This window comes from Pseudomonas sp. MLB6B, assembly GCF_054508135.1.
Genome location: NZ_CP199313.1, coordinates 515339 through 973898 on the forward strand (window position 1 = coordinate 515339; position 458560 = coordinate 973898).

At 64.6% G+C, this 458560-nt stretch carries 403 protein-coding genes, 1 other RNA gene and 5 pseudogenes (2 of these 409 cut by a window edge); 177 read left to right on the forward strand and 232 right to left on the reverse strand.

The annotated features are described in order from the left end of the window. Positions 1–1178: the 3' portion of a class I SAM-dependent rRNA methyltransferase gene (locus ACSMEV_RS02180; RefSeq protein ID WP_296266540.1), read on the forward strand. It extends 19 nt beyond the left edge of the window; 1178 of the gene's 1197 nt are visible here — the last part of the coding sequence; the start codon falls outside the window, past its left edge; it ends in the stop codon at positions 1176–1178. Positions 1179–1229: 51 nt separating this feature from the next. Here the strand turns inward: ACSMEV_RS02180 and mgtE are convergent, their stop codons facing one another. Next, entirely contained in the window at positions 1230–2285 is a 1056-nt protein-coding gene (gene mgtE, locus ACSMEV_RS02185; RefSeq protein ID WP_459207066.1) for a magnesium transporter, read from the reverse strand. 510 nt (positions 2286–2795) lie between these two features. Between mgtE and ilvD the strand changes: the two genes are divergently transcribed. Next, positions 2796–4637 (forward strand): dihydroxy-acid dehydratase, encoded by a 1842-nt coding sequence (gene ilvD, locus ACSMEV_RS02190; RefSeq protein WP_459207067.1) that lies wholly within the window; start codon positions 2796–2798, stop codon positions 4635–4637. Positions 4638–4692: 55 nt separating this feature from the next. On the opposite strand, the gene darG is transcribed toward ilvD, so the two are convergent. Genes darG through ACSMEV_RS02205 form a run of 3 tightly spaced genes read right to left on the reverse strand, consistent with a single transcriptional unit; the run spans position 4693 to position 6997 of the window. Next, positions 4693–5781: a type II toxin-antitoxin system antitoxin DNA ADP-ribosyl glycohydrolase DarG gene (darG, locus tag ACSMEV_RS02195; protein WP_459207068.1), complete on the reverse strand. Its 1089-nt coding sequence runs from the start codon at positions 5779–5781 to the stop codon at positions 4693–4695. Next, positions 5781–6422, reverse strand: a complete 642-nt coding sequence (gene darT, locus ACSMEV_RS02200) for a type II toxin-antitoxin system toxin DNA ADP-ribosyl transferase DarT (RefSeq protein WP_459207069.1) — start codon at positions 6420–6422, stop codon at positions 5781–5783. Before darT ends, darG begins: the two co-directional genes overlap by 1 nt. Then, positions 6419–6997: a DarT ssDNA thymidine ADP-ribosyltransferase family protein gene (locus ACSMEV_RS02205; protein ID WP_459207070.1), complete on the reverse strand. Its 579-nt coding sequence runs from the start codon at positions 6995–6997 to the stop codon at positions 6419–6421. The genes darT and ACSMEV_RS02205 overlap by 4 nt, the downstream gene beginning before the upstream one ends. Positions 6998–7382: 385 nt before the next feature. Between ACSMEV_RS02205 and ACSMEV_RS02210 the strand changes: the two genes are divergently transcribed. Continuing rightward, positions 7383–8774, forward strand: coding sequence for an L-cystine transporter (locus tag ACSMEV_RS02210; protein WP_296266548.1), 1392 nt, complete (start codon positions 7383–7385; stop codon positions 8772–8774). 18 nt (positions 8775–8792) lie between these two features. Here ACSMEV_RS02210 and ACSMEV_RS02215 read toward each other — a convergent pair whose 3' ends face one another. Continuing rightward, positions 8793–9689: a LysR family transcriptional regulator gene (locus tag ACSMEV_RS02215; RefSeq protein ID WP_459207071.1), complete on the reverse strand. Its 897-nt coding sequence runs from the start codon at positions 9687–9689 to the stop codon at positions 8793–8795. Between the two features lie 127 nt (positions 9690–9816). Here ACSMEV_RS02215 and ACSMEV_RS02220 point away from each other — a divergent pair, with 127 nt between their 5' ends. Beyond that, positions 9817–11067 carry an MFS transporter gene (locus ACSMEV_RS02220; RefSeq protein ID WP_459207072.1) on the forward strand — a complete coding sequence of 417 codons (1251 nt, stop codon included), beginning with the start codon at positions 9817–9819 and terminating at the stop codon, positions 11065–11067. A gap of 3 nt (positions 11068–11070) precedes the next feature. Here the strand turns inward: ACSMEV_RS02220 and ACSMEV_RS02225 are convergent, their stop codons facing one another. The 11 genes from ACSMEV_RS02225 to pilM form a co-directional block, all read right to left on the reverse strand. Then, a complete protein-coding gene (locus ACSMEV_RS02225; protein ID WP_459207073.1) occupies positions 11071–11577 on the reverse strand; it encodes a cytochrome b in 507 nt (168 codons plus the stop codon). 226 nt (positions 11578–11803) lie between these two features. Continuing rightward, a complete protein-coding gene (hemE, locus tag ACSMEV_RS02230; protein ID WP_459207074.1) occupies positions 11804–12868 on the reverse strand; it encodes a uroporphyrinogen decarboxylase in 1065 nt (354 codons plus the stop codon). 149 nt (positions 12869–13017) lie between these two features. Continuing rightward, positions 13018–14436: an FAD-dependent oxidoreductase gene (locus tag ACSMEV_RS02235; RefSeq protein ID WP_459207075.1), complete on the reverse strand. Its 1419-nt coding sequence runs from the start codon at positions 14434–14436 to the stop codon at positions 13018–13020. A 124-nt stretch (positions 14437–14560) separates the two neighbouring features. Next, positions 14561–19006 (reverse strand): glutamate synthase large subunit, encoded by a 4446-nt coding sequence (gene gltB / locus ACSMEV_RS02240; RefSeq protein ID WP_459207076.1) that lies wholly within the window; start codon positions 19004–19006, stop codon positions 14561–14563. Between the two features lie 367 nt (positions 19007–19373). Then, complete coding sequence (locus ACSMEV_RS02245; protein ID WP_459207077.1) at positions 19374–20963, reverse strand: AAA family ATPase; 1590 nt, start codon at positions 20961–20963, stop codon at positions 19374–19376. Between the two features lie 15 nt (positions 20964–20978). Continuing rightward, entirely contained in the window at positions 20979–22076 is a 1098-nt protein-coding gene (aroB, locus tag ACSMEV_RS02250; protein WP_459207078.1) for a 3-dehydroquinate synthase, read from the reverse strand. 95 nt (positions 22077–22171) lie between these two features. After that, complete coding sequence (gene aroK, locus ACSMEV_RS02255) at positions 22172–22690, reverse strand: shikimate kinase AroK (RefSeq protein WP_459207079.1); 519 nt, start codon at positions 22688–22690, stop codon at positions 22172–22174. 4 nt (positions 22691–22694) lie between these two features. Then, positions 22695–23966 (reverse strand): type IV pilus secretin PilQ, encoded by a 1272-nt coding sequence (locus ACSMEV_RS02260; protein ID WP_459207080.1) that lies wholly within the window; start codon positions 23964–23966, stop codon positions 22695–22697. Continuing rightward, positions 23914–24897 carry a pilus assembly protein PilP gene (locus tag ACSMEV_RS02265; RefSeq protein WP_459207081.1) on the reverse strand — a complete coding sequence of 328 codons (984 nt, stop codon included), beginning with the start codon at positions 24895–24897 and terminating at the stop codon, positions 23914–23916. Before ACSMEV_RS02265 ends, ACSMEV_RS02260 begins: the two co-directional genes overlap by 53 nt. Before the next feature lie 2 nt (positions 24898–24899). Continuing rightward, positions 24900–25439 (reverse strand): PilN domain-containing protein, encoded by a 540-nt coding sequence (locus ACSMEV_RS02270; RefSeq protein WP_459207082.1) that lies wholly within the window; start codon positions 25437–25439, stop codon positions 24900–24902. After that, complete coding sequence (gene pilM / locus ACSMEV_RS02275) at positions 25436–26320, reverse strand: type IV pilus biogenesis protein PilM (RefSeq protein WP_459207083.1); 885 nt, start codon at positions 26318–26320, stop codon at positions 25436–25438. Before pilM ends, ACSMEV_RS02270 begins: the two co-directional genes overlap by 4 nt. Before the next feature lie 181 nt (positions 26321–26501). Between pilM and ACSMEV_RS02280 the strand changes: the two genes are divergently transcribed. After that, on the forward strand, positions 26502–28964 hold the full coding sequence (locus tag ACSMEV_RS02280) for a penicillin-binding protein 1A (protein WP_459207084.1): 2463 nt from the start codon (positions 26502–26504) through the stop codon (positions 28962–28964). A gap of 89 nt (positions 28965–29053) precedes the next feature. Here the strand turns inward: ACSMEV_RS02280 and ACSMEV_RS02285 are convergent, their stop codons facing one another. From ACSMEV_RS02285 to rpmE, 3 genes are all read right to left on the reverse strand, one after another. After that, entirely contained in the window at positions 29054–30322 is a 1269-nt protein-coding gene (locus tag ACSMEV_RS02285) for a malic enzyme-like NAD(P)-binding protein (RefSeq protein ID WP_459207085.1), read from the reverse strand. Positions 30323–30500: 178 nt separating this feature from the next. After that, positions 30501–31322, reverse strand: a complete 822-nt coding sequence (locus tag ACSMEV_RS02290) for a thermonuclease family protein (RefSeq protein ID WP_459208279.1) — start codon at positions 31320–31322, stop codon at positions 30501–30503. Positions 31323–31324: 2 nt separating this feature from the next. Further along, entirely contained in the window at positions 31325–31540 is a 216-nt protein-coding gene (rpmE, locus tag ACSMEV_RS02295) for a 50S ribosomal protein L31 (protein WP_313741413.1), read from the reverse strand. Positions 31541–31710: 170 nt separating this feature from the next. Between rpmE and ACSMEV_RS02300 the strand changes: the two genes are divergently transcribed. The 3 genes from ACSMEV_RS02300 (at position 31711) to ACSMEV_RS02310 (ending at position 36484) form a co-directional block, all read left to right on the forward strand. Beyond that, entirely contained in the window at positions 31711–33930 is a 2220-nt protein-coding gene (locus ACSMEV_RS02300) for a primosomal protein N' (RefSeq protein WP_459207086.1), read from the forward strand. A gap of 120 nt (positions 33931–34050) precedes the next feature. Further along, a complete protein-coding gene (gene argS, locus ACSMEV_RS02305) occupies positions 34051–35787 on the forward strand; it encodes an arginine--tRNA ligase (RefSeq protein ID WP_459207087.1) in 1737 nt (578 codons plus the stop codon). A gap of 1 nt (position 35788) precedes the next feature. Further along, the gene (locus tag ACSMEV_RS02310) at positions 35789–36484 is read left to right on the forward strand and encodes an SPOR domain-containing protein (RefSeq protein WP_296266580.1); all 696 of its coding nucleotides are present in this window, start codon (positions 35789–35791) and stop codon (positions 36482–36484) included. A 54-nt stretch (positions 36485–36538) separates the two neighbouring features. Here the strand turns inward: ACSMEV_RS02310 and ACSMEV_RS02315 are convergent, their stop codons facing one another. After that, positions 36539–36958, reverse strand: a complete 420-nt coding sequence (locus ACSMEV_RS02315) for an NINE protein (protein ID WP_459207088.1) — start codon at positions 36956–36958, stop codon at positions 36539–36541. A 169-nt stretch (positions 36959–37127) separates the two neighbouring features. Here ACSMEV_RS02315 and ACSMEV_RS02320 point away from each other — a divergent pair, with 169 nt between their 5' ends. After that, positions 37128–37772, forward strand: a complete 645-nt coding sequence (locus tag ACSMEV_RS02320; RefSeq protein WP_459207089.1) for a C40 family peptidase — start codon at positions 37128–37130, stop codon at positions 37770–37772. A 51-nt stretch (positions 37773–37823) separates the two neighbouring features. Here the strand turns inward: ACSMEV_RS02320 and ACSMEV_RS02325 are convergent, their stop codons facing one another. Continuing rightward, complete coding sequence (locus ACSMEV_RS02325; RefSeq protein WP_459207090.1) at positions 37824–40139, reverse strand: TonB-dependent siderophore receptor; 2316 nt, start codon at positions 40137–40139, stop codon at positions 37824–37826. Between the two features lie 142 nt (positions 40140–40281). On the opposite strand from ACSMEV_RS02325, the gene ACSMEV_RS02330 reads away from it, so the two are divergent. From ACSMEV_RS02330 to ACSMEV_RS02345, 4 genes and pseudogenes are all read left to right on the forward strand, one after another. Next, positions 40282–41001, forward strand: a complete 720-nt coding sequence (locus ACSMEV_RS02330; protein ID WP_459207091.1) for a response regulator — start codon at positions 40282–40284, stop codon at positions 40999–41001. 1 nt (position 41002) lies between these two features. Beyond that, the gene (locus tag ACSMEV_RS02335; RefSeq protein ID WP_459207092.1) at positions 41003–42373 is read left to right on the forward strand and encodes an ATP-binding protein; all 1371 of its coding nucleotides are present in this window, start codon (positions 41003–41005) and stop codon (positions 42371–42373) included. A 322-nt stretch (positions 42374–42695) separates the two neighbouring features. Continuing rightward, a pseudogene (locus ACSMEV_RS02340) lies at positions 42696–43364 on the forward strand (PDC sensor domain-containing protein); the annotation flags it as partial. A gap of 525 nt (positions 43365–43889) precedes the next feature. Further along, positions 43890–44480 (forward strand): annotated as a pseudogene (locus ACSMEV_RS02345) (methyl-accepting chemotaxis protein); the annotation flags it as partial. A 6-nt stretch (positions 44481–44486) separates the two neighbouring features. Here the strand turns inward: ACSMEV_RS02345 and ACSMEV_RS02350 are convergent. The 14 genes from ACSMEV_RS02350 to tagH form a co-directional block, all read right to left on the reverse strand. Then, on the reverse strand, positions 44487–44906 hold the full coding sequence (locus tag ACSMEV_RS02350; protein WP_459207093.1) for a hypothetical protein: 420 nt from the start codon (positions 44904–44906) through the stop codon (positions 44487–44489). After that, positions 44903–45805, reverse strand: a complete 903-nt coding sequence (locus tag ACSMEV_RS02355; protein WP_459207094.1) for an NAD synthetase — start codon at positions 45803–45805, stop codon at positions 44903–44905. The genes ACSMEV_RS02350 and ACSMEV_RS02355 overlap by 4 nt, the downstream gene beginning before the upstream one ends. Before the next feature lie 122 nt (positions 45806–45927). Next, complete coding sequence (gene tagQ, locus ACSMEV_RS02360; protein WP_459207095.1) at positions 45928–46818, reverse strand: type VI secretion system-associated lipoprotein TagQ; 891 nt, start codon at positions 46816–46818, stop codon at positions 45928–45930. An 81-nt stretch (positions 46819–46899) separates the two neighbouring features. After that, positions 46900–48702, reverse strand: coding sequence for a formylglycine-generating enzyme family protein (locus tag ACSMEV_RS02365; RefSeq protein ID WP_459207096.1), 1803 nt, complete (start codon positions 48700–48702; stop codon positions 46900–46902). Continuing rightward, the gene (locus ACSMEV_RS02370) at positions 48695–49900 is read right to left on the reverse strand and encodes an FtsX-like permease family protein (protein ID WP_459207097.1); all 1206 of its coding nucleotides are present in this window, start codon (positions 49898–49900) and stop codon (positions 48695–48697) included. The genes ACSMEV_RS02365 and ACSMEV_RS02370 overlap by 8 nt, the downstream gene beginning before the upstream one ends. After that, positions 49897–50613, reverse strand: coding sequence for an ABC transporter ATP-binding protein (locus tag ACSMEV_RS02375; protein ID WP_459207098.1), 717 nt, complete (start codon positions 50611–50613; stop codon positions 49897–49899). The genes ACSMEV_RS02370 and ACSMEV_RS02375 overlap by 4 nt, the downstream gene beginning before the upstream one ends. After that, a complete protein-coding gene (locus tag ACSMEV_RS02380; protein ID WP_459207099.1) occupies positions 50610–53768 on the reverse strand; it encodes a serine/threonine-protein kinase in 3159 nt (1052 codons plus the stop codon). The genes ACSMEV_RS02375 and ACSMEV_RS02380 overlap by 4 nt, the downstream gene beginning before the upstream one ends. Further along, the gene (locus ACSMEV_RS02385) at positions 53765–54493 is read right to left on the reverse strand and encodes a PP2C family protein-serine/threonine phosphatase (protein ID WP_459207100.1); all 729 of its coding nucleotides are present in this window, start codon (positions 54491–54493) and stop codon (positions 53765–53767) included. Before ACSMEV_RS02385 ends, ACSMEV_RS02380 begins: the two co-directional genes overlap by 4 nt. Continuing rightward, positions 54490–55149 (reverse strand): type VI secretion system-associated protein TagF, encoded by a 660-nt coding sequence (gene tagF, locus ACSMEV_RS02390; RefSeq protein ID WP_459207101.1) that lies wholly within the window; start codon positions 55147–55149, stop codon positions 54490–54492. The genes ACSMEV_RS02385 and tagF overlap by 4 nt, the downstream gene beginning before the upstream one ends. After that, on the reverse strand, positions 55146–58652 hold the full coding sequence (gene tssM / locus ACSMEV_RS02395) for a type VI secretion system membrane subunit TssM (RefSeq protein ID WP_459207102.1): 3507 nt from the start codon (positions 58650–58652) through the stop codon (positions 55146–55148). Before tssM ends, tagF begins: the two co-directional genes overlap by 4 nt. Next, the gene (locus tag ACSMEV_RS02400; RefSeq protein ID WP_459207103.1) at positions 58649–59950 is read right to left on the reverse strand and encodes a DotU family type VI secretion system protein; all 1302 of its coding nucleotides are present in this window, start codon (positions 59948–59950) and stop codon (positions 58649–58651) included. Before ACSMEV_RS02400 ends, tssM begins: the two co-directional genes overlap by 4 nt. A gap of 6 nt (positions 59951–59956) precedes the next feature. Continuing rightward, positions 59957–61291, reverse strand: a complete 1335-nt coding sequence (tssK, locus tag ACSMEV_RS02405) for a type VI secretion system baseplate subunit TssK (RefSeq protein ID WP_459207104.1) — start codon at positions 61289–61291, stop codon at positions 59957–59959. Positions 61292–61306: 15 nt separating this feature from the next. Then, positions 61307–61798, reverse strand: a complete 492-nt coding sequence (gene tssJ / locus ACSMEV_RS02410) for a type VI secretion system lipoprotein TssJ (RefSeq protein ID WP_459208280.1) — start codon at positions 61796–61798, stop codon at positions 61307–61309. Positions 61799–61846: 48 nt separating this feature from the next. Continuing rightward, positions 61847–63373, reverse strand: a complete 1527-nt coding sequence (tagH, locus tag ACSMEV_RS02415; protein WP_459207105.1) for a type VI secretion system-associated FHA domain protein TagH — start codon at positions 63371–63373, stop codon at positions 61847–61849. A 382-nt stretch (positions 63374–63755) separates the two neighbouring features. On the opposite strand from tagH, the gene tssA reads away from it, so the two are divergent. The 12 genes from tssA (at position 63756) to ACSMEV_RS02475 (ending at position 80659) form a co-directional block, all read left to right on the forward strand. Further along, positions 63756–64790: a type VI secretion system protein TssA gene (tssA, locus tag ACSMEV_RS02420; RefSeq protein ID WP_459207106.1), complete on the forward strand. Its 1035-nt coding sequence runs from the start codon at positions 63756–63758 to the stop codon at positions 64788–64790. Between the two features lie 71 nt (positions 64791–64861). Next, the gene (tssB, locus tag ACSMEV_RS02425; protein WP_296266614.1) at positions 64862–65377 is read left to right on the forward strand and encodes a type VI secretion system contractile sheath small subunit; all 516 of its coding nucleotides are present in this window, start codon (positions 64862–64864) and stop codon (positions 65375–65377) included. 11 nt (positions 65378–65388) lie between these two features. Beyond that, entirely contained in the window at positions 65389–66882 is a 1494-nt protein-coding gene (gene tssC, locus ACSMEV_RS02430) for a type VI secretion system contractile sheath large subunit (protein ID WP_296266616.1), read from the forward strand. A 72-nt stretch (positions 66883–66954) separates the two neighbouring features. Next, a complete protein-coding gene (locus tag ACSMEV_RS02435; protein ID WP_296266619.1) occupies positions 66955–67443 on the forward strand; it encodes an Hcp family type VI secretion system effector in 489 nt (162 codons plus the stop codon). A gap of 108 nt (positions 67444–67551) precedes the next feature. Next, on the forward strand, positions 67552–68067 hold the full coding sequence (gene tssE, locus ACSMEV_RS02440) for a type VI secretion system baseplate subunit TssE (protein WP_459207107.1): 516 nt from the start codon (positions 67552–67554) through the stop codon (positions 68065–68067). Continuing rightward, positions 68064–69926: a type VI secretion system baseplate subunit TssF gene (gene tssF / locus ACSMEV_RS02445; RefSeq protein WP_459207108.1), complete on the forward strand. Its 1863-nt coding sequence runs from the start codon at positions 68064–68066 to the stop codon at positions 69924–69926. Before tssE ends, tssF begins: the two co-directional genes overlap by 4 nt. Continuing rightward, entirely contained in the window at positions 69890–70966 is a 1077-nt protein-coding gene (gene tssG / locus ACSMEV_RS02450; protein WP_459208281.1) for a type VI secretion system baseplate subunit TssG, read from the forward strand. The genes tssF and tssG overlap by 37 nt, the downstream gene beginning before the upstream one ends. After that, positions 70959–73616 carry a type VI secretion system ATPase TssH gene (gene tssH, locus ACSMEV_RS02455; protein WP_459207109.1) on the forward strand — a complete coding sequence of 886 codons (2658 nt, stop codon included), beginning with the start codon at positions 70959–70961 and terminating at the stop codon, positions 73614–73616. The genes tssG and tssH overlap by 8 nt, the downstream gene beginning before the upstream one ends. Before the next feature lie 43 nt (positions 73617–73659). Then, entirely contained in the window at positions 73660–75597 is a 1938-nt protein-coding gene (locus tag ACSMEV_RS02460) for a type VI secretion system Vgr family protein (protein WP_459207110.1), read from the forward strand. Between the two features lie 11 nt (positions 75598–75608). Further along, on the forward strand, positions 75609–76043 hold the full coding sequence (locus ACSMEV_RS02465; RefSeq protein ID WP_459207111.1) for a DcrB-related protein: 435 nt from the start codon (positions 75609–75611) through the stop codon (positions 76041–76043). A 12-nt stretch (positions 76044–76055) separates the two neighbouring features. Continuing rightward, the gene (locus ACSMEV_RS02470; RefSeq protein WP_459207112.1) at positions 76056–80330 is read left to right on the forward strand and encodes an RHS repeat-associated core domain-containing protein; all 4275 of its coding nucleotides are present in this window, start codon (positions 76056–76058) and stop codon (positions 80328–80330) included. A gap of 2 nt (positions 80331–80332) precedes the next feature. Next, the gene (locus ACSMEV_RS02475) at positions 80333–80659 is read left to right on the forward strand and encodes a hypothetical protein (RefSeq protein ID WP_459207113.1); all 327 of its coding nucleotides are present in this window, start codon (positions 80333–80335) and stop codon (positions 80657–80659) included. A 139-nt stretch (positions 80660–80798) separates the two neighbouring features. Here the strand turns inward: ACSMEV_RS02475 and ACSMEV_RS02480 are convergent, their stop codons facing one another. Together ACSMEV_RS02480 and aguA are read right to left on the reverse strand one after the other, a co-directional pair. Next, complete coding sequence (locus tag ACSMEV_RS02480) at positions 80799–82088, reverse strand: OprD family porin (RefSeq protein ID WP_459207114.1); 1290 nt, start codon at positions 82086–82088, stop codon at positions 80799–80801. A gap of 487 nt (positions 82089–82575) precedes the next feature. After that, positions 82576–83682 (reverse strand): agmatine deiminase, encoded by a 1107-nt coding sequence (aguA, locus tag ACSMEV_RS02485; protein WP_459207115.1) that lies wholly within the window; start codon positions 83680–83682, stop codon positions 82576–82578. 331 nt (positions 83683–84013) lie between these two features. Here aguA and ACSMEV_RS02490 point away from each other — a divergent pair, with 331 nt between their 5' ends. The 3 genes from ACSMEV_RS02490 to ACSMEV_RS02500 are packed head-to-tail and all read left to right on the forward strand — an operon-like array spanning position 84014 to position 87677. Further along, on the forward strand, positions 84014–85828 hold the full coding sequence (locus ACSMEV_RS02490; protein WP_459207116.1) for a sensor histidine kinase: 1815 nt from the start codon (positions 84014–84016) through the stop codon (positions 85826–85828). Beyond that, positions 85825–87225, forward strand: coding sequence for a sigma-54-dependent transcriptional regulator (locus ACSMEV_RS02495; RefSeq protein WP_459207117.1), 1401 nt, complete (start codon positions 85825–85827; stop codon positions 87223–87225). Before ACSMEV_RS02490 ends, ACSMEV_RS02495 begins: the two co-directional genes overlap by 4 nt. Further along, complete coding sequence (locus tag ACSMEV_RS02500; RefSeq protein WP_459207118.1) at positions 87222–87677, forward strand: YiiD C-terminal domain-containing protein; 456 nt, start codon at positions 87222–87224, stop codon at positions 87675–87677. Before ACSMEV_RS02495 ends, ACSMEV_RS02500 begins: the two co-directional genes overlap by 4 nt. A 422-nt stretch (positions 87678–88099) precedes the next feature. Here the strand turns inward: ACSMEV_RS02500 and cysQ are convergent, their stop codons facing one another. Next, positions 88100–88927, reverse strand: coding sequence for a 3'(2'),5'-bisphosphate nucleotidase CysQ (gene cysQ / locus ACSMEV_RS02505; protein ID WP_459207119.1), 828 nt, complete (start codon positions 88925–88927; stop codon positions 88100–88102). After that, positions 88924–89490, reverse strand: a complete 567-nt coding sequence (gene nudE, locus ACSMEV_RS02510) for an ADP compounds hydrolase NudE (RefSeq protein ID WP_459207120.1) — start codon at positions 89488–89490, stop codon at positions 88924–88926. Before nudE ends, cysQ begins: the two co-directional genes overlap by 4 nt. A 63-nt stretch (positions 89491–89553) precedes the next feature. Between nudE and yrfG the strand changes: the two genes are divergently transcribed. Beyond that, the gene (gene yrfG, locus ACSMEV_RS02515; RefSeq protein WP_459207121.1) at positions 89554–90216 is read left to right on the forward strand and encodes a GMP/IMP nucleotidase; all 663 of its coding nucleotides are present in this window, start codon (positions 89554–89556) and stop codon (positions 90214–90216) included. An 18-nt stretch (positions 90217–90234) separates the two neighbouring features. Here the strand turns inward: yrfG and ACSMEV_RS02520 are convergent, their stop codons facing one another. Then, positions 90235–92520, reverse strand: a complete 2286-nt coding sequence (locus tag ACSMEV_RS02520; RefSeq protein WP_459207122.1) for a heavy metal translocating P-type ATPase — start codon at positions 92518–92520, stop codon at positions 90235–90237. 79 nt (positions 92521–92599) lie between these two features. On the opposite strand from ACSMEV_RS02520, the gene cadR reads away from it, so the two are divergent. Beyond that, a complete protein-coding gene (gene cadR / locus ACSMEV_RS02525; protein ID WP_459207123.1) occupies positions 92600–93043 on the forward strand; it encodes a Cd(II)/Pb(II)-responsive transcriptional regulator in 444 nt (147 codons plus the stop codon). A gap of 538 nt (positions 93044–93581) precedes the next feature. On the opposite strand, the gene ACSMEV_RS02530 is transcribed toward cadR, so the two are convergent. The 3 genes from ACSMEV_RS02530 to lgt form a co-directional block, all read right to left on the reverse strand. Then, a complete protein-coding gene (locus tag ACSMEV_RS02530; RefSeq protein WP_459207124.1) occupies positions 93582–94112 on the reverse strand; it encodes a hypothetical protein in 531 nt (176 codons plus the stop codon). A 77-nt stretch (positions 94113–94189) separates the two neighbouring features. Then, the gene (locus tag ACSMEV_RS02535) at positions 94190–95161 is read right to left on the reverse strand and encodes a thymidylate synthase (protein ID WP_459207125.1); all 972 of its coding nucleotides are present in this window, start codon (positions 95159–95161) and stop codon (positions 94190–94192) included. 47 nt (positions 95162–95208) lie between these two features. Then, positions 95209–96018, reverse strand: a complete 810-nt coding sequence (gene lgt / locus ACSMEV_RS02540) for a prolipoprotein diacylglyceryl transferase (protein ID WP_459207126.1) — start codon at positions 96016–96018, stop codon at positions 95209–95211. Between the two features lie 247 nt (positions 96019–96265). Here lgt and ACSMEV_RS02545 point away from each other — a divergent pair, with 247 nt between their 5' ends. Continuing rightward, a complete protein-coding gene (locus ACSMEV_RS02545) occupies positions 96266–97045 on the forward strand; it encodes an NRDE family protein (RefSeq protein WP_459207127.1) in 780 nt (259 codons plus the stop codon). Positions 97046–97226: 181 nt separating this feature from the next. Here ACSMEV_RS02545 and ptsP read toward each other — a convergent pair whose 3' ends face one another. The 4 genes from ptsP to ilvA form a co-directional block, all read right to left on the reverse strand. After that, complete coding sequence (gene ptsP, locus ACSMEV_RS02550) at positions 97227–99506, reverse strand: phosphoenolpyruvate--protein phosphotransferase (RefSeq protein WP_296266653.1); 2280 nt, start codon at positions 99504–99506, stop codon at positions 97227–97229. 22 nt (positions 99507–99528) lie between these two features. Then, entirely contained in the window at positions 99529–100008 is a 480-nt protein-coding gene (locus ACSMEV_RS02555; protein WP_296267315.1) for an RNA pyrophosphohydrolase, read from the reverse strand. A 205-nt stretch (positions 100009–100213) separates the two neighbouring features. Then, entirely contained in the window at positions 100214–100618 is a 405-nt protein-coding gene (locus ACSMEV_RS02560) for a DUF2269 family protein (protein ID WP_459207128.1), read from the reverse strand. Between the two features lie 14 nt (positions 100619–100632). Then, on the reverse strand, positions 100633–102147 hold the full coding sequence (gene ilvA / locus ACSMEV_RS02565; protein WP_459207129.1) for a threonine ammonia-lyase, biosynthetic: 1515 nt from the start codon (positions 102145–102147) through the stop codon (positions 100633–100635). Positions 102148–102280: 133 nt separating this feature from the next. Here ilvA and rpiA point away from each other — a divergent pair, with 133 nt between their 5' ends. Next, positions 102281–102955 (forward strand): ribose-5-phosphate isomerase RpiA, encoded by a 675-nt coding sequence (rpiA, locus tag ACSMEV_RS02570; RefSeq protein ID WP_459207130.1) that lies wholly within the window; start codon positions 102281–102283, stop codon positions 102953–102955. Between the two features lie 21 nt (positions 102956–102976). On the opposite strand, the gene ACSMEV_RS02575 is transcribed toward rpiA, so the two are convergent. The 4 genes from ACSMEV_RS02575 to ACSMEV_RS02590 form a co-directional block, all read right to left on the reverse strand. Further along, the gene (locus ACSMEV_RS02575; RefSeq protein ID WP_459207131.1) at positions 102977–103888 is read right to left on the reverse strand and encodes an SdiA-regulated domain-containing protein; all 912 of its coding nucleotides are present in this window, start codon (positions 103886–103888) and stop codon (positions 102977–102979) included. A 90-nt stretch (positions 103889–103978) separates the two neighbouring features. Continuing rightward, a complete protein-coding gene (locus ACSMEV_RS02580; RefSeq protein WP_459207132.1) occupies positions 103979–104908 on the reverse strand; it encodes an SdiA-regulated domain-containing protein in 930 nt (309 codons plus the stop codon). 149 nt (positions 104909–105057) lie between these two features. Continuing rightward, entirely contained in the window at positions 105058–105723 is a 666-nt protein-coding gene (locus tag ACSMEV_RS02585; protein WP_459207133.1) for a fumarylacetoacetate hydrolase family protein, read from the reverse strand. Between the two features lie 23 nt (positions 105724–105746). Continuing rightward, the gene (locus ACSMEV_RS02590; RefSeq protein WP_459207134.1) at positions 105747–107144 is read right to left on the reverse strand and encodes an FAD-binding oxidoreductase; all 1398 of its coding nucleotides are present in this window, start codon (positions 107142–107144) and stop codon (positions 105747–105749) included. 183 nt (positions 107145–107327) lie between these two features. Between ACSMEV_RS02590 and serA the strand changes: the two genes are divergently transcribed. Together serA and ACSMEV_RS02600 are read left to right on the forward strand one after the other, a co-directional pair. Next, positions 107328–108557, forward strand: a complete 1230-nt coding sequence (serA, locus tag ACSMEV_RS02595; protein WP_296266668.1) for a phosphoglycerate dehydrogenase — start codon at positions 107328–107330, stop codon at positions 108555–108557. Positions 108558–108826: 269 nt separating this feature from the next. Continuing rightward, a pseudogene (locus ACSMEV_RS02600) lies at positions 108827–109279 on the forward strand (transporter substrate-binding domain-containing protein); the annotation flags it as partial. 133 nt (positions 109280–109412) lie between these two features. Here the strand turns inward: ACSMEV_RS02600 and ACSMEV_RS02605 are convergent. Together ACSMEV_RS02605 and ACSMEV_RS02610 are read right to left on the reverse strand one after the other, a co-directional pair. Continuing rightward, positions 109413–109940 carry a 2-thiouracil desulfurase family protein gene (locus ACSMEV_RS02605; protein ID WP_459207135.1) on the reverse strand — a complete coding sequence of 176 codons (528 nt, stop codon included), beginning with the start codon at positions 109938–109940 and terminating at the stop codon, positions 109413–109415. Between the two features lies 1 nt (position 109941). Next, a complete protein-coding gene (locus ACSMEV_RS02610) occupies positions 109942–110574 on the reverse strand; it encodes a 2OG-Fe(II) oxygenase (protein WP_459208282.1) in 633 nt (210 codons plus the stop codon). A 137-nt stretch (positions 110575–110711) separates the two neighbouring features. On the opposite strand from ACSMEV_RS02610, the gene ACSMEV_RS02615 reads away from it, so the two are divergent. Continuing rightward, complete coding sequence (locus tag ACSMEV_RS02615; RefSeq protein ID WP_459207136.1) at positions 110712–111464, forward strand: hypothetical protein; 753 nt, start codon at positions 110712–110714, stop codon at positions 111462–111464. Between the two features lie 20 nt (positions 111465–111484). On the opposite strand, the gene bipL is transcribed toward ACSMEV_RS02615, so the two are convergent. Then, positions 111485–112411 carry a phospholipase BipL gene (gene bipL, locus ACSMEV_RS02620; RefSeq protein ID WP_459207137.1) on the reverse strand — a complete coding sequence of 309 codons (927 nt, stop codon included), beginning with the start codon at positions 112409–112411 and terminating at the stop codon, positions 111485–111487. Between the two features lie 115 nt (positions 112412–112526). On the opposite strand from bipL, the gene ACSMEV_RS02625 reads away from it, so the two are divergent. Both ACSMEV_RS02625 and ACSMEV_RS02630 read left to right on the forward strand, forming a co-directional pair. Continuing rightward, positions 112527–113111: a DUF6436 domain-containing protein gene (locus tag ACSMEV_RS02625; RefSeq protein WP_459207138.1), complete on the forward strand. Its 585-nt coding sequence runs from the start codon at positions 112527–112529 to the stop codon at positions 113109–113111. Next, positions 113108–115477, forward strand: a complete 2370-nt coding sequence (locus ACSMEV_RS02630; protein ID WP_459207139.1) for a penicillin acylase family protein — start codon at positions 113108–113110, stop codon at positions 115475–115477. Before ACSMEV_RS02625 ends, ACSMEV_RS02630 begins: the two co-directional genes overlap by 4 nt. Positions 115478–115738: 261 nt before the next feature. Here ACSMEV_RS02630 and ACSMEV_RS02635 read toward each other — a convergent pair whose 3' ends face one another. The 9 genes from ACSMEV_RS02635 to hslO form a co-directional block, all read right to left on the reverse strand. Further along, on the reverse strand, positions 115739–116617 hold the full coding sequence (locus tag ACSMEV_RS02635; RefSeq protein ID WP_459207140.1) for a transporter substrate-binding domain-containing protein: 879 nt from the start codon (positions 116615–116617) through the stop codon (positions 115739–115741). Next, positions 116614–117387 (reverse strand): amino acid ABC transporter ATP-binding protein, encoded by a 774-nt coding sequence (locus ACSMEV_RS02640; RefSeq protein WP_459207141.1) that lies wholly within the window; start codon positions 117385–117387, stop codon positions 116614–116616. The genes ACSMEV_RS02635 and ACSMEV_RS02640 overlap by 4 nt, the downstream gene beginning before the upstream one ends. Continuing rightward, entirely contained in the window at positions 117384–118043 is a 660-nt protein-coding gene (locus ACSMEV_RS02645; RefSeq protein WP_459207142.1) for an amino acid ABC transporter permease, read from the reverse strand. Before ACSMEV_RS02645 ends, ACSMEV_RS02640 begins: the two co-directional genes overlap by 4 nt. After that, positions 118024–118689, reverse strand: coding sequence for an amino acid ABC transporter permease (locus ACSMEV_RS02650; RefSeq protein WP_459207143.1), 666 nt, complete (start codon positions 118687–118689; stop codon positions 118024–118026). Before ACSMEV_RS02650 ends, ACSMEV_RS02645 begins: the two co-directional genes overlap by 20 nt. A 337-nt stretch (positions 118690–119026) precedes the next feature. Then, positions 119027–119812 carry a MetQ/NlpA family ABC transporter substrate-binding protein gene (locus tag ACSMEV_RS02655; RefSeq protein ID WP_296266687.1) on the reverse strand — a complete coding sequence of 262 codons (786 nt, stop codon included), beginning with the start codon at positions 119810–119812 and terminating at the stop codon, positions 119027–119029. Between the two features lie 196 nt (positions 119813–120008). Beyond that, positions 120009–120944: a sigma 54-interacting transcriptional regulator gene (locus ACSMEV_RS02660; RefSeq protein WP_459207144.1), complete on the reverse strand. Its 936-nt coding sequence runs from the start codon at positions 120942–120944 to the stop codon at positions 120009–120011. Between the two features lie 65 nt (positions 120945–121009). After that, positions 121010–121591: an alpha/beta hydrolase gene (locus ACSMEV_RS02665; protein ID WP_459207145.1), complete on the reverse strand. Its 582-nt coding sequence runs from the start codon at positions 121589–121591 to the stop codon at positions 121010–121012. A 188-nt stretch (positions 121592–121779) separates the two neighbouring features. After that, complete coding sequence (locus ACSMEV_RS02670) at positions 121780–123321, reverse strand: phosphoenolpyruvate carboxykinase (RefSeq protein ID WP_459207146.1); 1542 nt, start codon at positions 123319–123321, stop codon at positions 121780–121782. 182 nt (positions 123322–123503) lie between these two features. Continuing rightward, a complete protein-coding gene (gene hslO, locus ACSMEV_RS02675; protein WP_296266695.1) occupies positions 123504–124403 on the reverse strand; it encodes an Hsp33 family molecular chaperone HslO in 900 nt (299 codons plus the stop codon). 118 nt (positions 124404–124521) lie between these two features. Here hslO and ACSMEV_RS02680 point away from each other — a divergent pair, with 118 nt between their 5' ends. Next, positions 124522–125322 carry a phosphatase PAP2 family protein gene (locus ACSMEV_RS02680; protein ID WP_459207147.1) on the forward strand — a complete coding sequence of 267 codons (801 nt, stop codon included), beginning with the start codon at positions 124522–124524 and terminating at the stop codon, positions 125320–125322. A gap of 42 nt (positions 125323–125364) precedes the next feature. On the opposite strand, the gene ACSMEV_RS02685 is transcribed toward ACSMEV_RS02680, so the two are convergent. Further along, a complete protein-coding gene (locus tag ACSMEV_RS02685) occupies positions 125365–125766 on the reverse strand; it encodes an RNA-binding S4 domain-containing protein (RefSeq protein WP_459207148.1) in 402 nt (133 codons plus the stop codon). Between the two features lie 109 nt (positions 125767–125875). Between ACSMEV_RS02685 and rimB the strand changes: the two genes are divergently transcribed. Continuing rightward, positions 125876–126358, forward strand: a complete 483-nt coding sequence (rimB, locus tag ACSMEV_RS02690) for a retropepsin-like aspartic endopeptidase RimB (RefSeq protein ID WP_459207149.1) — start codon at positions 125876–125878, stop codon at positions 126356–126358. Continuing rightward, positions 126355–127260 (forward strand): 30S ribosomal protein S6--L-glutamate ligase, encoded by a 906-nt coding sequence (rimK, locus tag ACSMEV_RS02695; RefSeq protein ID WP_296266703.1) that lies wholly within the window; start codon positions 126355–126357, stop codon positions 127258–127260. Before rimB ends, rimK begins: the two co-directional genes overlap by 4 nt. A gap of 48 nt (positions 127261–127308) precedes the next feature. On the opposite strand, the gene ACSMEV_RS02700 is transcribed toward rimK, so the two are convergent. Beyond that, complete coding sequence (locus ACSMEV_RS02700) at positions 127309–128622, reverse strand: ATP-binding protein (RefSeq protein WP_413045857.1); 1314 nt, start codon at positions 128620–128622, stop codon at positions 127309–127311. Positions 128623–128746: 124 nt separating this feature from the next. Further along, positions 128747–129487 (reverse strand): osmolarity response regulator transcription factor OmpR, encoded by a 741-nt coding sequence (ompR, locus tag ACSMEV_RS02705; RefSeq protein ID WP_296266708.1) that lies wholly within the window; start codon positions 129485–129487, stop codon positions 128747–128749. Positions 129488–129716: 229 nt separating this feature from the next. Here ompR and ACSMEV_RS02710 point away from each other — a divergent pair, with 229 nt between their 5' ends. From ACSMEV_RS02710 to ACSMEV_RS02720, 3 genes are all read left to right on the forward strand, one after another. Further along, a complete protein-coding gene (locus ACSMEV_RS02710; RefSeq protein ID WP_459207150.1) occupies positions 129717–132041 on the forward strand; it encodes a Tex family protein in 2325 nt (774 codons plus the stop codon). Between the two features lie 221 nt (positions 132042–132262). Further along, complete coding sequence (gene gshA, locus ACSMEV_RS02715; RefSeq protein ID WP_459207151.1) at positions 132263–133855, forward strand: glutamate--cysteine ligase; 1593 nt, start codon at positions 132263–132265, stop codon at positions 133853–133855. Then, the gene (locus ACSMEV_RS02720) at positions 133855–134481 is read left to right on the forward strand and encodes a TetR/AcrR family transcriptional regulator (protein ID WP_459207152.1); all 627 of its coding nucleotides are present in this window, start codon (positions 133855–133857) and stop codon (positions 134479–134481) included. The genes gshA and ACSMEV_RS02720 overlap by 1 nt, the downstream gene beginning before the upstream one ends. Positions 134482–134524: 43 nt before the next feature. Here the strand turns inward: ACSMEV_RS02720 and ACSMEV_RS02725 are convergent, their stop codons facing one another. From ACSMEV_RS02725 to ACSMEV_RS02755, 7 genes are all read right to left on the reverse strand, one after another. Further along, a complete protein-coding gene (locus ACSMEV_RS02725) occupies positions 134525–134740 on the reverse strand; it encodes a TOBE domain-containing protein (RefSeq protein WP_027595183.1) in 216 nt (71 codons plus the stop codon). 37 nt (positions 134741–134777) lie between these two features. Then, on the reverse strand, positions 134778–135590 hold the full coding sequence (gene ssuB / locus ACSMEV_RS02730; protein WP_314491289.1) for an aliphatic sulfonates ABC transporter ATP-binding protein: 813 nt from the start codon (positions 135588–135590) through the stop codon (positions 134778–134780). Next, positions 135587–136384 (reverse strand): aliphatic sulfonate ABC transporter permease SsuC, encoded by a 798-nt coding sequence (gene ssuC / locus ACSMEV_RS02735; protein ID WP_314491286.1) that lies wholly within the window; start codon positions 136382–136384, stop codon positions 135587–135589. The genes ssuB and ssuC overlap by 4 nt, the downstream gene beginning before the upstream one ends. A 10-nt stretch (positions 136385–136394) precedes the next feature. Next, complete coding sequence (gene ssuD / locus ACSMEV_RS02740; RefSeq protein ID WP_296266727.1) at positions 136395–137543, reverse strand: FMNH2-dependent alkanesulfonate monooxygenase; 1149 nt, start codon at positions 137541–137543, stop codon at positions 136395–136397. A gap of 57 nt (positions 137544–137600) precedes the next feature. Then, positions 137601–138566, reverse strand: a complete 966-nt coding sequence (locus tag ACSMEV_RS02745; protein ID WP_459207153.1) for a sulfonate ABC transporter substrate-binding protein — start codon at positions 138564–138566, stop codon at positions 137601–137603. A 92-nt stretch (positions 138567–138658) separates the two neighbouring features. Next, the gene (gene ssuE, locus ACSMEV_RS02750; protein WP_296266730.1) at positions 138659–139252 is read right to left on the reverse strand and encodes an NADPH-dependent FMN reductase; all 594 of its coding nucleotides are present in this window, start codon (positions 139250–139252) and stop codon (positions 138659–138661) included. Between the two features lie 187 nt (positions 139253–139439). Next, positions 139440–140078, reverse strand: coding sequence for a peroxiredoxin (locus ACSMEV_RS02755; protein ID WP_459207154.1), 639 nt, complete (start codon positions 140076–140078; stop codon positions 139440–139442). Between the two features lie 217 nt (positions 140079–140295). Between ACSMEV_RS02755 and ACSMEV_RS02760 the strand changes: the two genes are divergently transcribed. Further along, positions 140296–141515, forward strand: a protein-coding gene (locus ACSMEV_RS02760) for an IS3 family transposase (protein ID WP_459207155.1) whose coding sequence is annotated in 2 segments (ribosomal slippage) — positions 140296–140644 and positions 140644–141515 — 1221 coding nt in all. Because the reading frame shifts where the segments join, the coding sequence is not laid out codon by codon here. A gap of 59 nt (positions 141516–141574) precedes the next feature. Here the strand turns inward: ACSMEV_RS02760 and ACSMEV_RS02765 are convergent. Next, positions 141575–142888: an OprD family porin gene (locus tag ACSMEV_RS02765; protein ID WP_459207156.1), complete on the reverse strand. Its 1314-nt coding sequence runs from the start codon at positions 142886–142888 to the stop codon at positions 141575–141577. Positions 142889–143342: 454 nt separating this feature from the next. Between ACSMEV_RS02765 and tauA the strand changes: the two genes are divergently transcribed. The 4 genes from tauA to tauD all read left to right on the forward strand — a co-directional run bounded on the left by tauA (position 143343) and on the right by tauD (position 146915). Next, entirely contained in the window at positions 143343–144314 is a 972-nt protein-coding gene (gene tauA / locus ACSMEV_RS02770; RefSeq protein ID WP_459207157.1) for a taurine ABC transporter substrate-binding protein, read from the forward strand. Between the two features lie 16 nt (positions 144315–144330). Beyond that, positions 144331–145125, forward strand: a complete 795-nt coding sequence (gene tauB / locus ACSMEV_RS02775) for a taurine ABC transporter ATP-binding subunit (protein ID WP_459207158.1) — start codon at positions 144331–144333, stop codon at positions 145123–145125. Then, a complete protein-coding gene (tauC, locus tag ACSMEV_RS02780; RefSeq protein ID WP_459207159.1) occupies positions 145122–145961 on the forward strand; it encodes a taurine ABC transporter permease TauC in 840 nt (279 codons plus the stop codon). The genes tauB and tauC overlap by 4 nt, the downstream gene beginning before the upstream one ends. Positions 145962–146081: 120 nt before the next feature. Next, positions 146082–146915: a taurine dioxygenase gene (gene tauD, locus ACSMEV_RS02785; RefSeq protein ID WP_459207160.1), complete on the forward strand. Its 834-nt coding sequence runs from the start codon at positions 146082–146084 to the stop codon at positions 146913–146915. A gap of 119 nt (positions 146916–147034) precedes the next feature. On the opposite strand, the gene betT is transcribed toward tauD, so the two are convergent. Together betT and epsC are read right to left on the reverse strand one after the other, a co-directional pair. Further along, positions 147035–149044 (reverse strand): choline transporter BetT, encoded by a 2010-nt coding sequence (gene betT, locus ACSMEV_RS02790; protein WP_296266744.1) that lies wholly within the window; start codon positions 149042–149044, stop codon positions 147035–147037. A gap of 276 nt (positions 149045–149320) precedes the next feature. Further along, on the reverse strand, positions 149321–150253 hold the full coding sequence (epsC, locus tag ACSMEV_RS02795) for a serine O-acetyltransferase EpsC (RefSeq protein WP_459207161.1): 933 nt from the start codon (positions 150251–150253) through the stop codon (positions 149321–149323). 260 nt (positions 150254–150513) lie between these two features. On the opposite strand from epsC, the gene tcyJ reads away from it, so the two are divergent. From tcyJ to ACSMEV_RS02840, 9 genes are all read left to right on the forward strand, one after another. Next, positions 150514–151308 carry a cystine ABC transporter substrate-binding protein gene (tcyJ, locus tag ACSMEV_RS02800; RefSeq protein ID WP_459207162.1) on the forward strand — a complete coding sequence of 265 codons (795 nt, stop codon included), beginning with the start codon at positions 150514–150516 and terminating at the stop codon, positions 151306–151308. Next, entirely contained in the window at positions 151308–151973 is a 666-nt protein-coding gene (gene tcyL, locus ACSMEV_RS02805) for a cystine ABC transporter permease (protein WP_314491523.1), read from the forward strand. The genes tcyJ and tcyL overlap by 1 nt, the downstream gene beginning before the upstream one ends. Positions 151974–151976: 3 nt before the next feature. Further along, positions 151977–152735 carry an L-cystine ABC transporter ATP-binding protein TcyN gene (gene tcyN, locus ACSMEV_RS02810; protein WP_459207163.1) on the forward strand — a complete coding sequence of 253 codons (759 nt, stop codon included), beginning with the start codon at positions 151977–151979 and terminating at the stop codon, positions 152733–152735. 253 nt (positions 152736–152988) lie between these two features. Then, positions 152989–154230 carry an SfnB family sulfur acquisition oxidoreductase gene (locus ACSMEV_RS02815; protein ID WP_459207164.1) on the forward strand — a complete coding sequence of 414 codons (1242 nt, stop codon included), beginning with the start codon at positions 152989–152991 and terminating at the stop codon, positions 154228–154230. A 108-nt stretch (positions 154231–154338) separates the two neighbouring features. Beyond that, on the forward strand, positions 154339–155520 hold the full coding sequence (locus ACSMEV_RS02820; RefSeq protein WP_459207165.1) for an SfnB family sulfur acquisition oxidoreductase: 1182 nt from the start codon (positions 154339–154341) through the stop codon (positions 155518–155520). Continuing rightward, the gene (locus ACSMEV_RS02825) at positions 155520–156905 is read left to right on the forward strand and encodes an LLM class flavin-dependent oxidoreductase (RefSeq protein ID WP_459207166.1); all 1386 of its coding nucleotides are present in this window, start codon (positions 155520–155522) and stop codon (positions 156903–156905) included. The genes ACSMEV_RS02820 and ACSMEV_RS02825 overlap by 1 nt, the downstream gene beginning before the upstream one ends. Beyond that, positions 156898–157698 (forward strand): MetQ/NlpA family ABC transporter substrate-binding protein, encoded by an 801-nt coding sequence (locus tag ACSMEV_RS02830; RefSeq protein ID WP_459207167.1) that lies wholly within the window; start codon positions 156898–156900, stop codon positions 157696–157698. The genes ACSMEV_RS02825 and ACSMEV_RS02830 overlap by 8 nt, the downstream gene beginning before the upstream one ends. Position 157699: 1 nt before the next feature. Then, positions 157700–158839, forward strand: coding sequence for a methionine ABC transporter ATP-binding protein (locus ACSMEV_RS02835; RefSeq protein WP_459207168.1), 1140 nt, complete (start codon positions 157700–157702; stop codon positions 158837–158839). Beyond that, the gene (locus ACSMEV_RS02840; RefSeq protein ID WP_413045832.1) at positions 158829–159473 is read left to right on the forward strand and encodes a methionine ABC transporter permease; all 645 of its coding nucleotides are present in this window, start codon (positions 158829–158831) and stop codon (positions 159471–159473) included. The genes ACSMEV_RS02835 and ACSMEV_RS02840 overlap by 11 nt, the downstream gene beginning before the upstream one ends. A 130-nt stretch (positions 159474–159603) precedes the next feature. On the opposite strand, the gene dibA is transcribed toward ACSMEV_RS02840, so the two are convergent. Continuing rightward, positions 159604–161499, reverse strand: a complete 1896-nt coding sequence (dibA, locus tag ACSMEV_RS02845) for a phosphodiesterase DibA (protein ID WP_459207169.1) — start codon at positions 161497–161499, stop codon at positions 159604–159606. Positions 161500–161712: 213 nt separating this feature from the next. Here dibA and ACSMEV_RS02850 point away from each other — a divergent pair, with 213 nt between their 5' ends. Next, positions 161713–162702: a GGDEF domain-containing protein gene (locus ACSMEV_RS02850; RefSeq protein ID WP_459207170.1), complete on the forward strand. Its 990-nt coding sequence runs from the start codon at positions 161713–161715 to the stop codon at positions 162700–162702. A gap of 13 nt (positions 162703–162715) precedes the next feature. Here ACSMEV_RS02850 and ACSMEV_RS02855 read toward each other — a convergent pair whose 3' ends face one another. From ACSMEV_RS02855 to ACSMEV_RS02910, 12 genes are all read right to left on the reverse strand, one after another. Beyond that, a complete protein-coding gene (locus tag ACSMEV_RS02855; RefSeq protein WP_459207171.1) occupies positions 162716–163987 on the reverse strand; it encodes an HDOD domain-containing protein in 1272 nt (423 codons plus the stop codon). A 132-nt stretch (positions 163988–164119) separates the two neighbouring features. Further along, the gene (gene gabT / locus ACSMEV_RS02860; protein WP_296266768.1) at positions 164120–165397 is read right to left on the reverse strand and encodes a 4-aminobutyrate--2-oxoglutarate transaminase; all 1278 of its coding nucleotides are present in this window, start codon (positions 165395–165397) and stop codon (positions 164120–164122) included. A gap of 180 nt (positions 165398–165577) precedes the next feature. After that, positions 165578–167020 (reverse strand): NADP-dependent succinate-semialdehyde dehydrogenase, encoded by a 1443-nt coding sequence (gene gabD / locus ACSMEV_RS02865; RefSeq protein WP_296266769.1) that lies wholly within the window; start codon positions 167018–167020, stop codon positions 165578–165580. Between the two features lie 202 nt (positions 167021–167222). Then, the gene (gcvH, locus tag ACSMEV_RS02870; protein ID WP_459207172.1) at positions 167223–167606 is read right to left on the reverse strand and encodes a glycine cleavage system protein GcvH; all 384 of its coding nucleotides are present in this window, start codon (positions 167604–167606) and stop codon (positions 167223–167225) included. Positions 167607–167655: 49 nt separating this feature from the next. After that, positions 167656–168738, reverse strand: coding sequence for a glycine cleavage system aminomethyltransferase GcvT (gene gcvT, locus ACSMEV_RS02875; RefSeq protein ID WP_459207173.1), 1083 nt, complete (start codon positions 168736–168738; stop codon positions 167656–167658). Positions 168739–168861: 123 nt separating this feature from the next. Continuing rightward, on the reverse strand, positions 168862–170484 hold the full coding sequence (locus ACSMEV_RS02880) for an ABC transporter permease (protein WP_459207174.1): 1623 nt from the start codon (positions 170482–170484) through the stop codon (positions 168862–168864). A 92-nt stretch (positions 170485–170576) separates the two neighbouring features. Continuing rightward, entirely contained in the window at positions 170577–171578 is a 1002-nt protein-coding gene (locus ACSMEV_RS02885) for an extracellular solute-binding protein (RefSeq protein ID WP_459207175.1), read from the reverse strand. Positions 171579–171695: 117 nt separating this feature from the next. After that, positions 171696–172913, reverse strand: a complete 1218-nt coding sequence (locus tag ACSMEV_RS02890) for a 2-octaprenyl-3-methyl-6-methoxy-1,4-benzoquinol hydroxylase (RefSeq protein ID WP_459208283.1) — start codon at positions 172911–172913, stop codon at positions 171696–171698. Positions 172914–172922: 9 nt separating this feature from the next. Then, complete coding sequence (locus tag ACSMEV_RS02895; protein WP_459207176.1) at positions 172923–173405, reverse strand: DUF4442 domain-containing protein; 483 nt, start codon at positions 173403–173405, stop codon at positions 172923–172925. Beyond that, positions 173402–174601: a 2-octaprenyl-6-methoxyphenyl hydroxylase gene (gene ubiH / locus ACSMEV_RS02900; RefSeq protein WP_459207177.1), complete on the reverse strand. Its 1200-nt coding sequence runs from the start codon at positions 174599–174601 to the stop codon at positions 173402–173404. Before ubiH ends, ACSMEV_RS02895 begins: the two co-directional genes overlap by 4 nt. Then, positions 174598–175932: a Xaa-Pro aminopeptidase gene (gene pepP, locus ACSMEV_RS02905; protein WP_459207178.1), complete on the reverse strand. Its 1335-nt coding sequence runs from the start codon at positions 175930–175932 to the stop codon at positions 174598–174600. Before pepP ends, ubiH begins: the two co-directional genes overlap by 4 nt. A 23-nt stretch (positions 175933–175955) precedes the next feature. Next, positions 175956–176510, reverse strand: coding sequence for a YecA/YgfB family protein (locus ACSMEV_RS02910; protein ID WP_459207179.1), 555 nt, complete (start codon positions 176508–176510; stop codon positions 175956–175958). 109 nt (positions 176511–176619) lie between these two features. Here ACSMEV_RS02910 and ACSMEV_RS02915 point away from each other — a divergent pair, with 109 nt between their 5' ends. From ACSMEV_RS02915 to ACSMEV_RS02930, 4 genes are all read left to right on the forward strand, one after another. Next, positions 176620–176874, forward strand: coding sequence for a TIGR02449 family protein (locus tag ACSMEV_RS02915; protein WP_296266785.1), 255 nt, complete (start codon positions 176620–176622; stop codon positions 176872–176874). After that, positions 176871–177188 carry a cell division protein ZapA gene (locus ACSMEV_RS02920; protein WP_296266787.1) on the forward strand — a complete coding sequence of 106 codons (318 nt, stop codon included), beginning with the start codon at positions 176871–176873 and terminating at the stop codon, positions 177186–177188. Before ACSMEV_RS02915 ends, ACSMEV_RS02920 begins: the two co-directional genes overlap by 4 nt. A gap of 17 nt (positions 177189–177205) precedes the next feature. Continuing rightward, a non-coding RNA gene (gene ssrS / locus ACSMEV_RS02925) (6S RNA) lies at positions 177206–177385 on the forward strand. A gap of 78 nt (positions 177386–177463) precedes the next feature. Continuing rightward, the gene (locus ACSMEV_RS02930) at positions 177464–178093 is read left to right on the forward strand and encodes a 5-formyltetrahydrofolate cyclo-ligase (protein WP_459207180.1); all 630 of its coding nucleotides are present in this window, start codon (positions 177464–177466) and stop codon (positions 178091–178093) included. Here ACSMEV_RS02930 and ACSMEV_RS02935 read toward each other — a convergent pair. Next, positions 178090–178374 (reverse strand): hypothetical protein, encoded by a 285-nt coding sequence (locus ACSMEV_RS02935; RefSeq protein WP_459208394.1) that lies wholly within the window; start codon positions 178372–178374, stop codon positions 178090–178092. The genes ACSMEV_RS02930 and ACSMEV_RS02935 overlap by 4 nt on opposite strands. 38 nt (positions 178375–178412) lie before the next feature. Here ACSMEV_RS02935 and ACSMEV_RS02940 point away from each other — a divergent pair, with 38 nt between their 5' ends. After that, complete coding sequence (locus tag ACSMEV_RS02940; protein WP_459207181.1) at positions 178413–178865, forward strand: EVE domain-containing protein; 453 nt, start codon at positions 178413–178415, stop codon at positions 178863–178865. 18 nt (positions 178866–178883) lie between these two features. Here the strand turns inward: ACSMEV_RS02940 and ACSMEV_RS02945 are convergent, their stop codons facing one another. Beyond that, a complete protein-coding gene (locus ACSMEV_RS02945) occupies positions 178884–179291 on the reverse strand; it encodes a flagellar basal body-associated protein FliL (protein WP_314491204.1) in 408 nt (135 codons plus the stop codon). 168 nt (positions 179292–179459) lie between these two features. Here ACSMEV_RS02945 and ACSMEV_RS02950 point away from each other — a divergent pair, with 168 nt between their 5' ends. Continuing rightward, a complete protein-coding gene (locus ACSMEV_RS02950; protein WP_459207182.1) occupies positions 179460–180452 on the forward strand; it encodes an NADPH:quinone oxidoreductase family protein in 993 nt (330 codons plus the stop codon). On the opposite strand, the gene ACSMEV_RS02955 is transcribed toward ACSMEV_RS02950, so the two are convergent. The 6 genes from ACSMEV_RS02955 to trxA all read right to left on the reverse strand — a co-directional run bounded on the left by ACSMEV_RS02955 (position 180443) and on the right by trxA (position 187664). After that, positions 180443–181093, reverse strand: a complete 651-nt coding sequence (locus tag ACSMEV_RS02955) for a gamma-glutamylcyclotransferase (RefSeq protein ID WP_296266797.1) — start codon at positions 181091–181093, stop codon at positions 180443–180445. The two genes, ACSMEV_RS02950 and ACSMEV_RS02955, sit on opposite strands and share 10 nt — an antisense overlap. 145 nt (positions 181094–181238) lie before the next feature. Beyond that, entirely contained in the window at positions 181239–182207 is a 969-nt protein-coding gene (locus tag ACSMEV_RS02960; RefSeq protein WP_459207183.1) for a CDP-6-deoxy-delta-3,4-glucoseen reductase, read from the reverse strand. Then, positions 182207–183673: a 4-hydroxy-3-polyprenylbenzoate decarboxylase gene (gene ubiD / locus ACSMEV_RS02965; RefSeq protein ID WP_459207184.1), complete on the reverse strand. Its 1467-nt coding sequence runs from the start codon at positions 183671–183673 to the stop codon at positions 182207–182209. The genes ACSMEV_RS02960 and ubiD overlap by 1 nt, the downstream gene beginning before the upstream one ends. 80 nt (positions 183674–183753) lie before the next feature. After that, entirely contained in the window at positions 183754–185709 is a 1956-nt protein-coding gene (locus ACSMEV_RS02970) for an acyltransferase family protein (protein ID WP_459208284.1), read from the reverse strand. Positions 185710–185844: 135 nt separating this feature from the next. Continuing rightward, on the reverse strand, positions 185845–187104 hold the full coding sequence (rho, locus tag ACSMEV_RS02975) for a transcription termination factor Rho (RefSeq protein WP_459207185.1): 1260 nt from the start codon (positions 187102–187104) through the stop codon (positions 185845–185847). Between the two features lie 230 nt (positions 187105–187334). Further along, positions 187335–187664: a thioredoxin TrxA gene (gene trxA / locus ACSMEV_RS02980; RefSeq protein WP_459207186.1), complete on the reverse strand. Its 330-nt coding sequence runs from the start codon at positions 187662–187664 to the stop codon at positions 187335–187337. Between the two features lie 316 nt (positions 187665–187980). Between trxA and ppx the strand changes: the two genes are divergently transcribed. Further along, positions 187981–189483 (forward strand): exopolyphosphatase, encoded by a 1503-nt coding sequence (gene ppx / locus ACSMEV_RS02985; RefSeq protein WP_459207187.1) that lies wholly within the window; start codon positions 187981–187983, stop codon positions 189481–189483. Here ppx and ppk1 read toward each other — a convergent pair. Both ppk1 and hemB read right to left on the reverse strand, forming a co-directional pair. Next, positions 189470–191695 carry a polyphosphate kinase 1 gene (ppk1, locus tag ACSMEV_RS02990; protein WP_459207188.1) on the reverse strand — a complete coding sequence of 742 codons (2226 nt, stop codon included), beginning with the start codon at positions 191693–191695 and terminating at the stop codon, positions 189470–189472. The genes ppx and ppk1 overlap by 14 nt on opposite strands. Positions 191696–191740: 45 nt before the next feature. After that, positions 191741–192751, reverse strand: coding sequence for a porphobilinogen synthase (gene hemB / locus ACSMEV_RS02995; RefSeq protein ID WP_459207189.1), 1011 nt, complete (start codon positions 192749–192751; stop codon positions 191741–191743). Positions 192752–192959: 208 nt separating this feature from the next. Here hemB and ACSMEV_RS03000 point away from each other — a divergent pair, with 208 nt between their 5' ends. Then, positions 192960–193607 (forward strand): DedA family protein, encoded by a 648-nt coding sequence (locus tag ACSMEV_RS03000; RefSeq protein ID WP_459207190.1) that lies wholly within the window; start codon positions 192960–192962, stop codon positions 193605–193607. A gap of 74 nt (positions 193608–193681) precedes the next feature. After that, positions 193682–194350, forward strand: a complete 669-nt coding sequence (gene elbB / locus ACSMEV_RS03005) for an isoprenoid biosynthesis glyoxalase ElbB (protein ID WP_459207191.1) — start codon at positions 193682–193684, stop codon at positions 194348–194350. A 48-nt stretch (positions 194351–194398) separates the two neighbouring features. On the opposite strand, the gene ACSMEV_RS03010 is transcribed toward elbB, so the two are convergent. Next, positions 194399–194851, reverse strand: a complete 453-nt coding sequence (locus ACSMEV_RS03010; protein ID WP_459207192.1) for a YaiI/YqxD family protein — start codon at positions 194849–194851, stop codon at positions 194399–194401. Positions 194852–195274: 423 nt separating this feature from the next. Here ACSMEV_RS03010 and ACSMEV_RS03015 point away from each other — a divergent pair, with 423 nt between their 5' ends. Then, entirely contained in the window at positions 195275–196252 is a 978-nt protein-coding gene (locus ACSMEV_RS03015) for an RHS repeat-associated core domain-containing protein (protein ID WP_459207193.1), read from the forward strand. A gap of 402 nt (positions 196253–196654) precedes the next feature. Here ACSMEV_RS03015 and ACSMEV_RS03020 read toward each other — a convergent pair whose 3' ends face one another. From ACSMEV_RS03020 to ACSMEV_RS03045, 6 genes are all read right to left on the reverse strand, one after another. Further along, a complete protein-coding gene (locus ACSMEV_RS03020) occupies positions 196655–198094 on the reverse strand; it encodes an efflux transporter outer membrane subunit (protein ID WP_459207194.1) in 1440 nt (479 codons plus the stop codon). Next, positions 198091–198966 carry an efflux RND transporter periplasmic adaptor subunit gene (locus ACSMEV_RS03025; protein ID WP_459207195.1) on the reverse strand — a complete coding sequence of 292 codons (876 nt, stop codon included), beginning with the start codon at positions 198964–198966 and terminating at the stop codon, positions 198091–198093. Before ACSMEV_RS03025 ends, ACSMEV_RS03020 begins: the two co-directional genes overlap by 4 nt. Further along, entirely contained in the window at positions 198963–199175 is a 213-nt protein-coding gene (locus ACSMEV_RS03030) for a DUF1656 domain-containing protein (RefSeq protein WP_296266823.1), read from the reverse strand. Before ACSMEV_RS03030 ends, ACSMEV_RS03025 begins: the two co-directional genes overlap by 4 nt. After that, positions 199172–201259 carry an FUSC family protein gene (locus ACSMEV_RS03035; RefSeq protein WP_459207196.1) on the reverse strand — a complete coding sequence of 696 codons (2088 nt, stop codon included), beginning with the start codon at positions 201257–201259 and terminating at the stop codon, positions 199172–199174. Before ACSMEV_RS03035 ends, ACSMEV_RS03030 begins: the two co-directional genes overlap by 4 nt. Next, a complete protein-coding gene (locus tag ACSMEV_RS03040; RefSeq protein WP_459207197.1) occupies positions 201256–201693 on the reverse strand; it encodes a MarR family winged helix-turn-helix transcriptional regulator in 438 nt (145 codons plus the stop codon). Before ACSMEV_RS03040 ends, ACSMEV_RS03035 begins: the two co-directional genes overlap by 4 nt. A 277-nt stretch (positions 201694–201970) precedes the next feature. After that, entirely contained in the window at positions 201971–202771 is an 801-nt protein-coding gene (locus ACSMEV_RS03045; RefSeq protein ID WP_459207198.1) for a tetratricopeptide repeat protein, read from the reverse strand. 212 nt (positions 202772–202983) lie between these two features. Between ACSMEV_RS03045 and ACSMEV_RS03050 the strand changes: the two genes are divergently transcribed. Further along, positions 202984–203541 carry a WCX domain-containing protein gene (locus ACSMEV_RS03050; protein ID WP_459207199.1) on the forward strand — a complete coding sequence of 186 codons (558 nt, stop codon included), beginning with the start codon at positions 202984–202986 and terminating at the stop codon, positions 203539–203541. A gap of 25 nt (positions 203542–203566) precedes the next feature. Here ACSMEV_RS03050 and ACSMEV_RS03055 read toward each other — a convergent pair whose 3' ends face one another. From ACSMEV_RS03055 to amaB, 7 genes are all read right to left on the reverse strand, one after another. After that, a complete protein-coding gene (locus ACSMEV_RS03055; RefSeq protein ID WP_459207200.1) occupies positions 203567–204430 on the reverse strand; it encodes an ABC transporter permease in 864 nt (287 codons plus the stop codon). An 84-nt stretch (positions 204431–204514) separates the two neighbouring features. Continuing rightward, positions 204515–205378, reverse strand: coding sequence for an ABC transporter ATP-binding protein (locus tag ACSMEV_RS03060; RefSeq protein WP_314491149.1), 864 nt, complete (start codon positions 205376–205378; stop codon positions 204515–204517). A 6-nt stretch (positions 205379–205384) separates the two neighbouring features. Beyond that, positions 205385–206404 carry an ABC transporter substrate-binding protein gene (locus ACSMEV_RS03065; RefSeq protein ID WP_459207201.1) on the reverse strand — a complete coding sequence of 340 codons (1020 nt, stop codon included), beginning with the start codon at positions 206402–206404 and terminating at the stop codon, positions 205385–205387. 17 nt (positions 206405–206421) lie between these two features. Continuing rightward, a complete protein-coding gene (locus tag ACSMEV_RS03070; RefSeq protein WP_459207202.1) occupies positions 206422–207321 on the reverse strand; it encodes a TauD/TfdA dioxygenase family protein in 900 nt (299 codons plus the stop codon). A 272-nt stretch (positions 207322–207593) separates the two neighbouring features. After that, entirely contained in the window at positions 207594–208451 is an 858-nt protein-coding gene (locus tag ACSMEV_RS03075; protein ID WP_459207203.1) for an alpha/beta fold hydrolase, read from the reverse strand. Positions 208452–208637: 186 nt separating this feature from the next. Continuing rightward, positions 208638–209924: an L-pipecolate oxidase gene (amaA, locus tag ACSMEV_RS03080; protein ID WP_459207204.1), complete on the reverse strand. Its 1287-nt coding sequence runs from the start codon at positions 209922–209924 to the stop codon at positions 208638–208640. A gap of 296 nt (positions 209925–210220) precedes the next feature. After that, on the reverse strand, positions 210221–211711 hold the full coding sequence (gene amaB / locus ACSMEV_RS03085) for an L-piperidine-6-carboxylate dehydrogenase (RefSeq protein WP_459207205.1): 1491 nt from the start codon (positions 211709–211711) through the stop codon (positions 210221–210223). A 126-nt stretch (positions 211712–211837) separates the two neighbouring features. Here amaB and ACSMEV_RS03090 point away from each other — a divergent pair, with 126 nt between their 5' ends. The 3 genes from ACSMEV_RS03090 to ACSMEV_RS03100 all read left to right on the forward strand — a co-directional run bounded on the left by ACSMEV_RS03090 (position 211838) and on the right by ACSMEV_RS03100 (position 216126). Then, positions 211838–212728: a LysR family transcriptional regulator gene (locus tag ACSMEV_RS03090; RefSeq protein WP_459207206.1), complete on the forward strand. Its 891-nt coding sequence runs from the start codon at positions 211838–211840 to the stop codon at positions 212726–212728. Between the two features lie 319 nt (positions 212729–213047). Continuing rightward, positions 213048–214439, forward strand: coding sequence for a 2-oxoadipate dioxygenase/decarboxylase HglS (hglS, locus tag ACSMEV_RS03095; protein ID WP_459207207.1), 1392 nt, complete (start codon positions 213048–213050; stop codon positions 214437–214439). A gap of 325 nt (positions 214440–214764) precedes the next feature. Continuing rightward, on the forward strand, positions 214765–216126 hold the full coding sequence (locus ACSMEV_RS03100) for a NorM family multidrug efflux MATE transporter (RefSeq protein ID WP_459207208.1): 1362 nt from the start codon (positions 214765–214767) through the stop codon (positions 216124–216126). Here the strand turns inward: ACSMEV_RS03100 and ACSMEV_RS03105 are convergent. After that, positions 216123–217784, reverse strand: coding sequence for a putative bifunctional diguanylate cyclase/phosphodiesterase (locus ACSMEV_RS03105; protein WP_459207209.1), 1662 nt, complete (start codon positions 217782–217784; stop codon positions 216123–216125). The two genes, ACSMEV_RS03100 and ACSMEV_RS03105, sit on opposite strands and share 4 nt — an antisense overlap. A 237-nt stretch (positions 217785–218021) precedes the next feature. Here ACSMEV_RS03105 and rep point away from each other — a divergent pair, with 237 nt between their 5' ends. Beyond that, positions 218022–220031 carry a DNA helicase Rep gene (gene rep, locus ACSMEV_RS03110; protein ID WP_459207210.1) on the forward strand — a complete coding sequence of 670 codons (2010 nt, stop codon included), beginning with the start codon at positions 218022–218024 and terminating at the stop codon, positions 220029–220031. A 126-nt stretch (positions 220032–220157) separates the two neighbouring features. After that, positions 220158–220727 (forward strand): xanthine phosphoribosyltransferase, encoded by a 570-nt coding sequence (locus tag ACSMEV_RS03115; protein WP_459207211.1) that lies wholly within the window; start codon positions 220158–220160, stop codon positions 220725–220727. A gap of 41 nt (positions 220728–220768) precedes the next feature. Here the strand turns inward: ACSMEV_RS03115 and ACSMEV_RS03120 are convergent, their stop codons facing one another. The 5 genes from ACSMEV_RS03120 to dadA all read right to left on the reverse strand — a co-directional run bounded on the left by ACSMEV_RS03120 (position 220769) and on the right by dadA (position 226545). Then, positions 220769–222637, reverse strand: a complete 1869-nt coding sequence (locus ACSMEV_RS03120; protein ID WP_459207212.1) for an acetyl-CoA hydrolase/transferase C-terminal domain-containing protein — start codon at positions 222635–222637, stop codon at positions 220769–220771. A gap of 201 nt (positions 222638–222838) precedes the next feature. Next, positions 222839–223225 (reverse strand): c-type cytochrome, encoded by a 387-nt coding sequence (locus ACSMEV_RS03125; protein WP_459208285.1) that lies wholly within the window; start codon positions 223223–223225, stop codon positions 222839–222841. A 175-nt stretch (positions 223226–223400) separates the two neighbouring features. Further along, positions 223401–223949, reverse strand: coding sequence for a cupin domain-containing protein (locus tag ACSMEV_RS03130; RefSeq protein ID WP_413045784.1), 549 nt, complete (start codon positions 223947–223949; stop codon positions 223401–223403). A gap of 99 nt (positions 223950–224048) precedes the next feature. Further along, positions 224049–225122 (reverse strand): alanine racemase, encoded by a 1074-nt coding sequence (gene alr, locus ACSMEV_RS03135; protein WP_459207213.1) that lies wholly within the window; start codon positions 225120–225122, stop codon positions 224049–224051. 121 nt (positions 225123–225243) lie between these two features. Next, a complete protein-coding gene (gene dadA, locus ACSMEV_RS03140) occupies positions 225244–226545 on the reverse strand; it encodes a D-amino acid dehydrogenase (RefSeq protein ID WP_459207214.1) in 1302 nt (433 codons plus the stop codon). A gap of 155 nt (positions 226546–226700) precedes the next feature. On the opposite strand from dadA, the gene ACSMEV_RS03145 reads away from it, so the two are divergent. Continuing rightward, positions 226701–227189 (forward strand): Lrp/AsnC ligand binding domain-containing protein, encoded by a 489-nt coding sequence (locus tag ACSMEV_RS03145; protein ID WP_028693190.1) that lies wholly within the window; start codon positions 226701–226703, stop codon positions 227187–227189. 3 nt (positions 227190–227192) lie between these two features. Here the strand turns inward: ACSMEV_RS03145 and ACSMEV_RS03150 are convergent, their stop codons facing one another. Next, the gene (locus tag ACSMEV_RS03150) at positions 227193–227546 is read right to left on the reverse strand and encodes a YkgJ family cysteine cluster protein (RefSeq protein WP_459207215.1); all 354 of its coding nucleotides are present in this window, start codon (positions 227544–227546) and stop codon (positions 227193–227195) included. A gap of 317 nt (positions 227547–227863) precedes the next feature. Here ACSMEV_RS03150 and ACSMEV_RS03155 point away from each other — a divergent pair, with 317 nt between their 5' ends. Both ACSMEV_RS03155 and ACSMEV_RS03160 read left to right on the forward strand, forming a co-directional pair. Further along, entirely contained in the window at positions 227864–228802 is a 939-nt protein-coding gene (locus tag ACSMEV_RS03155; protein WP_459207216.1) for an RHS repeat-associated core domain-containing protein, read from the forward strand. Positions 228803–229059: 257 nt separating this feature from the next. Beyond that, complete coding sequence (locus ACSMEV_RS03160) at positions 229060–230346, forward strand: NAD(P)/FAD-dependent oxidoreductase (protein ID WP_459207217.1); 1287 nt, start codon at positions 229060–229062, stop codon at positions 230344–230346. Here ACSMEV_RS03160 and ACSMEV_RS03165 read toward each other — a convergent pair whose 3' ends face one another. Next, a complete protein-coding gene (locus ACSMEV_RS03165) occupies positions 230347–230565 on the reverse strand; it encodes a DUF1127 domain-containing protein (RefSeq protein ID WP_459207218.1) in 219 nt (72 codons plus the stop codon). A gap of 173 nt (positions 230566–230738) precedes the next feature. Between ACSMEV_RS03165 and ACSMEV_RS03170 the strand changes: the two genes are divergently transcribed. Together ACSMEV_RS03170 and ACSMEV_RS03175 are read left to right on the forward strand one after the other, a co-directional pair. Continuing rightward, on the forward strand, positions 230739–232169 hold the full coding sequence (locus ACSMEV_RS03170; RefSeq protein ID WP_459207219.1) for an aminotransferase-like domain-containing protein: 1431 nt from the start codon (positions 230739–230741) through the stop codon (positions 232167–232169). Positions 232170–232229: 60 nt separating this feature from the next. Continuing rightward, positions 232230–233786, forward strand: coding sequence for a phospholipase D family protein (locus ACSMEV_RS03175; protein ID WP_459207220.1), 1557 nt, complete (start codon positions 232230–232232; stop codon positions 233784–233786). Positions 233787–233796: 10 nt separating this feature from the next. On the opposite strand, the gene ACSMEV_RS03180 is transcribed toward ACSMEV_RS03175, so the two are convergent. Beyond that, positions 233797–234939: an MFS transporter gene (locus tag ACSMEV_RS03180; RefSeq protein WP_459207221.1), complete on the reverse strand. Its 1143-nt coding sequence runs from the start codon at positions 234937–234939 to the stop codon at positions 233797–233799. Positions 234940–235041: 102 nt separating this feature from the next. Further along, the gene (locus ACSMEV_RS03185; RefSeq protein WP_459207222.1) at positions 235042–236535 is read right to left on the reverse strand and encodes an aldehyde dehydrogenase; all 1494 of its coding nucleotides are present in this window, start codon (positions 236533–236535) and stop codon (positions 235042–235044) included. Between the two features lie 195 nt (positions 236536–236730). Between ACSMEV_RS03185 and ACSMEV_RS03190 the strand changes: the two genes are divergently transcribed. From ACSMEV_RS03190 to ACSMEV_RS03200, 3 genes are all read left to right on the forward strand, one after another. Next, the gene (locus ACSMEV_RS03190; protein ID WP_459207223.1) at positions 236731–237090 is read left to right on the forward strand and encodes a cupin domain-containing protein; all 360 of its coding nucleotides are present in this window, start codon (positions 236731–236733) and stop codon (positions 237088–237090) included. Between the two features lie 217 nt (positions 237091–237307). Further along, positions 237308–237508, forward strand: coding sequence for a hypothetical protein (locus tag ACSMEV_RS03195; RefSeq protein WP_459207224.1), 201 nt, complete (start codon positions 237308–237310; stop codon positions 237506–237508). Between the two features lie 238 nt (positions 237509–237746). Then, positions 237747–238001, forward strand: a complete 255-nt coding sequence (locus ACSMEV_RS03200; RefSeq protein ID WP_459207225.1) for a hypothetical protein — start codon at positions 237747–237749, stop codon at positions 237999–238001. Between the two features lie 73 nt (positions 238002–238074). On the opposite strand, the gene rpmG is transcribed toward ACSMEV_RS03200, so the two are convergent. Together rpmG and rpmB are read right to left on the reverse strand one after the other, a co-directional pair. Further along, on the reverse strand, positions 238075–238230 hold the full coding sequence (gene rpmG, locus ACSMEV_RS03205; protein ID WP_296266881.1) for a 50S ribosomal protein L33: 156 nt from the start codon (positions 238228–238230) through the stop codon (positions 238075–238077). 11 nt (positions 238231–238241) lie between these two features. Next, positions 238242–238478, reverse strand: a complete 237-nt coding sequence (gene rpmB, locus ACSMEV_RS03210) for a 50S ribosomal protein L28 (RefSeq protein ID WP_028693180.1) — start codon at positions 238476–238478, stop codon at positions 238242–238244. Between the two features lie 360 nt (positions 238479–238838). On the opposite strand from rpmB, the gene ACSMEV_RS03215 reads away from it, so the two are divergent. After that, entirely contained in the window at positions 238839–240425 is a 1587-nt protein-coding gene (locus ACSMEV_RS03215) for an ABC transporter substrate-binding protein (RefSeq protein ID WP_459207226.1), read from the forward strand. Between the two features lie 4 nt (positions 240426–240429). Here the strand turns inward: ACSMEV_RS03215 and radC are convergent, their stop codons facing one another. Beyond that, complete coding sequence (radC, locus tag ACSMEV_RS03220) at positions 240430–241113, reverse strand: RadC family protein (RefSeq protein WP_459207227.1); 684 nt, start codon at positions 241111–241113, stop codon at positions 240430–240432. Between the two features lie 125 nt (positions 241114–241238). Here radC and coaBC point away from each other — a divergent pair, with 125 nt between their 5' ends. The 7 genes from coaBC to ACSMEV_RS03255 all read left to right on the forward strand — a co-directional run bounded on the left by coaBC (position 241239) and on the right by ACSMEV_RS03255 (position 247133). Further along, entirely contained in the window at positions 241239–242450 is a 1212-nt protein-coding gene (coaBC, locus tag ACSMEV_RS03225; RefSeq protein WP_459207228.1) for a bifunctional phosphopantothenoylcysteine decarboxylase/phosphopantothenate--cysteine ligase CoaBC, read from the forward strand. Positions 242451–242455: 5 nt separating this feature from the next. Beyond that, positions 242456–242911 carry a dUTP diphosphatase gene (gene dut / locus ACSMEV_RS03230; protein ID WP_459207229.1) on the forward strand — a complete coding sequence of 152 codons (456 nt, stop codon included), beginning with the start codon at positions 242456–242458 and terminating at the stop codon, positions 242909–242911. A 100-nt stretch (positions 242912–243011) separates the two neighbouring features. Further along, positions 243012–244400, forward strand: coding sequence for a phosphomannomutase/phosphoglucomutase (locus tag ACSMEV_RS03235; RefSeq protein WP_459207230.1), 1389 nt, complete (start codon positions 243012–243014; stop codon positions 244398–244400). Positions 244401–244429: 29 nt separating this feature from the next. Then, positions 244430–245344, forward strand: coding sequence for an acetylglutamate kinase (gene argB / locus ACSMEV_RS03240; RefSeq protein WP_459207231.1), 915 nt, complete (start codon positions 244430–244432; stop codon positions 245342–245344). 86 nt (positions 245345–245430) lie between these two features. Then, positions 245431–246084 (forward strand): CsgG/HfaB family protein, encoded by a 654-nt coding sequence (locus ACSMEV_RS03245; protein WP_459207232.1) that lies wholly within the window; start codon positions 245431–245433, stop codon positions 246082–246084. Positions 246085–246111: 27 nt separating this feature from the next. Beyond that, positions 246112–246480 carry a DUF4810 domain-containing protein gene (locus tag ACSMEV_RS03250; protein ID WP_459207233.1) on the forward strand — a complete coding sequence of 123 codons (369 nt, stop codon included), beginning with the start codon at positions 246112–246114 and terminating at the stop codon, positions 246478–246480. Continuing rightward, positions 246477–247133 carry a DUF799 domain-containing protein gene (locus tag ACSMEV_RS03255; protein WP_459207234.1) on the forward strand — a complete coding sequence of 219 codons (657 nt, stop codon included), beginning with the start codon at positions 246477–246479 and terminating at the stop codon, positions 247131–247133. Before ACSMEV_RS03250 ends, ACSMEV_RS03255 begins: the two co-directional genes overlap by 4 nt. A 218-nt stretch (positions 247134–247351) precedes the next feature. Here the strand turns inward: ACSMEV_RS03255 and pyrE are convergent, their stop codons facing one another. Next, positions 247352–247993, reverse strand: coding sequence for an orotate phosphoribosyltransferase (gene pyrE, locus ACSMEV_RS03260; protein ID WP_459207235.1), 642 nt, complete (start codon positions 247991–247993; stop codon positions 247352–247354). A 79-nt stretch (positions 247994–248072) separates the two neighbouring features. Here pyrE and ACSMEV_RS03265 point away from each other — a divergent pair, with 79 nt between their 5' ends. Further along, positions 248073–248852, forward strand: a complete 780-nt coding sequence (locus ACSMEV_RS03265) for an exodeoxyribonuclease III (protein ID WP_296266903.1) — start codon at positions 248073–248075, stop codon at positions 248850–248852. Between the two features lie 72 nt (positions 248853–248924). On the opposite strand, the gene rph is transcribed toward ACSMEV_RS03265, so the two are convergent. Continuing rightward, positions 248925–249647: a ribonuclease PH gene (gene rph / locus ACSMEV_RS03270; protein ID WP_459207236.1), complete on the reverse strand. Its 723-nt coding sequence runs from the start codon at positions 249645–249647 to the stop codon at positions 248925–248927. A gap of 232 nt (positions 249648–249879) precedes the next feature. On the opposite strand from rph, the gene ACSMEV_RS03275 reads away from it, so the two are divergent. Continuing rightward, positions 249880–250743, forward strand: a complete 864-nt coding sequence (locus tag ACSMEV_RS03275) for a YicC/YloC family endoribonuclease (RefSeq protein WP_459207237.1) — start codon at positions 249880–249882, stop codon at positions 250741–250743. 12 nt (positions 250744–250755) lie between these two features. Further along, on the forward strand, positions 250756–251385 hold the full coding sequence (gene gmk, locus ACSMEV_RS03280; RefSeq protein WP_459207238.1) for a guanylate kinase: 630 nt from the start codon (positions 250756–250758) through the stop codon (positions 251383–251385). Between the two features lie 30 nt (positions 251386–251415). Here the strand turns inward: gmk and ACSMEV_RS03285 are convergent, their stop codons facing one another. Then, a complete protein-coding gene (locus ACSMEV_RS03285; protein WP_459207239.1) occupies positions 251416–252963 on the reverse strand; it encodes an APC family permease in 1548 nt (515 codons plus the stop codon). Positions 252964–253493: 530 nt separating this feature from the next. Here ACSMEV_RS03285 and ACSMEV_RS03290 point away from each other — a divergent pair. The 5 genes from ACSMEV_RS03290 (at position 253494) to ACSMEV_RS03310 (ending at position 258115) form a co-directional block, all read left to right on the forward strand. Further along, a complete protein-coding gene (locus ACSMEV_RS03290; RefSeq protein WP_459207240.1) occupies positions 253494–254369 on the forward strand; it encodes a LysR family transcriptional regulator in 876 nt (291 codons plus the stop codon). Positions 254370–254510: 141 nt separating this feature from the next. Further along, positions 254511–254774, forward strand: a complete 264-nt coding sequence (gene rpoZ, locus ACSMEV_RS03295) for a DNA-directed RNA polymerase subunit omega (RefSeq protein WP_459207241.1) — start codon at positions 254511–254513, stop codon at positions 254772–254774. A 43-nt stretch (positions 254775–254817) separates the two neighbouring features. Beyond that, entirely contained in the window at positions 254818–256926 is a 2109-nt protein-coding gene (spoT, locus tag ACSMEV_RS03300; RefSeq protein ID WP_296266916.1) for a bifunctional GTP diphosphokinase/guanosine-3',5'-bis pyrophosphate 3'-pyrophosphohydrolase, read from the forward strand. A gap of 23 nt (positions 256927–256949) precedes the next feature. After that, positions 256950–257330 (forward strand): RidA family protein, encoded by a 381-nt coding sequence (locus ACSMEV_RS03305; RefSeq protein WP_296266918.1) that lies wholly within the window; start codon positions 256950–256952, stop codon positions 257328–257330. 56 nt (positions 257331–257386) lie between these two features. Continuing rightward, the gene (locus ACSMEV_RS03310) at positions 257387–258115 is read left to right on the forward strand and encodes a putative periplasmic lipoprotein (RefSeq protein ID WP_459207242.1); all 729 of its coding nucleotides are present in this window, start codon (positions 257387–257389) and stop codon (positions 258113–258115) included. 273 nt (positions 258116–258388) lie between these two features. On the opposite strand, the gene ACSMEV_RS03315 is transcribed toward ACSMEV_RS03310, so the two are convergent. Then, entirely contained in the window at positions 258389–259249 is an 861-nt protein-coding gene (locus ACSMEV_RS03315) for an SDR family oxidoreductase (protein ID WP_459207243.1), read from the reverse strand. A gap of 186 nt (positions 259250–259435) precedes the next feature. Here ACSMEV_RS03315 and exbB point away from each other — a divergent pair, with 186 nt between their 5' ends. The 6 genes from exbB to ACSMEV_RS03345 all read left to right on the forward strand — a co-directional run bounded on the left by exbB (position 259436) and on the right by ACSMEV_RS03345 (position 266145). Then, a complete protein-coding gene (exbB, locus tag ACSMEV_RS03320; protein ID WP_459207244.1) occupies positions 259436–260398 on the forward strand; it encodes a tonB-system energizer ExbB in 963 nt (320 codons plus the stop codon). Positions 260399–260401: 3 nt separating this feature from the next. Further along, positions 260402–260830: a TonB system transport protein ExbD gene (gene exbD / locus ACSMEV_RS03325; protein WP_459207245.1), complete on the forward strand. Its 429-nt coding sequence runs from the start codon at positions 260402–260404 to the stop codon at positions 260828–260830. Next, positions 260827–261564, forward strand: coding sequence for an energy transducer TonB (locus ACSMEV_RS03330; RefSeq protein WP_314494645.1), 738 nt, complete (start codon positions 260827–260829; stop codon positions 261562–261564). The genes exbD and ACSMEV_RS03330 overlap by 4 nt, the downstream gene beginning before the upstream one ends. A gap of 93 nt (positions 261565–261657) precedes the next feature. After that, complete coding sequence (locus tag ACSMEV_RS03335; protein ID WP_459207246.1) at positions 261658–262581, forward strand: hydrogen peroxide-inducible genes activator; 924 nt, start codon at positions 261658–261660, stop codon at positions 262579–262581. A gap of 2 nt (positions 262582–262583) precedes the next feature. After that, positions 262584–264662 carry an ATP-dependent DNA helicase RecG gene (gene recG, locus ACSMEV_RS03340; RefSeq protein ID WP_459207247.1) on the forward strand — a complete coding sequence of 693 codons (2079 nt, stop codon included), beginning with the start codon at positions 262584–262586 and terminating at the stop codon, positions 264660–264662. A 79-nt stretch (positions 264663–264741) separates the two neighbouring features. Further along, positions 264742–266145 carry an HDOD domain-containing protein gene (locus ACSMEV_RS03345; protein ID WP_459207248.1) on the forward strand — a complete coding sequence of 468 codons (1404 nt, stop codon included), beginning with the start codon at positions 264742–264744 and terminating at the stop codon, positions 266143–266145. Positions 266146–266162: 17 nt separating this feature from the next. Here ACSMEV_RS03345 and ACSMEV_RS03350 read toward each other — a convergent pair whose 3' ends face one another. Both ACSMEV_RS03350 and ACSMEV_RS03355 read right to left on the reverse strand, forming a co-directional pair. Next, on the reverse strand, positions 266163–266537 hold the full coding sequence (locus tag ACSMEV_RS03350) for a helicase (RefSeq protein WP_459207249.1): 375 nt from the start codon (positions 266535–266537) through the stop codon (positions 266163–266165). 273 nt (positions 266538–266810) lie between these two features. Beyond that, positions 266811–267077, reverse strand: a pseudogene (locus tag ACSMEV_RS03355) (HU family DNA-binding protein); the annotation flags it as partial. 320 nt (positions 267078–267397) lie between these two features. On the opposite strand from ACSMEV_RS03355, the gene ACSMEV_RS03360 reads away from it, so the two are divergent. From ACSMEV_RS03360 to ACSMEV_RS03380, 5 genes are all read left to right on the forward strand, one after another. Beyond that, positions 267398–267949: a chorismate--pyruvate lyase family protein gene (locus ACSMEV_RS03360; RefSeq protein WP_459207250.1), complete on the forward strand. Its 552-nt coding sequence runs from the start codon at positions 267398–267400 to the stop codon at positions 267947–267949. Further along, positions 267949–268839: a 4-hydroxybenzoate octaprenyltransferase gene (gene ubiA / locus ACSMEV_RS03365; RefSeq protein ID WP_459207251.1), complete on the forward strand. Its 891-nt coding sequence runs from the start codon at positions 267949–267951 to the stop codon at positions 268837–268839. The genes ACSMEV_RS03360 and ubiA overlap by 1 nt, the downstream gene beginning before the upstream one ends. Positions 268840–268938: 99 nt before the next feature. Continuing rightward, the gene (gene phoB / locus ACSMEV_RS03370) at positions 268939–269628 is read left to right on the forward strand and encodes a phosphate regulon transcriptional regulator PhoB (RefSeq protein ID WP_459207252.1); all 690 of its coding nucleotides are present in this window, start codon (positions 268939–268941) and stop codon (positions 269626–269628) included. A 42-nt stretch (positions 269629–269670) separates the two neighbouring features. After that, entirely contained in the window at positions 269671–270972 is a 1302-nt protein-coding gene (gene phoR / locus ACSMEV_RS03375) for a phosphate regulon sensor histidine kinase PhoR (RefSeq protein WP_459207253.1), read from the forward strand. 279 nt (positions 270973–271251) lie between these two features. Beyond that, complete coding sequence (locus ACSMEV_RS03380) at positions 271252–272592, forward strand: hemolysin family protein (RefSeq protein ID WP_296266944.1); 1341 nt, start codon at positions 271252–271254, stop codon at positions 272590–272592. Positions 272593–272652: 60 nt separating this feature from the next. On the opposite strand, the gene ACSMEV_RS03385 is transcribed toward ACSMEV_RS03380, so the two are convergent. The 7 genes from ACSMEV_RS03385 to ACSMEV_RS03415 form a co-directional block, all read right to left on the reverse strand. Continuing rightward, on the reverse strand, positions 272653–273549 hold the full coding sequence (locus tag ACSMEV_RS03385; RefSeq protein ID WP_459207254.1) for a response regulator: 897 nt from the start codon (positions 273547–273549) through the stop codon (positions 272653–272655). A 163-nt stretch (positions 273550–273712) separates the two neighbouring features. After that, entirely contained in the window at positions 273713–274483 is a 771-nt protein-coding gene (gene phoU / locus ACSMEV_RS03390; protein ID WP_459207255.1) for a phosphate signaling complex protein PhoU, read from the reverse strand. 88 nt (positions 274484–274571) lie between these two features. Further along, a complete protein-coding gene (gene pstB / locus ACSMEV_RS03395; protein WP_296266950.1) occupies positions 274572–275405 on the reverse strand; it encodes a phosphate ABC transporter ATP-binding protein PstB in 834 nt (277 codons plus the stop codon). 104 nt (positions 275406–275509) lie between these two features. Continuing rightward, positions 275510–277180 (reverse strand): phosphate ABC transporter permease PstA, encoded by a 1671-nt coding sequence (gene pstA / locus ACSMEV_RS03400; protein ID WP_459207256.1) that lies wholly within the window; start codon positions 277178–277180, stop codon positions 275510–275512. A 17-nt stretch (positions 277181–277197) separates the two neighbouring features. Beyond that, entirely contained in the window at positions 277198–279486 is a 2289-nt protein-coding gene (locus ACSMEV_RS03405) for an ABC transporter permease subunit (protein WP_459207257.1), read from the reverse strand. A gap of 136 nt (positions 279487–279622) precedes the next feature. Next, a complete protein-coding gene (locus tag ACSMEV_RS03410; protein WP_322461554.1) occupies positions 279623–280606 on the reverse strand; it encodes a phosphate ABC transporter substrate-binding protein PstS in 984 nt (327 codons plus the stop codon). A 165-nt stretch (positions 280607–280771) separates the two neighbouring features. Further along, a complete protein-coding gene (locus ACSMEV_RS03415) occupies positions 280772–282061 on the reverse strand; it encodes an MFS transporter (RefSeq protein ID WP_459207258.1) in 1290 nt (429 codons plus the stop codon). Between the two features lie 414 nt (positions 282062–282475). On the opposite strand from ACSMEV_RS03415, the gene ACSMEV_RS03420 reads away from it, so the two are divergent. Both ACSMEV_RS03420 and ACSMEV_RS03425 read left to right on the forward strand, forming a co-directional pair. Beyond that, entirely contained in the window at positions 282476–282874 is a 399-nt protein-coding gene (locus tag ACSMEV_RS03420; protein WP_296266960.1) for an acyl-CoA thioesterase, read from the forward strand. Between the two features lie 36 nt (positions 282875–282910). Then, positions 282911–283804 carry a D-hexose-6-phosphate mutarotase gene (locus ACSMEV_RS03425; protein ID WP_459207259.1) on the forward strand — a complete coding sequence of 298 codons (894 nt, stop codon included), beginning with the start codon at positions 282911–282913 and terminating at the stop codon, positions 283802–283804. Positions 283805–283834: 30 nt separating this feature from the next. On the opposite strand, the gene ACSMEV_RS03430 is transcribed toward ACSMEV_RS03425, so the two are convergent. The 5 genes from ACSMEV_RS03430 to ACSMEV_RS03450 all read right to left on the reverse strand — a co-directional run bounded on the left by ACSMEV_RS03430 (position 283835) and on the right by ACSMEV_RS03450 (position 287467). Next, positions 283835–284368 carry a DUF3299 domain-containing protein gene (locus ACSMEV_RS03430; protein ID WP_296266964.1) on the reverse strand — a complete coding sequence of 178 codons (534 nt, stop codon included), beginning with the start codon at positions 284366–284368 and terminating at the stop codon, positions 283835–283837. Positions 284369–284418: 50 nt separating this feature from the next. Then, the gene (locus ACSMEV_RS03435; protein WP_459207260.1) at positions 284419–284664 is read right to left on the reverse strand and encodes a GlsB/YeaQ/YmgE family stress response membrane protein; all 246 of its coding nucleotides are present in this window, start codon (positions 284662–284664) and stop codon (positions 284419–284421) included. Between the two features lie 90 nt (positions 284665–284754). Beyond that, a complete protein-coding gene (locus tag ACSMEV_RS03440) occupies positions 284755–285840 on the reverse strand; it encodes a 5-(carboxyamino)imidazole ribonucleotide synthase (RefSeq protein WP_459207261.1) in 1086 nt (361 codons plus the stop codon). An 11-nt stretch (positions 285841–285851) separates the two neighbouring features. After that, a complete protein-coding gene (gene purE / locus ACSMEV_RS03445) occupies positions 285852–286343 on the reverse strand; it encodes a 5-(carboxyamino)imidazole ribonucleotide mutase (protein WP_296266970.1) in 492 nt (163 codons plus the stop codon). 218 nt (positions 286344–286561) lie between these two features. After that, entirely contained in the window at positions 286562–287467 is a 906-nt protein-coding gene (locus ACSMEV_RS03450) for a LysR substrate-binding domain-containing protein (protein WP_459207262.1), read from the reverse strand. Positions 287468–287647: 180 nt separating this feature from the next. Between ACSMEV_RS03450 and aspA the strand changes: the two genes are divergently transcribed. From aspA to ACSMEV_RS03470, 4 genes are all read left to right on the forward strand, one after another. Beyond that, a complete protein-coding gene (gene aspA, locus ACSMEV_RS03455; protein WP_296266973.1) occupies positions 287648–289072 on the forward strand; it encodes an aspartate ammonia-lyase in 1425 nt (474 codons plus the stop codon). A gap of 168 nt (positions 289073–289240) precedes the next feature. Beyond that, positions 289241–290233 carry an AraC family transcriptional regulator gene (locus ACSMEV_RS03460; protein ID WP_459207263.1) on the forward strand — a complete coding sequence of 331 codons (993 nt, stop codon included), beginning with the start codon at positions 289241–289243 and terminating at the stop codon, positions 290231–290233. A gap of 112 nt (positions 290234–290345) precedes the next feature. Continuing rightward, on the forward strand, positions 290346–291389 hold the full coding sequence (locus ACSMEV_RS03465; protein WP_459207264.1) for a histone deacetylase family protein: 1044 nt from the start codon (positions 290346–290348) through the stop codon (positions 291387–291389). A 2-nt stretch (positions 291390–291391) separates the two neighbouring features. Next, positions 291392–292498 carry a polyamine ABC transporter substrate-binding protein gene (locus tag ACSMEV_RS03470; protein ID WP_459207265.1) on the forward strand — a complete coding sequence of 369 codons (1107 nt, stop codon included), beginning with the start codon at positions 291392–291394 and terminating at the stop codon, positions 292496–292498. A gap of 139 nt (positions 292499–292637) precedes the next feature. Here the strand turns inward: ACSMEV_RS03470 and pdxR are convergent, their stop codons facing one another. Beyond that, positions 292638–294167: a MocR-like pyridoxine biosynthesis transcription factor PdxR gene (gene pdxR / locus ACSMEV_RS03475; protein ID WP_459207266.1), complete on the reverse strand. Its 1530-nt coding sequence runs from the start codon at positions 294165–294167 to the stop codon at positions 292638–292640. A gap of 91 nt (positions 294168–294258) precedes the next feature. On the opposite strand from pdxR, the gene ACSMEV_RS03480 reads away from it, so the two are divergent. Both ACSMEV_RS03480 and ACSMEV_RS03485 read left to right on the forward strand, forming a co-directional pair. After that, positions 294259–294888 (forward strand): FMN-binding negative transcriptional regulator, encoded by a 630-nt coding sequence (locus ACSMEV_RS03480; protein WP_459207267.1) that lies wholly within the window; start codon positions 294259–294261, stop codon positions 294886–294888. Positions 294889–294899: 11 nt separating this feature from the next. Then, entirely contained in the window at positions 294900–295346 is a 447-nt protein-coding gene (locus ACSMEV_RS03485; RefSeq protein ID WP_459207268.1) for a GNAT family N-acetyltransferase, read from the forward strand. 3 nt (positions 295347–295349) lie between these two features. Here ACSMEV_RS03485 and ACSMEV_RS03490 read toward each other — a convergent pair whose 3' ends face one another. Then, positions 295350–296249, reverse strand: coding sequence for a homocysteine S-methyltransferase family protein (locus ACSMEV_RS03490; protein WP_459207269.1), 900 nt, complete (start codon positions 296247–296249; stop codon positions 295350–295352). 105 nt (positions 296250–296354) lie between these two features. Here ACSMEV_RS03490 and ACSMEV_RS03495 point away from each other — a divergent pair, with 105 nt between their 5' ends. Continuing rightward, a complete protein-coding gene (locus tag ACSMEV_RS03495) occupies positions 296355–297176 on the forward strand; it encodes an ABC transporter substrate-binding protein (RefSeq protein WP_459207270.1) in 822 nt (273 codons plus the stop codon). Next, complete coding sequence (locus tag ACSMEV_RS03500) at positions 297173–297994, forward strand: amino acid ABC transporter permease (RefSeq protein ID WP_459207271.1); 822 nt, start codon at positions 297173–297175, stop codon at positions 297992–297994. Before ACSMEV_RS03495 ends, ACSMEV_RS03500 begins: the two co-directional genes overlap by 4 nt. A gap of 12 nt (positions 297995–298006) precedes the next feature. Here the strand turns inward: ACSMEV_RS03500 and ACSMEV_RS03505 are convergent, their stop codons facing one another. The 4 genes from ACSMEV_RS03505 to ACSMEV_RS03520 form a co-directional block, all read right to left on the reverse strand. Beyond that, on the reverse strand, positions 298007–298285 hold the full coding sequence (locus ACSMEV_RS03505; protein WP_459207272.1) for a helix-turn-helix domain-containing protein: 279 nt from the start codon (positions 298283–298285) through the stop codon (positions 298007–298009). Then, complete coding sequence (locus ACSMEV_RS03510) at positions 298282–299607, reverse strand: type II toxin-antitoxin system HipA family toxin (RefSeq protein ID WP_459207273.1); 1326 nt, start codon at positions 299605–299607, stop codon at positions 298282–298284. Before ACSMEV_RS03510 ends, ACSMEV_RS03505 begins: the two co-directional genes overlap by 4 nt. 210 nt (positions 299608–299817) lie before the next feature. After that, positions 299818–301626, reverse strand: a complete 1809-nt coding sequence (gene oadA, locus ACSMEV_RS03515) for a sodium-extruding oxaloacetate decarboxylase subunit alpha (RefSeq protein WP_459207274.1) — start codon at positions 301624–301626, stop codon at positions 299818–299820. A gap of 94 nt (positions 301627–301720) precedes the next feature. Then, the gene (locus ACSMEV_RS03520; protein ID WP_296266995.1) at positions 301721–303136 is read right to left on the reverse strand and encodes an acetyl-CoA carboxylase biotin carboxylase subunit; all 1416 of its coding nucleotides are present in this window, start codon (positions 303134–303136) and stop codon (positions 301721–301723) included. A 188-nt stretch (positions 303137–303324) separates the two neighbouring features. Between ACSMEV_RS03520 and ACSMEV_RS03525 the strand changes: the two genes are divergently transcribed. Then, positions 303325–304284, forward strand: coding sequence for a LysR family transcriptional regulator (locus ACSMEV_RS03525; RefSeq protein WP_459207275.1), 960 nt, complete (start codon positions 303325–303327; stop codon positions 304282–304284). Here ACSMEV_RS03525 and ACSMEV_RS03530 read toward each other — a convergent pair. Together ACSMEV_RS03530 and hexR are read right to left on the reverse strand one after the other, a co-directional pair. Next, the gene (locus ACSMEV_RS03530; RefSeq protein WP_459207276.1) at positions 304229–304444 is read right to left on the reverse strand and encodes a PA3496 family putative envelope integrity protein; all 216 of its coding nucleotides are present in this window, start codon (positions 304442–304444) and stop codon (positions 304229–304231) included. The genes ACSMEV_RS03525 and ACSMEV_RS03530 overlap by 56 nt on opposite strands. Before the next feature lie 126 nt (positions 304445–304570). After that, complete coding sequence (gene hexR, locus ACSMEV_RS03535; RefSeq protein WP_313738493.1) at positions 304571–305437, reverse strand: transcriptional regulator HexR; 867 nt, start codon at positions 305435–305437, stop codon at positions 304571–304573. A 214-nt stretch (positions 305438–305651) separates the two neighbouring features. On the opposite strand from hexR, the gene uvrD reads away from it, so the two are divergent. The 3 genes from uvrD (at position 305652) to ACSMEV_RS03550 (ending at position 309362) form a co-directional block, all read left to right on the forward strand. Next, positions 305652–307835: a DNA helicase II gene (gene uvrD / locus ACSMEV_RS03540; protein WP_459207277.1), complete on the forward strand. Its 2184-nt coding sequence runs from the start codon at positions 305652–305654 to the stop codon at positions 307833–307835. A 154-nt stretch (positions 307836–307989) separates the two neighbouring features. Next, the gene (locus ACSMEV_RS03545) at positions 307990–308838 is read left to right on the forward strand and encodes a Tim44 domain-containing protein (RefSeq protein ID WP_459207278.1); all 849 of its coding nucleotides are present in this window, start codon (positions 307990–307992) and stop codon (positions 308836–308838) included. 116 nt (positions 308839–308954) lie between these two features. Further along, positions 308955–309362, forward strand: a complete 408-nt coding sequence (locus ACSMEV_RS03550; protein WP_413045715.1) for an SMI1/KNR4 family protein — start codon at positions 308955–308957, stop codon at positions 309360–309362. Positions 309363–309412: 50 nt separating this feature from the next. On the opposite strand, the gene ACSMEV_RS03555 is transcribed toward ACSMEV_RS03550, so the two are convergent. Next, positions 309413–311176: a cation:proton antiporter gene (locus ACSMEV_RS03555; RefSeq protein WP_459207279.1), complete on the reverse strand. Its 1764-nt coding sequence runs from the start codon at positions 311174–311176 to the stop codon at positions 309413–309415. A gap of 310 nt (positions 311177–311486) precedes the next feature. Between ACSMEV_RS03555 and ACSMEV_RS03560 the strand changes: the two genes are divergently transcribed. Next, on the forward strand, positions 311487–311972 hold the full coding sequence (locus ACSMEV_RS03560) for an acyl-CoA thioesterase (RefSeq protein ID WP_296267010.1): 486 nt from the start codon (positions 311487–311489) through the stop codon (positions 311970–311972). On the opposite strand, the gene pdxY is transcribed toward ACSMEV_RS03560, so the two are convergent. Further along, the gene (pdxY, locus tag ACSMEV_RS03565) at positions 311969–312841 is read right to left on the reverse strand and encodes a pyridoxal kinase PdxY (RefSeq protein WP_459207280.1); all 873 of its coding nucleotides are present in this window, start codon (positions 312839–312841) and stop codon (positions 311969–311971) included. The two genes, ACSMEV_RS03560 and pdxY, sit on opposite strands and share 4 nt — an antisense overlap. A gap of 114 nt (positions 312842–312955) precedes the next feature. On the opposite strand from pdxY, the gene ACSMEV_RS03570 reads away from it, so the two are divergent. Beyond that, positions 312956–313360 (forward strand): DUF3301 domain-containing protein, encoded by a 405-nt coding sequence (locus tag ACSMEV_RS03570; protein ID WP_459207281.1) that lies wholly within the window; start codon positions 312956–312958, stop codon positions 313358–313360. A 3-nt stretch (positions 313361–313363) separates the two neighbouring features. On the opposite strand, the gene ACSMEV_RS03575 is transcribed toward ACSMEV_RS03570, so the two are convergent. From ACSMEV_RS03575 to zigA, 3 genes are read right to left on the reverse strand one after another with little or no spacing between them, the layout of a single operon-like run. Further along, positions 313364–314332 carry a CobW family GTP-binding protein gene (locus ACSMEV_RS03575; protein WP_459207282.1) on the reverse strand — a complete coding sequence of 323 codons (969 nt, stop codon included), beginning with the start codon at positions 314330–314332 and terminating at the stop codon, positions 313364–313366. A gap of 40 nt (positions 314333–314372) precedes the next feature. Beyond that, positions 314373–315005: a DUF1826 domain-containing protein gene (locus tag ACSMEV_RS03580; protein WP_459207283.1), complete on the reverse strand. Its 633-nt coding sequence runs from the start codon at positions 315003–315005 to the stop codon at positions 314373–314375. Continuing rightward, on the reverse strand, positions 315002–316210 hold the full coding sequence (gene zigA / locus ACSMEV_RS03585) for a zinc metallochaperone GTPase ZigA (protein WP_459207284.1): 1209 nt from the start codon (positions 316208–316210) through the stop codon (positions 315002–315004). Before zigA ends, ACSMEV_RS03580 begins: the two co-directional genes overlap by 4 nt. Before the next feature lie 110 nt (positions 316211–316320). On the opposite strand from zigA, the gene ACSMEV_RS03590 reads away from it, so the two are divergent. Beyond that, entirely contained in the window at positions 316321–316701 is a 381-nt protein-coding gene (locus tag ACSMEV_RS03590; protein ID WP_459207285.1) for a glutamine synthetase, read from the forward strand. 25 nt (positions 316702–316726) lie between these two features. Then, positions 316727–317617 carry a GTP cyclohydrolase FolE2 gene (gene folE2, locus ACSMEV_RS03595; RefSeq protein WP_459207286.1) on the forward strand — a complete coding sequence of 297 codons (891 nt, stop codon included), beginning with the start codon at positions 316727–316729 and terminating at the stop codon, positions 317615–317617. Position 317618: 1 nt separating this feature from the next. Here folE2 and ACSMEV_RS03600 read toward each other — a convergent pair whose 3' ends face one another. Beyond that, a complete protein-coding gene (locus ACSMEV_RS03600; RefSeq protein ID WP_459207287.1) occupies positions 317619–318146 on the reverse strand; it encodes a DUF3617 domain-containing protein in 528 nt (175 codons plus the stop codon). 127 nt (positions 318147–318273) lie between these two features. On the opposite strand from ACSMEV_RS03600, the gene cls reads away from it, so the two are divergent. Beyond that, on the forward strand, positions 318274–319713 hold the full coding sequence (gene cls, locus ACSMEV_RS03605; RefSeq protein WP_459207288.1) for a cardiolipin synthase: 1440 nt from the start codon (positions 318274–318276) through the stop codon (positions 319711–319713). Positions 319714–319715: 2 nt separating this feature from the next. On the opposite strand, the gene cfaB is transcribed toward cls, so the two are convergent. From cfaB to ACSMEV_RS03685, 16 genes and pseudogenes are all read right to left on the reverse strand, one after another. Then, the gene (gene cfaB, locus ACSMEV_RS03610; protein WP_459207289.1) at positions 319716–320900 is read right to left on the reverse strand and encodes a C17 cyclopropane fatty acid synthase CfaB; all 1185 of its coding nucleotides are present in this window, start codon (positions 320898–320900) and stop codon (positions 319716–319718) included. A gap of 97 nt (positions 320901–320997) precedes the next feature. Next, complete coding sequence (gene hcnC, locus ACSMEV_RS03615) at positions 320998–322236, reverse strand: cyanide-forming glycine dehydrogenase subunit HcnC (RefSeq protein WP_459207290.1); 1239 nt, start codon at positions 322234–322236, stop codon at positions 320998–321000. A 1-nt stretch (position 322237) separates the two neighbouring features. Next, positions 322238–323632 carry a cyanide-forming glycine dehydrogenase subunit HcnB gene (hcnB, locus tag ACSMEV_RS03620; RefSeq protein ID WP_459207291.1) on the reverse strand — a complete coding sequence of 465 codons (1395 nt, stop codon included), beginning with the start codon at positions 323630–323632 and terminating at the stop codon, positions 322238–322240. Further along, positions 323629–323934, reverse strand: a complete 306-nt coding sequence (gene hcnA / locus ACSMEV_RS03625) for a cyanide-forming glycine dehydrogenase subunit HcnA (RefSeq protein ID WP_296267034.1) — start codon at positions 323932–323934, stop codon at positions 323629–323631. The genes hcnB and hcnA overlap by 4 nt, the downstream gene beginning before the upstream one ends. 329 nt (positions 323935–324263) lie before the next feature. After that, positions 324264–324527 (reverse strand): annotated as a pseudogene (locus ACSMEV_RS03630) (BrnA antitoxin family protein). 181 nt (positions 324528–324708) lie between these two features. Then, positions 324709–325296: a hypothetical protein gene (locus ACSMEV_RS03635; protein ID WP_459207292.1), complete on the reverse strand. Its 588-nt coding sequence runs from the start codon at positions 325294–325296 to the stop codon at positions 324709–324711. 434 nt (positions 325297–325730) lie between these two features. Next, positions 325731–326156 carry a polymorphic toxin type 50 domain-containing protein gene (locus ACSMEV_RS03640; RefSeq protein ID WP_459207293.1) on the reverse strand — a complete coding sequence of 142 codons (426 nt, stop codon included), beginning with the start codon at positions 326154–326156 and terminating at the stop codon, positions 325731–325733. Positions 326157–326187: 31 nt separating this feature from the next. Further along, positions 326188–326370: a helix-turn-helix domain-containing protein gene (locus ACSMEV_RS03645; protein WP_459208286.1), complete on the reverse strand. Its 183-nt coding sequence runs from the start codon at positions 326368–326370 to the stop codon at positions 326188–326190. A 38-nt stretch (positions 326371–326408) separates the two neighbouring features. After that, positions 326409–326999, reverse strand: coding sequence for a hypothetical protein (locus ACSMEV_RS03650; protein WP_459207294.1), 591 nt, complete (start codon positions 326997–326999; stop codon positions 326409–326411). A 217-nt stretch (positions 327000–327216) separates the two neighbouring features. Next, positions 327217–327489: a colicin immunity domain-containing protein gene (locus ACSMEV_RS03655; RefSeq protein ID WP_459207295.1), complete on the reverse strand. Its 273-nt coding sequence runs from the start codon at positions 327487–327489 to the stop codon at positions 327217–327219. Between the two features lie 260 nt (positions 327490–327749). Continuing rightward, positions 327750–328235, reverse strand: coding sequence for a hypothetical protein (locus ACSMEV_RS03660; RefSeq protein WP_459207296.1), 486 nt, complete (start codon positions 328233–328235; stop codon positions 327750–327752). Between the two features lie 548 nt (positions 328236–328783). Continuing rightward, a complete protein-coding gene (locus tag ACSMEV_RS03665) occupies positions 328784–329086 on the reverse strand; it encodes a hypothetical protein (protein ID WP_459207297.1) in 303 nt (100 codons plus the stop codon). A 1-nt stretch (position 329087) separates the two neighbouring features. Continuing rightward, complete coding sequence (locus ACSMEV_RS03670; protein ID WP_459207298.1) at positions 329088–338321, reverse strand: hemagglutinin repeat-containing protein; 9234 nt, start codon at positions 338319–338321, stop codon at positions 329088–329090. A gap of 38 nt (positions 338322–338359) precedes the next feature. Continuing rightward, positions 338360–340063 (reverse strand): ShlB/FhaC/HecB family hemolysin secretion/activation protein, encoded by a 1704-nt coding sequence (locus ACSMEV_RS03675; RefSeq protein WP_459207299.1) that lies wholly within the window; start codon positions 340061–340063, stop codon positions 338360–338362. Between the two features lie 220 nt (positions 340064–340283). Next, entirely contained in the window at positions 340284–340862 is a 579-nt protein-coding gene (locus ACSMEV_RS03680) for a hypothetical protein (protein WP_296267048.1), read from the reverse strand. Positions 340863–340875: 13 nt separating this feature from the next. Continuing rightward, the gene (locus ACSMEV_RS03685) at positions 340876–341310 is read right to left on the reverse strand and encodes a DUF3592 domain-containing protein (RefSeq protein ID WP_459207300.1); all 435 of its coding nucleotides are present in this window, start codon (positions 341308–341310) and stop codon (positions 340876–340878) included. 289 nt (positions 341311–341599) lie between these two features. Between ACSMEV_RS03685 and zapE the strand changes: the two genes are divergently transcribed. Together zapE and ACSMEV_RS03695 are read left to right on the forward strand one after the other, a co-directional pair. Beyond that, on the forward strand, positions 341600–342673 hold the full coding sequence (zapE, locus tag ACSMEV_RS03690; RefSeq protein WP_459207301.1) for a cell division protein ZapE: 1074 nt from the start codon (positions 341600–341602) through the stop codon (positions 342671–342673). Positions 342674–342769: 96 nt separating this feature from the next. Beyond that, the gene (locus ACSMEV_RS03695; RefSeq protein WP_459207302.1) at positions 342770–343522 is read left to right on the forward strand and encodes a sulfite exporter TauE/SafE family protein; all 753 of its coding nucleotides are present in this window, start codon (positions 342770–342772) and stop codon (positions 343520–343522) included. Positions 343523–343634: 112 nt separating this feature from the next. Here the strand turns inward: ACSMEV_RS03695 and ACSMEV_RS03700 are convergent, their stop codons facing one another. Further along, positions 343635–345695: a TonB-dependent siderophore receptor gene (locus ACSMEV_RS03700; protein WP_459208287.1), complete on the reverse strand. Its 2061-nt coding sequence runs from the start codon at positions 345693–345695 to the stop codon at positions 343635–343637. Positions 345696–345921: 226 nt separating this feature from the next. Continuing rightward, the gene (locus ACSMEV_RS03705) at positions 345922–346935 is read right to left on the reverse strand and encodes an alpha/beta hydrolase family protein (RefSeq protein ID WP_459207303.1); all 1014 of its coding nucleotides are present in this window, start codon (positions 346933–346935) and stop codon (positions 345922–345924) included. Between the two features lie 749 nt (positions 346936–347684). Between ACSMEV_RS03705 and atzF the strand changes: the two genes are divergently transcribed. The 8 genes from atzF (at position 347685) to urtE (ending at position 359519) form a co-directional block, all read left to right on the forward strand. Next, positions 347685–349505 (forward strand): allophanate hydrolase, encoded by a 1821-nt coding sequence (gene atzF, locus ACSMEV_RS03710; protein ID WP_459207304.1) that lies wholly within the window; start codon positions 347685–347687, stop codon positions 349503–349505. A 63-nt stretch (positions 349506–349568) separates the two neighbouring features. Then, positions 349569–353207: an urea carboxylase gene (gene uca / locus ACSMEV_RS03715; RefSeq protein WP_459207305.1), complete on the forward strand. Its 3639-nt coding sequence runs from the start codon at positions 349569–349571 to the stop codon at positions 353205–353207. A gap of 49 nt (positions 353208–353256) precedes the next feature. Beyond that, a complete protein-coding gene (locus tag ACSMEV_RS03720; protein WP_459207306.1) occupies positions 353257–353979 on the forward strand; it encodes a GntR family transcriptional regulator in 723 nt (240 codons plus the stop codon). Positions 353980–354043: 64 nt separating this feature from the next. Continuing rightward, complete coding sequence (gene urtA / locus ACSMEV_RS03725; RefSeq protein WP_459207307.1) at positions 354044–355309, forward strand: urea ABC transporter substrate-binding protein; 1266 nt, start codon at positions 354044–354046, stop codon at positions 355307–355309. Positions 355310–355383: 74 nt separating this feature from the next. Next, on the forward strand, positions 355384–356883 hold the full coding sequence (urtB, locus tag ACSMEV_RS03730) for an urea ABC transporter permease subunit UrtB (RefSeq protein ID WP_459207308.1): 1500 nt from the start codon (positions 355384–355386) through the stop codon (positions 356881–356883). Continuing rightward, complete coding sequence (gene urtC, locus ACSMEV_RS03735) at positions 356883–357962, forward strand: urea ABC transporter permease subunit UrtC (protein ID WP_459207309.1); 1080 nt, start codon at positions 356883–356885, stop codon at positions 357960–357962. Before urtB ends, urtC begins: the two co-directional genes overlap by 1 nt. Further along, entirely contained in the window at positions 357959–358810 is an 852-nt protein-coding gene (urtD, locus tag ACSMEV_RS03740; RefSeq protein WP_459207310.1) for an urea ABC transporter ATP-binding protein UrtD, read from the forward strand. The genes urtC and urtD overlap by 4 nt, the downstream gene beginning before the upstream one ends. Before the next feature lie 10 nt (positions 358811–358820). Next, positions 358821–359519 (forward strand): urea ABC transporter ATP-binding subunit UrtE, encoded by a 699-nt coding sequence (urtE, locus tag ACSMEV_RS03745; protein ID WP_459207311.1) that lies wholly within the window; start codon positions 358821–358823, stop codon positions 359517–359519. A 326-nt stretch (positions 359520–359845) separates the two neighbouring features. Here urtE and ACSMEV_RS03750 read toward each other — a convergent pair whose 3' ends face one another. The 22 genes from ACSMEV_RS03750 to rpmH form a co-directional block, all read right to left on the reverse strand. Then, positions 359846–360295: a LysR family transcriptional regulator gene (locus ACSMEV_RS03750; RefSeq protein WP_459207312.1), complete on the reverse strand. Its 450-nt coding sequence runs from the start codon at positions 360293–360295 to the stop codon at positions 359846–359848. Positions 360296–360623: 328 nt separating this feature from the next. After that, positions 360624–362459, reverse strand: a complete 1836-nt coding sequence (glmS, locus tag ACSMEV_RS03755; RefSeq protein ID WP_459207313.1) for a glutamine--fructose-6-phosphate transaminase (isomerizing) — start codon at positions 362457–362459, stop codon at positions 360624–360626. A 2-nt stretch (positions 362460–362461) separates the two neighbouring features. Further along, positions 362462–363238 carry a DeoR/GlpR family DNA-binding transcription regulator gene (locus tag ACSMEV_RS03760; RefSeq protein ID WP_296267073.1) on the reverse strand — a complete coding sequence of 259 codons (777 nt, stop codon included), beginning with the start codon at positions 363236–363238 and terminating at the stop codon, positions 362462–362464. A 171-nt stretch (positions 363239–363409) separates the two neighbouring features. Continuing rightward, complete coding sequence (gene glmU / locus ACSMEV_RS03765; RefSeq protein ID WP_459207314.1) at positions 363410–364777, reverse strand: bifunctional UDP-N-acetylglucosamine diphosphorylase/glucosamine-1-phosphate N-acetyltransferase GlmU; 1368 nt, start codon at positions 364775–364777, stop codon at positions 363410–363412. 116 nt (positions 364778–364893) lie between these two features. Next, positions 364894–365319: a F0F1 ATP synthase subunit epsilon gene (locus ACSMEV_RS03770; protein ID WP_296267075.1), complete on the reverse strand. Its 426-nt coding sequence runs from the start codon at positions 365317–365319 to the stop codon at positions 364894–364896. Between the two features lie 44 nt (positions 365320–365363). Continuing rightward, entirely contained in the window at positions 365364–366740 is a 1377-nt protein-coding gene (gene atpD / locus ACSMEV_RS03775) for a F0F1 ATP synthase subunit beta (protein ID WP_296267076.1), read from the reverse strand. A 27-nt stretch (positions 366741–366767) separates the two neighbouring features. Further along, the gene (gene atpG, locus ACSMEV_RS03780) at positions 366768–367628 is read right to left on the reverse strand and encodes a F0F1 ATP synthase subunit gamma (RefSeq protein ID WP_413045670.1); all 861 of its coding nucleotides are present in this window, start codon (positions 367626–367628) and stop codon (positions 366768–366770) included. 49 nt (positions 367629–367677) lie between these two features. Next, positions 367678–369222, reverse strand: coding sequence for a F0F1 ATP synthase subunit alpha (atpA, locus tag ACSMEV_RS03785; RefSeq protein WP_313738947.1), 1545 nt, complete (start codon positions 369220–369222; stop codon positions 367678–367680). Between the two features lie 21 nt (positions 369223–369243). Further along, positions 369244–369780 carry a F0F1 ATP synthase subunit delta gene (locus tag ACSMEV_RS03790; RefSeq protein WP_296267079.1) on the reverse strand — a complete coding sequence of 179 codons (537 nt, stop codon included), beginning with the start codon at positions 369778–369780 and terminating at the stop codon, positions 369244–369246. Between the two features lie 12 nt (positions 369781–369792). Next, positions 369793–370263 (reverse strand): F0F1 ATP synthase subunit B, encoded by a 471-nt coding sequence (locus tag ACSMEV_RS03795; RefSeq protein ID WP_459207315.1) that lies wholly within the window; start codon positions 370261–370263, stop codon positions 369793–369795. A 58-nt stretch (positions 370264–370321) separates the two neighbouring features. Beyond that, on the reverse strand, positions 370322–370579 hold the full coding sequence (atpE, locus tag ACSMEV_RS03800) for a F0F1 ATP synthase subunit C (RefSeq protein WP_003097235.1): 258 nt from the start codon (positions 370577–370579) through the stop codon (positions 370322–370324). 145 nt (positions 370580–370724) lie between these two features. Beyond that, positions 370725–371594, reverse strand: coding sequence for a F0F1 ATP synthase subunit A (gene atpB / locus ACSMEV_RS03805; RefSeq protein WP_459207316.1), 870 nt, complete (start codon positions 371592–371594; stop codon positions 370725–370727). Between the two features lie 16 nt (positions 371595–371610). Further along, a complete protein-coding gene (locus ACSMEV_RS03810; RefSeq protein ID WP_313731909.1) occupies positions 371611–372018 on the reverse strand; it encodes a F0F1 ATP synthase subunit I in 408 nt (135 codons plus the stop codon). A 148-nt stretch (positions 372019–372166) separates the two neighbouring features. Beyond that, positions 372167–373039, reverse strand: a complete 873-nt coding sequence (locus tag ACSMEV_RS03815; RefSeq protein ID WP_459207317.1) for a ParB/RepB/Spo0J family partition protein — start codon at positions 373037–373039, stop codon at positions 372167–372169. A 9-nt stretch (positions 373040–373048) separates the two neighbouring features. Then, complete coding sequence (locus tag ACSMEV_RS03820; RefSeq protein WP_459207318.1) at positions 373049–373837, reverse strand: ParA family protein; 789 nt, start codon at positions 373835–373837, stop codon at positions 373049–373051. Positions 373838–373855: 18 nt separating this feature from the next. Beyond that, a complete protein-coding gene (rsmG, locus tag ACSMEV_RS03825; RefSeq protein ID WP_459207319.1) occupies positions 373856–374506 on the reverse strand; it encodes a 16S rRNA (guanine(527)-N(7))-methyltransferase RsmG in 651 nt (216 codons plus the stop codon). Next, positions 374503–376395: a tRNA uridine-5-carboxymethylaminomethyl(34) synthesis enzyme MnmG gene (mnmG, locus tag ACSMEV_RS03830; RefSeq protein WP_459207320.1), complete on the reverse strand. Its 1893-nt coding sequence runs from the start codon at positions 376393–376395 to the stop codon at positions 374503–374505. The genes rsmG and mnmG overlap by 4 nt, the downstream gene beginning before the upstream one ends. A gap of 513 nt (positions 376396–376908) precedes the next feature. Then, positions 376909–378279 carry a tRNA uridine-5-carboxymethylaminomethyl(34) synthesis GTPase MnmE gene (mnmE, locus tag ACSMEV_RS03835; RefSeq protein WP_459207321.1) on the reverse strand — a complete coding sequence of 457 codons (1371 nt, stop codon included), beginning with the start codon at positions 378277–378279 and terminating at the stop codon, positions 376909–376911. Between the two features lie 86 nt (positions 378280–378365). Further along, the gene (gene yidC, locus ACSMEV_RS03840) at positions 378366–380048 is read right to left on the reverse strand and encodes a membrane protein insertase YidC (protein ID WP_459207322.1); all 1683 of its coding nucleotides are present in this window, start codon (positions 380046–380048) and stop codon (positions 378366–378368) included. Between the two features lie 2 nt (positions 380049–380050). Continuing rightward, a complete protein-coding gene (yidD, locus tag ACSMEV_RS03845) occupies positions 380051–380296 on the reverse strand; it encodes a membrane protein insertion efficiency factor YidD (RefSeq protein WP_081673786.1) in 246 nt (81 codons plus the stop codon). Beyond that, on the reverse strand, positions 380289–380693 hold the full coding sequence (gene rnpA, locus ACSMEV_RS03850; RefSeq protein WP_296267331.1) for a ribonuclease P protein component: 405 nt from the start codon (positions 380691–380693) through the stop codon (positions 380289–380291). The genes yidD and rnpA overlap by 8 nt, the downstream gene beginning before the upstream one ends. Positions 380694–380706: 13 nt before the next feature. Continuing rightward, positions 380707–380841 (reverse strand): 50S ribosomal protein L34, encoded by a 135-nt coding sequence (gene rpmH, locus ACSMEV_RS03855; RefSeq protein WP_002551315.1) that lies wholly within the window; start codon positions 380839–380841, stop codon positions 380707–380709. Between the two features lie 585 nt (positions 380842–381426). Between rpmH and dnaA the strand changes: the two genes are divergently transcribed. Genes dnaA through gyrB form a run of 4 tightly spaced genes read left to right on the forward strand, consistent with a single transcriptional unit; the run spans position 381427 to position 387645 of the window. Beyond that, positions 381427–382956, forward strand: a complete 1530-nt coding sequence (gene dnaA / locus ACSMEV_RS03860) for a chromosomal replication initiator protein DnaA (protein WP_459207323.1) — start codon at positions 381427–381429, stop codon at positions 382954–382956. Positions 382957–382996: 40 nt separating this feature from the next. After that, positions 382997–384100, forward strand: a complete 1104-nt coding sequence (gene dnaN / locus ACSMEV_RS03865; RefSeq protein WP_459207324.1) for a DNA polymerase III subunit beta — start codon at positions 382997–382999, stop codon at positions 384098–384100. A gap of 16 nt (positions 384101–384116) precedes the next feature. Beyond that, positions 384117–385220 (forward strand): DNA replication/repair protein RecF, encoded by a 1104-nt coding sequence (gene recF, locus ACSMEV_RS03870; protein WP_296267104.1) that lies wholly within the window; start codon positions 384117–384119, stop codon positions 385218–385220. 4 nt (positions 385221–385224) lie between these two features. Further along, positions 385225–387645 (forward strand): DNA topoisomerase (ATP-hydrolyzing) subunit B, encoded by a 2421-nt coding sequence (gene gyrB / locus ACSMEV_RS03875; protein ID WP_459207325.1) that lies wholly within the window; start codon positions 385225–385227, stop codon positions 387643–387645. Between the two features lie 327 nt (positions 387646–387972). On the opposite strand, the gene ACSMEV_RS03880 is transcribed toward gyrB, so the two are convergent. The 4 genes from ACSMEV_RS03880 to glyQ form a co-directional block, all read right to left on the reverse strand. Then, a complete protein-coding gene (locus tag ACSMEV_RS03880; protein ID WP_459207326.1) occupies positions 387973–388743 on the reverse strand; it encodes a lysophospholipid acyltransferase family protein in 771 nt (256 codons plus the stop codon). A gap of 62 nt (positions 388744–388805) precedes the next feature. After that, positions 388806–389333, reverse strand: coding sequence for a D-glycero-beta-D-manno-heptose 1,7-bisphosphate 7-phosphatase (gene gmhB / locus ACSMEV_RS03885; protein ID WP_459207327.1), 528 nt, complete (start codon positions 389331–389333; stop codon positions 388806–388808). Between the two features lie 3 nt (positions 389334–389336). Continuing rightward, complete coding sequence (gene glyS / locus ACSMEV_RS03890; RefSeq protein ID WP_459207328.1) at positions 389337–391391, reverse strand: glycine--tRNA ligase subunit beta; 2055 nt, start codon at positions 391389–391391, stop codon at positions 389337–389339. Next, the gene (gene glyQ / locus ACSMEV_RS03895) at positions 391388–392335 is read right to left on the reverse strand and encodes a glycine--tRNA ligase subunit alpha (RefSeq protein ID WP_296267115.1); all 948 of its coding nucleotides are present in this window, start codon (positions 392333–392335) and stop codon (positions 391388–391390) included. Before glyQ ends, glyS begins: the two co-directional genes overlap by 4 nt. Before the next feature lie 83 nt (positions 392336–392418). Here glyQ and ACSMEV_RS03900 point away from each other — a divergent pair, with 83 nt between their 5' ends. Continuing rightward, positions 392419–392970, forward strand: coding sequence for a DNA-3-methyladenine glycosylase I (locus ACSMEV_RS03900; RefSeq protein ID WP_459207329.1), 552 nt, complete (start codon positions 392419–392421; stop codon positions 392968–392970). A 39-nt stretch (positions 392971–393009) separates the two neighbouring features. Further along, positions 393010–393897 carry a lysophospholipid acyltransferase gene (locus ACSMEV_RS03905; protein ID WP_459207330.1) on the forward strand — a complete coding sequence of 296 codons (888 nt, stop codon included), beginning with the start codon at positions 393010–393012 and terminating at the stop codon, positions 393895–393897. A gap of 210 nt (positions 393898–394107) precedes the next feature. On the opposite strand, the gene ACSMEV_RS03910 is transcribed toward ACSMEV_RS03905, so the two are convergent. From ACSMEV_RS03910 to def, 5 genes are all read right to left on the reverse strand, one after another. Next, a complete protein-coding gene (locus ACSMEV_RS03910) occupies positions 394108–394419 on the reverse strand; it encodes a tetratricopeptide repeat protein (protein WP_459207331.1) in 312 nt (103 codons plus the stop codon). A 14-nt stretch (positions 394420–394433) separates the two neighbouring features. Further along, the gene (trkA, locus tag ACSMEV_RS03915) at positions 394434–395807 is read right to left on the reverse strand and encodes a Trk system potassium transporter TrkA (RefSeq protein ID WP_413045651.1); all 1374 of its coding nucleotides are present in this window, start codon (positions 395805–395807) and stop codon (positions 394434–394436) included. Positions 395808–395828: 21 nt separating this feature from the next. Next, a complete protein-coding gene (gene rsmB, locus ACSMEV_RS03920; protein WP_459207332.1) occupies positions 395829–397139 on the reverse strand; it encodes a 16S rRNA (cytosine(967)-C(5))-methyltransferase RsmB in 1311 nt (436 codons plus the stop codon). Beyond that, positions 397136–398068 carry a methionyl-tRNA formyltransferase gene (fmt, locus tag ACSMEV_RS03925; RefSeq protein ID WP_459207333.1) on the reverse strand — a complete coding sequence of 311 codons (933 nt, stop codon included), beginning with the start codon at positions 398066–398068 and terminating at the stop codon, positions 397136–397138. The genes rsmB and fmt overlap by 4 nt, the downstream gene beginning before the upstream one ends. 61 nt (positions 398069–398129) lie before the next feature. Further along, positions 398130–398636 (reverse strand): peptide deformylase, encoded by a 507-nt coding sequence (def, locus tag ACSMEV_RS03930; protein ID WP_296267128.1) that lies wholly within the window; start codon positions 398634–398636, stop codon positions 398130–398132. A gap of 208 nt (positions 398637–398844) precedes the next feature. Here def and dprA point away from each other — a divergent pair, with 208 nt between their 5' ends. Beyond that, positions 398845–399960: a DNA-processing protein DprA gene (gene dprA / locus ACSMEV_RS03935; protein ID WP_459207334.1), complete on the forward strand. Its 1116-nt coding sequence runs from the start codon at positions 398845–398847 to the stop codon at positions 399958–399960. 38 nt (positions 399961–399998) lie between these two features. Further along, complete coding sequence (locus ACSMEV_RS03940) at positions 399999–400556, forward strand: L-threonylcarbamoyladenylate synthase (protein WP_296267132.1); 558 nt, start codon at positions 399999–400001, stop codon at positions 400554–400556. A 334-nt stretch (positions 400557–400890) separates the two neighbouring features. Here ACSMEV_RS03940 and ACSMEV_RS03945 read toward each other — a convergent pair whose 3' ends face one another. Then, entirely contained in the window at positions 400891–401868 is a 978-nt protein-coding gene (locus ACSMEV_RS03945) for an NADPH:quinone reductase (RefSeq protein ID WP_459207335.1), read from the reverse strand. Positions 401869–401999: 131 nt separating this feature from the next. Here ACSMEV_RS03945 and hemF point away from each other — a divergent pair, with 131 nt between their 5' ends. Both hemF and aroE read left to right on the forward strand, forming a co-directional pair. Continuing rightward, positions 402000–402923 carry an oxygen-dependent coproporphyrinogen oxidase gene (gene hemF, locus ACSMEV_RS03950; protein ID WP_459207336.1) on the forward strand — a complete coding sequence of 308 codons (924 nt, stop codon included), beginning with the start codon at positions 402000–402002 and terminating at the stop codon, positions 402921–402923. 16 nt (positions 402924–402939) lie between these two features. After that, positions 402940–403764, forward strand: a complete 825-nt coding sequence (gene aroE / locus ACSMEV_RS03955; RefSeq protein WP_459207337.1) for a shikimate dehydrogenase — start codon at positions 402940–402942, stop codon at positions 403762–403764. 104 nt (positions 403765–403868) lie between these two features. Here the strand turns inward: aroE and ACSMEV_RS03960 are convergent, their stop codons facing one another. The 3 genes from ACSMEV_RS03960 to betC form a co-directional block, all read right to left on the reverse strand. After that, complete coding sequence (locus tag ACSMEV_RS03960; protein WP_459207338.1) at positions 403869–405434, reverse strand: SulP family inorganic anion transporter; 1566 nt, start codon at positions 405432–405434, stop codon at positions 403869–403871. Positions 405435–405661: 227 nt separating this feature from the next. Then, positions 405662–406588: a choline ABC transporter substrate-binding protein gene (gene choX / locus ACSMEV_RS03965; protein WP_459207339.1), complete on the reverse strand. Its 927-nt coding sequence runs from the start codon at positions 406586–406588 to the stop codon at positions 405662–405664. Positions 406589–406602: 14 nt separating this feature from the next. Further along, positions 406603–408120 carry a choline-sulfatase gene (betC, locus tag ACSMEV_RS03970; RefSeq protein WP_459207340.1) on the reverse strand — a complete coding sequence of 506 codons (1518 nt, stop codon included), beginning with the start codon at positions 408118–408120 and terminating at the stop codon, positions 406603–406605. Positions 408121–408229: 109 nt separating this feature from the next. Here betC and ACSMEV_RS03975 point away from each other — a divergent pair, with 109 nt between their 5' ends. Together ACSMEV_RS03975 and ACSMEV_RS03980 are read left to right on the forward strand one after the other, a co-directional pair. Further along, positions 408230–409132, forward strand: coding sequence for a choline sulfate utilization transcriptional regulator (locus ACSMEV_RS03975; RefSeq protein WP_459208288.1), 903 nt, complete (start codon positions 408230–408232; stop codon positions 409130–409132). 34 nt (positions 409133–409166) lie between these two features. Then, positions 409167–409499: a DOPA 4,5-dioxygenase family protein gene (locus tag ACSMEV_RS03980; protein WP_459207341.1), complete on the forward strand. Its 333-nt coding sequence runs from the start codon at positions 409167–409169 to the stop codon at positions 409497–409499. Between the two features lie 58 nt (positions 409500–409557). Here the strand turns inward: ACSMEV_RS03980 and trpA are convergent, their stop codons facing one another. Both trpA and trpB read right to left on the reverse strand, forming a co-directional pair. After that, the gene (trpA, locus tag ACSMEV_RS03985; RefSeq protein ID WP_459207342.1) at positions 409558–410364 is read right to left on the reverse strand and encodes a tryptophan synthase subunit alpha; all 807 of its coding nucleotides are present in this window, start codon (positions 410362–410364) and stop codon (positions 409558–409560) included. Further along, complete coding sequence (trpB, locus tag ACSMEV_RS03990) at positions 410361–411578, reverse strand: tryptophan synthase subunit beta (RefSeq protein WP_459207343.1); 1218 nt, start codon at positions 411576–411578, stop codon at positions 410361–410363. Before trpB ends, trpA begins: the two co-directional genes overlap by 4 nt. A gap of 109 nt (positions 411579–411687) precedes the next feature. Between trpB and ACSMEV_RS03995 the strand changes: the two genes are divergently transcribed. Then, positions 411688–412584, forward strand: a complete 897-nt coding sequence (locus ACSMEV_RS03995) for a LysR family transcriptional regulator (RefSeq protein WP_459207344.1) — start codon at positions 411688–411690, stop codon at positions 412582–412584. On the opposite strand, the gene ACSMEV_RS04000 is transcribed toward ACSMEV_RS03995, so the two are convergent. Continuing rightward, entirely contained in the window at positions 412581–412904 is a 324-nt protein-coding gene (locus ACSMEV_RS04000) for a DUF883 family protein (RefSeq protein WP_459207345.1), read from the reverse strand. The two genes, ACSMEV_RS03995 and ACSMEV_RS04000, sit on opposite strands and share 4 nt — an antisense overlap. 151 nt (positions 412905–413055) lie before the next feature. Between ACSMEV_RS04000 and ACSMEV_RS04005 the strand changes: the two genes are divergently transcribed. Together ACSMEV_RS04005 and ACSMEV_RS04010 are read left to right on the forward strand one after the other, a co-directional pair. Beyond that, entirely contained in the window at positions 413056–413271 is a 216-nt protein-coding gene (locus ACSMEV_RS04005; protein WP_296267156.1) for a dodecin, read from the forward strand. Between the two features lie 89 nt (positions 413272–413360). Next, positions 413361–413582: a DUF1161 domain-containing protein gene (locus tag ACSMEV_RS04010; RefSeq protein WP_459207346.1), complete on the forward strand. Its 222-nt coding sequence runs from the start codon at positions 413361–413363 to the stop codon at positions 413580–413582. Positions 413583–413635: 53 nt separating this feature from the next. Here ACSMEV_RS04010 and ACSMEV_RS04015 read toward each other — a convergent pair whose 3' ends face one another. Then, positions 413636–414640, reverse strand: coding sequence for an LLM class flavin-dependent oxidoreductase (locus ACSMEV_RS04015; protein WP_459207347.1), 1005 nt, complete (start codon positions 414638–414640; stop codon positions 413636–413638). Between the two features lie 149 nt (positions 414641–414789). On the opposite strand from ACSMEV_RS04015, the gene ACSMEV_RS04020 reads away from it, so the two are divergent. Together ACSMEV_RS04020 and ACSMEV_RS04025 are read left to right on the forward strand one after the other, a co-directional pair. Further along, positions 414790–415215: an OsmC family protein gene (locus ACSMEV_RS04020; RefSeq protein ID WP_296267161.1), complete on the forward strand. Its 426-nt coding sequence runs from the start codon at positions 414790–414792 to the stop codon at positions 415213–415215. Positions 415216–415308: 93 nt separating this feature from the next. Then, positions 415309–415542 carry a DUF1161 domain-containing protein gene (locus ACSMEV_RS04025; RefSeq protein ID WP_296267163.1) on the forward strand — a complete coding sequence of 78 codons (234 nt, stop codon included), beginning with the start codon at positions 415309–415311 and terminating at the stop codon, positions 415540–415542. 36 nt (positions 415543–415578) lie between these two features. Here ACSMEV_RS04025 and ACSMEV_RS04030 read toward each other — a convergent pair whose 3' ends face one another. Both ACSMEV_RS04030 and ACSMEV_RS04035 read right to left on the reverse strand, forming a co-directional pair. Then, positions 415579–415992 carry a PA0061/PA0062 family lipoprotein gene (locus ACSMEV_RS04030; protein WP_459207348.1) on the reverse strand — a complete coding sequence of 138 codons (414 nt, stop codon included), beginning with the start codon at positions 415990–415992 and terminating at the stop codon, positions 415579–415581. Positions 415993–416042: 50 nt separating this feature from the next. Beyond that, a complete protein-coding gene (locus ACSMEV_RS04035) occupies positions 416043–416456 on the reverse strand; it encodes a PA0061/PA0062 family lipoprotein (RefSeq protein ID WP_459207349.1) in 414 nt (137 codons plus the stop codon). A gap of 63 nt (positions 416457–416519) precedes the next feature. Here ACSMEV_RS04035 and ACSMEV_RS04040 point away from each other — a divergent pair, with 63 nt between their 5' ends. After that, complete coding sequence (locus ACSMEV_RS04040) at positions 416520–417629, forward strand: aminopeptidase (protein WP_459207350.1); 1110 nt, start codon at positions 416520–416522, stop codon at positions 417627–417629. Here the strand turns inward: ACSMEV_RS04040 and ACSMEV_RS04045 are convergent. Beyond that, complete coding sequence (locus ACSMEV_RS04045; protein ID WP_459207351.1) at positions 417619–418269, reverse strand: HAD family hydrolase; 651 nt, start codon at positions 418267–418269, stop codon at positions 417619–417621. The genes ACSMEV_RS04040 and ACSMEV_RS04045 overlap by 11 nt on opposite strands. Before the next feature lie 40 nt (positions 418270–418309). Continuing rightward, the gene (locus ACSMEV_RS04050) at positions 418310–418858 is read right to left on the reverse strand and encodes a gamma carbonic anhydrase family protein (RefSeq protein WP_459207352.1); all 549 of its coding nucleotides are present in this window, start codon (positions 418856–418858) and stop codon (positions 418310–418312) included. A 104-nt stretch (positions 418859–418962) separates the two neighbouring features. On the opposite strand from ACSMEV_RS04050, the gene prlC reads away from it, so the two are divergent. From prlC to ACSMEV_RS04080, 6 genes are all read left to right on the forward strand, one after another. Beyond that, the gene (prlC, locus tag ACSMEV_RS04055) at positions 418963–421014 is read left to right on the forward strand and encodes an oligopeptidase A (protein WP_459207353.1); all 2052 of its coding nucleotides are present in this window, start codon (positions 418963–418965) and stop codon (positions 421012–421014) included. Beyond that, positions 421011–421292, forward strand: coding sequence for a YheV family putative zinc ribbon protein (locus ACSMEV_RS04060; RefSeq protein ID WP_459207354.1), 282 nt, complete (start codon positions 421011–421013; stop codon positions 421290–421292). The genes prlC and ACSMEV_RS04060 overlap by 4 nt, the downstream gene beginning before the upstream one ends. Before the next feature lie 147 nt (positions 421293–421439). After that, complete coding sequence (locus ACSMEV_RS04065) at positions 421440–423464, forward strand: M3 family metallopeptidase (protein WP_459207355.1); 2025 nt, start codon at positions 421440–421442, stop codon at positions 423462–423464. Positions 423465–423557: 93 nt separating this feature from the next. Beyond that, positions 423558–424619 carry a PA0069 family radical SAM protein gene (locus ACSMEV_RS04070; RefSeq protein WP_459207356.1) on the forward strand — a complete coding sequence of 354 codons (1062 nt, stop codon included), beginning with the start codon at positions 423558–423560 and terminating at the stop codon, positions 424617–424619. Positions 424620–424964: 345 nt separating this feature from the next. Next, positions 424965–425684 carry a carbonic anhydrase gene (locus ACSMEV_RS04075; RefSeq protein ID WP_313738895.1) on the forward strand — a complete coding sequence of 240 codons (720 nt, stop codon included), beginning with the start codon at positions 424965–424967 and terminating at the stop codon, positions 425682–425684. A gap of 192 nt (positions 425685–425876) precedes the next feature. Beyond that, the gene (locus ACSMEV_RS04080; RefSeq protein ID WP_459207357.1) at positions 425877–427406 is read left to right on the forward strand and encodes a SulP family inorganic anion transporter; all 1530 of its coding nucleotides are present in this window, start codon (positions 425877–425879) and stop codon (positions 427404–427406) included. 193 nt (positions 427407–427599) lie between these two features. Here the strand turns inward: ACSMEV_RS04080 and ACSMEV_RS04085 are convergent, their stop codons facing one another. Continuing rightward, positions 427600–428241: a hypothetical protein gene (locus ACSMEV_RS04085; protein WP_459207358.1), complete on the reverse strand. Its 642-nt coding sequence runs from the start codon at positions 428239–428241 to the stop codon at positions 427600–427602. Positions 428242–428664: 423 nt separating this feature from the next. On the opposite strand from ACSMEV_RS04085, the gene ACSMEV_RS04090 reads away from it, so the two are divergent. Beyond that, on the forward strand, positions 428665–429297 hold the full coding sequence (locus tag ACSMEV_RS04090; RefSeq protein WP_459207359.1) for an SCO family protein: 633 nt from the start codon (positions 428665–428667) through the stop codon (positions 429295–429297). A gap of 89 nt (positions 429298–429386) precedes the next feature. Further along, positions 429387–431567 carry a M48 family metalloprotease gene (locus ACSMEV_RS04095; protein ID WP_459207360.1) on the forward strand — a complete coding sequence of 727 codons (2181 nt, stop codon included), beginning with the start codon at positions 429387–429389 and terminating at the stop codon, positions 431565–431567. 42 nt (positions 431568–431609) lie between these two features. Here the strand turns inward: ACSMEV_RS04095 and ACSMEV_RS04100 are convergent, their stop codons facing one another. From ACSMEV_RS04100 to ACSMEV_RS04110, 3 genes are read right to left on the reverse strand one after another with little or no spacing between them, the layout of a single operon-like run. Beyond that, a complete protein-coding gene (locus tag ACSMEV_RS04100) occupies positions 431610–432380 on the reverse strand; it encodes a MetQ/NlpA family ABC transporter substrate-binding protein (RefSeq protein WP_459207361.1) in 771 nt (256 codons plus the stop codon). Between the two features lie 58 nt (positions 432381–432438). Beyond that, positions 432439–433110 (reverse strand): methionine ABC transporter permease, encoded by a 672-nt coding sequence (locus ACSMEV_RS04105; RefSeq protein ID WP_313738889.1) that lies wholly within the window; start codon positions 433108–433110, stop codon positions 432439–432441. Then, entirely contained in the window at positions 433110–434117 is a 1008-nt protein-coding gene (locus ACSMEV_RS04110; protein WP_296267202.1) for a methionine ABC transporter ATP-binding protein, read from the reverse strand. The genes ACSMEV_RS04105 and ACSMEV_RS04110 overlap by 1 nt, the downstream gene beginning before the upstream one ends. A gap of 223 nt (positions 434118–434340) precedes the next feature. Between ACSMEV_RS04110 and katE the strand changes: the two genes are divergently transcribed. After that, positions 434341–436485: a catalase HPII gene (katE, locus tag ACSMEV_RS04115; protein WP_459207362.1), complete on the forward strand. Its 2145-nt coding sequence runs from the start codon at positions 434341–434343 to the stop codon at positions 436483–436485. Between the two features lie 124 nt (positions 436486–436609). On the opposite strand, the gene ACSMEV_RS04120 is transcribed toward katE, so the two are convergent. The 4 genes from ACSMEV_RS04120 to zur form a co-directional block, all read right to left on the reverse strand. Then, entirely contained in the window at positions 436610–437317 is a 708-nt protein-coding gene (locus ACSMEV_RS04120) for a PA5502 family lipoprotein (RefSeq protein ID WP_459207363.1), read from the reverse strand. Between the two features lie 129 nt (positions 437318–437446). After that, a complete protein-coding gene (gene znuB / locus ACSMEV_RS04125) occupies positions 437447–438229 on the reverse strand; it encodes a zinc ABC transporter permease subunit ZnuB (RefSeq protein WP_296267208.1) in 783 nt (260 codons plus the stop codon). After that, on the reverse strand, positions 438222–438995 hold the full coding sequence (gene znuC, locus ACSMEV_RS04130; RefSeq protein ID WP_459207364.1) for a zinc ABC transporter ATP-binding protein ZnuC: 774 nt from the start codon (positions 438993–438995) through the stop codon (positions 438222–438224). Before znuC ends, znuB begins: the two co-directional genes overlap by 8 nt. Beyond that, complete coding sequence (gene zur, locus ACSMEV_RS04135; RefSeq protein WP_459207365.1) at positions 438992–439477, reverse strand: zinc uptake transcriptional repressor Zur; 486 nt, start codon at positions 439475–439477, stop codon at positions 438992–438994. The genes znuC and zur overlap by 4 nt, the downstream gene beginning before the upstream one ends. 65 nt (positions 439478–439542) lie before the next feature. Between zur and ACSMEV_RS04140 the strand changes: the two genes are divergently transcribed. Further along, positions 439543–440481 (forward strand): zinc ABC transporter substrate-binding protein, encoded by a 939-nt coding sequence (locus ACSMEV_RS04140; RefSeq protein ID WP_459207366.1) that lies wholly within the window; start codon positions 439543–439545, stop codon positions 440479–440481. 44 nt (positions 440482–440525) lie between these two features. On the opposite strand, the gene ACSMEV_RS04145 is transcribed toward ACSMEV_RS04140, so the two are convergent. Next, entirely contained in the window at positions 440526–441476 is a 951-nt protein-coding gene (locus tag ACSMEV_RS04145; RefSeq protein ID WP_459207367.1) for a homoserine kinase, read from the reverse strand. 68 nt (positions 441477–441544) lie between these two features. Then, the gene (locus ACSMEV_RS04150) at positions 441545–441832 is read right to left on the reverse strand and encodes a DUF2782 domain-containing protein (RefSeq protein ID WP_413045602.1); all 288 of its coding nucleotides are present in this window, start codon (positions 441830–441832) and stop codon (positions 441545–441547) included. 75 nt (positions 441833–441907) lie between these two features. On the opposite strand from ACSMEV_RS04150, the gene polA reads away from it, so the two are divergent. Beyond that, a complete protein-coding gene (polA, locus tag ACSMEV_RS04155; protein WP_459207368.1) occupies positions 441908–444673 on the forward strand; it encodes a DNA polymerase I in 2766 nt (921 codons plus the stop codon). A gap of 298 nt (positions 444674–444971) precedes the next feature. Here the strand turns inward: polA and yihA are convergent, their stop codons facing one another. After that, the gene (gene yihA, locus ACSMEV_RS04160) at positions 444972–445604 is read right to left on the reverse strand and encodes a ribosome biogenesis GTP-binding protein YihA/YsxC (RefSeq protein ID WP_313738880.1); all 633 of its coding nucleotides are present in this window, start codon (positions 445602–445604) and stop codon (positions 444972–444974) included. A 672-nt stretch (positions 445605–446276) separates the two neighbouring features. Here yihA and ACSMEV_RS04165 point away from each other — a divergent pair. The 5 genes from ACSMEV_RS04165 to ACSMEV_RS04185 all read left to right on the forward strand — a co-directional run bounded on the left by ACSMEV_RS04165 (position 446277) and on the right by ACSMEV_RS04185 (position 451648). Continuing rightward, complete coding sequence (locus ACSMEV_RS04165; protein ID WP_459207369.1) at positions 446277–446894, forward strand: c-type cytochrome; 618 nt, start codon at positions 446277–446279, stop codon at positions 446892–446894. A gap of 169 nt (positions 446895–447063) precedes the next feature. Then, positions 447064–447699 (forward strand): thiol:disulfide interchange protein DsbA, encoded by a 636-nt coding sequence (gene dsbA, locus ACSMEV_RS04170; protein ID WP_459207370.1) that lies wholly within the window; start codon positions 447064–447066, stop codon positions 447697–447699. 11 nt (positions 447700–447710) lie between these two features. Further along, a complete protein-coding gene (locus tag ACSMEV_RS04175; RefSeq protein ID WP_459207371.1) occupies positions 447711–448565 on the forward strand; it encodes an endonuclease/exonuclease/phosphatase family protein in 855 nt (284 codons plus the stop codon). A 44-nt stretch (positions 448566–448609) separates the two neighbouring features. After that, positions 448610–450811, forward strand: a complete 2202-nt coding sequence (locus ACSMEV_RS04180; RefSeq protein WP_459207372.1) for a GGDEF domain-containing protein — start codon at positions 448610–448612, stop codon at positions 450809–450811. A gap of 60 nt (positions 450812–450871) precedes the next feature. Beyond that, positions 450872–451648, forward strand: coding sequence for an N-acetylmuramoyl-L-alanine amidase (locus tag ACSMEV_RS04185; RefSeq protein WP_459207373.1), 777 nt, complete (start codon positions 450872–450874; stop codon positions 451646–451648). 146 nt (positions 451649–451794) lie between these two features. On the opposite strand, the gene ACSMEV_RS04190 is transcribed toward ACSMEV_RS04185, so the two are convergent. Both ACSMEV_RS04190 and algB read right to left on the reverse strand, forming a co-directional pair. Then, positions 451795–453573 (reverse strand): KinB sensor domain-containing domain, encoded by a 1779-nt coding sequence (locus ACSMEV_RS04190; RefSeq protein WP_459207374.1) that lies wholly within the window; start codon positions 453571–453573, stop codon positions 451795–451797. Then, positions 453570–454916 (reverse strand): sigma-54-dependent response regulator transcription factor AlgB, encoded by a 1347-nt coding sequence (gene algB, locus ACSMEV_RS04195; protein ID WP_296267233.1) that lies wholly within the window; start codon positions 454914–454916, stop codon positions 453570–453572. Before algB ends, ACSMEV_RS04190 begins: the two co-directional genes overlap by 4 nt. A gap of 220 nt (positions 454917–455136) precedes the next feature. Here algB and ACSMEV_RS04200 point away from each other — a divergent pair, with 220 nt between their 5' ends. From ACSMEV_RS04200 to gltP, 5 genes are all read left to right on the forward strand, one after another. After that, complete coding sequence (locus tag ACSMEV_RS04200; protein ID WP_459207375.1) at positions 455137–455952, forward strand: BON domain-containing protein; 816 nt, start codon at positions 455137–455139, stop codon at positions 455950–455952. Positions 455953–456142: 190 nt separating this feature from the next. Next, complete coding sequence (locus ACSMEV_RS04205; RefSeq protein WP_459207376.1) at positions 456143–456439, forward strand: hypothetical protein; 297 nt, start codon at positions 456143–456145, stop codon at positions 456437–456439. Positions 456440–456482: 43 nt separating this feature from the next. After that, complete coding sequence (locus ACSMEV_RS04210) at positions 456483–456650, forward strand: DUF1328 domain-containing protein (RefSeq protein WP_296267240.1); 168 nt, start codon at positions 456483–456485, stop codon at positions 456648–456650. Continuing rightward, entirely contained in the window at positions 456647–457084 is a 438-nt protein-coding gene (locus tag ACSMEV_RS04215; RefSeq protein ID WP_459207377.1) for an inhibitor of vertebrate lysozyme family protein, read from the forward strand. The genes ACSMEV_RS04210 and ACSMEV_RS04215 overlap by 4 nt, the downstream gene beginning before the upstream one ends. A 754-nt stretch (positions 457085–457838) precedes the next feature. Beyond that, on the forward strand, positions 457839–458560 hold the 5' portion of the coding sequence (gltP, locus tag ACSMEV_RS04220) for a glutamate/aspartate:proton symporter GltP (protein ID WP_459207378.1). It continues 625 nt past the right edge of the window; only the first 722 of its 1347 coding nucleotides appear in the window; its start codon is at positions 457839–457841; its stop codon lies beyond the right edge, outside the window.

Here is a 458560-nt window from a genome sequence, read left to right on the forward strand (position 1 = left end):
GCCTCAAAGCCAACGCCGACCGCCGCCTGCGCGCCGGCCACCTGTGGGTCTACAGCAACGAGATCGACGTTGCCGCCACCCCGCTGCAAGGCCTGAGCGCCGGCCAGCAGGCCATTCTCGAAACGGCCAGCGGCAAGCCTCTGGGCGTGGTAGCGGTGAGCCCCAACAACCTCATCTGCGCCCGCCTGTTGTCGCGCGACGCCAAACTGGCGCTGGACAAGTCGCTGCTGGTGCACCGCCTCAACGTGGCGCTGTCGTTGCGCGAGCGTCTGTTCGACAAGCCCTGCTATCGCCTGGTGTACGGCGACTCCGACCTGCTGCCAGGGCTGGTGGTGGACCGCTTCTTCGACATCCTCGTGGTGCAATTGGCCTCGGCGACCATGGAAGCGCACAAGGACGAGGTGATCGCCGCGCTGGTGCAGGTGCTCAAGCCCAGCGGCATCCTGTTCAAGAACGATTCGGCCGCGCGTGACGCCGAAGGCCTGCAGCGCTACGTCGAGACCGTCTATGGGGAAGTGCCGGACTGGGTCGCCCTGGAAGAGAACGGCGTCAAGTTCGAAGCCCCGGTGCGCGAAGGACAGAAGACCGGCTGGTTCTACGACCACCGCATGAACCGCGCGCGCCTGGCGCCCTATGTCGCCGGCAAGCGCGTGCTCGACCTGTTCAGCTACATCGGCGGCTGGGGTGTGCAGGCCGGCGTGTTCGGCGCCAGCGAAGTCTTCTGCGTCGATGCCTCGGGCTTCGCCCTGGATGGCGTGGAGCGCAATGCCGCGCTCAATGGCATTGGGGAAAAACTGACCTGCATCGAAGGCGACGTGTTCGAAGCACTCAAGGAACTCAAGGCCGCCGAAGAGCGCTTCGACGTGATAGTCGCCGACCCGCCCGCCTTCATCAAACGCAAGAAAGACCTGAAGAACGGCGAAGGCGCCTACCGCCGCCTGAACGAGCAGGCCATGCGCCTGCTGAACAAGGACGGCATCCTGGTCAGCGCCTCGTGCTCGATGCACCTGCCCGAAGACGACCTGAACGGCATTCTGCTGACCAGCGCCCGCCACCTGGACCGCAACCTGCAACTGCTCGAGCGCGGCGGCCAGGGGCCGGACCATCCGGTGCATCCGGCCATTCCGGAAACGCGTTACATCAAGAGCATTACTTGCCGGTTGTTGCCCAACAGCTGAGGAGCGTCGCTTGCGACCACCCCCGACGGTGGTCGCTGCGGCCTCTCCCTCCTAAATCTCCAGGACCTGCGACGCAATCCCGAAATACACCAGCACCCCCACTGCATCGGCGATCGAGGTGACCAAAGGGCCGCTCGCAGTGGCAGGGTCGAGCTTGAGTCGGCTGAGCATGAACGGCAGGCTCATGCCGATCAGGCTGCCCATCAGCACGATCACCACCATGCTGCTGGCGACGATCAATGCGATATCCGCACCGCCGCGCAGGATGCCGAGCCCGGCCACCGCCACGGCCATCGTAGCGCCCAGTGCCAAGGCGACCCCGCATTCGCGACCGAGCAACTGCAGCCAGTCGCGCAATACCACTTCACCCGTCGCCAGGCCGCGAACCATCAAGGTGGCGGACTGCGCACCTGCGTTGCCGCCGCTGTCGACCAGCAGCGGCAGGAAGAACACCAGCGCGATGTGCGCCGCGATGGTGTCTTCGAACGCCGCGATCCCAGCGCCGGAGAACAGGTTGCCGAAGACCAGCAGCACCAGCCACAGCACCCGCTTGCGGTACAGCAGGCCAAGGGTGGCGTCCTTGAGGTTGCCGATGTGGTTGGTGATGGATGCGCCCTTGTGAAAATCTTCGGTGGCGGCGTCGACCACCACGTCCATCGCTTCGTCGCAGGTGATGATCCCTACCAGACGCCCGGCTTCGTCGAGCACCGGTAGCGCCAGCAAGTCGTGCGCGCGGATCAACCGCGCCACTTCTTCCTGCGATGTGGAGACGCTGACGCAGAGCACCTTACGCGTCATGATCCGTTCCACAGGGCAGTCCGGCGCGGCCAGGATCAACTCGCGCAGGGATACGGTACCGAGCAGGTTGCGGGCGCTGTCCAGCACGTAGGATTGATAGATGGTTTCGGCGTCGGCAGCCTCGCGGCGCAACATGTCGATGGCTTGGCTGGCGTGCAGTCCATGGTCGAGACTCGAGTACTGGCTCGTCATGAGCGCGCCGGCAGTACCTTCGCGGTAGTGGACCAGTTGCAGGAACTGGTCGCGACGGGCTTGGGCGGCTTGGCGCAGATCGTTGGGGGAAGGGGTGGCGGACATACCGTAGTGCATGAAAGTCTCCAGGCGCCGTCCAGGCACCTGCGGACCTCACCCTGCCGGGCTCAAGCCTGCGGTAGCCCTGGCGACGGCGCGCTCAGTGCCAGATGACAGATTCCGGGGGAACTGAAACTGGGAAGGTCCATTGAGGTGTTTCTCGTCGAGCCGCACATGCGGCGCGGCAATGATAGGAAGGGACATGGCCGAAGTCAGCCCTAGGCTCGCCAATCCGTGCGTTTTCGGAAGCGTCCTACAGAGCGCCCGATCAATGCCCGGCGCAAGGCGCCACAAAGCCACAGCGGCCAACTGTCCAACTCGCCGTTCCCTCCCTACGCCAGCGGTGTAGAATCGGGCCTATTCATCGCCAGTCATCCCCCGGCGGGTTTATGAGCTCTGGTCGAGCACGCGGCGATCCCGTGCTGTCGTCGACCTCATCCGTGCCAATGGCAACCGACTTTCGGCGCAATGGACAAGAGAAGCTCACTTCCCCTTCATGTGACCTGATCAAGCCGCCAGGAGTGCTTCATGCCTGATTACCGTTCCAAGACTTCCACCCACGGCCGCAACATGGCCGGCGCCCGTGCCCTGTGGCGCGCCACCGGCATGAAAGACGACGATTTCAAGAAACCGATCATCGCCATCGCCAACTCCTTCACCCAGTTCGTTCCGGGACATGTGCACCTCAAGGACATGGGCCAGCTGGTCGCCCGCGAGATCGAGCGTGCCGGTGGCGTGGCCAAGGAATTCAATACCATCGCGGTCGACGACGGCATCGCCATGGGCCACGACGGCATGCTCTATTCGCTGCCCAGCCGCGAGATCATCGCCGACGCCGTGGAGTACATGGTCAATGCGCACTGCGCCGACGCCATCGTCTGCATCTCCAACTGCGACAAGATCACCCCCGGCATGCTGATGGCCGCGCTGCGCCTGAACATCCCGGTGATCTTCGTCTCTGGGGGGCCGATGGAAGCCGGCAAGACCAAACTGGCCAGCCACGGCCTGGACCTGGTCGACGCCATGGTCATCGCCGCCGACTCGACCGCGTCCGATGAAAAGGTCGCCGAATACGAGCGCAGCGCCTGCCCGACGTGCGGTTCCTGCTCAGGCATGTTCACCGCCAACTCGATGAACTGCCTGACCGAAGCCCTGGGCCTGGCCCTGCCAGGCAACGGCTCGACCCTGGCCACCCACTCCGACCGCGAGCAACTGTTCCTCACCGCCGGGCGCACCATCGTGCAGCTGTGCAAGCGTTACTACGGCGAGAACGACGAGTCGGTGCTGCCGCGCAGCATCGCCAACTTCAAGGCGTTCGAGAACGCCATGATGCTCGACATCGCCATGGGCGGTTCGACCAACACCATCCTGCACTTGCTGGCCGCGGCCCAGGAAGGCGAAGTCGAGTTCGACCTGCGCGACATCGATCGCTTGTCGCGCAAGGTGCCGCAGCTGTGCAAGGTGGCGCCGAACATCCAGAAGTACCACATGGAAGACGTGCACCGCGCAGGCGGCATCTTCAGCATCCTCGGTTCGCTGGCCCGTGGCGGCCTGCTGCACACCGACCTGCCGACCGTGCACAGCCTGAGCATGGCCGACGCCATCGCCCAGTGGGACATCACCCAGACCGACGACGAAGCCGTGCGCACCTTCTTCAGAGCAGGCCCGGCCGGCATCCCGACGCAAACCGCGTTCAGCCAGTCGACCCGTTGGGACACCCTGGACGACGACCGCGAGAACGGTTGCATCCGCAGCTTCGAGCACGCCTATTCCCAGGAGGGCGGCCTGGCCGTGCTGTACGGCAACATCGCCCAGGACGGCTGCGTGGTGAAGACCGCCGGTGTCGACGAGTCGATCCACGTGTTCGAAGGCAACGCCAAGATCTTCGAGAGCCAGGACAGCGCGGTACGCGGCATCCTCAACGACGAAGTGCAGGCCGGTGACATCGTCATCATCCGTTATGAAGGTCCGAAGGGCGGCCCGGGCATGCAGGAAATGCTCTACCCAACCTCGTACCTGAAGTCCAAAGGCCTGGGCAAAGCCTGCGCCCTGCTCACCGACGGCCGCTTCTCGGGTGGCACCTCGGGCCTGTCCATCGGCCACGCTTCGCCGGAAGCCGCTGCCGGTGGCGCGATCGGTCTGGTCCGCGATGGCGACAAGGTGCTGATCGACATTCCCAACCGTTCGATCAACCTGTTGGTCAGCGACGAAGAGCTGTCGCACCGCCGTATCGAGCAGGACAAGAAGGGCTGGAAGCCGGTCGAAGTGCGTCCGCGCAAGGTGACCACCGCGCTGAAAGCCTATGCCCTGCTGGCGACCAGCGCCGACAAGGGCGCGGTGCGCAACAAGGCGATGCTCGACGGGCTGTGAGGTTCGGCTGGCATACGCAATAACCGGCGCCTGGCGCGCCGGTTTTCTACCTTGGCTATTGGAGCGAGATAGCGGGGTTCGACTTAAGCGTCACAAGCTTATGCAAGGCAATCCCGATGGATTCGTCATCGAAGAGCCGACTCTTGCGAGATGCCGTAGCGGCAGATCCTGACCAGTTCTCAAGCCGCTTTCGTATTGCTGCGATCGTAGGCTCGATCGCTTCTTGAGAAAGCAGCCAGTCGACCGTTGCCAATAACTCCATACCGAAAGGTGATTCGAAGCCGTCGATCAGTTCAGCAGTAAACTCCAAAGCGGGAAGATAGGCTTTCGCCTCCCCATTCAAATAAGCTTGCACAAAGCTTTTCCGACTTTCGTCAAACCAGATCACATCGTAGGGTCCTGCATCGCTAATGCGCTTGCCGCAGTGTAGGTAACTGCCGTCAAGGTTATCCAGCAAGTGCTCGAGCCGGTTAGCGTAGGGGCCGTATTTATGCGCGACGAACTTGAGCTGCAATGGATTATCGCCCGGAGTGAATCGCTCGATAGATCGCTCAAGAAACCACGCCAGCTTCTGGATTTCGAGAAGACTGCACTCCATCCCCAATACCCAGTAACGACGCACTAGCTCCGCAATCAGCGCACGTGCGGGTGTCAATTGTTCCACGCCACTGCGTTTGGACACGTTTTGGTAGTTCGCGGTTGGCTCGAAGACAAGAATATCCGCCTGTAGATCACTAAGTGCCTGTTGTATCTGATCGCGCACTGCTGGCCAGGGCAACCCACCATTGCCTGCCCCAAGTGGGGGTATGGCGATCGAGCTCAACTGATGCTCGATGATGAAGGTACGAAGATCCCGCAGGCCCTCGATAATCCAGTCAATATGCGATGGCGAACGCCAATGCCGCTTAGTGGGGAAGTTCACGACCCACTTTGGTCCGCCCAGCTCGTTCACTGGCGTTACGAACATTTTGCCAGTAACCACTTCTTGAGCCTGACAAGCTGCGCGGTACAAGCGATAATTTTCGGCAAAGCGCTCTTTGAACATGAGTGCAATGCCTTTGCCCATCACGCCAACGGTATTGACCGTGTTAACCAACGCTTCAGCGTCAGCCTCAAGAAGATTGCCCTGCACAAAACGGATCATCAGAAATACCACTTGGGTCGAGCATGGACAGGAATATTCAAGTGACGCTGTCGAATTTCACTATCGATACGGCTGCTGAGCAGTTCGTCATAGCAGACAATGCCTAGCAAGGCCTCCACCGGAACATGCTTGTAGAGAAGCGCCTCAGCCTGGTAACGCTCCATTTTTCTAGGATCATCCGCATCCCGCTTAAAGTCCCTACGCTGCAGGATGTTCCAGTCGATTCTATCCAACTGCTGAAGATCGTTGTAATAGCCAGTCCAATGCGGATAGGCGTGAGCATCAGTAAAGATAAAGCGCAGGCCAAGCGACTGCACACGGTACAGACTGGAAACGAGAATCACGATCTCTTCGTTGCGCCTTTGCTGCACACTCCATCCCGAGTGGATGTTCTTCATCATTACCGAAAACGGCGTGAAGTAGAAAGGCACATAGTCAGCAAGCGTGCCTCCCGGTTCGACAGGCACGCATCGCTGAGCTCGTTTGCTGATCAGATCCGGATTGCCGATTTCTACGTAACGATCAAATACCTTTCCCGACGAAACCGCAGGCAAACCATGATCGAGAATCCATGGAAGATTGTCACGATGCACGATTCGCCAGATGAGCGCTTTTGAAGGGTTGAGATTGGTGTAGATCATCTGGTAGGAAACATGTTGGGATTCGAGTCGACCCACAGATTCGTCAAACCTTTTGCCTTAGCTTCGTTCAACACAAGCTGTCGAATGCCTTCAGTGGGCGTGAAAATTTTTGCAAAACTTGCGACTGGCACCGCGCCTGGGGCCAAGCACTCAGCCATGCAAACATGCCTGCACGCCGAATCAAGATACTCCCGTCGGCCCATGGTATCCCAATCTATCTGGTTAAATCCTGTGTCGTAGTCAAGTAATTCGCCAACCCCGCCTGCCAGCGGGTGCTTGGCTATCACTTTCCAGTTGTGCGCTTTGGCGTGAGTCCTAGCTACCGCTATCAATATGAAATGAGCGCCCGGGCGATCCCGGTGCACCCTGCCATCGAAGGGATTTTTCGCGAACCAGTGAAACGGTACGAAGCACTCCAGCGCTCCGGCCCTTCTGCCTTCGACGATTTGCGCGTCGGCGATGTCGGTAAAGCCGGCGCCGAGCACTGCCCTGGGAAGCAGCCCGCGACACAAGATTGATGGCACATTGTCGACGCTGGTGAGATGGTAAATGAATTTTTGATCGCGAATAGTCAAAGCAAGCTCCTTGCAGCACAGGTGTCCATTTGCCATCAACTATAGACTCAGGATGCCGACCTGCATGGCGCTCAACTCCTAATTATTTGGTCAGGTTTCCGCCTACATGCTTGTGCAAAACCGCAATGCAAAAGCTACCTAAAGTGACTCGACGCAAGCACCGCTAGGCGCTCCCTGTGCATGCCCCCTGAGATCTAGGCGGTAATCATGTGGCACAAGGCCGCAGCAAAACTATGGTCACGAACGCAACAAACCCGTCGTTATTTCCAAAACGACTATCGAAATAACATTTGGGTATAAATTCCTGTGTTTTCAGCCTGTTAGCATTCGCGATTGCCTTCGCTCATGCCAGCGTCGGCCACGTCTCGCTCGAACTGGAGCTTCAATGAATCTTCCGCTGTCTCTTAACCTGCTGGCGTTCCTCGCGCTGCTGCTGGGCCTCGCGCAGACCCGCCGCACCGACTGGAGCCTGGCGAAAAAAGTCTTGCTGGGCCTGGTGCTCGGCGTGCTGTTCGGGCTGGTGCTGCATACCCTGTATGGCGCCGGCCATCCCGTGCTAAAGGCCACCATCGGCTGGCTCGACCTGGTCGGCAACGGCTATGTGGGGCTGTTGCAGATGATCGTCATGCCGCTGATTTTCGCCTCGATCCTCAGCGCCGTGGCACGCCTGCACAACGCCTCGTCCCTGGGCCGCATCAGTGTGCTGAGCATCGGCACGCTGCTGATCACCACGGCCATCGCCGCCCTGATCGGCATCGTGCTGACCAACCTGTTCGGCCTCACCGCCGACGGCCTGATCGCCGGTGTACAGGAAAGCGCGCGGCTGCAAGCCATCCACAGCGACTATGCCGGCAAGGTCGCCGACCTCAACATCCCGCAACTGCTGCTCTCCTTCATCCCCAGCAACCCGGTGGGCGACCTGGCGCGGGCCAAGCCGACCTCGATCATCAGCGTGGTGATCTTCGCCGTGTTCGTCGGCATGGCCGCCTTGCAGCTGATTCGCGACGACGCCGAGAAAGGCGGCCGCGCGCTGTCGGCCATCGATACCCTGCAAGCCTGGGTGATGCGCCTGGTACGCCTGGTCATGAAGCTCACGCCCTATGGCGTGCTGGCGTTGATGGCCAAAGTAGTGGCCAGCTCCAACCTGGAAGACATCCTCAAACTGGGCAGCTTCGTGCTGGTGTCGTACCTGGGCCTGGGGCTGATGTTCGTGGTGCACGGGGTGATCCTCGCCGCCACCGGCGTCAGCCCGCTGCGCTTCCTGCGCAAGGTCTGGCCGGTACTGACCTTCGCCTTCACCAGCCGCTCCAGCGCCGCCAGCATTCCGCTGAACATCGAGGCGCAAACCCTGCGCCTGGGCGTGCCGCAGTCGATCGCCAGCTTCAGCGCCTCGTTCGGTGCCACGCTGGGCCAGAACGGTTGCGCCGGGCTGTACCCGGCCATGCTGGCGGTGATGGTCGCACCCACCGTGGGCATCGACCCATTCGACCCGCTGTGGATCGCGACCCTGGTGGCCATCGTCACCCTGAGTTCGGTCGGCGTGGCCGGAGTGGGCGGCGGCGCGACCTTCGCGGCGCTGATCGTGCTGCCGGCCATGGGGCTGCCGGTGGAACTGGTGGCGCTGCTGATCTCGGTGGAACCGCTGATCGACATGGGCCGCACCGCGCTCAACGTCAACGGTTCGATGACCGCAGGCATGGTCACCAGCCAATTGCTCAAGCAGACCGACACCCAGGTGCTGGCCAGCGAAGAACGGGCCCAGCTCAGCCACGTCTGACCCTGCCCGGGCGTGCCGTCACGGCGCGCCCACCCCCTCCTGCAGCAGCTCGGCGAACGCCTTGGCCATCGCCGAGCCGCCTCGCTCACGCTGCACCAGCCACACCGCAGTGACCGCCGCTTCGTCCAGCAAAGTGCGGTAAACCACGCCTTCGATGCGCATGCGCTGGAACGACGCCGGCAGCACCGACACCCCCAAGCCTGCCGAGACCAGACCGATGATGGTCATGGCCTCCCCTGCTTCCTGGGCGAAATGCGGGCTGAAGCCGGCACTGCGCGCCAGGCTCAGCAACTGCGCATGCAGGCCGCTGCCGTAGCTGCGGGGGAAGAACACGAAGGGCTCGTCGGCCAGTTGCGCCATGTACAGCCCTGGCTCGCTGCCGGCCGCCAGGGGATGGGAGGCGTTGATCACCGCCACCAGGGGTTCGCGCAGCAGCTCGGTGGCGACCAGCCCCTCGGGCAGCGGCATCGGCCGCATCAGGCCCACCTCGATGGACTCGTCGAACACCCCCGCCGCCACGTCGCGACTGCTCAGTTCCTTGAGGTTCAAGTGCACGGCAGGGAAACGCTGGCGAAAGGCATGCAGCGCTTTGGGAATCTTCGAGGTGAAGGGTGCAGAAGACGTGAAGCCGATCTTCATTTCGCCCAGCTCACCCAATTGCGCACGCCGGGCGACGTCGGCCGCCTTCTCCACCTGGGCCAGTACTTGCCGCGCCTCTTCGAGAAACAAGCGCCCGGCTTCGCTCAGCTCGACGCGGCGGTTGGTGCGCTCGAACAGGCGTGCGCCCAACTCCTGTTCCAGCGCCTGGATCTGCTGGCTCAGCGGCGGTTGGGAAATGCCCAGTTGCTGGGCGGCGCGGCCGAAGTGCAGCTCTTCGGCCACGGCGATGAAGTAACGCAGGTGACGCAATTCCATGCTCGGCCTCTAAATAGGTCGTGAAAGCTCTTAAATAGGTCGAACAATATATTGGAAGTAATCATTAGGCAGCTATATGCTTTTTCCTACTGCATTGGCAGCCGTCGCTACTCGAGGTCCCCGTTCCGTGAAATCCGCTGTCGCGCCCCTACCCGCCCGCTCTGCAACTGCCCAGGCCGAGCCGCCACCTCAGTTGTGGATCGAAAAAGGTACCCCCGCTTTCATGCGTACCGTACTGGCGCTGTTCAGCGGTGGTTTCGCGACGTTTGCGTTGCTGTATTGCGTGCAGCCGATGATGCCGTTGCTGTCGCACGAGTTCGCCATCAACGCGGCGCAGAGCAGCCTGGTGCTGTCGATCTCCACGGCGATGCTGGCCATCGGCCTGCTGATCACCGGCCCCATTTCCGACCGCATCGGGCGCAAGCCGGTGATGGTCTTCGCCCTGCTGTGCGCGGCGCTGGCGACCTTGGCCAGCGCCGTCATGCCGACCTGGGAAACGGTGCTCGCCACCCGCGCGTTGGTGGGCCTGTCGCTCAGCGGCCTGGCGGCCGTGGCGATGACCTACCTCAGCGAAGAAATCGCGCCACAGCACATCGGCCTGGCCATGGGGCTGTACATCGGTGGCAACGCCATCGGCGGCATGAGCGGCCGGCTGATCACCGGCGTGCTGATCGACTTCGTCAGCTGGCACACCGCCTTGCTGGTGATGGGCGGCCTGGCTCTGGTGGCGGCGCTGGTGTTCTGGCGGGTGCTGCCTGAATCGCGCAACTTCCGCGCCCAGTCGCTCAAGCCACGCAACCTGCTCGACGGCTTCGTGCTGCACTTCAAGGACGCCGGCCTGCCCTGGCTGTTCCTCGAAGCCTTCCTGCTGATGGGCGCCTTCGTCACGTTGTTCAACTACATCGGCTACCGCCTGCTGGCAGAGCCATACCACATGAACCAGGCGCTGGTGGGCTTGCTGTCGGTGGTGTACCTGTCGGGCATCTACAGCTCCGCGCAGGTCGGTGCGCTGGCCGACAAACTGGGCCGGCGCAAGGTGTTCTGGGCCAGCATCCTGGTGATGGCGGCGGGCATGGCGTTGACCATGGCGGCGCCGTTGACGCTGATCGTGGTCGGCATGCTGATTTTCACCTTTGGCTTCTTCGGCGCGCATTCGGTCGCCAGCAGCTGGATCGGCCGACGGGCGCTGCGGGCCAAGGGGCAGGCGTCGTCGCTGTATTTGTTCAGCTATTACGCCGGCTCCAGCGTGGCGGGTACGGTGGGCGGGATGTTCTGGCACCACTACGGCTGGAACGGCATCGGCCTGTTCATCGGCAGCCTGTTGGCGATCGCGCTGGGCATTGCCGTCCACCTGAGCCGCCTGCCGCCCAAAAGCTGAGCGTCACAGCCACATGCGGCGCACGATGGCGTGCCCACGCCATTGGTGCAGGCACACGGCGGCGATGTGCAACAGCACGACGGCCGCCAGGGCGAAACAACTGGCGATATGCAGCGTGAACCAGCGTGCGTGCCAAACGGCGTCGAACGCTGGCCCTGGAATCTGCCACCAGCCAAACACATCGATGGCGTGGTCCATCATCAATACGCCCGATAGCAGAACCACCGCTGTCATCCAATAGAGCGCTTGGTGCGCGACATGGGCCGCCAGACGGCCCAAGGGGTTCCGATCGATGCTGGCGGGGACTGGCTTGAACGCGCGTACCACGCAGCGCAGTACGAAGATCGGGATATACAGGGTGGTAGTCGACACGTTCACCCAGCCTACCCACGCACGCGTGGCCTCATCGACTTCGGCGTAGGCCACGTAGAAGCCGCTGACCAATACCCAAAGGATGACGGCCGCCGATATCCAATGCAGCAGCACTTGCTCCCAGCTATAACGTTCCATCCCGCCTGCGCTCATTGCCAGTTCCTCGTAAAAGGTGCGCACGCTGGGAGCTGCGCCGCCAGACGGCGCCAGCCCAGCACAGGGCGCGTGGGTCAATGGCGCGGCAGCTTATGAAGAGTGGTCGATGAGGACCGTAGGGGAAAATGACTTTGCGGGAAGGATTATTCGTCAGCCGATGAAGTCCCTTGCCAGCCCGTTGCAGGCTGGCAAGGCGCAATGGCAAGTTTCAGCCGTGGTACTGGGCCGACAGCTCGTGCACCGCTTCGATGAACACGCCAGCATGGGCCGGATCGACTTCCGGCGTGATGCCATGGCCGAGGTTGAACACATGGCCGCTGCCCTGGCCGTAGCTGGCCAGGATGCGCGCCACTTCCTTGCGGATGGCGGCAGGGTTGGCGTACAGCACGGTCGGGTCCATGTTGCCTTGCAGCGCCACTTGGCCACCGACCCGGCGCCGGGCCTCGCCGATGTCGCAGGTCCAGTCCAGGCCCAGGGCATCGGCCCCGGCTTCGGCGATGCTTTCCAGCCACAGGCCGCCGTTCTTGGTGAACAGGATCACCGGCACCTTGCGCCCGTCGTGCTCGCGGATCAGACCGCTGACGATCTTGCGCATGTAGGCCAGGGAAAATTCCTGGTACGCCGCCGACGACAGGTTGCCGCCCCAGGTATCGAAGATCTGCACGGCTTGCGCGCCGGCCACGATCTGCCCGTTGAGGTACGCGGTGACCGACTGCGCAAGCTTGTCGAGCAGCAGGTGCAGAGCTTCTGGCGTGTCGTAGGCCATGGCTTTGATCTTGCGGAAATCTTTCGACGAGCCGCCTTCGACCATGTAGGTGGCCAGGGTCCAGGGGCTGCCGGAGAAGCCGATCAGCGGCACGCGGCCGTTGAGCTCGCGGCGAATGGTGCTGACCGCGTCCATCACGTAGCCCAGATCGTTCTGCGCGTCGGGCACCGGCAGCGCTTCGATGTCGGCCAGGGTGCGCACGACCTTCTTGAAACGCGGGCCTTCGCCGGTTTCGAAGTACAGGCCCAGGCCCATGGCGTCGGGGATGGTGAGGATGTCGGAAAAGAGGATCGCGGCGTCGAGCGGATAGCGCTCCAGCGGCTGCAGGGTGACTTCGCAGGCGAACTGCGGGTTCATGCACAGGCTCATGAAATCGCCGGCCTTGGCGCGGCTGGCGCGGTATTCGGGCAGGTAGCGACCGGCTTGGCGCATCATCCAGACAGGGGTGACGTCCACGGGTTGCTTGAGCAGGGCGCGCAGGAAACGATCGTTCTTCAGGGGAGTCATGTCGGCATCCGAAAACAGAATGCAGGCATCTTGTCAGACGCCAACGCAAAAGGCACGGATGGGACAGGGGGTTTCGTCTGTTGGGTGCGCTGGATCAAGGGGGTGGCAGGGGCAGGAGCGCCGAACCGGGCGCTCCTGCATGAGCCGCATCAGACCTCCAGGTAATCCAGAATCCCTTCGGCGGCGGTGCGGCCTTCGAAGATGGCCGTGACCACCAGGTCCGAACCGCGCACCATGTCGCCGCCGGCGAAGATCTTCGGGTTGCTGGTCTGGTGCTTGAAGCGGCCCTGCTCGGGCGCCACTACACGGCCTTGGCTGTCGGTGCGGATGTCGAACTGTTCGAACCAGGGCGCGGGGCTCGGGCGGAAACCGAAGGCGATGACCACGGCATCGGCCGGTAGGATCTGCTCGGAACCGGGAATCGGCTCGGGGCTGCGACGACCACGGGCATCGGGCTCGCCCAGGCGGGTTTCGACCACCTTGACGCCTTCGACCTTGTCTTCGCCGACGATGGCGATCGGCTGGCGGTTGTAGAGGAACTTGACTCCCTCTTCCTTGGCGTTCTTCACCTCTTTGCGCGAGCCGGGCATGTTCGCCTCGTCGCGGCGATAGGCGCAGGTGACGCTGCTCGCGCCCTGGCGAATCGAGGTGCGGTTGCAGTCCATCGCCGTGTCGCCGCCGCCGAGCACGACCACGGTCTTGCCTTGCATGTCGACGAAATCTTCCGGCGACTTCTCGAAACCGAGGTTGCGGTTGACGTTGGCGATGAGGAAGTCCAGCGCGTCGTGCACGCCCGGCAGGTCTTCACCGGGGAAACCGCCTTTCATGTAGGTGTAGGTCCCCATGCCCATGAATACCGCGTCGTAGTCGGCCAGCAACTGCTCGAGGGTGACGTCGCGGCCCACCTCGGTGTTGAGGCGGAATTCGATGCCCATGCCGGTGAACACTTCGCGACGGTTGCTCAGCACACTCTTTTCCAGCTTGAACTCCGGGATGCCGAAGGTCAGCAGGCCACCGATTTCCGGGTTCTTGTCGAACACCACAGGCGTTACGCCCGCGCGCACCAGCACGTCGGCGCAGCCCAGGCCCGCCGGGCCGGCACCGATGATGGCCACGCGTTTGCCGGTCGGCTTGACCTGCGACATGTCCGGGCGCCAGCCCATGGCGAAGGCGGTGTCGGTGATGTACTTCTCGACCGAGCCGATGGTCACCGCGCCGAAGCCGTCGTTCAGGGTGCAGGCTCCTTCGCACAGGCGGTCTTGCGGGCACACGCGGCCGCAGACTTCGGGCAGGGTGTTGGTCTGGTGCGACAGCTCGGCGGCCGCGAGGATGTTGCCCTCCGACACCAGCTTCAGCCAGTTGGGGATGAAGTTGTGCACCGGGCACTTCCACTCGCAGTACGGGTTGCCGCAGCCCAGGCAGCGGTGGGCCTGCTCGACCGACTGCTGGGGTTTGAACGGTTCGTAGATCTCCACGAATTCTTTCTTGCGCTGGCGCAGCAGTTTCTTCTTCGGATCCTTGCGCCCTACTTCGATGAACTGGAAGTCGTTACTCAGACGTTCAGCCATTTTTCAAAACCTCTTCACGGCAGTTGCGCGCTACACGCTGCAAGCTGCAAGACGATCACGTAAGCCGGGCGCACCCCGTGGCGCTTCTGATTGCGGCTTTGGGGTACGCCACGTGCAGCTGCTCTTACTGCGGGTTGGCGCGGGTGCTGGACAGCAGTTGCTTGAGGTTGGCCGCCTTGGGCTTGACCAACCAAAAGCGCCGCACGTAGTCGTCCAGGTTCTCGGAGAGCTCGCGCCCCCACTCGCTGCCGGTTTCTTCCACGTATTCGGCAAGGACATGCGCCAGATGGGTGCGGTAGGCCTCCATCGCTTCCCCGCTGATGCGCTGGATCTCCACCAGTTCGTGGTTCAGCTTGTCGACGAAGGAATTGTCCATGTCGAGCACGTAGGCGAAACCGCCCGTCATGCCGGATCCGAAGTTGTAACCGGTCTTGCCCAGCACGCAGACGAAACCGCCGGTCATGTATTCGCAGCAATGATCGCCCGTGCCCTCGACCACGGTGTGGGCACCGGAGTTGCGCACCGCGAAACGCTCGCCCGCGGTGCCGGCGGCGAACAGCTTGCCGCCGGTGGCGCCGTACAGGCAGGTGTTGCCGACGATGGCGCTGTGTTGCGTTTCGAACGGGCTGCCCGCAGGCGGCACGATGGTCAGCTTGCCGCCGGTCATGCCTTTGCCCACGTAGTCGTTGGCATCACCTTCCAGACGCATGTGCAGGCCGCCGGCGTTCCAGACGCCGAAGCTCTGCCCGGCCGTGCCTTTGAAGCGGAAGGTCACGGGCTTGGCCGCCATGCCCTGGTTGCCGTAGAGCTTGGCGATCTCGCCCGAGACACGGGCGCCGATGGAGCGGTCGCAGTTGCAGATGTCGAGGGCGAATTCGCCGCCGGCCTGGTCGCGGATGGCCGGCAGGGCCATGTCGACCATGCGCTCGGCCAGCTCGCCCTTGTCGAACGGCGGGTTGCGGTCGACTTCGCAGAACTGCGGCTTGTCGGCCGGAATGTGCGGGCTGCCCAGCAATGGCGCGAGGTCCAGGTACTGTTGACGTTCGGTGTCGCCCGGCAGCACGTCGAGCAGGTCGGTACGACCGATCAGCTCGCCTAGGCTGCGCACGCCCAGCTTGGCCAGCCATTCGCGGGTTTCTTCGGCGACGAAGGTGAAGAAGTTGATCACCATGTCGACGGTGCCGATGTAGTGGTCCTTGCGCAGCTTCTCGTTCTGCGTGGCCACGCCCGTGGCGCAGTTGTTCAGGTGGCAGATGCGCAGGTATTTGCAGCCCAGGGCGATCATCGGCGCGGTGCCGAAGCCGAAGCTCTCGGCGCCGAGGATGGCGGCCTTGATCACGTCGAGGCCGGTTTTCAGGCCGCCGTCGGTCTGCACCCGCACCTTGCCGCGCAAATCGTTGCCGCGCAGGGTCTGGTGGGTTTCGGCCAGGCCCAGCTCCCACGGCGCGCCAGCGTACTTGATCGAGGTCAAAGGCGATGCGCCGGTGCCGCCGTCGTAGCCGGAGATGGTGATCAGGTCGGCATAGGCCTTGGCCACGCCGGCGGCGATGGTGCCCACGCCGGCTTCGGCGACCAGCTTGACCGACACCAGTGCCTGCGGATTGACCTGCTTGAGGTCGTAGATCAGCTGCGACAGGTCTTCGATCGAATAGATGTCGTGGTGCGGCGGCGGCGAGATCAGCGTCACGCCTGGCACGGCGTAGCGCAGCTTGGCGATCAGGCCGTTGACCTTGCCGCCCGGCAGTTGTCCGCCCTCGCCTGGCTTGGCGCCCTGCGCTACCTTGATCTGCAGCACTTCGGCGTTGACCAGGTACTCGGGGGTGACGCCGAAGCGGCCGGTGGCGACCTGCTTGATCTTCGAGCTGCGCACGGTGCCGTAGCGCGACGGGTCTTCGCCGCCCTCACCGGAGTTGGAACGCGCGCCCAGGCGGTTCATGGCTTCGGCCAGGGCTTCGTGGGCTTCGGGCGACAATGCACCGAGCGAGATGCCCGCCGAGTCGAAGCGCTTGAGGATGGCCTCCAGCGGCTCGACCTCGGCCAGGTCCAGCGTCTGCTCGGCGACCTTGACCTTGAGCAGGTCGCGGATCATCGAAACCGGGCGTTTGTCGACCAGCGCAGTGTATTCCTTGAAGCGGGCGAAGTCGCCCTGCTGTACGGCCGCTTGCAGCGTGTTGACCACGTCGGGGTTGTAGGCGTGGTATTCGCCGCCGTGCACGAACTTGAGCAGACCGCCCTGCTGGATCGGCTTGCGCGCGCTCCAGGCTTCGGCGGCCAGCAGTTTCTGGTCGTTTTCCAGATCGATGAAACGTGCGCCCTGGATGCGGCTCGGCACGCCCTTGAAGCTCAAGTCGACCACTTCGCTCGACAGGCCGATGGCCTCGAACAGCTGCGCACCGCGGTAGGAACCGACGGTGGAGATGCCCATCTTCGACAGGATCTTCAGCAGGCCCTTGGAAATGCCCTTGCGGTAATACTTGAACACCTCGTCCAGATCGCCCAGCACTTCGCCGGTGCGGATCAGGTCGGCGAGCACCTCATAGGCCAGGTACGGGTACACGGCCGAGGCACCGAAGCCCAGCAGCACGGCGAAATGGTGCGGGTCGCGGGCGGTGGCGGTTTCCACGAGGATGTTGCTGTCGCAGCGCAGGCCCTTTTCGGTCAGGCGGTGGTGCACCGCGCCGACGGCCAGGGCGGCGTGCACCGGCAGACGGCCCTGGGCGATCAGACGGTCGCTCAGCACCAGCTGGGTCTTGCCGCCGCGCACCGCTTCCTCGGCCTGGTCGGCGATGTTGCGCACGGCCGCCTCCAGACCGAGGCTGGCGTCGTAGTTGAGGTCGATGTGCTGGCGCTCGAAGCCTTCGCGCTCGAGCGTCATCAGCGTGCGCCACTTGGCGGGCGAGATGACCGGCGAGCTGAGGATCACCCGCGAGGCGTGCTCGGGGGATTCCTGGAAGATGTTGCGCTCGGCGCCCAGGCAGATTTCCAGGGACATGACGATCGCTTCGCGCAGCGGGTCGATCGGCGGGTTGGTGACCTGGGCGAACTGCTGACGGAAGAAGTCGTAGGGCGAGCGCACGCGCTGCGACAGCACGGCCATGGGCGTGTCGTCGCCCATCGAGCCGACCGCTTCCTGGCCCTGCTCGCCGAGCGGGCGCAGCACTTGGTCGCGCTCCTCGAAGGTGACCTGGAACATCTTCATGTACTGCTTGAGCTGGTCGGCGTCGTAGCTGGCCACGCCCTCATCGCCTTCCAGAGTTCCCTGGATGCGCGTGGCGTGCTGGCGCAGCCAGCGCTTGTAGGGGTGGCGCGACTTCAAGCGGTTGTCGATGGCGTCGGTGTCGAGGATCTGCCCGGTTTCGGTATCGACGGCGAAGATCTGCCCTGGGCCTACGCGGCCCTTGGCGAGGACGTCCTCGGGCTGGTAACCCCACACGCCGATTTCCGAAGCCAGGGTTATGTAGCCGTTCTTGGTGGTGACCCAACGCGCCGGGCGCAGGCCGTTACGGTCGAGCAGGCACACCGCATGGCGGCCTTCGGTCATGACGATGCCGGCCGGGCCGTCCCACGGCTCCATGTGCATGGAGTTGTATTCGTAGAAAGCGCGCAGGTCGGCGTCCATGGTTTCGACGTTCTGCCAGGCCGGCGGCACCAGCATGCGCACGCCGCGGAACAGGTCGATGCCGCCGGTGACCATCAGTTCGAGCATGTTGTCCATGCTCGAGGAGTCCGAGCCCACGCGGTTGACCAGCGGGCCGAGCTCTTCGAGGTCAGGGATCAGGTCGTTGGCGAATTTGGTGCGCCGGGCCATGGCCCAGTTGCGGTTGCCGGTGATGGTGTTGATCTCGCCGTTGTGGGCGAGGAAGCGGAACGGCTGGGCCAGCGGCCATTTCGGCAGGGTGTTGGTGGAGAAGCGCTGGTGGAACACGCAGATGGCGGTTTGCAGGCGCTCGTCACTCAGGTCTGGATAGAAGGCCGCGAGGTCGCGCGGCATCATCAGGCCTTTGTAGATGATGGTCTTGTGCGAAAAGCTGCAGATGTAGTGGTCGGCGTCGTGGGCATTGGCCACCGACGAGCGACGGCGGGCGCTGAACAGCTTGATGGCCAGCTCCTGGTCGCTGAGGCCTTCGCCGCCGATGAACACCTGCTCGATCTGCGGCAGGCGTTCGAGCGCCAGACGGCCGAGCACGCTGGTATCGATGGGCACTTTACGCCAGCCGACCAGCTTCAGGCCGGCCGCCAGGATTTCGCGGTCCATGTTGGCGCGCGCGGCTTCGGCTTTGATCGGATCCTGGTTGAAGAACACCATGCCCACGGCATATTGCTTGGGCAGCTCGACGGCGAAATGTTGCTGGGCCATGGCCCGCAGGAAGCGGTCGGGCTTCTGCATCAGCAGGCCGCAACCGTCGCCGGTCTTGCCGTCGGCGTTGATGCCGCCGCGGTGGGTCATGCAGGTCAGCGCCTGCATGGCGGTTTGCAGGAGGTGGTGACTGGGCTCGCCCGTCATATGGGCGATCAGGCCAAAACCACAGTTGTCCTTGAATTCTTCGGGGCGGTACAGACCTGTTTTCATAGACACTTTCTCACCAGGTTCGCCTCTCGACGAAGGCTAAACTCTTTTTAGAACAATCACTTGGCCACCACTCTGGTCGATTGCCAGCTTTTTTCGTGGGGTCATTGAAATCCATTGTTGCACAGCGACAGTAACGCCCACAAATTTTCATGACTCTTCATTGAAAATTTATGTCGCTAATTTGAATGTTTTTGCGCGAAAAGCCCAGGTCGGGCACGGCAAGGCCTGAAACGCTTCAGTCGTTGCTGCGTGGAGGCTTGTGGCCGGCAGTCTGGGACGGAGGAGCCCGCCGCACGTGCGTGCAGCAGGCTTGAAGATTCAGGAGTCGCTCAGCAACTGGGCGGCAGGGTGGAGCCGCCCGGAAGGATCAGCGGGCCGAGGCCAGCTCTTGTTGGACGCTGGCGACGGAACGAGGCCAAGGTTTACCAGCCTGGACCTTGTCTGGCAAGTTCTTGATGGCGGCGACGGCGGCGTCGCGGTTAGCGAAGTTGCCGTAGGTGACCACGTACAACGGCTTGCCCTGCAAGGTTTTCTTGAAGTAGCGGTACTCGCCGCCCTGGGCCTTGACGAAGGCTTGGGCCGAGGCTTCTGAGCTGGTGCCCAGAATCTGCACGACGTAGTTGCCGGCCTTCTGACCGCTGTACCAGCTGCTGTTGCCGTTGCCGCCGCTGGCCGCAGCGGGCTTCTCGGCGGGTTTGGCGGCAGGCGCGGCCTTGGCCACCTGTACCGGGGCCGACGGCTGCACCGGCTTGGCGGCGGGCTTGGTGGCCTGGGCGGTCTGGGCCGGCTGAGTGACGACCGGCTTGGGCGCAGGGGCGGCGGTCACAGGTTGGGCTGGCGTTGGCGCTGGCCCGGCGGCCATGCCTTGAGGTGGCGCCGTGGTGGTGACCGTCGGCGGGTTGGACGGCTGCAATGTGGTGTCGCTGGCAGGCCCGCCCTCTTCGCCGTCGCCCATGCCGGCGGCTTCGGCCAAAGGTTCGCGCATGACCGGCTGTTGGCCGCCCAGCGGCAGCGGCTTGGTGGTGCCGGAAAATTCGATGGACGGGTTGCCCGCGGCATCTTGCTGCTGGCTCTGAGCGACCGGTTCTTCGGTCGGCTTGTCGCCCTTCTTCGGCATCAGGACTGCGGCGGCGACCGCAACCACGACGACGGCGGACAGCGCCAGGACATGTTTCTTCGGCATAGTGAACCCCATGGTTGGTCGCTTCACCGCAGTGCGGCTGGCGATCATGGCTTCGATCAAGGTATCGCGGGCGACCTGGTTGATAGCGCCAGGCCAGCCGTCCGAGTTTTCATGGATGTCGGCCAACTGTTCACGGGTGAACACGTCGATGCCTCGGCCCGCGCCTTCCAGACGCTGCTCCAGGTATTCGCGGGTCTCGTCTTCGGTGTAAGGCTCCAGCTCGATGACATGGAAGCGCTCTTCCTCGGCACTGAATTCGTCGAGGCGCGCGATCAGCGACGGCTCGGCGAACAGGAACACGTGCGGACGACCTTGCGAGACACCGGCGGCCAACTCCAGCAACGCTTGGAGTGCCGACTCGTCGAGTTGTTCCGCATCGTCCACCAGCAGATAGACTTCCTGGCCGGTCTGCGCCAATTGCACGACCTTGGACAGAATGGCCTGGACTTCGGCCTTGGCCACATTCAGCGACTGCGCCACCTGGCCCAGTACGCTGGCGGCATCCGCCGCACCGCGGGCGGAAACCACCACGCTCTGCACCGACTGTTTGTTGGTGCTCGCGACCAGCGCCTGGCGCAGCAGGGTCTTGCCGCTGCCCAGGGGGCCGGTGACCACCAGCAGCAGGTGGCTGTAACGGGCCAGGTGGTGCAGTTGGCCCAGCACCGGCTTGCGTTGGGCAGGGAAGAACTTGAAGCCTGGAACCCGCGGTGCGAAGGGATCGTGGCTCAACTGGTAATGGTCGAGGAAGGCCTCGTCGGCATGCAAACTGGTCATTGCGCTGTCACAACCTCAAAGCTGGGACACGATGGCGCGGTAATCCGCCGCCAGGGTGGCCTGGAGAGTCTCTGTCGGATAGTCGTCGGTCACTACGGCTTCGCCCATGCGGCGCAGCAGTACCAAGCGCAGACGTCCATCCAGCACCTTTTTGTCGACTGCCATGTGTTGCATGAAATCGGCAGGGGTCATTTCCGAAGGGGGCACCACCGGCAACCCGGCGGCCTGCATCAGGCGGATGCCGCGGTCGCGCTCGGCGCGCTCGATCCAGCCCAGGCGCATGGACATCTCCAGCGCCATGACCGTCCCGGCCGCCACGGCTTCGCCGTGCAACCACACACCGTAGCCCATGTGGGTTTCGATGGCGTGGCCGAAGGTATGGCCGAGGTTGAGGGTGGCGCGCACGCCCGATTCGCGTTCGTCGGCGCCCACCACCGCAGCCTTGGCTGCGCAGGAACGGCCGATGGCTTCGGTGAGCGCGTGCGAGTCGAGCTCGCGCAGGGCCGACATATGCTGTTCGAGCCAGGTCAGGAAGGGCTCGTCGCAGATCAGGCCGTATTTGATGACCTCGGCCATGCCGGCGGACAACTCGCGCGCAGGCAGGGTCTTGAGGCTGGTGGTGTCGATCAGCACGGCATTGGGCTGATAGAACGCACCCACCATGTTCTTGCCCAATGGATGGTTGATGCCGGTCTTGCCGCCGACCGACGAGTCGACCTGGGACAGCAAGGTCGTGGGCACCTGGATGAAGTCGACGCCGCGTTGATAGCATGCCGCTGCGAAACCGGCCATGTCGCCGATCACGCCACCGCCCAGGGCCACGACCGTGGTCCGACGGTCGTGCCGCGCGGTGAGCAGGGCATCGAAGATCAGTTGCAGGGTTTCCCAGTTCTTGTGCGCTTCGCCATCGGGAAGCACCACCGGCAAGACCTTGTAGGCGCCCAGGGTCTGGGTGAGGCGTTGCAGATACAGTGGCGCGACGGTGTCGTTGGAGACGATCGCCACTTGCCGCCCGGCGATGTGCGGCGCGAGCAGTTCGGGCTGGTCCAGCAGACCCTCGCCAATATAGATCGGGTAGCTACGCTCGCCCAGGTCGACCTTCAATGTCTGCATGTATCCCCACAAGTTGTAGTGCGCGACATCGCTCGGGCGACTCGCACTATAGCGTTTGACCTGTCCTGGCAGTGGCCGCCGAGCATAGACCCGGCTTACCGGGGCGGCAACTTTTCAAGGCGCTCGAGGATGTCGAGCACGACCATGCGCGGTGGCCGCTCATCGGTTTCCACGATGACGTCCGCGATTTCACGATAAAGCGGGTCGCGCAGCTCGAGCAGACTGCGCAGCGTGGCTTCGGGATTGCTGGTGCGCAGCAGCGGCCGGTTGCGGTCACGGGCGGTGCGCCCGACCTGCTGTTCGACCGAGGCATGCAGATAGATGACCCGGCCGCCCTGGCGCAACGCGGCGCGGTTGGCATCGCGCATCACCACGCCGCCGCCGGTGGCCAGTACCACGCCTTCGAGTTCGCACAACTCGCAGATCATGGCCTGCTCGCGATCGCGAAAACCCGGTTCGCCTTCCTTGTCGAAGATCCACGGAATATTGGCACCCGTGCGCAATTCGATTTCCTTATCGGAATCCTTGAACACCAGGCGCAATTCTTTGGCCAACAAGCGCCCGATGGTGCTCTTTCCAGCGCCCATGGGCCCCACAAGTATCATATTTCGCACAGAATCAACGACTCACAGCAATCGCCTGGTCTCCCATGATACGCGGAGTCAGAAAGACCAGCAGCTCGGATTTTTTCTCTTGTAATGCATCGCGTCGAAACAGCCGCCCAACATACGGCAGATCGCCGAGAAATGGCACCTTGTCGACCGTTTTGTTTTGCGAGGTCGAATATACACCGCCAATCACAGCCGTATCGCCATCGGCCACACGAACTTTGGCATTGACTTCGTTCTTGCGGATCGGCGGTACGTTATTCAAGGCGTTGACGAAATCCGGCTCGTCCTTGGTCACCCGCACGGTCATGATGACGCTGCCGTCGGGCGTGATCTGCGGCGTGACTTCCAACGACAGCGAGGCCTCGCGAAACGCGGTCGAAGTCGCGCCGCTCTTGCTGGTCTCCTGGTAAGGCACCTCGGTGCCCTTGAGGATGCGCGCCGTCTCTTTGTCGGCGGTGAACACCTTGGGCTGGGAAATGATCTCGGCGGTGCCGTTCCTTTCCATGGCGCTCAATTCCAGATCGAGCAGGATGTCACTGCGCAGCAAACCCACGCCCAACACGGCTGCCGGCCGCTGCACACCCAGGTCGACGAACAGCTCCTTGCCAGGCCGCACATCGGCTTTGTACAAGCCGCCGCCCCAGCGCACGCCGAGCCCCTGCTCGTGGTCCACGCTGACCTCGACGATGCGCGCTTCGATCATGACCTGCCGCACCGGCACGTCGAGCCGCGCGATCAGCGAACGCAGCGCCTCCATGCGCTCGGCAGGTTGATGGAGGATCAGCGTGTTGGTGCGCACATCGACGTTCAGGCTGCCAGCGGCGGCCTCCTCAGGCTCGCTTGCCAACGTCGTCAGCAGCAGGTCGGCGAGGTCTGCGGCATTGGCATGGCGAATCGGCAGCAGTTCGCGCTGCATGGGCTGCACCTGCGCCTCCAGCACCTGACCCAGACGCGCCTCCTTGGCCTGCTCGATCAGTTCCGCTGTGGGCGCCACCAACAGCACATTGCCCTCCTGGCGTCGGCCCAATCCCTTGCTGCGCAGCACCAGATCCAGCGCCTGATCCCAGTGCACCTGCTCCAGACGCAGGGTGATGCGCCCCTGCACGCTGTCGCTGGCCACCAGGTTGACGCCGGCGTGCTCGGCCAGGACTTGCAGCACCGAGCGTACCTCGATGTCCTGGAAGTTCAGCGTCAGCCGCTCGTCGTCGGCCCTGGCCACTTGCACACTAGCGATCGCCAGCAACCAGGCCAGCGCCCATCCCATCCTTGTCTTCGACATCGTCCTTTCCTTGCGCTGCAACGTTACGAAGCGACAGCGTCCTGCTGCGCTCCTGCCAGGCGTCGCCGACATGCAGCCGCTTGCGCACCCGCACATGCCGCTCTTCCAGCGCCACCACCTTGCCCCCGTGCCGGCCCAGACGGTCGCCAAGAGCCACTCGGTACAAGCGTCCCGCCGAGGCCAGCAGCGCATGACGTCGCCCGCCCTGTAGCAGGCTGCCGACCATTTCGATCTGCTCCAGCGGCACTTGGGCGAGGTCAAGGCCCGACTGCTGCTGGGCAGACCACGGCGCGAACAGGTCGCGCGCGGCCGTCTGCGTGCCGACGCGCGCCGGCTCATGGGCCACCGAACGCGGCACGGGGAGGTCTTCACCTGGATCGAACAGCTCCACCTCGAGCTTCGCCTCGATTTGCCGACCGGCCGGTGCCGTCTGAGCCAACTCCAGCGTGCGCATGCGCAGCACGCGCCTCTGCGCCAGCCAGTCATCCAACCAAGTGCGTAGCGCGGGATAGGCGCCGCGCATGCGTATTTGCAGCAAAGCGCGGCGGTACTCGTCGGCAGGCGGCTGGGGCGTGACGCCAATCTGCTCGAACAGCAATCCATGCTCGTGCGCGGCCAGGGTCAGGCGCTCGACCAGATCGCCAACCTCCTCACCTGCCGCCAGCCGCCAGCGTATGTCCTGCAAGTGCGCCTGGGCCTGTTCCAGGTGTTGCCGCTCCTGGGCCAAGTGCTGCAGGCGGATGCCGATCTGGGCCTGGCGCTGATCCAGTTCGTCGGCTTCGACGCGTGCCTGGTCGATGGCCACCTGCAAGCCGTACAGGTGTGCCCAATAGCCGCCCAGCGCGATCAGCAGCACCAGCCCAACCACCAGCCCGGCCCGCAGCGCCCCGTGCAGGGTCGCCAGCGCCGGCCAGTCCAACGGCAGTGCCATTTTCATGAGCCTTGCAGCGGCAGCCTGGCCACCAGCTCGAAACGATCGCCCTCGACGCTGCTACGGATGTGCCTGACCTCGACATCGCGCAACACCGCCAGCCGCTGCATGTCGCGCACCAGTCGCGCGACCAGTGCCGCATTGGCCGCTAGCCCGGTCAAGGTCAGTTGGTCTTCCTGCACACGCAGCCCACTCACTTGCAGGCCGACTGGCGCCGTCTGCTCCAGCGCGGCCAACACACTAGGCACCGCCTGCTGGCCCACCCTGAGCCGAACCAGCGCGGCCTGCCGCCGCTCGACCTGTGCACGCGACTCCAACACCTCGTCGAGCTGGCGCAACGGCTGTTCGGCGGCCTCCACCTGCGAACGCAGGGCCAGATTGGCCGAGAGCTGTTCGCGCAGGCGTGCCTGGGCCAGTTGATCGACCACCAGTACCACTGCCAGCGCTGCCACAGCGCTGCCCAGCAACGACGCCTGGAAACGCCGTACCGCCGCCGCGCGTCGGCGCTCGCGCCACGGCATGAGATTCAAACGCACGCTCATCGCAAACCTCCCAGTGCCAAGCCGTAGGGCAACGCCATGCACCCCACCTGGGCCTCGTCCATGTCCGCACCGAGGTCGATGCCCTGCAGGGGCGCGAGCGGTTCGCACGGCATTCCCAGTTCAACCGCCAGTCGCCTGGCAAGATCGCCCGAGGCCAGGGCGCCGGTCAGGTACAGGCGGCGTGCATCGCTACCCAGCACGTGTCCCAGGTGTGCGCGCCAGGCCATGTCGTCCAGGTCGAACGGCGACTGGATCAGACACCGATGCACGGGGGCCGCGGCCTCCGGCCAGCTGTACAGGACGACGCTGCCCCTTTCCAGCGCCAGGAGCGCCCCGTCACGCGCGGGCATCAGGCGGCGCAACGCCAGGCTGTCGATCTCCATGGCCACCATCTGCAAGCCGGCCGATGCGCACAGTTGCTCGAACGGGTCCAGCACGCTTTGCCGACAGGCGGCGACGAGAACGTCCAGCTCGCCGGGCGTAACGGCCGGCCCGAGCACCTGGAAGTCCAGCGCCAAGTCGTCCAGCGGTACGGGAAACAATTGCTCGGCCTGGGCCAGCAGTTGCCGCTCGAGGGCGTCCTCGTGCAGATCGGCGGGCAGAACGCACCGTTTGCACATCACCTGCCCCGCCGACAGCGCCATGGCCACCCGGCGCTGCCGGCTGGCGCAGCGTTGCACCGCCCGCCGCAGCGGTGCTTCAAGGGCCGCGAGGCACGGTTCGGCGCCAACGGCCGGGGCCGGTCGATCCAAGGGTTCGAACGCCCAGGCACTGACCCTGGGGCGGCCGCGACGGCGGCTCAATTGCAGGATTCGTATGGAATCGGGGGCGATTTGTACCGCCAAGGGTGAACTGGCATCCCTGCCTATGCGTCCAAGCATTGCTATTTCCTTTTATAGTCGGTGCGGCGCCCATCCACCGGGGCCGATGATGCGGCTCGGCTTGACCCGCAGACCGCCCGGGCGGTCACCCGGTCAAGCGAAAAATGCTTATAATGCGCGGCGTTTTTTCCCTGTCCGCCGGTGCGCGCAACCCATCCCTCAACCTGGACACCCCAAAGCCTTGATACGCCTGTTGAAGTTCTGCTGGTGGTCTTTCGTTGCAGTGACCTGTTCGCTCGTGCTCGGTCTGAGCGGCGCGTTTCTGTATCTTAGTCCCAACCTCCCGTCGGTCGAATCGCTGAGAAGCATCCAGTTGCAGATCCCCCTGAGGGTGTACAGCAGCGACGACAAGCTGATTGCCGAATTCGGCGAAATGCGGCGCTCTCCGATCCGTTTTGCGGAAATTCCCCCACAGTTCATCCAGGCGCTTCTGTCAGCCGAGGACGACAATTTCCTCAACCACTATGGTGTAGACCCGGCCAGCCTGATGCGCGCCGCCACCCAGCTGCTCAAATCCGGGCACATCCAGACCGGCGGCAGCACCATCACCATGCAGGTGGCGAAGAACTTCTTCCTCACCAGCGAGCGCAGCTTCTCGCGCAAGACCAACGAAATCCTCCTGGCCCTGCAGATCGAACGCGAGCTGACCAAGGACGAGATCCTCGAGCTGTACGTCAACAAGATCTACCTGGGCAACCGCGCCTACGGCATCGACGCCGCCGCGCAGGTCTATTACGGCAAATCGATTCGCGACGTCAGCCTGGCGCAGATGGCCATGATCGCCGGCCTGCCCAAGGCCCCGTCGCGCTTCAACCCGCTGGCCAACCCGGTGCGTGCCAAAGAGCGCCGCGACTGGATCCTTGGGCGCATGTACCGCCTGGGCAAAATCGACCAGACCAGCTACCAGAACGCCCTGGCCGAGCCGCTCAACGCCAGCTACCACGTGCCGACGCCTGAGGTGTACGCGCCGTACATCGCCGAGATGGCCCGTGCCGAAATGGTCGGCCGCTATGGCAGCGACGCCTATACCGAAGGTTTCCGCGTCACCACCAGCGTCTCCAGCGACATGCAGGACATGGCCAGCCGCGCCGTGCTCGACGGCCTCTCCGAATACGACGAGCGCCACGGCTACCGCGGCCCGGCCGCCCGTTTCCCGGGCAAGAGCCGCAGCGAATGGCTGACCGAACTGGGCAAGCAGCGCACCTTGGGCGGCCTGGAAGCGGCCATCGTCACCCAGGTCGAGAAGACCGGCCTGACCGTCATGACCCGCACCGGCCGCGACGAGCACATCGCGTGGGACAGGCTGAAATGGGCGCGCCCCTACATCAACACCAACGCCCAGGGCCGCGCACCGCAAGCGCCGGCCGACGTCGCCCAGGTCGGCGACCTGGTGCGCGTGCAGCGCCTGACCGATGGCAGCTTGAAATTCAGTCAGGTGCCCGTGGCGCAGAGCGCGCTGGTATCGCTCGACCCGACCAACGGCGCCATCCGTGCGCTGGTCGGCGGCTTCTCCTTCGAGCAGAGCAACTACAACCGCGCCACCCAGGCCAAGCGCCAGCCGGGCTCGAGCTTCAAGCCCTTCGTCTATAGCGCGGCGCTGGACAGCGGCTATACCGCCGCCAGCCTGGTCAACGACGCGCCGATCGTGTTCGTCGACGAATCGGTCGACAAGGTCTGGCGGCCGAAGAACGACACCAACACCTTCCTCGGCCCGATCCGCATGCGCGAGGCCCTGTACAAGTCGCGCAACCTGGTGTCGATCCGCCTGCTGCAAGCCATGGGCGTGGACCGCACCATCGACTACATCGCCCGCTTCGGCTTCAACAAGCAGGACCTGCCACGCAATTTGTCGCTGGCCCTGGGCACCGCCACGCTGACGCCGCTGGAAATCGCCACCGGCTGGAGCACCTTCGCCAACGGCGGCTACAAGATCAGCCCGTACCTGATCGAGCGCATCGACAGCCGCAGCGGCGAAACGCTGTTCACCGCCAACCCGCCGCGGGTACCGCAAGGCGCCGAAGACCAGGCCGGCATCGCCGCGCCCGAGCAGCCGATCGACACCACGGGCCTGCCGGGCGAAGCGCCCACCGCCACGGGTGAAGGCGCAGCCGCCATCGCCGCGCCCGGCGCGCCGGCCGTGGCCGAGCGCATCGTCGATGGCCGCACCACCTACATCCTTACCAGCATGCTGCAGGACGTCATCAAGCGCGGCACTGGCCGCCGCGCACTGGCGCTGGGCCGTACGGACCTGGCGGGCAAGACCGGCACCACCAACGAGTCCAAGGACGCCTGGTTCTCCGGCTACAACGCCGACTACATGACCACCGTCTGGGTCGGCTTCGACCAGCCCGAAAGCCTGGGCCGCCGCGAATACGGCGGTACGGCGGCGCTGCCGATCTGGATGAAGTTCATGGGCGCCGCGCTCAAGGACAAGCCCAGCCATGCCCCGGCCGAGCCGCCTGGCATCATGAGCCTGCGCGTCGATCCGGTCAGCGGCCGCGCTGCTTCGGCCAGCACGCCAAACGCCTATTACGAGCTGTTCAAGGCCGAAGACTCGCCGCCCAACGGCGACGAACTGGGCAACGGCGCCGCGCCCGGCAGCCCGCTGCCGGCGGATGAAGCGACGCCGATGGACCTGTTCTAAAGGCAGGCACCGACTAGCGCCCGCTCGAGGGCGCTAGTCCAGGCACAAAAAAACCGGCTCATGGGAGCCGGTTTTTTTGTGCCGCAGGATCAGCCGTTGAACACGTCGTCCACGCTCTTGAGCGGGTAGTGCTTCGGATACGGCAGGGTCGCGACGCCCGATTCGATGGCAGCCTTGGCCACGGCATCGGATACCAGGGTGATCAGGCGTGGGTCCATCGGCTTGGGAATGATGTACTCACGGCCGAACTCCAGAGCGTCGACGCCATAGGCATCGCAGACTTCCTTGGGCACGGGCTGTTTGGCCAAGTCTTTCAGGGCGATGGCGGCGGCGATCTTCATGTCTTCGTTGATGCGCTTGGCGCGAACGTCCAGGGCACCACGGAAGATGAAGGGGAAGCCCAGGACGTTGTTGACCTGGTTCGGGTAGTCGGAACGCCCGGTGGCCATGATCACGTCGCTGCGGGTTTCGTGGGCCAGCTCCGGCTTGATTTCCGGATCGGGGTTCGAACAGGCGAACACGATCGGGTTGGCCGCCATCGACTTCAGGCCTTCGGGGCTCAGCAGGTTCGGGCCGGACAGGCCGACGAAGACATCGGCGCCTTGCAGGGCATCGGCCAGGGTGCGCTTGTCGGTCGCGTGGGCGAACTGCGCCTTGTACTGGTTCAGGTCGCTACGGCCGGCATGGATCACGCCGCTACGGTCGATCATGAAGATGTTTTCGACCTTGGCGCCCATGCTGATCAGCAGCTTCATGCAGGAGATGGCGGCGGCGCCGGCACCCAGGCAGACGATCTGCGCTTCTTCGAGGGTTTTGCCCGCGATTTCCAGAGCGTTGATCATGCCGGCTGCGGTGACGATGGCAGTGCCGTGCTGGTCGTCGTGGAAAACCGGAATATCGCACTGCTCGATCAGGGTCTTCTCGATCTCGAAGCACTCGGGGGCTTTGATGTCTTCGAGGTTGATGCCGCCGAAGGTGATGGAGATGCGACGGACGGTGTCGATGAAGGCCTGCGGGCTTTCCGACTCGACTTCGATGTCGAACACATCGATCCCGGCAAAACGCTTGAACAGAACACCCTTGCCTTCCATGACCGGCTTGGACGCCAGCGGGCCGAGGTCGCCCAGGCCGAGAATGGCGGTGCCATCGGAGATCACGGCGACCAGATTGCCTTTGCCGGTGTACTTGTAGGCAAGCTCCGGGTCACGGCCGATTTCGCGTACCGGTTCAGCCACACCTGGGCTGTAGGCCAGCGCCAGGTCGCGGGCGGTGGCGGTGGGCTTGGTGAGCTCGACGCTCAGTTTTCCCGGACGGGGCTGGGCATGGTATTCGAGAGCGGCGGTTTTAAGATCTGACATTGTAGGCATTCCGCTATTAACTGTTCTGACGGGCCGCCGAGGATACGCAATGTGCCTGGGAGCGACAAGACTGCCCGGTCACGACTGTCAAGGCCCTCGATCTACGACTTTGCGCTAGGCCCCACGGTGGACGAGCTGGGGAGTGTGTACAATTTAGCGAATCAGTGTCTACAAATTTCTAGCCAGGCGCATGTTCGAGCATGCTCCAATCGCTGACCAGCACCTGCCAGCGGAGCTTGCCCGATGCCGTGCCCAGTGTCTGCCGCGTGCGGGTGATCCAGCCACGCACTTCCAGCGTACGCCCCTCGAAGTTATTCACAATGCCGCGCGGTGCAGTGCGCAGCAGACGGGCGGGAAGGCGCACGCGCAGGGTGTCGTCGAGCAGCAGCGAAACCGCACCGTTGCTGCGCCGCACCTGTGTCACCCGGCCTTTGACCAAGGCGAAGCCCGAACGCCGCAGCGACCGCGCCGGCAGCACTGGGCTGCCCTGCCACAGGCCGAGACGAGCACGGCGCGCGGCTCGTTCGGCGTGCGCCAGGCAGGTGGCGAAACGGCCATTGGGCGCGATGGCCGTGTGGTAACCCAAGCCCTCGCGCAGCAGCCGCGCTTGCAGATTGTCGTCATCGCGCCCGTAGGCGTAGGCCAACAGTCGACCATAGCGGTCACGGGCTTCGGCCCCGCGCACCAGCCTCACCGCTCCACCGTTGGCCTCGACCAGCGCCGCCAGGCGACGCCTGGCGGCTTCGGCATAGGGTTGGCTGGCGCGCCCGGCACGGCCCAGCTCCGGCGCGTTGATGCCGATCAGACGCACGCTGCGGCCGTTGCCCAGGCGCAACGTGTCGCCATCGACGACCTGCGCGACCTTGTACGTGGTAGCCGCAACGGGGCTCGGACAGAGTGCCAGCGCCGCGCACTGCCAAAACGCGCCCACAAAAAAGGCGCCCACCAGGGACGCCTTTTTCTGCCACGACGCGAATCCCGAGGGCTTCGCCATACGCAGTCTTACTTCTTGGCACCGAACATGCCGAAGCGATCTGCGAACTTCTGTACGCGACCACCGGTGTCCAGCACTTTCTGCTTACCGGTGTAGAACGGGTGGCACAACGAGCAAACGTCGATCGCCAGAGGCTTGGCCAGGGTCGAACGGGTTTCGAACTTCGCGCCGCAGCTGCAAGTGACTGCAACTGCTTCGTAATTCGGATGGATATTTTCTTTCATCGTCATTTCCTCGAGCTGCGTGCCGCCACCCAACACCATTGTTGAATACCGCACGTAATTAGGCGGCGAATAATACCAGAGCGACGGATGAGCGCAAGTTGTCGCTTGCACCGGCGGTCGTCTGCTAGGCTCGCTGCATTCTGTTACACCCCCTCCCAGAGACCTCCCGCGTGTCCGACGTCATCCTGCGCATCGCCCTGCCCTCGCCGCTGCGCCGTCTGTTCGACTACCAAGCGCCGCCGCGCATGGCCAAGCAGTCCCTCGCCCCCGGCATGCGCGTGCGCGTGCCGTTCGGGCGGCGCGAGATGATCGGCGTGCTGGTCGAGGTCACCGACCGCACCGAGGTGCCGACCGACAAGCTCAAGCCGGCCAGCGCCCTGCTCGACGAGGTCTCGCCGCTACCACCGGCGTTCTTCCGGCTGTGCCTGTGGACCGCCCAGTATTACCAGCACAGTCTGGGCGACACCTTCAACTGGGCCTTGCCCAACCTGCTGCGCCAGGGCGAAGCGGCGCAGGCGCGCCAAGAGCGCTTCTGGCATGCCGCGCCCGGCGCCAGCCTCGACGACCCGCGCATCGCCCGCGCCCCACGCCAGCGCGAGGCCCTGCAAACCCTCGCCCAACACCCCCATGGCGTGGCCCACGGCCTGCTGAGCAAGCTCAAGCTGAACAAGGACAGCCTCGACCTGCTGCTGGCCAAGGCCCTGGTCGAGGTGGAAGTACGGCGCCAAGGTCCGGCCCCGCGCCACGAACACTGGCTGGCGCAACCGGAACTGGCGCTCAACCCCGAGCAACAGGCCGCGTTCGATGCCGTGCGTTCGAGCTTCGGCGCTTTCCATGCGTTTCTCCTGGCCGGGGTGACCGGCAGCGGCAAGACCGAGGTCTACCTGCAACTGATCCGCGAGACCCTGGAAGCCGGCAAGCAGGCGCTGGTGTTGATCCCGGAGATCAACCTGGGGCCGCAGACCCTGGCGCGCTTCGAACAGCGCTTCAATGCACGCATCGCCCTGCTGCACTCGGCAGTCAACGACCGCGAACGGCTGGACGCCTGGCTAGCAGCGCGCGACGGCGAGGCCGACATCATCATCGGTACGCGTTCGGCGCTGTTCACGCCGATGAAGAATCCGGGCCTGATCATCATCGACGAAGAGCACGACGGCTCCTATAAACAGCAGGAAGGCTTGCGCTACCACGCCCGCGACCTGGCGGTGGTGCGCGCGCACCAGGAACAGGTGCCGATCCTGCTCGGCTCGGCCACCCCGTCGCTGGAAAGCCTGCACAACGCCCACACCGGCCGCTACGGCCTGCTGCGCATGCAGCAACGCGCCGGTGGCGCCAAGCAGCCACGCCTGTTGCGCCTGGACGTGCGCAGCCTGCCGCTGGACAGCGGCATCAGCGGGCCGCTGCAACAGGCCATCCGGCAAACCCTGGAAGCCGGCCAGCAGGTGCTGGTGTTCCTCAACCGCCGCGGCTTCGCCCCGACCCTGCTGTGCCATGACTGCGGCTGGCTGTCGGGCTGCCCGCGCTGCGACGCGCGCATGACCGTGCACCAGCGCTCGGCCATGCTGCGTTGCCATCACTGCGGCCACGAAGAGCGCCTGCCGCACCAGTGCCCGCAGTGCGACCACGTCGACCTGCGCCCCATCGGCGCCGGCACCGAGCGCGCCGAAGAGCGCCTGAAAGTGCTGTTCCCCGATTTCCCGGTGCTGCGCGTCGACCGCGACAGCACCGCGCGCAAGGACGCCATGCAGGCGCTGTTCACCACCATCGGCCGTGGCCAGCCGAGCATCCTGGTCGGCACCCAGATGCTGGCCAAGGGGCACCACTTTCCGCGCGTCACCCTGGTGACCGTGCTCAACGCCGACGGCGGGCTGTTCTCCGGCGATTTCCGGGCCAGCGAGCACATGGCGCAACTGATCCTGCAAGTGGCCGGCCGCGCCGGGCGCGCCGAAGAGCCGGGCAAGGTGATCATCCAGACCCATCTGGCCGAACACCCGCTGCTGGTGCAGCTCACCGAACAGGGTTATTTCGCCTTTGCCGAACAGGCCATGAGCGAGCGTCGCGCCGCGGGCCTGCCGCCGTTCTCGCACTTGGCCCTGCTGCGCGCCGAAGCGCACAAGCCGGGCCAGGCCGAGGGCTTCCTCGACCAAGCTTGCAGCGCCGCCGAGGCTTGGCTGGCGCAGTATCCGCAGGCGGGCCTGGAACTGCTCGGCCCGGTGCCGGCGCCCATGGAACGCCGAGCCGGGCGTTTCCGCGCGCAGCTGCTGGTGCAGGCCGCCAGCCGCTCGGCCTTGCACCGCCTGCTCAGCGCCTGGCTGGCACAGATCGAACAACTGCCGAGCGGGCGCCAGGTGCGCTGGTCGCTGGACGTCGACCCGGTCGACCTGTACTGAACGCCGCCGAGCGGTTGCCCGCCAGAGGTTGGCAACCCGCGCCGAGCCACGGATAATGCGCAGTTTTTCCACCCGCGCCTCCAAGCGCCCCGCCGCGCTTGCGGTCGAAAAGAGATCCCGATGAAAGACACCATCCGCCAGCTGCTCCAGCAAGCCCTCACCCAACTCGTCACCGACGGTGTGCTGCCTGAAGGGTTGTCGCCGGCGATCCAGGTGGAAAACGCCCGCGACAAGACCCACGGCGACTTCGCCAGCAACATCGCCATGATGCTGGCCAAGCCTGCGGGCCTGAAGCCGCGCGACCTGGCGGAAAAGCTGATCCAGGCGCTGCCGGCCAGCGACGACGTCAGCAAGGTCGAAATCGCAGGCCCCGGCTTTCTCAACTTCTTCCAGAACACCGCCGCCCTGGCCAACCGCCTGGACGCCGCGCTGGCCGACGCGCACCTGGGCGTGCGCAAGAGCGGCCCTGCGGAAAAAGTGGTGGTCGATCTCTCGGCGCCGAACCTGGCCAAGGAAATGCACGTCGGCCATCTGCGCTCGACCATCATCGGCGACAGCGTGGCGCGCATCCTCGAATTTCTCGGCGACCGGGTGATCCGCCAGAACCACGTCGGCGACTGGGGCACGCAGTTCGGCATGCTGCTGGCCTACCTGGAAGAAAACCCGATCACCAGCGACGAGCTGTCGGACCTGGAAAACTTCTACCGCGCGGCGAAGAAACGCTTCGACGAATCGGAAGAATTCGCCACCCGCGCGCGCAGCCTGGTGGTCAAGCTACAAGCCGGCGACGCCGATTGCCTGGCGCTGTGGACGCGCTTCAAGGACATCTCGCTGTCGCACTGCCAGAAGACCTACGAGCTGCTCAACGTCAAGCTGAGCATGGCCGACGTCATGGGCGAAAGCGCCTACAACGACGACCTCGCCAATGTGGTCGCCGACCTCAAGCACAGCGGCCTGCTGGTGGAGAACCAGGGCGCGCAGTGCGTGTTCCTCGACGAATTCAAGAACGCCGAAGGCGACCCCCTGCCGGTGATCGTGCAGAAGGCCGACGGCGGCTACCTGTACGCCACCACCGACCTTGCCGCCGTGCGCTACCGCAGCAACGTGCTCAAGGCCGACCGCGCGCTGTACTTCGTCGACCAGCGCCAGGCGCTGCACTTCAACCAAGTGTTCGAAGTGGCGCGCCGCGCAGGCTTCGTCGGTCACCCGATGCGCATGGAGCACATGGGCTTCGGCACCATGAACGGCGCCGACGGCCGTCCGTTCAAGACCCGCGACGGCGGCACGGTCAAGCTCATCGACCTGCTCAACGAAGCCAAGGAGCGCGCCTACGCCCTGGTCAAGGACAAGAACCCGACGCTGCCCGAAGACGAACTGCGTCGCATCGGCGAAGTGGTGGGCATCGGCGCGGTGAAGTACGCCGACCTGTCCAAGCACCGCACCAGCGACTACAGCTTCAACTTCGAACTGATGCTCAACTTCGACGGCAACACTGCGCCGTACCTGCTGTACGCCTACACCCGCGTGGCCAGCGTATTCCGCAAGCTGGGCAAGGGCTTCGAAGAAATCACCGGCACCATCGTCCTGCAAGCGCCGCACGAGCAGGAGCTGGCCGCACGTCTGGCGCAGTTCGGCGAAGTGCTCAACAGCGTGGCCGACAAAGGCACACCGCACGTGTTGTGCAGCTACCTGTACGACATCGCCGGGCTGTTCTCCAGCTTCTACGAAAACTGCCCGATCCTCTCGGCCGACACCGCCGAGCAACAGCAAAGCCGCCTGCGCCTGGCCGCCCTCACCGGTCGCATCCTCAAACAGGGCCTCGAACTGCTTGGCCTGGAAACCCTGGAGCGCATGTAACTTGGCTGCCAAGAAGAAACCCGCCCCCAAGCGCGGCGCCAGCCGTCAGCAAGCGCCGAGCAAGAAGCCGATCCCAGGTTGGATCTGGCTGGCGGTCGGCCTGTCGATCGGTGCCTTCGTGGTGTTCCTGATGAAGCTCGAGCCGGGCTCGGGTGACATCCAGCGCGCCAAGCCCGAGCAGCAGAAGCCGAGCAAGACCGCCGAGGCCAACCAGACCGCACCGTCGCCGCAGCAACCGGTCAAGCCCAAGTACGACTTCTATACCCTGCTGCCTGAATCGGAAGTGATCGTGCCGCCCGAAGCGGTGCCGGAGAAGACCCCGCCGGTGCCGGCGCAACCGGTCACCCCGGTGACGCCGACCGAAGCGGCGAAAATCGACACCGCCCGCGCCCAGGCCGCGCTGTCGGGGCAGACGCCACCGCCCGCCCCGCCCGTGCTCAAGCCGGCCGCGACCACCCAGTACTTCCTGCAGGCCGGCTCGTTCCGCAAGCAGGCCGATGCCGACAAGGTGCGCGCGCAGATCATCCTGCTCGGCCAGGCGGTGAAGGTGGAGTCGGGCACGGTCAAGGAAGAGACCTGGTACCGCGTGCTGGTCGGACCGTTCAGCAACCGCGAACAACTGACCGTGGCGCAGAAGCAGTTGGGCGGCGCCGGCTTCAGCAATTTGCTGTTGCAGCAAAGGCAGATCCGCCAGTAACGAAAAAGGCCTTGTCCGCACATGCAGACAAGGCCTTTTTTCTACGTGACCGCTTTAGCCGCGGCGGGCGTTGAGCTCGGAAATCTGTCGGTTCAGCGTCAGGAAATCGTACAGCACGCCCAGCAAGAACAGACCGCCGGTGCACAGGTAGATCAGCGCCGTGATCCATTTGCCCTGATACAAACGGTGCACGCCGAAGAAGCCCAGGAAGGTCAGCAGCAACCAGGCCACGCTGTAATCCACCCGCCCCGGCACGAAGCGCAGGTCGGCCTCGCGGTCCATCGACGGAATCAGGAACAGGTCGATCAGCCAGCCGATGCCCAGCAGCCCGAAGGTGAAGAACCAGATCACGCCCGTGACCGGTTTGCCGTAATAGAAGCGGTGCGACCCCAGAAAACCGAAGATCCACAGCAGGTAGCCCAGCACTTTGCTGTGGGTGTCATGGGCTGGCTGCCCGTTTCCATAACCATTCATTCGTTGAACCTCGCCGCTTATGCAAAAAATTTTCTAAAAAAAGTTGTGACTTTTTTCGGGATGACCGACAGACGGTAGTGTCCGATTCGACCAACGGGGTCAGGTTGGAGGAAAAAGCTGTTATAAAGTTGCGCGCCAATCAATACAACTTTTCATATGAGCTTCATCTATGCCAACTTTTTTCAAGACATGGCTGACCCTCTGTCTGTTATTACCCCTGGCCGCCCACGCCACCAACCGTGAGCAACGTCTTCCCAACGGCTTTACCGGCCAAACCGTGCACAGCGCAAGCACTGCGGTCAAACGTCCTCAGGTCAAGCATGTCACCGCCTTTCGTGCCCGCCCGGTCAGCGGCAAGGCACAGGGCCTGACCACCGCCGCCGTCGCCCCCAAGCAAAGCAGCGCCGTGCTCAGCCGCGCCGTCAACGTCATCGGCACGCCCTATCGCTGGGGCGGCAGCAGCCCGAAGAAGGGCTTCGATTGCAGCGGCCTGGTGCAGTACGCCTTCAACGACGTGGCCAACGTCGATCTACCGCGCACCTCCAGCGCCATGGCCCAAGGGCATGGCGTGAAAGTGGCGAAAAGCGACCTCAAGCCCGGCGACCTGATCTTCTTCAACATCAAGAGCCGTCGCGTCAACCATGTGGCCATCTACCTGGGCAACGACCGCTTCATCCACGCACCACGCCGTGGCAAGAAGGTGAGCATCGATACCTTGAAGAAGCCCTACTGGCAGCAGCATTACGTCGTCGCCAAGCGCGTTCTGCCCAAAGAGCCGCTCAACAGCCAGGACCTGCGGGTCGCCAAGCGCTGAGTCTGTGGAAACAAGAAAATGGCCCGCTTCTGCGGGCCATTTTCGTTTGCGTCAGAACGAAGTGTTCACCGTCAGCGACAGGCTGCGCGGGTCGCCATAGATGGCGCCGGCGTAGAAGCCGTAACGGCTGTAGTAGTGCTTGTCGAACAGGTTGTTGGCATTGAGGCTGACGCTGGTGTCGTCGGTGACCTGGTACTTGGCCAGCGCATTCCAGATCGCATAGCCCGACCAGTTCACGTCCGTGCTGCCGCGGCTGACGCCATCGACCGGCCGCCCTGCCGGCGAAGACAGCGCGCGGATGTTGCTTTGCGCGGTGACGCCGGCGCCCAGGGTCAGACGCTGCAGCGGGCCAGGCAAGCGGTAGGTGGTCGAGGCCTTGAACAGGTGCGACGGGTCTTGCCGGCCGTCGCTGTCGACGCGGCGGAAATGCAGGTAGGTGTAGCCGGCGTAGACGTTCCAGTCCGGCGTCAGCGAGCCCGCCAGTTCCAGGTCGATGCCATCGGTTTCCTGGCCGGTGCCGGCTTTGTAGGCCTGCGCGTTGGTCGGCGTGGTCAGGTCGCCGTCCATCACGGCCTTGTTCTCCTGTTTGGTCAGGAAGTAGGCAGCGGACGCATTCAGACGCCCGTCGAACCACGCCCCTTTGACACCGGTTTCGTAGCTCTGCCCACGGATCGGCTCGACCCTGCCACCACTGGCGGTTTCCTGGGTCTGCGGGGTGAAGATATCGGTGTAGCTGACGTACAGCGAATAGGTGTCGTCCATGTCGTAGACCGCGCCCAGGTAAGGCGTGACCACGCCACCGTTGCGCTGGCTGCTGCGCCCGCCGTTGACGTCGCGGGTGGTCGCCGAATAGTCGCTGGTGCGCGCGCCGACGATCACCGACAGCGGCTCGGTGATGCTCAGGCGCGTGGCGGCGTAGAGCCCTTGCAGGCGCGTGGTGGTCTTGCTGTGCAGGCCAGTTCTGGATACCAGCAGGGCGAAGTCGTCGTCCACGCCGTCGTGCCAGTTGCTGATCGGCAAGGCGCGGCTTGGCTTGTTCGAGACCACATCGGCGCGGTACATGCATCCGACGTTGTCCTTCCCCAAGCCTGCACTGCTGAGCCAGTTGCATTTGTACTGCGGGGACCAGGCCACGGTACGGCTGTCGCTGTAGCCGAACATGGCCTGGTGGCTGCGGCCCAGCAACTGGAACGGCCCTGACAGATCGACCTGCGCGCTCTGCTGGGTGGTGTCGGTCGAGCTGTACAAGCCGTTGAGCACCGCACCGCTGCCGTCCTGGTTCCAGTAGCCGCCGTATTCGCCAGATTTAACCGAGTTGACCTTGGCCAGGCCACGCTGCCCCACCGCATCGATGGTGCTCTGCGAGCCTTTGAGGTCGAGGGTCCAGTCGTTGTCGAAGCGATGCTGCAAGGAAGCGAAGGCGGTCCGCGTATCGACTTCGCCATAGCTCCAGCTGGGCACCAGGTTGGTGCTGCGCGGCAGGTCGGTCTTGCTGCCGTCGCCGTACCAGATCGGGATGTTCGCCCCCCAACCGCTGCCCACCGTCTTGCTGTACTCGTACTGGAAGCCCGCGCCCAGGGTGGTGGCATCGTCGAGGTCGAAGGCGAAGTTGGCCAGCGCCGCACGGGAGCGCTCGGACTGGTTGTCGCGGAACGAATTGGCCTCTTGCTGGGTGACCACGAAGCGCGAACGCAAACGGCCGTCTTCGGACAGCGGCAGGTTGAGGTCGGCGCCCAGGCGGCGGCGGTCCCAGCTGCCATAGGTGGCGTAGGCGCTGCCGCCGAAGGTGCGGGTCGGTGCCTTGCGGATCAGGTCGACCGTGGCCGAGGGGTCGCCGGTGCCGCCGAGCAGGCCGTTGGCGCCGCGCACGATGTCGATGCGCTCGTACAGGTCGGTGTTCAGCGCCGCGCCGCCACCGCTGAAGTCGGTGCCGCCGGGAAACTGCAGGCCGTCGACCTTCCAGTTGGTGACGCCATAACCCCGCGCGCGGAACTCGGTGCGCCCACCCACTTCCATCTTGCTGACGCTGACGCCCGGTGTGGTTTCCAGAGCCTGCTCGATGCTGTGGATGTCGCGGTCCTGCATCTGCTGGCGGGTGATGGTGGTGACCGATTGCGGCGTCTGCCGGGGGGTCAAGCTGAGGCCGGTGGCACTACGGGTGCTCTCGACGGTGTACCCTAGCTGCCCGCTGGGGTCGGCGCGCAGGGCGCTGTCGTCGATGGTGGTGGCGTCGAGTTCGAGCACGGCGGGTTCGGCGGCCAAGGCACTGGCGGAGATGCCAAGGGCGACGGCCAGGGCGAGCGGCGTCAGACGCTTGCCCTCCAAGCGGGAACAGGTCGTTGGCGTGATGATGCTCTTGAGTGTCATTTGGGAAAGCGTCTTATTCGCAGATAATTTTGGCTGCGATTCTAGGCACCTGCCCTCTCCACTCCATATTCGCTTTGTACGCGTATGTAATCGAACGTAACGGGCAGCGCCAGGCGCTCCTCCAAACACAGGGACTGACTTGATGGCTACGACATTGCTGGTCGTCGACGACGACGACGAGATCCGCGAACTGTTGTGCGACTACCTCAGCGACGCCGGCTACCAGGTGCTCGCCGCCGCCAACGGCGACGAGATGCGCCAGCACCTGGCCGCGCACCCCGTGCGCCTGGTGGTGCTCGACCTGATGCTGCCCGGCGAGGATGGCCTGAGCCTGTGTCGGCAGTTGCAGGCCCAGCCGGGGCTGGCGGTGATCATGCTGTCGGCCAAGGGCAGCGCGTTCGATCGCATCATCGGCCTGGAAGTGGGCGCCGACGACTATCTCGGCAAGCCCTTCGAGCCGCGCGAGCTGATCGCCCGCATCAAGGCCGTGCTGCGCCGCCCGCAGCGCCTGGAGGCGCAGGCGCCGGAAACGGTGACCCAGGTGCAGGCCTTCGCCGGCTTCAGCCTCGACCCGGTCAAGCGCGTGCTGACCTGCCCCGACGGCAAGGCCCTGAGCCTGCCGCGCTCCGACTACCGGGTGCTGTGCGAACTGCTCGAGGCGAACAACCGCGTGGTCTCGCGCGACCACCTGACGCGCAGCGCCTTCGGCCGCGACCACTTGCCCGACGACCGCTCGGTGGACATGTGCGTCAGCCGCCTGCGCCAGTACCTGCGCAAGGCGCCAGGCGCGGCGGCGCAGATCCTCACCATCCGCAACGAAGGCTACCTGCTCAGCCTCGAGCGCAGCGGCGCAGGCGCCTGAGGTGCGCCGACTGCGCCGGCTGTGGCCGGGCACGCTGTTCGGCCAACTGCTGCTGATCATGGTCAGCGGCACGCTGCTGGTGCAGTTGATGTCCAGCAGCATCTGGTTCGACGTGCGTTTCGCCCAGGTGCTGGAGGCGCCGGTCCGGCTGATGGCCGCGCGCAGCGCGCCGCTGATCGCCCAGGCGCAGTGCCATGCCGACCCGATCCAGGTGCCGCGCGGCTACCGGCTGCGCTGCACCGAAGCGCCGCCCGAAGTGCCGGTGGACGAGCGCCGTGGGCGACGGCGCATCGAACTACTGCTGCACCAGGCCTTGCGCGTCGAGCTGGGGCACAGCCAGCACGCACGGCTGCTCAAGGTGCGACTGACCGACGAATTGGGCCAGCCACTGGTGTGGCGCAGCCTGTTCGGCCTGCGCACCGCGCAGGCGCATATCCAGTTCGCCGTCCCCCTGGCCGATGGCCATTGGCTGACCATCGACGGTCAGGAGATGCAGGGCTGGAGCGGTGAGTCGGCCTGGGTGCTGATCAGCGACTACGTGCTGCGGGTGTATGCCCTGCGCATCGTCGCGGTGCTGCTGGTGTGCCTGGTGGCGGTGCGCCTGTGCCTGCGCCCGCTGCGGCGCCTGGCCGAGGCCGCACGCGGGCTGGGCGACGACCTGGAGCAGGCGCCGCTGCCGCTGGAGGGGCCGCAGGAAGTGCGCCAGGCCGCGTACGCGTTCAACGTCATGCAGCAGCGGCTGATCGCCATGGTCAACGACAAAGCCTATTTCCTCGCCGCCGTCTCCCACGACCTGCGCACCCCGTTGACGCGCATGCGCCTGCGCCTGGAGCGGCTGCCCGAGGGCACCGACAAGGCGCGCTTGCGGCACAACATCGCGCAGATGGACGACATGATCCAGCAAGTGCTCGATTACCTGCACGCAGGTGAGCGATTGCAGTGGCAGGACGTGGACCTGGACCGTTTGGTCGCACGGCAGTGCGCGGAGCTGGCCAGCGACGCGGAACCCCTCCCCGTCCACGGCCAAGCCGGCCTGGTGCGGGCCGACGTGCTGATGCTGCAACGCTGCCTGCAGAACCTGCTGGGCAATGCCTTGCGCTACGCCAGCCACGTGTCGGTGCGGCTCGAACGCGATGCCGAGGCGGTGTACGTCCATGTCGAGGATCGAGGGCCAGGCATCGCGCCTGAGTTGCTGGCGACCATCGCCGATCCGTTCGTGCGCGGCGAAGCCTCGCGCAGCCAGGCCTTGGGCGGTTACGGACTGGGCCTGAGCATCGTGCAGCGGATTGCGGGCAGCCATGGCGGCGGCTTGCAGGTGGAAAACCGCGCGGGCGGTGGGTTGCGGGTCAGTGTGTGGTTGCCGGTGGCGTAGCGGGCAACGACACACGCCACTGCACTTATCCAAACGCGACACCCTTGTTCAAGTCTCTCCAGGCACCGCCGATAGCCCATTAGCCAACCGCCACTTTCGGGGCCTCACGATGACCTTGATTCCTGTCCGTATCTCGCAGCGCATGACGTTGGCCATCCTGGCCCTGCTGGCCCTCACCGCGGTCGCGATCTTCACGGTGATTACCCTGGGCGGCAAACCCCGATTGCTGGCGGCCGGAACCGAGGCGGCCGAGCAGTCGGCCAAGGCCCTGACCAACGAGTTGGCGCTGCCGCTGAGCCGCATCGAAGGCACCGCCTCGGCCATGGCGCTGCTGGCCCAGACCCTGCCCCACGACGTCGCCCTTTTCCAAAGCAACCTGCCGGGCATCATCGACAGCCAAGGCAATGCGGCCATCGCAGGCGGCGGCATCTGGCCGGAGCCCAACGCCTTCGAGGCGGGTACCGAACGGCGCAGCTTCTTCTGGGCGCGCAACGCCGGCAACGAGCTGATCTTTTCCGACGAGTACAACAATGCCGGTACGCCGCCCTATCAGGCGGAGTCCTGGTACACCGGGGTCAAGGCCACGGCGCCCGGTCGCTGCGTCTGGTCGGATGCCTACCAGGACGCGGTGAGCGGCGTGGCGATGACCACCTGCAGCGTGCCCTACCGCAACGGCGCCGCCTTCGCAGGCGTCGCGACCATCGACCTGAAGCTCGATGGCCTGGCGACCTTCCTCAAGGAAAAAGGCGGCATCACCGACGGCTATGCGTTCGCGGTCGACGCTTCGGGCAACGTGCTGTTCTTTCCCGATGCCAAAGCCGGCAAGGGGCTGCTGACCGTCGCCGCCTTGAGCCAGGAGCAAGACTGGCTCAAACCCGTGGCCGAGCGCCTGGCAGGCCAGTTGCCAACCATCTCGACCTTCAAGCTCGACTACGACGCGCGTTTGGAAACGGCGGCCTACGTCACGCTGGCGACGATGGAAGGCACGGGCTGGCGGATCGGCCTGGTGACACCCGAATCCCGAGTCGTGGGCTTGGCGAACCACCTGACCGCGCAGATCCTGCTGTTCCTGTTGCCGCTGATGGGCATCCTGCTCGGCCTCGCCTGGCTGGCCGGCAAACGGCTGTTGGTGCAGCTCGAAGAAACCACTCGGCAGATCGATACCTTGGGCCAGGGCGGCCAAGCCGGAGCAGGCCTGGAGATCCTGCGCGCCGACGAAATCGGGGCACTGCGCGGCTCGGTCAACCGCTACGCCGGCTCGCTGCGCGACATGCTGCACCGCATCGCCGAAGAAGCCGTCTCCCTGGAGCGCCAGGCCGACGATCTGGCGCAGCTGTCGCACGGCCTGGCCGAGCGCGCGGAAGCGCAACGGCAGGACAACACCCTGCTGGCAGCAGCCATCACGCAAATGTCGGCCAGCGCCAACGAGGTCGCGCACAATACCTCCGATTGCTCCGACACGGCCCAGCGCTCGTTGGGCGAGGCGCAGCACAGCCAGAACCAGGTCAACGCCAACAGCGAGTTCATCGGCGGCCTGGCCACCGACATCTCCGGCGCGGCCGATGCCATCACGCAACTGGGCGCGGACATCGAACGGGTCGGCAGCGTGCTGGAGGTCATCAAGTCCATCTCGCAGCAAACCAACCTGCTGGCCCTGAACGCAGCCATCGAGGCGGCGCGTGCCGGCGAGCAGGGGCGTGGCTTCGCCGTCGTGGCCGACGAAGTCAGAACCTTGGCCGGCCGCACGCAAACCTCTGCCAACGAGATCCAGGAGATGATCGCGCAACTGCGTCAGGCGTCCAGCTCGGCGGTGGCCACGATGCAGAACGGTGCCGAACGCACGCGCTCGTCGGTGCAGCAGGCGGTCGGCGTCGCATCCACTTTGGGGACGACGGTCAAAAGCTTCGACGACATCGTCCAGCGCGCGCAGCAGATCGCCGTGGCGGCCCAGGAGCAGAGCCATGTGACCCATGAGATCAACGAGCTTGCCGTGCGCATCCACGCGTCCAGCGAGCAGGGCGCGCGGGATGCCAACGCATTGCGCGAGCTGGGCAAGGGCATGCAGTCGATTTCGGGTCGGTTGGGTGAGTTGAGTCGTGGGGGCTGACAACTGCTAGGAGCGGCGGCGCTCGATGCCTATTTCGATCAGGCGGGCACGCATCTCGCGGTGGCGGCGGCTGTTAAAGATCAGTAGTGAAACCAGCTGTAGCACCAGGCCGATGCCCAACAATACGAGGAACTGGCCTGAGCCCAGTACGCTCAGGCCCAATAGCAGACCTAAGCCCACGGCGGCGCAATTCACCCACATGCCCCAGCTGTAGCCGCGCACCACTACAAAGTGGCCTAGACACCAGACCAGTGCCCATACCGCACCTAGAATCACGTCGTATTGATCAGCATTAGGTACGCTGCGCCGATAAATGCTGCCCCACAACGCCGTGACGATGGCCATTCCGAATAGTGCGGAGAAATAACCCGCCAGAAATGTAGGGAAGTACCGCCTCATGAATGTAGAAAGCTCAGTAACCTTCATTCCATTTCCTCATAGAGACCTACTGCCACACTCTGTATTTGACTATTGCCGACAAACCCGAACAACGCGCTTACCGAGTCTTTAATCATCGTTTGAGTAGCATGGCTGACTTGCGTGGGGGTATAGCGCTTGGTCAAAGTGCCAGCGGCTTGCGCCAGCTTCAATTGCTTAGCAGTAAGTTCAGGGTACTTGAGGGATAAAAGCTCGTTGGTGAGCGCTTTACGTTGCTGCCGGCTCAAGGTCTTGCCCAGTTCATACCAACTACGACCCGTTTGGGCCTTCAACACCCTCAAGTACTTGATGGTCGTTAACGTCGAAGCGCCGACGCCAAGCAATGACACGCCATCGAGCACCAGCGACGCTGACTGGTACCATGCCTCGCTGTCCAATCTGTCGTTGGCGGCAGGATCGGTGACCTCACGCACGGTGCGTACACCACCGACAATACATTGCACAGTACTGGCGGCGGCTGCAGCGGTACCGATATAGGTAAGTACCAGGCTGGCACCCGCGGAAAAGGGCGCGGCGATGCTACCGCTAACCACGACGATCCAGCCCAATACCGCGCCAGCACAGGCCAATGAGGTGTTCACCGCCTCTTTGATGACCTTTGACTCCCGAGCATTGTTCTGCAATTGCTCGGTGTACTGATCGGGTGTGTGGTACTTATTGATCTCACGCAAAACCACCCGCTTGGGACGAATGCTGCAGATCGGTCGGAATTCGCGCAGGGTGACGATGTTGAACTCGGCATCGATATATACGACGCCTGCACCGACGATGGCTGGGTCGGCATCGATGGCGGCAAACAGCTTTGGCAGATTTATCAGCGACTCGACACGCTGGCGCGCACCAAATCGCGTAAAGGTATTCAGTGAATCAGGTAGCAAGCCGTTCACAGAAGATGTCCTTGCAAGGTTCCAGCCAGCGCCATGCGCCGACCATAGGCCCGGTGAGAGCAGACCGATCCGCCCTCACCGCAGGATGTGCGCCGCCCGAAAGCGGCGCGGCGCATCCGCCCTTACACGTTCGGGCAAGGCACCGGAGCCCAGTCGCCGACATCGGCGCTGCGGCACATGCCTTCGACCTTGCTCTGGCCGGCCTTGGCCACGGCAGTGGCCTGGGCTTTCTTGGCGCTGGCCTGCTGCAGGGTCTTCTCGGTGTTCACCGCCTCTTTCGGCACAGCCTTGGCCTTGGCCGTGGTGGCCTTGTTGGTCTTGGCAACCTGGGCCACGTCGGTGCGTTGCACGCCGACCTGCTTGAGGTCCTGCTCGTAGGCCTGAGTGTAGTTGTTCAGGTCTTCGCCGACCCGACCATTGACGGCTGCCAGCAGGTTGTTCGACTCCTGCAGGCCCGAGACGATCTCGGCCAGGCGCTTGCGGCCTTCGGCGGCGTCGATGCGATTGGCCTTGCGGCCCTGGATCAGGTTGGTGAACTCGCGCTGGTAGCAGGTTTGCGAAGCCTGAGCGTAGGCACTGGTGCGGTCCAGGTCGGCGCTGCTCTTATCGATGTCCGTGGCGTACGAAGCGATACGCTGCTTGTCGTCGCTAATCTGCTTCTGACGCTCGGTGTAGTAACCCGCCGCACCACCGGCCAACGCGCCACCGGCGGCGCCGATGGCGGCATTGCGGCCACGGTTGTCCTTGTCGGTCAACGCGCCGGCCAGCGCACCGCCGACGGCACCGAGCATGGCGCCGGTGGCGACCGACTTGGTCAGGTCGCCATCGGTGGAGCGCAGGTGCTGCACCGGCTCGTAGCAGCTGGGGTAGTACTCGACCTTGGTGGTGGCGCCGACCTTGTCGGCGGCCGACGTGGCGCAGCCCGACAGCAACACGGTGCTGAAGCCAGCAGCCAGCAGCAGTGCGCTGCGGGCGTGAGTGACGTTGAACAGCGGGTTACGGGTGAAAAGCATGGTCAGTTCTCTCTTGGGTTTTAGATGCCCGGCCAGCCTCATGCCGACCGGTGTTCCTTTCAATGACACGGTCCCTGCACGTCAGCGCGTGGCCGACGCCAACAGCTCCTTGAGCACCGTCGCTGGGTCCGCGCGACGGTTCTGCCGGTACTCGCCCACGTGCTTGACGAACAGCGTCGCGCGCGCGGTCAGGCTCTTGCCCAGTACCGGGTTGCGGGCCAATTCCGCCTTGACCCGCTGGAACTGCGCCTGGATCACGGCATCGGTGTAGCGTGTGCCGCTGGCCAGGTTGTCGATGTAGATCGCGACGGCGCCGTTGAGTGCCGTCTGCCCATTGCTCATGGCCAGGCCGAACATGCGTGCGGTGGGCTGGTCGCCGGCGGCACGGGCGTCGGCCTGGCTCTTGCGCATGTTGCTCAGGCGGATGTTGTAGTTGTTGATGGTTTCGGCCACCAGGGCGGCCGACTGGATCAGGTTGCCGGCGGCGTCCTCGCGCTGGCGGGCGATCAGCGACACGGTGCGTTTGAGCTCTTCGTTGACTACGCCCAGCTCGGCCTGCAAGCGCGGGTCGGTGGTGGCGGCGATGATGCTGTCCAGGCGCTGGGTGGGGTCGTCGGCGGCCTGGATGTCGTCGGTCAGGTTGGCCAGCCGGCCTTCCTTCTGCCACTGCGCGAACAGCTCCGGGTAACGCGAGCGCGGCGCCGACAGCGCGCCGATGGCGACGCGGAAACCGGTGGTGGCGTTGTGCTGCTCGCTGCCGTCGGCGGCGAACAACGGGTACTCGCGGCGCATGCCGGTGAACAGCGTGCCCTCGCCTTCGAGGTAGTTGCCGCCCTTGACCACGAAACCGCCGTAGGCGCCCTGGCGACGCCCGGCATGCACCAGCTGGAACGACTCCTGGACCATTTCGGCGGCGTTGCCGATGACGTCGAACAGCCCCAGCGGGTTGGGCTGACGCGTGCCGATCGGCATCAGCCGCGCAGCCTGGCCGCTACCGCCGGCCACTTGGTTGAACACTGCCCAGTCGGCCAGCGGCCCGTCGCTGTCGCTGCCCTCGAGCCTGCGCGGGAACAGCCGCCCTTCCAGGTCCTGGCGGCTGACCGCCGAACCGCCGCGGGCGGCGAACTCCCACTCCACTTCGGTGGGCAGGCGGACGAAGCCGATGCCGCCCTCCTCGGCGTTCTGCCCGCGCCCGCTGACCGGCAGCAGGTCGCGGTGGTGCCTGAGCAGCCAAGCGCTGTACACCGCCGAGAAACGCTCGGCCTCGAAGCGCGACAGGTCGACCTTGGGCAAGCGCCCGGCCATGCCGCCGTCGGCCTCGCAGACCGGGGCCGGCGCGCCGCTGGCCAGCGACTGCGCCTGGCTCATGACCTGGGCGTACTGGCGGGCAGTCACTTCGTACTTGCCGATGAAGTACATCATCGGCTTGAGCGGGCTGCCGGCCTCCAGGCTCGGCAAGCTGGCGCCGATGCGCTTGCGCCACTGCGGCGCCAGGTCGTCGAGGCTGAACTGGCCGTTGATGAAGTCGCGCCGGTAGCCGGAAATGAACGACTGCTTGTAGCCAGGCTCGCCTTCGCTGAACGGGTAGCCCAAGTTGACTTCACGGTCGTCCAGGCTGCCTTCGGCCAAGACGTAGACGTGACGGAACACCATCTGCCCGCCACACGGCAGCGGCAGGCTGATGTCGTCGGCCAGGGGCTTGGGGTTGTCGAGCTTTTCACCATCCACGGCCGGCGCCGCGGCGCCGGGCGCTGCCGTCGAAGCCGACGGCGTGACGGCCGCAGCCTTGACCTTCGGCGCCTGGGCCTCGTCGCCCGGCGAGCAGGCGCTCAAACCCAAGGCGGTGAACAGCAGGGCCATGGCCCGCAAACGGCATTCAGACATCTCGGATTCCTTGCGAAGGGTCTATACGCGCCACGCGCCAGCCGCCCAGGACCGCAGCGCAGGCGCTGGCGCCGAGCACGGCGGCCAGGGCGATGGCGTAATGCACAGGCAACAGGCGGCTGGCGTATTCGCCCGGTGCCTGCACGAACAGGTGGTTCAAGCCGCGCTCGGCCAGGGCGTAGAGCAGCGACGCCACGCCCGCCGCCAACAGGCCGCTGTACAGCGCCTGCGCCACCACGAACAGCAGCAGCGCTGCGGTGCCCAGCCCCAGCAGGCGCAGCACCGCCAACTCACGGCGCTTGCGCTGCACCGCCGCCACCGCGCCGGCCGCCACTGCCGCCACGGCACCGGCCACGGCCAGGGCGGCCACCAGCCAGAACACCAGGTCGAGGTTGCGGCTGAGCGACTGCACCTGGGCGATCTGCGCGGCCTGGGTCGAAACCAGCAACTGGCGAGCGGCGAACCACTGGCGCAGCGGCTCGACGTCGTCGAGCTGGCGCGCATACAGACGAAACGCCGGGTACACCCGCGGCGCATCGGCGGCCTGGTCCTGCCCCGGCCAGCCGAGAGCCGGCACGGCGCGCCCGTCGCGGTAGTCTTCGACCGCTTCGAGCAGCGCCAGGGGCGCGAACAGCGCGTCGCGCTCGAAGGCGCTCAGGGGCAGCACCGCCTGCACCTGCAAGGTCAGCGCCTGCCACTGCACCTCGCCATTGCGCTGGCGGCCGAAGCTGGCGCGCAGGGCGGTCCCGGCCTGGGCACCCAGGGTTTGCGCGGCGGTGAAGCTGAGCACCACTTGGTGCAGCTCAGTGGGCGCGGTCAGGCCCTGCAACAGCGGATCGCCCTTGGCGGTGGGCAGCATTTCGGCGGTTACTCCGCGCTTGGCCCCCGGCACCAGCAAATCGGCGGTGGCGGCGATCTGCCGGGTACGCGCGATGGCGAAAGCCACCTCACGGCGCTCGGCGAGCCGGGCGACGAACTCGGCGTCGAAGCGGCCACCGCCCAAGGGAATGATTTCGCGCACCGAGGGCTCGCGCTGCAAACGTTCGGTGAGGCTGCCGACCAGCCCGAACTTGAGCCCGAACAGCACCAGCAGCGGCGCGACCACCGCCACCAAGGCCAGCACCTGACAAGCCGACAGACGTGCTTCGCGGCGGTAGTCCTGCCAGGCCAGGCCGGCGATCAGCCCCAAGCGCCTCACGGCACCGGCTCCAGGCGCGCGGTGACGCCACCGTCGGCATCGCGCTCGCAGCCGATGCGCACCACCGTCAGCCCCGCTTCGCGCATCAAAGCTTCGTCGTGGCTGGCGACCACGCAGGCGATGCCCTGCGCACGCACTTGGCGCAGCAGCAGGTGCATGACCCGCTGGGCGTTGACCGGGTCCAGCGCCGCGGTCGGTTCGTCGGCCAGCAGCAGCTGTGGCCCGTGGGCCAAGGCGCGGGCGCAGCCGACGCGCTGGCGCTGCCCGACCGATAACGTGTCGGGGTAGCGCCCCAGCAGCCCGTGGATGTCCAGGTCCTGGGCCAGCCGTTCGACGCCGCCGTCGGCAGGCAATCCCGACAGGCGCCGCGGCAGTGCGATGTTGCCGCGCACATCGAGAAACCCGAGCAGCCCGCCCGCTTGCAGCACGTAGCCGATGTGGCGGCTGCGCAGTTGCGTCAGCCGGTCGCGCCGGCCCTGCCGCCAGTGCGCCGCCACGTCGTACGCGGCGCCTGCCGGGGCGAAATCGAAGGTCGCCGCCGTGTCGGGCGCAAGGGTCAGGGCCAGCAGGTCGAGCAAGGTGCTCTTGCCGCAGCCACTGGGGCCGACAATGGCCAACGCCTGGCCTGCGCCCAGGTGCAACCGCTCGACCTGCAAGGTGAAGCGCTGCTCGCCGTCGCCGCGACGCTTGCCCAACTGGCGCACGGCGATCATGGCAAGGTCGACAGCGGTACACGGTACAGGGCATCGCCCGGTGCCGCGTTACCGAAACGGACCCAGTTGCCGAGGTCGTTGTGGAAGGTTTCGTACAGACGGATCTTCGAGTCGAGCTCGTCGATGAAGTCTTCCTGTTCGGCCACCGACAGCGACAGCCACAGCTCCTGGGTCATGCTCAACGACTTGCTACGGTACGGCAGGCCCTCCAGGTACTCGCCCAACACGCCGCTGGCGGCCAGGTTGGCGCCTTTTTTCAGGGCGCCGGGGTCGCGGCTCATATAGGCGCTGGCGCTGGCGATTTCGTTGAAGAAGTCGCCGGGCGAGCTGCGCGTCTTGCGCGCCGCGTCGACGATCAGCTTGAGCGACTGCTGCAGGTCGTTGAGTTGCAGCTTGGTCAGCATCACGCACACTTGCAGGGCCGGCAGCGCCGGGTTGCTCAGGTCGCGGTCGGCGGTCCAGGCGCTGACCAGTTGCGGCGCCTGGCTGGCATGCTGGCGACCGAGAAAATCCATGTGCATGGCATAGCCAATGGCCTGGGTCTTGGCCGCCAGGCTTGGCGCGGCACCCAGTCGCGGCGCGGCTTGCGCCTGGCGCTCGCGCACTTGGTGGGCCAGTTCGGCGAAGGTCGAGCCGATCTCGCGCACGCGCTCGCCGAACTGCGTCACGTCGCCCCCAGGCACCGACACGTAGAGGTCGCCGATCTGCGGGTTGGCGTCGGCGGTCAGCACCCGGTACTGGGTTTCCGCGCTGGCATGGTTGTTGGCGCCGGCCGGGGTGCGCAGGTGCAGGGCATAGACCTTGATCTGCTTGCTCAGTGCCGCTTGGCGCACTTCGGCTTCATTCATGTGCGTGCTGCTGAACGGGTCGCTCTTGCGCAGCGCCCCGGCATCGCTGACTAGCAGCACGATGCGCCCGCCATAGCCGGACCAGTCCATGCCCTCGACGGCCTGCATGACGCCGGCGAAGGCGTCTTCGTTGAAGGACTGGCTGGACACCGTGGTGGCCTTGACCGCACTTGCCGCGCGCAGAAAGCGCGCCGGGTCGCGGCCCTGCTCAAGGCTTACCAGGGTCTTGCTCAGGTATTCCAGGCCCGGTGTGCGCTCGACGCTGTTGCGAAAGCCCACCAGGCCGAAGCTGACGTTGTCCAGCTCGCCACGGGCGGCCAGTTGCCCTTGCAGCTCGCTGACCACCTGGCGGACCCGGTCGATGTAGGGCTGCATCGACACCGAAGTGTCGACCACCAGGACGATGCCGGTGCGGAAGGCGTTGTCGCCGGCCGGTGTGGCGCCGGCAGCGTTCGCCGTGGCAGCCGGCGCGGTTTGGCGCGGGCCGCTGGTGGCGCTGCCGGGGTCGATCGAGGCGATGTTGAGCAACTGCACCGGCTGGCCGTTGGCGTCGAAGCTCTCGCGGAAGTCGAAAATCGGCATCAGGTAGAACTGGCTGGCCGCCACCGCGCTGGCCACAGGCTCCAAGGCCATGACCTCGGGCACTTGCTCGGGCGTGCTTTGCGCCTTGGCCAGCACCGCCTCGGCCTGCTGCGGCGCGTCGAGCAGGCGCTGCACGTCGTCGGCCTGGCGCAGGAACATCGATGGCGCGCGCCCGGAGCGCTCGGTGAAAGTCAGCACCAGGCTCTGCTTCCAGTCGCTCAGCCGGTCGGCGGCGATCCAGCCTTCGCGCTGCCCGTCGCTGGCCGCGCCCACCTGCACCCAGGGCTGGCCGTCGACGGTCTTGCGCTGGTAGACGTACAGCACGGAAAACGCCGGCACGCGGCTGCCGTCGCTGGCACCGGGCTCCTTGACCAGACGCGCGTCGGGCTTGCTCAGCACGCGCTGGAACAGGGTTTTCTTGCCGGGCATCAGCAAGGGGCGGTCGCCTTCGGCATTGGCGTCGGCCAAGGGCGCGACGGTGCTCTGGGCGGGCTGGGCGTCGGCTCGTGGCGCGGGTTCGGACGTGTCGCGCAGCAGCCAGTAGCCGCCGGCGGCCAGGCCCAGCGCGGCGGCGATGGCCAGCCCCAGCAGCGCCTTGCGCGCAGGCTTGGGCGCGGGGCTGGCAGGTGCGGCGCCGGGCGGCGGAGGGGTGTGCCAGCCGGACGGACTGGGCTTGCCCACCTCGGACGCGAGGGATGCGGACTTGTGCGTGGCCGGCGCATTGGCGGCCGGCCCAGACGGCGTGGCCGCGGCCGGCTTGTCCAGGCTGTATGCGGGCGTCACCGGCGCAGCCGCATCGGCCCGGGCCGGGTTCACGGCCATACCCGCCGAAGCTGCCGCCACCTGCGGCGCCAGGCCTTCCGGCGTCAATGGCGTTAGCGCTTCGTGGGCGGTCAACGGGCGGAACACCGTGGCGCCATCATCCTGCACCGGCAGACGGTCGAGCGCCGCCAGCAAGGCGGCGGCATCGCTGAAGCGTTCGTCGGGCGACTTGGCCAGCAGGCGGCTGAGGATAGGTTGGTAACGGCCATGACGCACGGGCAGCTCGGGCAGCGGCTCGGTCAGGTGCGCCAGCGCGGTGGACAAGGCGTCCACGCCGGCATAGGGCAGCTCTCCGGCCAGCAGTTCGTAGAGCACCACCCCCAACGCATAGAGGTCGGCGCGGCCGTCGATGTCCAGGCCCCGGGCCTGCTCGGGGCTCATGTAGCTCGGCGTGCCGACGGCGAAGCCGGCCTGGGTGAATTGGGTGCGGTCGTCCAGCGACTTGGCGATGCCGAAGTCCGACAGCACTGCCGTGCCGTCGGCGCGGAACAGGATGTTGGCCGGCTTGACGTCGCGGTGCACCAGCCCTTCGCTGTGGGCATAGCCCAGCGCCTGGGCGATCTGGCGCACGTACAGCAGCCCTTCTTCGGGGGCCAGGCCGGCGTCCAGACGCTCCTTGAGCGTGCCGTTGGGCAGGAACTCCATGGCCATGTAATACAAATCGCCGACGTTGCCGATGTCGTGGATGGTGGCGATGTGCGGGTGGGACAGGCGCGCCAGGGTGCGGCCCTCGCGCAGGAAACGCTCGCAGAAGGTCGGGTCCTGGGCAAGGCTCGCCGCCATGACCTTGAGCGCTACCTTGCGCTGCAAGGAACGCTGGGTCGCCAGGTACACGCTGGCCATGGCGCCTTGGCCGATCTCGCCCTCGATGTCGAAGCCGGGGATGTGCATGGCGGGGGTCATCGGCCGGTGCCTGCCTTGATCACGATGGCGGTGATGTTGTCGGGCGCGCCGCGCGTCAGGCCCAGGTGCACCAGGCTGCGCACCACCTGGTAAGGGTCGGGGTGGCCGAGCACGCCGGCGATCTCGTCGTCTGCGGCGGTGCGGGTCAGGCCGTCGCTGCACAGCAGATAGGTGTCGTCGCGCTCGATGTGCAGTTCCACGCTCTGCAACTCCAACCGCTCCTGCACGCCGATGGCGCGGGTGATGATGTTGCCGCGCGGGTGCTCGCGGGCCTCGGCCTCGCTCAGCAGGCCGCTGTCCTGCAATTCCTGCACGTAGCTGTGGTCGTGGGTCAGGCGCTGCAAACGGCCATCGCGCAGGCGGTACAGGCGGCTGTCGCCGGCCCACAGGGCCACACCCTGATCGCCCTGGACGCTCAGCACCACCACGGTGCTGCCCATCATGCGCACGCCGCGGCGCAGGGTTTCGGCGCGTACCGCACGGTTGACCTGGGCCAGGCTGTCGCGCAGCGCCTGCGCGCGCGCGGGCAGGTCGTGCCCGGCGGGCAGGTGGCGCAGGCTGTCGACGGTCAGGCTGCTGACGTAGTCGCCCGCCGCGTGTCCGCCCATGCCGTCGGCCACCGCCCACAGGCCCTCGGCGGTCAGCTCCAGGCAGGCGTCTTCGTTGATCTGGCGGACCATGCCGGTGTGGCTGTAGCTGGCCGCGGTGTACTGCAAAGCGGTCATGTGCACGCTGCCTCTTTACCCAGGATGAACCCGGCGAAATCTTCGCTGCGCGGCAACCCCGCGCAACGCATCAACCCCGGCGCGATGCGCGCCGAGCCTTGCCCCCACCACAGGCTCATGCCGACGCAGGCGGCGTCGGCCAGGGCCAGGGTGCGCGCCTGCGGCCGCTCGGCCGGCAGCCGTTCGAGGCCGCCCGGTACCGTCTGCGCGGCGATGCGCGCCGGCACGTCGAACCCGCCCAGGGCATCCACCGCCGCGAGGAAGGCTTCGAAGCCCGCGTCGGCTTCGAGGCTGGCGAGCAACAGGGCCTCGGCCCGCTCGAACCAGTCGTCGTGGCCTCCGACCACGGCGGCCAACGAGGCCTGCGGCGCCAGCGACTGCGCCACGGTCAGGGGAAAGTAGCGCCCTACTCGGTCGATGCTCGGCATCACCACGCCCACCATCGCCTGCGGCCCACACACGCCAGGCGCCAGGGCGAAACGCCACAAGGGGCTGACCAAGTAGGCCTCCAGCCAGGCTTCGCCCAACTGGCGGCGGCAGGTCTGTAGCCCAGCGGCCAACCACTGGTCCCAGGGTTCGATGAAGCTCGCACCCAGGCCGCGGCTGACGAAATCGCCGCGGCAGGCCAGCTTGCCGTAGAAACCGACTTCGCTCACAAACGCTCCGGCAGGCTGAAGCCGTTCAGCACGCGAGCGCGGAACGGGTTGAAGGCGCTGCTCGCACGCAGCTCGTAGGACACGCTCAGGCCGTCGACCCGCAAGCGCAGGTTGAAGCGCTCAGGGGAGCCGGCGCCGACCAGGTCGGACTGCTCCAGCAAGCGGAACCAGGCCCATGGCCCTTCCAAGGTCTTGCCCGAGCGGCCGCTGGCCGCCGGCGGCGTGATCGACAGGCGCACCACGCCGATACCGTTGTTGTTCGGCCACTGCACCGCGACCGGCCGGCTGGGGCCATGGTCGTAGCTGACCTGCTGGCCGTCGAGGTCGAGCAGGAATTGGGTGATGGACGCATCCATGGCCACCGGCTTGAGTTCGAAGCGCACCAGCGGCTGGGTGCTGCCGGTGTTGCGGAAGAACGCGTCGCGGATGTTCGCCGCACGCTGGAAGGTGCCCAGCACGTTGGCGTTGATGCCCAGCTTCTGCGCCGCACCCGGCTGCCAGCTCCACGGCGAGGTGCTGGTGTTGACATAGGGTTGCAGGTACTTGCGGAAGTAGTTGTCCATCACCCCGCCAACCCCGAAGAACAGGCCGAAGTCCTCCAGGGTGGCGTCCTGGCTGCTGCCGGGCGCCAGCGGATAACGGCCGCCCAGCGACTGCCGGTAGACGTTGACCACCTCGCTCTTCCAGGCCGCGTTGAGCTGGTTGCGCACGCCGCCCATGACCACCGCGTTGGTCGAGCCGACCACCGAGCCGACCATGTCCTGGACCACTTGCGGCTGCCGCGCCGCGCCCAGCGAGACGCGCTGCGCCGCGGCCTGGGCCTGGTTCTTGGCCTCGCCCAGCAGCGCGTCGCCGCTGGCGCCGACCATGGCGCTGACCTGCACGTACAAGGCGTTGAGGTCGGTGAGCAGGCCGTCGATGGGCACCGCCCCGCCTTCGCCGCCCTCGACCAGTGCCGCCAGCGGCGCGAAGTGTTCGGTGACCGGGTCGCGTGGCGCCACCCGAGCCGGCGCATCGGCAGCCGGTGCATCGCCGAGCAGACCGCCCAGGCGCTGGCGCAACTGATCGACCCCAGCTTCCTCGACCTTGGCCTTGGCTTTGTCGAGGGTGTCAGGCTGTTGCAGGTTGGTTTCCACGGCCACCGTCTGCAACAGCTTCTTCAGCGGCGAGGCCGGGCCGGAGAGCACGCGCAGCACGTCGGCGGCCTGCCCGACGCTGGTCACCGGCACCACGTCGAGGTCGGCCAGCAGGGCGTCCCACTGGCGGATGTAGTCCTGGAAGTACAGTTGGCGCACGTCGTCGGCCAGGCGCTTGGCATCGCCGGCGTCGTTGATCTCGCGGCCCAGCACCCAGCGCTCTTCGGCCAGGGTGGCGCTCTGCGCCAGGCTGGCGGCGAGAAACGCCTGGCGGTAGCCCTTGACCGTGAACAGCCCCGGCAGCGGCTCGCCCAGAGGCTTGCCGCTCTTGTGCCGCAGCACCAGAGCAGCATCGCGCCCGGCCGCTTCGCTCAGGCGCACATCGCTCACCCCAGGCGGCAACGGCTGGCGCTTGACCCGGTCGTATACGCGCTGGGCCACCGGCAGTTGCTGCAACTGCCGGCGCACGTCGTCGATCAGGTGCTGGTCGAGCCGGGCATTGGGCGGACGCCGCTCGAACAGCGCGTCGAGGTGCCGTTGCAGGTCCTGGCGTTGCTCGGGGGCCAGATCGCGCGGCAAGGCGCGCTCCCAGTCCAGCAGCACCCAGGCCTTGATGAAGTCGGCGTCGTAGTGGTCGCCGTCGGCGAGCATCAGGTAGGCCTTGAGGCCTTCGTAGAGGTAGTCGGACGACTGCGCGCCGTACAGCTGCTCTTCGATACGCGTCACCAGACGCGGCGCGAACACCGCGATCAGCAGCTTGCGGTAGACACTGGCCGACTCGCTTTCGAGCATGTCGCCCTGGTACAGGCCCAGCCCCTCGGCCCAGGCCGGCGGATCGTCGGCCAGGTGGCGCACGGCGTTGAGCAGCGGCAACACGTCGAGCACGCTGCGCTGCGCCGGGCTCAAGGCTTGCACGCTCTGCCCCACGGGTTGCAGGCGCTGTTCGACCTGGGCGATGTAGGCCTGGTTGGCGCGGTAGCTCAAGGCCCACAAAGTGCCGACCACCAACACCAGCAGCACGCTCAGGGCCAGCGCGCCACGGGTCAGCCAACGCCGTCTGCGCTCGACTTTGGGGTTGCTGCCGGCAAGGCCGCGCTCGGCGAAGGCGACGTCGCTGAACAGGCGCTGGATGAAATAGCTGCGTCCGCTGCCGCTCTGGCGCGCCAGTTGCGCGCGGTCCAGGCCCATGCTCTGCGCCATGCTGCCGATCAGCCGGTCGATGGGGCTGCCTTCCTGGGTGCCGCTGGTGAAGTACACACCGCGCAGCAGCGCGCGGGTTTCGAAGGCGTTGGGTTTGAACACGCCGTCGAGGAAGCTTTCCAGGCTGCCGCGCAAAGCCGCGAACTGCTGGGCGAAGCCGTACACCAGATCACGTCGGCTGGGGTCGCGCTCGTGCTGCAAGCGCTCGACCAGGCGCTGGTTGAGGCGTTGTTCGAGCAATGCGAACTCGCCGGCGAACCGCCCCAACGGGCCTTCGCCCTGCCCGTCGTCGTCGAGGGCAAAGGTCATGCCCCAGACCTGGGCGCGCTCTTCCTTGCCCAAGTTGTCGAAGAACTCCATGAAGCCGGGCACCAGATCGAGCTTGGTCAGCATCAGGTAGATGGGGAAGCGCACGCCCAGCCGTTCGTAAAGCTCTTGGATGCGGGCGCGGATCGCCGCGGCATGGGCGGCGCGTTCGGCTTCGCTGGCCAACAGCAAGTCGGAGAGGCTGATGGCGATGAACGCGCCGTCGATGGGCCGGCGCGAGCGCTGTTGGCGCAGCAGGTCGAGAAAGCCCAGCCAGGCCGCCTTGTCGACTTGGGCATGGCTGTCCTGGGTGGTGTAGCGCCCGGCGGTGTCGAGCAGTACGGCCTGGTCGGTGAACCACCAGTCGCAGTTGCGGGTGCCGCCCACGCCGCGAATGGCGCCTTCGCCCAGTTGCGCAGCTAGGGGAAAATGCAGCCCGGAATTGACCAACGCGGTGGTCTTGCCCGAGCCAGGTGGGCCGATGATCACGTACCACGGCAGCTCGTACAGGTTGCGCCGCTCGTCGCCGCCCAGGCGTGCTTTCTTCAGCAGCGCCAGGGCCTCGTCCATGCGCTGGCGCAGGCTGCTCAGCTCTTGGGCGGTGGCCACGCTGGCAGGGTCCGGCGGGGTCTCGGCGGCCAGGCTCTGCAATACCTTGGCCGCCTGTCGCCGGGCCTTGACGATGGTGTAGGCGCGCCAGGCCAGCCAGACGGCGAACAGCAGGCCGATCAGCGTCCAGCGCGCTGCAGGGCTGGCCAGCACATCGAACAGCGGGCCGACGAACCAGATGATCAGGCTCAGCGCCACCAAGCCCAGCAGAGGCACGATCCAACGCACCACGAATCCAAGCAACGCCTTCACTCCACACCCTCCGCCAGAACAGTGATTTCGACCCGGCGGTTCTTCGCCCGCCCTTGCGCGGTAGCGTTGGAGGCCAAAGGTTCGGTGTCGCTCAAACCCTTCGCGGTGAAGCGTTCGGGCTGCCCGGTACGCGCGGCGAGCATGGCCCGCACCTCTTCGGCGCGGGCCTGGGACAGTGCCCAGTTGGATGGGAAGCGCAGTGTGGCGATCGGCTGGTTGTCGCTGTGCCCGGTGATGCGCACGTCGCCTTTGACCTTATCCACCGCAGCGGCGATGCGTGTCAGCAAGGCCTGGTAGTCGCTTTTGATGCTGGCGCTGGCGCTGGCGAAGAGTTCGTCGCCACGGATGGTCACCACCGAGCGGTCGACCGCGTCTTCCACGGCCACCCGTCCGGCCTTGATGTCCTCGGCCAGGAAGCCCGCCAGGCGCGGCCGTTCGATCGGCTTGGGCTGGGTCACCGGGCGGTCCATGGCCTGAACCGGGATCTCGCCCAAGGCGTGGATGCCGCGGAACACCGGCTCCGCGTCGGAGGCCAGCATCAGGCGTAGACCGAGCAGTGCCAGCAGCAGCACGGCCAGGGCGATGGCCAGTGCGACCCAGGCCGGCACGAACTGCGCCAGCCGGTCGCGTTTGGCCACCACGCCGCGCCAATGCGGCGACAGCTCGCGCTCGGCCTCGCCGCGGGCACCGCGGATCGCCGCTGCGGTGCGCTCGCGCAGGGCGTCGAGCTGGGCGCGGCCACCGGGCATGACCCGGTAACGGCCTTCGAAGCCGAGGCTGGTGCACAGGTAGAGCAATTCGAGCAGGTTGAGCCGTTCGCGCGGGCTTTGCAGGCAGTGTTCGAGCAACTGGAACACCTTTTCGCCGCCCCAGGCTTCGTTGTGCACAGTGATCAGCAGGCTCTGCTTGCCCCAGTCGCTGCTGCTGCCCCAAGGCGTGCTCAGCACTGCCTCGTCGAGCGCGGTGCACAGTGCATAGCGCGCCAGCAGCACTTCGTTGCGCGGCACCCCGGCCGCTTCGGCGCGGGCTTCGAACTCCCGCAGGTAGGCCAGCAACTGCGCGCGCAGGCTGGCCGGGGCCGGATGGGCCAGGGTGTTGCGCAACCGCGTGAGCAGGCTCAGCAGCGGGCCGGCTGCCTGCTCCAGCGGGTTGAGGCCCTGGCCCTGGCCGGGCGCCAGGGGCTCGCCGGGCATGCTCAAGGGCGCGGCCGGCGCGGCACTGGCCGGTTGCGGCGCACGGCCACCGGGGCGCGGCATGAACTGGGTGCGGTCGTTGCCGCTCGGCTCGTCGGGCTGCATCGGTGCTTATCCTCGGATGGCCCAGAAGGCCAGGCTCAAACCAGGGAAATCGCCTGCCACGTAGAAGGCGAAGCCGCCGCTGTTCTGCAGCATCTGCCAATGCTCGCTGCCACGGTCGAGTTCGAAGTAGGTGGAGCCGGCGTGGAACGGAATCTGCCGCGGCGCCACCGGCAGCGGCAGCAGGCCGATGCCAGGCAGCTGCAGGTTGACCAGGTCGCGGATGCTTTCCACCGCACCGATCTTGCTCTGCTGGCCGAAGCGACTGCGCAGGGTCTCGCTGGGCACGTCGGCGCGCACCACGAGGATGAAGCTGGCGCTGTCGAGCAGGCTGCGGTCGGCCAGCATCGCTACGTGGATACCGTAGGCCTTCTCGACGATGGGGATGGCCACGGCCTTGCTGTCGATCAGCATCGACAGGGCTTCGCGTAGCGCAGCCATGACCGGTGTGAAGGTGGCCAGCAGGTCGTCGTGCTGATACATCGGGAAGCTGTCCGGGCGCCGCGCATCGCGGGTGAAGGTGGCGAACTCGCCGGCCAGCGCCAGCAGTTCGCTGTACAGCCGCTCCGGGTGCACCGGGCTCAACTGGTTGAGGTGCTCGAGCAGTGGCTGGGCGCGGTTGACCAGCTGCAGCAGCATGAAGTCGGCGATTTCCGAGGCGCCGCCGTTGGCCGAGGCCACCACGCGGCCGGCCAGGGCCTCGCCGCGCTGGTGCAGCAAGCCCAGCAGCTCGCTGCGAAAGCCTGACAACTGGGCGTTAGCGGCCACGTCGAGCAACGGCGGGATGTAGCGCTCGTCGAGCACCAGGGCACGGTCGGCGCGGCGTTCGCGGATGCGCACCACGCCGAGCGCGGCGTGGTCGCTCAGGCCGTCTTCCTCGCGCAGCAGCCGCAGGGCGCGGCTGCCCAGGGCTAGGGCGGCGCGGTTTTCGAACGGTGCGTTGTCGTCGCGCACTTCGCTGACGCGGCTGACATAACGCGCACCTTCCATCGGCTCGCCGGCTTCGACGGTGTCGCGCGCGCCGGCGCGCTTGAGCGCCAGGCCCAGGTACACCACGCCGTCGCGCAGGTCTTCGGGAATCTCCAGGGGCGGCGGCGGCAGGTCGTCGCGGGGGATGTCGAAAGGCGTGCCGTCGGGCAGCAGGCCGCGGGCGCTGAGGATGGCCAGCTTGCCCTGGCTCAGCAGCCCCTGGTCGACGAGCAGCTCGGAAAAGCCCCAGGCCGCTGCCTGCAAAGGCCGGCTGCGGGCATCGACGAGGTTCTCCAGGTAGCGGTCCTGCTGCTGGAAATGCTGGGTGGTGACGAACATGCCTTCCGACCAGACGACACGATTGTTCCAGGACATGAGAGCTCCGATGGCCTAACGGGCAGGCGCAGGTTGGGGGGCGGCTTCGGCACTGCGCACGGCGCGCACATCGAGGCTGATCTGATAGTCGCGAGGCGGCACGGGCAAGACGCTGCGCCATTGGGCGCGGTCGATCTCCCGGTAGCCCACCACCAGCCCGACCTGGCGCGTGGCCGGGTCCAGCGGGCGGTGCAGGTGCAGTTGCTGGCCGGGACGCAGCAGCACTTCGTCCTGGTCGATGAGGTCGGCGCCCAGGGTGGCCTGAGCGCGTTCGGCCAGGGCGAAATAGTCGGCGCGCTCGAAGGCGGCGGCGTTCTTCAGCTCGAACAGGCGCACGCGCACCGGGGCCGCTTCGCCGCCAGCGCCGGGATTGAGCCCGGCGGCGGCGCTGAAGTACAGGCTCATCTCAGGCGCGGCGGGCGCCGCCACCTCGGCGGGCGGGGCGTCCTTGCTGCACGCGGCGAGCAGCGACAGGGCCGCAATGGCGGCCCAGCGGGTGAGGTGCATCTTGGTGGCGGTCACGGGGTGGGGGATCATCCTGATCGGTGGGCTCGTTCAATCGCGCGCCGGGCGAGTGGCATGGGCTTCGTAGGCGCGACTGAATTCGCGGCCGAACAAATCGTGGAAATCGTCTTCGGCTTCACGGGACATCTGCCCGTACAGCGCGGTGAACTGCTGCCAGCAGTGGGCCTGGCGCGAGCCACCGAACACCTTGGCCAGGCCCGAGGCCGGGGCCAGGCGTGCTTCCAGCTGGCCTGGCTCGAAGCGCGCCAGCAGGTGCTCGATGGCTGCCTGCATGCCGGCCATGACCGCGAGTTGGTGGGCGCGCAGGTCGTCGAAACTGTCGCGCACCGCCTGGTCCGGGGCCATGAACGCAGCATTGCCGTGCCGCAACAGCAACAGCAGCGCCTCGTCGGCGTTGGGGGCGAACTTCAGCGGGTTGTTCTGCACCGGGGCGATGCTGGTCTGTTGCAGGCGGAACTCGCCTTTCAGGCTGCTGCGCGCGCGCAGCACGTCGATCAGGCCTTCGACCATCAGCCGGTAGCTGCGGCCCAGCGCCTCCATCTGCGCCTGGGCCTGGGCGGCGTCGATGCGCAGGTGCTCGATGCCTGCGCCGCGCAGGAAGGCGGTGAGCAGGTCGTCAGGATGGGCGGTGGCCGGCGCGGCCGGTGCGGAAGCCGGCTGCGGATGCGGATGCGGATGCGACACGGCGACTGGCGCTGGCTCGGGCTGTGGAATCGATACATCGACCGGCGCTGGCTCGGGCGGCGCTTCAGAGAAGGACGGCGGCTGTGGCATAGGTGCCGTCCACGGCTCGGGGGCAGCGACGGCCGATGCGAGCGGCGTGGCGACGTCAGGCGGCGCGATGTCGGGTTCGGGCGCTGGTGCAACATCGAGCGCGGTTGCGGGTATGACGGGCGCAGCGGCAGGTGCCAGCGCATCCCAGTCTGCCGGAATCAAACCAAGCGGGCCGGGCGCAGCGGCGACAGGGGCCGGCGGCTCGGCGATAGGTGCAGGTGCAGGTGCAGGAATCGGCGTGGGTGGCCGGAAATCGTGCTGCTGGGCCGGCACGTGATCGGGCTGGCTGGGCGCAGGCACGCTGGAGGGACCGAGGAAATCGAACAGGTCAGGCAAGGTCTGGTGGCTGCGGGCGCCTGCCGCGAACGCGGCGGTGGGCGTCGCAGCCGCACTGACCTGGTTGGCCATGAGTGCCTCGAAACTCGCCGGCTCGGCCTGCCCGGGCAGCGCCCTGGCCGGGGCTGAATCGATTCTGGCCTGTATCTCGTAATCACCGATACGAATAACTTCACCGTGCTGCAACGGCTCGCTGTTTCCGCGTCGCAATTTGACGCCGGCGTTTACCAGCTCGCTGCCGTTGGTGCTGTCGTCGGTCAAGTAGTAACGCCCGTCGCGGTATTGAATGGTGCAATGCCGCGAGGACACTAAACGCTCCGGGTCGGGCAAAACCCAATCGTTCTCTGCATTTCTGCCGATGGTGATCGCACCCTCACCCACCGTAAACTCCGAGGCTTGCCCCGGGGTTATCTTGTGGTAACTGGTGATGGTAAGGCAAAGTGCCATCGCGCCTCCTGCGTATGGTTCGATCGTCGCCCGCGCCCGCTTGCGCCTTGGCCTCGGAGCCGCACGAATACTCGATCAAGACATTGAACATTTTACAAAACGACAACTTATGCCGTTTCGTACGGGTCTCGAAAGTGATTCTCCAGCGTGTTCTTTGATGCCTGTTACAAGTATTTCCGAGCTTTTAACGCGGCGTCGGGCCGCGCTAGCTTACCTTGACAGCATTTACGAAATAAACCATAAATGCGCAACTTCGTAATCGCTCAGTGATATCACGGTGATATCAACCAGTTTTTAATTAACAGGCTTGTGCGTTCGCTCACAAAACAGCCTGGCGTTTCAATAAACCTTCATCACGAACTGACAAGGACGGCGTTCTTCGGTGAATAACTCGCAGCTCTTGGCGCCTGTTTCCGATGACTTCCCGTGCGGAACAGACCTCGAATACGACGCACAATTCCTTCAGCTCGAACGGGATGCGCAAGGCCGCCCTGAACGCGTCATGGGCGATGCCGTGCAACCTGCCGAACCGCCCGACTGGCGTCAGATCGAGCAGGCCTGCCAGGCGCTGCTCGAACGCAGCAAAGACCTGCGCATCACCCACTTCCTGACCCAAGCGCGTCTGGCCCTGCATGGCGTACCGGGCCTGGCCGCCAGCCTGGAACTGATCCGCGCGCTGCTCGCCGACTATTGGCTGCACCTGCACCCGCAGCTCGACGCCGACGACGGCAACGACCCCACCGTGCGCATCAACGCGTTGGCCGGCCTGACCAGCGACAACACCCTGAGCCTGCTGCGCGACGCCGTGCTGGCCCGTTCGCGCACCTTCGGCCAGGTCAGCTTGCGTGGTGCCGTGCAGGCCGCCGGTTTCCAGGCCGGGGCGCAAGCGCCCCTGAGCGTCGAAGAGCTGAGCGCTGCCCTGCGCGACACCGACCCGGCCCTGCTGGCGCAGACCCACGATGCACTGGACACGGCCCTGAACGCCTGCGAAGCCATCGCGCGAGGGGTCAACGAGCAGGTCGGTTCGGCCAGCGGCGTCGACCTCACCCCGCTCAGCCAGTTGCTGCGCCAAGGCCGCCAGGTGCTGCTCGACTACGCCAACCTCGACGCGACCGGCCCCGACAACTCTCCGGCCGACGCCCAAGCGGCCGACGCGCCTGGCGCCGATGCCCCAGCCGGCGCGGTAGCTGCCCGCACCGCAGCCCGTGCCGGCGAGATCAACAGCCGCCAGGACGTGCGCGCCAGCCTCGACAAGTTGCTGCAGTACTACGCCCGCCACGAACCCTCGAGCCCGCTGCCGGTGCTGTTGCGCCGCGCGCAGAACCTGGTGGATGCCGATTTCGCCACCATCGTGCGCGACCTGATCCCCGATGGCCTGTCGCAGTTCGAGAACCTTCGCGGCCCCGAGCCCGACTAATCCCAGCCCATCCCATTGCGTAACGCCCGCACCCACACCACACCGCCTCGAAGGCGACCAGGAGGAACAACGTGGCGAAAGACAGCTCCCAGAAGTTCATCGCGCGCAACCGTGCGCCGCGGGTGCAGATCGAATACGACGTCGAACTTTATGGCGCCGAGAAGAAGGTTCAACTGCCGTTCGTCATGGGCGTGCTGGCTGACCTCGCCGGCAAGCCGGCCGAGCCGCTGCCGGCGATCGAGGAACGCAAGTTCCTGGAGATCGATGTCGACAACTTCGACGCACGCCTCAAGGCCATGCAGCCGCGGGTGGCCTTCAACGTGCCCAACGCGCTGACCGGCGAAGGCAACCTGAGCCTGGACCTGACCTTCGAGAGCATGGACGACTTCAGCCCCGCTGCCGTGGCGCGCAAGGTCGACGCGCTGAACCAGCTGCTCGAAGCACGCACCCAACTGGCCAACCTGCTGACCTACATGGACGGCAAGACCGGCGCCGAAGACATCATTCTCAAAGCCATCAAGGACCCTGCCCTGCTGCAGGCCCTGGCCAGCGCGCCCAAGCCCGCTGACACCGAGCCCAAGGCCTGAGGAGCCCCGCCATGAACGACGCCCAGCGCGACAACCAGGCCCAGCCGGCCAGCACCGAACAGACCAGCGACTTCGCCGCCTTGCTGCTGCAGGAGTTCAAGCCCAAGACCGAACGCGCCAAGGAAGCCGTCGAGAGCGCCGTGCGCACGCTCGCCGAGCAGGCCCTGGCGCAGACCAACCTGGTTTCGGACGATGCCATCGGTTCGATCGAGCAGATCATCGCCGCCATCGACGCCAAGCTCACCGCCCAAGTCAACCAGGTCATCCACCACCCCGACTTCCAGCAGTTGGAAAGCGCCTGGCGCGGCCTGCACTACCTGGTCAACAACACCGAGAGCGACGAGCAGCTGAAGATCCGCGTGCTCAACGTGTCGAAGAAAGACCTGCACCGCACCCTGAAGAAATTCAAGGGCACCGCCTGGGACCAGAGCCCGGTGTTCAAGAAGCTCTACGAGGAAGAGTACGGCCAGTTCGGCGGCGAGCCCTATGGCTGCCTGGTGGGCGACTACTACTTCGACCAGTCGCCGCCTGACGTCGAACTGCTCGGCGAGATGGCCAAGGTCTGCGCCTCGATGCATGCGCCGTTCATCTCGGCCGCCGCACCAACCGTGCTGGGCATGGGGTCGTGGCAGGAGCTGTCCAACCCGCGCGACCTCAGCAAGATCTTCACCACGCCCGAATACGCTGGCTGGCGTTCGCTGCGCGAATCGGAAGACGCCCGCTACATCGGCCTGACCATGCCGCGTTTCCTCGCGCGTCTGCCCTACGGCGCCAAGACCGATCCGGTGGAGGCCTTCGACTTCGAGGAAGACACCGACGGCGCCGACAGCAGCAAGTACACCTGGGCCAACGCCGCCTACGCCATGGCCGTGAACATCAACCGTTCGTTCAAGCACTACGGCTGGTGCTCGCGCATCCGCGGCGTGGAATCGGGTGGCGAAGTGCAGGGTCTGCCGGCGCACACCTTCCCCACCGACGACGGTGGCGTGGACATGAAGTGCCCGACCGAGATCGCCATTTCCGACCGCCGCGAGGCGGAGCTGGCGAAGAACGGCTTCATGCCGCTGCTGCACAAGAAAAACACCGACTTCGCCGCGTTCATCGGTGCGCAGTCGCTGCAAAAGCCCGCCGAATACGACGATGCCGACGCCACCGCCAACGCCAACCTGGCGGCGCGCCTGCCGTACCTGTTCGCCACCTGCCGCTTCGCCCACTACCTCAAGTGCATCGTTCGCGACAAGGTCGGCTCGTTCAAGGAAAAGGACGAAATGCAGCGCTGGTTGCAGGACTGGATCCTCAACTACGTCGATGGCGATCCGGCGCACTCCACCGAAACCACCAAGGCCCAGCACCCGTTGGCCGCCGCCGAGGTCGTGGTCGAGGAAGTCGAGAACAACCCCGGTTACTACAACTCGCGCTTCTACCTGCGCCCGCACTACCAGCTCGAAGGGCTGACCGTGTCGCTGCGCCTGGTATCGAAGCTGCCTTCGGCCAAGGGCGCCTGAGGCATCCCCCCGGCCGGCGCGGACGACCCCGTGCCGGCCTAATGCACCCCGAGACGAAACGCTGGAGACATCATGGCAGTAGACATTTTCATCAAGATCGGTGACATCAAGGGCGAGTCCATGGACAAGACCCACAAGGACGAGATCGACGTGCTGAACTGGCACTGGGGCATGGCCCAGTCCGGCAACATGCACCTGGGCGGCGGCGGCGGTGCCGGCAAGGTGAACATCCAAGACCTGTCGCTGACCAAGTACGTCGACAAGTCCAGCCCCAACCTGATGGCGCACTGCTCCAGCGGCAAGCACATCGACAAGGTCAAGCTGACCGTGCGCAAGGCGGGCGGCGAAAGCCAGGTCGAGTACCTGATCATCAACCTGGAAGAAGTGTTGATCAGCTCGCTGAGCACCGGTGGCTCGGGCGGCGACGATCGCCTGACCGAGAACATCAGCCTGAACTTCGCCAAGGTCACGGTCGACTACCAGCCGCAAAAAGCCGATGGCAGCAAAGACGGTGGCGCAATCAAGTACGGCTGGAACGTGCGCCAGAACGTGAAGATCTGACCTTGCGGTTCGCCGCTCGCCCTGCCTGCGTAGGCGCGGGCGGCCGGCGAACCGATCCACCCGCGAAGGGCCCCACGCATACCGTCGCCCCGCCAAAGGATCTCCTCCGTGCTCACCGACCTCGCCGCGCGCGACCGCCTGCAACCCTCGCTGCTCGACCGTCTGACCGACGACGACCCCGGCAACTCGCAGGAAGCCCCCGACAAGCGCGTGCTGTCGCTGCAGCAGCTCAAGGCTTCGGTGCTGCGCGACCTGACCTGGCTGCTCAACACCACCGCTCTGCTCGGCACCGACGCCACCCTCGGCACACCCGCAGGCGCCTCGGTGCTCAACTATGGCCTGCCGGCACTGGCCGGCAACAGTGCCTCGAACATCGACATCGGCCTGCTGGAGCAGATCATCCACCAGGCCATCGTCACCTACGAACCGCGCATCCTCGCCCATACCCTGCGCGTGCGCGCCCAGGCCGCGCCCGGCGAGATGAACGCCAACGCCCTGAGCTTCGAAATCGAAGGCGACTTGTGGGCGCAACCCGCTGCCTTGCCTTTGCTGCTGCAAACCGACCTCGACCTGGAGTCGGGGCAGGTTCGGGTGGCGCCGCTGCTGCGCAGGAGGCGCGCATGAATCCACGTCTGCTGGAGCTGTACAACCAGGAGTTGCAGCACATCCGCGAGGGCGCGGCGGAGTTCGCCAAGGAATACCCCAAGATCGCCGGGCGCCTGACCCTGTCGGGCATCGACTGCGCCGACCCTTATGTGGAGCGGTTGCTCGAAGGCTTCGCCTACCTCACCGCGCGGGTGCAGCTCAAGCTCGACGCCGAGTACCCGACCTTCACCCACAACCTGCTGGAAATCGCCTACCCGCACTACCTGGCCCCGACCCCGTCGATGACCGTGGTGCAGTTGCAGACCGACCCCAACGAAGGCTCGCTCGGCGAAGGCTTCGCGTTGCCGCGCGGCAGCACCCTGCGCGCCAACCTCGGCCGCGACTCACAGACCCCGTGCGAATTCCGCAGCACCCAGGACGTCACCCTGTGGCCGCTGGAAGTGGCCCGCGCGCAGTACTTCGGCAACCCGGGCGCGGTGCTCGGCCGCCTGGCCAGCAGCGCGCCCACGGCCCGCGCCGGCCTGCGCCTGACCCTGCGCAGCGGCGCCGAAATGCCGTTCGCCAGCCTGCCGCTCACGCATCTGCCGCTGTACCTGCACGGCAACGACGAGACCCCCTACCGCCTCTACGAGCAACTGCTGGGCAACGCCTGTGCGGTGTTCGTACGCCAGCCGGGCGCCGAGTGGGTGGAGCGCCTCGACCCACGGCAGGCCCTGCGCCCGTGCGGCTTCGACGACCGCGAAGCGGCGCTGCCGGTGGTGCCGCAGGCGTTCCAGGGTTATCGGTTGTTGCAGGAATACTTCGCCCTACCGCAGCGCTTCCTGTTCGTCGATTTCGCCGGCCTGGGCGCCGCCGTGCAGCGCTGCGACGGCCATGAGCTGGAAGTGCTGGTGCTGTTCGAGCGCTTCGACGCCAGCCTGGAAAGCGGCGTCGGCAGCCAGCAGTTCGTACCCTTCTGCACCCCGGCGATCAACCTGTTCCCGCGGCGCCTGGACCGCATCCATTTGAGCGACAAGGTCAACGAGCACCACGTGGTCGCCGACCGTACCCGCCCGGTGGACTTCGAGATCCATTCCCTGCAGGAGGTCACTGGCCACGGCACCGGCCCGCAGCAACCGTTCCTGCCCTTCTACGCCGTGCGCGACCCGTCGCGCTACGGCCGTGACCAAGCCTATTACGTGGTGCGCCGCGAGCCGCGGGTGCTGTCGAGCGAGCAGCGGCGCAACGGCACGCGCTCCAGCTACGTGGGCAGCGAAACCTTCATCAGCCTGGTCGATGGCCAGCAGGCGCCCTACCGGCACGACCTGCGGCAACTGGGCCTGAGCGCGCTGTGCAGCAACCGCGACCTGCCGCTGTTCATGGCCGTGGGCGATGCGCGCAGCGACTTCAGCCTGGCCGACAGTGCGCCGGTCAGCGCCGTCCGCTGCCTGGCCGGGCCCAGCCGGCCGCGTGCCAGCCATGCCCACGACAACCGCGCCTGGCGCCTGATCAGCCAGCTGTCGCTCAACTACCTGTCGCTGACCGAGCAGGGCCAGGGTGCGGCGGCGCTGCGCGAACTGCTGCGCCTGTACGGCGACAGCCAGGACAGCGCGCTGCAATTGCAGATCGAAGGCCTGCGCGAGGTGAGCTGCACGCCCTGCACGCGGCGCCTGCCGATGCCCGGGCCGATCGTCTTCGGCCGGGGCCTGGAAATCACCCTGACCTTCGACGAGAACGCCTTCCGCGGCACCGGCGTGTTCCTGCTCGGTGCGGTGTTCGAGCGTTTCCTGACCCGCTACGTGTCGATCAACAGCTTCACCGAAACCGTACTGCGCACCACCGAGCGCGGCGAGATCATGCGCTGGGCGGCCAAGCCCGGCCGCAGGCCCACCCTGTGAGCGGCCAAACCGAACGTGCCGACGCGGCGGCCACGCTGGAGGCCATGCAGGCCGAGCCCTGGCAGTACGATTTCTTCCAGGCCCTGCGACGCCTGGAGAACGAGCACCGCCACCTGCCGCGCTTCGGTCATTCGCGGCGCCTGGCCGACGAGCCGGTGCGCCTCGGGCAGCGCCTGGACTGCGCCTTCGCCCCGGCTACCCTGGCGGCAGTGACGCCGGCCGGCGAACACGTGCCGGCGCGCCTGGAACAGTTCTTCTTCGGCCTCGGCGGCCCCAACGGCCCGCTGCCGCTGCACCTCACCGAATACGCCCGCGAACGCCAGCGCAACCATGCAGACTCCACCAGCAAGGCCTTCATGGATGTGTTCCATCACCGCCTGCTGAGCCTGTTCTACCGCGCCTGGGCCGAAGCCCGGCCGACCGTCAGCCACGACCGCCCCGAAGACGACTATTGGGCCACACGCCTGGCCGCCCTGAGCGGTCGCGGCCAACCTGCGCTGCAAGGCCAGGGCCCACTGCCGGACACCGCCAAGCTGCACTATTCCGGGCACCTGGCCGCGCAGACGCGCTACCCCGACGGCCTGTGCGGCATCCTGTCGAACTACTTCGGCGTGCCGGTGAGCCTGGAAGAATACGTCGGTCAGTGGCTGGCGCTGCCCGAACGCAGCCAGCTCGGCGTGCGCGCCAGCCGCCTGGGTACCGATCTGTGCCTGGGCCGCCACGTGTGGGACCGTCAGCACAAGTTCCGCCTGTGCCTGGGGCCGCTGACCCTGGCCCAGTATCACGCGCTGCTGCCCGGCGGCCAGGCCTTCGTCGAGCTGGTGGCCTGGGTCGCCGAGTACGTCGGCCAGGAACTGGACTGGGACGTCGAACTGACCCTGCAACGCGAACAGGTGCCGGCGCTGCGATTAGGCAGCGGTCGGCGCCTGGGTTTCGACACCTGGCTCGGCGAGGTCCGCCGCGACGCCAGCGACCTCAAGCTCGCCCACCACTACGCCACGCTGCCCGCCCCCGACACAAGGAGTCCACACCATGGGTGAAATCAGTCGCGCCGCGCTGTTCGGCAAACTCAACCCGCTCGCCTACAAGGCCATCGAGGCCGCCACGGTGTTCTGCAAGCTGCGTGGCAACCCCTATGTGGAGCTGGTGCATTGGCTGCACCAGCTACTGCAATTGCAAGACAGCGACCTGCACCGGCTGATCCGCCAGTTCGACCTGGAGCCTGCGCGCCTGGCCGCCGACCTCACCGCCGCCCTGGACCGCCTGCCGCGCGGTTCTACCTCGATCACCGACCTGTCTTCGCAGGTCGAAGAAGCGGTCGAGCGCGGCTGGGTGTACGGCAGCCTGATGTTCGGCGAAAGCCAGGTGCGCAGCGGCTACCTGCTGCTCGGCGTGCTGAAGACGCCCAGCCTGCGCAATGCCCTGCTGGGCCTTTCCGGCGAGTTCGCCAAGCTCAAGGTCGAGGCCCTGAGCGAGCGTTTCGCCGAATACGTGGGCGACTCGCCGGAAAACCACCTGACCGCCAGCGACGGCTTCAGCGCCGGTGCGCCGGGCGAAGCCAGCGGCGCCGTGGCGCCGGCCGCGCTGGGCAAGCAGGAAGCCTTGCAGCGCTACACGGTCGATCTGACCGAGCAGGCGCGCAGCGGCAAGCTCGACCCCATCGTCGGGCGCGACGAGGAGATCCGCCAGCTGGTCGACATCCTCATGCGCCGCCGGCAGAACAATCCGATCCTCACCGGCGAGGCCGGTGTGGGCAAGACCGCCGTGGTGGAAGGCTTCGCCCTGCGCATCGTCGCCGGCGACGTGCCACCGGCGCTCAAGGACGTCGAGCTGCGCAGCCTGGACGTCGGCCTGTTGCAGGCCGGGGCCAGCATGAAGGGCGAGTTCGAACAGCGCCTGCGCCAGGTGATCGAGGATGTGCAGGCTTCGCCCAAGCCGATCATCCTGTTCATCGACGAAGCCCACACCCTGGTCGGCGCCGGCGGCGCAGCCGGCACGGGCGACGCCGCCAACCTGCTCAAGCCGGCCCTGGCGCGCGGCAGCCTGCGCACGGTGGCCGCCACCACCTGGGCCGAGTACAAGCAGCACATCGAGAAGGACCCGGCCCTGACCCGCCGTTTCCAGGTGGTGCAAGTGGCCGAGCCGAGCGAAGCCAAGGCCTTGCTGATGATGCGCGGCGTGGCCTCGACCATGGAACGGCATCACCAGGTGCAGATCCTCGACGAGGCGCTGGAGGCGGCGGTCAAGCTTTCGCATCGCTACATTCCGGCGCGCCAGTTGCCCGACAAGTCGGTGAGCCTGCTAGACACCGCCTGCGCCCGCGTGGCCATCAGCCTGCATGCCGTGCCGGCCGAGGTCGACGACAGCCGCCGGCGCATCGAAGCCTTGCAGGTGGAGTTGCAGATCATCGCCCGCGAACACAGCATCGGCGTCGCCATCGGCCAGCGCCAGGCGCACACCGAGCAGGCCTTGGCCGATGAGCGAACGCGTCTGCAGCAGCTGGAACAGCGCTGGGCCGACGAGAAAGCCCTGGTCGAGCAACTGCTCGCCACCCGCGCCCAATTGCGCGAACGCTGCGGCGAGGTCGAGCAGGCCGACGACGCCTTGCGCGACACCCTGACCGACCTGCAACGGCGCCTGAGCGCGCTACAAGGCGAAACGCCGTTGATCCTGCCCATCGTCGACTACCAGGCCGTGGCCTCGGTGGTGGCCGACTGGACCGGCATTCCGGTGGGGCGCATGGCGCGCAACGAGATCGAGACCGTGCTCAACCTCGATCGCCACCTGGCCCAGCGCATCATCGGCCAGGACCATGCCCTGCAGATGATCGCCAAACGCATCCAGACTTCGCGCGCCGGGCTCGACAACCCCAACAAGCCCATCGGCGTGTTCATGCTCGCCGGCACCTCCGGCGTGGGCAAGACCGAAACCGCCCTGGCCCTGGCCGAAGCGCTGTACGGCGGCGAGCAGAACCTGATCACCATCAACATGAGCGAATTCCAGGAACCGCACACCGTCTCCACCCTCAAGGGCGCGCCACCCGGCTACGTGGGTTACGGCCAGGGTGGGGTGCTGACCGAAGCGGTACGTCGGCGCCCCTACAGCGTGGTGTTGCTCGACGAGGTGGAGAAGGCCCATCCCGATGTGCACGAGCTGTTCTTCCAGGTGTTCGACAAAGGTGTGATGGAAGACGGCGAGGGCCGCCAGATCGATTTCCGCAACACGCTGATTCTGCTCACCACCAATGCCGGCACCGACCTGCTCGCCCGGCTGTGCAAGGACCCGGCCGCCCTGCCCGACCCCGACAGCGTGGCAAGTCAGCTGCGTGGCCCCTTGCTGGAGATCTTCCCGCCCGCCTTGCTCGGCCGCCTGGTGACCATCCCCTACTACCCGCTCAGCGACGCCATGCTCAAGGCCATCACCCGCCTGCAGCTCGAACGCATCCGCGCACGGGTCGAGCACACGCACAAGGTGGCGCTCGGCTACGACGAGGCCGTGGTCGATCTGATCGTCTCGCGCTGCACCGAAACCGAGAGCGGCGGCCGGATGATCGACGCCATCCTCACCAACGGCCTGCTGCCGGACATGAGCCGCGAATTCCTCACGCGCCTGCTCGATGGCCAGCCGCTGGGCAGCGTGCACATCGGCTGCCGCGACAACGCGCTGCATTACGATTTCGGTGCGCCATGATTTCCACGCACCATGACTTTCGTGCCGCCTGACAGGACCTGACATGCTGTTCACGCAAATCACCCGCCTGGCGCAGGTCACCAGCCCCCTGGGGCCCGATGCGCTGATCCTCGCCGAGATGACCGGCAGCGAAGAGCTGGGCCGGCTGTTCGAGTTCGAGCTGCAACTGACCAGCGACGACCCGGCCATCGACCTCAACCAACTGCTCGGCAAGCCCATGTGCCTGAGCGTGCAGCTGGGCGTGGGCGCACAGCGCTACTTCCATGGCCTGGTGGCGCGTTGCAGCCAGTCGGTCGACCGCGGGCAGTTCGCCAGCTACCGCGTTACCCTGCGCCCTTGGCTGTGGCTGCTCACGCGCACCAGCGACTGCCGCATCTTCCAGAAGCAGAGCGCTCCGGCCATCGTCAAGCAGGTGTTCCGCGACCTCGGCTTCTCGGACTTCGAAGAGCAACTGAGCCGCAGCTACCGCGAGCGCGAGTACTGCGTGCAGTACCGCGAGACCAGCTTCGACTTCGTCAGCCGCCTGCTCGAAGAAGAAGGCATCTACTACTTCTTCCGCCACGAACAGGACCGCCACGTGCTGGTGCTGGCCGACGCCTATGGCGCCCATCAACGCGTGCCGGGCTACGAAACGGTGCCGTTCTTCCCGCCCGACGGCCAGCACCGCGAGCGCGACCACATCAACGATTGGTACCTGGCTCAGGAAGTCCAGTCGGGTTCGCTGGAACTGAACGACTACGACTTCCAGCGCCCCAGCGCGCGCATCAACGTGCGCTCGGCCATGCCGCGGCCCCATGAAGCTGGCGACTACCCGCTGTTCGACTACCCCGGCGAATACGAACAGGCCGAGCACGGCGAGCACTACGCACGCACGCGCCTGGAGGCCTTGCAGACCCAGCACGAACGCGTCGAGCTCAGCGGCAACGCCCGCGGCCTGGGCAGCGGCCACCTGTTCAACCTCAGCGGTTTCACCCGTGCCGACCAGAACCGCGAATACCTGGTCCTGGCCGCGCGCTACCACGTGTTCCAGGAACGCCTGGAGACCGGAGGCGGCAATGGCAGCGCGCAGTTCCACAGCAACCTCAGCTGCATCGACGCGCAGCAGAGCTTCCGCCCACTGGCCAGCACCCACCGGCCGCAGGTGCGCGGGCCGCAGACGGCCATCGTGGTGGGGCCGGCCGGCGAAGAGATCTGGACCGACCAGTACGGGCGGATCAAAGTGCATTTCTATTGGGACCGCCACGACCAGTCGAACGAGAACAGCTCGTGCTGGATTCGCGTCTCGCAGGCCTGGGCCGGCAAGAACTGGGGTTCGATGCAGATTCCGCGCATCGGCCAGGAGGTGATCGTCAGCTTCCTCGAAGGCGATCCCGACCGGCCGATCGTCACCGGTCGGGTGTACAACGCCGAGCAGACCGTGCCCTACGACCTGCCCGGCAGCGCCACCCAGAGCGGCATGAAGAGCCGTTCGAGCAAAGGCGGCTCACCGGCCAACTTCAACGAAATCCGCATGGAAGACAAAAAGGGCGAAGAGCAGCTGTACGTGCACGCCGAACGCAACATGGACAGCGTGGTGGAGCAGAACGAAACCCTGTCGGTGGGCGCCAACCGCACCCAGTCGGTGGGCCAGATGGAGCAGATCACCATCGGCGCCAGCCGCCTGCGCGCGGTACGTTTCGACGACGTGACGCTGGTCGGTGCGAGCAAGTCCGACAGCGTCGGCGTCAGTTACCTGCTGGAAGTCGGCAACGTGCTGCGCCTGGTGTGCGGCAAGAGCGTCATCGAGCTCAACGCCAGCGGGCAGATCAACATCAGTTGCGAGCAGTTCAGCTTCCACGCCAAGCAGGACGCCGAGATCAATACCGGCGGCACCCTGGACCTCAACCTCGGCGGCGAGGCGCAGACCAGCGCCGAAGGCCAGGGCGTCCAGAAAGACATCGAAACCGCAGTCAAAAGCTTGTTCCCCGACAGCGGCCAGTGACGAGACCACCCATGACCTACCGCCTCAACGAATTCCGCTTCGCCTTGCCCGATGCCGCGTGCCATGACACCAGCATCAACATCCTGCGTTTCGACACCCTGGGCACGTCGATGATCGTCAGCCGCAGCCTGTTGGGCGAAGGCGAAACCCTGCAAAGCAATTTCGAAGGCCAGCTGCAGCGTCTGCAGCAACAGGTCAAGGACCTGCGTTTGCAGCCCGTCAGCGCAATCAAAGTCGGCCAGGCCCAGGACATCGACGCCCTGGAACTGAGCAGCCAGTTCAGCAAAGGCGCGGACAAGGTTTACCAATACCAGCTGGCCCTGCTGCTGCCCGGCACGCGCAAGCTATTCGCCTTGAGCTACGTCAAGGCCCAGCCGTTGGGCGACGCCGAGGCCGCGCATTGGGCGCAGGTCAAGGGTTCGCTCGACTTCGACAACCTGGGCTGACGGGCCGCGCCGATGTCCGACGCATTCTGGGCCGCCCGTGAAGGCGATGCGCTGCTGCACACCTCGATGCTGGCCGACATCGTCGGCGGCGTCCTGGAGATCGCCGCCACCGCCGCCATCGGCGCTCTGGCCACCGCCGCCGTGGCCTCCGCCTTCGGCCTGACCGTGGCCACCGGCGGGCTGGGCTGTTTCGTGCTCGGCGCGGTGGTGGGCGTGGTGGTCGGTGTGGCGATGGCCAAGACCGGCGCCGACACCGGGCTCAGTCGATTGTGCGAGGGCATCGGCAATGCCCTGTCCCCGCCGACTGTCCAGGCCACCATCGCCACCGGCTCGCGCGACACCCACATCAACGGCAAGCCCGCCGCGCGCGCCGCCGGCATCGTGCTGGCGCCGCTCGCGCCGCTGGAGAACGAGCAGGCCGCCGCACAGGCCCAGGCCAACGCGGAAGAAGAAACCTTCCTCGACATGGCCAAAGGCTTCTTCTCGCAGCTGTGGCGCCCCACCGTCGCCAGCCCCGCGCCCAACACCCAGGAAGCCAACGACGACAAGGTCCTGTGCAGCAAGCACCCACCTATGCCGCCGCAATACCTGGCCGAAGGTTCGAGCAAGGTCATGATCAACGGCCACCCCGCCGTGCGCAGCGGCGACCGCAGCACCTGCGAGGCGGTGGTGGCGGACGGCGGGCTGGTCTCGGACAACGTGCGCATCGGCGGTGAGCCGATCGTGGTGCGCGAGATCCGCAGCGGCAAGACGCCGGGGGTAGGGCTGGCGGTGTCGGCGTTGATGCTGCTGCGCGGGCGCGGGAGCAAGTTCTTCAGCCAATTCGGCTGCATGTTGATAGGGGGAGTCGCGACTTATCTGACCGAGCAAGTTGGCACCGCACTGGTGAACGCAACGGCAGGCTCCCCCAATCCTGTACACAGCCCAACCGGAGCGAAGGTTCTTGAGGGCCCGCTTGAGCTGGACTTCACCCTGCCTACCTTGCTGCCGATCGCTTGGCAGCGGTTCTACAACAGCCGCGACGAACGCCATGGAGGGCTTCTGGGCCCTGGCTGGAGCGTTGAGTACGAGGTGTTCGTCGAGATCATCGTCGATGCTCACGGCGAGTCGTTGCGCTTTATCGACGATCAGGGGCGGATCGTAGAACTGGGCGCCATCGCACTGGGCGAAGCAGTCTTCAGCGCAGGCGAGGGCCTAAGCGTGCGCCGTGCAGTGAATGGCGAAGTGCTGATCGAGCGAACCGACGGCCTTTACCGCCTGTTCGAGCCCTCCGACTCAGATAGTCACCACCTGCGCCTGGCGCAATTGGGTGATCGCAACGACAACCGACTGCACCTCATCTATGACGGGCAGAACCGTTTGAGCGCCCTACGCGATACCCATGGCCACGTACAACTCGCACTGGACTATGTGACAGCACCTTGCTCGCGATTGAGTACCGTCAGGCGTTTGTTCGCCGACGGCAGCGAACAGATCTTGGTTCGCTATGCCTACGACGCAGCGGCAAACCTCACCCACGTATTCAATCAGATAGACGCACTCTGCCGGACCTTCGCGTATGACGATGGCTGCCGTCTCGTCGAGCACTGGCACTCGAACGGCCTGCGCTGCCATTACACGTGGATGAAAACTCAGGATGGCTGGCGTGTGAGTCGCCATTGGACTGATGAAGGCGACGAGTACCATTTCGACTATGACATCGATAACGGTATAACGCGCATCGTCGATGGCCTGAACCGCCAATCCACGTGCCGCTGGAACGAGCAGTACCAAATCACGCGTTACGAAGACCCGCTTGGACGTTGTTGGTCTTTCGAGTGGAACGATGAACGCCTGCTGCTCAGTGCCACGAACCCTGCAGGTGATCGCTGGACTTATCTGTATGACGCCTCCGGCAATCTGGTACAGACCAGCGACCCTATGGGCCGTAGCGATGCGACCGAGTGGCTGGAGCACTGGTCTCTGCCCCGCTCGGAAACGGATGCCGCCGGAAATCGTTGGACCTACGCATACGATCAGCGAGGAAACTGCATTCGCAAGGTCGACCCGTTGGGCAACGTGACGCACTTGCGCTATGACCCTCAAGGCCAGCTCATCGAGCAAGTGGACGCCAGGGGAAATCGACTGGGTTGGCAGAGAAATGAGCAGGGGCAAATCATTAGACACACTGACTGCTCAGGCGCGACTTGGCGCTACACGTACGACAAACAGGGTTTTCTCAGCAAAGTCACCGACGCTACGGGCGAGTCCACGTGCATCGAAACACGGGCTGACGGTTTGCAATTCACTGTCACCCGCCCTTTGCAACAGATCGAAGTCTTGCAATACGACGTGCGTGGCGAACTGATAAGTCATCGAGACGCTAGCGGACGGCTCCGTGAATATCACTACAACCCGCACGGGTTGCTCGCCAGACTCGTTTTGAACGGCGTTGTTCTGCATCGGTATGGGTACGACAGCTACGAACGTCTGCAATGGATGGAAAACGAGCGCTCGGAGCGTTATCAGTTCGTCTGGGACGATGCAGATCGCTTGATGAGCCAGCAGTACATCGACGGCACCCGCCATGCTTATCGCTACGACGATCTGGACAACCTACTCGAAATCACCATGCTGCCAGCGTCTGGCCATGCTGACGGGCCCATTGTGCATCGCTTCGAGCACGATGCGGGCGAACGACTGGTGGCCAGGCATACGGCTGACGGCACCACGCGTTACGAGTATGACGCGTTGGATCAGCTGACCCATGTTCGGTTCTTCGACAATGAGGGCAATTGCGAACACCTGCGCTTTGCGTTCGATGCCCTTGGCCGTGTAGTCGAGGAAGTGGCAGGCGCCGTCAGCATCGAACACGCGTTCGATGAGCTCGGAAACCTGCTGCGTACGCGGCTTCCCGATAATCGTTGGATCAATCGCCTGCGCTACGGCACTGGCCATCTTCACCAGATCAACATTGATGGCCGAGTCATTGTCGACTTCAAACGCGACCGCTTGCACCGCGAGACGACACGGACGCAAGGTGCTCTGACAGGGGTGACCGAATACGACCGATTGGGAAGACCAGTGGTCTTCAAGCAGTTTGATGTGGGTAAGGCTCACCCGTTGCCATCCGTACAGCGCATCGCATTCACTTACGACGTCAGTAACCGTCTTACGGAGCGGGCCTTCCATACAACGACCCAACATCGCACACAGCGGTATCGTTATGACCTGAGAGACTTCATCGTCAACGATCAGGCCGATCAGCGGGCAGATGAATCACTGCGCTACGACAAGGTTGGCAATCTGGTAGACAATTCGCGTGAACGTCCTGATCGACACTTGCTGACGTACCGAGGCACCACATACCGCTATGACGGTTTCGGTCGGCTGAGCGAAAAACGTAGCGCCCAATCCGGCGTACAGACGTTCAGCTACGATGCAGAACATCGGCTGGTCAAGGTCACGTCGTTGCGTGATGGGCGAACCCGGATAGTCGCCTTCCGTTATGACCCTCTCGGACGCCGCACTGAAAAGAGCGACGACGTCCTGGGAGTGGGGTCAATCGAACGCGTGCAGTTTGTCTGGGACGGATTCACGTTGTTGCAGGAAGTCCGCAATGGCCACCCCACGGTATACATCAACGAGGACTACTCGCATACGCCCATTGCCCGACTAGACGGCCAGAGCGATTTCCAAGCCATCAGGCACTACACCACGGACGTCAACGGCGCGCCCCTGCAGCTGCATGACGAAGACGGCACGCTACTCTGGTGGGGCCGCTACAGGGTGTGGGGGGAACTGCAGGAAGAAGGGTGCGCGCCCTGCTTCATAGAACAGCAGAACCTGCGTTTTCAAGGGCAATATGCCGATCGTAATACCGGGATCCACTACAACACGTTTCGTTATTACGATCCGTTGCTTGGCAGGTTTGTTACACCCGATCCAATTGGCGTATCAGGTGGCCTCAACCTTTATCACTACGCGCCCAACCCCTTGGGATGGATCGATCCCTTAGGGTGGAAAAAGAAGTGCAGCTTCCGCAAGCCCAAGCGTGTCCAAAGCAAATCGACAGGCCGCACACGACCTAGAAACCGCAACGAAGCGTTTGCCCTCGATCATGTCAAAAAACACCCAGAAAATGGTCTTGAAGTCATTGCGGCGAAAGACATCAAAGACCGCCACTTCAAAGGTAAGGGCTGGGCGAAGTGGGAACGCAAGGTGAATGGTGTCAATATTCACTACATGGCAAAAGTCGATCGCACTGGAACAATGAAAGAAGTGACAGACTTCAAGATCAAGGACTGAATATGGATTTCACGTACGACATCAGCCCTGCCGCCGAGGCGCATTGGGCGCTGTGTGAAAAAAACCATGCCCCTTACATCCAGCTCCGTCAGGCGGGAAGTACCTATTGCAATATTTTCTACGACATCACCAACCTTCGAGGTGATCTGGAGGAAATTTCCGAGCAGGTCAAACGGATCTACCTGAGCTACGTTGACTTCTGCCTCATACCCTACAGCGAGATAGAACACTTGCTGGACCAATATTACTTCTTCAACCTGTGGGTCAAGATCGAGCATGCCGAAGCCATCGCGCAACAGCTATTCCTTTACCTCAGCGCTAGAACCTGAATTTGTTCGACAGGATCACCAAAGCGATGAAGCCGGTCACCTTTTCACCCCGCTCACCTGAGCGTTCATTAGGTTAGGCGCTTGAAACGAAACAGCCCCGGCATCTACCGGGGCTGTTTACGTATCGCCTAGACGCCTATCAGAAAATGCTGATCGGGTACTCGACGAACACGCGCACTTCGTTGCCGTCGTCGTTGTAGCCGTTCTGGCGCACGCTCTCGGACGTACGCAGGATCGAGCTGCGCAGTTTCACCGAGAGGTCCTTGGCCGGGCCTTCCTGGACCACGTAGCGCACCTGGTTGAAGATCTCGCGCTCCTTGCCTTCGCCGAAGCCGTGGGTGTTGATGTTGTCGCCACGCACGTAAGCCACTTTGTAGGTCAGGCCGGGAACGCCCAGCTCGGCGAAGTTCAGGTCGTAGGACACCTGCCAGGAACGCTCGTCTTCGGCGTTGAAGTCCGACCAGTAGGAGTTGGCCAGGTAGATGCTCGAGCCGCCGTCGCCGACGCCGCCGCGGTTCTGGTACCAGCCGTAGTTGTAGCCGGTGCTGCCGGTGCTGCGCTGGTGCGCCAGGGTCAGGGCGTGCGGGCCGAAGGCCCAGGTGGCGGCCAGGCTCCAGATGGTGTTGCGGTCGCCGGTCAGGCCGGCGGCGTTGACGTAGCGGTTGTTGATGTCGCTCTTGTAGCCGTTGAAGTCCAGGGTCAGGGACTGGTCGTCGGCCAGGGGGTGTACGTAGTTCAGGCCCAGGTAGTGCTTGCGCAGCACGTCTTCGACTTGCGAGGTGTACAGCGAGCCGGTCAGGCGATCGTTGAAGTGGTAGGTGCCGCCGAGCACGTCGATCGACTTCAGGCCACCGCTGTCACGGCCTTCCATGCTCTTGCGCGCTTCCTGGGTGAAGTGGCCGGCGTTGACTTCCAGGCCTTCGATTTCCTTGGAAGTGATCAGCGTGCCGGTGAAGCTTTCCGGCAGCAGGCGGGCGTCGTCGTGTTGCAGCACCGGCAGCGACGGCATCTGGTCGCCGTATTTGAGCACGGTGTTGGAAACGCGGAACTTCACGGCGGCGCCGCCGCGCGCCAGGTTATGCGGCGAGCGGCCCGAGCCGTCCTCGCTAGGCTTGAAGAAATCGATGCCGGCGCCGCCGTTGCGGCCGCGGCCGCCGTCCAGGCGCAGCGCGTACAGGCCGAACGCATCGACGCCGACGCCGACGGTGCCTTGGGTGAACCCGGAGGAGAAGGTACCGATGAACGCTTGGCCCCACTCGGCCTGGTCGTCGCTGCCGTGTTTCTTGTCGCGGTTGATGTAGGCGTTGCGCAGCAGCACCTTGGCGTGGCTGTCTTCGACGAAGCCGGCGCTGTTGGCCTGGTCGTTGGCCTGGGCCTGGGTGGCGCCGAGCAGGGCCAGGGCGAGAAGGCTGATCCGGGTGTTGAACATGGTGTTTTCCTTAATCACGAACTCAAGACAGGCTGCGCCAGACAGGCCGGCATCGAGACCTGCGCGAAAGCGTGACAGCGCAACGAACGACAGGCTGGACCGACTCGGCCATCCATGAGGGGTGGCATCCTAGGCCAGGGTTGTCGGGAATGTCAAAAAATCGTGAAAAGCATAACTTTATAACCAGATAGCGTTATGCGGGCAGTGGATTTGAATGGGAAAACGCTTGGAAAGGGGGATTTTTCTCAAGCCGAAGATTCTGAGGGCGAGGTAGGAAGATTCGGAACAAGATGCAGGATTTAGGGAGCAACGCTTGCCTTCACCCGCCGATGATCCGCACAGCGGCGTCCTCTGGCAGCGACAGGAGTGCAGGTAAAACCTACCTTATCTGCGGTAGGCGTTTTCGCGGCGCATGCGTGAAAAGCATAACGCCGGTTACCCGTCGCTACGGGCAGCCGGCGTTGCAGGTGGCGAAACGGCTAGCGGCTCAGCGCTTCACCGGTGCCGGCTGCTGCTGCGTCAGGCAGTGGATGTTGCCGCCGCCCAGCAGCAACTCACGCCCCGGAATCACCACCACTTCGTGGTCCGGGAACAGCGCGGTGAGGATCTCCAGCGCCTTGTCGTCCGCCGGGTCGTCGAAGCGCGGGGCGATGATGCCGCCGTTGACGATCAGGAAGTTCACGTAGGAGCCGGCCAGGCGCACCGACGGATCGCGCTCCTGGCTACCGACCACGTGATCGACGCCTGCGCACTCTTCTTCGGTGGCGAACAGCGGCCCCGGAATCGGCATCTTGTGCACGATGAACGGCCGGCCCTTGGCGTCGCGGCTGTTCTCCAGCACTTGCAGGGCGGCCTGACAGCGGGGGTAGTTGGGGTTCTCGGGGTCGTCGGTCCAGGCCAGCAAAACCTCGCCGGGGCGCACGTAGCAGCAGAAGTTGTCCACATGGCCGTCGGTTTCGTCGTTGTACAGGCCGTCGGGCAGCCAGATCACCCGTTCCACCGCCAACTGTTCGGCGAGCACCGCTTCGATCTGCTCGCGGGTCAGGTGCGGGTTGCGGTTGCGGTTGAGCAGGCACTCTTCGGTGGTGATCAGCGTACCTTCGCCGTCGACGTGGATCGAGCCGCCTTCGAGCACGAAGCCTTCGGTGTGGTAGCGCTGGCAGCGCTCCATTTCCAGCACCTTGGTGGCCAGCTCCGAATCGCGGTTCCACGGCGCGTACAGGCCGCCGTCGAAGCCGCCCCAGGCGTTGAAGTCCCAGTCCACACCGCGCACTTCACCGTGGTCGTCGATGACGAAGGTCGGGCCGGTGTCGCGCACCCAGGCGTCGTCGCTGCTCATTTCCACCACACGGATGTTGGGCAGGTCGAGCTGGCGCTGGGCATTGCGGTACTGCGCGGCCGACACGGCCACGGTCACCGGCTCGAAGCGGGCGATGGCCTTGGCCAGGGCGACGTGGGCGGCCTGCGCCGGTTTGCCGCCCAGGCGCCAGTTGTCGGGGCGCTCCGGCCAGACCATCCAGACCTGGGTTTGCGGCGCCCATTCGGCAGGCATGTGGAAACCATCGGCGCGCGGCGTTGTGGTGCGGGTTTTCATGGAGTGACCTCTGCAATGCCGGCGCTTTTGGCACCGGAACGATGAGTAAAGTGAGTGACTTTATAGTCGATAAATATCCGCATTTAAAGCGTACATGTAGGTTTTTGACGAGCGGGACAAAATTAAAAATGGATTTTTATCGACCTTAACTCAAGTTGCTTCTTCTGGACTGGAGCCGGTTTCTCAAGCGTTCGATCCATTCGGTCGACGAAAACCCTCTTCCCTGTCCCGCGTCCCACACAGCAGCGATACCGCCGCCGCACCAGGCGAGGTTCGAGGTGCACAACGAAGTGGCGCATAATGGCCGCCTCTTTGACTGGCAAACCTGGCGATGATCTCCACCTCTACCCCTCCCCGTCGCCCGCGCTGGCGCAGCCTGGCCCTGCTGGCCCTGTGCCTGGCGCCGCTGCTGTGGCCCCTGCACCACTTGGCCGAGCGCTACTACCAGGACCAGCTCGCTTCGCAGAACCGCCAGACCCTCGACCTCTACGTCGCCAACCTGCTCGGTACCCTGCACCGCTACGAGACCCTGCCGCAGATCCTCAGCGAACTGCCGGCGCTGCGCGGCGTGCTCGACGACCCCTTCCGTCTGGAGTCGGTGACCAACGCCAACCGCTTGCTCAAGGAGATCGCCCAGCAGACCGGCGCCGAAGTGATGTACCTGATGGACGTCAGCGGCAATACCCTGGCCGCCTCCAACTGGGACAAGCGCGACACCTTCGTAGGCCGCAACTTCGCCTTCCGCCCGTACTTCATCGAAGCCATGCAGGGCAAACTCGGGCGCTTCTTCGGCCAGGGCACCACCTCGGCCAAGCGCGGCTACTTCTTCGCCGCCGCGGTGCGCGAACGCGGCCGGGTGGCTGGCGTGCTGGTGGTCAAGGTCGACCTGGACCACACCGAAACCTTGTGGGGCCGCACGCCTGAGCAACTGCTGCTGACCGACCAGAACGGCGTGGTGGTGCTGACCTCGCGCCCGGACTGGCGCTTCCGCGCCACGCGTCCCTTGAGCGAAGCCGAGCGCCAGGCCATCGTCGCCATCCAGCCCTACCCGACCCAGGCACCGCAGCCGCTGGTACTCAGCCCCGGCACCTGGATCAGCCAGACCCGCGACATCCGCGAGACTGGCTGGCAGGTCAGCATCCTGGCGCCGCAGCAACTGGTCGACCGCTCGGTGCAGACGGTGATGGCCATCGGTGCCGCAGCCTTGCTGGTGTTGATGCTGCTGGCCGGGCTGGTGATGCAGCGGCGGCGCCACTACATCGACCGCATCGGTTTCGAGGCGCACGCCCGGCAGGAGTTGGAAAAGCGCGTGGTCGAACGTACCGCCGCCTTGGAAGGGCTCAACACCCGGCTGAAAAGCGCGGTGCTGGAGCGCGAGAACGCCCAGCAGGAGCTGGTGCAGGCCCAGGACGAACTGGTCCAGGCCGGCAAGCTGTCGGTGCTGGGCACCATGTCGGCGAGCATCAGCCACGAACTCAACCAGCCGCTGGCGGCGATCCGCAGCTACGCCGAAAACGCCGAAGTGCTGCTCGACCACCAACGCACCGAGGATGCGCGCGGCAACCTCAAGCTGATCGGCGAGCTGACCGGGCGCATGGCCTCGATCATCGCCCACCTGCGCGCCTTCGCCCGGCGCGACCGCCACGCGCCGGAAAGCGTGGCCCTGCAACCGGCCCTGGACGATGCCCTGGCGCTACTGGCCAAACGCCGGCGGGCGATGGCGGTGGAGCTGGTGCGCGACTTGCCCGACGCCACGCTGTGGGTGCAGGCCGGGGAAACGCGACTGCGCCAGGTGCTGGGCAACCTGCTGGCCAACGCGCTCGACGCGCTCACCGAAAAGGCCAACCCGCGCACGCTGTGGTTGAGTGCCGAAACCCATGACGAGCACGTCCATCTGCTGATCCGCGACAACGGCCCGGGCTTCAGCAGCCAGGCCCTGGCCCACGCGCGCGAACCCTTCTTCACCACCAAGACGCGTACCCAGGGCCTGGGCCTGGGCCTGGCGATCTGCGACAGCCTGATGCGCACCCTGGGCGGCGAGCTGCTGCTGGCCAACCATCCCGAGGGCGGTGCGTTGCTGACCCTGCGTCTGCGCGTCGCCCCGGCGGGCGTGAACCTGCAATCTTCGGAGGACCCTTCGGCATGACCGACACGATCGACAGCCAGACCCAAGTGATCCTGGTCGACGACGACCCGCACCTGCGTCAGGCCCTGAGCCAGACCCTGGACCTGGCCGGGCTCAAGGTCACCGCGCTGAGCGACGCCCAGGGCCTGGCCGAGCGCATCGCCGCCGACTGGCCGGGGGTAGTGGTCAGCGACATCCGCATGCCGGGCATCGATGGCCTGCAACTGCTGGAGCAGTTGCATGGCCGCGACCCGGAGCTGCCGGTGCTGCTGATCACCGGCCATGGCGACGTGCCGCTGGCGGTGCAGGCCATGCGCGCCGGCGCCTACGACTTTCTGGAAAAGCCCTTCGCCAGCGACGCGTTGCTCGACAGTGTGCGGCGCGCCTTGGCCCTGCGCCGGCTGGTGCTCGACAACCGCAGCCTGCGCCTGGCCTTGAGCGACCGCCAACAGTTGTCGACGCGCCTGCTCGGCCAGTCGCCGACCATGCTGCGCCTGCACGAGCAGATCGGCGCCCTGGCCGGCACCCGCGCCGACGTGCTGATCCTTGGCGAGACCGGCGCGGGCAAGGAAGTGGTGGCGCGCGCGCTGCACGACCTGTCGAGCCGCCGCGACGGGCCGTTCGTGGCGATCAACGCCGGCGCCCTGGCCGAGTCGGTAGTCGAGAGCGAGCTGTTCGGCCATGAGCCGGGCGCCTTCACCGGCGCGCAGAAGCGGCGCATCGGCAAGTTCGAGTTCGCCAACGGCGGCACGCTGTTCCTCGACGAGATCGAGAGCATGAGCCTGGACGTACAGGTCAAGCTGCTGCGCCTGTTACAGGAACGGGCGGTCGAGCGCCTGGGCGGCAACCAGCTGATCCCGCTGGACATCCGCATCGTCGCCGCGACCAAGGAAGACCTGCGCCAGGCCGCCGACCAGGGCCGCTTCCGCGCCGACCTGTACTACCGGCTGAACGTGGCGTCGCTGCGCATCGCGCCCTTGCGCGAACGCGGCGACGACATCCTGCTGCTGTTCCAGCACTTCGCCGACGCCGCCAGCCAGCGCCACGGCCTGCCCGCCCACAGCCTGCAACCGGCACAACGGGCGATGCTGCTGCGCCACGACTGGCCGGGCAACGTGCGCGAGCTGCAGAACGCCGCCGAGCGCTTCGCCCTGGGCCTGGAACTAGCCCTGGACAACCCGCCCGCCGCGCCCGCCAGCGCCGCCCCGGTGCTGCGCAGCGGCCCGCTCAGCGAGCAGGTCGAGCAGTTCGAGCGCTCGCTGATCGCCGCCGAACTGAGCCAGCCGCACAGCTCCATGCGTAGCCTGGCAGAAGCCTTGGGCATGCCGCGCAAGACCCTGCACGACAAGCTGCGCAAACACGGCTTGAGCTTCGAAGGCAGCAGCGGCCACGACGACCACGAGGAGCCGCGCCCATGAGCCAGCCCGCGCACGACTTGCAGCAGGTGCTGCACCACGACATTCCGCTGACCCGCGACATGGGCCTGGAAGTGCTCGATTGGCAGGCCGGCGCCCTGCGCTTGCAGTTGCCGCTGGCGGCCAACCTCAACCACAAGCACACCATGTTCGGTGGCAGCCTGTACTGCGCGGCGGTGCTGGTGGGCTGGGGGTGGTTGCACCTGAAGCTGCGCGAAGCAGGCATCGGCGACGGACACATCGTCATCCAGCAAGGGCAGATCGACTACCCCCTGCCGGTGACCACGGCAGCGGTGGCCCGCTGCGAGGCGCCGGACGAGGCCTCGTGGCAGCGCTTTCTGGCGATGTACCAACGCCGCGGCCGGGCGCGGCTGACGCTGCACACCACCGTGGCCAATGCCGGCAGCGAAGCGGCGGCGGTGAACTTCACCGGGCAGTATGTGCTGCACCGTTGAGGCCGATCCGAGTCACAGTCTGTGCAGGTGGGGTGAGGGGCGGCCTTTGGGCCGGCGTTGCCGCCCATCGCGACTGATCGGAGCGCCGAACCGGCCGCTCCCGTAAAAGCTCCAACCATGTAGGAGCGGCTTTAGCCGCGATGGGCCGCAGCGCGGCCCAACAGGGGCACCGCATCAATCGCGGGTAGTTCGGGTTGCGGCCGTTGGGCCGGCGTTGCCGGCCATCGCGACTGAAGTCGCTCCTACAAAATGGATTGCCTTCAAAAATTTGTAGGAGCGGCCGGTTCGGCGCTCCGATTAGCCGCGATGGGCCGCAGCGCGGCCCTAACCGTGGCAGCGCAACTGTCCTAGTCAGTTCGGATCAGGACAACGGGCCGGCGCTCGCAGCAGCGCGCCTGGCCACAACGGCAGGCCGGCGACCCTCATACCGTCGATGCCAACCTGACCAGTGCCTCACGCCAACCTGCCGCGGCCGGCAAGGCCAGGAAGAACGGGTTGAGCAGCGATTCGCGCGCAGGGTAGGTCAAAGGCAGGCCCTCCAGCCCCAGCACCACGCCGCCGGCGCCTTCCACCACGCCCTGCGCTGCCGCTGTGTCCCACTGCGAAGTGGGCGCCAGACGCGGGTAGCAGTCGGCGCTGCCTTCGGCCAGCAGACAGAATTTCAGCGAGCTGCCGATATTGGCCAGGGTCAGCGTGCCGACCGCCTCGGACAGGCCATCGAGCAGAATCTGCTGCTGTGGGCTGCTGTGGCGGCGGCTGGCGACCACGGTGAAGCGCTCGCCCACGTCCGGCATGCTACGCACGGCGATGGGCTGCGCTTGCTCACCGGCCTCGGCGCGCCAGGCGCCGAAGGCCTGGCCGCCGAAGTAGCAGCGGCCGCTGGTGGGCATCGCGACCACGCCGAACACCACTTCGCCGCGCTCGATCAGGGCGATGTTGACGGTGAACTCTTCGCTGCCGGCGATGAATTCCTTGGTGCCGTCCAACGGATCGACCAGCCACCAGCGCTGCCAGCGCGCGCGCTCTTCCAGGGCGATGCCGCAGTCTTCCTCGGACAGCACCGGAATGTCCGGCGCCAGGGCCTTGAGGCCGTCGAGGATGACGTGGTGGGCGGCGAGGTCCGCCGCCGTGACCGGCGAATCGTCGGCCTTGGCGCTGACCGCCACATCGGCGCGCCAGAACGGCAGGATCGCCTCGCCCGCCACGCGGGCCAGCACCACGACCTTGTGCATCAGTTGGGTATCGTTCATGCGCTGAACAGTCCTCGTTGGGTGAGCAGGTCACGCACCAGGTACAGCGCCGCCAGGGCGCGGCCTTCGGAGAACTGCGGGTGGACGGCGAGCGCGGACAGCTCGCGCAGGTTGACGGTGTCGACGCGCATCGGCTCGGGCTCGTCGCCCTCCAACCGCTCCTCGAAGAGGTCGGTGGCCAGCACCACCTGGATCTTCTGGCTCATATAGCCCGGCGACAGCGACAGCTCGGTGAGGTGTTCCAGCTCGCGGGCGCCGTAACCGGCCTCTTCCTTGAGCTCGCGGTTGGCGGCGGCCAGCACGTCCTCGCCCGGCTCGATCAGGCCTTTGGGCAGTGACAGCTCGTAGGCCTCGGTGCCGCCGCAGTACTCCTCCACCAGCAACGCCCGCTCGGCGTCGAGCATCGCCACGATCATCACCGCACCACGGCCGGTGCCGCTGCCGGCCAAACGCTCATAAGTGCGCTCGACGCCGTTGCTGAAACGAAGCGCCACGGACTCGACGCGGAACAGGCGGCTGCTGGCGACGATCTCGCGGCTCAGCACGGTGGGTTTCTGGCGCATGGGAGGCTCCTTGACATGAACGGGTTACTATACCGTGGCTGGCCTACCCTACGAGAGTTTCCCATGGCACTTCTTCCCTGGTCCGACATCGACACCGTGCTGCTCGACATGGACGGCACCCTGCTCGACCTGCACTACGACAACCACTTCTGGTTGCAGCACCTGCCGCAACGCTATGCCGAGCTGCACGGGGTGAGCCGGGCGATGGCCGAACTGGAGCTGCAACCGTTGTTCGAGCGCAATGCCGGCACCTTGAACTGGTACTGCCTGGACTTCTGGAGCCGCGAACTGAAGCTGCCGATCCGCGAACTGAAGCAGGAACTGGCCGAGCTGATCGCGATACGCCCCGACGCTCCGGCGTTCCTGACGGCGATCCGCGACGCCGGCAAGCGCGTGGTGCTGATCACCAACGCGCACCGCGATTCGCTGTCGTTGAAACTGGAGCGGGTCGAGCTGGCGCCGTATTTCGAACAGCTGATCAGCTCCCATGACTATGGCTTCCCCAAGGAAAGCCCGCAGTTCTGGGACGCGCTGCGCGCCGACTTGAATTTCGACCCGGCGCGCAGCCTGTTCATCGACGACACCCTGGCGATCCTGCGCAGTGCGCGGCGCTTCGGCGTGGCGCACCTGCTGGCGGTGCTCAGGCCCGACAGCAAAGCGGCGGTGCGCGACACTCAGGAATTCGCTGCGGTGGACGATTACCACACCCTGTTGCAGGGCCTGTGATCGCGCAGGCCCGCGCGCCTACTTGCGCAACAAGCGCAAGCCGTTGAACACCACCAGCAAACTCACGCCCATGTCGGCGAACACCGCCATCCACAAGGTCGCCAGCCCGGCGAAGGTGATCGCCAGGAAGATCGCCTTGATGCCCAGGGCCAGGACGATGTTCTGCACCAGGATCGCGCGGGCCTGGCGCGACAGCCGCACGAAGGCCGGAATCTTGCGCAAGTCGTCGTCCATCAGCGCCACGTCGGCGGTTTCGATGGCGCTGTCGCTGCCCGCCGCGGCCATGGCGAAGCCGATGTCGGCGCGGGCCAGGGCCGGGGCGTCGTTGATACCGTCGCCGACCATGCCGACGTGACGCCCTTGGGCGTATAGCCCTTCGATGGCGCTCAATTTGTCTTCCGGCAGCAGGTTGCCCTCGGCACGGTCGATGCCCACCTGGGTGGCGATGGCCTCGGCAGTGTGCGGGTTGTCGCCGGTCAGCATGAGGGTCTTGATGCCCAGCGCGTGCAGCTCGGCGATCGCCTCACGGCTGCTGGGCTTGAGCGTGTCGGCCACAGCGAACAGCGCCAGCGGGCCGCGCTCGTCGAGCAGCAGCACCACGGTCTTGCCCTGGCGCTCCAGGCCGTCGAGGGTGGCCTCCAGCGCCGGCGAGCACAGGCCCAGCTCTTCCACTAGGCGGTGGTTGCCCAAATGGTAGCGCCGGCCACCGATCTGGCCGCGCACGCCGCGCCCGCCCAAGGCTTCGAACTGCGCCACGTCCTGCACGGCCAGGCCCTGCTGCGCGCCGAACTGGGCGATGGCGCGCGACACCGGGTGGTCGGAACGTGCGCCGAGGCTGGCCGCGAGTGCCTGGGCCTGGTGTTCGAAGGCCGGGTCGAGCGCTTGGAAGTCGGTCTGCACCGGCTTGCCATGGGTCAGCGTGCCGGTTTTGTCCAGCGCCAGCACATCGAGCTTGCGCCCGCCTTCGAGGTACACACCGCCCTTGATCAGGATGCCCTTGCGCGCCGCCGCGGCCAGGCCGCTGACGATGGTCACTGGGGTGGAGATCACCAGAGCGCACGGGCAGGCCACCACCAGCAGCACCAGCGCGCGGTAGACCCAGTCGAACCAGGCCGCGCCGGTGAACAGCGGCGGCAGCATGGCGATGGCCAGCGCCAAGGCGAACACCACCGGGGTGTATACCCGCGAGAAGCGGTCGACGAAGCGCTGGGTCGGCGCACGGCTGCCCTGGGCCTGCTCGACCGCCTTGATGATGCGCGCCAGGGTCGACTGCCCAGCCAGTGCCGTCACGCGGTACTCCAGCGCGCCGGCCTGGTTGATGGTGCCGGCGAACAGCGCATCGCCCACGCCCTTCTCCACCGGCAGGCTTTCGCCGGTGATCGGCGCCTGGTCGACGCTCGACTGGCCGCTGAGCACCTGGCCGTCCAGGCCGATGCGCTCACCGGGCTTGACCCGCACCCGCGCCTCGAGCGCCACCTCGCGCACGTCCACCTCGCGCCACTGACCGTCGGCCTGTTGCACCGTGGCGCGGTCGGGGCTCAGTTGCATCAGGCCGCCGATGGCGTTGCGCGCGCGGTCCAGCGAGCGAGCCTCGATCAGTTCGGCGACGCTGAACAGCACCATGACCATGGCCGCTTCCGGCCATTGCCCGATCAGCACCGCGCCGGTGACGGCGATGCTCATCAGCGCATTGATGTTCAGGTTGCGGTTCTTCAGGGCGATCCAGCCCTTTTTATACGTGCCCAGGCCACAGCCGAGGATCGCCGCCAACGCCAGCAGCGCCACCAGCCATTCGGGAGCGGCGCCGCTGAAGTGCACCAGCTCGGCTGCCAGGGCCGCCACGCCCGACAGCGCCAACGGCCACCAGCGAGTACGCGGAGCGGCGCTCATGGCAGCGCCTTCGTCGCTACCAACCAGAGGTTCGGCATGCATGCCCAGGCTGGCGATGGCGCGCTCGATGGCGGCCGTATCGGCGAGGGTGTGGCGCACACCGAGGATGCGGTTGATCAGGTTGAATTCCAGTTGCTCGACGCCGGGCAATTTGGCGAGTTTGTCCTGGATCAAGGTCTGTTCAGTGGGGCAGTCCATGGCTTCGATGCGGAAGCGGCTGAGCTGGGCGTCGCCGCTGGTGCGCTCGGTCAGGCGCACCTGGGCGGGGGCTGGCTGGGCGCCGCAGCAGGTGCCTGACTGGTGGGCGTGGCCGTGGTTGGATTCGGCATGGTCGTGATCGTGATCGTGATCGTGATCGTGATCGTGATCGTGATCGTGATCGTGGCGATGCTGGGGCTGGGTGGGCAGGTTCATTCAATTGTCCTCGAGGGCGCTTGTTGCCAAGTGGACACCCTGTAGCCACTATAGGGTCAAGCCTTCCTGGAGAATGTCGATGAAGATCGGTGAACTGGCCAAGCTGACCGACTGTGCGGTCGAAACCATCCGCTATTACGAACGCGAGCGCCTGCTCCCCGAGCCCGCCCGCAGCGAAGGCAACTACCGGCAATACACCCAGGCCCACGCCGAACGCCTGACCTTCATCCGCAACTGCCGCACCCTGGACATGACCCTCGACGAAATCCGCAGCCTGCTGAACCTGCGCGACAGCCCTGAAGACCAGTGCGGCAGCGTCAATGCGCTGATCGACGAGCATATCGCGCATGTGCAGGCGCGCATCGACGGGTTGCAGGCGCTACAACGGCAGCTGGTGGAACTGCGCCAGCGTTGCAGTGAGCAAGGGGCAGAGTGCGCGATCCTGCAGCGGTTGGAGGTCAATGGCGCGGTGACGGCGCTGGAGGGGGAGCCTTCGCATGTGGGGCGTAGCCACGGCCACTAAGGCAGATCAAGGGACTGGCTTGAACAAGGGACTCATCTGCGGTGCGGCGATGGCAGTAGACGGCGTCGCCGGCCATTGTGGCGGATCGAGAACTGCTCGCTCAGTATCCTAGAGGGTTCTCGTAAGCGTGGGAGTCGCTGATGAAAACAGGTGAACCAGTGCGGCGTGCAGCAGGTCAGGCGGCTGAACAGAGAACGCCTTCAAGGGACTCAAGCGTGGCCTCACTTAGGCGATTTGCGTCTTGACTGGAATTACCCTTGCCCTGCTTTCGTTGCACATACGCTTCATCTGAAATAATCGATCCTCAGTTCCCATCATGGGATCTCACCTTGTGAGACGCAGGTCGCGGAGCTATGATGGCCGTGCGGGAAATAAGAGCAGGGCTCCGAGATCATCAGGCGCAATTGGATCTGGAGTGTGGATTGCACGGAGACGCCATCCGTGTGGTAGCGGCATCAGACTTCGGTCTGTTGGCATGTGACCCAGCCCTTCGGGGTTAGCTAAGCAAGCGCTGCGACTACCCTCCCGCACATCTTCTTCAGCCAAGGGCGCCCTCCGGCGCCTTTGGCATTCCTGGGCTGTGAAAACCCTCGATTACCCCTACGGCTTTTCCGTTCGGCGCACGGTTGCGATAAGCCGTCACCACGCTGTAATAGAGCTGGTGATTGGCGATAGGCCAAGCCGCCAATACTGCGCAGCCCTTGCGACCCCGAAGTACGATCAAGCGCTCATTTCCCTTCATCGAGTTGAATTCACAAACGATGCTCGTGCCATGCACGATGATGTCGGACACAAAGCGCGGTACGTCATAAACCGTTGGATAGCCCCATTTTGCTAGGTCATGGCCCCGTTCTTGCCAGATGTGGCGCACACCAAAGCCTTTATGAGGTCCGATGTGCTTACCCGCCCTGAGGTAGATGTTCCCGCCAGGCTGTTGTAGCAACTGGCTGGTGACCTTGACCAGGCCCCAGGACTCCAAGCCCGTGGAGGGGTGAGCAATGTTGAAGTCTTCATGGTGGTCGAACTCGACCGGTATCGCCCGAGGCGGCGGCGCCTTGAAACGTGACATGCCAGCAATCCTTGACTACCTGATGGCTCCAAACTCCGCTCAAAAAAGGAGCGCCAACACGGCGCTCCTGCATGAAATCAGACCGCCATCGGCGCCGTCAGCGGCGGATGGTGCTCGTAGCCTTCGAGGGTGAAATCGCTCGGCTCGATCTTCTCCAGCCACTCAGGCTCGTACTTGCCCGTCTCGGCGAACGCCGGCACGCGGTCGCTGATGCGCAGCGTCGGGGCCGGCAGTGGTTCGCGGGTGAACTGCTCGTTGAGCATGTCCAGGTGGTTTTCATAGACGTGCGCATCGCCGATGAAGTAGGTGAACCAGCGCGGCGTGTAGCCGGTCAGGCGACCGAACAGCGACAGCAGCGCCGCGCCTTCGGTGAGGTTGAAGGGTGTGCCCAAGCCCAGATCGTTGGAGCGGATGTACAAGGTCAGCGAGATTTCCCGCTTCGCCACGTCCGGGTGGAACTGGTACAGCAGGTGGCACGGCGGCAGGGCCATCTCGTCGAGCTGGGCGCAGTTCCAGCCGTGGAACAGGATGCGCCGGCTGCCGGGATCGTTGACGATGGTGTCCAGACACTGGCGCACCTGGTCGATGGCCTTGTAGAGGATGACGAACGCCTGGCCGCCTTCTTCGTCCTGGGCGATCCGGCGATAGCCTTGCTGCTCGGCCATGGCGATGGCTTCGGGGTTGTCCAGCGCGATGCGCTTGTAACCCGGCCATTGCCGCCATTGCACGCCGTAGATCTCCCCAAGGTCGTCTTCGCCCTGGCGGAACGGATTGGCCAACCACTGCGCGTTCTCGTTGGCGTTCTGGTCCCAGACCTTGCAGCCCAGGTCGCGGAACTGACCGGCGTTCTTCACGCCGCGCAGAAAGCCGACCATTTCGCCGATGGCCGATTTGAAGGCCAGGCGGCGGGTGGTGATGGCGGGGAAGCCTTGCTGCAGATCGAACCGCAGCATGGCGCCGGGGCGGCTGATGGTGCGCGTGCCGGTGCGGTTTTCCTGCAGCGTGCCGTTGTCGATGACGTCACGCACCAGGTCTAGATACTGTTTCATGGCTTACCTGTAGCAAGGCGGCCGAGGCAAGGCCCCGGCCGCGGGAATCATTTGACGGCCGTTGCCGTGGGCTGGCGATTATACGCCCACCAGATCAGCCCCAGGCCGCCGATGATCATCGGCACGCACAGCACCTGACCCATGGTCAGCCAACCGAACGCCAGGTAGCCGAGCTGGGCGTCGGGCACGCGCACGAATTCGACGATGAAGCGGAAGATGCCGTAGAACAACGCGAACATGCCGGAGACGGCCATGGTCGGGCGCGGCTTGCGCGAGTACAGCCAGAGGATGGCGAACAGCGCCACGCCTTCGAGGGCGAATTGGTACAGCTGCGAAGGGTGGCGCGGCAATTGCGCCGGATCGCTGTAGGGCGGGAAGACCATGGCCCACGGCACGTCGGTGGGCTTGCCCCACAATTCGGCGTTGATGAAGTTGCCGATGCGCCCGGCGCCCAGACCGATCGGCACCATGGGCGCGACGAAGTCCATCAGCTCGAAGAACGACTTGTTGTGCCGTTTGCCGAACCACAGCGCAGCGAGCATCACGCCAATGAAACCACCGTGGAACGACATGCCGCCTTTCCATACTTCGAAGATCAGCAACGGATTGGCGATGTAGGCTTCCAGGTCGTAGAACAGCACATAGCCGAGCCGCCCACCGACGATCACGCCCATCGACAGCCAGAACACCAGGTCGGAGAGCTTTTCGCGGCTCCAGGTGGGGTCGAAGCGGTTCAGTCGGCTCGCGGCCAGTAGCCAAGCGCCGCCGATGCCCACCAGGTACATCAAGCCGTACCAGTGGATTTTCAGCGGCCCGATGGCCAGGGCCACGGGGTCGATCTGCGGGTAAGGCAGCATGGTGATTCCTCTTGATTCAAATCGGAAAGCCGAAGCCGACAGGGGCACGGCAGGCGGCAAGGCCGCCACTGGACAGCACAGCACAGCACGTAGAGTACGAACGCCAAACGGCGTTCCCTGGGTTGAGCAGTGCGGCATGGTAGCGGAAGGCGGGCCTGCCGCTCCAGCCTGGGGGAAATGAGTCGGCGTGCGAGATGGTCGGCAGCCGGCAGGCTGAGTAGAGTGGCGCAAACCCTGGAGGCGACCCATGTGCCTGATCGTATTCGCCTGGCGGCCGGGCCATGCCCTACCGTTGATCGTGGCGGCCAACCGCGACGAATTCTACGCCCGCCCTACTCAACCGCTGGCCGCCTGGCGCGACGCGCCGGGGGTGTATGCCGGGCGCGACCTGCAAGCCGGTGGCAGTTGGCTAGGCGTGGGGCCCGATGGCCGCTTCGCCGCGCTGACCAACATCCGCGACCCTCACCAGCTCTCCGGGCTGCGCTCGCGGGGCGAACTGGTGGCGGGCTTTCTGCGCGGCCGTGACTCGGTGCCTAACGCCCTGGCACGGTTGGCCGAACAACACCGTGAATATGCGGGGTTCAACCTGCTGCTGGGCGATGGGCAGCACTTGGGCTACCTCAACGCCCAGCAGGCGCAGCCGCAGCTATTGGAACCGGGCGTGTATGGCCTGTCCAACGCGCGCCTGGACACACCCTGGCCCAAGCTGACCAAAGCACGCGAACGTTTACGCGCGCAACTGCACGCTCCCGACCCGGCACAACTGCTGGCCTTGCTGGCGGACGCGCGAGTGGCGAGCGACGGGGAATTGCCGGAAACGGGCGTGGGGTTGGACACCGAGCGCCTGCTGTCGAGCGTCTTCATCGCCAGCCCGCATTACGGCACCCGTGCCAGCACCGTGCTGATGGTCGACGCGCAGGGTAATCGGCGCATGGTCGAGCGGAGTTTTGGGCCTTGTGGCGGGCATTTGGGGGATGTCGTATTGGAGCTGGGCGGGGGCTTGAGTTTGGCTGGGCGCAGCGACTAAGACGCTCTGCGTCACGGTGCCTATCAGTTAAACCGAGGCAGCGTTGATTGGGGCTGCTTTGCAGCCCATCGCGGCTGAAGCCGCTCCCACAATCTGTTGGGGCGGCCCAGCGGCCCCGACTGCTTGTTTGACCGGCATTAGCCTGCGCACAACCTTCTGATCGGCGCTCGATAGGAGGCGTTTACAGCGGCGTCTTCGCCCCCGGCCCGATCATGCGCGACAGGCCCAGGTTCTTCAGCGCCAGCTGCAAGGCACTGTGGGTCAGTTGCGGGTTGTCGTGGCTCATGGCATCGGCCAGCAACTCGCGGGCTTTCTCCAGGCTGACCTGGCGCAGCATCCACTTCACCTTGGGCAAGTTGGTGGCGTTCATCGACAAGCTGTCGAAACCCATGGCCATGAGCAGGATGGCCGCCGCCGGGTCGCCCGCCATCTCGCCACAGATGCTCACCGGGCGGCCTTCGCCGTGGGCGTCGCGGACCACCGTCTGCAAGGCCTGCAACACCGCCGGGTGCAGGTAGTCGTAGAGGTCGGCGACGCGCGGGTTGTTGCGGTCCACCGCCAGCAGGTACTGGGTCAGGTCGTTGGAACCGACCGAGAGGAAATCGACTTGCCGCGCCAGCTCGCGGGTCTGGTAAACGGCGGCCGGAATCTCGACCATCACGCCCACCGGCGGCATCGGCACGTCGGTGCCTTCGTCACGCACCTCGCCCCAGGCTCTGTGGATAAGGTGCAGCGCCTCTTCCAGCTCATGGATGCCGGAGATCATCGGCAGCAGGATGCGCAGGTTGTTCAGGCCCTCGCTGGCCTTGAGCATGGCGCGGGTCTGCACCAGGAAGATTTCCGGGTGGTCGAGGGTGACGCGGATGCCGCGCCAGCCGAGGAAGGGGTTCTCTTCCTTGATCGGGAAATACGACAGCGCCTTGTCGCCACCGATGTCGAGGGTGCGCATGGTCACCGGCAGCGGATGGAAGGCCTGCAACTGCTCGCGGTAGATCGCCAGCTGCTCTTTCTCGCTGGGGAAGCGCTGGTTGATCATGAACGGCACTTCGGTGCGGTACAGCCCCACCCCTTCGGCACCGCGCTGCTGGGCGCGGGCGACGTCGGCCAGCAGGCCGGTGTTGACCCACAGCGGCATGCGGTGACCATCGGGGGTCACGCAGGGCAGTTCGCGCAGGGCGTCGAGCCCCTGGGCCAATTGCCGCTCCTCCTCCACCACCTCGCTGTACTGCTTGCGTAGTACTTCGCTGGGGTTGGTGAAGACTTCGCCCTTGTAGCCGTCGACGATCAGCTCGATGCCGTCGACCTTCGAGTACGGCAGGTCGACCAGGCCCATGACCGTGGGAATGCCCATGGCCCGCGCCAGGATCGCCACATGGGAGTTGCCCGAACCCAGCACCGACACCAGCCCGACCAGCTTGCCCTCGGGCACCTCGCCGAGCATGGCCGGGGTCAGCTCCTCGCTGACCAGAATGGTGTTGTCGGCGTACACCAGCGACAGCGAGCGGGCTTCTTGCAGATAGGCCAGCAGGCGTCGACCGAGGTCCTTGACGTCGGAGGCGCGCTCGCGCAGGTAGTCGTCGTCCATCAGTTCGAAGCGGTTGACGTGCTCGGTGACCACCTGGCGCAGCGCGCCCTGGGCCCACTGCCCGGACTTGATGACGGCCACCACTTCGCCGCCGAGGGCGGCGTCTTCGAGCATCATCAGGTACACGTCGAACAGCGCCCGCTCTTCGGGGCGCAACTGGGTGGCGAGCTTGGCCGAAAGCTTGCGCATGTCGGCGCGCACGCCTTCCAGCGCATTGCTGAACAGGGCCAGCTCGGCATCGATGTCTTCGACGGTCTTGTCCGGCACGACGTCCAGGTCCGCCGGCGGCAGCATCACCACGGCGCGGCCGACCGCGGCACCGGGCGAGCCCGGCACGCCGACGAAGCGCGCCTCCTGGATGCCCTTGCCCTGGCGCCCCAGGCCACGGATCGAGCCGGTGGCCTCGGCATGGGCGATGACCCCGGCCAGTTGCGCGCTCATGGTGACCAGGAAGGCCTCTTCGCCCTCGTCGAACTGGCGGCGCTCCTTCTGCTGGATGACCAGCACGCCGACCACCCGGCGGTGGTGGATGATCGGCGTACCGAGGAAAGAGGCGAAACGCTCTTCGCCGGTTTCGGCGAAATAGCGATAGCGCGGATGTGCAGCGGCATCTTCGAGGTTGAGCGGCTCCTCGCGGGTGCCGACCAGACCGACCAGGCCCTCGTTGGGCGCCATGCTGACCTTGCCGATGGAGCGCTTGTTCAGGCCCTCGGTGGCCATCAGCACGAAGCGGTTGCTGTCCGGGTCGAGCAGGTACACCGAGCAGACCTGGCTGGCCATGGCTTCCTTGACGCGCAAGACGATGATACCCAGCGCCGTCTTGAGATCTTTGGCGGAGTTCACTTCCTGGACGATCTTGCGCAGCGTATTGAGCATGGCTCGGGGTCGGACTCCGTGGTCAGTCGCGCATCAGCAAGCGCGGGGCAAGCTCTTTTAACGCGCGGCGATAGACCTCGCGCTTGAATGTCACCACCTGGCCCAGCGGATACCAGTAGCTGACCCAGCGCCAGCCGTCGAATTCCGGTTTTCCGGTCAGGTCCATGCGCACCCGCTGCTCGTTGGTGACCAAGCGCAGCAGGAACCATTTCTGCTTCTGGCCGATGCACAGCGGTTGGCTGTGGGTCCGCACCAGACGTTGCGGTAGACGATAACGCAGCCAGCCGCGCGTGCAGGCAAGGATTTCCACGTCATCACGGTCCAGGCCGACTTCTTCATTCAGCTCGCGGTACAGGGCATCCTCCGGCGTTTCGTCAGGGTTGATGCCGCCCTGAGGAAATTGCCAGGCATCCTGGTTGATCCGCCGAGCCCATAGCACCTGTCCGACATCATTCGTGAGAATGATCCCGACATTGGGACGAAAACCATCCGGGTCGATCACGGCCGCAACCTCGAAAACGCATGTCGCCGCATTGTTCCACAAAGCTTGCGAGCGCAGCAACGCGCCCGCTGCGCTTATCTGCGGCAAGCTCGATGGCTAGCGATTGGAGGCCTGTGCGCCGGCTTGCGCGCGTCGGGCGGCAACCCGTCGAGCGGGGCTGCGGTACATCTATAGCCCCTGACGATGAACGCCCGATGACAACGCCTCAGAGCGGCTTGATGCCCATCAGTGCGGCGATGCCCAACAGGCAGGCACCGCCGAAGACGGCCAGGGCCAGGGTCAGGCGTGATCGGCGGACCTGTACGCGGCGCAGACGCAGCGCCAGCCAGGCCAAGGCGAACAGGGCCAGACCGTACAGCACGCTGGAAGCCAGCAGCCAGGTCTGCCCCAGTGGCCAGCCGGTCAAATGCACCAGCCACCAGCCGCTGACCGGCAGGCTGAGCAGGCACAGCCCCATTCCCAGGCCTGCCCACCACTGAGGCCTGCGCAGTGCCGGAGCGGGTGCCGGCACAGGAACGCGCCAGGCCCACACCGCCAGGCCCAAGGCGATGCCCAGGGTCAGCAGCGCGGCCAGCAGGTGCAGGGCCTTGATCGTGCTCAGATGCTCCATGGCAAGCCCGTCCTCTAGCCCAGGAACAGCCGGTAGGCCGGGTTGTCGGTCTCGTCCCAGTACGGGTAGCCGATCTTGGCCAGCGCCGCAGGCACCAGGTGGCGCTCGTCTTCGGGCACCTGCAGGCCGGCGACCACCCGACCGTCGGCCGCGCCATGGTTGCGGTAGTGGAACATGGAAATGTTCCAGCGCCCGCCCAGCTTGGTGAGGAAGTTGAACAGCGCACCCGGCCGCTCGGGGAATTCGAAGCGCAGCACGATTTCGTCGTGAGCCTTGGCCGAATGGCCGCCGACCATATGGCGGATGTGCAGCTTGGCCAGTTCGTTGTCGGTCAGGTCGGTGACCGGGAAACCCTGCTCTTGCAGATGCTGCACCAGCGCTGCGCGCGGGTCGGTGTCGGGGTGGGTCTGCACGCCGACGAAGATGTGCGCCTCGCTCGAGGTGTGCTTGCGGTAGTTGAACTCGGTGATCTGGCGTTTGCCGACCGCCTCGCAGAACGCCCTGAAGCTGCCCGGCCGCTCGGGGATGGTGACGGCGATGATCGCCTCGCGCTTCTCGCCCAGCTCGGCGCGTTCGGCCACATGGCGCAAGCGATCGAAGTTGACGTTGGCGCCCGAATCGATGGCCACGAAGGTGTGGCCGGTGAGGCCCATGGTCTCGACGTACTTCTTGATCCCCGCCACGCCCAGGGCGCCGGCGGGTTCGGTGATCGAACGGGTGTCGTCGTAGATGTCCTTGATCGCCGCACAGATCTCGTCGGTGCTCACCGTCAGCACTTCGTCGACGTGCAGGCGGCAGATGTCGAAAGTATGTTGGCCGATCTGCGCCACCGCCACGCCGTCGGCGAACAGCCCCACCTGCGGCAGCACCACGCGCTCGCCGGCGGCCATGGCCGCTTGCAGGCAGTTGGAGTCGTCCGGTTCGACACCGATGATCTTGATCTCCGGGCGCAGGTACTTCACGTACGCGGCGATGCCGGCGATCAGCCCGCCGCCGCCGACCGGCACGAAGATCGCATCGAGCCGGCCCGGATGTTGGCGCAGGATTTCCATGGCCACGGTGCCCTGCCCGGCGATGGTGTGCGGGTCGTCGTAGGGGTGGATGTAGACGAAGCCCTTTTCTTCGACCAGCTTCAGCGAGAAGGCCAGCGCCTCGGGAAACGAGTCGCCGTGCAGCACGACCTTGCCGCCGCGCGAGCGCACGCCTTCGATCTTGATCTCCGGGGTGGTCTTGGGCATGACGATGGTGGCCTTGATGCCCAGCTCCCGCGCCGCCAGGGCCAAGCCCTGGGCATGGTTGCCGGCCGAAGCCGTGACCACGCCACGCGCCAGTTCCTCGGGAGTCAGCTGCGCCAGCTTGTTGTATGCACCGCGAATCTTGAAGGAGAACACCGGCTGCAGGTCTTCGCGCTTGAGCAGAATCTGGTTGCCCAGCCGGCGGCTGAGCTGCCCGGCACTGTGCAGCGGGGTTTCGACCGCAACGTCGTAGACGCGCGAGGTGAGGATCTTCTTGACGTACTGTTCGAGCATCGGGGAAGCACACTGGTCGGCGGGGCGGGGCCTAGGAGTCTACCGCAGCGTCCCGTCGGGCGACCACAGCAACGGTCGGCAAGTCGTTATACTGCCGGCCTTCGAATCCACCCCCGCCCCTCACGGAGCCCGCATGACCCAGGACCAACTCAAACAGGCCGTCGCCCAGGCCGCCGTCGACCTCATCCTGCCCAAACTGGACAAGCGCAGCGTAGTCGGCGTCGGCACCGGCTCCACGGCCAACTTCTTCATCGACGCCCTGGCTCAACACAAGACCGCCTTCGACGGCGCCGTGGCCAGCTCCGAAGCCACTGCCGCGCGCCTGAAGAACCATGGCATCCCGGTCTACGAGCTCAACAGCGTCGATGCCCTGGAGTTCTACGTCGACGGCGCCGACGAGAGCGACCGGCACCTGAACCTGATCAAGGGCGGCGGCGCGGCCCTGACCCGCGAAAAGATCGTCGCCGCCGTGGCGCGCACCTTCGTCTGCATCGCCGACGCCAGCAAGCTGGTGCCGGTACTGGGCGCCTTTCCGCTGCCGGTCGAGGTCATTCCCATGGCTCGCAGCCACGTGGCGCGCGAGCTGGTCAAGCTGGGCGGCGACCCGGTCTACCGCGAAGGCGTGGTGACCGACAACGGCAACCTGATCCTCGATGTGCACAACTTCGAAATCACCGACCCGCGCCTGCTGGAAACCCAAATCAACGCCATCGTCGGTGTCGTCACCAACGGCCTGTTCGCCGCCCGCCCGGCCGATGTGCTGCTGCTCGGCACCGAGCATGGCGTGCAGACCCTCAAGGCCGAGTAAGGCCGAAGGTTCGAGCCGCGCTCAGTCCGCCTGCGGCTCGAACACATAGAACAGGTTGGGCTCGCTGACCAGGTAGATCGTCCCCGCCGCGTCCATCGCCAGGCCCTCGGCCTGCGGCACGGTGCGCTTCAAGCCGTGATAGCCCTTGCGCAGCGACAGCGTGCTGAGCGGCTTCCCTTCGACGCTCAGCTCCAATACCAGGCGCGATTCGTCCGACAGCGCCAGCAGGTGCCCGCTGCGCTCGTCGAACTGCAAGCTCGACAGGTCGCGCACGAACAGCCGCGAATCGCGCTCGTGGTCCTGCACCACGTGCACCGCGTAAGGCTGTTCGGGGTTCTGGTTGGGGAAGCCGCGCACCTCGTAGATCACCATCGGGTCGCGCTCCTTGGCCACGAACAGACGTTTGCCCAGCGAATCGTAGGCCAGGCCTTCGAAGCCTTTGTTGCCGTTGAGCCCGATGCCCAAGGTCAGCTGCTCGGCGTTGGCGGCGTCGAGCGTGGTGGTGTGCGCGTCCAGATGCACCAGGATCAGCCGCTGCTGGCGCTCGTCGGTGATGACGAAACGGTCGAGGCCGACGTACTCGACCGCTTCCGGGTCGCCGAAGCCGACCAGCGCCACGCGCCGCAGAATGCGACCGTCGAGCGACAGTTCGATGAGCTCGGAACGGGCATTGGTGACGGTGAAGAGGGTCTTGCGCTCGGGGTCGTAGGTCAACGCCGAGACGTCGTCCTGCAAACCTTCGATGGGCTGCGCCTGGACCGTGGCGCGGTAGCGTTGCAGGGCGATGCCTTCCGGGGCCGGCTGCCACCAAGTCTTGACGTTGAACCAGCCACGCTCGAACAGGCGGAACTCCTGGGCGGCCACGCCCAACCCCAGCAGCAGGCACAGCCCGACGACCGACAACAGCACAGGCAAACGGAAAAAACGACGCATGAACGACGACTCGACGGAAAAGGTGACGAATCTAATCACGAACAGCTGAAGCAGGGCTTAAGTACTGCGTAGGAAAAATCTTAAAAGCGATCAGCCCTTCTTGAAGCGGTAGAACAGATCCGGTTCGCTGACCATGTACAGCGTGCCCTCGTCGTCCATCGCCACACCCTCGGCACGCGGGATGTGCGACGCCAAGCCGTTGAAGCCGCCCAGCAAGGTCATGAAACTGACCTGCTCGCCCTCTTCGTCCAGCTCCAGCAGCATGTGCGAGTCGGCCGACAAGGCCAGCAGATGCTGCGTGCGCGGGTCCACCCCAACCGCCGACAGGTTGCGCAAATCCAACTGGTCGCTGGGCAACGGGTATTTGGCCCCGCGCAATGGGCCGTGTCCGTCGGTGTCCCAGGCGTACAGCTGTGGCGGGCGCTCCTCACCGATCACCAGGCGCTTGCGCTGGGCGTCCCAGGCGACGGCCTCGAAACCTTTGTTGCCCTCGGGCGAGACGCCGAGGTCATAGGCAGGAAAGTTGGCCCGGTCGAGTTCGCGGGTCTGGGCATCGACCTTGACCAGCACCAGCTCGTGCTGGCGCTCGTCGACGATGGCGAGCTGGCCGTTTTCCATCACCGCCACGCCTTCGGGGTTGCTCCAGCCACGCAGGGGGATCTTGCGCAGCACGTCGCCGTCGAGGCTGAGCTCGACCAGGAACGGGTGCTTGCCCATCACAGAGAACAGCGTGCGCGTGGTTGGATTGAAGGCCAGGTCCGAAGCTTCGTCGTCGCCGATGCCTTCGAGCACCTTGGCGTCGATGTCGGCCACGTAGTCGGGCAACCACACGCTCTCCTGACGCTCGGCCTGGCTTTGCAAGCTTTCTTGCAGCCATAGCAAAGCCCGGTCGTCCCAGTGCATGGCTACGGACAGACCGGCGCCGATGACGGCCGTCACCGCCAGCCAGAACGGCCAACGGCGCCAAGCGGCGCGGCTGGGCTGGGACGGGACGTGCGGAAGGGAGGAAGCGCTGGGCATGGTTGCAATCACCTGAAACGTGCGCGCTCCTGCGCATGCGAGGGCCGCACGACGGCTCCCGCACTGCCATGGAGCGCCTGGAAAGGACCCGGCGATTATCCACAACGATTGTGAAAAAAGGGTAAAGCGGCGCGTTGCGCGCCGCAGGCTTACAGCACGCGGGTTTCGAAGCGGCTGACGCCGGGCAGCTCCAGCACCAGTTCGTCGCCCGATTCGAAGGGCCCGACACCGGCTGGCGTACCGGTCAGGATCACGTCGCCCGCTTGCAGGGAAAACTGCGCGGCCATGTGCTGGATGATCGCCACGATGGGGTTGAGCATCATGGCGCTGTTGCCGTCCTGGCGCACTTCGCCGTTGATGGTCAGGCGGATCGGAATGTCGTTGACGTCGGCGAAGGTGCCTGGCGAGACGAAAGGCGGCAGCACGCAGGCGCCGTCGAAGCACTTGGCCAGTTCCCAGGGCAGGCCCTTGTCCTTGAGCGTGCTTTGCAGGTCGCGCAAGGTCAGGTCGAGGGCCGGCGCGAAGCCGGAAATGGCATCGAGTACCTCCTCGGGGCTGGCCCCGGCCGACAGAGGCTTACCCAGCAACACGGCGATTTCCGCCTCGTAATGCACCGAACCGCGGCCTTCGGGAATCTTGAAGCCGCCCTCGGCCGGCACTACGCAACTGCCCGGCTTGATGAACAGCAGGGGCTCGCTGGGAATCGGGTTGTTCAGTTCCTTGGCGTGCTCGGCGTAGTTGCGCCCCACACACACCACCTTGCCCAGTGGGAAGTGGCTGCGCGTGCCGTCTACGTACTGATGCTGGTAACTCATGGCCGACTCCGTTTTGCTGATTGTCATTCGGGAGCGAAGATCTTACCCGGATTCAAGATGCCGTTCGGATCGAATACCGCCTTGATGGCCCTCATGCAGGCGATCTCCTCAGGGGAACGGCTGTAGTGCAGGTAATCGCGTTTGGTCATGCCCACGCCATGCTCGGCGGAAATCGAGCCCTGGAAGCGTTCGACGATCTCGAACACCCACTGGTTGACCTTGGCGCAGCGGGCGAAGAAGGCGTCCTTGTCCATGGCCGCAGGCTTGAGGATGTTCAGGTGCAGGTTGCCGTCGCCGATGTGCCCGTACCAGACCACTTCCAGATCGGGGTAGTGCTGCGCGACCACGGCGTCGATCTCGCGCAGGAAGGCCGGCACCTTGGCCACCGTCACCGAGATGTCGTTCTTGTAGGGCGTGAAGTGCGAGATGGTTTCCGACAGGTACTCGCGCAGCTTCCACAGGTTGCGCAGTTGGGTTTCGCTCTGGCTCATCACACCGTCGAGCACCCAGCCCTGCTCCACGCAATGCTCGAAGGTGGCCAGCGCCTGTTCGGAAACCGCCTCGGTGCTGGCTTCGAACTCCAGCAGGGCATAGAAGGGGCAGGCGCTGGCGAACGGCGCCGGTACGTCGCCACGGGCAAGAATATGCGCCAGGCCCTTGTCGGAAAAGAACTCGAACGCGGTCAGATCGAGCTGGCCTTGGAAGGCGTGCAGCACCGGCATGATGGAGTCGAAGTCCGGCGTGCCCAGGACCATGGCCGTGAGGTTGCGCGGCGCGCGCTCCAAGCGCATGGTCGCCTCGACCACCAAGCCCAGCGTGCCCTCTGCACCGATGAACAGGTGGCGCAGGTCGTAGCCGGTGGCGTTCTTCACCAGGCCTTTGTTCAGGTCCAGCAGTTCGCCCGTGCCAGTGACCACCTTCAGGCCGGCGACCCAATTGCGCGTCATGCCGTAGCGGATCACCTTGATGCCGCCGGCATTGGTGCCGATGTTGCCGCCCAGCTGGCTGGAGCCGGACGAGGCGAAATCCACCGGGTAATACAGCCCTTGCTCTTCGGCGAAGCGCTGCAGTTGCTGGGTGACGACACCGGGCTGGCATACCACGCTGCGGTCCACGCCATCGAAGGCGAGGATCCGGTTCATTTGATCGAAGGCCACCACCACTTCGCCCTGGGCCGCCACGGCGGCCGCCGACAGACCGGTGCGCCCACCCGACGGCACCAGTGCCACCTGGTGACGATTGGCCCAGCGCACGATGGCCTGCACCTGCTCGACGGTTCTGGGCAAGACCACGGCGCTGGGCGCGGGGGCGTAATGGTGGGTCCAGTCCTTGCCATAGGCTTGTAGCGAGGCAGGGTCGGTGAGCACGTGGGCGGGAGCGACCAGGGCGGTCAGTTCCGTGAGGGCTGCGGCATCGGTCATGGCGGATCACTCGAACTATTCATGGTCACCCTGAGCACGCTTCATGTGGCGCGTTCAGTTCCTAGCGTGTCGCGTATGGTAGCATCTGGCCCCCGTTGTCCGTGCTAGGCACCGCCTGAAGGGCCCCGTCGCCGCGCCGCCGCAACGCTCGCCATTTTTTCTCCGGGATACAGGTTTACGCACATGAGCAAGACCTCTTTGGAAAAGAGCAAGATCAGGTTCCTTCTGCTGGAAGGTGTGCACCAGAACGCCGTCGACGTACTGAAGGCCGCTGGTTATTCCAACATCGAGTACCTCACCGGTTCGCTGCCTGAAGCCGAACTCAAGGAAAAGATCGCGGACGCCCACTTCATCGGTATTCGTTCGCGCACGCAACTGACCGAAGAGATCTTCGACTGTGCGAAGAAACTGGTGGCGGTAGGCTGCTTCTGCATCGGTACCAACCAGGTCGACCTCAATGCCGCCCGCGAGCGCGGCATCGCGGTGTTCAACGCGCCTTACTCCAACACCCGTTCGGTGGCCGAGCTGGTGCTGGCCGAAGCCATCCTGCTGCTGCGCGGCATCCCTGAGAAAAACGCCTCCTGCCACCGTGGCGGCTGGATCAAGAGCGCGGCCAACTCGTTCGAGATCCGCGGCAAGAAGCTGGGCATCGTCGGCTATGGCTCGATCGGCACCCAGTTGTCGGTGCTGGCCGAAAGCTTGGGGATGCAGGTCTACTTCTACGACCCGTTGACCAAGCTGCCATTGGGCAACGCCACCCAGGTGGGTTCGCTGAACGAACTGCTGGGCCTGGCCGACATCGTCTCCCTGCACGTGCCTGAGCTGCCGTCCACCCAGTGGATGATCGGCGAGAAGGAAATCCGGGCCATGAAGAAGGGCGCGATCCTGATCAACGCCGCCCGCGGCACCGTGGTCGAGCTTGACCACCTGGCCGCCGCGATCAAGGACAAGCACCTGATCGGCGCCGCCATCGACGTGTTCCCGGTCGAGCCGCGCTCCAACGACGAAGAGTTCGAAAGCCCGCTGCGCGGCCTGGACAACGTCATTCTCACCCCGCACATCGGTGGCTCGACCGCCGAAGCCCAGGCCAACATCGGTCTGGAGGTGGCGGAGAAGCTGGTCAAGTACAGCGACAACGGCACCTCCGTGTCGTCGGTCAACTTCCCCGAAGTGGCTCTGCCGGCTCACCCGGGCAAGCACCGTCTGCTGCACATCCACCGCAACATCCCGGGCGTGCTCAGCGAGATCAACAGCCTGTTCGCGGAAAACGGCATCAACATCTCCGGCCAGTTCCTGCAGACCGACGACAAGGTCGGCTACGTGGTCATCGACGTCGATGCCGAATACTCGGACCTGGCGCAAGAGAAACTGCAGCACGTCAAAGGCACGATCCGCTCGCGCGTATTGTTCTAACGCCTTGCCAGAGCGGCTGGACCGGAACGCTGGTCCAGCCGTTGCGGGTCGCGAAGCGGCCCCATGCCGCCATCGGACGTCGGGTAAAGCGCGACGTCCGAAGCGGCGCGGCTACTGCCAGGAAGACCGACTGCACCCATGCAGCGGCAAAAACTCCGCCGCCAGGCAAACCTAACCCCACCTCCACTGTCATAGGCTGCGCTCGACCGGGCCGGCCACGCTATGCACAATGCCCGGCGCTACCCTCACACGACAGTAAGGAACTCCCCATGCGTTCATCCCTAGGCGTACTGCTCGCAGTACTGATCAGTCCGTTGGCCCAGGCCGAGCTGCTGGACGAAGTCAACGACCGGGGCGAACTGCGTATCGCGGTGCAAGCCGAGCACGCACCCTACGTCTTCAAGGACGGCGAGCACCTGAACGGCTTCGATGTCGAGTTCGGCCAGGCCCTGGCCGCTGAACTGGACCTGCGCGCCACCTTCCTCGAGGCGCCGGCCGATGGGCTCTTGGAAGGGGTCGAGAGCGGTCTGTACGACATCGCCCTGGACGAACAACCGCTGCCCGCCACGGCCGCGGTCGGCAGCAGCCAATCCTACGGCGCGGCCGCGCGTGTGATCCCCTTCCAGAAGGACAACCCCGCCTTCGAAAGCGCGGTGAACAATGCCTTGCAACGGCTGGACAAGAGCGGCCGGCTGGGCGAGCTGGAAACCAGGTGGCTCAAGCCTGGGGCCATGGCCGCCGAAGCGGCGAACGCCTCCAAGCCCCCGGCTGCGCCCTCGGAAGCGGCGCAGACACCTGAGACCCCGACCTCCGAAGCGGCGAAAGCACCCGAAACGCCAGCTGCGGCAGCGCCGTCTACGGACGCTGAGCCTCGCTGACCTCGGCGGCCGGCGCCAACAGCGCTTCAGCCGCTTCTTCCAGCTGCAATTCGCTGAACACCCGCACCCCCTCGCGGCGCAGCAGCGCTGCCGTGACGCCCTCCCCCGACACCTTCACACCGCTGAAGCTGCCGTCGTAGGTCAGGCGATTGCCGCACGACGGGCTGCCGGCCTTGAGCACGGCCAGAGTGATGCCGTGCTCGCGCACCAGAGCCAGCGCCCGCTGGGCACCGTTCAGGAACGCGGCGGTCAGGTCGTCGCCCGCTTGGGTCGCCACCAATGCCTGGCCATCGAGCACCTGCCCACCCTGACCGCCCGCAATTTCCGCCGCCGGCCGTGGCGTCGGCAACCCCCCGGCCATTTCCGGGCACAACGGCACCACACGGCCTTCGGCCTCCCAGCGCTGCAACAGGTCGGGATGGCCGCTGGCTCGGCCGTCGTAGCGTACCGGCCGGCCCAGCAGGCAAGCGCTGACCAGGACTTTTCCGAGCGGCGGACGGCCCATGTCAGAACGGCTCGTTGCCACGGCGGCGGAACCAGCCGGTGAGCGACAGCCGCTCGCGCTGGGTCGCCAACACTTCGTGGGGGACTTCGCCCGACAGAAATACAACCAGGGAACCTGCCACCGGCGCGACGTCGAGCACATCCCGCTCCCCGAGGAACAGCCGCAGCTCGCCACCATCGCCGGGCTGCCAGGCTTCGTTGAGGTAGAGCACCGTCGAGACCGTGCGCCGGTCGTCGTCGCGGAAGCGGTCCAGGTGACGGCGGTAGAAGGCACCGGGCGGATACAGAGCGAAGTGGCACTCGAAATCTTCCAAGCCCATGAACAGGCCGCGATTGAGATCCAGACGCAGGCTGTCCATGACCGCCAGGTAACGGTCGCAGGCCTGGGTCTCGCCCGGTTCGAGCCATTGCGTCTGGTCGCCGCGCACCGCCTCGCGCACGGTCTGGGCATCGCCCCGGCCGATGGCCGCCGGGCTCAGTTCGCCTTGGGCCGATCGGCGTAGGCAATCGGCGGCCAAGGCGCGGGTCAGCTCGGCGGGCAGGAACAGGGGCTGCCGCGACCAGCCACGCTGGGCCAGGTCGTCGACGATGGTCGATGACATCGGGTGTTCGAGAGGTAGGGTCATGGCCTGCATCATAGCCCCAAGCCCGGCCGCCGCACAGCACCGTCGCAGACGACATCGGCATGCCGCCGAGCCGACGGGCGCGTCGGGCATCTCGACAAACCGCGCCCCTGCCACGGACAATGGCGCACTGCCGACAGGAGTCTTGAATGCGCCGTCCGTTTTCCCTGCTTGTGCTGATGATCTGCGCGCTGCCTGTCTGGGCCGACAACCTCGATCAGCTGTACAAGGTCGCCGGCTGGTCCGACCAGCGCGCGCATTTCACCGATGCCCTGAGCGCCGCCCAGCAACGCTACCGCAGCAGCCTGCCACCGGCGGTGTTCCAGGCTCTGGTCGACAACAGCAACCAGCGCTTCCAGGCCGAGGCCATCGATCGTCGCGCCCTGGCGCAGTTGCGCACCGCCCTGCCCGACCCCTCCCCGGCCCTGACGTTCTTCCAGTCGCCCCTGGGCCGCAAGATCGTCGCCGCCGAGCTGTTGGCCACGCGCAAGGACCAACTGGCGAAGAACGCCCAGGGCCTGCCGAAGATCCAGGCCAGCGACGACCGCCTGCTGCTGATCGGCCATCTGGCCCAGGCCCTGCCGGCCCGCGAAGCCGGGGCGGAAGTCAGCCTGGCGATCGCCGGTGTGGCCGCCGACAGCCTGAGCTCGATGCTCCCCGGTCTGCTCGGCGGCGGTCAGGCCCAGGGCATGCTCGACGGCCAGCGCCAGCGCCTGATGCAGCAGATCGGCGCGGACCTCAACAACACCTTGCTTTACGTTTACCGCGAACTGTCCGACACCGAACTGGAAGAATTCGCTACCTTCGCCGAGTCGCCCGAAGGCCAGGCCTATTACCAGGCCGCAGTGGCGGCGGTGCGTGCAGGGCTGGCGGTCGGCCAGAACGGCGCCGATCTGCGCTAGGCCTGTACGGAAGCGCCCGGTCAGTCCAGGTGCTGGCCGAGAAACTCGAAGTAGCGCTGGCGAACCGTCGGCAGCTCGTTCACCAAGTGGTGCCGCGCCTCGGGCAGCATGAGGATCTGCGGCCCGCTGAACTTGCGTTGCAGCACCCGCAGATTGTGCGTCCAGTCCACCGTCCCGTCCTGCTGGCCCTGCACGATCAGCACCCTGCGATCGCTCGCCGGGGCCGCCTCGATGCGCGTGATCCACGAGGCCAGCGCCCCTACCCAGGCCGTGGGCAGACGCCGCGGCTGCAACGAGTCGGTGCGCAGGAAGGGCAGAAATTCCGGGTCGGAACTGTTGTCGGTGAAGCGCCGCTCGATGCCGTCGACGAAATGCCGCATCACCTGGTAACTGAGCTTCGACCAGCCCCACGCCCGTGGGCGCACCAGCGGCGCGAGCAGCATCGCCTGGCCGTCGACCGGGCTTAGCCCCGCACAATGCAACAGGTGGTCGACCACGATAGCGCCCCCGGTACTCTGCCCGCACAGGTGCCAGGGCCGTGGCAGGTCCAGGGCTTGGGCCTGCACGAACAGCGCGTCGAGCACCTGCTGGTACACCGCGAAGTCGTCGATGCTGGCTCGCGCGCCGCTGGACAGGCCATGGCCGGGCAGGTCGCAGCTGATCACCGCGTAGCCGCGGCCCAGTGCCCACTCGATCAGGTGGCGGTACAGGCCCATGTGGTCGTAGAAGCCGTGCAGCATGAACAGCGTGGCCACCGGCGCCACGGGCAGCCACACCTGGCCGACCACTTGGAAACCGGCTACCTCGAAGGTGCCCAAATGCTGCGCGCCCGGCAGCGTCAGGCCGTAGAAGCGCTGATAGCTGAGGGCCGGCTCGTCCAGCGCGGCGCGCTCGGCCAGCGGCACCAGGCGCGCGCGCAGTTGGTCGGGATGGAAAGTGGCAGGCATTGGGCGAATCCACGGCAAACGAGTATTGACCTGCGATATTCAGCTCATGCTCGCGCCGTGGCAAGCTGGGCGCCCCTTCATCGCCCGCAACGTGCGTGGCGTCCATGGATCGATCATGCCCAGTCGCCCTCGCTCTACCTTGTGGATCGCCTTGCCGATCCTGGCCTGCGCCGTCGTCGCCTGGCTCGCCTATGCCCAGTTCCAGGCCCGCTACCTGCGCAGCTTCGACGACCGCGCCACGCTGTTTGCGGGCGAGGCACTGCGCCTGCCCGCCGGCCTGGCCGGCCCTGGCCCCATCCGCGTGGTGCACTTCTGGGACCCGGCCTGCCCCTGCAACGTCGGCAACCAGCAACACCTGGCCGAGCTGCTGGAGCGGTTCGCGGGCGACGACATCGCCTTCTATGCGCTACGCAAGCCCGGCAGCCATGGCCAGTTGCCGGCGGCGCTCAAGGCCCTGCGCGAGTTGCCGGGCCTGCCCGGCAGCGAGACCCTGCCGGCCAGTCCGGCCGTGGCCATCTGGGACCGTCAAGGCACATTGGTGTACGTTGGGCCGTACAGCGAAGGCGCCGTCTGCACCTCGGGCAACAGCTTCATCGAACCCATCCTCACCGCCCTGCGCGCCGGGCGCTCGGTGAGTGCCACCAACACCTTGGCCGTGGGCTGCTACTGCCCCTGGTCGGACCGCGAGGCCGCATTGTGAAACGTCGTTTGCTCATCGGCGCCTTGGGCGCGACTTCGATCCTGATCGCCGCCAGTGCCTGGTACCTGCACAGCAAACAGCCGCAGCGCAGCGGCGAACGGGCGCTGGCCGGCCTGCAGGCGCCGGTCAGCGTGCGCTACGACGAGCGCGGCGTGCCGCACATCCAGGCCGACAACGAAGCCGACCTGTACCGCGCCCTGGGCTACGTACACGCCCAGGACCGCCTGTTCCAGATGGAAATGGTGCGGCGCCTGGCCCGTGGCGAGCTGGCCGAGGTACTGGGCCGCGCGCTGGTGCCCACCGACCGCCTGTTCCGCAGCCTGCGCATTCGCGAGCAGGCCGCGCGCATGGTCGAGCGTGCCGACCACCAGTCGCCATCCTGGCAAGCGCTGGAGCGCTACCTGGACGGTGTCAACGCCTGGCAGGCCAGCCACCCTCGGCCCGTGGAGTTCGACCTGCTGGGCATCGCCGAGCGTCCCTTCACCGCCGAAGATACCCTGAGCGTGGCCGGCTACCTGGCCTACAGCTTCGCCGCCGCCTTCCGCACCGAGCCGGCGCTGACCTACGTGCGCGATCGGCTCGGCGCCGACTACCTGGCGATCTTCGACCTCGACTGGCAACCCGGTGGTGCCTTGCCGCCCACGCTGGCAGCCCAGGACTGGCGCAGCCTCGAAGGCCTGGCCCGGCTCAGCCGGCAGGCGCTGGGTGAGGCGGGCATCGCCCAGTTCGAAGGCAGCAACGCCTGGGCCGTGGCCGGCAGCCGCACCCGCAGCGGCTACCCGTTGCTGGCGGGCGATCCGCACATCGGTTTCGCCGTGCCGTCGGTGTGGTACGAGGCCGAGCTGTCGGCACCGGGCTTCAACCTGTACGGCCACTTCCAGGCGCTCAACCCCTTCGCCCTGCTCGGGCACAACCGCGACTTCGGCTGGAGCCTGACCATGTTCCAGAACGACGATGTCGACCTGGTCGCTGAAAAGCCCAACCCCAGCGACCCTGACCAGGTATGGGTCGACGGCCGCTGGCAGGCGCTGCGACACACCCGGCAGCAGGTCGCGGTCAAGGGCGAGGCTGCGGTCACCCTCGACCTGCGCCGCTCGCCCCACGGCCCCATCGTCAACGACGTGCTGGGCGATGCCGCAGGCGCTGCGCCCATCGCCTTGTGGTGGACCTTTCTGGAAACCGAGAACCCAATTCTCGAAGCCTTCTATCGCGTCAACCGCGCCGACAGTCTGGACAAGATGCGCGCGGCCGCCGTGCAGATCCACGCGCCGGGGCTCAACCTGGTGTGGGCCAACGCCCGTGGCGACATCGGCTGGTGGGCAGCGGCGCGGTTGCCGGTGCGCCCGCCGGGCGTGAACCCGACGTTCATCCTCGACGGCAGCAGCGCCCAGGCCGACAAGTTCGGCTTCCAGCCATTCAGCGCCAACCCGCAGCAGGAGAACCCCGAGGCGGGCTACATCGTTTCGGCCAACGCGCAACCCGCCGCCGCCCAGCCGATCCCTGGCTACTACAACCTGCCCGACCGCGGCCGGCAATTGCAGCGCCAGCTCGCCGACCCGCACATGGCCTGGGACGTGCACAACAGCCAGGCACTGCAGTTGCAGACCGCCACCGACTACGGCCCACGCACCCTGGCGCCGCTGCTCGGCACCCTGCGCCAAGTGGCCGAAGGCGTCGAGCAACGCGAACTGGTCGAGCAGTTGGCGGCCTGGACGGGCGACTACCCGCTCGACTCGACCAGCGCCACGCTGTTCACCCAGTTCCTCTACGAGCTGGCCTATGCAGCCCTGCACGACGAGCTGGGCGACACCTGGTTCGACATGCTGATCAGCACCCGCGCCATCGACGCCGCGCTGCCGCGCCTGGCCGCCGACGCCGACTCGCCCTGGTGGGCCTCACGTGGCAGCGCCCAGGCCACCGACCGCACCGCCATCGTGCGCCTGGCCTGGCAGCGCAGCCTGGCGCACCTGGGTGAGCTGTACGGCAACGACCCCAACGGCTGGCAATGGGGCAAGGCGCACACCCTCACCCACCGCCATCCGCTGGGGCAGCAGAAGCCGTTGAACCTGCTGTTCGATGTGGGGCCCTTCGCCGCGCCCGGCAGCCATGAGGTGCCGAACAACCTCTCGGCCAAACTCGGCCCTGCGCCCTGGCCGGTGAACTACGGCCCGTCGACGCGGCGCCTGATCGACTTCGCCGATGCCGGCCAGGCCTTGAGCATCAACCCGGTGGGCCAGAGCGGCGTGCCGTTCGACAGCCACTATGCCGACCAGGCCGAGGATTATGTGCAGGGGCGCTATCGCACAGTGCGCATGGGGGTGATACCGGCGAAGAGCACCTTGCGCTTTCTGCCGGAAAGACGCTGAATCGGTGTAGGCCTGGCTAGGGCCGGCTATGCCGACCATCGCGGCTGATCGGAGCGCCGAACCGGCCGCTCCCACAGTCCGGTGAGCTGCACCTCAAATGCTGGACACCCGTTCACCTTTGGGGTGCAGCTCACGCCCTTGTAGGAGCGGCTTCAGCCGCGATGGCCGGCGCAGCCGGCCTAACCACCTGTAGGAGCGGCTTCAGCCGCGATGGCCGGCGCAGCCGGCCCAACCGCCGCAACGCGCTATCCCTCAGCCCCATCACCCCTGCCACTTACCCCCTTCGACGATCACGCTTTCCGGCTTGGTGTCGTCGCTCAGCTCCTTGCGCACGTACTGGTCGTACAGCTTGAGCAGGAATTTCTCCTCGCCCAGTTTGGCCAACTCGGCATTGACCCAGTCGCGCAGCTCGGTGTTGCCCTTCTTCACCGCCGGGGCGATCGGCGCTTCTTCGCCCAGCAATTGCGGCAGCACGCGATAGCCTGGGTTCTGCTTGGCCCAGCTGAACAGGATCAGGTTGTCCTGGGCATAGGCATCGCCACGACCGTTAGCCAGTGCCTGCAGCGACTCGCTGTTCTTCTCGAACTTGAGCAGTTTCCAGTCGGGATGGTTCTTGGTCAGCCATATATCGGCCGTGGTGCCGGTGGTGACGATGGTGGTCTTGTCGGCCAGGTCGTCCAGGGATTTCACCGGGCTGCCGTCGGCGACCAGGGCCTGCACCGCCACGCGCAGGTTGGGGTTGGTGAAGTCCACCGCTTCCTTGCGCTCCGGGGTGACGGTCATGTTGGCCAGGATCAGATCGACCTTGTCGCTTTGCAGGAACGGGATGCGGCTGGCCGGTTCCACGGCCACGAACTCGACCTTGTTCTCGTCGCCGAGCAGGTCCTTGGCCAGACGCCGGCCGATGTCGGTGTCGAAGCCCACGTAGCGGCCCTTCTCATCGACGAAGCCGAACGGCGGCTTGTCGGTGAAGACGCCGACGACCAGCTTGTCGCGGGCCTTGATGGTCTCCAGGTAGCTGGTCGAGGCAGCCGGTTTGGCCGCCGCCGCGGTGTCGCTTGACGCAGGTTTGTCGCAGCCGGCCAGAAGGGCCAGGCCGAGCAGCGAGAGCAGCAGTTTGCTGAAGGGGGCAGTTTTCATGACAGTTCCTTGTGTGGTGTCTTCGGCAGGCTTTCGACAAAGGAGAATTTGTCCAGGAACTGCTGCGCGCGTGCGGTTCGCGGTTGGCTGAAGAAGCTCTCGGGGTCGCTGTGTTCAAGGATCCTGCCGGCCTCCATGAACAGAATGCGGTCGGCCACCGCGCGGGCGAAGGCCATTTCGTGGGTGACGATGAGCAGGGTCATGCCGTCGCGGGCCAGACCCTGGATCACCTGCAGCACTTCCTTGACCATCTCCGGGTCCAGGGCGGCGGTGACCTCGTCGAACAACATCACCTGCGGGTTCATGCACAGCGAGCGGACGATGGCGATGCGCTGCTGCTGGCCACCCGACAGCTGCCGGGGAAAGGCGTCGCGCTTGTCCAGCAGGCCGACCCGCGCCAGCAGCGCTTCGGCCTGCGCCAGGGCCTCGGCGCGCGGGCGCTGCTGCACCTTGAGCGGGCCGAGCAGCAGGTTGTCGATCACGCTCATGTGGCCGAACAGGTGGTAGCTCTGGAACACCATTCCTACCCGCTGGCGCACCTGGCGCCAGTCGGTGCCGGCGCGCAGCAGCTCCTGGCCGTCGAGGCGCAGGCTGCCGCTGTGGGCCTCCTCCAGGCCATTGAGGCAGCGCAGCAAGGTGCTCTTGCCACAGCCGCTGGGGCCGAGAATGACCACCACTTCGCCGGCCTGCACCTGCAGGTCGACGTCCTTGAGCACCTGGTGCTCGCCGAAGAACTTGTTGAAACCCTGGAATTCGATCAATGCGCTCATGAGTGGGCCCAGCGCCGTTCCAACGCGCGCGAGGCGGCGGAAAGCGGATAGCAGACGAAAAAGAAGAACAGAAACAGCACGCCGTAGATCAGCACCGATTCATAGGTGCGCTCGATGATCTGCTGGCCGGCCTTGATGACCTCGACCACGCCGATCAGCACGGCCAGGGAACTGGTCTTGACGATGCGCGTGTAGATGTTGATGGTCGGCGGGGTCATGCGCTTGAGCGCCTGGGGCAGCAGCACGAAACCGTACAGCTGCGGCCCCGACAGCCCGATGGACAAACCCGCCTCGCGCTGGCCGCGCGGCAGCGAGGTCAACGCGCCGCGCACCACCTCGCCGATTTCGCTGGCGCCCCACAGCCCCAGCACCAGCACCGCGCACCAGAAGCTCGGAATGCTCAAAGCGAAGAAGATCGGCAAGCCGAAGAACACCAGGTACAGCCAGACCAGCACCGGAATGGCGCGAAACAGCTCCAGGTACACCTGCAAGGCGATGTTCAGCCAACGCTTGCCCAGTGTCGACAGCACGCCGTACAGCACGCCGCCCAAGGTCGCGAAGACGATGCCCAAGGCCGAGATGGCCAAGGTCTGCGACGCGCCCCTGGCCAGTTGCGGCAGGGACACCAGCAGCAACTCAACTGCCGAACTGGCCATGTTGCAACCTCCTTTCGACATGGCGCAGCAATAGCGACAGGGGCAGGAACAGCAGCAGACACAACAACGTCAGCACCGTGAGCATTTCGTAGGTCTTGTAATACAGAGCGATGTAGTTCTTGGTCGTGTAGAGGATTTCCGCCACCGCCACCGCCGACACCACGGTGGTTTCCTTGAGCAGGAAGACGAAGTTGGCGAACAGCGCCGGCAGGCTCAGGATGCCCGCCTGGGGCAGGATCACGTGGCGTAGCAACTGCCCTTCGGACAAGCCGATCGAACGGCCCGATTCGAGCTGAGCGCGCGGCACCGCCTCGACCCCGGCGCGCAGCACCTCGGTGAGGTAGGCGCCGCCCATGAAGGTCATGGTGATGATTGCCGCGGTGAAGCCAGACACCTTGACGCCCAGGCTGGGCAAGGCGAAATAGACGAAGAACAGTTGGATGAGCAGCGGCGTGTTACGCGCCAGCTCCACGTAGCCTTTGACCAGACGCCCCAGGTACGGTGTACGCAGTACCAGGATCGCCGCATTGAGCACGGCCACCAGCAACGAGGTGCAAATGGCGATGAGACCCACCTGCAGGGTGACGCCCACGGCGCTGAAGAAGGCTGGCAAAGTGCTGAGCATGAAGGCGGTATCGAACGTCATGGCTGGCGTCTCGACACAGGTTGGACGGGGTACGGCATGGTAGATATTCCAGGGGCGGCGCGAGGGTGGCTCGGCGTCGCAGATAGTCTTGGGAGCGGGCCGGTGGACGCCGCAGGTAGACTCTAAAGGCATAAGAATTTTTTTCTAAATACTTTTATTGCATATCTATATCTCCTCGCTTGATCGCTTGAATCGCTCCTCGGCGCTCCCTCGTTGCCATTGCGTTCAAGCCCCTTGGTGCCTGGTCCACCACAGCTTCGAACCATTCGAACTACCAGAAACGACAACGCCGACGCAAAAGCGTCGGCGTTGTCCAAAGCAGGTTCGAAGCGGCGAATCAGAACGCCGGCAGTACCGCACCTTGGTATTTCTTTTCGATGAAGGCTTTCACTTCCGGGCTGGTCAGTGCTTTGGCCAGCTTCTGGATGGCGTCGCTGTCCTTGTTGTCGGGCCGCGCTACCAGGAAGTTGACGTACGGCGAGTCGCTGCCTTCGATGACCAAGGCGTCCTTGGCCGGGTTCAGACCCGCTTCCAGCGCGTAGTTGGTGTTGATCATGTCCAGGTCGACTTGGTCCAGCACGCGCGGCAGCATGGCCGATTCCAGTTCGCGGAACTTGAGACCCTTCTTGTTCTCGGCGATGTCCTTGGGCGTCGCCAGGGCATTGGTCGGGTCTTTCAAGGTGATCAGACCGGCCTTCTGCAACAGCAACAGGGCGCGACCGCTGTTGCTGCCCTCGTTGGGGATGGCGACGGTAGCGCCCTGCTTCAGCTCGTCCAGGCTCTTGACCTTCTTCGAGTAGCCGCCGAAGGGCTCGACATGTACACCGACCACGGTTTCCAGGTGCGTGCCTTTGCCTTCGTTGAAGCTATTGAGGTACGGCAGGGTCTGGAAGTAGTTGGCATCCAGACGCTTCTGGTCGACCTGCACGTTGGGCTGCACGTAGTCGGTGAAGACCTTGATCTCCAGGTCCACACCCTCTTTGGCCAAGGTCGGCTTGATCAGCTCGAGGATCTCGGCATGTGGGATCGGCGTGGCGGCGACCACCAGTTTCTCGGCGGCACTGGCCAGGCCCGCGAACGACAGAGCAGCGGCCAGGGCCGTGGTCAACAGGGTCTTCTTCATAGTGTTCCTTAGGAGTTCGATGACCATCGGCGATGGCGGAGTCAGAGACCGACCCCAAGCTGTGGCCGGCGTGAAGCGGAAGATACCGGGATTTCTTATGCCTTCACAATCTATTTCAACGAGTTTCTTATGCCAAAAAAGCACAGCGTTATAACCGCTGGCACAAGGCCAGGTTCTAGTACGCTCCGCCGCTGCCTCAGCCCAGTGCCGCCAGGGCCTGCGCCAGGGTTTCGCGTAGGCGTGCCAGGGTCTGCGGCTCGCGACTGCGCGCGATCTGCGCGGCATCCGCGGCCAACGCCGTGATCGGATCGTGCTGGATCAAGCCAAGGTCCTGAGCCTGGATTTCATCGTCGCTGCTGGTCAGCAACGCGAAATGGATGACGTTCTCCAGCTCGCGGGTGTTGCCGGGCCAGTCGTGGGCTTCGAGTGCCAGTTGCGCCGCTTCGCTGAGCAGCGGCAAAGGCCGGTCCAGCCGTGCGCTGTAGATGCCGACGAAATACTCGGCCAACGGCAGAATGTCGCCCACCCGTTCGCGCAGGGCCGGCAACACCAGTTCGCCTTCTTGCAGATAACGGTACAGGCCTTCGTTGAAACGGCCGGCGCGAACGGCACCGGCCAGTTCGATGCTCGAGGCCGCCACCAGGCGCACGTCCACCGCCTGCGGCTGCTGCGCACCGACCCGGGTCACTTCGCGGTTTTCCAGAGCGGCCAGCAGCTTGCCCTGGATAGCCAGGGGCAGGTCGGCAATTTCATCCAGGTACAGGGTGCCGCCGTTGGCCGAGCCGAACCAGCCGGCGCGTCCACTGGCGGTGCCGCCCTGGCTGCCGGCGCGGTAGCCGAACAACTCGGCATCGGCATAGGTGGGGCTGATCGCAGCGCAGTTGACCGACACGAACAGGCCGCTGCGGTCGCTGGCTCGGTGTACGTGCCTTGCCAGCAGCTCCTTGCCCGTGCCGGTCTCGCCACGAACCAGCACCGGCACGGGCAGCGGCGCCAGACGCTCGAGCTGCTCACGCAACTGCTGGGAGCGGGCATCGACGAACACCAGCGCCTTGGCGCGGATGCTCAGCGGGCTCTTGTCGAGTTCGGGGAAGGTCAACAGTGGCTGGCCGAATGTATGTTGCAGACTCATGGGGGTGCTCCAGGCAGACGCTCCGTACACGGCGCCTGCGGTGATGCGAAAGGTGGCGGCGTCGCTCAGGCGCGGCGCAACAGGTGTTGCTCGGCGCGGCCCTGAAGACGGTAAAGAAAGGCGAAGCCTTGCTCCCAGCGCTCATGGCCGGACTTGACGTTGATGTGCCCGGCGCCGGGCAACAGCCCCATCTCCGCGCCCCAGGCCTGAGCCAGGAACACCGCGCGCGGCACGCTGACCGCCGCGTCGTTGTCGGCGCTCACCACTTGGGTAGCGAACGGCAGGCGCTGCAACGGAATGGGCGCGAAATTGCGCAATGCCGGCGCGCAACCAGCGCGCTCGACGTCGGCCGGCGCCACCAGCAAGGCGCCGCGCACCTGTTGCAGCAGCCGCGCATTGGCCTGGGCGGCCCAATGGGCCACGGTGACGCAGCCCAGGCTGTGGGCCACCAGAATCACCGGCGAAGCGTCGGCAAGAATGGCCTGCTCCAGCGCGGCGACCCAATCTTCGCGCTGCGGCGTGACCCAATCGGCCTGCTCGACTCGGCTGCTGTTGGGCAACGTGCGCTGCCAGTGGCTTTGCCAATGGTCGTCTGGCGATCCTTGCCAGCCCGGCACGATCAAGTAGCGGATCGTTTCGTTGCGCATGGGGAGACTCCCTGAAATGTGTCGATTTCGGGGGAGTATAAAGCTGCTTTTATATACTTAAAGGAATAATGGGCTATTTATTAATAACCAGAATATCTATAGGAGCACGCTTACCTCTAACCGGGAGGTTTTGATCGGGCACGAAAAAGCCGCCCCGAGGGGCGGCTCTTTTCCATCGCTGGCGCGCCTTACAGCTGAGGGCCTGCCGCAACGATGGCGTCCGAGACGTCGAACTTCTTGAAGTTCTCGACGAACAGCTTGGCCAGACCTTTGGCGGCTTCGTCGTAGGCCGCTTGGTCAGCCCAGGTGTTGCGCGGGTTGAGCAGCTCGGTGTCGACGCCCGGAACGGCCTTGGGCACATCGAGGTTGATGGTGGCGACGTGCTCGGTTTCGGCACCGATCAACGCCCCGCTCTGAATCGCAGCGATCACCGCGCGGGTAGTGGGGATGTTGAAACGCTTGCCCACACCGTAGCCGCCGCCGGTCCAGCCGGTGTTGACCAGATAGACTTTCGAGCCGAAACCGTTGATGCGTTTGATCAACAGTTCGGCGTACTCGCCAGCCGGACGCGGGAAGAACGGCGCGCCGAAGCAGGTGGAGAAGGTCGACTTGATGCCGCTGCCCGAACCCATTTCGGTGGAACCGACCAGTGCGGTGTAACCGGACAGGAAGTGGTAGGCCGCCTGCTCGTTGTTGAGGATCGACACGGGCGGCAATACGCCGGTCAGGTCGCAGGTCAGGAAGATCACGGCATTGGGCTCGCCGCCCAGGTTCTGTTCCGAACGCTTGGCTACGTGCTCCAGCGGGTAGGCCGCGCGGCTGTTCTGGGTCAGGCTGACGTTGGTGTAGTCGGCATGCTTGGCCTCGTCGATGACGACGTTTTCCAGCACCGCGCCGTGCTTGATGGCTTTCCAGATGACCGGCTCGTTCTTCTCGGACAGGTCGATGCACTTGGCATAGCAGCCGCCTTCCATGTTGAAGACCACGCCCTCGCCCCAGCCGTGCTCGTCGTCACCGATCAGGTAACGGCTTTCGTCGGCCGACAGAGTGGTCTTGCCGGTGCCGGACAGGCCGAAGAACAGCGTCACGTCGCCGTCTTCGCCGATGTTGGCGGCGCAGTGCATGGGCAGCACGTCGGCGGCTGGCAGCAGGAAGTTCTGCACCGAGAACATGGCTTTTTTCATTTCGCCGGCGTAGCGCATACCGGCGATGAGAACTTTTTTCTGCGCGAAGTTGATGATCACGCAACCGTCGGAGTTGGTGCCGTCACGCTCGGGTACGCACTCGAAGTTGGCGACGTTGAGCACTTGCCATTCATCGCGGCCCGCCGGGTTGTACTGCTGCGGGTTGATGAACAGGCAGCGGCCGAACAGGTTCTGCCAAGCGGTTTGCGTGGTCATCTTGACCGGCAGGTAGTGCTCGGCGGAGGCCCCTACGTGGACGTAGGAAACGAAGTGGTCCTGGGCATCGTTGAAGGCCTGCACGCGGTCCCACAAGGCGTCGAACTTGTCGGCCGGGAACTTGCGGTTGATCGGGCCCCAGGCAATGGCTTCTTGCGTGGAGGGCTCTTCGACGATGAAACGATCAGCCGGCGAGCGGCCAGTACGGTGGCCGGTTTCCACAACCAGCGCGCCTGTATCGGCCAGCACGCCTTCACCGCGGGACAGCGCTTCTTTTACCAGTTCATCGACGCTGAGGTCGGTGTGCACGGTGTTGTTGGCTTGCGTCATGAGGCTTCCTCATCCGGCCCGAGGCCGAGTGCTCCGAACGTTTTTGTAGTCGTCTGTAAATAACTACTACAGTGGAAAAAAGTGGCCGGATTATGCCAGAAACGCCCAAAAAAAGTAGACCCCTCCTGTCAGAACGGGGGTTTAGCGCAATTCGACAGGAGAATGTCTCGGGCTTAAACGTTTCAGTGGCGAGTTTCTGAGGGGGTCTCGGTGCCACCGCCGTGGAACAGCTGCTCCACGTCGCTGATGTCGAAGACATAACGCTCGTTGCAGAACTGGCAATCGACCTCTACTTGGCCGCCGCATTCTTCGACCAAAGCCAGTGCATCGGCTTCGCCCAGGCTCGCCAGCGCGTTGCCGGAACGTTCGCGCGAGCAGCTGCAATGGAAGCGCAACGACTGCCCGTCGAACAGGCGCACGGCGTCTTCGTGGAACAGGCGGTGCAGCAAGGTTTCGTTGCTCTCGGCCCACTCCTCGGCCTTGAGCGTGCTGGCCAGGGCCAGAACGTGCTGCCAGCTTTCCTCGCGCTCTTCGTCATCGGGCTGACGATCCACCGGCAGTTGTTGCAGCAACAGGCCACGGGCCTTGCCCTGGCTGGCGTCGAGCCAGAAACGGGTGTTGAGCTGCTGCGATTGCAGGAAGTAGTTGGTGAAGCATTCGGCGATGTCGGCACCGTCGAGGTCGACCGTGCCTTGATAGCGCTGGCCCTTGATCGGGTCGATGGTCAGCGTGAGGTGGCCGTCGGGCATCAGCTCGGCCAGGGACGCCTGCGCCGGGATCTGCTCGGCTTCGTAGCGAGCGACCCCGCGGATCTCGTGCGCGCTCGAGCACTCGACCATCAGCAGGGGAATCGGCCCCGAAGAGCGCGCCTGCAGGATAAGCAGGCCGTCGAACTTCAAGGCGCCGATGAGCAGGGCCGTGGCCGCCATCAGCTCGCCGAGCAAAGCCGCGACCGGCGCAGGATAGGCATGACGGGCCAGCACCTGGGCGTAGCTGTCGTCGAGCGATACCCATTCGCCGCGAATGTCGCGGTCGTCGAAAAGGAAACGCTGGGTGAAATCGGTGTCAGGCATATCGCTCATAAATTCCGCAGTTCGGGTATCTGAAAATAATGTCAAAATATTGTGAAGCGGAGGAAATCCCGCCACCGAGCGCTGTCACAAGCGCTCTTATTTTTTGCTGCTGATTAGAAGGTATCTTATGGACAATCAACCACTGTTCCAAGCCAGGTGGCGTTGGGGCCCATTGGCAGCCTGCACCGCGCTGCCCATCGCCTTACTGTGTTTCTGGTTGTGGCCATTTGGCCAGATCCTTTGCCTGACTTTCGACGAGTGGCTGTTTCACACGCTCAATGCGCCGTTGGCGGACAACACCACCTGGCGCCTGATCTGGACCGTGGGCAGCCTGCGTCCCTTCGACATCATCGTGGGCCTGATCATGCTGGCGCTGCTGATCCGCGGTGATTGGGTGTTCAGGGCCTTCCAGGTACGCGAGGCCTTCTTCGGCTTTCTGGTCACCCTGCTGCTGTTAGTGGTGATTCGCGCAGTGTTTTCCAAGTGGGTCGACGCCATGGGTTGGCAACACGCCAGCCCGTCGATGCAGTTCGACAGCGCCGTGCACCTGAGCGACTACTACCCGAACCTGGAAAAATCCTGGGAGCTCAAGGACCGTTCGAGCAAGAGCTTCCCCGGCGACCATGCCTCGGTGCTGCTGATCTGGGCACTGTTCATGAGCCTGTTCGCCCGCCGTTCGTTGCAGCATGTGGCGATCTGGGCCTTGGCGCTGCTGTTCATGCTGCCGCGCCTGGTCGCCGGCGCCCATTGGGGCCAGGACGACTACATCGGCGGCCTGTTGATGGCCGTGCTGGCCCTGGGCTGGAGCTGCTTCACCCCGTTCGCCGCCAAGTCGAGCGCGGCCCTGGTGCGCTGGACGGCGCCGCTGTTCCGCGGCTTGCAGAAACTGCCGCTGGTCAGGGGCATGAGCATCGTCAACCGCGTCTGAGACGCGCAGGCGGGACGCTGCTGCATGCTCGTCCCGCTTGCGTCAGTCGAAATGGCCGTGCAACTGGTGGATCTGCCGCCGCTGCTTCTTGTTCGGCCGTCCATCGGTGGTCATGCCCACGGCGCCGGCCTTGCGCAATTCGGCGGCCTTCTCGCGCTGGCGGATGCTCTCTTCGGTTTCCTCGTACAGCGTCTGCGCCTCGGGCGCGCCGCGGCGCACCGTCGACAGCGCCTTGACCACCACGGTCTTTTCGTCGAAGCCCGTACGCAACACGAACTGGTCGCCAACACGGGGCTCCTTGCCCGGCTTGCAGCGCTCGCCACGGCAGTGCACCTTGCCGCTCTCGATGGCGGCCTTGGCCAGGGCACGGGTTTTGTAGAAGCGTGCGGCCCAGAGCCATTTGTCGAGGCGAACTTTGTCGTCGTCTTCGGCTTTGTTCGTCATCTTTTTCCCTCGAATTCTTTCGTTCGAAGAACTGTACTACCTTCACTTGCGGATGCAAAAAGTCCGTGCGGTGCTTACAGTGCACCACCTTATCCGCAGGGCCTGTTTCGTGAAGACATTTGACCATCTGAGTGTGATCGGCCTGCGCGAGTGGGTCGCCCTGCCGGGCCTGGGCGTCGCTGGCCTGCGGGCCAAGATCGACACCGGCGCCAGCACCTCCAGCCTACATGCCACCGAGATCGAGCCGTTCGAGCGCGATGGCCAGCCGTGGGTACGCTTCATCGCCCACCTGGGCACCCTGGAGCGCCAGCGGCACCACCCGTGCGAGGCTCCGCTGGTGTCGATCAAACGGGTCAGAAGCTCCAACGGCCACACGCAAACTCGCTACGTCATTCGTACCACCCTGGCCCTGGGCGATCGGCTGTGGGAGGTGGAGTTCACCCTGACGTGCCGCAAAAGTATGCGATATCGACTTTTGATTGGCTCGAAAGCCCTCGTCCACGGTCAATTGGTAGTGAACCCAGGATTGAAATACGTTCAGGACAAACCGGCCTATCCGGCCGCTACTTTCCCCGCCACAGGTGTCGCATGAAGATCGCCGTGCTTTCGCGCAATCCGCGTCTGTATTCCACCCGCCGTCTGGTCGAGGCTGGCACCCAGCGTGGCCATGAGATGGTGGTCATCGATACGCTCCGTGCGTACATGAACATCGCCAGCCATAAACCGCAGATCCACTACCGAGGCAAGCCCCTGGAAGGCTTCGATGCGGTCATTCCGCGTATCGGCGCGTCGGTGACGTTCTACGGCTGCGCGGTGTTGCGCCAGTTCGAGATGATGGGTGTCTACCCGCTGAACGAATCGGTGGCCATCGCCCGCTCGCGCGACAAGCTGCGCTCGCTGCAATTGCTGTCGCGCCGCGGCATTGGTCTGCCGGTCACAGGCTTCGCCCATTCGCCCGACGACATTCCCGACCTGATCCAGATGGTCAATGGCGCGCCGTTGGTGATCAAGGTGCTCGAGGGCACCCAAGGCATCGGTGTGGTGCTGTGCGAAACCACCAAGGCCGCCGAATCGGTGATCGAAGCCTTCATGGGCTTGAAGCAGAACATCATGGTCCAGGAATACATCAAGGAAGCCGGTGGCGCCGACATCCGCTGCTTCGTGGTGGGCGACAAGGTCATCGCCTCGATGAAGCGTCAGGCCAAGCCCGGAGAGTTTCGCTCGAACCTGCACCGTGGCGGTGTGGCCAGCCTGATCAAGATCACCCCCGAAGAGCGCATGACGGCCATTCGCGCGGCCAAGGTCATGGGTTTGAGCGTAGCCGGGGTCGACATTCTGCGCTCCAACCACGGCCCGCTGGTGATGGAGGTCAATTCCTCGCCTGGCCTGGAAGGCATCGAGGTCACCACCAGCAAGGACGTGGCCGGCATGATCATCGAGCATCTGGAAAAGAACGGCGGGCCCAACCAGACCCGTACCAAGGGCAAAGGCTGAAAACGACGAGGCCCGATACGTATCGGGCCTCGTCGTTTCAACAGCGGGTCAGACGGCGTTGCGCGGCAGCATCAACCCCAGGGGCAAGCGCACCCGCGCTTCGATACCGCCACCCGAGCGATTACGCAGCTCGACGTTGCCGCCATGCTGCGCGGCGATCCGCTTGACGATCGCCAGCCCCAGGCCGGTGCCCTTGCCGCCGCGCGCCCGGTCGCCACGGATGAACGGGTTGAAGATGCTTTGCAACTCCGATTCGTCGATGCCGGTGCCGCGGTCGAGCACGCTCAGCACCACATAGGGCGCGCTGTGGTCGCCGGAGACGTAGGCCGCGACTTCCACGCCCTGCCCGGCATGGTGCAGGGCATTGCCGATCAGGTTGTCGAGCATGCGCTTGAGCGATATTCGCCGAAGCGGGAACGGCGGGATCGGCTCCAGGCACAGACGCACCCGCTCTTCGGGCTGGTTGTAAGGGTCGACCACGTCGTGGATCAGGTCGTTGAGGTCGAGCTCTTCGACCGGCTCGTCGCGGCCATCGCGGATGAAGGCCAGGAACTGGTCGAGGATCGCGTCCATGTCTTCGATGTCGCGCACCATGTCGTCGGCCAGATCGCCCTCCGAGCCCATCAGCGACAGCGACAGCCGCAACCGCGTCAAGGGTGTGCGCAGGTCGTGGGAGACCCCGGCCAGCATCAGCTCGCGCTCGCGTCCGGCCTGTTCGACGTCTTCGGCCATCTGGTTGAACGAGCGATAGACCTCGGCCATTTCGCTTGGCGTGTCGCTGATAGGCAGGCGCACGCTGCGCCCCTGGCCCAGTTGCCGGGCGGCGAACACCAGGCGCTTGAGCGGTTGGTTGAGCTGACGCACGAAGATCCACGCCGACGCCGTGGACAGCAGCCCGATGGCCAGGAACCAGCCGAGCACGTTCCAGATCTTCTGCCCGCGCAGCGGGTGCGGGTACAGCGGCACCTTGAGCCAGCCCGGCCCCAGGCTCGGCGCGTTGACCCACAGCGCGGGCGGCGCGTGGATGCGCAGCCGCACCTCGGTGTCGTCGCCCAGTTCGGCCTGCATCTGGCGCTGGTAGATCTCGCTGTACGGCCAGTGCTGCTCGCCTTCGGGCACCCCAGCGCCGGTCACGCGGATCAGCCCTGCCGCTTCGGCGATGCGGTCGCGGTTCTCTTCGTCCGCCGCCCAATACGCACGCAGGGTCAGGGCCACGCCATGGCTGTACTGGCGATCGACCAGCACGTCTTCGTTCATCAGCAGGTAGACCAGCGTCAGCGCCTTGGAAAACAGCACGACGATCAGCACCAGCCAGAGGGTGCGGGAGAAGAAGCTTTGCGGGAACCAGAGGGGCGTTTTCATCGGCACGACTACTGTGGGGCAAGGCCGAGACACGCTCGACGAGATGGCAGGATGGATACAGACGCAAGCAGGGCGACCCCTACGGATCGCCCTGCTGCTGGACCGTCGCCCTGCCGACGGCGCTTCATTTACCGGCGTTGCCGTCCGGCACGAAGACATAACCCACGCCCCAGACGGTCTGGATATAGCGCGGCTTGGACGGGTCGGGTTCGATCATGCGGCGCAGGCGTGAGATCTGCACGTCGATGGAGCGCTCCAGCGCATCCCATTCGCGGCCACGGGCCAGGTTCATCAGCTTGTCGCGGGTCAGCGGCTCGCGGGCGTGCATGACCAGCGCCTTGAGCACGGCGAATTCGCCCGTGGTGAGCATGTGGGTTTCGTCGCCGCGCTTGAGCTCGCGGGTGGCCAGCGACAGCTCGTAGTCGCCGAAGGTGACGGTTTCGTCTTCGCTGCCCGGCGCGCCCGGTACGCTGGGAGACTGCCGGCGCAGCACGGCTTTGACCCGAGCGACCAGCTCGTCGGGGTTGAACGGTTTGGCCAGGTAGTCGTCGGCGCCCAGCTCCAGGCCCTTGATGCGGCTCAGTTCGTCGCCTTTGGCGGTGAGCATGATGATCGGGATCTGGTTGTTCGAGGCACGCAGACGGCGGCAGGCTGACAGGCCGTCTTCGCCGGGAAGCATGAGGTCGAGCACCACCAGGTTGAAGACTTCGCGCGCCAGCAAGCGGTCCATGTGCTCGACATTGGGCACCGCACGCACGCGATAGCCCTTGCTGGTGAAGAAACGCTCGAGCAGGCTGCTCAGCCCGGGATCGTCATCGACGATGAGAATCTTCTCGCCTTCAACGTTGTTTGCAGTGCCACTCATGAATAGCTCCTCTGATGTCGGTGCGCATTATGGCGTAGCCGCTAAAGCCGCGTGTTCGGTGCATTGTTAACAGATTTTTCCCCAGGTGCCACTTCCCTGCCTCCGGGGCTGGCCTGAGGCTATCACCGCACGCCGGACACGATGGGTATAATGCGCCGCTTTCATCGCGGTGGCCGGCGCCGGGCGCCTGCCGCAGCCTTCAGTATTCACACATTGTCAGGTGGTTTTCATGGACAGCATCAACAGCCGTATCGCCGAGGAACTGGGCGTCCGCCCACAACAGGTCGAGGCGGCCGTGGCCCTGTTGGACGAAGGCTCGACGGTGCCCTTCATCGCCCGTTACCGCAAGGAGGTGACCGGCAGCCTCGACGACACCCAGTTGCGCCACCTCGACGAACGCCTGCGCTACCTGCGCGAACTCGACGAGCGCCGTGCGAGCATCCTGTCCAGCATTCAGGAGCAAGGCAAGCTGACCCCGGAGCTGGCCCGCGACATCAACCTGGCCGACACCAAGACGCGCCTCGAAGACCTCTACCTGCCCTACAAGCAAAAGCGTCGCACCAAGGGCCAGATCGCCTTGGAAGCCGGCCTCGGCGAGCTGGCCGACACCCTCTTCGACGACCCGCAGCGCGCGCCGGAAAGCGAAGCGGCGCGCTTCGTCGACGTCGACAAAGGCGTGGCCGACGTCAAGGCCGCGCTGGAGGGCGCCAAGTACATCCTCATGGAGCGTTTCGCCGAAGACGCCGCGCTGCTCGAGAAGCTGCGCACCTTCCTCAAGCAGGAAGCGGTGCTCAGCGCCCGCCTGGTGCCCGGCAAGGAGGAGGAAGGCGCCAAGTTCCGCGACTACTTCGCCCACGACGAAGTGCTGCGCAACGTCCCCTCGCACCGCGCCCTGGCGATCTTCCGCGGACGCAACGAAGGGGTGCTGGGCGCGGCCCTGAAAGTCGGCGAGGAACTACCCGGCACGCTGCACCCGTGCGAGCTGATGATCGGCCAGCACGTGGGCATCGAGCAGCAGGGCCGCCCGGCCGACAAATGGCTGGCCGAAGTGGTGCGCTGGACCTGGAAGGTCAAGCTCTACACCAGCCTGGAAACCGACCTGCTCGGCGAGCTGCGCGAGAAAGCCGAAAGCGAGGCGATCAACGTCTTCGCCCACAACCTGCACGACCTGCTGCTGGCCGCCCCCGCCGGCCCGCGCACCACCCTGGGCCTGGACCCGGGCCTGCGCACCGGCTGCAAGGTGGCCGTGGTCGATGCCACCGGCAAGCTGCTCGACACCGCCACCGTCTACCCGCACGCGCCGCGCAACGACTGGGACCGCACCCTCGCCGTGCTGGCCGCGCTGTGCGCCAAGCACTCGGTGGAACTGCTGGCCATTGGCAACGGCACCGCCAGCCGCGAGACCGACAAGCTGGCGGCCGACCTGATCAAGCTCTACCCGGCCCTGAAAATGACCAAGGTCATGGTCTCCGAGGCCGGCGCCTCGGTGTATTCCGCTTCGGAACTGGCCGCCCGCGAATTTCCCGACCTGGACGTGTCGATCCGTGGCGCGGTGTCCATCGCCCGCCGCTTGCAAGATCCGCTGGCCGAGCTGGTGAAGATCGACCCCAAATCCATCGGCGTCGGCCAGTACCAGCACGATGTGTCGCAACTGAAGCTGGCGCGCGGCCTGGACGCGGTGGTCGAGGACTGCGTGAACGCCGTGGGCGTGGACGTCAACACCGCTTCGGTGGCGCTGCTCACGCGCATCTCCGGGCTCAACGCCACCCTGGCGCAGAACATCGTCGCCCACCGCGACGCCAACGGCCCGTTCGCCACCCGTGCGGCGCTGAAGAAGGTCAGCCGCCTGGGCGAGAAGACCTTCGAGCAGGCCGCAGGCTTCCTGCGCGTGATGAACGGCGACAACCCGCTCGACGCCTCGGCGGTGCACCCGGAGGCCTACCCGCTGGTGCAGCGCATCGCCGCCAACACCGATCGCGACATCCGTTCGTTGATCGGCGACAGTGGCTTCCTCAAGCGTCTGGACCCCAAGCGTTTCACCGACGAAACCTTCGGCCTGCCGACCGTCACCGACATCCTTCAGGAGCTGGACAAGCCCGGCCGCGACCCGCGTCCTGAATTCAAGACCGCGACCTTCCAGGACGGCGTCGAAGACCTCAAGGACCTGCAACCGGGCATGATCCTCGAAGGCGTGGTGACCAACGTCACCAACTTCGGCGCCTTCGTCGACATCGGCGTGCACCAGGACGGCCTGGTGCACATCTCGGCGCTGTCGGAAAAGTTCGTCAAGGACCCGCGCGAAGCGGTCAAGGCCGGCGACGTGGTCAAGGTCAAGGTCATGGAAGTGGACATCCCGCGCAAGCGCGTGGGCCTGTCGATGCGCATGGGCGACACCCCCGGCGAGAAGGTCGACGGCCCGCGCGGCGGCAACCGCGGCAGCGCCGGCAACCGCCCGCAGCAAGCGCCGCGCCCGCGTGAAACCGCCGCACTGGCACCGGCCAACAACGCCATGGCGTCGCTGTTCGCCAATGCCCGGCAACTGAAGAAGAAGTGACTCTCGACGCCGACGTGCCAGCACGCGACAGGCACGTCGGCGACACAGGCGGGAACCTTCTTCTGCCGCTAGCTCACCAACGGGTATCTACGGTATTTTTCGAGGGTATTTTCGATAGTGCCGGGGCACTGCCGGAACGCGTAATCAGGCGACCACGCCAGTTCCTTTTTACCTACCCTTGTAGACCGTCAACTCTACCCCCATATTGGGGCGACTGACGCGTGAAGGAATCCATCTTGAGCGACCTCCTCAACCGCCGCCTGAGCCTGCTCGGCGCCAATCTTCCTCTGCTCGCGCAGTGCCTTCACGGCATCGAACGTGAATGCCTACGGGTGACCGCCGACGGTCGCCTGGCCCAGACGCCGCACCCGCACACCCTGGGTTCGGCACTGACCAACGAGCAGATCACCACCGATTATTCCGAATCGCTGCTCGAATTCATCACCCCGGCCCTGGCCGACCCGGCCCAGGTGCTGGACCAGCTCGAAGAGATCCATCGTTTCGTCTACACAAGGCTCGGCGACGAGTACCTGTGGAGCCCTTCGATGCCCTGCCCGCTGCCGACCGAGGAAAACATCCCGATCGCCGAGTACGGCACCTCGAACATCGGCCAGCTCAAGCACGTGTACCGCAAGGGCCTGGCCCTGCGCTACGGCCGCACCATGCAGTGCATCGCCGGCATCCACTACAACTTCTCCTTGCCCGAAGCACTGTGGCCGCTGCTGCGCGACGACGAGAGCAGCGAGGAAAGCGACCGCGATTTCCAGTCGCGCATGTACATCGGCCTGATCCGCAACTTCCGCCGCTACAGCTGGCTGCTGATGTACCTGTTCGGCGCCTCGCCGGCGTTGGACGCAGGCTTTCTGCGCGGCCGTGCGCACCAGCTCGACACCTTCGACGCCAATACCCTGTACCTGCCCTACGCCACCAGCCTGCGCATGAGCGACCTGGGCTACCAGAGCGAAGCCCAGGCGTCCCTCACGCCGTGCTACCAGGACCTGGAAAGCTACACCGACAGCCTGCGCCAGGCCGTGGCCACGCCCTATCCGCCCTACGTCGAGGTGGGCACGCACAAGGACGGCGAATGGGTGCAGCTCAACACCAACGTGCTGCAGATCGAAAACGAGTACTACTCCAACATCCGCCCCAAGCGCGTCGCCTACACCGGCGAGCGCCCGATCCAGGCGCTGGTCGCCCGTGGCGTGCAGTACGTCGAAGTGCGCTGCCTGGACATCAACCCCTTCCTGGCGACGGGCATCGACCTGCCGCAGTCGCGCTTCCTCGACGCCTTCCTGCTGCTCTGTGCGCTGGACGACAGCCCACAGCTCACCAATGGCGAATGCGCGCAGTGCTCCAGCAATTTCCTCGCCGTGGTCAAGGAGGGCCGCCGTCCGGGCCTTGAACTGCACCGCGACGGCCAGGCGATCGGCATGAAGGAATGGGCCAACGAGCTGCTCGCACGCATCGCGCCGTTCGCCAAGCTGCTGGATCAGAGCCACGGCAGCGACGAGCACGCCAGCGCCTTGGCCCTGCAACAGGCCAAGGTCGAAGACGCTTCCCTGACCCCATCGGCGCGCGTACTGGCCGCGATGCAGCAGCACGGCGAAGGCTTCACCGCGTTCTCCATGCGCCAGACCCTGACCCACGCCGAGGCCCTGCGCAGCAAGCCGCTGGATGCCGAGCGCCAGCAGCATTTCGAAGCCCTGGCGCGCAATTCCCTGGTCGAACAGACACGCCTGGAGCAGGAGGAAGTCGGTGATTTCGACCTGTTCGTCGGCTCCTACCAGGCCAGCATCCTGGCAATCAGTACCTGATGAACCGCGTTGCGGGCCCGCGCCGGCCGCGGGCCAGTAGCCAGGCAAGGATCGAATCGATCCTCGCCGCGGCGCGCGAACTGTTGTCCGAGCAGGGCGTCGGCGGTTTGTCGATCTACGGGGTGGCCGAACGCGCGCAGATCCCGCCTTCGTCGGTGTACCACTTCTTCTCCAGCGTACCGGCGCTGCTCCAGGCCCTGACCGCCGACATCCACCGCGCCTTCCGTGCCGCCCTGCAAGCCCCGATCGAGCCCGACGCCCTGCATACCTGGCACGACCTGGCACGCCTGATCGAGCGCCGTACCCAGGCCATCTATGGCGAGGACGCCGCCGCACGCCAGTTGATCCTGGCACAGCATGGGTTGAGTGAGGTGAGCAATGCCGATCGGCAGCATGACGTGGAGCTGGACGGCTTGATGCGAGCCGTGTTCGACCGGCATTTCCAGCTGCCGGCCCTGCCCACGGATGTGGACGTGTTCGCTTTGGCGATGGCGCTCAGCGACCGGGTCTATGCACGTTCGATCCAGTTGCACGAACGCATCACGCCGCGCATGGCCGAGGAAGGGATGCGGGTATTCGAGGCGTACCTGGGCCTGTATCTGGCGCCCCACTTACCCAAACGCTAACCGCGCAGGCGCGGCCGGACCGGCCACGCCCACAGGTCCGCGATCACAGCTTGGCGATGGACACCTCGGTCGATTTGACGAAGGCGATCACCTCGCTGCCTACCTGCAATTCCAGCTCGCGCACCGAGCGGGTGGTGATGACCGAGGTCACTACGCCGGAAGCGGTCTGCACGTCGATTTCCGACAAGACCGGGCCTTCGAGGATTTCCTTCACGGTGCCTTTGAATTGGTTACGGACGTTGATCGCTTTGATGGTCATGACGGTATTCCTTGAGTAGGGAAACAACGGGAGTGATTCAGAGCGCCCAACGCAACTGCGTGGGCAAAGGCGCGACAGGCTCGGCGACGGGCTCGGCGCCCGGCAGCGACATGACGCGGTTCAACACTTCGCTTTCCAGCGCCGCCAGGCGCGGCGAGCCGTGCTGCCTGGGGCGTGGCAGGTCGATTTCCAGGTCCAGACCGATGGCGCCGTCCTCGATGAGGATCACCCGGTCCGCCACGGCCACGGCTTCGTGGACGTCATGGGTGACCAGCAACACGGTGAAACCGTGCTCGCCCCAGAGCCGTTCGATCAGTTGCTGCATTTCGATGCGGGTCAACGCATCCAGCGCGCCGAGCGGTTCGTCGAGCAACAGCAGGCGCGGTTTGTGGATCAGTGCGCGGGCCAGGGCCACGCGCTGCTTCTGGCCACCGGACAGCGCCGCCGGCCACTCGTTGGCGCGCTCTTCCAGGCCCACGGCCTGCAAGGCTTGCAAGGCCTGGGCGCGCCAGTCGCCGCTCAGGCCCAGGCCGACGTTGTCGATGACTTTCTTCCAGGGCAGCAAGCGCGCTTCCTGGAACATCAGTCGGGTTTCCTCGCGGGCTTCGGCCAGGGGCGCGGCGCCCGCCAGCAACTGACCGGCCGAGGGTTGGTCGAGGCCGGCCAGCAAGCGCAGCAGGGTGCTCTTGCCGCAGCCGCTGCGCCCGACGATGGCGACGAACTGCCCTGCCGGAATCTGCAGGTCGATGCCTTGCAGCACGTCGCGTTGGCCGAAGGTCTTGCGCAGTTGCCGGACCGCCAGGGGAATGCCGCGCAGCAGCTGCGCCGGTTGTGATGCGAGCACGGTCATGCGCCCTCCTTCTTCTGCACTTGGTAGGCCGGGTGCCAGCGCAGCCAGGCCCGTTCCAGGCCGCGAGCGGCGAGGTCAGCGAGTTTGCCGAGCACGGCGTAGAGCACGATGGCCAGCACCACCACGTCGGTTTGCAGGAATTCGCGGGCGTTCATCGCCAGATAACCGATGCCGGCATTGGCCGAAATGGTTTCGGCGACGATCAGGGTCAGCCACATGAAGCCCAGGGCGAAGCGCACGCCGACCAGGATCGACGGCAAGGCACCGGGCAGGATCACCTGACGGAACAGGCCGAAGCCCGACAGGCCATAGCTGCGCGCCATCTCCACCAGGGCCGGATCGACGCTGCGGATGCCGTGGTAGGTGTTGAGGTAGATCGGGAACAGCGTGCCCAAGGCGACCAGGAAGATCTTCGCCGACTCGTCGATGCCGAACCACAGGATCACCAGGGGAATCAACGCCAGGTGCGGCACGTTGCGGATCATCTGCACGGAGCTGTCGAGCAGGCGTTCGCCCCAGTTCGACAGGCCGGTGATGAAGCCCAGCACCAGGCCAATGCTGCCACCGATGAAGAAGCCCAGCCCGGCGCGCCAGCCGCTGATGGCCAGGTGCGTCCAGATCTCGCCGCTGCGCACCAGTTCCACGCCGGCGCTGACCACCGCGCTCGGCGCGGGCAGGATGCGCGTCGACAGCCAGCCGGCGGTCACCGCCAGTTGCCACAGCGCCAGCAGCAGCACCGGCAGGGCCCAGGGCGCCAGGCGCTGGGCGAGCGTGTTCGAAGTCGTTCGGCTCATGCTCGGCCCCTCAGCTCTGCGACGCGGCTTTGGGCAGGATGTCGTTGGCCACCATCTCGCCGAACGGGCTCACGTAGCCGCCCGTCTTGGGTTGCTCGGGGCGCTGCACGTCCAGGTGCGGGAACAGCAGTTCGGCCACCCGGTAGGATTCTTCCAGGTGTGGATAACCCGAGAAGATGAAGGTGTCGATGCCCAGCTCGGCGTATTCCTTGACCCGCGCTGCCACCGTCGGCCCATCGCCGACCAGCGCGGTGCCGGCACCGCCACGCACCAGGCCTACGCCGGCCCACAGGTTGGGGCTGACTTCCAGGTTGTCGCGTTTGCCGCCATGCAGCGCGGCCATGCGTTGCTGGCCCACCGAGTCGAAGCGCGCCAGGGACGCCTGGGCGCGGGCGATGGTGTCGTCGTCCAGGTGCGCGATCAGGCGGTCGGCGGCAGCCCAGGCCTCGGCGTTGGTTTCACGCACGATCACGTGCAGGCGGATGCCGAAGCGTACCTCACGGCCTTGGGCGGCCGCCTTGGCGCGCACCTGGGCGATCTTTTCCGCTACCGCCGCCGGCGGCTCGCCCCAGGTCAGGTACAGCTCGACCTGCTCGGCGGCCAGGTCCTGCGCGGCGGCCGAGGAGCCGCCGAAATACAGTGGTGGACGTGGTTGCTGCACCGGTGGGTAGAGCAGCTTGGCGCCTTTGACCTGGATGTGCTTGCCATCGTAGTCGACCGACTCGCCTTCGAGCACCTTGCGCCAGATACGGGTGAATTCGACCGATGCCTCATAGCGCTCTTCGTGGTTCAGGTGCAGGCCATCGCCGGCCAGCTCGTCCGGGTCGCCGCCGGTGACCAGGTTGAACAGCGCACGGCCGTTGGACAGGCGGTCGAGGGTCGCTGCCTGGCGAGCGGCCACGGTCGGCGAGATGATGCCGGGGCGCAGCGCGACCAGGAATTTCAGGCGCTGGGTCACCGGAATCAACGACGCGGCCACCAGCCAGGAGTCTTCGCACGAGCGCCCGGTAGGGATCAGCACGCCGCCGAAGCCCAGACGGTCGGCGGCCTGGGCCACCTGTTGCAGATAACCGTGGTCGACGGCGCGGGCGCCTTCGGCGGTGCCCAGGTAATGGCCGTCACCGTGGGTGGGCAGGAACCAGAAAATGTTCAGGCTCATTGGAGCGGTCTCCTCAAGAGTGGCCCTGCCGGCAGCGCGCCGCAGGGCAGGATCGATTCAAGGCGCGGTGGCGACCTTGGCAGGTGGGGTCCAGATCACGTCCTTGATGGTCAAGGGCTTGGGAATCAGCTTCAGGGCCTGGAAGGTGTCGGCGATCTTCTGCTGCGCGGTGACCACTTCAGGGGTGATCAACTGGGCGCCGAAGCCTTGGCGTTCCATCGAGGTCAGGGTGATGTCGGCGGGCAGGCCCAGCAGCGGTGCGACCTGCGCGGTGACTTCCTGGGGATGGGCCTGGGCCCATTGGCCGACGCTGTTCACTTCTTCGACCAAGGCACTGATCACGGCCGGGTGCTGGTTCGCGTAGCTGCGCGAGGCCAGATAGAACTGGTGGTTGTCGACCAGCTTGTCGCCGTCGCGCAGGGTGCGTGCCTGCAATTGCTGCTCGGCGGCAGCCTGGTACGGGTCCCAGATCACCCAGGCATCGACGCTGCCACGCTCGAAGGCGGCGCGGGCATCGGCGGGGGGCAGGTACACCGGCTGGATGTCGCTGTACTTCAGGCCTGCGTCCTGCAGGGCGCGCACCAGCAAGTAGTGCACGTTGGAGCCTTTGTTCAGGGCGACTTTCTTGCCTTTGAGCTCGGCCACCGACTGGATCTTCGAATCCTTCGGCACCAGGATCGCCTCGCTGTGCGGCGCAGGCGGCTCGTAGGCCACGTAGAGCAGGTCGGCACCGGCGGCCTGGGCGAACACGGGCGGAGTTTCGCCGGTCACGCCGAAGTCGATGGAGCCGACGTTGAGCCCTTCGAGCAACTGCGGGCCGCCGGGAAATTCGTTCCACTGCACCTGCATGCCTTGCTCGGCCAGACGCTTTTCCAGCGTGCCCTTGGCCTTGAGCAGCACCAGGGTGCCGTATTTCTGATAGCCGATACGCAGGGTGTCGGCCTGGGCTTGAGTAATGACGCCGAAGGACACGGCCGCCGCAAACAGGGCGACCAGACCACGACGCAAGAAGACAGTGCGCATTGGCGCTCTCCTATACGAATGAGGTTCGGGTTGCACCTGCTTGCCCGTTGGCGGGCGAGTAAGGTGGGAAAAGCAATTACGGGTATGGCGGGTCAGATGCTCCAGCGAGCGCTGATCAGCCGTTCGTTCAGTACCCCCGGCGCAACCGGTCGCGGACGACGGGCCAGGGCCTGGTGGAAGGTTTCCAGCGAGTCGAGCAGGCGTGCTTGCAAAGCACCGTCCAGGCGCACCGGAGTGTCGCCTTGTGCATAGCCGATCTGGCTGTCGTCGGCGAAGATCCCGTGCAGGGTCTCTTGCGCCTTGAGGGCAGACAGCACCGGCTTGAGGGCGTAGTCCACCGCCAGCATGTGGGCGATGCTGCCGCCGGTGGCGATGGGCAGCACGATGCGGTGTTCCAGGGCGCGTTCGGGCAGCAGGTCGAGCAGGGTCTTCAGGGCGCCGGAAAACGAGGCCTTGTACACCGGGGTGGCTACGATCACGCCGTCGGCCTCGGCCACGGTGTCCTGGAAGTGCTTGACCTGCGGGCTGTCGAAGCGGGCATGCAGCAGATCCTCGGCCGCGAAATCGCGCACCTGGAAGGTCACCACTTCGACGCCGCGCTCCTGTAGCCATTCCTGCGTCTGCGCGAGCAGTACGCCTGAGCGTGAACGGGTGCTGGGGCTTCCCCCGATGGCGACGACTAGCATGGCAACGCTTCCTCAAGTAGATGGTGCTGACGTTACCAGCACGCATATATATCTAGAAATCATATTTATTCATTTGGTTATTCTTTTCGGAGCTATGCGCTGCTGCGTTCCGCCCATGCAAAAAAAAGGGCCGTCGAAACGGCCCGAAAATCCCTGTTTGGCTTGAAGCGGTACCACGGTGCAGCGATTAACGATCCGGTTGCGGGGTCAGGCGCAGGTAGGGTTTGACGGCGCGATAGCCTTTGGGGAAGCGCCGTTTGATTTCGTCTTCGTCCTTCAGAGAAGGCACGATCACCACATCGTCGCCTTGCTGCCAGTTGCCCGGCGTCGCAACCTTGTGGCTGTCGGTCAATTGCAGCGAATCGATCACCCGCAGGATTTCATGGAAGTTGCGTCCGGTACTGGCCGGATAGGTGATGGTCAGGCGCACTTTCTTCTGCGGGTCGATGACGAACAGCGAGCGTACGGTGAGGGTGTCGCTGGCATTGGGGTGGATCAGGTCGTACAGGTCGGACACCTTGCGGTCGGCGTCGGCGATGATCGGGAAGTTGACCTGGGTCTGCTGGGTTTCGTTGATGTCGTCGATCCAGCGGTGGTGGGACTCGGCCGGGTCGACCGACAAGGCGATGGCCTTGACGCCGCGCTTGGCGAATTCGTCCTTCAGCTTGGCGGTCAGGCCCAGTTCGGTGGTGCACACCGGGGTGAAATCGGCCGGATGCGAGAACAGCACGCCCCAACCGTCGCCGAGCCACTCGTGGAAACGTAGGTTGCCGAGGGTGGAGTCCTGCTCGAAATCGGGGGCGATGTCACCAAGTTTGAGGCTCATGGATGCGGTTCCTGTGCTGTTCTTTACCAGATGGAAACCACTGTGCCTGAGTCCGGAGCAAATAAAAAAGAATCAATAACGATTTATTTATAGCGTTTGGCGATATGAAATTCGACCCGTAAAAAAGCCCTGCGCCAGGCTGGCAGGGCTTTTTGCTTTCCAGTGTCCCGTCCTGAATAAGGTTTACACCTCTAATCCCGAGTTTCTGGAGAGTCAGATGGAGCAAGGTGTAAAGCGCACACAGCGTGATTACTCGCTGTCTTTTAAATTGGCGGTGGTTGATCAGATTGAAAAAGGCGAACTGACTTACAAGCAAGCCCAGGTGCGGTTTGGCATCCAGGGTCGGTCGACGGTTCTGGTATGGTTGCGTAAGCATGGTCGGCAGGATTGGAGCCAGGGGGCCTCGATCCGCGACGAGAGGAGCTGCGCGATGTCTGACCTCAAACCGCTCACTCCAGAGCAGCGGATCAAAGAGCTTGAGCAACAGCTTGAGCTGATGAGCCATAAGGCCCAGTTCTTTGAAACGGTCGTTGATGTTCTGAAAAATGACTATGGCGTCTCGGTCGTAAAAAAGCGATCCGGCAAGTCCTCTCGCAAGGTCAAGTCGCAGGACTGAGCATTGCCAGGGCTTGTCAGTTTCTAGGCATCAGTCGTCAGGCTTACTACAAGCGCAACCGAGCTGCTGATAGAAAGGAACGCCAGGCAGATCGGGTGGTTGAGTTTGTGCAGCAAGTCCGGATGCGCCAGCCTCGTCTGGGTACACGCAAGCTGCACTATCTGCTGCATTGCCAGCCTGACAAACGATTCCAGGTCGGTCGAGATAGGCTGTTTCAAGTCTTGGGAGAGCGCCGTTTGCTGGTGCTGCCCAAGCGGGCCTATCACAAGACAACACAGAGTTTTCATCGATTCTACCGCCATCCCAACTTACTCAAGGCCGGCCCAAGCCAAGTCGTTCCGACAAGGCCGGAGCACGTCTGGGTTGCCGACATTACTTACCTGCCCGCGCGTAACGGCCCGCTGTACCTGAGTCTGTTAACGGATGCGTACTCCAGGAAAATTGTGGGTCACCACGTCCATGAAAGCCTACATGCCGAGTCAGTGGCACAAGCCTTCAAGCAGGCATTACGAAAGCGGCGTCGTCGCCAGCCATTAGTTCACCATTCGGATCGAGGCATCCAATATTGCTCGGCGCTATACCAGTCACTGCACCAACGGCACGATGTTCAGTGCTCCATGACTGATGGGTATGACTGCTACCAGAACGCGCTGGCCGAGCGAATCAACGGAATCCTCAAGATGGAGCTGCTGTTGAGCAGCCCTGAAGATCTTGAGCAAGCGAGGCAGATGGTTGACGAGGCGGTACAGATCTACAACACAGAACGGCCCCATACGGCCCTGAAAAACAAAACGCCCGATGCGGTGCATCGGGCGTTTTGAGGCCTGTCGGCCTACCTGAACAGGTGTAAACCTATTTCAGGACTAGACACAGCTACGCCTTACAGGAAGTTGTAGGTGTAGTTGAAGATCAGACGAGTCTGGTCCTGGTCAGCCAGGGAGCTGGTGCCGGCACCGCGGTACACACCGTGACGCAGGCTGGTGCCCAGGCCTTTGAGCGGGCCTTGCTGGATCACGTAGTCGATCCGCGCGTCGCGCTCCCACTCGCTGAAGGTACCATTGCCGTTGGCGTTCTTGCCGTCTTCGCCCTTGAGGTAGGACACCGACGCCTTCAGACCCGGAACGCCCAAGCCTGCGAAGTCGTAGGCGTACTGGCCGAAGGTGGTGTTCTCACCGGCTTTGGCGAACTGGTTGATCATGCTGTCGGTGAACAGGTAGAAGCTCGAGCCGCCCGCGCCTTCATTGGCCAGGCTGCCTTGGTTGAGCCAGACGAAGCCGCCGTCGTCGTTCACGCGCTGGTGGCCCAACAGGAACGAGTTGCCGCCCAGGGTGTAGGTGAAGATCGCCGACCAGGTCTTGTTGTCGACCTCGCCCGGAGTCTTGGCATAGCCGCCGTTGTTGTTGAAGCGGTAGCCGGCTTCACCGTTCTTGCCGTCGCTGCTGCTGTTGAACCAGCGCAGGTCGGTCTTGAACGACTGGTCCTTGTCGATTTGATACAGGTACGTAGCGCCCAGGAAGTGCTGTTTGTAGAAGTCTTCCAGGTTCGAGTAGTAGTACTGCAGGGTCAGGTCTTTGGTGAGCTTGTAGTCCAGGCCACCGTAGCGGAACTTGTTGCTGTCTTCGGTAGCGCCAGCAACCGACAGACCAGTGTGGTTGCTCGACGCACGACCCATGGCGTGGGTCAGCTGGCCGGCGTTGACGGTCAGGTTGTCGATTTCCTTGGACTGGATGGTCGCACCTTCGAAGGTCTGCGGCAGCAGACGGCCATCGTTCGACACCAGGATCGGCAGGGCCGGGGCCAGTGCGCTACCGAAGTGCGCTTCGGTCTTGGAGAAACGCGCCTTGGCGTTGCCGCCGACGCGCGACCACTGATCGACCGCCGAGCCGTTGCTCTCGCTAGGGAAGAACGAGCTGTTGTTCGGGTGATGGCCACGGCCGCCGTCCAGGTGGATACCCCACAGGGCCTGGACATCGACACCGAAACCGACGGTGCCCTGGGTGAAGCCGGACAGATAGTCGAGCTTGAAGCCCTGGCCCGACTCACGGTTGTCGGCGCCGCCGTCGCGGTTGTCGTTGTTGAAATACATGGTGCGCGAGCTGAGCGACAGTTTGCTGTCTTCGACGAAGCCCGCTGCGGCAGCTTGTTGCGCGAAAATCCCCAAGGTCACGGCCAGGGCCAGACTCGACTTGTACATGAAGTGCTCCTCTACGTTCTAATTTTTGTGCTTCGCGAAGGCCAGGTCTGTTGCCAGGCTCGTCGTGGTTGGCGATTAGCGCCAAAGCATCCGGGCGAAGTCAATCGTTACAGATCGTTTCGCGACTTTGGTCTAATACGCCAATCGCGCTACAGAATAATGACAATCCCATAAAACCAGAATGCTTGTTTCGATAATCGGTAAGATTTTTCTGGAATAAGGTCGGAACGCTTATAGAGAAGTGATTTAAGCAAGTGGCAATTTATTCCAAAGCATTGCCGCTATACGGGGGAAAGGTTTCTGACTTAATCGTTTCACCTCTCCTCCCTCCAACCCGCTTCATCGGGTCCTCGTACCCACACCTAAGCTAATTCCCAAAAGTTATTTATTAACAATTTCTTAGATCATTTAGTCTCATCGCCATTCCACCCCCGTCCGTGATGAGGAACGCTCGATGATCGCCTTCGCCCCCCTGCGCCTGTTCGCTACCCTCAGCCTGCTCGGCGCCAGCTGGATGGCCCAGGCCGCCGACCTCACCGTGGCGTACCAGACCACCGTCGACCCGGCCAAAGTGGCCCAGGCCGACGGCGCCTACGAGAAATCCAGCAAAGCCAGCATCGATTGGCGCAAGTTCGACAACGGTGCCGACGTCATCACCGCCGTGGCCTCGGGCGACGTGCAGATCGGCTACCTGGGTTCCAGTCCTCTGGCCGCCGCCGCCACGCGCAAGCTGCCGATCGAAACCTTCCTCATCGCCACCCAGATCGGCGCCGGCGAGGCGCTGGTGGCGCGCAAGGGCATCGACAGTTCACAGGCGTTGATCGGCAAGAAGATCGCCGTGCCTTTCGTTTCCACCGGCCACTACAGCCTGCTGGCCGCGCTCAAGCAGTGGAACATCGACCCGGCCCAGGTACAGATCCTCAACCTGGCCCCGCCCGCCATCATCGCCGCCTGGAAGCGCGGCGACATCGACGCCACCTACGTCTGGGACCCGGCCCTGGGCGTGGCCAAGGAAACCGGCAAGGTACTGGTGACCTCCGGCGAATTGGCCAGCAAGGGGGCGCCGACCTTCGATGCGTGGATCGTGCGCAAGGACTTCGCCACCCAACACCCGGACGTGGTCAAGGCCTTCGCCAAGGTCACCCTCGATGCCTACGCCGACTACCGCCAAGACCCCAAGGCCTGGCTGGCCAACCCTGACAACGTGAGCAAAGTGGCGCGCCTGTCCGGTGCCAAACCGAGCGACATTCCGCTGCTGCTGCAAGGCAACGTCTACCCGCTGGCCGCCGACCAGACCACGGCGCTGGGCGCACCGACCGTGCAGGCGCTGACCGACACCGCCACCTTCCTCAAGGAGCAAGGCAAGGTCGATGCGGTGCTGCCCGACTACGCGCCGTACGTCAGCGCGCAGTTCATCCCTCACTGATCCACCGGAGCCCGCCATGGCCTTGCTCGAACTGGCGCACGTCAGCGCCCGGTACCCCGGCGCCAGCACCCCGGTGCTGGACGACATCAACCTGAGCCTGGGGCCGCGCCAGTTGCTGGTGGCCCTCGGCCCGTCGGGCAGCGGCAAGACTTCGCTGCTGAATCTGATCGCCGGCTTCGTCGCGCCCAGCGCCGGGCGCATCAGCCTGGACGGCGTGCCGATCACCGGACCCAGCGCCGAACGCGGCGTGGTGTTCCAGGCCCATGGCCTGCTGCCCTGGCAGGATGTGCTGGGCAATGTCGCCTTCGGCTTGGCGTTGGCCGGCGTACCGCGCGCCGAGCGTGACGCCAAGGCGCGCGCGATGCTCGACCTGGTCGACCTGAACGGTTTTGCCGAACGGCGCATCTGGCAGCTGTCGGGCGGCCAGCAACAGCGCGTGGGCCTGGCCCGCGCATTGGCCGCCGACCCTCGGGTGCTGCTGATGGACGAGCCGTTCGGCGCCCTGGACGCTTTCACCCGCGAGCAGGTGCAGGAACTGCTGCTGCACCTCTGGCAACGCACCGCCAAACCGATCTTCCTGATCACCCACGACATCGAGGAAGCGGTGTTCCTGGCCACCGACCTGGTGCTGCTGGCGCCTGAGCCCGGGCGCATCGTCGAGCGCCTGCGACTGGACTTCGGCCAGCGCTACGCTGCCGGCGAATCGGCCCGTGCGATCAAGTCCGACCCGGCCTTCATCGCCACCCGCGAGCACGTGCTGGCCAAGGTCTTCGATCAACGCCTCAGTGCCCGCCGGCAGGCGCGCGCATGAGCGGCCTGGAGCTACCGGTGGCCGATGCTGCCGACACCTTGCCGGCCACCGCGCCGCGCGAGCGCCGCGGCCTGCCGACACGCTGGATCAGCGTGTTGACCGTGGCCGCCCTGTTGGCCGGCTGGTGGCTGGTCACTGCCGCCGGTTGGGTGGAACCGCTGTTTCTGCCCTCGCCCGGCGACGTCGTCACCAAGGCCGGGCAGTTGCTCAGCCAGGGCTACATGGAAGCCAGCCTCTGGCAGCATCTGAGCGCGAGTCTGGGGCGCATCGGCCTGGCCCTGCTGCTGGCCACGCTGAGCGCGATCCCGATCGGCATCGCCATCGGCTACAACCGCGTGGCGCGCGGCATCTTCGACCCGCTGATCGAGTTCTACCGGCCCATTCCGCCCTTGGCCTACCTGCCGCTGATCGTGATCTGGTGCGGCATCGGCGAGCTGTCCAAGGTGCTGCTGATCTATCTGGCGATCTTCGCGCCGATCGCCATCGCCACGGCCACCGGTGTGCGCACGGTCGATCCGGTCAGGCTGCGCGCGGCGCAGTCGCTGGGCGCCACCCGGCTGCAACTGGTGAAACACGTGATCCTGCCCAGCGCCCTGCCCGACATCCTCACCGGCATCCGCATCGGCCTGGGCGTCGGCTGGTCGACCCTGGTGGCCGCCGAGCTGATCGCCGCCACCCGCGGCCTGGGCTTCATGGTGCAGTCGGCGGCGCAGTTCCTGGTCACCGACGTGGTGGTGCTGGGCATCGTGCTGATCGCGGTCATCGCCTTCGCCTTGGAGATGGGCCTGCGCGCCCTGCAACGCAAACTGGTGCCCTGGCACGGCGCCACGCACTGACGCAGCAGGCGCTGGCACCGCGCTCGACGAACGGCCCGAGGCTGCGCACAGCGCAGCAGGCCCGCACCGCCAACGCTTTTGACACCTCGACCCTAACCCCTGACGACGCTGGAGACTTCCATGACCCTGAGCATCACTCCCCTGGGCACTGCCCTGGGCGCGCAGATCAGCGGTGTCGACCTGGCCGCGGACCTCTCCCCGGCGCAGCGCGATGCCATCGAGCAGGCCTTGCTCGACTACCAGGTGCTGTTCTTCCGCGACCAGCCGCTGACGCCCGACCGGCAAGCGCGCTTCGCCGCACAGTTCGGTGACCTGCACATACACCCGATCTACCCGAAGGTGGCCGATACGCCGCAGGTGCTGATCCTCGACACCGCCGTGACCGACGTGCGCGACAACGCCATCTGGCACACCGACGTGACCTTCCTGCCGACTCCGGCCCTGGGCGCGGTGCTGGCGGCCAAGCAAGTGCCGGCCTATGGTGGCGATACTTTGTGGGCCAGCGGCATCGCCGCGTTCGAGGCGCTGTCGGCGCCGCTGCGCGGGTTGCTGGAAGGGCTGACCGCTACCCACGACTTCACCCACTCCTTCCCGCTGGAACGCTTCGGCAGCACCGCCCAGGACCTGGCACGCTGGGAGGCCGCCCGTCGCGACCATCCGCCGCTGTCGCATCCGGTGGTGCGCACGCATCCGGTCAGCGGGCGCAAGGCGCTGTTCGTCAACGAAGGCTTCACCACGCGCATCAACGAGCTGGCGCCCAGCGAAAGCGAGGCCCTGCTCAAGCTGCTCTTCGCCCACGCGACGCGCCCGGAGTTCACCGTGCGCTGGCGTTGGCAGGCCGATGACGTAGCGTTCTGGGACAACCGCGTGACCCAGCATTACGCGGTCGACGACTACCGCCCGCAACGGCGCGTGATGCACCGCGCGACGATTCTGGGCGATGCGCCGTTTTGAGTGGGCGCCGGCCTCGGTACAAGGCCGGCGCGCAAATAAAGCGCGGGTGACCGGTCTCCCGAATCACCCGCGCGGGCCTGCATGGCAGGCCGGAGGGAAACGCCAGGCTGCCGCTGGCCTCAACGCACCAGGTGCAAGAACTGCATGTGCCGCTCGTACTGGTCGAGGATGTCGTTGATGATCTGTTCCTTGCTGTAGCCGACCAGGTCGTAGTCCTGGCTGCCTTCGGACAGATGCACCTCGGCGCGGTAGTAACGGCGGTTCTTCAGCTCCTGCGAACCCAGCCCGCCCAAGGCGAACGACGGCGTGAAGTAGCCGCGCATCTGCACCTGGTAGGTGAAAGGCTGTTCCTCGCCATGGCCGACCTTGAGGCTGACGTTGTCGTGCGCCGGGTCGTCCTGGGTGATGATGGTCAGGCCTTTCTGCTCGAACACCTCGGTGACCTCGCCGATGGCCGGGCGCACCACATCGTCCATGAAGCGGTACACCTCGTCGCGCGACGGGAAGTGCACCACCTGGCTCAGACGCTGACGCCAACCGCCACGGCCTTTGCCGCGCCGCGCCTGGGCCACCGGCGCCAGGGAATGCATCTGCGCGATGCGCCGCTGCGATTCGAGGTAGAAGGCCTTGTGCAGCCCCCACATCATGCACAGCAGAATCAACGAGAACGGCAGCGAAGTCAGCACCACCGCCGACTTCAGCGAGTCGATGCTGCCGGCGAACAGCAGGCTGATGGTCACCAGCGCGGTCATGCCGCCCCAGAAGATGCGCAACCAGTTCGGCCCGTCTTCGTCGGCGCTGCCGCCTTTGGCCGACAGCGTCGAGAGCACCACGGTGCCCGAGTCGGCGGAAGTGACGAAGAACACGAAGCTGATGAACACCGTGACGGCGATCACCGCCTTGCTCCAGGGGTAGGTCTCCAGCAGCAGGTAGAGCGTCATCGACGGGTTGTCCAGGGCCGACTGACCGAGCGCCGCCATGCCGTGGTTGATCACCTGGTCGAGGGCGCTGTTGCCGAAGATCGACATCCACGCAAGGGTGAAGCCCAGCGGAATCAACAGCACGCCGAAGACGAACTCGCGGATGGTGCGGCCACGGGAGATGCGCGCGATGAACAGCCCCACGAAGGGCGCCCAAGCGATCCACCAGGCCCAGTAGAACACCGTCCAGCCGCCCAGCCAGTCGCGGTTCTCACCGTAGGCGTAGACGTCGAAGCTCTTGCTCGGCAACGCGCCGAGATAGTCGCCCAGGTTCTGGATCAGGGTGTTGAGCAAGTGCTGGGTGGGGCCGGCGAACAGCACGAACAGCAACAGCGCGCAGGCCAGGAACAGGTTGATGTCGGACATCAGCCGCACGCCCTTCTCCACCCCGGCCACGGCCACCGCCACGGCGGCGCCGACCATCAGCACGATCAGGCCCACCTGCACCCATTGGCTGTGGCTGATGCCGAACAGGTAGTCGAGCCCCGAGTTCAGGTGCAGCACGCCGAAGCCCAGGTCCGCGCCCAGGCCGAAGACCGTGGCGATGATGCCGAAACCGTCGACCGCATAGCCGATCGGGCCGTTGATGCGCTTGCCGATCAGCGGGTACAGCGCCGAACGCAAGGCCAGCGGCAGGTTGTGGCGGTAGGCGAAGTACGCCAGGGCCATGCCGACGAAGGCGAACACGCCCCAGCCGTGCAGGCCCCAGTGCAGGAACAGGATCTGCATCGCCTGGCGCCCGGCCTCGGCCGTGCCGCCCTCGCCTTGCGGCGGTTGCAGCATGTGGGTCAGCGGTTCGGAGACGCAGAAGAAGAACAGCGTGATGCTGATCCCGGCGGCGAACAGCATGCCGGCCCAGGACAGGTAGCTGAACTCGGGTTCGTCGTGGTCGGCACCGAGCTTGATCTTGCCGTAGCCGGAAATGGCGGTGACCACCACGAAGACCAGGTACAGCGTCATGGCCAGCATGTAATACCAGCCGACCGTGTTGGCCGCCCAGTTCTGCGCCGCCAGCAGCCAGTCGCCGGCCGCTTGCGGGAAGCTGATGACCACCAGGCCGAACAGCAGGATGACGCTCGCCGCGAAATAGAACACCGGCGGGTTCATGCGGACTTTTTCAGGAACGGTTTCAGGGACCGATGCACTCATGGGCAGTGCACCTCGAAGAGGGATGGAACGTTCGGAGTGAACGGGTTCAGCAAAGGGAATCCTCCTGTTGAACACCGGCAACAGACCAGCGCGTTTATATTGAACAAGCGTTCAAGTTAAACATGGATCGCCCGCCATTGCGACCCGAGCGGGCCGAACGGCAAGCTGGGGTCACGTGTCGATGTGAGGTTCAGAGAGGTGCCGTGACGGGCAAGTTCCGTACGTGCTCGAACGCCCTCAGGCCCCCTGCGGCGGGGGTTGAGGGCGCACTGCGGCTCAGCGCGTGCTGTCGCAGTCCAGTTGCAGGTTGGCCTGGGTGATGTTGCTCTGCGCGGGCACGCTACGGGTCAGCCAGACATTGCCGCCGATGGTCGAGCCTTGGCCGATGGTGATGCGCCCCAGGATGGTGGCGCCGGCGTAGATCACCACGTCGTCCTCGACGATCGGATGGCGCGGCTGGCCCTTGTGCAGCATGCCGGTTTCGTCGGTCGGGAAGCGTTTGGCGCCCAAGGTCACGGCCTGGTAGATGCGCACCCGCTCGCCGATGATGGCGGTCTCGCCGATCACCACGCCCGTGCCATGGTCGATGAAGAAGCCCGGGCCGATCTGCGCCCCAGGATGGATGTCGATGCCGGTGGCCGAGTGCGCCAGCTCCGAGCCGATGCGCGCCAGCAGCGGCAGGCCGGCGCGGTACAGGTGGTGCGCCAGGCGGTGGTGGATGATGGCCAGGATGCCGGGATAGCACAGCAGCACCTCGTCGACGCTGCGCGCCGCCGGATCGCCGTGGAAGGCCGCCAGCACGTCGGTGTCGAGCAGCACGCGCAGGTGCGGCAGCTCGGCGGCGAACGCCTGGATCAGGCTCAGGGCGCGGGCATCGGTGCTGGCCACGTCGCTCTTCTCCTGACGTGCGGCGTAGCGCAGCTCCAGGCGGGCCTGGGTCAGCAGCAGGGTCAGGGCCGTGTCGAGGGTGTGGCCGACGTAGAAGTCCTCGCTTTCCTCGCGCAGGTCGACCGGCCCCAGGCGCATGGGAAACAGCGCGCCGCGCAACAGCTCGAACACTTCGCCGATGGCTTCGCGCGAAGGCAGTTCCCGGCCGCCCTTTTCGCCGCTGCTGCGGCCGTTCTGGGTACGCCACTGATCGCGGGCATTACGCAGCCCGCTGACGATGCTTGGAAGCTGCCACTGGCTGGTCGAAGGGTGTTGGCTCACGGTGTGCTCCTGCCGCAGGTCGGGGGCGATTGTTAGAAAGTGGCCATTACTCTACGACAAACTCGCCAGGGTTGTAGGCGCGGATGAACCGAAGCCTCGCCCGCCCACTCCTACCAATGCCAGCATTTCCTTGGTCTATGCTGGGGCCAGCGGCGAACGCAGCGATTTGCGCATAAGCACAGATCGATAACGTCTTTCCCGCCGCCGAACACGGCGCTGTATCGTCGCCAGCCATTTCAACCTCCTACGCAGGGCACTCCATGATCAGACTCGGCAAACCGTTCCTCACCACCGCCTTGGCCCTGCTGTTGGGCGTCGGCCTGGCAGGCCAGGCTTCGGCTGGCGAACAGCTCAAGACCATCCAGAAAGAAGGTGTGCTCAAGGTCGGCCTGGAGGGTACCTATCCGCCGTTCAGTTTCGCCGACGAGAACGGCAAGCTCAGTGGCTTCGAAGTGGAACTGTCCGAGGCATTGGCCAAGCAGATGGGCGTCAAGGTCAAGCTGCAGCCCACACCCTGGGACGGCATTCTCGCCGCTCTGGACTCCAAGCGCTTGGACGCGGTGGTCAACCAAGTGACCATCTCCGATGAACGCAAACAGAAGTACGATTTCTCCACCCCCTACACCATTTCCGGCATCCAGGCCCTGGTGTTGAAGAAAAACCTCGACACGCTGGCAATCAAAGGCGCGGCGGATCTGGGTGGCAAGAAAGTCGGCGTGGGCCTCGGCACCAACTATGAGCAATGGCTGCGCAAGGAAGTGCCGACGGCCGACGTGCGCACCTACAACGACGACCCGGTCAAATTCCAGGACCTCAAGGTCGGCCGCATCAACGCCATCCTCATCGACCGCCTGGCCGCGCTGGAATACACCAAGAAGGTCCCGGACACCGCTTTGGCAGGCGAAGCCTTCTCGCGCCTGGAATCGGGCATCGCCGTGCGCAAGAATGAGCCGGAACTGCTGGACGCACTGAACAAGGCCCTGGCCGCACTCAAGGCCGACGGCACCCTGACGGCGCTGTCGCAGAAATACTTCGGGGCTGACGTCACGCAATGATCGAGCAAAGCCTGCAGCTGGCCCTCGACTCGCTGCCGTTCCTGCTCAAGGGCGCGTACTTCACCGTCATCCTCAGCGTCGGCGGCATGTTCTTCGGGTTGCTGCTGGGCTTCGCCCTGGCGCTGATGCGCCTGTCGCGGCTGTGGCCGGTGAGCTGGCTGGCGCGGATCTACGTGTCGTTCTTTCGCGGCACGCCGCTGCTGGTGCAGCTGTTCCTGATCTATTACGGCCTGCCCCAGGTCGGTATCGAACTCGACCCGTTGCCTGCCGCGCTGATCGGCTTTTCCCTGAACATGGCCGCCTATGCCTGCGAAATCCTGCGGGCGGCCATCGCCTCGATCGACCGGGGCCAGTGGGAGGCCTGCGCCAGCCTCGGCATGACCCGCGCCCAGGCGTTGCGCCGCACGATTCTGCCGCAGGCCATGCGCACCGCCTTGCCGCCGCTGGGCAACAGCTTCATCTCGCTGGTCAAGGACACCGCGCTGGCGGCCACCATCCAAGTGCCCGAGCTGTTCCGCCAAGCCCAGCTGATCACCGCACGCACGTTCGAAGTGTTCACGATGTACCTGGCCGCCGCGCTGATCTATTGGGTGCTGGCCAGCCTTCTGGCGCACCTGCAACACCGCCTCGAAGCGCGCGCCAACCGCCATGACCGGGAGCACTGAGCGATGATCGTCGTCGAAGGCCTGACCAAGCGCTTCAACGGGCAAACGGTGCTCGACCGCATCGACCTGCGCGTGGAAGCCGGCGAAGTGGTGGCCATCATCGGCCCCAGTGGCTCGGGCAAGACCACCTTCCTGCGCTGCCTGAACCTGCTGGAAACGCCCGATGCCGGTCAGGTGCGCATCGGCGACATCGGCATCGATGCCGATCGCTCCCTAGGCAACCAGCAACGGGCGATCCGTCAGCTGCGCCAGCAAGCCGGGTTCGTCTTCCAGAACTTCAACCTGTTCCCCCACCGCACGGCCTTGGAAAACGTCATCGAAGGCCCCGTGGTGGTGAAGAAGATGCCACGCGACCAAGCCGTGGCCTTGGGCCGTGCGCTATTGGCCAAGGTGGGCTTGGCCGGCAAGGAAGATGCCTACCCGCGCAGATTGTCGGGCGGCCAGCAGCAACGGGTGGCGATCGCTCGGGCGCTGGCCATGGAACCTGAAGTGATGCTGTTCGACGAGCCTACCTCGGCGCTCGACCCGGAGCTGGTCGGCGAGGTGCTGGCGACCATTCGCGGCCTGGCGCAGGAGCGGCGCACGCTGATAATCGTCACCCATGAGATGAGTTTCGCCCGCGACGTGGCGAACCGGGTGGTCTTCTTCGATCAAGGCGTAATCGTCGAACAAGGCGAGGCCAAGGCCCTGTTCGCCAATCCGCAGCAGCCGCGTACGCAGCAATTCCTGAGCAAGTTTCTGGGCACTGCCGCAGCCGGTTGAACAGGCTTTTTCCCGCTTGGCGTTCACACCCGGGAAAGCTCGGGCAGGTGAACGCTGCCCTTCTATAGATATTCGAAAAAGCTATTTCATAAAGGTTTGATAAGCCACTAGGGTATATCCACCGGACCACCGGACCAACGAACGTCTGTCGCTCGAAGCGACCTATTCATTTTGTGAGGTCAGGAATGGTCAGGGTCTCGATTACCCCAGTGCATATCGCCAGGGCATTGCGTGCAGCCAAGGAGCGGCACTAATGTCCAGCCAATTCAATCCAGTGTTCCACGTGGAACATGACGTTGCCCCCGCTCTACTACCTGCCAAAATACTGCGCAATGACGACGAAGCCCTGCAAGCTGCCCATGAGCTGGCGCAGGTGGCTCGGCGACAAGCTGCGCAGCGTGACCGTGAACGCGCCCTGCCTTGGGATGAAATCGAGCTGTTCACCCGCAGTGGCCTGGGCAGCATCAGTGTGCCCAAGCAATACGGCGGTCCGGAAGTTTCCTTCGTCACCATCGCTGAAGTATTCCGCATCATCAGCGCGGCAGACCCCGCCCTGGGACAGATTCCGCAAAACCAGTTCGGCATCCTGCAACTGCTGCGCCTGACCGCCACCGAGGACCAGCAGGCCGTCATCTTCCGCAGCGTGCTGGAAGGCGCGCGCATTGGCAACGCCGGTCCTGAGCGCGGCAGCAAAGACACCCTGACCTTGAAGGCGCGCATCACGCGCAGCGGCGACGGCTATCGCCTGAGCGGTGAAAAGTTCTACTCCACCGGCGCCTTGTTCGCGCACTGGGTCGCCGTCAAGGCGCTGGACGACCAAGGCCTGCAACGCCTGGCTTTCGTGCGCCGTGGCAGCCCAGGCTTGCGCATCGTCGACGATTGGTCGGGATTCGGTCAGCGCACCACCGCCAGCGGTACCGTACTGCTGGACGACGTGCCGGTCGAAGCGGCGTTGGTCGTCGACAACTGGCGCCAACGCGACCTGCCCAACACCCAGGGTGCCGCCTCGCAACTGATCCAGGCCGCCATCGACGCCGGCATCGCCGAAGCGGCCATCGACGATGCCATCGCCTTCGTACGGGAAAAGTCCCGTCCCTTCATCGAGGCCAAGGTGGAGCGCGCCAGCGACGACCTTTACGTGATCGCCGACATCGGCCGCCTGAAGCTGGAACTGCATGCGGCCCAGGCGCTGCTCGGCAAGGCCGCACGAGTGCTCGACGAGGTCCATGCGGCGCCCATCGATGCCGCCTCGGCAGCACGGGCGTCGATCGCCGTGGCCGAGGCCAAGGTGCTGACCACCGAGGTGGCCCTGCAAGCCAGCGAGAAACTGTTCGAACTGGCCGGCAGCCGCGCGACCCTGGCCGAGTTCAACCTCGACCGGCACTGGCGCAATGCCCGGGTCCACACCCTGCACGACCCGGTGCGCTGGAAGTACCACGCGGTCGGCGCCTACCACCTCAATGGGACGTTGCCGGCTCGGCACTCCTGGATCTGATTGCAGGGCCGCCACTGCCTGGCGGCCCTCCCATGCCCTTGTAGGTGGCGCGGCCGACGCTTCGGTCCATCGACGAAGCGCGAACGCCGCCCCGACCCCGGAGCCCCCATGACTACACCCCTCATCACCAGCGACGCCCAGGCCCTGGCCGTCGCCGAAGACGTCGCCCAGCAACTGCAAGCAGGCAGCAGCGAACGCGACCGCGAGCGTCGCCTGCCTCACGCCGAACTGGCGCTGTTCAGCCGCTCGGGCCTGTGGGCCATCAGCGTGCCCAAGGCCTTTGGCGGCGCTGGCGTGTCCAATGTCACCCTGGCCCAGGTCATCGCACGCATCGCCCAGGCCGACGCTTCGCTCGGACAGATTCCGCAGAACCATTTCTATGCCCTGGAAGTGCTGCGCGTGAACGGCAGCCCCGAACAGCAAAAACGCTTGTACGCCGAAGCCTTGGCCGGACAGCGTTTCGGCAATGCGCTGGCCGAACTGGGCACCAAGACCGCCCATGACCGCACCACCCGCCTGAGCCGCGACGGCGCCGGCTATCGCATCGACGGTCGCAAGTTCTACGCCACCGGCGCGCTCTATGCGCAGCGCATCCCCACCTCGGTGGTCGACGACGAGGGCCGCCAGCATTTGGCGTTCGTCCCTGCCGACAGTCAGGGCGTGCAGGTGATCGACGACTGGAGCGGTTTCGGCCAGCGCACCACCGGCAGTGGCTCGGTGCAGTTCGACCATGTGTACGTCGACGCCGACGAAGTGGTGCCGTTCGACACGGCTTTCGAGCGCCCGACCCCGGTCGGCCCACTGGCGCAGATCCTCCATGCCGCCATCGACACCGGCATTGCCCGCGCCGCTTACGAAGACACCTTGCAGTTCGTGCGCACCCGCAGCCGGCCCTGGATCGATTCCGGCTTGAGCAAGGCAAGCGAAGACCCACTGACCTTGAAGAGCGTCGGCCATTTGGCGATACGTCTGCATGCGGCCGAAGCCCTGTTGGAACGGGCTGGCGAATACCTCGACCGCGCCCAGGCCGACACCACCGCCGAGACTGTGGCAGCCGCCTCGATCGCCGTGGCCGAAGCCCGTGCGATCAGCACCGAGATCGCCCTGGCCGCCGGCACCACGCTGTTCGAACTGGCCGGCAGCCAGGCCACCCTGGCCGAGCACAACCTCGACCGCCACTGGCGCAACGCGCGCGTGCACACCCTGCACGACCCGGTGCGCTGGAAGTACCACGCCATCGGCAACTACTACCTCAACGACGAACACCCAACACGCCGGGGGACGATCTGATGGCCAAGCAGCTGCTGCTCAACGCCTTCAACATGAACTGCATCGGGCACATCAACCATGGCCTGTGGACGCACCCGCGCGACACCTCGACCCAGTACAAGACCCTCGCCTACTGGACCGACCTGGCCAAGCTGCTGGAGCGCGGGCTGTTCGACGGGCTGTTCATCGCCGACATCGTCGGCACCTACGACGTCTACGGCAACTCCGTGGACGTGCCGCTCAAGGAGTCGATCCAGCTGCCGGTCAACGACCCGCTGCTGCTGGTGTCGGCCATGGCCGCCGTCACCCGGCACTTAGGCTTCGGCCTTACCGCCAACCTCACCTACGAAGCGCCCTATCTATTCGCCCGGCGGCTCTCCACCCTCGATCACCTGAGCGGCGGCCGGGTCGGCTGGAACATCGTCACCGGCTACCTCGACAGCGCCGCCCAGGCCATGGGCCTGGAAAGCCAACCCGAGCACGACCGCCGCTACGACCAGGCCGACGAATACCTGCAAGTGCTGTACAAGCTGCTCGAAGGCAGTTGGGCCGACGACGCGGTGGTCAACGACCGTGCGCGGCGGGTGTACGCCGAGCCGTCCAGGGTGCGCAAGGTGCGCCACCAGGGCGAGTTCTACAAGGTCGAGGGCTACCACCTGTGCGAGCCTTCGCCGCAACGCACGCCGGTGCTGTTCCAGGCTGGAACTTCCGCGCGTGGCCTGGCCTTTGCCGGCAACCACGCCGAATGCGTGTTCATCGGCGGCCGCGACAAGGCCGCCACCCGCGCCCAGGTCGACAAGGTGCGCGCTGCCGCCCAGGCCGCCGGCCGCGACCCGCACGCCGTAAAGCTATTTCTCGGCATCACGGTGATCGTCGCGCCCACCCAAGCCCAGGCCGAGGCCAAGCACGCCGAATACTTGCGCTATGCCAGCCCCGAGGCAGGCGTCGCACACTTCGCCGCCTCCACCGGCATCGACTTCGCCACCTACGCCCTGGACGACCCCATCACCGCCGGCAACGGCAACGCCATCCAGTCGGCCACCCGCCAGTTGCAGGAAGACGCCTGGACGCGCCGGCGCCTGCTGGAGCAGCACGCCCTGGGCGGGCGCTACCTGACGCTGGTCGGCGATCCCGATCAGGTCGCCGAACAACTGATCGGTTGGATCGACGACACCGGCCTGGATGGCTTCAACCTGACCCGTACCGTGACCCCGGAAAGCTTCGAAGACTTCATCGACCTGGTGGTGCCGCAACTGCAACGGCGCGGCCGCTACAAGACCGCCTACGCCGAAGGCACCCTGCGCGAAAAACTGTTCCACAGCGACCACCCGCACCTGCCTGCCGGCCATCCCGGCGCCGCCTATCGCCATACCTCTGCCCCGACTGGAGCCCCGCACCATGCTTGAGAAACTGTTCCGGCCCGTCGCGGCCATCGCCCTGACCCTGAGCCTTGGCGCCAACGCCCTGGCCGCCGAACCTCTGAAGGTCGGTACCACGTCGGCTTTCGCCATCCCGCTGGAGGCGGCCGTCGAGGAAGCGCACAAGCAGGGCCTGGAAGTGAAGCTGATCGAGTTCAGCGACTGGATCGCGCCCAACGTCAGCCTCAACGCCGGCGACATCGACGTGAACTACTTCCAGCACATCCCCTTCCTGGAAAACGCCAAGACCGCGGCCGGCTTCGACCTGGTGCCCTACGCCTCGGGGATCATCAACAACGTCGGCCTGTATTCGAAGAAATACAAATCCTTCGCCGAACTGCCCGAAGGCGCCAGCGTGGCCATCGCCAACGACCCGATCAACAGCGGCCGCGGCTTGCAACTGCTGGCCAAGGCCGGCCTGATCACGCTCAAGCCGGGCGTGGGTTACAAGGCCACCGAAGAAGACATCACCGCCAACCCGAAGAAGCTGAAGATCCTCCAGGTCGAGGCCGTGCAACTGGTACGCGCCTATGACGATGCCGATCTGGTGCAGGGCTACCCGGCCTACATTCGTCTGGCCAACAGCTTCGACGCCACGTCGGCGCTGCTGTTCGACGGCCTGGAAAACAAGGAATACGTGATCCAGTTCGTGATCCGTCCGCAGACCAAGGACGACCCGCGCCTGGCCAAGTTCGTCGACATCTATCAGCATTCGCCTGCCGTACGCGCGGCCCTGGACAAGGCCCATGGCAGCCTGTACCAGGCCGGCTGGGAAGGCTGACATGGGCCAGGCCAGCGCGCTCAAGGCGCCCTTCCCTTTGCCGGCAGCGTCCACCGACCACGCCCATGCCCAGGTTCGCCCTGAGACTCGCGCCGAGGCTGCGCACCCGGAGGCCGACGAAGCGCACGTGCGCTTCATCGGCCTGGGCAAGACCTACCCCGGTCAGGCGCAGTCGGCATTGCAGGGCATCGACTTGAACATCCGCCGCGGCGAGGTCTTCGGCATCATCGGCCGCAGCGGTGCCGGCAAGTCTTCGCTGCTGCGCACCATCAACCGTCTGGAGCTGCCCAGCCAGGGGCAGGTGCTGATCGATCAGGTGGACATCGCGCCCTTCGACGAAGACCAGCTCGTGGCGCTGCGCCGGCGCATCGGCATGATCTTCCAGCACTTCAACCTGATGTCGGCCAAGACCGTATGGCAAAACGTCGAGCTGCCCTTGAAGGTGGCCGGCGTGGCCAAGGCCGAGCGCCAGCGCAAGGTGCGCGGGCTGCTGGAACTGGTCGGCCTGCAAGACAAGCACCACGTCTATCCCGCACAGCTGTCGGGCGGACAAAAGCAGCGCGTGGGCATCGCCCGGGCACTGGTGCACGACCCGCAAATCCTGCTGTGCGACGAAGCCACCTCGGCGTTGGACCCGGAAACCACCGCCTCGATCCTGGCACTGCTGCGCGACATCAACCGCCGCCTGGGCCTGACCGTGGTGCTGATCACCCATGAGATGGCGGTGATCCGCGACATCTGCCATCGGGTGGTGGTGCTCGAACGCGGCGAAGTGGTGGAACAGGGCGAGGTGTGGCGAGTGTTCGGCAACCCACGGCATGAGGTGACGCGCACCTTGCTGGCCCCGTTGCAGACGTGCCTGCCCGAAGCGCTACTGGCCAAGCTGCGCGCCGGCCCTGGCGACGGTCAGGGCGCTGTGGTGCTCAAGCTCAGCGTGCTGGGCGAACCGGCGCTGAGCGAGTTGTTCGCCGACCTGGGTGGGCACGTGCGCCTGTTACAAGGCGGCGTGGAGACCATCGGCGAGCACGTGCTGGGGCAACTGATCCTGGCGGTGCAGGACGCACCCTACGGCACCGAACAACTGCGCGAACGCGCCGGCCGCTGGGCCGAGCGCGTGGAGGTACTCGGCCATGGGCTTTGATCGTTTGCTCGAAGGCTTGCTCGACACCTTGCTGATGGTCGGCGTGTCGTCGCTGGTCGCGCTGTTGGTGGGGGTGCCGATGGCGGTGCTGCTGGTCACCAGCGACAAGGGCGGCATCTACGAGGCGCCGCTGTTGAATCGCGTGCTGGGCGCCTTCGTCAACCTGTTCCGCTCGATCCCGTTCCTGATCCTGATGGTGGCGCTGATCCCCTTCACCCGTCTGTTGGTGGGCACCACCTATGGTGTGTGGGCCGCCGTGGTGCCGCTGACCATCGCCGCCACGCCGTTCTTCGCCCGCATCGCCGAAGTGAGCCTGCGCGAGGTCGACCACGGCCTGGTGGAAGCGGCCCAGGCCATGGGCTGCCGACGCTGGCACATCACCTGGCATGTGCTGTTGCCTGAGGCGCTGCCCGGCATCGTCGGCGGCTTCACCATCACCCTGGTGACGTTGATCAACTCGTCGGCCATGGCCGGGGCGATCGGCGCAGGCGGCCTGGGCGACATCGCCTATCGCTACGGTTACCAGCGCTTCGACAGCCAGGTGATGCTGACCGTGATCGCCATGCTGGTGGCGCTGGTGGCAGTGATTCAACTGGGTGGCAATCGCCTGGCGAAGCGCTTGAACAAGCGCTGAGAGCTTGGACAAGCGCTGAGGGCTCAGCGGCGCGAGCCTGTCGAGCGCGGCGGCGTCGCTCGGGCGCCGCCATACGTCCGGTTTCGACTGTCGCGCCTTGTGCGGCATGCCGTTACGGCACGTGGCGCCTTCACTGGCCGTCCAGGTCCGCCACAGGCACCGGCCGCCCGAACCAGTACCCCTGCCCCAACTCGCAGCCCTGTTCCAGCAGGAATTCGGCCTGCTGCGCCTGTTCGATGCCCTCGGCGTGCACCTGCATGTTCATGCTGCGCGCCAGGGCGATGATCACGCGCACGATGGCGATGTCATCGTCGTCTTCCGGCAGCCCGGCGACGAAGCCCTGGTCGATCTTGAGCTTCTGCACCGGCAGGCGTTTGAGGCGCAACAACGAGGAATAGCCGGTGCCGAAATCGTCGATGGCCAGGCGCAGGCCCAGCTCGCGCAGGCGGTGCAGTTGTTCGAGCGAAACTTCCGGATCGTCCATCACCGCGCTTTCGGTGACTTCTACTTCCAACAATGCCGGGCTCATGCCGGTTTCGGCCAGCACCTGGGCGACGTCCAGGTACAGACCGCGTTGGCTGAACAGCCGGCTGGAGATGTTCACCGCCACGAACTGCAAGGCCTGGCCTTCGGCCTGCCAGCGCACCATCTGCCGGCAGGCCTGACGCAGCACCCACAGGTCGATTTCGCCGATCAGTCCAGTGCGCTCGGCGATCGGGATGAACTCGCCCGGTGGCACCAACCCGCGTTCAGGGTGCTGCCAACGTACCAGCGCCTCTACGCCGACGCGTGCGCCGCCGGCCAGGTCGTGCACCGGCTGGAAGTACACGCGCAGCTCCTCCTGCTCCAGGGCGCGGCGCAGCTCGCTTGCGGTTTCCACGCGCTGTTGGGCATGGGCGGTCAGTTCCTCGGTGTACAGCGCGTAACCCGCACGGCCATTGCCTTTGGCCTTGTACAGCGCGGCGTCGGCGTTGCGCAGCAGTTGCTCGGCACTGCGCGCGTCGTTGGGGAATAGACCGATGCCGATGCTGACGCTGATCGACAAGCGGTGCCCGTCGCAATCGAACGGGGCCTTCATGTGCTCCAGGATGGTCCGCGCCAGGTCCGCCGCCTGGCCTACCTGCTGGCAACGTTCCAGCAGCACACCGAACTCGTCGCCACCCAGGCGCGCCAGTGTCACGCCCGTGCCGAGCAGTGCGCTCAACCGTTCGCCCACGCGTTTGAGCAACTGGTCGCCCAGGGTGTGGCCCAGGCCGTCGTTGATGCTCTGGAAGTGGTCGAGGTCCATCAGCAACAGGGCGCAGCCCTGCTTGTGCGTTTGCGCGGCGCTCAAGGCCTGCTCGACGCGGTCGTTGAACAGCAGGCGGTTGGGCAGGCCGGTAAGCGGATCGTGGTGGGCCAGGTAGGCCAGCTCCTGCTCGGAGTGCTTGATGGCGCTGATGTCGCTGAACACCGCCACGTAATGGCTGATCTGGCCCTGCTCGTCGCGGATGGCACGGATGGTCTGCCACTGCGGGTAGATTTCGCCCCGTTTGCGGCGGTTCCAGATCTCCCCGCTCCACTCGCCGGTAGTCGCAAGCGCCGCGTAGATGTCTTGATAGAACGCCGGCCCATGATGACCGGACTTGAACTTGCTCGGCCGCTGGCCCAGCACTTCGTCTTCCCGATAACCGGTGATGCGCATGAACGCCCGGTTGACGTGCACGATCAGGCCATCGCGGTCGGTCACCAGCACGCCTTCCAAGGTGCTGTCGAAGACGGCCTCGGCCATGCGCAGGCGCTGCCGGTCCTCGCGGCGCAGACGCGCGCCTCGCCCGAGGGAACCGAGCAGGCGCGCGCGATTGACGAACAGCAGCGCAGTGCTCGCCAGCAGCCACAGCGACACGCTGACGTTGTGGCCCCACACTCGGGCCTGAGGATCGTCGAACAGGTGATCCAGCACCTGCCCGGCCAGTACCAGCCAGAGTATCGAGAGCACCAGGTAGAGCGCAGCCATGCGCAAGGCGTCGCGAGTGGAAACGGACATGATGGGTGGGTCGGCCCAAGGTGAGTGAAATGCCAGTATAAGGCACAATGCCCACAGGGCTGCCCGCCCGTGCCACACGGGCGTATTTTTTACCCGACGGAACGCTCCGGCACTCTGGAACTAAATCCGACCAACCCACTCATAAATGGCACATCGCCTCTGTAGCGGGCCGGGTCGTGCCGCATGCTCTTCGCAATCCGACGACCCGTACCGATGCCCAAGAACTTCGACCCGCCTTTGCCAAACACCTCCCCGCCAGATACTGCCGAAACCCTTCTTGCCCTGCTCCATGCCCAAGCCGAAGTCGCGCGCCTGAGCGAACGCGAGCGGCTGTTCAGCTCGTTGCTGGAAAGCGTCAACGCCGCGCTATGGGCCTTCGACTGGGAAACACGCCAGGTGTTGTACGTCAGCCCTGCCTACGAGCGCATTTTCGGCCGAGCGGCCGCCCTGGTCATGGCCGACTACAGCGAATGGCGCGACGCGGTGTACCCCGACGACCTGGCCTATGCCGAACAGAGCCTGGCAGACGTCTTGGTCAGCGGTGCCGTCGAAGACCGCGAATACCGCATCATCAACGCTGCCGGCGAAGTGCGCTGGTTGAGCGACAAGTGTTTTCTCAAGCAGACGCGCGAGGGAGACCAGCGGGTCATCATCGTCGGCATCGCCGAAGACATCACGGAAAAGAAACAGCTCGAAAGCGAGTTGCAGCGCCTGGCCACCATCGATGTGCTGACCCAGAGCAGCAACCGTCGGCACTTTTTCGAGTGCGCCCACCAGGCGTTCGAAGATGCCTGTACCGACGACACACCGCTGTCTTTCCTGCTGCTGGACATCGACGACTTCAAGCAGATCAACGACAGCTACGGCCACCAGGAGGGCGACCAGGTGTTGCAGCGTATCGCCGACAGCGGCAAGAACGCTTTGCGCCGCGGCGATCTGTTCGGACGCATCGGCGGCGAGGAATTCGCAGCGGTGTTTCCGGGCTGTACGGCCGAGGCGGCGCAGCAGATCGCCCAGCGCTTGCAACGGGAAATCCAGCGCTTGAGTTTCAGCCATGGCCAGCAGGTGTATCGAGTCACCGTCAGCCAGGGGCTGACCGACCGGACGCAGAACGACGAATTGCTCGACAGCCTGTTCGCCCGCGCCGACGAGGCGATGTACCAAGCCAAGCGCCAGGGCAAGAACCAGATCGTGCAGGGTTGAAAGGTCTGCGCCTTTATCCCTGAGCCTCAGGTGTCTGGGGCGGTGCGGACGGTGACGACACTTCAGGCAGCGGCGGTGCTGCGCCGGCCCCAGGCAGCCCCTGCAACTGCTGGAGGCTCACCCGCAACAGACGCGCCGTCTTGCCCTCGACCAGTGCGTGCAGGCTGTCGCCGGCCGGCGAGCGCGCCAATTGCCCGGCCAGGTGCATGACCAGCATGTCGCGCGAATACACGCCCCCACCCAATCGATAGACCGCAGCGATCAGCTCGCGCAACGGCAACGGCAGGCGCCAGCGCGTGCGCAACGCCGAACCGAACGGTGCGGCGAACTGCGCCAGGGCCTGGCCGACCTGTACGCTGCTCAGCTCGCCCCCGGCCAGACGCCACTCCTGCAGGCAGCGCAGTACCGCGAGTTCTCCAAGGCAATGCAATAGGCCCGCGCAATAGCAGCGGCTTTCGTCCAGGCGCAACAGGGCGGCCAGCCCACGGCCCTGCTCGGCGGTGTGCAACGCCAGGTACCAATAGTGGTTGGCGAACTGTGCCAGCAGCGGGTCGCTCAGGTAGGCACTGCGCTTGAGCGTAAGGCCGAGCATGAGGTTCATGCTCTGCACGCTGCCGAGCCGGTGCAGGGCCTGGCGCAACTGCTGCACGGGCGCACCACCGTGCAAGGCGGCGCTGTTGGCGGCGGCGATCAGCACACCGGTGGCTTGCGGATCGCCTTGCAGCTCTGCCTCCAGCACGCTCAAGTCCAGGCCCGCAGGCTGCAAGGCGCGTTTGACCGCTGTGTGTACGTCGACCAGTAAGGGGCCGCCGTCGGCGTTGGCCCGGCGCTGTTCGAGAAAGCCATGCAAGCTGGCATCCGGCGCCAGCGCCGGCACTGGGCACGCCACCGACTCGCCGGCCGCCAGCAGCAAAGCCTCGAGGCGTCGGCGCAGCGAATCGAGGTCGAGGGGTTTGCTCAGGTAAGCGGTAGGCTGCAAGGGCAAGGCCTCACGCACGCTGGCGCTGTCGACCCGGGTGCTGAGCAGGATGAACGGCAGGCGCGCAGCGCTGCGGCGGCGCACCTTGCGCAGCAAGTCCAAGCCGTCCACCCCGGCCAACTCGCGTGCGGCGATGATCAGGTCGGGTTCGCTGGCCAGCGCGGCCAGGGCCTGCACGCCGTCCTTGCACACGTGCAGGCTGGCGTCGCAGCGCACGCTGAGCAGTGTGTCGGTGAGCAGGTCACGCACCCACGGATCGCTTTCCACGATCAGCACCGAGGGCGGCAGAGGTTCAGCAGCGGGCATTGCATGGCTCCTTGATCGATCCGACGCGGCGTTACCAACCGCGCCCTTCCTGGGCACAACCTTAGCGCGCCACTGGCCGCGAGGCATGAAAAAACCCGCCGAAGCGGGTTTTTTCATAGCGCTAGATGCAGATCAGGCGAGTTCAGCGAAGCACTCTTCGATGATTGCCAGGCCTTTGTCCAGCAGCGCGTCTTCGGCGGTCAGCGGAACCAGAATACGCAGGACGTTGCCGTAGGTGCCGCACGACAGCAGGATCAAGCCCTTGTCGCGCGCCTTGGCCACCACTTGCGCCACGGCAGCGGCGTTCGGCGTGTGGGTGCCCTTCTCGAACACTTCCACGGCGATCATCGAGCCCAGACCACGGACGTCGCCGATGATCGGGTGCTTGGCTTGAATGGCGCGCAGGCCGGCGGTCAGGTGCTCGCCAACGGTACGGCTGCGCTCGAGCAGCTTCTCTTCTTCGAACACTTCGATCACGGCCAGGGCCGCGGCGCAGGCGATCGGCGAACCGGCATAGGTGCCGCCCAGGCCACCCGGGGCGATGGCGTCCATGTACTCGGCCTTGCCGCAGACACCGGCCAGCGGGAAGCCACCGGCGATGGACTTGGCGAAGGTGGTCAGGTCAGGCGCGACGCCCATCTGCTCCATGGCGAAGAAGGTGCCGGTACGGCCAGCGCCGGTCTGCACTTCGTCGGCGATCAGCAGGATGCCGTGCTGGTCGCACAGGGCGCGCAGACGCTTCATCAGCTCGACGGGCGCAGGCAGGAAGCCGCCTTCGCCTTGTACCGGCTCGAGGATGATCGCGGCGATGTCCTTGGGCTCGGCATCGTTCTTGAAGATGCGCTCGACCGAAGCGATGGCCTCGTCGACGCTCACGCCGTGCAGTTCGTTGGGGAACAGCGCGCGGAACACGCCGCCTGGCATCAGGCCCATGCCGGCCGAGTACGGCACGACCTTACCGGTCAGGCCCAGGGTCATCATGGTGCGGCCGTGGTAGGCGCCGGTGAAGGCGATCACGCCGGCACGGCCGGTGGCGGCACGGGCGATCTTGATGGCGTTCTCGACCGCTTCGGAGCCGGTGGACACCAGCAGGGTCTTCTTCTCGAAGTCACCGGGCACCAGGGCGTTGATCTTCTCGCACACTTCCACGTACGGCTCGTAGGCCAGGACCTGGAAGCAGGTGTGGCTGACCTTGGTCAGCTGTTCCTGGACGGCGGCGACCACTTTAGGGTGCAGGTGGCCGGTGTTGAGGACCGCGATGCCGCCCGCGAAGTCGATCAGTTCGCGGCCTTCGACGTCGATGACCGTGGCGTTCTTCGCCTTGTCGACGAAGATCGGGTGGATCTGGCCGACGCCACGTGGGACGGCGGCGACGCGACGTTGCATCAAGGATTCGTTGGTCTTGCTCATAAAGCCCTCTTTGGCGCCCATACGCATGGCGCGCTTATCGAGGGTGGCAGGAACGGCGGCGCACAGTATTCGTTGATCGACTGCCGCACGCGTCCCTGGCCACCAGGTACTGCGCTGTAAAAAAGGCCAGCGAGGCGTCGCTCTCGCGCCCCGCTGGCAGAGGTGAAACGTGTCAGTGCATCAGACGCTGAGGCACAGGTACTTGATTTCGAGGTAGTCCTCGATGCCGTACTTGGAACCTTCGCGGCCAAGGCCAGAGGCCTTGATGCCGCCGAACGGCGCGACTTCGTTGGAGATCAGGCCGGTGTTGATACCCACCATGCCGTATTCCAGGGCCTCGGCGACACGGAACACGCGGCTCATGTCGCGGGCATAGAAGTACGACGCCAGGCCGAACTCGGTGTCGTTGGACATGGCGATGACTTCGGCTTCGTCCTGGAAGCGGAACAGCGGCGCCAGTGGGCCGAAGGTCTCTTCCTTGGCCACGGCGGCGGACTTGGGCACATCGACCAGGATGGTCGGCTCGAAGAAGTTGCCTTCGATCAGTTTGCCGCCCGACAGCACCTTGGCGCCCTTGGACACGGCGTCTTCGATGTGTTCCTGGACCTTGGCCACGGCCTTGTGGTCGATCAGCGGGCCGGTGGTGGTGCCCTCTTCCAGACCGTTGCCGATCTTCAGCTTGGCCACGGCGGCCTTGAGCTTCTCGGCGAAGGCGTCGTAGACGCCGTCCTGCACGTAGATACGGTTGGCGCAGACACAGGTCTGGCCGTTGTTGCGGTACTTGGAGATGATCGCGCCTTCGACGGCCTTATCCAGGTCGGCGTCGTCGAACACGATGAACGGCGCGTTGCCGCCCAGCTCCAGGGAGACCTTCTTGATGTCCTTGGCGCATTCCTGCATCAGCTGACGGCCGATTTCGGTGGAGCCGGTGAAGGACAGCTTGCGCACCAGGCTGTTGCTGGTCAGCTCGCCGCCGACTTCGCCGGCACTGCCGGTGACCACGCTCAGCACGCCTTCCGGGATGCCGGCACGGGTGGCCAGCTCGACCAGGGCCAGGGCGGAGAACGGGGTCTGCGACGCGGGCTTGAGCACCATGGTGCAACCGGCGGCCAGGGCCGGACCGGCTTTGCGGGTGATCATCGCGGCCGGGAAGTTCCACGGGGTGATGGCCGCGGTGACGCCGATCGGCTGCTTGATGACGATCAGACGCTTGTCGGGCTGGTGGCCCGGAATGGTGTCGCCATAAACGCGCTTGGCTTCTTCGGCGAACCACTCGATGAACGAGGCGGCGTAGGCGATTTCGCCCTTGGCTTCGGCCAGCGGCTTGCCTTGCTCGGTGGTCATCAAGCGGGCCAGGTCGTCCTGGTTCTCGATCATCAGCTCGAACCAGCGGCGCAGCTTGTTGGAACGCTCCTTGGCCGTCAGCGCGCGCCAGGCCGGCAGCGCCTTGTCGGCGGCCTCGATGGCGCGGCGGGTTTCGGCGGTGCCCATTTTCGGCACGGTGCCGATGACTTCGCCGGTCGCCGGGTTGGTCACGTTGAGGGTCTGGCCATTGTCCGCATCCAGCCACTGGCCATTGATGTAGGCCTGCTGACGGAACAACTGAGCGTCTTTGAGCTGCATGTCGACTTCCCGGATTATTGATTGTGGAAAAACGCCCGGTATCGAGTACCAGGCGTTTGAAATCTCAAACGAATGCTAAGCGGCTGCTGGGGTATAGGACAATAGGCCGTTCAGAAAAAAGAACGAACGGCGATTGGCGACGTGTGCGGGTGAGCCAAAGGCTGCGGCTCGCCTGCTACCCGCACCCGCTGCACCGAGCGGGTTATTCGCCGATCGCCGCCTGGTAGCCAGCTGCGTTCAGCAGTTTGTCCAGCTCGGCGCTGTCGCTCGGCTTGAGCTTGAAGATCCACGCCTCGTAGGGCGTTTCGTTCAAGGCTTCGGGGCTGTCGGCCAGCGTCTCGTTGACCGCGATCACTTCGCCTGCCACCGGCGAATAGATGTCCGATGCCGCCTTCACCGACTCGACCACGCCCGCTGCGTCGCCTGCGGCGAACACCTTGCCGACTTCCGCCAGCTCGACGAAGACCACATCGCCCAGCGCATCCTGGGCATGGTCGCTGATCCCGACGGTGACCGTGCCATCGGCTTCCAGGCGGGCCCACTCGTGACTTTCGGCAAAACGCAGTTCGGCAGGGATGTTGCTCATGGAGTGTTTTCCTCAAATAGGCTCAGCGGTCGGCCCGCCGTGGGGGTGTTCAGATCAGGATCTTGCCGTGGCGCACGAAGGTCGGCTTGACCACGCGCACCGGGTACCACTTGCCACGGATTTCCACCTCGGCGCGCTCGCCGGTGGCGATGGGCAACCGCGCCAAGGCGATGGACTTGCTCAAGGTAGGAGAGAAACTACCACTGGTGATCTCCCCTTCGCCAACTCCAGCGACGCGTACCACCTGATGAGCCCGCAAGACGCCGCGTTCTTCGAGTACCAACCCGACCAGCTTTTCCTGCACGCCACGGTCGATTTCCGCGAGCAGGCCGCTGCGGCCGATGAAGTCGCGGTCGGCCGGTTCCCAGGCAATGCTGGCGTCGAGGTTGGAGGTCAGCGGCGTGTGCGCCTCGTCGATGTCCTGGCCGTACAGGTTGAAGCCGGCTTCCAGGCGCAACGTGTCGCGCGCGCCCAGGCCGCTGGGGGCGATGCCGGCACCGACCAGGTCGTAGAACAGGCTCGGCGCGTGCGCGGCGGGCAACGTGATTTCCAGGCCGTCCTCGCCGGTGTAGCCGGTGCGGGCGATGAACCATTCGCCGTCCGCCACGCCCTCGAACGGGCGCAGCTGGCGAACCAGCGTGGCGCGTGCGGTGCTCAGCAGTTGGGCGATTCGGTCGCGTGCGCGGGGGCCTTGAATGGCCAGGATGGCCAGTTCCGGACGCGGCTGGATCGACACGTCGAAGCCATGGCTGCGTTTGTGCAGCCAGGCGATGGCCTTCTCGCGCGTGGCGGCGTTGGCCACCAGGCGATAGCCGGCTTGGGTGCGGTAGATGATGAGGTCGTCGACCACTGCCCCTTGCTCGTTGAGCATGGGGCTGTACAAAGCGTTACCTGGCGCTTCCAAGCGCGCAACGTCGTTGGCCATCAGGTATTGCAGACACAGAGTGGCATCGCTGCCATCGATGTCGATCACGGTCATGTGCGAAACGTCGAACACACCGCAATCGCTGCGGACCTGATGATGCTCCTCTACTTGCGAACCGTAGTGCAGGGGCATGTCCCAGCCACCGAAGTCGACCATCTTGGCACCCAGGGCCAAGTGCAGGTCATACAGGGGCGTACGCTGTCCCATGGGTTTCTCCTTCCGGGCGTGGCGGGCAACGGCGCGTGGTGACGTTGAATCGTTACCCGATTTTGTAAGGCGCGCCGCTGCGAGTGCGGCGCATTGTAGCCACATGCACACGGCCTGGCACCCTCAGCGAGCGAGCCCCGGCCCGCGCGCGGAACGCCGGATCAATCCGACTACCGGCAGCAATCCGACCAGCACCAGGCTCAGCGCTGGCAACGAGGCGCGCGCCCACTCGCCTTCGCTGGTCATCTCGAAGACCCGTACCGCCAGGGTGTCCCAGCCGAAAGGGCGCATGAGCAGGGTCGCAGGCATTTCCTTGATCACGTCGACGAACACCAACAGGGCGGCGCTCAAGGTGCCGGGCACCAGCAGCGGCAGGTAGACCTTGCCGAACAGCCGCAGACCGCCGACGCCCAGGCTGCGCGAGGCTTCGGGCAGCGACGGCCGGATGCGCGCCAAGGTGCTTTCCAGCGGGCCGAACGCCACTGCCATGAAACGCACCAGATAGGCCAGCAACAAGGCCCACAGGCTGCCCAGCAGCAGCGGTTCGCCGGCACCGCCCAACCACTGCGACAGTGGAATCACCAGCTGGTTGTCCAGGTAGCTGAAGGCGAGCATCAACGCGACCGCCAGCACCGAGCCGGGCAAGGCATAGCCCAGGTTGGCAAGGCCCACGCCGCTCCGGATCAGCGGGGTCGGCGCTTGGCGCCGGGCGAACGCCAGGCACAGCGCCACACCGACCGTGAGCAGCGCCGCCACCCCGCCCAGCGACAAGGTATGCCAGACCAGCCCCAAGTAGCGCTCGTCGAGGTCGTGCCGACCCCGTTGGTAGCACCAGACCAGCAGTTGCAGCAACGGAACCACGAAGGCGCAGGCGAACACCAACAGGCACCAGGCGCTCGCTGCCAGCGCCTTGACGCCGCGCAGCCGATACAGCGGCTGCACCCGCGCCCGCTCGCCACCCGTGCGCCCTGCGCCACGGGCGCGTCGCTCGGCGTATAGCACCAGCATGACGAACAGCAGCAACAGGCTGGCCAACTGTGCCGCGCTGGGGAGGCTGAAGAAGCCGTACCAGGTCTTGTAGATGGCCGTAGTGAAGGTGTCGAAATTGAACACCGCCACCGCGCCGAAATCCGCCAGGGTTTCCATCAGAGCCAAGGCCAGCCCGGCGCCGATGGCCGGCCGCGCCATGGGCAGGGCCACGCGCCAGAAGGCTTGCAGCGGCGACAGCCCGAGCACCCGCGCCGCTTCCATCAGGCCGCGCCCCTGGGCCAGGAACGCGCTGCGCGCCAGCAGGTAGACATAGGGATAGAACACCAACACCAGCACCACGATCACCCCGCCGGTGGAGCGCACTCGCGGCAGGCGCAGCGGGCCGAACGCCTCGCGCAGCGCGCTTTGCACGGGCCCTGCGAAGTCCAGCAGGCCGACGAAGACGAAGGCCAGCACATAGGCCGGAATGGCGAAGGGCAGCATCAGCGCCCAATCGAGCCAACGCCTGCCGGGGAACTCGCACAGGCTGGTCAGCCAGGCCAGGCTCACGCCCAGCAGGAGCACGCCGATGCCCACGCCCAGCACCAGCGTCAGGGTATTGCCCAACAGACGCCGCATCTGGGTGTCGAGCAGGTGCGACCAGATCTGCAGGTCGATGTTCTGCCACGACAGCGCCAGGACGCTCAGCGGCAGCAGCACAAGCGCGGCGCACAGGGCGACCGGTACGTACCAGCGGCGTTGTGGGGTGTGGGTCACGGCGGCTTCTCGGTGGGCGGGACGCTGCCGTGGCAGGTCGAAAGAGGGTCGAAGGTGCCTGAAGCGCGGCGTTTCAGGCACGGGGGGGCAACTCAGTGCCAGCCAGCGCGGTCCATCAGGCGGATCGCCTCGGCCTGGCGCTTGCCGGCCACTTCCACCGGAATGCTGTCGGCCTTGAAGCGGCCCCAGGCCGCGACTTCGGCGGATGGCTCGACCTTGGGATTGGCCGGGAACTCCTGGTTGAGGTCGGCGAACAGCTTCTGCGCCTCCTCACCGGTCATCCATTCCACCAGGCGTATGGCCGCTTCGGGATGGGGCGCGTGACGGGTCATGCCGATGCCCGACAGGTTGACGTGCACGCCACGGTCGTTCTGATTGGGCCAGAACAGCTTGAGCGGCAATTGCGGGTTGGCCTTGTGCATGCGCCCGAAGTAGTAGGAGTTGACCACACCGACGTCGCACTGGCCGGCCTCGATGGCCTGCAGCACGGCGTTGTCGTCCGAGAACACGTCGGTGGACAGGTTGTCGACCCAGCCTTTGACGATTTCTTCGGTCTTGGCCTCGCCATGGGTTTCGATCAGCGTGGCGGTCAGCGACTGGTTGTAGACCTTCTTGGCCGTGCGCAGGCACAGGCGCCCTTCCCACTGCGCGTCGGCCAGTGCCTCGTAGGTGCTCAGTTCCTCGGGCTTGACCCGTTCGGTCGAGTAGACGATGGTCCGCGCGCGCAGGCTCAGGCCCGTCCAGTCGCCAGACGAGGCGCGGTATTGGGAGGGAATGTTCTGCTCGATGGCGCTCGATTCGATCGGTTGCAGGATGCCCATGCGTTCGGCCTGCCACAGGTTGCCGGCGTCCACCGTGAGCAGCAGGTCGGCCACGCCGTTCTTGCCCTCGGCCTTGATGCGCTGCATCAGCGGCGCTTCCTTGTCGGTGATGAACTTGACCTTGACCCCGGTCTTGGCCGTGTAGGCGTCGAACACCGGTTTGATCAGCTCGTCGATACGCGAGGAGTACACCACCACCTCGTCCGCCGCCTGGGCCGCGCCACCGAACAGGGAAAGGGCCAGGACGGCCCATACGGGCTTGCGTGACAACATGGGAAAGCGCTCCTCTGGACTTGAGAGGCGCAAAGGGTAGTGGTTCTTATTTGCCCACTCACCCCCAGAGCAGTTACCGGATGTTGCCAGGACGCGGCAACCTACCGCGTCCAGCGTTCAAGGCCGCGCCAGTGCCGGCAGGTCGCCGCTGAGGCCGAGCGCCTGGCGCACGAACAACGCCTTGGCGTCGGGTAACCCTTCCACCGCCTTGAGCCCGGTGTTGCGCAACCAGCGCAGCGCCAGGCGATCGGACTGGAACAGGCGCTCGAAGCCCTCCATGGCCGCCATCAAGGCCAGATTGTGCGGCATGCGTCGCCGCTCGTAGCGGCTCAACACCTTGAGGTCGGCCAGCCGTTCGCCACGGGCGCTGGCGTGCAGCAGCTCTTCGGCCAGCACCGCCGCGTCGAGCAGGCCCAGGTTGACGCCCTGCCCGGCCAGCGGGTGGATGGTGTGGGCCGCGTCGCCGATCAAGGCCAGGCCCGGTTCGACGTAGCGCTTGGCATGCCGTTGACGCAGCGGCACGCAGACCCGGGGATCGGCTTCCAGCACCTGGCCCAGACGCCCTTCGAACGCCGTTTGCAGAGCCTTGCAGAAAGCCTCGTCGTCCAGCGCCATGGCCTTTTCCGCCTCTTCCGGGGTGGTCGACCAGACGATCGAGCACCAGTCCTGCGCGCCGTCGCGCTCCAGCGGCAGGAAGGCCAACGGGCCGTGGTCGGTGAAGCGCTGCCAGGCGGTGCGCTGGTGGCCTTGGCTGCAACGTACGCTGGTGACGATGGCGTGGTGCAGGTAATCCCATTCGCGGGTTTCGCTGCCCGCCAGGCGCCGCACCGCTGAGTGTGCGCCGTCGGCGGCGATCACCAGAGGCGTGCGCAGGCGCCGGCCATCGGCCAGGGTCAGCAGCCAGTCGTCGCCCGAATGGCGCAGTTGTTCCAGGCGTGCATTGCCCAGCAGGCTGATGTCGCTGTCGTGCAGCTGCTCGAGCAGCGCGTCCTGCACGATGCGGTTCTCGACGATGTGGCCGAGCACCGGCGCATGCACGCTAGCGGCGGAAAAGTGGATCTGCCCGGTGCCGGTGCCGTCCCAGACGTGCATGTCGGTGTAGGGCGAGGCGCGCCGCGCGGTGATGCCCGGCCAGGCGCCCAGGCGTTCGAGCATGCGCTGGCTAGCGGCCGACAGGGCACTGACCCGCGGTTCGAAACGGGCTGCGGCCGAGAACGGCGCGACGCTCAGCGTGCCGCCATCGAGCAGGTGGACCTGCAAGCCGCTGTGGCGCAAGGCCAGGGCCAGGGCGCTGCCCACCATGCCGGCACCGACAATCAACAGATCTGCGCGCATTTCCATGCTCTACGCCTGCCTCGTTTGCGGCTTGAGCCGCACGTATAGGGTTTTGTCGACCCGCGCGACCAGCTCGCCGGTTTCGTCACGGATGTCGACCTGAAGCCGGGGCAGGTACTTCTTGCCCGTGGCGGTCTGCTGGCGGATCTCGTCGAGCAAGGCGTCGTCGATTTCGAATTCGGCATACACCGGGCCTTTGCCGGGGGCGATGAAGTCGATGCTGGCGGCCTTGTCCCAAACGATGTAGTCGCGACCCAGCTGTTCGATCAGCAGCAGCATGTAGAACGGGTCGACCATCGAATACAGGCTGCCGCCGAACTGCGTGCCCACGTAGTTGCGGTTCCAGAAGGTGAGCTTCATGCGCACCGCGATGCGCCGCAGGTCGGGGCTGATCGACAGCACGCGGATACCGGCGCCCAGGTACGGCGGGTAGCAGTTGAGCAGCCAGCGCAGCGTCCGCGCGCGCCGTGCGCGCTTGCGCGGGTCGCTCATCGAGCGCCTCGCGGATCGGGACGTGTGCCCAGGCCCATGGCCTGACGGGCGAACCAGCGCTTGGCCGGCGGCAGCAGGTCGAGGCCGAGCAAGCCCAGGTTGCGCCCGGCGGTCAGGAGCGTGCCGGTACTGCCGAACAGGCGCGTGACCTGGTCGGAGAAGCCGACGGTCAAGGCCTGGTCCAGGCGTTGGCGGCGCAAGTAACCTTCGAGGGTGGTCAGGTCGCCCGGTACCGCAGGGCCGGCGAGCAAGGCGTCGGTCAACGACTGCACGTCGCGCAGCGACAGGTTGAAACCCTGCCCGGCGATGGGGTGCAGGCTGTGCGCGGCGTTGCCCAGCACCACCAGATGTGGGCGCACCTGCTCCTGGGCCTCGATCAACGACAGCGGGTACAGGTGCCGCGCGCCGACCTGGCGGAAGCCGCCCAGGCGATAGCCGAAGGCGGCTTGCAGTTCGTTCAGGAACGGGCGCTCGTCGAGTTCCGCCAGGCGCTTGGCGTCCATGCCCTGACGGGTCCAGACCAACGCGCAACGGTTGTCGGGCAACGGCAGCAGGGCCATCGGGCCCTGCTCGGTGAAGCGCTCGAAGGCCTGGCCGCCGTGGCGTTGGCCGGGCGTGACGTTGGCGATCAGCGCGCTCTGGTCATAGGGGCGGTGGCGCACATGGATGCCCAGCTGTTCGCGCAGCGCCGAGCGGCCACCGTCGGCCAGCACCGCGAGGTCGCATTCGAGTTGGGTGTCGTCGTCCAGGCGCAGGCGATAGCCCTGTTCGATGGGCTCCAGCGAGGTCACTTCGGCCGGGCAGCGCCAGGTCACCACATCGGGGTCCAGCGCCTGCCACAGGCATTGGCCGAGCCAGGCGTTCTCCACCACGAAACCCAAGGCCGGCACGCCTTCCTCGCTGGCATCGAGACGGGTAGAGCCGAAGCGGCCACGGTCGGACACCTGAATCTGCAGGATCGGCTCGGCGCGCACGGCGATTTTTGGCCATAGCCCCAAATGCTGATAGATCTGCTGGGTGCCGAACGACAACGCCGAAGAACGCGCATCGTAGCTGGGCTGGAAGCTGTCCCCAGGGGCGAAGGGCTCGATCAGCACGATGCGCCAGCCGCGCGCCTTGGCCCCGGCTTGCAGCGCCAGGGCCAGGCTGGCGCCGACCAGGCCGCCGCCGATGATCGCCAGGTTGACCCGGCTCATGCCGCCTCACCGCGGGCAGCGGCCATCAGCGCTTCGATCTCGGCCACGGTCTTGGGCACGCCACCGGTGAGGATGTCGCAGCCGGTGCGGGTCACCACCACGTCGTCTTCGATGCGCACGCCGATGCCGCGCCATTTCTTGGCCACGTCCTGGTTGTCGGCGGCGATGTAGATGCCGGGCTCGACGGTCAGGGCCATGCCCGGTTCGAGCACGCGCCACTGCCCGCCGACCTTGTAGTCGCCGACATCGTGCACGTCCATGCCCAGCCAGTGCCCGGCGCGGTGCATGTAGAAGGCGCGGTAGGCCTCGCTGTCGATCAGCGCCTGCACCTCGCCCTTGAGCAGGCCCAGCTCCACCAGGCCTTCGGTGATGACGCGCACGGTCGCCTCGTGGGCGTGGTTCCAGTGCTTGCCCGGTGCGATCTGGGCGAAGGCCGCTTCCTGGGCGGCGAGCACCACCTCGTAGATGGCTTTCTGCTCCGGCGAGAAGCGCCCGCTGACCGGGAAGGTGCGGGTGATGTCGCTGGCGTAGCAGTCGATTTCGCAGCCGGCGTCGATCAGCACCAGGTCGCCGTCCTTGAGCAAGGCGTCGTTCTCCTGGTAGTGCAGAATGCAGCCGTTGCGCCCGGCCGCGACGATCGAGCCATAGGCCGGCATCTTCGCCCCGCCACGGCGGAAGGCGTAGTCGAGTTCGGCTTCCAGGCTGTATTCGCGCAGCCCCGCCCGGCACGCCTGCATGGCGCGGATGTGGGCGCCAGCGGAAATCTCGGCGGCCAGGCGCATGACCTTCACTTCGGCGGCCGACTTGTACAGGCGCATGTCGTGCAGCAGATGGTCCAGGGCCACGAACTCGTTGGGCGGTTGTGCCCCCAACCGCGCCTTGGAACGGATGACGTTGATCCAGTCCATCAGACGCCGGTCGAATTCGGGGTTGCTGCCCATGGCGCTGTAGACCCGCTCGCGGCCTTCGATCAGGCCCGGCAGGATTTCGTCGATGTCGGTGATGGGGAAGGCATCGTCGGCGCCGTGCAGGCTGATGGCGCCTTCCTGCCCGGCACGCAGGCCGTCCCACTGTTCGCGCTCGGCGTTGCGCTCGCGGCAGAACAGCACGTACTCGCCGTGCTCACGGCCCGGGATCAGGGCGATGACCGCCTCGGGCTCGGGAAAACCGCTGAGGTACTGGAAATCGCTGTCCTGACGGTAGACATGCTCGACGTCGCGGTTGCGGATCGCCAAGGCCGCTGCAGGCAGGATGGCGATGCTGTTGGGGACCATCTGCGCCATCAGCGCCTTGCGCCGACGGGCGTATTCGGCCTTGGGTATGTGGCTCATGGGCAAAACGACCCCCGGTTCGATCAGTGCAGGGCGGGCTTGGGCGTGGGCGCGGCAGGCTTGGCCAGCTCGGTGAACAGCAGCAGCGGCGCCACGCGCAGGTACTCCATGACCTCCATGTAGTCGTTCTCGCCGTCTTCGGATTCTTCCAGGGCTTCCTGCACCTGGGAAATGGCGACCAGGTCCTGCAGCACTTCCTTGGCGTCGGTGCTCAGTTCCAGACCGCCGGAATTCTGCCCAAACCCGGCAAGGAAGCCCTGGCACCATTGGCCGAGGGCGATGGCGCGGGTTTCCAGCGCGGCTTCGTCGCCGGGCAGCAACAGCACGATGGCGATGTCTTCGCCGGTCAACTCGCCCTTGACCATCTCTTGCAGGCCAAGCAAGGCGTTGCGCACGCTCTCGACGGGCTCGTTCTCGAGCAGTTGCGCGGCATCGGCCAGCCAGGCCTCGGCCTCGAACCCGGTGCCGGCGCAGCAACGCCCTAGCAGCAGGCCATGCAGCTCGGCGGGGGAAACGGGATGGCCGTTGCTCGAAAGCAGATTGGCGAAGGCGGTGTACGGCGAATTGGTATTGGGCATGGGCAACTAGGCGCCAGACGGCGCGATGTCTAGAATGGAAGGCTTGTATCCTAGCACCGGCAGGCGCGCCAAGACCATCGGCAGTGGCCGGCACGGCAGGCCCAGAGGCATGATCGTCGGGCGACTCAACAACGGAGTGAAGCGAGTGGAACCCACTCAAGAGAACGACCTGCAACGGCTGATGAGCCGCTTCGAAGTCCTGATCGACCGGGTCGAGCAACTAAAACGGCGAAATGCACTCCTAATGGCTCAGGAAAAATCCTGGCGCGAGGAACGCGCGCACCTCATCGAAAAGAACGAGATCGCCAAGCGCAAGGTCGAATCGATGATCGTGCGCCTCAAGGCCCTGGAGCAAGACTCATGAGTTCACCTAACAGCGTCACCGTGCGGATCCTCGACAAGGATTACTCCATCATCTGTCCGCCCGAGGAGCGCAACAACCTGGTCGGTGCCGCCCGCTATCTGGACGGCAAGATGCGCGAGATCCGTAGCAGCGGCAAGGTGATCGGCGCCGACCGCATCGCGGTCATGGCCGCACTGAACATCACCCACGAACTGCTGCACCGTCAGGAGTCGCCCGCGTCTGCGCCGGCCGGCACCACGCGCGAGCAGGTACGCGATCTGCTCGACCGTGTCGATCAGGCATTGTCCGACGACACGGGTACCAAAATCGACTGAGGTAGGTATACTGGCGCCACTCCCTGGTGGATGCGCCAGTCGGTTATGTCCCTGAGCCGATACGCTTAACCACGGGGGTTGCACGCTGAGGTGGGTGTGCATGTCCGCTCGACGGAAAGCCTTAACACCTCCTGCAATCTCCACCTTGAACTTTCGGGTTCAAGGGCTACACCGATAGCGGTCCTATCGGGGAGCCTGAATTCCTCCGCCCGCCTACCCCGGCGGGCGTCTCGTCTGTGCCGCCAACGCCGGCCGCTTCCGGGACCGCCAGTGCCATGACCGACACCGCGCCGCTTACCCGCCCCCAACTTCGACGTCAACTGCGCAAGGCGCGCCGCGCCCTCACTGCGGTGCAACAGCGCGACGCCGCACGCGGCCTGTACCGGCAACTGGCCCAGCACCCGCTGTTTCGCCATGCCCGACACATCGCCCTGTACCTGCCCAACGACGGCGAGATCGACCCCAGATGGCTGTTGCGCGAAGCGCACAAGCGCGGCAAACGCGTGTACCTGCCGATCCTGCACGCCTGGCCGCGCACGCACATGGTGTTCCAGCGCTTCGAAGCGGGCGAACGGTTGCGCCCCAACCGCTTCGGCATTGCGGAACCGGTGGTCAACCGCAAACGCCAACGGCCGATCTGGGCGCTGGACCTGATCTTGTTGCCCTTGGTGGGCTTCGATGAAGACGGTGGTCGACTGGGCATGGGCGGCGGCTTCTACGACCGCAGCCTGGCGTACCGGTCGCGGCGCACGACGTGGAACAAGCCGCGGCTGTTGGGCCTGGCCCATGAGTGTCAGAAGGTCGAGCGGCTACAGCAGGCCAGCTGGGACGTGCCGCTGGCAGGCACGGTGACGGACAGCGCCTGGTATCTGGCCGCTGCCAATACTTCGCAAGACCCTGCTTAGCGCGCCGTTTGCACCTGCGCTACGGGGGTTTGATAGGCTGCGTCGAGCTTGCGCTCCCACAGGCTTTGCGCATAACCGGTGGTCACGACGCCGAGGCCGAAAATGAAGACCAGGACCCACAGCAGATCCGGTTTGCGTTTGTTCATCGATTGCCCCCCAGGCAAACAGAAATGCCCTATTGCGCAACGCGTCGTCAGGGCAGCTAGCTTGAAAATCGGGCGCATTCTGCGCCAACCCGCGCCGCCAGGCAAATGCAGAAAACGACCGATGGTCGGTTTCATGAAACAGATTATTACCAGGATTGTCCGGAGCACTTCCCATGGCCCATTGGTTGATGAAATCCGAGCCCGATGAGCTCTCCATCGAAACGCTGGGCCAGTTGGGCGATGCCCGCTGGGATGGCGTGCGCAACTATCAAGCGCGCAATTTCCTAAGGGCCATGAGCCTAGGCGACACGTTCTTCTTCTACCACGCCAGTTGCCCACAACCGGGCATCGCGGGTATCGCGCAGGTCGTGTCCACGGCGTATCCCGACCCCACCGCACTGGATGCGAGCAGCCCATACCATGACCCTAAGGCCCGCGCCGAGAACAACTCCTGGAGCGCCGTGGACGTGAAGCATGTGCGCACCTTCGCCCGCGTGGTGGGCCTGGGGCTGCTCAAGCAGCAGGGCGCGCTGGCGGAACTGCCCCTGGTGCAAAAAGGCAGTCGCCTGTCGGTGATGCCGGTGAGCGAAGCCCAATGGGCGGCGGTGCTGGCCCTGGCGACCTGAGCGGGGCGGCCCAGCCGATCACTGCACGATGAGGTTGTTGAACAGCAGGTCCTCGACGATCGGCTTGCCCTCCTCGGCCTCCAGCACTTGCTGCACCTGCTTCAGGGCTTCTTGGCGCAGGTGCTCCTTGGCCTCGACGTTGCTCATGCCGTCGACCGTCTGCTGGGTGAACAGCGCTACCAACTGGTTGCGGATCAAGGGCTCGTGCAGCTTGACCGCCGCTGCGGCCTCGGCACCGGTCACGCGCAGGGCCACGTCGGCCTTGTAGACATGCAGCTTGGCGCTGCCATCTAGCGCGTAGTTACCCACGAAAGGCGGTGTCAGGCTGTAGTAGGCCACTTTCGCCTCGCCTTCCTTGGCCTCTTCCTCGGCCAGGGCCGCTACGGGCAGCATCAGGGCCAATACCATCAAGATCCACGCTTTCACCAGTTCCGCTCCTTCCTAAAGATGACCGCCAGCTTAACCAGCGGGCCAAGCAAACCCAAGCACACCCGAGACCGGGCTTATGCGGTGCCATCAGCTGCGGCCATGCTCGTTGACCGGGCTTGAAGCATTCCTACACTTATCGGCCACGACCCGCAAAGGAAGAGTCCGATGAAAGCGCTGAGATGCAAAGCCCTGGGGCCGGCCAGCCAACTGGTGCTCGAAGACGTCGCCAAGCCAGACCTCGGGCCGGGCCAGGTGTTGCTGCGGGTACATGCGGCCGGGGCCAACTTTCCCGATACGCTCATCATCAGAGGCCGCTACCAATTCCAACCCCCGCTGCCCTTCTCGCCCGGTGGCGAAGCGGCAGGCGTAGTGGCCGCGGTCGGCGAGCAGGTCGAAGGCTTCAAGGTCGGCGACCGGGTCATGGCACTAACCGGCTGGGGCAGTTTTGCCGAGTACGTGGCGGTCGACCAGCATCAGGTGCTGCCGATGCCAGCCACCATGGATTTCACCACCGCCGCCGGTTTCGCCATGACCTACGGCACCGCCCTGCACGCGCTGACCCAGCGCGGCCGCCTGCAACCCGAAGAAACCCTGCTGGTACTGGGCGCTTCAGGCGGCGTGGGCCTGGCGGCGGTGGAAATCGGCAAGGCCTTGGGCGCGCGCGTCATCGCTGCCGCCAGCCATCCGGACAAATTGGCCGTGGCCCGGCAGGCTGGGGCCGACGAAGCGATCGACTACAGCCAGGCCAGCTTGAAGGACGAGATCAAGCGCCTGACCGCCGGCCGAGGCGTGGACGTGGTGTTCGACCCGGTCGGCGGCGCGCTGACCGAGCAGGCCCTGCGCGGCCTCGCCTGGGACGGTCGCTTGCTGGTGGTCGGTTTTGCCAGCGGCGAGATCGCCCAGCTCGCCGCCAACCTGACCTTGCTCAAGGGCGCTGCGGTCGTCGGCGTATTCTGGGGCGCCTTCGCCCAACGCCAACCGCAAGCCAACGCCGCCAACTTCCAGCGCCTGTTCGCCTGGCACGCCACCGGCCAGCTCAAGCCCCTGGTATCGCAGACCTACACCTTGGCCAACGCAGGGCAGGCCATCGAGCGGCTGGCCCAGCGTCAGGCCATGGGCAAACTGGTGGTGCAGGTAGTCGCAGACGCTCAGGCCTGACGCAGCGTATGACAGCGCTTGAAACGCGCCTCCAGGTTGCGGTCGGGCATCTGATGCGTGCGCAGCGCTTGCAGCGTCTGCTCGACGTAATCGCGGGTCGTGCCGAAATGCCCTTTGGCACAGGCGAGGATTTCCCCGAGCAAAGTATCGGGCAAGTTACCGGCGTAGCACGGCAGATGCCGCTCCAGCACGAAGCCCAGCGCTTGTACCCGGCTGCCGTCGGCCAGCCGGCAGTTGAGCCAATGCGGCCGGTAGGCCGGGAATGGCATCTCGCGCCGCCAGAGCGCCAACAAGGAGTCGTGCAGGTCGACGTCGTCCAGCCGATAGGCGAAACCGCTGCACGAACCGCCGCGGTCCAGGCCGAACACCAACCCTGGCGTCTGCGGCGTACCGCGGTGCGCGTGGGACCACAGATACAAGCCGCGGTGATAACCATGCACCCGCGCCCGCTGGCGCTCCAGCGCATGGCATTCGGGCCGCCAGATCAACGAGCCGTAGGCGAACAACCAGACCGGCCCGCCGGCATGGCGCGCCATGGTGGTCGTCATCGAGTGGAGCAACTGCTCTTCGGTCAGTTGTTGACCGAAATCGAGCCGCGGAGGGTAAGAAACTTGCCAAGGACCGGATTCGATTGCCGACATGGTACGCCGCCACTGTTTCCCAGAAACCACAGAAGGTTCCAACTCTAACGCAGTGATGCCTTGGCAGATTCGCCGTTAGGCAGAAAGTCGGAACTTTCATCGAAAACGAGGATATGCCTCGCTTTCGATCGGGCGAAAAGTGGCCTCAGCCGCGCGGCGCGTAGGCGAATACATCGGCGCGCATCTGGTGCGCGTCCATTCCCGCTTCGACCAAGGCATCGAGGGTGGCGTAGACCATGTTGGGCGACCCGCTGGCGTAGACGTGCACGCCGCCGAGGTCGGCGATGTCTTCGCACACTGCCGTGTGCAGCAGCCCGCAGCGCCCCTCCCAACCACACACGTCGCTGACCACCTTGTGCAGGAACAGGTTGGGCCGCTGTGCCCACTCGTGCCAATGCTCGATGTGGTAGAAATCTTCGGGCTGGCGTACGCCCCAATACAGATGCACCGGGTGCTTGAAGTCCTGCGCCCGGCAATGCTCGAGCAGGCTGTGCATCTGCGCCATGCCGGTGCCGGCGGCGATCAGCACCAGCGGCCCGTCGGGCAGTTCGGCCAGGTGCGCATCGCCGAACGGCATCTCGATGCGCGCCAGACGCTCGCGCCTGAGCTGTTCGATCAGTGCTTTGGCGCCTGCTTCACGGGCCAGGATGTGCAGTTCGAGGTCGCGCCCGCCATGGGGCGCGGACGCCAGGGAAAATGCGGCCTTGCTCGCTCCCTCGCGCTCGATCATCAGGTACTGCCCGGCGTGGTAACGCACGGCTTTGCCGGCAGGGCCACGCAGGCGCACACGCCACACGTCGCCGCCGACCTCCAGGCATTCGCTGAGGGTGCAGGTCAGTGTGCGCACCGGCAGCTCGCCCAAGGCCAGCACCCCATCCCACAGCAACACGCAATCTTCGAGCGGCTGCGCGATGCAGGTGAACAGCTCGCCGTGGTCGCGAACTTCGCCGTCCTGGCGCACCCGCCCCTCCACCAGCAAGGCCGCGCAGACGTGGCAGTTGCCGTTGCGGCAGCTGCTCGGGCAGTCGTAGCCCAAGCGCCGCGCCGCCTCCAGAATCCGTTCTCCGGGCTCGAGCCGAAGCACGGCCCCGGATGGCTGCAAGGTCACCTGCATCAATCTATTCCCAACTGGTCCCACAGCTCATCGATACGCCGGGTGACGGCCTCATCCTTGACGATGGCGCGCCCCCACTCGCGCGTGGTTTCGCCCGGCCACTTGTGTGTGGCGTCCAGGCCCATCTTCGACCCCAGCCCCGACACCGGCGACGCGAAGTCGAGGTAGTCGATGGGAGTGTTGTCGATCAGCACCGTATCACGCTTGGGGTCCATGCGTGTGGTGACGGCCCAGATCACATCGTTCCAGTCGCGGGCGTTGATGTCGTCGTCGGTGACGATGACGAACTTGGTGTACATGAACTGCCGCAGGAACGACCACACCCCCAGCATCACGCGCTTGGCGTGCCCCGGATACTGCTTCTTGATGGTCACCACCGCCATGCGGTACGAGCACCCTTCCGGCGGCAGGTAGAAGTCGACGATTTCCGGGAACTGCTTTTGCAAGATCGGTACGAACACTTCGTTGAGCGCCACGCCGAGGATCGCCGGCTCGTCAGGGGGCCGGCCGGTGTAGGTGCTGTGGTAGATCGGGTTGCGGCGATGGGTGATGCGCTCGACGGTGAACACCGGGAAGCTGTCCACTTCGTTGTAGTAGCCGGTGTGGTCGCCATATGGCCCTTCGGGCGCCATCTCGCCGGGGTGGATCACGCCTTCGAGAATGATTTCCGCCGTAGCCGGCACTTGCAGGCCGTTGCCTCGGCACTTGACCAGCTCGGTGCGGTTGCCGCGCAGCAGGCCGGCGAAGGCGTATTCGGACAGGCTGTCGGGGACCGGCGTGACCGCGCCCAGGATAGTCGCAGGGTCGGCGCCCAGTGCCACGGCCACGGGGAAGGGTTCGCCCGGGTGCTTCTCGCACCAGTCGCGGTAGTCCAGGGCGCCGCCGCGGTGGCTCAGCCAGCGCATGATGACCTTGTTGCGACCGATCACCTGCTGGCGGTAGATGCCCAGGTTCTGGCGCTCCTTGTTCGGCCCCTTGGTGACCGTCAGGCCCCAGGTGATCAAGGGCGCGACGTCGCCCGGCCAGCAGTGCTGGATCGGCAACTGGCTGAGGTCGACGTCGTCGCCTTCGACAACGATCTCCTGGCACACCGCATCCTTGGTCACCTTGGGCGCCATGGAAATGATCTTCTTGAAGATCGGCAGCTTGGACCACGCGTCACGTAGCCCCTTGGGCGGCTCGGGCTCCTTGAGGAACGCCAGCAGCTTGCCGATCTCGCGCAACTCGCTCACCGATTCGGCGCCCATGCCCATGGCGACCCGCTCGGGCGTGCCGAACAGGTTACCCAGCACCGGGATGTCGAAACCGGTGGGCTTCTCGAAGAGCAACGCCGGCCCTTTCGCGCGCAAGGTGCGGTCGCAGACCTCGGTCATTTCGAGCACCGGCGAGATGGGCACCTGAATGCGTTTCAACTCTCCGCGCTGCTCAAGCTGCTGCACGAAATCCCGAAGATCCTTGAATTTCATCGACCATGCCAGTTAGAAAATAGGCGTACATCCTACCCGCTCTGACGGGCAAACAGCAGCCCGTCAGCGCCTGGCATCGCTCAGTTGTGGTTTGTGCCCAGCAACATGGGTGCAAACAGTGGCCCGAGCCTTGCGCTCCCCGCATCGGACAAGTGATCTTCGTCTTTGTACTGCGAAGCCCCGTCGACCTCGATGTTGCACACACCATCGATGCACATCATCGGCGTCGGATCGATGACGTGGACGCCCGGATCGGCTTCGCTCATGGACGCGAACAAGCCGCCGAGGAAGCGCTGCCGCGCCAGATGCTCCTGAAGCGGGCGCCCCAAGCCGTCGGCCGAACGCCCCACCCGCGCCAGACTGGTCAGACGGTTGATGCTGCCCTTGCGCTGCAGCGGCACCTCCTTGAACAGCCAGACCTGCACCCCAGCTGCTCGCAATGCGGCCACGCGCGCCTTGATGGCGGCGGCCATGCGCTGCTCCGCCTGGGCGGTATCGTCTTGGGCATTGAGCAAGACCTTCTTGTCGCCGTCTTCACGCCCGTAGACGTACAAACTCCAGTTGGACGCCAACACCACGTCCTTGATGCCGAGGCCAAGCACCTTGTCCATGGTTTGCTGGTTGAAGTCCTTGCAACGCTGACGGGGCTCATCGCCCAGAATCGGTGGGCAGGCGCTCATGCTGAACAGCCATACCGACTGCCCTCTATCGCGGACATTGCGCTCGATGGCCGGCATCAACGCCGCGGTATGGCTGTCACCCCAAAACGCCTGGGTCGGCGGCTTGGCCTGTTCTCCGCCAACCAGGCACGCTTTGTCTATCGACTTGTCCTGCGTCACCACCATGCATTTCATCTGCCCGGCTCGCCATTCTCGGGCCTGCGCGTACTCCAGCGCCTTGCCGCTCAGACGGCTCGGCACGCCGTCGGCAGAGCGAATCGCCGAGCCGATCGCCACCAATGCGACGATGACCGCCAAGCCGCCGGCCAATATGGACCTACGCCCTGCCAGCAGTCGTTTTTCTCGAAACGGTAACTCGACATAGCGCAGGCTCAGCCAGGCCAGGCCGAGTGCCAGGCCCATCCAGCCCAAGGCCTCGAGCGGCTGGATTCCGTCGGTGGAAACGGCATTGGCATACACATAGACCGGCCAGTGCCACAGGTACAGCGAATAGGAGAGCAACCCCACCCAGACCAGCGGCCGCAAGCTCAGCAGCCGCGCCGCAGGACCTGGGCCCTGCGCGCCGGACCAGATCAGTGCGGCGGTGCCCAAAACCGGCAGCAGGGCTGCCCAACCGGGAAACACCGTAGACCGATCGAACGTGAACACAGCCACGAGGACCGCCAGCATGCCGACAAGCCCGACCACTTGATGGACCCAAGAGCGCACGGCCTGCCTGGGCGCAGGCAACACTGCGAGCATGGCTCCGCAAAGCAGTTCCCAGGCACGGGTGGGCAATGAGAAGAAGGTGAAGGCCGGCTTGTGCTCGATACACGCGATGTTCAGACCGAACGACACCAGCAACAAGCCCAGCAACATCCAGCGCCAGTGCCTGAAAAAGCGCACCATCACCACCATGATCAGCGGAAAGAAGATGTAGTACTGCTCCTCGACCGCCAGCGACCAGGTATGCAGCAATGGTTTGAGATCCGAGGCGGGCTCGAAGTAGCCGTGTTCGCGCATGAACAGGATGTTGGCGATGAACAGCGACTGATACCGCACGGTGCGACCCAGCTCGGAGAAATCCTTCGCGGTCAGCAACAGCCAACCCATCGCCAGGGTCGCCAGAACGACCACGCTCAGGGCTGGAATGATGCGGCGCGCGCGACGTGCCCAGAAGTCGACGAAACTGAAGCGCCCTGCGCTGATCTCGCGCAGCAGGATCGAGGTGATCAGAAACCCCGAGATGACGAAGAACACATCCACGCCGACGAAACCGCCGCTGAATGCATCGAATCCAAAATGAAACAATACGACGGGGATCACCGCCAGCGCCCGTAATCCATCGATATCGCGGCGATTGCCAAACGTGTGCATGAAGAACCTTACCAGTCTGCGAAACAGCGTTCCTTGGAGGCGCGACGTTATCAGCCGCACCCACATCCATCCAGATGCAAACAATACGGGACAAAAAAAAGCGCCCTGGCGGGCGCTTTCTTCAAACGGCAAGTGTCACTTGCGTTTCATCGACAGGAAGAACTCGTCGTTGGTCTTGGTCTGCTTGAGCTTGTCGGTCAAGAACTCGATGGCGGCGATTTCATCCATCGGGTGCAGCAGCTTGCGCAGGATCCACATGCGCTGCAGCTCGTCGTCGGCGGTCAGCAGCTCTTCGCGGCGGGTACCGGAGCGATTGATGTTGATGGCCGGGAACACGCGCTTCTCAGCGATGCGACGGTCCAGGGGCAGCTCCATGTTGCCGGTACCCTTGAACTCTTCGTAGATCACTTCATCCATCTTCGAGCCGGTCTCGACCAGCGCGGTGGCGATGATGGTCAGCGAACCGCCTTCCTCGATGTTGCGCGCGGCGCCGAAGAAACGCTTGGGCTTCTCCAGGGCATGGGCGTCGACACCACCGGTGAGGACTTTGCCGGAGCTCGGGATCACGGTGTTGTAGGCACGCGCCAGACGGGTGATGGAGTCGAGCAGGATGACCACGTCCTTCTTGTGCTCGACCAGGCGCTTGGCCTTCTCGATGACCATTTCGGCGACCTGCACGTGACGGGTCGGCGGCTCGTCGAAGGTGGAAGCGACCACTTCGCCGCGCACGGTACGCTGCATTTCAGTCACTTCTTCCGGGCGCTCGTCGATCAGCAGGACGATCAGGTGGCACTCGGGGTTGTTGCGGGTGATGTTGGCCGCAATGTTCTGCAGCATGATGGTCTTACCGGCCTTGGGCGGTGCGACAATCAGGCCGCGCTGGCCTTTGCCGATCGGTGCGCAGAGGTCGATCACGCGGCCGGTCAGGTCCTCGGTGGAACCGTTGCCGGCTTCCATCTTCAGGCGTTTGTTCGGGAACAGAGGAGTCAGGTTCTCGAACAGAATCTTGTTCTTGGCGTTTTCCGGGCGGTCGAAGTTGATGGTATCGACCTTCAGCAACGCGAAGTAACGCTCACCTTCCTTCGGCGGGCGAATCTTGCCCACGATGGTGTCACCGGTGCGCAAGTTGAAGCGACGGATCTGGCTCGGCGAGACATAGATGTCGTCGGGGCCGGCCAGGTACGAAGCGTCTGCCGAACGCAGGAAACCGAATCCATCCTGGAGAATCTCCAGCACGCCGTCACCCGAGATCTCTTCGCCGCTTTTCGCGTGTTTTTTCAGCAGGGAGAAGATCACGTCCTGCTTGCGCGAACGGGCCATGTTTTCGATGCCCATCTGCTCGGCCATTTCCAGCAGATCGGTAATCGGCTTTTGCTTGAGTTCTGTCAGATTCATAGAGGGAGTGACGTAATCATGTAAGAAGGGGGGAATTAAGCTTCTGGCTTAATGAAGCCGCGCCGCAAGATTGGCGACAGGATCGCGTACTGATTCGAATTGGGAGTGCGTCGGCGACGGCGTGCAGGGGGCACTGGAGAAGCAGTGCGAGGCCGAATGTAACACTTGCTTTTTTCGGCGTCTAGGGGACGGAAAAAGAAAAGCCCCGGGATTCCGGGGCTCTCATTGCATCACAGATTGGCGTCGAGGAAGGCTGTCAGCTGCGATTTGGACAGGGCACCGACCTTTGTCGCTTCGACGCTGCCGTTCTTGAACAGCATCAGGGTCGGGATGCCGCGCACGCCGTGTTTGGCCGGGGTGTCGGAGTTTTCGTCGATGTTCAGCTTGGCGACGACCAGCTTGCCTTCATAGGTGCCGGCGATGTCGTCCAGTACCGGCGCGATCATCTTGCAGGGACCGCACCATTCGGCCCAGTAGTCGACCAGCACCGGCGTTTCGGACTTCAGGACTTCGGCCTCGAACGTGGCGTCGGTGACGTGTTTGATAAGATCGCTGCTCATGGATATCTCCAGGTCATAAGGCAAAATCGTGGTCCATCATAGCTGGCCCCACGTTTTACCGGAAGTAACGTCCGATTGACTGTGGCTATCGCAGCGCAAGACCGGACGAATCAAGCGCCCGTGCAGTTGTCATAGCCTAGACTCCGTGTTCTTTCGCCCGGACGAATGAGCTTATGCGCTCGCCGGCGGACACGGCACCGAACAGCGTGCAGGCCCGCGTGCGCTTGTCCTGCATCAAGACCGCGTGCACGGCGCGTTGGCGAAGGCCGACGATCGTGGCACGATTGCCGAGTTATCGACCGAGAATTCCCAGATCATGCCGCATAAAAACGCGAAGAGCTTGTCGTTGATCGCCGCCATCGACCTCGGCTCCAACAGTTTCCACATGGTAGTGGCCAAAGCGCACCATACCGAGATCCGCATTCTCGAACGCCTGGGTGAAAAGGTGCAGCTCGCCGCCGGCATCAGCGAAGAGCGTCTGCTCAGCGAAGAGGCCATGGAACGCGGCCTGGAGTGCCTTAAGCGTTTCGCCCAGCTGATCCACGGCATGCCGCCGGGATCGGTGCGCATCGTCGGCACCAACGCCTTGCGCGAAGCGCGCAACCGGGCGGTGTTCATCCAGCGCGCCGAAGCCATCCTCGGTCATCCGGTGGAAGTGATCTCCGGTCGCGAAGAGGCGCGCCTCATCTATCTGGGTGTGTCCCACACCCTGGCCGACACCCCCGGCAAGCGCCTGGTCGCCGACATTGGCGGCGGCAGCACCGAATTCATCATCGGCCAGCGTTTCGAGCCGCTACTGCGCGAAAGCCTGCAGATGGGCTGCGTGAGCTTCACCCAGCGCTATTTCCGCGACGGCAAGATCACCCCGGCGCGCTATGCACAGGCCTACACCGCCGCGCGTCTGGAGCTGATGAGCATCGAGAACGCCTTGCACCGCCTGACCTGGGACGAAGCCATCGGCTCGTCGGGCACCATCCGCGCCATCGCTACGGCCATCAAGGCCGCCGGGCAAGGCAGCGGCGAAGTCAACGCCGACGGCCTGGCCTGGCTCAAGCGCAAACTGTTCAAGCTCGGCGAAACCGACAAGATCGACTTCGACGGCGTTAAACCCGACCGCCGCACGATCTTCCCGGCGGGCCTGGCGATTCTCGAAGCGATCTTCGACGCCCTGGAACTGGCGCGCATGGAGCACTGCGACGGCGCCCTGCGCGAAGGCGTGCTGTTCGACCTGCTAGGGCGTCACCACCACGAGGACGTACGCGAACGCACCCTCAATTCGTTGATGGAGCGCTACCACGTCGACCAGGACCAGGCGGCGCGCGTCGAGCGCAAAGCGCTGCACGCCTTCGACCAGGTCGCCGGCGCGTGGGGGCTGGAAGACGGCAACTGGCGCGACCTGCTCGGCTGGGCGGCGAAAGTGCACGAGGTGGGCTTGGACATCGCCCACTACCACTACCACAAGCACGGCGCCTATCTGATCGAGCACTCGGACCTGGCCGGTTTCTCCCGCGAAGACCAGCAGATGCTGGCCCTGCTGGTGCGCGGCCATCGGCGCAACATCCCCAAGGACCGCTTTGCCGATTTCGGCGATGACAGCCTGCAATTGATTCGCCTGTGCGTGCTGCTGCGCTTCGCCATCCTGTTCCACCACATCCGTGGTACGCAGCAGATGCCGACCGTCACGCTCCAGGCCGGCGAGCGCAGCCTGGAAGTGATCTTCCCGGAAGGCTGGCTGGAACAGCACCCGCTGACCCAGGCCGACTTCGCCAACGAGGCGCAGTGGCTGACCCGGGTCGGCTTCGACCTCAGCGTACGTTGAGCACCGGGTTGCTCAGGCGCTCCAGCAGGGTCGCCTGGGCATTGCGCGAGTTCTGGTTGCCGGTCGGCGTGCTGCGCACGTAGCGCCCGTCGGGCTGCAAGGTCCAGGCGTGAGTGTTGTCGGTCAGGTAGCTTTCCAGCTCCTTCTTCACCCGCAGCAGCAGCTTCTTGCCCTCCACCGGGAAGCAGGTCTCGACGCGCTTGTCGAGGTTGCGCTCCATCCAGTCGGCGCTGGACAGGTAGATCTGCTCTTCCCCGCCATTGAGGAAGTAGAACACCCGCGTGTGCTCCAGGAAGCGGCCGATGATCGAGCGTACGTGGATGTTGTGCGACACCCCCGGAATGCCTGGCCGCAGACAGCACATGCCGCGCACCACCAGGTCGATGCGCACACCGGACTGGCTGGCCTTGTACAACGCCTTGATGACTTTGGCGTCGGTCAGGGAGTTGAACTTGGCGATGATGTGCGCCGGTTTGCCGTCCAGGGCGAACTGGGTTTCCCGGGCGATCATGTCGAGCATGCCCTTCTTCAGGGTGAAGGGCGCGTGCAGGAGCTTCTTCATGCGCAGCGTCTTGCCCATGCCGATCAACTGGCTGAACAGCTTGCCGACGTCTTCGGTCAGCGCCGCATCGGAGGTGAGCATGCTGTAGTCGGTGTACAGGCGGGCGTTGCCGGCATGGTAATTGCCGGTGCCCAGGTGCGCGTAACGGACGATGTCGCCCTGCTCGCGACGCAAGATCAGCATCATCTTGGCGTGGGTCTTGAAACCGACCACGCCATAGATCACCACCGCACCGGCCGCTTGCAGACGGCTGGCCATCTGCAGGTTGGACTCTTCGTCGAAGCGCGCGCGCAGCTCGATCACCGCCGTGACTTCCTTACCGTTGCGCGCGGCATCGACCAAGGCGTCGACGATTTCCGAGTTGGCGCCGCTGCGGTACAGGGTCTGGCGCACCGCCAGCACGTGCGGGTCTTTAGCGGCCTGGCGCAGCAGGTCGACCACCGGGGTGAAGGATTCGAACGGGTGCATCAGCAGCACGTCCTGCTTGCTGATGACGCTGAAGATGTTGTCGGCGTTCTGCAGGATCTTCGGAATCGCCGGGGTGAACGGTGTGTATTGCAGCTCCGGGTGGCTGTCCAGCCCGGTAATGCTGAACAGGCGGGTCAGGTTGACCGGGCCGTTGACCTGGTACAGCTCGCTTTCGCTGAGGTTGAATTGCTTGAGCAGGTAATCGGACAGGTGTTTGGGGCAGGTGTCGGCCACTTCCAGACGCACCGCATCGCCGTAGCGACGCGAGAACAGCTCGCCGCGCAGGGCACGGGCCAGGTCGTCGACGTCTTCGGAGTCCAGCGCCAGGTCGGCGTTGCGGGTCAGGCGGAACTGGTAGCAGCCCTTGACCTTCATGCCCTGGAACAGGTCGTCGGCGTGGGCGTGGATCATCGACGACAGGAACACATGGTTGGCGCCTGGACCGCCAACGTCCTCCGGCACGCGGATCACCCGCGGCAGCAGGCGCGGCGCCGGAATGATCGCCAGGCCCGAGTCGCGCCCGAAGGCATCTACCCCCTCCAGCTCGACGATGAAGTTCAGGCTTTTATTCACCAGCAGCGGGAAGGGGTGGGTCGGGTCCAGGCCGATGGGGGTGATGATCGGCGCGATCTCGTCGCGGAAGTAGCGGCGCACCCAGCTTTTCAGCTTGGGCGTCCAGTAGCGCCGGCGGATGAAGCGGATCTGATGCTTCTCCAACTCCGGCAGCAGCACGTCGTTGAGGATGGCGTACTGCCGATCCACTTCGAAGTGCACCAGCTCGCTGATGCGCGCCAGGGCCTGATGCGGTTGCAGGCCGTCGGCGCCGGCCAGCTCACGGGCGAAGGTGATCTGCTTCTTAAGGCCCGCCACGCGAATCTCGAAGAATTCGTCGAGGTTGCTGGAGAAGATCAACAGGAACTTGAGGCGTTCGAGCAGCGGGTAGCTTTCGTCCAGCGCCTGCTCCAGCACGCGGATGTTGAACTGCAGCTGCGAGAGCTCGCGATGAATGTACAGGCTGCTGTCGTCCAGGCTCGGCACGCTGATCACCGGCGCAGGCGCCGTTGCGGCGGCCTCCACGACCGGCTCGGGGGCCGGCGTCAGGTCCGGTGGGGTCTGCGTGAGCTCTTCGGGAACGGCTCGCGCGCCTTTGGATTCGACCATGCTTGGCACTTCATTATTCATCGGTAGTTCCTGTGAGACGGCCCGTGGGGTCGCGCCGGTGCGGGCTTACTGCCCTCTGAGCAATTGCGCCGCACGCACGGCAAAGTAGGTCAGGATGCCATCGGCCCCTGCGCGTTTGAAAGCGGTCAGCGACTCGAGAATCACCGCCTCGCTGAGCCAGCCGTTGTCGATGGCGCCCTTGTGCATGGCGTACTCGCCGCTGACCTGGTAGACGAAGGTCGGCACCTTGAACTCGGTCTTGACCCGATGGACGATGTCCAGGTACGGCATACCCGGTTTGACCATGACCATGTCGGCGCCTTCGGCCAGGTCCGTGGCCACTTCGTGCAGGGCCTCGTCGCTGTTGGCCGGGTCCATCTGGTACGAAGCCTTGTTGGCCTTGCCCAGGTTCAGCGCCGAGCCGACCGCGTCGCGGAACGGGCCGTAATAGGCGCTGGCGTACTTGGCCGAGTAGGCCATGATGCGCACGTTGACGTGGCCGGCCACTTCCAGGGCTTCGCGGATCGCGCCCAGGCGGCCGTCCATCATGTCCGAGGGCGCCACCACCTGCGCGCCGGCTTCGGCATGGGACAGCGCCTGGCGCACCAGGGCGTCGACGGTGATGTCGTTCTGCACGTAGCCGTCTTCGTCGAGAATGCCGTCCTGGCCATGGGTGGTGAACGGGTCCAGCGCCACGTCGGTGATCACACCCAGTTCGGGGAAGCGCTCACGCAGTGCGCGGGTGGCACGTTGGGCGATGCCGTCCGGGTTCCAGGCTTCGGCGCCGTCGAGCGATTTCTTTTCCGTCGGCGTGACGGGGAACAGCGCCAGGGCCGGGATGCCCAGTTCCACCCACTCCTGCGCGGCTTCGAGCAGCAGGTCGATGGACAGACGCTCGACGCCCGGCATGGAGGCGATGCTTTCGCGGCGGTTTTCGCCGTCGAGCACGAACACCGGCAGAATCAGGTCATCGACGGTCAGGACGTTTTCGCGCATCAAGCGGCGGGAGAATTCATCCCGACGGTTACGGCGCAAACGGGTGGCAGGAAACATACGGTTGGCGGGGGTAAAGCTCACGGCAGACTCCTGAGCCCGCACAAGCGGGCGGCGCGACAGTTATAGGCGGCCATTATGACCCCTGCATGACAGGGAAGGACAACCCTGCGACTTGTGGACGCATGCCGCAAGCGTGTAGGAAATGTTCACGTCAGGACACATTTGGACACTTTCCCCCACGCCCACTAAGGGGTAGGCTGCGCGTTCATTTCGCCAGCACCCCCACGCCATGCTTCAACAATTCCTGCACGATTTTGGCTACTTTGCCCTATTTCTCGGCACGTTTTTTGAAGGCGAGACCATTCTGGTGCTTGCGGGATTCCTTGCGTTCCGCGGTTACATGGACATCAGCTGGGTAGTGGTGGTTGCGTTCTTCGGCAGCTACGCCGGCGACCAATTGTGGTACTTCATGGGCCGTCGCCACGGCCGTGCCATCCTGGCGCGCAGGCCACGCTGGCAGGCCATGGGCGACAAGGCGCTGGACCACATCCGCCGCCACCCCGACATCTGGGTGCTGAGTTTCCGCTTCGTCTACGGCCTGCGCACGGTCATGCCGGTGGCTATCGGCCTGTCGGGCTATCCGCCGCGCCGCTACCTGCTGCTCAACGGCATCGGCGCCGCAGTGTGGGCGCTGGCGCTGGGCGCGGCGGCCTACCATTTCGGCGCCATTCTCGAAGGCCTGCTGGGCAACGTGAAGAAGTACGAGCTGTGGGTGCTCGGCACCCTGCTGGTGCTGGGCCTGGGGCTGTGGATACGTCGTTACGTACGTAACCAGCGGGCCGAGCGCGCCGAACGCGCCGCTGCGGCCCTCGCGGCCCAGGCCGAAGACACCCGCCCCAAGCGCCCCGACGCGGATGCCGAGCACGAGCAGCGCTGAGCGCGTGACTGAACACCTTTAGGCGTTTGCGTTCCAACGGGATACAGTCAGCGGCCCGTCCCGGAGATAAAAACATGAGCAAAAAAGTTGCGGTGATCCTGTCCGGCTGTGGCGTCTACGACGGCGCCGAAATCCAGGAGAGCGTCATCACCCTGCTGCGCCTCGACCAACGCGGCGCCCAAGTGCAGTGCTTCGCGCCGAACGTGGCGCAGATGCACGTGATCGACCACCTCACCGGTGAAGAAATGGCCGAAACCCGCAACGTATTGGTGGAGTCGGCGCGCATCGCCCGTGGCGAGGTCAAGGACCTGCGCGATGCCAAGGTGGAAGACTTCGACGCATTGATCGTGCCCGGCGGTTTCGGCGCGGCGAAGAACCTGTCGGACTTCGCCGTGAAGGGCACCGAGTGCACCGTCCACCCCGACGTGCTGCACGTCGCCGAGGCGTTCGCTGCGGCGAACAAACCGGTAGGGCTGATCTGCATCTCACCTGCCCTGGCCGCCAAGATCTACGGGCCTGGTGTGGTGTGCACCATCGGCAACGACCCTGGCACCAGCGAAGCCGTGGTGAAGATGGGCGGCACTCATGAAGAGTGCGACGTGCACGATATCGTCGAAGACGTGCAGCGTAAGTTGGTGACTACGCCGGCTTACATGGTCGCCACCAACATCAGCGATGCGGCCAGCGGCATCTATAAGTTGGTAGACCGGGTGCTGGAAATCACCCATGAAGGCGATCAGTAACGCCTTCTCTCCGGCAGATCTATTGCCTCTTTGCGGGCCTAGGCCCGCTCAGCCTTTGGTGAGACGCGTGAGCAACCGGTCCAGGGCATTGGCAAAGGCCTGTTTGTCGCGCTCGCCATAAGGCGCCTGCCCTCCCCCCACCTGACCCAGCTCGCGCAGCTCAGTGAACAGGTTACGTGCCGCCAGGCGGTCGCCCATGTTGCGCTCGTCGAACTCGCGGCCCCGTGGGTCGAGTGCCGCTACGCCCTTTTTGACCAAACGGTCGGCCAACGGCACGTCGCTGCAGATCACCAATTCGCCGGGTTCGGCATGTTCCACCAGGTAATCGTCGGCCGCATCCGGGCCGCTGGGCACCACGATCAGTTGCACGATGGCGAATGCGGGCTTGGCAACCGCCTGGCCGGCCACCATGACCACCTGCAGCTGACGCTTGAGGGCGAACTTGACCACCAGGTCGCGGGCGGGACGAGGGCAGGCGTCGGCGTCGATCCAGATGCGCATGGGGCGTTTCTTCTTTTTTGAGTGAATGGGATGGGCATTATGGCGCTTTACCGTTTGATCGCATCGCACTGCTCACCTGCATCTACACGAGGGTCATGGATGTTCGCAGTGCAACATTCAGGAAGCTCGTCAGGTGCCAGCGCTCACAAATCGCCCGGGCCAGCGGTCTGTCAGTAGCAACGATCAGGCGCTACTCGAACGCTTGGTCCGGCGACAAGGAGGATCAGGGCTTTCAAACCATAATCGTCTAAGCTTGGAGCGGCGGCGGGTTTGCTCGGTAAGGAAAAGCGCTTATTCGATGCTCGCTCAGCGCAATGACCCGTCTTAGCACGCAATCTTCCTTGACTAGTAATTTTGCCAGTTGATCACTCGAGTGTTGGAACTCACACTCGAATCGGATACCCATGGCGTCAGGAAAATTCGATGACACAGTCAAAAAAAACGTATTTATTTTACGAAGGTGGTCTGCTGAAGACAGGCCTGAGCGGCCTATCCTACCGGGGCATATTTCGCCACCAGACCCAGTTGTTGGCAGAGCTTTCCATTACCGACAAAGCCCAGATTCTGCTGCCATTAGTTGATCAAAAGAATTCGGTCGAGGGCGCGCATATTGACTCAACCACGCGCGCGTTCGCCTACACGCCCTTTGGCCACAATCCAGAAACCCCAAAAGATACTTTGCTTGCCTTTAATGGAGAACCGTGCGAGCGCTTTTCTCAATTGTATCTGCTAGGCCAGGGGTATCGGGCTTTCAACACGCGCGTCATGCGCTTCCACTCCCCGGACAGTTTGAGTCCGTTCGCACCGTATTGCATGAACAGCTATGCGTATTGCCTGGGTGACCCTATAAACTTTTCAGATCCATCCGGGCATATGCCGAAGGCAATAAAAAGCCGGGCTTCAAAATATGGAAAAAATTCAACAAACCTCACACATCCATCCGGACCTAAAAGTCCAACAAGCCCCGCAAGTCCATCAAGCCCTCTAAACTTAACGATGCCCAAACCTCCATCAAGCCCTCAAAACTTAACGACGCCCAAACCTCCATCAGGCCCTCTAGACTTAACGGTGCCCCGACGTCCCGCGACCACCATAGATGAGACAAATCTTAGAGAAGTTCTCTACAAGCTTGCAGACAAAGAATTTGTGCACCCCCGGGACCCAAATAAATTTGCTACTCTAAAGGGTGCCCGTCTTTTTTCCGACAGAGATGAATATTCAGATCCAACACTCCGAGTCAAGCAAAAACGACCTGTGGTCTCCTCAGACCCGCTAAAATACGGCCTCATTGAAGGGAGGTCTGACAGAACACCTGAACCGTTGTCAGAGGTTCAAGGCTCCGCTTTTTTCAATGTTCTCATTGCAATGTCCGAAAGTGTCTTGCGCACCCGCAAGTCATGACAGGCACGTAAGTTCCTCTCGATGATGTTCACTCCCAGGGCAGGCTATTTGTCCGAACCGCGTAAGCGTCTGATAGACCGGGTGAGCCGTGTGATGTGAGTATTTCTGTGGCTCTATCGATTGCATATATGGACCAAAATTCCCCTGTCCAGCACGATTTGACGGTCTTGGCCACACGGCTGGCACTCTTCCGATGGTCTGGCCCATTGGAAGAATGCGCTAGTGACTGGCATCTTCACGGTGGGATCGTAGTGCCTGTTTCACCACCGCTCGTACGGGTGCGTCGGTTATGCTGCAACGCCCACTTGAACGACTTCCGCAAGATACGACGCTGTTTTTACGGAAAAGAAAACGATTGGCGTCAGCGCTTCACGTGGAGCCGCCCACTACCCACGTTGAATTCTATTCTTTCTCTGGTGCTTCCGTTCCATCCTGCGCGTGCTCCCACCCCCCACCCAACGCCAAAAACACCCCTACCTGCCCCATCGCCACCTGCGCATCCGCCGCCGCCAACTGCGCGCGCATGTCGGTGTAGGTGCGCGTCGCCTGCAAATCCGCCAGGAACGACGCCCGCCCCGCTTCGTAGAACCGGTGCGTCTGGTCCGCCGCATCCTTGGCTGAGCGTTCGGCATCCCTCAACGCCTCGCGCCGTTCCAGCAAGGCGCTGTACTGCGCCAGGCGGGTCTGGGTTTCGCGGATGGCGTTGAGCACCACGCCGTCGAAGTGGGCCAGCGCGCCCTGGGTCGAGGCTTCGGCTTCGCGGATGCGGGCGCGGGTGGTGTTGGTGGGAATCGTCCAGCTCATTTGCGGGCCGAAGCCCCAGCGGTTGGTCGAAGGTTTGCCGAGGTTCTCGACCAGGCCGATGGTGCCGATCTGCGCACCGAAGCTGATGTCCGGGTACAGCGCCCCCGTGGCGACGCCGATGTTGGCCGTCGCCGCCGCCAGTTGGCGTTCGGCCTGGCGCACGTCGGGGCGGCGCTTGAGCAGCGCGGCGCCGTCGCCGACCGGAATCAGCTGCGCCAGATGCGGCAGCTCGGCGCACTCGGCGACGCCGGCCGGCAATTGCTCGACCGGCTTGGCCAGCAGCGCCGCCAGGGTGTACAACCCGGCCTCGCGCTCGGCCTTGAAGCGCGGCAGCTCGGCGCGCAGCGACTTGAACTGGGTCTGCGAACGGGTGACCTGGGTTTCGTCTCCGCGCCCGGCGTCGCGCAGGCGCTGGTTGAGCTGCACGCTCTGCTCCTGCAAGTCCAGCGACTCGCGGGCGATGTGGTACTCCTCGTTGGCCGAGCACACTTGCGTGTAGGCCTTGACCACGTCGGCCACCAGGGTGATGCGCGCCGTGTCGGCAGCGGCCTGCACCGCATCGGCGTTGGCTTTGGCCGCTTCGGTGCCGCGTTTGAAGGTGCCCCACAGGTCGAACTGGTAAGACGCGCTGATCACGGCGTCGGCGACGTTGCCGACCGGTACCTTTTCCGGCTGCAGGAAGGCCTCGCCCGACTCCTGCAAACGCTGCGCGCCCAGCTTCACTCCGCCTTCGAAACCGCCGCGGCCTTGCGCCACCTCCACCTGGGCACGCGCCTTGGCGATGTTCGCCGCGGCCACGCGCAGGTCGGTGTTGGCGGCCAGAGCCTGCTGCACCAGCGCATTCAGTTGGCGGTCCTGATACAGCCGCCACCAGTCTTGCGGCACCGGCGCCGAAACCACGCTGTCGGCGTCCTGGCGCAGCGGCCCGTTGAGGTCGCCGCGCTGCACGGCAGCCTCCTTGGGCAATTCGTAATCCGGGCCGACCGTGGCACAGGCCGCCAGCGAGGCGGTCAGGCCCAACACGATCCATTGCTTCATGGCCGCTGCCCCTCGACGATCGATACGGTAGCGGTGCGCCCGGCGATCATGCGGAAGTCCGCCGGCACTTCGTCGAAGGCGATGCGCACCGGAATGCGCTGGGCCAGGCGTACCCAGCTGAACGCCGGGTTGACGTTGGGCAAGAGGTTGGCGCCACTGCTGCGGTCGCGGTCTTCGATTCCGGCGGCCAGGCTCTGCACATGGCCGCGCAGGGGCGTGGCGTCGCCCATCACGCGGATGTCCACGGCATCGCCGACGCGGATGCCGCTCAATTTGGTTTCCTCGAAGTAGCCATCGACGTGGTAGGAGGCGCTGTCGACCACCGCCAGCACCGCGCGGCCGGCGGTGACGAACTCGTGGGCACGCGGTGCGCGGTCGTTCAGGTAGCCGTCGACCGGGCTGCGGATCACTGAACGGTCGAGGTTGAGCTGCGCCGCATCGACCGCCACCTGCGCTTCGTTGACCGCCGAGCGGGCGCGGGCCTCGCGCGACTGGCTCTCTTCGAGCTGTTCGGCGGCGACCAGGTTGCCCAGCTTGCGGTTGCGGCGGGTTTCGCGCGCGGCCTGGGCCAGGGTCTCCTGGCGCTCGCCGAGGGTCGCCTGGGCCTGGCGCAGGGCCAGGCGGAAGCGATCCTGGTCGATGGTGAACAGCACGTCGCCGCGTTTGATCACCTGGTTGTCGCGCACCTCGACCTTCTGGATCAGGCCGGACACGTCCGGGGCGATCTGGATCACGTCGGCGCGGATGTGCCCGTCGCGGGTCCAGGGGGCGAACAGGTAGTAGTTCACCATCTGCCACACGAGCACGGCGGCGAAGCTCACGACCAGCAAGGTCAGGACCACACGGCCCAGGGTCAGCATTGGTTTTTTCATGGCAGCATCAGGCTTCGGCAAAAGTGGTCGACCGCGCTCAACAGCACGGCGTACAGGGCAACGTTGAACAGCGCCCGGTGCCAGACCAGGCGGTAGAAATGCACACGTACCAGCAGCGCGTGCAACCCGAGAAACAGCACGTAGGTGAACACCATCATCACCAGCAGCGTGGGCAGGAACACCCCGCTGACATCGACATCACCGATCACAGTGGCGCTCCATCCAGGCCAGAGGGCAGTTCCAGCGGTTCACTGGGCTCGAGGGTCACTTCCACGCCAGGCAGCAAGGCCAAGCGCAACCCGCTCAGGGCATACAGCAAGTGCGCACGGGCTTCGCCACGCTCGTCGCCCGGTTCCAGCACCAGGCGCTGGCGCGCGCGCTCCATGTTGCGCAGCAGAGCGGGTGAAGCATGCAGACGCTCGCCGGCACGTAGGCAGGCGGCGTAATGGCCGCCCACTTCTTCGATGACCGTCAGCAGGCGCTCGCGCGAGTCCGGGCCGACCCGTGGCAGGTAGGCTTGCAGGTCGAGCAGGTTCAGCCCCACGCGCAGGTCGCGTAGCGCCACGCCCGTGTCCTGGCCGGTCTGCGACAGGCGCGGCAAGTGCTGCATCAAGCGGTCGAGCATCTGCACGCCGACCTTGCGTTGCTCGGCCAGGGTGGCGGGCACGGTCATTTCGACGATGTCGCGCCAGGCGAAGCGGGTCATGCGCTTGGCCGCCAGCTCCACGCCGAAGGGGCGTAGCACCAACGTCCAGATGAAGGCGAACAGCAGCCCCACGGGGCCGGCCAGGTTGGCGTTGACGAAGGCCAGGAAATCCGCGTCGTAGGCGCCCTGGATGCTGATGAAGGTGGAGGTGTTGACGATGGTCAGCAGCGTGCCCAGGTAAAAGCGCGGTTGCACGGTCAGGGTGCCGACGCAGATGAACGGCACGGCGAAGGCCAGCACCAGCATGGGGAAGTCGTGCAGGTTCGGCAGCACCAGGAACAGGTACAGGCTGGAGAAGATCACCGACATCATCGTCCAGAAGAAGAACCGGTAGATCTGCGGTGCCGGGTCGTCCATGGCGGCGAAGAAACTGCACGCCACAGCGGCGAGGATCACCGCGCTGGCGCCGTCGTGCCAGCTCAGGCCGATCCACAGGCCGCAGGCCACCAGGATCGCGCTGAAGGTAGAGAACACCGAATAGAACATCAGCCCGCGGTCGAAGAAGGGCGTCAGACGGGCCAGGCGCCAATGGCGGTAGACCGCGCGCCAGGGTGTGGCGTCGTCCTGGCGCAAGGCGTGTTGTAGGGTGCAGCAGTCTTGCCAGAGGTCGACCCACTCGCCCAGGCGGTACAGGGCGTTGGACAGCAGCAGTTGGTCGCGCTGGGCCAAGGCCTGGGGTTCCGGCTGCAGTTGTGCAAGGGTGGCGTGCAAGTCCTTCCAGCGCGCCAGCGAGGGCCGCTCGGCGCTGGCCTGCAACCACTCGCGGGCCTGCGCCAGCGCCGGCAGCAGTTCGACGAAACGTGCCGGCGCGCGGCTTTCCAGGGCGAGCAAGGCGTCGTCCAGGGCGTCGATCACCGGCAGCAGGTGGATCATGCGCCCGCGCAGTTCGCGCACGTTCTTCAGCAGATGCGGGCCGGCGCCTTCGTGGCCAAGCTGGCCGATCATCACTTCCAGGCTATTGAACGTGGCGACCATGGTCGCGCGCCTGCCGGCCGCCTGTTCGCCGTCGGTATCGCGGGCCAGGTAGTGGTCGCTGTAGCGCTTGGCCTCGGTGAACCAGTTGCCGGTCGAACCGACCACCACCGGCGCCAGGCGCCGCGGCCAGAAGATCGCCCCGACCACGGCGGCGCAGACGATCCCCAGGCAGATCTCCTGGGCCCGCGACGAGGCCACGTCGAACACCGCAGTGGGGTTGTCGACCACCACCAGGGCGATCATCGGCAGGGTGTAGCCGGCCAGCATGAACACATAGCTGTTGGCGGTGCGCAGGTTGAGCGAGAGATACAGCAAGGTGCCGGTCCATAGCGCCACGGCCGCGCTCAGCAGCAACGGCGACTGCACCAGCGGCGGCACCAGGAAGATCGCCCCGCCCGCGCCGAGCAACGTGCCCAGGGCGCGGTACAGCGCCTTGGAACTGGTCGGCCCGACGAAGGGGCTGGAGACGATGTACACCGTGGCCATCGCCCAATAGGGCCGTGGCAACTGCATGAGCAAGGCGATGTACAGGGCGATCATGGATGCGGCGAAGGTGCGTACGCCGTAGAACCAGTCGCGGGCCGGTGGGACCGAGCTGAAGAAATCCTTCACAGCGCGCCTCCCGCGGTCTCGAAGGCATGCAGCACACGCAGGGTGGCTTCCAGGTCGGCCTGGTCGACGTCCTTGAGCGCGGCGCGGCGCAGGCGCACCAGTTCCTGCTCGATGGATTCGGCCAAGGTGCGACCGCTGGCGGTCAGGCTCAGGGCTTTGGCACGGCGGTCGTGGGGGTCGGCGCTGCGGCGGACCAAGCCGGCATTGCACAGCTGGTCGAGCAGGCGCACCAGGGAGGGGCCTTCGAGGCCGGCGGCCTGGGCCACGGCCACTTGGTGCACACCGTCGCCCAGGCGCACGATCATCAGCAATGGCATGGCGCAGGCTTCGGAAATGCCGTAGCCAGTCAACGCGCTGTGGCACAGCCGTCGCCACTGGCGGGCGGCGACGACCATGCGGCTGCTGACATTGAGACGCAGGGAATCAAGATTCATTGGAATAGGGTTTAATTCATAGTTTGCTAACTATTAATATACGCCTGCCCGTCCCCCTGCCGTCAACCGTTGACGGCTGGATAGCGAGGCGCAGGCGTTGCGTCGTCGAAGGATGAGAGGTCGGAACGAGGGTGTGGGTTCAGGCGAAATGAGGGGCTTTGCGGGGTGCCCGTAGGCACTGGGTCAGCATCGTGTTGCTGTCGAGTTGGCGCGCTGGCCGTCTGCCTCGCTTTGTCGGCGCCAAGACTCAAGAGGCTTTGTCTAGACGGTCGCGCCCTTACCCTTCCACCTGATCCTCGACCGCCCAGCCTCTGGCCTGGCGCCTGCCCAACTCGATCGCGCGCGCCCGCCAATGCTCGGACCGCGCCGGATTGTCGCGGCTGAAATACAGCGCCAGTTCCTCGGCCGCCTGCACCACCCCCGCCGTGCTGGCCAGCTCCAGCCAGTGCAGCGCAGCCGGCGTATCGACCTCGACCTGCACGCCGTGCAGCAACCGGTAGCCCACCTCGAAACGGCAACGCGCATCGCCCTGCTCGGCCCCGCGCAGGAACCACCGGTAGGCGGCCGGCAGGTCGACGCTCCACGCCTGGTCGCCGTCGCACACCTCTTCTTCGTAGAGATCGCCCAAGGCTGCGGCGGCGTGGGTCATGCCGCATGCGAAGGCATGCTGGTAACAGCCGACGGCATTGGCATAGGAAATGTCCAAGCCTTTGCCGAAGTAATGCTGCTGGCCCAGGTTGAACCAGGCGGTGGCACAGCCTTGCAGCGCCGCCATGCGCAGCAGGTGGTTGGCCAGCAAGGGGTCGGCGCGCCAGTACTTGCCGTTGAGCCAAGCCCAGCCCAGGTCGTTGAGCGCCGCCACGTCCCCTTGCAGGGCGGCATGGCGCAGGTCGCGGTACAGCGCCTGGGGCTCGGCGCCCTCGTCGAGCCGCCGTACCCGCGCGCAGCGCACACCCTCGACCGGCAGCCCGACGCCGGCGAACAAGGGCGAGCGACGGCCCAAGCGCGGCGTCATCGGGCTGATGGACAACGGCAGCAAGCGTTCGAGCAGCGAATGGATATTGCTGGCAGGTGACATGTTCATCCCCGTTGAACAGACCGCGACGCAACCCCGACCTCGACTGCGATGGTCACTGATTCTTGCGCGACGCCGCGACGAAACCTGTCGCGGACGAACCCTGTGCAGGCAACCAAATGGCGGTTACTTGATCTGAGCGAGACGTGGCTAATTGCCATGCCTTCCCGCTGCCGCCATGCTAATGCGGCAAGCCTAGACAAGGACGTTCCAATTTGCCGTTCGCCACGACCCGCGCCACCCTCAGCCGCCAATGGGCGCTGCTGCGACAGTTGCCGAGCCGCTCGCCGGGCATCACCAGCGCCGAACTGGTCGAGAGCCTGCGCGACGTGGGGTTCAACGTCAGCAAGCGCACCGTCGAGCGCGACCTCAACGAGCTGTCGCTGATTTTCCCGCTCGAGCGCAACGACAAGAGCATCCCGTTCGGCTGGCACTGGTCGGCCACGGCGGGCAGCGAGTTGCGCGGCAGCTTCGACCTGCAAGGCCATCTGCGTACCGATGCCCTGCAGGCCAGCGCCGAACCAGGCCTGGCGCTGCAAGCCTGGATCAGCGACGCCCTGGCCCGGCAACTGCGCCAGGCGCCGTTGAGCGCCGACATGCGGCTCACCGCCCTGGACAACGGCCATCGCCTGCGCGCCACGGTCAGCGACGGCCTGCCCCTGCGCTGGTGGTTGTTGAGCCAGGGCGAAGGGCTGCTGGTGGAGCAGCCGCTCAGCCTGCGCCAGGAAATCGCCCGCACCTTGAGCAGCGCGGCGGCGCGTTACCTGGTGTGAAGGCCCGTACGGCCGGGACGCCCGCTTAGCGCTGCATGCCCCAGCGTCGCACGGTCCAGCGTTCGAGGGTATTGAACACCAGCCCTTCGACCAGCAAGCCAATGAGGATCACCACCGCCAGGCCCGCGAACACCTTGTCGGTGTACAGCTCGTTGCGGTTCTGGAACACGTACCAGCCCAGCCCGCCCTTGCCGCTGCTGGCGCCGAACACCAGTTCGGCAGCGATCAGCGTGCGCCAGGCGAAGGCCCAGCCGATCTTGAGCCCCGACAGGATCGACGGCAGCGCCGCCGGCACCAGCACGTACAGCACTAGACGCAGACCGCGCAGGCCGTAATTGCGCCCAGCCATGCGCAAGGTCTCCGACACGCCGAGAAAGCCTGCGTAGGTATTGAGCGCCAGCGCCCACAGCACCGAATGCACAAGCACGAAGATCAGGCTGCCGTCGCCCAGGCCGAACCACAGCAGCGCCAGGGGCAGCAGGGCGATGGCCGGCAAGGGGTTGAACATCGAGGTCAGGGTGCCGAGCAGGTCGCGGCCCACCTGGGTGGACACCGCCAGGCTGGTCAGGCCGAAGGCCAGCACGATGCCGATCAGGTAGCCCTTGAGCAGCACCACCAGCGACACCGCCACCTTGGCCGGCAGCTCGCCGCTGAGCATGCCGTCCCAGAACGCCGCCAGGGTTTGCAGGAAGCTGGGCAGCAGCAGGTCGTTGTCGGTATAGCGGGCGGCGATCTCCCACAGCAGCGCCAACAGCGCCAGGATCACCGCCTTGCGCAGCCAGCCGTGTTGCCACAGGCGCTGGGCGAAAGGCAGCGGCCGCTCCAAGGGCACGCTGTGCAGCGGCTCCAGAACGTTCTCGAATTCAGGGCGCACGGGTGTGGTGGTCATGTCCGCTGCCCCTTGAGCGATGCGCTGGTCAGACGGCGCAACGGGTCGACTGCATGCAGTGTGGTGGTCATCTTCAGGCTCTCGTCAGTAAGCGATGCGCACGTCGTTGAAACCCAGGCCCGCAGCCGCCTCGGGCGCCTCGCCCTCGTCGAACAGCAATCGGTGGATCTTGCGCGCGCTGGCCTGGAAATCCGCCGCGCCCAGGCTGCCCTGGTGATATTGGTGGCTGTGCACTTCGGCGCGCACCCGTCCAGGGTGGGGCGAAAGCAGCAGGATGCGGTTGCCCACCACCAGCGCCTCCTCGATGGAGTGGGTGACGAACAGCAAGGTGAAACGCACCTCCTCCCACAACAGCAGCAACTCTTCCTGCATCTTGCGTCGGGTAAGGGCGTCGAGCGCGGCGAACGGCTCGTCCATCAACAGCACCTTGGGTTGAGTGGCCAAGGCCCGGGCGATCGCCACCCGCGCCTTCATGCCGCCCGACAGCGTGTGCGGGTAGGCGTCGGCGAAGGCCGCCAAGCCCACCTTGTCGAGGTAATGCAAGGCACGTTCTTCGGCCTCGGCGCGCGACAGCCGCCCGGCGATGCGCAGCGGGAACATCACGTTCTGCTTGACCGTCTGCCAGGGCGGCAACTGGTCGAACTCCTGAAACACCACGATGCGGTCCGGCCCCGGGCCGCGCACCGGTTCGCCCTGCAAGAGGATCTGCCCTTGCTGCGGCGCGATGAAACCGGCCACCGCCTTGAGCAGGGTCGACTTGCCGCAGCCGGACGGCCCGAGCAACACGAAGCGGTCGGCCTGGTCGACTTCGAAGCTGACCTGGTGCGTGGCGCGTACCACGCGCTGCCCGGTGCGGTATTCGAGGCTGAGGTTGTCCACCGCCAGCAACGGCGGTGTCGAGCGATGCTCCTGCGTGCTGGCCACGTGGCCTGGCAACGGCGCGTTCATGTGCGGTCAGCTCCCTTGCAGGGGTTGGGGGTCTTGGAAGAAGTAGTCCTTCCACGACTCGGGTTTGTGCTTGAGAGCGCCGATGCGGTACATGAACTCGGCCAGCGGGTAGGTGTTCTTCGGCGTGATGGTGAATTCGTACTTGGGGTTGTCGATCAGGCGGATCAGCGTGTCGCGGTCGATCTTGGCCTTGGTCACGCGGATGTAGGTGTCGGCCGCAGCGGCCTTGTCGTTCTGCGCGAAGCTCGCGGCTTCGGCCAGGGCCTGGACGAAGGCGTGGTAGGTCTTGGGGTTGTCCTTGCGGAATTTTTCGGTGGCGAACAGCAGGGTCGGCGAGTTGGGGCCGAGCAGGTCGTAGCTGTCGAGGACCACGTGCACGTTGGGGTTGGCCAGGGCCTGGTCCTGGAACGGCGGGTTGGAGAAGTGCCCGTTCAGCTCGGTGCCGCCGGCCAGCAGCGCGGCGGTGGCGTCGGGGTGCGGCACGGCCAGGGTGTAGGCGTCGAGCCGGGCGTAGTCCTTGTCGCCCCACTGCTTGGCGGCGGCGTATTGCAGGAAGCGCGACTGTACCGACACGCCCACCGCCGGCACTGCGATGCGGTCCTTGGCGGTGAAGTCGGCGATGGTCTTGACCGCAGGGTTGCTGCTCAGCAGGTAGTACGGGAAATTGCCGAGCGAGGCCACGGCCTTGACGTTCTGCCGGCCCTTGGTGCGGTCCCACACGGTCAGCAGCGGCCCGACGCCGGCGCCGGCGATGTCCACCGAGCCGGACAGCAAGGCGTCGTTGACCGCCGAGCCACCGGAGAGCTGCGTCCAGTCGACCTCGATGTCCAGGCCCTCGGCCTTGCCGTACTTCTCGATCAGGTGCTGGTCGCGGACCACGTTGAGCAGCAGGTAGACGATGCCGAACTGCTCGGCGATGCGGATCTTGCCTTCGGCCTGGGCCACGGCAGGCGCGGCGAAGCTGCCGACGAGCAGGCTGGCGCCCAGGCCCAGGCTGGCCGCCAGGCGGGTGATGGAATGGCGCATGGTGAGAATCCTTGTCGTCAGAACGGGGCATCGCCCTGGATGGTGGTGCGGTAGAGCTTGCGCCGCAGGTGCGCGGGGCAGCCGGTGGCCAGGTGGATCAGCGAGCGGTTGTCCCAGAACACTAGATCGTGGGGCTGCCAGCGGTGGCGGTAGACGTTCTGCTCCAGCACGCTCAAGGCGTACAGCTGCTGCAGCACGTCGCGGCTCTCGTCGTCGGGCAGGCCAACGATGCGCGTGGTGAAGCCCTCGCTGACGAACAGCGCCTGGCGGCCGGTTTCCGGGTGGGTACGTACCACTGGGTGGATGACTTCCTGCACCTGCGCCAGCTGCTCGGCCGAAAGGGTCGGGCGCCAGTTGCCGGCGAAACGGTCTTCGGCATAGCGCGCGGTGTAGGAGTGCGCCGCCTCGCGGCCCTTGACCACCCGGCGCAGTGCGTCGGGCACCGCGTCCCAGGCTTTGTGCATGTCGGCGAACAAGGTGTCGCCGCCCTCGCTGGGCAGCTCCTGGGCGTGCAGCATCGAGCCCAGGCTCGGCAACGGCTTGTACGACAGGTCCGAGTGCCAGAACTTGCCGGCATCGCCCAGGCCGAGGTTGCGGCCGTCTTCGACGATGTTGGAGACGATGAGGATTTCCGGATGGTGGTCGAGCAGGAACTGCTTGAGCACGTGGATCTGCAGGGGGCCGAAGCGCCGGCTGAAGGCGATGTGCTGCTCGGGCGTGATGCGCTGGTCGCGCATGACCAGCACGGCGTGGTCCAAATGGGCACGGTGCAAGCGCTGGAAATCGGCGGCGTTGAGCGGCTGGCTCAGGTCCAGGCCGAGGACCTCGGCACCGACCGCACCGTCGAAGGGCACGATCTGGAAAGGTTGTGGTGGCGCACTGTCGACCGACAGCAGGGCACTCGAAGCGACGGACATGTTTTCACTCCCACGCAGCGCGCGACTTCAGGCGCGCATCGATCAAAAACGCACGGGGGCTTCCCGTGTGGGTTCTGGGTCGTGCGGCGCGCCGATTGGTCGACAGGTACGCAGTGGAGAGAATTTAGAGTAATAAGCGAGTTTATTTAAATATCTTTATGGAATATACATAGAGACGGGTTTCGTGTTCTTTGCAGGCCCATCCCCATCGCCTGGGGCCTGGCGTGGCGGCCGATGAGGCACTGCCACGCCGCACCTGCTTCACGCAGATATCAGTCCGACTCCCCTGCACCGCCCGCTGTGAACCGCACTTCGTTGGACAGGAACGCCAGCAGATCCTCGTTCAACTGCTGGGCATGGGTGACGGCAAAGCCATGGGGTGCGCCGGCATAGACCTTGAGCTGCGCGCCGCGAATCTGCTCGGCCGCCTGCTTGCCGGTGGTCTCGAACGGCACCACCTGGTCGGCGTCGCCGTGGATCACCAGCGTCGGCACCTCGATCTGCGTCAGGTCCTGGCGGAAGTCGGTCTGCGAGAAGGCCGTGACGCAGGCCAGGGTGGCGTGGATCGAACCCCGCAGCGCCATGTTGAGGGTCTGCGCCTTCACGCCATCGGACACGTGCTGGCCTTCGTTCAAGCCATAGAACTGGGTGGCGAAGTCGCTGATGAACTGGGCGCGGTCGGCGCGCACGCCGGCCTTGATGTCTTCGAACACCGCGTTCGCGACGCCTTCGGGATGATCGTCGGCCTGCCCCAGCATCGGCGTCACCGAGCCCAGCAGCACTAGCCCGGCGACGCGCTCGCCGCCCAGGCGGGCCACATAGCGGGCGACGTCGCCGCCACCCATGGAGAAGCCGACCAGGGTCACCTGGTGCAGGTCCAGGTGGTCGATCAGCTGGGCGATGTCGTCGGCCAGGGTGTCGTAGTCGTAGCCGTCCCACGGCTGGCTGGAACGGCCGAAACCGCGGCGGTCGAAGGCGATGGCGCGGTAGCCGCGGCTGGCCAGGAACTCCATCTGCGAATCCCACATGTCGGCGTCCAGCGGCCAGCCATGGCTGAACAACACGGGCTGGCCGCGGCCCCAGTCTTTGTAGTAGAGGGCGGCGCCGTCACGGGTCACGAGGGTGCTCATTGCGATGTCTCCAGGAACGTTGGCAGGTCTTGGTCTTGAGTTCGGGGGGTGACGAACGTTCAGATTGGCGACTGCCTGGCGCTCTATGCGTAGCGTGCAGGCGATGCTCGTTGGGCGTGGCAAAGGTCTTCACTCGGTTGACGCAACGCTTTTGTAGCGCGATGGTCAGGCTGTCTGGCCGGGTACCTAGAGCACCACCCGCAAACACTGCCCCGCGTGATATAGCGAAAACCCCGACTCGTAGAACGCCGTGCGCAGACCTGGCGTGCTGACCGGTTTGGCCGTGGAAAAGCCGACGGGCAGGCGCTCGGTTTCGCCGCTGAGCAGGAAATCGGCCAGGGCCTTGCCCACCACCGTGCCGGTGGTATTGCCGCGGCCGTTGTAACCGGTCACCGCCACCAGGCCGGGGGCCGGCTCGAACAGGCGCATGAGGTGGTCGGGGGTGAAGTCGATGCAGCCGGTCCAGTGCAGTTGCCAGTCGACCTTGCCCAGCGCCGGGAAGTAGTGGCGCTGGATGCGGTCGGCCCAGCGGCGGACGAACCAGGCCGGTTTGTTGTCGACCCGCCCGAGGCTGCCCAGCAACAGGCGGCCTTGGTCGTCGCGGCGGATGCTGCTGAGCACGGTGCGGGTGTCCCATGAGCCTTGCCCATGGGGCAGTACAGTGTCGGCGGCAGCGCCGTGCAGCGGCGCGGACGCCACCTGGTAGTAGTAGCCACGGAAGAACTGCTGGCGCAGCGCGTTCCAGTCGCCTTCGGTGTAGGCGCCGGTGGAGATCACCACCTGTTCGGCCTGCACCGAACCCGAGCCCGTCTGCACCTGCCAGTAGCCGTCAGAGCGGGTCAGGCGTTGTACGGGCGACTGCTGGAAAACCAGGCCGCCCAGGCGCGCCACTGCAGCGGCCAGGCCCTGGGTGTAGGCCATGGGGTTGATCGTGCCGGCGCGATGGTCGAGCAGCGCGGCGGCGATCTTGCCGGTACCGCAATATTCCTGGCAGCGCGCGCCGTCGAGCAGTTCGACCGGCGCACCGCGGCGCGTCCACTGGGCGTGGCGGGCCTGCAGGTCGGCGATGCCGGCGGGGTTGTGCGCCATGTGCAGCGTGCCTTTGTGCTGCGCCTGGCAGTCGATGCCCAAACGCTCGATGAGCGCGAAGACCTGCGCGGGCGCGTCGCCTAGTGCGGCGTTGAGGCGGCTGCCGGCCTGTTGGCCGAGGGTGGCTTCCACGTCGTCGGGGCGGATCCAGGTGCCGGCGTTGACCAGGCCGACATTGCGCCCTGAACCGCCATGGCCGATGGCGTGGCCTTCGAGCAGTACCACCGAGCGGCCCTGCTCGAGCAGGTGCAGCGCCGCCGACAGCCCGGTGATGCCGCCGCCGATCACGCAGATGTCGGCTTTGCGCTCGCCGGTTAGGTGCTGCACTGGCACGCGGGTGGGCGTGATGGATTCCCACAGACAGCCTTGACGCAATTGGGACATGGTCGGGCTCCAGCGATGTTGTTTTTATGGTGCGGTGGGGCGAGGCGTTGGGGCTTGGTGTATGGCACAGATTGCGTGGCGTCTGGATTAGGGCGTTGCCGCCCATCGCGGCTAATCGGGACGCCGAACCGGCCGCTCCCACAGTAAGAGCCCACCGCAGCTAAGGCCTACGTTTACTGAGGGAGCGGCCGGTTCGGCGCTCCGATCAGCCGCGATGGGCCGCGCAGCGGCCCCAAATGCTCACTTGCCTGACGCCAGGCATCACGCCGCTAACCCCTCGATACATGGCCCGCCACCTAGTCGAACACGATCCCCTGCGCCAACGGCAGATCGCGCGAATAATTCACGGTATTGGTCTGCCGACGCATGTAACCCTTCCACGCATCCGAGCCCGACTCACGCCCCCCACCGGTTTCCTTCTCGCCACCGAACGCCCCGCCGATCTCCGCGCCGCTGGTGCCGATGTTGACGTTGGCGATGCCGCAATCGCTGCCCGACGCGCTCTGGAAGCGCTCGGCCTCGCGCAGGTCGGTGGTGAAGATGCACGACGACAGCCCCTGCGGCACCTCGTTGTTCAGGCGCAGCGCCTCTTCGAAATCGTCGTAGGCCAGCACGTAGAGGATCGGCGCGAAGGTCTCGTGGCGCACCACCGCACTCTGCGCCGGCATCTCGACGATGGCCGGCGCCACGTAGTAGGCGTTCGGGTATCGCTCGGCCAATTGCCGGGCGCCACCGAAGACTTCGCCGCCCTCGTCGCGCGCCTGGGCCAACGCGCCCTGCATGGCCTCGAAAGACTGCCGGTCGATCAGCGGGCCGACCAGGTTGTCCTGGCGCGGGTCGCCGATGCGCACCTTGGCGTAGGCGGCCTTGAGGCGGGTCAGCACCTCGGCCTTGACCGAGCGATGCACGATCAGCCGGCGCAAGGTGGTGCAGCGCTGCCCGGCCGTGCCGACCGCCGAGAACAGGATGCCGCGCACGGCCAGGTCCAGGTCGGCGCTGGGCGCCAGGATCATCGCGTTGTTGCCGCCCAGCTCGAGGATGCTGCGGCCGAAACGCGCCGCCACCCGCGGCCCGACTTCACGCCCCATGCGCGTGCTGCCGGTGGCGCTGACCAGCGCCACCCGCGCATCGTCGACCAACGCTTCGCCGGCTTCGCGGCCGCCGATCACCACCTGCGCCAGGCCCTGGGGCGCGTCGCCGAAGGCGTTCAGCGCCTGTTCGAACAGCGCCTGGCAGGCCAGGGCGGTCAACGGGGTCTTCTCTGATGGCTTCCACACCACGGCATTGCCGGCCACCAGCGCCAGGGTGGTGTTCCACGCCCATACCGCCACCGGGAAGTTGAAGGCGCTGATCACCCCGACCACGCCCAGCGGATGCCAGGTTTCGCGCATGTGATGGCCCGGACGCTCTGAAGCGATGGTCAGGCCGTACAGTTGGCGCGACAGGCCGACGGCGAAGTCGCAGATGTCGATCATCTCCTGCACTTCGCCCAAGCCTTCCTGGGTGATCTTGCCAGCCTCGACCGACACCAGTTCGCCGAGGTCGGCCTTGTGCTTGCGCAGCACCTCGCCGAACAGCCGCACCAGCTCGCCGCGACGCGGCGCCGGCACGTCGCGCCAGGCTTCGAAGGCGCGCTGGGCATGGTCGATGGCCGCCGTGGTCTGCGCCTCGCCGGCCAGCTCGACCGAGGCGATGCGGCTGCCGTCGATGGGCGTGTGGACCGGGTGGCCACCGCGGCCATGGGCCTGTTCGGCGACGCCCAGACGCTTGAGCAGTGCTGCGACCATCGTGTTTCTCCTACATCGGTGGAATGTGATGGATTTCAGTATTCATCCGATCACATCGGTGCAACAAACGACCTTTACTCCGCTTATCATTCCGCCAACGACTGTTCTGCCTGCCAGAGACGCGCGATGTCCAAACGTTTGATGCCCACCATGGCCGCCCTGCAATGCTTCGAAGCCACGGCCCGCCACCTGAGCTTCACCCGCGCCGCCGACGAGCTGCACCTGACCCAGAGCGCGGTTAGCAAGCAGGTCGCGCACCTGGAAGAGATGCTCCACCATCGCCTGTTCCTGCGCATTCGCCGGCGCCTGCAACTGACCCCGGCCGGCAGCCTGTACCTGGCCGAGGTCAGCAAGATCCTGATCCAGGTGGACATGTCGAGCCGCTACGTCCTGACCTACGGCCAGCAGACCGAAGTGCTCAAGGTCGCGACCCAACCCAGCTTCGGCGTGCGCTGGCTGATCCCGCACCTCAAAGGCTTTGGCCGGCGACATCCGAACATCCACCTGGACATCCGCAACGAGATGGAGCCGTTCGCTCTGCTGCAAGGCGCAGCGGACGTGGTGTTCTTCTTCGGTCAAGGCAGTTGGCCGGGCGCCACCTGCCTGGAACTGTTCGGCGAAGAAGTGCTGCCGGTGTGCGCGCCGGAGCTGCTGGCAGGCGGCGCGATAGACAGCGTCGAGGCGCTGGCGCACTGCGTGCTGCTACAGAATGCCTCGCGGCCCGAGGCCTGGCACGAATGGTTTCAACAGCAGGGGGTGCAGGCGGTCAACAGTTATCAAGGGCCGCGCTTCGACACCTTCTACATGGCTCTGAGCGCCGCGCAATCGGGCTGCGGGGTGGCGCTGGTGCCGCGTTACCTGGCGGCCAAGGAGCTGGCCGAAGGCAGCCTGGTGGTCGCCTGGAATCACGCCATGCCCAGCAAAGGCGCGCATTACCTGGCCTACGCCGAGCATTCGGCGGAGGTGCCGAAGGTGTGGGCGTTGGTGGAGTGGGTGCAGGCGCAATTGGCCATATAGCCGCTCAAGACCGACTCGCGGCTGGGCTGGAACGCAGAACGTCGCTTCAACGCAAGAGTGGGCACCTCGTGGGAGCGGCTTCAGCCGCGATGGCCTGCGCAGCAGGCCCGCCCCAGCCAACGCGATCTACCAGGGAAACCATCTCGCCCGGATAGGGCCAATCCAAAGCGAAAGTCATCAGGTGAAAGCTGGACTGGGCACAGAGTAGCCACAGGATTCATAGAAGAGGGAATGAAAGGCACACTTTTTTTCGCTTGTAGGCACAGTGCATTCCCGGCTCTCATACACCTGCCCTTTCCGCCGACCCAGGACCCTTGCGATGGCCACCCAGGATTTCGTCAGCCCCGACCGGATCCGCGCGCAGTTCTCTGCCGCGATGTCGCTCATGTACAAACAAGAGGTGCCACTGTACGGCACGCTGCTGACGCTGGTGGGCGAGATCAACCGGCAGGTGCTGGCCGAACGGCCGGAGGTGGCGCACACCCTGCGCCAGACGGGTGAACTCGAGCGCCTCGACCAGGAACGCCATGGCGCCATCCGCGTCGGCACCGCCGAGGAACTGGCCACCCTCGCCCGGCTGTTCGCGGTGATGGGCATGCACCCGGTGGGCTACTACGACCTCAGTTCGGCCGGCGTGCCGGTGCATTCCACCGCGTTCCGGGCAGTGCACGAAGCGTCGCTGCGCATCAGCCCGTTCCGCGTGTTCACTTCGCTGCTGCGCCTGGAGCTGATCGACGACACCGCGCTGCGCAAACTGGCGCAAGGCCTGCTGGCCCAGCGCCAGATCTTCACCCCGGCCGCCCTTGCCCTGATCGAACGGTGCGAGCGCGACGGCGGGCTCAGTGCTGACGATGCCGAGCGTTTCGTTCAAGAAGCGCTGCATACGTTCCGCTGGCACCCCGAGGCCACCGTCACCGCCGCGCAGTACCGGCAGTTGCACGACCAGCACCGCCTGATCGCCGACGTGGTGGCCTTCAAAGGCCCGCACATCAACCACCTCACCCCACGCACGCTGGACATCGACGCCATCCAGGCCGGCATGCCGGCCAAGGGCATCGCGCCCAAGGCCGTGGTCGAAGGCCCGCCCGCCCGGCGCCACCCGATCCTGCTGCGCCAGACCAGCTTCAAGGCTTTGCAGGAGCAAGTCGCCTTCGTCGGCGACAGCGACATGGGCAGCCACACCGCGCGCTTCGGCGAGATCGAGCAGCGCGGCGCGGCGCTCACGGCCCATGGCCGCCGGCTCTACGACCGCCTGCTCGACGCCACCCGCGCAGCCCTCGGCGGCGTGCCGGCCGACGCCAATGCCGAACGCTACCGCACGCTGTTGGCCGAGACCTTCGCCGCCTTTCCGGACGACCTGAAGCAGATGCGCGAAGAGCACCTGGCCTACTTCCGCTATTTCCCCACCGAGCGCGGCCTGGCTGCGCGCAACGATCCCGGCCGGCCGCTGACCTGGGGGGCGCTGATCGCAGCGGGGCATGTGCAGGTCGAACCGCTGGTCTACGAAGACTTCCTGCCGGTCAGCGCGGCCGGCATCTTCCAGTCCAACCTGGGCGACGGCGCCCAGGCCGAATACGGCAGCAACGCCAACCGCGAGGCGTTCGAAGCCGCCTTGCAGATGCCCGTGCAGGACGAACTGGCGCTGTACGCGCAGAGCCAATACCGCTCCATGCAAGCCTGCGCAGCGGCGTTGGATCTGCCCAACCTGTAAATGATCCGGCCTGTGCCGGACGGGTTGGCGTTGTACGCGCGATGCAGTGCGGCCCACGCGAGCCTGTGCGGCAGCGCTGGAGTTGCCTGATCTCTGAGCGTTGAATGTGTACGCGCGGTGGATCACGGGCAGCCTTGCATAGGACGGCTCAGGCTCGCCCACCTATGGACCCGGCGCCGCGCACGGGACGATACTGACCAGCGCCCGCGCGGTCTCGCCGTACGCCGGACGGCCCCTGGGCCAGGACGCGGCGCAGAATTGCTTTTGTACAACCCCGCCCCAGGCCTCAGAATCGGCGGTCCGCCCCGCTCACTCGAAGGCCGCCATGCACGTCGCTCCGCTCACCGAACTCAAAGCCCTATTGCGCCTGGCGGGACCGCTGATCGCCTCGCAGTTGGCGCACATGCTGATGGTGCTGACCGACACCCTGATGATGGCCCGCATCAGCCCCCAGGCCCTGGCCGGCGGTGGCCTGGGCGCGGCCAGCTATTCGTTCGTGTCGATCTTCTGCCTGGGCGTGATCGCGGCGGTGGGCACCCTGGTGGCGATCCGCAAGGGCGCCGGGGACGTCGCCGGCGCCACGCGCCTGGCACAGAACGGTCTGTGGCTGGCCTGGGGCCTGGCCCTGCTGGCCGCCATGGCCTTGTGGAACCTCAAACCGCTGTTGCTGCTGTTCGGCCAGGACCCGCAAAACGTCGACAGCGCCATGCAGTTCATGACCGTGCTGCCGCTGGCCCTGCCCGGCTACCTGACCTTCATGGCCTTGCGCGGCTTCACCAGCGCCTTGGGCCATTCCACCCCGGTAATGGTCATCAGCCTGGTCGGCACCGTACTCAACTACCTGTTCAACCACGCCCTGATCGAAGGCCTGTATGGCCTGCCGCACCTGGGCCTGATGGGCATCGGCCTGGTCACGGCGGTGGTCTCGCTGGGCATGGCCATCGCCCTGGCGCTGTACATCCGCTGGCACCCGATCTACGCCCCCTACCCGCTGCGCCAGGGCCTGGCGCGGCCGTCGCTCAAGGCCCTGCGCGAACTGCTGCGCCTGGGCCTGCCCATCGGCGGCACCTACATGGTGGAGATCGGCCTGTTCGCTTTCGCCGCGCTGTGCATGGGTGTGCTGGGCAGCACCGAACTGGCGGCGCATCAGGTGGCGTTGCAGATCGTCTCCACGGCCTTCATGGTGCCGACCGGCCTTTCCTATGCGGTGACCATGCGCGTGGGCCTGTATTTCGGGGCGGGTCGACTGCTCGCCGCGCGCAGTGCCGGGCGTGTGGGTATCGGCTTCGGCGCGGTGCTGATGTTCGGCTTCGCCGCGCTGTTCTGGCTATTGCCCGAGGCGCTGGTGGGGGTCTTCATCGACCGCGACGACCCGGCCTTCGCGGCCATCTTCCAGCTGGCCGTGGCGCTGGTGATGGTGGCCGCCTGGTTCGAGCTGTTCGACGGTGTACAGACCATCGCCATGGGCTCGATCCGTGGTCTGAAGGATGCCAAGACCACCTTCCTCATCGGCCTGGGCTGCTACTGGCTGGTCGGCGCGCCCTGTGCCTGGCTGTTCGCCTTCACCCTAGGCCACGGCGCGGTCGGCATCTGGTGGGGCCTGGCGCTGGGCCTGGGCTGCGCTTCGGTGGCGCTGACCTTTGGCTTCGAGTGGCGCATGCGCCGCTTGCTGGCCCGCCAGGCTTAATGGGCCAGCGCGCGGCTGGCGCCACTGAGCAGGTAGGCCTTGAGCGCGTCGATCGGCAGTGGCCGGCTGACCAGAAAGCCTTGCACCTGGTCACAGCCGAAACCGCGCAGCCATTCCAGTTGTTCGTCGCTTTCCACGCCCTCGGCCACCACTTCCAGGCTGAGGTTGTGCGCCAGGTTGATCATGGCCGGCACCAGCTTGCAGTTGTCCTTGCGTGCGCCCATACCGGCGACGAAGCTGCGGTCGATCTTGAGCAGGGTGATCGGCAGGCTGTTGAGGTGCACGAACGATGAGAAACCGGTGCCGAAGTCGTCCAGGGAGAAACGCACGCCCAGGCGCCCAAGGGCGTCCATGGTCTGGCTCACCTGCTCGTTGCGGCGCATCACGGCGGTCTCGGTCAGCTCGAATTCCAGCCAGCGCGCATCGACGCCATGCTCGGCGATCAACCGGCTCAAGGTCGCCAGCAACTGGCTGTCCTGGAACTGCCGGAAACTCAGGTTCACCGCCATGTGCAGCGGCGCCAGGCCGCTGTTTTTGAGGTGCTGCATGTCGCGCAGGGCACGCGAGATGACCCAGTAGCCCAACGGCACGATCAGCCCGCTCTGCTCGGCCAGAGGCACGAACTCGCTCGGTGGCAGCAGCCCGCGATCGCCGTGGCGCCAGCGCACCAGCGCTTCCAGGCCGACGATGCGCCCGTCGGCCAGGCTCAGCCGTGGTTGATAGTGCAGCTCCAGCTCGTCGCGGCGCAGCGCCCGGCGCAGCTCGCCTTCCAGGTCGGCCAGGCTGCGCGCGTTACTGTTGATGCGTTCGTTGAACAGATGGAACGTGCAGCCCTGCACGGCCTTGGCCTGGCGCATGGCGATGTGCGCGTGCCACATCAGGGGGTCGGCGCCGCCTTGCGCGCGGGCGTGGGCCAAGCCCAGGCTGCTGCCCAGCAGCAGGCTCTCGCCGTCGATCCAGTACGGCTCGGCCAAGGCCTCGGTGATGCGTTCGGCGATGCGCTGGGCGCGGTCGCCGTCGTGCTGGGTGTCGATCAACAGGGCGAATTCGTCGCTGCCCAGGCGCGCCAGATGGTCGCCGGCCTCCAGATGCCGCTGCACGCGCGCCACCACTTGCAGGATCAGGCGATCGCCACCCTGGTGGCCAAGGGCGTCGTTGACGTGGCGGAAGTTGTCCAGATCGAGGTGGCCCAGGGCCAGGCCGAAGCCTTCGTTCTGCGCCAGGCGTGCGCTGAGCAGGGCCTGGAAGCCCTGACGGTTGGCGATGCCGGTCAAGGGGTCCTGCTTGGCCAAATGCTGCAAGGTGGTGAGCAGCAGGCCACGTTCGCGTACATGACGCAGCGAGCGGCGCATCACATCGCCGTCGAACTGGTGGCGCACCAGCCAGTCGCTGGCCCCGACCGGTGCGCTCGAGGGCTCGGCGTCGAGCAGCAGGATCGTCGGCAACGCACAGCGCCCCGGTGCCGGTTGCAAGCTGGGAGTGGCCAGCAGGATGGCCTGGCGATCGTCGGCGAACAGACGGTCGACCGCGTCCCAATTCGGTGCGTCCAGCAACACCATTCGGCCTTCGAGCCCTTGCAGGCAAAGGCGCAATTGCGCGGCCCACTCCGGGTCATCGGCCAACAACAGCAAACGCAAGGGTTCGGCAGGCGCAGACACGCAGGCTCCTTAGACGCAAAAGGCATGGCGACGGACGACCGTATGCTACTCCACAACTGGAAATGGTTCTCAACAAAATGGAGGCACATTGCCGTATATCGCGTCACATTCTGTCGTGCATGCTGCGCCAAAAGTACGGGTGGCGGCAAATGTCATTTGCACGGCGGACGGTCGCGCCATGGCCGTGCATGCCTGCTAGAATGCGCGGCTATTTTCTGGCTACCCCCGGTTTACCGCATGTCCCGACTCAACCCCCGGCAGCAGGAAGCGTGCGACTACGTCGGCGGCCCCCTCCTGGTCCTAGCCGGCGCAGGTTCGGGCAAGACCAGCGTGATCACCCGCAAGATCGCCCACCTCGTGCAGAAGTGCGGCATCCGCGCCCAGTACATCGTCGCCATGACCTTCACCAACAAGGCCGCGCGCGAAATGAAGGAGCGGGTCGCCACCCTGCTGCGCCCCGGCGAAGGCCGCGGCCTGACGGTGTGCACCTTCCACAACCTGGGCCTGAACATCATCCGCAAGGAACACGCGCGCCTGGGCTACAAGCCCGGCTTCTCGATCTTCGACGAGACCGACATCAAGGCCTTGCTCTCGGACATCATGCAGAAGGAGTACTCGGGCGACGACGGCATCGATGAAGTGAAGAACATGATCGGTGCCTGGAAGAACGACCTGATCCTGCCCGCCCAGGCCCTGGAACAAGCCCGCAACCCCCGCGAGCAGACCGCCGCCATCGTCTACACCCACTACCAGCGCACGCTCAAGGCGTACAACGCGGTGGACTTCGACGACCTGATCCTGCTGCCGGTCAAGTTGTTCGAGGAGCACCACGACGTGCTCGAACGCTGGCAGAACCGTGTGCGCTACCTGCTGGTGGACGAATACCAGGACACCAACGCCAGCCAGTACCTGCTGGTGAAGATGCTCATCGGCCAGCGCAACCAGTTCACTGTGGTCGGCGACGACGACCAGTCGATCTATGCCTGGCGCGGCGCGCGCCCGGAAAACCTGATGCTGCTCAAGGAAGACTATCCCTCCTTGAAAGTGGTGATGCTCGAGCAGAACTACCGCTCCACCAGCCGCATCCTGCGCTGCGCCAACGTGCTCATCGCGCACAATCCCCATGCCTTCGAAAAGCAGCTGTGGAGCGAGATGGGCGTGGGCGACGAGATCCGCGTGATCCGCTGCAAGAACGAGGACACCGAGGCCGAACGCGTGGCCATGGAAATCCTCACCCTGCACCTGCGCACCGACCGCCCCTACAGCGACTTCGCCATCCTCTACCGGGGCAACTACCAGGCCAAGCTGATCGAGCTCAAGCTGCAGCACCACCAGGTGCCGTATCGCCTGTCGGGCGGCAACAGCTTCTTCGGCCGCCAGGAGGTCAAGGACCTGATGGCCTACCTGCGCCTGCTGGTCAACCCGGACGACGACAACGCCTACCTGCGGGTGATCAACGTGCCGCGTCGGGAAATCGGCTCGACCACCCTGGAGAAGCTCGGCAACTACGCCACCGAGCGCGGCGTGTCGATGTACGCCGCCAGCGAGGAGCTGGGCCTGGGCGAACACCTGGATGCGCGCTACACCGAGCGTTTGCAGCGCTTCAAGCACTGGCTCGACGGCGTGCGCCACAAAGTGGCGCTGGACGACCCGATCGCGGCGCTGCACGCCATGGTGCGCGACATCGACTACGAGAACTGGATTCGCCAGAACACCGCCAGCGACAAGGCCGCAGAGTTCCGCATCAGCAACGTCTGGTTCCTCATCGACGCCCTGAAGAACACCCTCGAGAAAGACGAAGAGGGTGACATGACCATCGAAGACGCCATCGGCAAGCTGGTGCTGCGCGACATGCTCGAACGCCAGCAGGAAGAGGAAGACAACGCCGAAGGCGTGCAGCTGATGACCCTGCATGCCTCCAAGGGCCTGGAATTTCCGTACGTGTTCATCATGGGCATGGAGGAGGAGATCCTCCCCCACCGCTCCAGCATCGAAGCCGACACCATCGAGGAAGAGCGTCGCCTGGCCTACGTGGGCATCACCCGCGCCCGGCAGACGCTGGCGTTCACCTTCGCCGCCAAGCGCAAGCAATACGGCGAGATCATCGACTGCACCCCCAGCCGCTTCCTCGACGAACTGCCGCCCGAGGACCTGGCCTGGGAAGGCCTGGACGACGCCCCGGTGGAGGTCAAGGCCGCGCGCGGCAACACCGCCCTGGCCGACATCCGGGCCATGCTCAAACGCTGACCGGGCACCGAATTCGTAGCTGAACCCACACGGCGTCGCGACCCCCGTCGAGACGCCCATGAAGCATTCAACCTGTGCTCCGGCATCATGGGCCGGGGCCATTTTCGTGACATCGAGGACACCACCGTGGAAGCACTGCAGCAGAAGATTCGCGACGAAGGCATCGTGCTTTCCGACCAGGTTCTGAAAGTCGATGCGTTTCTCAACCATCAGATCGATCCTGCCCTGATGCAGTTGATCGGCGACGAGTTCGCGCGCCTGTTCGCCGAGGCGGGCATCACCAAGATCGTCACCATCGAAGCCTCGGGCATCGCCCCGGCGGTGATGACCGGCCTGCGCCTGGGCGTGCCGGTGATCTTCGCGCGCAAGCACCAGTCGCTGACCTTGACCGAAAACCTGCTGACCGCGTCGGTGTACTCGTTCACCAAGCAGACCGAGAACACCGTCGCCGTCTCGCCGCGCCACCTCAACAGCAGCGACCGCGTGCTGGTGATCGACGACTTCCTGGCCAATGGCAAGGCGTCCCAGGCGCTGATCTCGATCATCAAGCAGGCCGGCGCCACCGTCGCGGGTATCGGCATCGTGATCGAGAAGTCGTTCCAGGGCGGCCGCGCCGAGCTGGACAGCCAGGGCTACCGCGTGGAATCGCTGGCACGGGTGAAGTCGCTGGAAGGTGGCGTGGTGAGCTTCCTGTAATCAGGAGCGTGCGCCTTTGAAGAGCGGCCAGTTCGGCACTTCTACCTGTGACGGGTCGCTTGCAATGCGGCCAACAGCAAACGCCGTTGCAGCTTTTGCTTGAAACCCTGTGGCGTCTCCAGCTGCATGCGCCGCAACTGCGCGGCGTAGGCGTCCGGCGACGGCGCGCCCAGCGCGGCCTTTGCCAGCTCCAGCGCCTTGCCGGGTTTGGCCCGGCGCTTGAGCCAGTCCAGCGCCCGCAGCAGGTCGGCCTCTTCATCGGTGAAATCGCTGCCCAACGGGAAGTCCGAAAAGAACTGCCCGTGGCGCGCACGAATCCGCTCCAGGCGTTCGGGATAGTTGTCGGTGAACCGCGCAGGCAGCTGGAAATCCTTGGCCAGCTTGCCGGCTTTCTTGGCCTGGACCATCAGGCCCGCCTGGAAACGCGAATCGCACACCGCCAGCAACCGCGCGATCACCTCGCTGTCGGTCTGCCCGCGCAGGTCGGCGATGCCGTACTCGGTCACCACGATGTCGCGCAGGTGGCGCGGGATGGTGCAATGGCCGTACTGCCAATACAGGTTCGAGCTGACCTTGCCCTGCGCCTCGCGCCAACTGCGTAGCAGCAATACCGAGCGCGCGCCCTCCAGCGCGTGGGCCTGGGCGACGAAGTTGTACTGCCCGCCCACGCCGCTGAGCACCCGACCGTTTTCCAACTGGTCGGCCACACCGGCGCCCATCAGGGTCGCGGCGAACACCGTGTTGACGAAACGTGCGTCGCGACGCTGACGCCGCTTGCGCGCCTCGTCGCCGTGCAACTCGTTGATAAAGCTGATGGCAGTCATGGCGAAGCGTTCGCGCTCGGCCAGAGGCATGTCGCGCAGGTGCTGGTAGAAACGTCGCGGGCCGAGGAAGAAGCCACCATGCACCAACGCACCGTGTTCGTCGGCCGGGCGCCGCACGATGCCAGCCTCAGCCAGCACCAACAAGCCGTTGACGAACATTTCGCTGCAACCGTACAGCCCTTGCGCAAAGGGTTCGAGGCCGCCCTCTTCGTCGATCAGCGCTTGCCAGGGGCTCAGGTCCAGCGCTTCGAGCAAGCTCCGGTACCCGCCGTTGTGCTGCTCGCGGGCCAGCAGCGCCGCAGCCACCGCATCGCCCATGGCGCCGATGCCGATCTGCAAGGTGCCGCCATCGCGCACCAGGGCGCTGACGTGCAGGCCGATGCAGTGGTCCTGAGTGGTCACGGGCATGTTGGGCGTAGAGAACAGCCGACGCTGCTCGGGCTCTGCGATCAGCAGATCGAACTGGCTTTCGCTCAGTTCGGCATCGCCCGGCATGTACGGCAGCTCGGCGTGCACCTGGCCGAGCACGAGAATGGTTTCGCCCGCCGTACGGCGCTTGACGACCAGCGGCAGCAGGTCGAGGGTGATGTCCGGGTTGCAGGCCAGGCTCAGCTGGCCCGACCGCTCGGGCGTGGCCGCCACCAGTTGGGCGACCAGGTTCAGGCCCTTGGCGTTGATGTCGCGGGCGGCGTGGCTGTAGTTGCTGCTGACGTAGTCCTGCTGCGCGGCGTCGCTGTGCAGCAGGCTGCCGGGCTGCATGAAGAACTGTTCGATGCGGATGTTGGGCGGTAGGCAGTCGCGGCGCAGGTCGGCCAGGTACTCGAGCTCTTCGTAGTCGGCGAACACCCGCTCGACGAAGGGTTCCAGGAAACGGCGCTGCAAGCCTTCGCCCAAAGGCGGGCGCCCCAAGCTCAGGGCCGTGTAGATCGTGAGGCGCCGTTCAGGGCAGTCACGGATGCGCGCATACAGGGCGTTGACGAAGGCATTGGGCTTGCCCAGGCCCAGGGGCAGGCCCATGTGGATGTGGGCCGGAAGCTGCGCCAGCACCTGGTCTACCGCCTGTTCGATCGAGCACCGCTGCGCCATCGTGGCCTCCATGAGCGTCCGGGGATGCGCACGTTGGACCCGTACTCAGGCGCTTTTGCTGCATGTCTGCTCGATGCATGCGACCCATGCGAATGGCATCTGTCGCAGCGAACAACTGGTGCCTCGGTTTACCTACGATGGCCGATGCACCCTCAGGCAGACACGCTGCGGCGGCCGTACAGGTCGTGTCAGACGTTGCGGTTACAGGCCCGACATCTTCTGGATCGCCTGCTTGAGTTCGTCGTCCGAACAATCAGCGCAAGTGCCGCGTGGCGGCATGGCGTTAAGACCAGTGATGGCCTTGGCGAGGATGCCATCCAGGCCGCCCTGGTGGTCGGCGCGTTCCTTCCAGGCGGCGGTGTCGCCGATCTTCGGCGCGCCCAGCAGGCCAGGGCCGTGGCAGGCGTTGCAGTGCTTGGCGATCACCTCATCGATGTTCTTCGCACCGCCCGCACTGCTGGCCGTCGCCGCTACTTCCAGGCCCTTGCATTCCTGCCCCTGGACGCACACCTGCCCCACGGGCGCGAGGCGCTTGGCGAGGTCGTCGTTGCTCGTCGCCTGGGCCCCGAGCGCCCACAGGGCGAGCATAACGGCTGGGAGGGCCAGCCTCGTCTTGATCTGGTTCACGCTTACACCCTCATGGTGGCTGATCTCGCCCACGGCCACGGTCTACGCGGGCGCCGGGAGTATAACGACAAGCCTTGACCCCCGAAACGACCCCACATTGCAAAGGGCTATCGAACAGCCGATAGTCTGCGCCAGATCAAAAGTTCGAGGGGGTGGCCGCGCTGATCAGCCGCGCAGGTTCGGCGAAGGGGTTGCGAAAGCGGTGCGGGCGGGTGCTTTCGAAGTAGTAGCTGTCGCCAGCTTCGAGGATGAAGGTCTCGTGGCCGACCACCAGTTCCAGGCGCCCTTCGAGGAGGATGCCGGTCTCTTCGCCATCGTGAGTGAGCATCTCGATGCCGGTGTCGGCACCTGGCGGGTAGATCTCGTTGAGCAAGGCGATGGCGCGGTTGGGATGGGACTTGCCGACCAGCTTCATGGTCACGGCGCCGTCGGAGATGTCGATCAGCTCATCGGCCTTGTAGACGATCTGTGCGGTGCTTTCGGGTTCCAGCTCGACGGAAAAGAACTCCACCATCGACATGGGAATGCCACTGAGCACCTTGCGCAGCGAACTGATCGAAGGGCTGACGCTGTTCTTCTCGATCATCGAGATGGTGCTGTTGGTCACCCCGGCGCGCTTGGCCAACTCTCGTTGGGAGAGGCCCTTGAGCTTGCGAATGGCTTGCAGTCGTTCGCCAACGTCCAAAGCGGAGCCTCCTGAAACGGTCGAATAGCGGCAAATGTGGCCGATATGATGGCAACCGCGTTCAGGATTTACAACACTGCGGCCTGCGCGTCGGCTGCGTCACTCGCCCGCGTAATCGCGTGGCACGCGCTTGAGGTTGCAGAAGATCTGATAGGGAATAGTGCCGGCCTGGGTCGCCACGTCGCTGGCGAGCACCTGCTTGCCCCACAGCTCGACCGGGCTGCCGACCACTGCCTCGGGCACGTCGGTCAGGTCGACGCAGAGCATGTCCATCGACACCCGCCCGATCAACCGCGTGCGCGTGCCGGCCACCACCACCGGCGTACCCGTGGGCGCCTGCCGGGGGTAGCCGTCGGCATAACCCATGGCCACCACGCCGACGCGCGACGCCTGCGTGGTGATGAAGTGGCCGCCGTAACCCACCGGTTCGCCGGCCGGCAGTTCGCGCACGCTGATCAGGCGCGATTGCAGGGTCATCACCGGTTGCAGGCGCGTGGCTTCGGCCTGGGGCACCTCGAAGGGGGTGGCGCCGTAGAGCATGATGCCGGGGCGCGCCCAGTCGCTGCGCACCTGGGGCCAACCCAGCACGGCCGGCGAGTTGCTCAGGCTGCACTCGGCCGCCAGGCCCTCACGGGCGGCCTGGAACACCGCCAGTTGCTGCGCGGTGGTGTCGGCATCGAGCTCGTCGGCGCGGGCGAAGTGGCTCATCAGCACGATGCGCGCCACCTTGCCGCTGGCCAGCAGCCGCTGATAGCCGTCGCGGTATTCGAGCGGCGACAGGCCGGCGCGGTGCATGCCGCTGTCGAGCTTGAGCCAGATCTTGAGGGGCTTGTGCACGGGCGTCCGTTCGATGGCCTCCACTTGCCACAGCGAATGCACCACGCACCACAGGTCATGTTCGGCGATCAGTGCCAGCTCGCTGGCCTCGAAGAAGCCTTCTAGCAGCAATACCGGGGCTTTGATCCCTGCCGCACGCAACTCCAGCGCCTCTTCGATGCAGGCCACGGCGAAGCCGTCGGCCTCGGTTTCCAGCGCCAACGCGCAGCGCACCGCGCCATGGCCATAGGCATCGGCCTTGATCACGGCCAGCGCCTTGGCGCCGGACAGCTCGCGGGCGAGACGGTAGTTGTGGCGCAAGGCCTGGAGGTCGATCAGGGCACGGGCGGGACGCATGTCTGCAGCCTTCTGGCAGGTCGGGTGATAAGACGAACCCAGGCACGCGGCGGCCTGGGTTTGCAAGGGCCGGCGTACCGGCCCTGGTTTCGAAGTGCCGGCTGGCCGGCTTTCTGTCGGGTTACGAGTGGGCGGGCGTTGGCTGGCCCTGGCGAGCGGCGTTCTGGCCTTGGCCATAGCGCGAGATGTCCAGCCCTGCCGCACTGATCTGCGGCGTCTTGCGCGCGATCAGGTCTGCCAGCAGGCGCCCGGACCCGCATGCCATGGTCCAACCCAGGGTGCCATGGCCGGTGTTGAGGAACAGGTTGCGCAACCGCGTCGCGCCGACGATGGGCGTGCCATCGGGGGTAGCCGGGCGCAGGCCAGTCCAGAATTCGGCTTGGCGCAGATCACCGCCGCGAGGATAGAGATCGTTGACGATCATCTCCAGCGTTTCTCGCCGACGCGGGTTCAAGCTGAGGTCGTAGCCAGCGATTTCCGCCATGCCGCCCACGCGGATGCGCTCGTCGAAACGGGTGATGGCCACCTTGTAGGTTTCGTCGAGGATGGTCGAAGTCGGCGCCATGGCCGCGTTGGTGATCGGCACGGTCAGCGAATAGCCCTTGAGCGGGTACACCGGCGCCTTGATGCCCAGCGGCTTGAGCAACTGCGGCGAGTAGCTGCCCAGAGCCAGCACGTAGCGGTCGGCGGTTTCCAGCTTGTCGTCGATCAGCACGCCGTCGATGCGGTCGCCACTGGCCTGCAACTGCTGGATGTTCTGCCCGAAACGGAACTCCACACCCAACTGCCGGGCCATCTCGGCCAGGCGCGTGGTGAACAGCTGGCAGTCGCCGGTCTGGTCGTTGGGCAGGCGCAACGCGCCGGCGAGGATGTCCTTGACCCCGGCCAGGGCCGGCTCGGCCCGGGCGATGCCATCGCGGTCGAGCAGCTCGAAGGGCACACCGGAGCGCTCCAGCACGGCGATGTCCTTGGCCGCGGCATCGACCTGGGCCTGGGTGCGGAACACCTGGGTGGTGCCCAGGGTGCGGCTCTCGTAGGCGATGCCAGTTTCGGCGCGCAGCTCGTCGAGGCAATCGCGGCTGTACTCGGACAGACGCACCATGCGCTCCTTGTTCAGGGCATAACGGCTGGCAGTGCAGTTGCGCAGCATCTGCGCCATCCACAGGTACTGGTCGACGTCGCCGGTCAGCTTGATGGCCAAAGGCGCGTGGCGTTCGAGCAGCCACTTGATGGCCTTGAGCGGCACCCCGGGCGCCGCCCAGGGCGAGGCATAGCCGGGCGAGATCTGGCCGGCGTTGGCAAAGCTGGTCTCCATGGCCACCGCCGGTTGGCGGTCGACCACGGTCACCTGAAAACCTTGTCGGGCCAGGTAGTAAGCGCTGACGGTGCCGATCACACCGCCACCCAGTACCAGAACTCGCATTGTCGCTTCCTTTGCGCGGCGTGCCGCGGGCATTCGCTGAGGTGGGTAGGAATGGGCGCAGTATAAAAACTACCCGCCAGTGCATTTCACTGTATAAACGCCTATATTTGGCGACAATTCTCGGCACTTTGGCCTTTCACGGAGGGGCATCCCCTATGAGAACCCAGCATCAGAGCAAGCGCGAACTGGACAAGATCGACCGCAACATCCTGCGCATCCTGCAGAACGACGGGCGCATCTCGTTCACCGAGCTGGGCGAAAAGGTCGGCCTCTCCACCACGCCCTGCACCGAGCGCGTGCGGCGCCTGGAGCGCGAGGGCATCATCATGGGCTACAACGCCCGCCTCAACCCGCAGCACCTCAAAGGTAGCCTGCTAGTGTTCGTCGAGATCGGCCTGGACTACAAGTCGGGCGACACCTTCGAAGAGTTCCGCCGCGCCGTGCTCAAGTTGCCCCATGTGCTGGAATGCCATCTGGTGTCGGGCGACTTCGACTATCTGGTCAAGGCGCGGATTTCCGAGATGGCTTCCTACCGCAAGCTGCTCGGCGACATCCTGCTCAAGCTGCCCCACGTACGCGAGTCGAAGAGCTACATCGTCATGGAAGAAGTCAAAGAGAGCCTGTGCCTGCCGATTCCGGACTGAGCCTCAAACCAGCACCTGCCGGGTGCTGGCGATGAAGCGGTGCACCAGCCGCTCGGCCTCGGGCTCGATCGGCGTCGCCGGCCCGCGGCCACGGGGGCAGGCCATGCGCGGCGTGGTGCCGAACAGCCGACAGATCATCGGCCGATCTTCGTACACGGTGCAGCCGTCGGGGCCTAGATGCACGCAATCCAGACGCTCCAGCGCCGCCGCTTGCTCGGCTACCGACTTGCGCGGCAGGCAGGCCATCTCCTCGCTGGAAGTGGTCACCGGCCCGCAGCAGTCGTGGCAGCCGGGTTCACAGGCGAAAGTGGGGATCAGCTCGCGCAGAAAATGGATCTTGTGGCGGTTTTCGGACATAGCGTTCAAAGCGTTGGGTGGGGGCAAAGATGATACATCGCCCGATTAGCGTTTTTGTCCAGCCATACTCCACCACGCCCGTTCCACACGCTCGAAACATTGTGAGGCTTCATGATGACGTGCCCAATGCCAGCAACCTGATTTACCGCTTTGGTCGTACAGGTGACGGTACGGCTACCGCATGCTTGAGCGAGAAACTATAGTCGTTTCCACGCCGTGGGCCGCGCATTTCAAACACCCCTGATAATTTTGTCAGTTGCCCTGACCTCGCCGTTACTCAACAATCCCATCTCAGCTAAATTCACGAGTGCGGCCTTATGATCACTCTCTCCGATAGCAGAATTTTTTATAACGGCGAATCAGTAAGCGTCGTTGAGAACAGCGGCTACGGCAGGTATGTACTTCACGTAAAAAATATACCGTTGGCCCAAGGACAGGCCGCTGACAAGGCCACCTCTTCACTGCATGCCACGCTGTTGGCGACTGAGCAAAATGGCTCTGTCCTAAGCCAAGTCGAGCCTGGCACAAGGGCGGCGCATACCTACTCCGTCTATGGTTACGACAACCCACCCGCCGAAGAAAACGCCTTGCTCGGTTTTACAGGGCAGCTTCGCCTTCTGCGATCGATCTACTCATTGGGCAAGGGGTATAGGATTTATAACACGGGCATCAGACGCTTTTGTTCGCCCGACAGCTACAGCCCCTTCGGGCGGGGTGGCCTAAATGCGTATGCCTACTGCGAGAATGATCCGATCAACCAAGTCGATCCAACCGGGCATTCTCGCCGCTCAATGGCAGGGAGAATGTCTCTAAATGATTTCAAGAAAATCTCACCGGCAGAAAGGCTCACCCTGCGACAGGGTCAGCTCGAAAAAAACATGACCGAAAGAGGCGAAATAACCAAGTCCATAAACGCCCTACCCCGGCCGAGAACGGCCAACTCCGGACTGACTTCAACTGAGCGCTCGAGTAACGCTGAAACCCGTATAAAGAGATCAGAACTCTTGGCCAAGCGGGAGCAACTGGATACACAAATAAGCACGAATAAACAGCTCATTGACCTGCATCAATCGTCGAGCAGGCCTGTGCTTGAAAATTCCATTACGTCGCCCCAGGCGTCAAGTTTCGAGCGTTTATCCAAGATGATGAACGACCCAGAAAATAAGGGTTGGGATGACTTTATTCGTGCAAACCCGACCGCCACTCTGTCTGCCTACGAAATTTCCAAATACAACGGGAATATCCGCGAGAGTTGAAACCACTGTGGATGGTGATCTTTGGCTTGAGGCCAATGCTTTGAGTCCTCAAGGAAGGCCTGTTCACTCAAATCGGTGGCGAAACTCAAGCAAAACGGCGGTCTGCCCTGTCGGCAGAAACCACCCTGCTCTTGCTCGACAGGCCTCGAGCCTCGGCCATGTTCCCAGGCGTAGCGGCTGCAATTTTTGTGGGGACGGTTGTCGAGGCTCCGAATGGCCACTTATGCTCTTGCGCAGGCCCCAACCGAGCAACTCGAATGATCGCCACAGCGTCTTCTTCCTACTACGCCGCCAGCAGTGTGCCCACACCTGAATACCCCCTTCTGACTGGGGCATGCGAGGCCGACGTCTGCATCGTCGGCGGCGGCTTTTCCGGGCTCAACACCGCCATCGAACTCGCCGAGCGCGGCCTCTCGGTGATCGTGCTGGAAGCGCAGCGCATGGGCTGGGGCGCCAGCGGGCGCAATGGCGGGCAGTTGATTCGCGGCGTCGGCCATGGTCTGGAGCAGTTCCGCAAGACGCTCGGCGACGACGGTGTGCGCAGCTTGAAGCTGATGGGCCTGGAGGCGGTGGAGATCGTGCGCCAGCGCGTCGAGCGCCATGCCATCGCCTGCGACCTGACCTGGGGCTACTGCGACCTGGCGAACAAACCCGGCGAGCTGGACGGTTTCGCCGAAGACGCCGAGGAGCTGCGCGGCCTGGGCTATGCCCACGAGCTGCGCCTGGTCAGCCAGGCCGACATGCACCAGGTGGTGGGCAGCCAGCGCTATGCCGGCGGCCTGATCGACATGGGTTCGGGGCACCTGCACCCGTTGAATCTGGCGCTGGGCGAGGCGGCCATGGCGGCGCGCCTGGGCGTCGGTCTGTACGAGCAGTCCGCCGTCACGCGCATCGACTACGGCCCGCAGGTGGTGGTGCACACCGCCCAGGGCCAGGTCCGCGCCGACACCCTGGTGCTGTGCTGCAACGCCTACCTCAACGGCCTCAACCGCGAGCTGGGCGGCAAGGTACTGCCGGCCGGCAGCTACATCATCGCCACCGAGCCATTGGGCGAGGAACGCGCCCGTCAGCTGTTGCCGCAGAACATGGCGGTGTGCGACCAGCGGGTGACCGTGGACTACTACCGACTGTCGGCCGACAAGCGCCTGCTGTTCGGCGGCGCCTGCCACTACTCCGGGCGTGATCCGCAGGACATCGCCGCCTACATGCGCCCGAAGATGCTCAAGGTGTTCCCGCAACTGGCCGACGTGCGCATCGACTACCAATGGGGCGGGATGATCGGCATTGGCGCCAACCGCCTGCCGCAGATCGGCCGCCTGGCCAGCCAGCCCAACGTGTTCTACGCCCAGGCCTACTCCGGTCACGGCCTGAACGCCACGCACCTGGCCGGGCGCCTGCTCGGCGAGGCCATCAGTGGCCAGGCCGGCGGGCGCTTCGAGCTGTTCGACAAGGTGCCGCACATGACCTTCCCCGGTGGCCGGCACCTGCGCTCGCCGCTGCTGGCGCTGGGCATGCTCTGGCATCGGCTCAAGGAACTGGTGTAGTCAGCCCTTCCAGAAGGGTTTGGCGGCTTCCGCCTGGGCTTGCTGCAGGCTCAGGCCAACATCGCGCAGTTCCGCTTCGGTCAGCGTCAGCAGGGCCTGGCGGGTGCGCCAGCGGCGCAGCAGACGCTGAGCGCGCGTCAATCTCGGTTGGGCGCCGTATTCGTCGAACGCGGCTGGCTGGAGGGCGGACGTGGGTGAAACCTCGCTGAAGCCTTTCATGGTGGTCGCTTCCTGATCGTGGCTGGGCAGGAGCACAGGATGCCGGGTGCAGCGTATGGGGATACAGACTCAACCAAGATCGATTAAATCCATACAGAACACGCCGAAACAGCCGTGAATGGGGTATTTTCCTGGCATCTGTAACGGTTTTACTGCTGCCCCAGGAGTGCGCCATGACGCTGTATGCCAACCTTGCCGAACTGCTCGGAGACCGTATCGAGCAAGGCCTGTACCGCCCGGGCCAGCGCCTGCCCTCGGTGCGCGCGCTGAGCCTGGAGCATGGCGTGAGCCTGAGCACCGTGCAGCAGGCCTATCGCCTGCTCGAAGACAACGGCCTGGTCTCGCCGCGGCCAAAGTCCGGCTACTTTGTCAACGAGGGCCGCAGCCAGGCGGCGCTGCCTGCGGTCAGCCGACCGGCGCAGCGGCCGGTGGAAATCTCCCAGTGGGAGCAGGTGCTGGACCTGATGAGCAGCACCCCAAGCCGCGAGGTGATCCAGCTGGGGCGCGGCATGCCCGACGTCGACACCACCACCCTCAAGCCCCTGCTGCGCAGCCTGGCGCAGCTCAGCCGGCGCCTGGACATGCCGGGGCTGCATTACGACACCATCCACGGCAACCTGCGCCTGCGCGAACAGATCGCCCGCCTGACCCTCGATTCGGGCTGTCGCCTGGCGGCCACCGACGTGGTGGTGACCACCGGTTGCCACGAGGCGCTGTCGTGCGCTATCCGCGCGGTGTGCGAACCGGGCGACATCGTCGCGGTGGAGTCGCCAAGCTTCCACGGTGCCATGCAGACCCTCAAAGGTCTGGGCATGAAGGCCATGGAAATCCCTACCGATCCGCTGACCGGGATCAGCCTCGAAGCCCTGGAGCTGGCCTTGGAGCAATGGCCGATCAGGCTCATCCAGGTCACCCCCAGCTGCAACAACCCGCTGGGCTACGTCATGCCCGAAGCGCGCAAGAAAGCCCTGCTGAACCTGGCCCAGCGCTTCGACGTGGCGATCCTCGAAGACGACGTGTACGGCGATCTGGCCTACACCTACCCCCGCCCGCGCACGATCAAGTCGTTCGACGACGACGGCCGCGTGCTGCTCTGCAGCTCGTTCTCCAAGACCCTGGCGCCCGGCCTGCGGGTGGGCTGGGTGGCGCCTGGGCGCTACCTGGAGCGGGTGCTGCACATGAAATACATCAGCACCGGCTGCACCGCCGCCCAGCCGCAGCTGGCGATCGCCGACTTCATCGCCGAAGGCCACTACCAGCCGCACCTGCGCCGCCTACGCAGCCAGTACCAACGCAGCCGCGACGTGATGAGCGATTGGGTGGCGCGGTATTTCCCGGCCGGCACCCGGGTCAGCCGTCCGCAGGGCGGGTTCATGCTGTGGGTGGAACTGCCCGAGCACTTCGATACCTTACGGCTCAACCGTGCCTTGCTCGAACAAGGGGTACAGATTGCCGTGGGCAGCATCTTTTCCGCCGCCGGCAAATACCGTCACTGCCTGCGCATGAACTACGCCGTGCGCCCCTCGGCCGAACTCGAAGCGGCGGTGCGCCGCGTGGGTGAGACCGTACGACGCCTGCTGGCAGAAGACGACAGCGCTGAGTAACTTTGCCTTACTTCGCAGGGTCCATACCTGCGGACCTACTGCGTACAGGACGCCCCCACCTTGAAACTCCAGCGAGCATTGCCCTTCGTACTGGCGCTGCTGCTCGGCCTGGCCGGCTGCGCCAGCGTCAGCCCGCCGCGCCAGACCAGCCAGGCCCTGCCCGCCGAGCAATCGGCCTTCGGGCGCTCGGTGCTGAGCCAGGCAGCGACCCACGACGGCCGCTCCGGTTTCCGTCTGCTGCCCAACAGCACCGAGGCCTTCCATGCCCGCGCCGAGCTGCTGCGCAACGCGCAAACCAGCATCGATCTGCAGTACTACATCGTCCATGACGGCCTCAGCACCCGCGCCCTGGTGCACGAACTGCTCGCCGCCGCCGACCGCGGCGTGCGCGTGCGCGTGCTGCTCGATGACACCACCAGCGACGGCCTGGACAGCCTGATCGGCACCCTCGCCGCCCATCCCAACATCCAGATCCGCGTGTTCAACCCGCTGCACCTGGGCCGCAGCACGGGCCTGACGCGCACTGCCGGGCGCCTGTTCAACCTATCGTTGCAACACCGGCGCATGCACAACAAGTTGTTCCTGGTGGACAACAGCATGGCCATCGTCGGCGGTCGCAACCTGGGCGACGAATACTTCGACGCCGAGCCCAACCTCAACTTCACCGACATCGACATGCTCGGCATCGGCCCGATCGCCGAGCAGTTGGGCCATAGCTTCGACCAGTATTGGAACAGTGCCCTGAGCCGGCCGATCGACGATTTTCTCTGGCGCGAGCCCGATGCCGACGCCCTAAAGACCAGTCGCCAGCGCCTCGACGCTTCGCTGGCCCAGGCACGGGTCGAGCGCAAGGCGCTGTACGACCGGCTGATGGCTTGGCAACGGGCACCGCGCCTGGCGCAGTGGCGCAAGGAGCTGATCTGGGCCCATGGCCAGGCGCTGTGGGATGCGCCGAGCAAGGTGTTGGCCAAGGACGAACCCGACCCGCAACTGCTGATGACCCAACAACTGCTGCCCGAACTCCAGCAGGTGCGACACGAGCTGATTCTGATCTCGGCTTATTTCGTACCGGGCAAGACGGGCCTGGTCTACCTCACCGGCCGTGCCGACCAGGGCGTGAGCGTCAAGCTGCTGACCAACGCCCTGGAAGCTACCGACGTGCCGGCAGTGCACGGTGGCTACGCACCCTACCGCCGCGCCCTGCTCGAACATGGCGTGCAACTGTTCGAGCTGCGCCGCCAACCCGGCGATCCCAGTTCCACGCGCGGCCTGAATTTCCGCGGCAGTTCCGATTCCAGTCTGCACAGCAAGGCGATGGTCTTCGACCGGCACAAGACCTTCGTCGGCTCGTTCAACTTCGATCCGCGTTCGGTGCTGTGGAACACCGAGGTGGGCGTGCTGGTGGACAGCCCGAAACTGGCCGAATACACCCGCGCGCTGGCCTTGCAGGGCATGGCTCCGGACGTCAGCTATCGGCCCGTGTTGCAGGACGGCAAGCTGGTATGGATCACCGAGGACAACGGCCAGATGCATACCCTGACCCGCGAGCCGGGCGGCCTGTGGCGGCGCTTCAATGCCTGGGTCGCCAAAGCGGTAGGGCTGGAGCGGATGCTCTAGAACAGCCGACTCAAGCCTTGGCGGCGGGCGCGAACGCGCCGGGGCGTCGTGTCAGCCAGACCAACCCCGCAGCGCCGGCCGCCATGATCCACAGCAGGGCATGGCCGCTGATCCACTGGCTGCCCGCCCCGGCCAGCAACGGCCCGAGCAGGCAGCCGATGCCCCATAGCTGGGCCACATGGGCGTTGGCCCTGACCAGCGCATCGTCCCGGTAGCGTTCGCCAATCAGCACCAGCGACAGGGTGAACAGGCCACCGGCGCTGGCGCCGAACAGCACCCACAGCGGCCAGATCGCAGGCGTATGCAGCAGTAGCGGGATCGTCAGGCTGGTCATCAGCAAGGTCACCGCGCATCCCGTGAACAACAGGCGCCGCGACAGGCGATCGGCCAGCGCGCCGATGGGCAGTTGCAGCAGCGCATCGCCCACCACCACGGTACTGACCATGAACAGCGCCAGCTCGGCGGTGAAACCCTGTTGCAGGCAATACACCGGCAATAGCGTCAGAATCATCGCCTCGAAGGCGGCGAACAGGGCGATGGCCCAGGCGATCACCGGCAGGCCGCGGCAGAAGCCGACCAGGTCGCGCAGGCCGACGCTGCACGCTTCGGTGACGGGTGCGCCGTCACGGCCCAGCAGTATCAGCGGCGACAGCAGCAACAGCCCGGTGGCGGCCCAGAAGCCGAAATCGTGGTCCGAACCCAGCACGCCCAGCAGCAACGGCCCCGCCAACTGGCTCAAGGCATAGCTGCTGCCATACAGCGCCACCAGACGCCCACGCCACTGCTCGACCACCAGCTGGTTGATCCAGCTCTCGCCCAGCACGAACACCACGGTCAACGACATGCCGATCAACAGGCGCAGCCCCAGCCACAGCGGGTAGCTGGGCAGCACGGCCACCAGCCCGATCGACAGCGCCCCGCCCCACAGGCACAGGCGCATCGCTGCCGGCACCCCGACCCACCCCGCCAGTCGGCTGGCGAAGCTCGCCCCCAGCAGCACACCCAGCGCCGGCATGGCGGCCATCACGCCGATGGCGAAGCCGCCGTAGCCCTGCTGCTCCAGGCGCAGCGACACCAGCGGCATGCTCACGCCCAGCGCCAGGCCCACGCTCAACACGGCCGACAGCACGGCGAAATAGGTTGCCCAGCGCATGGCGGCTCCTTGGCGAAAAGTGTGCGAACGACGGAAACGACGCAGCCGGAGCGACGTATCGGCCCGGCTGCGGGTGCGGCCTGAGAGGCTTGTGCTGGGCCGTTACAGCTTGATCCAGGTGGCCTTCAGCTCGGTGTATTTCTCCAGCGCGTGCAGCGACTTGTCACGGCCGTTGCCCGACTGCTTGAAGCCGCCGAAGGGCGCGGTCATGTCGCCGCCATCGTACTGGTTGACCCACACGCTGCCGGCGCGCACGGCACGGGCGGTCTTGTGCGCCTTGGAGATGTCCGCCGTCCAGATGCCTGCGGCCAGGCCATACGGCGTGTCGTTGGCGATGGCGATGGCTTCTTCGGCGGTGTCGAAGGTGATCACCGACAGCACGGGGCCGAAGATTTCTTCCTGGGCGATCTTCATGGCGTTGGTCACGCCGTCGAAGATGGTCGGCTCGACGTAGGTGCCGCCGGTCTCTTCGAAGATGCGCTTGCCACCGGTGAGCAGCGTGGCGCCGTCCTGGTGGCCGGCGTCGATGTACGACAGCACGGTGTTCATCTGCTGGGTATCGACCAGGGCGCCGACGGTGGTCGCCGGGTCCAGCGGGTTGCCTGGCTTCCAGGCCTTGAGGGCCTCGACCACCTTGGGCAGGAACTGGTCGCGGATGGAGCGTTCGACCAGCAGTCGCGAGCCGGCGGTGCACACTTCGCCCTGGTTGAAGGCGATGGCGCTGGCGGCGGCCTGGGCGGCGGCGTCCAGGTCGGGCGCATCGGCGAAGACGATGTTCGGGCTCTTGCCACCGGCTTCCAGCCACACGCGCTTCATGTTCGACTCGCCAGCGTAGATCATCAGTTGCTTGGCGATGCGGCTGGAGCCGGTGAACACCAGGGTGTCGACGTCCATGTGCAGGGCCAGGGCCTTGCCGACCGTGTGGCCATAGCCAGGCAGCACGTTGAGCACGCCGGCGGGAATACCCGCTTCGATCGCCAACTGGGCGATGCGGATGGCGGTCAACGGGGATTTTTCGGACGGCTTGAGCACTACCGAGTTGCCGGTCGCCAGGGCCGGGCCGAGCTTCCAGCAAGCCATCATCAGGGGGAAGTTCCAGGGTACGATGGCCGCGACCACACCCACCGGCTCACGGGTGACCAGACCGAGCTGGTCGTGGGGCGTGGGCGCCACTTCGTCGTAGACCTTGTCGATGGCCTCGGCGGTCCAATGGACGGCATTGGCCGCGCCAGGGATGTCGATGCTGGAGGAGTCGCCGATCGGTTTACCCATGTCGAGGGTTTCCAGCAGCGCCAGCTCTTCGACGTTGGCACGCATCAGCTCGGCGAAGCGGATCAGACGCGCTTTGCGCTTGGCCGGGGCCAGGCCCGACCAGACGCCGGAATCGAAGGTGGCACGGGCGTTCGCCACGGCCCGATTGGCGTCGGCCACGTCGCAACTGGCAATCTTGGCGAGGAAACGACCGTCGACCGGGCTGAGGCAGTCGAAGGTTTCCCCGGCGCTGGCGTCGGTGTACTGGCCATCGATGAAGGCGCGGCCCTCGATCTTCAATTGCTGTGCGCGTTGTTCCCAATCCGCATGCGTCAGGGTGGTCATACCGAACTCCTCCTCTTGTAGGGGTGCAACGCCGCACTGAGGGCGCGCAGGCGTTGTCTGAAATACTGGCCGGGCAACGAGTGCGCACAGGCGCTAGCACCCTAAACCAGGCCGATCAAACTATCAATATATTTGACATGATCGGCATTTAAGACCTCATATGTTCATTTTATTAAACATGCACGGGGACCCATCATGAGCATCTCCACCATCATAGATTTCGCCCAAGCCCTGACCGAAGCCGAGCGCTACCGACCGGCGGCGGAAAAAATCCTCTCGGGCGATCCCGACCAATTGATCTACAACCATTACGCCAGCCCTTGCGGTCAGTTCGCCGCAGGCGTGTGGGAAGGTGCGGTGGGGCATTGGACGGTCAATTACACCGAACACGAATATTGCGAGATCGTTCAAGGCGTTTCGGTATTGCGCGATGAAGCTGGGGACGCCAAAACACTGCGCGCAGGCGACCGATTTGTAATCCCGGCTGGCTTCAAAGGCACTTGGGAGGTGCTGGAGCCGTGCCGCAAGATCTACGTAATGTTCGAAGGCGCCTAGATTGCGCATGAGCATTCGAGAGGCCGGCTTGGCGAGGAAAACGGGCGGCGCGCAGAGCCGAAGCGCCCCATCGACCTCGACGCAGCTCAGGCTAGGGTCGAGGTTTCGTAGACGCCGTAGCTTGGTGCTTTGCGAGATTTATGCGACACCGTCCGCAATCGATTGGATCGGATCATGGCAAAGCTCAATTGGAGCTAACCATTGAAGGAGAAACATCATGACCGCAGAGATCCTCGACTCGGCCAAGCACGTGATCGGTTCGCGCTATGTGGAAAGTGTCAAACCCTACATCCTTGAGCTGACCGGCCTGCAAAGGGCCGTGCGCGACGACGAGATGGCAACCAAGGAAATGGCAACGGACCGCGTGTTCATCGCTGTCGATGACGCAGGCAATATCGCCGACCTGTACATCTCCTGATCCAACGCTGCTGGCGTCGCACCAGCAAGACCCGCGCTCGAGAGATCGCGGGTTTTTTCATGCCTCCGATTCTCTGGGAAGTACGCAGACCTGCCATCCCACCCTCGTCAAGCAAGGCCCGAAGCCCCGCCATGAGAGCCGCAGCTGTACTGTCCTAAATACCTAACGCAAGCCAGCGCAACGAGGCGAGACCATGGGTGCGCTCAATTCCGAGCACCCACTGCGACGGAGCAACACCATGACCAACGACTTGCCCCCCTTCTCCGACCTGCCGCCTTTCACCGATGTGTCTGCCGGCAAGGACGTGCTCGCACCCGCGCGCCATGTGATCGGCTCGCGTTATGTCCAGAGCGTCAAGGCCTACGTTCTCGAGCTGACCGGCCTGAGAAAGGCCATCGGACCGAAAGACCCGTCCACCAAGGACATCCGCACCGACCGTGTGTTCATCAAGGTGGACGAGGACGGCCTGATCAACAGGCTGGTGATCAAGTAGACCGGACCCAGGGTTGAAGGCATAAAAAAACCCGCTTCCTTTCGGAGGCGGGTTTTTTCAAGTCGCCGATCAATTACTTGATCTTGGCTTCCTTGTAGATCACGTGCTTGCGAACGACCGGATCGTATTTCTTGATCTCGATCTTGTCCGGGGTAGTACGCTTGTTCTTGTCGGTGGTATAGAAGTGGCCGGTGTTAGCGGTCGATACCAGACGGATCAATTCACGCATGATGCTCTCCCTTAAACCTTGTTGCCAGCGCGACGGATGTCGACCAGAACGGCATCGATGCCGCGCTTGTCGATGATACGCATACCTTTGGCGGAAACGCGCAGGCGCACGAAACGCTTCTCGGATTCAACCCAGAAACGGTGATGCTGCAGGTTCGGCAGGAAACGACGACGGGTTTTGTTGTTTGCGTGGGAAATGTTATTCCCGGTTACCGGACCCTTACCGGTAACTTGACAGACTCTCGACATGCCTCAGCCCTCTAAAACCACATGCCCAACCCGGCATGGGTTGGCCGCTTAATCTCTCAGTCTTGGCGCCAGGCGCCGTATTTCAGGGGTCTTATTCGACCGGACCCGCTTGCGCGGCAGACCGAGCCCCTAGAAAAGAGCGCTGCTTTATACCAGAAAGACTTGTGTACAACAACTCTCCGAGTACATCGGCGCACGCCAGTACGGCTGCGGTCGGCCGGTGCACAAGGCTAGCGCAGCGTGCGCCGTTCGTCGCCGAATTAATCGCCAAGGCTGTGGTCATTTGCAGGCATCGCCCCTACTGTAGGACGTTTCCAGCCAGAACCGGCCCACAGCGACCGACTCATCGAGGACTCCCCCATGCGTGCCGCCGCGCTTTGCTTCGCGTTTTCTTCTCTGTTTGCCGCAGGCATCGCTCAGGCCGCCCCGTTGGTGGTGTGCACCGAGGCCAGCCCCGAAGGGTTCGATGTAGTGCAGTACAACTCGCTGACCACCACCAATGCCTCGGCCGACGTGCTGATGAACCGTCTGGTCGAGTTCGACTCCGCGCAGGGCAAGGTCGTGCCGAGCCTGGCCCAGAGCTGGAGCATCTCGCCCGATGGGCTGACCTATGACTTCACCTTGCGCAAAGGTGTGAAGTTCCACAGCACGGCCTACTTCAAGCCCAGCCGCGAGCTGCAGAGCGACGACGTGCTGTTCAGCTTCCAGCGCATGCTCTACCCGGCCCATGCCTGGTACAAGACCGCGCCGGGCGGCTACCCGCATGCCCAGTCGCTGCAATTGGGCAGCCTGATCAAGTCGGTCGAAGCGCCTACGGCCAATACCGTGCGCTTCACCCTGGACCACCCCGATGCCACCTTCCTCGCCACCCTGAGCATGGGCTTCGCCTCGATCTACTCGGCCGAATACGCCGATAAGCTGATGAAGGCCGGCACGCCCGACAAGCTCAACAGCCAACCCATCGGCACCGGCCCTTTCGTGTTCCAGCGCTTCCAGAAGGACGCTCTGGTGCGCTACCGCGCCAACCCCGACTACTTCGCCGGCAAACCGGCCGTCGACCCGCTGATCTACTCGATCGCGCCGGACGCCACCGTGCGCCTGCAAAAGCTCAAACGCAACGAATGCCAAGTGGCCCTGTCGCCCAAGCCGCTGGACATCGCCGAAGCGCAGAAAGACGACACTTTGCAGGTGGCCAGCACGCCTGCCTTCATGACCGCCTTCGTGGCCTTCAATAGCCAGCACCCGCCGCTGGACAAGCCCGAGGTGCGCCAGGCCATCAACCTGGCGTTCGACAAGAAGGCCTATCTGCAAGCCGTGTTCGAGAACACCGGCACCGTGGCCGACGGCCCCTACCCGCCGACCACCTGGGGCTACGCCAAGGGCCTTCCCGGCTACCCCACCGATCTGACCAAGGCCAAGGCGCTGATGGCCAAGGCCGGCCTTGCCGACGGCTTCAGCACCACGATCTGGACGCGGCCGTCCGGCAGCCTGCTCAACCCCAATCCGAACCTGGGCGCGCAGATGCTGCAAGCCGACCTTGCCAAGCTCGGCATCAAGGCGGAAATCCGCGTGATCGAATGGGGCGAGCTGATTCGCCGCGCCAAGAAAGGCGAGCACGACCTGTTGTTCATGGGCTGGGCCGGTGACAACGGCGACCCGGACAACTTCCTCACCCCGCAGTTTTCCTGCGCTGCCGTGCAGTCGGGCACCAACTTCGCGCGCTTCTGTGACCCACGCCTCGACCAGCTGATCAGCGCCGGCCGCACAACCGCCGACCAGAGCGTGCGCAGCCGTCTGTACCAGCAGGCGCAAACGCTGATCCAGCAGCAGGCGCTGTGGTTGCCGCTGGCGCACCCGTCCGCCTCCACCTTGCTGCGCAAAGGTGTCGAGCACTATCAGGTGAGCCCGTTCGGACGCCTGGACTTCTCGAAGATCAGCGTCAACTAGGGGCTCAGTCGGTCGAGAACCAGCCATGCTCGACCATCGAGTATGGCTCTTCGTCGCCGACGATGATGTGGTCGAGCACACGCACGTCGATGACCCGCAGTGCCGACTTCAGCGCCAAGGTCAGGCGCAGGTCGTCCTGGCTGGGTTCGGGCAGGCCCGAAGGGTGGTTGTGGCAGAGGATGACGGCCGCCGCGTTGCGCGCCAGCGTGCGGCGGATCACATCGCGCGGGAACACGCTGGCACGGTCGATGGTGCCCTGGAACATCACCTCGAAACCCAATGGACGCAAGCGTATGTCGAGGAATAGACAGGCGAACACCTCGCTGGCCTCGTGCCGCATCATCGACTTCAAATAGCGCCGGACCTGGGCCGGCGACTCCAATGCCGGCCCGCGTTCGATGGACTCGGCCAAGTGGCGTCGACCGATTTCCAGCAAGGCCTGCAACTGGGCGTAACGTGCCGGCCCCAGCCCCATTTCGCCGAGAAACGCCGCCCGGTCGGCTTCAAGCAACTGGCGCAGGCCACCGAAGCGGGCGAGCAAGCCGCGCGCCAGGTCGACCACGTTGCGGCCGGGCAACCCGGAACCGAGCAGCACCGCCAGCAATTCGGCGTCCGATAGCGTATTGGCGCCCTTCTTCAGCAGTTTCTCCCTCGGCCGCTCCGCCAATGGCCACTCCCTGATGTTCATCGTCGCTCCTTGTGTGCTGATGCGGCGTATTTGGGCGCTGTGTTAACCTATTTCGTCCCGTAAATGCGACGATCCGCCGCAGGCAGATTCGTCGCCGCATGCTTTCTCTGGAAAAAGGCCTTTCTATGCAGCGGCTGTATCGCAAGCGCATCGTGCTCGGCGTGGGAGGTGGCATTGCCGCCTACAAAAGCGCCGAGCTGATTCGCCGGCTCCTGGAACACGGCGCGCAAGTGCGCGTGGTCATGACCCGCGGCGGCGCCGAGTTCATCACCCCGCTCACGCTGCAGGCGCTGTCGGGCCACCCGGTGCATCTGGACCTGCTCGACCCTGCTGCCGAAGCTGCGATGGGCCACATCGAACTGGCCAAATGGGCGGACCTGGTACTCATCGCGCCCGCCACCGCCGACCTGATGGCGCGTTTGGCCCAAGGCATGGCCGACGATCTGCTGACCACTCTGGTGCTGGCCACCGACGCCACCGTGGCAGTCGCGCCAGCGATGAACCAGGCCATGTGGCGCGATCCGGCCACCCAGGCCAACCTGGCGCTGCTGCAACAGCGCGGCCTCAAGGTGTTCGGCCCGGCGTCGGGCAGCCAGGCCTGCGGCGACGTGGGACTGGGGCGCATGCTCGAGGCCACCGACCTGGCCTGGTGCGCGGCGGAAAGCTTCAAACGCCAGTCGTTGACCGGCAAGCATGTGTTGATCACGGCGGGCCCTACCCAGGAAAACATCGATCCGGTGCGCTACATCACCAATCATAGTTCCGGGAAGATGGGCTTCGCCCTGGCCGAAGCCGCTGCCGAAGCCGGGGCTAGGGTGACCCTCGTCACCGGCCCCGTGCACCTGCCGACGCCCGACCGCGTCACGCGCATCGACGTGGTGAGCGCGCGCGATATGCTCGCAGCCTGCGAAACGGCCATGCCCTGCGACCTGTTGATCGCCTCCGCTGCGGTCGCGGACTACCGCCCTGAAGTCATCGCCCCGCAGAAGCTCAAGAAAGATCCCACGACCGGCGACGGCATGCTGCTGCAGATGGTGCGCAATCCGGATATCCTCGCCACGCTGGCCGGTCGCAGCGACCGCCCCTTCAGCGTAGGCTTCGCGGCCGAGACCGAGCATTTGCTCGACTACGCCACACGCAAGCTCAAGGACAAGAACCTCGATCTCATCGTCGCCAATGACGTGGCCAACCCCAGCATTGGCTTCAACAGCGAGGAAAACGCCTTGACCGTGATCGACCGCCAACAGCAGCAAACCCTCTTCGCGCAGACCAGCAAGGGCAAGATCGCCCGGCAACTGGTCGGCTTCATCGCCGAACGACTCAATCAGGTTCAATAAGCTCCATGCACGCTCTTCAAGCCAAGATTCTCGACCCCCGCCTGGGCACCGACTTCCCGCTGCCGCAATACGCCACGCCCGGCTCCGCCGGCCTCGACCTGCGCGCCTTGCTGCAGCAAGACACCGTCCTCGAACCCGGCCAGACCCTGCTCATTCCCACCGGCCTGTCGATCTTCATCAGCGACCCGTCCCTGGCCGCGCTGGTCCTGCCGCGTTCGGGCCTGGGCCACAAGCACGGCATCGTGCTCGGCAACCTGGTGGGCCTGATCGACTCGGACTACCAAGGCGAGTTGATGGTCTCGTGCTGGAACCGCGGCCATGCGCCCTTCACCCTCACCGTTGGCGAGCGCATCGCCCAACTGGTGCTGGTGCCGGTGGTGCAGGCGCAGTTCGAGATCGTCGAGGAATTCGCCGCTACCGAGCGCGGCGAAGGGGGCTTCGGCCACTCGGGCACCCGATAGCGCTACCGTCGGCCGACAAGGGCGCCCGTGTTCGAACCGATCGAAGACAAGGGCGTCAAACGGCGCTCCGCGCCACGAGCGATTTGCCAGAGCACAACCCATGCCCCCCACGCCCCCGACCCTGCCAGCCAGTATCTTCCGCGCCTACGACATCCGTGGCGTGGTCGGCCGCGACCTGCACCCCGACACCGCCTATTGGATCGGCCGCGCCATCGGCGCGCAGAGCCTGGCCCAGGGTGAGCCGCAGGTGGCGGTGGGCCGTGATGGACGGCTGTCCGGGCCGCTGCTGGTGGAGCCGTTGATTCGCGGCCTGGCCGAAGCCGGTTGCCAGGTCAGCGACGTCGGCATGCTGCCCACGCCCGCCCTGTACTACGCAGGCCATGTGCTGCCCGGCCGCTCGGCGGTGATGCTCACCGGCAGCCACAACCCGCCCGACTACAACGGCTTCAAGATCGTCATCGCTGGCGACACTCTGGCCAACGAGCAGATCCAGGCGCTGCTGACGCGCTTGCAGACCAACGATCTGAGCCAAGGCGAAGGCCAGGTGCGGCGCGTCGACATCCTCGCGCGCTACCAGCAGCGCATCGTCGACGACGTGCGCCTGGCCCGGCCGCTCAAGGCCGTGATCGACTGCGGCAACGGTGTGGGCGGCGTCATCGCCCCGCACCTGCTGAGCGCCCTCGGCTGCACAGTCACGCCGCTGTATTGCGAGGTCGACGGCACCTTCCCCAACCACCACCCCGACCCCGGTAAGCCCGAGAACCTCCAGGCGCTGATCGCCAAGGTCAGGGAAACCGGCGCCGACATCGGCCTGGCCTTCGACGGCGATGCTGACCGCGTGGGCGTGGTGACCAACCGCGGCACCATCATCTACCCCGACCGCCTGCTGATGCTCTTCGCCCAGGACGTCCTGGCACGCCATCCGGGCGCCGAGGTGATCTTCGACGTCAAATGCACGCGGCGCCTGCCCGCCCTGATCGAAGCCTGCGGCGGCCACCCGGTAATGTGGAAGACCGGGCATTCGTTGATGAAGAAGAAGATGAAGCAAACCGGCGCGCTGCTGGCCGGCGAGATGAGCGGCCACCTGTTCATCCAGGAGCGCTGGTACGGTTTCGACGACGGCCTGTACGTCGCCGCACGCCTGCTGGAGGTTCTCAGCCACAGCGATCTCGACGCCGAAACGCTGTTCGCGGCGTTTCCCGACGATGTTTCCACACCGGAAATCCACATCGATGTGACCGACGCGAGTAAATTCAGCATCATGGCGGCGCTGCAACGCGACGCCGACTGGGGCGACGCGCGCCTGACCACCCTCGATGGCGTGCGCGTCGATTATCCCCACGGTTGGGGCCTGGTACGCGCCTCCAACACCACACCGGTGCTGGTGCTGCGTTTCGAGACCGACGACCAAGCGCAACTGCAACGCATCAAGCACATTTTCCGCACACAGTTGCTGCGGGTCGCGCCCGACCTGCAACTGCCATTCTGACCGACTCTCTGTTCTGCCTGGAGCCCCGCATGACCCTCGAACGCGATGCCGCTTCCCAAGTCGCCAAGGTATTGTCCGAAGCGCTGCCCTACATCCGCCGTTTCGTCGGCAAGACCCTAGTGATCAAGTACGGCGGCAACGCGATGGAGAGCGAGGAGCTCAAAACCGGCTTCGCCCGCGACATCGTGCTGATGAAGGCCGTAGGCATCAATCCGGTGGTGGTGCACGGCGGCGGCCCGCAGATCGGCGACCTGCTCAAACGTCTGTCCATCGAGAGCCACTTCATCGACGGCATGCGCGTGACCGACGCAGCGACCATGGACGTGGTGGAAATGGTCCTCGGCGGGCAGGTCAACAAGAGCATCGTCAACCTAATCAACCGCCATGGCGGCAGCGCCATCGGCCTGACCGGCAAGGACGCCGAGCTGATCCGCGCCAAGAAACTCAAGGTCAGCCGCCAGACCCCGGACATGACCTCGCCGGAAATCATCGACATCGGCCACGTCGGCGAAGTGGTCGGGGTCAACACCGAGCTGCTGAACATGCTGGTGCGCGGCGACTTCATCCCGGTGATCGCCCCCATCGGCGTGGGCGCCGACGGCGAGTCGTACAACATCAACGCCGACCTGGTCGCCGGCAAGGTGGCCGAAGCGCTGCAAGCCGAGAAGCTGATGCTGCTGACCAACATCGCAGGCCTCATGGACAAGCAAGGCAAGGTGCTCACGGGCCTTACCACCGAGCAGGTCAACGAGCTGATCGCCGACGGCACCATCTACGGCGGCATGCTGCCAAAAATCAAATGCGCCCTGGAAGCCGTGCAGGGCGGCGTGACCACCTCGCACATCGTCGATGGCCGCGTGCCCAACGCCGTGCTGCTGGAAATCTTCACCGACAGCGGGGTCGGCACGTTGATCACCAACAAGCAGCAGGCGCTGGACGCTTGAATCGCTCTACGCCCCAGGTCTGCCTGGGGCTCACACTTCGTAAACCCTGGAGAAACAGCGTGAAATACGCATCACATGGACTCGTGATGGCAGCCGCCATCGCTATCGGGTCGTTGGCTGGCTGCGCCACCGAAACCTCTACCGCCGTCGCCGTACAGCAGGTCGAAAGCGTCAACCGTCCTTACAGCGGCGTTCGCGCACCCATCGCCGTGGGCAAGTTCGACAACCGCTCCAGCTACATGCGGGGCATCTTCTCCGACGGTGTCGACCGCCTCGGCGGCCAGGCCAAGACCATCCTCATCACCCATTTGCAGCAGACCAACCGCTTCAGCGTGCTGGACCGCGACAACATGAGCGAAATGCAGCAGGAGGCGTCGATCAAGGGCCAGGCCCAGCGCCTGCGCGGTGCCGACTACGTGGTGACCGGCGATGTCACCGAGTTCGGCCGCAAGGAAGTCGGCGACCATCAGCTGTTCGGCATCCTGGGCCGCGGCAAGACCCAGATCGCCTACGCCAAGGTGGCCCTGAACATCGTCAACATCAGCACCTCGGAAGTGGTCTATTCCACCCAGGGCGCAGGCGAGTACGCCCTGTCGAACCGCGAGATCGTCGGCTTCGGCGGCACTGCAAGCTACGACTCAACGCTCAACGGCAAGGTGCTCGACCTGGCCATGCGCGAAGCGGTCAACAAATTGGTCACGGCCGTGGACAACGGCCAATGGAACCCTCGCGCCCAGTAAGCGGCGCTGCGACAAGGAAGCCTTTCGATGAACATCACCCCCGTGGCCTGGCGCAATGGCGCCGGCCTCGTGCTGGCCGGCCTGCTGCTGGCCGGCTGCAATGCACCCAAACCGCTGTACCAGTGGGAAAGCTACCAACCGCAGGTCTACCAGTACTTCAACGGCCAGTCCAAGGAAGAGCAGGCACTGGCGCTGGAGCGCGACCTGGAGAAGATCAAGGCCAAGAACGGCGCCGTGCCGCCGGGCTATCATGCACAACTGGGCCTGCTGTATTCGGGGCTGGGCAAGGACGATCAGATGGTTCAGCAGTTCGTGACGGAAAAGGCGCTGTTCCCCGAGTCGGCGGCCTACATGGACTTTCTGCTGAGCAACGCCCGCAAAGGAGCCAAACCATGATCAAGCGAATCGCCGGTTGGCTCGTGGGGGCCTGCGTGCTGGCCCTGTTCGCCGGTTGCGCCGAGCGCCAGAGCGTCGACTATTCGGCCTACAAACAGAGCCGCCCCAAGTCGATTCTGGTGCTGCCACCGCTGAACCAGTCGCCTGACGTCAAGGCCACCTACAGCATGCTGTCGCAGGTCACTTATCCACTGGCGGAGGCCGGTTATTACGTCATGCCGGTGGCCCTGGTAGCCGAGACCTTCAACCAGAACGGCATGACCCAACCCGAAGACATCCACCAGTTGCAGCCCCGCAAGCTGCATGAGATCTTCGGCGCGGACGCCGGCCTGTACGTGACGGTGAGCGACTACGGTACGAGCTACATGGTGATCAGCAGCGCCACCACCGTGACGGCGAGCGCCAAACTGGTCGACCTGAAGACCGGTTCGACCTTGTGGACCGGCAGCGCGACGGCTTCGAGCGCGGAAAACCAGCAGAGCCAGGGTCTGATCGGCATGCTGATCATGGCGGCGGTCAACCAGATCGTCAGCAGCGCCCAGGACGACGCCGGTTACCCGATCGCCGGCATCACCAGCGCGCGCCTGCTCTCGCCCCATCCCAACGGCGGCATCCTCTACGGACCACGCTCGCCGAAGTACGGCACGGACTGACGCTGTATGCGCATGAAAAAGGCGACCCGAAGGTAAATGCCAGCCAGTTAATCAGGGCCGCTTTGCGGCCCATCGCGGCTAATCGGAGCGCCGAACCGGCCGCTCCCACAGGATTACGCTTATTTGTGGGAGCGGCTTTAGCCGCGATGGGCTGCGAAGCAGCCCCAGTTGCTTAACTGACTGGCATTAGCCCGAGGGTCGCCTTTTTATTGCCAGGCTCAGATGCCGTAACGCGCGCGGTAGGCTTCCACCGCCGGCAGATGCTGCTTGAGCTGCGGGTCGTCGGCCAGGAACTCCAGCACCTGGGTCAGCGACACGATGCTGACCACGGGAATGGCGAAATCCCGTTCCACTTCCTGGATCGCCGACAGCTCGCCGTTGCCGCGCTCTTCGCGGTTCAGGGCGATGAGTACGCCAGCAGGCTTGGCGTTCTGCGCCGAAATGATCTGCATCACTTCGCGAATGGCGGTGCCGGCAGTGATCACGTCGTCGATGATCAGCACGTCACCGGCCAGCGGCGCGCCGACCAGGCTGCCGCCTTCGCCGTGGTCCTTGGCTTCCTTGCGGTTGAAGCACCAGGGCACGTCGAGCTGGTGCTGCTCGGCCAGCGCCACCGCCGTGGCGGCTGCCAGCGGAATGCCTTTGTAGGCGGGGCCGAACAGCACGTCGAAGGAAATCTTGCTGTCGACGATGGCGGCAGCGTAGCAACGACCCAGTTGCGCCAGGGCGGAGCCGCTGTTGAACAGACCGGCATTGAAGAAATAAGGGCTGGTACGCCCCGATTTCAACGTGAACTCACCGAAGCGCAGAACACCGCGATCGATGGCAAAACGAATGAAGTCACGCTGATACGGTTGCATGTAAGTCCCGAATATTACGGATTTAGCTAAATGGGTTGAGCTCGGGTATCATACACGCACGAGATTTATGGGGCCATTTATGCGGATCATCAGTGTGAACGTCAATGGCATTCAGGCGGCTGCCGAGCGTGGTTTGCTCAGCTGGCTTCAAGCCCAGAATGCCGACGTCATCTGCCTGCAGGACACCCGCGCCTCGGCCTGTGAACTCGACGACCCAGCTTTCCAGCTCGATGGCTATTTCCTTTATGCCTGCGACGCGGAGGTGCCTGCCCAAGGGGGTGTGGCGCTCTACTCGCGGATGCAGCCCAAGGCAGTCATCACCGGCCTGGGTTTCGAGGCAGCCGACCGCTACGGACGTTACCTGCAAGCGGATTTCGACAAAGTCAGTATTGCCAGCCTGCTCTTGCCTTCGGGCATGAACGGCGACGCGGACTTGAACCAGAAGTTCAAGTTGATGGACGACTTCGGCAAGTACCTGGATAAGCAACGGCGCAAGCGCCGCGAATATATCTATTGCGGCTCGTTGTATGTGGCGCAGCAGAAGTTGGACATCAAGAACTGGCGCGACAGCCAACAGTCGCCCGGTTTCCTGCCCCCCGAGCGCGCCTGGATCGATTCCATCGTGGGCGACATGGGCTATGTGGATGCGCTGCGCGAAGTCAGCCGCGAAGGCGACCAGTACAGCTGGTGGCCGGACAACGAGCAGGCCGAGATGCTCAACCTGGGCTACCGGTTCGACTATCAGCTGCTCACGCCGGGCCTGCGCCGTTTCGTGCGCAGCGCACGTCTGCCGCGCCAGCCACGCTTCTCGCAGCACGCGCCACTGATTGTGGACTACGACTGGACGCTGACCATCTAGGTCGGCGCCTGAGGTTGCCCCAGACACGAAAAAGCCGACAGCGATGTCGGCTTTTTCGTGTCCGTGAAGGACTCAGTCGGCCAATGCGGCCTTCTGCAGTTCGAAGATTTCGTTCATGCCCTTCTGCGCCAAAGCCAGCATGGCGTTGAAGTCTTCCGGCTGGAAAGGCGCGCCTTCGGCGGTGCCCTGGACTTCGATGAAGCCGCCGGCACTGGTCATGACCACGTTCAGGTCGGTTTCGGCGGCGGAGTCTTCGAGGTAGTCGAGGTCCAGTACCGCTTCGCCCTTGTACATGCCCACGGAAACGGCCGCGATCATGTGCTTGAGCGGGTCGCCGCCCTTGAGCCCGCCACGCTTCTTGATCACCCGCAGCGCATCGACCAGGGCCACCATGGCGCCGGTGATCGACGCGGTGCGGGTGCCGCCATCGGCCTGGATCACGTCGCAGTCGACGTACAGGGTGATGTCGCCGAGCTTGCTCATGTCCAGCGCCGCGCGCAGCGAACGGCCGATCAGGCGCTGGATTTCCAGAGTGCGGCCGCCCTGCTTGCCACGGCTGGCTTCGCGCTGGTTACGCTCGCCGGTGGAACGCGGCAGCATGCCGTATTCGGCGGTCAGCCAGCCTTGGCCCTGGCCCTTGAGGAAACGCGGAACGCCGTTTTCGACGCTGACGGTGCAGATCACCTTGGTGTCGCCGAACTCGACCAGCACCGATCCTTCGGCGTGCTTGGTGTAGTGGCGGGTGACGCGGATCGAGCGGAGTTGGTCGGCGGCGCGACCACTTGGACGTTTCATCTGGAGTTCCTGTACCGGGGTTCGAATCTGCCGAGCATTATAGGGATGCGCGCCCGATGGGGACATGCCTATCGTCGCGGCGCGCCACCCTGCCCCCCGCCAACGCCGGATTCGACTGGCCGTCGCGGCGCCCCAAGGGCCGCTTGGGCGCCACTGCTGCACTGCGCTACAATCCCGCGCCTTGCAGCCCGAACGCTTTCCCCTTCACCTACCCTTCGCGAGGTCGTTTCCCATGGTGCACAGCATGACCGCTTTTGCTCGCGTCGAGCGCGCCGGCAGCCAAGGCACCCTGACCTGGGAGCTGCGCTCGGTCAACCACCGCTACCTCGAACCCCACCTGCGCCTGCCCGAAGCCCTGCGCGACCTCGAAGGCGCGGTGCGCGAGGGCCTGCGCCAAGGACTGTCGCGCGGCAAGGTCGAATGCACCCTGCGCCTGGCCGAAGAAACCGCCGGCAAGCCGCTACAGGTCGATCGCGAGCGCGCCGCGCAACTGGTCGCTGCCGCCGAAACGGTGGCCGGCCTGATCCAGCAGCCGGCTCCGCTCAACCCCTTGGAAGTGTTGGCCTGGCCAGGCGTGCTGGTGGCCGACGCCAGCGATCCGCAAGCGCTCAATGCCGAGGCTTTGGGCCTGTTCGACGAAGCGCTCAAGGAACTGCTCGCAGGCCGCGTGCGCGAAGGCCAGGAGCTGGCCCGCCTGATCGGCGAGCGGCTCGACGCCATGGGCCAAGAGGTCGCCACCCTGCGCACCCTGGTGCCACAGATGCTGGCCGCCCAACGGCAAAAGGTGCTCGACCGCTTCCACGACATGCAGGCCGAGCTCGACCCGCAGCGCCTTGAGCAGGAGATGGTCCTGCTGGCGCAGAAAAGCGATGTCGCCGAAGAGCTCGACCGCCTCGAAACCCACATCACCGAAGTGCGCCGCGTGCTCAAGTCCGGCGGCGCGGCCGGTCGGCGCCTGGATTTCCTGATGCAGGAACTCAACCGCGAAGCCAACACCCTCGGCTCCAAGGCCTTCGACCCGCGCAGCACGCAAGCGGCCGTCAACCTCAAGGTGCTGATCGAACAGATGCGTGAACAAGTACAGAACATCGAGTAAGGCCATCCCACGATGAACCACAGCAGCGGCACCCTCTATATCGTTTCCGCCCCCTCCGGGGCCGGCAAGACCAGCCTGGTATCGGCACTCACCGCGCCTGGCAGCGGCGACGCGAACATTCGTGTCTCGGTCTCGCACACCACCCGCGCCATGCGCCCGGGCGAGCAGCACGGGGTGAACTACCACTTCGTCGACCAACCACGTTTCCGCTCGATGATCGAGCAAGGCGATTTCCTTGAGCATGCCGAAGTGTTCGGCAACTTCTACGGCACCTCGCTCAGTGCCTTGCAGCAGACCCTGGACGAAGGCTTCGACCTGATCCTGGAAATCGACTGGCAGGGTGCGCAGCAGGTGCGCAAGCTGATGCCCGAGGCGCTGTCGATCTTCATTCTGCCGCCGAGCAAGGAGGCGTTGCGCCAGCGTCTGGACGGCCGCGGCCAGGACAGCGAAGCGATCATCGCCGGGCGCATGAGCGAAGCGGTCAGCGAGATGCGTCATTACGACGAATTCGACTACCTGATCATCAACGACGATTTCCAGACCGCCCTTGACCAGCTCAAGGCCGTGTTCCTGGCCAATCGCGTATGCCTGCGCAAACAGCAGCAGCGCCACCGGGCGCTGCTCGAACAACTGGTCAGCTGATAGACACGAAGGGCTCGCCAGAGCCCTCGTTCAGTCCGGCAGGTGCAGCGTCGCCTGCTGGCGCAAGGTGGCGCCGAGGAAGTAGGCCGGTGCCCGCAACCGCGACAGCACCATCAGCACGATCCCCAGCAGCGAGATGATCGCCGCGATCACGAATACCAGCCCCAAGCCGCCCACATGCGAGCCGCTGCCGAAGTCCGGCGAAGCGCTGTCGATGGCCGTGCGCACGAAAATCACCGAGAGGATGGCGCCGCCCAGCAACGGGCAGAGGCCGCGCATCACGAAGTGCCGCACGCTGCTGAACAGGCTGCGGCGGAAATACCAGACGCAGGCGAAGGCCGTCAGCGAATAGTAGAAGCAGATCATCATGCCCAGCGCGGTGATGGTGTCGGCCAGCACGTTCTCGCTCAGGCTGCGCATGGTGACGTAGAACACCGCCGCCGCGACGCCGGCGCAGATGGTCGCATAGCGTGGCGTCTGCGAGCGCGGGCAGACCTTGGCGAAACGCCGCGGCACGGCGCCGTAGTAACCCATGGCCAGCAAGGTGCGCGCAGGCGATACGAAAGTCGACTGCAGCGAGGCGGCGGTACTGGCCAGCACCGCTACCGACATCATGATCGCCAGCGGCCCCATGACCGGGCCGGCCAAGTGGGCGAAGACGTTCTCCTGAATGCGCGGATTGCCCAGGCCCAGACCGACCTCGCTGATGCCGGCGAACTGCAGGGTGGCGATGCCGGTCAGCAGGTACAGGCAGAGGATCAGCAGCACCGTCCAGGTGGCGGCCTTGCCGGGCACTTCCTCACTACCGACGGACTCCTCGCTGACCGTCAAGCACACGTCCCAACCCCAGAAGATGAAGATCGACAGCGACAACCCGGCGGCGAAGGACGAGAAGCTCTCGACGCCGAACGGGTTGAACCACGACAGCTCGAACGCCAGCGGTGGCGGCGCCGTGGTTTCGCCGAAGGCGGCGAAGGCGAAACCGATCAGCACCAGCAGCTGCAAGGCCACCAGCCCGTATTGCACGGTCATGGTGGTGCCCATGCCGCGGCAACAGATCCACACCGCCAGGGCGATGAAGGCGCAACAGGTGCCGATGTTGATCAGCAGGTTGTCCGCCAGCGCGGCCAGGCTCTGCTCGCCGGTGATCTGGGCGAGGAACAGGTAGAAGAAGTCCACCGCCACACCGGCGAGGTTCGACAACACGATGGTGGTCGCCACCACCAGGCCCCAACCGCCGATCCAGCCGATCATCGGCCCGAAGGCGCGTGCCGACCAGGTGAAGGAGGTGCCGCTGTCGGGCTCGGCGGCGTTGAGTTCGCGGTAGCCCAAGGCGACCAGCAGCATCGGCAGAAAGCCGACGATGAACACAGCGGGCAAATGCGCGCCGACCTCGCGCACGGTCGGCCCGAGCGCGCCGGTCAGGGTGTAGACGGGCGCGATGGTGGAAATGCCCAGCACCACACTGGCCAGCAGGCCCAGGCTGCCCTTGGCCAGCCCTTTGCCCGACGAAGCGGTGGCGCCAACGGTTTGCCCGGACGCAGCCGGAGGACGATTGGCGTGTGTGTAGTCGCTCATGAGTCCCTGCCATTGCTATGGGTAGTGTTTTCACAGGCCCTGCGTGCAGGCATGCGCTCGGGTATCGGGAGTTGCTGGCTCGACGCTGGCACGGTCATCGACCAGCCTCAGCGTGCGGCGCGGCGTGGGGCTTGCGCGGCGTCGCAGTGCGGCGCGCAGGCATGGCCCACACCGGGGGCGTCATTGTAATGATGCAGATCGGCCTGTGAAGGCGAGTCGACAAAAAGAGCGTGCGGACGAGGGGTGCGGCCAGGGCAGCGAGCCAGGGCGAGGCGCGCAGCGGTTGACGCGAACAGAATCGTAGACAAGGGATACCACCGTCATGGCCGTACGGCCTCCGATTCGCAGGCTGTCGCGAAATACGCCGAGCGGCACATGCGACAAGGGGAGGACGCGGGGTGTTGTTATTGTTCAGTGCCCGTCGAGGGGCGTGGGCCTGTGGCCCGCCGATTGATTCCCGGATGCGCTTTCACTATAAAATGGCCTCCGCGCAACAGACACTGGCATTTAGGCAAGCAGAGCGTGCATCCATGCAATATCAGATTACCCATGCCGACCTTTCCCTGGTCCTGGCCCTGGAGCGCGGACGCTCGCTGGCCAAGGCGGCGGAACTGCTCAAAGTCGACGTCTCGACGGTGTTCCGCTCCATAAGGCGACTGGAGTCGTCGCTGGGCACCGCGCTGTTCGTCAAGAGCCGCAAGGGCTATCTGCCCACCGACACGGCGCAGGCTCTGGCCGAGCAGGCCGAGCGCGCGGAGGTGGCGTTACAGGCGGCGCGCATCGCTATGACCAGTGGCGAACAGGTGGTCAGCGGCACGGTACGCCTGACCTGCACCGAAGCGGTGCTGCACGGGTTGCTGCTGCCGGCACTGGCCAGTTTCATGCCCAACTACCCGGCGCTGTCGCTGGAACTGGGCACCTCCAATACCTTCGCCAACCTCAGCCGGCGCGACGCCGACATCGCCCTGCGCCTGACCAACGCGCCGCCGGAGCATCTGGTGGGGCGCTGCCTGGGCTCGACCTCGTATGTGCTGTGCGGTCGCCCGGAGCTGCGCGAACCCTTGGCGCAAGGCGTGCATCAGGTGCCGTGGATCACGCCGGACGACTCGATGCCCGACCACCCCACGGTGGCCTGGCGCAACCAGCACCACCCCAGCCTGATACCGCGCTACCAGTGCAGCGGCATGTCCACCGTGGCGCAACTGGTCAGCAGCGGCATGGGCGTCGCGGCGCTGGCCGATTTCACCGTGCCGACCCTGCCGGGCATCGAAGCCCTGAGCGGGCCGTTGCCAGGTTGCGACACCCAGCTATGGCTGCTGACCCGCCCCGATTGCCGGGCCTTGCGTTCGGTGCAGACGCTGTTCGAAGAGCTGACCCCACGGCTGCGCGAGGCCTTGCAACGTTAGGCGAGCGCCCCGATGTTCATCGCATACCAACGCAGACCGCCCTGCAAAACAGCGCTTCCCTATTGGCTGGTGATTTTTTAAACTACCCAGTCCGCCCGCCCAACCTGGGCACGCCCACCGTATTTGCTACCGAGGAACACCATGGCCCGCGTAACCGTAGAAGATTGCCTTGAACACGTGGATAACCGCTTCGAGCTGGTCATGCTGTCGACCAAACGCGCTCGCCAGCTGGCCACCGGTGGCAAAGAGCCACGCGTGGCGTGGGAAAACGACAAGCCTACCGTCGTCGCCCTGCGCGAAATCGCCGAAGGCATCATCACCAACGAATTCCTGGCCGCTGAAGAAATCGTCACCGAAGACCCGGTATTCGCCGCCTTCGAAGACGAGTCCAACGAGGCTATCTGATTGAAGCCAGGTCGACGCCGAATGCTGTGCCAGAGGTGAACCCATGCCGAGCATAGACGCCCTCGCCGATCGGCTGTCGAACTACCTTGGGCCCGAACAGGTCAACCTGGTCCGGCGCGCCTATTTCTATGCCGAGCAGGCCCACGACGGCCAACGCCGTCGCAGCGGCGAGCCCTATGTGACCCACCCCCTCGCGGTGGCGAACATCCTCGCCGAAATGCACATGGACCATCAGAGCCTGATGGCCGCCATGCTGCACGATGTCATCGAAGACACCGGCATCGCCAAGGAAGCCCTCAGCCAGCAGTTCGGCGAGACCGTCGCCGAGCTGGTCGATGGGGTCAGCAAGCTGACCCAGATGAACTTCGAGACCAAGGCCGAAGCCCAGGCCGAGAACTTCCAGAAGATGGCCATGGCCATGGCGCGCGACATCCGCGTGATCCTGGTCAAGCTGGCCGACCGCCTGCACAACATGCGCACCCTGGAAGTGCTGTCGGGCGAGAAACGTCGGCGCATCGCCAAGGAAACCCTGGAAATCTACGCACCCATCGCCAACCGGCTGGGCATGCATACCGTGCGCGTGGAATTCGAAGACCTGGGTTTCAAGGCCATGCACCCCATGCGCTCCTCGCTGATCAACCGCGCGGTGAAGAGCGCGCGGGGCAATCGCAAGGAGATCGTCGCCAAGATCGAGCACTCCTTGGCCAACTGCCTGGCCGAAGACGGCATCGAAGGCGAGGTCAGCGGCCGGCAGAAGCACCTCTACGGCATCTACAAGAAGATGCGCGGCAAGCGCCGCGCCTTCACCGAGATCATGGACGTCTATGCCTTCCGCATCGTCGTCGACAAGGTAGACACCTGCTACCGCGTGCTGGGCGCCGTGCACAACCTGTACAAACCGTTGCCAGGGCGCTTCAAGGATTACATCGCGATCCCCAAGGCCAACGGCTACCAGTCGCTGCACACCACGCTGTTCGGCATGCATGGCGTACCCATCGAAATCCAGATCCGCACCCGCGAGATGGAAGAGATGGCCAACAACGGCATCGCCGCCCATTGGCTGTACAAGTCCAACGGCGACGAACCGGCCAAGGGCAACCATGCCCGTGCCCGGCAGTGGGTCAAGGGCATCCTCGAACTGCAGCAACGCGCCGGCAACTCCCTGGAGTTCATCGAGAGCGTCAAGATCGACCTGTTCCCGGACGAGGTCTACGTCTTCACGCCCAAAGGCCGGATCATGGAGCTGCCCAAAGGCTCCACGGCGGTGGATTTCGCCTACGCGGTGCACACCGACGTGGGCAACAGCTGCATCGCCTGCCGCATCAACCGCCGTCTGGCGCCCTTGTCCGAACCGCTGCAAAGCGGCTCCACGGTCGAGATCGTCAGCGCGCCGGGCGCGCGGCCCAATCCGGCCTGGCTCAACTTCGTGGTCACCGGCAAGGCGCGCACGCACATCCGCCATGCTCTCAAACAGCAGCGCCGTTCCGAGTCGATCAACCTCGGCGAGCGCTTGCTGAACAAGGTCTTGACCGGCTTCGACAGCAGCCTGGACCAGATCGCCCCCGAGCGCGTCCAGCCGATCCTCGACGAGTACCGTCTGGAGCTGCTCGAAGACCTGCTCGAAGACATCGGCCTGGGCAACCGCATGGCCTACGTGGTCGCGCGTCGCCTGGTCTCCAGCGAAGGCGAGCCGCTGCCGGCGACCGAAGGGCCACTGGCCATCCGCGGCACCGAGGGCCTGGTGCTCAGCTACGCCAGATGCTGCACGCCGATTCCGGGCGATCCGATCGTCGGCCACCTGTCGGCGGGCAAGGGCATGGTCGTGCACCTGGAAGACTGCGGCAACATCAGCGAAATCCGCCACAACCCGGAGAAATGCCTGCAGCTTTCCTGGGCCAAGGACGTCACTGGCGAATTCAATGTCGAGCTGCGCGTGGAGCTCGAGCACCAGCGCGGCCTGATCGCCCTGCTGGCCAGCAGCGTCAACGCCGCCGACGGCAACATCGAGAAAATCAGCATGGACGAGCGCGACGGTCGCATCAGCGTGGTCCAACTGGTGGTCAGCGTGCACGACCGTGTGCACCTGGCCCGCGTGATCAAGAAGCTGCGTACCTTGACCGGTGTGGTGCGTATCACCCGGATGCGTGCGTAGTCCGTCAACCGCAAGGAGTCATCATGACCAAGACTGTCATCACCAGCGACAAGGCCCCAGCCGCCATCGGCACCTACTCCCAGGCGATCAAGGCCGGCAACACCGTCTACATGTCAGGCCAGATTCCGCTCGACCCCAAGACCATGGAGCTGGTCGAAGGCTTCGAAGCCCAGACCGTGCAAGTGTTCGAGAACCTCAAGTCGGTGGCTGAAGCTGCCGGCGGCTCGTTCAAGGACATCGTCAAGCTGAACATCTTCCTCACCGACCTCAGCCACTTCGCCACCGTCAACGAAGTGATGGGCCGCTACTTCCAGCAGCCCTACCCTGCCCGCGCCGCGATCGGCGTGGCCGCCTTGCCCAAAGGCGCACAGGTCGAGATGGACGCCATCCTCGTCATCGAGTGATGCCCCCGCTGACGGGCCGCGGCGTCCGTCACACCCTCTGCAATAAGGTCCCTACCATGAAACATGCCCTGTCCCTCGCACTGACAGCCCTGGTTCTGAGCGGCTGCGCCAGCCACAAGCCCGAAGACTTCAAGGGCACCTGGATCAACCAGCACGCCATCAACGTGGCCAGCAAAGGCACCAGCCTGCGCAAGGCCCTGTCCGAAAACGGCCCGGTGCTGGAATGGCGAATCGATGTCGACCAACAGAAGGCGTCGCTGAGCAACGGTTTCGAAGCCGCCGACGGCCACTTGGTGGCAGACAAGAACGATTGGCAGGTCACCTTCGACGCCGGCCAGCGCGAATCGCTGAGCATGGACGGCCAGGAGCTGGTCCAGGCGCCCGGCAAACTGGGTGGCAAGCAGGTGTTCGAACGTAGCAGCGCACCGTCCAACACGCCGCTGGGCGGCGCGTTCGAGAAGGCCCTGTACCAGGGCTACCTGGGCGGCAACTGGAAGATCGTCGAAGGTCCTGGGCAAGGCAACTACGCCCAGTTCCGCGACGACGGCATGGTCACCGGCCTGCCGGGCCCGGACCGCTACGCGCTGTGCCTGGCCGGCGACTGCGCGACCATGAGCGGCGAGAACGACAGCCTGTGGCTGGAGCGCGAACAGCGCGGCTCGCCGTGGATCTTCAAACGCGACGGCAAGACCCTGGAAATCTTCCAGGCCGTGAACCGCGCGCAACCCAACGAAATGCCGCAATTGGCGGCAGGCGAACGTCGCTGGGTGCTGGAAAAGCAATAACGGCAAGGCACGCGTCGAGCTCGACCAGGTGAAAGCCTGGTCGAGCCCTAATGCCAATCAGTCAAGCGGGGGTCGTGTCACGTGGAGCTGCTTTGCAGCTCATCGCGGCTAATCGGGGCGCCGAACCGGCCGCTCCCACAGGAGTATGGGCTCCACTTGTTGGAGCGCCCATCGCGGCTGAAGCCGCTCCCACAAATCCTGTGGGAGCGGCTTCAGCCGCGATGGGTCGCGAAGCGGCCCCGATTGCTTGACTGAGAAGTGTCAGGCCAAGCCCTACCCTTCATCGCCTCGCAGAATCGCTGCATAGCCTTCCTTGTAGCTGGGGTACTGCGGCACCCAGCCCAAGGCACGGGCCCGGGCGTTGTTGCAGCGCTTGCTGCCCGAACGCCTGACCCGTTGTTCGTCGGACCAATGCGTCACGCCCATGTATTCGCGCAACCAGGCGACCACCTCGGCCAGCGGCGCCGGCGCGTCGTCGACGCCCAGGTAGTGCTCGTCCAACGCCACGCCCAGGGCGTCCTGCTCCAGCAAAAAGGCCAGCAGACCTGCGGCATCGTCGGCATGGATGCGGTTGCCGTACAGCGGCGGCTCCTGCGCTACTTGGTAGCCTTGGCGAACTTGGTTGAGCAACCATTGCCGGCCGGGGCCGTAGATGCCGGTCAGGCGCACCACGCTGGCCGGGATGCCGCTGTCCAGCGCCAGCCGCTCGGCTTCGAGCATCAGGCGCCCCGAATAGCCGTCGGGTTCGGTGGCGGACGCCTCGTCGACCCATTCGCCCTGCTGCTGGGCATAGACGCTGCTGCTGGAAACGAACAGCAGGCGACGCGGGCGCTGGCCTTGGTCTGCCAACCAACCCAACACCCGGCGCATGCCTTCGACGTAAGCCGTTTGGTAACCGGCTTCGTCATGCTGATTGGCCGAGACGCAGTAGATCAGGTAGTCAGGGCAGCGCGCCGGCCAAGCTGCCGGCAGTTCGGGCTGTTCGAGGTCGGCGCGAATCGGCGTGACGCCTGCGGGAAGCCGCTCGACGGAGCGCCGCAGCCCGCTCACTGCCCAGCCCTTGGCCAGCAGGCGACGCGCCAGGCGCCCGCCTACATCGCCGCATCCTACAAGCATCGCGTACAGCTCTGACATGGTGCCGCTCCAAAATCCAAAGGTTGAGCCTAGCCATACCTGAGGTTCCAGGTCCAACGATCCGACAAAAAAGAAACCTTATTACTTTTGTTAACAAGAATTAATTGCAATAATGGCGCCCTCTTTGTTCTCGGCCTTCCGCGAGGCCGTGGTGACGTCAATTCTTCTTCATCAGGTCCGGCCAGCATGAAACCTACTTCCCCTTCCGCTTCGCCAACCCCGTCGCGTGCCTGGCGCGCCATCGCCGCGCTGATGTTCAGCCTGGTCCTGGCACCCGCGGCACTGGCCGATGAACCCGCCACGAACACCGCTCCCGCCGCCGCCAGCGCCCCGGCTACCACCGCGCAAGCGCCCGCCGCCGAGGCGCCGGTCGCTCCGGCAGCAGGTGCCAGCGCCGCCTCCGCGGGCGACGCCGACACCCAGGCCCTGGTCGAAGACACCAGCCTGGGCATGGCCCACGACCTGTCTCCATGGGGCATGTACAAGAACGCCGACATCGTAGTGAAGATCGTCATGATCGGCCTGGCCATCGCTTCGCTGATCACCTGGACCATCTGGATCGCCAAAGGCTTCGAGCTGATGGGCGCCAAGCGCCGCCTGCGCCATGAGATCGCCGCGCTGAAAAAATCCGCCACTCTTCGGGAAGCCAGCGACGTCTCCAGCAAGGAAGGCACGCTGGCCCATACCCTGGTGCACGACGCCCTGGAAGAAATGCGCCTGTCGGCCAACGCCCGCGAGAAGGAAGGCATCAAGGAACGCGTGAGCTTCCGCCTCGAGCGTCTGGTCGCTGCCAGCGGCCGCAGCATGAGCAACGGCACCGGCGTATTGGCCACCATCGGCTCCACCGCGCCGTTCGTGGGCCTGTTCGGCACTGTGTGGGGCATCATGAACAGCTTCATCGGCATCGCCAAAACCCAGACCACCAACCTCGCCGTGGTCGCACCGGGTATCGCCGAAGCGCTGCTGGCCACCGCTCTGGGCCTGGTCGCCGCGATTCCGGCCGTGGTCATCTACAACGTCTTCGCCCGCTCCATCGCCGGCTACAAGGCGCAGGTGTCCGATGCTTCCGCGCAGGTGCTGCTGCTGGTCAGCCGCGACCTCGACCACCAGGGCGAGCGCACCGTCCCCCACATGGTGAAAATGGGGTAAGCCATGGGCCTGCATCTTAACGAGGGCGGGGACGACCTCGCCGAAAACCACGAGATCAACGTCACGCCGTTCATCGACGTCATGTTGGTGCTGCTGATCATCTTCATGGTCGCCGCCCCCCTGGCCACGGTCGACATCAAGGTCGACCTGCCGGCCTCGACCGCCAAGCCCGCGCCGCGACCGGAAAAACCGGTGTTCGTCAGCGTCAAGGCCGACCAGAAGCTGTACGTCGGCGACGACCCTGTGCCGACCAACGCCCAGCTTGGCCCGATGCTCGACGCCAAGACCAAGGGCGACAAGGAAACCACCATCTTCTTCCAGGCCGACAAGGGCGTGGACTACGGTGACCTGATGGAAGTCATGAACACCATGCGTGCGGCCGGCTACCTGAAAGTCGGTCTGGTCGGTCTAGAGACGGCAGCGAAGAAATGACGAAGACGCGGCGAACACTGGCGCGTTATGGCGGCAGCCTGGCCCTCGTGCTCGGCCTGCATGCCGCTGCCGTGCTGCTCCTGCTCGACTGGTCGGTGCCCCAGCCCATCGAATTGCCACCGGCAGCGATGATGGTCGAGCTGGCGCCGCTACCCGAACCTGCGCCACCACCCCCTCCCAAGGTGGTGCCACCGCCTCCGACACCGGTCGAAGAACCGCCGCTGCCGAAGGTCGCCGAGGCGCCCAAGCCCAAGATCGCGATTCCCAAGCCGCCCAAGCCACAGGTCAAGCCCAAGCCACAGCCGCCCAAGCCTGTGAAAAAGCCTGAGCCGCCCAAGGAAGAGCCGCCGAGCGAACACGTGGCCGAGACGCCGCCCAGCACCGAGCCGCCGAAGAAATCGGCTGCCCCGGCGCCGAGCATCGCCTCCAACAGCAAGGCGCTGCCGACCTGGCAGAGCGACCTGCTGCGCCACCTGGCCCGCTACAAGCGCTACCCCGAAGATGCACGCCGTCGTGGCCTGCAGGGCATCAACCGCTTGCGCTTCGTGGTCGATGCCGAGGGTAAGGTGCTGTCCTTCTCGCTGGCCGGGGGTTCGGGTAGCGCAGCGCTGGACCGTGCCACGCTGGAGATGATCCGTCGGGCGCAACCGCTGCCCAAACCGCCTGCCGAATTGCTGAACAACGGCAGCATCGAGGTGGTGGCGCCGTTCGTCTACTCCCTGGACCGGCGCTGAAACACAGGATCTGTCATGCATTGGCAGGTCTGATAACGTGCGTCTATCGATTGCAGCCGCTATGCTGGCCTCGCAACTTCATGGACGCACGTTATGACCCTCACTGAACTCCGCTACATCGTCACCCTCGCCCAGGAACAGCACTTCGGCCACGCCGCCGAGCGCTGCCACGTCAGCCAGCCGACCCTGTCGGTGGGCGTGAAGAAACTCGAGGACGAACTCGGCGTACTGATCTTCGAGCGCAGCAAGAGCGCCGTACGCCTGACCCCCGTCGGTGAGGGCATCGTCGCCCAGGCGCAGAAGGTCCTGGAGCAGGCCCAGGGCATCCGCGAGCTGGCCCAGGCCGGCAAGAACCAGCTCACCGCCCCGCTCAAGGTCGGCGCCATCTACACCGTCGGTCCGTACCTGTTCCCGCACCTGATTCCGCAGCTGCACCGCGTCGCGCCGCAGATGCCGTTGTACATCGAGGAAAACTTCACCCACGTGCTGCGCGACAAGCTGCGCAACGGCGAACTGGACGCGGTGATCATCGCCCTGCCGTTCAACGAGGCCGACGTGCTGACCCTGCCGCTGTACGACGAGCCCTTCTACGCCTTGATGCCCAGCGACCACCCCTGGACCGCGCGCAAGACCATCGACGCTTCCGAGCTCAACGACAAGAGCCTGCTGCTGCTCGGCGAAGGCCACTGCTTCCGCGATCAGGTGCTGGAAGCCTGCCCGACCTTGGGCAAGGGTGGCGATTCGCGCCATACCACTGTGGAGTCCAGTTCGCTGGAGACCATCCGCCATATGGTGGCCTCGGGCCTGGGCGTGTCGATCCTGCCGCTGTCGGCGGTCAACAGCCACCATTACGCGCCTGGCGTCATCGAGGTGCGGCCACTGACCGCGCCGGCACCGACGCGCACCGTAGCCATCGCCTGGCGCGCCAGCTTCCCGCGGCCCAAGGCGATCGAGATCCTCGCCGACTCCATCCGCCTGTGTTCGGTGGTCAAACCGTCGGCAGAGCAGTCGGCCTGAGCATGAGCGAGCTGTCGAACGTATCGGTCACCGCGCTCAAGGGCGTTGGCGAGGCCATGGCCGAGAAACTGGCCAAGGTCGGCCTGGAAAACCTGCAGGACGTCCTCTTCCACCTGCCCGCGCGCTACCAGGACCGCACCCGCGTGGTGCCCATCGGCGAGTTGCGTCCGGGCCAGGACGCGGTGGTCGAAGGCGTGGTCAGCGGCAGCGACGTGACCATGGGCAAGCGCCGCAGCCTCGTGGTGCGCCTGGGCGACGGCAGCGGCACGCTGACCTTGCGCTTCTACCACTTCAGCAATGCGCAGAAGGAAGGCCTCAAGCGCGGCACCCACCTGCGCTGCTACGGCGAAGCGCGGCCCGGTGCCTCGGGTCTGGAAATCTACCACCCCGAATACCGCGCGCTGACCGGCGACGACACCTCGCCCCCGGTGGAGCAGACCCTCACACCGATCTACCCGAGCACCGAGGGCCTGACCCAGCAGCGCCTGCGCGCCCTGTGCCAGCAGAGCCTGTCCATGCTCGGCCCGCGCAGCCTGCCCGACTGGTTGCCCGCCGAACTGATCCGCGACTACCACCTGGCGCCGCTGGACGAAGCCATCCGCTACCTGCACAACCCGCCCGCCGACGCCGACGTCGACGAGCTGGCCGAAGGTCACCACTGGGCCCAACACCGCCTGGCCTTCGAAGAGCTGCTGACCCATCAGCTGTCGCAGCAACGCCTGCGCGAGAGCCTGCGCAGCCTGCGCGCTCCGGTCCTGCCCAGGGCGACGCGCCTGCCGGCGCAGTACCTGGCCAATCTGGGTTTCACCCCCACCGGCGCGCAGCAGCGGGTCGGCAACGAAATCGCCTATGACCTCAGCCTGCACGAGCCGATGATGCGTCTGGTGCAAGGCGACGTCGGCGCTGGCAAGACCGTGGTGGCAGCGCTCGCCGCGCTGCAAGCGCTGGAGGCCGGTTATCAGGTGGCGCTGATGGCGCCCACCGAAATTCTCGCCGAACAGCACTACATCACCTTCAAGCGCTGGTTCGAGCCGCTGGGCCTGGAAGTCGCCTGGCTGGCCGGCAAGCTCAAGGGCAAGGCCCGCGTCAGCGCGCTTGAGCAGATCGCCGGTGGCGCGCCGATGGTGGTCGGCACCCACGCGCTGTTCCAGGAGGAGGTCAAGTTCAAGCGCCTGGCCCTGGCCATCATCGACGAACAGCACCGCTTCGGCGTGCAGCAACGCCTGGCCCTGCGCAAGAAAGGCGTGGACGGCGAGCAGTGCCCGCACCAGCTGATCATGACCGCCACGCCCATCCCGCGCACCTTGGCCATGAGCGCCTATGCCGACCTCGACACCTCGGTGCTCGACGAGCTGCCGCCTGGGCGTACGCCGGTCAACACCGTGCTGGTGGTCGACAGCCGGCGTTTCGAAGTGGTCGAGCGGGTGCGCGCCGCCTGTGCCGAGGGGCGCCAGGCCTATTGGGTGTGCACGCTGATCGAAGAGTCCGAAGAGCTGACCTGTCAGGCGGCGCAGAGCACCTTCGAAGAGCTGGGCAGCGCCTTGGGCGAGCTGAGCGTCGGGTTGATTCATGGCCGCATGAAGCCTGCGGAAAAAGCCGCCGTGATGGCCGAGTTCAAGGCCGGCAACCTGCAGCTGCTGGTGGCGACCACGGTCATCGAGGTCGGTGTGGACGTGCCCAACGCCAGCCTGATGATCATCGAGAACCCCGAGCGCCTGGGTCTGGCGCAACTGCACCAGTTGCGCGGCCGCGTCGGTCGGGGCAGCGCCGTAAGCCATTGCGTGCTGCTCTACCACCCGCCGCTGTCGCAGATCGGCCGCGAACGCCTGGGCATCATGCGCGAAACCAACGACGGTTTCGTCATCGCCGAAAAAGACCTCGAACTGCGCGGCCCGGGCGAGATGCTCGGAACCCGCCAGACCGGCCTGCTACAGTTCAAGGTTGCCGACCTGATGCGCGACGCCGACCTGCTACCGGCCGTGCGCGACGCGGCGCAGGCGCTGCTCGCACGCTGGCCCGAGCACGTCAGCCCCTTGCTCGACCGCTGGCTGCGCCACGGCCAGCAGTATGGCCAGGTGTGACGGCCACCTCAGACTCGATCCAGCCGGGTGAGCCGGCTGGTCATATTTTCGCGATTGTAGGAACACTCTGGACCCGACCATGACTGAAGCTGCCCTCGACACCGCAATCCCGCGCGCGCCATCCGTGATCCGGCTGTTGCTCGACAAACTCGGCGTGGCCTATCGAGAGGTGCAGGACCACCCTTCGCTGCCGGCCGAGCGCAGGGTGCAGGCGATCCTGCTGGACGACGAAGTCGGCGCCTTGATGGTGCTGTTCGCCCACAGCCAGCTGCTCGACCTCAAGCGCCTCGAAGAGCTGACCGGGCGCAAGCTGGTGGCGGTGTCGGGTTCACGGCTCAAGACCATGCTCGACAAGCACAGGCTCAAGGCGCTGCCCGGCATTCCGGCCCTGACCAGTTCGCCCTGCCTGTACGAGCAGAACCTGCTCAAGGGCGAGTCGGTGTTGCTCGAATCGGGGGAAACCGGGCTGCTGCTGGAACTGCCGCGCGACGCCTTCGAGCGCCTGCTGACCAAGGCCAGCGCCGGCCGCTTCGGCCAGAACGTGCAGCGCATCCAACCCAATTTCGATCGCCCAGACGACGACTCCAAGGAAATCTTCCAGGCCGTGCAGGCCTTCACCGCACGACGCATCCAGCAGCGTCTGGAACAGACCATCGAGATTCCGCCGCTGGCCGATACCGCGCAGAAGATCATCAAGTTGCGCGTAGACCCCAACGCCAGCGTCGACGACATCACCAGCGTGGTGGAAACCGACCCGGCCCTGGCCGCGCAGGTAGTCAGCTGGGCGGCCTCGCCCTATTACGCCTCGCCGGGCAAGATCCGTTCGGTGGAGGACGCCATCGTCCGCGTGCTGGGCTTCGACCTGGTCATCAACCTGGCCTTGGGCCTGGCGTTGGGCAAGACCTTGAGCCTGCCCAAGGACCAGCCGCAGCAGATGACGCCTTACTGGCAGCAGGCGATCTACACCGCCGCCGTCATCGAAGGGTTGAGCCGTGCCATGCCGCGTGATGGCCGGCCGGAAGTCGGCCTGACGTACCTCGCCGGGTTGCTGCACAACTTCGGCTATCTGCTGCTGGCCCACGTCTTTCCGCCGCACTTCTCGCTGATCTGCCGCCACCTGGAGGTGAATCCGCACCTGTCGCACAACTATGTCGAGCAACACCTGTTGGGCATCAGTCGCGAGCAGATAGGCGCCTGGCTGATGAACCTGTGGGACATGCCCGAAGAGCTGACCGCCGCGCTGCGCTTCCAGCACGACGCCAGCTACAGCGGCGAGCACGCCGCCTACCCCAACCTGGTCTGCCTGGCCAACCGCCTGCTGCGCGAGCGCGGCATCGGCGCCGGCCCGCAGATGCCGATTCCGGACGAGTTGCTGGCGCGCCTGGCACTGACCCGGGAGAAGGCCAACGAGGTGGTCAATCGGGTGCTAGACGCCGAAGCGCTGCTACGCGAGCTGGTCTCGCAGTTCAACGCGCCGCAGTGAGTTGAAACTGGCGCGCTTCAGCTTCTTTTCCTGGGCTTGAGGTATTTCATCAGGCCCTGGAACCACATCACCAGGGCCGGGTTGCCCTTGATCTGAATGGCCTTGTCCTGAATGCCCTGCATGAACGCCAGCTGCTTGTTGCCGGCTTGCAGAGTGGCGAAGCCGTAGGCCGCATCCTTGAAGGCGATGGCGAACGCCGGCGCGGTATGCAGGCCCGAACGGCTGGTGATGCGCTGGTCGCGGACCTGGAAGTGGCGGGCGATCTTGCCGTCCAGGGTCTGCATCTGGAAGATCAGGTCCTTGCCTTCGAGCTGCTTCTGAAAGGCGGGGTTGTTACGGCTGGCACGCGCCATGAGCAGCCCCATCGCCCACAACAGAAAACGAAACTTCATTAACGTCTCTCGACTATAAAGTGACTGAAGTGCGCATTCTATCCACATAAAAAGGTGAATGCGCTTCCAGTTTGCTGGGCGAATGCAGGAAAACGAAACGGGCGCTCGTAGGCGCCCGTTTTCGTCTGTGTGACAGAGACCGACTTATTTACTGGCCCGGCTGCTGGCCTTGCCGCTTGAAGCGGCTTTGGCCTTGGCAGGCTGGGCGGCGGCCTTGCCGCTGGCCTTCGCGTCTGCCTTGCTGGCGGCCTTGGCAGGCGCGTCGCTGGACACGTTGATCAGTTCGCGCAGGGTCTTGCCGGGTTTGAAGGCGACGGTATTGGTGGCCTTGATCTTCACCGGCTCCCCGGTTTGCGGGTTCTTGCCGGTGCGCGCGCCACGGTGACGCTTCTCGAAGGTGCCAAAACCCACCAGGGTGACGGAATCCTTGTCCAGTGCGCCGGTGATCGACTCGAGAATCACGTTGAGTACCAGATTGGCCTTCTCTTTGGTCAAATCGGTTTTTTCAGCGATCACAGCGGCGAGTTCGGGTTTACGCATAAGTGAAGCCTCATTGACGGGATTTTTCTTGTTATGCCGTGCTGCCCGGGGGAGCAGCGCCAAGGCACCGTAGGCTCTAACCTGCGGTAGTCGGCAGTGAGAATGGCACGCTCCCCCCACCCACGCCAGTGCCGGAACCGGCATTGTCGCTGGGAGGTAATGCCATAGCTGCCATACCCGACAGCTTTAGTGCCAACGCACCAAGTTATGGCGCTCCAGAGAGCGTGCCCCAGGGCACAGCGCGCCCCCGGCCGCGCGCTGGAAACCCTCGCAAACATGCTAAGCTCGGCGCCTTTCCGGCCTGCCATCAGCGTACCGACGTGCCTTACCACACCCCGCAAGCAGCCACTGCCGCGTGGCTGACCCAACTGCCGCCCGATACTGCGCCGGCACTTCTAGATTGGTTGTTCGACCAAGGGTCGCTGACCCGTCGGCTGACCGCATTGTCGGCGCAGCATTTCTCCGTCACGCCGTTGAGCGAGGGCTGGCAGCCATTGCGCGACGACGAATGCCAGGCGCTGAACCTTGCGCCCGGTGCCGAGGGCTGGGTGCGCGAGGTGTACCTGCGTGGCCACGGCCAGCCTTGGGTGTTCGCCCGCAGCGTGGCGGCGCGCGGGGCCCTGGAGCGTGGCGGGCTCGACCTGGAAACCCTGGGCTCGCGTTCGCTGGGCGAGCTGCTGTTCAGCGACGACGCCTTCGTCCGCCACCCCTTGCAGGTGTGCCGCTACCCCAGCGCGTGGCTGCCCGCCGAGTCCCGCCATGCAGGGCTGTGGGCGCGCCGCTCGCGTTTCGAGCGCGACGGCCTGAGCCTGCTGGTCGCCGAGATCTTCATGCCTGCCCTGTGGCAGGCCGCCGCCAAGGAAGCCCGCTGATGTACCTGCAGTTGCTCAAGTCGCTCAACCGCCTGCACCCCCGCGCGTGGGACTTCATCCAACTGAGCCGCATGGACCGCCCGATCGGCATCTACCTGCTGCTCTGGCCCACGCTCTCGGCGGTATGGATCGCCGGCAACGGCGCGCCGAGCCTGGCCAACGTGCTGATCTTCGGCCTGGGTGTGGTGCTGATGCGCGCCGCTGGCTGCTGCATCAACGACTTCGCCGACCGCAAGGTCGACGGCCACGTCAAGCGCACCGCCGACCGGCCGCTGGCCGCCGGGCGCATCCGCTCGCGCGAAGCCCTGGCCCTGTTCGCCACCCTGGTCGGGCTGAGCTTCGCGCTGGTGCTGTGCACCAACGCCACCACGGTGTGGCTGTCGTTCGGCGCCCTGGCTCTGGCCGCCTGCTATCCGTTCATGAAGCGCTACACCTATTACCCGCAGGTGGTGCTGGGCGCGGCCTACTCCTGGGGCATTCCCATGGCCTTCACTGCCGCCAACGGCGAACTGCCCGCCGCCGCCTGGCTGCTGTACATCGCCAACCTGTTGTGGACGGTCGGCTACGACACCTACTACGCCATGGTCGATCGCGACGACGACCTGAAGATCGGCGTGAAGTCCACGGCGATCCTGTTCGGCGAAGCCGACCGGACGATCATCCTCAGCTTGCAGTTGCTGTCGCTGGGCTGCCTGCTGCTGGCGGGCAACCGCTTCGAGCTGGGCGGCTGGTTCCACCTGGGCCTGCTGGGCGCGGCGACGTGCTTCGCCTGGGAGTTCTGGTCGACTCGCAGCCTGGAGCGCGATGCCTGCTTCAAGGCCTTCCTGCACAACCATTGGGCCGGGTTGCTGGTGTTCGTCGGTGTGCTGCTGGATTACGTGCTGCGCTGATGGCAAAGGGCCTGGGTCCGGGGCGTTTGTCACACAGCTGCAATAATTCCGTTATCTAATGCGCTGCACGACACAGTCACCCCAGGAGAGGTCTCGAGCATGGCAGGCAGAAGCATTCTGATCGTCGACGACGAAGCGCCCATTCGTGAAATGATCGCCGTGGCGTTGGAAATGGCCGGCTACGAATGCCTCGAGGCGGAAAACTCGCAGCAGGCCCATGCCATCATCGTCGACCGCAAACCCGACCTGATCCTGCTCGACTGGATGCTGCCCGGCACCTCCGGCATCGAACTGGCAAGGCGCCTGAAGCGCGACGACCTGACCGGCGCCATCCCGATCATCATGCTCACGGCCAAGGGCGAAGAGGACAACAAGATCCAAGGCCTGGAGGTGGGCGCCGACGACTACATCACCAAGCCCTTCTCGCCCCGCGAGCTGGTCGCCCGGCTCAAGGCCGTGCTGCGCCGCACCGGGCCTGCCGACAGCGAGTCGCCCATCGAGATCGGCGGTCTGCTGCTCGATCCGATCAGCCACCGCGTGACCATCGACGGCAAGCCCGCCGAGATGGGCCCCACCGAATACCGCCTGCTGCAGTTCTTCATGACCCACCAAGAGCGGGCCTACACCCGCGGCCAGTTGCTCGACCAGGTGTGGGGCGGCAACGTATACGTCGAGGAACGCACCGTCGATGTGCACATCCGCCGCCTGCGCAAGGCCCTCGGCGAGGTCTACGAAAACCTGGTGCAGACCGTTCGCGGCACTGGCTACCGTTTCTCCACCAAGAGCTGACCTGCGGCCCGTGCCGCCCGTTTCTCGCGCAAGGACCGTCCATTGAACCAGAACTGGCACGCGACCCTGATTCGCCATCTGCTCGTGCTGACCACCCTCTGCCTGCTCGGCGGGCTGGTGAGCGGCGAGTATGGCTGGAGCCTGGCCATCGGGCTGGCGCTGTACCTGGGCTGGACCCTCAAGCAGCTGTTGCGCCTGCACGCCTGGCTGCGCAACCACCAGCCCGACGAAGCGCCGCCGGACGGCTACGGCTTGTGGGGTGAAGTGTTCGACAGCATCTACCACCTGCAACGCCGCGACCAACGCGTGCGCGGCCGCCTGCAAGCGGTGATCGACCGTGTCCAGGAGTCCACCGCCGCCCTGCGCGACGCGGTGATCATGCTCGACAGCGACGGCAACCTGGAATGGTGGAACCGCGCCGCGGAAACCCTGCTCGGCCTCAAGACCCCGCAGGACGGCGGCCAGCCGGTGACCAACCTGGTGCGCCACCCGCGCTTCAAGGAATACTTCGAAGGGGAAAACTACGCCGAGCCTCTGGAAATCCCTTCGCCCATCAACGACCGCCTGCGCGTGCAGCTGAACATCACCCGCTACGGCAACAACGAACACCTGATGCTGGTGCGCGACGTGACCCGCATCCACCAGCTCGAGCAGATGCGCAAGGACTTCGTCGCCAACGTGTCCCACGAGCTGCGCACCCCACTGACCGTGATCGCCGGCTACCTGGAAACCCTGCTCGACAACGTCGACGACGTGAACCCGCGCTGGGCCCGCGCGCTACAGCAGATGAGCCAGCAGGGGGCGCGCATGCAGACGCTGCTCAACGACTTGCTGCTGCTGGCCAAGCTCGAAGCCACCGACTACCCCTCCGACAACCAGCCCGTGGCGGTCGAGACCCTGCTCAAGACCGTCCAGGCCGACGCCCAGGCGCTGTCCGGCCCGCGCGGCCAACGGATCAGCCTCGACGTCGAGCCGGGTGTACGCCTCAAGGGCAGCGAGTCCGAGCTGCGCAGCGCCTTCTCCAACCTGGTGTTCAACGCCGTCAAGTACACCCAGGAGGGCGGCAGCATCCGCATCCGCTGGTGGGCCGACGCCCAAGGCGCGCACCTGACGGTGCAGGATTCGGGTCCCGGCATCGAAGCCAAGCACCTGTCGCGGCTGACCGAGCGCTTCTATCGCGTGGATTCGAGCCGCGCCTCCAACACCGGCGGCACGGGCCTGGGCCTGGCGATCGTCAAGCACGTGCTACTGCGCCACCGCGGGCGTCTGGAGATCAGCAGCGTGGTCGGCCATGGCAGCACCTTCACCTGCCACTTCCCTTCCAGCCAGATCGCGGACCTGTAGGAGCGTCCGGCCGGCGCTCCGGTTAAGCCGCGATGGCCGGCAAAGCCGGCCCAAAGGCCTCCACCCGACCTACCTGAAGGAACTCGGTCCGCAGTACGGGAGCCGCTGTGCCACCCCTTACGAGTGAACCGGAGCGCCGCCTGCCCGCTCCTATATGCCTGTGTGGGCACCACGCTTTGCTTTTACGGTCCCAACCGCTACATTGGATCTCTTGTGCCAGCCCGTGCTGGCACGTTCCTTTCTCTTTCCACCACAGACGGACCCCGTAAAAAATCCACCATGGACCCTTCCCCTGCGTTTAGCCTTTCCTCGTTGTTCGCCGATTTCGGCATGATTCTGTTCGCACTGTTCCTGGTCTTGCTCAACGGCTTCTTCGTCGCCGCCGAGTTCGCCATGGTCAAGCTGCGTGCCACCCGCGTCGAGTCGATCGCCGAGCTGCACGGCTGGCGCGGCGGCATCCTGCGCAAAGTACACAGCCAGCTCGACGCCTACCTGTCGGCCTGCCAGTTGGGCATCACCCTGGCTTCGCTGGGCCTGGGCTGGGTCGGCGAACCGGCGTTCGCCCACCTGCTCGAGCCGCTGCTGGCCTACTTCGGCGTCGATAGCCCGGAACTGATCAAGGGCATCTCGTTCTTCGTCGCGTTCTTCGTTATTTCCTACCTGCACATCGTGGTCGGCGAGCTGGCGCCCAAGTCCTGGGCGATCCGCAAGCCCGAGCTGCTGTCGCTGTGGACGGCAGTGCCGCTGTACCTGTTCTACTGGGCCATGTACCCGGCCATCTACCTGCTCAACGCCAGCGCCAACGCCATCCTGCGCATCGCCGGCCAGGGCGAGCCCGGCCCGCACCACGAGCACCACTACAGCCGCGAAGAACTCAAGCTGATCCTGCATTCGAGCCGCGGCCACGACCCGAGCGACCAGGGCATGCGCGTACTGGCCTCGGCCGTGGAGATGGGCGAGCTGGAAGTGGTCGACTGGGCCAACTCGCGCGAGGACATGATCAGCCTCGATTCGCGGGCACCGCTCAAGGAAATCCTGGCGATGTTCCGCCGCCACAAGTTCAGCCGCTACCCGGTTTACGATGCCGAACGCGGCGAGTTCACGGGCCTGCTGCACATCAAGGACCTGCTGCTGGACATGGCCGAAGCCGACCATGTGCCCGAGACCCTCGACCTCGACGACCTCACCCGCCCGCTCGAGCGCGTGTCGCGGCACATGCCGCTGTCGGAGCTGCTCGAACAGTTCCGCAAGGGCGGCGCGCACTTCGTGCTGGTCGAGGAAGCCGACGGCAAGGTGATCGGCTACCTGACCATGGAAGACGTACTGGAAGTGCTGGTCGGCGACATTCAGGACGAACACCGCAAGACCGAGCGCGGCATCCTCGCCTACCAGCCCGGCAAACTGCTGGTGCGCGGCGACACGCCGTTGTTCAAGATCGAGCGGTTGCTGGGCATCGACCTCGACCACATCGAGGCCGAAACCCTGGCCGGCTTGGTCTACGAGACCCTCAAGCGCGTGCCCGAGGAAGAGGAGCTGCTGGAGGTCGAAGGCCTGCGCATCATCATCAAGAAGATGAAAGGCCCGAAGATCGTGCTGGCCAAGGTGCTCAAGCTCGACTGAAGCCAACCGTGCCGGCCATGGCCCCCCCGCCCGCGCGGGCGAGGCCATGGCCGGCACATCTCAAGCGCCCGGCGTGAAGTGCTTTTGCGCGGTGCCGCGGGCGATCAGCCGGGAGATGTAGTCGAGCTTCTGTGCGTCTTGATCGACGAACTTGAACGTCAGTTGCAGCCAGTCGCTGTCGGGCCGCGCCTCCAGTGCCGCAATGGCATGCAGGTAGCCGTTCAAGCGCGCCACCTCGGCGCTTTCGCCCTGTTCCAGGTCGAGTACCGCGCTTTCCAGCACCTGCGGCAAGGTTTCGCCGCGCCGCACCACCAGCAGCGCTTCCTTGAGGCTCAACGCCTTGATCACGCAGCCCTGCGCACCACTGGCCAAACGCAACTGCCCTTGGCCACGCCCAGTCGGGGCCGGCGTCGGCGCAGCGCTTGGCGCACGCGCTGGCGCCGGGGCCTGCGCGACTGCGGCGGCGGGTGCGGCCTTGACCGTCTCCGGTCGCCCACCGGTCAGGGCGCTCAGGGAGTCGTTGGCGAACGCCGAGCTGGCCCGCGCTGGCACGCCGCTGAGCAGCAGTTCGAGCTTGCCGGTCTTGCTCAAGGCCTTCTTCACCTTGGTCAGCAGCTGCTCGTTGGTGAACGGCTTGCCGACGAAATCCGACACACCGGCCTGGATGGCCTGGATGACGTTTTCCTTGTCGCCTCGGCTGGTGACCATGATGAACGGCATGCCCTTCAGGGCCGGCTGCTGACGGCACCAGGCGAGCAGCTCCAGGCCGCTCATCTCGGGCATTTCCCAGTCGCACAGGACCAGGTCGAACGGTTCCTTGGCCAGCAGGGTCATGGCCTTGCGACCATTGACGGCGTCTTCCACGGCGATGCCGGGAAAGGCGCTACGCAGCGCCTTTCTGACCAGATCGCGGATGAACGAAGCGTCGTCCACCACCAGCACTTTGACTTTACTCATCGAGACTCCTCATCTACCCCGCCAGCATACCGCCCAATAGTGGCATTTTGCCAAAAAAGCGCGTTTCAACGGGCCGCGCGTCCAGCGCTCACCCAGGCGACGGTGCCGGGGCCGGAAACGACGACGCCCGGCACGGGCCGGGCGTCGTGACACACGCGCAATCCTATTTATCGTCAGGCGACGGCGGAACATTAGCCAACGACGCCTCATCGGGCGCCTCGCCCTGCACTTCGGCGGTCATGCGTTTGAGGCCCATGTGCCGCACGTCGGTGCCGCGCACCAGGTAGATCACCAACGCGGAGATGTTGCGCGCATGGTCGCCGATGCGTTCGAGCGAGCGCAGCGCCCAGATCACGCTCAGTACCCGCGAGATCGAACGCGGGTCTTCCATCATGTAGGTCACCAGCTCGCGCAGGGCGGTCTTGTATTCGCGGTCGATGGTCTTGTCGTACTGCGCCACCGACAACGCCAGGTCGGCGTCGAAGCGGGCGAAGGCATCCAGCGCGTCACGCACCATGTTGCGCACCTGGTCGCCGATGTGCCGGACTTCGACATAGCCGCGGGGCGACTCGCCCTCCTCGCACAACTGGATGGCGCGACGGGCGATCTTGGTGGATTCGTCGCCGATGCGCTCCAGATCGATCACCGACTTGGAAATGCTGATGATCAGGCGCAGGTCGGAGGCCGCCGGCTGGCGCCGGGCGAGGATGCGCACGCACTCCTCGTCAATATTGCGCTCCATCTGGTTGATCTGCACGTCGACGTCGCGCACCTGTTGCGCCAGGCCCGAATCGGCCTCGATCAGCGCGGTGACGGCGTCGTTGACTTGTTTCTCTACCAGCCCACCCATGGCCAGCAGGTGGCTGCGCACCTCTTCGAGCTCGGCGTTGAATTGCTGTGAGATGTGGTGGGTGAGGCTTTCTTTGTTGATCATCGTGTCGCTCCGCGATGAAGCTCCGAGTGGCAAGCTTCAAGCTGCAAATGGGTCCGAGTCGTACGGCAAGGCGTGCATGCCGCTGCCACTAGCCATAGCGACCGGTGATGTAATCCTCGGTCTGCTTCTTCGACGGGTTGGTGAACAGCGTGTCGGTATCGCCGAATTCCACCAGTTTGCCCATGTACATGAAGGCCGTGTAGTCCGACACCCGTGCCGCCTGCTGCATGTTGTGGGTGACGATGACGATGGTGTACTTGGACTTGAGCTCGTAGATCAGCTCTTCGACCTTGAGGGTCGAGATCGGGTCCAGGGCCGAGCAGGGTTCGTCGAGCAGCAGCACCTCAGGCTCCACGGCGATGGTGCGGGCGATCACCAGACGCTGCTGCTGGCCGCCGGACAAGCCCAGCGCCGAGTCGTGCAGACGGTCCTTGACCTCGTCCCACAGCGCCGCGCCTTTGAGCGCCCATTCCACGGCCTCGTCGAGCACGCGTTTCTTGTTGATGCCCTGGATGCGCAGGCCGTACACCACGTTCTCGTAGATGGTCTTGGGGAACGGGTTGGGCTTCTGGAACACCATGCCGACGCGGCGACGCAGCTCGGCCACTTCCTCGCCCTTACGGTAGATGTTGTTGCCGTAGAGGTTGACCTCGCCCTGCACGCGGCAGCCGTCGACCAGGTCGTTCATGCGGTTGAAGGTACGCAGCAGGGTCGACTTGCCGCAGCCGGACGGGCCGATGAAGGCGGTCACGCGCTGCTTGGGGATGTTCATCTTCACGTCGAACAACGCCTGCTTGTCGCCGTAGAACAACGACAGGCCCGGCACTTCGATGGCCACGGTCTCTTCGGCCAGGCGCAGGCCCTGCTTGTCGCGACCCAGGGCAGACATGTCGATGCCGTGGTTGTGGGATTCATGCTGCATGGTCTAACTCCATCTTTGGCGGCGAGCGGTGAGCTGCGCGCTGCACGTTGAGGCAGAAGCGGCAATCGGTTCGAAGCGTGCCGCTTGTGGCTAATAGCGTCGAATCAGCTGTCGAGTGCCTTGTACTTCTCGCGCAGGTGGTTGCGAATCCACACCGCCGAAAGGTTGAGGGTGGCGATCACCAGCACCAGCAGCAGCGCCGTGGCATACACCAGCGGCCGCGCCGCTTCGACGTTGGGGCTCTGGAAGCCGACGTCGTAGATGTGGAAGCCCAGGTGCATGATCTTCTGGTCCAGGTGCAGATACGGATAGTTGCCATCCAGCGGCAGCGACGGCGCCAGCTTGACCACACCCACCAGCATCAGCGGCGCCACCTCGCCAGCGGCGCGCGCCACGGCGAGGATCATGCCGGTCATCATGGCCGGGCTGGCCATCGGAATGACGATCTTCCACAGCGTTTCGGCCTTGGTCGCACCCAGGGCCAGGGAGCCCTCGCGCACCGTGCGCGGGATGCGCGCCAGGCCTTCCTCGGTGGCCACGATCACCACCGGCACGGCCAGCAGCGCCAAGGTCAGCGAGGCCCACAACAACCCCGGCGTGCCCAGGGTCGGTGCCGGCAGGGATTCGGGGAAGAACAGCCGGTCGATCGAGCCGCCCAGCACGTAGACGAAGAAGCCCAGGCCGAACACGCCGTAGACGATGGCCGGCACGCCGGCCAGGTTGTTCACGGCGATGCGGATCAGCCGCGTCACCGGGCCCTGCTTGGCGTACTCGCGCAGGTACACCGCCGCCAGCACACCGAACGGGGTGACGATCACCGCCATGATCAGGGTCATCATCACGGTGCCGAAGATGGCCGGGAAGATCCCGCCTTCGGTGTTGGCTTCGCGCGGGTCGTCGCTGAGGAATTCCCACACCTTGCTGAAATAGGTCGCCAGTTTGGTGGGGATGGACATGGCGTTGGGCTGGATGGCGTGGACCACCTTGCTCAGGTTGATCTCCACCTCGCGGCCGTTGCCGTCGCGGGCCACCAGGCTGTCGCGGGCGAAGGCCTGGTGCAGGCTGCCCAAGCGCTCTTCGATGGCCTTGTAGCGGTTGTTCAGCTCGGCGCGCTCGGACTCGATGTCGGCCTGGGCGGCGGCGTCCAGCTTGCCGTCGAGTTCGAGCTTGCGACCTTGCAGGCGCAGGCGTTCGAGGCCGTGGTTGATGGCGCCGATGTCTTTCTTTTCGAGGCTCTGCAATTCGTCGTTGAGCTGGCTGGCGCGCTTGAGCCGCGCCTGCAACTCGCCCCAGGCTTGATCGCCCTGAGCCACTATGCGGTCGCCTTCCTTGACGCTGACTAGGTAGCCGTAGAAGTTGCCCCACTCGCGGCGTTCCAGGGCCATCAGGTCGGCGGGCTTTTGCTGGTCGACCAGCCATTCGCCGACCACCCAGCTGAAGTCGTTGCCGTTGAGGTCGCGGTTGCCGATCTTGATCAGCTCGCGGGTCATGAACTCCGGGCCTTCGTCGGGTACCGGCAGGCCAGCGCCCTTGAGACGGGCGCGCGGCACCTCTTCCTTCTGCACCACTTCGCCGACCAGCACATGCTCGGCCTGGCCCGGCACCTTGTAGGTGGCCTGGATCAGGTCGGCCGGCCAGAAGTGCGCCAGGCCGCGCACGGCGATGACCGACAGCAGACCGATGGTCATGATCACCGCGATGGCCACGGCGCCACCGCTGATCCAGACGCCGGGGGCGCCGCTCTTGAACCAGCCTTTGAGGGAATCCTGTTTCACGGATCTCTACCTTCCTATCAAAGCGACGAGTATTTCTTGCGCAGACGCTGGCGAATCAGCTCGGCCAAGGTGTTCATGACGAAGGTGAAGAGCAGCAGCACCAAGGCGGCGAGGAACAGCACGCGATAGTGGCTGCCGCCGACTTCGGACTCCGGCATCTCCACCGCCACGTTGGCGGCCAGGGTGCGCATGCCTTCGAACAGGTTCATCTCCATCACCGGGGTGTTGCCGGTGGCCATCAGCACGATCATGGTTTCGCCCACCGCGCGGCCCATGCCGATCATCAGCGCCGAGAAGATGCCGGGGCTGGCGGTCAGGATGACCACGCGGGTGAGGGTCTGCCAGGGCGTTGCGCCCAGGGCCAGCGAGCCCAGGGTGAGGCTGCGCGGCACGCTGAACACGGCGTCTTCGGCGATGGAGTAGATGTTCGGGATCACCGCGAAGCCCATGGCGATGCCCACCACCAGGGCGTTGCGCTGGTCGTAGGTGATGCCCAGGTCGTTGCTGATCCAGTGGCGCATGTCGCCGCCGAACAGCCAGTTCTCCAGGAAGGGGCTGACGCCCAGAGCGAACCAGCCGATGGCGACGATCACCGGGATCAGGATCGCCGCTTCCCAGCCGTCGGGCACGCGCAGGCGGATCGACTCGGGCAGGCGGCTCCAGGCAAAGCCTGTGAGCAGGATGCCCAGGGGCAGAATCATGAACAGGCTGAACACGCCCGGCAGGTGCCCTTCCAGGTACGGCGCCAGGAACAGGCCGGCGAAGAAGCCGAGGATCACCGTCGGCATCGCTTCCATCAGCTCGATCACCGGCTTGACCTTGCGGCGCATGCCGGGGGCCATGAAGTAGGCGGTGTAGATGGCGGCGGCGATCGCCAGTGGCGCGGCCAGGATCATCGCGTAGAAGGCCGCCTTGAGGGTGCCGAAGGTCAGCGGCGACAGGCTCAGCTTGGGTTCGAAGTCGGTGTTCGAAGCCGTGGACTGCCAGACGTACTGGGGCGCGTCGTAGTTCTCGTACCAGACCTTGCCCCACAGCGCGCTGAACGACACTTCCGGGTGCGGGTTGCGCAGGCTCAGCGGCAGCAGCTTGCCGCCCTCTTCGATGACGATGCGGTTGGCCCGCGGCGACAGCGCCAGCACGCCCGCGCCCTCGGCGACCGGCTCGACCAGCAGGGTGCGGTGCGCGGTGCTGTGGAACACGCCCAGCTGGCCTTCGCTGTCGAGGGCGACGAAGCCCTTGCGGCGTTCTTCGGCGTCGATCTGCACCACCGGTGCCTTGCCCAGCTGGAAGCTGCGGATCAGCTTCAGACGCTGCTCGCCGTCGGGGTCGCGGGCCATGAACCATTGGCTCAGGCCACCTTTGGAGTCGCCGAAGATCAGCGAGATGCCGCCGACCAGCTGGCCGCTGGCGGTGATTTCGGCCTGACCGTCTTCGAGCAGCTTGTAGCGGCCGTTGAGGCTCTTGTCGCGCAGGCTGAACACGTCGGCCGTGGCACGGCCGTTGACCACGTAGAGCCATTGCTGGCGCGGATCGACGTAGAGGGCTTTGACCGGCTCGGACATCTGCGGCAAGGCGATACGGTTCTGCTCGCTGGTGACCTCGCCGGTCATCATGTTTTCTTCGCGGGTGATCTGCACCACTTGCAGGCTGGCGCCGACCGAGCCTGCCAGCAGCAGGTTCTCACCGTTGAGGTTGACACTGACGTGCTCCAGCGCCCGGCCCTGCTCGTCGAGCACGAACGGCTGCTCGCCGTAGGGGAAGTCGACGCCGGGGGCGATGGCCTTCTTGCCGTCCGGGTAGGTGATCTTGTAGCTGTGGTGGAACAGCAGCGCCTGGCCGTTGGACAGGCCCAGGACGACCAGCGGGCTGCCGGGCTGGTCGCTGCCGATGGAGGTGACCTGCACGTCGGCCGGGATCGGCAGCTCGACGCGCTTGAGTTCGGCGCCGCTCTTGGTGTCGAAGAACAACACCTGGCCCTTGTCGGACACGCGCATGCCGACCAGGTTCTGCTCTTCGAGGGCGATCATCAGCGGCTTGCCGGCGTCCTGTTGCAGCCAGGTCGGCGTCAGGGCGTCCTTGCGGGTCAGCTCGGCGCCCTGGAACAACGGCAGCACCACGTAGGCCAGGTAGAAGAAGATCAGCGTGATGGCCGCCAGCACGGCCAGCCCGCCCACCAGGACGTACCAGCGGGTCAGGCGATCCTTGAAGGCACGCACACGGCGTTTGCGTTGCATTTCCGGCGTATTGAAATCAATCCGCGCGGGAGGGGAATTTTGGGTCATGGTGGAGTTGGCCAGATCATTCATGCGCACACCCTAGCGGTCCCGTATGACAGAAACATGACAGTGCAGTGACGCAAAAAAGCCCGCGGCTCAGGGGTGCTGGCTGCGGACTGAAGAAGAGGTGGAAGGGCCCGCCAGGCGGCCCTTCCGGGGTGCTCTATTACTTGGCGTGGGCCAGGCCCAGGTCGTTCAGGGTCTTCTCGACGACCTTGGCCGGCAGCGGGATGTAGCCGTCCTTCACCACCACCTGTTGACCGGCCTGCGACAGCACCAGCTTGATGAACTCGGCGTCCAGCGGAGCCAGTGGCTTGTTCGGCGCCTTGTTGACGTAGACGTAGAGGAAGCGCGACAGCGGGTACTTGCCGTTCAGGGCGTTCTCTTCGTTGTCTTCGATGAACTCGCCGCCTTCTTTCTTGGCCAGCGGCACGGTCTTCACGCTGGCGGTCTTGTAGCCGATGCCCGAGTAACCGATGGAATTCAGCGAGCTGCTGATCGACTGCACCACCGAGGCCGAACCTGGCTGCTCGTTGACGTTGGGCTTGAAGTCACCTTTGCACAGGGCTTCTTCCTTGAAGTAGCCGTAGGTGCCCGACACCGAGTTGCGGCCGAACAGTTGCAGCGGCTTGCCGGCCAGGTCGCCGGTCACGCCCACGTCGCCCCAGGTCTTGGCGTCGGCCTTGGCGCCGCACAGGCGGGTGGAGGAGAAGATGGCGTCGACCTGGGCCATGGTCAGGCCCTTGATCGGGTTGTCCTTGTGCACGAACACGGCCAAGGCGTCGACGGCCACCGGGATGGCGGTGGGCTTGTAGCCATACTTCTGCTCGAAGGCCTGCAACTCCACGTCCTTCATCTTGCGGCTCATCGGGCCGAGGTTGGCGGTTCCTTCGGTCAGCGCGGGCGGTGCGGTGGAGGAACCGGCGGCCTGGATCTGGATGTTGACGTTCGGATATTCCTTTTTGTAGGCCTCGGCCCACAGGGTCATCAGGTTCGCCAGGGTGTCGGAACCAACGCTGGAGAGGTTGCCCGACACACCGGTGGTCTTGGTGTAGGTCGGGATCGAGGGATCGACAGCGGCGACCGCATTGGCGGTGGCAACGCCAGCGGCGGCAAATGTCAGGGCCGCCATCAAACGCTTCAGTTTCATGCCTTGCTCCTAGCAGAATATCGAGGGGTTCAGGTCAGAACGGGGGCCAGTATCGGAGGGCCGTGTGACCACGATATGACGCCTATGTGACAAATAGATGAAAGGCCATCACCGCACTGCGGGATGGCCTTTTTCGATGTTCTCGACCCGGCAGGAACGAAGGTTTCAGCGTTTCCCCGCCAACAGGTACAGCCCGAGCACCAACCCCAACCCACACAACCCCGCCACGTAATACGCCGGTGCCATGGGGCTGAACTTGAGCAGCGCAGTCACCACCATCGGCGTCAGGCCACCGAAGATCGCGTAGGCCACGTTGTAGGAGAACGATAGCCCGGTGAAACGCACCGCGGCGGGGAACGCCTTGACCATGACGAAGGGCACCGAACCGATCACGCCGACGCACAAACCGGTGACGGCATACAGCGCGAACAGCAGCTCGGGGTGCGTGGCCAGGCTGTGGTAGAAGGTCCAGGAACTGGCCAGCAGCAGCAGGCTGCCCACCACCAGCACGCGCCCGGCACCGAAGCGGTCGCACAGCCAGCCGGTGCCGATGCAGCCCAGGCTGAGCAGGATGATCGCCAGGCTATTGGCCTTCAGCGAGTCGGTGGGGCTGACGCCGTAGAAAGTCTGCAACAGCGCCGGGGTCATGAGGATCACCACCACGATGCCGGCCGACAGCAGCCAGGTCAGCAGCATCGACAGCAGTACCGCACGTGGGTGGTCGCGCAGCACCGCGCGCAACGGCAGCTCTTCGGCCAGGGCTTTGCGTTGCTGCATCTCGGCGAACACCGGGGTCTCGTGCAGCCAGCGGCGCAGGTACACCGAGAACAGGCCGAACACCCCACCCAGCAGGAACGGGATGCGCCAGCCGTAGTCGGCCACTTCTTCGGCGGTGTATACCGAGTTGATCAGCGTGGCCACCAACGAGCCCAGCAGGATACCGGCGGTCAGCCCTGCGGTCAGGGTGCCGCAGGCGTAGCCGGTGTTGCGCGCCGGCACGTGCTCGGACACGAACACCCACGCCCCCGGCACTTCACCGCCGATGGCCGCGCCCTGGATCACCCGCATCAACAGCAGCAGCATCGGCGCCCACAGACCGATCTGCGCGTAGGTGGGCAGCAGGCCCATGATCAGCGTGGGCACGGCCATCATGAAGATGCTCAGGGTGAACATCTTCTTGCGCCCCAGCAGGTCGCCGAAGTGGGCCATGACGATGCCGCCCAGGGGGCGCGCCAGGTAACCGGCCGCGAAGATGCCGAAGGTCTGCATCAAACGTAGCCATTCGGGCATCTCGGGCGGGAAGAACAGCTTGCCGACCACCGTGGCGAAGAACACGAAGATGATGAAGTCGTAGAACTCCAGCGCGCCGCCCAGGGCCGAGAGGGACAGGGTCTTGTAATCGTTGCGGGTGAGCGGGCGCGCGGGCTGCTCGGCGGAAGGGGGCACGCTGGTCATCGTTTTGCACTCTTGTTGGGCATGCAGGCCGCGTAAGGCGCGGCTTCTGGAATGGGCGAGCGAGGAAGATAGCAAATTGATCGCGCCGACTCATAGGAAGCTAACGAGCCAGCCATCTTCACGAAGCTCAGGTCGTTGCCCACTGCAACGCTCTATATACTTAGCGATTCGTAGGAAAAGGCTGTTATTTATGTGGGACGTTGCGCGAAAACATCGGTCGGTATGCTCAGGCGTGTCGTGCTGTGTCGTAGTAGCCCGCGCGCCCTCAAGAAATGGGCGTAGTATGTGACCGCCCTCGTCGTTCACACCGCGCCTTCGAGGCTTGCCCGAACCGTCGCCCGTCGGCGACCGCGCGTTTCACACAGCACCTGCTACGCCCTCTCACGAAGCGTCACGGGTCAGAGGCCCCTCGGCATGATTGAGCTCGAACAAGAAGATCCTATCCCGCAAGGCGACCTGGCCTTGCAGATCACCGCACTACCGCGGGAAACCAACGGCTTTGGCGATATCTTCGGTGGCTGGCTGGTGGCGCAGATGGACCTGGCCGGCACCGCCATGGCCAGCCGCATCGCCGGTGGCCGCGTGGCGACCGTGGCCATCGACCGCATGGCGTTCCTGGTGCCGGTCGCCGTCGGCGCGCAGCTGTCGTTCTATACCCAGACCCTGGAGATCGGCCGCAGCTCGATCCAGATGATGGTCGAGGTGTGGAGTGACGATCCGCAGTCCGGCGAATGGCGCAAGGTCACCGAAGCGGTGTTCGTCTTCGTCGCCATCGACAGCAGCGGCCGCACCCGCGCCGTGCCGCAACGCTGAACGCTGCCGGTTCGCCAGCCACCTACAGGATCCCGCATGACCACTACCGTCGAAACCCTCACGCTGGGCGCACTCGAGTGCTGGCGCATCACCACCGCCCAGGCCGAACTGGTCATTGCCCGGCAAGGCGCGCAGATTCTGCGCTACCAACGCAAAGGCGCAGCGCCGCTGCTGTGGCTGAGCGACGAAGCCCTGTTCAAGCAAGGCAAGTCGGTACGCGGTGGGGTGCCGGTCTGCTGGCCGTGGTTCGGTGATCTGCGACGCAACCCCGAAACCGTGCAGGCGATGTACGGCGGCGAGACGCCTCCGGCCCATGGCCTGGTGCGTGGCCGCGACTGGCAACTGCTTGGCATGGAGGAACGCGGCGACACCGTCCACCTCGAGTTCGACCTGCCCGAGGCGCAAGGCGCGCTGCCCGACTGGTCGCACAGCGTCGAACTGCGCCTGAGCGTGGCGCTGGGCGATACCCTGCAAGTGACCTTGAGCAACCGCAACCTCGGCTCGCAACCGGTCACCCTGAGCCAGGCGCTGCACACCTACTTCGCCGTCGGCGACGTGCGCCAGGTGCAGGTGCAAGGCGTGGAGGGGTTGGCCTACATCGAGACCCTCGCCAACTGGGAACAGCGCACCCAGCAAGGCGCCCTCACCTTCGCTGGCGAAACCGACCGCATCTACCTCGACCCGCCCGAGCGCCTAAGCATCGTCGATCCGCAGCACGACCGGCGCATCACCTTGCACACTGAAGGCTCGCATTCGGCGGTGATCTGGAACCCGTGGACGGAACGCGCGGCGGCCTTGCCCGACATGGGCGACGAGGCCTGGCAGGGCATGCTCTGCATCGAGACCGCCAACGCCTGGCACGACGTGCTGACCCTCGCCCCCGGCGCCCATCACAGCCTGTCGGTCATGATCGGCAGCGAATCGTTGTAACGGCGCCCAAGCCGCGCCCGCGGGCCTCGTTCAGAGGTCCGCGTCTTCTACCACCCGCACGTTCTGCGCATCCAGCGCATAGGCCGCATCGGCCAGGTCGTTGTTGACCTTCTCCACTTTCAACGGCCCGGTGACCCACAGCGGCGTGTAGATGTCGTCGATCTTCAGCCCTTTCGGATAACGCACCAGCACCAGCTGGTTGGGCGGCGGTGGCGGGACATGGATGCACGCGCCCGGATAGGGCACGAGGAAGAACAGCGTGCTGTTGCCCTTGGCATCGCTTTCCAACGGCACCGGATAGCCACCCAGGCGGATGCGCTTGCCATCCATCGTGGCGACGGTCTTGGTGGAATACATCACGGCGGGCAAGCCCTTGCTCTGCTTCAAACCGCCCTTGGCGGTGAAGGTGCCCATGGCCTCGGGAGAGTCGTGGTCGATCTCGGGCATGGCTTCGAGGGCTTTCTGGTCCGACTTGGGCATCAAGTCCAGCCAGTCGGTTTCGGGGAGTTCGGCGTGGGCCAGGGTGCTGACCAGGATCAGCGGGAAGAGCAGGAACGCGCGCATGGAATGCTCGGCAACTCAGTGGGATGAATTGCCGGGCATTCTATCTGCAATCAGCGCTTCTTGATGAGGCCGTAGATCACCAGCAGGATGATGGCGCCGACCAGCGCACCGAAGAAGCCTGCCGCTTGGCCCGCCTGGTAGATACCCAGTGCTTGGCCACCGTAGGTGGCGACCAGCGAACCTGCGATACCCAGCAGGATGGTCATGATCCAGCCCATGCTGTCGTCGCCGGGCTTCAGAAAGCGCGCCAGCAGGCCGACGATGAAGCCGATGAAGATAGTTCCGATGATGCCCATTGGCGATCCCTCCTAGATGAATGAAACGCACCGACGGCCGCGTGGGCCGTTGGCGTGTGTCTTGTCAGAGGGCGCGAAGGCCGGCGAGGTTCAATTCGCCGCGATCAAAGCCTCTACCTCGGCGATCTTGGCCCGCAGGCTGGTCATGTCCGCGCAGCGCAGGGTGGCGTGGCCGACCTTGCGCCCGGCCTTGAAGGCCTTGCCGTAGTGGTGCAGGTGGCAGTCGTCGATGGCCACGGTCTGGGCCACGTCGGGCACGCTGCCGATGAAGTTGAGCATGGCGCTCTCACCGACCTTGGCGGTCGAGCCCAGCGGCAGTCCGGCCACGGCACGCAGGTGGTTCTCGAACTGGCTGCACTCGGCGCCTTCGATGGTCCAGTGCCCGGAGTTGTGCACGCGCGGCGCGATCTCGTTGGCTTTCAGGCCGCCGTCGACTTCGAAGAACTCGAAGGCCATGACGCCCACGTAGTCGAGCCGTTCCAGCACCCGGCCGACGTAGTCTTCGGCCAGCGCCTGCAAGGGGTGAGCCTCGCTCGCCACCGACAGGCGCAGGATGCCGCTGTCGTGGGTGTTGTGCACCAGCGGGTAGAAGCGCGTTTCGCCGTCGCGACCGCGTACGGCCACCAGCGACACTTCGCCGGTGAACGGCACGAAGCCTTCCAGCAGGCACGGCACGCTGCCCAGTTCGGCGAAGGTGCCGACCACGTCGGCGGCGCTGCGCAGCACCTTCTGGCCCTTGCCGTCATAACCCAGGGTGCGGGTCTTGAGTACGGCCGGCAGGCCGATGCTGGCGACCGCGGCGTCGAGATCGGCCTGGGAGAGGATGTCGGCGAAGGCCGGGGTGGGAATGCCCAGGTCGCGGAACAGACTCTTTTCGAACAGACGGTCGCGGGCGATGCGCAGGGCGTCGGCACTGGGGTAGACCGGGACGAACTGCGAGAGGAAGGCCACCGTTTCGGCCGGCACGCTCTCGAATTCGAACGTTACCAGGTCGACTTCATCGGCCAGTTGGCGCAAGTGATCCTGGTCGCCGTAGTCGGCACGCAGGTGCTCGCCCAGGGGGGCGGCGCAGGCGTCCGGCGCGGGGTCGAGGAAAGCGAAGTTCATGCCCAGCGGAGTGCCCGCCAGGGCCAGCATGCGGCCGAGCTGGCCGCCACCGATTACACCGATTTTCATGGATGTGAGCCTCAGGCCTGGCGCGGATCGGGATGGTCCAGCACGGTGTCGGTCTGTTCCGTGCGGAACTGCTTGAGCGCGGCGTGGAACTGCGGGTGCTTGGCGCCCAGGATGCTGGCCGACAGCAGCGCGGCGTTGACCGCCCCGGCGCGGCCGATGGCCAGCGTCGCCACCGGCACGCCGGCAGGCATCTGCACGATCGACAGCAGCGAGTCGACGCCCGAGAGCATCGAGGACTGCACCGGCACGCCCAGCACCGGCAGGTGGGTCTTGGCCGCGCACATGCCCGGCAGGTGCGCCGCGCCGCCGGCACCGGCGATGATCACCTCGATACCGCGGCCTTCGGCCTCTTCCGCGTACTGGAACAGCAGATCCGGGGTACGGTGGGCCGAGACCACTTTCACCTCATAGGGAATGCCGAGTTTTTCCAGCATATCGGCGGTGTGGCTAAGGGTGGACCAATCGGACTTGGAGCCCATGATCACGCCAACCAGTGCACTCATCGTCGAGCCTCTCCTGCAAGCGCCTGCCGGCGCGCTAAAAGCAACAAGCCACGCAGGGAACCGGCGTGGCTTGTCGTATGGATTCTGATCGACCAGGGCGGCCGAAGGCGCGGGATTATAGCCTAGTGCGGTACGGGCCGCACACCCCTGCAAGCACAGAGCGGATCAAAGGGCAAGCTGTCTCGCGAGACAACTTTTCCCCTTACCGCCACGCCGCCTCAGCCCTGGCCGCCGGCCGACTCCAGCTTGCGCCACAACAGACGCACGTTGGCCTTGCGCACCAGGGCGCAGCGGTACAGGCGAATCTCCAGCGGCACGTGCCACTGCGCCGCACCGCAAATGGCCAGCTCGCCGCGCTCCAGTTCGCCACGCATCGACAGGCGCGGCACCCAGGCCACGCCCATGCCTTCGAGGGCCATGCTCTTCAAGCTGTCGGCCATGGCCGTCTCGCACACCGTGGTGTAGCGCAGGCTGCGCTGGCGCAGCAGCAGGCTGACCGAGCGCCCGAGGAACGCGCCGGCGCTGTAGGCCAGCAACGGCACGCTGGTGTCGCCCTCCAGGTCGAACAGCGGCTTGCCGTCGGCGCCCACGGCGCACACCGGCAGCATTTCCGTGGTGCCCATGTGCAGGGAGGGAAAGATATCGGCGTCCATCTGCAAGGCGGCATCGGGGTCGTAGAAGGCCAGCATCAGGTCGCAGCCGCCTTCGCGCAGGGCATGCACGGCCTCGCCGACGTTGGTGGCGACCATGCGCGTGGCGATGTTCAAGCCGTCGTTGCGCAGTTGCGCCACCCAGTGCGGAAAGAACCCCGAGGCCAGCGAATGTGCGGCGGCGATCTGCACCACCTCGCCCTGCCCGCCTTCGAGATGGTGCAAATGGCGCAGCACTTCGCCCAGCTGGTCGACGACGGTACGCGCCGTGACCAGAAACAGTTGCCCCGCTTCGGTGAGCTCGATGGGCGTGCGCGAACGGTTGACCAGCGTCAGGCCCAGCGCGGCCTCCAGGCTGCGGATGCGGCGGCTGAACGCCGGCTGGGTGACGAAGCGCCGTTCGGCGGCCTGGGAAAAGCTGCGGGTGGCCGCCAGGGCGCTGAAATCTTCCAGCCATTTGCTCTCGAGGTTCATGAAGCTCGTCTCCCGCGCGCACCAAAATGGAACACGCTCGTTGATCGGTCCGCGTCACATCAATCGGTATGCCGTTTGTGCATAGGTTAGCGTGCATCAGCATTGGCCGCAAAAACCGCGCAGGCCTAGGATTGGCGCCATTCCGGCACATGCCGGGGCCAACTCGAGATGATATCCATCATGTCCGCTGCTGCATCGTTCCGCGTCGAAAAAGACCTGCTTGGCACCCTGGAAGTCCCTGCCGATGCCTACTACGGCATCCAGACCCTGCGCGCCGCCAACAACTTCCACCTCTCCGGCGTGCCGCTGTCGCACTACCCGAAGCTGGTCGTAGGCCTGGCCATGGTCAAACAGGCCGCCGCCGACGCCAACCGTGAGCTGGGCCACCTGAGCGATGCCAAGCACGCCGCCATCAGCGCTGCCTGCGGCCGCCTGATCAAGGGCGACTACCACGAGCAGTTCGTGGTCGACATGATCCAGGGCGGGGCCGGCACCTCGACCAACATGAACGCCAACGAAGTCATCGCCAACATCGCGTTGGAGGCTATGGGCCACCAGAAGGGTGAGTACCAGTACCTGCACCCCAACAACGACGTGAACATGGCGCAGTCGACCAACGACGCCTACCCCACCGCGATCCGCCTGGGTCTGCTGCTGGGCCACGACGCGCTGCTGGCCAGCCTCGACAGCCTGATCCAGGCCTTCGCCGCCAAAGGCGAAGAGTTCAACCACGTCCTCAAGATGGGCCGCACCCAGCTGCAAGACGCCGTGCCGATGACCCTCGGCCAGGAATTCCGCGCCTTCGCCACCACCATGACCGAAGACCTCAACCGTCTGCGTTCGCTGGCCCCGGAACTGCTCACCGAGATCAACCTGGGCGGCACCGCCATCGGCACCGGCATCAACGCCGACCCTGGCTACCAAGCCCTGGCCGTGCAACGCCTGGCGCTGATCAGCGGCCAGCCGCTGGTACCGGCCGCCGACCTGATCGAAGCCACCTCCGACATGGGCGCCTTCGTGCTGTTCTCCGGCATGCTCAAGCGCACCGCGGTCAAGCTGTCGAAGATCTGCAACGACCTGCGCCTGCTGTCCAGCGGCCCGCGCACCGGCATCAACGAGATCAACCTGCCGGCGCGCCAGCCGGGCAGCTCGATCATGCCAGGCAAGGTCAACCCGGTGATTCCGGAGGCCGTCAACCAGGTGGCCTTCGCCATCATGGGCAACGACCTGGCGCTGACCGTGGCGGCCGAAGGCGGCCAGCTGCAGCTCAACGTGATGGAGCCGCTGATCGCCTACAAGATCTTCGACTCGATCCGTCTGCTGCAACGCGCCATGGACATGCTGCGCGAACACTGCATCGTCGGCATCACCGCCAACGAACAGCGCTGCCGCGAACTGGTCGAGCACTCCATCGGCCTGGTCACCGCGCTGAACCCTTACATCGGCTATGAAAACGCCACCCGTATCGCCCGCGTCGCCCTGGAAACCGGCCGCGGCGTGCTGGAACTGGTGCGCGAGGAACAGCTGCTGGACGAAGCGATGCTCGACGACATCCTGCGCCCGGAAAACATGATCGCTCCACGTCTGGTGCCGCTGAAGGCGTAACCGACCGCAATACCCGTCTCACCAGGTCGGGGGGACTAGACACCTCTCCACCTTTCGAGGGCCCGCGCTTACATGCGCCGGGCCCTTTTTTTATGCTCGAAACGCTTCGGCGGCGCCACGGCACGCAACTTGCTCGCTCAAGTTTTCCAGCCCACGTGGACAGCCAGCATGCTGCACAGCCACCTCACCACCCTCAACGCGGTTTCGCTGATCCTCACGACGTTCGCCGCACGCGGCGTCGATGCGCGCCTGCTGCTCGACGGGAGCGGTATCACCCCCGCCGACCTGGGCCGCGCCGACGCACGCATCACCACCCAGCAGGAGTTGCAGGTATGTGCCAACGCCGTGGCCCTGCGTGCCGACATCGGCCTGGAACTGGGGCGGCGCATGCATGTGTCGAGCTACGGCATGCTCGGCTATGCCCTGCTCTCCAGTGCCACTTTGGGTGACGCCCTGCGCTTGGCGCTGCATTTTCCGGCACTGCTGGGAACAATGTTCCAACTGCGCCTGGTCGAGGACGGGCCACGGGTCTGGCTCAGCGCCAGCGAGCACCACGACGCACCGGGCCTGGCGGCCTTCAACGCCGAGTTCTGCCTGGTGTCGCTCAAGGTCATCTGCGACGACCTGCTCGGCCGCCCGCTGCCGCTGCTCGGCGCGCGCTTTCAGCACCCGTGCCCGGCCTATCGACCGGCCTACGCGCAGACCTTCGCCGGCCCGCTGACCTTCCAGGCCGACGACAACGCCTTCGCCTTCGACCGCCATTGGCTGGACACACCGCTGCCCCTGGCCGACCCCATCACCCACCAGGCCATGGCCGAGCGCTGCCGGCGCCTGAACCTGGAGTTCACCGGCCGCCAGGCCTGGCTCGGGCGCATCCGTCTATTGCTGCAGCAACAGCTCGACGCCGCGCCGGGGCTCGAGGGCCTGGCGCGGCAGATGAATTGCTCCTCGCGCACCCTGCGCCGGCATCTGCACAGCCTGGGCAGCAGCTACCAGCAACTGCTCGACGAGTTGCGCTTCGAACGTGCCAAGCAATTGCTGACCGAAGAGCGAGTGCCGATCCACCGCATCGCCGAAACCCTGGGCTTCAGCGAGACGGCGAGCTTCCGGCATGCCTTCCAGCGCTGGAGCGGCATGGCACCGCGGCACTACCGCGGCTGAGGGGCGGGCACACGGCTTGGCCATATCCATCCCTTTTTGGCCACCCGCACCGTCCAGGCTCGCGCGCCGCGCCCAGCACAATGGCCGCATACCAGCGAACCGGAGACCCCACATGCTGACGATCTATTCCGATGACCACCGCCTGCACCACGGCCGCTGCGAGTTGATCGACGGCCAGCTGATGCCGTGCTTCGAGATGCCGTCGCGGGCCGACCACGTGCTCGAACGGGTCGAGGCGCGCCAATTGGGTGAAGTGCGCGGCCCCACCGATTTCGGCCGCGCACCGCTGCAACGCGTCCACAGCGCCGCCTACCTGGACTTCTTCGAAGGCGCCTGGGCGCGCTGGGCGCAATTGGGCCGCGACGGCGACCTGCTGCCCTTCACCTGGCCGGCGCGCACCCTGCGCGCGCTCAAGCCCAACAGCCTGCTGGGCGAACTGGGCTACTACAGCTTCGACGCTGGCGCGCCGATCACCGCCGGCACTTGGCAGGCCGCCTACAGCGCTGCGCAAGTCGCGCTGACCGCCCAGGCCGCCATCGAACAAGGCGCCCCTGCCGCCTTCGCCCTGTGCCGCCCGCCGGGGCACCACGCCGCCGCCGAGGTGATGGGCGGCTACTGCTACCTGAACAACGCCGCCATCGCCGCCCAGGCCTTTCTCGACCAGGGCCGGCGCAAGGTGGCCATCCTCGACGTCGACTACCACCACGGCAACGGCACGCAAGACATCTTCTACGCCCGCAACGATGTGCTGTTCGCCTCGATCCACGGTGACCCCCAGGCCGAATTCCCGTTCTTCCTCGGCTATGCCGACGAGACCGGCGAAGGCGCGGGCCTCGGCTACAACCTCAATTACCCGTTGCCGGCCGGCAGCGACTGGGGGACCTGGAGCGCGGCCCTGGACCAGGCCTGCGAGCGCATCGCCGACTTCGACGCGGACGTGCTGGTGATCTCCCTGGGCGTAGACACCTTCAAGGACGACCCCATCTCGCAGTTCAAGCTCGACAGCCCCGACTACCTGGCCATGGGCGAGCGCATCGCCCGGCTCGGCAAGCCGACCCTGTTCGTCATGGAAGGGGGTTACGCGGTGGCGGAAATCGGTATCAACGCGGTCAATGTGCTGGAAGGTTTCCAGCGCGCGCAATCATCAGGAGCCTGAACATGCTGCGACGCACCTCTGTCTTCGCCCCGCTCCTCGCCGCCGGCCTGCTGCTCGGCGGCGCGCTCGACGTCCAGGCCGAACAGCGCACCCTGCGCGTGTACAACTGGTTCGACTACATCACCCCGCAGACCCTCACCGACTTCAAGCAAAGCAGTGGGGTCAACCTGGTCTACGACATCTTCGACACCAACGAAGCCCTGGAAGCCAAGCTGCTGACCGGCAACTCCGGGTACGACGTGGTGGTGCCGTCCAACGTGTTCCTGGCCAAGCAGATCGAGGCCGGGGTGTTCCAGCCGCTGGACCGCAGCAAGCTGCCCAACTGGCAGCACCTGGACCCGGCCCTGATGAAGCTGATCGAAGGCAATGATCCGGGCAACAAATTCGCCGTGCCCTACATGTACGGCACGGTGCTGATCGGCTTCAACCCGGAGAAGGTCAAGGCCGCGCTGGGCGACGCCGCACCGGTGGACAGCTGGGACCTGATCTTCAAGCCGGAGAACCTCTCCAAGCTCAAGGGCTGTGGCGTGGCGCTGCTCGACTCGCCTTCGGAGATCCTGCCCCTGGCCCTGGCCCACCTGGGCCTGGACCCCAACAGCAGCAACCCCGCCGACTACAAGAAGGCCCAGGACCTGCTGCTGAAGATCCGCCCCTACATCACCTACTTCCACTCCTCCAAATACATGGCCGACATCGCCAACGGCGACATCTGCGTGGCGGTCGGCTACTCGGGCAGCTTCTCCCAAGCCGCCAACCGCGCGCGCGAGGCCAACAACGGTGTGGTGGTGGATATGCGCCTGCCCAAGGAAGGCGCGCCGATCTGGTTCGACATGCTGGCCATCCCGAAGAACGCCGCCAACCCGGACGACGCCCACGCCTTCATCGACTACCTGCTGCGCCCCGAGGTGATCGCACCGATCAGCGATTTCGTCGGCTACCCCAACCCCAACAAGGACGCCACAGACAAAGTCAGCCCGGCCATCCGCAACAACCCCAACCTGTACCCGACCGCCGAGGCGATGGCCAAGCTGTACACCTTGAAGCCCTTGCCACGTGACGCCGAGCGGGCGCGGACGCGGGCCTGGACGCGGATCAAGTCGGGCACCTGAAGCGCGGAGCAGGATGGCGGTTCGACTCGGTGCGCTTGGCGCATGCCGTCGAGCCGCCGCCAGGCATATCCGACGTGCGTTACGCGCTTTTGGGCGCGCTCGTCGAGGCCGGTGGATATCTCCCACAGGCCTCGGTCACTCAACTGCGCCAGGCCTTGCGCAAGCGCATCAGGGCCTCGGCGACCTGTCCTTCCGGCACTGCCGCAAAGCCCAGCACCAGGCCCGCCCGGGCATCGAGCGGCGTGTCGCTGTCTTCGAGCCAGTAACCGCTCAGCGGGTTGATCTCGACGTCCACCGCGGCCGCCTGAGCGACCAGTTCCTGCTCCCTGACAAAGTTATCCACAACCAGCCGGACGTGCAGCCCTGCCGCGATGTCGGGCATGGCCGCCAGGCCCGGCACGTCCGTCGGCCAGCCGGCCTTGAGCACGTTGCGCCGGCTCAGCGCCGCCTTGCGCATGCGGCGGATGTGGCGCTGGAAATGCCCTTGAGCCATGAACTGCGCCATGACGCATTGGCTGCCGACCTCCGAATGCCGCACGGCCAAAGCCTTGGCCTGGCTGAAGGCCTGCACCAGACGCGGCGGCAACACCAGGTAGCCCAGGCGCAAGGCCGGGAAGGCGACCTTGCCGAAGGTGCCGATGTACAGCACACGTCCCTGCCGGTCCAGCGCCGCCAAGGGCGCCAGGGGCGCGCCGCTGTAGCGGTATTCGCCGTCGTAGTCGTCTTCGACGACCCAGCCGTCCTGGCGCTCGGCCCAGGCCAGCAGTTCCAGGCGCCGGGCCAGGCTCAGGGTGACGCCGGTGGGGTATTGGTGCGCGGGCGTGACATAGGCCACGCGGCAGTCGCCGAGCGCGGCCAGGTGCGCGCAGTCCATCCCGTCCTCGTCCACCGGCACGCCCAGCACCCGCGCACCGGCCAGGGCGAAGGCGTTGCCCGCAGCGCGGTAGCCTGGGTTTTCCACAGCGACGCGGTCGCCAGGCCTTACCAGCAGCTGTGCACAAAGGCTGATGGCCTGCTGCGAACCGCTGGTGATCACAATTTGTTCAGCCGTGCAGGTGAGGCCACGCGAACGGCGCAAGTAGGTGGCGATCAGTTCGCGCAGGGCAGGCTCGCCCGCCGGGTCTCCATAGCCCAGTTGCGCAGGGTCGGGATTTCGCCAGAAACCCGCTTGCAGCTTGGCCCACACGTCGAACGGGAACAGATCGAAAGCTGGAACGCCCACGCGGAAGGCCCGCGGTTGACCCACGCGCGGCAATGGCAAGTGATGGTTTTTCAACCGGTTCAGGGGGTCATCGAGGTCACTCGAACTGGATGAATGCTCAGTGTCAGGTGCGCAAAATGTGGATAACTCTGTTGATAACCTACGGGATAACCCTGTGGACAGATGTGTGGATAGTTTTTCGAGGTGGCTGACGTACGTGCCGTCGCCCACCTGACTTTCGATGAAGCCTTCGGCATATAGCTGATCGTAGGCGCGCATCACGCTGTTGCGTGAAAGCCCCAGCATCTGCGCCAAGTCGCGCGTGGCCGGCAACCGCGTACCGCTGCCCAGGCGGCCATCCAGCATGCGCTCGCGCAGGGCTTGGTAGAGCTGCTGACTGAGACCGCGGCGGCGGTCGAGCACGAGCCCGGCCGGGTCGAAGGGCAACGCATGGGTAGGCTGGCGCACAGGATTGGTCCTATGAAATCGATAGGTAATGGTGCTTATAACGAACCATTAGCCTGCCTAGGATGACCGTACTGCACAAGGATCCGGCGCCATGTATGCGAGCAAACCCCATCAGGAACATGATCTCGAACTTCTACACAGACACATGCTGGAGGCGCGGCTGGCGGTACTCGTCAGCCAAGGCCCCGAAGGGCTGCAGGCGACCCACCTGCCGGTACTGGTGAAAACCGACGAAGGCCCGTTCGGCACGGTCTACGCGCACCTTGCCCGCGCCAACCCGCAGTGGCGCGCTTTCGCGCACGATCTCGAAGCGCTGCTGGTGTTTCCCGGCCCCGACGCCTATGTCAGCCCCGGTTACTACCCGAGCAAGGCGAACAACCCCAAGGTGGTGCCCACCTGGAACTACACCGCCGTGCATGCCCACGGCCCGGTCGAGGTGATCCACCAGGCGGCGCCACTGCTGGCCATCGTCAGCGAATTGAGCGAGCGCCACGAACGCTCACGGGCAGAGCCCTGGAAGGTGGCGGACGCACCCGCTGACTACCTCGAAGGCATGCTGCGCGCCATCGTCGGCATCCGTCTGCCGATCACCCGCTTGCAGGGCGCGCGCAAGCTCAGCCAGAACCGCTCGGCCGCAGACCTCGCCGGTGTGCGCGACGCGCTGAGCGCCAGCGTCGATCCTTTGAACAACGCACTCGCGGCGCAGATGCGCCCTCTCTAGGAAGAACCCACATGCCGAACGTCACCCTACGCCCCGTCACCGTCGACGACCATGCCGCCTGGCTGGCCCTGTGGCAGGCGTACCTGAAGTTCTATGAAACCGATCTGGCAGACGAGATCAGCGCCAGCACCTGGCAACGCCTGCTCGACCCCAGCGAACCGACCCATTCGGCGCTGGCCTGGGTCGATGGCGAGGCCGTGGGAATGGTCAACTGGATCTACCACCGCTCCAACTGGAGCATCGGCAACTCGTGCTACCTGCAAGACCTGTACGTCGATGCCCGGCAGCGCGGCCTGGGCATCGGTCGGCAGTTGATCGAGCACGTTTACCATACGGCCCAGGCGGCCGGTTGCGGCAAGGTGCACTGGCTGACCCACGAAACCAACGCCACCGCCATCGGCCTCTATGAGCAGGTGGCGGAACGGCCGGGGTTCATTCAGTTCCGCCGCAACCTGTAGGCTTCAGCGCAGGTTGGCTTTGAGCTGGGCGATGTGCTCGGGGCCGATGCCGCAGCAGCCGCCCAGCAGGCTGGCGCCGCGGGTGCGCCAGTCTTGGGTCCAGCGCAGATAGCCGGGAGGGTCGAGGTCGTCGCGCAGTTCGTCCAGGCCATCGTTGGCCGTGGCGTCCTTGGGCTGCGGCGGGAAGGCGTTGGCGTAGGCGCCGATGGCGATTTCCACCCCCAAGCGCTCGAACACCGCCTTGGCCGCATCGATGGCCGCGCCGATGACTTCGGGCTGGCTGCAGTTGAACAGCAAGGTCTGCACGCCCAGCTCGGCCACCGCCTCGGCCGCTGCGCTGACCGGCTCGCCGGAGCGCAGACGCGGCGTCTCGTCGGTGTCTTCGTCCTGCAAGGTGAAGGAGACCCAAAACGGTTTGCCGTCTTGCGGCAGGCGCGCGCGGATGGCCTGCACCTCGGCGATGGCGCTCTGGGTCTCGGCCAGCCACAGGTCCACGTAGGGCGCCAGACCGCGCAGCAAAGGCGTCAGCACCTCGTCGACCCGCTCGGCGGTGTACAGGTCGGGACGGTAGGAGCCGAACAGCGGCGGCAGCGAGCCGCCCACGCGCACCGGCTGCGCGCCGATGTCGGCGGCAGCGCGGGCCAGTTGGCCTGCAGTCGCAGCCAGGGCCTGGCCTTCGGCGGCAAAACGCGCCTCACCGATGTGGAACGGCACCACGGCGTAGCTGTTGCTGGTGATGACGCTGGCGCCCGCTTCGATGTAAGCGCTATGGACCGCCACCACCGCTTCCGGCGCCTCGCTCAAGGCCAATGCCGACCACTCGGGCTGACGGAACGGTGCGCCACGGCGCTGGAGTTCGCGGCCCATGCCACCGTCGAGAATGATTAACGGACGTTCGCTCATATAATTTCCACTGCTATCGATATGAATAAAATTCACTAGTGACTTAATAGTTATAACTATTAAATATCGCCATTCGAATTTTTTAAAACTATTTCAGGTACATCCATGCGTTTTTCCGCCCTTCTGAGTGCAGGCCTGCTGGCCTTGAGCGTCGTGACCCAAGCCCACGCGGGCGAAACGCTGGAGCGGGTGGAATCGCGCAAGGAGCTGGTCAACGTGCTGATGGAGAGCTATCCGCCGTTTTCCTTCCTCAACGCACAGAACCAGCTGGACGGTTTCGACGTGGACGTCGCCAAGGCCGTGGCCGACAAGCTGGGCGTCAAGCTGCGCCTGGAAACGCCTTCCTGGGACGTGATCGCCGCCGGGCGCTGGAGCGGCCGCTACGACATCTGCATCTGTTCGATGACGCCGAGCAAGGCGCGCGCGCAGGTGTTCGACTTCCCGGTGGAGTATTACGCCTCGCCTGCGGTGATCGTGGTCAACGCCAAGGATGAGCGCATCCACTCGGCCAAGGACCTCAATGGCTTGAAAGTCGGCCTGACCAGCGCGTCGAGCTATGAAAGCTACCTGAACAAGAACCTGGTGATCGAAGGCGCCGAAGACAAGAAGATCGACTACCCCTTCGACATGGTGCAGATCGCCCCCTACGACACCGACAACGTGGCCTTCCAGGATCTGGGTCTGGGCGCAGGCGTGCGCCTGGACGCCATCCTCACCAACCTGGTCACCGCCCAGCCGCGCCTGAACCAGGACAAACGCTTTAAGCTGGCCGGTGCGCCGCTGTACGAAGAGCCCAATTCGGTGGCCATCGAAAAAGGCGACCCGGAGTGGGATGTCAAGGTGCGTGCGGTGTTCGCCGAACTCAAGGCCGACGGCACCTTGGCGCGCCTGTCGCAGAAGTGGATCGGTGCCGACATCAGTAAATGAGTAGCCATCGACCTGAATCGGGGCCTGGCACGCATGCGCCGGGCCCGCGCCTATTCGGCTTTCGCACGCGCCTGTACCTGACCTGGCTGGCCTTGCTGGCGCTGTTCGTGGGGTTCTTCCTCAGCTTCGACCTGCAGTTCGCGATCATCGTCGAGAAGTTTCCCAATCTGGCGGGCTTCAAGCTCGGACCCAACGGCTTCCTGCAAGGCGCAGCGCTGACACTGTTCCTGTGCCTGTGCTCGATCGTGGTGTCGGTGGCCCTGGGCTTCGCCGCAGCGCTGGCGCGCTTGTCGCGCAGTGCCGTGCTGCTGGGCGTCGCCAGCTTCTACACCTCGTTCTTCCGCGGTACGCCGCTGCTGATCCAGATCCTGCTGATCTACCTGGGCCTGCCGCAGATCGGCCTGGTGCCGGGCGCGATCAGCGCCGGCATCATCGCCCTGTCGCTGAATTACGGCGCCTACCTCAGCGAAATCTTCCGCGCCGGCATCATCGGCGTCGCCCAGGGTCAGCGCCAGGCCGCCCTCGCCTTGGGCATGCGCCCCAGCACGATCTTCTGGCACGTCACCCTGCCGCAAGCCATGCGCACCATCATTCCGCCCACGGCCAACCAGTTCATTTCCATGCTCAAGGACTCGTCGCTGGTGTCGGTGATGGGCGTGTGGGAAGTGATGTTCCTGGCGCAATCCTACGGCCGCTCCAGCTACCGCTACCTGGAAATGCTGACCACGGCGGCGGTGATCTACTGGCTGCTGTCGATTGCGCTGGAGCTGGTGCAGGCGCGGTTGGAGCGGCATTTCGGCAAGGGGTATCAGCGCTAGCCGGGCCCATGCTCACCCGAAGGTGCTCGTTCTGTTGACTACGCCCATCTGCAGACCGAAGGGTTTCAACACGGCGTTGAGCGACTTGAGCGTGGGGTTGCCTACGCCTTGCTCGATCTGTATCAGCGTACGCACCGAGATTTTGCACATACGGGCGAAGGGCTCTTGCTGCATCCCCGCCGCCCCTACCCGCAGGCGTCGTATGGCGGCGCCCAATTCCAGGCTGCCGTCGGCAATCCCTTCACGCACGCCATCGATCACCAGGCCGCGCGCGTCGATTGAAATGGTCATAGCAACTCCCATCGGCCCATGCGCCGCTGCAACTGGCCCAACCCGATTGCGGGATGGTTCATGACGGCATCGGGCAGTCCGAGATCCGACAGGATGTCTGGCAACGCCAACAGTCGGCGGGCGTCTTGACGTAACTGTTGGTAGGCCTGCTCGGGTTCTATCAAGCCACTCAGCGCCGAGCAGGCTGCGTGCCAATCGATGTCTCCTGCCCTCTCGATAGGTGCGGACCACTTTGTCGTCCGAGTCACGCCGTCGTCGTCCATGACCATTGGCGCCAGGTCATAAATAGGTGCAAGACGTATCGTGTCGCTAGTACGGATGATTGCTGTATTGCATCCATGGTTGTCGGAGTTGCCGAGCACCTTGTTGATGAGGTCTCGACGCAGATAATCAGAGATCAAGGCAGGCACCTGATCGGCCTGACCGGCTGCTTTCCATACCGCCACCAGCGTTTCGATGACCTCCAGATGACTCATTCGACTGCCAGGCTCGACCACGTCGCACAATGAATACACCGACTCGACAGCAAAGCGCTGTACACCTCGATCGGACACCTGACGGTCGAAGCGTTCCAGCCATAGGCTGGGCTTTTTGCCTTCTTCCAACGCCATGCGCTCGCTGGCTACCGTCTCGATGCCAAGCTTTTGCAGCGCCTGGTAGTACAAGTATTCGGCACGAAGAATGTCTTGATCGTTGGCCAACCCCTGGTGCCGTGCGAACTTGATGAACCAGTGACGGCGAGCCTGCTCATCTGCGAGCACGGCGTCTGGATAAAGGTGCCCGCTTTCGTCTTCGGTCATCAGCAATTTTGGTGCTTCGCCACCAGCACCTGTCGCGCCACCGATAGCTGCACCTTGCTCATAGGCATACTCGAGAAAACGCTGATCGCGGCTGACGACGTCTCCCCGGGAAAACCCTACGGATGCCGTCGTGTTCAACAGCTCCACCGACTCCTTGATACGCAGATTGCCAATGGGCGCGGGTGTTGAACGACCTAGAAGAAATAAGTCTTCGCCCAAATCCATCGGCCTTTCACGACCAATGTGTTTCAGCAGAAAACGTTTGGCTGCTCCTGCAGGTGCGATGTCGAACACAAACGCCGGCGCTCGTTGCGAACGACGAATCTCGAAACCTACGGGTAGGCGGGCGCTGACCGCCTGACAAAACATACTGTCATAGGCTTCAACCTTGCCTTTCACATAATCGGATAGGTATGCAAACTCGCACGGACCCGACAAATTGCTTGTGGGCTGTGCAAAACCAAGCCTGATAGCGTCATGCCATGCACCTTGGTCGTAGAGCTGTATGGTTAATCGATACATGGAAAGCCTGCAGTTCATTGCTGCCGGCAACGCCTACCGGCCGCTAGATGCAGCATAGTGCAGAATTTACGCCCGCAGTGAGCCAAAAATGTATTTAAATGCAGATTTAAGCCAGATCCTACGTAAATTCTGCATTAAATTGCACTAACCTGGATAAAAAAGGGGAGCTCTCGCTCCCCCCTCGTTGACTCTGCGTAGCTCAGGCTTCGATCACCCCTCCACCTCCACCAGAATTTCCCCCGGTGTCACCCGGTCACCCTTGGCCACATGGATGGCCACGACCTTGCCCGCGATCGGTGCTTGTACCTCGGTCTCCATCTTCATGGCCTCGGTGATCAACACCGCCTGGCCGGCCTTGACCGTGTCGCCTTCCTTGACCAGCACATCGACGATGTTGCCCGGCATGCTGGTGCTGACGTGGCCCGGCGCGCTGGCCTGCTTGCGCTTGCTGCCGCCGCCGCCGACGAACTCGTTGAGCGGCTCGAACACCACTTCTTCGGGCATGCCGTCGATGGACAGGTAGAAGTGGCGCTTGCCCTCGGCCTTCACGCCGACGCCGGTGATGTCGACGCGGTAGGTCTCGCCGTGCACGTCGATGACGAACTCGGTCGGCACGCCCTCGCCGCCTGGCGCGGCCACGGCGCCGGCTTCCGGGATCGGCAGCAGCACTTCGGGGGTGAGGGTGCCGGCTTCGCGCTCTTCGAGGAACTTGCGCCCGATGTCGGGGAACATGGCGAAGGTCAGCACGTCTTCTTCCGAGTGCGCCAAGGCGCCGATGTCGCCGCGCAGCTTGGCCATTTCCGGCTTGAGCAGGTCGGCCGGACGTACATCGATCACCTCTTCGCTGCCGATGGCCTGGCGCCGCAGGCTTTCGCTGACCACGCCCGGCGCCTTGCCGTAACCGCCCTGCAGGTACAGCTTCACCTCGTTGGTGATGGTCTTGTAGCGCTCGCCGGCCAGCACGTTGAAGAACGCCTGAGTGCCGACGATCTGCGAGGTCGGGGTCACCAGGGGCGGGAAGCCCAGGTCTTCGCGTACCCGCGGGATCTCAGCCAACACTTCGCCCATGCGGCTCAGCGCGCCCTGCTCCTTGAGCTGGTTGGCCAGGTTGGAAATCATCCCGCCAGGCACCTGGTTGACCTGCACGCGGGTGTCCACGGCGGTGAATTCGCTTTCGTACTGGTGGTACTTCTTGCGCACGGCGTAGAAGTACAGACCGATTTCCTGCAACAGCTCCAGGTCCAGGCCGGTGTCGTACTCGCTGCCTTTCAGGGCCGCGACCATCGACTCGGTGCCAGGGTGGCTGGTGCCCCAGGCGAAGCTGGAGATGGCGGTGTCGATGTGGTCGGCACCGTTCTCCACGGCCTTGAGCTGGCACATGGCGGCCAAGCCCGCAGTATCGTGGGAGTGGATGAACACCGGCAGCGACTGCTCGGCCTTCAGCGCCTTGACCAGCTCGCCGGTGGCGTAAGGGGTGAGCAGGCCGGCCATGTCCTTGATCGCGATCGAATCGCAGCCCATGGCTTCCATCTGCTTGGCCTGGGTGACGAAGGCCTCGATGGTGTGCACGGGGCTGACGGTGTAGGCGATGGTGCCTTGCGCATGCTTGCCGGCGGCCTTCACCGCTTCGATGGCCACGCGCAGGTTACGCACGTCGTTCATGGCGTCGAAGATGCGGAACACGTCGATGCCGTTGACCGCCGCCTTGGCCACGAAGGCCTTGACCACATCGTCGCTGTAGTGCCGGTAGCCGAGCAGGTTCTGCCCGCGCAGGAGCATTTGCAGGCGCGTGTTGGGCAGCGCGGCGCGCAGCTTGCGCAGGCGCTCCCACGGGTCTTCCTTGAGGAAGCGCACGCAGGCGTCGAAGGTGGCGCCGCCCCAGACTTCCAGCGACCAGTAGCCGACTTTGTCGAGCTTGTCGCAGATCGGCAGCATGTCTTCGGTGCGCATGCGCGTGGCCAGCAGCGACTGGTGGGCGTCGCGCAGGATGGTGTCGGTTACGTGGATCTTCTTGGACATTCTTATCTCCTTTGAGCGGCAGGTTTTCTAGCTGCAAGGGGCCGGTGAACGCGGACCGGCTTCGACCTGCGGCCAGGCGCATGCCGCTCGAATCTCATAGGCCTGCGTGGGCGGCGATGGCGGCGGCGATGGCCAGGGCCAACTCTTCGGGTTTGCGCTTGATCGAGTAGTTCGTCAGTTCGGGGTGGGCTTCGACGAAGCTGGTATTGAACTGGCCGCTGCGGAACTCCGGGTTGCGCAGGATTTCCTGGTAATACGCGGCGGTGGTCTTGACCCCCTGCACGCGCATGTCGTCCAGGGCACGCAGGCCGCGGTCCATGGCTTCTTCCCAGGTCAGCGCCCAGACCACCAGTTTCAGGCACATGGAGTCGTAGAACGGCGGAATGGTGTAGCCGGTGTAGATCGCCGTGTCGGTGCGCACGCCCGGCCCGCCGGGGGCGTAGTAGCGGGTGATCTTGCCGAAACTGGGCAGGAAGTTGTTCTTCGGGTCTTCGGCGTTGATGCGGAATTGCAAGGCGAAGCCGCGGTGGACGATGTCTTCCTGCTTGACCGACAGCGGCAGGCCCGAGGCGATGCGGATCTGCTCGCGAACGATGTCGATGCCGGTGATTTCTTCGGTGATGGTGTGTTCCACCTGCACGCGGGTGTTCATCTCCATGAAGTACACCTCGCCATCGGCGAGCAGAAACTCCACGGTGCCGGCGTTCTCGTAGTTCACCGCCTTGGCCGCGCGCACCGACAGGTCGCCGATGTAGGCGCGCTGCTCCGGGGTCAGCTGCGGGCTGGGGGCGATCTCGATGAGCTTCTGGTTGCGGCGCTGGATCGAGCAATCGCGCTCGAACAGGTGCACCACGTTGCCGAAGCTGTCGCCGAGGATCTGCGCCTCGATGTGCTTGGGGTTGACGATGCACTTTTCCAGAAACACTTCGGCCGAGCCGAAGGCCTTGGTGGCTTCGGAAATCACCCGGGGGAAGTTCTGCTCCAGCTCTTCGCGGCTGTTGCAGCGGCGGATGCCGCGCCCGCCACCGCCGGAGGTGGCCTTGAGCATCACCGGGTAGCCGATGCGCTCGCCTTCGCTCAGGGCCTCGTGGATGTCGGCCACGTTGCCTTCGGTGCCGGGGGTGACCGGTACTCCCGCCGCGATCATGGCGCGGCGCGCTTCGGTCTTGTCGCCCATGCGGCGAATGACCTCGGCGGCAGGGCCGATGAATTTGATGCCGCGCTCGGCGCAGATTTCCGCGAGCTCCGCGTTTTCCGAAAGGAAGCCGTATCCCGGATGCAGCGCGTCGCAGCCGGTCTCCACCGCCAGGTTCACCAGCTTGCGCGGATTCAGGTAACCGGCCAGGGGCTCGGCACCGATGCCATAGGCCTCGTCGGCACGCTTGACGTGCAAGGCATGGCGGTCGGCATCGGAATAGATCGCTACCGAGCGGATACCCATCTCGGCGCAGGCCCGCACGATGCGGACCGCAATTTCACCCCGGTTGGCGATCAGGATTTTTTTTATCACTTGGAGTCTTCCCAAAGCCGTGGAACGTAACGAGCCGCCTAGGCGCTCGACGCGTGACCAGATGTTTCAGCCGGTCGCGTCTGCAACGTAGCGCCGTGGGGCGATAAACAAAAATCAATATTTGTTAGGCCGTGCATTAGGCAAAGCTTATAGTCGCTGCACAATTCATGGCCCCAGGCTTGTATAAAATGCGTAAGTCATTGATGCGTATGACCTTGCGTCAACTGCAGATTTTCAATGAGGTGTGCGACCTGCGCTCTTATAGCCGCGCCGCCGAAGAAATGTCGCTGACTCAACCCGCCGTCAGCTTGCAGATTCGTCAGCTCGAAGAGCTGGTCGGGCAGCCGCTGTTCGAGTACGTCGGCAAGAAGCTCTACCTCACCGAGGCGGCCGAAGCCCTGCAACGCGCCAGCCGCGACATCTTTGGCCGCTTGGAAAGCCTCGATATGCAACTGTCGGACATGCAAGGCTCGCTGCAAGGCCAGTTGAAGCTGGCGATCGAGTCCAGCGCCAAATATTTCGTGCCGCACGTGTTCGCGGCTTTCAAACGGCGCAACCCCGAGGTCAATCTGACGCTGACGGTGGTCAACCGCGCACAGGCCATCCGACGCCTGTCGGACAACCGCGACGACCTGCTGATCATGTCGATGGTGCCCCAGGACATGGGCCTGGATTTCCTGCCCTTCTTGAACAACCCGATCGTCGCCGTGGCGCCCAACGACCATTCGTTGAGCCAACGCCAACAGCTGCGCTTGCAGGACCTGGAGCCCTATACCCTGCTGGTGCGCGAGCAGGGTTCTGGCACGCGCAAGGCCTGCGAGGAGTACTTCAAGGAAAAGCGCGTGCACTTCACCGACACGCTGGAGGTGGCCTCCGGCGAAGCGCAGCGCGAGTGCGTGGTGGCCGGGCTGGGCATCGCCCTGCTGACCCGCCATGCGGTAAGCCTGGAGCTGGCGCGGGGCCTGCTCACGGAGCTGGCGGTGGAGGAGTTGCCGTTGTACCGCAGCTGGTGCGTGGTGCAATCGAAGGCCAAGCGCCAGTCGCCGGTAGCCCTGGCCTTCGCGGCGTTCATTCGCGGCGAGCGGGCGCTGATCAGTGAGATTGTCGAGCGTTTCTCGGGGACGCCGCCGTCACCTGCCAAGGGCTGATCTCGGGCGAATCGGGGAAGTAGGCGATGTCGCGCAGCAGTTGTCGCTGGTCGCAGTAGCTTTCGATGGCGCGGCGGTACTCCATGCGGCGCTGGTCGCGTTCCTGCTGTTTGCGCGACTTGGCGTTGGGTTGGTACGAACCGTCTTGTTCACGAATCATGACCTGTCTCCCAGATTGAATACGGGAGTCCAGCCTGGCGGAGGGCCTTGACGGTTTGATGCCAGGCCGGTGACAGAATCGTGAAATTCGCCGCCTAAGCGGATTTTTGCGATCAGCCGCGTCGGCTCAATCTTCGGCCGTCTTGATCGACTTGGGCGACAGCCGCAGGCTGCGCAAGCTGCGCTTGACGCTCTTGAGGTGGTTGACCAGGCTCGGCCCGCGGGCCATGGCCACGCCCATGGCCAGCACGTCGATGACCACCAGGTGGGCGATGCGCGAGGTCAGCGGGGTATAGATTTCGGTGTCTTCGTGCACATCGATGGCCAGGTTGACCGTCGACAGCTCGGCCAGCGGCGTCTGGCTCGGACACAGGGTGATCAGGTTGGCGCCGGTTTCACGGACCAGGTTGGCGGTGATCAGCAGATCCTTGGAGCGGCCCGACTGGGAAATGCACACCGCGACGTCGCCAGGCTTGAGGGTGACCGCCGACATCGCCTGCATGTGCGGATCGGAATAGGCCGCCGCGCTGAGCAGCAGGCGGAAGAACTTGTGCTGGGCATCGGCCGCCACCGCGCCGGACGCGCCGAAGCCGTAGAACTCCACGCGCTGGGCCTGGGCCATGGCCTGCACGGCCCGCTCCAATGCTTCTGGGTCCAGGTGCTCGCGCACTTCCATGAGGGTGTGCAGGGTGGTGTCGAAGATCTTCAGGCTGTAGTCGGCGACCGAATCGTCTTCATGGATCGCGAACTGCCCGAAGCTGGCGCCCGCCGCCAGGCTCTGCGCCAGCTTGAGCTTGAGGTCCTGGAACCCGGTGCAACCAATCGCCCGACAGAAACGCACGATGGTCGGCTCGCTGATACCGACGCTGTGCGCCAGATCGGCCATCGAGCTGTGCATGACGGCGGCGGGGTCCAGCAGCACGTGGTCGGCGACCTTGAGCTCCGATTTACGCAGCAGATGGCGCGATTGGGTGATGTGTTGCAACAGATTCACGGGCGGGACTCGTAAAGGTTCGACAGGCAGAATGTAGCTTTCTTGTAGTTATACTACATGCCTGCCGAAGCGCCCAGTTAAACCCACCTGGCACTTTGTCCAGGCCCCGCAGGCTGCGCCCGCTGACCTCAGGCCGATCAACGGCTACCTCCTGCCGCGAATAATTCGCTTCCGGGCGTTTGCCCCGCCCCTGCCCCGGCCCTAGAATGGCCGGATGCCTAACGACGACCTCTCTCTGCTTCTCAACTCCCTCAACGACGCCCAGCGCCAGGCCGTAGCGGCCAAGGTCGGGCGGCAATTGGTGCTGGCCGGCGCCGGCTCCGGGAAAACCCGCGTGCTGGTGCATCGCATCGCCTGGCTGATCCAGGTCGAGCACGCCTCGCCGCATTCGATCCTGTCGGTGACCTTCACCAACAAGGCCGCCGCCGAAATGCGCCAGCGGATCGAACAGCTGATGGGCATCAACCCGGCCGGCATGTGGGTCGGCACCTTCCACGGCCTGGCCCACCGCCTGCTGCGCGCCCACTGGCAGGAAGCGCGCCTGGCGCAGAACTTCCAGATCCTCGACAGCGACGACCAGCAACGCCTGGTCAAGCGAGTGATGCGCGAACTGGGCCTGGAAGAGCAGAAATGGCCCGCGCGCCAAGCGCAGTGGTTCATCAACGGGCAGAAGGACGAAGGCCTGCGCCCGCAGCACATCCAGGCCGGCGGCGACCTGTTCCTGGCCACCATGCGCGAGGTCTACACCGCCTACGAGCTGGCCTGCGAGCGCGCCGGGGTCATCGACTTCGCCGAGCTGCTGCTGCGCGCCCTCGACCTGTGGCGCGACAACCCCAGCCTGCTGCAGCACTACCAGCGGCGCTTCCGCCATCTGCTGGTGGACGAGTTCCAGGACACCAACGCCGTGCAGTACGCATGGCTGCGCCTGCTGGCCAAAGGTGGCGACAGCCTCATGGCGGTGGGCGACGACGACCAGTCGATCTACGGCTGGCGCGGCGCCAAGATCGAGAACATCCACCAGTACACCGCCGATTTCCCCGATGCCGAGCTGATCCGCCTGGAGCAGAACTACCGCTCCACCGGCGGCATCCTCAAGGCCGCCAATGCCCTGATCGTCAACAACAGTGGGCGCCTTGGCAAAGAGCTGTGGACCGACATGGGCGAAGGCGAGCCGCTGACCCTGTACGCCGCCTACAACGAGCACGACGAAGCGCGCTACGTGGTCGAGACCATCGAGAGCATCATCAAGCAAGGCAGCAAGCGCAACGACATCGCCATCCTCTACCGTTCCAACGCCCAGTCGCGGGTGCTCGAAGAGGCGCTGCTGCGCGAGCGCATCCCCTACCGCATCTACGGCGGCCAGCGCTTCTTCGAGCGCGCCGAGATCAAGAACGCCATGGCCTACCTGCGCCTGCTCGAAGGCCGTGGCAACGACGCGGCGCTGGAGCGGGTGATCAACGTGCCGCCGCGCGGCATCGGCGAGAAGACCGTCGAGGCCATCCGCGAACACGCTCGCCACAGCCAGGTGTCGATGTGGGAAGCCATGTGCCAGCTGCTCGCCGGCAAGGGCCTCAAGGGCCGCGCGGCCAGCGCCCTGGGCGCCTTCATCGAGCTGCTCGAACAACTGGCGGCGAAAGTGGCCGACATGCCGCTGTACCTGATGACGCAAACGGTCATCGAGCAGTCCGGGCTGATCGTCTATCACCAGGAAGAGAAAGGTGAAAAGGGCCAGGCACGGGTGGAAAACCTCGAGGAACTGGTCAGCGCGGCACGCAACTTCGTGCCCGGCCCCGAAGACGCCGAACTCACCGAACTGTCGGCCTTCCTCGGCCATGCGTCGCTGGAAGCCGGCGACGCCCAGGCCGAAGAGCATGAAGACAGCGTGCAGCTGATGACCCTGCACAGCGCCAAGGGCCTGGAATTCCCCCATGTGTTCCTGGTGGGCCTGGAAGAAGGCCTGTTCCCGCACAAGATGAGCCTGGAAGAGCCGGGGCGCCTGGAAGAGGAACGCCGCCTGGCCTATGTGGGCATCACCCGGGCCATGCGCCAGCTGGTGATGACCTACGCCGAAACCCGCCGGTTGTATGGCAGCGAAACCTACAACAAGGTGTCGCGTTTCGTACGCGAAATTCCGCCTGGGCTGGTGCAGGAAGTGCGCCTGTCGAATTCGGTCAGCCGGCCCTTCGGCGCCACCGCCACGCCGGCCAGCAGCCTGTTCGCCAACGCCAGCATTCCGCAGACCGCCTTCACCCTGGGTCAGCGCGTGCAGCACTCGGTGTTCGGCGAGGGCGTCATCCTCAACTTCGAGGGTTCCGGGGCCCAGGCGCGGGTGCAGGTCAACTTCGACGAAGGCAGCAAATGGCTGATGCTGGGCTATGCCAAACTCGAACCGGTCTGATCGTATGACGGGGGCTAGGGAGTTTTCCTACGCCTCTGTCAGATTGGCCCTTCACAGATTTAGGCAAAAGCTCGTAACACTCCGACGCTGGTCAGCGGTCTAGCAACCTGTGCACCATTCGCGCGTGCAATCCACAAGACGGGAAATCCCACTTATGCAACGTTTTCTTAGCATCGCCCTGGCCCTGTGCCTTGGCCTGACGCTGAGCCTCGATGCCAACGCCAAGCGTTTCGGCGGCGGCAAGAGCTCGGGTTCCGCGCCCATCCACCAGACCCGCCAGGCCGCGCCCGCCTCGCCAACCCCAGGCGCTGCGGCCACCGCACCAGGTCGCGCTCCCGCGGCGGCCAGCGGTGCTTCGCGCTGGCTCGGCCCGCTGGCCGGTATCGCCGCTGGTGGCCTGCTGGCCTCCATGTTCATGGGCGACGGCTTCCAGGGCATGCAGCTGTTCGACATCCTGATCATGGGCCTGATCGCCTTCCTGGTGTTCCGCTTCATCGCCGCCCGCCGCCGCAAGCAGCAGGCCGACATGGCCCCTGCCGGCCACGCGCCGTACCAGCGCGAAGCGCACCAGCCCGTGCAGCAGCCCACCTTCGGTGGCGGCAGCGCTGCCCCGGCGCCAACGATCAACGCCCCGGCCTGGTTCAACGAAGCCAGCTTCCTGGCCGCTGCCCGCTCGCATTTCCAGACCTTGCAGCAGCATTGGGATGGCAACGAGATGGACAAGATCGCCGAGTTCGTCACCCCGCAACTGCTCGACTCGCTCAAGCGTGAACGCGCCAGCGAAACCGAGGGCTTCAAGTCGACCTACATCGACGACCTCGACGTGCAGCTCGACGGTGTCGACGATCGTGCCGACATGACCATCGCCACCCTGACCTTCCGTGGCGTGGCCAAAACCTCGCGCTTCGAGCAGGGCGAGGCGTTCAGCGAAAGCTGGCACATGCAGCGCGCGCAGGGTGAAAACCAGCCTTGGCTGCTCGCCGGTATCCGCCAGAACGGCTGATCCAGAGCGCTCCACACAAAACCCCCGGGTCACTCCCGGGGGTTTTTTGCTTTAAGCCCAGCGTATGACTAGGGTATAACCCGCTGCATTGCCAACCAGGTTAGAGGATGTAAACCGTGGAAGAAGTGATCGAACAGCTCCGTGAAGCCAACGAGCCCGTGCCCGTGCCCCTGGAGCTTCCTGACGAAGACCAGCTGGTCGAAATCGAAGAACAACTGTTCATCAACATTCCTTTCGTGTTCAAGGAATTCCTGCTGCACGTCAGCGACGTGGTCTACGGCTCCCTGGAACCGGTCACCGTCACCGACCCGCAGTCGCACACCTACCTGCCCGACGTCGCCTCCAACGCCTGGGACGCCGGCGTGCCGCGCGACCTCATCCCGCTGTGCCAGGACGGGGACGACTACTACTGCGTGGAAGAAGACGGCACCGTGGTGCTGTGGAGCGGCGAAGAGGAACTGGTCCTCGACGAGAGCTGGGAATCGGTCTGGCACTGGGCGCGGGACGTCTGGCTGGAAAGCTGATAACCCCCGCATCCTGAAGAAGGCCCCGTATTTCGGGGCCTTCGTGCATCTCAGGAATGGGACTGGTCGCGGTTGTTCTCCAGCGTCTCCAATAAGGCGATCTGCATGCGCGTGTGCACGCGGATGAACCAGCGCCACAGCACCGCCACCACCACGGCCGCCACCACGGCGATGATCAGCAACAGCTCGTTGGTCGGCAGAATGCTGGCCGACAGCGCCGACAGCAGGAAGAAGATCACCAGCAACGACAGCAGCGGAATGACCTCGGCGACGACCCGCCGTACCCGCTGGGTATGCCGCCCCGCCATGTCGGGCGTGACGCCCATCTCCGCCAGCAGCATCGACAGCGCCTTGAGCTTGCGGTACGCGGCGATCAGGAACGGCAGCGACAGCAACAGCGCCGCACCCCAGATCAGCCCCTTCTGCTGCCCGACATCGATCACCCACTGGCTCAACCACAGGCCCAGGCGGTTGGCGAAGTAGCCGCCGCTGAAGAAGATGGCGATCACCAACGCCAGGTTCACCCCCACCTGCAACAGGATGCGCCGGATCATCGCCGCCAGCATCGCACCTTCACCCTGCGGCTGGATGCTGCGCAGCCACTCGCCATACAGCGACAGCACCCGGCCGAGACGCTTGGGCATCACCCTGCCCAGCTTCAGCGATAAGGGGTCAGCGGCGCGGATCAGGTAGGGCGTGAGCAAGGTGGTGATGGCCGACACCGCTACGGCCACTGGGTAGAGGAAGTCGCTGGTTACCTGGAGCGTCATGCCCAGCGCCGCGATGATGAAGGAAAACTCGCCGATCTGAGACAGGCCCATGCCCACCCGCAGCGAGGTGCGGCCATCGTTGCCGGCGATGAACGCGCCCATGCCGCACGACAGCATCTTGCCCAGCACCACCGCACAGGTGATGACCACGATCGGCCAGGCGTAGTCGACCAGCACCTGCGGGTCGATCATCAGGCCGATGGCGACGAAGAAGATCGCGCTGAACAGGTCGCGCACCGGCTCGATCAGCCGTTCGATCTTCAGCAACTGACGCGACTCGGCCATGATCGCGCCGATCAGGAAGGCGCCCAGCACCATGCTGTATTCGAGCTTGACCACCAGCAGGCAGAAGCCGAAGCACAGGCCCAGCACAGTGATCAGCAGCATTTCGTTGCTTTCGAACTTGGCCACGTAGGCCAGCAGGCGCGGCACCAGCAGGATGCCGATGACCAGCGCCACGACCATGAATAGCGACAGCTTGCCGACCGTGGAGAACACCTCGCCCGAACTGACCGTGCCGCTGACGGCGATGCCCGACAGCAAGGCGATGATGCCGATGCCGAGGATGTCTTCGACGATCAGCACGCCGAAGATCAACTGCGCGAAGCGCTCGTTCTTCATCTTCAGGTCGTTGAGCGCCTTGACGATGATGGTGGTCGAGGAAATCGCCAGGATGGCGCCGAGGAACAGCGAATCCATGGTGCTCCAGCCGAACCAGCGGCCGATCTCGAAACCGATCCAGATCATCAGGACGATTTCCAGAAACGCTGCGATGAACGCCGTGGCGCCCACCTTGAACAGCTTGCGCAGGCTGAACTCGAGCCCTAAGCAGAACATCAGGAAGATCACCCCCAGCTCGGCCAGGATCTTGATGGTGTCTTCGTCGTGGATCAGGCCGAAAGGCGGGGTGTGCGGGCCGATGATGAAGCCGGCTACGATGTAGCCGAGCACCACCGGTTGCTTGAGCCGGTGGAACAGAATCGTCACCACCCCGGCGACCAGCATGATCACCGCCAGATCCTGGATGAAGCTGATGGCATGCATGGCGTGGTTCTCCTTGTTCGATGCACGAAGCCAGTCCCGGCGCTGCCCAGGCCATGGGCGGTGCCGAGTACAAAATGTTCTGGGAATGGTAAGCCCATGTTGCATGGGCGCAGTCAGGGTAACATCGCACCCTGCCGCGAACGGCCGGTGCAATATGCCGAAACAGATCGCTTGCCCCAGGCCCTTCGAACGGCCGGGCGTGACGCGCCCGTGACGCCTAGCGTCCGGTATCAGAACCCACACGATGAAGGGGAAGCCTGTGCCTTCGACTACACCCCCCCGATCCACGCAACCCCCTCAAGAGCCGCTTATGGAACCTGGAAACGCCCAGTTGACGATGACCGTCCTGATGACACCGGACATGGCCAACTTCTCCGGCAACGTCCACGGCGGCACGCTGCTCAAGTATCTCGACGAAGTGGCCTACGCCTGCGCCAGCCGCTATGCCGGCAGCTATGTGGTGACCTTGTCGGTGGACCAGGTGATCTTCCGCGAGCCGGTGCACGTCGGTGAGCTGGTGACCTTCCTGGCCTCGGTCAACTACACCGGCAACACGTCCATGGAAGTGGGGATCAAGGTAGTGACCGAGAACATCCGCCAGCGCTCGGTGCGCCACTCCAACAGCTGCTTCTTCACCATGGTCGCGGTCGACGACCAGCGCCGCCCGGTGCCAGTGCCGCCCCGCCAGCCGCAGGACAGCGAAAGCAAACGGCGTTTCCTGCAAGGCCAGCAGCGCCGGCAGATCCGCCAGGAACTGGAGCAGCGCTACAAAGACCTGAAAACCGACGGCGTTTAAACCGTCAGCGGCGTGGCCTCGAAGCGTACTCGTGGGTGGGCGATGCGGTCCTGGGCGCGTACCAGTTGCAGCTCGTAGCTGGCGCAGGCCTGGGTTTCCAAGAGCACTTCGTGCACGGCCGAAGCAGCGAACTCGAAAGCCTGCAGCCAGGAGTCGCCGAGCAGCACGCGGGCCATGAACAGGCCCGACGTCAGGTCGCCCACGCCCACCGGCTGGCGCGGGAAGGCCAGCAGCGGCCGACGCAGGTGCCAGGTGTGCTCGGCGGTCACCAGCAGCATCTCGAAGGCATCGTCGGCGCGCCCCGGGTAGGCCAGATGCTTGACCAGCACCACTTGGGGGCCACGCGCCAGCAGGCTGCGGGCCATGTCGACGCAGTCTTCCAGGGAGCGCGCGCGGCGGCCACAGAAGGTGTCCAGTTCCAGTTGGTTGGGGCACAGGATGTCGGCCTTGGCCAAGGCATGCTCCAGCAGGAAGTCGCTGACCGCCGCCGGTACGCTGCAGCCCTTCTCCGCATGGCCCATGACCGGATCGCACAAGTACAGCGCCTTGGGGTTGCTGGTCTTGATGCGCTCGACCCCGGCCAGGATCGCCCGGCCCTGCTCGGCGCTGCCCAGGTAGCCCGACAGCACCGCGTCGCACTCGCCCAGCTCGCCGATGGCGCTGATGCCTTCCACCAGCGCCGGAATCTGCGCCGGCGCCAGCACTTCTCCGGCCCACTGGCCATACTGCGTGTGGTTGGAGAACTGCACGGTGTTGAGCGGCCAGACGTTCACCCCAAGGCGCTGCATCGGGAACACTGCCGCGCTGTTGCCGGCGTGGCCGAACACGAGGTGGGACTGGATGGCGAGCAGATGCGGTGTACGTTTCATGCGGGGATTTCCAAAACGGTGAGGATTCGCGCCGCGCAGTATGAACCCCAAGACCACCTGTACGACAGGCCGGCGACGCAGTTAAGCTGCGCCGTCCCGTTTGGAGCCAAGCCCATGTTGACCCTGGAAAACCTTTTCGTCCTGATGCTGCTGGCCAGCGCCGGCGCGTGGATCTGGCACAACCACGGGCTGCGGGAAAAAGCGCTGGAACGGGTCAAGCAGCATTGCGCCAAGCTCGACCTGGAACTGCTCGACGATGCCGTGGCGCTCAAACGTATCGGTTTCGCCCGCGACGCCAAGGGCAGGAAACGCCTGGCGCGCATCTACAACTTCGAGTTCACCGTGACCGGCGAACAGCGCCATCCAGGGGTGGTCACGCAGTTCGGTGCCCACACGATGCAGATCGAGCTGGCGCCCTACCCCTTCGAAGTCCAGACGCCGCCTACCAGCGTACCCAAGGCCGACAACGTCGTGGAGATGCAGCAATGGCGTCGCCAGCACGATCGTTGGCATCCCTGAAAGTTACGTCAGCAGGCAAGCGGTAAAGGCCCGGGTCAGACATTCGACTGCTTGGGGCTGATCGAAAATCAGCTCGAGGCGGGTATCGTTGCGCCAAGCGCTGGCTTGCCAGTCGACAGGGTCGGGCGCACGCCCATTGCAGGACACCCATCCGGCCTCGCTGTGGATAACGCCTTTGGCGCGCTTCCAAGGCTGTCGCTCCAGCACGGTTCGAATGCGCGCGCTGGAAAACTGCCGGCTCGGGTGCCAGCGCCAGCCTACGCTCCAACCGCCCTCGCCCCCGGCAGTCTGCACGATGGGGCTGTGGATATCTTTCCATAGCGTCCCTACGATCGGAGCGTTGTCCACACCTTCGAAGGATGCCAGATTCGCAGCAGGATGAATCGATTCTGCAAAGGGCAGGTTGTGGAAAACCATTTCCCCATGATTTGTCCACAGCCTCTCTATTTCGGGCAGCTTAGCGGTTATCAACAGCCGCTCGGAATGACCCACAGCCCCTGACTTGTTGATAACTAACAAACCGGCCTCGTCCAATGCCTGCGCGTGGACCTCCGGCAAGGGTTCGCCCCGTGCCAATGCCTGCGCATCCAGCACCATGACCATCGGCTGAACCGCCAAAACGCCGCGCCAAGGCGCCTGCTTCAGCTGTTCCAGCAATTGCAGGGGATGGCCAAGGCCGGAGGGCTCGATGAACAGCCGGTGTGGCTTGATGCGCCTCAGAAGCCGCCCCAAACCCACCTGAAACGGCACACCATTGACGCAGCACAAGCATCCGCCCGCCACTTCCGCGATTTGCAGCCCTGGCTCGTCGCGGCTGAGCAAGGCGGCGTCCAGCCCCACTTGGCCGAATTCGTTGATCAACACCGCCCAGCGCTCTTGCGCCGGGCGCTGTGCCAGCAGGCAGCGCAGCACGCTGGTCTTGCCGGCGCCCAAAGGGCCGGCGATGAGGTGGGTAGGAATGTTCTGGAGCATGGTCGCAGCCGTGGATAAAGTTATCCCCAACTATGGCGGATCATGCCAGCCAGTCAAGACTCAGCAGCAGACGGCGTTCACCCACAGGGGTCTCAGGCGACCTGTGGATAATTCCATGCCCTTCATTTCCCTGGAATTTTTCGCCTTTGAGGATGGCTACATCGCCCGTACACAGCCTCTGAATCTTATCCACAGGGGCTGGGCAGGTCTGTAAACGCGTACGGTCCAGGTATCCCTCCGGCAACCATTCGCTGCCCGCACCCACATAGGTGCTCAGCAATCGCAAGGGCACATGGTCGACGTGGAGGCGCGGACACATGGCACCTTCCAGCACCTTCAAGCGCACCCCCACCCGCCGCGCACCGAGCAGACAGGTATAGGCCGCCACCAACCAGGTGACGTCGGCGACGAAGGCTTCGTAGCCATGCACATCGGCAGCGCCTGCGAGCAGCCCCGACAGCACGGGCGTGCGCTGTTCGTCGACCTCGATGACGCGCTCGTCGAACAGTGGCCGCTCCAAGCCGATCACCACGGCGGCGAAGTCTTCCACCTGGGGCGGCAACTGCCGCTGCCAGACCGCAAGGTTGACCTCGTCGCGCAAAATCTCGGCCAGCACCTGCGGCGAGCGGTCGAACACTTGGTAGACATCGCGTTGACGCGTTTGGGCGATCATGCGGCCGCCTCCTCGGTCCACGGCCCGAAAGGATCGTCCAGGCGCAGCCAGGCCATGGGGCCGGCCGCCATTTCGCTTTCGCTCAACAGGCAGGCCTCCAGGTCGGTGGACAACCGTTCGAAGTCGATGCCCTGGCCGATGAACACCAGTTCCTGACGGCAATCGCCCACGTCGGGCGTCCAGTGCTTGAAGATCTCGGCGGCCTCGTCGCGGTCCTGCGGCCATTGCGTGCGTGGCACGAAACGCCACCAGCGCCCGGCCAGACCGTGACGCATCATGCCGCCGGCCTGCGACCAGCTGCCGGCTTCCTGGTACTTGCTGGCCAGCCAGAAGAAACCTTTGGAGCGCAGCAGTCGACCGTTCTGCCACGGCTGGTGGATGAAGTCATAGAAGCGCTGCGGGTGAAAGGGGCGGCGGGCCTGCCAAGTGGTGGCGGCGATGCCGTAAGCCTCGGTCTCAGGCACATGTTCGCCGCGCAGCTCCTGCAGCCAACCCGGCGCCTGCGAGGCCTGCTCGAAGTCGAACAACCCGGTGTCGAGTATCCGCGTCAGCGGCACCTGGCCCATGACCATGGGCAGCACCTGCGCGCGCGGATTGAGGCGCTGCACGATGGCGGTGAGTTCTTCGCGCTCGTGCTGGCTGACCAAGTCGATCTTGCTCAACAGGATCACGTCGGCGAACTCCACCTGCTCGATCAGCAGGTCGCTGATGGAGCGCTCGTCGTCTTCGCCCAAGGTCTCGCCACGGCTGGCCAGGGCCTCGGCGCCTTGGTAGTCGGCCATGAAGTTGAGCGCATCGACCACGGTGACCATGGTGTCGAGCCGGGCGAGGTCCGACAGGCTACGGCCCTGTTCGTCGCGAAAGGTAAAGGTCTCGGCCACCGGCAGCGGCTCGGAGATGCCGGTGGATTCGATCAGCAGGTAATCGAAGCGTCCCTCCTGGGCCAAGCGGGCCACCTCTTCGAGCAGGTCTTCGCGCAAGGTGCAGCAGATGCAGCCGTTGCTCATCTCCACCAGCTTCTCTTCGGCGCGGTTGAGGCTGACGTTGCGCTGCACGTCGCTGGCGTCGATGTTGATTTCGCTCATGTCGTTGACGATCACGGCTACGCGCAATTGCTCGCGATTGCGCAGTACATGGGTAAGCAGCGTGCTTTTGCCGGCGCCGAGAAAGCCGGACAGTACGGTGACGGGTAGACGGTTGGACATGCTTGGGCCTCATCGACAGGCGCATTCGAACGATGCGTTTGTAATACGTTATATTATAACAATACAATGGCGCAAAGCCGTTTCTGTCCGATCGATCCCTTGGTGTCGAAATGATCCTCCGCTCCTTGCTCATACCGCTGCTGCTGGTATCGCTGTGTCCGTCGGCCCACGCCTTGCCCCACGCCGATCTGCCGTTGTGCACCCGTTCCGCGACGCTGGTGGCCTGCAAGGATGGCCGCGGCAACTATTACAGCGTGCGCAGCGTCGGCACCACGCTGTACTTGCGCGGCTACGACGCAGCGGGCAAACGCTTGTGGTCGCAAACCAACGAGCGCCACGGCCCTCTGACGTTCTTCACCGGCCTGGCCTCCAACGGCGAGGCCTGGGTGGGCTACAGCCGGCGCGTCGGCTGGACGTCCATCAGCCGCGTTTCAAGCTCCAGCGGGCAACGTTTCAATCTGCATTGCAGCTTGATCGGCGGCTGCCGTTGATTTCCTTTTCGTAGCAGGTGCTCCCATGACCAGCCTTGTGCTCCCCGACGTTGCCGCCCAAACTACCCCTGCCGCCACAGCACTGAGCTGGGTAGGCATGTGCGGAATCGCTTTGCCAATTCAGTTCCAGAACCAACGCTTGAACGCCACGGCCGATGTCGGCGTCAGCCTTGACGATGCGCACGCGCGCGGCATCCATATGTCTCGCCTGTACCTGGCACTGGAAACGCTGGAAGCTACCGAACTCACGACTAATCAGCTGCACAGCCTTCTGCGGACCTTTCTTCACAGCCATGAAGGGCTATCGAAGGCCGCTTATGTACGGCTGCGTTTCGATCTCATGCTCAAGCGCCCCGCCCTGATCAGCCCTTTGGCTGGCTGGAAACACTACCCAATCGAAATCGATGCACGCCTCGTCGATGGAATGTTCCACGTGGAACACACTGTGGAAATCGTCTATTCCTCGACCTGCCCGTGCTCGGCAGCATTGGCGCGACAACTGATTCAAGACCGTTTCGTTGCGCGGTTCGGGACCAGCGATCACTTGTCCCATTCCGCCATCGTGGACTGGCTGGGCACCAGCGAAGGCATCGTCGCCACGCCCCACAGCCAGCGCAGCCGGGCGATCGTCAAGGTTCGAATGATCGAAGCGGCCGTATCGCCACCGACAGTGCGGCTGATCGACACCTTGGAGCAGGCATTGGGCACGGCCGTACAGACCGCTGTGAAGCGTGCAGACGAACAGGCGTTCGCTCTGGCCAACGGGCAAAATCCGATGTTTTGTGAGGATGCAGCGCGCCGGCTGCATAAAGCGCTGTCAGGTGAACGAACGCTGCAAGCGTTTCACCTGCGCGTGGAACATGCAGAAAGCCTGCATGCCCACGATGCGGTGGCGGAGAGCCAATGGCGTTGGTAGGTCAGGTACGTGGACGGATGTTGCCGCAGTCGCTGCCCTGCCACGCAGCGCGGGTGTTCATGCTGCCTTTCTGCTGCACGCCCGATGCGTTGAACGTACCGCTCACTTGAGTGATGAATTCGCGGTCGCTGAGGAAGGTCGCCGTGTCCGCACCTTGCGCACGCGGGCAGGTGAACTGGAACTTCCACACGTTGCCTTGACGCTCGGTGATCTTCTGCGTGCAGCCGGACTGCGGATCTTGCAGCGGGATGTCGTTGGTGTTGACCTGTTGCTGGGTCAGGCACGAGCGCACGCCCTTGCCAGCGATCGTGACGCCCTGCTTGGCCAGCATGCCCTCCATCATCGCCCGTTGTTCGGGTGGCAGGTTCTTCAGCTGGCCGAGCATGAAGTCCATGTCGGGCAGCTGTTTGCCGTCGACCTGCATGTCGCTGGTGGTCAGCTCCCACAGGCCTGGCTGCAGCATCTGGGCCTGCAACGCAGGTGAGGAAAGGCCCAAGGCCAGGGCAAGCAGTGGCAGACGCATGTTCATGGTGGATGCTCCTTGAAAGTGCCGGCCCCAAGCCGGACCCAGGCTTAGACGCCGTTTCGCCGCGCGGGTTGCACGCCATCCCGGGTTCGTGGTCTGTAGATCATTGCCCACGGATCGCAGGCCCTACATGGATTACCACAGCCCCTACTTCTTCGGCTATCTGCTCGGCTTCGTCCACCTCTGCGGCACCGCCGCCGCGCTGCACGCCTTGTTCACCGTACGTACCGCCCAGGGCGCGATCGCTTGGGCCATGTCGTTGCTGTTCATTCCCTACTTCACGCTCATCCCCTACCTGATCTTCGGCGCGCGCTCGTTCCCGGCCTACGTCAAGGCACGGCGCCAGGCCAACCAGGAACTGCACGCCGCCATGGCCGACCTCGACTGGCGGCCCTGGGTGGAAGAGGCACTGGCGGCGCGCGAATCGGACAGCTACCGCGCCCTGCGCGCCATGCCGCGCCTCAGCCGCATGCCGTGCCTGGCCAACAACCAGATCGCGCTGCTGGTGAACGGCAAGGCCACCTTCGAAGCCATCTTCGAGGCCATCGAGAGCGCCCGCGACACGGTGCTGGTGCAGTTCTTCATCATCCACAACGACATCATCGGCAAGGAATTGCAGCAACTGCTGCTGAAGAAAGCGGCCGAGGGCGTGCGCATCTTCGTGCTCTACGACCAGGTCGGCAGCCACGCCCTGCCCGGTCGCTACGACCAGACCTTGCGCGACGGTGGCGTGGAAGTCGCCTCCTTCGCCACCCGCCGCGGCTGGTTCAACCGCTTCCAGGTCAACTTCCGCAACCACCGCAAGATCGTCGTGGTCGACGGCAAGGTCGGTTTCGTCGGCGGGCACAATGTGGGCGACGAGTACCTGGGCGGTAACCCGAAGCTGTCGCCGTGGCGCGACACCCACGTGCAGGTGACCGGCCCGGTGTTGGCCTGTTTGCAGGAATCGTTCGCCGAAGACTGGTACTGGGCCACCCGCCGTCTGCCGCCGCTGATCCTGCAAGACAGCTACACCGACGATGGCGTGCTGTGCCAGGTTCTGGCCAGCGGACCGGCCGATTCCCAGGAAACCTGCGCGCTGTTCTTCCTGGAAGCCATCCACTCGGCGACCAAACGGGTGTGGATCACCAGCCCCTACTTCATTCCCGACGAAGGCATTTCCGCCGCCCTGCGTCTGGCGGTACTGCGCGGGGTGGACGTGCGCATCCTGATCCCGGCGCGCCCCGACCACCGCATCGTCTACGCCGCCACCACGCTGTATGCCCTCGAAGCCGTGCGTGCCGGCGTGCGCGTCTTCCGCTACCAACCGGGTTTCGTGCACCAGAAAGTGGTGCTGGTCGACGACGAGATCAGCGCCATCGGCAGCGCCAACCTCGACAACCGCTCCTTCCGCCTGAATTTCGAAATCATGCTGCTGACCATCGACCGCGCCTTCGCCGACGAGGTGGAGCAAATGCTGCTGGAAGATTTCGAACACTCCCAGGAGATCAGCCCGCAGGAGCGCCGCAACACGCACCGCCTCGACCAGTTGGGCATGCGCATCGCGCGGCTGATCTCGCCGATCCTCTAGCTCTAGCGGTACAAGTCGTCGCGGGTCCAGGGCAGGTCGTGGTGGCCATCGGCATGGGGTTTCACGGCCAGCACCTGGTGCAGGTTGATCCAGCCACGGGCGAAGGCGTGGGCGCAACCGGCCAGGTACAGGCGCCAGATGCGCAACGTCTGTTCGGGCACCAGGGCTGCGGCGCGGTGCAACTGATTCTCCAAGTTCTGGCTCCACAGGCTCAAGGTGCGTGCGTAGTGCAGACGTAGGCTTTCCACATCGACCACTTCCAAACCCGCCTCGCCACAAGCCTGGCTGACCATGCACAGGTGCGGCAGCTCGCCGTTGGGGAACACGTAGCGGTTGATGAAGGCGCCCGCGCCCTTGCCCACCGGCCGGCCGTCCACGCACTTGGCGGTGATGCCATGGTTCATCACCAGGCCGCCCTCGCGCACCGCGCCGAACAAGGTTTTGCAGTACAGCGCCAGATTGGCGTGGCCAACGTGCTCGAACATGCCGACGCTGACCACCTTGTCGAAGCGGCCGTCCTGGGGCAGCTCGCGGTAGTCGAGCAGTTGCAGCTCGACCTGGGCCGCCAACCCCTCCTCCTCCACCCGTTCCCGCGCCAGCGCCAACTGCTCCTTGCTCAGGGTGATGCCGAACACCCGCGCGCCGTATTCGCGCGCCGCGAAACGCGCCAAGCCACCCCAACCGCAGCCGACATCCAGCAGGTAGTCGCCCGCTTGCAAGCGCAGCTTGCGACACAGGTGGTCGAACTTGTGTTGCTGCGCTTCGTCTAGGGTGTCGTCCGGTTCGCGGAAGTACGCGCAGGAGTAGACCATGTCGCGGTCCAGCCACAGCTGGTAGAAGGCGTTGGAGACGTCGTAGTGGTAGGCGATAGACGCTGCGTCGGTCTGCTTGTCGTGGGCGGCGCGCACCGGCAGCGGCTCGTCGCCGTCCTTCAGGAAGGCTTCGCTCAGTTCGTCGCACACACGTACCGCCTCACCGATATCGCCCTCCAGCTCCAGCTTGCCGTCGACGAAGGCGGCGCCCAGGGTATCCAGGTTGGGATGGGTGAGCAGCCCGATGAACTGCGGTTCCTTGACCAGCAAAGTCACCTGAGGGTCAGGGCCCAGATCGAAAAGATGGCCGTCCCATAGTTTCAGGCGCAGCGGCAAGTGCAGGTTTTGCAGCGCAGGTGGAAGTTGCCCGAACATGAATCTCCCCTCCCCATGGATGAACGGGCGTCCCTGCCAATGGGACGCCCAGGGGATTGAGGTTAGTTCATTGGTGCGGACTTTCCCGAACGACCACTCAAGCCGGGGTGGCCGCCTTGGCGAAGCGCCGTGCCAGGAACGGTGTGATGTCCAGCGGCAAGGTTTCGCTATGCAGGGCCTTGTCCAGCATCACCCCGGTGATCGCCGAGGTCAGCATGCCGGTACGGAAATGCCCACAGGCGTTGTAGTACCCCGGCATGTCGTCCACCGGGCCGAGGATGGGCAGCTCGTCCGGCGAACCGGGCCGCAGGCCGGCCCAGGTGCGCTTGAGGTTGACCTGCTCCAGCGCCGGCACACAGCGGATGGCACCCTGCACCAGGCTGCTGATCTCTGGGAAGGTGGTGGTGACGTCGAAGCCCTTCTCTTCGGTGGTGCTGCCGATGAGGATCTCGCCGTTGTCCTTCTGCGCCATGTAGCAATCGCTGGTGGTGATGCAGCCGTCCAGTAGCTTGGGCAGGCGCTCGGTGAGCACGATCTGGCCCTTGACCGGCTTGACCGGAATGGACGTGCCGGTGGCCCACTCGCTGAGCTCGGCGGCCCAGGCGCCGGCGGCGTTGATCAAGGTGTCGCAGTGGAAGTCCCCGGCCTGCTCGGTGCGCACGCCCTTGATGCGCCCGTTGTGGTGCAGTACATCGGTGACGCGGGTGTTGAGGTACAGGTCGACGCCGTTCTGCCGCGCCGCTTCCATGTACGCATCACCCAGGCGGAATGGGCTGAGCTGGTGGTCGCAGAGGAACTCCAGCGCACCCTTGGCCTGCTCGGTGACCGCAGGCTCGCTGTCGCGCAGGTCCTTGCGGTCGAGCCAGCGGATCTGGTCTTGCAGGTGCGGGATGTGCTTGACGATGTGCTCGGCGTAGAGCTGGTCTTCGTCGTCCTGGATCACATACTTGAGGCCCGTGCGCTCGAACTTGAAGTCCATGCCGTGGCGCTCGATCAGCTCCTGGTGCAGGTGCGGGTACAGGGCGTTGGACTGCAACGCCAGGTCAAAGAAACATGGCGGCAGGATATGCGGCGTGCTCGAATCCACCGCCACCGCCGCACCGTGGGCCTGGCGCTTGGCCTGGGACGAGAGCATGCGGAAGAAGATCACCCCGCAGCCCAGGCCCACCGATTCGCCGATGGCCCACAGCCCGCCGGCCGAGGCGCGGGTGGCGTTGCCCGGGCGCTTGTCATCGATCAGGGCGATGCGCAGGTTGCCGCGCTTGGACAGTTGGTAGGCGCACGAGGCGCCGATCACCCCGGCGCCGGCGATCACGATGTCGTAGGTCTTGTTCATGTCAGGCCTCCGTGCCCAGGTCTTTGAATGCCGAAAACGGTACCGGATCGACCGGAAAGCGCGGCCGCAGCCAGCCCACGTCGGCGCGCCCGGTGGCGGCGCGCAGGCGGTCGCTGCAATAGCCCACGCACATGCGCCCCTGACAATCGCCCATGCTCACCCGGGTACGCATCTTCAGCCCGGCCATGTCCTGCACACCCTGTTCGAGCGCGAGATCGATGGCGCTGCGGGTAACCTGCTCGCAGCGGCAGATCACCGTGTCGGCCTGCGGCAGCTCGATCTGCGCAGGCCCGCGCGCGGTGTAGCGCTCGACCCCGGAGCGGAAGCGCTTGATGCCCGCCAGTTGCCCCAGGTAGCGCTCGCGCCGTTCGATGGCCTGTGCGGCGTCGAGCACACCGCGCTGCTGCAGGATCGACACCGCTGCCAGGCGCCCGGTGAGCATGGCCGCCTCGCCGCCACGGATGCCGGCCATGTCGCCGGCCAGATGGATGTGCGGCAGGCTGCTCTGCTGCCAAACGTTGCACTCGGCGCGCAGATAACCGTCGGCGCTGAAGCCATGGGCCAGGCCCAACTGCTGGCTGAGCTGCGTGCGCGGGATGAAGCCGTAGCCCACCGCCAGGGTTTGCACCGACTCGCGCTGCACCCGGCTAAGGTCGGCTTTCCAGGCCTGGTCGTAGGGCGCCACACTCACTTCGCTCAACTCGCCCTCGCCCCGCGCCTCGATCACGCCCCAGCCGTAGTGCATGGGGATGCCGTGCAGCTTCAAGTAGGCCAGCATGCTCAGGCCATCGAGGAACAGTTGCGGTTTGTTCATCAGCGCCAGGCTTTCCCGCGCGATGCGGTTGAAGGCGCATGCCTCGTACACCCCCGCCACCTTCGCCCCGGCCGCATGTAGCTGGCAGGCCACCAGCGGCAGCAACGGCCCGGTGCCGGCGATCAAGGTGCTGCCCAGCGGCTTGGCCACGTTGCTCTTGATCTGCAACTGCAAGCCACCGAGCAGGATCACCCCCGGCAAGGTCCAGCCCGGAAACGGCACGTTGCGCTCATGGCAGCCCGCAGCCAACACCAATTGTTCGTAGGCCACCGGCTGCAAGCGCTCGTGTTCGTCGAGCACCATCAGGCTGTGCTCGTCGCCGCCGACCACCCGGCTGTTCAACCGCAAGTCGACGTGCTCGGCGCAGGCCGCGAACTGCGCATGCAGCGCGCTCAACGCCTTGCTGTAGCGCGCCCCCAGATACCCCAGATCGACCCCGGCCCGCAGCGGCCCGCGATACACCACGCCACCCGGGCGCGACGCTTCGTCGATGAGCACGCACCCCACCCCCTCCCCCGCCAACTCGATGGCCGCCGCCATCCCCGCCGAGCCACCGCCGACGATCACCGGACGCACGCTCATGACCGCACCTCGCCGACGACTGCGTTGACCTGGGTCTCCACGCGCATGCCGGCACGCACCAGGGTCTGGCACGCGCGGCGCTTGGGGCGGCCGTCGATGGCGACAAGGCAACAGTGGCAGACGCCCATGCCACAGAAGGCACCGCTGACCTGCCCATGGTCATTGCGCGCGAGTTGGCGCAGGCCTACGGCGTTGAGGACGCTGAGGACGGTTTCGCCGGGGGCGGCGGTGACGGGGGTGCCGTTGATGTGGAGGGGGATTTGTTCGGGTGGGAGGGGTTGGATGTCTAGGGTTCGGTCCATGAAGGGTTGCCTGCTGTCCGTGTCGATGAAGGGGGACAGGGTACGGGAGGTGTCGGTGGGAAAAATTGACCTGGAGCGGGGGTTGAGTGGATAGGGGGTGGTGGGATGTTGGCGGGGGTAATCTACGATGCGGAGGGGGCACTTGAGCGAAATGTGGGAATCGCAGCTCTGTCGGCAAACAGCAGACTGCACCCTCCGCCATCACTGAGTGCTTGTGTCGATGGCGGAGGCGTTTGCTAAAGCTCTAGGCCCACGGAGTGATGAGGCAGGTTGTAGGGGTTTCGTACGGAGCCTGACAAGCGACACGTGGTGAGCGGTGCAAGTCATCCTTACTGCCTTGGCGGTTGATCCTGTTGGGCTTGCATATATCGGCGGAGCAGCTGATTGATGCGCGTCTGATAGCCCGTGCCCTGGCCTTCGAATCACTCCAGCACGTCTTCATCCAAGCGGATCGTCACTGTTTTTTTCACGGGGACGCGCAGCTCCGCACGATTGAAGAAATCGTCGCCGAGTTCCGGGATTTCGTGGGTATCGATTTCATGATCAGGCATGCTGGCGAGCTGCTCCCAGTCAGTTTTCGATGCTTTCGACATGGCGTCGGACCTCCAGTTTGGTGGCTTTTCGGGCTGAGATGACTCAGCCTAGGTTCGCATCACATTTGCAGCCCTTCACATTTACCGAGTCGTAAATGTTCGACTAACGCATCTTCTGATCCTGGCACTAGGCGCGATGGTACTCAAACAATTTGGAAAGACGCTATGGAAATCCAATCTTTTATTCCTGCTCCCCACAAGGATTAACTAATTGGAATATCTTCGTTGTTGTCGAATAGGGAATTTTGGTGTTAGCAATAAAACCTCCAACATAATTATATCGCCCGGTGTCCTTTACGAATTCACCTTGAGTACCAACAAAGATTTTTTTGCCCTTAGTTATTGCATCCAACATGATTTTCTTCTTCGCTAAGTCTGGCTTTTCGTCGGAATTAACCGGCCGTATTTGAAGAGCGTAGGCTTCGGTGAATATGTAGTAGTTCGGCGCTGTATTGACTGATGCCTGTGCGTGCGCGCACATCACTTCGCCTGCTTGGAGCTGCAAGATGGCCTTGTAGTGCTTATTACCGTAGCTGGCAAGAATCAGCCTTGTGCGAGTTTGTACCGCTAATGCATCCTGCAACTGACAGGGGATCATGTCACCGTAGGGGTGAGCGCACCATAACACCTGAGTCATAGTGACAACATCTTCTGGCTTCAACGCCAGGTCTTTCTGGATGGCCGCACGATCTTCGGGCTTTTCGTAGGGGATACGGGCGCACCCAGCGAGTAACAGGGGCGTGAGCAAGATAGCTAAAAGTAGATGCATTTTGGACTTCCTTGTGAGAAAGATTGGACCGCAGCATGATATACCGCTGCACTTGCTTGAAAGCTATTGATTTTAGTGATGACGGAATACCAAAAAAGCTAAAAATAATGACCATTGAGAAATATCAGAAATAATATTTCCTAATGCAACACTTAAGTCGACATATTGGGCATTATTGTTGCCTTCCACAGACGTCCATCTTTAGAGAATTCCATATGTCCCAATCTTCGTAGTCAGCAATAACTTCAGTTTCAACGTAGGAAGCAGACTCTCTATCATCCTCACTGATTTCTCCGTCCAAATAAAATTTGATTTTTAGGGAGTTCTCAGAAATCGAAAATATAACAGCGCGTACACTTCCTGAGACTTCACCTAACAGTGCTTTTTGTATATGTAATTTAGCCTGCACGATTGCATCATCAATCAATCTGATTTCATGGCCTCGCAGTAACGATGTGTATACCGTCTTTTGAATAATGAATTATTCCATTTGTAGTTGGAGCACTTACTCCCCTTTCGTCTAAGAAGTAGCCTATAGATTCGCCAAAATTCACCCTTTCTTTAGAACCAGGCTCCCCTGCTGGAATTTTTCCCAATTGTTGGCCAGAACTAGCATGCTTAGCGAGCTGACGGGGGTCGCTTGTCAGCACGTTACGGCTCTCAGTATATGAATTATGGCCAGGAAAAGGCTTTTCTTGAGCGCTCCATTTTACTTCAGGGTTTCCAGATTTACTGGTTGACTCAGATTCCTGTGCTTTCTTAGATTTATCGACCGAAACTGACTTCTGATCATGACTTCTCTTGCCCAGCGGCACTACGCCCATCAAAACGCCGTTCAGCAGCTCTTCACCACCTATCAAGAATCTTTCGTCGTCGAATTCGCTGTCGAGCTTAGCATCGTCGATAGCTTCTTACCCAATGCATTACTGGGATGTCGGTATTCTTACGCAACTCGTAGCTGATTGTGGATACGCTGCGCCCCAACAGACCAGCAACCTCACACTGGCCAAGGACCAGGTACCTTCCGGTTTGAATGGTTATGTTCTCTTTGATACTGAACTCAATATAATTTATCGCTACGCCTTACCTGAGGTAGAGCTGTTGCACTCAGTTTAGCGGCCGCCCTCAATTCCAGAAAGCTGTATATAGAATGAGTTAGCATGAATCTCCCAAGACATCCAGCCAGGCCCAGGCGGGGCAATGAGAACACCCTCTAATAAATACTTTTTGGAAGATATGCTCTGAAAACACGGCGAAACAAGCTCTTGCATCACCTTGAGTCCTGTTGAGCTTTTCCGATCCTCTGTATATTCAACGACTGTGCTTTTTGAAAGAGAAACACCTACAAAAACAAACCAACAACCTCCAACAAATTCATGCATAGCGTATGAGCTTTCGGATTTACTTATGTATTGCACCCACTCCCCACCTGCACTACGAGCTCTCAGAAGCCCTTCGACAGGCTCCCACTCATCGTATTCAATCTGTCTTGCAGCATCGTAAATATAGTGCACAGGAAACATATCCTCAACACGAGTGCTTTCACTTTTTCCGCACCTAACAAACGAGATGCCATCAGTCTCCTTTACGAGCTTAAAATATGGTAGCGCCAAGCCCTTTTCAACAAAGATCCAGAGCGAATCTTCTAGAACAGCCCACTCTCCATAAGTGCAGTCGAACGTAACAAGCGATTCAAAATCCACAAAAACTCTCGTTTTATTTCTCCAAAATGATCGTTTTCATACTATCTAGATTTGTAATAACGCTTCCATCCTCACGAAGGAAGTGTCCCGCCTTCACTTAGTCACTTGCCCGGTATCTTGGGAAAATTTAACAATTTTCGGAAAATTTTGGAACATATTCTGTGCATTCATGACATTTATCAGTAGTCATAGTGATTCCGAATTTCCGTTTCACATACTAACCAACGAATAATTTCTCTACTAATTTTGCAACCTCAGACTTAAGCATCTCATCGTCAAATCCATATTCTTCCCTTGCATCACTCGGCTCGTACATATCCGCAGCACAAAAAATACTAGATAAGCATTCGTTTAACGAATGTTCATCAAGCTGAAGGAGGTTGCTATCTCGCTCAATTTTCCAAAGCTCAATATACGCTTCAGAAAAACTTTTGGCCGACAGCTTCCCAACGACAAACGATTTTGCAAACTCCAGCATAGTACGACTCATCGCAGAACTCCATTTTAATAAAATTATCAAACCACTGAGCTCCCGGTGAGAGTTTAAACCCTGTCACAAAATTTCCTGACGTATAGAGCACAACAGCGTTATTGGTCTTAAAATCTGTAGAGCAGCATGACTTCGGCTTTACTGATTTTTCTATTACATACTCATTAAATAGTATAAAAAATTATTTGCAAACCTACTCTTTCACGCGCAGGGCTTTCTGACAATCACAAATCATAAAGTGAAGAATTAAGGGGCATATATCAAATTTGCCAAAAAGTCAAGCACACGCCGTACTCGTCTAAAATATCAATACCAATTTCAAACTCAAATTCTATGCTTTGGAATTTTTCTGACAGTGCTATTTTCCAATATTTTGCAATCTGAGCAGCAAAAACGAGACAAAGCTTAAGCTCCTCATTTGAAACTTCTACAGCACTAATGGGTTGAATCGGAGATTCTTCCCATTTGGAAAAGAACTGACTGATTGCAAAAACATTTCTATAGCGCTCAATGTCTTTTCTTTTGGTACTCCTCTCCAGCTCACCTTCATCTGTAAGGCTCAGTCCTATTAATGGACGATCATTTGGATTGAATTTATTTGCATCAGGAGTCCAGAAAATGTGTCCCTCCTGCTCCAGGAAATCTGGAGATAGGATACTTATTACACCTAGACACTGCTCTAATGTTACAAAGTTTCCCACATAAGAAAAGTATTCTTCGCAACCTTTTCCTGAAATAAATTTCACTAAATTATTCTTTGAGACAACCCCTTCAAAAGTCCTCATAAATCCAACCCTAAGTTTTTAAGCAGTTCTTTGGGAACAATACCTTCAAATACCTTTGTACCATTACCCTTCTTAGGGAATGATTTTCCATCAGGCGACTCGTTCCATTCTATTAATTTTACGCGAGACTTCGAAACATAATAAAGAGCCCGCCCATCAGGGCCGTATACGACGACATGGCCATTTCCAAGATCAGCATAAGAGTTTGGTTTTTGCCCATCAAGAGGATACTTAACTGCGCCTCGTGCCCTTGTGGTAGAAACTTCAATCTTATTTAGCCCTGAGTAGACTTCAGATAAATGGTAATTCCGGACGTGTCAGTAATGAAACGCGATTCGTTTGGATTGCTGGGTAATGCTTGACCGTCTTTTCCGGATATGGTCGTGTTCTAAACCGCCTTTAACAACTTTCGATAGCTTCTTGCGCACAGCATTAAAATCCTTGGGAATGTGGGACGATCACTAGGCTCGCCCGCGCAAAAGATCCATCGTCATTCAAGACATAGGATTTCAATATTCTCGACGTCGAAACACCCAGAAACCTTCTCCATTTATTTCTTGAGGAGCATCAGCCCGTATGCACTCACATTCAACTGACCACCAATCTTCGTAGTCAGCAATAACTTCAGTTTCAACGCAGGAAGCAGACTCTCTATCATCTTCACTGATTTCTCCGTCCAAATAAAATTTGATTTTTAAGGAGTTCTCAGAAATCGAAAATATTACAGCGCGTACACTTTCTGAGACTTCGCCCAACAGTGCTCTTTGTATACGTAATTTAGCCTGCACGACTGCATCATCAATCAATCTCATTTCATGGCCTCGCAGGAACGATGTGTATACCGTCTTTTGAATAATGAATTATTCCATTTGTAGTTGGAACATTTACTCCCCTTTCGTCTAAGAAGTAGCCTATAGATTCGCCAAAATTCACCCTTTCTTTAGAACCTGGCTCCCCTACTGGAATTTTCCCTACTTGCTGGCCAGAACCAGCTTGCTTGGCGAGCTGACGGGGGTCGCTTGTCAGGACGCTACGGCCCTCAGTATAGGAATTATGGCCAGGAAAATGCTTTTCTTGAGCGCTCCATTTTACTTCAGGGTTTCCAGACTTACTGGTTAACTCAGATTCCTGTACTTTCTTAGATTTATCGACCGAAACTGACTTTTGATCGTGACTCCTCTTGCCCAGCGGCACTACACCCATCAAAACGCCGTTCAGCAGCCCTCCACCACCTATCAAGAATCTGTCGTCGTCGAACTCGCTGTCAAGCTTAGTATCTTCGATAGCTTCTGCTAGCTTCTTACCCAAGGCATCACTGTATTCAGCAAGCTTTTCATTAATCGCTTCGCCATACTTCGTTTTTTCAGCCACTTTGAGCAGCACGTACTGCGCCATTCCTTTAGGGCCTTGAGTCATGGACACGGCCACAGTCACAGCTTCTATCTGATCCGGATGGCTATCGAGATACTCATTGATCCTTGCAATCGACCGTAAGGCATCTTGTGAGAACGTCAGGTTGCCATCAACGTCGGTAGTCCCTAACTCGAGAACACCGGAGCTGTTGAAAGTGGCATCCTGTTGTAGGACCTTTTGCAGTGACACGACTGGCTTCAGATCGATACTGTCGATGTACTCGATCTCTTTAATCACACCCTCTTGAAAGTCCTTGTTCGCCAACAACTCCATGCCCTGAGCGCTGGTTTGCCCCCCGCGAATCAGAGCATCCAAAGTCTCCTCAGCAAAATTCTCACCCATCCGAGCAACAACCTGGGCATCCATCTGACGGCCCGTACTACGCTCGATCCTGTTGATCATGCGTGCAAAGTCGCGGCCCGCCGTCTCGTAGTTCTGTTTCGCCGTTTCGTCGTATTGCGTGAGCTGCTCCACCCACCGCTTGGTCGTCACGGTCGGCGAACTTACCGCCTCTACCGAAGACTTCGTCACATACAAATCAGTCCGATGCTCATCGTCCTTCGTGACTTCATAAGCCCTACTCACATCCCGGTTTAAACCGACAGTCGAGTCCTGCCCTGCGTTATCCCCACGCACCACTACATCGCCCGCACCCACCGTACCCCGCACAATCTGCTGGCGATCCTTGTTGTAGTTCCAGCCCTCCACGCTCCAGCCGTTCTGGCCCTGATCGCCCTTGCCTACCTGACTCGGATCTTGCGTGGTGTTTTTGCCGATACCGTACGAGCCACCGACATTCAGGTAATACCCGTGCTCCTTGTCCTTACCGGCAATGTCACTGAACCCAAGCGTATCCGTATCCAGCTTCAACTTACCGGTGTCTGAGGCAATCAGCGCACCATCAAGTTGGGTGTGGTTCTGCGTACGGATATCCAGCCCATCCTGCGCCGTAATACTGGTCTGCTTTTCCACCCAGTTCTTGCTGCCGTTGGTCCGCCCGTAGCCGGCCGAACCGCTCAAGCCACTCCCTGGTCCCACTACCACCGTGGCGCTAAGGTCATATTCCTTGCCCTCAGCCTTGCCGGTATCGGGCAACGATGTGACGGTCAGATCGCGGCCAACGCGCCCGACGACCTCATTGCCGCGCAACGTAGCGCCTGCGATGTTGCTGTCCCGACCGCTGGTGAAGGCCAGTTGGTTGCCGGCATACAAATAGGCTTCCTGCTGTTGCTGACCTTCGCGCTCCAAGTTGCCTTTGCCGATGTTGACGCTGGCATAAAGACCGACGCCCTCCAAGCCCACCGCCAGCCCCACTTCACCCCCGCCACTACGACGGCTACTGGAACTGGCGCTGTCGTTCTGCGCCGCCCTGATGTTGAGGTCATTACCCGCCTGAAGATTGATATCCCGCACGGTTTGCACCTGCGTACCGATCAAGTTCAGGTCGTTGCTCGCCTTGAGGTTGGCATCGCGTCCAGCCTGCAAACTCGTGACCGTCGAGGAGCCCTGGCTTTGATCGCTATCGGCCACCCCACGACTACCGCCCACGCCCAACTTGAAGCCACCGCTGGTGCCGCCATGAATGCCGCTCCAGCTTTTCTTCTCACTGCTCTCTTCGCCATAACTGCCTTTGGCCGCATCGAGCGTGACGTCACGGCCTTGAATATTGATGTCGCGCCCCGACTGCAACTGCCCGCCGCGGATACGCACATCGTTGTTGGCAGCGATGTTCAAGTCGTTGCCGGCATCCAGCGTCGAGCCGCGATTGCTCGTTTGCGACACGACTTGGCGACTGCTCTCTTTGCTGTTGCCGAACTTCGCATCGGCCGTAGGCCCGCTCAGGAACTGCGAAATGCTGTCCACGGCCCGCAACGTGCTCGAGGCCTTGCTGGTAGCGTCCTCGCCTTTGCCGGCACCGCTGACGGCATCTTTGGTGCTACCGAAGTTATGGTTGATGGTCGCCGTCAGGCCGTTGCGCGAGCGCTCGCGTTCCCGCTCGGTCACCTGCGATTCGCTGGCGGCGTCGACATTGACGTCGCGACCGGCGGCCAGGTTGATGTCATTGAAGGCTTGCAGGTCCGAACCGACCTGGTTGATGTCGCGCTTGGCGCCCACGTCCAGATCGCCACCGGCACTGATCTGGCTGGCGGCACTGGTCTCCTGGCTCAGACGGTCCTTGGCTTTGTTGCGCTCGGAGCCGGCGAACAGGGACACGCCGTTGTCGTCCGAGGAAATGCCGATACCGGACTGCTTCTTGCTCTTCCAATCCTGGCTGGAGTGGGTGTTCTGCGCCGCCAGCACGTTGACGTCGCGTCCGGCTTGCAGGCCGACGTCCCCCGCCGCATCCACGCGGCTGCCGACCACGTTGATGTCCCGCTCGCTGCGCAGGTAGGCATCGCGCATGGCCGTGATCTGGCTGCCCACGGCCGTGCGGCCCTGCGCTTCGTTGCCCGCTTCCTTGGCCGAGGAGAACGACAGGAAGCCACCGGACAGGGAGAGGCCGGTTTTCTTCTTGTATTGCTCTTGATGGCTGGAGGCTTCGTTGTTGGCCGACAGCAGGTTGATGTCACCGTTTTTGTCGACCAAGCCCGCTCTGATATCTGCGTCGTTCTCGGCATCGAGGTTACTGGCCCGCAGGTTCACATCGCGACCCGACGCAATCACCGCATCATTGCCGGCAGTCAGTTCGCTGCCGACCTGATCGACGTTACGCGTCATCTGGCTCTTGCCGCTCTTCGACAGGCCGAAGGCACCGGATTTGGTGGTCTTGCTGTAGGTGCCGTGCTGCTCGACGCCAGAATTGACCGAGACGTCGTTTGTGGCGCCCAGGATCAGGTCATTGCCCGCCGACAGCTGGCTGCCGACGATGTTGACGTCGCGACCGCCGTTGATGCCGACACTGCCATCAGCGGCCTTGCGGGTGTTGATGGTCAGGTCCTGGCCAGCCTCGATCACCGAGGCGACGTTGGTGGAATCGTAGGTTTCCTCCTGATGCTTTTTCTTGCGGCCAAACGAGCCACTGCTCTTCTTGAACGAGTAGTAGGCGTTTTCATCCTGGGCCGAGGCGATGTTCACATCTTGCCCGGCGTCGAGCGCCAGGTTCTGCCCGGCGTTGGCGCGACTGGCGACAACGTTGATGTCGCGGGCGGCGTCGGTGTTCAAATCACTGCCGGCGCTGACGTTGGAGGACAGCTGCTTGGCCTGCGTGGTGACGACGTAGCGGTGACCACCCTCGAAGGACTCGTGCTTTTGCGTGTTGTCGGTTTTTGCCAGCAGGCTTACATCGTTACCCGCCTGCAACGCCACATCCCGCCCAGCCTGCAACGTCCCATAGTTGGTCACATCCCGACCCGCCGACACCGCCAGATCCTGCCGAGCACTCACCCCGCTCCCAGCATCCGTCACCGTGCGGTACCCCGCCCCATCGCGCACCTGAATCGCCGTGCGCTCGTTGGTGACGTCGCCGCGCACCGCCGCCAGGCTCACGTTCTCCCCGCGAATCTGCCCCGCCATGGCGTTACGGATGCTGTCCTGCGCGATCAGTTGCAGGTTGTTGCCCGCCTCCACCAGGCCACCCTGGTAAATGCTGCCGCCACTGCTCACGCTCAGGTCGCGGCTGGCGCGCAGGGTGCCGACGTTCACCAGATCCCCGCCGCTGATCAGGTTCAGGTCGCGGCCCTGAATCAGGCTGCTGCCGCGCACGTTGCGGGCGTCCACCTGGGCCAGGTACAGGGTCGGTACCAGCACGGTCTGGCCGTCGACGACGCGGTTTTCCATCCACACGATGTCGTGGGTCAGCGCGCCGACCTGCGCGCCGGTCAGGGCCACGCCCAGGCTCAGGTTGAGGGCGTCCTTGCTGGCCAGGGCGTTGTCCATCAGGTAGCGGTACTGGTCGTAGTCGCTGACCAGGCCGTCGGCGAGGAAGCGCTGGCCGGTCTGGGCCAGCACGGCGTCGCGGATCAGGCGTTGTTCGTAGAGGCCGTCGCCCAGGCGCCGCCAGTTGGCGTCGGGGCCGATGTCCAGGCGATCGAGCAGGTAGTCGGAGCCGAGGAAGCGCGACAGGTCGGTGAAGTTGGGGTTGGTTTCGATCAGGTAGTGGCCGTTCGGGTCGGGGTTGCGCACGAACAGGCCGTAGTCGCCCTGGGGCAACTGGAAAGTGGGGCCGGCGGTGGGGTCGACCGCTGCGAACGGAATGCCGCTGTAGTCCACCGGGACGATGGTGGTCTGGCCGTTGGCGTCGGTGACGCGCTGCACGCTGGGCAGTGCGCCCACGGTGGTGGCGCTGGCGTCGACGGCCTGTTTGTTGAGGGTGATGTCGATGCCGCCGACCGGCACGCCGGTCTGGTCATCGCCCAGCTTGCCGGTGAGGATTTCCAGGGCGTTGTGCTCGCTCACCGAGCCGTTCTGCACGCTGCGGGCGACGTTCAGGTTGACCGTGCCGCCGGCTTGCAGGGTGGCGGCGTAGAGCGGTTTGGAGCTGTCGCTCCAGGTGGTGACGTTGCTTTCTTCGCTGAAGCGCGCATCGGCTGAACGGGCCTTGAGCAGCTCGAAGCGTGCCAGGTCGAAGTTGCCGGCGGCCACGGCGGCGTTGAAGGCCGGGACGTCGATGTATTCCATCTGATCCCAGTAACCGGTATCGATGCGCCCGGGCGTGCCGATGACGATCTTCTGCTGGCCGGTGCGCTCGGTAGCGCCGAGGTTGAGCAGGTCGTTGGCGGTGATGCTCAGGTTGCCGTTGGCCGCCAGCAGGCTGTAGCGGTTCTGCACGTCGCTGGCTTGGATGGTCAGGTCTTTGCCGGCCACCAGGCGCGCGCCGGGGCTGTCCTGGATGGCGCGCTCCAGCAGGGTTTGTTCGATGGTGATGGTGCCGCGCTTGAACGAGTCGTGGCCGCCGCAGTGCTGGCCGCACACCCAGCTCAGGCTGCCGCTGACGATCGACGCGCCCAGCTCGAAGCTGGCCTTGGCGTTTTCCACGCTGGCGGCATTCAAGGTGATGGCGCCTTCGCTTTCGACGGTGCCGGACAGGTTGCTGAAGCGCTGCGCGGCGCTGCCGTCGCGGTTGGCGACGCTCAGGTCGCCACGGCTGTACACGTCGCCATAGAGGTTGCTGAACACCTGGGTGCGCAGCGCCATGGCGCCGCCGCTGAACAGCAGGGTGTCGGGGTCGTTGCTGATGCGCTCGGCGTTGAGCGTGACCGCGCCCTGGGCGCCGAGGGTGCCGCGGTTGAGGATCTGCGCGGCGTCGATGGCCAGGGCCTGGCGGGCGGTGAGGTAGCCGAGGTTGTCGAGGTTGCCGGTCAGGTTCAGACGGGCGTCGGTGCCGGCGCCAATGCGGCCGCCGCTCTGCGTGACGTTGCCGGCGTTGATGGCCACCAGGCCCTGGGCCGACAGGCGCCCGCGGTTGTTCAGGTCGCCGTTGAGGTTGAGGGTCAGGTCGCCGTCGCTGAGCAGCTCGCCGCCGTTGTCGAGGCTGGCGAGGTTCAAGGTCAGGCCGCTGGCGCTGGCCAGGCGGTCGCCGGCTTGCAGGGCCAGCGCGTCGCTGGTGTAGGTCAGGGCGCGGTTGAGCTGCACGCTGCCCAGGCCGTCGACCTGGCCGAACTGCCAGTCGCCGGCGCCCAGGGCCGTGATGCTTCCGCCGGCGCCGCTGACACGGTCGAAGGCCAGGCTCAGCAGGCCGTCGCCTGCGTGTTCGATGCGCCCGCCGCGGTTGTCCAGCAGGGCGGCCTTGAGGCTGAAATCGGTGTTGCCGGCGGCGATGCGGCCGTTCTGGTTGAGCAGGCTGCCGGTCAGTTCCAGGCGGCTGAGGTCGCTTGCCGCGGCCCGGGCCGTGGCCAGGCCTACAGGGGAATTGCCCAAGGCGCTGAGTTGGCCGTCGCGGTTGTCCAGCGTCGCGGCGCTGAGCGTGAAGCGATCGTTGGCTTCGATCAGGCCGCCACGGTTGTCCACTTGGTCGGCATCGAGGTCGAGGGTCTCGCCGCTGATCTGCCCGCCTTGGGTGTTGCCCAGGGTGGTGCCGGTCGAGCGCAGCGCGGTCTTGGCGAACAGGGTGCCGCCGGCGTTGTCGAGGGTGTCGACGTTCAGGGTCAGGCCACCGCTCAGGCTGGCGATGGAGCCGGCCTTGCCGTTCTGGCTGCCGTTGTCCAGGCGCCTGGCCGTGATGTCGACGCTGTCGCCCTGGACGATGCCGCCCAGGTTGCTCAGCGCCGCCTGGCCCAGTTGCAGGGCGGTGGTGCCGGCGGTGGCGAGCACGATGCCGGCGTCGTTGTTCAGGGCGCCGCCCGTGTAGCGCAGGCCGTCGCTGCCGGCGACCAACTGGCCGCCTTGGGCGTTGTTCAGGGTATTGGCGCGCAGGTCCAATCGCTGGCCGCGCAGGCTGCCGCCACGGTTATCCACAGCCGCGGTGCCGTCCAGCGTCACGTTGTGCTGGCCGGCGTCGACGATGCCGGTGAGGTTGCTCAGCACATCGCTGACGCGCAGCTGCACGTCGCCGCCGTCGCTGACCAACGCGCCCTTGCCGTCGTTGTACAGACGCTGAGTGTCGAGGCTCAGGCTGCGGCCGATCACCGTGCCGCCGCTGTTGTCCAGCCAGGCGCCGCGCAGCAGCAGATTGGCGTCGCTCTGCACCCGACCGCCGTCGTTGAGCAGTTGGGCCCGGGTAGCGCTGCGGGCGAAGTCCAGGGTCAGGCCCTGGGTGCCAGCGGCCAGCAGGCCCTGGTCGCGGTTGTCCAGGCGTGCGGCGGTGATGGCGAGCTGTTCGCCGACGATCTGGCCCTGGCGGTTGTCGAGTTGGGCGGCGTCGAGGTCCAGGCGCTCGCCGATGATCTTGCCCTGGCGGTTGTCGATGTCGGCCTTGGGCGCGGTCACGCGGATGGCGGTGCCGAGCAGGCTGCCGTTGCGGTTGTCGAGGCCGGTGGTGGCGAGGTCGAGGTTGCCGGTGACGGCCAGCAGGCGCCCGCCCTGGTTGTCGATCTGGCCTGTGGACAAGTCGAGGTGCTGCTGGGCCTGCACCGTGCCGTCGCGGTTGTCCAGGCGCGTGCGTGCGGCGATCTGCGCGTCGCCACCGCTGGCCGAGAGCAGGCCGGCGCGGTTGTCGAGGGTGTCGCTGCTCACGCTCAGGGCGTTGGCGTCGATCTGCCCGGCGGCGTTGTCGAGGGTGGCGGCGTTGAGGGTCAGCTTGCCGTTGACGACCTGCAGCAGGCCTTCGCGGTTGTCCAGCCGCGCCAGGTCGAGAGTGACGTCCTGGCCGTTGCCGAACAGCAGCACCCCGCCCAGGTTGACGATGGCGGGCGCCGCCACGAACAGCGCCTGCTCGCCGACCACGCGGGCGGCCTTGCCCTGGTTGTTCAGGGTGGCGCTGGTCAGTTGCGTGCGCTGGGCCTGGAGGACGCCGCGGTTGTCGATGCGCTGGCTGGCCTCGACGGTCAGGTTGCGGCTGGCTTGCAGGGTGCCGGTGTTGTCGAGCGAGGCGGTGCGTACGGTGACGTCGCCGATGGCGTTGCGGCTGTTGTCGTTTTCGATGCCAGCCGCGACGGTGCCGGGGTTGCTGAGCGCACCGGCGTCGATCTCGACCCGCTCGCGGGCCGCCAGGCTCTGGCGGTTCACCAGCTCGCCGGGGGTGCGCACGTTGACGCTGTTGGCGTAGGCCTTGCCGGTCATCTCGACGCTGGGGGCGGTGACGTTCAACGCGCCCTTGGCCGACGCCTGGGCCATGTTCAATTGGCCGTTGGCGTCGATCTGGATATCGCCGGCGCTGGCGGCCAGGTTGCCGGCGGTCTTCACGCCCACGCCCTGCTCAGTGCCCACCAGCTTGATGGTGTCGGCGTACATGCCGCCAAGCGCGGAGGAATCGATGGCCAATTGCGGTTTGTCGGCCGGGTCGCCCTGGCGCGGGGTGGTGGCCAGGGTGTCGGCGTCGACGTCGTTGGCGCCGGCGACCACGTTGAGGCGCTTGGCGTAGAGGTCGGCGTTGAGCTTGGCCGAGCGGGTGATCAGGTCGAACTGGTCGATGTTGCTGGCGTCCAGGCCCTGCCCTTCGATGCTGATGCTGCCGCCGTCTACCGCGAAGTGGTCGAGCTTGCCGGTCGCGTCCAGCACGGGCTTGCCGGTGCTGAGGGTGACCCGCGGCGTGTTGATGAAGCCACACCCGTTGCACGTCACGCCATGGGGGTTGGCGACGATGACCCGCGCCGCCTGCCCGGCCACTTCGGTGTAGCCCTTGAGCTGGGTGGCGTTGGCGCCGTTGACTTCGTTGAGGATGGTGCTCGCCGCACGCCCGCCCAACTGCTGGTTGCCGAGGATGTTGCCGCCCAGTTGCGTGCCCTGGATGGCTTGGGTCGAGTTGTTGAGGATCAGCCCTTGGCTGTCGACGTTGTAGCGCTGGTACTGGTTGTGCGACAGGCCCGCGGCGTTGGGCGCGGCGATGTTGATCACCGGCACGCCGTTGCCGGCCTGGCCGACGCTGGTGTTGGTGGTGCCGCTCACGGCGATGCCGTCGGCCATCGCCCAGATCGGCTGCCAGAACATGACGTTGGCCAGCAGCACGGCCAGCAGGCGCTTGGGCAACCCAAGGAAGTTCGGCCGGTCGGCGAGTGCGGCGGTGGGTTGGGCAGCCAGGGTCAAGTGGCGAACGTCCATGTGGGCAACCTCGAAGCTACGTCGTCGACGAGCGAAAATTAAAGATAGAAATCCATGCGGAAGTAGATCGGTGCTTCGCGGTCGAGCACGTCCGGGCGTTCCAAGGAGTGGGCGAAGGTGACCGAGGCGGCGACATGCTCGCCGCGGGCGAACAGCTCCAGCGAGTTACTGCTCAGGCGGCCGTGCTCTTCGCCGTTGTAGCGGTCGTTGCGGATCACACCCTGGTCGTAGCCCAGGGCCACACCGTATTCGCCGAGCACCGGGCGCAGCGCGTCGACGGTCACCGGGCGGGTCCAGCGCAGTTCGTTGCGCCAGTAGCCGCCGCTGTCGCCGGTCAGGAACTGGTCCTTGTAGCCGCGTACCGACGACGACCCGCCCAGGCTCAGGCGCTGCGGGCTGAACAGCGCGTCTTCGCTGCGCTGGCCGGTGGCCAGGCTGGTGAAGGCCAGGCGCTCGCCCCACAGCTCGAACGGCTGCAGGTAGCTGAGGGTGCCGGTGTACTTGCGGTAGCGCGCGTCGGCTTCGCCCGGGCCCGGATCGTGGCTGCCCTGGGCGTCGAACAGGCCGATGCCCTGCTGCATGCCCAGGTCGAGGTTGACGAAGGCCGAGCCGATGCGCCGGCCGTGGTTGATGCCCACCTGCGCTTCGCTGATGCGGTTGCTGCTCAGGTCCAGGCGGGTGTCGCCGAAGAAGTTGTTGGTGCGGATGTGCGCCAGGCCCAGGCTGACTGAGGTCTTGCTCAGGGTGTCGCGGTGGATCACCCGCTCGGCGCTGAACTGGTGGGTCTGGCTGTCGCCGTCCTGCTCCACTTCGCTGCCTTGCACGTCGATGCGCGAGCGGTAGTGGCTTTCGCTGTAGAAGTAGCTGAAGGTCCACCAGCCCCAGGGAATGTTGTACGCCAACAGGCCGTTGCGCGAGCTGCGCTGGTGGTCGCTGACCGCGTCGTGGCCGCCGCGCACGCTGAACTGGTCGGCCAGGCCCAGCGGGTTGTCCCAGTCCAGGCCGGCGTTCCACTGCTGCTCGCCGGTGCTGCGCAGGCCGTCGTTGTTGCGCGACAGGGTCGCACGCCAGGGCTTGTCGGCTTCGTTGCGCACCAGCACGTCGCTGCCGCCGACATTCTGCCCGGGGCTCAGCTCCATGCGCACGCGGTTGGACGGCAGACGGTTGAGCTGGTCGACCATCTGCTCGATGTCGCGCAGGTCGAGGGGCTGGCCCTCTTCGCCGGGAAAGGTCATCGCCAATTCGCGTTCGGACAGCCCGCTACCGGCGTCGCTGCGCAGCTTTTCCAGGGTGCCTTCGACCACCAGCACTTGCAGCCGACCTGTGGATAAGTCCTGCTGCGGCAGGTAGGCGCGGGTAGTGACCCAGCCTTTGTCGAGGTAGTGGTCGGTGATGGCCTTGAGCAGCCCGTTGAGCTGCGCCACGCCCAGGCATTGGCCTTGGTACGGCGCGGTCAGCGCCTGGCGCTCGCGGTCGGACAAGGCCTTGGCGCCTTGCAGTTCGATGCGTTGGATGTCGAAGCAGCGGGTGTCGGCGGGCGCTTCGGGCGCGGCGGGGGTAGCCTGTTTGCCGGGCAGGTCTTGCAGTTCCTGCAGGCGCCGGCGTTGCTCTTCGAGCAGGCGGTCCTGGCGATCGCGGATCAGATCCTGCTCGCCTGGGGTCGCGGCGTAGGCGGAGAAAGCGGCTGCTAGGCTCAGCAAGGCCACACCGGGGGCCATCCACATCCTTGTAGAAACGGGCATAGAAATTCCATTGGAAATACGGGAGATGCGCGCGGGAGGCGTCAGGATGGCAGCGGATGCCAGCGATCTGACATCATCTGTAACATTGCTGACACTGACCAATTCCGGAAGGATAAATTCCGGTGGCGCGTAAAGGAAGAATGGTGAGTCCGAGAACGCGACACGCGGTACATAGTTGGCAAGTCGGACCGACTGCATGGGCAGTCGGTCGCCGGCCCCGCTAGAACAGACCGCCCAGGGTGAGGGTGACCCCACCGCCCGCTTGCGCGCCGGCATTGATGCCTGCCGTGAGGATCACGCCCTTGGCCGAGCGCAGCAGGCGCACGGCACTGTCGTGGGGTAGCAGCAGGTTGCCGATGGGCGTGACGGTAGCGACGGTCATGGCCAGCAGCTTGGCGTCCAGCCCGAACAGCATCGCCGAGCCGCTGGCTCCGGCGAGCAGGCCCACGCCGCCTTCGAAGAACACGCAGGCACCGGTGAAGTCCTCGGGCTGCAAGCCGCGCTCGGCGACGGCATCGGCGACCAGGATCCGGCCGACGGCCGGAAAGTCTTCGGTGGCCCCTGCCCCGCCTACGCTCTTGCCGCGGATGTTCAGGTTGATCTTGCCGAAACGCGGCAGCCGCGCGCCAAGCCCGGCCCCTACGCCCACCGAGCCATAACGGAACTGGTGGTCCTTGCCTTGCGGGTCGATCACGGTCAGGGCGCCACCGGAGGCTGCGGCGAACAACACGGTCAAGCCGCCGCCGGTGGCAGTCTTGTAGCGCCAGTCGCTGACGTTGACCGGAAGTGGAATGTGCATAGGAACGTCCTTGTCAGAGCCGCGCCGAACGGCGACGGCGAATCCATGCGGCCAAGTGGTAGCCGCCCCCTGCCGTCGCGACCACGGCGAACAAGCCCACCAGCAGGCTAGCGCCCCACAGTGCACCGCGGTCTTCGATGATGGCCGTGCGGGCCGGCGCTTCGGCCTGGTAGCGCACGCTGACCGGGTCACCGACCGCATAGCCGTAGATCAGGCCGTCCTCGGGGTAGCTGAACGCTTGTCCGGTGGCGTCGGTGAAGTCGATTTGCGGGTGGCTGCCGCCAGCGTTCAGCGCGCTGACATGGCCGTCGGCGCGCAGCGCCTGGGCGAGGAACGAGGCACGCGCCTCGACCATCGAGTAGGTGACGAGCAGCAGGCACAGGCCCAAGGGCAGAAAAATCACCGCGCGCAGCAGGTCGCCGCGAGGTTGGGTCGGCGGGCTTGCCATGAAAGATTTCCTTACATCGTCCGTGAGTGGAGCGTATTGCAATGAATCGATGAGGGAAATGCAAGCGGCCAGTTGTGAGCGACTCGGCAAAAGGCTGCAATCGACCGGCGCCGACGGTGGGTGTCTGGGCTGGCGCGGCCTCGGCAAGCACGCTGTAGGGCAGCCCCCTTCCCCTGCGGCATGCGAATCGTCGTGCCTGCATCGCCCGTTCGCCTGCGCCGACGGCTATTCCTTCATCCCTCGCTTGCCTTCTAGAATGGCCACTCCTGGCCCACTAGAAAGCCTGCCAATGACCCCAACCCAACCCGGCGCCACCGTCGTCGCCGCCCTGCACGCCACGGCCCAACGACGCGGCTATACCCTCGACCCCTTCCAGTGCGCGGCCATCGAGCGTTTATGGCAGATGGCCGACGCGCTGCTCGCGCCGCGCCGTCGCAGCGCTGCACGCAGCGTCTATCTGTGGGGCCCGGTGGGCCGCGGCAAGAGCTTCGTGCTCGACGGGTTCTTCGACGCCGTCGCCTTGCCGCACAAGCGCCGTGTGCATTTCCATGCCTTCTTCCGCGAACTGCACCAGCGCCTGTTCGACCACGTCGACAGCGGCCAGGCCATGGACAGGGCGCTGGACGGCATGTTGGGCGACTGTCGGCTGCTGTGCTTCGACGAATTCCACCTGCACGACATCGGCGATGCCATGCTCATCAGCCGGCTGTTCAAGGCCATCTTCGCCCGCGGCATCGCGCTGCTGGTCACCTCCAACTACGCACCCGACCAGTTGCTGCCCAACCCCCTCTACCACGAGCGTTTCCTGCCCACCATCGAGCTGATCGAGCAGCACATGGACGTGCTCGCCATCGCCGGCGACGTGGACTACCGCGGCTTGACCGGCGCCGCACCGGACCCGTTCCACCAGGGCGCCTACCTCTGCCCCGGCAACCCAGCCCAGCGCCAGGCCTTGGACCTGCCGCCGCGCCCCGCCCGCGCCCAGGACCTCAAGGTCGGCCACCGTCTGCTGCGGGTGCTGGGCGCCGAGGGCCGGACCCTGCACGCTTCGTTCAAGCACCTCTGCGAGGGCCCGACCGCCACCATGGACTACCTGGCCTTGGTGGCCGACCACGACCGCTGGATTCTCGAAGACCTGCCGCAACTCTCCAGCGCCTCGGCGGCCGCGCAGCAGCGCTTCATCAACCTCGTCGACGTGCTGTACGACCGCCGTTGCCAGGTGTTCCTGATCGGCGCGCTGCCTTTGCACGAAGCCTTGAACAGCGCGGAGGCGGCCGACATTTCCCGCACCCGCAGCCGCCTCTCGCAGCTGCGCCAGATCACGGCGTTGGACGATGCGCCGGTGTGCGCCGATCCGGGCTGAGCCGAACCCGCTGAGTCGAACCACCGATCGTTCGTTTAGGGAAAACAGACCGCATCGGGCCGATGCCGGATCACTCACTACAGGAAGTTGCCTGCCATGGAAGAAGCGTTGTCGTTGGGTTGGTCGAGTTACGCCGTCATATTCGCAACGCTGCTGGGCGCCTACGTCATCTTCGGCATCGCCGGGTTCGGCTCCGCGCTGATCGCCAGCCCCGTGCTGGCGCTCTACATCCCCATCGCCAAGATCGTGCCGCTGCTGGCGCTGATGGACTTGTGCGCGGCCTGCATCAACGTCAGCCGCGACGGGCGCAAGGCCGATTGGCGCGAGCTGCGCCGGTTGGTGCCGATGATGGTGCTGGGCAGCCTGGTCGGCGCGGCGATCCTGCTCACGGCACGGCCCGAGAGCCTGTTGCTGGCCCTGGGGGTGTTCGTGGTCGGCTATGCCTTGTATTCGCTCAGCGGCCTCAAGCCGCAGCGCCGCTTCAGCCCGGCCACGGCCATTCCCTTCGGCGGGGTGGGCGGGGTGTTCAGCGCGTTGTTCGGCAGCGGCGGCTTCATCTATGCCATCTACCTGAGCGGGCGGCTCGACGGCAAAGAGGCCTTGCGCATCACCCAGACCACCTTGATCGGCCTCAGCACCCTGACCCGCGTGGTGCTTTTCGCGCTGGCGGGGGTGTATTTGGACACGTCGGTGCTGTGGCTGGCGCTGTTGCTGGCGCCGGGGATGGTGCTGGGCATTACCCTGGGGCGGCGGATGACCTTGAAGATGTCGCGCGAGCAGTTCCTCAAGGTGATCAACCTGGTGGTGCTGGGGTCGGGGGTGATGTTGATCGTACGGTACTTCGTCTGATCGCAGGCGCGGAGCCTCGCAAGGTGGCCTTGCCCTGCCCTGCGAGGGTCACCGCGACGGGCCGCAAAGAGCGGATGCCTGTCGGCACCGGCTCCCGCCGCGGCTTTGCCGATCAATACTTCCAGGTCACCGAGGCCGTCAGGTTGCGCGGCGCGCCGTAGCTGGCGGTGGTGGCGTTGTTGTACAGCGACAGCAGGTATTTGCGGTCGGTGAGGTTGTTCAGGTTCAGCGACGTGCTCCAGTGGCTGTCGATCTCGTAGCTGCTCATCAGGTCGACCAGGCCGTAGGCGTTCTGCGCGATGGCGCGGTCGTTGTCGTTCTCCACCTTGGTCTGCCAGCTGACCCGCGCACCGACCTTCATCTGCGGCAGGCTCGGCAGGCGGTAGGTGGCCATGGCGCGGAACGCATGGGCCGGTACGTACTTGCGGGCGCGGTCGCCGTCGTCGTTGTCGATGTGTACGTAGGTGTAGCCGGCGAGCAGGTCGATGCCGGGCGACACTTCGCCGGAGGCTTGCAGCTCGACGCCGTGGCTCTTGATGTCGCCTGGGATGGACAGGTTCTGAACGCCGTCATACACGGTGCTCACGACCACGTTGCGCTGCTCGGTCTTGAACAATGCGCCGGTCAGGTGCAGGCGCTGGTCCAGCACGCTGCCCTTGAGGCCGACTTCCATGCTCTTGCCTTCCAGCGGGTCGAGCAGGCGATGGTCCAGGCCCACCGCGTTGTACTGCGGGTTGTAGATCTGGGTCCAACTGCCGTAGACGCTCCAGGCTTCGTTCAGGTCGTAGACCAGGCCGGTGTAGGGCGTGACCTTGCCGTGTTCGCGGGTGGAGTGTGGGCTGTCGTAGCTGGTGCCGCTGCCATCGGCGCTGAGCATGCGCGCACCGGCGATCCAGTGCAGGTCGTCGGCCAGGCTGAAGCGTGCGCCGGCGAAGAGGCTCTTTTGCGTGTCCTGGAAGTTCTGCCCCAGCGCTTCGCTGGTGACGCCGAACGAGGGCATGGGCGTGGCCCCAGCCAGGATGCCCGAAAATGAAGTGTCGAAAGCGCTTCCGTGCTCAAGGTCCTCGTCGTACTCCTGGCCCTTCTGGTGAGTACGTCCGTAGGCCGCGCCGAAGGTCAGCTGGTGCTCGCGGCCGAACAGGCTAAACGGCCCCTGCACCTTGGCCTCCCCGAGCAGCTGATGCGCTTCGCTGCTGGTGTGGTTGCCGTAGGCACCTGCCACATCGTCGGTGACCGAGCCGACATACAACATGTTGGTGTTCTGCTTTTCCTCGATGCCAGTGGCCGTCAGAGTAGCGTTCCAGTCATTGCCGAAATCGTGCTTGAGCTCGACGAAGGCACGCTGCGTGTGCAGGTTCCAATACGTCCACGGCTGGCCGATGTTGCTGCTGCGGCCGCTGTAGTGGATCGGGTTGCCGCTGCTGTCGACCAGCGGCAGGTTGCCCCAGGTGCTGCCGTTGGCATCGCTGTTGTGCTGGGAGAAGCCAACGGTCACGGTGTCGGCATCGGACAGGTCGAAGGCCAGCAGACCCGCAGCGATGTTGCGCTCGTGGCTGTAGCGGTCCATCCACGAATTGCCCTTGTCGTGGGAATAGATGAAGCGGCCACGCACGTTGCCGCTGTCGGTCAAGGGGCCGGCGACATCGATGTCGACGCGGCGGCTGTCCCAGGAACCGACCGTGGTCTCGACCTGCGCCTGAAAGGTATCAGTGGGGCGCTTGCGCACGAAGTTGACGGTCGCCGAGGGGTTGCCCGCCCCGCTCATCAAGCCGTTGGCGCCGTGCAGCACGTCGATCTGCTCGTATTCGGCCAAGTCCTGCTCGCCCACCAGTACGCTACTGACGAAGGGCATGCCCACGCCGTCGTACTCGAAATTGTTGATGTCGAAACCGCGCGAGGTGAACTGTGTGCGGTCGGTCTCGGTTTGCTCGACGGTCACCGACGGCGCGGCGCGTAGGGCGTCCTTGATGCCGGTGATCTTGAAGTCGTCCAGTTCCTGGCGGGTGATGGTGGTCACGCCTTGGGGCGTCTGCCTGTCGGTCAGGCCGAGTTTGGTGGTGCTGGACGACGCCCTGCCCTCATACCCTTCGCTCGGGCCTTCGTCGCGGTTCTGGACGCTTTCGACCTGGATGGCGGGCAGCGTGAGGTCGTCGGCCGCGTGAACGACAGGCATGGCGCTGCACGCGCCGACGAATAGCAGGCGGGCAGGAAGAGGAGTTTTCAAGGCGGAGTCCTGGACAGGGCGAATGGAAATGGGAGGCGTTTCTATTGGGCCTGGGAAGCTACCTCAAATGGGAAAGTTTCTTGATAAATAATTTTTCATGTTCGCTGGTTTGAGCTCGCGGCATTACCGGCTGAAGAACGGCTTACTGGACGAATCGGCGGCGCCCCCTTGGGGCTCAGTGACCCATGAACACTTCGCGGGCCACTTCGGGTGCGGCGAACAGCCGGGTCGCGTCGTGGCCCACGCCGTCGATCTGCCATTGCCGGTGCCGGATGGGCAGCTGCCAGCGCCGCGCCAAGTCCGCCTCGTAACGCAGGTAGTTGAGCTGCCGCTCGACGCGGGTGCGGCCCTGAAGCTGTGCACCGCAGGCGCGGTCCATCACCCGGTCGTCGGGATGGTCGTCCAGGCGCCCGACCAGGTAGGTGACGTCGCGCGCGGCATAGCGCTGGAACACCTGCCGAGGGCTCAGGCCCTGGGACGTGAAGTAGTCGGGCGCGCCGTTCAGGCCGTAGCGGTACTGGTCGTAGTCCGGGCACGTCTGCCGGGAGGCGGTTTCGAAGCGCCCGCCTTGCCAGCGCGTGGCGTCCAGGTAGAGGTAGGACGACGGGCTGGACACCACGTAGCGCACGGCCAAGCCATGGCGCAACGCCCGGTCGCCGCTGCCGAGCAGGGCGTAACGCTGCATCAGTTGCCCCCCGGCCGAGTGGCCGATGAGCACGACCTCTTCGAGTACGGGAAAGCGTCGGCGATCGCCGAGGTAGGCCAGCAGGTCGTCGAGCACCGTGAAGCCGGCGATGCCGGTTCGGCCGCTCGACGAGGGCGTGCCGTGCATCCAGCGGTTCTTGGCCCAAAGCGGCATGGCGGGCGTGGCGGCCCGGTCGTTGGGTGTGAGGAATCGAGGCGCGAGGAGGAGCGTGTCGGCCGGGGTGAAGCCGGCGTTCTCGAGCAGCGTTCGACCACTGCGGTAGTAGGCGTCGGCATTGCGTTGCACGCCATGCACGATGACCACGGCTCGGCGCACGGGAAGGCTGGGGCGTTGCAGGTCTGCGTTCGCGAAGGCCTGTATTTCGTAGGGTGTCGGGGCGCCCAGGTGCAGGGTTTGCGGGGCGGCGAAGGCATGCGCGGTCAGCAGGCTGGTGAGCAGCACCAGGCAAACGCGTATGACGGTATGCATGGCGCGCGGAGGCATGGGGCTACCTGCTGCTGAGGGTGGGCCGAGGGTGCTTGCCACGTTGCCGGTGGCTCGGTTGGCACGGCGAGATGGATGACGCGCAGGATGGCAGCAAGCCGACTGCGAGCGCCAATGAAACCTGCTCTGCGGAACAGGCGTTCCCGTGGACGATTCCGGGTTAGTAGCCAAGTACCCCAGACGGCGATCCTGGTGTTGAGGCTGCCAGTTCGGCGCTCCGACTAGCCGCGATGAGAGCGGCTTCTGTGGGAGCGGCTTCTGTGGGAGCGGCCGGTTCGGCGCTCCGATCAGCCGCGATGGGCCGCAACGCGGCCCCAATCCAGGCGCCGCGTTCATCCTGTGGGATCCCAGCCAAGGCCATTGGGCCGGCGGTGCCGGCCATCGCGGCTAAAGCCGCTCCAACAGGACGCGCGTAACAGGAAGCGCGTATTTCAAGGGAGCGCACTGACCTGTGGGAGCGGCCGGTTCGGCGCTCCGATCAGCCGCGATGGGCCGCAGCGCGGCCCCGGTCCAGGCGCCGCGTTCGTCCTGTGGGACCCAGTAAAGGCCATTGGCCCTGCGGCCCTTCAGACACCTCGACGCGCTCACCAAATTGAGGCGCATGCCCCGACGATGTGCACGCCCGATAAGCCGGCGCGCGCGCATTCCACGAATAAATTCATTAACCCTCTGTTTAAATTGAACATTTCATAATTGGCCCAATGCTTGCTGAGTCGATTCCATATCTTGGATACAACATGGAATCCGCTATGCACATCGAACGATCACCCTCCTTTGGTTGGACGGTCAGTGAATGGGTCGCCGCCTATCGGAAGCAGTCGCTGACCCCGAACAGTCTGCTGGCGCTGCTGGACGCTTTCCCGAGTGACGACCGCGCCTGGATCAGCCTCGTGCAGCGCGAGCAATTGGCCGCACAACTGGCGGAACTGGAGCAGCGCCTCGCAGCCGTGGAAGGTGATCTCGACCGGCTGCCGTTGTATGGCGTGCCGTTCGCGATCAAGGACAACATCGATGCCGCAGGCTGGGCGACCACCGCCGCCTGCCCGGCCTACGCCTATGTCGCCGCGAGCGACGCGGCCGTGGTCGGCAAGCTGCGGGCCGCCGGGGCGATCCTGATGGGCAAGACCAACCTCGACCAGTTCGCCACCGGCCTGGTGGGCACACGCTCCCCCCATGGCGCCGTGCCCAACAGCTTCGACCCCGCCTACGTCAGCGGCGGGTCGAGCTCGGGCTCGGCGTCGGTCGTCGCGCGCGGGCTGGTGGCGTTTTCCCTGGGCACCGATACCGCAGGCTCCGGGCGTGTGCCCGCCGGCTTCAACAACATCGTGGGCCTCAAACCCACCAAGGGGCGGCTGTCCAACACCGGTCTGGTCCCGGCCTGCCGTACCGTCGACTGCATTTCGGTGTTCGCCCTGACCGTCGACGATGCGCAAACGGTGGCCGCCATCGCAGCCGGGTACGATGCGACGGATGCCTACTCGCGGCCCAATCCCAACACCGCACCGGTTGCCGTCGGCAACAAGATCCGCCTTGCGATCCCGGACACGCTGGAGTTCTTTGGCGACAGCCAGAACCAGGCGGTGTTCGAGCGGGCGCTGGCTACCTTCGAGGCGCTGGGCGCGGACATCACCCGCATCGACTTCACCCCCTTCCGTCAACTGGCCGAGCAGCTCTATTACGGCCCCTGGGTGGCCGAGCGCACCGTCGCGGTGGAAGACATGCTGGCCCGCGCCCCCGAGGCGATCGACCCCGTGGTGCGGGGCATCGTCGAAAACGGCCTCGCCTACACCGCGTGCGACGCGTACAAGGCCGAGTACCTGCGCGCCGAGCTGAGCCGCCGGATCAACGACAGCCTGGCAGGCTACGACGCGCTCCTGGTGCCGACCTCGCCGACCCTCCGCACCCTGGCGGAAATGGCCGTGGAGCCGGTGCTGTTCAACTCGCAGTTCGGCTACTACACCAACTTCACCAACCTGGCGGACCTCTCGGCGCTGGCGCTTCCGGCCGGCCTGCGCAGCGATGGCTTGCCCGCCGGCATTACGCTGATCGCGCCCGCCTGGCACGACCTGGCGCTGGCCGACGTGGGCAAGCGCTGGCAGGCCCACCTGAACCTGCCGCTCGGCGCAACCGGCCGGGCTTTGCCCGCGCCCACGCACGCCACAGCGGCCCAAGCGCCAGGCAGCGTGCGCGTTGCCGTGGTCGGAGCCCACCTCACCGGCATGCCGCTGAACTTCCAACTGACGACACGCAATGCGGTGCTTGTCGAACAGACCCTCACGGCCGACCACTACCGTCTCCATGCCCTGCCCGGCACCGTGCCGCCCAAGCCGGGCCTGGCGCGTGCGGACAGCGGCCGCCCGATCGTCGTCGAACTCTGGGACATACCCATGGCGCGTTTCGGCGAATTCGTGGCCGAGATCCCCGCCCCGCTGGGTATCGGCAACCTGACCCTGGCCGACGGCCGCACGGTGAAAGGCTTCATCTGCGAGCCCTGGGCACTGCCCGGTGCCCTCGACATCACCGACTTCGGCGGCTGGCGCGCCTACATCGCCAGTTTGCAGAACGCCTGACCACGCGCCTCCCGGCAATCGGGAGGGCAACCCCGCCATTCGCGCCACTACAGGGAGCGCAGCATGTTCCAGACCGTCCTGATCGCCAATCGCGGTGAAATCGCCGTGCGTGCCATTCGTACCCTCAAGACGCTGGGGGTCAAAGCCGTCGCCGTCTATTCCGAGCCGGACCGCAATGCCGCGCATGTGCTGATGGCCGATGTCGCCGTCGCCCTAGAGGGCGAAAAAGCGGCGGACAGCTACCTGCGAATCGACAAGATCCTTGCCGCCGCCAGGCAAACCGGCGCCCAGGCGATATACCCCGGCTATGGCTTCCTGTCGGAGAGCGCGGAGTTCGCCGACGCGTGCGAAGCGGCCGGCATCGCCTTCATCGGCCCGACGGCCGAGCAGATCCGCGAGTTCGGCCTCAAGCACCGAGCCCGGGAGCTGGCCGCGGCGGCAGGCGTGCCGATGACGCCGGGCACCGCCCTGCTGGACAGCCTGGAGCAGGCCTTGCAGGAAGCCGAACGCATCGGCTACCCGGTGATGCTCAAGAGCACGGCGGGCGGCGGCGGCATCGGCCTGACCCGCTGCGACGACGCCGCCAGCCTGCGCGAGGCCTACGACGGCGTGAAGCGCATGGGCGAGCAGTTCTTCCGCGATTCGGGTGTGTTCCTCGAGCGTTTCATCGATCGCGCACGGCACATCGAAGTGCAGGTGTTCGGCGACGGCAAAGGCCGCGTCGTGGCCCTGGGCGAGCGCGACTGCTCCTTGCAGCGGCGCAACCAGAAGGTGGTCGAAGAGACGCCGGCTCCGCACCTGCCGGCCGCCACCCGCGAAGCGCTGCACCGAGCGGCGGTGAAACTGGGCGAGTCGGTGCGCTACCGCAGCGCCGGTACCATGGAGTTCATCTACGACGGTGCCTGTGACGCCTTCTACTTCCTGGAAGTGAATACCCGCTTGCAGGTCGAGCACCCGGTGACGGAAATGGTCACGGGCCTGGACCTGATCGAGTGCATGCTGCGGGTCGGTGCCGGCGACGCCCTCGATTGGACTGCGATGGAACGGGCGCCGCAAGGCTGCGCCATCGAAGTCCGTATCTATGCGGAAGACCCGCTGAAGAACTTCCAGCCCAGCCCGGGCGTGTTGACCGAAGTGTTCTTCCCCGACGATGTGCGCGTCGATGGGTGGGTGAGCACAGGTACCGAAGTGTCGGCGTTCTACGACCCGATGATCGCCAAGCTGATCGTGCATGGCGAGAGCCGGGAACAGGCGATCGCCAAGCTGCAGGCGGCCCTCGGCGCGACGCGCTTGCACGGCATCGCCAGCAACCTCGACTACCTGCGGCAGATCGTTGCCGAGCCGCGCTTCCTGGCCGGTCAAGTCTGGACGCGGATGCTCGACGACTGCGCGTTCAAGGCAAGCGTCATCGAGGTGCTCGAGCCTGGCACCTACAGCAGCGTGCAGGACTATCCCGGACGCCTGGGCTACTGGAGCATCGGCGTGCCGCCCTCCGGGCCGATGGACGACTACGCGTTCCGTCTCGGCAACCGCATCCTCGGCAACCACGAAAGTGCGGCCGGTCTGGAGTTCACGTTGCAAGGGCCGACCCTGCGCTTCCACTGCGATGCGGTGGTCGCGCTGACCGGTGCGCAGTGCCCGGCCGAGATCGACGGCGAAGCGGTGCCCTATTGGGCGCCGATCCACGTCACTGCAGGGCAGGTGCTCAAGCTCGGCCGTGCGCTGGATGGCTGCCGGACCTACCTGGCGGTGCGCAACGGGCTGGACGTGCCGGTCTACCTCGGCAGCCGCTCGACGTTCGCCCTGGGACAGTTCGGCGGGCATGCCGGGCGGACGCTGCGGCCTGCCGACATGCTGGCCATCTCGCAGCCCGATCTGCCGGCGTGCACCACCCCGGCGCCGGTCGGCGCACCCTGTGCGGCGCCTGCGCAGATGATCCCCGAATACGCCACGTCCTGGGACATCGCCGTGCTCTACGGCCCCCATGGCGCCCCGGACTTCTTCACCGCAGAATCCATCGACGCGTTCTTCGCCACCGAATGGGAGGTGCACTACAACTCCAACCGCCTGGGCGTACGGCTGTCCGGGCCCAAGCCCACCTGGGCGCGGATCGATGGCGGCGAGGCGGGCCTGCACCCGTCGAACGTGCATGACTGCGAGTACGCGATCGGCGCCATCAACTTCACCGGTGACTTCCCGGTGATCCTGGCCAAGGATGGCCCGAGCCTCGGTGGCTTCGTGTGCCCGGTCACCATCGCCAAGGCCGAGCTGTGGAAAGTGGGCCAGATCAAGCCGGGCGACAAGCTGCGTTTCCACCCCATCAGCTTCGAGCAGGCGCAACTGCTGGAACGGGCCCAGGCACAAAGCCTGGCCATGCTGGCGCCGGCCAAGGCCGACAGCCTACCGGTGCCGTCGCTCGTGCCAGGGGCGACTTCGTCGGCCACCGTGCTGGCGGAAATGGCCGCCGACGGCACCCGCCCACGCGTGGTCTATCGCCAGGCCGGCGACAACTATGTCCTGATGGAGTACGGCGACAACGTCCTCGACATCGCCTTGCGCCTGCGCATCCATGTGCTGATGGCGGCGCTCGAGGCCGATCCGCTGCCAGGCCTCGAAGAGCTGGCGCCTGGCGTGCGTTCCCTGCAACTGCGTTACGACAGCCGGGTACTGCACCAGCGCACGCTGATCGAGCGCCTGATCCAGCTCGAACACGAGTTGGGCGACGTCACGCGCCTGAAGGTGCCGACCCGGATCGTCCACCTGCCCATCGCCTTCGAGGACAGCTCGACCCTGAGCGCCGTCGAGCGCTACCGCGAAACCGTCTGCGCCGAAGCGCCGTGGTTACCCAACAACGTCGACTTCCTGCAACGAATCAATGGCCTGGACCATCGCGAGCAGGTCAAGGACATCGTCTGCCAGGCCAGCTATCTGATCCTGGGCTTGGGCGACGTGTACCTCGATGCGCCCTGTGCGGTGCCGCTCGACCCCCGCCACCGCCTGCTCAGCTCGAAGTACAACCCAGCCCGCACCCACACGGCCGAAGGCGCCGTGGGCATCGGTGGAATGTACATGTGCATCTACGGCATGGACTCGCCCGGTGGCTATCAATTGGTCGGGCGCACCTTGCCCATCTGGAACAAGTATTCGAAGAACGCCCAGTTCAAGGACGGCCAACCGTGGCTGCTGCACTTCTTCGACCAGGTGAAGTTCTACCCGGTCGAGGAAGACGAACTCAACGCCTTCCGTGAGGCGTTCCGCGAAGGGCGAGCGCAGATTCGGATCGAGGAGACGGATTTCGATTTCGCCGAATACACCCAGTTCCTCGCGGCCAACGCGTCCAGCATCGCCGACTTCCAGTCGCGGCAGAAGCAGGCCTACGAAGCGGAGGTCGAGCGCTGGAAGGAGGCCGGCATCGGGCAGCCGCTGGCCCTCGCCGAGACGGCGGTGGCGCAGGCGCCGGAGCATGCCGGGCAGCGTGTCTGCGCCGACCTCAATGGCAACGTCTGGAAAGTCCTGGTGGAGCCAGGGCAAGCGGTCGAGGCCGGGGAAAAGCTCGTCGTCATCGAGGCGATGAAGATGGAGCTCGCGGTGGTGGCGCCCGTCGCCGGCACGGTGGCGGCGATCGGTTGCGTGCCCGGCAGGCCGGTGGTGCCGGGCGATGTCCTGGTCTACATCGACGCGCACGAAACGGCCGACGTTTGAACATGATCCGGACACGCCGCCGAGGCGTGTCCGCCACTGGGTAGCCGACATGCAGATTTCATCGCCGAACAGTAGCAAGGACCGCCCGGACAACCTGGTCGAGCGGATCTACCAGCAGCTCAAGAACGACATTTTCGAGTTCCGCCTCCTGCCGGGCGACCGCTTCAGCGAGGGCGCGGTCGCGCAGCGCATGGAGGTCAGCCGTACACCGGTACGCCAGGCGCTCTATCGACTGGAGCGCGAAGGTTATCTGGAGGTGTATTTCAGAAGCGGGTGGCAGGTCAGGCCCTTCGATTTCAACTACTTCGAAGAACTGTACGACGTGCGCATCGTGTTGGAACTGGCAGCCGTGGGCCGCCTGTGCCAGCTCGAAGCGCAAAGCCATCCGCTGCTGGAAGCGCTCAAGGCCACCTGGTTGGTCGCCGAAAGCGACCGCCTGGACGACAGCAAGACGGTCTCGGCGCTGGACGAGCGTTTCCACTGCGCGCTCGTCGAAGCGACGGGGAACGGCGAGATGGCGCGGCTGCATTACGAAGTCACCGAGAAGATCCGCATCATCCGGCGCCTCGACTTCACCCAGGAGCCGCGTATCGCCGCCACCTATGAAGAGCACGGACGCATCCTCAGCGCGATCCTGCAGCGCCGCACGGACAACGCGCAGCAGTTGCTCAAGGCCCACATCGAGGTCAGCAAGAAAGAAGTGCGCAAGATCACCCTCCACATGCTGCACGTCGCCCGGCAGCGGGCGCAGCTGAAGTCGGTGAACCCCTGAAGCGTCGATTCGACTGCCTAGATGTAGCCAAAAACAACACTTCCCAACGTATTGGAGCACCTGCATGAAACGTCGCAGTTTGATCAAAGCTTTCACGTTGTCCGCCTCGATCGCCGCCATGGGTCTGGCCTGGACCGTCCAGGCCGCCGAGACCATCAAGGTCGGCATCCTGCATTCGCTGTCCGGGACCATGGCGATTTCCGAGACCTCGCTCAAGGACATGGCGCTGATGACCATCGAGCAGATCAACGCCAAGGGCGGGGTCAACGGCAAGCTGCTGGAGCCGGTGGTGGTCGACCCGGCTTCGAACTGGCCGCTGTTCGCCGAGAAGAGCCGCCAGTTGCTGACCCAGGACAAGGTCGCAGTGGTGTTCGGCTGCTGGACGTCGGTGTCGCGCAAATCCGTGCTGCCGGTGTTCGAGGAACTCAATGGCCTGCTGTTCTACCCGGTGCAGTACGAGGGCGAAGAGATGTCGCCGAACGTGTTCTACACCGGCGCGGCGCCCAACCAGCAAGCGATCCCGGCGGTGGAATACCTGATGAGCGAGGAAGGCGGCGCGGCCAAGCGCTACTTCCTGCTCGGCACCGACTACGTCTATCCGCGCACCACCAACAAGATCCTGCGCGCCTTCCTGCATTCCAAAGGAGTGGCCGACAAGGACATCGAAGAGGTCTACACCCCGTTCGGCCATGCCGATTACCAGACCATCGTCGCCAACATCAAGAAGTTCTCCGCAGGCGGCAAGACCGCGGTCATCTCCACGGTCAACGGCGACTCCAACGTGCCCTTCTACAAGGAGCTGGCCAACCAGGGCCTGAAGGCCACCGACGTCCCGGTGGTGGCCTTCTCCGTAGGTGAAGAAGAATTGCGCGGCATCGACACCAAACCGCTGGTGGGCCACCTGGCCGCCTGGAACTACTTCGAATCGGTGGAGAACCCGGTCAACACCCGGTTCGTCTCCGACTGGAAAGCCTACGCGCGGGCGAAGAACCTGCCGGGCGCCGACAAGGCGGTGACCAACGACCCGATGGAAGCCACCTACGTCGGCATCCACATGTGGGCCCAGGCCGCCGAGAAGGCGGGCAGCACCGATGTCGACAAGGTGCGCGAAGCCCTCGCCGGGCAGACCTTCGACGCGCCTTCGGGCTTCACCTTGACCATGGACAAGACCAACCACCACCTGCACAAGCCGGTGATGATCGGCGAGATCCAGGACGACGGGCAGTTCAACGTGGTCTGGCAAACCGAGCAGCCGCTGCGGGCGCAGCCGTGGAGCCCGTTCATTCCGGGCAACGACAAACGCCCCGACCATGCGGTGAAGGGCAACTGATCCCTGTAGCCCCCTCGCCTGCGAGGGGGCACTGGAGCGCATCACCCACCGTTACCCAAAAGGGACCCTGTTCCATGCCCAAGGCCCTCCATCGACTCCTGCTTTGCCTGTGCCTGTTGCTGCCTTGCGCTGCGCACGCCAGCGAAGCCGAATACTTCGCCGCCGCCAAGCCCAACGAGCAGGCCCGCCTGCTACAGGACTGGGCGGCGCTTCCCGACCCTGCCCGGCTGGCCCTGCTCGCCTCCCTGCAGCAAGGCCGCCTCGGCGCCGACGACAGCCGCAAGCTGCGCTTGAACAACCGCTTGCGCGGGCTGGTGGACAACGCCCTGGCCAGCCACCAGTTGCTCAGCGCCGATCCGGCCGTGCGCCTGCAAGCCGCCCAACAATTGCAGAAGAGCGCCCAACCGGCCCAGGTCGCGTTTATCGACCGCCAGTACGCCCAAGAGCGGGACGACGGCGTCCACGCCGCCCTCGGCCTGGCCCTGGCCAACCTGCAACTGGGCGCCGCCGAACCCTCCGTGCGTCTGGCTGCCGTGCGTCTGCTCGGCGAGACCGGCGACCCCATGGCCCGCACCCGCCTGCAAGCCCTGCTCGATCCGGCTGTGGAAAGCGACGCCGGCGTGCGCACCGCTGCGCAGACCAGCCTGACCCAGGTCGAGCGCAAGCTGCTGATCGGCGAAATCCTCGGCCAGGCCTTCAGCGGCCTCTCTCTGGGATCGATCCTGCTGCTGGCAGCCCTGGGCCTTGCCATCACCTTCGGCCTGCTCGGGGTGATCAACATGGCCCACGGCGAGATGCTGATGCTCGGCGCCTACACCACCTATGTGGTGCAGATCGCGGTCCAGCGCTACGCCCCCGGCGCGCTGGAGTTCTATCCGCTGTTGGCCCTGCCGGTGGCGTTCGCGGTCAGCGCCGGGGTCGGCATGGCCCTGGAACGCACGGTGATTCGCCACCTCTATGGCCGGCCGCTGGAAACCCTGCTCGCCACCTGGGGCATCAGCCTGATCCTGATCCAGGCCATCCGCCTGGCGTTCGGCGCGCAGAACGTCGAGGTGGCCAACCCGGCCTGGCTGTCCGGCGGCATCCAGGTGCTGCCGAACCTGGTACTGCCCTGGAGCCGCATCGTCATCATCGGCTTCGCCTTGTGCGTGGTGCTGCTGACCTGGCTGCTGCTCAACCGCACGCGCCTGGGCCTCAACGTCCGCGCGGTGACGCAGAACCGCAACATGGCCGCCTGCTGCGGTGTGCCGACCGGCCGCGTGGACATGCTCGCCTTCGGCCTCGGCTCGGGCATCGCCGGCCTCGGTGGCGTGGCCCTGAGCCAGATCGGCAACGTCGGGCCGGACCTCGGCCAGAGCTACATCATCGACTCTTTCCTGGTGGTGGTGCTCGGCGGCGTCGGGCAACTGGCCGGCAGCCTCTGGGCCGCCTTCGGCCTGGGCATCGCCAACAAGCTGCTGGAGCCGCAGATCGGTGCGGTGCTCGGCAAGATCCTCATCCTTGCGCTGATCATTCTGTTCATCCAGAAACGTCCGCAAGGCCTGTTCGCCCTCAAGGGACGGGTAATCGACTGATGAACCAGCCACTGCTTGTCACCGCTACGCAAAAGGCCGGCGCGAAACTGTCCCTGGCCATCGGCGCCATCGTCCTCGCCGCGCTGCTCGCCCTGCCGCTGCTCTCGCTGCTGCCGGACGACCATGCCCTGCACGTCTCGGCCTACACCCTGACCTTGGTCGGCAAGATCCTCTGCTACGCCATCGTCGCCCTGGCCCTGGACTTGGTCTGGGGCTACGCCGGCCTGCTGTCGCTCGGCCACGGCCTGTTCTTCGCCCTCGGTGGCTACGCCATGGGCATGTACCTGATGCGCGAAGCCGCCGGCGACGGCCTGCCGGCGTTCATGAGCTTCCTGTCGTGGAGCGAACTGCCCTGGTACTGGGCCGGCACCCAGCATTTCGCCTGGGCCCTGTGCCTGGCGGTGCTGGCGCCCGGGCTGCTGGCCCTGGTGTTCGGCTACTTCGCCTTCCGCTCGCGGATCAAGGGCGTGTATTTCTCGATCATGACCCAAGCCCTGACCTTCGCCGGGATGCTGCTGTTCTTCCGCAACGAAACCGGCTTTGGCGGCAACAACGGCTTCACCAACTTCCGCACCCTGCTGGGCTTCGACATCACCGCCCAGGGCACCCGCGCGGTGCTGTTCCTGCTGACGGTGGCCCTGCTGGTGGGCAGCCTGCTGCTTGGCTGGCGCCTGGCGCAAAGCAAGTTCGGACGGGTCCTGACCGCGCTGCGCGACGCCGAGAACCGGCTGATGTTCTGCGGCTACGACCCGCGTGGCTTCAAGCTGTTCGTCTGGGTGCTGAGCGCCGTGCTCTGCGGCCTGGCCGGGGCGCTGTACGTGCCGCAGGTGGGCATCATCAACCCCAGTGAGATGTCGCCGACCAATTCCATCGAAGCCGCCGTGTGGGTCGCCCTCGGTGGGCGCGGCACGCTGATCGGCCCGCTGCTCGGCGCCGGTCTGGTCAATGGCATGAAGAGCTGGTTCACCGTGGCGTTTCCCGAGTTCTGGCTGTTCTTCCTGGGCGCGCTGTTCATTCTGGTCACCCTGTACCTGCCCAGGGGCGTGGTCGGCCTGTTGAAGAAAAGGGGCGAACAATGAGGTTCCCGTCGGTCCATCCCGAATTCATGCTGGAGCCGATCATCGACGAAGGCCGTGGCCGCGACGCCATCGGACTCGGCCAGGTGGTCACCCCAGGCCTCGACGCCCGCCACGGCACGGTACTGACTCTGGAGGACATCAACGTCAGCTTCGACGGTTTCAAGGCCATCGACGGCCTGGACCTGTACATCGGCGTCGGCGAGCTGCGCTGCATCATCGGCCCCAACGGCGCCGGCAAGACCACCCTGATGGACGTGATCACCGGCAAGACCCGCCCCACCACTGGCAAGGCCTGGTTCGGCGACACCCTCGACCTGACCCGCATGAGCGAAGTGCAGATCGCCCAGGCCGGGATCGGCCGCAAGTTCCAGAAGCCTACGGTGTTCGAAGCGCTGACGGTGTTCGAGAACCTGGAGCTGGCGCAGAAGGCCGACAAGTCGGTATGGGCCTGCCTTGGCGCACGGCTCAGCGGCGAACAGCGCACGCGGATCGACGAAGTGCTGACCACCATCCGCCTGGAAGCCTCGCGCCATCGCCCGGCGGGGTTGCTGTCCCACGGGCAGAAGCAGTTTCTCGAAATCGGCATGCTGCTGATGCAGGACCCGCACCTGCTGCTGCTCGACGAGCCGGTGGCGGGCATGACCGACGCCGAAACCGAGTTCACCGCCGAGCTGTTCAAGCGCCTGGCCGGCAAGCACTCGCTGATGGTGGTGGAGCATGACATGGGCTTCGTCGGCAGCATCGCCGACCAGGTCACCGTGCTGCACCAGGGCAGTGTGCTGGCGCAGGGGTCGCTGGCGCAGGTGCAGGCCGATGAACGGGTGATCGAGGTCTATCTGGGGCGATGAGGACAACACCATGCTGAAAATCGATTCGTTGCACCAATACTACGGCGGCAGCCACATCCTGCGCGGCTTGTCGTTCGAGGCCAAGATCGGCGAAGTGACCTGCCTGCTCGGCCGCAACGGCGTGGGCAAGACCACCCTGCTGCGCTGCCTGATGGGCCTGTTGCCGGCCCGCGAAGGCAGCGTCCACTGGGAAGGCCGGGCCATCACCCCGCTCAAGCCGCACCAGCGGGTGCAGGCCGGCATCGCCTACGTCCCGCAGGGTCGCGAGATCTTTCCTCGCCTGACCGTCGAGGAAAACCTGCTGATGGGCCTGTCGCGCTTCGGCGCCCGCGACGCGAAGCAGGTGCCGCCCTTCATCTACGAGCTGTTCCCGGTGCTGTTGCAGATGAAGCACCGCCGTGGCGGCGACCTCTCCGGCGGCCAGCAGCAACAGCTGGCCATCGGCCGCGCCTTGGCCAGCCGCCCGCGTTTGCTGATCCTCGATGAGCCTACCGAGGGTATTCAGCCTTCGGTGATCAAGGAGATCGGTGTGGTGATCGGGAAATTGGCGGCGCGTGGGGATATGGCGATTTTGTTGGTGGAGCAGTTCTATGACTTCGCTGCGGCGTTGGCTGACCAGTATCTGGTGATGTCGCGGGGGGAGATCGTGCAGCGGGGGCGTGGGGAGGATATGGAGGTCGAGGGGGTGCGGGGGTTGGTGACGATCTAGAGGGGGCAATGCCTGGGCAGCCTAATCGACCCAGGTCCTATGTCAGGCCTTGTACCTGGAACAGGCCCGTGCGCTCAGCATCCTGCACCTGACGGTAGACGGAAAGCCCGAAGGAAATGGTCGTGCAGGTATTTTCGGTTAATATTTTCTGAGCGTTCGAAGCGTATTTTAAGAAAATCTTCGTGCGGTTAAGAAAATCTGGCCAATAGTGGGGGAATGAATGGAAAATCTGGTGGGTTACGCCCATTTGATCGGTGCGATGGAGCTAAAAGCCATCGGGGTAAAAAGGCCCGCACTCGTTCAACCCGTCACCCGCATCGAGCGGATCAACGGCGCGCTCGCAGTACCACAGGCAGGTCGCGGCTCAAGCGATCGAGGTGCAGCGACGTATTGGCATGCGTGCGCGACAGCATGGCAAGGGTTTGCGGCAGGAACGACAACTCGAAATACTCCGGCGCACAGAGCCGCCAGATCTTGCGCACGGTTTGCGCGGAGGCTTGGCTTTCGTCTTCAGCGCAGCGGTTGACCGACTCGACCACCACGCGCAAATAAGGCGCTATCTTCTCGGCCTTGCTGGTCGGTTGCAGCACCCCTTGGGATGAAGAGAACAAGATGTCGTCGAAGCAGCCGCGCAGCCGCTTCAAACAATAACTGACCGTCGGCTGGCTCACGCTCATCCGCACGGCGGTGCGTTTGGCACTGCGCAACTCCAGCAGGTTGAGAAACACCACGATGTCCTGCAGATCCAACTGCTTGAGGTAGTTGCTGTGGAGCACGGAAATTCCTCCTGAATCTTCCAGTTCATGGCGTTAGGGCCCCTCGCCGGGTGAATGCACAGGCACATGCTTCAACCAGTGGGCTCGCACCGATGAGCGCAGCTTCCGTTACAGCCGTTGCAAAGGAGGTCATGGCCCTATCCTTGGTTAGGGTATCGGATAGCTTTCACAGGTACAGGGCAGTGCCTGAGCAGAGTTCGTGGCACGGGAGGGGGCGGTGGAGAGGGTTTTCCGCTTGGAGCCCCGAAGGCTCCAAGCAGAGACAGGCTTTGATACTCAGAGACAGACTTCGATATTTACGAGCAACGGCGCGCTGCCTATCGGCTCCTCACTCCACCGTCACCGACTTCGCCAGATTCCGCGGCTGATCCACATCCGTGCCCTTCAGCACCGCCACGTAATACGACAGCAACTGCAACGGAATCGTGTACAGGATCGGCGCCAGCGCATCGATGATGTGCGGCATGTTGATCACATGCGTACCTTCGCCATTGCTCATGCCCGCCTGCTCGTCGGCGAACACCACCAGCTCGCCGCCCCGCGCGCGCACTTCCTGCAAGTTCGACTTCAACTTCTCGAGCAGTTCGTTGTTCGGCGCCACGGTGACCACCGGCATGTCGGCGTCGACCAGGGCCAGCGGGCCGTGCTTGAGCTCGCCGGCCGGGTAGGCTTCGGCGTGGATGTAGGAGATTTCCTTGAGCTTGAGCGCCCCTTCCATGGCCACCGGGTACTGCGCGCCGCGGCCGAGGAAGAGGGTGTGGTGCTTGTCGGCGAACAGCTCGGCGGTCTTCTCGACGGTGCCGTCCATGGCCAGAGCTTCACCCAGGCGGGTCGGCAGGCGGCGCAGTTCGTCCACCAGCTCGGCTTCGACGCCGGCTTCGAGGGTGCCGCGTACCTGGCCCAGGGCCAGGGTCAGCAGCATCAGCGACACCAGCTGGGTGGTGAAGGCCTTGGTCGAGGCCACGCCGATCTCAGGGCCGGCCAGGGTCAGCAGGGTCAGGTCGGATTCGCGCACCAGCGAGCTGATGCCGACGTTGCAGATGGCCAGGCTGCCGAGAAAGCCCAGGGCCTTGCCGTTGCGCAGCGCGGCCAGGGTGTCGGCGGTTTCGCCGGACTGGGAGATCGAGACGAACAGAGTGTCGGGCTGCACCACCACCTTGCGGTAGCGGAACTCGCTGGCCACTTCGACCTGGCACGGGATGCCGGCCAGGCTTTCCAGCCAGTAACGGGCGACCATGCCGGCGTGGTAGCTGGTGCCACAGGCGACGATCTGCACATTGCGCACCTTGGCGAACAGCTCGGCCGCTTGCGGGCCGAAAGCCTGCACCAGCACGTGGTCCTTGCCCAGACGGCCTTCGAGGGTGCGCTGCACCACGTCGGGCTGCTCGTGGATTTCCTTGAGCATGAAGTGCCGGTACTGACCCTTGTCGGCCGCCTCGGCGCCTTCGTGGTACTGCACGGTCTCGCGCTGCACGGCCTGGCCGGCCTGGTCCCAGATGCTGACCTGCTCGCGCTGGATTTCGGCGATGTCGCCTTCTTCCAGGTACATGAAGCGGTCGGTGACCTGACGCAGGGCCAGTTGGTCGGAGGCGAGGAAGTTTTCCCCGATGCCCAGACCGATCACCAGCGGGCTGCCGCTGCGCGCCGCCACCAGGCGATCGGGCTGCGCGGCGTTGATCACGGCCAGGCCATAGGCGCCGTGCAGGCGCTGGACGGCGGCCTTGACCGCGTCGGTCAGGTCCGGGGTGGTCTTCAGGATGTTGTGGATAAGGTGGACGATGACTTCGGTGTCGGTCTCGGACGCGAACACGTAGCCCAGGCCCTTGAGCTCTTCGCGCAGGGCTTCGAAGTTCTCGATGATGCCGTTGTGCACCACCGCCACGTCATGGCTGGAGAAGTGCGGGTGGGCGTTGTGCTCGGTCGGCGCGCCGTGGGTAGCCCAGCGTACGTGGGCGATGCCCAGTTGGCCGGCCAGCGGGTCGGCGGCGACGGCGCTTTCCAGCTCGCGCACCTTGCCGGTGCGGCGGCAGCGCTGCAAACCCTGCTGGGCACCGAAGACCGCCAGGCCGGCACTGTCGTAGCCGCGGTATTCCAGGCGCTTGAGGCCTTCGATGAGGATGGTCGAGATGTTGCGTTCGGCGACGGCGCCTACGATTCCACACATGGTTATTGCTCCTGGCTGATCGTGGCGCAGATCAGGGTCACGCCACGGGCTTTGATCTGTTCGCGTGCCTCGGCGGGCAGGCGGTCGTCGGTAATCAGGGTATTCACCCGGTCCCACGGCAACTCGAGGTTGGGGATCTTTCGCCCGACCTTGTCGGACTCCACCATCACGATCACTTCACGGGCCACTTCCGCCATCACTCGGCTCAGGCCCAGCAGCTCGTTGAAGGTGGTGGTGCCGCGTTCCAGATCGATGCCGTCGGCGCCGATGAACAACTGGTCGAAGTCGTAGGAACGCAGCACCTGTTCGGCGACCTGGCCCTGGAAGGATTCGGAATGCGGGTCCCAGGTGCCGCCGGTCATCAGCAGCACCGGCTCGTGCTCCAGCTCGCCGATGGCGCGGGCCACGTGCAGGGAGTTGGTCATCACCACCAGGCCCGGCTGGCGGCCGAGCTGGCCGATCATGGCGGCGGTGGTGCTGCCGCTGTCGATGATGATGCGCGCGTGCTCGCGAATGAGCCCCACCGCGGCACGGGCGATGGCCTGCTTGTAAGCCGAGACGGGCTGCACGGGCTCGGCCAGCAGCTCCTGGGGCACCGTTACCGCCCCGCCATAGCGACGCAGCAGCAAACCGTTGGCCTCCAGGGCCGCAAGGTCCTTGCGGATGGTGACTTCGGAGGTTGCGAAGCGCTTGGCCAAGGCGTCGACACTGACCTCGCCCTGCTCGGCCAGCAGGGCAAGGATGTTATGGCGGCGTTGGGGCGTGTTACGTTTCGACATTGGAAGATTAAGTTTCGATTCGAAAGATAATGTTCGCAATCAAAACTCAGATGGGTCGCTTCGTCAAGGACAGTTTGCTTGTGGATATCTGCCTCGCCTCAGATACACCTAACCCCATTAACGACGAAGCCGACTTATCCACAGCCGGCTCCGTTGCTGGCGAGTGCCCGATCAGGGCTTCTTGATCTTCTCCGGCCGCTTCCACCCGTCGATATTGCGCTGCCGCGCGCGCCCTACCGCCAACTGCGCGGCTTCGACGTTCTGCGTGATGGTCGAACCCGCCGCCGTCGTGGCGCCCGAGCCGATATCCACAGGCGCCACCAGAGCGCTGTTGGAGCCGATGAACACGTCTTCGCCCAGCACAGTGCGGAATTTGTTCGCGCCGTCGTAGTTGCAGGTGATGGTGCCGGCGCCGATGTTGCTGCGCGCACCGATCTCGGCGTCGCCCAGGTAGCTCAGGTGTCCGGCCTTGGCGCCCTCGCCCAGGTGCGCGTTCTTCAGCTCCACGAAGTTACCCACATGGGCCTTGGCGTCCAGCACGCTGCCCGGGCGCAAGCGCGCGAACGGGCCGGCGTCGCTGCCCTCGCCCAGTACCGCACCGTCGAGGTGGCTGTTGGCTTTGACCACCGCGCCTTTGCGCAGGGTGCTGTCCTTGATCACGCAGTTGGGGCCGATCTGCACGTCGTCTTCGATGACCACGGTACCTTCGAGGATCACGTTGATGTCGATCAGCACATCGCGGCCGACAGTGACCTGACCGCGCACGTCGAAGCGCGCAGGATCGCGCAGGGTAACGCCCTGGGCCATGAGGCGGCCGGCTTCGCGGAGCTGGTAGTGGCGTTCGAGCTCGGCCAGTTGCCGACGGTCGTTGGCGCCCTGCACTTCCATGGCGTGGTACGGCTGTTCGGTGGCGATCGTCAGGCCGTCGCCGACGGCCATGGCGATCACGTCGGTGAGGTAGTACTCGCCTTGAGCGTTGTCGTTCGACAGGCGATCCATCCAGTCGGCCAACCGCGCGGCCGGCAGCGCCAGGATGCCGGTGTTGCCCTCGCGAATGGCTTTCTGCGCTTCGCTGGCGTCCTTGTGCTCGACGATGGCGGTCACGTGGCCTGCATCGTTACGCACGATACGGCCGTAGCCGGTGGGGTCGTCCAGGGTGACGGTCAGCAAACCGAGCTGTCGCTCGGTGACCTTGGCCAGCAGGCGCTGCAGGGTGTCGACTTCGATCAAGGGCACGTCGCCGTAGAGCACCAGCACGGTGTCGGCGGTGATGGCCGGCAGCGCTTGGGCGACGGCATGGCCGGTGCCCAGTTGCTTGTCCTGCATGACGAAATTCAGGTCGTCGGCCGCCAATCGCTCGCGCACCTGCTCGGCGCCGTGGCCGATCACCACATGGATGCCTTGGGGCTGCAGCTGGCGCGCGCTGTGGATAACGTGGCCGAGCATGGAATTGCCGGCGACCGGGTGCAGTACCTTGGGCAGCGCCGAGCGCATGCGCGTGCCTTGGCCTGCGGCGAGAATGACGATATCGAGGGACATGGAAACTACCAATGCTGGGCGGTCAGGCGCTGACCGATGGGAAATGGGACCGCGGAAAAAGAAAAAGGGTAGCCGATGGCTACCCTTTTTCTCAATCTGCCTGAAGCCTGACGGTGTTAGCCGCCGAACTTCTTGCGGATCTGCTGGACGGTGCGCAGCTGCGCTGCAGCCTCGGCCAAGCGCGCGGACGCGGCGCTGTAGTCGAAGTCGGCACCTTTTTCGTTCAGGGCCTGCTCGGCTGCCTTGACGGCGTTCTGAGCAGAAGCTTCGTCCAGGTCTGCAGCACGTTGCACGGTATCGGCAAGCACCTTGACCATGTTCGGCTGCACTTCGAGGAAACCACCGGAGATGTAGAACACCTCGCGGTCGCCGCCCTGCTTGGTCAGCGTGATCGGACCAGGCTTGAGATTGGTGATCAGCGGCGCGTGGCCCGGAGCGATACCAAGATCGCCCAAGTTACCGTGCGCAACTACCATCTCGACCAGGCCGGAGAAAATCTCTCCTTCCGCGCTGACGATATCGCAATGGACTGTCATAGCCATCTGCTTGCCTCAACCTGATTAGCGCCCCTTGCGGGGCGCCGGGATTACAGTTTCTTGGCTTTCTCAACCGCTTCTTCGATGCCGCCGACCATGTAGAACGCTTGTTCTGGCAGGTGGTCGTAGTCACCTTTGAGGATGCCGCTGAAGCCAGCGATGGTGTCTTTCAGGGAAACGTATTTGCCCGATGCACCGGTGAAGACTTCGGCCACGAAGAACGGCTGCGACAGGAAGCGCTGGATCTTACGAGCGCGCGATACCAGTTGCTTGTCGGCTTCGGACAGTTCGTCCATACCCAGGATGGCGATGATGTCTTTCAGCTCTTTGTAGCGCTGCAGGACATACTGGACGCCACGGGCGGTGTCGTAGTGCTCGTTGCCGATCACGTTCGGGTCCAACTGGCGCGAAGTCGAGTCCAGTGGATCGACCGCTGGGTAGATACCCAGGGAGGCGATGTCACGGGACAGTACGACGGTGGCGTCCAAGTGGGCGAAGGTGGTCGCCGGCGATGGGTCGGTCAAGTCGTCCGCTGGTACGTATACCGCTTGGATCGAGGTGATCGAACCTTGCTTGGTGGAGGTGATGCGCTCTTGCAGAACGCCCATCTCTTCGGCCAAGGTCGGCTGGTAGCCTACTGCCGACGGCATACGGCCGAGCAGTGCGGACACTTCGGTACCGGCCAGGGTGTAACGGTAGATGTTGTCGACGAACAGCAGAACGTCGTTACCTTCGTCACGGAACTTCTCGGCCATGGTCAGGCCGGTCAGTGCCACGCGCAGACGGTTTCCTGGCGGCTCGTTCATCTGGCCGTAGACCAGCGCAACCTTGTCCAGAACGTTCGAGTCCTTCATCTCGTGGTAGAAGTCGTTACCCTCACGAGTACGCTCACCCACACCGGCGAACACGGAATAACCGCTGTGCTCGATGGCGATGTTACGGATCAGTTCCATCATGTTGACGGTCTTGCCGACACCGGCACCACCGAACAGACCGACTTTACCGCCCTTGGCGAACGGGCAGACCAAGTCGATGACCTTGATGCCGGTTTCCAGCAGGTCGTTGCCGCCCGCTTGCTCAGCGAACGAAGGCGCGGCGCGGTGAATGCCCCAACGCTCTTCTTCGCCGATCGGGCCAGCTTCGTCGATCGGGTTGCCCAGGACGTCCATGATGCGGCCCAGGGTGGCCTTGCCGACTGGCACGGAGATGGCGGCACCGGTATCGGTGACGTCCAGGCCGCGCTTCAAGCCTTCGGTGGAGCCCATCGCGATGGTACGAACCACGCCGTCGCCCAGCTGCTGCTGAACTTCGAGGGTGGTTTCCGCGCCTTGTACTTTCAGCGCGTTGTAAACACTCGGCACGACGTCACGTGGGAATTCCACGTCGATGACGGCGCCGATGATTTGAACGATACGTCCGCTACTCATAGCTGGATCCTCTGAATATGTGAACCGTTAAACCGCGGCAGCGCCGCCGACGATTTCCGAGATCTCCTGGGTGATCGCAGCCTGACGCGCCTTGTTGTAGATCAGCTGGAGTTCGCTGATCAGGTCACCGGCGTTGTCTGTGGCGTTCTTCATGGCGATCATCCGGGCCGCTTGTTCAGCGGCGTTGTTCTCGACCACCGCCTGATAGACCTGCGATTCCACGTAACGCACCATCAGGCCGTCCAGCAGCTCTTTGGCATCGGGTTCGTAGAGGTAGTCCCAGTGGTGCTTGAGTTCTTGATCCGGGGTTGCAACCAACGGTACCAACTGCTCGACCGTAGGTTTTTGCGTCATGGTATTGATGAACTTGTTCGACACCACGCTGAGACGATCGATACGGCCATCGAGGTAGGCATCGAGCATCACTTTGACGGAGCCGATCAGATCGTTGATCGATGGCGCCTCGCCCAAGTGGCTGATGGCTGCTACGACGTTGCCGCCAAAGCTGCGGAAGAAAGCCGCACCCTTGCTGCCGATCACGCACAGGTCGACTTCGACGCCCTGTTCGCGGTTGTCGTTCATGTCCTTGACCAAGGCCTTGAACAGGTTGGTATTCAAGCCGCCGCACAGACCACGGTCACTGCTCACCACGATATAACCGGCGCGCTTCACAGGGCGGTCGATCATGAACGGGTGGCGGTATTCCGGGTTGGCGTTGGCCAGATGACCGATCACCTGGCGGATACGCTCCGCATAAGGACGGCTAGCAGCCATGCGCAGTTGAGCCTTGCGCATTTTGCTGACCGCCACTTTTTCCATGGCGCTGGTAATTTTTTGCGTGCTTTTGATGCTCGCAATCTTACTGCGAATCTCTTTTGCGCCTGCCATGTATCACCTATCAGGTTAGCAAGCGGGGGCACGAAGCCCCCGCTGCGGCTTACCAGGTCTGGGTGGCCTTGAACTTCTCGATGCCGGCTTTGAGGCCTGCGTCGATTTCGTCGTTGAAGTCGCCCTTGACGTTGATCTTGGCCATCAAATCGGCGTGATCGCGGTTGAAGAAGCCGATCAGTGCTTGTTCGAAGCTGCCGATCTTGGCGATTTCGACGTCGGTCAGGAAGCCACGCTCAGCGGCGTACAGCGACAGCGCCATGTCCGCGATGGACATTGGAGCGTATTGCTTCTGCTTCATCAGCTCGGTAACGCGCTGACCATGCTCGAGCTGCTTGCGGGTCGCTTCGTCCAGATCGGACGCGAACTGGGCGAAGGCCGCCAGTTCACGGTACTGAGCCAGTGCGGTACGGATACCACCGGACAGCTTCTTGATGATCTTGGTCTGAGCGGCACCACCTACACGCGATACCGAAACACCGGCGTTCACTGCAGGACGGATGCCCGAGTTGAACATGGCCGACTCCAGGAAGATCTGACCGTCGGTGATGGAAATCACGTTGGTCGGAACGAACGCGGAAACGTCGCCCGCCTGGGTTTCGATGATCGGCAGTGCGGTCAGCGAGCCGGTTTTGCCGACTACGGCACCGTTGGTGAACTTCTCGACGTACTCTTCGGAAACGCGCGATGCACGCTCCAGCAGACGGGAGTGGAGATAGAACACGTCGCCTGGGTACGCTTCGCGTCCTGGCGGACGGCGCAGCAGCAGGGAGATCTGACGGTAGGCCACGGCCTGCTTGGACAGGTCGTCGTAGACGATCAGTGCGTCTTCGCCGCGGTCACGGAAGTATTCGCCCATGGTGCAGCCGGCATAAGGTGCCAGGAACTGCAGTGCGGCCGATTCCGAGGCGCTGGCGGCAACGATGATGGTGTTGGCCAGGGCACCGTTTTCTTCCAGCTTGCGCACGACGTTGGCGATGGTCGACTGCTTCTGGCCGACGGCCACGTAGACGCAGAAGATGCCGCTGTCTTTCTGGTTGATGATCGCGTCGATCGCCAGAGCGGTCTTACCGATCTGACGGTCACCGATGATCAGCTCGCGCTGGCCACGGCCGACCGGGATCATGGCATCGACAGCCTTGTAGCCAGTCTGTACAGGCTGGTCTACCGACTTACGCCAGATCACGCCCGGTGCGACTTTCTCGACGGCGTCGGTTTCGGTGGTGGCCAGTGGGCCCTTACCGTCAACCGGGTTGCCCAGGGCGTCGACGACGCGGCCCAGCAGGCCTTTGCCGACCGGCACTTCGAGGATGCGACCGGTGCACTTGGCGCTCATGCCTTCGGCCAGGGTGGTGTATGCACCCAGGATGACGGCACCAACGGAGTCTTGTTCCAGGTTCAGCGCCATACCGTAGACGCCGCCTGGGAACTCGATCATTTCGCCGTACATGACGTCGGCCAAGCCGTGGATCCGGACGATACCGTCGGAAACGCTGACTACGGTGCCTTCGTTACGGGCTTGGGAGCTGACATCGAGTTTCTCGATGCGGCCCTTGATGATTTCACTAATTTCGGAAGGATTGAGTTGCTGCATTGCTCTGCTGCCCCTTCAAACTCAAGATTTCAATGCTTCGGCCAGTTTCGCGATCTTGCCGCGAACAGAGCCATCGATTACCAGGTCGCCTGCGCGGATGACGACGCCGCCGATCAGGCTGGCATCCTCCGACGCGTGCAGGCGAACTTCCTGGCCTAGCCGTGCACTGAGAACCTTGGCGAGTTTGTCTTGCTGTTCTTGGTTCAATGCGAAAGCACTGGTGACTTCCACATCGACGGATTTCTCTTGTTCGGCCTTGTACAGGTCGAACAGCGACGCGATCTCCGGCAGAAGCAGGAGGCGGTCGTTTTCCGCAACGACGTGGATGAAATTACGTGCTTGTGCATCGAACTTGTCACCGCACACGTCAATGAACGTGGCGGCCTTTTCTGCGCTCGTCAGTCGCGGGGCCTTGAGCAGGCGCTGCATCGTATCGTCTTCCGATACCGCAGCAGCCAGGCCGAGCATGGCTGACCAATTGGCCAGTTGCTGCTGGGCCTGGGCATGCTCAAAGGCAGCCTTAGCGTAAGGTCGGGCCAACGTGGTCAGTTCTGCCATGATCGCCCTCGCTTAAATTTCAGCGGCCAGTTTGTTAACCAGCTCCGCATGCGCGTTTTGATCGATTGTGGCGCCAAGGATCTTTTCAGCACCGCCAACGGCCAGGGCACCCACTTGGGCACGCAGGGCGTCTTTGACGCTGTTCAGTTCCTGTTCGATCTCGGCCTGAGCCTGAGCCTTCACGCGGTCAGCTTCGACACGGGCCTGTTCACGGGCCTCGTCTACCAGCTGAGCAGCACGCTTCTTGCTCTGCTCAATGATTTCAGCCGCCTGTGCTTTTGCATCGCGCAGTTGCTGACCCGCTTTTTCTTGGGCCAGCTCCAGGTCACGAGCAGCGCGGTTGGCAGCGTCCAGGCCGTCGGCAATCTTCTTCTGACGCTCGTGCAGAGCAGTGATGACCGGAGGCCATACGTACTTCATGCAGAAGACGACAAAAATCAGGAAAGCAACGGATTGGCCAATCAGGGTTGCATTAATATTCACGCCAACACCTCGCTCGGTCTTCGTTCATCACAGCCATTCACTCGTTGGAAACGAGTGATCAGCCGGCGATCTGACCAACGAAGGGGTTTGCGAAGGTGAAGAACAGGGCGATACCAACGCCGATCATGGTTACGGCGTCGAGCAGGCCCGCAACGATGAACATCTTGACCTGCAGCATCGGAACCATTTCTGGCTGACGCGCAGCGCCTTCCAGGAATTTGCCGCCCAGCAGGCCGAAACCAATGGCGGTACCCAGAGCACCCAGACCGATCAGCAGAGCAACAGCGATAGCGGTAAGACCAACTACAGTTTCCATCTTTCCTCCCGACTTTTACGTCGTATTGGTTAGGTTTTTCAGTTTGAAGCGATAAACGGGATCGTTTGGTACAACTGCCCTTGCGGACGTTTTAAGCCCTCCCCCCAAACAGCGGGGGGAAGACTATCAGACACGCCAGGCGGTCTTAATGATTATCTTCGTGGGCCATCGACAGGTAGACGATGGTCAGCATCATGAAGATGAAAGCTTGCAGGGTGATGATCAGGATGTGGAACACCGCCCACGCCCACTGCAGCACCACACCCAGGCCGCTCAGCCAGAGCAGGCCGGAACCGAACATGACCGCGATCAGGATGAACACCAGCTCGCCGGCGTACATGTTGCCGAACAGTCGCAGTGCCAACGAGATCGGCTTGGCGATCAGGGTGACGAACTCGAGCAGGAAGTTGACCGGGATCAGCAGGATCTGCAGGAAGATGTTCTTGCTGCCGAACGGGTGCAGGGTCAGCTCACCGATGAAGCCGCCCAGGCCCTTGACCTTGATGCTGTAGAAGATGATCAGCGCGAACACGCAGAAGGCCATGGCCAGGGTCGCGTTCGGGTCGGTGGTGGAAACGGCGCGGAACGGAATGTGCGGATCACCCGAGATCAGGATCGCCAGTTGCGGGATCCAGTCGACCGGAATCAGGTCGACGGCGTTCATCAGGAACACCCAGACGAAGATGGTCAGCGCCAGCGGTGCGATCACCAGGCTGCGGCCGTGGAAGGAGTCCTTCACGCTGCCGTGGACGAAGTCCACCATCACTTCGACGAAGTTCTGCAGGCCGCCAGGCTGGCCGGAAGTGGCCTTCTTGGCTGCCAGACGGAAGATGAACAGGAAGATCAGACCCAGGGCGACCGACCAGCCGAGCGTGTCCACGTGGAACGCCCAGAAGCCCATCGCTTTGGCTTCCGCAGCCGAATGGGCGAAGCCCCAGGTGCCGTCTGGTAGTTGACCGTAGGTCAGGTTCTGCAAGTGGTGCTGGATATAGCCCGAAGCGGTTTCTGCTGCCATGGTTGCCTCAAACGCCCTAAGGTCTCGAAAGTCTTTTATTCATGAGCAGGGGTGCGAACCAACTGACCAGAAGGGTCAGTACGAAGACGCCGAATACAGCCAGCGGCTCCAGGGGTTTCACGCCTGCGAAGGTCAGTGCGAACAGCACTGCCGTCAAAATCATCTTGCCTGCCTCGCCCGCATAGAACGACTTGACGATGGCCTGTGCTGCCCTGGCACCGCTGAAGCGGAATGCCTTCCAGGCGAAGTACAGATTCGGTAGCCAGGCAATCAGCCCTCCGCAGAGACCTGAATAGCCACCGACCGCGCCTTGCCACAGCCACAACACCAGAGTCGCCAGCAGGAAAACGATGCATTGAGCCAGCAGTACCGGAAAAACCGCCCAGCGATGGAAAGGCAGGCGGTTTGGCGTGCGGATTTCCATCACAACTGCTCCTCGAAAGTCGACCGTCAAGCCAGCAACGACTTGGCATAATTTGTGCCGACAAAATGCGCGCAGAGTATAGGGGTGGATTAACCCCTATTCAACTCTTGGTAGTGATTTCCGCCTACACGCTACAACCGCAATTGTTTCAGCGAATGTGGGCAAGTACGCCTTGCAACTCGTCCAGGGAGTTGTAGCGAATCACCAGCTGGCCCTTGCCCTTGTTGCCATGGCGAATCTGCACCGCAGACCCCAAACGCTCTGCCAAACGCTGTTCGAGGCGGGTAATGTCCGGATCAGACGGACTCGCTTCGACCGGCTCAGTCGGCCCGTTGAGCCACTGGCGTACCAGTGCCTCGGTTTGGCGCACGGTCAGCCCACGTGCGACAACATGACGCGCCCCTTCCACCTGCCGTTGTTCGTCCAGACCGAGCAGCGCACGGGCATGGCCCATTTCCAGGTCGCCATGGGCCAGCATGGTCTTGATCGCCTCAGGCAGCGAAATCAGCCGCAGCAGGTTGGCCACGGTCACCCGCGACTTGCCTACGGCGTCGGCCACCTGTTGCTGGGTCAGCTCGAATTCCTGCTGCAAACGCTGCAGCGCCATGGCCTCTTCCAAGGGGTTGAGGTCTTCGCGCTGGATGTTTTCGATCAGCGCCATGGCGATGGCCACTTCGTCGGCCACCTCGCGGACCATGGCCGGCACGCTGTCCAGCCCCGCCAGCTGGGTCGCGCGCCAGCGCCGTTCGCCGGCGATGATCTCGAAGCGCGATTCGCCGATGGGGCGCACCACGATCGGCTGCATCACCCCGTGGGTACGGATCGACTGGGCCAGTTCCTCGAGCGCCTGCTGATCCATGTCGCGACGCGGCTGGTACTTGCCGCGCTGGATCAGCTCCACCGGCAGTTGCTGCAATTCCTTGCGGTCGATCTGGACAGCCTGCTCTTCGAGCGCGCTGACGGACGGACCGCTGAGCAGCGCGTCCAGCCCACGTCCCAGACCTCGTTTCTTAACGGCCATGCGCGATCCTCAGAGTGCCTTCGCAGTGCGTGATTGACGTTGGCGACGCACCAGCTCGCCGGCCAGGGCCAGGTAGGCCTGGGCGCCGCGCGACGACTTGTCGTAGGCCAGGGCCGGCATGCCGTAGCTCGGCGCCTCGGCAAGGCGGATGTTGCGCGGAATGATGGTGTCGTAGAGCTGCTCGCCGAAGTGTTCCTTGAGCTGCGCCGAGACTTCGTTGTTCAGGCTCAGGCGCGGATCGTACATGGTCCGCAGCAGGCCTTCGATGCGCAGCTCCGGGTTGAGCTTGGCGGCGATGCGCTTGATGTTGTCGACCAGGTCGCTCAGCCCTTCGAGCGCGTAGTACTCGCACTGCATGGGGATGATCACGCCGTCGGAGGCCACCAACGCGTTGAGCGTCAGCATCGACAGCGACGGTGGGCAGTCGATGAGGATGAAGTCGTAGTTGTCGCGAATCGGCGCCAGCGCATTGCGCAAGCGGCTTTCCTTCATCTGCATTTCCAGCAGCACCACTTCGGCCGCGGTGAGGTCGCGGTTGGCCGGCAACAACTGGAATTCGCCATGCTCGGAATAGTGAATGGCCTGGCTCAGGTCGCACTCCCCGATCAGCAGGTCGTACACCGAGTGTTCGAGCTCATGCTTGTCGACGCCGCTGCCCATGGTGGCATTGCCCTGCGGATCGAGGTCGATCAGCAGCACACGACGCTTGGTCGCCGCCAACGAGGCAGCGAGATTGATACAGGTGGTGGTCTTGCCCACGCCACCTTTCTGGTTCGCGATCGCGAATACCTTAGCCATTATTGCGCGTGTTCCCTGTCATGCCTTGCGGCGCAGTGTCAGTAAATGGCGCTGGCCCTGGCAACCGGGGACGGTCAAGGCCTGTTCGCTTTCCACTGTGAAGTCAGGCGGCAATGCTACCAGTTCATCGGCAGGATGCAGCCCCTTCATTGCAAGCCATTGCGTGGAGAGGTCACCGAGGTGGCGTGTCCAGTTGGTGAAGTTCTCCATACTGCTGAACGCACGGGAGACGATGCCACTGAACGGCTCGGCAGGTTGGAAGGCTTCCACACGGCTGTGGACAACTTGCAGGTTGTCCAGCTTCAGCTCCATTTTCACCTGGGTCAGGAAGCGGGTTTTCTTACCGTTGCTGTCCAGCACCGTCACCTGCTTGTGCGGATGCAGGATGGCCAGGGGAATGCCCGGCATGCCGCCGCCGCTACCCACGTCCAGCCAACGCTGGCTGTCGCTGTGGATAAACGGCATGACGCTGAGGCTGTCGAGCAGGTGGCGCGAGACCATTTCGTCCGGGTCGCGCACAGCGGTCAGGTTGTAGGCCTTGTTCCATTTGATCAGCAGGCCCAGGTAGGCCAGCAGCAGCTCGTGCTGACGTTCGGTCAGAGCTACGCCCAGCTGCTCGGCGCCTGTGGACAACTCTGCGGCGTGTTGCGGGGAAACCTGCGCGCTCAAACGTTCAACTCCAGTTCGCGACCGGCGCCGCGTTTCTTCAAATGGATCAGCAAGAGGGAAATCGCCGCCGGCGTGACGCCCGGAATACGCGAGGCCTGCCCGAGGGTTTCGGGGCGGGTCTGGCCGAGCTTGCCCTGGATCTCCTTGGACAGACCGGAAATCCCGGTGTAGTCGATATCCACAGGCAGACGGGTGTCTTCGCTGGCGCGCAGGCGGGCGATCTCGTCCTGTTGGCGGTCGATGTAGCCGGCGTACTTGGTCTTGATCTCGACCTGCTCGGCCACCTGCGCCGGTACGGCTTCGCCGCCGGTCACTTCGATCAGCCCGGCGTAGTCGACTTCCGGGCGGGTCAGCAGGTTGAGCAAGCTGTACTCATGGCTCAAGGGGGTGCCGAACTTTTCCGACACGGCATCGCCCTGCGGGGTATTGGGACGCACCCAGGTGCTCTTGAGGCGCTGCTCTTCGCGCTCGATGCCTTCGCGCTTGGCGCAGAACGCGGCCCAACGCGCGTCGTCGATCAGGCCCAGCTCGCGGCCTTTCTCGGTCAGACGCAGGTCGGCGTTGTCCTCGCGCAGGATCAGGCGGTATTCGGCCCGCGAGGTGAACATGCGGTACGGCTCCTGAGTGCCGAGGGTGATCAGATCGTCCACCAGCACACCGATGTACGCCTCGTCCCGGCGCGGGCACCAGCTGTCCTTGCCCTGCGCCCGCAGCGCGGCGTTGGTGCCGGCCAGCAAGCCTTGCGCGCCGGCCTCTTCGTAACCGGTGGTGCCGTTGATCTGCCCGGCGAAGAACAGGCCGGCGATGACTTTGGTTTCCAGGCTGTACTTGAGGTCACGTGGGTCGAAGTAGTCGTATTCGATGGCGTAACCCGGACGCACGATGTGCGCGTTCTCCATGCCGCGGATCGAGCGCACCACTTGCAGCTGCACGTCGAAGGGCAGCGAGGTGGAGATGCCGTTGGGGTACAGCTCATGGGTGTTCAGGCCTTCGGGCTCGATGAACACCTGGTGGCTGTCCTTGTCGGCGAAGCGGTGGATCTTGTCTTCGATCGACGGGCAGTAGCGCGGGCCGATGCCTTCGATCATGCCCGAGTACATCGGCGAGCGGTCGAGGTTGGCGGCGATGATTTCGTGGGTGCGCGCATTGGTGTGGGTGATCCAGCAGCTGACCTGGCGCGGGTGCAGTTGCGCATCGCCCATGAACGACATGACCGGGATCGGCGTGTCGCCGGGTTGCTCGGTCATTACCGAGAAGTCCACCGAACGGCCATCGATGCGCGGCGGCGTGCCAGTCTTCAGGCGACCGACGCGCAGCGGCAGTTCACGCATGCGCTTGGCCAGGGCCATGGCGGGCGGATCGCCGGCACGGCCACCGGAGTAGTTCTGCATGCCGATGTGGATAAGTCCGCCGAGGAAGGTGCCGGTGGTCAGGACCACGGCGTCGGCATGGAAGCGCAGACCCATCTGCGTGACCACGCCTTTGACCTCGTCCTGTTCGACGATCAGGTCGTCGCAGGCCTGCTGGAATATCCACAGGTTGGGCTGGTTTTCCAGAATCTCGCGCACCACCGCCTTGTAGATGGCGCGGTCCGCCTGGGCACGGGTAGCCCGCACCGCAGGGCCTTTGCGGTTGTTCAGTACGCGGAACTGGATGCCGCTCATGTCGGTGGCCAACGCCATGGCGCCGCCGAGCGCATCGATCTCCTTGACCAGATGGCTCTTGCCGATGCCGCCGATGGCGGGGTTGCAGCTCATGTGACCGAGGGTTTCCACGTTGTGGGTCAGCAACAGGGTTTTCACGCCCATGCGTGCTGAGGCAAGCGCAGCCTCGGTACCGGCATGGCCGCCGCCGATGACGATCACTTCAAAACGGGAAGGGAAATCCACCACGCACCTCGTGCCTGTTTTTGCGAATAAAGAAGGTAAGCCGGCAAGTATAGGGAATTCCCCCCTCCCAAAGAAACCGTCTGAGCAAAATTTGATCAGGCTGTGGATGAGTGGCAGTTATAGAAATAAACAAGGTAGATATTTAAAAAGCTTTACTGCTGTTACTACTCTTATGCACACCTTCATCTGTGGATAGATCCACACAAGCCTTTTAAAACGTGGCATACAGCGTTTCAAAACCCTGTGGCTCACTGCCTATGAGCCATCTGCATAAGCCTGTGTAGCCTGTGCATAACTAGCCTATTTACACACAACGTGTTTTTTCCTCAGACAAGGAGCTTGCTTATCAACTGAGCTCAGGCATAGTTTTCCACAGGGCTTAGCCTGGGCGTAATGGGTAGCGATGGGGTATGGGAAGGTGCAGCGAGAGGAAGAAATGCGGCGTGCCTGTGCATAAGCAGCACGGATCGGCGCTGCCCCCTTACGGACGAAGGGGGCGAACGGCGCCGAGGGTCATTTACCGATGCAGAAACTCGAGAAGATGCGACCGAGCAGATCGTCCGAGCTGAACGCACCGGTGATCTCGCCCAAGGCTTGTTGAGCCTGTCGCAGGTCTTCGGCCAGCAGCTCGCCAGCGCCCGCCAGGGTCAGTTGGGCGTGCCCGTGCTGGAGGTGGTCGCTGGCCAGGCGCAAAGCCTCCAGATGGCGACGGCGGGCGCTGAAACCGCTCTCTGCGGTCTGCTCGTAGCCCATGCAGGCTTTGAGGTGTTCGCGCAGCAGCTCCAGGCCCTGGTCGCCTTGCTTGGCGCTCAGGGTGATGGTGACGTGGCCGTCTGCGCCTTGCTGCAAGCCGACCGCTTCGCCGCTCAGGTCGGCTTTGTTGCGAATCAGCGTGACCGTACCGGGGGCGGGCCGCTGCACCAGAAACTCTGGCCATAGCGCGAACGGATCGGACGCTTCCGGCGCCGTGGAGTCCACCACCAGCAAAACCCGATCGGCCTCGCCGATGGCCTTGAGCGCGCGTTCCACCCCAATGCGCTCGACCTGATCGCTGGTGTCGCGCAAGCCTGCCGTGTCGACCACATGGAGCGGCATGCCATCGATGTGGATATGTTCGCGCAGAATGTCCCGCGTGGTGCCGGCGATGTCGGTGACGATGGCCGCCTCGCGTCCTGCCAACTGGTTGAGCAGGCTCGACTTGCCGGCGTTGGGTCGGCCGGCGATCACCACCGTCATGCCGTCGCGCAGCAACGCGCCCTGCCCGGCTTCGCGCTGCACTGTGGACAACTCGCGGCGCACCGCTTCGAGCATCGACAGCACATGGCCATCGGCGAGGAAGTCGATTTCCTCTTCCGGGAAGTCGATGGCGGCCTCGACGTAGATGCGCAGCGCGATCAGCGCCTCTGTCAGGGAATGCACGCGTTTGGAAAACTCGCCTTGTAACGAACGCAAGGCATTGCGCGCCGCCTGTGCCGAGCTGGCTTCGATGAGGTCGGCGATGGCTTCGGCCTGGGCCAGATCGAGCTTGTCGTTGAGAAAGGCCCGCTCGCTGAATTCGCCGGGCCGCGCCAGGCGGCAGCCCAACGCCACGCAGCGCTGCAGCAGCATGTCCAGTACCACGGGCCCGCCGTGGCCTTGCAGCTCCAGTACGTCTTCGCCAGTAAAGGAATTGGGCCCCGGGAAGAACAGCGCGATGCCTTCGTCCAGCACCAGGCCATCCTCTGCGCGGAACGGTCCGTAGTGGGCATGGCGGGGCTTGAGCGCCCGGCCGGTGATGACCTCGCCGGCTTTCTTGGCCAGCGGCCCCGACAGCCTGACGATGCCGACACCACCGCGACCTTGAGCGGTCGCGATGGCGGTGATGGTTTCACGCGCGGTGTGCATGCTCGAACGCCTCCATTGGCTGAATCTCAGATAGCAAAACGCCCCACGATGGGGGCGTTTTTATTCACAGGTTAGACCGCAGCCTGTCAGACGACCGCTTTCTTGTTGGCCGCCTCGATGCGACGGGTGATGTACCACTGCTGCGAAATCGACAGGCAGTTGTTCACAACCCAGTACAGCACCAGACCGGCCGGGAACCACAGGAAGAAGAAGGTGAAGACGATCGGCATCATTTTCATCACCTTGGCCTGCATCGGATCGGGCGGCGTCGGGTTCAGGCGCTGCTGGATGAACATGGTGGCGCCCATGATGATCGGCAGGATGAAGAACGGATCCTTGATCGACAGGTCGGTGATCCACAGGATCCACGGCGCCTGGCGCATCTCGACGCTTTCCAGCAGAACCCAGTACAAGGACAGGAAGACCGGCATCTGCACCAGGATCGGCAGGCAGCCGCCCAGCGGGTTGATCTTCTCTTTCTTGTACAGCTCCATCATCGCCTGGGACATCTTCTGACGATCGTCACCGAAGCGTTCCTTGAGCGCGGCCAGTTTCGGCGCCACGGCGCGCATGCGGGCCATGGAACGGTAGCTGGCGGCGGACAGCGGGAAGAACAGGCCTTTGATCAGCATGGTCAGCACGATGATCGACCAGCCCCAGTTACCTAGGATGCTGTGGATATGTTGCAGCAGCCAGAAGATCGGCTGGGCGATGAACCACAGGAAGCCGTAGTCGACGGTCAGCTCCAGGCCTGGGGACAACTCCTTGAGTTTGGCCTGGCTCTTGGGACCGGCGTACAGCACGGCGCTGGTTTCGGCTTTGCCGCCGGCCGGTACGCTGATGGCCGGGCCGGTGTAACCGATGATGTAGTTGCCTTGGCTGTCCTTGCGCGTCTGCACCACATTGTTTTCGGACTTGGCGGGAATCCACGCGGTCACGAAGTAGTGCTGCAGCCAGGCGACCCAGCCACCGGATACGGTTTCCTGCAGGCTGCCCTTGTCCATGTCTTTCATCGACACTTTCTTGTAGGGCTCTTCCTTGGTCCACAGCGCCGCACCCAGGTAGGTGGCGGTGCCGGTCGCGGTGCTCGAGGAAGGATCGGAGCTGGCGTCACGCTTGAGCTGGGCGAACAGGTTGCCATTCCAGGCCTGAGCGCTCTGGTTGTCGATCAGGTAGCTGACGTTCAGGTCGTACTCACCGCGCTTGAAGGTGAAGCGCTTGATGTAGTTGACGCCGTTGTCGCTGAACTTGAGGTCGACCACCAATTGCTGCTGGCCATCGGCCAATTGGTAGCTCTTCTGCTCCGCGGCGTACAGCGGGCGACCGCTGCTGCGGGCATCCGGGCCGTTGACGCCGGTCAGGCCGCTTTGCGCGAGGTAGACGCGCTCGCCACCGTTGTCGAACAGCTGGAAAGGAATCTCCGGATGGTCTTGGCGACGTGGGTAGGTGGGTAGGGTCAGCTGGACGACATCGCCACCGACCGGGTCGATAGCCAGGTTCAGGACATCCGTCTTGATCCGGATCAGGTCCTTGCTGACCGCCACAGGGGCCAGTTCGGTCGGGCTGGATTCAGCAGTGGTGCTCGGCACATCGGCGTTGGCACCGCTGTTACCGGTCGCCGTGGTGTCCGGCAAAGCCGGGGCGGCGTTATTGGCAGCAGCATGCTGAGTCGGCAAGGCGGCCTGCCCGTAGTTCTCGTTCCATTTCAGGACCAGAACGTAGGACACGATTGCCAGGGCGACGATCAGGATCGTGCGTTTAATATCCATGATTACTCGGCTATCGAAGAAGTTCGGGAGGAAGGCGCTGGCGGAACGGGATCATAACCACCGTCGTTCCACGGATTACATCGCCCCAGGCGACGAACGGTTAGCCACCCACCACGCAAGAGGCCATGGGTTTCGATGGCTTCATAGGCGTAACAGGAGCAACTGGGGTAGAAACGACAGTGACTGGCCATCAGTGGACTAATGGCGTAGCGGTAAAACTGGATCGGGACGAGTGCCAGTTTACGCATCGTGACTGTCTACCCCTGCGGTGTCGGCAGTGACCGCTGGAGAGGGACGACTGCGTACGAGCCGTTTCCAGAGCTTGCCAAAATGTTGGTGCAATTCTGGGTTTTCTATCTCGCCCAACCCCTTGCGCGCGACGATCACGATGTCGAGACCAGCAAGGCTCTGCTGGTTCCGGCGAAAGGAATCACGCATCAAACGTTTGAGGCGATTGCGCTGAACGGAGAGCTTGACGCTCTTTTTCCCGATCACCAGGCCTAGCCGTGGCAGGTCGAGACCGTTTTCACGCGCAAGGATCAGCAGGTTTTTCCCTGGAACCTTGCCGGTTGGGGAGTCGAAGACCGCTTTGAAGTGCCGAGGTATAAGCAGCCGCTTATCCCGACTGAAGTCCTGACTCACCACCTGTGCCGGAGAATCAAACAGCCAGACGCTTACGGCCTTTGGCACGACGACGCGACAGGACGGCGCGGCCGTTCTTGGTGGCCATGCGAGCACGGAAGCCGTGGGTGCGAGCGCGTTTGATGGTGCTGGGTTGGAAAGTACGTTTCATGGCGTGTTACCTGGTTTGTAAACAACGGGTCGGAATGACCCCTTTTTAAGAGACCGGCGATTCTAGAGAAAGCAAGGCCATAGGTCAATTTCCAACCAACCTTTACTTGTGACCTGTGGTCGGCGAGCCGACTGGCGGAGCGAGACCGATTTTTCGTCGGACCACGAAACGGACAACATTGAAAATAAAGAGAGACATATAAAAAGCTTTTTTAAAGAATCTATAACGTTTAGGCAGCCCCTCATCTGTGGATAACCTTCACGAAGCCAGATAATTCAAGCTGTACAGAGGATGACAAGTCTGTCTGTAATCCGTGCTGCGGATGTGCTGCGCCTGCGTTCAACTTGTGGATATCTTGCCTATTTACCCACATGGGATTTATGCACAGGCTGGACCCCGGAGTTGTGCATAGCGCTCAGTGGCTGTTATCCACAAGGCTTATGCACAGGATAAAATGGCATATCCGTCGAAATATGGCGCATTCGTCTTAGTCGAACTGGCGGTCACGTGTGGATAAGTTTCCACCGCACCGGTACAATAGCCGGCTAGTTTTGGCCTAGCGGCTCTCACATTCAGGGGATACCTGTGTCAGTGGAACTTTGGCAGCAGTGCGTCGAGCTCTTGCGCGATGAGCTGCCTGCTCAACAATTCAATACCTGGATACGTCCACTACAGGTCGAAGCCGAAGGCACCGAGCTGCGCGTCTACGCGCCCAACCGCTTCGTGCTCGACTGGGTGAACGAAAAGTACCTTGGCCGCTTGCTCGAGCTGATCGGTGAGCATGGCAATGGTATGGCCCCCGCCCTTTCCTTATTAATAGGCAGCAAGCGCAGTTCTGCACCTCGCGCGGCACCCAATGCGCCGGTCAGCGCGGCCATGGCGGCGGCCAACCAACAGCAGCAGGTCGCCACGCCAGCCAACGTGCCGGTCAGCGAGCCTGTGAATAAGCCGGCCCTCGAATTTGGCCAGGGCAACCAGGTCGACCACGCATCGTCCCGGGAAAGCTTCGACGCCATGGGCGACAGCGCACCTGCGCCTGTGCCCAGCCCGCGTACCGAGCAGCGCACCGTGCAGGTCGAAGGCGCCCTCAAGCACACCAGCTACTTGAACCGCACCTTCACCTTCGAAACGTTCGTCGAGGGCAAGTCGAACCAACTGGCGCGTGCCGCCGCCTGGCAGGTCGCCGACAACCCCAAGCATGGCTACAACCCGCTCTTCCTTTATGGCGGCGTGGGTTTGGGCAAGACGCACCTCATGCACGCCGTGGGTAACCACCTGTTGAAGAAGAACCCGAATGCAAAGGTCGTGTACCTGCATTCCGAGCGCTTCGTGGCGGACATGGTCAAGGCGCTGCAGCTGAACGCCATCAACGAATTCAAGCGTTTCTACCGTTCGGTGGACGCCTTGCTGATCGATGACATCCAGTTCTTCGCGCGCAAGGAGCGTTCCCAGGAGGAGTTCTTCCACACCTTCAACGCCCTGCTCGAAGGCGGTCAGCAGGTGATCCTCACCAGCGACCGGTACCCGAAAGAGATCGAGGGCCTGGAAGAGCGTCTGAAGTCACGTTTCGGCTGGGGCCTGACGGTTGCGGTCGAGCCGCCGGAGTTGGAGACCCGGGTCGCCATTCTGATGAAGAAGGCCGACCAGGCGAAGGTCGACCTGCCACACGACGCGGCGTTCTTCATCGCCCAGCGCATCCGCTCCAACGTGCGCGAGCTCGAAGGTGCATTGAAACGGGTGATCGCCCATTCGCACTTCATGGGCCGCGACATCACCATCGAGCTGATCCGCGAGTCGCTCAAGGACTTGCTGGCGCTGCAAGACAAGCTGGTCAGTGTGGATAACATTCAGCGCACCGTGGCGGACTACTACAAGATCAAGATCTCCGATCTGTTGTCCAAGCGTCGCTCGCGCTCGGTGGCCCGTCCTCGCCAGGTGGCCATGGCATTGTCCAAGGAACTGACCAACCACAGTCTTCCCGAGATCGGCGACATGTTCGGCGGCCGCGACCACACCACGGTGCTGCACGCCTGTCGCAAGATCAACGAACTCAAGGAATCCGACGCGGACATCCGCGAGGACTACAAGAACCTGCTGCGTACGCTGACCACCTGATGCGTATGCGCACCGCTTATTGAAGGCAAGGGACTAGACCATGCATTTCACCATTCAACGCGAAGCTTTGTTGAAACCTCTGCAACTGGTCGCAGGGGTCGTCGAGCGCCGTCAGACCTTGCCGGTCCTGTCCAACGTGCTGCTGGTGGTCCAAGGCCAACAGCTGTCGCTGACCGGTACCGACCTCGAAGTCGAACTGGTCGGCCGCGTACAGCTGGAAGAACCTGCCGAGCCTGGCGAGATCACCGTTCCGGCGCGCAAGCTGATGGACATCTGCAAAAGCCTGCCCAGCGACGTGCTGATCGACATCAAGCTCGACGAGCAGAAGCTGCTGGTCAAAGCGGGCCGCAGCCGCTTCACGCTATCCACGCTGCCGGCGAACGACTTCCCCAATGTCGAGGAAGGCCCAGGCTCGCTGACCTGCAACCTGGAGCAGAGCAAACTGCGCCGCCTAATCGAGCGCACCAGCTTCGCCATGGCTCAGCAGGATGTGCGTTACTACCTCAACGGCATGCTGCTCGAAGTCTCCACCGACACCCTGCGTGCCGTGGCCACCGACGGACACCGTCTGGCTCTGTGCGCCATGCAGGCGGCGATCGGCCAGGCCGAACGGCATCAAGTGATCGTGCCGCGTAAAGGCATCCTCGAACTGGCGCGTCTGCTTACCGATCCGGAAGGCATGGTCAGCATCGTGTTGGGTCAGCACCATATCCGCGCAACTACGGGTGAATTCACGTTCACCTCCAAGCTGGTCGACGGCAAGTTCCCCGACTACGAGCGTGTCTTGCCCAAAGGCGGCGACAAACTGGTGATCGGTGATCGCCAGGCATTGCGCGAGGCATTCAGCCGTACCGCGATCCTGTCCAACGAAAAGTACCGCGGTATCCGTCTGCAACTGGCCAACGGGCAGTTGAAGATCCAGGCCAACAACCCCGAGCAGGAGGAAGCCGAGGAAGAGATCAGCGTGGACTACAGCGGCGCTTCGCTGGAGATCGGGTTCAACGTCAGCTACCTGCTGGACGTTTTGGGCGTCATGACCACCGAGCAGGTGCGTCTGATCCTGTCCGATTCAAACAGCAGTGCGTTGCTGCAAGAAGCCGGCAACGACGACTCGTCCTACGTCGTCATGCCGATGCGTCTGTAACCGCCCAGACGCCTCTATGTCGCTTCTACGCGTTTCAGTCACCGCGGTGCGCAACCTGCACCCGGTGACCCTCTCTCCGTCCCCACGCATCAACATCCTCTACGGCGATAACGGCAGCGGTAAAACCAGCGTGCTAGAGGCCGTGCATCTACTTGGTCTGGCACGCTCGTTCCGTAGTACGCGACTCACCCCAGTGATCCAGTACGAGCAGCCGACCTGCACGGTGTTCGGCCAAGTGTCGCTCGAGAGCGGTGCCACCAGCAGTTTGGGCGTCTCTCGCGAGCGGCAAGGTGACTTCACCATCCGTATCGATGGGCAGAACGCTCGGAGCGCTGCGCAACTTGCCGAGTTGTTGCCTTTGCAACTGATCAATCCTGACAGTTTTCGTTTGCTCGAAGGCGCTCCCAAGGTGCGGCGGCAGTTTCTGGACTGGGGAGTGTTCCACGTGGAACCTCGTTTCATGGCCACGTGGCAGCGCCTGCAGAAGGCCCTCAGGCAGCGGAACTCATGGCTACGGCATGGTACACTCGACACTGCGTCGCAAGCCGTGTGGGACCGCGAATTGAGCGCTTCCAGCGACGAAATCGACGAGTACCGCCGTAGCTATATCGCCGCTTTGAAGCCTGTCTTCGAAAAGACGTTGAGCGAATTGCTTGACCTCGAAGGTCTGACCCTCAGCTATTACCGAGGATGGGACAAAGACCGGTCGCTTGCCGAAGTGCTGGCCACCTCCCTTCAACGCGACCAGCAAATGGGACACACCCAGGCGGGCCCACAGCGTGCCGATCTGCGCTTGAGGCTGGGCGCACACAACGCCGCCGATATCCTTTCCAGAGGCCAGCAGAAGCTGGTCGTATGTGCCCTGCGAATCGCGCAAGGGCATTTGGTCAATCAAGCTCGCCGCGGGCAATGCATCTATTTGGTCGACGACCTGCCCTCCGAGCTTGATGAGCAACACCGACGCGCATTGTGCCGGTTGCTCGAAGAATTGAACTGCCAGGTGTTCATCACCTGCGTAGACCACGAATTTCTGCGGGAGAGCTGGCAGAAGGAAACGCCAGTCGCTTTGTTCCACGTGGAACAAGGCCACATCACCCAGACACACGTCCATCGGGAGTGAAGGCATGAGCGAAAATCAAACGTACGACTCTTCCAGCATCAAGGTGTTGAAAGGGCTGGATGCCGTGCGCAAGCGTCCCGGCATGTACATTGGCGATACCGACGACGGTAGCGGCTTGCACCACATGGTGTTCGAAGTCGTCGACAACTCGATCGACGAAGCCCTGGCCGGCCATTGCGATGACATCACCGTCATCATCCACCCAGACGAGTCCATCAGTGTCCGTGACAACGGCCGTGGCATCCCGGTCGATGTGCATAAAGAGGAAGGCGTCTCGGCGGCTGAGGTCATCATGACCGTGCTGCACGCCGGCGGTAAGTTCGACGACAACTCGTACAAGGTATCCGGTGGCCTGCACGGTGTGGGCGTTTCGGTAGTGAACGCCTTGTCCGAGAAGCTGATTCTGACCGTGCGCCGTAGTGGCAAGATCTGGGAGCAGACCTACGTCCACGGTGTACCCCAGGAACCGATGGCGGTGGTGGGCGAAAGCGAAACTACCGGCACCCACATTCACTTCAAGCCTTCGGCCGAGACCTTCAAGAACATCCACTTCAGCTGGGACATCCTGGCCAAGCGGATCCGCGAGTTGTCGTTCCTCAACTCGGGTGTGGGCATCCTGCTCAAGGACGAGCGCTCGGGTAAAGAAGAGTTCTTCAAGTACGAAGGCGGCTTGCGCGCTTTCGTGGAATACCTGAACACCAACAAGACGCCGGTGAACAGTCAGGTCTTCCACTTCTCGGTACAGCGTGACGACGGCGTTGGCGTCGAAGTGGCGTTGCAGTGGAACGACAGCTTCAACGAGAACCTATTGTGCTTCACCAACAACATTCCCCAGCGCGACGGCGGCACCCACCTGGTGGGCTTCCGTTCTTCCCTGACCCGTAGCTTGAACAACTACATCGAGCAGGAAGGCTTGGCGAAGAAGAACAAGGTCGCTACCACCGGTGACGATGCGCGTGAAGGCTTGACCGCAATCATCTCGGTCAAGGTGCCGGACCCCAAGTTCAGCTCGCAGACCAAGGACAAGCTGGTTTCCTCGGAAGTGAAGACCGCAGTCGAGCAGGAGATGAACAAGTACTTCTCCGACTTCCTGCTGGAAAATCCGAACGAAGCCAAGGCCGTAGTCGGCAAGATGATCGACGCCGCACGCGCCCGTGAAGCCGCCCGCAAAGCCCGCGAAATGACCCGTCGCAAAGGCGCGTTGGACATCGCCGGCCTGCCGGGCAAATTGGCCGACTGCCAAGAGAAGGACCCTGCCCTTTCCGAACTGTACCTGGTGGAGGGTGACTCCGCGGGTGGTTCGGCCAAGCAAGGCCGCAACCGTCGCACGCAAGCCATCCTGCCGCTCAAAGGCAAGATCCTCAACGTCGAGAAGGCACGCTTCGACAAGATGATCTCGTCCCAGGAAGTCGGCACGTTGATCACGGCCTTGGGCTGCGGCATTGGCCGCGACGAGTACAACATCGACAAGCTGCGCTACCACAACATCATCATCATGACCGATGCCGATGTCGACGGTTCGCACATCCGGACCCTGCTGCTGACCTTCTTCTTCCGCCAGTTGCCGGAGCTGGTCGAGCGCGGCTACATCTACATCGCCCAGCCGCCGCTGTACAAGGTCAAGAAAGGCAAGCACGAGCAGTACATCAAGGACGACGAGGCCATGGAGGAATACATGACTCAGTCGGCCCTCGAAGATGCCAGCTTGCACTTGGACGAGTCGGCACCGCCAGTGTCCGGCGTACAGCTCGAAAGCCTGGTGAATGACTTCCGTGCGGTCATGAAGACCCTCAAGCGTCTGTCGCGTCTGTACCCCGAAGCGCTCACCGAGCACTTCATCTACATGACCGAGATCACCCAGGAGCATCTGGGTGACCACGCGCACATGCAGACGTGGCTGGCGAATTACCAGGAGCGTCTGGTCAACAGCCAGCGCTCTGGCCTGGTTTACAAAGCCAGCCTGCGTGAAGACAAGGAGCGCAACGTCTGGCTACCTGAGGTGGAGATCGTCTCGCACGGTGCTTCCAGCTATGTGACGTTCAACCGCGACTTCTTCGGCAGCAACGACTACCGCTCGGTGGTCAACATCGGCAACAAGCTGAGCACGTTGCTCGGCGAAGGCGCCTATGTGAAGCGTGGCGAGCGCCGCAAGGCAGTCTCGGAGTTCAAGGAAGCCCTCGACTGGCTGATGAACGAGTCGACAAAGCGCCATACCATCCAGCGCTACAAAGGCCTGGGCGAGATGAACCCGGACCAGCTGTGGGAAACCACCATGGACCCAACGGTGCGTCGCATGCTCAAGGTGACGATCGAAGACGCGATCGGTGCCGACCAGCTGTTCAACACCCTGATGGGCGATGCGGTCGAGCCACGGCGCGACTTCATCGAGAGCAACGCGTTGTCGGTGTCCAACTTGGACTTCTGATTCAGGTTGCAGCGACACACTATGCCCCGGCCGTCCGGGGCATTTTTTTGCCTGCAAATAAGTATATGCGCCTCCCCTGTCCTACCTAATGACTGGCACATGAGGCAGAAGTGGCCGGTAACCGCTTGCGATCTATCGTCTGGGGATAAACGGCGAATAACGAGCAAGAAAAAACCGGCATAAAAGCCGGTTTTTTAAAAGCGCAAAAAAACTTATGCACGATTTTCCAAAAATCTAGTTTTTCTGAAATATCTAACTATTTCAGAGACTTAGATGAAAAATGGAGAGCTTTTCAAAATAGTTGCTCACATCTTATCCACAGAACCGTCAAGCAACCTGCTCCGCACTGGCACTGGCCACGGCCGGCAGTGAGCCCAGTGCCCGTTGAGTCGCCTCGTTCCACGCCTGAGCACGCTCGTTGAGCTCAGCAATGGCACGTGGCCCGGTTCCATCGGCGTACATCGGCTCACCAATCACTACCTCTATCACCCCTGCCCGCTTGTTCCAACCGGTCTTGGGCCAGAACTTGCCTGCATTGTGCGCGATGGGTAGCACTGGCAAGCCTGCGTTGACGGCCAGGGCCGTACCGCCACGCGAGAACTTGCCGACCTGGCCAAAGGGTACGCGCGTGCCTTCCGGGAAGATCAGCACCCAGATGCGCTGCTTGAGCAGTTCGTCGCCCTTCTTGGCTACCTGGCGCAGAGCTTCCTTGGGGTTGTCGCGGTCGATGGCGATAGGGCGCAGCATGGCCATGGCCCAGCCGAAGAATGGCACGTACAGCAGCTCACGTTTGAGCACCTGGCTCAACGGCGAGAAGTACGCCGAGAGGAAAAAGGTTTCCCATGTGCTCTGATGGTTGGACAGGATCACGCAGGGCGTGTCGGGCACATGCTCGGCGCCGGTGATCTTGTAGCGGATGCCTAGCACCACCTGCGCCAGCAACACGGCGAAGCGGCACCAGTAGACGTTGATGAAGCGGTAGCGCTGGCGGAACGGCAGGAACGGCGCGATGAAGAAACTCAGCGTGCACCACAGCAGCGAACTGCTGCCCAGCAGCAGGTAAAAAAGAAAGATTCTGATCGCCTGCAGGATCGACATAGTGGCATGTACCGTTGCGGGGCCTGCCCGCCTGAGAAAAAGTGCGCCTCGAGGCGCACCGTTTAAATTAGGGCCTGGGCCACGCAGGCCAGGTCGTCGTAAATCAGGGTGCCGGTGGGCACGCCCTTGTCCAACGTGCGCTCGCCTTTGCCGGTCTTGACCAGCACGGGTTGGGCACCGACCGCCAGGGCGGCGTCCAGGTCGCCACGGCTGTCGCCGACGAACCAGACCCCTTCCAGCGGATGTTGGTAATGCTCGGCGATCGTCACCAGCATGCCCGGCTTGGGCTTGCGGCAGGCGCAGCCTTCGTCGGGGCCGTGCGGGCAATGGACGACCAGCCCCAGCGTACCGCCCTCCTCTGCCACCAGCTCGCGCAGGTGCGCGTGCATGGCGTCGAGGGTTTCGAGCGGGTAATAGCCGCGCGCCAGGCCCGATTGGTTGGTGGCGACCGCCACCGTCCAACCGGCCTTGCTCAACCGCGCGATGGCCTCGATCGAGCCGGGAATGGGGACCCACTCCGACAGCGACTTGATGTACGCGTCGGAGTCGAAATTGATCACCCCGTCCCGATCAAGTATCAGCAGCTTCAAGGCTCACCCCAGCAACGAGATGTCGGCCACGCCCAGGAACAGACCGCGCAGGCGGCTGAGCAGGGCGTAACGGTTGGCGCGCACCTTGGCGTCCTCGGCGTTGACCATCACCGCCTCGAAGAAGGCGTCCACCGGCTCGCGCAGCGCGGCCAGGCGCGCCAGCGTTTCGCTGTACTGGCGGGCTTCGGCCATCGGTTGCACGGCATGGTCGGCTTGCTGGATGGCCGAATACAGCGAGAACTCGTTGGCGTTGTCGAAGTACTTGGGCTCGACCTGGGGCGAGATCGCGCCTTCGGCCTTGCTCAGCAGGTTCGACACACGCTTGTTCACCGCTGCCAGCGCATCGGCTTCGGGCAGGCGGCGGAAGGCCTGTACGGCCTGCACACGCTGGTCGAAGTCCAATGCCGAAGTCGGCTTGAGGGCACGTACCGAGAGGTAGGTGGCGACATCGATGCCTTCGTCTTCGTAGCGCGCACGCAGGCGGTCGAAGATGAACTCCTGCACCTGGTCGGCCAGGCCCTGGACCTTGACCGTGCTGCCGAACTGGGCGACGGCGAATTGCACCGCCTCGATCAGGTCGAGTTCGAGCTTCTTCTCGATGAGGATGCGCAGCACACCCAACGCCGCGCGGCGCAAGGCATAGGGGTCTTTGCTGCCGGTAGGCAGCATGCCGATGCCGAAGATGCCGACCAGGGTGTCGAGCTTGTCGGCGATGGCCACGGCGGCACCGGTCAGGGTTTCCGGCAATTCGGCGCCGGCACCGCGCGGCATGTACTGCTCGTTCAGCGCCAGGGCGACGTCTTCCGGCTCGCCATCGTTGAGGGCGTAGTAGAAACCGGCGATGCCTTGCATCTCGGGGAACTCGCCGACCATCTCGGTGGCCAGGTCGCATTTGCTCAACAGGCCCGCGCGGGCCGCGCGCTGGGCGTCGCCGCCGATGCGCGGGGCGATCAGCGCCGCCAGCTTGGAAACGCGCACGGCCTTGTCGTAGACGCTGCCCAGCTGCGCCTGGAAGACCACGTTCTTGAGACGATCGTTGAAGGTTTCCAACGGCTGCTTCTTGTCCTGCTTGAAGAAGAACTCGGCGTCGGTCAGGCGTGGGCGCACGACCTTCTCGTTGCCTTGGACGATCTGCTGCGGGTCGCGGCTGTCGACGTTGGCCACGGTGATGAAGCGCGGCAGCAACTTGCCGTCGTCGTCGAGCAGGCAGAAGTACTTCTGGTTGTCCTGCATGGTGGTGATCAGCGCTTCCTGCGGCACGTCTAGGAAACGTTCCTCGAACGAGCACACCAGCGGCACCGGCCATTCCACCAGGGCGGTGACTTCGTCGAGCAGCGCAGGCGGCACGATGGCGCTGCCGCCCTGCTGGCGGGCCAGCGCGTGGGTGCGTTCGGCGATCAGGTCGCGGCGTACGGCGAAATCAGCGATCACCGACGCCTTGAGCAGGTCTTCGGCATAGTTCGCCGGGCTGGTGATCAACACCGGCTCCGGGTGGTGGAAGCGGTGGCCACGGGAGTGGCGGCCGGCCTTCTGCGACAGCAGGGTACAGTCGACGACGTCATCGCCCAGCAGCATCACCAGCCACTGCGGCGGACGCACGAACTCTTCGCGGCTGGCGGCCCAGCGCATGCGCTTGGGAATCGGCAGGTCGTTGAGGGAGTCTTCGACGATGGTCGGCAGCAGGTCGCGGGTGGCCTTGCCCGGAATGTGCTGGGAGAAGCGCAGCTTGGGACCGCTCTGGTCGATCTCGGCTAGCTCCACGCCGCACTTCTTGGCGAAGCCCAGTGCCGCTTGGGTCGGGTTGCCCTCGGCGTCGAAGGCGGCCTGGCGCGGCGGGCCGTCGATGTTGATGCTGCGGTCGGGCTGGTGCAGGTCGAGCGCGCGGATCAGCACGGCCAGGCGGCGCGGTGCTGCATACACGTGCTTGCCGGTGAAGCCCAGGCCAGCGGCCTGCAGGCCTTTCTCGATACCGGCCAGCAATGCATCGCCCAGGGCCGCGAGGACTTTGGGCGGCAGCTCTTCGGTACCCAGCTCAACCAGGAAATCTTGGGTACTCATTCTGTAATCTCCAGCTTGGCCAACACTTCGTCGCGCAGTTCCGGGGTCGCCAGGGGGAAGCCCAGGCGCGCGCGGGCCATCAGGTAGCTCTGCGCCACGTCGCGGGCCAGGGTGCGCACGCGCAGGATGTAGCGCTGGCGTTCGGTCACCGAAATGGCACGGCGGGCATCGAGCAGGTTGAAGGTGTGCGACGCCTTGAGGACCATTTCGTAGGTCGGCAGCGGCAGGTCGAGCTTGATCAGGCGGTTGGCTTCGCTTTCGTAGAAGTCGAACAGTTCGAACAGCTTCTCGACGTTGGCGTGCTCGAAGTTGTAGGTCGACTGCTCCACTTCGTTCTGGTGGAACACGTCGCCATAGGTGACCACACCGAACGGACCGTCGGCCCAGACCAGGTCGTAGACCGAGTCGACGCCTTGGATGTACATGGCCAGACGCTCCAGGCCATAGGTGATTTCACCGGTGACCGGGTAGCACTCGATGCCGCCGGCCTGCTGGAAGTAGGTGAACTGCGAGACTTCCATGCCGTTGAGCCAGATTTCCCAACCCAGACCCCAGGCGCCGAGGGTCGGCGATTCCCAGTTGTCTTCGACGAAGCGGATGTCGTGGACCAGCGGGTCCAGACCGATCGACTTCAGCGAGCCGAGGTACAGCTCCTGGAAGTTGGCGGGGTTGGGCTTGAGCACCACCTGGAACTGGTAGTAGTGCTGCAGGCGGTTGGGGTTCTCGCCGTAGCGCCCGTCGCCGGGCCGACGGCTCGGCTGCACGTAGGCCGCGTTCCAGGTTTCCGGGCCGACGGCACGCAGGAAAGTGGCGGTGTGGAAAGTGCCGGCGCCTACTTCCATATCGTAGGGCTGAAGCACCACACAACCTTGCTCGGCCCAGTACTTCTGCAGGGCGAGGATCAGGTCTTGGAAGGTACGCACGGCTGGCGTAGGCTGGCTCACGAAATTCACCTGTATCTGGGGATGCGGATGTAAAGAGCGGGAGTATAACCCGTTTCGCCTCGCCCTCTACGTATTGGAGCCTTATGCCACGCTGCTTTTGGTGTACCGACGATCCGTTGTATCAGGCCTATCACGACCATGAATGGGGTACGCCGCGGCGTGATCCGGCGTTGCTCTTCGAGGTGCTTTTGCTCGAAGGGTTCCAGGCGGGGCTGTCGTGGATCACCATCCTGCGCAAGCGCGAGCGCTACCGCGAAGTGCTGTACGGCTTCGACCCGGTGCGCCTGGCGCAGATGAGCGATGCGCGCATTGAGGAATTGATGCAGGACGCGAGCATCATCCGCAACCGCCTCAAGCTCAACGCTGCGCGGCGCAACGCCCAGGCCTGGCTGGCTGTGGATAACCCTGCCGAGTGGTTGTGGTCGTTCGTCGGCGGCGCGCCCAAGGTCAACCATTTCGCCAGGCACAGCGACATCCCGGCCTTCACCGAAGAGTCCGTCGCCATGAGCAAGGCTTTGAAGAAAGCCGGTTTCACCTTCGTCGGCCCCACCATCTGCTACGCGCTGATGCAGGCCACCGGCATGGTCATGGACCACACCACCGATTGCGATCGCTACGCCGAGCTGGTGCGCTGACAGGTACAATGCGCCGCTTGCAGCTATGAGGAATGCCCTGTGGAAAAATTCAAAGGCGCCGTGATGGTCGGAGCCTTGCGCCTGTTGGCCAAGCTCCCCTGGGGCGGCGTACAGCGGGTGGGCGCCGGCCTCGGCTGGCTGATGTGGAAACTGCCCACCGGCTCGCGCAACGTGGTGCGCATCAACCTGGCCAAGTGCTTCCCGGAAATGGACCCCGTCGAGCGCGAGCAGTTGGTCGGCCGCGCCTTGCGCGACATTGGCAAATCCTTCGTGGAAAGCGCCTGCGCCTGGATCTGGCACCCGCAGCGCTCCATCGACCTGGTCAAGGAAGTCGAAGGCCTGGACGTGCTGCACCAGGCGTTGGCTTCGGGCAAGGGCGTGGTGGGCATCACCAGCCATCTGGGCAATTGGGAAGTGCTCAACCACTTCTATTGCAACCAGTGCAAACCGATCATCTTCTACCGCCCGCCCAAGCTCAAGGCGGTGGACGACCTGCTGCGCGAGCAGCGGGTGCAGATGGGCAACCGCGTGGCGCCGTCCACCAAGGAAGGCATCTTGAGCGTCATCAAGGAAGTGCGGCGCGGCGGCCAGGTGGGCATCCCCGCCGACCCGGAGCCAGCGGAGTCGGCCGGCGTGTTCGTGCCCTTCCTCGGTACCCAGGCGCTGACCAGCAAGTTCGTGCCGAACATGCTCGCCGGCGGCAAGGCGGTCGGAGTGTTCCTGCACGCCTTGCGCCTGCCCGACGGTTCGGGCTTCAAGGTGATCCTGGAGGCGGCGCCCGAAGCCATGTACAGCCTGGACGTCGCCGAGTCGGCGGCGGCCATGAGCCAGGTGGTGGAGCGTTATGTACGGGCGTATCCGAGCCAGTACATGTGGAGCATGAAGCGCTTCAAGAAGCGGCCGGCGGGCGAGGCGCGCTGGTATTGAAGGCAGGGTGGCCCAGCGCGAACCACAGGGCTTTCCCTGTCAGCCAGGGCGATTCAGCAGGTCGACGGTATGGCCTGGGTTGGGCCGGCTGCGCCGGCCATCGCGGCTTAAGCCGCTCCCACAGGGGGCTCCGCCACGGCTGGAGGTTAGTGCCGATGGTATGGGCGCTAGCAGCGCGAGCCCCACATGCCCGAAGGCCGGAATCGGCTTTTACAGGGTCTTGTTCAGCTTCTTGAGAAAGACCGTCATCTCTTTCTCGGCCTGCTTGTCGCCGTGGGCCTGGGCCGCGTTCACCCCCTCCTCCCACGCCTGGCGCGCTGCATCCAGATCGCCTTGCACTTGATAGGCCTTGCCGAGCAGTTTCCAGGCCGCCGAATACTTCGGGTCCTGTTCCACACAGCGGGCCAGGTGCAGCGCCGCTTCGGCGCCATTGCCTTCGTCGAGCCAGGCCTTGCCCAGGCCAAAGCGCAACAGCGGGTTATCCACACCCTTGGCCAGCACCTTTTCCAGCGACTCACGCATGTTTCCGGCTCCTGCTAGAAGAAACTCAACCCGACGTGGAACAGCTTTTCCACATCGCGTATGTGCTTTTTATCCACAACGAACAGGATCACATGATCGCCGCTTTCGATTACCGTCACGTCGTGGGCGATCAGCACCTGTTCGGCGCGGATGATCGCACCGATGGTCGTCCCCGGCGGCAGCGTGATCTCGGCGATGGCCTTGCCCACCACCTTGCTCGACTTGGCGTCGCCATGGGCCACGGCCTCGATGGCTTCGGCCGCGCCGCGGCGCAGGGAGTGCACGCTGACGATGTCGCCACGGCGCACGTGCGCCAGCAGCGTACCGATGGTCGCCAGTTGCGGGCTGATGGCGATGTCGATCTCGCCGCCCTGCACCAGGTCCACGTAGGCCGGGTTGTTGATCAGCGTCATCACCTTGCGCGCGCCCAGACGCTTGGCCAGCAGCGACGACATGATGTTGGCTTCGTCATCGTTGGTCAGGGCCAGGAAGATGTCGGCCTCGGCGATGTTCTCTTCGAGCATCAGGTCGCGGTCGGAGGCGCTGCCTTGCAGGACCACGGTGCTTTCCAGGGTGTCGGACAGGTGCCGGCAGCGCGCCGGGTTCATCTCGATGATCTTGACCTGGTAGCGACTTTCGATGGCCTCGGCCAGGCGCTCGCCGATCTGCCCGCCGCCTGCGATCACCACCCGCTTGTTGCTCTCGTCGATGCGCCGCAGCTCGCCCATCACCGCGCGGATGTCGCGCTTGGCGGCGATGAAGAACACCTCGTCGTCGGCCTCGATCACCGTGTCGCCTTGCGGCTTGATCGAGCGGTCGCGGCGGAAGATGGCCGCCACGCGGGTGTCGACGTTGGGCATGTGGGCGCGGATCTGGCGCAGTTGCTGGCCGACCAGCGGCCCGCCGTAGTAGGCCTTGACCGCCACCAGTTGCGCCTTGCCGCCGGCGAAATCGATCACCTGCAAGGCGCCGGGCTGCTCGATCAGGCGCTTGATGTAGTTGGTCACCACCTGCTCGGGGCTGATCAGCACGTCGACCGGAATGGCCTCGTTGTCGAACAGCTCGCGGCGCGTGAGGTAGGCCGCTTCACGTACTCGGGCGATCTTGGTCGGAGTGTGGAACAGGGTGTAGGCCACCTGGCAGGCGACCATGTTGGTTTCGTCGCTGTTGGTCACCGCCACCAGCATGTCGGCGTCTTCCGCGCCGGCCTGGCGCAGCACCGTAGGCAGCGAGCCGCGGCCCTGCACGGTGCGGATGTCGAGGCGGTCGCCGAGGTCGCGCAGGCGCTCGGCGTCGGTGTCGACCACGGTGATGTCGTTCGCTTCGCTGGCCAGGTTCTCCGCCAGGGAACCGCCCACCTGGCCGGCACCGAGGATGATGATCTTCATCGGCTGTCTTGCCCTTCGTGGTTATCCGCGCGTGGCGGCGATCTTGATCAGTTTGGCGTAGTAGAACCCATCGTGCCCGCCTTCCTGGGCCAGCAGCTGGCGGCCATGGGGTTGGCGCAGGCCGGCGTCGGTGGCCAGGTCCAGCTCGCGGGCACCGGGGGTGCGGGCGAGGAACGCGGCAACCACTTCAGTGTTCTCGGTGGGCAGGCTGGAGCAGGTGGCGTAGAGCAGCATGCCGCCCACCTCCAAGGTGGGCCACAGGGCGTCGAGCAGCTCGCCTTGCAGGCTGGCCAGCGCCGGGATGTCGTCGGCCTGGCGGGTCAGCTTGATGTCCGGGTGACGGCGGATCACGCCGGTGGCCGAGCACGGTGCGTCGAGCAGGATGCGCTGGAACGGCTTGCCGTCCCACCAACTGGCGGTATCGCGGGCATCGCAGGCGATCAACTGGGCGTCGAGCTGCAAACGGTCGAGGTTCTCGCGCACGCGCGTCAGGCGCTTGGCTTCGAGGTCGATGGCCACCATCTGCGCCAGGCCCGGCTCGGCCTCGAGCAGGTGGCAGGTCTTGCCGCCCGGGGCGCAGCAGGCATCGAGCACGCGTTGGCCGGGGGCCAGTTCCAGCAAGTCGGCCGACAGCTGCGCGGCTTCGTCCTGCACGCTGATCCAGCCTTCGGCGAAGCCTGGCAGGCCGCGCACGTCGCACGGCGCTTGCAGCACGATACCGTCGCGGCTGTAGCGGCAGGCGCTGGCGGGGACGCCGGCTTCGGCGAGCAGAGCCAGGTAGGCATCACGGCTGTGGTGGCGACGGTTGACCCGCAGGATCATCGGCGGGTGGGCGTTGTTGGCGGCGCAGATGGCTTCCCACTGCTGCGGCCAGAACGCCTTGAGCGACTTCTGTAGCCAACGCGGATGCGCGGTGCGCACCACCGGGTCGCGCTCGAGCTCGGCGAGCAAGGCCTCGCCTTCACGCTGCGCGCGGCGCAGCACGGCGTTGAGCAGGCCCTTGGCCCAGGGCTTTTTCAGCTTGTCGGCGCAACCGACGGTTTCGCCCAGCGCGGCATGGGCCGGGATGCGCGTGTAGAACAACTGATACAGGCCCACCAGCAGCAGCGCCTGCACATCGGCATCGGCGGCCTTGAACGGCTTTTGCAGCAGCTGCGCGGCGAGCAGGTCCAGGCGCGGCTGCCAGCGGGCGGTGCCGAAGGCCAGGTCTTGGGTGAGGCCGCGGTCGCGTTCCTCGACCTTGTCCAGTTGCGCAGGCAACGAACTGTTCAAGGACGCCTTGCCGCTGAGGACGGCGGCGAGTGCGCGGGCGGCTGCCAGGCGTGGGTTCATTGGCCGAGCACCTTGCCGTCGGCGAATTGTTCGCGGCGGCTGTTGAACAGGTCGCTGAAGGCCAGGGCCTTGCCGCCGGGCAGTTGCAGGCGGGTAAGGCTCAACGCTTGCTCGCCGCAGGCGACCACCAGGCCCTGCTTGCTGGCGCTGAGGATTTCACCGGGTGCGCCCTGGCCTGTGCATAACTGCGCGCCGAGCACCTTGAGGCTTTGGCCGTCGAGCGTGGTGTGGCAGATCGGCCAGGGATTGAAGGCGCGGATCAGGCGTTCCAGCTCCACGGCCGGACGGCTCCAGTCCAGGCGCGCTTCGTCCTTGTTGAGCTTGTGCGCATAGGTGGCCAGAGCGTCGTCCTGCACCTCGCCGTGCAGCGAGCCATCCGCCAGGCCGGCGATGGCTTGCAGCACGGCAGGCGGGCCCAGCTCGGCCAGGCGGTCGTGCAGGCTGCCGCCGGTGTCGTCGGCGCCGATCGGCGTGACCACCTTGAGCAGCATCGGCCCGGTGTCGAGGCCGGCTTCCATGCGCATCACCGTCACGCCGCTTTCACCGTCGCCGGCTTGCACCGCGCGCTGGATCGGCGCCGCGCCACGCCAGCGGGGCAGCAGCGAGGCATGGCTGTTGATGCAACCCAGGCGCGGAATGTCGAGCACGGCCTGGGGCAGGATCAGGCCGTAGGCGACCACGACCATGAGATCGGGCGCGAGGGCGGCGAGCTCGGCCTGGGCCTCGGCGTTGCGCAAGGTCGGCGGCTGCAGCACGGGAATGTCATGGGCCGCGGCCAGTTGCTTGACAGGGCTGGGCATGAGTTTCTGCCCGCGCCCGGCGGGGCGGTCCGGTTGGGTATAGACGGCTACCACCTGGTCAGGGCCGTCGAGCAGGGCCTTGAGGTGTTCGGCGGCAAACTCGGGGGTGCCCGCAAAGACAATGCGCATCACGTTCTCGCTTCGGAAAAGAAAAAGGCTTGCCGCGGCAAGCCTTCTGGAAGGTAGGGGCTCAAGCCTGCTGGCGGTGCTGCTTTTCCAGCTTCTTCTTGATCCGGTCGCGCTTGAGTTGCGACAGGTAGTCGACGAACAGCTTGCCGTTGAGGTGATCCAGCTCGTGCTGGATGCACACCGCCAGCAGGCCTTCGGCTTCGAGCTCGTAGGGCTGGAAGTCGCGGCCCAGCGCTTTGATGCGCACGCGCAGCGGGCGGTCGACGTTCTCGTAGAAGCCGGGCACCGACAGGCAGCCTTCCTGGTACTGGCCCATGTCGTGGGTCAGTTCTTCGACTTCGGGGTTGATGAAGACCCGCGGTTCGCTGCGGTCTTCGCTCAGGTCCATCACCACCAGGCGCAGGTGCACGTTGACTTGGGTGGCGGCGAGACCGATGCCCGGCGCTTCGTACATGGTTTCAAACATGTCATCGATCAGCTGGCGCAGGTCGTCGTCGAACGCGGTCACCGGTTTGGCGAGGGTGCGCAGGCGCGGGTCCGGAAATTCGAGGATGTTCAAAATGGCCATAGGGTCAGGCAGTCACTGTACGTTTGGTTGAAAACTGAGCACACATAATAAAGGGAATCGTGGCGTTCGGCACCTGGCAAAGGTCGGCTAGGGTGTCACAGGTCGTTTTAGCACCTGTCCGATCGACAGGTTTTCAGACCATTATCAACAGAGTTATCCACAGGTTGTGCCTTCTGGTTCGACCTCTCTGGATCAAGGATGATCGCCCATGCCACCTGCATTTCACCCGACTTGCCCACCGGCCGAGCTGGAGGCGCGACTGCGCCTGCACGGCCTGCCCGAGATCGGCCCGCGCCGCTTCCAGGCGCTGATCGCTGCCTTCGGCGATGCCGGCTCGGCCCTCTCGGCACCCGCTTCGGCCTGGCGTTCGCTGGGCATTCCCGTCACCAGCAGCGAGGCGCGGCGCAGCCCTGAATTGCGTGCGGCCAGCAGTGCCGCCATGGCCTGGCTAGAGCGTCCGGCCCAGCATTTATTGATGTGGGACGACATTCGCTACCCGGCGTTGCTGCGCGAGATAGACGATGCGCCGCCGCTGATTTTCGTCGCAGGCGAGCCAGCGCTGCTGGAAACCCCACAGCTCGCCGTGGTCGGCAGCCGCCGCGCCACGCCACCGGCGCGAGATACGGCTGCCGCCTTTTCGCGCTGCCTGGCCAAGGCCGGATTCACCATCACCAGCGGCTTGGCGCTGGGTATCGACGGCGCCGCGCATCAGGCGGCGATGGACGTCGGCGGACGCACATTGGCGGTGCTCGGCAGCGGTCTGCAAAAACTTTATCCACAGCGCCACCGTGAGCTTGCGCGCCGCATATCCGAAAGCGGTTCGGCCCTGCTGTCGGACTACCCGCTCGACGCCGGTCCCATGCCCGCCAACTTCCCCCGGCGCAACCGCCTCATCAGCGGGCTCTCGCTCGGCGTGCTGGTGGTCGAGGCGGGGCTGGCCAGCGGTTCGTTGATCACCGCGCGGCTCGCCGCCGAGCAGGGCCGCGAGGTGTATGCCATTCCCGGCTCTATCCATCATCCAGGCTCCAAGGGTTGTCACCAGTTGATCCGCGACGGCGCGCTGCTGGTGGAGAACGTCGAGCAGATCCTCGACAGCCTGCGCGGCTGGCAGAACCTGCCGCCAGCGCCCGTACCCACGGCCTCACCCGCGAAATTCGAGGCCCATCCCCTGCTGGCGCTGCTGCGTGCCGCACCGCATACCAGCGAGGCGTTGGCCGCGCGCTGCGGCCAGCCGCTGAGCCAAGTGCTGGCCAACCTCAGCGAACTCGAAATCGACGGCAAAGTCAGCTGTGAAGCCGGTCGTTGGTTTGCTCGCTCCGGCTAAGTAAACTGCGCCTCGGCCTTGAATTCGGAGAGACAGCAATGGTGAGCAGTTGGCGTGTGCAACAAGCCGCGCGTGAGATTCGGGCGGGCGCGGTGATCGCCTATCCGACCGAAGCGGTCTGGGGCCTGGGCTGCGACCCTTGGGACGAAGAGGCGGTGTATCGCCTGTTGGCGCTCAAGTCACGGCCTGTGCACAAGGGCCTGATCCTGGTGGCCGACAACATTCGCCAGTTCGACTTCCTCTTCGAAGACTTCCCCGAAGACTGGATCGAGCGCATGGCCGCCACCTGGCCAGGGCCCAACACTTGGCTGGTGCCACACCAGGATCTGCTGCCCGAATGGGTGACCGGCGAGCACGACAGCGTGGCCCTGCGCGTCAGCGATCACCCGGTGGTGCGTGAATTGTGCGCATTGGTGGGGCCGTTGATTTCCACGTCTGCCAATCCTGGCGGGCGCCCGGCGGCGAAGACCCGGCTGCGGGTCGAGCAGTATTTCCACGGGCAGCTCGACCATGTGCTGGGTGGGGCATTGGGCGGGCGCAAGAATCCGAGCGTGATTCGCAACCTGATCACCGGCGAAACCGTACGGCCGGGCTGAAGGTGTGGGGGGACCGGTTCGGCGCTCCTATCGGCCGCAATGAGCGGCACGCTGCCCCACCGAGCAATTCGCTGTGCCCGACGGAGCGCAGCTGTAGTTACCAGGGCGGCTGATCCGGACCTGTGGGAGCGGCTTGAGCCGCGATGGGCGGCAAAGCCGCCCCGACGAGCACTTCGCCTGATGGGGCGCGATTGCGGCCGTTTGGGGCGGCGGTGCCGCCCATCGCGACTGAAGTCGCTCCCACAGTAGCCGCTTCCACAGTCGTGACCCCTCAGCCACTGCTCCCAAAGTGGCTGCGCGCATATCGCGATGGGCGGCGAGGCCGCCGCGCACCTCAAGGCAGCAGAATCGTGGAACCCACCGTACGCCGTGCCGACAGCTCGGTCTGCGCCTTGGCCGCTTCGCGCAGCGGGTACTGCTGCTGGATGTCCACGCTGAGCTTGCCGTTCTCGATCATGGCGAACAGGTCGTCGGCCATCGCCTGGGTGTTTTCCGCCGTGTTGGCGTAGGTCGCCAAGGTCGGCCGGGTCACGTACAGCGAGCCCTTCTGGGACAGGATGCCTAAATTCACGCCGCTGACCGCCCCCGACGCATTGCCGAAGCTGACCATCAAGCCGCGCGGTTGCAGGCAGTCGAGCGAGGTCAGCCAGGTGTCGGCGCCGACGCCGTCGTATACCACCGGCACCTTCTGCCCGTCGGTCAGTTCCAGCACGCGCTGGGCCACGTCTTCGCGGCTGTAGTCGATGGTCGCCCAAGCGCCCAGGGCTTTGGCCCGTTCGGCTTTCTCGGCGCTGCCGACGGTGCCGATGACCTTGGCCCCCAGCGCTGCCGCCCATTGGCAGGCCAGCGAGCCGACGCCTCCGGCGGCGGCGTGGAACAGAATGGTCTCACCCGGTTTCACGGCGTAGGTCTGCTTGAGCAGGTATTGCACCGTCAAGCCCTTGAGCATGATGGCCGCCGCCTGCTCGAAGCCGATGCCGTCCGGCAGGTGCACCAGGTTGGCTTCGGGCAGGGTATGCAGTTCGCTGTAGGCGCCCAAGGGCCCGGTGGCATAGGCCACGCGGTCACCGACCTTGAAACGGGTGACGCCCTCGCCGACGGCATCGACCACCCCGGCACCCTCGGTGCCCAGCCCGGACGGCAGGGACGGCGGCGCGTACAGCCCGCCGCGGAAATAGGTGTCGATGAAATTCAGACCGATGGCCTGGTTGCGCACACGCACCTGCTGCGCGGCCGGTGGTGCCGGGTCGAACTCGACCCATTGCAGGACTTCGGGGCCGCCATGCTGGCTGAACTGGATTCGCTGGGCCATCGTGCACTCCTGGATAGAGGGGGAAACGAGCCCTCTATCGGACGCCTTTGCTTGATGCCCGTCAACTGCGACGCGTCTTGGCCGGGTGGTATGCTACCCGGCGAAATTTTCTGCCCCTGCCAGGTGATCCGATGTCCAGCCGTACCGAGGCCGTGAAGGCCTACCTGCTCGATCTGCAAGACCGCATCTGCGCCGCCCTCGAGCACGAGGACGGCAAGGCCCGCTTCGTCGAAGACGCCTGGGTGCGCGAAGCGGGCGGCGGCGGCCGGACCCGCGTCATCGGCGAAGGCCAGTTGATCGAAAAAGGCGGGGTGAACTTCTCCCACGTGTTCGGCAACGGCCTGCCCCCTTCGGCCAGCGCCCACCGCCCGGAACTGGCCGGGCGCGGTTTCGAGGCGCTGGGCGTGTCCCTGGTGATCCACCCGTACAACCCGCACGTGCCCACGTCCCACGCCAACGTGCGTTTCTTCATCGCCGAGAAAGAGGGCGAGGAAGCGGTCTGGTGGTTCGGCGGCGGCTTCGACCTGACCCCGTACTATGGCCACGAAGAAGACTGCGTCCACTGGCACCGCGTCGCCGAACAGGCCTGCGCGCCCTTCGGCGCCGACGTCTACCCGCGCTACAAGGCCTGGTGCGACCGCTATTTCCACCTCAAGCACCGCGGCGAGCCGCGCGGCATCGGCGGGTTGTTCTTCGACGACCTGAACGAATGGGGCTTCGACACCTGTTTCGCTTTCATCCGCGCCATCGGCGATGCCTACGTCGAGGCCTACCTGCCGATCGTGCAGCGCCGCAAGCACCTGCCCTATACGCCCGAGCAACGCGAATTCCAGGAATACCGCCGCGGCCGTTACGTGGAATTCAACCTGGTCTACGACCGCGGCACGCTGTTCGGCCTGCAATCGGGTGGCCGCACCGAGTCGATCCTCATGTCGCTGCCGCCGCAGGTGCGCTGGGGCTACGACTGGAAACCTGTACCGGGCAGCGAAGAGGCCCGGCTGACCGACTACTTCCTGCAAGACCGCGACTGGCTCGGTGAGGCCACCTGTGGATAACCAAGGAACCCTGCCCATGGATCAATACGTCGTCTTCGGCAACCCGATCGGCCACAGCAAATCGCCGCTGATCCAGCGCCTGTTCGCCGCGCAGACCGGCGAGGCCCTCGAATACAGCACGCTACTGGCGCCGCTCGACGAGTTCACCGACTGCGCCCTGGGCTTCTTCAAGCTCGGCAGCGGCGCCAACGTCACCGTGCCGTTCAAGGAAGAAGCCTACCGCCTGTGCGACAGCTTGAGCGCCCGCGCCCAGCGCGCCGGTGCGGTGAACACCCTGAGCAAGCGCGAAGACGGCGGCCTGCATGGCGACAACACCGACGGCGCCGGGCTGGTCCGCGACCTGACCGGCAACGCCGGGCTCGACCTGACCGGCAAGCGCATCCTCATCCTCGGTGCGGGCGGCGCGGTACGTGGCGTGCTGGAGCCGATCCTGGCGCTGCGCCCGCAATCGCTGGTGATCGCCAACCGCACGGTGGAAAAGGCCGAGCAACTGGCCCAGGCCTTCGCCGACCTCGGTCCGGTGGTGGCCAGCGGCTTCGCCTGGTTGCAGGAGCCGGTGGACCTGATCGTCAACGCCACCTCGGCGAGCCTGGCCGGCGAACTGCCGCCGCTGGCCGACAGCCTGGTCGAGCCGGGGCGCACGGTGTGCTACGACATGATGTACGGCAAGGAACCGACGCCCTTCTGCCAATGGGCCGAGCGCCTGGGCGCGGCGAAGACCCTCGACGGTCTGGGCATGCTGGTGGAGCAAGCGGCCGAAGCTTTCTACCTGTGGCGCGGCGTGCGTCCGCAGACCGCGCCGGTGCTGGACGAGCTGCGTCGGCAACTGGCGCGTGGCTGAGCCCTGCCATGGCCTGATGCCGGTCAGTTGAACCGAAATAGTATCGGTTGGGGCCGCAACGCGGCCCCAACTATTTAACCGACAGGCATTGATCCTAGCCCCGTTCAGCCCTCGAACCGGATCGGACAACCCGCAGCCCCTTCGAGCTTCTGCAACTCCTCGACCACCTGCGCCGGCGCACGGCGCAGCGTCAGGCTGCCCCCGGCGCGCTGCAAGCGGCGCGCCTCGCGGTGCAGCATGTCGACCCCCGAGTAGTCGATGAAATTGATCTGCTGCGCCTCGATCACCACGTGCGGCCCCTGGCAGCGTTGCAGCTGCACTTGCAGGTAATGCGCCGCACCGAAGAAGATCGACCCGCCTACGCGCAACACGTCCACCTCACCGTCGCGGCGCTGCTGCAAGCGGGGCCGCGAGGTGCGCTTGAGGTAGAAGAACAGCGAAGCCAGTACCCCGGCGTAGATTGCAGTCTGTAGCTCCAGCAGCAAGGTCGCCGCAGCGGTCAGGGCCATCACCAGAAACTCCGAACGGCTGACCCGGAACAGCGCGCGCACTGCATGAAGATCGAGCAAGCCCCAGCAGATCACCAGAATGCTGCCGGCCATCGCCGGAATCGGCAGGTGCGCGATCAGCCCGGCACCCACCAGCGCGAACAGCCCCACCCACAAGGCGGAAAACACCCCAGCCATGGGCGAGCGCGCGCCGGCGTCCAGATTCAGGCCCGAACGGGTGAAGGAGCCGGCCGACAGGTAGCCGGAGAACCACGCACCGACCATGTTGGAAAGCCCTTGCCCACGGATCTCCCGGTCGGCGTCGACCAATTGCTCGGAGCGCGCCGACAGCGACCGGGCGATGGACAGGCTGGTGACCAAGCCGAGCATGCCGACCGCCACCGCGCTGGGCAGCAGGCGCAGGATCAGTTCGACGTCGAGCAACGGCAACGGGCTCAAGGGCGGCAACTGACCGCTGAACGCCGGCACCCGTGGTACCTGGCCGAACCAGTCCGGCAGCAGCCAGGCCACCAGGCTGACCGTGACCAGGCTGATCAACAGGCCCGGCCAGCGCGGGCGCAGCAGCTTGAAGGCCAGGCCCAGCAAGAGCGTCGCCAGCCCTAGCGCCAACGAGGGCCCATCCACCTCCCCGGCATGGCTGAGCAAGGCCTGCAACGATCTCAGTGCCGTGCTCTCGCTCGGCAGGTCCAGGCCCAGCAGGCTGGGCAACTGACCCAAGGCGATCACCACTGCCGCGCCCAAGGTGAAGCCCAGCACCACCGACTGCGAGACGAAATTGACCACCGTGCCGAAACGCAACAGGCCCAGCAGCCACTGGAACGCCCCCGCCAGGAAGGTCAGCAACAGCACCAGGGTGACGTAGTCGGCGCTGCCGCTCACCGCCAGCGGGCCGATGCTGGCGTACAGCACGATGGAAATCGCCGCAGTGGGGCCGCAGATCAGGTGCCAGGACGAACCCCACAGGCAGGCCACGATCACCGGCACGATGGCCGCATACAGGCCATATTCGGCCGGCAGCCCGGCGATCAGCGCATAGGCGACCGATTGCGGCAGCGCCAGAATGGCGCCGCTCAGGCCCACCAGCAGGTCCTGGGCCAGGCTGCGGCGGTTCTGGCGCGGCAACCAGGCGAGAAACGGCAGCAGTCGGGTCAGGCGGGGCATGGCGCAGCGATCCGTTGGGCAGGGGTAGGCAGAGGGTGAACGGCGCACGCCATCCGGGCAAGCCGGATGTGTGCAGCGGCTAGGCTTTGTACGAAAAGTGCCTGCGCAACGATCAGGCTGTGTTGAAAGCAGGCTCGGAATGCTCATTTACACCCGTAAACTCCGCTTCCTTGCCTGCTTTCGCCTTGCCTGATCGCTGCTCGGCGACTTTTCGTACAAACCCTAGGTTACAGGGCCGACTTCACCGCGCTCAGCCCTTCCCCGCCCGCTTTGCGGGTCACACCCGCCAGCCAGGCATCGAGCACGTCGGGATGCGCCTTGATCCAGTTTTTCGCCGCCACGTCGAAGCTGACTTTCTTCTCCACCGCCTCGGCCATGATCGCGTTCTCCATGTCGAGGGTGAAGCTGAGGTTACTCAGTAGCTTGGCGGGATTGGGGCACTGCTCGGCATAACCGTTGCGCACCAGGGTATGCACCTGGCCCTTGCCGCCGAACCATTTTTCGCCGCCGGTGAGGTAGCGCATCTTCAGCTGCACGTTCATCGGGTGCGGCGTCCAGCCGAGGAAGGCGATGAACTTCTTGCCCTTCACGGCGCGGTCGACCTGGGTCAGCATCGCCTGCTCGCTCGACTCCACCAGCTTCCACTTGCCCAATGCGAAATCGTCGTTGTCGATGATTTCCTTGAGCGAAAGGTTGGCCGGGGAGCCGGCGCTGATGCCGTAGAGCTTCTGGCCGAATTGGCCGGCGTGCTTGTGCAGGTCGGCGAAATCCTTCACACCGGCCTCCCACACGTACTCCGGCACGGCCAGGGTGAACTCGGTGCCGTCGAGGTTGCGCGAGAGCTGCTGCACCTGGTGGCTTGCGACGAACTTGTCGTAGAAGCCCTGCTGCGCAGGCATCCAGTTGCCGAGGAAAGCATCGACTTTGCCGTCCTTGAGCCCGCCGTAGATGATCGGCACGGCCAGGCTGTCGATCTTGACCTGGTAGCCGAGGTTTTCCAGCAGCAGGCGGGCGATGGCGTTGGTCGAGGCGATGTCGCTCCAGCCAGGGTCGGCGAGTTTGACCGTGGCGCATTGCGCGGCTTCGTCGGCCTGGGCGGCGGTGGCACCCAGGCCCAGGGCCAGGGTCAGCAAAAGGGTGGAACCTGCGTTCATGGGAGTCTCTCTGTTCAATCCAGGGGGGCGGGCTGTGGATAACGTGCCTTGCGCTCGAGGTCGTCGAGATCGATGTGATTACGCATGTACTGCTGGCTGGCGTCGACCATGGGCTGATGGTCCCAACTGGTCAGCGTGCCGAGGGCCAGCGCCTCGCCCACCAGGCGCCGACGGCGTTGGCTGGCCAGCACCTGCTGGCGCAGGGCGGGCACGTTCCAACGCTGTCTGGCCTCGTCGACGAAGGCGTGCAGCAGCACCTGGTGATCGGGGCTGTCGGACAGATTCTCCCGCTCGTGCGGGTCGCGTTTCAGGTCGAAGAGTAGACAAGGGTCGTCTTCGCTGTAGACGAACTTGTAGTCGCCACGGCGAATCATCAGCAACGGGCCGACCGTACCTTCGGCCATGTACTCGCCGATCACCTCGTCGTGCCCGCCCTGTCCTTGCAGATGGCCGAGCAACGAACGACCGTCCAGGGGCAGGTTCGCCTCCACGCTACCGCCGGCCAACTCCACCAGCGTGGGCAGCAGATCGCAGGTCGAGACCGAGGCGGCGACCCGGGCGGCGGCGAAGCGCTCGGGCGCGTGCACCAGCAGCGGTACGCGGGCGGACATCTCGAACCAGTGCATCTTGTACCAAAGCCCGCGCTCGCCGAGCATGTCGCCGTGGTCGCCCGAGAACACGACGATCGTGTCCTCGGCCAGGCCGCATTCTTCCAGGGTGTGCAGCAACTTGCCGATGTTGTCGTCGATGTAGCTGCAGGCGCCGAAGTAGGCGCGCCGCGCGTCGCGGATCTTGTCTTCGGGCAGGGGCTTGTCCCACAGGTCGTAGACCTTGAGCAGGCGCTGGGAATGCGGGTCTTGCCGGTCTTGGGCCAGGGTCTCGCGGGGCATGGGGATGTCCACGTCCTGGTAGAGGTCCCAGTAGTGGCGCGGGATGGTGTACGGGTCGTGTGGGTGGGTCATCGACACGGTAAGGCAGAAGGGCCGACCGCTGTCTTCGCGCACATGGTCGTAGAGGTACTGGCGCGCCTTGAACACCACTTCCTCGTCGAAATCCAGTTGGTTGGTGCGCACGCAAGGGCCGGCTTGCAGTACCGAAGCCATGTTGTGGTACCAGCTGGGGCGCACGTCGGGCGCGTCCCAGTTCACTGCCCAACCATAGTCGGCCGGGTAGATGTCGCTGGTCAGGCGCTGTTCATAACCGTGCAGCTGGTCGGGCCCGCAGAAGTGCATCTTGCCCGACAGGGCCGTGTGGTAGCCCAGACGGCGCAGGTAGTGGGCGTAGGTAGGCACGTCGGCCGGAAAATCGGCGGCGTTGTCGTAGGCGCCGATGCGGCTGGGCAACTGGCCGCTGACCAGGGTGAAGCGCGATGGGGCGCACAGTGGGCTGTTGCAGTAGGCCGAATCGAATACCACGGCCCGTTCGGCCAGCGTGGCCAGGTGCGGCATCTTGATCGGCGAGGCGCCGTAGATCGGTAGCAACGGCGCCGCCATCTGATCGGCCATGATGAACAGGATATTGGGTCGCTTCACGGCTGCTTTCCATCGTCAGGGGTTATGGAGAATGCTTGCCGACGAGGATGGAGCTGTGGATAACTGCGGTAAAGCCCAGTGCGGGCAATGACTGGGATTAGCCATGCTTATGTTCGAACACCTTGCCGGGCTGTCGTTGGATACCTTGCGGGTGTTCGAAGCCGCCGCTCGTCTGCGCAGCTTCACCGCTGCCGCCGTGGCGCTGGGGACCACGCAGCCTGCCGTCAGCCAGCAGATCAAGCGTCTGGAAGCACAGCTCGAAACGCGGCTGTTCGACCGTATCTACCGCGGCATCGAGCTGACCGAAGCGGGAGAGGCCTTGTTCGAGCAGATCCACCTGGGCTTGCAGGCCATGGACGAAGGTGTGGCCAAGGCGCAGGGCCGTGGGCAGCGCGAAGTGTTGCAGGTGGCGACCGACTTCGCCTTCGCCGCCTTTTGGTTGATGCCACGGCTGGCGCGCTTCCACGCCGCTTATCCACAAGTGGACGTCAGCCTGGTGACCGGCGAGCGCACTCAGGCCATGTTGCGGCCCGACATCGACGTAGCGGTGCTGTTCGGCGACGGGCGGCCGCATCAGGGGGAAAGCCGCTGGCTGTTCGACGAAGAGGTGTACCCCGTGTGCAGCCCACGCCTGAGCAATGGCGAGCCGATGTCGGCCGCCGCCTTGCAGCGCTTGCCGCTGCTGCACCTGCGCGGTGAGCAGGCCAGCCGCTGGTTCGACTGGGCTGGGTTGTTCCGCGGTTACGGCGTCACCACGCCGCCGCCACCGGGGCAGCTGCGCTTCGACAACTACACCCTGCTGATCCAGGCGGCCATCGCCGGCCAGGGTGTGGCCATCGGCTGGCGCCACCTGGTGGACGGGCTGGTCGAGCAAGGTTTGCTGTGCAGGCCGTTGCACGGCAGCTTGCGCTCGGCGCGCGGCTATTACGCGCTGCTGCCACCGCGCAAGCGTCGCGGGGCGCTGATCGAACGCTTCGTCGATTGGCTGGAGCAGGAGCGCGCGCTTCAGTGATACTGGCGTTCGGCTACGGACTTGAGGAACGACCGTGCAAAGAATCCAGGGCTACCACGCCCACGTGTATTACGACGCCTCGACCTTCGAGCAGGCGCGCGCATTGTGCGAAGAGGGCCTCCGCCTGTTCGCGGTGAGCATGGGGCACATGCACCGGCGGCCTGTGGGACCGCACCCGGACTGGAGCTGCCAGTTGTCGTTCGCTCCGGAGCTGATCGGCGTGGTGCTGCCGTGGCTGGCGCTCAACCGCGGCGGGCTGGTGGTGTTTCTACACCCGCTGACCGGCGACGACCTGGCCGACCACCGCGACCATGCCATCTGGATGGGCGCGGTCAGGCCGTTGAATCTGGCGCTGTTCACGCGCTGAAATGACACGGGGCAGGCAACCTGAAACGTTGCCTGCCCCGTACGAAGACGCGAACGGCCTAGCGTGCGTTGCGCACACCCTTGGCCAAGGCCGAGCACAGGCTCAACACATCGTCCACCGCCTGGTCGGCGTCGCTGGCCTGGGCGATCTTGTCGACCAGGGCCGAACCCACCACCACGCCATCGGCCAGCCGGGCGATGGCCGCGGCCTGCTCGGGCGTGCGGATGCCGAAGCCCACGCTGATCGGCAGGTCGGTGTGCCGGCGCAGGCGGGCGATGGCGCTTTCCACGTGCTCGCTGGTGGCCGAACCGGCGCCGGTCACACCCGCCACCGACACGTAGTAGACGAAGCCCGAACTACGCTCCAGTACGCGCGGCAGACGCGCATCGTCGGTGGTCGGCGTGGTCAGGCGGATGAAGTCGATGCCGGCGGCTTGGGCGGGGGTCGCCAGTTCGCCGTCGTGCTCGGGCGGCAGGTCGACGATGATCAGGCCATCCACCCCGGCGTCCTTGGCGTCGGCGACGAAGCGCTCCACACCGAAGCGATGGATCGGGTTGTAGTAGCCCATCAGCACGATCGGCGTGGTCTGGTTGCCGACACGGAATTCGCGAACCATCTGCAGGGTTTTCGTCAGGTTCTGCCCGGCTTCCAAGGCGCGCAGGGTCGCCAGCTGAATCGCCACGCCATCGGCCATCGGATCGGTGAAGGGCATGCCCAGCTCGATCACGTCGGCACCGGCCTCGGGCAGGCCCTTGAGGATGGCGAGGGAGGCGTCGTAGCCGGGATCGCCCGCGGTGACGAAGGTGACCAGTGCCGCGCGGCCTTCGGCCTTGAGCTCGGCGAAGCGGTGTTCGAGACGGCTCATGCCTGTTTCTCCTGGGCGGCCATGTGGTTCATCACGGTTTGCATGTCTTTGTCGCCGCGCCCGGACAGGCATACCACCATCAGATGGTCCTTGGGCAGGGTCGGTGCGCGGCGCATGGCTTCGGCCAGCGCGTGGGCGGTTTCCAGCGCCGGAATGATGCCTTCCAGGCGGCAGCTGGCGTGGAAGGCGTCGAGCGCTTCGTCGTCGGTGATGCTGACGTATTCGACGCGCTTCACTTCGTGCAGGAACGCGTGCTCGGGGCCGATGCCGGGGTAGTCCAGGCCTGCGGAAATCGAGTGGGCATCGGTGATCTGGCCGTCGTCGTCCTGCAACAGATAGGTGCGGTTGCCGTGCAGCACGCCCGGCACGCCGCCGTTGAGGCTGGCGGCGTGCTTGTCGGTGCTCACGCCGTGGCCGCCGGCTTCGACGCCGATGATTTCCACGCTGGCATCGTCGAGAAACTCATGGAACAGGCCCATGGCGTTGGAGCCACCGCCCACGCAAGCGACCAGGCTGTCGGGCAGGCGGCCTTCCTTTTCCTGCATCTGGACACGGGTTTCCTTGCCGATGATGGCCTGGAAATCGCGGACCATGGCCGGATACGGGTGCGGGCCGGCCACGGTGCCGATCAGGTAGAAGGTGTTGTCGACGTTGGTGACCCAGTCGCGCAGCGCCTCGTTCATGGCGTCCTTGAGGGTGCCGGTGCCGGAGGTGACGGGCACGATTTCGGCGCCCAGCAGCTTCATGCGGAACACGTTGGCCTGCTGGCGCTCGATGTCGGTGGCACCCATGTAGATCACGCACGGGATGCCGAAGCGTGCGGCGACGGTGGCGGTAGCCACCCCGTGCATGCCAGCGCCGGTTTCGGCGATCAGGCGTTTCTTGCCCATGCGCCGTGCCAGCAGCACCTGGCCGATGCAGTTGTTCACCTTGTGCGCGCCGGTGTGGTTGAGTTCTTCGCGCTTGAAGAAGATCTTCGCGCCACCGCAGTGCTCGGTCAGGCGTTCGGCGAAGTACAGCGGGTTTGGACGGCCGATGTAGTCGCGCTGGAAGTAGGCCAGTTCTTCGAGGAAGGCCGGGTCGGTCTTGGCCGCTTCGTATTCGCGGGCGAGGTCGAGCACCAGTGGCATCAGGGTTTCAGCTACGTAGCGGCCACCGAACGAGCCGAACAGGCCGTCGGCGTCGGGGCCGGCGCGGTATTGAGTCTGGGTCATGGGTGCTCCGGGGCGTGATGACATGAGTGATGGCCTCTACTGTAACCACGCACGCCCCGAGTGAAAACCGATAAGATTGCAGCAACCTGTCAGAAAAGCTCACACATCCATGCGCGACGAACTTCCTCCGCTCAACGCCTTGCGGGCCTTCGAGGCGACCGCTCGGCTGAACAGCGTCAGCCAGGCGGCCGAAGTGCTGCACGTGACCCATGGCGCGGTCAGCCGGCAGATCAAGGTGCTCGAAGGGCACTTGGGCGTAGCCCTGTTCGTCAAGGACGGGCGTGGCATCAAACTCACAGATGAAGGGCGCCGGCTGCGCGACGTCAGCAGCGAGGCGTTCGACCGTCTGCGCAACGTCTGTGCGCAATTGGGGCGGGACGAGCGCGACGCACCCTTCGTGCTGGGGTGCTCGGGCAGCCTGTTGGCGCGCTGGTTCATTCCACGCCTAGGTCGGCTCAGGGCTGACCTGCCCGAACTGCGCCTGCACCTGTCGGCGGGCGAAGGCGACCTCGATCCACGGCGGCCGGGCCTGGACGCGCTACTGGTCTATGCCGAGCCGCCGTGGCCGGCCGACATGCAGGTGCATGTATTGCTGGAGGAGCGCATCGGCCCGGTACTGAGCCCGCATTTCACCGGGTTTGCGCGACTGCACGAGGCAGCGCCCCACGCCTTGCTGGAGCAGCCGCTGCTGCACACCACTTCACGGCCCCAGGCCTGGCCGAACTGGGCCGAACAACACGGATTGGCGAGCGCGGACCTGCAATGGGGGCAGGCCTTCGAGCATTTGTATTACCTGCTCGAAGCGGCGGTAGCGGGGTTGGGCGTGGCGATCGCGCCGGAGCCGTTGGTGGCCGACGACATCCGTGCGGGGAGGTTGGCCGCACCTTGGGGTTTCACCCCCACCCGTGCAGCCTTGGCGCTGTGGGTGCCACGGCGCGCCGCAGACGGGCGCGCCGAGCAACTGGCGCAGTGGCTGCGCTGCGAACTGCAGCGCCAGCTCGATTAGTTGCGACGGCAGACCAACCAGGCGGCCAGCAGGCCCAGTACGCCCACGGCAACGCCTGCGGTGACCACAGGGTTTTCCTTGGCGTAGTCGCGGGTGGCGATACCAGTTTCCTTGGTGCGGGTCTTCACTTCTTCGTAGGCATCGCCGATCACGCTACGCGAGTGGCGCAGGGCGCTCTCGGCGTTGCTGCGCAGTGCCTTGAGGGTCTTCTGCGATTCTTCGGTGGCATCGCCTTTGAGGCTTTCCAGGGTGCTGAGCAGGTTTTCGATCTCGGCTTGCATGCTTTCCAGCGAAGTGTTGCGCGCGGATTTGCGGGACATAGTGGTGCTCCTTAGCGGTGATGGGCTCTAGGCATTGCGACTGTGGCCCCGACGGAAAGTGCAATCGAACTTTTCCTCTCGAACACGGCTCGCAGATAAACCAGGCCTGCACGATCAGGCACTAGTCAACGCCACCCCAAGGAGCATGTTCATGAGTGATCATCACACTTACAAGAAGGTCGAATTGGTAGGTTCTTCGCGCACCAGCATCGAAGACGCGATCAACAACGCGTTGGACGAAGCCAGCAGCAGCCTGAAGAACATGGAATGGTTCGAAGTGACCGAAACCCGTGGCCACATCGAAGACAACAAGGTCGGCCATTTCCAGGTCACTCTGAAAGTCGGCTTCAAGATCGCCAATAGCTGAGTTCGGTTAAGCCGCATTCGGTAACCCGGTCAATCCGCTGCTATGCGGCAGCGTTTAGATTCCACCTCATCCGTTCGAGGAAAACAGCGATGAAGAGATGGCTCGTGGCCTCTGGCCTGATGATGTTGGCGACCGGTGCGATGGCAGCGGGCAAGCCGTGCGAAGAGTTGAAGGCGGAAATCGCCGCCAAGCTCGATGCCAAAGGGGTGCAGAACTACACCCTGGATGTGGTCGACAAGGGCACACCCGAAGGCAAGGTCGTGGGCAGTTGCGAAGGCAACACCAAAGAAATCGTCTACCGCCGCGACTGAAACGAATGACCGGCCCGTGGTTGCACAGACCATGGGCCGACATTCGTTCTCCATCAATGCTGTGTCAGCGCCTGCGCCAGCAGTTCGTACGACCGCAGCCGGTCGGCATGCTCATACAGATCGCACGTGAAGATCAGCTCGTCCGCGCCGGTCTGCTCCAGTAACACATCCACCTTCGCCTTGACCTTCTGCGGGCTGCCGATCATCGCCAGGCCCAGGAAGCTGCTGACCGCTTCGCGCTCGTGGGGCAGCCACAGGCCGTCCATGCTCGCCACCGGCGGGCGCTGCATCAGGCTCTGCCCGCGCATCAGCGCGAGAATGCGTTGGTACACCGAGGTGGCCAGGTATTCGGCCTGTTCGTCGGTGTCGGCCACCACCATCGGCACGCCGAGCATGACGTAAGGCTTGTCCAGCACCGTCGAAGGCTTGAAGTGGTTGCGATAGGTGCGCACCGCCTCGTGCATCAGGCGCGGGGCGAAATGCGAGGCGAAGGCGTAGGGCAAGCCGCGCATGCCGGCCAGCTGCGCGCTGAACAAGCTCGAACCCAACAGCCACAGCGGCACGTCGGTGTCGTAGCCCGGCACGGCGATCACCCGTTGGTCGTCGGTGCGCGGGCCGAGGTAGCGCGACAGCTCCTCGACGTCGTCGGGGAAATCGTCGGCGCTGCCGGAGCGCTCGCGGCGCAGGGCGCGGGCGGTCATCTGGTCGGAGCCGGGCGCGCGGCCCAGGCCCAGGTCGATGCGATTCGGGTACAGGCTGGCGAGGGTACCGAACTGCTCGGCGATCACCAGAGGTGCGTGGTTGGGCAGCATGATCCCGCCCGAGCCGACCCGAATGGTGGAAGTGCCGCCCGCCAGGTAGCCGATCAGCACGGCGGTGGCGGAACTGGCGATGCCATCCATGTTGTGGTGCTCGGCCACCCAGAAACGGTTGTAGCCCAGGCGCTCGGCGTGGCGCGCGAGGTCGAGGGAATTGTGCAGCGACTGCGCCGGGCCTGCGTCGTCGCGCACGGGCACAAGATCGAGCACTGAATATTTGAAGCCGGACGATGCCGTCATGAAAGCCTCCGCTAGAAATGGTTGGCCTGAGGCCTTATGACGTTGTATGGGCGGAATCGGTCGATTCAATGGCCGAACGGGGATTGCTCTGAACTTGCCGTAAGCGATGTCCTCAGAATTTGGGTACCTATCCATGCCCAGGAGGCATCATGAAAAAGACAGCATCGGCGGTTTGGCAAGGCGGCATCAAAGACGGTAAAGGCACCATCTCCACCCAGAGCGGCTCGCTGAAGGAAAACCCCTACGGCTTCAATACCCGCTTCGAAGACGTGCCGGGCACCAACCCCGAAGAACTGATCGGCGCTGCGCACGCAGGCTGCTTCTCCATGGCCCTGTCGCTGATGCTCGGTGACGCCGGCCTGACGCCAGAGCGCATCGACACCAAGGCCGAAGTGACCCTGGAAAAACAAGGCGAAGGCTTCGCCATCACTGCCGTGCACCTGATCCTCAAGGCCAAGGTGCCGGGCGCGACCGAAGAGCAGTTCAAGGAAATCGCCAACAAGGCCAAAGAAGGCTGCCCGGTGTCCAAAGTGCTGAACGCCAAGATCAGCCTGGACGCCAGCCTGGTCGCCTAAGGCTTTGGTCTAGGGCCCGCGGCCCGCAACTGGAACGGCTTCCCGTGGTCTACACGGAATCGGCAGCCAGACTGCCATCACCGGAGCCGTTCCATGACCCGCCTCGCATTCGCAGTGCTGGCCTCTTTGATGTCCACCCTCGCCGTGGCGGCGCCCAAGCCGTGCGACGAGTTGAAGACCGAGATCGAAGCCAAGATCCAGGCCAGCGGCGTCACGTCCTACACCCTGGAAATCGTACCCAACGGCGAAGTGACTGACCCCAACATGGTGGTGGGCAGCTGTGAGAATGGCAGCAAGAAGATCATCTACCAGAAGAACGATCAGTAACGCCTGATCGCGTCCCTGCGACACCCGCAGACCCCTTCAAGGTATGCAGAACACCCGGCTCGGCTCGTCGACCAGCACCTGCCGTTGCGCATCGTACAGGTAGACGCGTGGCTGCATGGCCGGCGCGCGGGCTTCCAGGCGGTAGCGCTGACCGGCCTCGAAGCGATCGAAACGCACGGTGAGGTAGCAAGTGCGGTCGGTGGGATCGAGGGAAAAACCGCCCGAATTCATCTCGTAATCGAAGCGCACGATCAGCTCGTGCTTGCCCGGGCTCACTTGGAAATAGCGGCCATCCTCCAGCCGTTCCCCGTCCAGGCGGTCTGCCATCAGCAGTCGGCCGGGCGTGATGGTGTACAGGTCGACCCATGCCTGCTTCGGATCGACGGGCGGCAGCGGGCTGGCGCATCCTCCCAGTACGGTAAGTGCGATCAGCATCATGGGCTGGCGCATGGTCAAGCTCCTGAAGGGTGACGTGTTGAGCATAGCCGCGGTGGCGCGCTTCAGGTGCGTTGGCAACCGGCCGGCGAGCCCTGGCCGATCATTTGCTGACGCTCGTCGTAGAGCTTGATCCAGGGATGGAAGCCCGTACTGCCGGCTTGCAGACGATAGCGCTCGCCGGCGTTGAAGTCGGCGAACGACAGGTTGAGCTGGCAATCACGCTGCAACGGCGCTTCACCGGCACCGATGTTGCTCGGTGAGACGGCGAACTGGTAGCGCACGGTCAGCTCATGCTTGCCCGGCGGCACTTCGAAGTAACGGGCGTCTTGCCAGTCGCGGTCGTCCACCTGCACGGCATCGAGCGAGGTGTCTTCGTGCGGGGCGAGGTCGATCCAGGCTTGCTGCGGATCGGGATCGGGCAGCGTGGAGCAGGCGGAGATCAGCAGCAGGCCGCTGGCGGTGATGAGCATACGCATGGCAAAGCTTCCCCAAGGCAAGATAGTCTTCGATGCATTGGCCATTGAGCGGGATCGACACCCTTGAAACCTCGTTGCGTTGCGTTCGAGCGCCCTGGCCGCGGGCTTCTGGACTACGTTTTCAGGGGCTTTGTTCCCGGCCTGGCATTGCTTCTGCTGAGCGGTTGCAGCTCGCTCGGCTATTACGGCCAGCTGGCCCAAGGCCAGTGGCAACTGCTGCGCGCCCGTCAGCCGGTGGCCCAGGTGGTCGACGATCCACAGACCCGCCCTGCCCTGCGCCAGCATCTGCAACGCGCCGAAGCGGCCCGTGCGTTCGCCAGTGCGCACCTGCAACTGCCCGACAACCGCAGCTACCGGGTGTATGCCGACCTGGGCCGGCCTTTCGTGGTGTGGAACGTGTTCGCCACGCCCGAGCTGTCGTTGCAGCCGACCACCCACTGCTTCCCCATCGCCGGCTGCGTGGCCTATCGCGGTTACTACCGTCAGGGCGCGGCGCGTGGGGCGGCGGCGTTGTTACGCCAGCAGGGGCAGGACGTCTACGTGGGTGGGGTCGAGGCCTATTCGACACTGGGCTGGTTCGACGACCCGATCCTCTCTTCGATGCTCGGCTGGGGCGACGAGCGCCTGGCCACGCTGATCTTCCACGAACTGTCGCACCAGCAGGTGTACGTGCAGGACGACACGGCTTTCAACGAGTCCTACGCCACCTTCGTCGAGCAGGAAGGCACCCGCCAGTGGCGCGCCGCCCAAGGGCTGGCGGCGCCGAGCGACAACGCACGTCAGCAGCGCGAAGAGTTCGTCGCCCTAGTGCTGCGCAGCCGCCAGCGCTTGCAAGCGATCTATGCCAGCCCGAGCGACGACTCGGCCAAGCGCGCGGCCAAGGCGGCGGAGTTCGCCCGCTTGCGCGCCGAGTACCGACAGCTGCGCGATGGGCCATGGCACGGCGACGGTCGTTACGACGCCTGGGTCTACGGCCCGCTGAACAACGCCAAGCTGCTCCCCTTCGGCCTGTACGACCAATGGGTGCCGGCCTTCGCCGCGCTGTACCGCCAGGTGGGCGGCGACTGGGGCCGTTTCCACCGACAGGTCGCCGCCCTGGGCCGGCTACCGGCCGCGGCGCGTAGCGAGCGGCTGCAACGGCTGGCGCCGCCGCGCGCGGGCATCAGCGACTGACGAACGCCTGGTGCATCTCGGCCAGGGTGGCGAAATGGAAGGCCGGGGCCTGGGCCTGGAGTTCCTCCGGGCTGCCGAAGCCATAGCCCACGGCGACGGCCTGCAAGCCGTTGCTGTGGGCGCCGATCAGGTCGTGCTTGCGGTCGCCGATCATCAGGGTGTGCGCCGGGTCCAGGCCTTCCTCGTCGAGCAGATGGCGGATCAGCTCGACCTTGTTGGTGCGCGTGCCGTCGAATTCGCTGCCATAGATGACCTTGAAATGCTGGTCGAACGCGAAATGCCGGGCGATCTCGCGGGCGAATTCCCAGGGCTTGGAGGTGGCGATGTACAACGTGCGGCCTTGCTCGCCCAGTGCCGCCAACAGTTGCGGCACCCCGGCGTAGACCTGGTTTTCGTACAGGCCGGTGACGCGGAAGCGCTCGCGGTAGAAATTCACCGCCTCCCAGGCCTTGGCCTCGTCGAAGCCGTAGTTGTGCATGAAGGCCTGCAACAGCGGCGGGCCGATGAAGTGCTCCAGGCGCGTGAGGTCGGGCTCGTCGATGCCCAGTTTGGCCAGCGCGTACTGGATCGAGCGGGTGATGCCCAGGCGCGGGTCGGTGAGCGTGCCGTCGAGGTCGAACAGGATGTTTTGCTGATGCATGGGGCGTGTCCAATCGTTGAATGCGTCGACGCTTGGGGCGTCACTCGGGGCGGTCGAAACCTTCGGCCAGGTGCTGGTCCTTGAGCCTGACGTAGTTGCCGGCGCTGTAGGTGAAGAAGGCGCGCTCCTTGTCGTTCAGCAGGCGTACGGCCTTGGCCGGGCTGCCCACGTAGAGAAAGCCGCTTTCCAGGCGTTTGCCCGGAGGCACCAGGCTGCCGGCGCCGATGATCACTTCGTCTTCGACCACGGCGCCGTCCATCACCGTGCTGCCCATGCCTACCAGGATGCGGCTGCCCAGGGTGCAACCGTGCAGCATGACCTTGTGGCCGATGGTCACGTCGTCGCCGATCAGCAGCGGGAAGCCGTCCGGGTTGAAGGGGCCGGCGTGGGTGATGTGCAGCACGCTGGCATCCTGCACGCTGGTGCGCGCGCCGATGCGGATGCGGTGCATGTCGCCGCGGATCACGACCAGCGGCCACACCGAGCTGTCGGCGCCGATCTCGACGTCACCGATGACGACCGCCGAACGGTCGACGAAGGCGCGGGCGCCCAGAACCGGGGTGTGCTGGGAAAACGAGCGAATGGCCATGGAAATAGTGCCTCTCTTGCGAACTCATAGGCAGGCTGCTTGCTGCGGTCGGCGTCGATTGTAATTAAGATGGGGCAGTGTTTCTTCTGCCAAGGTGCCAAACCGTGAGTGCGACCAACCCGCTTCTGCAGTCCTATGACCTGCCGCCCTTCTCGTCGATCCGCGCAGAGCACGTGCTGCCAGCGGTCGAGCAGATCCTGGCCGACAACCGCGCGGCCATCGCGCGCATCCTCGAAAGCCAAGGCCAGCACCCCACCTGGGAAGGCCTGGTGCTGGCGATGGACGAACTGAACGACCGCCTGGGCGCCGCCTGGAGCCCGGTCAGCCACCTCAACGCCGTGTGCAACAGCGCAGAACTGCGCGAAGCCTACGAGGCCTGCCTGCCCGCCTTGAGCGCCTATTCCACCGAACTGGGGCAGAACCGCGCACTGTTCGACGCCTACCAGGCCCTGGCCAACAGCCCCGAAGCCGCCGGTTTCGACGTGGCGCAGAAGACCATCCTCGAACAGGCCCTGCGCGACTTCCGCCTCTCGGGCATCGACCTGCCCGCCGACCAGCAGCAGCGCTACGCCCAGGTGCAGAGCAAGCTCAGCGAACTGGGCAGCCGCTTCTCCAACCAACTGCTCGACGCCACCCAGGCCTGGAGCAAGCACGTCACCGACGAAGCGGCGCTGGCCGGCCTGCCGGACTCGGCCAAGGCACAGATGGCCGCCGCCGCCCAGGCCAAGGGCCTCGACGGCTGGCTGATCACCCTCGAATTCCCCAGCTACTACGCGGTGATGACCTACGCCAGCGACCGTGCCCTGCGCGAAGAGCTGTACGCCGCCTACAGCACCCGCGCCTCCGACCAGGGCCCGAACGCCGGCCAGTTCGACAACGGCCCGGTGATGCATGAGCTGCTCGACCTGCGTCAGGAGCTGGCCCAGCTGCTGGGCTACGACAACTACGCCGAGCTGAGCCTGGCCACCAAGATGGCCGAGAGCAGCGACCAGGTGCTGAGCTTCCTGCGCGACCTGGCCAAGCGCAGCAAGCCCTTCGCCGCCCAGGACCTGGCCCAGCTCAAGGCCTACGCCGCCGAGCAGGGTTGCCCGGAACTGGCCAGCTGGGACGTGGGCTACTACGGCGAAAAACTGCGCGAGCAGCGTTACAGCGTGTCCCAGGAAGCGCTGCGCGCCTACTTCCCCATCGACACGGTGCTCTCGGGCCTGTTCGCCATCGTCCAGCGCCTGTACGGCATCGAAATCGCCGAACTCAAGGGCTTCGACACCTGGCACCCGGACGTGCGCCTGTTCGAGATCAGCGAGAACGGCCAGCACGTCGGGCGTTTCTTCTTCGATCTCTACGCCCGCGCCAACAAGCGTGGCGGCGCCTGGATGGACGGCGCCCGCGACCGCCGTCGCACGGCCGCTGGCGAGTTGCAGAACCCGGTGGCGAACCTGGTGTGCAACTTCACCCCGGCCGAACCCGGCAAGCCCGCGTTGCTGACCCACGACGAGGTCACCACGCTGTTCCATGAGTTCGGTCACGGCCTGCACCACCTGCTCACCCGCATCGAGCACGCCGGCGTTTCGGGCATCAACGGCGTGGCCTGGGATGCGGTCGAGCTGCCCAGCCAGTTCATGGAGAACTGGTGCTGGGAGCCCGAAGGCCTGGCCCTGATGTCGGCGCATTACCAGACCGGCGCCCCGCTGCCCCAAGACCTGCTCGACAAGATGCTCGCGGCGAAGAATTTCCAGTCGGGCATGATGATGGTGCGCCAGCTGGAGTTCTCGCTGTTCGACTTCGAGCTGCACGCCACCCACGGCGACGGCCGCAGCGTGCTGGACGTGCTCGAAGGCGTACGCGACGAAGTCACGGTGATGCGTCCGCCGGCCTACAACCGCTTCCCCAACAGCTTCGCGCACATCTTCGCCGGCGGTTACGCGGCCGGTTACTACAGCTACAAGTGGGCCGAAGTGCTGTCGGCCGATGCCTTCTCGCGCTTCGAAGAAGATGGCGTGCTCAACGCCGACACCGGTCGCGCGTTCCGCGAAGCGATCCTGGCCCGTGGCGGGTCGTTGGCGCCGATGGTGCTGTTCGTCGACTTCCGCGGACGCGAGCCGTCGATCGATGCCTTACTGCGCCATTGCGGGCTGAGCGAGGCCGCGGCGGCATGAGCGAGGGCGTTGCCATGAAAACCAAGAAACGCTTCATCGCCGGGGCGGTCTGCCCGGCGTGCAGCGAGCCGGACAAGCTGCTGATGTGGAACGAAGACGGCACGCCGCACCGCGAATGCGTGGCCTGCGGTTTCAGCGACACGCTCAACGAGCAGGGCCTGTCGGTGCCCAAGGAGCTGGGCACGCGGGTCAACCACCTGGCGCCCAAGGCGGCGCCGGTGCAGGTGCAGGCCGTGCAATTCTTCCCCAATCCGAAGCTGAAGAAGCCGACGCAGTGAGTCGTGCAGGGCCGCTCCCGTAGGGCGGCCCTTCTCTCACGTCGCCCTCCGGCAAGCCCTTTGCCCTGGTGCCAGATAGTCACCGCCGCCCCGTGCACACCCCCATACAGGCTCCCGCGCTCCCCATCCGTATGAGCGAGCTTGCCCATGACGCACGACAATCCCCTCCTGCAACCCAGCGAAGTACCGGTCGACTACCCGGCCGTGACCCTGGAGAACGCCCGCGAAGCCTTCGAGTACGCGCTCGACGCCCACCGCGACGGCATCGCCCGCCTGATCGAGACGCAGCGCGAACTGCCCACCTGGGACGACCTGGTATTGGCCATCGACGCCCTCGACGCGCAGCTGTTGGCAGTGTTGATCGGCCTGTCGCCCTTGACCTACCGCAGCCAGGACTGGGTCGCGCTGTTCCAGCAAAGTTATCCGCGCCTGCTCGGCCGGTTCGACGAGAAGCTGGCCAGTGGCGAATTGCTGGCGTTGTACCAGCACTTGGCCGACAGCCCTTCCGGGCAGGGCCTGGATGCCCATGAGCGGGCCGTCCTGCACTGGTATCGACAGGCCTTCGCACTGCAAGGCGCGGCCCTCGACGAGTCGATCCGGCAACAGGTCGTCGATTTACAGCAGCAGGTGCTGCAACGGGCCATGCAGTTCGACGCCAACCTGCAATTGAGCGGCACCCCCGTCACCGAGGCCGAGCACCTGCAAGGTCTGCCGGCCAGGGTGCTGGACGAGTTGGCCGAGAAGGCGCGCCAGGCCGGCGCCGAGGGCTGGCTGATCGGCACCGACAAGGCCACCACCCAAGGGGTGCTGGAACGAGCCGCCGACCGCGACCTGCGCGAAGCGGTGTACCGCCGGCATCACCAGCGCGGTGTCGGTGCCGACGGGCAGACCGACAACGGCCAACTGCTGCTGCAGATGGCCGACTTGCGCGACCGGCGCGCCAAGCTGCTGGGCTTCGCCGATCACACGGCGCTGAGCCTGCAAAGCAAGAGCGCAGGCTCGCTCGACGCGGTGCTGACGTTCCTGCACGACCTGGCCGATCGCATGCGGCCGGTCATGCTGCAACGCCGCGCCGAGCTGCAAAGCCTGGCGGACGAGTTCGGCCTCGGCACCTTGCAGCCCTGGGACCGGTACTACGTGCAGACGCTGGCGCATCGGCGCACCGCACTGTTGGGCATGGACGTGCTGCGCGAGCACCTCCCCTTGTCGAAGGTGGTCGAGGCGCTGTGCGCATTGGCCGAGCGGCTGTTCGGGTTGCAGTTGGTACGTCCGGACGTGGCGATTCCAGTGTGGCAGGACAGCGTGCAAGCGTTCGAGGTCTGGCTCGACCATGCCCACGCAGGGTATGTGTACCTCGATGCGGTGCAATACCCCGGCAAGCAGCCCGATCTGGTGGAAACCCGCTATGTGCACAACCGCCGGGTCGATGCCGAAGGGGTGTTCCACCCTGCGGTGGCCATGGTGTTCAGCGATGTGCCGGCGGCGGTCGACGGTAGCGAGCCATTGCTCGACCACCTGGCGCTGCGCAAGCTGTTCCACGAATTCGGCCATGGGTTGCAGCACCTGCTGGTGCGCACCACCAACCACGTCAACTCCAACGTTACCGGCCTGGGCGCCGACGGCGTCGAGGTGGTCAGTAAATTGATCGAGCGCTGGACCTGGAACCCGGCCTATCTGGTGTCGATCTCGAGCCATTACCAGCACGGCGGACAGTTGCAGGAGGCGCAGGTCGCCGCGCTGCTGGAAAGCCTGCGCCGTGCCGAATTCGACAAGGCCGTCGAAGACCTGAGCCTGGCACTGTTCGACCTCGACCTGCACGCCACCCCGCACGATGGCCGCAGCCTGGAGGAGCGCTTGCGGCAGGCGCGCGACCGCTGTGGCTACTGGCCGCTCGAAGACCATGAGCACCCCGCGCACGGCTTCGACCATCTGCTGGGCTATTACGATGCCGGCTACTACGCCTATGTCTGGTCCGACGTGCACGCGTTCGATCTGTTCTCGCGCTTCGAGGCCAACGGCCTGCTCGACCGGGCCACAGGGCAGGCTTTGCAGACCGCGCTGCTCGAAGCGGGCGCGGCCCAGCCGCTGCGCGAGGGCATGCGGGCGTTTCTGGGACGCGAAGCCAACGCCGAGGCTTTCATGGCCTGGCACGGCTTGACGCCGACTGAGTGAAGGCCATCGCCTGAGCCAAGGGCGAACTGATCGACGGGGCTGGAGGACCACGGCGATACTCGATACTGTATGCACATACAGTTAGAGGTCGACATGATTCCTCCCGCTCCGCAAAAGGGCCGTGGTACGGCCCACAACCCGCACAACCGCTTCGCCTCCAGCCAGTCCCACGCCGTGGACGACGGTTGGCATCAGGAAGTGCCGCCTACCCAAGGCACCGAAGTGCGCATCGAGCGGGCCAAGACCATCATCGCCCGCAACACCTCCCCCGATCTGCCGTTCGATCGGTCGATCAACCCCTATCGGGGCTGCGAGCACGGCTGCATCTATTGCTATGCCCGCCCCAGCCACGCCTACTGGGACCTCTCGCCGGGGCTGGACTTCGAAACCAAGCTGATCGCCAAAAGCAATGCCGCCGAAGTCCTGGAACGGCAACTGAGCAAACCCGGCTACGTCTGCGCGCCGATCAACCTGGGCGCCAACACCGATCCGTACCAGCCCATCGAACGCGAGCATCGCCTTAGCCGGGATCTGCTCGAAGTGCTGCTGCGCTTTCGCCATCCGGTGACCATCGTCACCAAAGGCTCGCTGGTCCTGCGCGACCTCGACCTGCTGGTGGAGCTGGCGCGCCTGCGCCTGGTGCGGGTGATGATCAGCCTCACCACCCTGGACGACGGCCTCAAGCGCGTGCTCGAACCGCGCGCCGCCGCGCCCCAGGCACGTTTGCGCGCCATTCGCGTGTTGCACGAAGCGGGCGTGCCGGTAGGCGTGATCTGCTCGCCGATGATCCCGATGATCAACGACAGCGAGCTCGAACACCTGCTGCAAGCGGCCCGCGACGCCGGCGCGCAGAGCGCGGCCTACATGCTGCTGCGCCTGCCGTTGGAAGTGGCGCCGCTGTTCGAGCAATGGCTGAACGACCATTACCCTCAGCGCGCCAACCATGTACTGAGCCTGATTCGCCAGAGCCGTGGCGGTGAGCTGTACGACAGCCGTTTCGGCGTGCGCATGCGTGGGGAGGGGGTGTTCGCCGAATTGCTCGAACAGCGCTTTCGCAAGGCATCGAAGCGGTTGGGGTTCGCGGGGCGCGATGCGTTGACGCTGGACTGTTCGGCGTTTGCGGTGCCGGGGGCGCAGATGAGCTTGTTTCCTTAGACGCAGGGGCTGCATGCGCACGCCTGCGCAAGTGTTCGACGAAGATAGATGGCTTCCTGGGTTGTACCGCTCATTAACTAACAGCATTATTACCAACCAACAATTCCACTCATACCCCTTGGCATCTGATACTTTTTTGCTATTATCGAACTCCCGCCAAAGCGCTCTAGGACGCACGTTCCAGAGTCCTCGCAATTAAGTTTCAGTTAAGTTTTCTTCTATAGCGTAGGAAATCAGTCCCAAGCGGCTGTGATTAATTACCTGTGCGTGTCATCTAAATCCCCGCATAGCACTCATTTTTCCCCGGTAACATGGACTGTACGCCCACCGCCTAGAGGATGAATCATGCCCGTCAAAGACCCTAACAAGGCCGCTCCGGCCGCTCCGGTCGAAAGCGCCGAAAGCGCGATGAAACACATCGTCGACGGCTTCCTGCGGTTCCACACCGAAGTTTTCCCCGAGCAGCAGGAGCTGTTCAAGAAACTGGCCACTGCGCAGAAGCCGCGCGCCATGTTCATCACCTGCGCCGACTCACGCATCGTGCCCGAACTGATCACCCAGAGCTCGCCAGGCGACCTGTTCGTCACCCGTAACGTCGGCAACGTGGTGCCGCCGTACGGGCAGATGAACGGCGGCGTTTCCAGCGCCATCGAATACGCGGTCATGGCCCTGGGCGTGCACCACATCATCGTTTGCGGCCACTCCGACTGTGGCGCCATGCGCGCAGTGCTCAACCCGCAGTCGCTGGCCAAGATGCCGACCGTGTCCGCCTGGCTGCGCCATGCCGAAGTGGCCCGGACCGTGGTCGAGGACAACTGCTCCTGCGGCACCGAGCACGAAAGCATGCAACTGCTGACCCGCGAGAACGTCATCGCCCAGCTGCACCACTTGCGCACCCACCCCTCGGTGGCGTCGCGCCTGGCCGCGGGCCAACTGCACATCCATGGCTGGATCTACGACATCGAGACCAGCCAGATCGAAGCCTATGACGCTGCCGGCGACCGCTTCCTGCCGCTGACCGAAGGCGATTCGATTCCGTGCGCCACTCCGAGAGGCCGCTACTAAGCGACCCGCGCTGAACATGCCTTGATAGCCGGCCGTACCTGACGAGTACGGCGCGGCGATCGCTTTCCCTGAAACGACCCTGTTCGTGCTGCCGGATTTTCCCCTGGCGGCTTGCGCCTGCGCGCCGTTCGGGAACCTTGTGTGCGACTGGCCAGTGGAATGGCCGGGAAATTGAGAAAGGAAAGGAGCGTCATGGTGAACGTCACACAGATCAAAGCGGCCCTGCCGCGCGAGTTACTGGCTTCGGTCGTGGTCTTTCTGGTGGCCCTGCCCCTGTGCATGGGCATCGCCATCGCCTCGGGCATGCCGCCGGCCAAGGGCCTGATCACCGGTATCATCGGCGGCCTCGTGGTGGGCTTCATCGCCGGCTCGCCGCTGCAGGTCAGCGGCCCGGCGGCGGGCCTGGCGGTGCTTGTGTTCGAGCTGGTGCGCGAACACGGCATGGCCATGCTCGGGCCGATCCTGTTGCTGGCCGGCGTGCTGCAACTGCTGGCCGGGCGCTTGCGCCTGGGCTGCTGGTTCCGGGTCACGGCGCCGGCAGTGGTGTACGGCATGCTCGCCGGTATCGGCGTGCTGATCGTGCTGTCCCAGGTGCACGTGATGTTCGACGCCTCCCCACAGCCTTCGGGCATGGCGAACCTCGTGGGCTTCCCCGCCACGGTGATGGCGGCGCTGCCGCTGGAAAGCCCGGACGCTGGCTGGCAGGCCGGTTTCTTGGGCCTGGGCACCATTGCCCTGATGTGGGGGTGGGAGCGCTGGCGGCCGCAGCGCCTGCGTTTCGTGCCGGGTGCCCTGCTCGGCGTGGCGGCGATGACCGGTCTGAGCCTGTGGCTGGCCCTGCCCGTCAACCGGGTGGTGGTACCGGCCGACCTGTCGGAAGCGATCGACTGGCTGCGCTTCGACGACCTGCTCAAGCTCGCCGACCCTTCCCTGCTGATCGCCGCCTTCGCCCTGGCCTTCATCGCCAGCGCCGAAACCCTGCTGTCCGCCGCTGCGGTGGACCGCATGCACAGCGGCCAGCGCTCGGACTTCGACCGCGAACTGTCGGCCCAGGGTGTCGGCAACATGCTCTGCGGTGTGCTCGGTGCGTTGCCGATGACCGGCGTCATCGTGCGCAGCTCGGCCAACGTCCAGGCCGGCGCGCAGACGCGGGCTTCGGCGATTCTGCACGGCGTCTGGCTGCTGGCCTTCGTCGTGGCGCTGAGCAGCGTGCTGCAGCAGATTCCCGTCGCCAGCCTGGCCGGGGTGCTGGTGTACACCGGCGTCAAACTGGTGGACTTCAAGGCCTTGCGCAACCTGGGCCAGTACGGCCGCATGCCGATGCTGACCTACGGCGTGACCGCCTTGGCGATCATCTTCACCGACCTCTTGACCGGCGTGTTGCTGGGCTTCGCCATGACGCTGCTGACCTTGGCGCTGAAAGCGGCGCGCCTGAAGATCAACCTGGTCGAACTGGACCGGCCCGGGCATATGGAACTGCGTCTGACCGGCGCTGCGACTTTCCTCAAGGTGCCGGCGTTGACCCAAGTGCTGGAGACCGTGCCGGCCGGCACCACACTGCACGTGCCGCTGGGCAATGTCAGCTACATCGACCATGCCTGCCTGGAGTTGCTGGAGGATTGGGCACGCAGCAACCAGGCCCACGGCTCGCACTTGTGGATCGAGCAACGGCGCTTGAAGCGGCGCATCGAAGGGCAGATGCGCAGTTCTGCAGGGGCCTGATCGGCGTCGGTGGGGGCGCCGAAGAAGAAGGAACTGGTGCCAGCCGATCGAGCATGGGTAGGCACGACCGCTATGGTGCGCTTACCGCCCTGATCGATCGGCGACGGAGGGCTGGGCCGGCAGGCTGCATGCCAGGTGTCTGCCACTTAGGTGCAGCCTACGGACCGTTTCGCCGCTGGTCGACAATCGCATTTCAGGCCGACGGGTCCAGCGCTACGCCCCACTGGCGCGACAGGCACGGCCAGCGCTTCCAGGCCGCGCCGGTTTCCGGGCTGCACAAGGTATCGCGGTACTGCTCGACCGATTCCACCGCGAAGCTTTCTTCATCGAGCAACCGCTCGACCGAATGGTGTACCACCTCGTCGAGCTGGTTGGCGAAGGTCTCGCCGATCAGCTGGTGGGCGATCAGGTTCGCGACCGTGGTATCCAGTGGAATCAGCGGCTGGCTGAAGTGGCGGATGTACAGGTCGTTGACCTCCTCCACCAGTCGATGCGCCAAGTAGGCCTCGTCCAGCAGGCATTCCAGGCCGACCTGGCCCTCGACTTCGCTCGGCGGTAGCAGGAAATACGCCTCGGCGATCTTCAGTACCGGTTTGATCTGGGCCTCGATACCTGCTTCGCGCGACACCGCGTGCGCAGCCTCGAGCAATTCAGGAACCTGCTCGATGTAAGCGCCGACGAAGCGCGCCAAAGTACCGCGCGGGTCTTGTTCGGGCAGTTGGATGAGCGGGTGCAGGTGGGGCAGTTGCTGTTCCAGGCGTTGCTCGAGCTGGCCGGTCTGGCGCTCGTGTCGATGGGCTTGGGTGATCTGCTCGCGTAAAGCGGCAATGTTCATGACAACTCCAGGGTAGGGCAGGACATACGGAAGCCACTAAGGTAGCTCGGTATACCAAAGGCTTAAGACCGATTAGTCATAATGCTTCGCACCATTTAGGTGCTGGGATATATAGCCTTACCCTTTTAAAGCTGAAACCCAGTAAATACGCGGCCTGCAAGCGATCTTCGAACCCTGAGAACTATTCTTGCTCACGCGATTGGATGGATTTGTTCACAAAATGTACACCGCTTTGAAACTCTTCTCGTGCCGATGAGCCGCCGCCCCTTTGCTACGAGCAGGTAGGTCATAGGGCCGGTTTGTGTGTACGACTCCCTCTTTCGGCGATATTTTCGGCAGCCGTTTCTGCGTACTTCTACCTGGCCCGCCGTGCCCAGCTCAGGTACCGTGTCGCGCGTCTCCCACTTCCGGTAAGCCCTTGCCATGAGCCGAACCCAGAAAACCGTCGTCGTCCTCGTCGCCCTGGCGCTGCTGATCGCCGGCCTGATCGTCAATCAGGCGCTCAACGGCAAGGCCCGCTTCAATCCTGACGCCCTCATCGATGCAGGCATCATCCTGCTGCCGCAAAGCCGCGCGCTACCTGAGGTCGGCATGACCGATCAAAACGGCCAGCCGGTCAGCCTCGGCCAGCTCAAGGGCAAGTGGTCGTTGGTGTTCTTCGGCTACACCTATTGCCCGGACATCTGCCCAACCACCCTGGCGCAGCTGCGCGAGGTGAAGCGGCAACTGCCCGAGCAGGCGCTGGAGCGCCTGCAAGTGGTGCTGGTGAGCGTCGATCCCGAGCGCGACACCGCTACCCAGCTCAAGCAATACCTGGCCTATTTCGACAAGAGCTTCATCGGCCTGCGCGGGTCGATTGGCGATACCCAGACGCTGGCCAATGCCCTGAGCATCCCTTTCATACCTGCTGACACGCGTAAGCCGGGCTATACCGTTGACCATAGCGGCAACCTGGCGCTGGTCGGGCCGGATGGGCGGCAGCGGGGTTTCGTGCGGGCGCCGTTCAGCACTCAAAAACTGGTCGAGCGCTTGCCTGAATTGGTCAAGCACGACTGAACATCACCACCTGCCTGGGCAGGCGGTTCTTTTCCAAAGCAAGGAGCAAAGCATGGCATGGCGATCGGTAAAGGGCGGAGGCTATGGCCATGACGCGTGACCAACGAATTCTGGGCGGGCGACTGGTGCTGCTGCCCTTACTGTTGTTCCTGATGGCCCTATGGCAAGGCCATCGCGCCGACACCTCGCGCACCGAGAGCCTGGAGCTGCAAAGCGAGCTGCAAGGCTTCGTCCTCAACATGCAGCAGTTGCAGGCCGAGGGTTCGCGCCAGCGCATCGACATCGGCGGCCAAGCGCATTCCCCGGCGCTGGCCGAGGCGTTGGCCCAACGCAAGCTGCACCAGGTCGACCGCGAGGTCACCATCGCGCGCATCGGCGGTTGGCTACCGGGCGTCTCGCAAGGCTTTGCGGGCCTGTTGCTGCTGCTCGGCGCGGCGTCGCTGCTGGCGTTGCACTGGGCGGGCAAGGCCGCGCTGCACTCCAGGGATCGCCTGGTCAGCCTGTTCTACGTGGGCCGGCAGGTCCTGCCGACGGTGCTGCTGGCCTTAATGCTGCTGCTGACCGTCACGGTCGTGCTGGAAATCGCCTATGAAGCGTTGTGGCTGTTCACGCTCGAGCAGAGCTCGTCGGGGGTGATGAAGCTGCAAATGCTGGTGGGCATCGTCATGATCGCCATGCTCTGGCCGCTGTACCGTCTGCCGCGCCAGCTCAAGGCCATGAGCCAGGTGTTCGACAGCGAGCCGCACGCGATTTTCGGTACGTCCCTGACCGAGGCCCAGGCTCCGGCCCTGTGGGCACGGGTACGCGGGTTGGCGACGCGTCTCGATGCGCTGTTGCCCGACCACATCGTGGTGGGCTACCTCGATGGCTTCTACGTGACTTCCAGCGACGTCGAGCTGAGCCCAAGCGCGCAGCGCCTTCAAGGCCGCACCCTGTATGTGCCGCTGCCCTTGTTGGCGCTGCTCGACGCCCGCGAAACCGATGCGGTGATCGGCCATGAGCTGGCGCACTTCTCGGGCCAGGACACCGACTACAGCATCCGCTTCATGCCCATCTACGACGGTGCCTGGCGTAGCGTGGGGGTATTGGGCGAGCGGATGGAAGGCGGCTTCCTGCAAGGTTTGCTGACCATGCCGGCATACGGCCTAGCGGTGCACTTCATGCAGTGCTTCGACCGGGCCGTCAGCCATTGGAGCCGCAACCGCGAACTGTTGGCCGATGCCACTGCGGCGCGCCTGGAGGGCGCCCAGGCCGTGGTCGATTCGCTGGTGCGCACCACCGCCCTGGGCTCGGTGGTGGAGGCTTGCCTGGACGACTGGTGCCAACAGCCCGAAGCCTGGCCCGAAGACGTGCTCCAGGCCCTGTTGCAGCGTTTGGCCATGCAGCCGCCGCGCTTGCCCGAGGGCGAGCTGGACACCCAGTTGCCCCACCCCAGCGACACGCATCCGCCGACCATCCAGCGCATCCAGGCGCTGGGCCTGGGGCTGGACGCGGTATACGCCGGCAACGGTCTGCGCCTGGTGATGCCGCAGGCGGCTCTGGCCACCCTCGAACAGGCGCTGCCCGGCGCGCCGATACTAGCGCGGCAATTGAGCATCGAGCTGGGCGAGCGCCTGGTGCAGAACCGCACCGAGCTGCGCCAGAACCTGCAAGCGCGCGTCGAGGCAGTGCAGACCCGTTGCGTATTGCACGAAGGCGCGCAGGTGCGTGGGCGGGTAGTCATGGCGTTCAGCCTGGCGTTCGCTATCGGCGGCCTGGCCGTGGCGCTATGGCCCCACGCGCCTACCGCCAAACCCGCGCTGTTGACCTTCTTCCATATCCTGGGCGGGACGTTGTTCGTGCTGGGCGTGCTGTTCGCCGCGATGGGCTGGCGTCTGGTGCGCCGCGCGCGTACGCCTGCGCTGATCTTCGATGCGCACACCGTACGCTTCGCCAATGCCCCGGAACCGTTGCCGCTGCATTTGATCGACGGTTTCCGCCTACTGGTCGGCAGCGGTGTCGGCGTGCAATTCAAGCTGGATGACGAGGCGCCGCTGCCGCTGTTCCGCAAGCCCCGCTTCTTCGAACCCGACGCCAAGTTCAAGCCCAAGACGCGCCTGATCACCGTGTTGCTGGCGGGCTGGCGCGCGGACGGCAAGGCGCTCAAGCCCCAGGAACTGGCAGAGCTGGTAGGCAAATACGTGGAAGGTGGGCATGCGCATCAGGCGTTGAACGCGCTGGACCAGCCGGCGCCTGTGGCGGCCAGCGCGCCGGCCGACGCCGAGCGCTGAGAGGAACTGCTCACGCGGGCGCGTGAGCAGTGCGACCGAGCTTCAGAACGCTGGAATCACCGCGCCCTTGTACTTCTCGCTGATGAATTGCTTCACTTCGGGCGAGTGCAGGGCCTCGGCCAGCTTCTGCATGTCGGCCGAATCCTTGTTGTCCGGACGCGCGACCAGGATGTTCACGTAGGGCGAATCCTTGCCTTCGATGGCCAGGGCGTCCTTCTCGGGATCGAGCTTGGCTTCCAGGGCATAGTTGGTGTTGATCAGCGCCAAGTCGACCTGGGTCAGCACACGCGGAATGGTGGCCGCTTCCAGTTCGCGGAATTTCAGGTTCTTGTCGTTGCCGGTGATGTCCTTGACCGTGGACAGGATGTTGCCGTTGTCCTTGAGGGTGATCACCCCGGCCTTGGCCAGCAGCAGCAAGGCGCGGCCGCCGTTGGTGGCGTCGTTGGGGATCACCACGGTGGCGCCGGTGGGCAGCTCGTCGAGCTTTTTCAGCTTGTCCGAGTACGCGCCCAGAGGCTCCAGGTGCACGCCGGTGACGCTGACCAAGTCCGTGCCGCGGGCCTTGTTGAACTCATCCAGATACGGCTGGTGTTGGAAGAAGTTGGCGTCCAGGCGTTTCTCGGCCACTTGCACGTTAGGCTGGATGTAGTCGGTGAACTCCTTGACCTTGAGCTCCACGCCCTGCTTTTCCAGCAGCGGTTTCACCACATTGAGGATCTCGGCGTGCGGCACCGGGCTGGCGGCGACGGTCAGGGTATCGGCCTGGGCCGAGAACGCCGCGACGGCGGCGGCCAGAGCAAGCAGTTTCTTCATCAATCACTCCTCATGGGGGCCAGGGCGGCCGACGCGCGGTCGGCCGATCCGAATCCGCTTATTTGCGGGAAAAATGCACGACCAAGCGGTCGCCGACGCTTTGCAGCACTTGCACCAGCAACAGCAGCAGCACCACGGTCACGACCATGACGTCGGTCTGGAAGCGTTGATAGCCGAAGCGGATGGCCAGATCGCCCAGCCCGCCCGCACCGACCACGCCAGCCATCGCGGTATAGGACACCAGCGTGATGGCGGTGACGGTGATGGCGGCAAAAATACCTGGGCGGGCCTCGGGCAGCAGCGCGTTGGTGATGATCTGCCGGGTGGTGGCGCCCATCGACTGCGTGGCCTCGATGATGCCGCGGTCCACTTCGCGCAGCGCGGTTTCCACCAGGCGGGCGAAGAACGGCGTGGCGCCGACCACCAGCGGGGGAATGGCCCCAGCTACGCCGAGCGATGTGCCGGTGATCAGCACGGTGATCGGAATCATCACGATCAGCAGGATGATGAACGGCAGCGAGCGCAGCACGTTGACCACCAGCGACAGCAGCGCATACACGCCTTTCTGCTCGAACATCTGCCGCGGCCCGCAGAGGAACAGCAGCACGCCCAGCGGCAGGCCGAGCAGCACGGTGAACAGCAACGAGCCGAACAGCATGATCAGGGTGTCGCCCGTGGCGAGCCAGATCTCGCTCCAATCGACGTTGGCGAAGAAATTCACGGCGTCCATCAACGCAATACCTCCATATGGACATCGGCGGCGGCGAAGCGGGCGAACGCGGCGTCCATGTCGCCGCCGGTCACGGCCAGGGTCAGTTGCCCATAGGGCACGTCTTTGATGCGGTCGATGCGTCCGGCCAGGATGCTGTAGTCGACCCCGGTCTCGCGGGCCACGGTGCCCAGCAGCGGCGCGTAGGTGGCCTCGCCCTGGAAGGTCAGGCGCAGGATGCGCCCCGGCACGTGGGCGAAGTCGTCGCGCTGTTCGTGCTCGTCGACCTGCTCGTCTTCCTGCACGAAACGCTTGGTGGTGGGATGCTGCGGGTGCAGGAACACGTCGGCGACGCTGCCTTGCTCGACGATCTGCCCGGCGTCCATCACCGCCACGCGGTCACAGACCCGGCGGATCACGTCCATTTCATGGGTGATCAGCACGATGGTCAGCTTCAGTTCGCGGTTGATCTCGGCCAGCAGCTGCAGCACCGAAGCGGTGGTCTGCGGGTCGAGGGCGCTGGTGGCCTCGTCGCACAGCAGGATCTTGGGGTTGGTGGACAACGCACGGGCGATGCCCACCCGCTGCTTTTGCCCGCCCGACAGCTGTGCCGGGTATTTTTTGGCGTGCTCGGACAGGCCGACGCGTGCCAGCAGCTCGGTGACCCGCTGGTCGATGGCGCTACGCGACAGTTCGCCGCCCAGGATCAACGGCAGCGCGACGTTGTCGGCCACGGTCTTGGAGGCCAGCAGGTTGAAGTGCTGGAAGATCATGCCGACCTGCTGGCGGAAGCGGCGCAGGCCGTTGGCGTTGAGGGCGGTGACGTCTTCGCCGTCGACCACGATGGTGCCGCCGCTGGGGTTCTCCAGGCGGTTGATCAGGCGCAGCAAGGTACTTTTGCCGGCGCCGGAATGGCCGATCAGACCGAATACCTGGCCGTTTTCGATGCGCAGGTCGGTGGGATGGAGGGCGGGGATGTCCCTACCGGCGACGCGGTAGGTCTTGTGCACATGTTGGAACTCGATCACGTAGCGAACCTTGTGGGGCGCAGGGAAGGGTTGTCCGGCGGTGAGCCGAAACCGCACATTTTAGCCTTTTCCGGGTGGCGTTCTTAGCATTTATTTCACCGATCCCCTGACCAATCGTCATATTGCGACCCTTGGTAAATCCGATGGAACGTCGACGGAACCTCCCCAGTCACTAGCTGAACGAGCCCGAATGGGCAGCCTGTAACGATGAGGAGCACCCGAGATGCCGACCAACAAGACGCCGGATTCCAAACACAGTGAGGTTGCCGGGGTCGACACGCCCGACAAGGCCAATACCAACGCCAAGCTGCAAAGCCTGGGCGATGTGCGCAGCGATGCGACCGGCCAGGCCCTGCGCACCAACCAAGGCGTAAAGATCTCCGATAACCAGAACACTCTGAAAGCGGGTGCGCGCGGGCCTTCGCTGCTCGAAGACTTCATCATGCGCGAGAAGATCACCCACTTCGACCATGAGCGTATCCCGGAGCGTATCGTCCACGCCCGTGGTACCGGTGCGCATGGCTACTTCGAAAGCTATGGCGACCATAGCGCGTTGTCCAAAGCCGGCTTCCTGAGCGAGAAAGGCAAGATCACCCCAGTGTTCACGCGTTTCTCCACCGTGCAGGGCCCGCGTGGCTCGGGCGACACCGTGCGCGACGTGCGCGGCTTCGCCGTGAAGTTCTACACCGACGAAGGCAACTTCGACCTGGTGGGCAACAACATGCCGGTGTTCTTCATCCAGGACGCGATCAAGTTTCCGGACTTCGTACATGCCGTGAAGCCCGAGCCGCACAACGAGATGCCTACCGGCGGCTCGGCGCACGACACCTTCTGGGACTTCGTCTCTCTGGTGCCAGAGTCGGCGCACATGGTGGTCTGGGCGATGTCCGACCGCGCCATTCCACGCAGCCTGCGCATGATGGAAGGCTTCGGCGTGCACACCTTCCGTCTGATCAACACCGAGGGCAAGGCGAGCTTCGTCAAATTCCACTGGAAGCCGAATAACGGCGTGAACTCCGTACTGTGGGACGAGGCGCAGAAGCTGGCCGGTAAAGACACCGACTACCACCGCCGCGACCTGCGCGAAGCCATCGAAACCGGCGACTACCCCGAGTGGGAACTGGGCGTGCAGATCGTGGCAGAAGAAGACGAGCACAAGTTCGACTTCGACCTGCTCGACCCGACCAAGATCATTCCGGAAGAACTGGTACCGGTCACTCCTCTGGGCAAGATGGTCCTCAACCGCAACCCGGACAACTTCTTCGCCGAAGTCGAGCAGATCGCCTTCTGCCCAGGCCACATCGTGCCGGGCATCGACTTCACCAACGACCCGCTGTTGCAAGGCCGTCTGTTCTCCTACACCGATACCCAACTGAGCCGTCTGGGTGGGCCGAACTTCCACGAGATCCCGATCAACCGCCCGGTCGCGCCGAACCACAACAACCAGCGCGATGCGATCCATCGCCATACCATCCACAAGGGCCAGGCCTCGTACGAGCCGAACTCCATCGACAGCGGCTGGCCGAAGGAAACCCCGGCCGCTCCGAAAGACGGCGGCTTCGAGACGTATTACGAGCGCGTCGACGCGCACAAGGTGCGTGAGCGCAGCGACTCGTTCTCCGACCACTTCTCGCAGGCGCGCCTGTTCTACAAGAGCATGAGCAAGAACGAGCAGCAGCACATCATCAAGGCTTACAGCTTCGAGCTGGGCAAGGTGGAGCGCGAGTACATCCGCGTACGCCAGGTCAACGAGATTCTGGCCAACATCGACCTGGAACTGGCGGCGGCCGTAGCAGCCAACCTGGGCCTGCCGGCGCCGAAGAAAGGCACTGTCGAGGTCAAGGAGTCGAGCACCAAGACCTCGCCAGCCCTGAGCCAGATGAACCTGCCCGGCACGGTCGGCATCAAGGGCCGCAAGATCGCTCTGCTGGTGGCCGATGGCGTCGATGGCGCCAGCGTCGACCGCCTGACCAAGGCGTTCGAAGCACAAAGCGCCCGCGTACTGTTGCTCGGCCCATCCAGCGCCCCGGTGAAAACCGCCGATGGTCAGGAGCTGAAAGTCGACGCGTCGATGGAAGGCATGCCTTCGGTGATGATCGACGGCCTGTGGGTGCCGGCTGGCAAGGCGGCCCTGGAAGCACTGGGCAAGAGCGGCCTGGCCAAGCACTACCTGCTCGAGGCGTACAAGCACCTCAAGCCGATGGGCCTGGCTACCGAAGGCAAAGCCTTGCTGACTACCTTGGGCCTGGCCGAGGACAAAGGCCTGCTGCTGGGCGATGACAAACAGGCTGTGGACAGCTTCGTGGCCGTGCTCAAAGAGCACCGCGTGTGGGACCGCGAGGATGCCGCCGAAGCGATTCCTGCCTGATGCGGAGTGCAGCGGTTCTGGCGTAGGCCAGGGCCGCAGAGGGTCAGGGATGGCCTGATAGGCATTAAAAAAAAGGGGCAAACCGGTTACTCGGTTTGCCCCTTTTTTCGTATCCGGCCCGGCTTCAGGGCTGCGGCGTGATCAGCACGGCCCGAGCCGACAGCGTGCGCTGGATTTCATGGCGCTGCTTGAGGACGAAGTCGGCATCGAGGCTGTGCACACGCTTGGCGAGCAGCGTTTTCAACCAGGGCGCGTCCTGGCTGCGTGGCACCTGGAACACCACCTGGCAGTCGTAATTGACCACGTCGGCGGCGATGTCGTCGAGCTGGCGGCGCATCGCTTCGATGTCAGTGGTGTGCAGGGCGACCACCGTGCTCGGCGCGGTGGGGTCGATGACCCGTGCCTTGGGCTTGGCTTCGGCGGCCTGCAGCGCGGCCTCGGCCTTGGCCAGTTCGACCTTGCGCGCCTGTGCGACCGAGTCGCCACCGACCACGGCAGGCGCCTGCGGCATCAACGCGCGGGCACGGGCCAGGGCGGTGGCAGCGGCATTCACGTCGCCCTTCTGCAACACGATCTGGCTGCGCTGCAGGTAGGCCTCGGCCAGTTGCCGCTGGAATGGCTCGACACGGGCGTCGTCCGGCGTCTTGGCCTGCAAGGCATTGAGCTGGTCTTCGGCCGTGGCCAGTTCGTGGCTGGCGATGGTCTGCTGCAACTGTGCCCAGGCGTCGGGTTGGGCCGCCACGCTCGGCGGCTCGGCCGGCTGACTGGAACAGGCACCGAGCGTCAGCGAAAAGACGGCAAGGAGTAGGTAACGGGTAGCGAACGGCTTCATTCCTGCGACTCTCTGATTGCGCAAAAAAGCGAGCAAGTCTACACCCAGGTGCGCACGCTCGAAAACAGCTCTTACAGACCCTTTACCCAGGCAAAGGTTGCAGGGTGCGCCGGTGCACACCCTGGCACCTCAACGTTTCGGCAGGGCCAGGCTCAGCAAGAATAGCACCGCCGCACAGACCACGATGGACGGTCCGGCCGGGGTGTCCTTGAACCATGACATCGCCAGGCCTGCGCAGACTGCGACGATCCCCAACAGGCTCGCGCCGACCGCCATCTGCTCGGGCGAGCGCGCGTGGCGTTGCGCGGCCGCAGCGGGAATGATCAGCAGCGAGGTGATCAGCAGCACGCCAACGATCTTCATCGCCACGGCAATGACCACGGCGATCAGTAGCATCAGTGCCAGACGCAAGCCGGCCACGGGCAGGCCTTCCACGGTGGCCAGCTCTTCGTGCACGGTCACCGCCAGCAGCGGACGCCAGAGCACGGCGAGCAGCACCAGCACCAGCACGCTGCCCCCGACGATCCAGGCCAGGTCCGTAGGGCTGATTGCCAGCAGGTCGCCGAACAGATAACCCATGAGGTCGATGCGCACGTCGTGCATGAAGCTCAGCACCACCAGGCCCAGCGACAGCGTACTCGGCGCCAGGATGCCCAGCAGCGTGTCGGAGGCCAAAGGCTGGCGCTGTTGCAGGGTCACCAGCAGGATCGCCAGCAGCAGGCAGCCCACGGTGACGGCCAGGGTGGGGCTCACGTCCAGGGCGAAGCCCAATGCCACCCCGAGCAGCGCGGCGTGCGACAAGGTGTCGCCGAAATAGGCCATGCGCCGCCATACCACGAACGAACCCAGGGGGCCGGCCACCAGCGCCAGCGAAAGACCTGCGAGCAGGGCGTAGAGAAGAAAATCAGCCATGCTTGCAGTGCGCTCCGTGGACGTGAGGGGCTGGGGTGACGACCGCGCCGTGCAGGTCGTGGCTGTGGTCGTGGTGGTGGTGGTAGACGGCAAGGTTCGACGCGGTCTGGCCGAACAGCTCGACGAAGGCCGGGTCGCCGCTGACCTGCTCCGGGTGGCCCGAGCAGCAGACGTGGCGGTTCAGGCACACCACCTGGTCGGTGGCGCTCATCACCAGATGCAGATCGTGGGACACCATCAACACGCCGCAGCCGTAACGGTCGCGCAGACGGGTGATCAGGCGGTACAGCTCGGACTGGCCGACCACGTCGACCCCTTGCACGGGCTCGTCGAGCACCAGCAACTGTGGCTTGCGCAGCAAGGCACGGGCCAGCAGCACACGTTGCATTTCACCGCCGGACACGGTCTGGATCGGGCTGTCGATCACGTGTTCGGCGCCCACTTCCTGCAACGCCGACAAGGCAGTCGCGCGGTCCACGCCCGGCACCAGGCGCAGGAAGCGCAGCACCGACAGCGGCAGGGTCGGGTCCACCTGGATCTTTTGCGGCATGTAGCCGATGCGCAGGCGCGGCTGGCGCCACACCGTGCCGCGGTGCGGTTTGAGCAGGCCGAGCACGGCGCGCACCAGGGTGGTCTTGCCGGCGCCGTTGGGGCCGATCAGGGTGACGATCTGCCCCGGTGCGACCGTCAGGTCGATCTGCTCGAGCACGGTTTCGCCGGCAAAGCTCACGCCCACCTGTTGCAGCCGGATCAGCGCCTCGCTCATGCCGCGCTCCGGCAGTTGCCGCACAGCCCGACCACCTCGACGGTCTGGTGTTCCACGCTGAAGCCGACCTCGGCCGCGCTGGCCAGGATCGCTTCGCTGATGCTCGCCTGCTCTAGCTCCAACGCGACGTGGCAGCCCTTGCAGATGAGGAACTGGCCTTGGTGCGCATGTTCGGGGTGAGTGCAGCCGATGAAGGCGTTGAGCGAGGCGATGCGGTGCACCAGGCCGTTTTCCAGGAGGAAATCTAGGGCGCGGTACACGGTGGGCGGCGCGGCGCGGCGGCCGTCTTGCTCGCTCAGCACGGCGAGGATGTCGTAGGCGCCAAGGGGCTTGTGGCTCTGCCAGACCAGCTCCAGCACGCGCCGGCGCAACGCGGTCAGGCGCAGGCCTTGACGGGCGCACAGGTCGTCGGCTTCGGTCAGCGCACTGTGCACGCAGCGGGAGTGGTCATGGGGACGATGGGCCAGCGGGGTCATGGACATGGGCAGCGACGGTTCTGGAGAGAGACGTTATTATGTTACCTCTTATGCACAGTCGAGTATTCACCATGGCCCGATTCCTGGCTTTTTTTGTCGCTTTCATTACTTTCACGGCCCACGCCGACGTGCGTGTGCTGACCAGCATCAAGCCGTTGCAGCAAATCGCCGCGGCGGTCCAGGATGGCGTTGGCAGCCCCGACGTGCTGCTGCCGCCCGGCGCTTCGCCGCACCATTACGCCCTGCGCCCTTCCGACGTGCGAAAAGTCGCCAGTGCGGACCTGCTGTACTGGATCGGCCCGGACATGGAAAACTTCCTGCCGCGGGTCATCGGCTCGCGCGACAAGCCGACCGTGGCGGTGATGACGCTCAAGGGCATGCACCTGCGCCATTTCGGCGAGGACAGCCAGGGTCATGCCGACCATGAAGACCACGGTGCCCATACAGCCGCCGACAACACCGACGAGCACGACCACGACCACCGTCCCGGCAGCGTGGATGCGCACCTGTGGCTCTCGACCGCTAACGCCCGCGTGATCGCGGCCAAGATGGCCAGCGACTTGTCTCGGGCGGACCCGGCCAACGTCGCGCGCTACCGGGCCAACGAGAAAGCCTTCCTCGAGCGTCTCGACGCGTTGGACGGGCGGATCAAGGCCCGAGTGGCAGGTGTGGCCGACAAGCCGTACTTCGTCTTCCACGAAGCCTTCGATTATTTCGAAGCGGCCTACGGCCTCAAGCACACGGGTGTGTTCAGCATCGCCTCGGAAGTGCAGCCCGGTGCCCAGCACGTCGCGGCCATGCGCGAGCGCCTGCAGGCGGTGGGCAAGACGTGCGTGTTCAGCGAGCCGCCGATCCGCCCGCGCCTGGCCGAAACCCTGACCGCCGGTCTGCCGGTGCGCCTGGCCGAGCTGGATGCGCTGGGCGGTACCGATCCGGTCGACGCCCGCGGTTACGAGCGCCTGCTGGAAAAACTCGGCACCGACCTGGCCGGTTGCCTCGAGCAGTTGTAAGCCTGAGCCATGAGAAAAGGTCGGGCGCCTCAGGCGCCCGGACCTTACAAGGCGAAGGGCAGTGTCAGCGTCACCTGCTGGCGCTGTGCCAGACGTACTTCGAACTCGCGGGGATCGTGGATCATCACGTCCCGCCCGGCGAACGACTTGGCGGCGATCAGCCGCGACAGCCAGAAACGCACGCAGGCCACGCGCAGCATCACCGGCCACAGCTCGGCTTCGCCCGCGGTGAAGGGCCGCAGCGCCGCGTAGGCGCCAAGCAGCGCTTGGGCGCGGGGCAGGTCGAGGGCGCCGGCGGCAGTGCTGCACCAGTCGTTCAGGGCGATCGCGATGTCATATAGCATCGGCCCGGAGCAGGCGTTGTAGAAGTCGATCACCCCGGTCAGGTGGGTGCCTTCGAACATGACGTTGTCGCGGAACAGGTCGGCGTGCAGGTTGGCCTTCGGCAAGGCCATGATCGACGCCTGGTGCGTGCCGATCTCTAGCAAGGCTGCTTCCAGCAATGGCCGTTGATCGGCGTCCAGCTCGGCGGCGAGCTCGGCGCCCGAAGCCAGCATCCACTCCAGACCGCGGTCGGTGCGCCGCTCGATGGGACGCTCGCGGGTGGCCAGGTGGATGTGCGCCAACAACTCGCCGACCTGGGCGCAATGCTGGTTGTTCGGCGTCTGGATATGCTTGCCCGACAGCCGCGGCTGCAACAGCGCCGGCTTGCCGCACAGTTCGCGCAGGGCCGTACCGTTACAGTCGCGCAGGGCGTAGGGTACGGGCGTGTCGGCGTCGTGCAGCACGTCGAGCAACTCGATGAAGAACGGCATGTCCTCGCTCGGACCGCGCTCGATCAGCGTCAGCACGAACTCACCCTGTTCGAGGCTGACGAAGAAGTTGCTGTTCTCGGTCCCAGCGGCGATGCCTTGGAAGTCCAGCAGACGGCCCAGTTGATACGGTGCTAGAAAGGTTTCCAGCTCGGGCCGGGTGACGGGGGTGAAGACTGACATGATGAACGTTTGCCCATGCGGGCACTGCCGTTGGGCAGTGCCGGTTGATGTGAACGGTGCGCGTCAGCTTACCACTCGAAGATTTTCCACGACGGAATCAGCATGTCGGGCTGGTCGGACCGGATGAAGTTGCCGTCCGAGCCATCTGCGCGCACCAGGAAATAGGGTTTGCCGTGTTTTGGCGTGACTTTGATCGCATACAGGAAACCGTTCTGTCGGTATTCCTGGATGGTGCGGTCGCCTTCCGTGCGAATGGTCACTTCGGGATCGGCCGAAGGGGCGTCGTCCGCCGCCAGGGTGACGACAGGCATGGTTGCCAACAGGCCGAGCAGTAACAGGCGATTGAATGTCCGCATGATAACCTTGTCCCTTTATCGTCAATGATCCTGGCTATTCTAGCGCCGGACCCGCCGAAAAGGTTGATTGCCCTCATGAGCCTAGCGCCCCTCGTCCTGGTGGACGGTTCCTCCTACCTGTACCGCGCGTTCCATGCGCTGCCGCCACTGACCACTTCCAAGGGCATGCCCACAGGTGCGGTGAAGGGCGTGCTGAACATGCTCAAGAGCCTGCGCCGGCAGTACCCCGACAGCCTGTTCGCCGTGGTCTTCGACGCCAAGGGCGGCACCTTCCGCGACGCCTTGTTCGCCGAGTACAAAGCCAACCGCCCGAAAATGCCCGACGACCTGCGCGTACAAGTCGAGCCGCTGCACGCCAGCGTGCGCGCCATGGGCTACCCGTTGCTATGCATCGAAGGCGTGGAGGCCGACGACGTCATCGGCACCCTGGCGCGCAGCAGCGCGGCGCAGGACCGCCCGGTGATCATCTCCACTGGCGACAAGGACATGGCGCAACTGGTCGACGGCCACATCACCCTGGTCAACACCATGACCGGCAGTGTGCTGGACGTCGCCGGCGTGCATGAGAAGTTCGGTGTGGGCCCCGAGCACATCATCGACTTCCTGGCGCTGATGGGCGACAAGGTCGACAACATCCCAGGCGTGCCCGGTGTGGGCGAGAAGACCGCCGTGGGCCTGTTGACCGGCATCGGCGGCGGCCTGAGCGAGGTCTACGCCAACCTCGACAAGGTCGCCGGGCTGTCGATCCGCGGCGCCAAGACCCTGGCCGGCAAGCTCGAAGAGCACCGCGACGCGGCGTTCATGTCCTATGAGCTGGCCACGATCAAGGTCGACGTGCCGCTGGACATCGAAGTCGAAGCGCTGGTGTGCGCCGAGCCCGACCACGAAAGCCTGATCGCGCTGTACACCGAAATGGAGTTCAAGAGCTGGATCGCCGACCTGCAGCGCGACGCGGCCCGGGCCGGTGCAGCGGTGGCGCCGGCCAAGGCGCCGGTGGAGAAGGTCGAGGCCACGTACGAAGTCATCCTCGACCAGGCGCGTTTCGAGCACTGGCTGGAACGCTTGAACAAGGCCGCGCTGTTCGCCTTCGACACCGAGACCACCAGCCTCGACGCGCAACAGGCGCAACTGGTGGGCCTGTCGTTCGCCATCGAACCGTACGAAGCGATCTACATCCCGCTGATGCACGATTATGAAGGCGCACCCGCCCAGCTCGACCGCGACACCGTATTGCTGGCGCTCAAGCCGCTGCTGGAAAACCCGGCCAAGGGCAAGGTGGGGCAGAACGCCAAGTATGACATCAACATCCTGGCCAACTGCGCCATCGGCGGCGACCCGGACAACGGCATCGAGGTGCGTGGGGTGGCCTACGACACCCTGCTCGAATCCTACGTGTACAACTCCACCGCCACCCGCCACGACATGGACAGCCTGGCCCAGCGCTACCTGGAACACACCACCATCACCTTCGAAGACATCGCCGGCCGCGGCGCGAAGAAACTCACCTTCAACCAGATTCCCCTGGAGAAGGCCGGCCCCTACGCGGCCGAAGACGCCGACATCACCCTGCGTCTGCACCACGCCCTGCAAGCCCTGCTGGCGCAGACCCCCAGCGTGCAGCCAGTGCTGATGGACATCGAAATGCCCCTGGTGCCGGTGCTGGCCAAGATCGAACGCCAGGGCGCGCTGATCGACGCCGACCTGCTGCGGATCCAGAGCGGCGAGCTGGGCGCCAAGATGGCCGAGCTGGAAAAGCGCGCCTTCGAGTTGGCCGGTGAGGAATTCAACCTTGGCTCGCCCAAGCAGCTGGGCATGATCCTGTACGACAAGCTGGGCATGCCGGTGCTGAATAAGACCTCCAAGGGCCAGGCCTCCACCGCCGAAGCGGTCCTGGCCGAACTGGCCGAAATGCAGTACCCGCTGCCCGAAGTGCTGATGCAGTACCGCACCATGAGCAAGCTCAAGAGCACCTACACCGACAAGCTGCCCGAGCAGATCAACCCGCGCACCGGGCGTATCCACACCTCCTACCAACAGGCGGTGGCGGCGACCGGGCGCTTGTCGTCCAGCGATCCGAACCTGCAGAACATCCCCATCCGCACCGCCGAAGGCCGGCGCATCCGCCAGGCCTTCGTCGCCCGGCCCGGCTACACGCTGCTGGCCGCAGACTATTCGCAGATCGAGCTGCGCATCATGGCCCACCTGGCCAAGGACGAAGGCCTGCTGCACGCCTTCCGCAACGACCTGGACGTGCACCGTGCGACCGCCGCCGAAGTGTTCGGCGTGGAGCTGGAGGCGGTCAGCAACGATCAGCGGCGTAGCGCCAAGGCGATCAACTTCGGTTTGATCTACGGCATGAGCGCCTTTGGCCTGGCGCGGCAGATCGGCGTCGACCGCAAGCAGTCGCAGGATTACATCGACCGCTACTTCGCCCGCTACCCCGGCGTCTTGGCCTACATGGAGCGCACCCGCACCCAGGCCGCCGAGCAGGGCTTCGTGGAAACCCTGTTCGGTCGCCGCCTGTACCTGCCCGACATCAACGCGAAGAATCCGGCGCTGCGCCGTGGCGCCGAGCGCACCGCGATCAACGCGCCGATGCAGGGCACGGCCGCCGACATCATCAAGCGGGCGATGGTCACGGTCGATGCCTGGCTGACCGAGAGCCGGCTGGACGCGCGGGTGATCCTGCAGGTGCACGACGAACTGGTGCTGGAGGTGCGCGAAGACCTGGTCGACGAAGTGTCCGAGCAGATCCGCCTGCACATGAGCGGCGCCGCGCAGCTGGATGTGCCATTGCTGGTCGAAGTGGGCGTGGGCGCGAACTGGGACGAGGCGCATTGACAGGCATGGGCCTGCGTTTCGCGGGCCTGTTTCTCACGCGGGGGTATGGAACATGGGAAATTGTTCGAACGGTCGAGGAACTAAATCGGTGAAACGCGACTCAGACGTACTGAATGGCTGAGCAAGCCGTTCGATGCTCCTATGTTGTGTTAAGTGTTGGCAGATATCCGGACCCCGCCCTAGCGGTCCGGGCTTGGACCCCGAACTTCCCCCTCCCCCTATGAAGTCCGGGGTTTTTTTTGCCTGCGATTCGGCGTTCGGGGCACGCCGGGCGCCCTGGCGGCGCCCGATTGCGGCCTTATTCGGCGACCTTGTCTTCCAGCTCCATCCAACCGGCCAGCACGCCGTATGCTTCTTCCAGACCCTGGCGCTTGGGTGCCGAGAACAACTGGATGGTGACGCCCTCGCCCCAGCCCTTGCGGATTTCCGATTGGACCTTGAGCAAGGTGTTCTTCGCCGCGCCGAAGGTAAGCTTGTCGGCCTTGGTCAGCAGGATGTGCATGGGCATGCCGCTGGCACGCGACCAGTCGAGCATCATCTTGTCGAAGTCGGTCATGGGGTGGCGCACGTCCATCATCAGGATCACGCCGCGCAGGCACTCGCGCCCGCCCAGGTAGGCTTCGAGGTGGCGCTGCCAGTGCTGCTTGAGCGGAATCGGCACCTTGGCGTAGCCATAACCGGGCAGGTCGACCAGGCGGCGTTCGTCGTCCAGGGCGAAGAAGTTCAGCAACTGGGTGCGGCCCGGGGTTTTCGAGGTGCGCGCCAGGCTGGCGTGGGTCAGGGTGTTGAGGGCGCTGGACTTGCCGGCGTTGGAGCGGCCGGCGAAGGCCACTTCGTAACCCTGGTCGGTCGGGCACTGGTCGACCTTGGCGGCGCTCAAGGCGAAGGTGGCTTTCTGGCACAGGCCGAGGATGGGGTTCTTGACTTGCATGGGATATCCGATGTGGGTGTTGCCGGGCCAGGCGTTGCGGCCCCTGCGGCAAGCGGTGTCGTTTCCGTTTGGCGGGCGGAAGTATATAATGCCCCAGTTTTTGTGTGCGCATTATCCCAGCGTAGGGTCTGTACGAAAAGTCTTGAGACGCTGGCCAGGCAAGGCGAAAACAGACGAAAAAGCGGAGCGTACTGTAGTACGTGAGCATTTTGAGTCTGTTTTCAACGCAGCATGGCCGAGTATCAAGGCTTTTCGTACAGAGCCTGGGGTGATGCGCAGGGGGCGCCGAACAATAGCTAGCGCGTCAGAACGCAGCCGGTCCCCAATCCTGAAGGTCATCGCACACGATGAAATGGCGACGGGTCACCCGTCCATGCCATCGCTTTCGGCGCTCAGGCTACACAGGGTCCTACGGCGTTGTACAACCGCACGTGTGCGGTACGCACGCCAAGCAGGCTCGCCGGCACCCGAAAGGGCTGCCAGGCTGGCTGGGAACCTAGGCCGACGCGGGGTACGTGGACGTTGGTGATGCAGCTCACCCAGGGTTTCAAGGCTATGCCGCGCGTGGATTGTGCACGGACTGCAGTACCGAGGACTACCGATTGGTCATCCTCCGGATGATCGGCAGTCCCGATACCTAACATTTCACCCTTAGCCGTGTTGGATGAGCTGATGAACAAACTATTCGCGAGTCTGCTGTTGACCCTGGGCGTCACCGGTGCAGCCGGTGCTGCGCAACCGATCACCGGCGATGTCGCCGCAGGCCAGGCCAAGACCGCCCTCTGCGGCGCCTGCCACAACCCCGATGGCAACAGCCTGGCGCCCAACTTTCCGAAACTGGCCGGCCAGGGCCAGCGCTACCTGGAAAAACAGCTGCACGACATCAAGAGCGGCAAGCGCCCGGTGCTGGAGATGACCGGCATGCTCGAAGGCTTCGACGACCAGGACCTGGCCGACATCGCCGCCTACTTCGCCAGCCAGAAGGGCTCGGTGGGCGCCGCCGATCCCAAGTTGGTGGAACGCGGCCGCGCGCTGTTCAACGGCGGCGACCTGGACAAGGGCATGCCCGCCTGCACCGGCTGCCACTCGCCCGACGGCGCGGGCCTGGCCCTGGCCGGTTTCCCGCACCTGAGCGGGCAGCACGCGCAGTACGTGAGCAAGCAGCTCACCGACTTCCGCGAGGGCAACCGCACCAACGACGGCGACGCCATGACCATGCGCACGATCGCCAGCAAGCTCAGCAACAAGGACATCGAGGCCATTTCCAGCTACATCCAAGGGCTGCATTAACGTTGGGTTAATGCACGGCAGCGAGCATCCACAGGTTCGGCCTCGTCCGGCGGAGGGGGCCATCGACCCTTTTTCCGCCCGCTGCCGGTACACTACAGAACTCGCCCCGTCCCGGCCTGTCACAGCACGGTCGGCTATGAGGCGACCCATGACTGCCCAGGAGTGAAGCATGCGTAAACTGATTCTCAGCGCCACGCTGGTCGCCGCCAGCGTATTCGGTATGGCCAGCGTCCAGGCCGCGGAACCTGCCAAGGCAGGCGAGCAATACATCGAGCTGAGCAACCCCGTTCCCGTTTCCCAGCCTGGCAAGATCGAAGTGGTCGAGCTGTTCTGGTACGGCTGCCCGCACTGCTACCACTTCGAGCCGACCCTCAACCCCTGGGTCGAGAAACTCCCCGCAGACGTCAATTTCAAGCGCGTGCCGGCCATGTTCGGCGGCCCTTGGGACGCCCACGGCCAGCTGTTCCTGACCCTCGAAGCCATGGGTGTGGAGCACAAGGTGCACGCGGCCGTGTTCGACGCCATCCAGAACCAGCGCAAGCGCCTGACCGATCCGCAAGACATGGCCGACTTCGTGGCCACCCAGGGTGTCGACAAGGACAAGTTCCTCGCCACCTTCAATTCGTTCGCCATCAAGGGCCAGGTCAACCAGGCCAAGGAACTGGCGAAGAAGTACGAAATCACCGGCGTACCGAGCATGGTCGTCGATGGCAAGTACCGCTTCGACCTGGGCACTGCCGGCGGGCCTGAAGGCGTGCTGGACGTGGCCGACCAGCTGATCGCCAAGGAGCGCGCCGCCAAGTAGGTGGCGATGCCATGCGCCGCACCAGCCCTCTGCGCGGTATCGGCCTGCATCAGCCGCAGGTCAACGAGCATCACCTGCAGGCCACCGGCCTGCCGGCGGACGGTCGCCTGCGGCTGCTCAGCTTCAACATCCAGGTGGGCATCAGTACCGAGCGCTACCGGCACTACCTGACCCGCAGCTGGCAACATCTGTTGCCGCACACTGGGCGCGCCGGTAACTTGCAGAAGATCGGCCAGCTGCTGGCCGATTTCGACTTGGTGGCCTTGCAGGAAGTCGACGGCGGCAGCCTGCGCTCGGGCTACGTCAACCAGGTGGAGCACTTGGCACAGCTGGGCGCCTTTCCCTACTGGTACCAGCAGCTCAACCGCAACCTGGGGCGTCTCGCCCAGCACAGCAATGGCGTGCTCAGCCGGCTCAAGCCGCAGTGCCTCGAAGACCACCCCCTGCCCGGACCTTCCGGGCGCGGTGCGATTCTGGTGCGCTTCGGCGAGGGCGAAGACGCCTTGATCGTGGTGATGATGCACCTCGCCCTCGGCGCCAAGACCCGCGCCCGGCAACTGGCCTACGTGCGCGATCTGATCGGTGGCTATCGGCATCAGGTGCTGATGGGCGACATGAATACCCATGCCTCTGACCTGCTCGAACATTCGCCCCTGCGCGATCTGGGCCTGGTCGCACCACAGGTAGAGGCCACCTTTCCCAGCTGGCGCCCCCAGCGCTGCCTGGACCATATCCTGCTCAGTCCCTCGCTGGCCCTGGAACATGTCGAGGTGCTGGCCCAACCCATCTCCGACCACTTGCCGGTGGCCGTGGAGATTCGATTGCCCGACGCCCTGACTGTGGATAACCTGCCGGCCTTGAGTTAGCAGGCCACGCGCCTCCCGCCACCCTTCCCTCGCGGACCTTGGGCATGACAGACGACGCCGAGCGTTGGAAAGAGAAGTACTTCAAGAGCCTCGAGCAGCAGGAGAAACTCGAACGCCGCTGGGATGCCCGTCTCGACCTGTTGCGCCGAGGGCTGGTGCGCAGCTCGCTCGCCGCCGAAGGCAGCGACCAGGCCGTGGACCAGTGCATGAAGGAAATGCGTGAGGTCATTCGCAGCGACAGCATGGACGCTGGTCTGGCCGCGCTCATTCCGCGCCTCGAGAAAGCCGTGCTCGATTCCGAACACCGCCGCGAAACGCGGATGAATCAGGTGCGCGAGGCGCTGACCTCACTGGTGCAACAGCTGCAAAGCCTGCCATTGCCGGGCGAACAACTGCGGGCCCTGAAAAAGCTCAGCAAGAAGCTCGATGGCGGGGTCAGCCAATCCCGTGAACTGCCGCCGTTGCTGGGCGAGCTCAGCGGTTTGCAGGAGCGCGCCTTGGCCTCGCTGCACAAACCGGCGGACGAAGCGCGTCCGGGCTTCTTGCAGCGACTGTTCGGCACGCGCGATGCCGAACCGGCGGTGCCTGAGCCCGGGCAGTCGAGCGTGGCGCACGCGCAGGCCGTCATGCCAGAGGAAATTGGCGCATCCCTGGCGCCCGCGCCTCCGGCTGCCCCCGAGGCCGCCGCGTCGGCCCCTGAAGGGCTCGCCGTTGCGTCGCCCGATCCGAAAACGCCCGTTGCCCCAGCAGTACCGGCTCTGCCCGAGCCGGTCCCGGCTGCTGCCGTAACGGCAACGTCGCCCATCAGTACGCCAGCGAGCGTCGAGCGAGCCGAGGTGCCGATCGTCCCTCCCTCCGGCTCGGCACCGCTCGATGCGGATGCCGCTGCGCCGGCACTTGGCGCACCGGCCGCCCCATGGCCCCAGACCGACGAGCAAGCGCCCGTTGCCGCACCTCCGCCCGCCGATGCAGCGAGCGACGATCCACCCTCCCCGGCTGCCGCAGCATCCATTGGGTCGGCCGATGAGGAAGGTGCTGGCAAGGGCGGCCAGCCCGCAACGGACCTCGGACCAGCGCTCGCCTCTGTCGAGCCCATACCAGCACCTGCGCAGGCCGTTGCGCTGGCGCCCCTGACCGACACCTTCGCCGACGCAAGTGGCGAAGACGGCCCCTACGCCCTGCCCCATGCCGTCGAGCCGCCCTACAGCCAGGTCGCCGCCCACATCGAGCACACCCTGCTCGGCCTGCTCGACGACCTCAGCCTGCCGGAGCGCTACAAGGACCAGGCCCTGGCCATGCGCGAGCGGGTCGCCCGAGGCTTGAACTGGTACGAACTGATCCCGATCCTCGACGATCTCGCCGTGCTGATGCTGGCGATCAACGACAGCGGCCAGCACGAATTCGAAGCCTATCTGCAAGCGCTCAACACCCGCCTGGAGGCCTTCCATGCCCACCTGCGCGACGCCAGCGCCGGACATGCCGACAACCAGACGGCTGCGCGTCAGCTCGACAGCCAGTTGCGCGAACAGGTCGACGGTTTGCAGCACAGCGTCCAGGGCGCCCAGGACCTTGCTAGCCTCAAGCAGGTGCTCGACAGCCGCCTCGAAGGCCTGCTCGGCACCCTCGACCAGCATCGGCAGGCCCGCGACCACCGCGAGCAGGACCTGGCCGAGCGTCTGCAAGGCTTGGCCGCGCGCGTGGCGAGCATGGAGCAGGAAGCCCTCGGCTATCGCGAACACCTCGAAGAGCAACGCCAGAAAGCTTTGATCGACCCACTCACCGGCCTACCCAACCGCGCTGCCTGGAGCGAGCGCCTGGCCCAGGAGATGCAGGCCTGGCGGGCCCAGGACGGCCACTTGTCGATGGCCATTCTCGACCTCGACCACTTCAAGCGCATCAACGACGGCTACGGCCATCTGGCCGGCGACAAGGTGCTCAAACTGGTGGCCAACGTGCTGCGAAAGCACCTGCGCGGTGGCGACTTCATGGCCCGCTTCGGCGGCGAGGAATTCGTCCTGCTGATGCCGCACACCCCGCTGGAGCAAGCCACGCAGCAATTGGACCGCCTGCGTGCGACGGTCGAAGCCTGCCCGTTCCACTTCAAGGGCGAGCCGGTCACCATCACCACGTCGATCGGTTGCAGCATGTTCCGCCAGGGGGACTCCGGCGAAGCGGTGCTGGGCCGCGCCGACAAGGCGCTGTACCGGGCCAAGGCCCAAGGCCGCAACCGCGTGGAACAAGGCTGAGCGACGCGCAGCCTTGCGCTATGCTAGTGCGCCCTGACCTCTGCAGACCTACGCCAAGCCATGAAAGCCCTGTTCACCTCCCTGCTGCTCCTGCTGCTGGCCGGTTGCTCCACCGGCCTGCGCATCGACCGCGACCACGTCTCGGCGAACCAGGACAACCGTATCCAGTTCGTCGTCCTGCACTACACCAACGCATCCCTGGAGCGCTCGCTGGCGCTGCTGACCCACGGCGAAGTCAGTAGCCACTACCTGATCGGCGACGGCCCGGCCACGGTCTACCAGCTGGTCGACGAAAGCCGCCGCGCCTGGCACGCCGGCGACAGCCAGTGGGACGGCCGCACCTGGCTCAACTCCACCTCCATCGGCATCGAGATCGTCAACCCAGGCTTCACCGACACGCCCCAGGGCCGCATCTGGCACCCCTACAGCGAAGCGCAGATCCAGTCGCTGATCGCGCTGCTCAAGGACATCGTCAAGCGCAATGGCATCCAACCGCGCTACATCGTCGGGCATAGCGACATCGCACCGTTGCGCAAGCAGGATCCGGGGCCGCTGTTCCCCTGGAAGCGCCTGGCCGACGCCGGCCTCGGCGTCTGGCCCAATGCCAATGCGGTGGCCCAGCAGCAGGCCTGGTTCACCAGCAACCCGCCATCGATCGCCTGGTATCAGCAGCAATTGGCCCGCTTCGGCTATGCCGTGTCGCAGACCGGCGAGCTGGACGAGGCCACCCGCCACGTGTTGGCTGCCTTCCAGATGCGCTTCCGTCCGCAACGCTTCGACGGCCAGCCCGATGCGCAGACGGCCGCCATGCTGCAGGTGCTCAATCGCACGCGCTAAGGGGCGTTGTTGCGAGTACGGCGTGCAAGGATCTTCGTCCAGCCGCTCAGCGGGTTCATCGGCCTGATCGCCCGTGTCGGCGGTTGGTGGGTCTGAGTCTAGCGAGGGGGCTTGGATGGGGCTCCTTGCGGGCCCCACCTTTCACGTCAGACCGGCAACGCCATGTAGAACTGGGTACCCTGGCCGGGCCGCGAAAACACGCCCATGCGTCCGCCGTGCAGCTGCACGATCTCCTTGCACAGGGCCAGGCCCAGGCCTGCGCCCCCTTTCTTGCGCCCCACCTGCACGAACGGCTCGAAGATCCGTCCTTGCTGGCCGTAGGCGATGCCCTCGCCGCTGTCCTCGACGCTGATGATCACCCGCTCGGCATGCCGCCTCGCGTGCAGGCGGATGTGCCCGTCGCTCGGGGTGTGGCGGATCGCGTTGTGCAGCAGGTTGTCCAGCACCCGGTCGAGCTGGCTGACGTCGGCCTGGATGCGCGGCAACGGCAGCTCCATGTCGATCACCAGCTCGATGCGCTTCTCGCCGGCCGACGCCTCGAAACGCTCGTGCGCCCGCGTCAGCAGGGTTTCGACGTCGCACGGCGCCACGTCCAGCTTCTGCAAGCCGTTCTGGTAGCGGGAGAAGTTCAACAGGTCGTTGATCAGTTGGGTCAGGCGCTGCATTTCTTCGCCGATGGTGTCGAGCAGATCGCTCTCGCGGGTATCGGCGGGGAACTTGATGCGTTCGCGGAACAGGCCGAAGGCCATGTGCATGCCGGTGATCGGTGTGCGCAGTTCATGGGAGGCACGCAGCACGAACTCGCTGCGCACCCGTTCGAAGGCGCGTTGCTCGGTCACGTCGCGCAGCACCATGACCGCACCGAGGATCGGCCCTTGCGGGTGGCTGACCGGGGTCAGGCTGTAGCTGAGCAGGCGCGTGTCTTCGTCGACCTCGAAACTCAGGTCGTCGGGCGGCCGGTCCAGGTTGCCGCCACGCAGCACCTGGCGTAGTTGCTGTTGCAGCTCGGGGCGCTCCAGCGCCTCTTCCAGCGGGGTGCCGATACGGCTGCTGTCCCAACCCAGCTGGCGCTGGGCCACGGGGTTGAGGTGCGCCAGACAGCCTTGCGGGTCGATGATGAGCAAGCCGTCGTCGATGCTGTCGAGCACCGCCTGCAAGCGTTGCTGGCCGGCCAGCAGTTCGTCGATGTTGGTGGCCTGGTGCTTGCGCAGGGCATCGGCCATGAGGCCGAAGCGGCGGGTCAACTGATGCATCTCGCTGCCCTGGGCGATCGGCAGGGTCACGTCGAAATTGCCGCGCCCGACCTGATCGGCCGCGCGCGCCAGGGCCTCGATGGGCAAGCCGAAGCGCCGGGCGATGCTGTGCGCCGTGATGAACCCCAGCACCAGCACGGCCAGACCCATCAGGCCCAGCACGCCGCCAACCAACCAGGCCTGGTCGTGGTTGCGTTCTTCGCTGCGGTCGATTTCGTCCAGGGCTTTGTTGCTGGACGCGATGAGGCTGCGTCGCACGCTGTCGAAGGCCATGCCCAGCGGCTGCTCCAGCCCCATTTCACGCGAGGGCGTAGCGCTTTGCCGATAGGCTTGGAGAAAGCCCAGATAGCTGCTGCGGATCTGCTCCAGGCCGCTGTGCTCGCCGCCCTCCTGCAGACCCTGGTCCACCAGTTGCTGGAATTGCGTCTGCAGATCGCCGAGGCTTTCCCGATTGGGCGATTCGTCAAGGATCTGGCTCAACTGCTCGCCCAGGTTCTGCCGCAGTTTCACGCCCAGTTCCAGGACATGGCGGGTGTCGCTCAGCAGGCGCTCCTGCACCGAGGCCATCTGCACCACACTCACCAGCCCTAGAAACAGGCCCAGCAGCGCCACGGTGATCAGCGCCGAGATGCTGAGGAACATCCGCGTGCGCAACTTCATGGTCCACTTCACAGGTTGTACTGCTTGCGCTTGCGGTACAGCGTCGAGGCATCGATGCCCAGGGTCTTGGCCGCCTGGTCGAGGGTATCGCTGGTGGCCAGCACCGCGCCGATATGTGCCCGCTCCAACTCGTCCAGGCTCAAGGCGGCGCCCACGCGCGGTGCGTTGCCCGTGGGCTGCTCGCCCATGCCCAGATGGCTGACTTCGACCCGCTCCTGCGGGCAGATGATGCTTGCGCGCTCGATGACGTTGCGCAGCTCGCGGATGTTGCCCGGCCAGCGGTAGTTGAGCAGCGCCGCGCGGGCTTCGTCGGAGAAGCCGCGCGCCGGGCGCGAGTAGTCCTTGACGAAGCGCGCCAGGAAGCGCTCGGCCAGGGTCAGGATGTCTTCGCTGCGTTCGCGCAGCGGCGGCAGGTGCAGGGTAATGACGTTCAGGCGGTACAGCAGGTCTTCGCGGAAGCGCCCTTCGCGCACCATCTCTTCGAGGTTGAGGTTGGTCGCGGCCAGGATGCGCACATCGGCGCGGCGGGTGACCGGGTCGCCCACACGTTCGTATTCCTTGTCCTGGATGAAGCGCAGCAGCTTGGGCTGCAGGGTCAGCGGGAAGTCGCCGATCTCGTCGAGGAACAAGGTGCCGCCGTCGGCCTGATTGACCCGGCCCAAAGTGCTCTCGCTGGCGCCGGTGAACGCGCCGCGGCTATGGCCGAACAGTTCGCTTTCCATCAGTTCTGCGGTCAACGACGGGCAGTTGATGGTCACGCACGACTTGCGCGCGCGCTTGCTCCAACCGTGGATGGCGCGGGCGAGTTCGCCCTTGCCGGTGCCCGACTCGCCCAGGATGAGGATGTTGGCGTCGGTGATGGCCACCTGCCGCGCGGTTTCCAAGACCACCATCATGGCCGGGCTGTGCGAGTCGAGACCGTCCTTGGGCTTGCGCACCTCGCCTTCCAGCGCTTCCAGGCGTGCCGACAGCTGACGCACTTCCAGTTGCTTGGCGGTGGCCAGGCGCAGTTGGTCCGGGCTGCAGGGTTTGACCAGGTAATCGGCAGCGCCGGCCTGGATGGCATCGACGGCAGTGTCGATGGCCGAGTGGGCGGTGACGATCACCACACGCATCCATGGCGCCTGGATGCGCATCTGCGCCAGCACGTCCAAGCCGTTGTCCTCACCCAGACGCAGGTCGAGGAAGCACAGGTCGAACACTTGGCGCTGCAACAAGGTTTCGGCCTGCGACGCGCTGTTGGCCGTGGCGACGCTGTACCCCTCATCCTCAAGGCAGTAGCGGAAGGTACGCAGGATGGCGGATTCGTCGTCCACCAGCAGAATGCGGCCTTGGTTATCCGGGGCGGATTCCATGTTTCCTACGCTCCTTTGGGAATAGTCAGACTTAGTGTCGGAAATATCGGGCAAGTTGCATGGTCTTTTTCTGACGTATGCGGAGTTTGCAATGCTAGCCGGTTGCCCGTGTGTTGGCTAACTCGTTGAAACGTTGGAGGTTTTCAGAGGTTTATGCGCATGGCATGGCAGTTGCGCCGCTCACGGGTTCGAAAATATTTAGAAACGACAGGAGATTTACATGAAGCGCGCCCCTTTCGCCTTCCTCGCCATCGGCTTTCTGGCCTGCGCCACTGCACTCGCCGACCCCGTGCAAAACGCCCGGTTGGAAGGCAGCGTGCAGACGGCGCTGTCGCTCAACCCTGTGTTGAATCCTTTCAGCATTCAAGTCGCCATCGAGGGAGACCAGGCGCGCCTGACTGGCGAAGTCGAGAACGAGGTCGAACGTGGCCTGGCCGAGCGTGTGGCATTGGCTACCAAGGGCATCGCCCAGGTCGACAACCAACTGAAGGTCAACCCGGAACTGGTCGAACACCCACTCGAAGCCCGCGCCTATGCCCAGCGCCTGGACGATGCGACGTTGGCGGCCATGGTGCGCGCCCGCCTGGTGTGGAGCCGAGTGACGGAAAAGGCGCCGATCGAGGTCGAGAGCCGTGAAGGTGTGGTGACGTTACGGGGGCGGGTCGCCAGTGCCGAAGCCAAGGAGCTGGCTGGTGTGGTGGCCCGCACCACCGAAGGGGTGCATCTGGCCAACAACCTGGTCAGCCTCGACAGCGCCGCCATGGCCGAGGCGCGCAACGCACCGGTCGATGCTCCCTCCGGACCGCAACCCAGCGACAGCTGGATCATCGACAAGATCCAGAACAGCTACCGCTTCAGCCGCAATCTGGACGGCGCGACCATCCGTGTAGTGAGCGAAGAAGGCATGGTGCGGTTGTCGGGCGATGTCGTAAGCCAGGCACTGAAGACCGTAGCGGTCGATATCGCTCGGCAGATCGTCGGTGTGCGCGGTGTGGATGCCGACATGTTGAAGGTGGCGACCAAGGTCGAAGGCTGAGCCGTGCAGAATGCACGTGCAAAATGCACGACCCCCAGGGGGGTATCGTGCAGGATACATTCTCGGGAACTTTTCAGAAGTAGGTTAAGTTGTTGATTTATAAGTAAATTATTTGTTTTCAAAAGCTGGCATGCAGGCTGCAATCATCTGGATACGTTCGAAAAGAAAAATTTCAGTAGGAGCAGCCGGCATGACTCGCCAGACCACCCACACCAAGCAGACCGCCAACACCTTGCCCCTGGGCAAGCTCCTGCTGCTTGGCGTCGCCTTGGTGCTGACGGTAGTTGCCGGCCAGTTCTATCACAGCATGCAGACAGCCCGCCTGGCCGACCAAGTCGCCGCGCAAACCGCCCTGCTCGCCAAGATTCAAGCCACTCGCACCCAGTCGCTGGTACAGGCTGCCGAGACGCCGACCCAAGCACCGCAAGCCAAGGCTTCGCCTGCCACCATCGACACCGTAGTGCCTCAGGAACGTTGGGTCTTTTAAGACCTGACTCACTGATCTCATAAAGACAGATAGGAGAATCACCATGCTGAGTTGGGCCATTACCTTCCTGATCATCGCTATCATTGCCGGTTACTTCGGTTTCGTTGCAGTGGCTGGCGCCGCTACAGGTATCGCAAAGATCCTGTTCATCCTCTTCCTGGTGCTGTTCGTCGCGTCGTTCTTCTTCGGCCGGGGCCGTGGCCGTCCATGAACACTCTGCTCAAGCGCACGCTGGCCGCCGCCCTGCTGTTGGGTAGCGGCTCAGCCGTGTTCGCGGCCAACGACGGCCAGGTGTACTTGAACCAGTTGCTCGGCTCGGACGCCGAGTACCGCGAGGCCTGGAAGGATGCCATCGACAATCAGGAGCGGTTGCCGGACTGGGTGATCAACCTGTCGGGCAACACTCAGCAGCAAATGTCGGCTGTGACCGAAGACGGTGACAAATACCTGGTCGGATCGCTCTGCGAGACACAGGACACCTGCGCTTCGAAACGGCTGGTCGCAGCGTTCAGCTGGGACAAGGATGACGCCTATGGCCTGCTCGTCGAGGGGCCAAAAGCGGTGTCGCCTAGCAGCGAGGTCAACTACCGCTGGATCGGCAAGCCTGACGAAGGCATGAAAGCACTGCTGCGCGAGCAGCTTTGATAGCTAGAGTCTTCGCCGATTCATGCACCGCATTGCACGCTGTAATCATTTGGAAGCGGAACTTCCTTAACGTTCCGGCTTCCATGATGCGCCGCACCGATGAGGCGTGGCACATGACCAGGGGGTCGGGCTGTTCTGGCGGTAACTGAGCCGGAGTGGCCTAGGGGTACAGGGAGTACCTCCGTAAAGGGCCGGGTCAGGAAAGGCAGCATCGGACGGTTCAGGCCAATGCCACGGGCAGGCCTGACCTCCGAAGCTCCGATAACCGACAGCCAGCCAATCAGTTGCATCTAACCCCGGCGTGGGAAAAGTCGGACCGAACATATTTTTTTCTGCCGCACATCGATTTTTTTCGCTCCATCTGCATCCCTTCTTTCACGACTCGACGTCCATTCGGATTGTCGAACAGAAGGCGTACGCTTTCCGCCACCTCGTCTGAACGGTCGCCATGCGACTCTTTCCACCTGTTCGGTTATCCGAACAACTCTCCCAGCAGGGCCCTGAAAGCCGATTTTTGGACGTATTTCCTTATGCCGATTCGGCATGGGGTAGTCGTTTCCGGCATTAGACTGCCCTGTCTCACGTGGCAATAGTTGCGGCCTTTTCGCGGGAGCGAGCCACGACCCGGCCGCCTGCGGTGATCTTTCATGGAGCCCGCCCAACGGAGCAGCAGCTTGCTTGTGACTCGGCCAGATGGCTCTGGCACGGGTGTTTCCAGCCGGCGCCCATGTCCACTACAACAAAGGGTAACGACATGAAGAAGGCAAAACTGAGCCTTGCCTGGCAGATCGTCATCGGTCTGGTGCTGGGTGTTGCGATCGGCGCGGTGCTGAACCATTTCAGTGCAGAAAAGGCATGGTGGATCAGCAACGTCTTGCAACCGGCCGGTGACATCTTCATTCGCCTGATCAAGATGATCGTAGTGCCGATCGTGGTCTCCTCGCTGATCGTCGGCATCGCCGGTGTGGGCGACAGCAAGAAACTCGGCCGGATCGGTCTGAAGACCATCGTCTACTTCGAAATCGTCACCACCCTGGCCATCGTCGTCGGTCTGGTGCTGGCCAACGTCTTCCATCCGGGCGCCGGCATCGACATGAGCACCTTGGGCACCGTGGACATCTCCAAGTACCAGGCCACTGCGGCCGAGGTACAGCATGAGCATGCCTTCATCGAGACCCTGCTCAACCTCATTCCGTCGAACATCTTCGCCTCCCTGATGCGTGGCGAAATGCTGCCGATCATCTTCTTCTCGGTGCTGTTCGGCATGGGCCTGTCGAGTTTGCCGAGCGACCTGCGCGAGCCGCTGGTGCGCACTTTCCAGGGCGTATCGGAAACCATGTTCAAGGTCACCCACATGATCATGAACTACGCCCCTATCGGCGTCTTCGCGCTGATCGCGGTGACGGTCGCCAACTTCGGCTTCGCCTCCCTGCTGCCGCTGGCCAAGCTGGTGGTGCTGGTGTACTTCGCCATCGC

Bases quoted from the DNA above. Each gene is read 5' to 3' on its own strand.
- mgtE (WP_459207066.1), bottom strand. From the start codon at position 2,285: ATGCACTACGGTATGTCCGCCACCCCTTCCCCCAACGATCTGCGCCAA.
- ilvD (WP_459207067.1), top strand. From the start codon at position 2,796: ATGCCTGATTACCGTTCCAAGACTTCCACCCACGGCCGCAACATGGCC.
- darG (WP_459207068.1), bottom strand. From the start codon at position 5,781: ATGATCCGTTTTGTGCAGGGCAATCTTCTTGAGGCTGACGCTGAAGCG.
- darT (WP_459207069.1), bottom strand. From the start codon at position 6,422: ATGATCTACACCAATCTCAACCCTTCAAAAGCGCTCATCTGGCGAATC.
- ACSMEV_RS02210 (WP_296266548.1), top strand. From the start codon at position 7,383: ATGAATCTTCCGCTGTCTCTTAACCTGCTGGCGTTCCTCGCGCTGCTG.
- ACSMEV_RS02215 (WP_459207071.1), bottom strand. From the start codon at position 9,689: ATGGAATTGCGTCACCTGCGTTACTTCATCGCCGTGGCCGAAGAGCTG.
- ACSMEV_RS02225 (WP_459207073.1), bottom strand. From the start codon at position 11,577: ATGGAACGTTATAGCTGGGAGCAAGTGCTGCTGCATTGGATATCGGCG.
- hemE (WP_459207074.1), bottom strand. From the start codon at position 12,868: ATGACTCCCCTGAAGAACGATCGTTTCCTGCGCGCCCTGCTCAAGCAA.
- ACSMEV_RS02235 (WP_459207075.1), bottom strand. From the start codon at position 14,436: ATGGCTGAACGTCTGAGTAACGACTTCCAGTTCATCGAAGTAGGGCGC.
- gltB (WP_459207076.1), bottom strand. From the start codon at position 19,006: ATGAAAACAGGTCTGTACCGCCCCGAAGAATTCAAGGACAACTGTGGT.
- ACSMEV_RS02245 (WP_459207077.1), bottom strand. From the start codon at position 20,963: ATGACCAGTTTGCATGCCGACGAGGCCTTCCTCGACCATTACCAGTTG.
- aroB (WP_459207078.1), bottom strand. From the start codon at position 22,076: ATGCAGACATTGAAGGTCGACCTGGGCGAGCGTAGCTACCCGATCTAT.
- ACSMEV_RS02260 (WP_459207080.1), bottom strand. From the start codon at position 23,966: ATGTCGAAGACAAGGATGGGATGGGCGCTGGCCTGGTTGCTGGCGATC.
- ACSMEV_RS02265 (WP_459207081.1), bottom strand. From the start codon at position 24,897: ATGGCACTGCCGTTGGACTGGCCGGCGCTGGCGACCCTGCACGGGGCG.
- ACSMEV_RS02270 (WP_459207082.1), bottom strand. From the start codon at position 25,439: ATGAGCGTGCGTTTGAATCTCATGCCGTGGCGCGAGCGCCGACGCGCG.
- pilM (WP_459207083.1), bottom strand. From the start codon at position 26,320: ATGCTTGGACGCATAGGCAGGGATGCCAGTTCACCCTTGGCGGTACAA.
- ACSMEV_RS02285 (WP_459207085.1), bottom strand. From the start codon at position 30,322: ATGTCAGATCTTAAAACCGCCGCTCTCGAATACCATGCCCAGCCCCGT.
- rpmE (WP_313741413.1), bottom strand. From the start codon at position 31,540: ATGAAAGAAAATATCCATCCGAATTACGAAGCAGTTGCAGTCACTTGC.
- argS (WP_459207087.1), top strand. From the start codon at position 34,051: ATGAAAGACACCATCCGCCAGCTGCTCCAGCAAGCCCTCACCCAACTC.
- ACSMEV_RS02315 (WP_459207088.1), bottom strand. From the start codon at position 36,958: ATGAATGGTTATGGAAACGGGCAGCCAGCCCATGACACCCACAGCAAA.
- ACSMEV_RS02320 (WP_459207089.1), top strand. From the start codon at position 37,128: ATGCCAACTTTTTTCAAGACATGGCTGACCCTCTGTCTGTTATTACCC.
- ACSMEV_RS02325 (WP_459207090.1), bottom strand. From the start codon at position 40,139: ATGACACTCAAGAGCATCATCACGCCAACGACCTGTTCCCGCTTGGAG.
- ACSMEV_RS02330 (WP_459207091.1), top strand. From the start codon at position 40,282: ATGGCTACGACATTGCTGGTCGTCGACGACGACGACGAGATCCGCGAA.
- ACSMEV_RS02350 (WP_459207093.1), bottom strand. From the start codon at position 44,906: ATGAAGGTTACTGAGCTTTCTACATTCATGAGGCGGTACTTCCCTACA.
- tagQ (WP_459207095.1), bottom strand. From the start codon at position 46,818: ATGCTTTTCACCCGTAACCCGCTGTTCAACGTCACTCACGCCCGCAGC.
- ACSMEV_RS02365 (WP_459207096.1), bottom strand. From the start codon at position 48,702: ATGTCTGAATGCCGTTTGCGGGCCATGGCCCTGCTGTTCACCGCCTTG.
- ACSMEV_RS02375 (WP_459207098.1), bottom strand. From the start codon at position 50,613: ATGATCGCCGTGCGCCAGTTGGGCAAGCGTCGCGGCGACGGCGAGCAG.
- ACSMEV_RS02380 (WP_459207099.1), bottom strand. From the start codon at position 53,768: ATGACCCCCGCCATGCACATCCCCGGCTTCGACATCGAGGGCGAGATC.
- ACSMEV_RS02385 (WP_459207100.1), bottom strand. From the start codon at position 54,493: ATGACCGCTTTGCAGTACACCGCGGCCAGCTACAGCCACACCGGCATG.
- ACSMEV_RS02400 (WP_459207103.1), bottom strand. From the start codon at position 59,950: ATGCAGCCCGACGAGCCGAGCGGCAACGACCGCACCCAGTTCATGCCG.
- tssK (WP_459207104.1), bottom strand. From the start codon at position 61,291: ATGTCCTGGAACAATCGTGTCGTCTGGTCGGAAGGCATGTTCGTCACC.
- tssJ (WP_459208280.1), bottom strand. From the start codon at position 61,798: ATGCACCTCACCCGCTGGGCCGCCATTGCGGCCCTGTCGCTGCTCGCC.
- tagH (WP_459207105.1), bottom strand. From the start codon at position 63,373: ATGGCACTTTGCCTTACCATCACCAGTTACCACAAGATAACCCCGGGG.
- tssC (WP_296266616.1), top strand. From the start codon at position 65,389: ATGAACGACGCCCAGCGCGACAACCAGGCCCAGCCGGCCAGCACCGAA.
- ACSMEV_RS02435 (WP_296266619.1), top strand. From the start codon at position 66,955: ATGGCAGTAGACATTTTCATCAAGATCGGTGACATCAAGGGCGAGTCC.
- tssF (WP_459207108.1), top strand. From the start codon at position 68,064: ATGAATCCACGTCTGCTGGAGCTGTACAACCAGGAGTTGCAGCACATC.
- tssH (WP_459207109.1), top strand. From the start codon at position 70,959: ATGGGTGAAATCAGTCGCGCCGCGCTGTTCGGCAAACTCAACCCGCTC.
- ACSMEV_RS02460 (WP_459207110.1), top strand. From the start codon at position 73,660: ATGCTGTTCACGCAAATCACCCGCCTGGCGCAGGTCACCAGCCCCCTG.
- ACSMEV_RS02465 (WP_459207111.1), top strand. From the start codon at position 75,609: ATGACCTACCGCCTCAACGAATTCCGCTTCGCCTTGCCCGATGCCGCG.
- ACSMEV_RS02470 (WP_459207112.1), top strand. From the start codon at position 76,056: ATGTCCGACGCATTCTGGGCCGCCCGTGAAGGCGATGCGCTGCTGCAC.
- ACSMEV_RS02475 (WP_459207113.1), top strand. From the start codon at position 80,333: ATGGATTTCACGTACGACATCAGCCCTGCCGCCGAGGCGCATTGGGCG.
- ACSMEV_RS02480 (WP_459207114.1), bottom strand. From the start codon at position 82,088: ATGTTCAACACCCGGATCAGCCTTCTCGCCCTGGCCCTGCTCGGCGCC.
- aguA (WP_459207115.1), bottom strand. From the start codon at position 83,682: ATGAAAACCCGCACCACAACGCCGCGCGCCGATGGTTTCCACATGCCT.
- ACSMEV_RS02490 (WP_459207116.1), top strand. From the start codon at position 84,014: ATGATCTCCACCTCTACCCCTCCCCGTCGCCCGCGCTGGCGCAGCCTG.
- ACSMEV_RS02495 (WP_459207117.1), top strand. From the start codon at position 85,825: ATGACCGACACGATCGACAGCCAGACCCAAGTGATCCTGGTCGACGAC.
- ACSMEV_RS02500 (WP_459207118.1), top strand. From the start codon at position 87,222: ATGAGCCAGCCCGCGCACGACTTGCAGCAGGTGCTGCACCACGACATT.
- cysQ (WP_459207119.1), bottom strand. From the start codon at position 88,927: ATGAACGATACCCAACTGATGCACAAGGTCGTGGTGCTGGCCCGCGTG.
- nudE (WP_459207120.1), bottom strand. From the start codon at position 89,490: ATGCGCCAGAAACCCACCGTGCTGAGCCGCGAGATCGTCGCCAGCAGC.
- yrfG (WP_459207121.1), top strand. From the start codon at position 89,554: ATGGCACTTCTTCCCTGGTCCGACATCGACACCGTGCTGCTCGACATG.
- ACSMEV_RS02520 (WP_459207122.1), bottom strand. From the start codon at position 92,520: ATGAACCTGCCCACCCAGCCCCAGCATCGCCACGATCACGATCACGAT.
- cadR (WP_459207123.1), top strand. From the start codon at position 92,600: ATGAAGATCGGTGAACTGGCCAAGCTGACCGACTGTGCGGTCGAAACC.
- ACSMEV_RS02530 (WP_459207124.1), bottom strand. From the start codon at position 94,112: ATGTCACGTTTCAAGGCGCCGCCGCCTCGGGCGATACCGGTCGAGTTC.
- ACSMEV_RS02535 (WP_459207125.1), bottom strand. From the start codon at position 95,161: ATGAAACAGTATCTAGACCTGGTGCGTGACGTCATCGACAACGGCACG.
- lgt (WP_459207126.1), bottom strand. From the start codon at position 96,018: ATGCTGCCTTACCCGCAGATCGACCCCGTGGCCCTGGCCATCGGGCCG.
- ACSMEV_RS02545 (WP_459207127.1), top strand. From the start codon at position 96,266: ATGTGCCTGATCGTATTCGCCTGGCGGCCGGGCCATGCCCTACCGTTG.
- ptsP (WP_296266653.1), bottom strand. From the start codon at position 99,506: ATGCTCAATACGCTGCGCAAGATCGTCCAGGAAGTGAACTCCGCCAAA.
- ACSMEV_RS02560 (WP_459207128.1), bottom strand. From the start codon at position 100,618: ATGGAGCATCTGAGCACGATCAAGGCCCTGCACCTGCTGGCCGCGCTG.
- ilvA (WP_459207129.1), bottom strand. From the start codon at position 102,147: ATGCTCGAACAGTACGTCAAGAAGATCCTCACCTCGCGCGTCTACGAC.
- rpiA (WP_459207130.1), top strand. From the start codon at position 102,281: ATGACCCAGGACCAACTCAAACAGGCCGTCGCCCAGGCCGCCGTCGAC.
- ACSMEV_RS02575 (WP_459207131.1), bottom strand. From the start codon at position 103,888: ATGCGTCGTTTTTTCCGTTTGCCTGTGCTGTTGTCGGTCGTCGGGCTG.
- ACSMEV_RS02580 (WP_459207132.1), bottom strand. From the start codon at position 104,908: ATGCCCAGCGCTTCCTCCCTTCCGCACGTCCCGTCCCAGCCCAGCCGC.
- ACSMEV_RS02585 (WP_459207133.1), bottom strand. From the start codon at position 105,723: ATGAGTTACCAGCATCAGTACGTAGACGGCACGCGCAGCCACTTCCCA.
- ACSMEV_RS02590 (WP_459207134.1), bottom strand. From the start codon at position 107,144: ATGACCGATGCCGCAGCCCTCACGGAACTGACCGCCCTGGTCGCTCCC.
- serA (WP_296266668.1), top strand. From the start codon at position 107,328: ATGAGCAAGACCTCTTTGGAAAAGAGCAAGATCAGGTTCCTTCTGCTG.
- ACSMEV_RS02605 (WP_459207135.1), bottom strand. From the start codon at position 109,940: ATGGGCCGTCCGCCGCTCGGAAAAGTCCTGGTCAGCGCTTGCCTGCTG.
- ACSMEV_RS02610 (WP_459208282.1), bottom strand. From the start codon at position 110,574: ATGCAGGCCATGACCCTACCTCTCGAACACCCGATGTCATCGACCATC.
- ACSMEV_RS02615 (WP_459207136.1), top strand. From the start codon at position 110,712: ATGCGCCGTCCGTTTTCCCTGCTTGTGCTGATGATCTGCGCGCTGCCT.
- bipL (WP_459207137.1), bottom strand. From the start codon at position 112,411: ATGCCTGCCACTTTCCATCCCGACCAACTGCGCGCGCGCCTGGTGCCG.
- ACSMEV_RS02625 (WP_459207138.1), top strand. From the start codon at position 112,527: ATGCCCAGTCGCCCTCGCTCTACCTTGTGGATCGCCTTGCCGATCCTG.
- ACSMEV_RS02635 (WP_459207140.1), bottom strand. From the start codon at position 116,617: ATGAAAACTGCCCCCTTCAGCAAACTGCTGCTCTCGCTGCTCGGCCTG.
- ACSMEV_RS02640 (WP_459207141.1), bottom strand. From the start codon at position 117,387: ATGAGCGCATTGATCGAATTCCAGGGTTTCAACAAGTTCTTCGGCGAG.
- ACSMEV_RS02645 (WP_459207142.1), bottom strand. From the start codon at position 118,043: ATGGCCAGTTCGGCAGTTGAGTTGCTGCTGGTGTCCCTGCCGCAACTG.
- ACSMEV_RS02650 (WP_459207143.1), bottom strand. From the start codon at position 118,689: ATGACGTTCGATACCGCCTTCATGCTCAGCACTTTGCCAGCCTTCTTC.
- ACSMEV_RS02655 (WP_296266687.1), bottom strand. From the start codon at position 119,812: ATGAAGAAGACCCTGTTGACCACGGCCCTGGCCGCTGCTCTGTCGTTC.
- ACSMEV_RS02660 (WP_459207144.1), bottom strand. From the start codon at position 120,944: ATGAGTCTGCAACATACATTCGGCCAGCCACTGTTGACCTTCCCCGAA.
- ACSMEV_RS02665 (WP_459207145.1), bottom strand. From the start codon at position 121,591: ATGCGCAACGAAACGATCCGCTACTTGATCGTGCCGGGCTGGCAAGGA.
- ACSMEV_RS02670 (WP_459207146.1), bottom strand. From the start codon at position 123,321: ATGACGCAAGCCAACAACACCGTGCACACCGACCTCAGCGTCGATGAA.
- hslO (WP_296266695.1), bottom strand. From the start codon at position 124,403: ATGAGCGATATGCCTGACACCGATTTCACCCAGCGTTTCCTTTTCGAC.
- ACSMEV_RS02680 (WP_459207147.1), top strand. From the start codon at position 124,522: ATGGACAATCAACCACTGTTCCAAGCCAGGTGGCGTTGGGGCCCATTG.
- ACSMEV_RS02685 (WP_459207148.1), bottom strand. From the start codon at position 125,766: ATGACGAACAAAGCCGAAGACGACGACAAAGTTCGCCTCGACAAATGG.
- rimK (WP_296266703.1), top strand. From the start codon at position 126,355: ATGAAGATCGCCGTGCTTTCGCGCAATCCGCGTCTGTATTCCACCCGC.
- ACSMEV_RS02700 (WP_413045857.1), bottom strand. From the start codon at position 128,622: ATGAAAACGCCCCTCTGGTTCCCGCAAAGCTTCTTCTCCCGCACCCTC.
- ompR (WP_296266708.1), bottom strand. From the start codon at position 129,487: ATGAGTGGCACTGCAAACAACGTTGAAGGCGAGAAGATTCTCATCGTC.
- ACSMEV_RS02710 (WP_459207150.1), top strand. From the start codon at position 129,717: ATGGACAGCATCAACAGCCGTATCGCCGAGGAACTGGGCGTCCGCCCA.
- ACSMEV_RS02720 (WP_459207152.1), top strand. From the start codon at position 133,855: ATGAACCGCGTTGCGGGCCCGCGCCGGCCGCGGGCCAGTAGCCAGGCA.
- ACSMEV_RS02725 (WP_027595183.1), bottom strand. From the start codon at position 134,740: ATGACCATCAAAGCGATCAACGTCCGTAACCAATTCAAAGGCACCGTG.
- ssuB (WP_314491289.1), bottom strand. From the start codon at position 135,590: ATGACCGTGCTCGCATCACAACCGGCGCAGCTGCTGCGCGGCATTCCC.
- ssuC (WP_314491286.1), bottom strand. From the start codon at position 136,384: ATGAGCCGAACGACTTCGAACACGCTCGCCCAGCGCCTGGCGCCCTGG.
- ssuD (WP_296266727.1), bottom strand. From the start codon at position 137,543: ATGAGCCTGAACATTTTCTGGTTCCTGCCCACCCACGGTGACGGCCAT.
- ACSMEV_RS02745 (WP_459207153.1), bottom strand. From the start codon at position 138,566: ATGCGCACTGTCTTCTTGCGTCGTGGTCTGGTCGCCCTGTTTGCGGCG.
- ssuE (WP_296266730.1), bottom strand. From the start codon at position 139,252: ATGCTAGTCGTCGCCATCGGGGGAAGCCCCAGCACCCGTTCACGCTCA.
- ACSMEV_RS02755 (WP_459207154.1), bottom strand. From the start codon at position 140,078: ATGAGCCTCAAACTTGGTGACATCGCCCCCGATTTCGAGCAGGACTCC.
- ACSMEV_RS02765 (WP_459207156.1), bottom strand. From the start codon at position 142,888: ATGTACAAGTCGAGTCTGGCCCTGGCCGTGACCTTGGGGATTTTCGCG.
- tauA (WP_459207157.1), top strand. From the start codon at position 143,343: ATGATCGCCTTCGCCCCCCTGCGCCTGTTCGCTACCCTCAGCCTGCTC.
- tauB (WP_459207158.1), top strand. From the start codon at position 144,331: ATGGCCTTGCTCGAACTGGCGCACGTCAGCGCCCGGTACCCCGGCGCC.
- tauC (WP_459207159.1), top strand. From the start codon at position 145,122: ATGAGCGGCCTGGAGCTACCGGTGGCCGATGCTGCCGACACCTTGCCG.
- tauD (WP_459207160.1), top strand. From the start codon at position 146,082: ATGACCCTGAGCATCACTCCCCTGGGCACTGCCCTGGGCGCGCAGATC.
- betT (WP_296266744.1), bottom strand. From the start codon at position 149,044: ATGAGTGCATCGGTCCCTGAAACCGTTCCTGAAAAAGTCCGCATGAAC.
- tcyJ (WP_459207162.1), top strand. From the start codon at position 150,514: ATGATCAGACTCGGCAAACCGTTCCTCACCACCGCCTTGGCCCTGCTG.
- tcyN (WP_459207163.1), top strand. From the start codon at position 151,977: ATGATCGTCGTCGAAGGCCTGACCAAGCGCTTCAACGGGCAAACGGTG.
- ACSMEV_RS02815 (WP_459207164.1), top strand. From the start codon at position 152,989: ATGTCCAGCCAATTCAATCCAGTGTTCCACGTGGAACATGACGTTGCC.
- ACSMEV_RS02820 (WP_459207165.1), top strand. From the start codon at position 154,339: ATGACTACACCCCTCATCACCAGCGACGCCCAGGCCCTGGCCGTCGCC.
- ACSMEV_RS02825 (WP_459207166.1), top strand. From the start codon at position 155,520: ATGGCCAAGCAGCTGCTGCTCAACGCCTTCAACATGAACTGCATCGGG.
- ACSMEV_RS02830 (WP_459207167.1), top strand. From the start codon at position 156,898: ATGCTTGAGAAACTGTTCCGGCCCGTCGCGGCCATCGCCCTGACCCTG.
- ACSMEV_RS02835 (WP_459207168.1), top strand. From the start codon at position 157,700: ATGGGCCAGGCCAGCGCGCTCAAGGCGCCCTTCCCTTTGCCGGCAGCG.
- ACSMEV_RS02840 (WP_413045832.1), top strand. From the start codon at position 158,829: ATGGGCTTTGATCGTTTGCTCGAAGGCTTGCTCGACACCTTGCTGATG.
- dibA (WP_459207169.1), bottom strand. From the start codon at position 161,499: ATGTCCGTTTCCACTCGCGACGCCTTGCGCATGGCTGCGCTCTACCTG.
- ACSMEV_RS02850 (WP_459207170.1), top strand. From the start codon at position 161,713: ATGCCCAAGAACTTCGACCCGCCTTTGCCAAACACCTCCCCGCCAGAT.
- ACSMEV_RS02855 (WP_459207171.1), bottom strand. From the start codon at position 163,987: ATGCCCGCTGCTGAACCTCTGCCGCCCTCGGTGCTGATCGTGGAAAGC.
- gabT (WP_296266768.1), bottom strand. From the start codon at position 165,397: ATGAGCAAGACCAACGAATCCTTGATGCAACGTCGCGTCGCCGCCGTC.
- gabD (WP_296266769.1), bottom strand. From the start codon at position 167,020: ATGCAGCTCAAAGACGCTCAGTTGTTCCGTCAGCAGGCCTACATCAAT.
- gcvH (WP_459207172.1), bottom strand. From the start codon at position 167,606: ATGAGCAACATCCCTGCCGAACTGCGTTTTGCCGAAAGTCACGAGTGG.
- gcvT (WP_459207173.1), bottom strand. From the start codon at position 168,738: ATGGGACAGCGTACGCCCCTGTATGACCTGCACTTGGCCCTGGGTGCC.
- ACSMEV_RS02885 (WP_459207175.1), bottom strand. From the start codon at position 171,578: ATGTTGTCACGCAAGCCCGTATGGGCCGTCCTGGCCCTTTCCCTGTTC.
- ACSMEV_RS02890 (WP_459208283.1), bottom strand. From the start codon at position 172,913: ATGCGCGCAGATCTGTTGATTGTCGGTGCCGGCATGGTGGGCAGCGCC.
- ACSMEV_RS02895 (WP_459207176.1), bottom strand. From the start codon at position 173,405: ATGAGCGACCCGCGCAAGCGCGCACGGCGCGCGCGGACGCTGCGCTGG.
- ubiH (WP_459207177.1), bottom strand. From the start codon at position 174,601: ATGAGCCGGGTCAACCTGGCGATCATCGGCGGCGGCCTGGTCGGCGCC.
- pepP (WP_459207178.1), bottom strand. From the start codon at position 175,932: ATGAGCCACATACCCAAGGCCGAATACGCCCGTCGGCGCAAGGCGCTG.
- ACSMEV_RS02910 (WP_459207179.1), bottom strand. From the start codon at position 176,510: ATGCCCAATACCAATTCGCCGTACACCGCCTTCGCCAATCTGCTTTCG.
- ACSMEV_RS02915 (WP_296266785.1), top strand. From the start codon at position 176,620: ATGATCGTCGGGCGACTCAACAACGGAGTGAAGCGAGTGGAACCCACT.
- ACSMEV_RS02920 (WP_296266787.1), top strand. From the start codon at position 176,871: ATGAGTTCACCTAACAGCGTCACCGTGCGGATCCTCGACAAGGATTAC.
- ACSMEV_RS02930 (WP_459207180.1), top strand. From the start codon at position 177,464: ATGACCGACACCGCGCCGCTTACCCGCCCCCAACTTCGACGTCAACTG.
- ACSMEV_RS02935 (WP_459208394.1), bottom strand. From the start codon at position 178,374: ATGAAACCGACCATCGGTCGTTTTCTGCATTTGCCTGGCGGCGCGGGT.
- ACSMEV_RS02940 (WP_459207181.1), top strand. From the start codon at position 178,413: ATGGCCCATTGGTTGATGAAATCCGAGCCCGATGAGCTCTCCATCGAA.
- ACSMEV_RS02950 (WP_459207182.1), top strand. From the start codon at position 179,460: ATGAAAGCGCTGAGATGCAAAGCCCTGGGGCCGGCCAGCCAACTGGTG.
- ACSMEV_RS02955 (WP_296266797.1), bottom strand. From the start codon at position 181,093: ATGTCGGCAATCGAATCCGGTCCTTGGCAAGTTTCTTACCCTCCGCGG.
- ACSMEV_RS02960 (WP_459207183.1), bottom strand. From the start codon at position 182,207: ATGCAGGTGACCTTGCAGCCATCCGGGGCCGTGCTTCGGCTCGAGCCC.
- ubiD (WP_459207184.1), bottom strand. From the start codon at position 183,673: ATGAAATTCAAGGATCTTCGGGATTTCGTGCAGCAGCTTGAGCAGCGC.
- ACSMEV_RS02970 (WP_459208284.1), bottom strand. From the start codon at position 185,709: ATGCACACGTTTGGCAATCGCCGCGATATCGATGGATTACGGGCGCTG.
- rho (WP_459207185.1), bottom strand. From the start codon at position 187,104: ATGAATCTGACAGAACTCAAGCAAAAGCCGATTACCGATCTGCTGGAA.
- trxA (WP_459207186.1), bottom strand. From the start codon at position 187,664: ATGAGCAGCGATCTTATCAAACACGTCACCGACGCCACGTTCGAGGCC.
- ppx (WP_459207187.1), top strand. From the start codon at position 187,981: ATGCCGCATAAAAACGCGAAGAGCTTGTCGTTGATCGCCGCCATCGAC.
- ppk1 (WP_459207188.1), bottom strand. From the start codon at position 191,695: ATGAATAATGAAGTGCCAAGCATGGTCGAATCCAAAGGCGCGCGAGCC.
- ACSMEV_RS03000 (WP_459207190.1), top strand. From the start codon at position 192,960: ATGCTTCAACAATTCCTGCACGATTTTGGCTACTTTGCCCTATTTCTC.
- elbB (WP_459207191.1), top strand. From the start codon at position 193,682: ATGAGCAAAAAAGTTGCGGTGATCCTGTCCGGCTGTGGCGTCTACGAC.
- ACSMEV_RS03010 (WP_459207192.1), bottom strand. From the start codon at position 194,851: ATGCGCATCTGGATCGACGCCGACGCCTGCCCTCGTCCCGCCCGCGAC.
- ACSMEV_RS03015 (WP_459207193.1), top strand. From the start codon at position 195,275: ATGACACAGTCAAAAAAAACGTATTTATTTTACGAAGGTGGTCTGCTG.
- ACSMEV_RS03020 (WP_459207194.1), bottom strand. From the start codon at position 198,094: ATGAAGCAATGGATCGTGTTGGGCCTGACCGCCTCGCTGGCGGCCTGT.
- ACSMEV_RS03025 (WP_459207195.1), bottom strand. From the start codon at position 198,966: ATGAAAAAACCAATGCTGACCCTGGGCCGTGTGGTCCTGACCTTGCTG.
- ACSMEV_RS03040 (WP_459207197.1), bottom strand. From the start codon at position 201,693: ATGAATCTTGATTCCCTGCGTCTCAATGTCAGCAGCCGCATGGTCGTC.
- ACSMEV_RS03045 (WP_459207198.1), bottom strand. From the start codon at position 202,771: ATGTCACCTGCCAGCAATATCCATTCGCTGCTCGAACGCTTGCTGCCG.
- ACSMEV_RS03055 (WP_459207200.1), bottom strand. From the start codon at position 204,430: ATGACCACCACACCCGTGCGCCCTGAATTCGAGAACGTTCTGGAGCCG.
- ACSMEV_RS03060 (WP_314491149.1), bottom strand. From the start codon at position 205,378: ATGAACGCGCCGTTGCCAGGCCACGTGGCCAGCACGCAGGAGCATCGC.
- ACSMEV_RS03065 (WP_459207201.1), bottom strand. From the start codon at position 206,404: ATGCGCCATTCCATCACCCGCCTGGCGGCCAGCCTGGGCCTGGGCGCC.
- ACSMEV_RS03070 (WP_459207202.1), bottom strand. From the start codon at position 207,321: ATGTCCGTCGCTTCGAGTGCCCTGCTGTCGGTCGACAGTGCGCCACCA.
- ACSMEV_RS03075 (WP_459207203.1), bottom strand. From the start codon at position 208,451: ATGAGCACCCTCGTGACCCGTGACGGCGCCGCCCTCTACTACAAAGAC.
- amaA (WP_459207204.1), bottom strand. From the start codon at position 209,924: ATGTCCCAATTGCGTCAAGGCTGTCTGTGGGAATCCATCACGCCCACC.
- amaB (WP_459207205.1), bottom strand. From the start codon at position 211,711: ATGGTCGCAGCACTGCTCAAGCGTCTGGGCGTCGCCGAACAGGCCCAT.
- ACSMEV_RS03090 (WP_459207206.1), top strand. From the start codon at position 211,838: ATGTCCAAACGTTTGATGCCCACCATGGCCGCCCTGCAATGCTTCGAA.
- hglS (WP_459207207.1), top strand. From the start codon at position 213,048: ATGGCCACCCAGGATTTCGTCAGCCCCGACCGGATCCGCGCGCAGTTC.
- ACSMEV_RS03100 (WP_459207208.1), top strand. From the start codon at position 214,765: ATGCACGTCGCTCCGCTCACCGAACTCAAAGCCCTATTGCGCCTGGCG.
- rep (WP_459207210.1), top strand. From the start codon at position 218,022: ATGTCCCGACTCAACCCCCGGCAGCAGGAAGCGTGCGACTACGTCGGC.
- ACSMEV_RS03120 (WP_459207212.1), bottom strand. From the start codon at position 222,637: ATGGCGCAGCGGTGCTCGATCGAACAGGCGGTAGACCAGGTGCTGGCG.
- ACSMEV_RS03125 (WP_459208285.1), bottom strand. From the start codon at position 223,225: ATGCTCGCCCTGTGGGCGCTCGGGGCCCAGGCGACGAGCAACGACGAC.
- alr (WP_459207213.1), bottom strand. From the start codon at position 225,122: ATGCGTCCCGCCCGTGCCCTGATCGACCTCCAGGCCTTGCGCCACAAC.
- dadA (WP_459207214.1), bottom strand. From the start codon at position 226,545: ATGCGAGTTCTGGTACTGGGTGGCGGTGTGATCGGCACCGTCAGCGCT.
- ACSMEV_RS03145 (WP_028693190.1), top strand. From the start codon at position 226,701: ATGAGAACCCAGCATCAGAGCAAGCGCGAACTGGACAAGATCGACCGC.
- ACSMEV_RS03150 (WP_459207215.1), bottom strand. From the start codon at position 227,546: ATGTCCGAAAACCGCCACAAGATCCATTTTCTGCGCGAGCTGATCCCC.
- ACSMEV_RS03155 (WP_459207216.1), top strand. From the start codon at position 227,864: ATGATCACTCTCTCCGATAGCAGAATTTTTTATAACGGCGAATCAGTA.
- ACSMEV_RS03160 (WP_459207217.1), top strand. From the start codon at position 229,060: ATGATCGCCACAGCGTCTTCTTCCTACTACGCCGCCAGCAGTGTGCCC.
- ACSMEV_RS03165 (WP_459207218.1), bottom strand. From the start codon at position 230,565: ATGAAAGGCTTCAGCGAGGTTTCACCCACGTCCGCCCTCCAGCCAGCC.
- ACSMEV_RS03170 (WP_459207219.1), top strand. From the start codon at position 230,739: ATGACGCTGTATGCCAACCTTGCCGAACTGCTCGGAGACCGTATCGAG.
- ACSMEV_RS03180 (WP_459207221.1), bottom strand. From the start codon at position 234,939: ATGCGCTGGGCAACCTATTTCGCCGTGCTGTCGGCCGTGTTGAGCGTG.
- ACSMEV_RS03185 (WP_459207222.1), bottom strand. From the start codon at position 236,535: ATGACCACCCTGACGCATGCGGATTGGGAACAACGCGCACAGCAATTG.
- ACSMEV_RS03190 (WP_459207223.1), top strand. From the start codon at position 236,731: ATGAGCATCTCCACCATCATAGATTTCGCCCAAGCCCTGACCGAAGCC.
- ACSMEV_RS03195 (WP_459207224.1), top strand. From the start codon at position 237,308: ATGACCGCAGAGATCCTCGACTCGGCCAAGCACGTGATCGGTTCGCGC.
- ACSMEV_RS03200 (WP_459207225.1), top strand. From the start codon at position 237,747: ATGACCAACGACTTGCCCCCCTTCTCCGACCTGCCGCCTTTCACCGAT.
- rpmG (WP_296266881.1), bottom strand. From the start codon at position 238,230: ATGCGTGAATTGATCCGTCTGGTATCGACCGCTAACACCGGCCACTTC.
- rpmB (WP_028693180.1), bottom strand. From the start codon at position 238,478: ATGTCGAGAGTCTGTCAAGTTACCGGTAAGGGTCCGGTAACCGGGAAT.
- ACSMEV_RS03215 (WP_459207226.1), top strand. From the start codon at position 238,839: ATGCGTGCCGCCGCGCTTTGCTTCGCGTTTTCTTCTCTGTTTGCCGCA.
- radC (WP_459207227.1), bottom strand. From the start codon at position 241,113: ATGAACATCAGGGAGTGGCCATTGGCGGAGCGGCCGAGGGAGAAACTG.
- coaBC (WP_459207228.1), top strand. From the start codon at position 241,239: ATGCAGCGGCTGTATCGCAAGCGCATCGTGCTCGGCGTGGGAGGTGGC.
- dut (WP_459207229.1), top strand. From the start codon at position 242,456: ATGCACGCTCTTCAAGCCAAGATTCTCGACCCCCGCCTGGGCACCGAC.
- ACSMEV_RS03235 (WP_459207230.1), top strand. From the start codon at position 243,012: ATGCCCCCCACGCCCCCGACCCTGCCAGCCAGTATCTTCCGCGCCTAC.
- argB (WP_459207231.1), top strand. From the start codon at position 244,430: ATGACCCTCGAACGCGATGCCGCTTCCCAAGTCGCCAAGGTATTGTCC.
- ACSMEV_RS03245 (WP_459207232.1), top strand. From the start codon at position 245,431: ATGGCAGCCGCCATCGCTATCGGGTCGTTGGCTGGCTGCGCCACCGAA.
- ACSMEV_RS03250 (WP_459207233.1), top strand. From the start codon at position 246,112: ATGAACATCACCCCCGTGGCCTGGCGCAATGGCGCCGGCCTCGTGCTG.
- ACSMEV_RS03255 (WP_459207234.1), top strand. From the start codon at position 246,477: ATGATCAAGCGAATCGCCGGTTGGCTCGTGGGGGCCTGCGTGCTGGCC.
- pyrE (WP_459207235.1), bottom strand. From the start codon at position 247,993: ATGCAACCGTATCAGCGTGACTTCATTCGTTTTGCCATCGATCGCGGT.
- ACSMEV_RS03265 (WP_296266903.1), top strand. From the start codon at position 248,073: ATGCGGATCATCAGTGTGAACGTCAATGGCATTCAGGCGGCTGCCGAG.
- rph (WP_459207236.1), bottom strand. From the start codon at position 249,647: ATGAAACGTCCAAGTGGTCGCGCCGCCGACCAACTCCGCTCGATCCGC.
- ACSMEV_RS03275 (WP_459207237.1), top strand. From the start codon at position 249,880: ATGGTGCACAGCATGACCGCTTTTGCTCGCGTCGAGCGCGCCGGCAGC.
- gmk (WP_459207238.1), top strand. From the start codon at position 250,756: ATGAACCACAGCAGCGGCACCCTCTATATCGTTTCCGCCCCCTCCGGG.
- ACSMEV_RS03285 (WP_459207239.1), bottom strand. From the start codon at position 252,963: ATGAGCGACTACACACACGCCAATCGTCCTCCGGCTGCGTCCGGGCAA.
- ACSMEV_RS03290 (WP_459207240.1), top strand. From the start codon at position 253,494: ATGCAATATCAGATTACCCATGCCGACCTTTCCCTGGTCCTGGCCCTG.
- rpoZ (WP_459207241.1), top strand. From the start codon at position 254,511: ATGGCCCGCGTAACCGTAGAAGATTGCCTTGAACACGTGGATAACCGC.
- spoT (WP_296266916.1), top strand. From the start codon at position 254,818: ATGCCGAGCATAGACGCCCTCGCCGATCGGCTGTCGAACTACCTTGGG.
- ACSMEV_RS03305 (WP_296266918.1), top strand. From the start codon at position 256,950: ATGACCAAGACTGTCATCACCAGCGACAAGGCCCCAGCCGCCATCGGC.
- ACSMEV_RS03310 (WP_459207242.1), top strand. From the start codon at position 257,387: ATGAAACATGCCCTGTCCCTCGCACTGACAGCCCTGGTTCTGAGCGGC.
- ACSMEV_RS03315 (WP_459207243.1), bottom strand. From the start codon at position 259,249: ATGTCAGAGCTGTACGCGATGCTTGTAGGATGCGGCGATGTAGGCGGG.
- exbB (WP_459207244.1), top strand. From the start codon at position 259,436: ATGAAACCTACTTCCCCTTCCGCTTCGCCAACCCCGTCGCGTGCCTGG.
- exbD (WP_459207245.1), top strand. From the start codon at position 260,402: ATGGGCCTGCATCTTAACGAGGGCGGGGACGACCTCGCCGAAAACCAC.
- ACSMEV_RS03330 (WP_314494645.1), top strand. From the start codon at position 260,827: ATGACGAAGACGCGGCGAACACTGGCGCGTTATGGCGGCAGCCTGGCC.
- ACSMEV_RS03335 (WP_459207246.1), top strand. From the start codon at position 261,658: ATGACCCTCACTGAACTCCGCTACATCGTCACCCTCGCCCAGGAACAG.
- recG (WP_459207247.1), top strand. From the start codon at position 262,584: ATGAGCGAGCTGTCGAACGTATCGGTCACCGCGCTCAAGGGCGTTGGC.
- ACSMEV_RS03345 (WP_459207248.1), top strand. From the start codon at position 264,742: ATGACTGAAGCTGCCCTCGACACCGCAATCCCGCGCGCGCCATCCGTG.
- ACSMEV_RS03350 (WP_459207249.1), bottom strand. From the start codon at position 266,537: ATGAAGTTTCGTTTTCTGTTGTGGGCGATGGGGCTGCTCATGGCGCGT.
- ubiA (WP_459207251.1), top strand. From the start codon at position 267,949: ATGTACCTGCAGTTGCTCAAGTCGCTCAACCGCCTGCACCCCCGCGCG.
- phoB (WP_459207252.1), top strand. From the start codon at position 268,939: ATGGCAGGCAGAAGCATTCTGATCGTCGACGACGAAGCGCCCATTCGT.
- ACSMEV_RS03380 (WP_296266944.1), top strand. From the start codon at position 271,252: ATGGACCCTTCCCCTGCGTTTAGCCTTTCCTCGTTGTTCGCCGATTTC.
- ACSMEV_RS03385 (WP_459207254.1), bottom strand. From the start codon at position 273,549: ATGAGTAAAGTCAAAGTGCTGGTGGTGGACGACGCTTCGTTCATCCGC.
- phoU (WP_459207255.1), bottom strand. From the start codon at position 274,483: ATGATCAACAAAGAAAGCCTCACCCACCACATCTCACAGCAATTCAAC.
- pstB (WP_296266950.1), bottom strand. From the start codon at position 275,405: ATGCAGCATGAATCCCACAACCACGGCATCGACATGTCTGCCCTGGGT.
- ACSMEV_RS03405 (WP_459207257.1), bottom strand. From the start codon at position 279,486: ATGAATGATCTGGCCAACTCCACCATGACCCAAAATTCCCCTCCCGCG.
- ACSMEV_RS03410 (WP_322461554.1), bottom strand. From the start codon at position 280,606: ATGAAACTGAAGCGTTTGATGGCGGCCCTGACATTTGCCGCCGCTGGC.
- ACSMEV_RS03415 (WP_459207258.1), bottom strand. From the start codon at position 282,061: ATGACCAGCGTGCCCCCTTCCGCCGAGCAGCCCGCGCGCCCGCTCACC.
- ACSMEV_RS03420 (WP_296266960.1), top strand. From the start codon at position 282,476: ATGATTGAGCTCGAACAAGAAGATCCTATCCCGCAAGGCGACCTGGCC.
- ACSMEV_RS03425 (WP_459207259.1), top strand. From the start codon at position 282,911: ATGACCACTACCGTCGAAACCCTCACGCTGGGCGCACTCGAGTGCTGG.
- ACSMEV_RS03430 (WP_296266964.1), bottom strand. From the start codon at position 284,368: ATGCGCGCGTTCCTGCTCTTCCCGCTGATCCTGGTCAGCACCCTGGCC.
- ACSMEV_RS03435 (WP_459207260.1), bottom strand. From the start codon at position 284,664: ATGGGCATCATCGGAACTATCTTCATCGGCTTCATCGTCGGCCTGCTG.
- ACSMEV_RS03440 (WP_459207261.1), bottom strand. From the start codon at position 285,840: ATGAAAATCGGTGTAATCGGTGGCGGCCAGCTCGGCCGCATGCTGGCC.
- purE (WP_296266970.1), bottom strand. From the start codon at position 286,343: ATGAGTGCACTGGTTGGCGTGATCATGGGCTCCAAGTCCGATTGGTCC.
- ACSMEV_RS03450 (WP_459207262.1), bottom strand. From the start codon at position 287,467: ATGAACCTCGAGAGCAAATGGCTGGAAGATTTCAGCGCCCTGGCGGCC.
- aspA (WP_296266973.1), top strand. From the start codon at position 287,648: ATGTCCGCTGCTGCATCGTTCCGCGTCGAAAAAGACCTGCTTGGCACC.
- ACSMEV_RS03460 (WP_459207263.1), top strand. From the start codon at position 289,241: ATGCTGCACAGCCACCTCACCACCCTCAACGCGGTTTCGCTGATCCTC.
- ACSMEV_RS03465 (WP_459207264.1), top strand. From the start codon at position 290,346: ATGCTGACGATCTATTCCGATGACCACCGCCTGCACCACGGCCGCTGC.
- ACSMEV_RS03470 (WP_459207265.1), top strand. From the start codon at position 291,392: ATGCTGCGACGCACCTCTGTCTTCGCCCCGCTCCTCGCCGCCGGCCTG.
- ACSMEV_RS03480 (WP_459207267.1), top strand. From the start codon at position 294,259: ATGTATGCGAGCAAACCCCATCAGGAACATGATCTCGAACTTCTACAC.
- ACSMEV_RS03485 (WP_459207268.1), top strand. From the start codon at position 294,900: ATGCCGAACGTCACCCTACGCCCCGTCACCGTCGACGACCATGCCGCC.
- ACSMEV_RS03490 (WP_459207269.1), bottom strand. From the start codon at position 296,249: ATGAGCGAACGTCCGTTAATCATTCTCGACGGTGGCATGGGCCGCGAA.
- ACSMEV_RS03495 (WP_459207270.1), top strand. From the start codon at position 296,355: ATGCGTTTTTCCGCCCTTCTGAGTGCAGGCCTGCTGGCCTTGAGCGTC.
- ACSMEV_RS03500 (WP_459207271.1), top strand. From the start codon at position 297,173: ATGAGTAGCCATCGACCTGAATCGGGGCCTGGCACGCATGCGCCGGGC.
- ACSMEV_RS03505 (WP_459207272.1), bottom strand. From the start codon at position 298,285: ATGACCATTTCAATCGACGCGCGCGGCCTGGTGATCGATGGCGTGCGT.
- ACSMEV_RS03510 (WP_459207273.1), bottom strand. From the start codon at position 299,607: ATGTATCGATTAACCATACAGCTCTACGACCAAGGTGCATGGCATGAC.
- oadA (WP_459207274.1), bottom strand. From the start codon at position 301,626: ATGTCCAAGAAGATCCACGTAACCGACACCATCCTGCGCGACGCCCAC.
- ACSMEV_RS03525 (WP_459207275.1), top strand. From the start codon at position 303,325: ATGCGTAAGTCATTGATGCGTATGACCTTGCGTCAACTGCAGATTTTC.
- ACSMEV_RS03530 (WP_459207276.1), bottom strand. From the start codon at position 304,444: ATGATTCGTGAACAAGACGGTTCGTACCAACCCAACGCCAAGTCGCGC.
- uvrD (WP_459207277.1), top strand. From the start codon at position 305,652: ATGCCTAACGACGACCTCTCTCTGCTTCTCAACTCCCTCAACGACGCC.
- ACSMEV_RS03545 (WP_459207278.1), top strand. From the start codon at position 307,990: ATGCAACGTTTTCTTAGCATCGCCCTGGCCCTGTGCCTTGGCCTGACG.
- ACSMEV_RS03555 (WP_459207279.1), bottom strand. From the start codon at position 311,176: ATGCATGCCATCAGCTTCATCCAGGATCTGGCGGTGATCATGCTGGTC.
- ACSMEV_RS03560 (WP_296267010.1), top strand. From the start codon at position 311,487: ATGGAACCTGGAAACGCCCAGTTGACGATGACCGTCCTGATGACACCG.
- pdxY (WP_459207280.1), bottom strand. From the start codon at position 312,841: ATGAAACGTACACCGCATCTGCTCGCCATCCAGTCCCACCTCGTGTTC.
- ACSMEV_RS03570 (WP_459207281.1), top strand. From the start codon at position 312,956: ATGTTGACCCTGGAAAACCTTTTCGTCCTGATGCTGCTGGCCAGCGCC.
- ACSMEV_RS03575 (WP_459207282.1), bottom strand. From the start codon at position 314,332: ATGCTCCAGAACATTCCTACCCACCTCATCGCCGGCCCTTTGGGCGCC.
- ACSMEV_RS03580 (WP_459207283.1), bottom strand. From the start codon at position 315,005: ATGATCGCCCAAACGCGTCAACGCGATGTCTACCAAGTGTTCGACCGC.
- zigA (WP_459207284.1), bottom strand. From the start codon at position 316,210: ATGTCCAACCGTCTACCCGTCACCGTACTGTCCGGCTTTCTCGGCGCC.
- ACSMEV_RS03590 (WP_459207285.1), top strand. From the start codon at position 316,321: ATGATCCTCCGCTCCTTGCTCATACCGCTGCTGCTGGTATCGCTGTGT.
- folE2 (WP_459207286.1), top strand. From the start codon at position 316,727: ATGACCAGCCTTGTGCTCCCCGACGTTGCCGCCCAAACTACCCCTGCC.
- ACSMEV_RS03600 (WP_459207287.1), bottom strand. From the start codon at position 318,146: ATGAACATGCGTCTGCCACTGCTTGCCCTGGCCTTGGGCCTTTCCTCA.
- cls (WP_459207288.1), top strand. From the start codon at position 318,274: ATGGATTACCACAGCCCCTACTTCTTCGGCTATCTGCTCGGCTTCGTC.
- cfaB (WP_459207289.1), bottom strand. From the start codon at position 320,900: ATGTTCGGGCAACTTCCACCTGCGCTGCAAAACCTGCACTTGCCGCTG.
- hcnC (WP_459207290.1), bottom strand. From the start codon at position 322,236: ATGAACAAGACCTACGACATCGTGATCGCCGGCGCCGGGGTGATCGGC.
- hcnB (WP_459207291.1), bottom strand. From the start codon at position 323,632: ATGAGCGTGCGTCCGGTGATCGTCGGCGGTGGCTCGGCGGGGATGGCG.
- hcnA (WP_296267034.1), bottom strand. From the start codon at position 323,934: ATGGACCGAACCCTAGACATCCAACCCCTCCCACCCGAACAAATCCCC.
- ACSMEV_RS03635 (WP_459207292.1), bottom strand. From the start codon at position 325,296: ATGCATCTACTTTTAGCTATCTTGCTCACGCCCCTGTTACTCGCTGGG.
- ACSMEV_RS03655 (WP_459207295.1), bottom strand. From the start codon at position 327,489: ATGAGTCGTACTATGCTGGAGTTTGCAAAATCGTTTGTCGTTGGGAAG.
- ACSMEV_RS03665 (WP_459207297.1), bottom strand. From the start codon at position 329,086: ATGAGATTGATTGATGATGCAGTCGTGCAGGCTAAATTACGTATACAA.
- ACSMEV_RS03670 (WP_459207298.1), bottom strand. From the start codon at position 338,321: ATGGACGTTCGCCACTTGACCCTGGCTGCCCAACCCACCGCCGCACTC.
- ACSMEV_RS03675 (WP_459207299.1), bottom strand. From the start codon at position 340,063: ATGCCCGTTTCTACAAGGATGTGGATGGCCCCCGGTGTGGCCTTGCTG.
- ACSMEV_RS03680 (WP_296267048.1), bottom strand. From the start codon at position 340,862: ATGCACATTCCACTTCCGGTCAACGTCAGCGACTGGCGCTACAAGACT.
- ACSMEV_RS03685 (WP_459207300.1), bottom strand. From the start codon at position 341,310: ATGGCAAGCCCGCCGACCCAACCTCGCGGCGACCTGCTGCGCGCGGTG.
- zapE (WP_459207301.1), top strand. From the start codon at position 341,600: ATGACCCCAACCCAACCCGGCGCCACCGTCGTCGCCGCCCTGCACGCC.
- ACSMEV_RS03695 (WP_459207302.1), top strand. From the start codon at position 342,770: ATGGAAGAAGCGTTGTCGTTGGGTTGGTCGAGTTACGCCGTCATATTC.
- ACSMEV_RS03700 (WP_459208287.1), bottom strand. From the start codon at position 345,695: ATGCCTGTCGTTCACGCGGCCGACGACCTCACGCTGCCCGCCATCCAG.
- ACSMEV_RS03705 (WP_459207303.1), bottom strand. From the start codon at position 346,935: ATGCCTCCGCGCGCCATGCATACCGTCATACGCGTTTGCCTGGTGCTG.
- atzF (WP_459207304.1), top strand. From the start codon at position 347,685: ATGCACATCGAACGATCACCCTCCTTTGGTTGGACGGTCAGTGAATGG.
- uca (WP_459207305.1), top strand. From the start codon at position 349,569: ATGTTCCAGACCGTCCTGATCGCCAATCGCGGTGAAATCGCCGTGCGT.
- ACSMEV_RS03720 (WP_459207306.1), top strand. From the start codon at position 353,257: ATGCAGATTTCATCGCCGAACAGTAGCAAGGACCGCCCGGACAACCTG.
- urtA (WP_459207307.1), top strand. From the start codon at position 354,044: ATGAAACGTCGCAGTTTGATCAAAGCTTTCACGTTGTCCGCCTCGATC.
- urtB (WP_459207308.1), top strand. From the start codon at position 355,384: ATGCCCAAGGCCCTCCATCGACTCCTGCTTTGCCTGTGCCTGTTGCTG.
- urtC (WP_459207309.1), top strand. From the start codon at position 356,883: ATGAACCAGCCACTGCTTGTCACCGCTACGCAAAAGGCCGGCGCGAAA.
- urtD (WP_459207310.1), top strand. From the start codon at position 357,959: ATGAGGTTCCCGTCGGTCCATCCCGAATTCATGCTGGAGCCGATCATC.
- urtE (WP_459207311.1), top strand. From the start codon at position 358,821: ATGCTGAAAATCGATTCGTTGCACCAATACTACGGCGGCAGCCACATC.
- glmS (WP_459207313.1), bottom strand. From the start codon at position 362,459: ATGTGTGGAATCGTAGGCGCCGTCGCCGAACGCAACATCTCGACCATC.
- ACSMEV_RS03760 (WP_296267073.1), bottom strand. From the start codon at position 363,238: ATGTCGAAACGTAACACGCCCCAACGCCGCCATAACATCCTTGCCCTG.
- glmU (WP_459207314.1), bottom strand. From the start codon at position 364,777: ATGTCCCTCGATATCGTCATTCTCGCCGCAGGCCAAGGCACGCGCATG.
- ACSMEV_RS03770 (WP_296267075.1), bottom strand. From the start codon at position 365,319: ATGGCTATGACAGTCCATTGCGATATCGTCAGCGCGGAAGGAGAGATT.
- atpD (WP_296267076.1), bottom strand. From the start codon at position 366,740: ATGAGTAGCGGACGTATCGTTCAAATCATCGGCGCCGTCATCGACGTG.
- atpG (WP_413045670.1), bottom strand. From the start codon at position 367,628: ATGGCAGGCGCAAAAGAGATTCGCAGTAAGATTGCGAGCATCAAAAGC.
- atpA (WP_313738947.1), bottom strand. From the start codon at position 369,222: ATGCAGCAACTCAATCCTTCCGAAATTAGTGAAATCATCAAGGGCCGC.
- ACSMEV_RS03790 (WP_296267079.1), bottom strand. From the start codon at position 369,780: ATGGCAGAACTGACCACGTTGGCCCGACCTTACGCTAAGGCTGCCTTT.
- atpE (WP_003097235.1), bottom strand. From the start codon at position 370,579: ATGGAAACTGTAGTTGGTCTTACCGCTATCGCTGTTGCTCTGCTGATC.
- atpB (WP_459207316.1), bottom strand. From the start codon at position 371,594: ATGGCAGCAGAAACCGCTTCGGGCTATATCCAGCACCACTTGCAGAAC.
- ACSMEV_RS03810 (WP_313731909.1), bottom strand. From the start codon at position 372,018: ATGGAAATCCGCACGCCAAACCGCCTGCCTTTCCATCGCTGGGCGGTT.
- ACSMEV_RS03815 (WP_459207317.1), bottom strand. From the start codon at position 373,039: ATGGCCGTTAAGAAACGAGGTCTGGGACGTGGGCTGGACGCGCTGCTC.
- ACSMEV_RS03820 (WP_459207318.1), bottom strand. From the start codon at position 373,837: ATGGCTAAGGTATTCGCGATCGCGAACCAGAAAGGTGGCGTGGGCAAG.
- mnmE (WP_459207321.1), bottom strand. From the start codon at position 378,279: ATGCACACCGCGCGTGAAACCATCACCGCCATCGCGACCGCTCAAGGT.
- yidC (WP_459207322.1), bottom strand. From the start codon at position 380,048: ATGGATATTAAACGCACGATCCTGATCGTCGCCCTGGCAATCGTGTCC.
- yidD (WP_081673786.1), bottom strand. From the start codon at position 380,296: ATGCGTAAACTGGCACTCGTCCCGATCCAGTTTTACCGCTACGCCATT.
- rpmH (WP_002551315.1), bottom strand. From the start codon at position 380,841: ATGAAACGTACTTTCCAACCCAGCACCATCAAACGCGCTCGCACCCAC.
- dnaN (WP_459207324.1), top strand. From the start codon at position 382,997: ATGCATTTCACCATTCAACGCGAAGCTTTGTTGAAACCTCTGCAACTG.
- recF (WP_296267104.1), top strand. From the start codon at position 384,117: ATGTCGCTTCTACGCGTTTCAGTCACCGCGGTGCGCAACCTGCACCCG.
- gyrB (WP_459207325.1), top strand. From the start codon at position 385,225: ATGAGCGAAAATCAAACGTACGACTCTTCCAGCATCAAGGTGTTGAAA.
- ACSMEV_RS03880 (WP_459207326.1), bottom strand. From the start codon at position 388,743: ATGTCGATCCTGCAGGCGATCAGAATCTTTCTTTTTTACCTGCTGCTG.
- glyS (WP_459207328.1), bottom strand. From the start codon at position 391,391: ATGAGTACCCAAGATTTCCTGGTTGAGCTGGGTACCGAAGAGCTGCCG.
- ACSMEV_RS03900 (WP_459207329.1), top strand. From the start codon at position 392,419: ATGCCACGCTGCTTTTGGTGTACCGACGATCCGTTGTATCAGGCCTAT.
- ACSMEV_RS03910 (WP_459207331.1), bottom strand. From the start codon at position 394,419: ATGCGTGAGTCGCTGGAAAAGGTGCTGGCCAAGGGTGTGGATAACCCG.
- trkA (WP_413045651.1), bottom strand. From the start codon at position 395,807: ATGAAGATCATCATCCTCGGTGCCGGCCAGGTGGGCGGTTCCCTGGCG.
- rsmB (WP_459207332.1), bottom strand. From the start codon at position 397,139: ATGAACCCACGCCTGGCAGCCGCCCGCGCACTCGCCGCCGTCCTCAGC.
- fmt (WP_459207333.1), bottom strand. From the start codon at position 398,068: ATGCGCATTGTCTTTGCGGGCACCCCCGAGTTTGCCGCCGAACACCTC.
- def (WP_296267128.1), bottom strand. From the start codon at position 398,636: ATGGCCATTTTGAACATCCTCGAATTTCCGGACCCGCGCCTGCGCACC.
- dprA (WP_459207334.1), top strand. From the start codon at position 398,845: ATGCCACCTGCATTTCACCCGACTTGCCCACCGGCCGAGCTGGAGGCG.
- ACSMEV_RS03940 (WP_296267132.1), top strand. From the start codon at position 399,999: ATGGTGAGCAGTTGGCGTGTGCAACAAGCCGCGCGTGAGATTCGGGCG.
- ACSMEV_RS03945 (WP_459207335.1), bottom strand. From the start codon at position 401,868: ATGGCCCAGCGAATCCAGTTCAGCCAGCATGGCGGCCCCGAAGTCCTG.
- hemF (WP_459207336.1), top strand. From the start codon at position 402,000: ATGTCCAGCCGTACCGAGGCCGTGAAGGCCTACCTGCTCGATCTGCAA.
- aroE (WP_459207337.1), top strand. From the start codon at position 402,940: ATGGATCAATACGTCGTCTTCGGCAACCCGATCGGCCACAGCAAATCG.
- ACSMEV_RS03960 (WP_459207338.1), bottom strand. From the start codon at position 405,434: ATGCCCCGCCTGACCCGACTGCTGCCGTTTCTCGCCTGGTTGCCGCGC.
- choX (WP_459207339.1), bottom strand. From the start codon at position 406,588: ATGAACGCAGGTTCCACCCTTTTGCTGACCCTGGCCCTGGGCCTGGGT.
- ACSMEV_RS03975 (WP_459208288.1), top strand. From the start codon at position 408,230: ATGTTCGAACACCTTGCCGGGCTGTCGTTGGATACCTTGCGGGTGTTC.
- trpA (WP_459207342.1), bottom strand. From the start codon at position 410,364: ATGAGCCGTCTCGAACACCGCTTCGCCGAGCTCAAGGCCGAAGGCCGC.
- trpB (WP_459207343.1), bottom strand. From the start codon at position 411,578: ATGACCCAGACTCAATACCGCGCCGGCCCCGACGCCGACGGCCTGTTC.
- ACSMEV_RS03995 (WP_459207344.1), top strand. From the start codon at position 411,688: ATGCGCGACGAACTTCCTCCGCTCAACGCCTTGCGGGCCTTCGAGGCG.
- ACSMEV_RS04000 (WP_459207345.1), bottom strand. From the start codon at position 412,904: ATGTCCCGCAAATCCGCGCGCAACACTTCGCTGGAAAGCATGCAAGCC.
- ACSMEV_RS04005 (WP_296267156.1), top strand. From the start codon at position 413,056: ATGAGTGATCATCACACTTACAAGAAGGTCGAATTGGTAGGTTCTTCG.
- ACSMEV_RS04010 (WP_459207346.1), top strand. From the start codon at position 413,361: ATGAAGAGATGGCTCGTGGCCTCTGGCCTGATGATGTTGGCGACCGGT.
- ACSMEV_RS04015 (WP_459207347.1), bottom strand. From the start codon at position 414,640: ATGACGGCATCGTCCGGCTTCAAATATTCAGTGCTCGATCTTGTGCCC.
- ACSMEV_RS04020 (WP_296267161.1), top strand. From the start codon at position 414,790: ATGAAAAAGACAGCATCGGCGGTTTGGCAAGGCGGCATCAAAGACGGT.
- ACSMEV_RS04025 (WP_296267163.1), top strand. From the start codon at position 415,309: ATGACCCGCCTCGCATTCGCAGTGCTGGCCTCTTTGATGTCCACCCTC.
- ACSMEV_RS04030 (WP_459207348.1), bottom strand. From the start codon at position 415,992: ATGCGCCAGCCCATGATGCTGATCGCACTTACCGTACTGGGAGGATGC.
- ACSMEV_RS04035 (WP_459207349.1), bottom strand. From the start codon at position 416,456: ATGCGTATGCTCATCACCGCCAGCGGCCTGCTGCTGATCTCCGCCTGC.
- ACSMEV_RS04045 (WP_459207351.1), bottom strand. From the start codon at position 418,269: ATGCATCAGCAAAACATCCTGTTCGACCTCGACGGCACGCTCACCGAC.
- ACSMEV_RS04050 (WP_459207352.1), bottom strand. From the start codon at position 418,858: ATGGCCATTCGCTCGTTTTCCCAGCACACCCCGGTTCTGGGCGCCCGC.
- ACSMEV_RS04060 (WP_459207354.1), top strand. From the start codon at position 421,011: ATGAGCGAGGGCGTTGCCATGAAAACCAAGAAACGCTTCATCGCCGGG.
- ACSMEV_RS04065 (WP_459207355.1), top strand. From the start codon at position 421,440: ATGACGCACGACAATCCCCTCCTGCAACCCAGCGAAGTACCGGTCGAC.
- ACSMEV_RS04070 (WP_459207356.1), top strand. From the start codon at position 423,558: ATGATTCCTCCCGCTCCGCAAAAGGGCCGTGGTACGGCCCACAACCCG.
- ACSMEV_RS04075 (WP_313738895.1), top strand. From the start codon at position 424,965: ATGCCCGTCAAAGACCCTAACAAGGCCGCTCCGGCCGCTCCGGTCGAA.
- ACSMEV_RS04080 (WP_459207357.1), top strand. From the start codon at position 425,877: ATGGTGAACGTCACACAGATCAAAGCGGCCCTGCCGCGCGAGTTACTG.
- ACSMEV_RS04085 (WP_459207358.1), bottom strand. From the start codon at position 428,241: ATGAACATTGCCGCTTTACGCGAGCAGATCACCCAAGCCCATCGACAC.
- ACSMEV_RS04090 (WP_459207359.1), top strand. From the start codon at position 428,665: ATGAGCCGAACCCAGAAAACCGTCGTCGTCCTCGTCGCCCTGGCGCTG.
- ACSMEV_RS04095 (WP_459207360.1), top strand. From the start codon at position 429,387: ATGACGCGTGACCAACGAATTCTGGGCGGGCGACTGGTGCTGCTGCCC.
- ACSMEV_RS04100 (WP_459207361.1), bottom strand. From the start codon at position 432,380: ATGAAGAAACTGCTTGCTCTGGCCGCCGCCGTCGCGGCGTTCTCGGCC.
- ACSMEV_RS04105 (WP_313738889.1), bottom strand. From the start codon at position 433,110: ATGGACGCCGTGAATTTCTTCGCCAACGTCGATTGGAGCGAGATCTGG.
- katE (WP_459207362.1), top strand. From the start codon at position 434,341: ATGCCGACCAACAAGACGCCGGATTCCAAACACAGTGAGGTTGCCGGG.
- ACSMEV_RS04120 (WP_459207363.1), bottom strand. From the start codon at position 437,317: ATGAAGCCGTTCGCTACCCGTTACCTACTCCTTGCCGTCTTTTCGCTG.
- znuB (WP_296267208.1), bottom strand. From the start codon at position 438,229: ATGGCTGATTTTCTTCTCTACGCCCTGCTCGCAGGTCTTTCGCTGGCG.
- znuC (WP_459207364.1), bottom strand. From the start codon at position 438,995: ATGAGCGAGGCGCTGATCCGGCTGCAACAGGTGGGCGTGAGCTTTGCC.
- zur (WP_459207365.1), bottom strand. From the start codon at position 439,477: ATGTCCATGACCCCGCTGGCCCATCGTCCCCATGACCACTCCCGCTGC.
- ACSMEV_RS04140 (WP_459207366.1), top strand. From the start codon at position 439,543: ATGGCCCGATTCCTGGCTTTTTTTGTCGCTTTCATTACTTTCACGGCC.
- ACSMEV_RS04145 (WP_459207367.1), bottom strand. From the start codon at position 441,476: ATGTCAGTCTTCACCCCCGTCACCCGGCCCGAGCTGGAAACCTTTCTA.
- ACSMEV_RS04150 (WP_413045602.1), bottom strand. From the start codon at position 441,832: ATGCGGACATTCAATCGCCTGTTACTGCTCGGCCTGTTGGCAACCATG.
- polA (WP_459207368.1), top strand. From the start codon at position 441,908: ATGAGCCTAGCGCCCCTCGTCCTGGTGGACGGTTCCTCCTACCTGTAC.
- yihA (WP_313738880.1), bottom strand. From the start codon at position 445,604: ATGCAAGTCAAGAACCCCATCCTCGGCCTGTGCCAGAAAGCCACCTTC.
- ACSMEV_RS04165 (WP_459207369.1), top strand. From the start codon at position 446,277: ATGAACAAACTATTCGCGAGTCTGCTGTTGACCCTGGGCGTCACCGGT.
- dsbA (WP_459207370.1), top strand. From the start codon at position 447,064: ATGCGTAAACTGATTCTCAGCGCCACGCTGGTCGCCGCCAGCGTATTC.
- ACSMEV_RS04175 (WP_459207371.1), top strand. From the start codon at position 447,711: ATGCGCCGCACCAGCCCTCTGCGCGGTATCGGCCTGCATCAGCCGCAG.
- ACSMEV_RS04180 (WP_459207372.1), top strand. From the start codon at position 448,610: ATGACAGACGACGCCGAGCGTTGGAAAGAGAAGTACTTCAAGAGCCTC.
- ACSMEV_RS04185 (WP_459207373.1), top strand. From the start codon at position 450,872: ATGAAAGCCCTGTTCACCTCCCTGCTGCTCCTGCTGCTGGCCGGTTGC.
- algB (WP_296267233.1), bottom strand. From the start codon at position 454,916: ATGGAATCCGCCCCGGATAACCAAGGCCGCATTCTGCTGGTGGACGAC.
- ACSMEV_RS04200 (WP_459207375.1), top strand. From the start codon at position 455,137: ATGAAGCGCGCCCCTTTCGCCTTCCTCGCCATCGGCTTTCTGGCCTGC.
- ACSMEV_RS04205 (WP_459207376.1), top strand. From the start codon at position 456,143: ATGACTCGCCAGACCACCCACACCAAGCAGACCGCCAACACCTTGCCC.
- ACSMEV_RS04210 (WP_296267240.1), top strand. From the start codon at position 456,483: ATGCTGAGTTGGGCCATTACCTTCCTGATCATCGCTATCATTGCCGGT.
- ACSMEV_RS04215 (WP_459207377.1), top strand. From the start codon at position 456,647: ATGAACACTCTGCTCAAGCGCACGCTGGCCGCCGCCCTGCTGTTGGGT.